The sequence below is a fragment of the Planococcus versutus genome, assembly GCF_001186155.3.
In the GTDB taxonomy this organism is placed as follows: Bacteria; Bacillota; Bacilli; order Bacillales_A; family Planococcaceae; genus Planococcus; species Planococcus versutus.
The window spans coordinates 2,754,854-3,216,226 of the sequence record NZ_CP016540.2; the positions used below are offsets into that span (position 1 = coordinate 2,754,854).

General features: G+C 38.9%; 456 protein-coding genes, 12 pseudogenes, 7 riboswitches and 1 other annotated feature (1 of these 476 running past the window's edge). Of the genes and pseudogenes, 142 read left to right on the forward strand and 326 right to left on the reverse strand.

Annotated elements, in window-relative coordinates; translation table 11 throughout:
- The 3 genes from I858_RS13850 to I858_RS13860 all read right to left on the reverse strand — a co-directional run.
- Window positions 1-84 carry the 5' portion of a zinc-dependent alcohol dehydrogenase gene (locus I858_RS13850; protein WP_049693018.1) on the reverse strand. 1,056 nt of this gene lie to the left of the window's left edge, so 84 of the gene's 1,140 nt are visible here — the first part of the coding sequence; it begins with the start codon at window positions 82-84; its stop codon lies beyond the left edge, outside the window.
- Between the two features lie 94 nt (window positions 85-178).
- Entirely contained in the window at window positions 179-2,320 is a 2,142-nt protein-coding gene (locus I858_RS13855; protein WP_049693019.1) for a beta-propeller domain-containing protein, read from the reverse strand.
- Between the two features lie 65 nt (window positions 2,321-2,385).
- Window positions 2,386-3,567, reverse strand: a complete 1,182-nt coding sequence (locus I858_RS13860; protein ID WP_049693020.1) for an alanyl-tRNA editing protein — start codon at window positions 3,565-3,567, stop codon at window positions 2,386-2,388.
- A gap of 107 nt (window positions 3,568-3,674) precedes the next feature.
- Between I858_RS13860 and I858_RS13865 the strand changes: the two genes are divergently transcribed.
- Window positions 3,675-4,586, forward strand: coding sequence for a diacylglycerol/lipid kinase family protein (locus I858_RS13865; RefSeq protein WP_049693021.1), 912 nt, complete (start codon window positions 3,675-3,677; stop codon window positions 4,584-4,586).
- Between the two features lie 40 nt (window positions 4,587-4,626).
- Here the strand turns inward: I858_RS13865 and I858_RS13870 are convergent, their stop codons facing one another.
- Window positions 4,627-5,793, reverse strand: coding sequence for a saccharopine dehydrogenase family protein (locus I858_RS13870; protein ID WP_049693022.1), 1,167 nt, complete (start codon window positions 5,791-5,793; stop codon window positions 4,627-4,629).
- Between the two features lie 18 nt (window positions 5,794-5,811).
- Window positions 5,812-7,293 carry an aldehyde dehydrogenase family protein gene (locus tag I858_RS13875; RefSeq protein ID WP_049693023.1) on the reverse strand — a complete coding sequence of 494 codons (1,482 nt, stop codon included), beginning with the start codon at window positions 7,291-7,293 and terminating at the stop codon, window positions 5,812-5,814.
- 222 nt (window positions 7,294-7,515) lie between these two features.
- On the opposite strand from I858_RS13875, the gene I858_RS13880 reads away from it, so the two are divergent.
- Window positions 7,516-8,376 carry a MerR family transcriptional regulator gene (locus tag I858_RS13880; protein WP_239457176.1) on the forward strand — a complete coding sequence of 287 codons (861 nt, stop codon included), beginning with the start codon at window positions 7,516-7,518 and terminating at the stop codon, window positions 8,374-8,376.
- A gap of 162 nt (window positions 8,377-8,538) precedes the next feature.
- On the opposite strand, the gene trhO is transcribed toward I858_RS13880, so the two are convergent.
- The 3 genes from trhO to I858_RS13895 all read right to left on the reverse strand — a co-directional run bounded on the left by trhO (window position 8,539) and on the right by I858_RS13895 (window position 12,180).
- A complete protein-coding gene (gene trhO, locus I858_RS13885) occupies window positions 8,539-9,501 on the reverse strand; it encodes an oxygen-dependent tRNA uridine(34) hydroxylase TrhO (RefSeq protein WP_049693025.1) in 963 nt (320 codons plus the stop codon).
- A gap of 477 nt (window positions 9,502-9,978) precedes the next feature.
- Complete coding sequence (locus I858_RS13890; protein WP_049693026.1) at window positions 9,979-10,929, reverse strand: 2-hydroxyacid dehydrogenase; 951 nt, start codon at window positions 10,927-10,929, stop codon at window positions 9,979-9,981.
- A gap of 162 nt (window positions 10,930-11,091) precedes the next feature.
- Window positions 11,092-12,180, reverse strand: a complete 1,089-nt coding sequence (locus I858_RS13895; RefSeq protein ID WP_049693027.1) for a metallophosphoesterase — start codon at window positions 12,178-12,180, stop codon at window positions 11,092-11,094.
- A 254-nt stretch (window positions 12,181-12,434) separates the two neighbouring features.
- Between I858_RS13895 and I858_RS13900 the strand changes: the two genes are divergently transcribed.
- The 5 genes from I858_RS13900 (at window position 12,435) to I858_RS13920 (ending at window position 15,849) form a co-directional block, all read left to right on the forward strand.
- Window positions 12,435-12,782: a lmo0954 family membrane protein gene (locus tag I858_RS13900; protein WP_049693028.1), complete on the forward strand. Its 348-nt coding sequence runs from the start codon at window positions 12,435-12,437 to the stop codon at window positions 12,780-12,782.
- A gap of 13 nt (window positions 12,783-12,795) precedes the next feature.
- Window positions 12,796-13,434: a PspA/IM30 family protein gene (locus I858_RS13905; RefSeq protein ID WP_049693029.1), complete on the forward strand. Its 639-nt coding sequence runs from the start codon at window positions 12,796-12,798 to the stop codon at window positions 13,432-13,434.
- A 63-nt stretch (window positions 13,435-13,497) separates the two neighbouring features.
- Window positions 13,498-14,196 (forward strand): cell wall-active antibiotics response protein LiaF, encoded by a 699-nt coding sequence (gene liaF, locus I858_RS13910; RefSeq protein ID WP_049693030.1) that lies wholly within the window; start codon window positions 13,498-13,500, stop codon window positions 14,194-14,196.
- Window positions 14,193-15,239: a sensor histidine kinase gene (locus I858_RS13915; RefSeq protein WP_049693031.1), complete on the forward strand. Its 1,047-nt coding sequence runs from the start codon at window positions 14,193-14,195 to the stop codon at window positions 15,237-15,239. Before liaF ends, I858_RS13915 begins: the two co-directional genes overlap by 4 nt.
- Window positions 15,214-15,849, forward strand: coding sequence for a response regulator transcription factor (locus I858_RS13920; protein WP_049693032.1), 636 nt, complete (start codon window positions 15,214-15,216; stop codon window positions 15,847-15,849). The genes I858_RS13915 and I858_RS13920 overlap by 26 nt, the downstream gene beginning before the upstream one ends.
- A 153-nt stretch (window positions 15,850-16,002) precedes the next feature.
- On the opposite strand, the gene I858_RS13925 is transcribed toward I858_RS13920, so the two are convergent.
- Window positions 16,003-17,262 (reverse strand): mechanosensitive ion channel, encoded by a 1,260-nt coding sequence (locus I858_RS13925; RefSeq protein ID WP_049693033.1) that lies wholly within the window; start codon window positions 17,260-17,262, stop codon window positions 16,003-16,005.
- 148 nt (window positions 17,263-17,410) lie between these two features.
- Here I858_RS13925 and I858_RS13930 point away from each other — a divergent pair, with 148 nt between their 5' ends.
- The gene (locus tag I858_RS13930) at window positions 17,411-17,641 is read left to right on the forward strand and encodes a helix-turn-helix domain-containing protein (RefSeq protein ID WP_049693034.1); all 231 of its coding nucleotides are present in this window, start codon (window positions 17,411-17,413) and stop codon (window positions 17,639-17,641) included.
- 93 nt (window positions 17,642-17,734) lie between these two features.
- Here I858_RS13930 and metX read toward each other — a convergent pair whose 3' ends face one another.
- On the reverse strand, window positions 17,735-18,748 hold the full coding sequence (gene metX / locus I858_RS13935) for a homoserine O-acetyltransferase MetX (RefSeq protein WP_049693035.1): 1,014 nt from the start codon (window positions 18,746-18,748) through the stop codon (window positions 17,735-17,737).
- Window positions 18,749-18,760: 12 nt separating this feature from the next.
- Window positions 18,761-20,053 (reverse strand): O-acetylhomoserine aminocarboxypropyltransferase/cysteine synthase family protein, encoded by a 1,293-nt coding sequence (locus I858_RS13940; RefSeq protein ID WP_049693036.1) that lies wholly within the window; start codon window positions 20,051-20,053, stop codon window positions 18,761-18,763.
- A gap of 99 nt (window positions 20,054-20,152) precedes the next feature.
- Window positions 20,153-20,269: riboswitch (SAM riboswitch) on the reverse strand.
- A gap of 128 nt (window positions 20,270-20,397) precedes the next feature.
- Between I858_RS13940 and I858_RS13945 the strand changes: the two genes are divergently transcribed.
- From I858_RS13945 to I858_RS13965, 5 genes are all read left to right on the forward strand, one after another.
- Window positions 20,398-21,039 carry a glycerol-3-phosphate acyltransferase gene (locus I858_RS13945; RefSeq protein WP_049693037.1) on the forward strand — a complete coding sequence of 214 codons (642 nt, stop codon included), beginning with the start codon at window positions 20,398-20,400 and terminating at the stop codon, window positions 21,037-21,039.
- 92 nt (window positions 21,040-21,131) lie between these two features.
- The gene (gene pepT / locus I858_RS13950) at window positions 21,132-22,349 is read left to right on the forward strand and encodes a peptidase T (protein ID WP_049693038.1); all 1,218 of its coding nucleotides are present in this window, start codon (window positions 21,132-21,134) and stop codon (window positions 22,347-22,349) included.
- Window positions 22,350-22,594: 245 nt separating this feature from the next.
- The gene (locus tag I858_RS13955; protein WP_049693039.1) at window positions 22,595-22,816 is read left to right on the forward strand and encodes a hypothetical protein; all 222 of its coding nucleotides are present in this window, start codon (window positions 22,595-22,597) and stop codon (window positions 22,814-22,816) included.
- Window positions 22,817-22,909: 93 nt separating this feature from the next.
- Window positions 22,910-23,803 (forward strand): EamA family transporter, encoded by an 894-nt coding sequence (locus tag I858_RS13960; protein ID WP_049693040.1) that lies wholly within the window; start codon window positions 22,910-22,912, stop codon window positions 23,801-23,803.
- An 86-nt stretch (window positions 23,804-23,889) separates the two neighbouring features.
- Window positions 23,890-24,312, forward strand: coding sequence for a pyridoxamine 5'-phosphate oxidase family protein (locus I858_RS13965; RefSeq protein WP_049693041.1), 423 nt, complete (start codon window positions 23,890-23,892; stop codon window positions 24,310-24,312).
- 34 nt (window positions 24,313-24,346) lie between these two features.
- Here I858_RS13965 and I858_RS13970 read toward each other — a convergent pair whose 3' ends face one another.
- A complete protein-coding gene (locus I858_RS13970; protein WP_049693042.1) occupies window positions 24,347-24,781 on the reverse strand; it encodes an RrF2 family transcriptional regulator in 435 nt (144 codons plus the stop codon).
- Window positions 24,782-24,871: 90 nt separating this feature from the next.
- On the opposite strand from I858_RS13970, the gene hmpA (I858_RS13975) reads away from it, so the two are divergent.
- Both hmpA (I858_RS13975) and hmpA (I858_RS13980) read left to right on the forward strand, forming a co-directional pair.
- On the forward strand, window positions 24,872-26,059 hold the full coding sequence (hmpA, locus tag I858_RS13975; protein WP_049693043.1) for an NO-inducible flavohemoprotein: 1,188 nt from the start codon (window positions 24,872-24,874) through the stop codon (window positions 26,057-26,059).
- A gap of 577 nt (window positions 26,060-26,636) precedes the next feature.
- Window positions 26,637-27,818, forward strand: coding sequence for an NO-inducible flavohemoprotein (gene hmpA / locus I858_RS13980; protein ID WP_049693044.1), 1,182 nt, complete (start codon window positions 26,637-26,639; stop codon window positions 27,816-27,818).
- Window positions 27,819-27,965: 147 nt separating this feature from the next.
- Here hmpA (I858_RS13980) and I858_RS13985 read toward each other — a convergent pair whose 3' ends face one another.
- Window positions 27,966-28,328 (reverse strand): VOC family protein, encoded by a 363-nt coding sequence (locus tag I858_RS13985; RefSeq protein ID WP_049693045.1) that lies wholly within the window; start codon window positions 28,326-28,328, stop codon window positions 27,966-27,968.
- Between the two features lie 143 nt (window positions 28,329-28,471).
- Between I858_RS13985 and I858_RS13990 the strand changes: the two genes are divergently transcribed.
- On the forward strand, window positions 28,472-29,152 hold the full coding sequence (locus I858_RS13990; protein ID WP_049693046.1) for a hypothetical protein: 681 nt from the start codon (window positions 28,472-28,474) through the stop codon (window positions 29,150-29,152).
- A gap of 31 nt (window positions 29,153-29,183) precedes the next feature.
- On the opposite strand, the gene I858_RS13995 is transcribed toward I858_RS13990, so the two are convergent.
- Window positions 29,184-30,020, reverse strand: a complete 837-nt coding sequence (locus tag I858_RS13995; RefSeq protein ID WP_049693047.1) for a VLRF1 family aeRF1-type release factor — start codon at window positions 30,018-30,020, stop codon at window positions 29,184-29,186.
- Window positions 30,021-30,182: 162 nt separating this feature from the next.
- On the opposite strand from I858_RS13995, the gene I858_RS14000 reads away from it, so the two are divergent.
- Window positions 30,183-30,494: a DUF3243 domain-containing protein gene (locus tag I858_RS14000; RefSeq protein WP_049693048.1), complete on the forward strand. Its 312-nt coding sequence runs from the start codon at window positions 30,183-30,185 to the stop codon at window positions 30,492-30,494.
- A 20-nt stretch (window positions 30,495-30,514) separates the two neighbouring features.
- Here I858_RS14000 and I858_RS14005 read toward each other — a convergent pair whose 3' ends face one another.
- From I858_RS14005 to I858_RS14110, 22 genes are all read right to left on the reverse strand, one after another.
- Window positions 30,515-31,783 (reverse strand): MDR family MFS transporter, encoded by a 1,269-nt coding sequence (locus I858_RS14005; protein WP_049693049.1) that lies wholly within the window; start codon window positions 31,781-31,783, stop codon window positions 30,515-30,517.
- 49 nt (window positions 31,784-31,832) lie between these two features.
- Window positions 31,833-33,959, reverse strand: a complete 2,127-nt coding sequence (locus I858_RS14010) for an ATP-dependent helicase (RefSeq protein ID WP_049693050.1) — start codon at window positions 33,957-33,959, stop codon at window positions 31,833-31,835.
- Between the two features lie 156 nt (window positions 33,960-34,115).
- Window positions 34,116-34,316: a YwbE family protein gene (locus tag I858_RS14015; protein ID WP_049693051.1), complete on the reverse strand. Its 201-nt coding sequence runs from the start codon at window positions 34,314-34,316 to the stop codon at window positions 34,116-34,118.
- A gap of 119 nt (window positions 34,317-34,435) precedes the next feature.
- A complete protein-coding gene (locus I858_RS14020; protein WP_049693052.1) occupies window positions 34,436-35,539 on the reverse strand; it encodes a DUF2382 domain-containing protein in 1,104 nt (367 codons plus the stop codon).
- A 110-nt stretch (window positions 35,540-35,649) separates the two neighbouring features.
- Window positions 35,650-37,698, reverse strand: a complete 2,049-nt coding sequence (locus I858_RS14025; protein ID WP_049693053.1) for a catalase — start codon at window positions 37,696-37,698, stop codon at window positions 35,650-35,652.
- Window positions 37,699-37,819: 121 nt separating this feature from the next.
- The gene (locus I858_RS14030) at window positions 37,820-38,785 is read right to left on the reverse strand and encodes a glutaminase (RefSeq protein ID WP_049693054.1); all 966 of its coding nucleotides are present in this window, start codon (window positions 38,783-38,785) and stop codon (window positions 37,820-37,822) included.
- Window positions 38,786-38,904: 119 nt separating this feature from the next.
- Complete coding sequence (locus I858_RS14035) at window positions 38,905-39,507, reverse strand: alpha/beta hydrolase (RefSeq protein WP_049693055.1); 603 nt, start codon at window positions 39,505-39,507, stop codon at window positions 38,905-38,907.
- 158 nt (window positions 39,508-39,665) lie between these two features.
- Window positions 39,666-40,544, reverse strand: coding sequence for an Hsp33 family molecular chaperone HslO (gene hslO, locus I858_RS14040; RefSeq protein WP_049693056.1), 879 nt, complete (start codon window positions 40,542-40,544; stop codon window positions 39,666-39,668).
- A 35-nt stretch (window positions 40,545-40,579) separates the two neighbouring features.
- Window positions 40,580-40,798: a DUF896 domain-containing protein gene (locus I858_RS14045; protein ID WP_049693057.1), complete on the reverse strand. Its 219-nt coding sequence runs from the start codon at window positions 40,796-40,798 to the stop codon at window positions 40,580-40,582.
- An 18-nt stretch (window positions 40,799-40,816) separates the two neighbouring features.
- Window positions 40,817-41,299 carry an RrF2 family transcriptional regulator gene (locus I858_RS14050; RefSeq protein WP_049693058.1) on the reverse strand — a complete coding sequence of 161 codons (483 nt, stop codon included), beginning with the start codon at window positions 41,297-41,299 and terminating at the stop codon, window positions 40,817-40,819.
- Window positions 41,300-41,447: 148 nt separating this feature from the next.
- Entirely contained in the window at window positions 41,448-41,981 is a 534-nt protein-coding gene (locus I858_RS14055; RefSeq protein WP_049693059.1) for a chromate transporter, read from the reverse strand.
- Window positions 41,978-42,559 (reverse strand): chromate transporter, encoded by a 582-nt coding sequence (locus I858_RS14060; RefSeq protein WP_049693176.1) that lies wholly within the window; start codon window positions 42,557-42,559, stop codon window positions 41,978-41,980. The genes I858_RS14055 and I858_RS14060 overlap by 4 nt, the downstream gene beginning before the upstream one ends.
- An 11-nt stretch (window positions 42,560-42,570) precedes the next feature.
- Window positions 42,571-44,175, reverse strand: coding sequence for a gamma-glutamyltransferase family protein (locus tag I858_RS14065; protein WP_049693060.1), 1,605 nt, complete (start codon window positions 44,173-44,175; stop codon window positions 42,571-42,573).
- A gap of 62 nt (window positions 44,176-44,237) precedes the next feature.
- The gene (locus I858_RS14070; protein WP_049693061.1) at window positions 44,238-45,236 is read right to left on the reverse strand and encodes an ABC transporter ATP-binding protein; all 999 of its coding nucleotides are present in this window, start codon (window positions 45,234-45,236) and stop codon (window positions 44,238-44,240) included.
- Window positions 45,199-46,215 (reverse strand): ABC transporter ATP-binding protein, encoded by a 1,017-nt coding sequence (locus tag I858_RS14075; RefSeq protein WP_049693062.1) that lies wholly within the window; start codon window positions 46,213-46,215, stop codon window positions 45,199-45,201. The genes I858_RS14070 and I858_RS14075 overlap by 38 nt, the downstream gene beginning before the upstream one ends.
- A 7-nt stretch (window positions 46,216-46,222) precedes the next feature.
- The gene (locus I858_RS14080) at window positions 46,223-47,776 is read right to left on the reverse strand and encodes a glutathione ABC transporter substrate-binding protein (protein ID WP_049693063.1); all 1,554 of its coding nucleotides are present in this window, start codon (window positions 47,774-47,776) and stop codon (window positions 46,223-46,225) included.
- A 20-nt stretch (window positions 47,777-47,796) separates the two neighbouring features.
- Window positions 47,797-48,684, reverse strand: a complete 888-nt coding sequence (locus tag I858_RS14085) for an ABC transporter permease (protein WP_049693064.1) — start codon at window positions 48,682-48,684, stop codon at window positions 47,797-47,799.
- Window positions 48,685-48,699: 15 nt separating this feature from the next.
- The gene (nikB, locus tag I858_RS14090) at window positions 48,700-49,641 is read right to left on the reverse strand and encodes a nickel ABC transporter permease (RefSeq protein ID WP_049693065.1); all 942 of its coding nucleotides are present in this window, start codon (window positions 49,639-49,641) and stop codon (window positions 48,700-48,702) included.
- A gap of 267 nt (window positions 49,642-49,908) precedes the next feature.
- A complete protein-coding gene (locus I858_RS14095; RefSeq protein WP_049693066.1) occupies window positions 49,909-50,358 on the reverse strand; it encodes an Lrp/AsnC family transcriptional regulator in 450 nt (149 codons plus the stop codon).
- A gap of 37 nt (window positions 50,359-50,395) precedes the next feature.
- Window positions 50,396-50,842: a GNAT family N-acetyltransferase gene (locus I858_RS14100; protein ID WP_049693067.1), complete on the reverse strand. Its 447-nt coding sequence runs from the start codon at window positions 50,840-50,842 to the stop codon at window positions 50,396-50,398.
- Between the two features lie 56 nt (window positions 50,843-50,898).
- Window positions 50,899-51,747, reverse strand: a complete 849-nt coding sequence (locus I858_RS14105; RefSeq protein ID WP_049693068.1) for a patatin-like phospholipase family protein — start codon at window positions 51,745-51,747, stop codon at window positions 50,899-50,901.
- Between the two features lie 35 nt (window positions 51,748-51,782).
- Window positions 51,783-52,460 (reverse strand): SOS response-associated peptidase, encoded by a 678-nt coding sequence (locus I858_RS14110; protein WP_049693069.1) that lies wholly within the window; start codon window positions 52,458-52,460, stop codon window positions 51,783-51,785.
- A 313-nt stretch (window positions 52,461-52,773) separates the two neighbouring features.
- Here I858_RS14110 and I858_RS14115 point away from each other — a divergent pair, with 313 nt between their 5' ends.
- Window positions 52,774-53,205: a hypothetical protein gene (locus I858_RS14115; RefSeq protein WP_049693070.1), complete on the forward strand. Its 432-nt coding sequence runs from the start codon at window positions 52,774-52,776 to the stop codon at window positions 53,203-53,205.
- A 128-nt stretch (window positions 53,206-53,333) separates the two neighbouring features.
- Window positions 53,334-54,515, forward strand: coding sequence for an MFS transporter (locus tag I858_RS14120; protein WP_049693071.1), 1,182 nt, complete (start codon window positions 53,334-53,336; stop codon window positions 54,513-54,515).
- Window positions 54,516-54,877: 362 nt separating this feature from the next.
- On the opposite strand, the gene I858_RS14125 is transcribed toward I858_RS14120, so the two are convergent.
- On the reverse strand, window positions 54,878-55,354 hold the full coding sequence (locus I858_RS14125) for a metal-dependent hydrolase (RefSeq protein WP_049693072.1): 477 nt from the start codon (window positions 55,352-55,354) through the stop codon (window positions 54,878-54,880).
- 162 nt (window positions 55,355-55,516) lie between these two features.
- Between I858_RS14125 and I858_RS14130 the strand changes: the two genes are divergently transcribed.
- From I858_RS14130 to I858_RS14145, 3 genes are all read left to right on the forward strand, one after another.
- Entirely contained in the window at window positions 55,517-56,146 is a 630-nt protein-coding gene (locus I858_RS14130) for a YfbR-like 5'-deoxynucleotidase (RefSeq protein WP_049693073.1), read from the forward strand.
- 87 nt (window positions 56,147-56,233) lie between these two features.
- A complete protein-coding gene (locus tag I858_RS14135) occupies window positions 56,234-57,541 on the forward strand; it encodes a hemolysin family protein (RefSeq protein ID WP_049693074.1) in 1,308 nt (435 codons plus the stop codon).
- A gap of 158 nt (window positions 57,542-57,699) precedes the next feature.
- Window positions 57,700-58,587: a YihY/virulence factor BrkB family protein gene (locus tag I858_RS14145; protein ID WP_049693076.1), complete on the forward strand. Its 888-nt coding sequence runs from the start codon at window positions 57,700-57,702 to the stop codon at window positions 58,585-58,587.
- A gap of 61 nt (window positions 58,588-58,648) precedes the next feature.
- On the opposite strand, the gene I858_RS14150 is transcribed toward I858_RS14145, so the two are convergent.
- From I858_RS14150 to I858_RS14205, 13 genes are all read right to left on the reverse strand, one after another.
- Window positions 58,649-59,602, reverse strand: a complete 954-nt coding sequence (locus I858_RS14150) for a dipeptidase (RefSeq protein WP_049693077.1) — start codon at window positions 59,600-59,602, stop codon at window positions 58,649-58,651.
- Window positions 59,599-60,321 (reverse strand): gamma-glutamyl-gamma-aminobutyrate hydrolase family protein, encoded by a 723-nt coding sequence (locus I858_RS14155; RefSeq protein WP_049693078.1) that lies wholly within the window; start codon window positions 60,319-60,321, stop codon window positions 59,599-59,601. The genes I858_RS14150 and I858_RS14155 overlap by 4 nt, the downstream gene beginning before the upstream one ends.
- Before the next feature lie 207 nt (window positions 60,322-60,528).
- Window positions 60,529-60,798, reverse strand: coding sequence for a hypothetical protein (locus I858_RS14160; protein WP_049693079.1), 270 nt, complete (start codon window positions 60,796-60,798; stop codon window positions 60,529-60,531).
- A 178-nt stretch (window positions 60,799-60,976) separates the two neighbouring features.
- Window positions 60,977-61,852 (reverse strand): ribokinase, encoded by an 876-nt coding sequence (gene rbsK, locus I858_RS14165; protein ID WP_049693080.1) that lies wholly within the window; start codon window positions 61,850-61,852, stop codon window positions 60,977-60,979.
- Between the two features lie 405 nt (window positions 61,853-62,257).
- Complete coding sequence (locus tag I858_RS14170) at window positions 62,258-63,502, reverse strand: dicarboxylate/amino acid:cation symporter (protein ID WP_049693081.1); 1,245 nt, start codon at window positions 63,500-63,502, stop codon at window positions 62,258-62,260.
- A 165-nt stretch (window positions 63,503-63,667) separates the two neighbouring features.
- Window positions 63,668-64,033, reverse strand: a complete 366-nt coding sequence (locus I858_RS14175) for a rhodanese-like domain-containing protein (protein ID WP_049693082.1) — start codon at window positions 64,031-64,033, stop codon at window positions 63,668-63,670.
- Window positions 64,034-64,086: 53 nt separating this feature from the next.
- Window positions 64,087-65,490 carry an MBL fold metallo-hydrolase gene (locus tag I858_RS14180; protein WP_049693083.1) on the reverse strand — a complete coding sequence of 468 codons (1,404 nt, stop codon included), beginning with the start codon at window positions 65,488-65,490 and terminating at the stop codon, window positions 64,087-64,089.
- 159 nt (window positions 65,491-65,649) lie between these two features.
- A complete protein-coding gene (locus I858_RS14185) occupies window positions 65,650-66,468 on the reverse strand; it encodes an enoyl-CoA hydratase-related protein (protein WP_049693084.1) in 819 nt (272 codons plus the stop codon).
- Complete coding sequence (locus I858_RS17630; RefSeq protein ID WP_338046065.1) at window positions 66,452-67,033, reverse strand: NAD(P)H-dependent flavin oxidoreductase; 582 nt, start codon at window positions 67,031-67,033, stop codon at window positions 66,452-66,454. Before I858_RS17630 ends, I858_RS14185 begins: the two co-directional genes overlap by 17 nt.
- The gene (locus I858_RS17635) at window positions 67,006-67,353 is read right to left on the reverse strand and encodes an NAD(P)H-dependent flavin oxidoreductase (RefSeq protein WP_338046066.1); all 348 of its coding nucleotides are present in this window, start codon (window positions 67,351-67,353) and stop codon (window positions 67,006-67,008) included. The genes I858_RS17630 and I858_RS17635 overlap by 28 nt, the downstream gene beginning before the upstream one ends.
- Window positions 67,346-68,527: an acetyl-CoA C-acetyltransferase gene (locus I858_RS14195; RefSeq protein ID WP_049693086.1), complete on the reverse strand. Its 1,182-nt coding sequence runs from the start codon at window positions 68,525-68,527 to the stop codon at window positions 67,346-67,348. Before I858_RS14195 ends, I858_RS17635 begins: the two co-directional genes overlap by 8 nt.
- 28 nt (window positions 68,528-68,555) lie before the next feature.
- Window positions 68,556-69,779 carry an acyl-CoA dehydrogenase family protein gene (locus I858_RS14200; RefSeq protein ID WP_049693087.1) on the reverse strand — a complete coding sequence of 408 codons (1,224 nt, stop codon included), beginning with the start codon at window positions 69,777-69,779 and terminating at the stop codon, window positions 68,556-68,558.
- 222 nt (window positions 69,780-70,001) lie between these two features.
- A complete protein-coding gene (locus I858_RS14205) occupies window positions 70,002-70,721 on the reverse strand; it encodes a YebC/PmpR family DNA-binding transcriptional regulator (protein WP_049693088.1) in 720 nt (239 codons plus the stop codon).
- 434 nt (window positions 70,722-71,155) lie between these two features.
- On the opposite strand from I858_RS14205, the gene I858_RS14210 reads away from it, so the two are divergent.
- Entirely contained in the window at window positions 71,156-71,944 is a 789-nt protein-coding gene (locus tag I858_RS14210) for an HAD family hydrolase (protein WP_049693089.1), read from the forward strand.
- 291 nt (window positions 71,945-72,235) lie between these two features.
- Here the strand turns inward: I858_RS14210 and serA are convergent, their stop codons facing one another.
- The 16 genes from serA to I858_RS14290 form a co-directional block, all read right to left on the reverse strand.
- Complete coding sequence (serA, locus tag I858_RS14215) at window positions 72,236-73,822, reverse strand: phosphoglycerate dehydrogenase (RefSeq protein WP_049693090.1); 1,587 nt, start codon at window positions 73,820-73,822, stop codon at window positions 72,236-72,238.
- Window positions 73,819-74,982 carry a pyridoxal-phosphate-dependent aminotransferase family protein gene (locus I858_RS14220; protein WP_049693091.1) on the reverse strand — a complete coding sequence of 388 codons (1,164 nt, stop codon included), beginning with the start codon at window positions 74,980-74,982 and terminating at the stop codon, window positions 73,819-73,821. Before I858_RS14220 ends, serA begins: the two co-directional genes overlap by 4 nt.
- A gap of 94 nt (window positions 74,983-75,076) precedes the next feature.
- Window positions 75,077-75,302, reverse strand: a binding site (T-box leader).
- Window positions 75,303-75,601: 299 nt separating this feature from the next.
- Window positions 75,602-76,777: an acyl-CoA dehydrogenase family protein gene (locus I858_RS14225; RefSeq protein ID WP_049693092.1), complete on the reverse strand. Its 1,176-nt coding sequence runs from the start codon at window positions 76,775-76,777 to the stop codon at window positions 75,602-75,604.
- A gap of 28 nt (window positions 76,778-76,805) precedes the next feature.
- Window positions 76,806-77,972 carry a CaiB/BaiF CoA transferase family protein gene (locus tag I858_RS14230; protein ID WP_049693093.1) on the reverse strand — a complete coding sequence of 389 codons (1,167 nt, stop codon included), beginning with the start codon at window positions 77,970-77,972 and terminating at the stop codon, window positions 76,806-76,808.
- 28 nt (window positions 77,973-78,000) lie between these two features.
- On the reverse strand, window positions 78,001-79,422 hold the full coding sequence (locus tag I858_RS14235) for an SLC13 family permease (RefSeq protein WP_049693177.1): 1,422 nt from the start codon (window positions 79,420-79,422) through the stop codon (window positions 78,001-78,003).
- Window positions 79,423-79,490: 68 nt separating this feature from the next.
- Complete coding sequence (locus tag I858_RS14240; RefSeq protein ID WP_239457177.1) at window positions 79,491-80,183, reverse strand: class I SAM-dependent methyltransferase; 693 nt, start codon at window positions 80,181-80,183, stop codon at window positions 79,491-79,493.
- A 237-nt stretch (window positions 80,184-80,420) separates the two neighbouring features.
- Window positions 80,421-81,275: an HpcH/HpaI aldolase/citrate lyase family protein gene (locus tag I858_RS14245; RefSeq protein WP_049693094.1), complete on the reverse strand. Its 855-nt coding sequence runs from the start codon at window positions 81,273-81,275 to the stop codon at window positions 80,421-80,423.
- 145 nt (window positions 81,276-81,420) lie between these two features.
- A complete protein-coding gene (locus I858_RS14250; RefSeq protein WP_049693095.1) occupies window positions 81,421-82,479 on the reverse strand; it encodes a tartrate dehydrogenase in 1,059 nt (352 codons plus the stop codon).
- A 47-nt stretch (window positions 82,480-82,526) separates the two neighbouring features.
- A complete protein-coding gene (locus I858_RS14255) occupies window positions 82,527-83,192 on the reverse strand; it encodes a GntR family transcriptional regulator (RefSeq protein WP_049693096.1) in 666 nt (221 codons plus the stop codon).
- A 67-nt stretch (window positions 83,193-83,259) separates the two neighbouring features.
- Entirely contained in the window at window positions 83,260-84,150 is an 891-nt protein-coding gene (locus I858_RS14260) for an NAD(P)-dependent oxidoreductase (protein WP_162273624.1), read from the reverse strand.
- A 37-nt stretch (window positions 84,151-84,187) separates the two neighbouring features.
- Window positions 84,188-84,736 carry a Fe-S-containing hydro-lyase gene (locus tag I858_RS14265; protein ID WP_049693098.1) on the reverse strand — a complete coding sequence of 183 codons (549 nt, stop codon included), beginning with the start codon at window positions 84,734-84,736 and terminating at the stop codon, window positions 84,188-84,190.
- Between the two features lie 9 nt (window positions 84,737-84,745).
- The gene (locus tag I858_RS14270; protein WP_049693099.1) at window positions 84,746-85,591 is read right to left on the reverse strand and encodes a fumarate hydratase; all 846 of its coding nucleotides are present in this window, start codon (window positions 85,589-85,591) and stop codon (window positions 84,746-84,748) included.
- Window positions 85,588-86,157, reverse strand: a complete 570-nt coding sequence (locus I858_RS14275; protein WP_083553717.1) for a PaaI family thioesterase — start codon at window positions 86,155-86,157, stop codon at window positions 85,588-85,590. The genes I858_RS14270 and I858_RS14275 overlap by 4 nt, the downstream gene beginning before the upstream one ends.
- A gap of 22 nt (window positions 86,158-86,179) precedes the next feature.
- Complete coding sequence (locus tag I858_RS14280; protein WP_049693101.1) at window positions 86,180-87,520, reverse strand: MmgE/PrpD family protein; 1,341 nt, start codon at window positions 87,518-87,520, stop codon at window positions 86,180-86,182.
- A 39-nt stretch (window positions 87,521-87,559) separates the two neighbouring features.
- A complete protein-coding gene (locus tag I858_RS14285) occupies window positions 87,560-88,354 on the reverse strand; it encodes an enoyl-CoA hydratase/isomerase family protein (protein WP_049693102.1) in 795 nt (264 codons plus the stop codon).
- 57 nt (window positions 88,355-88,411) lie between these two features.
- Window positions 88,412-89,341 (reverse strand): hydroxymethylglutaryl-CoA lyase, encoded by a 930-nt coding sequence (locus I858_RS14290; RefSeq protein WP_049693103.1) that lies wholly within the window; start codon window positions 89,339-89,341, stop codon window positions 88,412-88,414.
- 110 nt (window positions 89,342-89,451) lie between these two features.
- On the opposite strand from I858_RS14290, the gene I858_RS14295 reads away from it, so the two are divergent.
- Window positions 89,452-90,375: an AEC family transporter gene (locus tag I858_RS14295; RefSeq protein ID WP_049693104.1), complete on the forward strand. Its 924-nt coding sequence runs from the start codon at window positions 89,452-89,454 to the stop codon at window positions 90,373-90,375.
- A 21-nt stretch (window positions 90,376-90,396) separates the two neighbouring features.
- Here I858_RS14295 and pcaC read toward each other — a convergent pair whose 3' ends face one another.
- Both pcaC and I858_RS14305 read right to left on the reverse strand, forming a co-directional pair.
- A complete protein-coding gene (gene pcaC / locus I858_RS14300; protein ID WP_049693105.1) occupies window positions 90,397-90,780 on the reverse strand; it encodes a 4-carboxymuconolactone decarboxylase in 384 nt (127 codons plus the stop codon).
- Window positions 90,781-90,911: 131 nt separating this feature from the next.
- On the reverse strand, window positions 90,912-91,940 hold the full coding sequence (locus I858_RS14305; protein ID WP_049693106.1) for a DctP family TRAP transporter solute-binding subunit: 1,029 nt from the start codon (window positions 91,938-91,940) through the stop codon (window positions 90,912-90,914).
- A 412-nt stretch (window positions 91,941-92,352) separates the two neighbouring features.
- Here I858_RS14305 and I858_RS14310 point away from each other — a divergent pair, with 412 nt between their 5' ends.
- A complete protein-coding gene (locus tag I858_RS14310; protein ID WP_049693107.1) occupies window positions 92,353-92,853 on the forward strand; it encodes a TRAP transporter small permease in 501 nt (166 codons plus the stop codon).
- Window positions 92,838-94,103: a TRAP transporter large permease gene (locus tag I858_RS14315; RefSeq protein ID WP_049693108.1), complete on the forward strand. Its 1,266-nt coding sequence runs from the start codon at window positions 92,838-92,840 to the stop codon at window positions 94,101-94,103. The genes I858_RS14310 and I858_RS14315 overlap by 16 nt, the downstream gene beginning before the upstream one ends.
- 314 nt (window positions 94,104-94,417) lie before the next feature.
- Here the strand turns inward: I858_RS14315 and I858_RS14320 are convergent, their stop codons facing one another.
- The 9 genes from I858_RS14320 to I858_RS14360 all read right to left on the reverse strand — a co-directional run bounded on the left by I858_RS14320 (window position 94,418) and on the right by I858_RS14360 (window position 103,434).
- The gene (locus I858_RS14320) at window positions 94,418-94,996 is read right to left on the reverse strand and encodes a TerD family protein (RefSeq protein WP_049693109.1); all 579 of its coding nucleotides are present in this window, start codon (window positions 94,994-94,996) and stop codon (window positions 94,418-94,420) included.
- 18 nt (window positions 94,997-95,014) lie between these two features.
- Entirely contained in the window at window positions 95,015-96,097 is a 1,083-nt protein-coding gene (locus tag I858_RS14325) for a toxic anion resistance protein (protein ID WP_049693110.1), read from the reverse strand.
- Window positions 96,098-96,117: 20 nt separating this feature from the next.
- Window positions 96,118-97,731, reverse strand: coding sequence for a YceG family protein (locus tag I858_RS14330; protein ID WP_049693111.1), 1,614 nt, complete (start codon window positions 97,729-97,731; stop codon window positions 96,118-96,120).
- Window positions 97,732-97,755: 24 nt separating this feature from the next.
- Window positions 97,756-98,571 carry an HAD family hydrolase gene (locus tag I858_RS14335; protein WP_049693112.1) on the reverse strand — a complete coding sequence of 272 codons (816 nt, stop codon included), beginning with the start codon at window positions 98,569-98,571 and terminating at the stop codon, window positions 97,756-97,758.
- Complete coding sequence (locus tag I858_RS14340; protein ID WP_049693113.1) at window positions 98,568-99,677, reverse strand: cysteine protease StiP family protein; 1,110 nt, start codon at window positions 99,675-99,677, stop codon at window positions 98,568-98,570. Before I858_RS14340 ends, I858_RS14335 begins: the two co-directional genes overlap by 4 nt.
- Complete coding sequence (locus I858_RS14345) at window positions 99,674-101,044, reverse strand: phosphoribosyltransferase domain-containing protein (protein ID WP_083553718.1); 1,371 nt, start codon at window positions 101,042-101,044, stop codon at window positions 99,674-99,676. Before I858_RS14345 ends, I858_RS14340 begins: the two co-directional genes overlap by 4 nt.
- Entirely contained in the window at window positions 100,977-102,122 is a 1,146-nt protein-coding gene (locus tag I858_RS14350; protein ID WP_049693114.1) for an HpcH/HpaI aldolase/citrate lyase family protein, read from the reverse strand. The genes I858_RS14345 and I858_RS14350 overlap by 68 nt, the downstream gene beginning before the upstream one ends.
- Before the next feature lie 99 nt (window positions 102,123-102,221).
- Window positions 102,222-102,800 carry a TerD family protein gene (locus I858_RS14355; protein WP_049693115.1) on the reverse strand — a complete coding sequence of 193 codons (579 nt, stop codon included), beginning with the start codon at window positions 102,798-102,800 and terminating at the stop codon, window positions 102,222-102,224.
- Between the two features lie 13 nt (window positions 102,801-102,813).
- Complete coding sequence (locus I858_RS14360) at window positions 102,814-103,434, reverse strand: TerD family protein (protein WP_049693116.1); 621 nt, start codon at window positions 103,432-103,434, stop codon at window positions 102,814-102,816.
- 285 nt (window positions 103,435-103,719) lie between these two features.
- Between I858_RS14360 and I858_RS14365 the strand changes: the two genes are divergently transcribed.
- The 5 genes from I858_RS14365 (at window position 103,720) to I858_RS14385 (ending at window position 109,562) form a co-directional block, all read left to right on the forward strand.
- Window positions 103,720-104,664: a glycosyltransferase family 2 protein gene (locus I858_RS14365; RefSeq protein ID WP_275425626.1), complete on the forward strand. Its 945-nt coding sequence runs from the start codon at window positions 103,720-103,722 to the stop codon at window positions 104,662-104,664.
- Complete coding sequence (locus I858_RS14370) at window positions 104,654-105,049, forward strand: GtrA family protein (protein WP_049693118.1); 396 nt, start codon at window positions 104,654-104,656, stop codon at window positions 105,047-105,049. The genes I858_RS14365 and I858_RS14370 overlap by 11 nt, the downstream gene beginning before the upstream one ends.
- A gap of 19 nt (window positions 105,050-105,068) precedes the next feature.
- Window positions 105,069-107,672, forward strand: coding sequence for a YfhO family protein (locus tag I858_RS14375; protein WP_065524434.1), 2,604 nt, complete (start codon window positions 105,069-105,071; stop codon window positions 107,670-107,672).
- 242 nt (window positions 107,673-107,914) lie between these two features.
- The gene (locus I858_RS14380; RefSeq protein ID WP_049693120.1) at window positions 107,915-108,550 is read left to right on the forward strand and encodes a superoxide dismutase family protein; all 636 of its coding nucleotides are present in this window, start codon (window positions 107,915-107,917) and stop codon (window positions 108,548-108,550) included.
- A gap of 136 nt (window positions 108,551-108,686) precedes the next feature.
- A complete protein-coding gene (locus tag I858_RS14385; RefSeq protein ID WP_049693121.1) occupies window positions 108,687-109,562 on the forward strand; it encodes an SDR family oxidoreductase in 876 nt (291 codons plus the stop codon).
- Between the two features lie 54 nt (window positions 109,563-109,616).
- On the opposite strand, the gene ytvA is transcribed toward I858_RS14385, so the two are convergent.
- Window positions 109,617-110,432, reverse strand: coding sequence for a YtvA family blue-light photoreceptor (gene ytvA, locus I858_RS14390; protein WP_420812610.1), 816 nt, complete (start codon window positions 110,430-110,432; stop codon window positions 109,617-109,619).
- A 145-nt stretch (window positions 110,433-110,577) separates the two neighbouring features.
- Here ytvA and I858_RS14395 point away from each other — a divergent pair, with 145 nt between their 5' ends.
- Both I858_RS14395 and I858_RS14400 read left to right on the forward strand, forming a co-directional pair.
- Window positions 110,578-111,282 (forward strand): type 1 glutamine amidotransferase domain-containing protein, encoded by a 705-nt coding sequence (locus I858_RS14395; protein WP_049693122.1) that lies wholly within the window; start codon window positions 110,578-110,580, stop codon window positions 111,280-111,282.
- A 54-nt stretch (window positions 111,283-111,336) separates the two neighbouring features.
- Complete coding sequence (locus I858_RS14400) at window positions 111,337-111,540, forward strand: hypothetical protein (RefSeq protein ID WP_049693123.1); 204 nt, start codon at window positions 111,337-111,339, stop codon at window positions 111,538-111,540.
- A gap of 60 nt (window positions 111,541-111,600) precedes the next feature.
- On the opposite strand, the gene I858_RS14405 is transcribed toward I858_RS14400, so the two are convergent.
- From I858_RS14405 to I858_RS14430, 6 genes are all read right to left on the reverse strand, one after another.
- A complete protein-coding gene (locus I858_RS14405; RefSeq protein ID WP_049693124.1) occupies window positions 111,601-112,794 on the reverse strand; it encodes a S1C family serine protease in 1,194 nt (397 codons plus the stop codon).
- 13 nt (window positions 112,795-112,807) lie between these two features.
- Window positions 112,808-113,674, reverse strand: coding sequence for a peptidylprolyl isomerase (locus I858_RS14410; protein ID WP_049693125.1), 867 nt, complete (start codon window positions 113,672-113,674; stop codon window positions 112,808-112,810).
- 128 nt (window positions 113,675-113,802) lie between these two features.
- Window positions 113,803-115,158, reverse strand: coding sequence for a sensor histidine kinase (locus I858_RS14415; protein WP_083553755.1), 1,356 nt, complete (start codon window positions 115,156-115,158; stop codon window positions 113,803-113,805).
- A gap of 28 nt (window positions 115,159-115,186) precedes the next feature.
- Entirely contained in the window at window positions 115,187-115,867 is a 681-nt protein-coding gene (locus I858_RS14420; RefSeq protein WP_049693127.1) for a response regulator transcription factor, read from the reverse strand.
- A gap of 122 nt (window positions 115,868-115,989) precedes the next feature.
- A complete protein-coding gene (locus tag I858_RS14425) occupies window positions 115,990-117,012 on the reverse strand; it encodes a YcjF family protein (protein ID WP_083553719.1) in 1,023 nt (340 codons plus the stop codon).
- A gap of 68 nt (window positions 117,013-117,080) precedes the next feature.
- Window positions 117,081-118,898, reverse strand: a complete 1,818-nt coding sequence (locus I858_RS14430) for an LTA synthase family protein (RefSeq protein WP_049693129.1) — start codon at window positions 118,896-118,898, stop codon at window positions 117,081-117,083.
- A 165-nt stretch (window positions 118,899-119,063) separates the two neighbouring features.
- Here I858_RS14430 and I858_RS14435 point away from each other — a divergent pair, with 165 nt between their 5' ends.
- The gene (locus I858_RS14435; protein WP_049693130.1) at window positions 119,064-119,687 is read left to right on the forward strand and encodes a flavodoxin family protein; all 624 of its coding nucleotides are present in this window, start codon (window positions 119,064-119,066) and stop codon (window positions 119,685-119,687) included.
- A 49-nt stretch (window positions 119,688-119,736) separates the two neighbouring features.
- Here I858_RS14435 and I858_RS14440 read toward each other — a convergent pair whose 3' ends face one another.
- The 5 genes and pseudogenes from I858_RS14440 to I858_RS14460 form a co-directional block, all read right to left on the reverse strand.
- The gene (locus I858_RS14440; protein WP_049693131.1) at window positions 119,737-120,267 is read right to left on the reverse strand and encodes a histidine phosphatase family protein; all 531 of its coding nucleotides are present in this window, start codon (window positions 120,265-120,267) and stop codon (window positions 119,737-119,739) included.
- A gap of 151 nt (window positions 120,268-120,418) precedes the next feature.
- The gene (ribH, locus tag I858_RS14445; RefSeq protein WP_049693132.1) at window positions 120,419-120,883 is read right to left on the reverse strand and encodes a 6,7-dimethyl-8-ribityllumazine synthase; all 465 of its coding nucleotides are present in this window, start codon (window positions 120,881-120,883) and stop codon (window positions 120,419-120,421) included.
- Between the two features lie 35 nt (window positions 120,884-120,918).
- Window positions 120,919-121,527 (reverse strand): annotated as a pseudogene (ribB, locus tag I858_RS14450) (3,4-dihydroxy-2-butanone-4-phosphate synthase); the annotation flags it as partial.
- Window positions 121,528-121,544: 17 nt separating this feature from the next.
- Entirely contained in the window at window positions 121,545-122,174 is a 630-nt protein-coding gene (gene ribE / locus I858_RS14455; RefSeq protein ID WP_049693133.1) for a riboflavin synthase, read from the reverse strand.
- On the reverse strand, window positions 122,175-122,459 hold the full coding sequence (locus I858_RS14460; protein WP_049693134.1) for a hypothetical protein: 285 nt from the start codon (window positions 122,457-122,459) through the stop codon (window positions 122,175-122,177).
- A gap of 62 nt (window positions 122,460-122,521) precedes the next feature.
- Window positions 122,522-122,692: riboswitch (FMN riboswitch) on the reverse strand.
- Between the two features lie 157 nt (window positions 122,693-122,849).
- Between I858_RS14460 and I858_RS14465 the strand changes: the two genes are divergently transcribed.
- Complete coding sequence (locus tag I858_RS14465) at window positions 122,850-123,173, forward strand: CHY zinc finger protein (RefSeq protein ID WP_071645370.1); 324 nt, start codon at window positions 122,850-122,852, stop codon at window positions 123,171-123,173.
- Between the two features lie 65 nt (window positions 123,174-123,238).
- Here the strand turns inward: I858_RS14465 and I858_RS14470 are convergent, their stop codons facing one another.
- The 6 genes from I858_RS14470 to msrA all read right to left on the reverse strand — a co-directional run bounded on the left by I858_RS14470 (window position 123,239) and on the right by msrA (window position 127,644).
- Entirely contained in the window at window positions 123,239-123,727 is a 489-nt protein-coding gene (locus tag I858_RS14470) for a GNAT family N-acetyltransferase (RefSeq protein ID WP_049693136.1), read from the reverse strand.
- Between the two features lie 112 nt (window positions 123,728-123,839).
- Window positions 123,840-124,664, reverse strand: coding sequence for a metallophosphoesterase (locus I858_RS14475; protein ID WP_049693137.1), 825 nt, complete (start codon window positions 124,662-124,664; stop codon window positions 123,840-123,842).
- A 331-nt stretch (window positions 124,665-124,995) separates the two neighbouring features.
- Window positions 124,996-125,781, reverse strand: coding sequence for an ABC transporter permease (locus I858_RS14480; protein ID WP_049693138.1), 786 nt, complete (start codon window positions 125,779-125,781; stop codon window positions 124,996-124,998).
- The gene (locus tag I858_RS14485; protein WP_049693139.1) at window positions 125,778-126,659 is read right to left on the reverse strand and encodes an ABC transporter ATP-binding protein; all 882 of its coding nucleotides are present in this window, start codon (window positions 126,657-126,659) and stop codon (window positions 125,778-125,780) included. The genes I858_RS14480 and I858_RS14485 overlap by 4 nt, the downstream gene beginning before the upstream one ends.
- Window positions 126,656-126,850 carry a PLD nuclease N-terminal domain-containing protein gene (locus I858_RS14490; RefSeq protein ID WP_049693140.1) on the reverse strand — a complete coding sequence of 65 codons (195 nt, stop codon included), beginning with the start codon at window positions 126,848-126,850 and terminating at the stop codon, window positions 126,656-126,658. Before I858_RS14490 ends, I858_RS14485 begins: the two co-directional genes overlap by 4 nt.
- A 113-nt stretch (window positions 126,851-126,963) precedes the next feature.
- On the reverse strand, window positions 126,964-127,644 hold the full coding sequence (gene msrA, locus I858_RS14495) for a peptide-methionine (S)-S-oxide reductase MsrA (RefSeq protein ID WP_049693141.1): 681 nt from the start codon (window positions 127,642-127,644) through the stop codon (window positions 126,964-126,966).
- Window positions 127,645-127,803: 159 nt separating this feature from the next.
- Here msrA and I858_RS14500 point away from each other — a divergent pair, with 159 nt between their 5' ends.
- Window positions 127,804-128,388 carry a protein-L-isoaspartate(D-aspartate) O-methyltransferase gene (locus I858_RS14500; protein WP_071645371.1) on the forward strand — a complete coding sequence of 195 codons (585 nt, stop codon included), beginning with the start codon at window positions 127,804-127,806 and terminating at the stop codon, window positions 128,386-128,388.
- Between the two features lie 200 nt (window positions 128,389-128,588).
- Window positions 128,589-129,284, forward strand: coding sequence for a Na-translocating system protein MpsC family protein (locus I858_RS14505; RefSeq protein ID WP_049693142.1), 696 nt, complete (start codon window positions 128,589-128,591; stop codon window positions 129,282-129,284).
- Window positions 129,285-129,374: 90 nt separating this feature from the next.
- On the opposite strand, the gene I858_RS14510 is transcribed toward I858_RS14505, so the two are convergent.
- The 3 genes from I858_RS14510 to I858_RS14520 form a co-directional block, all read right to left on the reverse strand.
- Window positions 129,375-129,569, reverse strand: a complete 195-nt coding sequence (locus tag I858_RS14510; RefSeq protein WP_049693143.1) for a hypothetical protein — start codon at window positions 129,567-129,569, stop codon at window positions 129,375-129,377.
- Between the two features lie 274 nt (window positions 129,570-129,843).
- Window positions 129,844-131,043: a MalY/PatB family protein gene (locus tag I858_RS14515; protein ID WP_049693144.1), complete on the reverse strand. Its 1,200-nt coding sequence runs from the start codon at window positions 131,041-131,043 to the stop codon at window positions 129,844-129,846.
- 126 nt (window positions 131,044-131,169) lie between these two features.
- Complete coding sequence (locus I858_RS14520) at window positions 131,170-133,278, reverse strand: type IA DNA topoisomerase (protein ID WP_049693145.1); 2,109 nt, start codon at window positions 133,276-133,278, stop codon at window positions 131,170-131,172.
- A 136-nt stretch (window positions 133,279-133,414) separates the two neighbouring features.
- Here I858_RS14520 and I858_RS14525 point away from each other — a divergent pair.
- Window positions 133,415-134,091: pseudogene (locus tag I858_RS14525) on the forward strand (NAD(P)H-binding protein).
- 41 nt (window positions 134,092-134,132) lie between these two features.
- Here the strand turns inward: I858_RS14525 and I858_RS14530 are convergent.
- The 11 genes from I858_RS14530 to I858_RS14580 form a co-directional block, all read right to left on the reverse strand.
- The gene (locus I858_RS14530) at window positions 134,133-134,909 is read right to left on the reverse strand and encodes a sulfite exporter TauE/SafE family protein (RefSeq protein WP_049693147.1); all 777 of its coding nucleotides are present in this window, start codon (window positions 134,907-134,909) and stop codon (window positions 134,133-134,135) included.
- A gap of 58 nt (window positions 134,910-134,967) precedes the next feature.
- On the reverse strand, window positions 134,968-135,195 hold the full coding sequence (locus tag I858_RS14535) for a sulfurtransferase TusA family protein (protein WP_049693148.1): 228 nt from the start codon (window positions 135,193-135,195) through the stop codon (window positions 134,968-134,970).
- A gap of 43 nt (window positions 135,196-135,238) precedes the next feature.
- Complete coding sequence (locus I858_RS14540; RefSeq protein WP_049693149.1) at window positions 135,239-136,366, reverse strand: MBL fold metallo-hydrolase; 1,128 nt, start codon at window positions 136,364-136,366, stop codon at window positions 135,239-135,241.
- 39 nt (window positions 136,367-136,405) lie between these two features.
- The gene (locus tag I858_RS14545; RefSeq protein ID WP_049693150.1) at window positions 136,406-136,963 is read right to left on the reverse strand and encodes a sulfurtransferase TusA family protein; all 558 of its coding nucleotides are present in this window, start codon (window positions 136,961-136,963) and stop codon (window positions 136,406-136,408) included.
- A 42-nt stretch (window positions 136,964-137,005) separates the two neighbouring features.
- Window positions 137,006-137,302: a rhodanese-like domain-containing protein gene (locus I858_RS14550; protein ID WP_049693151.1), complete on the reverse strand. Its 297-nt coding sequence runs from the start codon at window positions 137,300-137,302 to the stop codon at window positions 137,006-137,008.
- Window positions 137,303-137,316: 14 nt separating this feature from the next.
- The gene (locus I858_RS14555; RefSeq protein WP_049693152.1) at window positions 137,317-137,682 is read right to left on the reverse strand and encodes a rhodanese-like domain-containing protein; all 366 of its coding nucleotides are present in this window, start codon (window positions 137,680-137,682) and stop codon (window positions 137,317-137,319) included.
- A gap of 29 nt (window positions 137,683-137,711) precedes the next feature.
- Window positions 137,712-138,194 (reverse strand): DsrE/DsrF/DrsH-like family protein, encoded by a 483-nt coding sequence (locus I858_RS14560; protein WP_049693153.1) that lies wholly within the window; start codon window positions 138,192-138,194, stop codon window positions 137,712-137,714.
- 137 nt (window positions 138,195-138,331) lie between these two features.
- The gene (locus I858_RS14565) at window positions 138,332-138,592 is read right to left on the reverse strand and encodes a metal-sensitive transcriptional regulator (RefSeq protein WP_049693154.1); all 261 of its coding nucleotides are present in this window, start codon (window positions 138,590-138,592) and stop codon (window positions 138,332-138,334) included.
- Window positions 138,593-138,734: 142 nt separating this feature from the next.
- On the reverse strand, window positions 138,735-139,118 hold the full coding sequence (locus tag I858_RS14570) for a DUF302 domain-containing protein (protein ID WP_049693155.1): 384 nt from the start codon (window positions 139,116-139,118) through the stop codon (window positions 138,735-138,737).
- A gap of 370 nt (window positions 139,119-139,488) precedes the next feature.
- The gene (locus tag I858_RS14575; protein ID WP_049693156.1) at window positions 139,489-139,938 is read right to left on the reverse strand and encodes an OsmC family protein; all 450 of its coding nucleotides are present in this window, start codon (window positions 139,936-139,938) and stop codon (window positions 139,489-139,491) included.
- A gap of 16 nt (window positions 139,939-139,954) precedes the next feature.
- The gene (locus I858_RS14580; RefSeq protein ID WP_049693157.1) at window positions 139,955-140,893 is read right to left on the reverse strand and encodes a carbohydrate kinase family protein; all 939 of its coding nucleotides are present in this window, start codon (window positions 140,891-140,893) and stop codon (window positions 139,955-139,957) included.
- Between the two features lie 156 nt (window positions 140,894-141,049).
- Between I858_RS14580 and I858_RS14585 the strand changes: the two genes are divergently transcribed.
- The gene (locus tag I858_RS14585) at window positions 141,050-141,613 is read left to right on the forward strand and encodes a GNAT family N-acetyltransferase (protein ID WP_049693158.1); all 564 of its coding nucleotides are present in this window, start codon (window positions 141,050-141,052) and stop codon (window positions 141,611-141,613) included.
- Window positions 141,614-141,680: 67 nt separating this feature from the next.
- Here I858_RS14585 and I858_RS14590 read toward each other — a convergent pair.
- From I858_RS14590 to I858_RS14605, 4 genes and pseudogenes are all read right to left on the reverse strand, one after another.
- Window positions 141,681-142,139 (reverse strand): annotated as a pseudogene (locus tag I858_RS14590) (MetQ/NlpA family ABC transporter substrate-binding protein); the annotation flags it as partial.
- 1 nt (window position 142,140) lies between these two features.
- Window positions 142,141-142,506, reverse strand: a pseudogene (locus I858_RS14595) (methionine ABC transporter permease); the annotation flags it as partial.
- Complete coding sequence (locus I858_RS14600; protein ID WP_049693159.1) at window positions 142,496-143,509, reverse strand: methionine ABC transporter ATP-binding protein; 1,014 nt, start codon at window positions 143,507-143,509, stop codon at window positions 142,496-142,498. The pseudogene I858_RS14595 and the gene I858_RS14600, both read right to left, overlap by 11 nt.
- A gap of 68 nt (window positions 143,510-143,577) precedes the next feature.
- Window positions 143,578-143,683: riboswitch (SAM riboswitch) on the reverse strand.
- Between the two features lie 51 nt (window positions 143,684-143,734).
- Window positions 143,735-144,523 (reverse strand): carbon-nitrogen family hydrolase, encoded by a 789-nt coding sequence (locus I858_RS14605; RefSeq protein WP_049693160.1) that lies wholly within the window; start codon window positions 144,521-144,523, stop codon window positions 143,735-143,737.
- A gap of 85 nt (window positions 144,524-144,608) precedes the next feature.
- On the opposite strand from I858_RS14605, the gene I858_RS14610 reads away from it, so the two are divergent.
- Window positions 144,609-145,772, forward strand: a complete 1,164-nt coding sequence (locus I858_RS14610) for a pyridoxal phosphate-dependent aminotransferase (protein ID WP_049693161.1) — start codon at window positions 144,609-144,611, stop codon at window positions 145,770-145,772.
- A 66-nt stretch (window positions 145,773-145,838) separates the two neighbouring features.
- Here I858_RS14610 and lepB read toward each other — a convergent pair whose 3' ends face one another.
- Entirely contained in the window at window positions 145,839-146,372 is a 534-nt protein-coding gene (gene lepB, locus I858_RS14615; RefSeq protein WP_049693162.1) for a signal peptidase I, read from the reverse strand.
- Between the two features lie 219 nt (window positions 146,373-146,591).
- Here lepB and I858_RS14620 point away from each other — a divergent pair, with 219 nt between their 5' ends.
- Window positions 146,592-147,611, forward strand: coding sequence for an SEC-C metal-binding domain-containing protein (locus I858_RS14620; RefSeq protein ID WP_049693163.1), 1,020 nt, complete (start codon window positions 146,592-146,594; stop codon window positions 147,609-147,611).
- 48 nt (window positions 147,612-147,659) lie between these two features.
- On the opposite strand, the gene I858_RS14625 is transcribed toward I858_RS14620, so the two are convergent.
- A complete protein-coding gene (locus I858_RS14625) occupies window positions 147,660-147,869 on the reverse strand; it encodes a hypothetical protein (RefSeq protein WP_049693164.1) in 210 nt (69 codons plus the stop codon).
- A gap of 305 nt (window positions 147,870-148,174) precedes the next feature.
- On the opposite strand from I858_RS14625, the gene I858_RS14630 reads away from it, so the two are divergent.
- Window positions 148,175-148,687: a DUF421 domain-containing protein gene (locus I858_RS14630; protein WP_049693165.1), complete on the forward strand. Its 513-nt coding sequence runs from the start codon at window positions 148,175-148,177 to the stop codon at window positions 148,685-148,687.
- A 52-nt stretch (window positions 148,688-148,739) separates the two neighbouring features.
- Here I858_RS14630 and I858_RS14635 read toward each other — a convergent pair whose 3' ends face one another.
- Window positions 148,740-149,219: an acyl-CoA thioesterase gene (locus I858_RS14635; protein ID WP_049693166.1), complete on the reverse strand. Its 480-nt coding sequence runs from the start codon at window positions 149,217-149,219 to the stop codon at window positions 148,740-148,742.
- Window positions 149,220-149,313: 94 nt separating this feature from the next.
- Between I858_RS14635 and I858_RS14640 the strand changes: the two genes are divergently transcribed.
- Window positions 149,314-150,117 carry an AAC(3) family N-acetyltransferase gene (locus tag I858_RS14640; RefSeq protein WP_049693167.1) on the forward strand — a complete coding sequence of 268 codons (804 nt, stop codon included), beginning with the start codon at window positions 149,314-149,316 and terminating at the stop codon, window positions 150,115-150,117.
- 42 nt (window positions 150,118-150,159) lie between these two features.
- On the opposite strand, the gene I858_RS14645 is transcribed toward I858_RS14640, so the two are convergent.
- From I858_RS14645 to adh, 4 genes are all read right to left on the reverse strand, one after another.
- Window positions 150,160-150,747: a Fic/DOC family protein gene (locus tag I858_RS14645; protein ID WP_049693168.1), complete on the reverse strand. Its 588-nt coding sequence runs from the start codon at window positions 150,745-150,747 to the stop codon at window positions 150,160-150,162.
- A complete protein-coding gene (locus tag I858_RS14650; protein ID WP_049693169.1) occupies window positions 150,740-150,928 on the reverse strand; it encodes a hypothetical protein in 189 nt (62 codons plus the stop codon). Before I858_RS14650 ends, I858_RS14645 begins: the two co-directional genes overlap by 8 nt.
- Before the next feature lie 143 nt (window positions 150,929-151,071).
- Entirely contained in the window at window positions 151,072-151,434 is a 363-nt protein-coding gene (locus I858_RS14655; protein WP_049693170.1) for a DUF779 domain-containing protein, read from the reverse strand.
- Between the two features lie 45 nt (window positions 151,435-151,479).
- Window positions 151,480-153,000, reverse strand: a complete 1,521-nt coding sequence (gene adh / locus I858_RS14660) for an aldehyde dehydrogenase (RefSeq protein ID WP_049693171.1) — start codon at window positions 152,998-153,000, stop codon at window positions 151,480-151,482.
- Window positions 153,001-153,205: 205 nt separating this feature from the next.
- Between adh and I858_RS14665 the strand changes: the two genes are divergently transcribed.
- Both I858_RS14665 and I858_RS14670 read left to right on the forward strand, forming a co-directional pair.
- A complete protein-coding gene (locus I858_RS14665) occupies window positions 153,206-153,913 on the forward strand; it encodes a pseudouridine synthase (RefSeq protein ID WP_049693172.1) in 708 nt (235 codons plus the stop codon).
- Window positions 153,914-153,926: 13 nt separating this feature from the next.
- Window positions 153,927-154,643: a DUF6904 family protein gene (locus tag I858_RS14670; RefSeq protein ID WP_049693173.1), complete on the forward strand. Its 717-nt coding sequence runs from the start codon at window positions 153,927-153,929 to the stop codon at window positions 154,641-154,643.
- 625 nt (window positions 154,644-155,268) lie between these two features.
- On the opposite strand, the gene I858_RS14675 is transcribed toward I858_RS14670, so the two are convergent.
- The 12 genes from I858_RS14675 to I858_RS14730 form a co-directional block, all read right to left on the reverse strand.
- Window positions 155,269-156,138: a glycine betaine ABC transporter substrate-binding protein gene (locus tag I858_RS14675; protein ID WP_049693589.1), complete on the reverse strand. Its 870-nt coding sequence runs from the start codon at window positions 156,136-156,138 to the stop codon at window positions 155,269-155,271.
- A 14-nt stretch (window positions 156,139-156,152) separates the two neighbouring features.
- The gene (locus I858_RS14680; protein WP_049693590.1) at window positions 156,153-156,989 is read right to left on the reverse strand and encodes an ABC transporter permease; all 837 of its coding nucleotides are present in this window, start codon (window positions 156,987-156,989) and stop codon (window positions 156,153-156,155) included.
- On the reverse strand, window positions 156,986-158,179 hold the full coding sequence (locus I858_RS14685) for a quaternary amine ABC transporter ATP-binding protein (protein ID WP_049693591.1): 1,194 nt from the start codon (window positions 158,177-158,179) through the stop codon (window positions 156,986-156,988). The genes I858_RS14680 and I858_RS14685 overlap by 4 nt, the downstream gene beginning before the upstream one ends.
- A 33-nt stretch (window positions 158,180-158,212) precedes the next feature.
- On the reverse strand, window positions 158,213-158,680 hold the full coding sequence (locus tag I858_RS14690) for a thioesterase family protein (RefSeq protein ID WP_049693592.1): 468 nt from the start codon (window positions 158,678-158,680) through the stop codon (window positions 158,213-158,215).
- A 22-nt stretch (window positions 158,681-158,702) separates the two neighbouring features.
- On the reverse strand, window positions 158,703-159,683 hold the full coding sequence (locus I858_RS14695; protein ID WP_049693593.1) for an L-carnitine dehydrogenase: 981 nt from the start codon (window positions 159,681-159,683) through the stop codon (window positions 158,703-158,705).
- The gene (locus I858_RS14700) at window positions 159,683-160,576 is read right to left on the reverse strand and encodes a beta-keto acid cleavage family enzyme (protein ID WP_049693594.1); all 894 of its coding nucleotides are present in this window, start codon (window positions 160,574-160,576) and stop codon (window positions 159,683-159,685) included. Before I858_RS14700 ends, I858_RS14695 begins: the two co-directional genes overlap by 1 nt.
- 248 nt (window positions 160,577-160,824) lie before the next feature.
- The gene (locus tag I858_RS14705) at window positions 160,825-161,361 is read right to left on the reverse strand and encodes a TetR/AcrR family transcriptional regulator (protein ID WP_049693595.1); all 537 of its coding nucleotides are present in this window, start codon (window positions 161,359-161,361) and stop codon (window positions 160,825-160,827) included.
- A gap of 346 nt (window positions 161,362-161,707) precedes the next feature.
- Window positions 161,708-162,085 carry a CBS domain-containing protein gene (locus tag I858_RS14710; RefSeq protein ID WP_049693596.1) on the reverse strand — a complete coding sequence of 126 codons (378 nt, stop codon included), beginning with the start codon at window positions 162,083-162,085 and terminating at the stop codon, window positions 161,708-161,710.
- A gap of 143 nt (window positions 162,086-162,228) precedes the next feature.
- Window positions 162,229-162,951, reverse strand: a complete 723-nt coding sequence (locus tag I858_RS14715) for an amino acid ABC transporter ATP-binding protein (protein WP_049693597.1) — start codon at window positions 162,949-162,951, stop codon at window positions 162,229-162,231.
- Between the two features lie 12 nt (window positions 162,952-162,963).
- Window positions 162,964-163,632, reverse strand: coding sequence for an amino acid ABC transporter permease (locus tag I858_RS14720; RefSeq protein ID WP_049693598.1), 669 nt, complete (start codon window positions 163,630-163,632; stop codon window positions 162,964-162,966).
- A 29-nt stretch (window positions 163,633-163,661) separates the two neighbouring features.
- Complete coding sequence (locus I858_RS14725; protein WP_049693599.1) at window positions 163,662-164,507, reverse strand: transporter substrate-binding domain-containing protein; 846 nt, start codon at window positions 164,505-164,507, stop codon at window positions 163,662-163,664.
- Between the two features lie 75 nt (window positions 164,508-164,582).
- The gene (locus I858_RS14730; RefSeq protein WP_049693600.1) at window positions 164,583-165,425 is read right to left on the reverse strand and encodes a MurR/RpiR family transcriptional regulator; all 843 of its coding nucleotides are present in this window, start codon (window positions 165,423-165,425) and stop codon (window positions 164,583-164,585) included.
- Between the two features lie 386 nt (window positions 165,426-165,811).
- On the opposite strand from I858_RS14730, the gene I858_RS14735 reads away from it, so the two are divergent.
- The 4 genes from I858_RS14735 to I858_RS14750 are packed head-to-tail and all read left to right on the forward strand — an operon-like array spanning window position 165,812 to window position 169,825.
- Complete coding sequence (locus I858_RS14735) at window positions 165,812-166,561, forward strand: carotenoid biosynthesis protein (RefSeq protein WP_049693601.1); 750 nt, start codon at window positions 165,812-165,814, stop codon at window positions 166,559-166,561.
- Window positions 166,558-167,232 carry a lysophospholipid acyltransferase family protein gene (locus I858_RS14740; RefSeq protein WP_049693602.1) on the forward strand — a complete coding sequence of 225 codons (675 nt, stop codon included), beginning with the start codon at window positions 166,558-166,560 and terminating at the stop codon, window positions 167,230-167,232. The genes I858_RS14735 and I858_RS14740 overlap by 4 nt, the downstream gene beginning before the upstream one ends.
- A gap of 2 nt (window positions 167,233-167,234) precedes the next feature.
- Entirely contained in the window at window positions 167,235-168,335 is a 1,101-nt protein-coding gene (locus I858_RS14745) for a glycosyltransferase family 2 protein (RefSeq protein WP_049693603.1), read from the forward strand.
- Entirely contained in the window at window positions 168,332-169,825 is a 1,494-nt protein-coding gene (locus tag I858_RS14750) for a phytoene desaturase family protein (RefSeq protein ID WP_049693604.1), read from the forward strand. Before I858_RS14745 ends, I858_RS14750 begins: the two co-directional genes overlap by 4 nt.
- 77 nt (window positions 169,826-169,902) lie before the next feature.
- On the opposite strand, the gene I858_RS14755 is transcribed toward I858_RS14750, so the two are convergent.
- The 8 genes from I858_RS14755 to I858_RS14790 form a co-directional block, all read right to left on the reverse strand.
- Complete coding sequence (locus I858_RS14755) at window positions 169,903-170,736, reverse strand: phytoene/squalene synthase family protein (protein ID WP_049693605.1); 834 nt, start codon at window positions 170,734-170,736, stop codon at window positions 169,903-169,905.
- Window positions 170,733-172,190 (reverse strand): phytoene desaturase family protein, encoded by a 1,458-nt coding sequence (locus I858_RS14760; protein WP_049693606.1) that lies wholly within the window; start codon window positions 172,188-172,190, stop codon window positions 170,733-170,735. The genes I858_RS14755 and I858_RS14760 overlap by 4 nt, the downstream gene beginning before the upstream one ends.
- Entirely contained in the window at window positions 172,187-173,713 is a 1,527-nt protein-coding gene (locus I858_RS14765; protein WP_049693607.1) for a phytoene desaturase family protein, read from the reverse strand. Before I858_RS14765 ends, I858_RS14760 begins: the two co-directional genes overlap by 4 nt.
- A gap of 286 nt (window positions 173,714-173,999) precedes the next feature.
- A complete protein-coding gene (locus I858_RS14770; RefSeq protein WP_049693608.1) occupies window positions 174,000-174,563 on the reverse strand; it encodes a 3D domain-containing protein in 564 nt (187 codons plus the stop codon).
- Between the two features lie 476 nt (window positions 174,564-175,039).
- Window positions 175,040-176,485 (reverse strand): DEAD/DEAH box helicase, encoded by a 1,446-nt coding sequence (locus tag I858_RS14775; RefSeq protein WP_049693609.1) that lies wholly within the window; start codon window positions 176,483-176,485, stop codon window positions 175,040-175,042.
- Window positions 176,486-176,719: 234 nt separating this feature from the next.
- Window positions 176,720-177,370: a hypothetical protein gene (locus I858_RS14780; protein ID WP_049693610.1), complete on the reverse strand. Its 651-nt coding sequence runs from the start codon at window positions 177,368-177,370 to the stop codon at window positions 176,720-176,722.
- A gap of 292 nt (window positions 177,371-177,662) precedes the next feature.
- Window positions 177,663-179,435, reverse strand: a complete 1,773-nt coding sequence (gene recQ, locus I858_RS14785) for a DNA helicase RecQ (RefSeq protein WP_049693611.1) — start codon at window positions 179,433-179,435, stop codon at window positions 177,663-177,665.
- 144 nt (window positions 179,436-179,579) lie between these two features.
- Window positions 179,580-179,936 (reverse strand): helix-turn-helix domain-containing protein, encoded by a 357-nt coding sequence (locus I858_RS14790; RefSeq protein WP_049693612.1) that lies wholly within the window; start codon window positions 179,934-179,936, stop codon window positions 179,580-179,582.
- A 563-nt stretch (window positions 179,937-180,499) separates the two neighbouring features.
- Between I858_RS14790 and I858_RS14795 the strand changes: the two genes are divergently transcribed.
- A complete protein-coding gene (locus tag I858_RS14795; RefSeq protein WP_049693613.1) occupies window positions 180,500-181,996 on the forward strand; it encodes a peptide MFS transporter in 1,497 nt (498 codons plus the stop codon).
- Window positions 181,997-182,124: 128 nt separating this feature from the next.
- On the opposite strand, the gene I858_RS14800 is transcribed toward I858_RS14795, so the two are convergent.
- Window positions 182,125-182,763, reverse strand: coding sequence for a pentapeptide repeat-containing protein (locus I858_RS14800; protein ID WP_049693614.1), 639 nt, complete (start codon window positions 182,761-182,763; stop codon window positions 182,125-182,127).
- A 65-nt stretch (window positions 182,764-182,828) separates the two neighbouring features.
- Entirely contained in the window at window positions 182,829-183,521 is a 693-nt protein-coding gene (locus tag I858_RS14805) for a universal stress protein (RefSeq protein ID WP_049693615.1), read from the reverse strand.
- Between the two features lie 299 nt (window positions 183,522-183,820).
- Here I858_RS14805 and I858_RS14810 point away from each other — a divergent pair, with 299 nt between their 5' ends.
- The 8 genes from I858_RS14810 (at window position 183,821) to I858_RS14845 (ending at window position 190,901) form a co-directional block, all read left to right on the forward strand.
- Complete coding sequence (locus tag I858_RS14810) at window positions 183,821-186,223, forward strand: Na+/H+ antiporter subunit A (protein ID WP_071645372.1); 2,403 nt, start codon at window positions 183,821-183,823, stop codon at window positions 186,221-186,223.
- Entirely contained in the window at window positions 186,210-186,632 is a 423-nt protein-coding gene (locus I858_RS14815; RefSeq protein WP_049693616.1) for a Na(+)/H(+) antiporter subunit B, read from the forward strand. Before I858_RS14810 ends, I858_RS14815 begins: the two co-directional genes overlap by 14 nt.
- Window positions 186,633-186,635: 3 nt before the next feature.
- On the forward strand, window positions 186,636-186,974 hold the full coding sequence (locus I858_RS14820) for a Na(+)/H(+) antiporter subunit C (protein WP_049693617.1): 339 nt from the start codon (window positions 186,636-186,638) through the stop codon (window positions 186,972-186,974).
- On the forward strand, window positions 186,967-188,451 hold the full coding sequence (locus tag I858_RS14825) for a Na+/H+ antiporter subunit D (protein ID WP_049693618.1): 1,485 nt from the start codon (window positions 186,967-186,969) through the stop codon (window positions 188,449-188,451). The genes I858_RS14820 and I858_RS14825 overlap by 8 nt, the downstream gene beginning before the upstream one ends.
- A gap of 31 nt (window positions 188,452-188,482) precedes the next feature.
- On the forward strand, window positions 188,483-188,968 hold the full coding sequence (locus tag I858_RS14830; RefSeq protein ID WP_049693619.1) for a Na+/H+ antiporter subunit E: 486 nt from the start codon (window positions 188,483-188,485) through the stop codon (window positions 188,966-188,968).
- Window positions 188,965-189,249, forward strand: coding sequence for a Na(+)/H(+) antiporter subunit F1 (locus I858_RS14835; protein WP_049693620.1), 285 nt, complete (start codon window positions 188,965-188,967; stop codon window positions 189,247-189,249). Before I858_RS14830 ends, I858_RS14835 begins: the two co-directional genes overlap by 4 nt.
- Window positions 189,227-189,580, forward strand: coding sequence for a Na+/H+ antiporter subunit G (locus tag I858_RS14840; protein ID WP_049693621.1), 354 nt, complete (start codon window positions 189,227-189,229; stop codon window positions 189,578-189,580). The genes I858_RS14835 and I858_RS14840 overlap by 23 nt, the downstream gene beginning before the upstream one ends.
- A gap of 133 nt (window positions 189,581-189,713) precedes the next feature.
- On the forward strand, window positions 189,714-190,901 hold the full coding sequence (locus I858_RS14845) for a CDP-glycerol--glycerophosphate glycerophosphotransferase (RefSeq protein WP_049693622.1): 1,188 nt from the start codon (window positions 189,714-189,716) through the stop codon (window positions 190,899-190,901).
- 53 nt (window positions 190,902-190,954) lie between these two features.
- Here the strand turns inward: I858_RS14845 and I858_RS14850 are convergent, their stop codons facing one another.
- Window positions 190,955-191,710 (reverse strand): exodeoxyribonuclease III, encoded by a 756-nt coding sequence (locus I858_RS14850; protein WP_071645373.1) that lies wholly within the window; start codon window positions 191,708-191,710, stop codon window positions 190,955-190,957.
- A 229-nt stretch (window positions 191,711-191,939) separates the two neighbouring features.
- Here I858_RS14850 and I858_RS14855 point away from each other — a divergent pair, with 229 nt between their 5' ends.
- Window positions 191,940-193,220, forward strand: coding sequence for an MFS transporter (locus I858_RS14855; RefSeq protein ID WP_239457276.1), 1,281 nt, complete (start codon window positions 191,940-191,942; stop codon window positions 193,218-193,220).
- Window positions 193,221-193,279: 59 nt separating this feature from the next.
- On the opposite strand, the gene I858_RS14860 is transcribed toward I858_RS14855, so the two are convergent.
- The 9 genes from I858_RS14860 to rlmN all read right to left on the reverse strand — a co-directional run bounded on the left by I858_RS14860 (window position 193,280) and on the right by rlmN (window position 199,794).
- Window positions 193,280-194,110: a YkuS family protein gene (locus I858_RS14860; RefSeq protein WP_049693624.1), complete on the reverse strand. Its 831-nt coding sequence runs from the start codon at window positions 194,108-194,110 to the stop codon at window positions 193,280-193,282.
- Window positions 194,111-194,193: 83 nt separating this feature from the next.
- The gene (thiW, locus tag I858_RS14865; protein WP_049693625.1) at window positions 194,194-194,688 is read right to left on the reverse strand and encodes an energy coupling factor transporter S component ThiW; all 495 of its coding nucleotides are present in this window, start codon (window positions 194,686-194,688) and stop codon (window positions 194,194-194,196) included.
- A complete protein-coding gene (gene thiE / locus I858_RS14870) occupies window positions 194,685-195,302 on the reverse strand; it encodes a thiamine phosphate synthase (RefSeq protein ID WP_049693844.1) in 618 nt (205 codons plus the stop codon). Before thiE ends, thiW begins: the two co-directional genes overlap by 4 nt.
- Before the next feature lie 19 nt (window positions 195,303-195,321).
- A complete protein-coding gene (gene thiD / locus I858_RS14875) occupies window positions 195,322-196,167 on the reverse strand; it encodes a bifunctional hydroxymethylpyrimidine kinase/phosphomethylpyrimidine kinase (protein WP_049693626.1) in 846 nt (281 codons plus the stop codon).
- Entirely contained in the window at window positions 196,164-196,949 is a 786-nt protein-coding gene (thiM, locus tag I858_RS14880; RefSeq protein ID WP_049693627.1) for a hydroxyethylthiazole kinase, read from the reverse strand. Before thiM ends, thiD begins: the two co-directional genes overlap by 4 nt.
- 1 nt (window position 196,950) lies before the next feature.
- Window positions 196,951-197,634 (reverse strand): thiaminase II, encoded by a 684-nt coding sequence (gene tenA, locus I858_RS14885; protein WP_049693628.1) that lies wholly within the window; start codon window positions 197,632-197,634, stop codon window positions 196,951-196,953.
- Between the two features lie 92 nt (window positions 197,635-197,726).
- Window positions 197,727-197,830, reverse strand: a riboswitch (TPP riboswitch).
- Window positions 197,831-197,949: 119 nt separating this feature from the next.
- Window positions 197,950-198,114, reverse strand: a complete 165-nt coding sequence (locus I858_RS17390) for a hypothetical protein (RefSeq protein ID WP_239457180.1) — start codon at window positions 198,112-198,114, stop codon at window positions 197,950-197,952.
- A gap of 152 nt (window positions 198,115-198,266) precedes the next feature.
- On the reverse strand, window positions 198,267-198,506 hold the full coding sequence (locus I858_RS17395; protein ID WP_239457181.1) for a hypothetical protein: 240 nt from the start codon (window positions 198,504-198,506) through the stop codon (window positions 198,267-198,269).
- Between the two features lie 214 nt (window positions 198,507-198,720).
- Entirely contained in the window at window positions 198,721-199,794 is a 1,074-nt protein-coding gene (gene rlmN, locus I858_RS14895; RefSeq protein ID WP_049693629.1) for a dual-specificity RNA methyltransferase RlmN, read from the reverse strand.
- Window positions 199,795-199,950: 156 nt separating this feature from the next.
- Here rlmN and I858_RS14900 point away from each other — a divergent pair, with 156 nt between their 5' ends.
- On the forward strand, window positions 199,951-200,421 hold the full coding sequence (locus tag I858_RS14900) for a VOC family protein (protein WP_049693630.1): 471 nt from the start codon (window positions 199,951-199,953) through the stop codon (window positions 200,419-200,421).
- Between the two features lie 200 nt (window positions 200,422-200,621).
- Here the strand turns inward: I858_RS14900 and I858_RS14905 are convergent, their stop codons facing one another.
- Window positions 200,622-202,136 carry a succinyl-CoA:acetate CoA-transferase ScpC gene (locus I858_RS14905; protein WP_049693845.1) on the reverse strand — a complete coding sequence of 505 codons (1,515 nt, stop codon included), beginning with the start codon at window positions 202,134-202,136 and terminating at the stop codon, window positions 200,622-200,624.
- A gap of 366 nt (window positions 202,137-202,502) precedes the next feature.
- On the opposite strand from I858_RS14905, the gene I858_RS14910 reads away from it, so the two are divergent.
- Both I858_RS14910 and I858_RS14915 read left to right on the forward strand, forming a co-directional pair.
- Window positions 202,503-203,702, forward strand: coding sequence for an MFS transporter (locus I858_RS14910; RefSeq protein ID WP_049693631.1), 1,200 nt, complete (start codon window positions 202,503-202,505; stop codon window positions 203,700-203,702).
- 140 nt (window positions 203,703-203,842) lie between these two features.
- Window positions 203,843-204,730 (forward strand): MerR family transcriptional regulator, encoded by an 888-nt coding sequence (locus tag I858_RS14915; protein ID WP_049693632.1) that lies wholly within the window; start codon window positions 203,843-203,845, stop codon window positions 204,728-204,730.
- Window positions 204,731-204,780: 50 nt separating this feature from the next.
- Here the strand turns inward: I858_RS14915 and I858_RS14920 are convergent, their stop codons facing one another.
- The gene (locus I858_RS14920; protein ID WP_049693633.1) at window positions 204,781-204,966 is read right to left on the reverse strand and encodes a hypothetical protein; all 186 of its coding nucleotides are present in this window, start codon (window positions 204,964-204,966) and stop codon (window positions 204,781-204,783) included.
- Window positions 204,967-205,507: 541 nt separating this feature from the next.
- Here I858_RS14920 and I858_RS14925 point away from each other — a divergent pair.
- The gene (locus I858_RS14925; protein WP_083553723.1) at window positions 205,508-206,437 is read left to right on the forward strand and encodes a nuclease-related domain-containing protein; all 930 of its coding nucleotides are present in this window, start codon (window positions 205,508-205,510) and stop codon (window positions 206,435-206,437) included.
- Window positions 206,438-206,757: 320 nt separating this feature from the next.
- Here the strand turns inward: I858_RS14925 and I858_RS14930 are convergent, their stop codons facing one another.
- From I858_RS14930 to I858_RS14950, 5 genes are all read right to left on the reverse strand, one after another.
- Window positions 206,758-207,969, reverse strand: coding sequence for a NupC/NupG family nucleoside CNT transporter (locus tag I858_RS14930; protein WP_049693634.1), 1,212 nt, complete (start codon window positions 207,967-207,969; stop codon window positions 206,758-206,760).
- A gap of 214 nt (window positions 207,970-208,183) precedes the next feature.
- Window positions 208,184-211,231: an efflux RND transporter permease subunit gene (locus I858_RS14935; RefSeq protein ID WP_049693635.1), complete on the reverse strand. Its 3,048-nt coding sequence runs from the start codon at window positions 211,229-211,231 to the stop codon at window positions 208,184-208,186.
- Window positions 211,232-211,388: 157 nt separating this feature from the next.
- Window positions 211,389-212,552: a TraB/GumN family protein gene (locus I858_RS14940; RefSeq protein ID WP_049693636.1), complete on the reverse strand. Its 1,164-nt coding sequence runs from the start codon at window positions 212,550-212,552 to the stop codon at window positions 211,389-211,391.
- 145 nt (window positions 212,553-212,697) lie between these two features.
- Window positions 212,698-213,543 carry a KPN_02809 family neutral zinc metallopeptidase gene (gene ypfJ / locus I858_RS14945; RefSeq protein ID WP_049693637.1) on the reverse strand — a complete coding sequence of 282 codons (846 nt, stop codon included), beginning with the start codon at window positions 213,541-213,543 and terminating at the stop codon, window positions 212,698-212,700.
- Between the two features lie 58 nt (window positions 213,544-213,601).
- Window positions 213,602-214,213 carry a class I SAM-dependent methyltransferase gene (locus I858_RS14950; RefSeq protein ID WP_049693638.1) on the reverse strand — a complete coding sequence of 204 codons (612 nt, stop codon included), beginning with the start codon at window positions 214,211-214,213 and terminating at the stop codon, window positions 213,602-213,604.
- A gap of 104 nt (window positions 214,214-214,317) precedes the next feature.
- Window positions 214,318-214,496, forward strand: a riboswitch (Lysine riboswitch).
- A 126-nt stretch (window positions 214,497-214,622) separates the two neighbouring features.
- Between I858_RS14950 and dapA the strand changes: the two genes are divergently transcribed.
- Complete coding sequence (gene dapA, locus I858_RS14955) at window positions 214,623-215,513, forward strand: 4-hydroxy-tetrahydrodipicolinate synthase (protein WP_049693639.1); 891 nt, start codon at window positions 214,623-214,625, stop codon at window positions 215,511-215,513.
- A gap of 94 nt (window positions 215,514-215,607) precedes the next feature.
- Here the strand turns inward: dapA and I858_RS14960 are convergent, their stop codons facing one another.
- From I858_RS14960 to rpmG, 4 genes and pseudogenes are all read right to left on the reverse strand, one after another.
- Window positions 215,608-216,546, reverse strand: a complete 939-nt coding sequence (locus I858_RS14960) for a GGDEF domain-containing protein (RefSeq protein ID WP_239457182.1) — start codon at window positions 216,544-216,546, stop codon at window positions 215,608-215,610.
- A gap of 13 nt (window positions 216,547-216,559) precedes the next feature.
- Window positions 216,560-217,372, reverse strand: coding sequence for an alpha/beta fold hydrolase (locus I858_RS14965; RefSeq protein WP_049693641.1), 813 nt, complete (start codon window positions 217,370-217,372; stop codon window positions 216,560-216,562).
- Between the two features lie 410 nt (window positions 217,373-217,782).
- Window positions 217,783-218,052, reverse strand: a complete 270-nt coding sequence (gene rpsN, locus I858_RS14970) for a 30S ribosomal protein S14 (RefSeq protein ID WP_049693642.1) — start codon at window positions 218,050-218,052, stop codon at window positions 217,783-217,785.
- Between the two features lie 18 nt (window positions 218,053-218,070).
- Window positions 218,071-218,219 (reverse strand): annotated as a pseudogene (gene rpmG, locus I858_RS14975) (50S ribosomal protein L33).
- A gap of 169 nt (window positions 218,220-218,388) precedes the next feature.
- Between rpmG and I858_RS14980 the strand changes: the two are divergent.
- Together I858_RS14980 and I858_RS14985 are read left to right on the forward strand one after the other, a co-directional pair.
- Window positions 218,389-219,189: a YsnF/AvaK domain-containing protein gene (locus I858_RS14980; protein WP_049693643.1), complete on the forward strand. Its 801-nt coding sequence runs from the start codon at window positions 218,389-218,391 to the stop codon at window positions 219,187-219,189.
- A 141-nt stretch (window positions 219,190-219,330) separates the two neighbouring features.
- Complete coding sequence (locus I858_RS14985) at window positions 219,331-220,125, forward strand: DUF2382 domain-containing protein (protein ID WP_049693644.1); 795 nt, start codon at window positions 219,331-219,333, stop codon at window positions 220,123-220,125.
- Between the two features lie 33 nt (window positions 220,126-220,158).
- On the opposite strand, the gene I858_RS14990 is transcribed toward I858_RS14985, so the two are convergent.
- Window positions 220,159-220,785: a Yip1 family protein gene (locus tag I858_RS14990; protein WP_049693645.1), complete on the reverse strand. Its 627-nt coding sequence runs from the start codon at window positions 220,783-220,785 to the stop codon at window positions 220,159-220,161.
- A 164-nt stretch (window positions 220,786-220,949) separates the two neighbouring features.
- On the opposite strand from I858_RS14990, the gene moaC reads away from it, so the two are divergent.
- A complete protein-coding gene (gene moaC / locus I858_RS14995) occupies window positions 220,950-221,438 on the forward strand; it encodes a cyclic pyranopterin monophosphate synthase MoaC (RefSeq protein ID WP_049693646.1) in 489 nt (162 codons plus the stop codon).
- Window positions 221,439-221,514: 76 nt separating this feature from the next.
- Here moaC and I858_RS15000 read toward each other — a convergent pair whose 3' ends face one another.
- From I858_RS15000 to modA, 5 genes are all read right to left on the reverse strand, one after another.
- Entirely contained in the window at window positions 221,515-222,027 is a 513-nt protein-coding gene (locus I858_RS15000) for a MogA/MoaB family molybdenum cofactor biosynthesis protein (protein ID WP_049693647.1), read from the reverse strand.
- Between the two features lie 18 nt (window positions 222,028-222,045).
- Complete coding sequence (locus I858_RS15005) at window positions 222,046-223,065, reverse strand: ThiF family adenylyltransferase (RefSeq protein WP_049693648.1); 1,020 nt, start codon at window positions 223,063-223,065, stop codon at window positions 222,046-222,048.
- Window positions 223,066-223,156: 91 nt separating this feature from the next.
- Window positions 223,157-223,795, reverse strand: a complete 639-nt coding sequence (locus I858_RS15010; protein ID WP_049693649.1) for an ATP-binding cassette domain-containing protein — start codon at window positions 223,793-223,795, stop codon at window positions 223,157-223,159.
- A 4-nt stretch (window positions 223,796-223,799) separates the two neighbouring features.
- On the reverse strand, window positions 223,800-224,483 hold the full coding sequence (gene modB, locus I858_RS15015) for a molybdate ABC transporter permease subunit (RefSeq protein WP_049693650.1): 684 nt from the start codon (window positions 224,481-224,483) through the stop codon (window positions 223,800-223,802).
- Complete coding sequence (gene modA, locus I858_RS15020) at window positions 224,480-225,250, reverse strand: molybdate ABC transporter substrate-binding protein (RefSeq protein ID WP_049693651.1); 771 nt, start codon at window positions 225,248-225,250, stop codon at window positions 224,480-224,482. Before modA ends, modB begins: the two co-directional genes overlap by 4 nt.
- 204 nt (window positions 225,251-225,454) lie before the next feature.
- Between modA and I858_RS15025 the strand changes: the two genes are divergently transcribed.
- Together I858_RS15025 and I858_RS15030 are read left to right on the forward strand one after the other, a co-directional pair.
- Window positions 225,455-226,393, forward strand: a complete 939-nt coding sequence (locus I858_RS15025) for a Gfo/Idh/MocA family protein (protein ID WP_049693652.1) — start codon at window positions 225,455-225,457, stop codon at window positions 226,391-226,393.
- A 381-nt stretch (window positions 226,394-226,774) separates the two neighbouring features.
- On the forward strand, window positions 226,775-227,443 hold the full coding sequence (locus I858_RS15030; RefSeq protein ID WP_049693653.1) for an HAD family hydrolase: 669 nt from the start codon (window positions 226,775-226,777) through the stop codon (window positions 227,441-227,443).
- A gap of 44 nt (window positions 227,444-227,487) precedes the next feature.
- On the opposite strand, the gene I858_RS15035 is transcribed toward I858_RS15030, so the two are convergent.
- From I858_RS15035 to I858_RS15060, 5 genes are all read right to left on the reverse strand, one after another.
- On the reverse strand, window positions 227,488-228,546 hold the full coding sequence (locus I858_RS15035; RefSeq protein ID WP_049693847.1) for an LLM class flavin-dependent oxidoreductase: 1,059 nt from the start codon (window positions 228,544-228,546) through the stop codon (window positions 227,488-227,490).
- Between the two features lie 220 nt (window positions 228,547-228,766).
- Window positions 228,767-229,039 (reverse strand): methyltransferase domain-containing protein, encoded by a 273-nt coding sequence (locus I858_RS15040; protein WP_049693654.1) that lies wholly within the window; start codon window positions 229,037-229,039, stop codon window positions 228,767-228,769.
- 303 nt (window positions 229,040-229,342) lie between these two features.
- Window positions 229,343-230,560 carry a CynX/NimT family MFS transporter gene (locus I858_RS15050; RefSeq protein WP_049693656.1) on the reverse strand — a complete coding sequence of 406 codons (1,218 nt, stop codon included), beginning with the start codon at window positions 230,558-230,560 and terminating at the stop codon, window positions 229,343-229,345.
- Between the two features lie 252 nt (window positions 230,561-230,812).
- A complete protein-coding gene (locus tag I858_RS15055) occupies window positions 230,813-231,211 on the reverse strand; it encodes an RDD family protein (RefSeq protein ID WP_239457183.1) in 399 nt (132 codons plus the stop codon).
- Entirely contained in the window at window positions 231,211-231,600 is a 390-nt protein-coding gene (locus I858_RS15060) for a DUF4181 domain-containing protein (protein WP_049693658.1), read from the reverse strand. Before I858_RS15060 ends, I858_RS15055 begins: the two co-directional genes overlap by 1 nt.
- A gap of 88 nt (window positions 231,601-231,688) precedes the next feature.
- Between I858_RS15060 and I858_RS15065 the strand changes: the two genes are divergently transcribed.
- On the forward strand, window positions 231,689-232,033 hold the full coding sequence (locus I858_RS15065) for a hypothetical protein (protein ID WP_049693659.1): 345 nt from the start codon (window positions 231,689-231,691) through the stop codon (window positions 232,031-232,033).
- 75 nt (window positions 232,034-232,108) lie between these two features.
- Window positions 232,109-232,708: a hypothetical protein gene (locus I858_RS15070; protein WP_049693660.1), complete on the forward strand. Its 600-nt coding sequence runs from the start codon at window positions 232,109-232,111 to the stop codon at window positions 232,706-232,708.
- A 47-nt stretch (window positions 232,709-232,755) separates the two neighbouring features.
- On the opposite strand, the gene I858_RS15075 is transcribed toward I858_RS15070, so the two are convergent.
- Entirely contained in the window at window positions 232,756-233,490 is a 735-nt protein-coding gene (locus tag I858_RS15075; RefSeq protein ID WP_049693661.1) for a glucose 1-dehydrogenase, read from the reverse strand.
- Between the two features lie 158 nt (window positions 233,491-233,648).
- On the opposite strand from I858_RS15075, the gene I858_RS15080 reads away from it, so the two are divergent.
- Window positions 233,649-234,233, forward strand: coding sequence for a TetR/AcrR family transcriptional regulator (locus I858_RS15080; RefSeq protein WP_049693662.1), 585 nt, complete (start codon window positions 233,649-233,651; stop codon window positions 234,231-234,233).
- Window positions 234,234-234,754: 521 nt separating this feature from the next.
- On the opposite strand, the gene I858_RS17555 is transcribed toward I858_RS15080, so the two are convergent.
- Complete coding sequence (locus tag I858_RS17555; RefSeq protein WP_275425615.1) at window positions 234,755-234,883, reverse strand: hypothetical protein; 129 nt, start codon at window positions 234,881-234,883, stop codon at window positions 234,755-234,757.
- 30 nt (window positions 234,884-234,913) lie between these two features.
- The gene (locus I858_RS17400) at window positions 234,914-235,126 is read right to left on the reverse strand and encodes a hypothetical protein (RefSeq protein ID WP_239457184.1); all 213 of its coding nucleotides are present in this window, start codon (window positions 235,124-235,126) and stop codon (window positions 234,914-234,916) included.
- 418 nt (window positions 235,127-235,544) lie between these two features.
- Here I858_RS17400 and I858_RS15090 point away from each other — a divergent pair, with 418 nt between their 5' ends.
- Together I858_RS15090 and I858_RS15095 are read left to right on the forward strand one after the other, a co-directional pair.
- Window positions 235,545-236,777, forward strand: coding sequence for an AI-2E family transporter (locus I858_RS15090; protein ID WP_049693663.1), 1,233 nt, complete (start codon window positions 235,545-235,547; stop codon window positions 236,775-236,777).
- A gap of 53 nt (window positions 236,778-236,830) precedes the next feature.
- Window positions 236,831-237,817 (forward strand): YhdH/YhfP family quinone oxidoreductase, encoded by a 987-nt coding sequence (locus tag I858_RS15095; RefSeq protein ID WP_049693664.1) that lies wholly within the window; start codon window positions 236,831-236,833, stop codon window positions 237,815-237,817.
- A gap of 428 nt (window positions 237,818-238,245) precedes the next feature.
- Here the strand turns inward: I858_RS15095 and I858_RS15100 are convergent, their stop codons facing one another.
- From I858_RS15100 to I858_RS15110, 3 genes are all read right to left on the reverse strand, one after another.
- Window positions 238,246-241,140: a DEAD/DEAH box helicase gene (locus tag I858_RS15100; protein WP_049693665.1), complete on the reverse strand. Its 2,895-nt coding sequence runs from the start codon at window positions 241,138-241,140 to the stop codon at window positions 238,246-238,248.
- Window positions 241,141-241,171: 31 nt separating this feature from the next.
- Window positions 241,172-241,576, reverse strand: coding sequence for a (deoxy)nucleoside triphosphate pyrophosphohydrolase (locus I858_RS15105; protein WP_049693666.1), 405 nt, complete (start codon window positions 241,574-241,576; stop codon window positions 241,172-241,174).
- A gap of 438 nt (window positions 241,577-242,014) precedes the next feature.
- Window positions 242,015-243,001, reverse strand: coding sequence for a 2-hydroxyacid dehydrogenase (locus I858_RS15110; RefSeq protein WP_049693667.1), 987 nt, complete (start codon window positions 242,999-243,001; stop codon window positions 242,015-242,017).
- Window positions 243,002-243,098: 97 nt separating this feature from the next.
- On the opposite strand from I858_RS15110, the gene I858_RS15115 reads away from it, so the two are divergent.
- Window positions 243,099-244,052 carry a carbon-nitrogen hydrolase family protein gene (locus tag I858_RS15115; RefSeq protein WP_049693668.1) on the forward strand — a complete coding sequence of 318 codons (954 nt, stop codon included), beginning with the start codon at window positions 243,099-243,101 and terminating at the stop codon, window positions 244,050-244,052.
- Between the two features lie 117 nt (window positions 244,053-244,169).
- Here I858_RS15115 and I858_RS15120 read toward each other — a convergent pair whose 3' ends face one another.
- The 9 genes from I858_RS15120 to I858_RS15160 all read right to left on the reverse strand — a co-directional run bounded on the left by I858_RS15120 (window position 244,170) and on the right by I858_RS15160 (window position 253,402).
- Window positions 244,170-244,706, reverse strand: coding sequence for a glutathione peroxidase (locus I858_RS15120; protein ID WP_049693669.1), 537 nt, complete (start codon window positions 244,704-244,706; stop codon window positions 244,170-244,172).
- Between the two features lie 155 nt (window positions 244,707-244,861).
- The gene (locus I858_RS15125; protein WP_049693670.1) at window positions 244,862-245,467 is read right to left on the reverse strand and encodes a flavin reductase family protein; all 606 of its coding nucleotides are present in this window, start codon (window positions 245,465-245,467) and stop codon (window positions 244,862-244,864) included.
- A gap of 373 nt (window positions 245,468-245,840) precedes the next feature.
- On the reverse strand, window positions 245,841-246,824 hold the full coding sequence (locus I858_RS15130; protein WP_049693671.1) for a ring-cleaving dioxygenase: 984 nt from the start codon (window positions 246,822-246,824) through the stop codon (window positions 245,841-245,843).
- Window positions 246,825-247,118: 294 nt separating this feature from the next.
- Window positions 247,119-247,445, reverse strand: coding sequence for an ArsR/SmtB family transcription factor (locus I858_RS15135; RefSeq protein ID WP_420812638.1), 327 nt, complete (start codon window positions 247,443-247,445; stop codon window positions 247,119-247,121).
- A 40-nt stretch (window positions 247,446-247,485) separates the two neighbouring features.
- Window positions 247,486-249,231: a SulP family inorganic anion transporter gene (locus I858_RS15140; protein ID WP_049693673.1), complete on the reverse strand. Its 1,746-nt coding sequence runs from the start codon at window positions 249,229-249,231 to the stop codon at window positions 247,486-247,488.
- Window positions 249,232-249,511: 280 nt separating this feature from the next.
- Window positions 249,512-250,075, reverse strand: a complete 564-nt coding sequence (locus I858_RS15145; protein ID WP_049693674.1) for an NADPH-dependent FMN reductase — start codon at window positions 250,073-250,075, stop codon at window positions 249,512-249,514.
- A 294-nt stretch (window positions 250,076-250,369) separates the two neighbouring features.
- Complete coding sequence (locus I858_RS15150; protein WP_049693675.1) at window positions 250,370-251,284, reverse strand: glycine betaine ABC transporter substrate-binding protein; 915 nt, start codon at window positions 251,282-251,284, stop codon at window positions 250,370-250,372.
- A 65-nt stretch (window positions 251,285-251,349) separates the two neighbouring features.
- Window positions 251,350-252,210 (reverse strand): ABC transporter permease, encoded by an 861-nt coding sequence (locus I858_RS15155; RefSeq protein WP_157886527.1) that lies wholly within the window; start codon window positions 252,208-252,210, stop codon window positions 251,350-251,352.
- The gene (locus I858_RS15160) at window positions 252,203-253,402 is read right to left on the reverse strand and encodes a quaternary amine ABC transporter ATP-binding protein (RefSeq protein WP_049693676.1); all 1,200 of its coding nucleotides are present in this window, start codon (window positions 253,400-253,402) and stop codon (window positions 252,203-252,205) included. Before I858_RS15160 ends, I858_RS15155 begins: the two co-directional genes overlap by 8 nt.
- A gap of 516 nt (window positions 253,403-253,918) precedes the next feature.
- Between I858_RS15160 and I858_RS15165 the strand changes: the two genes are divergently transcribed.
- From I858_RS15165 to I858_RS15190, 6 genes are all read left to right on the forward strand, one after another.
- A complete protein-coding gene (locus tag I858_RS15165; RefSeq protein WP_049693677.1) occupies window positions 253,919-254,593 on the forward strand; it encodes a response regulator transcription factor in 675 nt (224 codons plus the stop codon).
- Complete coding sequence (locus tag I858_RS15170; protein WP_049693678.1) at window positions 254,590-255,963, forward strand: sensor histidine kinase; 1,374 nt, start codon at window positions 254,590-254,592, stop codon at window positions 255,961-255,963. Before I858_RS15165 ends, I858_RS15170 begins: the two co-directional genes overlap by 4 nt.
- 135 nt (window positions 255,964-256,098) lie before the next feature.
- Window positions 256,099-257,133, forward strand: a complete 1,035-nt coding sequence (locus I858_RS15175; RefSeq protein WP_049693679.1) for an ABC transporter permease — start codon at window positions 256,099-256,101, stop codon at window positions 257,131-257,133.
- 1 nt (window position 257,134) lies between these two features.
- On the forward strand, window positions 257,135-257,809 hold the full coding sequence (locus tag I858_RS15180; RefSeq protein WP_049693680.1) for an ABC transporter ATP-binding protein: 675 nt from the start codon (window positions 257,135-257,137) through the stop codon (window positions 257,807-257,809).
- A 179-nt stretch (window positions 257,810-257,988) separates the two neighbouring features.
- Window positions 257,989-258,567: an S-(hydroxymethyl)glutathione synthase gene (gene gfa, locus I858_RS15185; protein ID WP_049693681.1), complete on the forward strand. Its 579-nt coding sequence runs from the start codon at window positions 257,989-257,991 to the stop codon at window positions 258,565-258,567.
- Window positions 258,568-258,760: 193 nt separating this feature from the next.
- Complete coding sequence (locus tag I858_RS15190; protein WP_049693682.1) at window positions 258,761-260,197, forward strand: DHA2 family efflux MFS transporter permease subunit; 1,437 nt, start codon at window positions 258,761-258,763, stop codon at window positions 260,195-260,197.
- A gap of 88 nt (window positions 260,198-260,285) precedes the next feature.
- Here the strand turns inward: I858_RS15190 and I858_RS15195 are convergent, their stop codons facing one another.
- Window positions 260,286-260,603, reverse strand: coding sequence for a hypothetical protein (locus I858_RS15195; RefSeq protein WP_049693683.1), 318 nt, complete (start codon window positions 260,601-260,603; stop codon window positions 260,286-260,288).
- A 200-nt stretch (window positions 260,604-260,803) separates the two neighbouring features.
- On the opposite strand from I858_RS15195, the gene I858_RS15200 reads away from it, so the two are divergent.
- The 3 genes from I858_RS15200 to I858_RS17410 all read left to right on the forward strand — a co-directional run bounded on the left by I858_RS15200 (window position 260,804) and on the right by I858_RS17410 (window position 262,566).
- Window positions 260,804-261,280 (forward strand): nucleoside deaminase, encoded by a 477-nt coding sequence (locus tag I858_RS15200; protein WP_049693684.1) that lies wholly within the window; start codon window positions 260,804-260,806, stop codon window positions 261,278-261,280.
- A 486-nt stretch (window positions 261,281-261,766) separates the two neighbouring features.
- A complete protein-coding gene (locus I858_RS17405; RefSeq protein WP_065524429.1) occupies window positions 261,767-262,069 on the forward strand; it encodes a DUF7662 domain-containing protein in 303 nt (100 codons plus the stop codon).
- Window positions 262,066-262,566: a GNAT family N-acetyltransferase gene (locus I858_RS17410; RefSeq protein ID WP_065524428.1), complete on the forward strand. Its 501-nt coding sequence runs from the start codon at window positions 262,066-262,068 to the stop codon at window positions 262,564-262,566. The genes I858_RS17405 and I858_RS17410 overlap by 4 nt, the downstream gene beginning before the upstream one ends.
- Window positions 262,567-262,652: 86 nt before the next feature.
- On the opposite strand, the gene I858_RS15215 is transcribed toward I858_RS17410, so the two are convergent.
- From I858_RS15215 to I858_RS15265, 12 genes are all read right to left on the reverse strand, one after another.
- A complete protein-coding gene (locus I858_RS15215; RefSeq protein ID WP_083553724.1) occupies window positions 262,653-263,456 on the reverse strand; it encodes an MFS transporter in 804 nt (267 codons plus the stop codon).
- A 13-nt stretch (window positions 263,457-263,469) separates the two neighbouring features.
- Complete coding sequence (locus tag I858_RS15220) at window positions 263,470-264,753, reverse strand: Nramp family divalent metal transporter (protein WP_049693686.1); 1,284 nt, start codon at window positions 264,751-264,753, stop codon at window positions 263,470-263,472.
- Between the two features lie 196 nt (window positions 264,754-264,949).
- Complete coding sequence (locus tag I858_RS15225; RefSeq protein ID WP_239457185.1) at window positions 264,950-265,297, reverse strand: DUF4064 domain-containing protein; 348 nt, start codon at window positions 265,295-265,297, stop codon at window positions 264,950-264,952.
- A gap of 110 nt (window positions 265,298-265,407) precedes the next feature.
- The gene (locus tag I858_RS15230) at window positions 265,408-266,364 is read right to left on the reverse strand and encodes an ABC transporter permease (RefSeq protein ID WP_049693688.1); all 957 of its coding nucleotides are present in this window, start codon (window positions 266,362-266,364) and stop codon (window positions 265,408-265,410) included.
- Complete coding sequence (locus I858_RS15235) at window positions 266,357-267,277, reverse strand: ABC transporter ATP-binding protein (RefSeq protein ID WP_049693689.1); 921 nt, start codon at window positions 267,275-267,277, stop codon at window positions 266,357-266,359. The genes I858_RS15230 and I858_RS15235 overlap by 8 nt, the downstream gene beginning before the upstream one ends.
- A 160-nt stretch (window positions 267,278-267,437) precedes the next feature.
- The gene (locus I858_RS15240) at window positions 267,438-268,304 is read right to left on the reverse strand and encodes an N-acetylneuraminate lyase (protein WP_049693690.1); all 867 of its coding nucleotides are present in this window, start codon (window positions 268,302-268,304) and stop codon (window positions 267,438-267,440) included.
- A 31-nt stretch (window positions 268,305-268,335) separates the two neighbouring features.
- Window positions 268,336-269,025: an N-acetylmannosamine-6-phosphate 2-epimerase gene (locus I858_RS15245; protein WP_049693691.1), complete on the reverse strand. Its 690-nt coding sequence runs from the start codon at window positions 269,023-269,025 to the stop codon at window positions 268,336-268,338.
- Window positions 269,026-269,070: 45 nt separating this feature from the next.
- Complete coding sequence (locus I858_RS15250) at window positions 269,071-269,913, reverse strand: MurR/RpiR family transcriptional regulator (protein ID WP_049693692.1); 843 nt, start codon at window positions 269,911-269,913, stop codon at window positions 269,071-269,073.
- Entirely contained in the window at window positions 269,910-270,824 is a 915-nt protein-coding gene (locus I858_RS15255) for an ROK family protein (RefSeq protein ID WP_049693693.1), read from the reverse strand. The genes I858_RS15250 and I858_RS15255 overlap by 4 nt, the downstream gene beginning before the upstream one ends.
- A gap of 19 nt (window positions 270,825-270,843) precedes the next feature.
- Window positions 270,844-272,124, reverse strand: coding sequence for a TRAP transporter large permease (locus I858_RS15260; protein ID WP_049693694.1), 1,281 nt, complete (start codon window positions 272,122-272,124; stop codon window positions 270,844-270,846).
- Window positions 272,125-272,592 (reverse strand): TRAP transporter small permease, encoded by a 468-nt coding sequence (locus I858_RS17240; RefSeq protein ID WP_049693695.1) that lies wholly within the window; start codon window positions 272,590-272,592, stop codon window positions 272,125-272,127.
- Window positions 272,593-272,611: 19 nt separating this feature from the next.
- Window positions 272,612-273,631, reverse strand: coding sequence for a sialic acid TRAP transporter substrate-binding protein SiaP (locus I858_RS15265; protein WP_049693696.1), 1,020 nt, complete (start codon window positions 273,629-273,631; stop codon window positions 272,612-272,614).
- Window positions 273,632-274,109: 478 nt separating this feature from the next.
- Here I858_RS15265 and I858_RS15270 point away from each other — a divergent pair, with 478 nt between their 5' ends.
- Window positions 274,110-275,639: an FAD-dependent monooxygenase gene (locus tag I858_RS15270; RefSeq protein ID WP_049693697.1), complete on the forward strand. Its 1,530-nt coding sequence runs from the start codon at window positions 274,110-274,112 to the stop codon at window positions 275,637-275,639.
- A gap of 128 nt (window positions 275,640-275,767) precedes the next feature.
- Here I858_RS15270 and I858_RS15275 read toward each other — a convergent pair.
- Together I858_RS15275 and I858_RS15280 are read right to left on the reverse strand one after the other, a co-directional pair.
- Window positions 275,768-276,985: pseudogene (locus I858_RS15275) on the reverse strand (M20 metallopeptidase family protein).
- Window positions 276,975-278,156, reverse strand: coding sequence for a metal-dependent hydrolase family protein (locus I858_RS15280; RefSeq protein ID WP_049693698.1), 1,182 nt, complete (start codon window positions 278,154-278,156; stop codon window positions 276,975-276,977). The pseudogene I858_RS15275 and the gene I858_RS15280 overlap by 11 nt, the downstream one beginning before the upstream one ends.
- Window positions 278,157-278,716: 560 nt before the next feature.
- On the opposite strand from I858_RS15280, the gene I858_RS15285 reads away from it, so the two are divergent.
- Complete coding sequence (locus tag I858_RS15285; RefSeq protein WP_049693699.1) at window positions 278,717-280,123, forward strand: DHA2 family efflux MFS transporter permease subunit; 1,407 nt, start codon at window positions 278,717-278,719, stop codon at window positions 280,121-280,123.
- 48 nt (window positions 280,124-280,171) lie between these two features.
- On the opposite strand, the gene I858_RS15290 is transcribed toward I858_RS15285, so the two are convergent.
- Window positions 280,172-280,582 (reverse strand): DUF4181 domain-containing protein, encoded by a 411-nt coding sequence (locus I858_RS15290; RefSeq protein WP_049693700.1) that lies wholly within the window; start codon window positions 280,580-280,582, stop codon window positions 280,172-280,174.
- A gap of 19 nt (window positions 280,583-280,601) precedes the next feature.
- Window positions 280,602-280,811 carry a DUF6366 family protein gene (locus tag I858_RS15295; RefSeq protein WP_049693701.1) on the reverse strand — a complete coding sequence of 70 codons (210 nt, stop codon included), beginning with the start codon at window positions 280,809-280,811 and terminating at the stop codon, window positions 280,602-280,604.
- A gap of 194 nt (window positions 280,812-281,005) precedes the next feature.
- Here I858_RS15295 and I858_RS15300 point away from each other — a divergent pair, with 194 nt between their 5' ends.
- Entirely contained in the window at window positions 281,006-282,190 is a 1,185-nt protein-coding gene (locus I858_RS15300; RefSeq protein WP_049693702.1) for a MalY/PatB family protein, read from the forward strand.
- Between the two features lie 28 nt (window positions 282,191-282,218).
- Window positions 282,219-282,596, forward strand: coding sequence for a hypothetical protein (locus I858_RS15305; protein ID WP_053221270.1), 378 nt, complete (start codon window positions 282,219-282,221; stop codon window positions 282,594-282,596).
- A 75-nt stretch (window positions 282,597-282,671) separates the two neighbouring features.
- Here I858_RS15305 and I858_RS15310 read toward each other — a convergent pair whose 3' ends face one another.
- From I858_RS15310 to I858_RS15365, 12 genes are all read right to left on the reverse strand, one after another.
- Window positions 282,672-283,622 (reverse strand): ribose-phosphate diphosphokinase, encoded by a 951-nt coding sequence (locus tag I858_RS15310; protein WP_049693703.1) that lies wholly within the window; start codon window positions 283,620-283,622, stop codon window positions 282,672-282,674.
- Window positions 283,623-284,253: 631 nt separating this feature from the next.
- A complete protein-coding gene (locus I858_RS15315; protein WP_239457186.1) occupies window positions 284,254-285,054 on the reverse strand; it encodes a hypothetical protein in 801 nt (266 codons plus the stop codon).
- A gap of 14 nt (window positions 285,055-285,068) precedes the next feature.
- Window positions 285,069-288,500 (reverse strand): hypothetical protein, encoded by a 3,432-nt coding sequence (locus I858_RS15320; protein WP_049693705.1) that lies wholly within the window; start codon window positions 288,498-288,500, stop codon window positions 285,069-285,071.
- On the reverse strand, window positions 288,497-289,372 hold the full coding sequence (locus I858_RS15325; RefSeq protein WP_049693706.1) for a DUF4007 family protein: 876 nt from the start codon (window positions 289,370-289,372) through the stop codon (window positions 288,497-288,499). Before I858_RS15325 ends, I858_RS15320 begins: the two co-directional genes overlap by 4 nt.
- Window positions 289,373-289,710: 338 nt before the next feature.
- Complete coding sequence (locus I858_RS15330; RefSeq protein WP_065524427.1) at window positions 289,711-291,423, reverse strand: hypothetical protein; 1,713 nt, start codon at window positions 291,421-291,423, stop codon at window positions 289,711-289,713.
- Entirely contained in the window at window positions 291,393-293,969 is a 2,577-nt protein-coding gene (locus I858_RS15335; protein ID WP_065524426.1) for a hypothetical protein, read from the reverse strand. Before I858_RS15335 ends, I858_RS15330 begins: the two co-directional genes overlap by 31 nt.
- 16 nt (window positions 293,970-293,985) lie before the next feature.
- Window positions 293,986-294,807, reverse strand: coding sequence for a DUF4007 family protein (locus tag I858_RS15340; protein ID WP_049693708.1), 822 nt, complete (start codon window positions 294,805-294,807; stop codon window positions 293,986-293,988).
- 3 nt (window positions 294,808-294,810) lie between these two features.
- On the reverse strand, window positions 294,811-300,027 hold the full coding sequence (locus I858_RS15345; protein WP_049693709.1) for an ATP-binding protein: 5,217 nt from the start codon (window positions 300,025-300,027) through the stop codon (window positions 294,811-294,813).
- Window positions 300,028-300,032: 5 nt separating this feature from the next.
- Window positions 300,033-301,565 (reverse strand): hypothetical protein, encoded by a 1,533-nt coding sequence (locus I858_RS15350; protein ID WP_049693710.1) that lies wholly within the window; start codon window positions 301,563-301,565, stop codon window positions 300,033-300,035.
- A 19-nt stretch (window positions 301,566-301,584) separates the two neighbouring features.
- Window positions 301,585-303,345 carry a hypothetical protein gene (locus tag I858_RS15355; RefSeq protein WP_049693711.1) on the reverse strand — a complete coding sequence of 587 codons (1,761 nt, stop codon included), beginning with the start codon at window positions 303,343-303,345 and terminating at the stop codon, window positions 301,585-301,587.
- Window positions 303,346-303,656: 311 nt separating this feature from the next.
- Complete coding sequence (locus I858_RS15360; RefSeq protein ID WP_053221271.1) at window positions 303,657-303,983, reverse strand: GNAT family N-acetyltransferase; 327 nt, start codon at window positions 303,981-303,983, stop codon at window positions 303,657-303,659.
- Window positions 303,984-304,195: 212 nt separating this feature from the next.
- Window positions 304,196-304,708 (reverse strand): GNAT family N-acetyltransferase, encoded by a 513-nt coding sequence (locus I858_RS15365; RefSeq protein WP_049693712.1) that lies wholly within the window; start codon window positions 304,706-304,708, stop codon window positions 304,196-304,198.
- Between the two features lie 280 nt (window positions 304,709-304,988).
- On the opposite strand from I858_RS15365, the gene I858_RS17145 reads away from it, so the two are divergent.
- Both I858_RS17145 and I858_RS15370 read left to right on the forward strand, forming a co-directional pair.
- On the forward strand, window positions 304,989-305,414 hold the full coding sequence (locus I858_RS17145) for a hypothetical protein (protein WP_162273615.1): 426 nt from the start codon (window positions 304,989-304,991) through the stop codon (window positions 305,412-305,414).
- On the forward strand, window positions 305,411-305,602 hold the full coding sequence (locus tag I858_RS15370; protein ID WP_239457187.1) for a hypothetical protein: 192 nt from the start codon (window positions 305,411-305,413) through the stop codon (window positions 305,600-305,602). Before I858_RS17145 ends, I858_RS15370 begins: the two co-directional genes overlap by 4 nt.
- Window positions 305,603-305,766: 164 nt before the next feature.
- Here the strand turns inward: I858_RS15370 and I858_RS15375 are convergent, their stop codons facing one another.
- On the reverse strand, window positions 305,767-307,041 hold the full coding sequence (locus tag I858_RS15375) for an MFS transporter (RefSeq protein WP_049693715.1): 1,275 nt from the start codon (window positions 307,039-307,041) through the stop codon (window positions 305,767-305,769).
- Window positions 307,034-307,645: a winged helix-turn-helix domain-containing protein gene (locus tag I858_RS15380; protein ID WP_049693716.1), complete on the reverse strand. Its 612-nt coding sequence runs from the start codon at window positions 307,643-307,645 to the stop codon at window positions 307,034-307,036. Before I858_RS15380 ends, I858_RS15375 begins: the two co-directional genes overlap by 8 nt.
- Before the next feature lie 471 nt (window positions 307,646-308,116).
- Between I858_RS15380 and I858_RS15385 the strand changes: the two genes are divergently transcribed.
- Window positions 308,117-308,569, forward strand: coding sequence for a DUF5412 family protein (locus I858_RS15385; RefSeq protein ID WP_049693717.1), 453 nt, complete (start codon window positions 308,117-308,119; stop codon window positions 308,567-308,569).
- Window positions 308,570-308,801: 232 nt separating this feature from the next.
- Here I858_RS15385 and I858_RS15390 read toward each other — a convergent pair whose 3' ends face one another.
- The 5 genes from I858_RS15390 to I858_RS15410 all read right to left on the reverse strand — a co-directional run bounded on the left by I858_RS15390 (window position 308,802) and on the right by I858_RS15410 (window position 315,242).
- Window positions 308,802-310,628 carry a UvrD-helicase domain-containing protein gene (locus I858_RS15390; RefSeq protein ID WP_049693718.1) on the reverse strand — a complete coding sequence of 609 codons (1,827 nt, stop codon included), beginning with the start codon at window positions 310,626-310,628 and terminating at the stop codon, window positions 308,802-308,804.
- Entirely contained in the window at window positions 310,609-312,387 is a 1,779-nt protein-coding gene (locus tag I858_RS15395; protein WP_049693719.1) for an ATP-dependent nuclease, read from the reverse strand. The genes I858_RS15390 and I858_RS15395 overlap by 20 nt, the downstream gene beginning before the upstream one ends.
- A gap of 357 nt (window positions 312,388-312,744) precedes the next feature.
- On the reverse strand, window positions 312,745-313,485 hold the full coding sequence (locus tag I858_RS15400; RefSeq protein ID WP_049693720.1) for a hypothetical protein: 741 nt from the start codon (window positions 313,483-313,485) through the stop codon (window positions 312,745-312,747).
- Window positions 313,472-314,038 (reverse strand): sigma-70 family RNA polymerase sigma factor, encoded by a 567-nt coding sequence (locus tag I858_RS15405; protein ID WP_049693721.1) that lies wholly within the window; start codon window positions 314,036-314,038, stop codon window positions 313,472-313,474. Before I858_RS15405 ends, I858_RS15400 begins: the two co-directional genes overlap by 14 nt.
- 568 nt (window positions 314,039-314,606) lie before the next feature.
- Window positions 314,607-315,242 carry a DUF4181 domain-containing protein gene (locus tag I858_RS15410; RefSeq protein WP_049693722.1) on the reverse strand — a complete coding sequence of 212 codons (636 nt, stop codon included), beginning with the start codon at window positions 315,240-315,242 and terminating at the stop codon, window positions 314,607-314,609.
- A 985-nt stretch (window positions 315,243-316,227) separates the two neighbouring features.
- Here I858_RS15410 and I858_RS15420 point away from each other — a divergent pair.
- The gene (locus I858_RS15420) at window positions 316,228-316,458 is read left to right on the forward strand and encodes a hypothetical protein (RefSeq protein WP_038703704.1); all 231 of its coding nucleotides are present in this window, start codon (window positions 316,228-316,230) and stop codon (window positions 316,456-316,458) included.
- A 136-nt stretch (window positions 316,459-316,594) separates the two neighbouring features.
- On the opposite strand, the gene I858_RS15425 is transcribed toward I858_RS15420, so the two are convergent.
- From I858_RS15425 to I858_RS17245, 10 genes are all read right to left on the reverse strand, one after another.
- Window positions 316,595-317,095, reverse strand: a complete 501-nt coding sequence (locus tag I858_RS15425) for a HEAT repeat domain-containing protein (protein ID WP_049693723.1) — start codon at window positions 317,093-317,095, stop codon at window positions 316,595-316,597.
- A gap of 81 nt (window positions 317,096-317,176) precedes the next feature.
- Complete coding sequence (locus I858_RS15430; protein WP_049693724.1) at window positions 317,177-317,554, reverse strand: hypothetical protein; 378 nt, start codon at window positions 317,552-317,554, stop codon at window positions 317,177-317,179.
- 133 nt (window positions 317,555-317,687) lie between these two features.
- Window positions 317,688-317,990, reverse strand: coding sequence for a hypothetical protein (locus tag I858_RS15435; RefSeq protein ID WP_049693725.1), 303 nt, complete (start codon window positions 317,988-317,990; stop codon window positions 317,688-317,690).
- Between the two features lie 356 nt (window positions 317,991-318,346).
- On the reverse strand, window positions 318,347-318,745 hold the full coding sequence (locus I858_RS15440) for a DUF6843 domain-containing protein (protein ID WP_049693726.1): 399 nt from the start codon (window positions 318,743-318,745) through the stop codon (window positions 318,347-318,349).
- Window positions 318,746-318,788: 43 nt separating this feature from the next.
- Entirely contained in the window at window positions 318,789-319,571 is a 783-nt protein-coding gene (locus I858_RS15445) for a hypothetical protein (protein ID WP_049693727.1), read from the reverse strand.
- Between the two features lie 263 nt (window positions 319,572-319,834).
- Complete coding sequence (locus I858_RS15450; RefSeq protein ID WP_049693728.1) at window positions 319,835-320,362, reverse strand: AAA family ATPase; 528 nt, start codon at window positions 320,360-320,362, stop codon at window positions 319,835-319,837.
- A gap of 428 nt (window positions 320,363-320,790) precedes the next feature.
- On the reverse strand, window positions 320,791-321,474 hold the full coding sequence (locus tag I858_RS15455; protein WP_071645375.1) for a hypothetical protein: 684 nt from the start codon (window positions 321,472-321,474) through the stop codon (window positions 320,791-320,793).
- Between the two features lie 85 nt (window positions 321,475-321,559).
- Window positions 321,560-321,883 carry a hypothetical protein gene (locus I858_RS15460; protein ID WP_049693730.1) on the reverse strand — a complete coding sequence of 108 codons (324 nt, stop codon included), beginning with the start codon at window positions 321,881-321,883 and terminating at the stop codon, window positions 321,560-321,562.
- 87 nt (window positions 321,884-321,970) lie between these two features.
- Window positions 321,971-322,456: a hypothetical protein gene (locus I858_RS15465; RefSeq protein WP_049693731.1), complete on the reverse strand. Its 486-nt coding sequence runs from the start codon at window positions 322,454-322,456 to the stop codon at window positions 321,971-321,973.
- Between the two features lie 137 nt (window positions 322,457-322,593).
- Window positions 322,594-322,743, reverse strand: coding sequence for a hypothetical protein (locus I858_RS17245; protein WP_204249429.1), 150 nt, complete (start codon window positions 322,741-322,743; stop codon window positions 322,594-322,596).
- Window positions 322,744-323,030: 287 nt separating this feature from the next.
- On the opposite strand from I858_RS17245, the gene I858_RS15470 reads away from it, so the two are divergent.
- From I858_RS15470 to I858_RS17075, 3 genes are all read left to right on the forward strand, one after another.
- On the forward strand, window positions 323,031-323,585 hold the full coding sequence (locus I858_RS15470; protein WP_049693732.1) for a hypothetical protein: 555 nt from the start codon (window positions 323,031-323,033) through the stop codon (window positions 323,583-323,585).
- A gap of 203 nt (window positions 323,586-323,788) precedes the next feature.
- Complete coding sequence (locus I858_RS15475) at window positions 323,789-324,694, forward strand: SMI1/KNR4 family protein (protein ID WP_049693733.1); 906 nt, start codon at window positions 323,789-323,791, stop codon at window positions 324,692-324,694.
- Between the two features lie 157 nt (window positions 324,695-324,851).
- Window positions 324,852-325,010 carry a hypothetical protein gene (locus I858_RS17075; protein WP_157886528.1) on the forward strand — a complete coding sequence of 53 codons (159 nt, stop codon included), beginning with the start codon at window positions 324,852-324,854 and terminating at the stop codon, window positions 325,008-325,010.
- A 68-nt stretch (window positions 325,011-325,078) separates the two neighbouring features.
- Here the strand turns inward: I858_RS17075 and I858_RS15480 are convergent, their stop codons facing one another.
- Together I858_RS15480 and I858_RS15485 are read right to left on the reverse strand one after the other, a co-directional pair.
- Window positions 325,079-325,516 carry an SMI1/KNR4 family protein gene (locus I858_RS15480; protein WP_049693734.1) on the reverse strand — a complete coding sequence of 146 codons (438 nt, stop codon included), beginning with the start codon at window positions 325,514-325,516 and terminating at the stop codon, window positions 325,079-325,081.
- A gap of 239 nt (window positions 325,517-325,755) precedes the next feature.
- A complete protein-coding gene (locus I858_RS15485; RefSeq protein WP_049693735.1) occupies window positions 325,756-325,980 on the reverse strand; it encodes a hypothetical protein in 225 nt (74 codons plus the stop codon).
- A gap of 1,186 nt (window positions 325,981-327,166) precedes the next feature.
- Here I858_RS15485 and I858_RS15495 point away from each other — a divergent pair.
- Window positions 327,167-327,784: a recombinase family protein gene (locus I858_RS15495; RefSeq protein WP_049693737.1), complete on the forward strand. Its 618-nt coding sequence runs from the start codon at window positions 327,167-327,169 to the stop codon at window positions 327,782-327,784.
- Window positions 327,785-327,993: 209 nt separating this feature from the next.
- Here I858_RS15495 and I858_RS15500 read toward each other — a convergent pair whose 3' ends face one another.
- On the reverse strand, window positions 327,994-328,362 hold the full coding sequence (locus I858_RS15500) for a hypothetical protein (protein WP_162273626.1): 369 nt from the start codon (window positions 328,360-328,362) through the stop codon (window positions 327,994-327,996).
- 1,075 nt (window positions 328,363-329,437) lie between these two features.
- Between I858_RS15500 and I858_RS15505 the strand changes: the two genes are divergently transcribed.
- From I858_RS15505 to I858_RS15535, 7 genes are all read left to right on the forward strand, one after another.
- The gene (locus tag I858_RS15505) at window positions 329,438-330,097 is read left to right on the forward strand and encodes a GntR family transcriptional regulator (RefSeq protein ID WP_049693739.1); all 660 of its coding nucleotides are present in this window, start codon (window positions 329,438-329,440) and stop codon (window positions 330,095-330,097) included.
- Window positions 330,098-330,101: 4 nt separating this feature from the next.
- On the forward strand, window positions 330,102-330,995 hold the full coding sequence (locus I858_RS15510) for an acetaldehyde dehydrogenase (acetylating) (RefSeq protein ID WP_049693740.1): 894 nt from the start codon (window positions 330,102-330,104) through the stop codon (window positions 330,993-330,995).
- Window positions 330,995-332,008 (forward strand): 4-hydroxy-2-oxovalerate aldolase, encoded by a 1,014-nt coding sequence (dmpG, locus tag I858_RS15515; protein WP_049693741.1) that lies wholly within the window; start codon window positions 330,995-330,997, stop codon window positions 332,006-332,008. Before I858_RS15510 ends, dmpG begins: the two co-directional genes overlap by 1 nt.
- An 11-nt stretch (window positions 332,009-332,019) precedes the next feature.
- Entirely contained in the window at window positions 332,020-333,048 is a 1,029-nt protein-coding gene (locus I858_RS15520) for a TRAP transporter substrate-binding protein (protein WP_049693742.1), read from the forward strand.
- Between the two features lie 62 nt (window positions 333,049-333,110).
- Complete coding sequence (locus tag I858_RS15525) at window positions 333,111-333,611, forward strand: TRAP transporter small permease (protein WP_049693743.1); 501 nt, start codon at window positions 333,111-333,113, stop codon at window positions 333,609-333,611.
- A complete protein-coding gene (locus I858_RS15530) occupies window positions 333,608-334,879 on the forward strand; it encodes a TRAP transporter large permease (RefSeq protein ID WP_049693744.1) in 1,272 nt (423 codons plus the stop codon). The genes I858_RS15525 and I858_RS15530 overlap by 4 nt, the downstream gene beginning before the upstream one ends.
- Window positions 334,880-334,893: 14 nt before the next feature.
- The gene (locus I858_RS15535) at window positions 334,894-335,844 is read left to right on the forward strand and encodes a C-terminal binding protein (protein WP_049693745.1); all 951 of its coding nucleotides are present in this window, start codon (window positions 334,894-334,896) and stop codon (window positions 335,842-335,844) included.
- Between the two features lie 457 nt (window positions 335,845-336,301).
- On the opposite strand, the gene I858_RS17415 is transcribed toward I858_RS15535, so the two are convergent.
- The 4 genes from I858_RS17415 to I858_RS15555 all read right to left on the reverse strand — a co-directional run bounded on the left by I858_RS17415 (window position 336,302) and on the right by I858_RS15555 (window position 340,841).
- Window positions 336,302-336,547, reverse strand: a complete 246-nt coding sequence (locus I858_RS17415; protein WP_239457188.1) for a popeye domain-containing protein — start codon at window positions 336,545-336,547, stop codon at window positions 336,302-336,304.
- Window positions 336,548-336,805: 258 nt separating this feature from the next.
- Window positions 336,806-337,831, reverse strand: a complete 1,026-nt coding sequence (locus tag I858_RS15545) for a 5-methylcytosine restriction system specificity protein McrC (RefSeq protein WP_157886529.1) — start codon at window positions 337,829-337,831, stop codon at window positions 336,806-336,808.
- Window position 337,832: 1 nt separating this feature from the next.
- Window positions 337,833-339,569 (reverse strand): AAA family ATPase, encoded by a 1,737-nt coding sequence (locus tag I858_RS15550; protein WP_204249430.1) that lies wholly within the window; start codon window positions 339,567-339,569, stop codon window positions 337,833-337,835.
- Window positions 339,570-339,785: 216 nt separating this feature from the next.
- Window positions 339,786-340,841 carry a hypothetical protein gene (locus I858_RS15555; protein ID WP_162273627.1) on the reverse strand — a complete coding sequence of 352 codons (1,056 nt, stop codon included), beginning with the start codon at window positions 340,839-340,841 and terminating at the stop codon, window positions 339,786-339,788.
- A gap of 487 nt (window positions 340,842-341,328) precedes the next feature.
- Between I858_RS15555 and I858_RS15560 the strand changes: the two genes are divergently transcribed.
- The 5 genes from I858_RS15560 to I858_RS15575 all read left to right on the forward strand — a co-directional run bounded on the left by I858_RS15560 (window position 341,329) and on the right by I858_RS15575 (window position 343,467).
- Window positions 341,329-341,562: a hypothetical protein gene (locus tag I858_RS15560; RefSeq protein WP_049693747.1), complete on the forward strand. Its 234-nt coding sequence runs from the start codon at window positions 341,329-341,331 to the stop codon at window positions 341,560-341,562.
- Entirely contained in the window at window positions 341,559-341,687 is a 129-nt protein-coding gene (locus I858_RS17420; RefSeq protein ID WP_239457189.1) for an LAGLIDADG family homing endonuclease, read from the forward strand. Before I858_RS15560 ends, I858_RS17420 begins: the two co-directional genes overlap by 4 nt.
- 67 nt (window positions 341,688-341,754) lie before the next feature.
- Complete coding sequence (locus tag I858_RS15565; protein ID WP_049693748.1) at window positions 341,755-342,684, forward strand: DNA/RNA non-specific endonuclease; 930 nt, start codon at window positions 341,755-341,757, stop codon at window positions 342,682-342,684.
- Window positions 342,685-342,731: 47 nt separating this feature from the next.
- Complete coding sequence (locus I858_RS15570) at window positions 342,732-343,133, forward strand: DUF4362 domain-containing protein (RefSeq protein WP_049693749.1); 402 nt, start codon at window positions 342,732-342,734, stop codon at window positions 343,131-343,133.
- A gap of 64 nt (window positions 343,134-343,197) precedes the next feature.
- Complete coding sequence (locus tag I858_RS15575) at window positions 343,198-343,467, forward strand: hypothetical protein (protein WP_239457190.1); 270 nt, start codon at window positions 343,198-343,200, stop codon at window positions 343,465-343,467.
- A 106-nt stretch (window positions 343,468-343,573) separates the two neighbouring features.
- On the opposite strand, the gene I858_RS17080 is transcribed toward I858_RS15575, so the two are convergent.
- On the reverse strand, window positions 343,574-343,699 hold the full coding sequence (locus I858_RS17080; protein WP_157886530.1) for a DUF5412 family protein: 126 nt from the start codon (window positions 343,697-343,699) through the stop codon (window positions 343,574-343,576).
- Between the two features lie 363 nt (window positions 343,700-344,062).
- Between I858_RS17080 and I858_RS15580 the strand changes: the two genes are divergently transcribed.
- From I858_RS15580 to I858_RS15610, 7 genes and pseudogenes are all read left to right on the forward strand, one after another.
- The gene (locus I858_RS15580) at window positions 344,063-344,401 is read left to right on the forward strand and encodes a hypothetical protein (protein WP_049693750.1); all 339 of its coding nucleotides are present in this window, start codon (window positions 344,063-344,065) and stop codon (window positions 344,399-344,401) included.
- A gap of 63 nt (window positions 344,402-344,464) precedes the next feature.
- Window positions 344,465-344,752, forward strand: coding sequence for a hypothetical protein (locus tag I858_RS15585; RefSeq protein WP_049693751.1), 288 nt, complete (start codon window positions 344,465-344,467; stop codon window positions 344,750-344,752).
- A 62-nt stretch (window positions 344,753-344,814) separates the two neighbouring features.
- Window positions 344,815-345,267: a GNAT family N-acetyltransferase gene (locus tag I858_RS15590; RefSeq protein WP_049693752.1), complete on the forward strand. Its 453-nt coding sequence runs from the start codon at window positions 344,815-344,817 to the stop codon at window positions 345,265-345,267.
- A 122-nt stretch (window positions 345,268-345,389) separates the two neighbouring features.
- Entirely contained in the window at window positions 345,390-345,851 is a 462-nt protein-coding gene (locus I858_RS15595) for a DUF4825 domain-containing protein (RefSeq protein WP_049693853.1), read from the forward strand.
- A 123-nt stretch (window positions 345,852-345,974) separates the two neighbouring features.
- Window positions 345,975-346,445, forward strand: a complete 471-nt coding sequence (locus I858_RS15600; RefSeq protein ID WP_239457191.1) for a glycosyl-4,4'-diaponeurosporenoate acyltransferase CrtO family protein — start codon at window positions 345,975-345,977, stop codon at window positions 346,443-346,445.
- 25 nt (window positions 346,446-346,470) lie between these two features.
- Window positions 346,471-346,694 (forward strand): annotated as a pseudogene (locus I858_RS15605) (hypothetical protein).
- Between the two features lie 31 nt (window positions 346,695-346,725).
- Window positions 346,726-347,235 carry a MepB family protein gene (locus tag I858_RS15610; protein ID WP_049693754.1) on the forward strand — a complete coding sequence of 170 codons (510 nt, stop codon included), beginning with the start codon at window positions 346,726-346,728 and terminating at the stop codon, window positions 347,233-347,235.
- Window positions 347,236-347,599: 364 nt separating this feature from the next.
- Here I858_RS15610 and I858_RS15615 read toward each other — a convergent pair whose 3' ends face one another.
- The 6 genes from I858_RS15615 to I858_RS15640 all read right to left on the reverse strand — a co-directional run bounded on the left by I858_RS15615 (window position 347,600) and on the right by I858_RS15640 (window position 353,540).
- A complete protein-coding gene (locus I858_RS15615) occupies window positions 347,600-348,289 on the reverse strand; it encodes a copper homeostasis protein CutC (RefSeq protein ID WP_049693755.1) in 690 nt (229 codons plus the stop codon).
- Between the two features lie 307 nt (window positions 348,290-348,596).
- The gene (locus tag I858_RS15620; protein ID WP_049693756.1) at window positions 348,597-348,800 is read right to left on the reverse strand and encodes a hypothetical protein; all 204 of its coding nucleotides are present in this window, start codon (window positions 348,798-348,800) and stop codon (window positions 348,597-348,599) included.
- A gap of 950 nt (window positions 348,801-349,750) precedes the next feature.
- Window positions 349,751-350,962: an ABC transporter permease gene (locus I858_RS15625; RefSeq protein WP_049693757.1), complete on the reverse strand. Its 1,212-nt coding sequence runs from the start codon at window positions 350,960-350,962 to the stop codon at window positions 349,751-349,753.
- Window positions 350,949-351,848, reverse strand: a complete 900-nt coding sequence (locus I858_RS15630) for an ABC transporter ATP-binding protein (RefSeq protein ID WP_049693758.1) — start codon at window positions 351,846-351,848, stop codon at window positions 350,949-350,951. The genes I858_RS15625 and I858_RS15630 overlap by 14 nt, the downstream gene beginning before the upstream one ends.
- A 406-nt stretch (window positions 351,849-352,254) precedes the next feature.
- Complete coding sequence (locus tag I858_RS15635; RefSeq protein WP_049693759.1) at window positions 352,255-353,064, reverse strand: TspO/MBR family protein; 810 nt, start codon at window positions 353,062-353,064, stop codon at window positions 352,255-352,257.
- 170 nt (window positions 353,065-353,234) lie between these two features.
- The gene (locus I858_RS15640) at window positions 353,235-353,540 is read right to left on the reverse strand and encodes a TIGR04104 family putative zinc finger protein (RefSeq protein WP_049693760.1); all 306 of its coding nucleotides are present in this window, start codon (window positions 353,538-353,540) and stop codon (window positions 353,235-353,237) included.
- A gap of 211 nt (window positions 353,541-353,751) precedes the next feature.
- Between I858_RS15640 and I858_RS15645 the strand changes: the two genes are divergently transcribed.
- Complete coding sequence (locus I858_RS15645) at window positions 353,752-354,570, forward strand: aldo/keto reductase (RefSeq protein WP_049693761.1); 819 nt, start codon at window positions 353,752-353,754, stop codon at window positions 354,568-354,570.
- Window positions 354,571-354,679: 109 nt separating this feature from the next.
- On the opposite strand, the gene I858_RS17085 is transcribed toward I858_RS15645, so the two are convergent.
- Window positions 354,680-354,856, reverse strand: coding sequence for a hypothetical protein (locus I858_RS17085; RefSeq protein WP_157886531.1), 177 nt, complete (start codon window positions 354,854-354,856; stop codon window positions 354,680-354,682).
- A 195-nt stretch (window positions 354,857-355,051) separates the two neighbouring features.
- Between I858_RS17085 and I858_RS15650 the strand changes: the two genes are divergently transcribed.
- The 3 genes from I858_RS15650 to I858_RS15660 all read left to right on the forward strand — a co-directional run bounded on the left by I858_RS15650 (window position 355,052) and on the right by I858_RS15660 (window position 358,361).
- On the forward strand, window positions 355,052-355,870 hold the full coding sequence (locus I858_RS15650; protein WP_049693762.1) for an alpha/beta fold hydrolase: 819 nt from the start codon (window positions 355,052-355,054) through the stop codon (window positions 355,868-355,870).
- Between the two features lie 123 nt (window positions 355,871-355,993).
- On the forward strand, window positions 355,994-357,334 hold the full coding sequence (locus tag I858_RS15655) for a hypothetical protein (RefSeq protein ID WP_239457192.1): 1,341 nt from the start codon (window positions 355,994-355,996) through the stop codon (window positions 357,332-357,334).
- Window positions 357,335-357,392: 58 nt separating this feature from the next.
- Complete coding sequence (locus I858_RS15660; protein ID WP_049693763.1) at window positions 357,393-358,361, forward strand: class F sortase; 969 nt, start codon at window positions 357,393-357,395, stop codon at window positions 358,359-358,361.
- Window positions 358,362-358,545: 184 nt separating this feature from the next.
- Here the strand turns inward: I858_RS15660 and I858_RS15665 are convergent, their stop codons facing one another.
- The gene (locus I858_RS15665) at window positions 358,546-359,043 is read right to left on the reverse strand and encodes a methylated-DNA--[protein]-cysteine S-methyltransferase (RefSeq protein WP_049693764.1); all 498 of its coding nucleotides are present in this window, start codon (window positions 359,041-359,043) and stop codon (window positions 358,546-358,548) included.
- A complete protein-coding gene (locus I858_RS15670; RefSeq protein ID WP_049693855.1) occupies window positions 359,040-359,936 on the reverse strand; it encodes a DNA-3-methyladenine glycosylase family protein in 897 nt (298 codons plus the stop codon). Before I858_RS15670 ends, I858_RS15665 begins: the two co-directional genes overlap by 4 nt.
- Before the next feature lie 287 nt (window positions 359,937-360,223).
- Between I858_RS15670 and I858_RS15675 the strand changes: the two genes are divergently transcribed.
- On the forward strand, window positions 360,224-360,580 hold the full coding sequence (locus I858_RS15675; RefSeq protein WP_049693765.1) for a hypothetical protein: 357 nt from the start codon (window positions 360,224-360,226) through the stop codon (window positions 360,578-360,580).
- Between the two features lie 184 nt (window positions 360,581-360,764).
- Window positions 360,765-361,727, forward strand: coding sequence for a sugar-binding transcriptional regulator (locus I858_RS15680; RefSeq protein ID WP_420812625.1), 963 nt, complete (start codon window positions 360,765-360,767; stop codon window positions 361,725-361,727).
- A 67-nt stretch (window positions 361,728-361,794) separates the two neighbouring features.
- Here the strand turns inward: I858_RS15680 and lpdA are convergent.
- The 19 genes and pseudogenes from lpdA to I858_RS15780 form a co-directional block, all read right to left on the reverse strand.
- Window positions 361,795-363,157 (reverse strand): annotated as a pseudogene (lpdA, locus tag I858_RS15685) (dihydrolipoyl dehydrogenase).
- 405 nt (window positions 363,158-363,562) lie between these two features.
- On the reverse strand, window positions 363,563-364,306 hold the full coding sequence (locus I858_RS15690; protein ID WP_049693767.1) for an SDR family NAD(P)-dependent oxidoreductase: 744 nt from the start codon (window positions 364,304-364,306) through the stop codon (window positions 363,563-363,565).
- A 200-nt stretch (window positions 364,307-364,506) separates the two neighbouring features.
- Window positions 364,507-366,252: an aminodeoxychorismate synthase component I gene (pabB, locus tag I858_RS15695; protein ID WP_049693768.1), complete on the reverse strand. Its 1,746-nt coding sequence runs from the start codon at window positions 366,250-366,252 to the stop codon at window positions 364,507-364,509.
- A complete protein-coding gene (locus I858_RS15700) occupies window positions 366,227-366,847 on the reverse strand; it encodes an anthranilate synthase component II (RefSeq protein ID WP_049693769.1) in 621 nt (206 codons plus the stop codon). The genes pabB and I858_RS15700 overlap by 26 nt, the downstream gene beginning before the upstream one ends.
- Before the next feature lie 197 nt (window positions 366,848-367,044).
- Entirely contained in the window at window positions 367,045-367,452 is a 408-nt protein-coding gene (locus I858_RS15705; RefSeq protein WP_049693770.1) for a DUF1259 domain-containing protein, read from the reverse strand.
- Between the two features lie 326 nt (window positions 367,453-367,778).
- Window positions 367,779-368,222: a flavodoxin domain-containing protein gene (locus tag I858_RS15710; RefSeq protein ID WP_049693771.1), complete on the reverse strand. Its 444-nt coding sequence runs from the start codon at window positions 368,220-368,222 to the stop codon at window positions 367,779-367,781.
- Window positions 368,203-369,248 (reverse strand): annotated as a pseudogene (locus tag I858_RS15715) (ribonucleotide-diphosphate reductase subunit beta). Before I858_RS15715 ends, I858_RS15710 begins: the two are co-directional and overlap by 20 nt.
- A gap of 12 nt (window positions 369,249-369,260) precedes the next feature.
- A pseudogene (locus I858_RS15720) lies at window positions 369,261-371,545 on the reverse strand (ribonucleoside-diphosphate reductase subunit alpha).
- A 1-nt stretch (window position 371,546) separates the two neighbouring features.
- Window positions 371,547-372,032: an acyl-CoA thioesterase gene (locus I858_RS15725; RefSeq protein ID WP_049693774.1), complete on the reverse strand. Its 486-nt coding sequence runs from the start codon at window positions 372,030-372,032 to the stop codon at window positions 371,547-371,549.
- Window positions 372,033-372,180: 148 nt separating this feature from the next.
- Window positions 372,181-372,357: riboswitch (cobalamin riboswitch) on the reverse strand.
- A 199-nt stretch (window positions 372,358-372,556) separates the two neighbouring features.
- Window positions 372,557-372,742, reverse strand: a complete 186-nt coding sequence (locus tag I858_RS15730; RefSeq protein WP_049693775.1) for a DUF3934 family protein — start codon at window positions 372,740-372,742, stop codon at window positions 372,557-372,559.
- A gap of 87 nt (window positions 372,743-372,829) precedes the next feature.
- Window positions 372,830-373,435, reverse strand: a complete 606-nt coding sequence (locus I858_RS15735) for a TetR/AcrR family transcriptional regulator (protein ID WP_049693776.1) — start codon at window positions 373,433-373,435, stop codon at window positions 372,830-372,832.
- Window positions 373,436-373,449: 14 nt separating this feature from the next.
- Window positions 373,450-374,199 carry a GTP pyrophosphokinase gene (locus I858_RS15740; RefSeq protein WP_049693777.1) on the reverse strand — a complete coding sequence of 250 codons (750 nt, stop codon included), beginning with the start codon at window positions 374,197-374,199 and terminating at the stop codon, window positions 373,450-373,452.
- Between the two features lie 236 nt (window positions 374,200-374,435).
- Window positions 374,436-374,912: a glutathione peroxidase gene (locus I858_RS15745; RefSeq protein ID WP_049693778.1), complete on the reverse strand. Its 477-nt coding sequence runs from the start codon at window positions 374,910-374,912 to the stop codon at window positions 374,436-374,438.
- 16 nt (window positions 374,913-374,928) lie between these two features.
- The gene (locus I858_RS15750) at window positions 374,929-375,366 is read right to left on the reverse strand and encodes a MarR family winged helix-turn-helix transcriptional regulator (RefSeq protein ID WP_049693779.1); all 438 of its coding nucleotides are present in this window, start codon (window positions 375,364-375,366) and stop codon (window positions 374,929-374,931) included.
- 22 nt (window positions 375,367-375,388) lie between these two features.
- A complete protein-coding gene (locus I858_RS15755; RefSeq protein ID WP_049693780.1) occupies window positions 375,389-375,808 on the reverse strand; it encodes an organic hydroperoxide resistance protein in 420 nt (139 codons plus the stop codon).
- 134 nt (window positions 375,809-375,942) lie between these two features.
- Window positions 375,943-376,500: a methyltransferase family protein gene (locus I858_RS15760; RefSeq protein WP_049693781.1), complete on the reverse strand. Its 558-nt coding sequence runs from the start codon at window positions 376,498-376,500 to the stop codon at window positions 375,943-375,945.
- A gap of 236 nt (window positions 376,501-376,736) precedes the next feature.
- Entirely contained in the window at window positions 376,737-378,389 is a 1,653-nt protein-coding gene (locus I858_RS15765) for a b(o/a)3-type cytochrome-c oxidase subunit 1 (protein WP_049693782.1), read from the reverse strand.
- Window positions 378,386-378,859: a cytochrome c oxidase subunit II gene (locus I858_RS15770; protein WP_049693783.1), complete on the reverse strand. Its 474-nt coding sequence runs from the start codon at window positions 378,857-378,859 to the stop codon at window positions 378,386-378,388. Before I858_RS15770 ends, I858_RS15765 begins: the two co-directional genes overlap by 4 nt.
- Before the next feature lie 298 nt (window positions 378,860-379,157).
- Complete coding sequence (locus I858_RS15780; protein ID WP_420812627.1) at window positions 379,158-379,859, reverse strand: Crp/Fnr family transcriptional regulator; 702 nt, start codon at window positions 379,857-379,859, stop codon at window positions 379,158-379,160.
- A 188-nt stretch (window positions 379,860-380,047) separates the two neighbouring features.
- On the opposite strand from I858_RS15780, the gene I858_RS15785 reads away from it, so the two are divergent.
- Both I858_RS15785 and I858_RS15790 read left to right on the forward strand, forming a co-directional pair.
- Entirely contained in the window at window positions 380,048-380,512 is a 465-nt protein-coding gene (locus I858_RS15785; protein ID WP_049693786.1) for a universal stress protein, read from the forward strand.
- 351 nt (window positions 380,513-380,863) lie between these two features.
- The gene (locus I858_RS15790) at window positions 380,864-382,273 is read left to right on the forward strand and encodes a murein hydrolase activator EnvC family protein (protein ID WP_049693787.1); all 1,410 of its coding nucleotides are present in this window, start codon (window positions 380,864-380,866) and stop codon (window positions 382,271-382,273) included.
- Between the two features lie 75 nt (window positions 382,274-382,348).
- Here I858_RS15790 and I858_RS15795 read toward each other — a convergent pair whose 3' ends face one another.
- From I858_RS15795 to I858_RS15875, 17 genes are all read right to left on the reverse strand, one after another.
- On the reverse strand, window positions 382,349-383,440 hold the full coding sequence (locus I858_RS15795; protein WP_049693788.1) for a low temperature requirement protein A: 1,092 nt from the start codon (window positions 383,438-383,440) through the stop codon (window positions 382,349-382,351).
- Window positions 383,441-383,646: 206 nt separating this feature from the next.
- Window positions 383,647-384,591, reverse strand: coding sequence for a ring-cleaving dioxygenase (locus I858_RS15800; protein ID WP_049693789.1), 945 nt, complete (start codon window positions 384,589-384,591; stop codon window positions 383,647-383,649).
- Window positions 384,592-384,640: 49 nt separating this feature from the next.
- Entirely contained in the window at window positions 384,641-385,246 is a 606-nt protein-coding gene (locus I858_RS15805; protein ID WP_049693856.1) for an alpha/beta hydrolase, read from the reverse strand.
- Between the two features lie 29 nt (window positions 385,247-385,275).
- Window positions 385,276-385,881 (reverse strand): flavin reductase family protein, encoded by a 606-nt coding sequence (locus tag I858_RS15810; protein ID WP_049693790.1) that lies wholly within the window; start codon window positions 385,879-385,881, stop codon window positions 385,276-385,278.
- A 44-nt stretch (window positions 385,882-385,925) separates the two neighbouring features.
- Window positions 385,926-386,867 carry a VOC family protein gene (locus I858_RS15815; protein WP_049693791.1) on the reverse strand — a complete coding sequence of 314 codons (942 nt, stop codon included), beginning with the start codon at window positions 386,865-386,867 and terminating at the stop codon, window positions 385,926-385,928.
- Window positions 386,868-387,027: 160 nt separating this feature from the next.
- The gene (locus I858_RS15820) at window positions 387,028-387,570 is read right to left on the reverse strand and encodes an NADPH-dependent FMN reductase (RefSeq protein ID WP_049693792.1); all 543 of its coding nucleotides are present in this window, start codon (window positions 387,568-387,570) and stop codon (window positions 387,028-387,030) included.
- Window positions 387,571-387,617: 47 nt separating this feature from the next.
- Window positions 387,618-388,601, reverse strand: coding sequence for a ring-cleaving dioxygenase (locus I858_RS15825; protein WP_049693793.1), 984 nt, complete (start codon window positions 388,599-388,601; stop codon window positions 387,618-387,620).
- Window positions 388,602-388,660: 59 nt separating this feature from the next.
- Window positions 388,661-389,092, reverse strand: a complete 432-nt coding sequence (locus I858_RS15830) for a MarR family winged helix-turn-helix transcriptional regulator (RefSeq protein WP_049693794.1) — start codon at window positions 389,090-389,092, stop codon at window positions 388,661-388,663.
- Between the two features lie 179 nt (window positions 389,093-389,271).
- The gene (locus I858_RS15835) at window positions 389,272-389,547 is read right to left on the reverse strand and encodes a GNAT family N-acetyltransferase (RefSeq protein WP_049693795.1); all 276 of its coding nucleotides are present in this window, start codon (window positions 389,545-389,547) and stop codon (window positions 389,272-389,274) included.
- 15 nt (window positions 389,548-389,562) lie between these two features.
- Window positions 389,563-390,462, reverse strand: a complete 900-nt coding sequence (locus I858_RS15840) for a DUF5996 family protein (RefSeq protein WP_083553727.1) — start codon at window positions 390,460-390,462, stop codon at window positions 389,563-389,565.
- A gap of 170 nt (window positions 390,463-390,632) precedes the next feature.
- Window positions 390,633-392,015, reverse strand: coding sequence for a polysaccharide deacetylase family protein (locus tag I858_RS15845; RefSeq protein ID WP_049693796.1), 1,383 nt, complete (start codon window positions 392,013-392,015; stop codon window positions 390,633-390,635).
- A 148-nt stretch (window positions 392,016-392,163) separates the two neighbouring features.
- Window positions 392,164-393,036, reverse strand: coding sequence for an anti-sigma-V factor RsiV (rsiV, locus tag I858_RS15850; RefSeq protein WP_049693797.1), 873 nt, complete (start codon window positions 393,034-393,036; stop codon window positions 392,164-392,166).
- Window positions 393,033-393,530, reverse strand: a complete 498-nt coding sequence (locus tag I858_RS15855; RefSeq protein WP_049693858.1) for an RNA polymerase sigma factor SigV — start codon at window positions 393,528-393,530, stop codon at window positions 393,033-393,035. Before I858_RS15855 ends, rsiV begins: the two co-directional genes overlap by 4 nt.
- Window positions 393,531-393,819: 289 nt before the next feature.
- Window positions 393,820-394,062: a hypothetical protein gene (locus tag I858_RS15860; RefSeq protein WP_049693798.1), complete on the reverse strand. Its 243-nt coding sequence runs from the start codon at window positions 394,060-394,062 to the stop codon at window positions 393,820-393,822.
- A gap of 283 nt (window positions 394,063-394,345) precedes the next feature.
- Window positions 394,346-395,245 carry a DMT family transporter gene (locus tag I858_RS15865; RefSeq protein WP_049693799.1) on the reverse strand — a complete coding sequence of 300 codons (900 nt, stop codon included), beginning with the start codon at window positions 395,243-395,245 and terminating at the stop codon, window positions 394,346-394,348.
- A gap of 138 nt (window positions 395,246-395,383) precedes the next feature.
- Window positions 395,384-396,220 carry a 3-methyl-2-oxobutanoate hydroxymethyltransferase gene (panB, locus tag I858_RS15870; RefSeq protein WP_049693800.1) on the reverse strand — a complete coding sequence of 279 codons (837 nt, stop codon included), beginning with the start codon at window positions 396,218-396,220 and terminating at the stop codon, window positions 395,384-395,386.
- A 241-nt stretch (window positions 396,221-396,461) separates the two neighbouring features.
- Complete coding sequence (locus I858_RS15875; protein ID WP_049693801.1) at window positions 396,462-397,166, reverse strand: Type 1 glutamine amidotransferase-like domain-containing protein; 705 nt, start codon at window positions 397,164-397,166, stop codon at window positions 396,462-396,464.
- Between the two features lie 81 nt (window positions 397,167-397,247).
- Between I858_RS15875 and I858_RS15880 the strand changes: the two genes are divergently transcribed.
- Entirely contained in the window at window positions 397,248-398,015 is a 768-nt protein-coding gene (locus I858_RS15880; protein ID WP_049693802.1) for a nucleotidyltransferase domain-containing protein, read from the forward strand.
- Between the two features lie 4 nt (window positions 398,016-398,019).
- Here I858_RS15880 and I858_RS15885 read toward each other — a convergent pair whose 3' ends face one another.
- The 9 genes and pseudogenes from I858_RS15885 to gnd form a co-directional block, all read right to left on the reverse strand.
- Window positions 398,020-398,571, reverse strand: coding sequence for a GNAT family N-acetyltransferase (locus tag I858_RS15885; RefSeq protein WP_049693803.1), 552 nt, complete (start codon window positions 398,569-398,571; stop codon window positions 398,020-398,022).
- Window positions 398,572-398,591: 20 nt separating this feature from the next.
- The gene (locus I858_RS15890) at window positions 398,592-399,131 is read right to left on the reverse strand and encodes a GNAT family N-acetyltransferase (RefSeq protein WP_049693804.1); all 540 of its coding nucleotides are present in this window, start codon (window positions 399,129-399,131) and stop codon (window positions 398,592-398,594) included.
- A gap of 91 nt (window positions 399,132-399,222) precedes the next feature.
- Window positions 399,223-399,381 (reverse strand): hypothetical protein, encoded by a 159-nt coding sequence (locus I858_RS17250; protein ID WP_204249431.1) that lies wholly within the window; start codon window positions 399,379-399,381, stop codon window positions 399,223-399,225.
- 19 nt (window positions 399,382-399,400) lie between these two features.
- Window positions 399,401-399,868 carry a DUF4181 domain-containing protein gene (locus I858_RS15895; protein WP_049693859.1) on the reverse strand — a complete coding sequence of 156 codons (468 nt, stop codon included), beginning with the start codon at window positions 399,866-399,868 and terminating at the stop codon, window positions 399,401-399,403.
- 234 nt (window positions 399,869-400,102) lie between these two features.
- Window positions 400,103-400,528, reverse strand: coding sequence for a DUF4181 domain-containing protein (locus I858_RS15900; protein WP_049693805.1), 426 nt, complete (start codon window positions 400,526-400,528; stop codon window positions 400,103-400,105).
- Window positions 400,518-402,187, reverse strand: a pseudogene (locus tag I858_RS15905) (FAD-binding dehydrogenase). The gene I858_RS15900 and the pseudogene I858_RS15905 overlap by 11 nt, the downstream one beginning before the upstream one ends.
- A 309-nt stretch (window positions 402,188-402,496) precedes the next feature.
- Complete coding sequence (gntK, locus tag I858_RS15910; RefSeq protein ID WP_049693807.1) at window positions 402,497-404,041, reverse strand: gluconokinase; 1,545 nt, start codon at window positions 404,039-404,041, stop codon at window positions 402,497-402,499.
- A gap of 66 nt (window positions 404,042-404,107) precedes the next feature.
- Window positions 404,108-405,448: a GntT/GntP/DsdX family permease gene (locus I858_RS15915; RefSeq protein ID WP_049693808.1), complete on the reverse strand. Its 1,341-nt coding sequence runs from the start codon at window positions 405,446-405,448 to the stop codon at window positions 404,108-404,110.
- Window positions 405,449-405,582: 134 nt separating this feature from the next.
- The gene (gene gnd / locus I858_RS15920; protein ID WP_049693809.1) at window positions 405,583-406,467 is read right to left on the reverse strand and encodes a phosphogluconate dehydrogenase (NAD(+)-dependent, decarboxylating); all 885 of its coding nucleotides are present in this window, start codon (window positions 406,465-406,467) and stop codon (window positions 405,583-405,585) included.
- Between the two features lie 124 nt (window positions 406,468-406,591).
- Between gnd and I858_RS15925 the strand changes: the two genes are divergently transcribed.
- Window positions 406,592-407,443 (forward strand): MurR/RpiR family transcriptional regulator, encoded by an 852-nt coding sequence (locus I858_RS15925; RefSeq protein ID WP_049693810.1) that lies wholly within the window; start codon window positions 406,592-406,594, stop codon window positions 407,441-407,443.
- A 39-nt stretch (window positions 407,444-407,482) separates the two neighbouring features.
- On the opposite strand, the gene I858_RS15930 is transcribed toward I858_RS15925, so the two are convergent.
- The gene (locus I858_RS15930; RefSeq protein WP_239457193.1) at window positions 407,483-408,406 is read right to left on the reverse strand and encodes an NADP-dependent oxidoreductase; all 924 of its coding nucleotides are present in this window, start codon (window positions 408,404-408,406) and stop codon (window positions 407,483-407,485) included.
- A 254-nt stretch (window positions 408,407-408,660) separates the two neighbouring features.
- On the opposite strand from I858_RS15930, the gene I858_RS15935 reads away from it, so the two are divergent.
- Window positions 408,661-409,887, forward strand: a complete 1,227-nt coding sequence (locus I858_RS15935) for a dicarboxylate/amino acid:cation symporter (RefSeq protein ID WP_049693812.1) — start codon at window positions 408,661-408,663, stop codon at window positions 409,885-409,887.
- A gap of 86 nt (window positions 409,888-409,973) precedes the next feature.
- Here I858_RS15935 and I858_RS15940 read toward each other — a convergent pair whose 3' ends face one another.
- Complete coding sequence (locus tag I858_RS15940) at window positions 409,974-410,543, reverse strand: class I SAM-dependent methyltransferase (protein ID WP_049693813.1); 570 nt, start codon at window positions 410,541-410,543, stop codon at window positions 409,974-409,976.
- 159 nt (window positions 410,544-410,702) lie between these two features.
- Here I858_RS15940 and I858_RS15945 point away from each other — a divergent pair, with 159 nt between their 5' ends.
- Window positions 410,703-411,296 carry a histidine phosphatase family protein gene (locus tag I858_RS15945; RefSeq protein ID WP_049693814.1) on the forward strand — a complete coding sequence of 198 codons (594 nt, stop codon included), beginning with the start codon at window positions 410,703-410,705 and terminating at the stop codon, window positions 411,294-411,296.
- Here I858_RS15945 and I858_RS15950 read toward each other — a convergent pair.
- Window positions 411,290-412,102, reverse strand: coding sequence for a PP2C family serine/threonine-protein phosphatase (locus I858_RS15950; protein WP_049693815.1), 813 nt, complete (start codon window positions 412,100-412,102; stop codon window positions 411,290-411,292). The two genes, I858_RS15945 and I858_RS15950, sit on opposite strands and share 7 nt — an antisense overlap.
- Before the next feature lie 159 nt (window positions 412,103-412,261).
- Between I858_RS15950 and I858_RS15955 the strand changes: the two genes are divergently transcribed.
- Window positions 412,262-412,606, forward strand: a complete 345-nt coding sequence (locus I858_RS15955) for a heme oxygenase (protein WP_049693816.1) — start codon at window positions 412,262-412,264, stop codon at window positions 412,604-412,606.
- 98 nt (window positions 412,607-412,704) lie between these two features.
- Window positions 412,705-413,898 carry an MFS transporter gene (locus I858_RS15960; RefSeq protein ID WP_049693817.1) on the forward strand — a complete coding sequence of 398 codons (1,194 nt, stop codon included), beginning with the start codon at window positions 412,705-412,707 and terminating at the stop codon, window positions 413,896-413,898.
- A 168-nt stretch (window positions 413,899-414,066) separates the two neighbouring features.
- On the opposite strand, the gene I858_RS15965 is transcribed toward I858_RS15960, so the two are convergent.
- Entirely contained in the window at window positions 414,067-415,116 is a 1,050-nt protein-coding gene (locus I858_RS15965; protein WP_049693818.1) for an NAD(P)/FAD-dependent oxidoreductase, read from the reverse strand.
- Between the two features lie 131 nt (window positions 415,117-415,247).
- Here I858_RS15965 and I858_RS15970 point away from each other — a divergent pair, with 131 nt between their 5' ends.
- The 4 genes from I858_RS15970 (at window position 415,248) to I858_RS15985 (ending at window position 419,063) form a co-directional block, all read left to right on the forward strand.
- The gene (locus tag I858_RS15970; RefSeq protein ID WP_049693819.1) at window positions 415,248-416,039 is read left to right on the forward strand and encodes an ABC transporter ATP-binding protein; all 792 of its coding nucleotides are present in this window, start codon (window positions 415,248-415,250) and stop codon (window positions 416,037-416,039) included.
- Window positions 416,040-416,044: 5 nt separating this feature from the next.
- Complete coding sequence (locus I858_RS15975) at window positions 416,045-416,971, forward strand: iron-hydroxamate ABC transporter substrate-binding protein (RefSeq protein ID WP_049693820.1); 927 nt, start codon at window positions 416,045-416,047, stop codon at window positions 416,969-416,971.
- 89 nt (window positions 416,972-417,060) lie between these two features.
- Window positions 417,061-418,059 (forward strand): FecCD family ABC transporter permease, encoded by a 999-nt coding sequence (locus I858_RS15980; RefSeq protein WP_157886533.1) that lies wholly within the window; start codon window positions 417,061-417,063, stop codon window positions 418,057-418,059.
- On the forward strand, window positions 418,056-419,063 hold the full coding sequence (locus I858_RS15985) for a FecCD family ABC transporter permease (protein WP_049693821.1): 1,008 nt from the start codon (window positions 418,056-418,058) through the stop codon (window positions 419,061-419,063). Before I858_RS15980 ends, I858_RS15985 begins: the two co-directional genes overlap by 4 nt.
- A gap of 215 nt (window positions 419,064-419,278) precedes the next feature.
- Here I858_RS15985 and I858_RS15995 read toward each other — a convergent pair whose 3' ends face one another.
- Window positions 419,279-420,271 (reverse strand): EAL domain-containing protein, encoded by a 993-nt coding sequence (locus I858_RS15995; RefSeq protein WP_049693822.1) that lies wholly within the window; start codon window positions 420,269-420,271, stop codon window positions 419,279-419,281.
- A gap of 224 nt (window positions 420,272-420,495) precedes the next feature.
- Here I858_RS15995 and I858_RS16000 point away from each other — a divergent pair, with 224 nt between their 5' ends.
- Both I858_RS16000 and I858_RS16005 read left to right on the forward strand, forming a co-directional pair.
- Window positions 420,496-421,032, forward strand: a complete 537-nt coding sequence (locus I858_RS16000; RefSeq protein WP_049693823.1) for a dihydrofolate reductase family protein — start codon at window positions 420,496-420,498, stop codon at window positions 421,030-421,032.
- 134 nt (window positions 421,033-421,166) lie between these two features.
- On the forward strand, window positions 421,167-424,367 hold the full coding sequence (locus tag I858_RS16005; protein WP_049693824.1) for a hypothetical protein: 3,201 nt from the start codon (window positions 421,167-421,169) through the stop codon (window positions 424,365-424,367).
- 83 nt (window positions 424,368-424,450) lie between these two features.
- On the opposite strand, the gene I858_RS16010 is transcribed toward I858_RS16005, so the two are convergent.
- A complete protein-coding gene (locus I858_RS16010; RefSeq protein ID WP_049693825.1) occupies window positions 424,451-425,320 on the reverse strand; it encodes a hypothetical protein in 870 nt (289 codons plus the stop codon).
- A gap of 46 nt (window positions 425,321-425,366) precedes the next feature.
- Window positions 425,367-425,454, reverse strand: a riboswitch (cyclic di-GMP riboswitch).
- Between the two features lie 128 nt (window positions 425,455-425,582).
- Here I858_RS16010 and mgtE point away from each other — a divergent pair.
- Window positions 425,583-426,941, forward strand: a complete 1,359-nt coding sequence (gene mgtE, locus I858_RS16015) for a magnesium transporter (RefSeq protein ID WP_049693826.1) — start codon at window positions 425,583-425,585, stop codon at window positions 426,939-426,941.
- Between the two features lie 153 nt (window positions 426,942-427,094).
- Here the strand turns inward: mgtE and I858_RS16020 are convergent, their stop codons facing one another.
- The 5 genes from I858_RS16020 to mnmH all read right to left on the reverse strand — a co-directional run bounded on the left by I858_RS16020 (window position 427,095) and on the right by mnmH (window position 434,667).
- Window positions 427,095-428,300 (reverse strand): multidrug effflux MFS transporter, encoded by a 1,206-nt coding sequence (locus tag I858_RS16020; RefSeq protein ID WP_049693827.1) that lies wholly within the window; start codon window positions 428,298-428,300, stop codon window positions 427,095-427,097.
- Window positions 428,301-428,438: 138 nt separating this feature from the next.
- On the reverse strand, window positions 428,439-429,512 hold the full coding sequence (locus I858_RS16025) for a branched-chain amino acid aminotransferase (RefSeq protein WP_049693828.1): 1,074 nt from the start codon (window positions 429,510-429,512) through the stop codon (window positions 428,439-428,441).
- Between the two features lie 146 nt (window positions 429,513-429,658).
- Window positions 429,659-430,273, reverse strand: a complete 615-nt coding sequence (locus I858_RS16030; RefSeq protein ID WP_049693829.1) for an NUDIX hydrolase — start codon at window positions 430,271-430,273, stop codon at window positions 429,659-429,661.
- 61 nt (window positions 430,274-430,334) lie between these two features.
- Entirely contained in the window at window positions 430,335-433,490 is a 3,156-nt protein-coding gene (locus tag I858_RS16035) for a DEAD/DEAH box helicase (RefSeq protein ID WP_049693830.1), read from the reverse strand.
- A gap of 130 nt (window positions 433,491-433,620) precedes the next feature.
- On the reverse strand, window positions 433,621-434,667 hold the full coding sequence (gene mnmH, locus I858_RS16040) for a tRNA 2-selenouridine(34) synthase MnmH (RefSeq protein WP_049693831.1): 1,047 nt from the start codon (window positions 434,665-434,667) through the stop codon (window positions 433,621-433,623).
- Window positions 434,668-434,912: 245 nt separating this feature from the next.
- Between mnmH and I858_RS16045 the strand changes: the two genes are divergently transcribed.
- Entirely contained in the window at window positions 434,913-435,896 is a 984-nt protein-coding gene (locus I858_RS16045) for a cation diffusion facilitator family transporter (protein WP_049693832.1), read from the forward strand.
- A 157-nt stretch (window positions 435,897-436,053) separates the two neighbouring features.
- Here the strand turns inward: I858_RS16045 and I858_RS16050 are convergent, their stop codons facing one another.
- A complete protein-coding gene (locus I858_RS16050) occupies window positions 436,054-436,929 on the reverse strand; it encodes an HAD family hydrolase (RefSeq protein WP_049693833.1) in 876 nt (291 codons plus the stop codon).
- A gap of 230 nt (window positions 436,930-437,159) precedes the next feature.
- Between I858_RS16050 and glcT the strand changes: the two genes are divergently transcribed.
- The 3 genes from glcT to I858_RS16065 all read left to right on the forward strand — a co-directional run bounded on the left by glcT (window position 437,160) and on the right by I858_RS16065 (window position 440,939).
- Complete coding sequence (gene glcT / locus I858_RS16055) at window positions 437,160-438,002, forward strand: glucose PTS transporter transcription antiterminator GlcT (RefSeq protein ID WP_049693834.1); 843 nt, start codon at window positions 437,160-437,162, stop codon at window positions 438,000-438,002.
- Between the two features lie 192 nt (window positions 438,003-438,194).
- Window positions 438,195-440,228: a glucose-specific PTS transporter subunit IIBC gene (gene ptsG, locus I858_RS16060; protein WP_049693835.1), complete on the forward strand. Its 2,034-nt coding sequence runs from the start codon at window positions 438,195-438,197 to the stop codon at window positions 440,226-440,228.
- A gap of 168 nt (window positions 440,229-440,396) precedes the next feature.
- A complete protein-coding gene (locus tag I858_RS16065; RefSeq protein ID WP_049693836.1) occupies window positions 440,397-440,939 on the forward strand; it encodes an ECF transporter S component in 543 nt (180 codons plus the stop codon).
- 68 nt (window positions 440,940-441,007) lie between these two features.
- Here I858_RS16065 and I858_RS16070 read toward each other — a convergent pair whose 3' ends face one another.
- The 8 genes from I858_RS16070 to I858_RS16100 form a co-directional block, all read right to left on the reverse strand.
- A complete protein-coding gene (locus I858_RS16070) occupies window positions 441,008-442,507 on the reverse strand; it encodes a malate:quinone oxidoreductase (RefSeq protein WP_049693837.1) in 1,500 nt (499 codons plus the stop codon).
- 249 nt (window positions 442,508-442,756) lie between these two features.
- A complete protein-coding gene (locus I858_RS16075) occupies window positions 442,757-443,905 on the reverse strand; it encodes a mannitol-1-phosphate 5-dehydrogenase (protein ID WP_049693838.1) in 1,149 nt (382 codons plus the stop codon).
- A gap of 5 nt (window positions 443,906-443,910) precedes the next feature.
- Window positions 443,911-445,992 carry a BglG family transcription antiterminator gene (locus I858_RS16080; protein WP_049693839.1) on the reverse strand — a complete coding sequence of 694 codons (2,082 nt, stop codon included), beginning with the start codon at window positions 445,990-445,992 and terminating at the stop codon, window positions 443,911-443,913.
- A gap of 95 nt (window positions 445,993-446,087) precedes the next feature.
- Window positions 446,088-447,998, reverse strand: a complete 1,911-nt coding sequence (locus I858_RS16085; RefSeq protein WP_049693840.1) for a PTS mannitol transporter subunit IICBA — start codon at window positions 447,996-447,998, stop codon at window positions 446,088-446,090.
- A gap of 198 nt (window positions 447,999-448,196) precedes the next feature.
- Window positions 448,197-449,096: an ankyrin repeat domain-containing protein gene (locus I858_RS16090; protein WP_065524423.1), complete on the reverse strand. Its 900-nt coding sequence runs from the start codon at window positions 449,094-449,096 to the stop codon at window positions 448,197-448,199.
- A gap of 5 nt (window positions 449,097-449,101) precedes the next feature.
- Complete coding sequence (locus I858_RS17255; protein ID WP_053221268.1) at window positions 449,102-449,341, reverse strand: hypothetical protein; 240 nt, start codon at window positions 449,339-449,341, stop codon at window positions 449,102-449,104.
- Between the two features lie 24 nt (window positions 449,342-449,365).
- Window positions 449,366-449,530, reverse strand: a complete 165-nt coding sequence (locus I858_RS17260) for a hypothetical protein (protein WP_204249432.1) — start codon at window positions 449,528-449,530, stop codon at window positions 449,366-449,368.
- 46 nt (window positions 449,531-449,576) lie between these two features.
- Entirely contained in the window at window positions 449,577-450,392 is an 816-nt protein-coding gene (locus tag I858_RS16100; protein WP_049693584.1) for a MerR family transcriptional regulator, read from the reverse strand.
- An 80-nt stretch (window positions 450,393-450,472) separates the two neighbouring features.
- On the opposite strand from I858_RS16100, the gene I858_RS16105 reads away from it, so the two are divergent.
- Entirely contained in the window at window positions 450,473-450,907 is a 435-nt protein-coding gene (locus tag I858_RS16105; protein ID WP_049693583.1) for a GNAT family N-acetyltransferase, read from the forward strand.
- Between the two features lie 53 nt (window positions 450,908-450,960).
- Here I858_RS16105 and katG read toward each other — a convergent pair whose 3' ends face one another.
- From katG to I858_RS16140, 7 genes are all read right to left on the reverse strand, one after another.
- On the reverse strand, window positions 450,961-453,192 hold the full coding sequence (gene katG, locus I858_RS16110) for a catalase/peroxidase HPI (protein WP_049693582.1): 2,232 nt from the start codon (window positions 453,190-453,192) through the stop codon (window positions 450,961-450,963).
- 172 nt (window positions 453,193-453,364) lie between these two features.
- The gene (locus tag I858_RS16115) at window positions 453,365-454,468 is read right to left on the reverse strand and encodes a diguanylate cyclase (RefSeq protein ID WP_083553729.1); all 1,104 of its coding nucleotides are present in this window, start codon (window positions 454,466-454,468) and stop codon (window positions 453,365-453,367) included.
- 64 nt (window positions 454,469-454,532) lie between these two features.
- Window positions 454,533-455,726 carry a DUF4317 domain-containing protein gene (locus I858_RS16120; RefSeq protein WP_049693581.1) on the reverse strand — a complete coding sequence of 398 codons (1,194 nt, stop codon included), beginning with the start codon at window positions 455,724-455,726 and terminating at the stop codon, window positions 454,533-454,535.
- Between the two features lie 144 nt (window positions 455,727-455,870).
- Window positions 455,871-456,362 (reverse strand): nucleoside deaminase, encoded by a 492-nt coding sequence (locus I858_RS16125; protein WP_049693580.1) that lies wholly within the window; start codon window positions 456,360-456,362, stop codon window positions 455,871-455,873.
- Between the two features lie 28 nt (window positions 456,363-456,390).
- Window positions 456,391-457,008 carry an NAD(P)-dependent oxidoreductase gene (locus I858_RS16130; protein WP_049693579.1) on the reverse strand — a complete coding sequence of 206 codons (618 nt, stop codon included), beginning with the start codon at window positions 457,006-457,008 and terminating at the stop codon, window positions 456,391-456,393.
- Window positions 457,009-457,305: 297 nt separating this feature from the next.
- A complete protein-coding gene (locus I858_RS16135; protein WP_049693578.1) occupies window positions 457,306-458,265 on the reverse strand; it encodes a nucleoside hydrolase in 960 nt (319 codons plus the stop codon).
- A gap of 157 nt (window positions 458,266-458,422) precedes the next feature.
- Window positions 458,423-459,019 carry an ankyrin repeat domain-containing protein gene (locus I858_RS16140; RefSeq protein ID WP_239457194.1) on the reverse strand — a complete coding sequence of 199 codons (597 nt, stop codon included), beginning with the start codon at window positions 459,017-459,019 and terminating at the stop codon, window positions 458,423-458,425.
- Between the two features lie 188 nt (window positions 459,020-459,207).
- Between I858_RS16140 and I858_RS17265 the strand changes: the two genes are divergently transcribed.
- On the forward strand, window positions 459,208-459,345 hold the full coding sequence (locus I858_RS17265) for a hypothetical protein (RefSeq protein WP_204249433.1): 138 nt from the start codon (window positions 459,208-459,210) through the stop codon (window positions 459,343-459,345).
- A gap of 101 nt (window positions 459,346-459,446) precedes the next feature.
- Here I858_RS17265 and I858_RS17700 read toward each other — a convergent pair.
- Both I858_RS17700 and I858_RS16150 read right to left on the reverse strand, forming a co-directional pair.
- Window positions 459,447-459,533: pseudogene (locus I858_RS17700) on the reverse strand (HxlR family transcriptional regulator); the annotation flags it as partial.
- A 140-nt stretch (window positions 459,534-459,673) separates the two neighbouring features.
- Window positions 459,674-461,182, reverse strand: a complete 1,509-nt coding sequence (locus I858_RS16150; protein WP_049693576.1) for a DUF1846 domain-containing protein — start codon at window positions 461,180-461,182, stop codon at window positions 459,674-459,676.
- Window positions 461,183-461,373 lie beyond the last annotated feature (191 nt).

Below are 461,373 nucleotides of genomic sequence, written 5' to 3' on the forward strand. Positions count from 1 at the left end.
GATATCATCTTTTTTCTGCAGTTCAGGATCTTTTACGTTTTTTACTTTCATATCCTTTGTTCCTTGAAACGTGACTGCTTTCATGACTATCCCTCCATCGCGTTCAGAATATTCTTCACTTTCCCTGTTTCTATAAATCAAAACATAAAAAAGAAGCGAAAGATTCTTTCGCTTCTTTTCATTCATGCAATTTTACAACATGAATGGGTTCAAAAGTTTCTAAGCTATAACTTTTGATTTCATTATTTGCCACGGTATATAACTCATCATCGATATAAACAATACGCTGGATAGCCGCATCCCATTCTCCATACTGATCTTCTGTTTCTTCTATCAAGCTTGCTGTTTGTGAAATCCCATCTGGCGTTATTGTGTAAATAAATGCTCCGTCTCCTTCAAAATCCATTTCACCACTTGTTTTCTCATCATATATACTTGCTGGAAAACCAAACAAGTTTTTTTCCGAATGGGTAAACAATGCTTTGTGATCATATTGAAGAGCAGAATATGTTCCAGCGCCTCCGATAATTTCAGTGTCTTTTTCTTGAGGATTAGCAAAATCGCTGACATCAAACAATGAAATTTTCATGCCTCCTGTAACAACTATAGGTTCTTCGTTTTTTACAGGTACTAGTTTTGTATCGTACCCAAAACCTATCAAGTGGTCTTTGTCTAGTGGATGTAAATAATTTGAGAAACCTGGAATTTTCAGTTCTCCTAATACTTTTGGAGAAGAAGGAACAGAAACATCAATGACAAAAAGAGGATCTGTTTCTTTAAAAGTCACCATATATGCTTTATCGCCAATAAAACGCGCCGAGTAAATCTGCTCACCGTGAGCTAAATTTTCCACTGAGCCTACTTGTTTCATCTGTGCATCCAATATAAACAAATGATTTTTTGAAGGAGAATTCAAGTTCCATTCGCTGCCTTCTGTGGTCACTGCTCGAAAATGCCCTTCGTATTCATCCATGGAAAACTGATTGAGCAAAGACCCTGTTATTTCTGCAGATGCTAAAAAGTTAACTTTGGTACCTGCTAACTCGAATTTAAAAACTTCTGTGTTCGCTTGCTGCGGAAGCCACACACCCACTTTCTTGCTGTCACGGGTATCAGCATCATTTAATGGAACAAAAGCAGAAGCTGTTAAGTACAAATGGTCTTCGTTCATATAAAGCTGCTCACTGCCACCTAAAAATCCTTCTGTAGAAATTGTATTGGTTTCAGGCATCGTCAAATCCATAGCTGTAATTACACTATAACTTCCTTCTAATGTTCCAGGCAAAATCGCGATACGGTCATAAGGCAAAGGCTGAAGTATACTTTCTTGTTTTGAATCGTATTGATGTGGGCGCAGTTCTGGCTGGTGTTGTTGTTCTTCTAAAGTCCAGTATTTCGGATAGACATTTGTCACAAAATACAAGACATTATTCGTTACTCGCGCGCCACTCAACTCTCCTTCTGTTCCAAATTCTCGGATTTGTTTGGGAGACTCTGGATTGCTAACATCGTATACGTAAACTGAAGTAAGTCCTATTTGACCCACGTTTTTCGGAAGCGCAGAGTAGCTACTCCCCATAACAACGAGTGTATCTCCTGTTAAGAAAAGTTGCTGTGGATATGCATATTCCGGAAAATTTAATTTTGCTGATACCGTCATCTCACTTGGATTTTGCACATTAGAAATCATGACAACTGATTCGCTAATTGAATAAATATACGATCCATCTGTTTTCACGATGTCTGCTTCATCTACACCTTCTACTTGCGTATTTGTAGTAGAATAATCATTTTCTGAACTTGCACCTTCATCTCCGCCAGCTGCAGCATCTGAAGTTGTTGCTGCGTCTTTACTACTTTCTGCAACAGTACCTCCATATTGCTCATTGATTTGATTTATCTTTAGCAAATACTTAAAGTAATCTGTTAACTGTTCTTCGCCAGATACTTTTTTTAACTGTTTATAAACAACAAATGAAATTTTTGTTTCCACCAAATTTTTAATAAATCTGTTTTTCAAAGCCTCTTTTTTTATGTGCAAGTGATATTCACCTGTTGGAATTTCTGTGATTTCCAAGGTCTTGCCGTTGTCTTGAATATGCATCTTGACCTCCACAGGTCTATTCTTTTGATCCGTAATGTAAATGTCACCTTTTTCTACAGCTTTTTGCCGGAGAGACGAAGAGAAACTAGCTTTCCATCCTTGCTCTACTAAAGCGATAGGAGAGGCAGTGATGGACACTTTGTTATTGAGTACAAAAAACGTTAATCCCATAGCGATTACGATAACGATTGCACTTATCCAATACTTGCTCTTCATGACTTCACGTCCTTTCTGATAGTCCTTTTACTAGTAGACAGTTAATTATCAGAAAAGTTACACAATTAATTCGAATTAGTTAACGCTTCATGAAATGTTGCTGAGAATGTTGCTATAGAACAAGTCATCTTGCCGCCACCTTGTGCAAGTTTACTATTTCCGCCACCTTTTCCTTCCGTTAAAGTCAAAAGTTGATTTAGCACATTTCTCATATCTCCCTCTACTTGTTCTCCTTTTGCACAAACAAAACGAATCTCGTCTTTTGAAGTACTCATCAATAACATTGTGACTGAAGGGTGATGACTTGTAACGAGACGAGCTAACTGCTGAAGTTCTTTAATGGGTCGATCTTCGAACATTTTTTCAACCACGTTGTTGATGGGCAAAATTGCTTGTGCTTCTAAACTGATTGTATGATCTTGAAGATTTTTAATTGTTTTGTTTGCTTCTGTCTTATCATTCAATAACACCTGCGCTGCTTGAGTTAACTCGGTAATTGGCGCATTTAATTGAACCACTAATTCATTGGTTGTTTCAAGTAAGAAGGTAAAGTAGTTTAATGCCCGGTTGCCACACAAAAAATAAATCCTCAAACCGCCTTTGTTTTTTTCAGTAGAGATTATTTTAAGTAGTCCAATTTCTGCTGTGCTTTTCGGGTGTGTACCACCACATGGATTCAAATCAACCTCATCGATTTTAACTAAACGAATATCACCTTCTACTGCTGGTGGCTTTCTCAGCTTTAACGTTTTAGCTGTTTCCGTATCCACATAGCTTGTTGAAATCTTTAAACCTTCAGCGATTCGAGCATTGGCTTTCTTCTCAATTTCTTGAAGCTGCAAAAGAGTAACTGTGTCTAAATCCAAATCAATCGATACCCGCTCTTTGCCTAAATGAAAACTTTGTGTTTTTAAGCCAAGCAAATCTTCTAATAAGGCACTCAATAAATGCTGACCTGCATGTTGTTGCATATGATCATATCTTCGATGCCAATCTAATTGCGCAGAAAAGCTTTCAGTCGGTAGTTTGCTATCCGTATAATGCCGAATTTCACCATCCACCGTTTGCACATCGATTACTTTCGCCGGTCCTATTTTCCCTGCATCGGCAGGTTGCCCGCCTCCTTCAGGATAAAAAAAGCTTTGATCTAAAATGACGTAATAACCCGTTCCGTCTTTTCCGCTCTGGATAACGTGCACATTAGCTGAAGAAATTTCAGCATCTTGATAGTATAATTTGGTTGTCATGTTGATCCTTCTTTCTTTAGTGAATAAAATCTCTTTTGTTCTATTGTTTATAGAGAATGATTACGTGGAATTATACATATAAATAGATTTACAGGGGGACCGATGATATGCCTAAGTTTAATCGCTCGGTATTATTGTATAACGGTAATGCAGGAGCGTCTACGGTGGACGCTGTTTTAGGACTAGCCGTACCACATCTCGCGCAAGCATCTAAATCGCTCGAAATTATTCAAACCGATTCACCTGAAGAATTTGAAGCTGCTTGTCAAAATGCTGCGACACACGCAGACATTTTGTTTATTGCTGGAGGTGATGGAACTGTCCATTTGGCGGTCCGTGCGTTATCAACCATTTCCAATCCCGCTCCAATAGCTATATTGCCGAGCGGGACGGCCAATGATTTTGCCCGCACGTTGAATATTCCACTAGAGTTGAATTTAGCTGCACTAGAACTGATTGAAGGCGAAATCAAAGAAATTGATACTGGAAAAATTAACGGAGGGTCGTTTCTGAATTTCGCAGGCATTGGATTAATTGCCGATGCTTCATCTAATATCGACCCGCTCTTAAAAGAACGTTACGGCAAAATCAGCTACTTTATGAGTGCTTTACAATCATTGAGACAAGCTACACCATTTTCAGTTCAGTTGAAAATTGATGAAATTAGCTATGTTGAAGAAGCTGTGTTGGTGCTGGTTATGAATGGGAAATCAATTGGAACACACACTTTTCCACTAGCTACAATTGACCCAGCAGATGGTTTGCTCGATTTGTTTATTATTCAAACTTCTTCTTTAGCTGCGATTCGTGAATGGTTTTCATTATCACAACCTGAAATTGCTACAGAAGAATTAGAACATGTCACTCATTATCAAGGTAAGTCTATATCTATTCGTACATCCGAACCGCTAGATGTCGATACTGATGGCGAGATTTATTTGAAAACACCACTTGAAATTGAAGTGCAACCGCATAGTTTGAAAATGCTTGTCCCTAAAAAAAAGGAATCGTTTTTTTAAAAACAACAAAGGCAACTCTAAAAAGAGTTGCCTTTGTTGTTTAGTTTTGAAGCGTTGAACGACGAACGGATTCTTTAATTTCGACACCGCGCTTTGCCATTTCCGCTATATACTCTTTTCCTGGAACAATCATTTCAGGAGGATAGGCGCCTCTTTTATCAATAATTCCTTTGCCAATCATTTGCGCTACTACAGAGATGGTATAAGCAGTTGCGCGAGCCATTGCCGTAACCCCGGTTTCTTGGTCTTTTACCGTGACCATATTGTATTCGTACGTAATCTCTTCGTCGTCTTTGACACCCGACACTATTACACGCAAAACAACAGCATCTTGTTTTTCTCCAAGCTCTGTTATCGGCTCAAGCACAGCTTTTAAAACTGAACGAAGATTTACTTCTCGATTGTCTATTGTAACCGTTTTGGTTCGATCGGTAAGACCTAAATCAACAAGCAACTTAACTTTGGCTGCATGTCCTTTGTAACGTAAAGTTTTATACTCCAATGAATTAATGTCGCTAAACGTTTCTGTTAATGTCGATGTACCGCCAGATGTATGAAAAGCTTCTAGTTCTCCAAAGTCTTCAAATTGAACATACTCAATTTCAGATAAAGATTCGACTTCTACTAGCTTTCCATCACGAAGAACGTGTGATTTATCTGTATAATGATCAAACACACCTTCTAATGAAAAAACGTGATTGTATTCTAAAGGCGGTTCTGGATGAACGGGAATACCGCCCACAAACAAGCGAATATCAGATACTTGATTTAGCTTGCTCGCGCCATAACCGGTCAGGATATTAATCATTCCTGGCGCTACACCCAAATCCGGAATGAGCGTAACACCTTTTTTTTGTGCTTTTTCATGCATCTTGAGTACGGCATCTGTTGCACCACCAATATGACCACCTAAATCAACAGAATGAACGCCACATTGGAGTGCCGTCGCTGCAACTTTTTCATTGAACGTATAAAATAACGCGTTGATGACGATGTCTCCTTTTGAGATTGCAGCAGCTAAGTTTTCGTCATTGCTAGCATCTACTTGTATCACTTCCAGCTTATCGCTCCCAAGCTTTTCCTTGAATATATTCGCTTGATCTATGTTACGATCTGCTAAGTAAACCTTTTCTACAGCATCACCAGCAATTAAATCTCTAGCTGCTTGTTTTCCCATTAACCCTGCACCTAGTACAACGATTTTCATCTTCTCATCCCCTTTCCGTTAAGCCTCGTTATCTATTTGCGCGCGCTGTAATTTTCCACTGTAATCAACATAAACGCTCTTCCATTCCGTGAACACATCTAATGCAGCAACTCCTGAATCGCGATGACCATTTCCAGTGCCTTTTGTTCCACCAAATGGCAAATGAATTTCTGCACCCGTTGTTCCAGCATTGATGTAGACGATACCCGTATCTAAATCACGCTGTGCTTTAAATGCACGGTTGACATCTGCTGTATAAATAGAGCTAGATAAGCCGTAAATCACACCATTGTTTACATCAATTGCTTCTTCAAAGCTAGACACTTCAATGATAGATACAACAGGACCAAAAATTTCTTCTTGAGCAATTCGCATATCAGGTGTTACATCAGTAAACATTGTCGGAGCGTAATAGTTCCCTTTATCGTAAATGCCCCCTGTTAAAATTTCACCACCCACAAGAAGTGTTGCACCTTCTTGTTGGCCAATGTTAGTGTACGAATGAATTTTTTCAATCGCTTTCTTATTAATAACAGGACCGACTTTTACGGTTTCGTCAGTGCCATCTCCTATAGTCAGTGTCTTTATTTTTTTCAATAATCGTTTTTGAAGTTCCTCTTTAACATCCTTATGCACAATGACTCGACTACAAGCGGTACATCTTTGACCTGCTGTTCCGAATGCACTCCAGAGAATGCCTTCTACTGCCAAATCTAAATCTGCGTCTTCCATAACAATAACGGCATTTTTACCGCCCATTTCAAGTGATACTTTTTTCAAATTCCGGCCTCCCGCTTCCGCTACTTGTCGACCGGTCTCTGTAGATCCTGTAAATGAAATTACTCGCACACCCTCATGTTCAATAAGTGCTGTTCCTACTACTGAACCTGCTCCAAAGACAATATTAGCAACACCTTCTGGCAGGCCGACTTCTTCAAATATTTTAGCCATTTCATAAGCCATCATTGGAGTTTCTGTGGCAGGTTTCCAAATAAAGGTATTGCCTCCAACGATTGCCGGAAACGATTTCCACGTAGCAATCGCTACCGGAAAGTTCCAAGGAGTGATTAGTCCTACTACGCCAATTGGTGAACGTATGCTCATCGCAAACTTATCTGCCAATTCTGACGGTGTAGTTTCGCCAAACATTCGTCTTCCTTCACCAGCCATATAATAAGCCATATCAATTCCTTCTTGAACTTCGCCACGACCTTCTTCGATAACTTTCCCCATTTCTTTCGTCAGCACTTGAGCCAATTGTTCTTTTCGTTCTTTCATCAAGCGACCAATTTCATACAAGTAATCTGCACGTTTCGGTGCTGGTACTTTCGCCCATTTTTTTTGTGCGATTAATGCTGCTTTTACAGCCACATCAACATCCTGCGCTGTAGACATTTGAACTTGCGCTAATTCTTCTCCATTTGCCGGGTTCAAAACTGACCTAAATTCAGCCTGTTCTGCTTGCTGCCAGTTGCCATTCACGAAATTAGTTAATTTCATCGTCATTACCCCTTTCACATAAGTGCTTTTGAGAACGCTTTCACTTTCATTATTTCACAGTTTTCTAGTAAATAGTAGGAGATATCTGAAATTTCTGTACTTAATTTTTTTTTAGTTTTTCCCAAAAAATTTTTTAGTCACAATCCATAAAAAAATATTTTCATAATTTCTTATTAAACTATTGACACTAACGGTGCGTTATAGTGTATTTTAAAGAGAGAGGTGATTCGATTGTACAAAGTACAAGAAATAGCAAAAATAGCAGGCGTAAGTGTTCGGACACTCCATCACTACGACAGCATTGGTTTATTAAAACCATCAAATATTGGCACGAACCGATATCGTTATTACAATAGCCAAGATTTAAAATTGCTTCAACACATTTTATTCTTGAAAGAGCTGGATTTTTCGCTGAAGAAAATTCAAGAACTAGTGGCGGATGGCTTTGACCGTGAATATGCTTTGTTACAACACATCGATTTATTAGAACAAAAAAAGCAACGCATTGAAAAACTTATTCAAAATGCTGAACAAACTCAGCGCGAGCTACAAGGGTTAGAGCACTTAACCGATATAGAGCGCTTTTCAGCTTTTGAAAGTAGCAAAGTAGAAGATCTGATGAAGAAGTACCAAAAGCTAGAAACCGGTTCTGATTCAGCTCAAGTGGAGAATTTAACAACATCATTTACGAGTCCTGAACAACTTGATGTAGCTGTAGCTGCTGCTCCAGTCGAAACAGTAACTTTTGAGGAGTCTGTTAACGCGGTGAGTGAACCTGCTGTTGAAGAAAAAGAAGACGAAGATTTAGAAGAAATCAATCGTGAAGGAAATCGCATTTATACAGCAGTAGCTAGTTTGATGCATTTATCTCCACAAACAAACGCTATTCAACAAGAAATGAAAGCTTATTATACGCTTTTAAATCGCTTTTACGAATGCTCACCAAAAATGTTTCGTGGACTTGGCGATTTGTATGCATCTGATAGCCGCTTTGCAAAAAATATTGATCAGCACGGACAAGGTTTGGCTAGCTATTTGAAAGACGCGATGTATATTTACGCTGACGGTATGCACCATGCTTGAACTTATCGGACCCTGTAGCAATTGTGGTAAAGACGTATATTGCCGGGATGGTTTTTTGGATGGCATTTATGTAGATGGAGAACTGGTGTGTTTTGATTGCCAAGAAGAAATTGAGACATAAGCGTACATAAAAAACTGCCGAATTTGCATTCGGCAGTTTTTTCATACTCTAGTTGTTTCTTTTAAGGCGTTCAAACGTGCTTGCACTTGTTCGCCTGTCAACCCGTGTTCAAAAGCATAACGATTCCGTGGATGTTCACGGCATTCGTCTGTACATGAACGCATGTATTTATGTTCATTTTCTTCAGAAGTTAAGATTTTCGCATTACATTCAGGATTTGCACAATTTACGTAACGTTCACAAGGCTCACCTGTAAAATGGTCTTTCCCTACAATAACTTGCTCTACTTGGTTTATAGGTACCGCAATACGCTCATCAAATACGTATAATTGGCCGTCCCATAGTTCCCCTTTTACTTCCGGATCTTTACCGTAACTCACAATTCCTCCGTGAAGCTGAGAAACATCTTCAAAGCCTTCTTTTTTCAACCAACCAGAGAATTTTTCACAGCGAATGCCGCCTGTGCAATACGTCAAGATTTTTTTGCCTTCAAATTGTTCTTTGTTGTCACGAATCCATTCTGGAAGATCACGAAAGTTTTCAATATCTGGGCGAACAGCGTTGCGAAAGTGACCCAGGTCATATTCGTAATCATTTCGTGCATCTAAAACGATGGTATCTTGCTCTTGCATTTGTTTATAGAATTCTGCAGGTTCGAGATATGTGCCTGTTAGTTCGTTTGGGTTGATGTCGTCTTCAAGTCCAAGGTGAACAATTTCTTTTTTCGCACGAACGTGCATTTTTTTAAACGCATGGCCATTCGCTTCATCGATTTTAAAAACGATGTCTGAAAAACGCAGGTCGCTTTTCATCATGTCCATATAGGCTTGAGTTTGTTCGATTGTTCCTGAACATGTACCATTGATGCCTTCTTCAGAAACCAGGATACGGCCTTTTAGCTCTAGCTCTTTGCACGCTGCTAAATGTTCTACCGCAAAAACTTCTGGATCTTCAATCGGTGTATATAAATAGTAAAGTAAAACATTGTGTGTATGATTTTGCATGAATCATACCTCCTATTTCTCTATTTGGTTTTATTACAAAAAAGCAATAAAAACCTCAATCATTTTACAATAAATAGCGGCAAACTTCAACTTTCACACAATAAAAATGAGTTATATGATTAATTTTTAGCGTTAAAAAAAGCAGCTATACAGCTGCTCTCAGGTCGTAAACAATAGAACTTTTATTTTAGTTAAAGAATGAGTATTCATTTCATCCTATACACTGGATCCTGCGCTCCGGACCCTTATGTGACTGATTAGCAAGCTTTTTTGATGTAAGCTAGCTAGGTTACTCTATTTGATTAGAGCCACATGCTGACAACTGTTTTGATTACGAAGACTTCTATGGGAGTAGCAAAGCGACGAAAGCTGAAGACCCAGGAGGCTGAAGCTAAGCCCACGAAAAGAAAAGTGGCCAGAACACACGGCTATTCATATTAGACTTTTTACAGCCTCAAGCAGCTATATAGTAGTTCATTAACAAACTCGATTTTTTACTGATTTGTTTTCGAAACATGCTTTAATTGCTTCTGCATTTAATGCCATCATCTCTAGACGTGTTTGGACAGTAGCACTACCAATGTGCGGTAACACCGTAACATTAGGTAAAGTGAGTAACGGATGATCTAGTGGTACCGGTTCTTGTTCGAACACATCCAACCCCGCACCCCAAATCTGTTTCTCTTTTAAGGCTTCATATAATGCCATTTCATCAACAATTCCACCTCTTGCTACGTTGATTAAACAAGCAGTTTCTTTCATCAGTGCAAGTTCTTTTGCGCCGATCATGCCTTTTGTTTCTGCTGTTAAAGGAGTTAAAATCACTACATAATCCGAAACCTTTAATAACTCTTCAAATTCTGCGTAACGCACATCTTCTAAGCTTTTGCGCGTCCGATTGTGGTAAAGGACTTCCATACCAAAGCCTTTTGCACGACGCGCTACAGCTTCACCGATTCGACCCATCCCGATAATTCCAAGTGTGGCTCCTCCAACATTCTGACCAGTCATTCCCATGGGTGTCCATGACTTCCACTCTCCTGTGCGAACAGTATTTTCTGCTTCAATAATTTTGCGCGCAGTTGCTAGTAATAATGCAAAGGTCAAGTCTGCTGTAGATTCCGTCAAAACGTCTGGTGTATTGGTAACCGTCACGCCATGCTTTCTCGCTGCATCCAAATCGATATTATTGTATCCGACCGCTAAATTGCTGACGATTTTCAAATGAGGCGCAGTTTCAAATACTTCATGATCTACTTTGTCCGACATCATGGTCCAAAGTGCATGTGCTTCTCTTGCTTCTTTTAATAAGATTGCACGTGGTGCAGGCGTCTCTTCTTCCGTCCACATACGAACTTCGTACTGTTCTTTTAACTCGATTACTGCGCTATCTGGTAGTTTTTGAGTAATAAATACAATTGGCTTCATAAACATCCTCCATCTCTTATTATTCAACAATTATAACAATTAAAAAAACTCACGGCAATTGCCAGCAGTCTTCCATTTTTTACTTGTTTTTTCTAGTGTACTATCAAATAGCCATCATCCGATACGGCTGAAGCCATCCATTCTTCCAAACCAACACACAGCTTAAGAAGAGGGCCGGAAATTCATCGTTACCGACCATAGTTCTGAACGGCTCCCAATGCGTAAAGGAGGTCCCCAAAAACCAAACCCCGAAGACACAAGAAAATGAGTCCCTCTTAGCAAACGATATCCATAATCTAATTCAAACATTCGTTTTGTTAACAAATGATTGGGCCACATCTGGCCTTTATGCGTATGGCCCGACATGTGGAAATCCACTCCTAGTCCACTTGGTGTTTTTAAATCTGCAGGTGTATGGTCCATAACAAGCCAAGGTAGTTTACTTTCTTGTGGTTTTAATGCTGCTAACGAAAGCCGGTTTTGATTTGTACGATCTTCGCGTCCAGTTACATAAAAACGGTCAGCTATCAAAACGGTTTCGTCTCTTAAAATTTTTACACCTGATTGATTCATCACTTTAACCAACAAAGGAATTTTCTTACCGTAATATTCGTGATTTCCTAAAACACCATATACGCCTAGTGATGGCTTTAATTGCGTCATCACTTCAGACATGCCATATCGTGCATACCAAACCGGATCATCATCCACTAAATCACCTGCTAAAAATACAACGTCTGGATCAAGTGCATTTGTTTGATCTACAAAACGCTGCAAATGCCGTTTACCCGATAGAAAGCCTAGGTGAAAATCAGATCCAACGACCATGTGTAGAGGTTCTGCTGATTCTCCTTCTACTGTCACTTCAAGCTTTCGCACAACCGGACTATAAGCCAAATAAGTACCTACAATAAACAGTAGCAAGATGATACCCGTCGTCACTGCGCCGATAACAAACACATCTCCATTAAAATCCATTATGAGTGCCATAATGTTGGCTAGAGGAATCAATAAAATAGCGTATTGTAAAAATGCAAACCAATAAGAACCGATCACCGTAAATCCGAGCCACTTGTGACCAATTCTTCCAATAACGTAACTATAAGCAATTACAAACCAAACAGCTGCAAATAGCCACGGATTCATACTTTCTATAAAACTTGTCAGCCAAACAAAAACTGCCCAACCCAAATACGCAATAAGCGCTGTATAAATCAATAATGTACTGCCTATCCCCACAACCATCTTCATCAAAACGCCTCTTTCTTTTCCTCAAATGACTCTATTTTGAAATGAACATTTTTTTCCATATCATAAAAATAGTATAGCATTTTAACTCTTAAGCTCCACAATTAAACTCTCTTCCACTCTATATGCATACAGCACGACTAGCACCTAGACTCTACTACGCCTCAAGTCCTAGTAAAAGATGCAGTCAGAGACCGTATTGAAAAGACCATTCTCTTAGTATGATTAACATACAAATTAAAGAGGAGGCACATAATATGAACAAATTTTGGTTGTTAACACTAGGCATTATTGCAGGAATCGTCGCATTATCCAACATCGGTGCTTTATTCGCATTAGGTATATCCGCTGTCATCATCTATGTAGGTGTGCATTATTATTTGCGCAGCTTATCCACTTGGGCAAAAGTATTTTGGGCGGCAGTCGCAATCATTGGTGCACTTTCTGCTATCTCTAACGTACCCGCATTGATCGGTCTTGCTGCATTTGCAGGACTGTGGATGATTTACCGCAAATGGAACGGACAAAACGTTTCATTTGATGCTATTAAAGAAAGTGACCCATTTACAAACTTTGAATACCAATGGAACAAGTTAACTAAATAAGGAGGAGACGACTATGACAACTTTATGGGACCGTTTAAAATTCGCAGTGGCAACGGACGTTGACGCACTGATCGCAAAGAAAGAGGACAAAAATCCATTAGCTCTGCTTAATCGTTACATCACAGAATCAGAAAACCAAACAACCGCTACAGGAAAATGGGTTGAACGCCAAGCCCAGTTAAATGGTAAACTAGAAAAAGAATTAGCCGATGCAGTTGCCATGCTTCACAAACGCCAAAATCAATCAGACTTGGCACAAGCTTCAGGCGAAGCAGACCTCGCTGATTTTGCAACAAGAGAAGTCGCCACTTATGCAGCACGCGTGGCCACTTTGCAACACAACCTTGATGAAAACATTGCGGAATTAACGACGTTAGAGCAACGTTACGAAGAAATGAAACACAAAGTAAAAGACATGAAAGTTAAACAACTTCAATTAATGGGCAAAGAAAATGCCACACGTGCTCATTACCAAATGGATAAACTATTGAGCCCTGAGCTCGTCGCAGAACGAATAGGTTCTTTTGACGACATGACTTCGTACATTACCACGCTGGGCTCAAAAGTTGAAGAACGTCATGAACGCTCTGCGATGGAACGACGTCTTGAATTTTTAGAAAAAAATAGCACAAATCAAAAAGAACTTGTTTAAACTGAGATGAGAAGAAGAAAACTTCTTCTCGTTTTTTCTGATTCAAAGAAGGAGGCAAAAACCGTGTCCTATTTTTCAACAAACAAACAGGCGTTTTTTATTTTGAGCGTTTTATTTTTGATTTTTGTAGAAGCTGCCTTCTTTGAAAATGGCAGTGTGTTTTTGATCTTTCTTGGTATCGGAACCATCTACTATGCATTAAAAAATAACGTAAAATACCGTCGTTCTTATTTTTGGACAGGTGCTTTTTTAATCGGAATTTCTATTTTATCCATGTGGAGTTTACGCTTGATGGTGTTTGCGCTCGCTGTTTATTTGTTGCTGCGTCTATGGAAAGGCGACGAATGGCTTCAAACCGCGCCTATTTATCAAGCGACAGATAAAGGCCTAATTCAAAACAAAATATTGTCTACACAAAGTACTCCAATCGAAGCTTATGAATGGAAAGACATTCATATCCAAGGATTTGTAGGGGACATTTTAGTGGATACTACACAAACGGTATTGCCTAAAAAAACATCACTCGTTTCTATTCGACAAGGCTTTGGAAAAATCCAAGTCGTCGTTCCTTATGAAGTTCCTGTACGTGTTTTTTATTCCACACTTCTTGGAGAAGCCCGCTTTTTCAACGGCGATAAAAAGCGCATCATCAATGGAACGATTCATACAGAAGATGGTTATCCCGCAGACGAGGGCAGTGCAGTTGAATTGATTGTTTCTGTAACCACTTGGATGGGAGATGTCGAGGTGATTCGCCGATGAGACAAATACTCCCACGTAGCTTATTCTTTATTTCACTGTTTGCGTTAATCGTCTTTAGTATTTTATTTGCGCTACTTGGCTTGCCCTCATTCAAAGGCTGGGCTGTTTTATGGGAAGATTTTATCGCTGGCTTACCGCTTGGTATTTGGTTACTTGTTCTTATGCTTGCTTTATCTGTCGGTATTTCATGGTGGACAGAATCGTTATCGCGCTCAAAAGTCCAAGAAATCGAAGAGATCTTCCAAGCACTTTTACGAAACGAAGACAATACAGTTGTTCAAGCTGCTAATATGAAAACTCTACCACGCAATTTATCCAGTTCTATCTTAAAACTGCAAAAGCTTCTTGAAACGCAACGTAAAAGCTTAACACGTATTGCTAACGAGCGAGCTGAAACACAAGACCAAATTATTCAAGAACGTTTGATTGTGGAACGTCAACGATTGGCCAGAGAGTTGCACGACTCTGTTTCGCAACAGCTTTTTGCAGCTTCGATGTTGTTGTCTTCTATGACTGAGAGCGAAGATGCGCAGCCTGGATTGTTGCAGACTGAAAAAATGGTTCAACAAGCTCAATTGGAAATGCGTGCGCTGCTCTTGCATTTACGTCCTGCGGCCCTTCACGACAAGAGCTTACGACAAGGATTGTTTGAATTGGTCAGTGAATTAAAAGAAAAAGTATATTTTACTATTAACCATAAACTCGAAGAAGTGCCTTTGCAAAAAGGAGCAGAAGATCACTTGTTTCGCATCGCACAAGAAACCTTATCCAATACATTGCGCCACTCAAAGGCAACCGAGGTTTACATCTTGTTTGTTGAGCGTGATCATTTCGCAATTTTGCGCATACAAGACAACGGCGTTGGATTTGAAAGTGAGCAATCCAAATCTACTTCTTACGGATTGAAGCATATTGAAGAACGCGCTATTGAAATTGGTGCTACGAGTAAAATCGTTTCTGTGCCTTCTGAAGGTACTATTGTGGAAATAAAAGTTCCGATTGAAAGGAAGAAGCCTAATGATTCGAATCTTATTAGTGGATGACCACGAAATGGTGCGCATAGGTGTCTCTGCTTACTTGCAGTCTCAGAAAGATATGGAAGTCGTGGGTGAAGCAACAAACGGTCAAGAAGCCGTCCAGATGGCATTAGAGTTACGCCCTGATTTGATTTTAATGGATATGGTCATGCCTATTATGAACGGGGCAGAAGCCACAAAAGCCATTATCGATCAATGGCCAGAAGCTAAAGTCATGATTGTCACCAGTTTTTTAGACGATGACAAAGTCTATCCTGCCCTCCAAGCAGGCGCCGTAAGCTACATTTTAAAAACGTCAAAAGCTTCTCGAATAGCCGATTCCATTCGAGAAACCATGAATGGTACGCCCGTTCTCGAACCTGAAGTGATGACGAAAATGATGAAGCAAATGCGTCATAAACGTGTTCTCCATACGGACTTAACTGAACGTGAAATGGAAATTTTGTTGTTACTAGCTGCTGGATTGACCAACCAAGAAATTGCTGATCAATTGTTCATTGCTGTAAAAACTGTGAAAACACATGTCAGTAATATTCTTGCAAAACTTGAAGTTCACGACCGTACACAAGCTGTTATTTACGCATTCCAACATAACCTAATTACGCCTCTCAACTAAAAAAACACCGCACAGCCTAGTTACTGTGCGGTGTTTCTCAATTGTGCATTTAGTTTTTGTCGTTCACTGCGCCGAATTTCACTTAAGGCTATCTTCTCACAAATTAGAAAGTCACTTTGACTATTATCTGTCAAAGTGACTTTCCGCTCTTATTTATAGTTCAGGCTTGTTGTTTTCTTTTTCCATTTTCTTTTCCAATTTTTCTAACTGACGTTTCGCAAACTCACGTCCACCCATACCAAATGAAATTGCAAACGCTACTGCAAGTCCAGCGATAATGAATAAGAATGCTAAGTTCACGATGTTGGTCGCAAAGTTTAATTGGTCAAGCGTCATGAATACTGCAATAATGATCACTACATATTTCACAATGGCTCCTAAAAAGCGATTGCTCGAAGCTTGTTTTACGTAATTTCCTAGCAAGCTTCCTCCAATAAGTCCAAGACCTAGAATGATCAATGAACTGATAAGAAGTGGCAAGTAAGCAATAACAGCTTCACCAATTCCATTTAATACATCAAGTTGCAATACGTTCATCGCTTCTACTGTAAAGAAGATGATGATGATTGCTTGGACTAATTTGCCAATGACGTTTGCAATATCAACGCTCGGTGATTTTGTTTTATCAGTGCTTAAATACGTTGAGAACCGATTGATCCCTGTTCCATTTAAAAGACTGATTAACAAATCTCCAACGAACTTCGCAATCAGGATACCTGCTAGCACTAAAATAATCGCGACAAAGATGTTTGGAATCATGTTAAGAACTTGATTAAGCATATTAACAATCGGTTCAGAAATCGATTGAATGTTTAAAGTTTCTAATGCAATCGTTAAGATTGGAATGAGTACAATAACAAAAACAACATTCGCTAATACATTTGCTAGTGTTGACTTGTCTCCTGCATCCATTCTTGTAGTTCCTGTAGTGCTACTTGTTTTACCAGTAAATTTGTTGATCCACTTGTCAACGTTGATTGCTGTCAAAAGACTGAACACCAAGTTTTTCACAAATTTCGCTACAAAGTAACCAATTACGAGGATAATGATAGCCATTAAAAGATTAGGTAAAAAGGCCAATAGTTTATCCATCATGTTCGAAATTGGCTGTGCCACATTGTTCATGTCCAAAGTTTGTAAAACACTCGGAATAAACAAAATGAAAATTAAGTAGTAAAGGATTTTTCCTATCGAATCCAACATACTGTCTGCACTTTCTTTAGTTTTCGCCATGTGTCCTCTAACCATAGCTCGGTCTGCACCTGCTTTTTTCAAACCTTTAGTGAAGATTGCTTTGACAATTGTTGCTACAATCCATGCTACAAGTAATAATAATAATGCCCCTAAAACGTTTGGAATGTAGTCGATAATCGTATTGCCGACTCCTCTAAAAGAATTTCCAATATCATTCATGCATTCGTCCTCCTTTTGTTTGTATAAGACTCACTCCTACTATTCCCCTACTTTCATGAAACTAAACGCTAATCTCTCTTTTTTATGAACTGAATATTTTGAGGTAAACTTGCTCTTCTATTATAATAAAAGAAAAGGAGGAGATCCTATGTATATGACAATTCAGGAAACTGCTGCTTTTTTATCAATGTCCGAAGAGCAAGTCAATCGTTATGTTTTAGAAGGTCGCATTCGCACAGTTCATGACGGCGAGCAATACATGATTAATACTTCTCAATTTGATACGCATTTTAAACAATTAGAACAAGCAAAGCATGCTTTAGAGGAATGGCGTGCTACTCCTATTCCAGATGATGTGGATATAAAAGACGAGGATTAACTCCAACTTACAGCAAAAACATCTGAGCCATTCAATACATGGCTCAAATGTTTTTGTATTTATACATCGCTTTTTGAGTTCAATGAATAAGTCTCACCGAATGGGTTCAGGTAGGACAAACGTTTTTAGTTTTTCACTTATAAACCTTCCCCATTTTTCAAACTCCGTCAAAAATCCATCGTGACCATATTCTGTTTTGATAATTTCCCACTCTGCAGTTCGCTGTTTTTTCAGCCATGGTATAGTGAGTTCACTTGGATAAAGCAAATCGTTCGTAAACGAGAGCGAGTATACTGGAACTTCTAAAACCGCCTCTTTAATATCATGTGTATTCATAGCTTTTAGCAATACGAGATAGCTATTAGCATCAAAACGCACTGCTAATTTTTTTCCTTGATAATTTAAATACGACTGAATATCAAACTCACTTGCATCGCCTGTGCGCCCAAATCGTTGATTGAACATACTGCCACTTCGATACGTTACCATACCAGCCATCCTAGCCAACTCGAACCCTTTCAAAACAGTAGAGTCTTTATAATTTCCGCCATTAAAATCGTGATCATTTTCAATAGCCATTATCCCAATATGATTAAAAGCGATTCCATAGTCACTGTAATATGGCGTAACAGCTAATGGGAAAATTGTACGAATAAATTCTGGATACATTTTTCCCCACTCTAACGTTTTCATCCCTCCCAGAGATCCTCCAATCACGCCAACCAAGTTTTTGATACCAAGTTTTTGTAGTGCATAGTACTCAGCTCTGACCATGTCACGTATTGTAAGCGTTGGAAAATCTGCAAGATACGCTTGTCTTGTTGCAGGGTTTACCGACGAGGGTCCTGTCGATCCATGACAGCCACCAAGCACGTTAAATGTAATCACTTGAAAAACAGTTGTATCCACTGACTTGCCTGGACCGATCATCCCTGCCCACCAGCCTGGATTTTGCTCGGTGCCAACTGCATACTGATCGCCCGTTAATGCGTGACATACCAGAATCACAGGAGCATTTTCATCTCCAAGACGTTCATATGCAAGTTCTGCGTGATCCAACACTTGAGCTGAGTCTAGAGTTAATGAGCCAATGGATACTGTTTTCATAGCGATTCCTCCTTATGCTTTTGCTAATGTTGCGACTTGAATCGCTTGTTCTAAGTCCGCGATTAAATCTTCTGGGTCTTCTAAACCAATCGACAACCGAATCAACTCTTCGGTTACACCAGATGATTTTAGTTCTTCATCGTTCAACTGTTGATGAGTTGTTGAAGCTGGATGGATGATTAACGACTTTGCATCACCCACGTTTGCAACATGTGACCACAACTGGATGCTATCAATCACTTTGCGTCCTGCTTCTCGTCCACCTTTAATACCAAAATTAACAATCGATCCGTACCCATTGTTTTTCAAGTATTTCTTCGCTAGCTGATGAGATGGATGATCTTCGAATCCTAAGTAATTCACCCATTCAATTTGTGGATGTTCTTTTAAATATTCTGCAATAACTTGAGCGTTGCTATTATGCTTGGGAATGCGTAAGTGCAACGTTTCTAAACCTTGAATTAATGCATGTGCGCTATCTGGACTTAATGACGGACCAAAATCTCTCAATAACTGAACACGTAGTTTTGTTGCAAAAGCTGCATTCGGGACATCTATTCCATAACACAAACCGTGGTAAGATCTATCTGGTTCAGTGTAATTGGGAAAACGTGGATTGTTCCAATTAAACGTGCCAGCGTCTACTGCAACTCCGCCAATTGTCGTGCCATGACCACCAATCCACTTTGTAGCTGAATGAATAACGACATCTGCGCCAAACTCAATTGGATTGCTGCCATATGGAGAAGCAAATGTATTATCAATCAATAACGGAAGTCCATGATTGTGAGCAATAGCTGCAATTTTTTCGACATCAAAGATATTCAAACTAGGATTCCCAATAATTTCGCCAAAAATTACTTTTGTTTTATTTGTAATGGCTGCTTTGAAATTCTCTGGATTTGTAGCATCAACAAATTTAGTCGTAATGCCATAACGCGGCAGTGTATTGGCAAATAAGTTATGCGTACCACCATAAAGACTGCTATCTGCCACAATTTCATCTCCTGCTTCTGCAATGTTTAAAATTGAAAAGGCAATTGCTGCCATTCCTGATGAAAGAGCAACTGCTGCAGTTCCTCCTTCAAGCAAAGCTACTCTTTGTTCGAAAACGTCAACTGTTGGATTCATAATACGTGAGTAAATGTTCCCTGCTTCTTTTAACCCAAAAAGATCTTGTGCGTGCTGTGTATCACGAAAAACATAAGAAGTTGTTTTGTATACTGGTACACCTCTAGATCCTGTTGTTGGATCTGGTTGCTGCCCGCCGTGTAGCAATAACGTTTCTGGTTTTAAGTTCATCATTTTCTATTCCCCCTCTTATTTACGTGCTGTAGTTCCGAAAAGGGACAACAAAAAGCCCCCTTCGTTTAAGAAGAGGGCCGCAAAATACGGAGTTTCCTCCTCTTATCTGTCAGAACCTGTACATCGATTCTGTAGGAATTAGCACCTTTCCAGATAAATTCATCTGTTGGTTGCCGGGCATCATAGGGCCTATCCCTCCGCCACTCTTGATAAGAGTATTTGATTTTTTTGATCTTGTTGTGAAGTATAAAAACTTTCCAGACATTTGTCAAGCTAATTAGTCGAAAAATTTTGAAACCTCAGCCATTTTCAAACGTTATCTGTATATAGAGGAGGAATCGATTATGTTTATGTGGATTTTGCTATTATTTATTGCAAGCTATGGAATCGGCTGTTGTCATGGATCTTTGGTAGCGCAGATGTTATCAGGCGTGAATGTTAAAAAACAAGGCATTAAAAATTCTGGTGCTTCTAACGCGGCTATCGTATTGGGTTGGAAATACGGATTACTTGTAGCTATTGTTGATATCTTCAAAGGATTCGTAGCTGTAGCGGGTTTGCGTTTATTGCTTTCTACAGGTAATTTTGCAGCTGACGTAACATGGGCGTTATTGTTTGTCGCAGGTGCTGGCGTTATTGTCGGGCATAACTTCCCATTTTTCATGAAGTTTCAAGGAGGCAAAGGGACAGCCTCTGTTATAGGCGTTATGTTAGCACTTGATTGGAAGCTCGGTTTGCTCGGTCTTATATTATTAATCACTGTTTCACTCGTAACAGATTACTTAGTAATTGGTGTACTCGTATTGTATAGCGTTTATTTAGTAATCGCAGTTATTCCGGCAGTAGGACCATGGCCTCTCGTGATTGCTACGGTACTTTTTGCAATGGCTCTTTGGAAACACCAGGAAAATATTATACGCATAAAAAATGGGAGTGAAAACAAAGTATCAGCAGTTTTACGTAGGAAGCCGACAACGCCTACCTAACAAAGGAATTCTCTTTATTATCTCGTTTTATGACAGAATTTTCTTGCTTCATGTTAAAATAGATACGAGACTTATTTTAGGAGGATTTATACATGTTAGAAAATTTAATTGAACGACTTGTTCGTTATGCTAAAATCGATACACAATCTGACTTTACGAGTGACACGACACCTTCGACTGAAGGACAGTGGAACTTACTCCATGAACTGGAAAAAGAAATGAAAAGCATTGGACTCAAAGAAGTTAGTATGGATGATGCAGGGTATCTTTTCGGTACGTTACCTGCTAATACTGATAAAGAAATTCCAGTTATCGGCTTTTTAGCGCATGTAGATACAGCTACTGATTTTACTGGGAAGAATGTCAATCCAAAACGCATTGACAATTATGATGGGCAAGATATTCCTTTAAACGACAACATTCACATGTTAGTAGCAGATTTTCCTGCTCTCAAAAATTATGTTGGCCATACACTCATTACGACAGACGGCACCACGCTTCTCGGTGCAGACAATAAAGCAGGTATAGCTGAGATTATGACAGCGATGGACTATTTAATTAAGCATCCAGAAATCGAACATGGGAAAATTCGCGTCGCATTTACGCCTGATGAAGAAATCGGTCGCGGTCCACACAAATTTGACGTTAAACGCTTTGGCGCTGAATATGCCTATACGATGGATGGTGGTCCTCTTGGTGAGTTGCAGTATGAAAGTTTTAATGCAGCAAGTGGTAAACTGATTGTTCAAGGCAAAAGTGTCCATCCGGGCTCTGCAAAAGACAAGATGGTCAATGCACAAACCGTGGCTATTCAATTTCAGCAAGAAATGCCTAAAAATGAAGTTCCTGAACTGACAGAAGGCTACGAAGGATTTATTCATCTGAATAATTTTGTTGGCGACGTCGAAACAGCAGAATTAAGCTATATTATCCGCGATTTCGATAAAGAGAAGTTTGAAGAGAAAAAACAACATATGCAAGCTGTGGCAGAGAAGCTTCAGCAGCAGTACGGTAAAGAAGTTATTCATTTAGAACTCGAAGATCAATATTACAATATGCGCGAAAAAATCGTACCTGTTATGAAAATTGTTGACTATGCGGAACAAGTTATGAAAACACTAGAAATCGAACCAAATATTGTTCCTGTTCGTGGCGGAACGGATGGTTCTCAATTGTCTTATATGGGACTTCCAACACCTAATATTTTTACAGGTGGCGAGAACTATCATGGAAAATACGAATTTATCTCTGCTGAAAACATGGAAAAAGCTACACAAGTAATTATCGAACTCGTAAAATCAGCTAAATAAAACTCAAAAAGATGTATTGGAAACATTCCAATATGTCTTTTTCTTTTGTAAGGCTTCAACTTTTGCACTGAGGATGCTTTTAAATAGCTACACCATCCTTAAAATAAACTTTATTGAAATCTGACTATTTCTAGCAGAATATTCGTGATGTTGTTTACGCATACCATGTTGTTGAAAAAGCAGATGTTTTAAAACTTTTGTTTAAGGAATATAAAGGATACATACAAAAGGAAGAGGTGCTCTATATGTCAGATAAAAAATCACTAGATCAAGACAAGCGTGAAGGTGCTTCAATGGACAATCCAGAACAGTATAAAACTGATAAAAAAACTCTTACTGAAATGCACGAAGAAGAGTTAACTGTTGACGCTATTCCTATGGAAGACTTAAAACAAGAGAAGCGTGAAGAAGGCGATAAGCGCGGTACTAAGAATAGTTCTTCAAGCGAAGAGAAATTCCCTGAATAATCGTGCAAATGTTTGTTATAGCAAAAACCCACAGAGACTGTTCTCTGTGGGTTTTTTATGCTATGATTCTCATTTGAACAGGAGTGAAAGAAAATGAAAAACTGGATTTATCCGCTTATGGTCGTCATAGCTGCAAGCTGTTATGGGATTCTCTCAACTATTATAAAGGTGGCCATGAAAAATGGATTTACTTCTGCGGAAGCAGTAACTAGTCAATACTTTATAGGGTTCGCATTGGCAGCTCTGTTATTTTTTGTGACACAACGAAAAATGCCTCGTCTGAAAGGTTGGAAAATTTTGGTGCTGTCGGGTAGCTTTACAGCGGCCACCGGTATGGTGTATGCACATTCTCTTAACTACCTTCCCGCTTCACTAGCCGTTGTTTTATTATTCCAATTTACTTGGATTGGCATGTTCTTAGATTGTATCGTTAATCGCCGATGGCTTAAACGAACAGAAGTTTTTTCGTTAATTTTATTATTTGCTGGTACATTGTTTGCAGCGGGTATTATTGGCACTGACCTCAGTGGCATTCCATGGCAAGGTTGGGTATGGGGCATGGCTGCTGCATTTTGTTTTTCTGCGTTTATGTTTGTCAATGGTAAGCAAATCGAAGGCATGGACACATCAGCCCGTCTGTTTTATGTGTCACTTTTTGCAGCAATCATTGTAGGACTTTTTCAAACACCTGAAATTGTTTGGAACGGTCAATTATTCACTGAAGGCTTATGGATTTACGGCTTATTGCTGGGCTTTTTTGGCATCATTATGCCAATCTATTTCTTTTCTATCGCCGTTCCGCGCGTCGGCTCTGGACTCGCTTCGATTTTAAGCGCAATGGAGTTGCCCGTTGCTGTCATTGCATCTGTTCTTATTTTGAACGAAACATTAAGTTCGCTTCAAATTGTCGGGATCTTTATTATTTTGATCGGAATGGTTTTGCCAAGTGCGTTTAATCGAACGCCCAAAACTGTAGAACATATTTAAAGACCTGCTACCTTAGCAGGTCTTTTATGTTTAATTCGGAGTGAAACAGGAATAGACAACTATATAGACAAAAGGAGTGATAGTAGATGAATCAAGAAGATGTAAAAAAAGCTGCATTAAAAGTTCTTGAGGAAAGTTACGTAGGAACATTAGCCACAGTAAAAGGGGATAAGCCCCATTCACGCTACATGACTTTCTTTAATGACGAGTTCACACTCTACACTGCCACTAGCAAAAAAACACAAAAAGTTGATGAACTAGAAGCAAACCCACATGCTCATATTCTTTTAGGCTATGAAGGAGAAGGCATTGGTGATGCATTTTTAGAAATCGAAGGCACAATGTCTTTAAATGACGATCGCAAAATTATCGACAAAGTATGGAATGATAATTTAAAAGACTGGTTTGAAGGTCCAGACGATCCAAATCTTATTATTTTAGCTATAAAACCAGAGCGGATTCGCTTAATGAATAAAAAAGGTGAAGAGCCACAAACTCTAGAACTGTAAACACAAAAACGGCTCAAAATCATGAGCCGTTTTTTTATGTTTGAAGAATTTCACGAAGCCCTTCCCTATTAAACATCAGGTCTTCAAGCGTATATTCATCGAGTACTGATAAATATGCGTTGAGTGCTTTGCCTAAAGCACCGCGCAACCCGCAAATTGACGAAATGGGACAACGATTTGTAGCCGAGTTAAAACATTCAACCAAATGGAAGTCGTCTTCCATTTTCCTTACTACCGTACCAACATTAATCTGTTGAGGGAGATCTGCAAGACGAATACCACCGCCTCTTCCCCTAACTGTTTGAATGAAACCTGCTTTTCCGAGCTCAAACGTAACTTTAGTCAAATGATTCTTGGATATATTGTAAGCATCAGAAATTTCTTGGATAGTCGTCAGTTTTTCTGGCTCTTTTGTGCCTAAATAAATCAAAACACGTAATGAGAAATCAGTATACATGGTCAATCTCATTTTATTCACCTCTTCTGACTGTTTATTATAGCGACTTTTTAGTTCTTTCGAAAGCAAATGAACCTCAAAATACGAAAAGGAGTGTTTACTATGTTATCAGAACAAACTCGTTCTATTGTTAAGTCTACTGTCCCCGTTTTAGAGGAACATGGTGTTGCAATTACCACTCGATTTTATGAAAATCTTTTTGTAGCGCATCCTGAGTTATTGAATATTTTCAATCAGGCAAACCAAGCACAAGGTCGCCAACAAGCTGCACTAGCAAATTCAGTTCACGCAGCTGCCGTTCACATTGATAACTTGGAAGAAATTCTTCCAACGGTTGTTCAGGTGGCACACAAGCATGTGAGTGTTGGCGTTTTACCTGAACATTATCCAATTGTTGGTGACTATTTACTAAAAGCCATGAAAGAAATATTGGGTGACGCTGCAACAGACGAAATTCTTGAAGCGTGGGCTGAAGCTTATGGAGTCATTGCAGATGCTTTTATTAATGTTGAGAAAGACATGTATAAAGAAACAGAAGACCAAGAAAATGGTTGGGTATTTTTTAAAGATTTTGTTGTTGCACGCAAAGTCAAAGAAAGTGACGTCATTACTTCTTTCTATTTAAAGCCTGCAGACGGATCTGATGTACCTCCTTATACACCAGGTCAATACATTTCAGTGCGACTTACGATGCCTGGAGAAGAATTTTTAGTCATTCGGCAATACAGTCTTTCTCAAGCACCAAAGCCCGATGAGTTCCGCATTTCAGTTAAAAGTGAAAATGACAACGATCCAAATGGTGTTGTTTCCAACTATCTGCACCGCAGCCTCAATGAAGGTGATCCTATCGAAGTAAGTGCACCTGCTGGAGTCTTTGTACTCGATCTATCGAAAACAACGCCTGTTGCTTTCATTAGTGGCGGTGTCGGGATTACTCCAATGATGAGTATGTTTGAAACAGTTGCACGATCTACACCCGAACGTCCAACTGCTTTCTTGCATGGTGCGCGTAATCCAAATCAACACGCTTTCGATTCAGACATTCAATCTTATGCTAAAAAAATGGAAAACGCTCGTTACAAAACAGTGTATTCTGATGAACCAAATGGGTTTATAACACGGGAAATGCTAGAAGAGTATGTGGATCCAGCTAGTGATATCTATGTTTGTGGTCCGCCACGCTTTATGGAAATTATGATTCGTGAATTGCGCGGATTAGGCATTCCAGAAGAACAGATTCATTACGAGTTTTTTGGTCCAGCAATGAATTTAACGATGGATAGTGAATAAATAGATTAGCCGCCCAGCTTATGCTGGGCTTTTTTATGTGTTTAGAAGCATGTAGGCGAAATATGACGTATTTTGATGAGTTTGGACAGTATTTCTCTTTGTTTAGACAGTATTCATCAACTAATGGACAGTATTTGAATGAATACGGACTGTATATCCATTTAGTGGAATTAACTCTTACCGGAGCTAAACGGTCGCTTCTGCTTTTCTTTTTGTCCAGACTCCAGCGACCAACTCCTCGGGTCATGAGTCAACTCAACTGCGTGGCAAAGAACGCCACACCGCTGATCCGCCTTATGCCTGTCGGAGCTAAACGGTCGCTTCTGCTTTTCTTTTTGTCCAGACTCCAGCGACCAACTCCTCGGGGCATAAGTCAACTCAACTGCGTGGCAAAGAACGCCACACCGCTGATCCACCTTATGCCTGTCGGAGCTAAACGGTCGCTTCTGCTTTTCTTTTGTTGTGACTTTTTTGTGAAGTCAATTGTGTCTAAATTTTAAAGAAGTATTTAAAATATATCTTTAAAAAGATTGGAGGAGTATAGTCAAGGTATAGAAAACAAAAGGAGAGATTGACCATGTTATCACAAGAGACAAGAACAATCATTAAATCCACAGTACCGGTATTAGAAGAGCACGGAACAGCGATCACAACTGTTTTTTACAAAAATATGTTCGAAGCACATCCTGAACTTTTAAATATTTTTAATCACGCAAACCAAAAACAAGGTCGTCAACAAGCTGCATTAGCAAACACGGTTTACGCTGCAGCAGTTCATATTGACAATTTAGAAGCTATTCTTCCAGCTATCGTGCAAATTTCCAACAAACATGTAAGTTTGGGAATCAAACCGGAACATTATCCGATTGTTGGAGAATACCTATTAAAAGGAATTAAAGAAGTTTTAGGTGATGCTGCAACTGACGAAATTATCAATGCATGGGCAGAAGCTTATGGTGTCATTGCAGATGCCTTTATCGGTGTTGAAAAAGATATGTATGCAAATATGGAAACTCAAGAAAATGGTTGGAGTTTCTTTAAAGACTTCTCAATTGCTCGTAAAGAAAAAGAGAGCGAAAACATTACTTCTTTCTATTTAAAACCAGTAGACGGAAAAAATGTTCCAGCTTATCAGCCTGGTCAATACATTTCTGTACGCATGGCAATTCCAGGAGAACAGTATTTGTTCAACCGTCAATACAGTCTTTCACAAGCTGCTTGTGAAGATGAGTTCCGTATTTCAGTTAAACGTGATGCAGACAATGATCCGAACGGACGTGTATCTGTTTATCTTCATGACGAAATGAATGTAGGCGATCGCTTTGAAGTCAGCGCTCCTGCAGGTGAATTCGTTCTAGATACTGAAAAAGATACACCCGTAGCATTTGTCAGCGGCGGTGTTGGTATTACACCAATGATGAGCATGTTCGAAACTGTGGCTACTTTAACTCCTGAGCGTCCAACAGCCTTTCTTCATGCTGCACGCAATGAATCCTTGCACGCTTTCGACAAAGATATTCAAAAACACGTTGCAGCTATGGCTAATGCAAACTACAAAACACTTTATTCTGATCAGCCACAAGGGTATATTACACAAGCAATTTTAGAAGAGTACGTCGACATTACAGGTGACGTTTATGTATGTGGTCCTGTTCCTTTCATGGAAGCCATGATTCAACAACTGAGCGCACTTGGAATGAAAGAAGAACAAATTCATTTTGAATTCTTTGGTCCAGCTGTCGCTCTTCAAACTGTATAATATTTTTAGAAGCTGTCCATTCACTGGACAGCTTTTTATATGCAGTCATTTATTGCAATAAGCAGTAGTCGTTTAAATCTATTGTGTTATCTACTGCCAGAAATTCACTTACAATAAATAAATGCCCTGCTAAAGCGCAGGGCATTGTTAATCTAAAAACTCTAGCCGATTACCGAACGGATCAAAAATAAAAAATCGCTCTACACCTGGAATGCTTTTATCTTCTTTAACTTCCACTTTATTTACTAGCAAATGTGCTTTCAGCTCTTTGTAGCCTGCTACTCGAAATGCTGGATGCGCTTTTTTAGCTGGTGAAAAAGGCTCTTCAACACCTACATGCAATTGTTGTTCGCCAAATCCAAACCATGCGCCTCCTCTTCTTTTCAATACTTCTGGTTTTTCAAGCTCTTGCATCCTCAAAATTCCTGCATAAAAAGCTATCGCTTCCCTTTCTTTTCCTGCAGGTGCTGCCACTTGTACATGATCGATCTTCAAAACAGAAAAATTCATATTCATACTCCTTTTTCTAGAGTTTATTTACTTTCTCAATAATATCATAGATGAATATTCCTCGATTTTTCGGTAACTCCATTTATTCACTTTGCAAACTCTTTCTATTTGACGTAGCATAAACAATAAAGAGGTGAATCCATATGACGTTCCCACAACAAGCTACATACTGGCTAAGTAGTCAATCCGTCTCAGTAGATCGTCTTCCTCAGCAACCGCTTAAGCAGGATATTCCGATCATGATTGAGGAACTAAAGAACTGGTGCCATACTGATAATGCGGGTGTAGCTGTTTCTTATTTTTTCCGACAATATGCACTTTACGTAACTGCTCAATTTACTTTACTCCACCAACATCATGGTTTTTTTTCTGTCGATTGGCGTGAATTGCAGTTTGACCGCGTTCATAATTACGGTTTGCCACTCTTGCAAACACATGTATCGTCTTCTACATTTCAAACTGTTGATTCAGAAAAGCGATTTCAAGCTTTTCATGACATTCTTTCTAAACAAGTTGATGACTTGTTAAACGAATTTAAAAAACACATAAAAATTTCTCCAATCACTTGTTGGGAAAATGTTCTTGGATCTCTTTTATGGTACTATGCCAGTATGGAAGCTCGGAATCCACGATTGGTAGCAGAAGATTTTGACTGGCTGCTAAATGCTGCAAATTGGAAACCTATTAAGACCTCTTATCTTGCTAAGCTACTCGGCAATACTTCGTTGCGACAAGCAGTTTCAAAGCCTTTACGAAAAACATGCTGTTTGTATAAAGAAATGTCTTCGTTTGATACGTGCACTTTTTGTCCAAAGCCAAATTAAAACACCTCAGCAACATGCTGAGGTGTTTGTTTTATACTTCAAATACTTCGTGTAGGATTTTTCCAGGGTCGTTATTCATCAAGTTTTTAAACACGCAACTTTTTGGTTTTTGTTGAAGTGTTTTCGCAAACGATTTAGCGTGATCGGCTTCTCCAACCACATGGATTTCTTCCCATTTGCGTTCTTTTTTCAATTTATCTATTTTGCTGCCCATATCTTTATAAAAACGTTCCAAATTCTCTTTTAGTCTATGATCTAGTTCATCGACTGGACTTCCACCGCCGCTTCCGCCAGTAACGGCTACGCCACCACCACCTGCTCCACCGCCAAGAGAGCCGGAACTGCGTACACCTTTTTGTTCAGTCCACACTTCTAGGCCTGCATCAAACTCATAAAAAAATTCTTCATTTATAATCCCCATCGATGTATCAATAACACGAATTCCTTTAAAGCCTGGCAAAACAATACCAGCATAAGGATAAGCTTTGTACATGTATCGCAGCTCTTCTAATTCAGGTTTGTTTTCCCAGTGAAAACTTGTTTTTACCGGCACTTGTACATAATGTACTGACCATAAATCGTTGTATGGGGATGCGAAAATGATGACTCCTTTTTGAAACTCTGTTTGGTTATCTAAAATTTCTTTTTCTACTTTTTTTCTCAAGTCTTTATAGTCTTTTATTTCTTTTTCGTTGTTCGAAGCTGTTAAGTACTCATCTAATCGCTTTAAGCCATTTTTCAGATGGATCTTCCATGCCCCATTTTGGGCATCCGGATCAGCTGGATTGGTATTCAAATATACACTTAACACGCAACGATCTGGACATTCAAAGTTTTTCAATTCCTGGATTTTGTCGTATAAGGTCATTCAATCATCCTCCTTGTTATATTCCATCCTTACTACCTGATTACCCGTATAGATTCTATTTAAACGAATCTTCTGAAGGTTTTTAAATTTGATGTTTAAATTTTTTTGTATTGTGGTAAATAGTATATGTATTGAAAAACCATAAAGGGAGCTGGAAAAAGTATGGAAAACATCAATAAAAAAGTTGAAGATAAATTAGAAAATACAGATCAACAGAAAAAAGATAAGATTTTAGCAGATTTCTCTGTATTCATGAATTACTTAAGTGATAAAGTGGAAATGGGCGAAAAATTAGGCTTGAGCGAAGAACGCATTGCGCAACTAGCTGAAAAAGTCGCATCTTACCTTGCGAAAAAAGAAGATCCTAAAAACAGCGAAGAATATTTATTGCACCGCTTATGGCAGGTTGGCGATAAAGAAGAGCAACACATGCTTGCACATATGCTAGTAAAATTAGCGAAAGATCAAAAGTAATTCTAAACAAAAAACCTTCCTCAATGGGAAGGTTTTTTTTCGTATAATCGGAACATAAGCAAGTAGACAAAACCGCTCGCAAATGCCAGTAACCCTAATACACCAAACGTCAATGGAAAACCAAACCAGGCTGTCATGGGGATAGAAATCGGTGCAATCATGCGTCCAATTGTGTAACGCAAACTAGCCGCCGCAAAGTATTGGCCGCGCATGTCTTCTGGTGCAAGCTTAGAAATAAAGCTTTGCTGCAGACCAACCACCATTAACTCCGCAAAAGTAAATATTCCCATTGCAACAACAAACATCCAGAACCATGACGTTAACGGAAACAACCACATTGCCAATCCATAAAAAGCAGCTGATGCAAAGAATACCCACTTCTCTGGAAACTTCGTCATCCATCTTGTCACAACAACTGTCAATAACGCCACAAACAACCCATTTTCAGCTAATAAAATACCGAAAGAAGTTTCCCCTGTAACGGACCATTCTTTACTAAAAAAGGAGGCAATTGTTTGTGTATCAATAGTTTCTCTCAAATAAATTGGGATTAACAAATCCAATTGCATAAAAGTTTGTGCTCCTAAAATTCCAGCGACGATAAACAGCATAAACAAGCGGTCTTTAAAAATTAGCCCATACTCTTTAAATTGCTTTGAAATCGCGCCCACCCAACCAGTTGCAGTTTGAGTTTGCCATTTATCTAGCATCACTTGTGACAACGTTTCTTTTATAAGCAATTTCAATACCAATCCGAGCAGCATGGATATAACGGTAACCACCAATAATAACTCAAAACGGTAAGAGAAAAAGAGAATTGCGCCAAAAAGAGGCCCTACTACGACTGCAATATTTAAAGTTGTATAAAAAATAGCAAAAACATCACCACGGTATTTTTCCGGTACAACATCAGCGATCATTGCTTGACTTGCTGGTTGATATAAAGACCCGCACATTCCAGCTAGTGTAAACGCGATAAATCCGAGCTCAGGAGATTGAAGCCAGGGTGAATTAGCAAAAGCAAATAACAAAAACGAAAAGCCTTGTGCAATAGAAGCGACAACAAGCATACGTTTACGTCCAAATCGGTCAGCACAATACCCTCCAACTAAGTTTGCAGCTACAGAAAAAACTTGAGAAACAACGAGCAATAAGCCAGCCGTTCCTTTACCAAACTCTTCTGCAAAGTATATTGCTAAAAACGGAAATACCATCCAATAACTTGTATTCATGAAAAATTCGCCAATTAAACGAACTTTTAAACTGCGATCCCAATCCTTAAATCTCATTTCCAATTCCCCGCGTTCTTCTATATGTCACGTCTGTTTTTCAGAGGCGCTAGTTGATAATTTCCAATAACCGATAACTTATGCAAATATCAATCATCAATTCTTTTCGTTCTTTAGCAAATTGAATTGAAATTCGTTCGTGGTCTCGTTCAACAATTTCACCTGCACCAAAAACGCGGTGACGAACAAAGACTCCTTCGCGCAATACTTCCTCGGAATGGATAGCGTTTGGATTATCAGGCACTGTTACGTTAATTGGTGTTTTTACTATATTACTTTGTGAAGTGACTAGCCTTTTTTCAGGAACGATTAACTTCCTCACTTCTTCTACAAAACGCGATTCATTGCCATGACTGATCAGCTCTAAATGCGTTTTTGCTCTGGTCATGCCCACATAAAATAATCGACGTGCTTCTTCTACTAAATCAGGTGCTTCCGCATCTTCTTCTGTTGGAATCACACCTTCTACTAAATCAATCATGTACACTCGTTCAAATTCCAACCCTTTTGAGCTATGAAAAGTTGATAAGGTCAACATATCATCTGTTTTTTCTTTTTTTGCTTGTTGCGTGACTTGTTCTAATTGTTTGAGTCGTTTAGCAAAAGCTGTCATCGATTCAAGAGGTTCTGCAATTTGCTCTAAAGTTGTGAAAATCTGTGCCAAGTACGTCATTTTCATTCCAAATTTCTCTGCACGACTAGCAAGCATTTGATCATAACCCATTTCTCCACGAATTGTTCGAATTACTTTCAAAGGTTTCATCCCATTTAAGGCAGCAAACCATTTTTTCTGCTCGTTTAAAATTTTAATTTGATAGTCTTTTAAAGTAATTGTTAAATTGATATCATCAAAGGCATTCTCGCTTGTTGGCTTCATACGACTCAGCATTTTCAACTGACTACTTGACCAATACGCATTGGTTTTGGAAGCAATTTTTGAATAGATGTCAATACGTTCTGGCTTTAAGCTAAAGCGCATAAAATTTAACATATCTTCTACAATCCAATGAGAGAAAAACCGGTTATCGGAATCTTTCATATAAAAAGGAATGCCTAAACGTTCTAGTTCACTCATTAGTAAAGTGGACGATGAGTTGTTGCGGTAGAGAATAGCAATATCTCCGTAGTCGCTTAGTTCTTTAAGTTCTTTTAAAACATATTTGAATTGTGCATCTTCTGAACTCAAACGTTTTAAAATAATAGGATCGCCTTCTGGTTGTTTCGTGAACATGCTTTTATCGTGTCGCTTTTTATTGGTTTTAATAAACTGATTCGCAGTCTGGACAATATTCTGCGAAGAACGGTAATTGCGTTCCATTTTCATAATATACGCATTGGGATAAACCGTTCTAAACTTCAATAAATATGTAGGCTCAGCTGCTCTCCACGTATAAATTGATTGATCGTCATCGGCTACAACACAAAGGTTTTGATGATGGGCTACTAACTTTTCAACGATCGCATGCTGTATGAGCGATGTGTCTTGGCTTTCGTCTGTCATGATGTAATCCCAACGCCCTTGGTATTTTGCCAATAGATTCTTATCTTTATCCAATGCTTCATAAGCCAGTGATAACATATCATCAAAATCCACTAACCTTACGTCATAGTTTTCTTTAAAGGCTTCGTATGTTTTGAGTATTTCAATGGCACCAGGAAAAGGTTCCTTCAACTTAGCCCATTGCTGTCTCGGCAACATTTTATTTTTGACATAGCTAATAAACGACATTAGTTCTTCTAATTGGTCGTCTGTGATCGGTTCATCGTTTTCAGTTCGATACATTTCACGAAGCAACTTTTTCTTATGAAGGCCATTGGTTTCATTGCCTTCAATCATAACGTAGCGTGACCCTGAAAAATAATCACGTGTAATTTGAAATGCTAAGCTATGAATAGTCGAAAAATCGATGGGTTGAAGTAAAGGAAAAAACCGCTTATAGCGCTCGAGCATATCATTAGCGGAAGCTTTACTAAACGTGATTGCTTTAATGCGCTGCGGTGATATTCCTTTTTCTTCGATCAAGTATCCAATACGCATGATCATTGTTGTTGTTTTTCCAGATCCAGGACACGCGAGCAATAGCAAAGGTCCTTCTGTCCGTTCTACTGCTTTTCGTTGTATTTTGTTTAACTGAACTCCAAGTTCCTGTTTTTTCCGTTCAAAGAATTGGCTCATGACAAGAGACTCCTTCATTTTTCAATACTCCTATATTAACACAAAAACGGAACCTTTTACGGCTCCGTTTTTGTAGATTTAGTTGAAAAATCGGTTGTGAATGACTAGCATACGTAAAAGAAAATACATGCAGTTTTTTATAAACTAAACCTACTTTTATTTTTGTGGTAAAATCTCACAAACTCGTCCGACTTGTCCATCTTCTAAACGTACTTTAATACCATGCGGATGCGTCGCCGAGTTGGTTAACAAGTCTTTAACAACACCTTGTGTTTTTTTTCCTGAACGTTGGTCTTGTTTCAAAATTACATTTACTTGGATACCTGGTCTTACATCGCTTCTTTTTTTACCATCCATATAAGTCCCTCCTTGCTTCTTTCTACTATACGCTACTATTTTCCTCTAAACAAAACAGATGTTGACAAGATATCAAAATAAAAAAGCGGGGTTACCCCCGCTTTTTTTATGATGCTTGATTACAAGCGATCGCGATCTATACGATTTTCACGGTTTAATTTGTTGTCTTTAGATTCAGTATCACCTTCAATATCTGCTTCTTCGTGACGAACTGTTTCATTGACAGTTTCTGTATCTTGTACTTTACGTTTTCCAACTACAATTTCTTCAGCTACTACGTCTTTTTTCGTTACTTCCACACGTTCTTCCGATATTGGAATGTGAATGTCTTCACCTTCTTGGTAAGCATCCCCAGTCAAAGTGGATTCGTTGTCAAACGAGTTCCCTGTTACTTCTTCATTTACGGGACGACGTTCAATATAAACTTCTTCACGTTCTACTGGTACTTCAATCGACTGTTCTTCTTCAACCACATGTTTACCAACATTTACTTCACCGGTTTGTACACGTTCTTTATCAACGCTCAAACGCTCTTCATGTAAACGCAATTTTTCTTCTTCTGTATGATCGTGATCCACATGTGTGTCTTTGGTATCAAAACGATTTGTATTTTCTTCTGTGAATTTATCTTCTGTACGATCAGATCCTAGACCAAATCCTGTGCCAGAATCTCTTCCAACACCTGCAGTGTCTGAAGTAAATGCATCATTTTTTTCGTTATAGTAAAGATCGTTTTTCTCATTCGTATCTACTGTTAATCCGTCTTTTGCTATTGCTTCGTTATCCATATGCGTTCCGCTTGTTCCTGCTCCAGTTAGCCCAGCTGCTCCCATTGTTCCTGCTGCAGAACTAGTTGAAGTGTTGTCATATGGTGCTTTTCCTTCGTAGTTTGCACCGTACTCACGGTCAACAAATAACAAGATTTTACCATTTTGAACTTCGTTGTAATAACGGTCCGCTTCGTCTTTGTCGACTCCCATTCCTGTGAATGCTTCGCGTGTTGAATCATCTCCTGATAAGAAGCCCATGAATTTGTCCATCCAGTTTCCTTCTGAAGATTTATAATCTACATCTGTACGCCCTCTAAGCATCGAAATTTGATCTTTATCCCGTGCCATTACATACATATCATCTTCACGAGAACCCTGCGCTTTTAACTCTTCAATTTTACTTAAAACTTCTGTCTCTGTTTCAAATGTACCCATAAATTTGTTGTTAGTCATTTCCTATTCCTCCAATTTTTATAATATGAATATACTTGCTTAGTCTAGAAAATACCCTGCCACACATTTTCTTAAACATATCAAAAGATAAACTAGTATTTTATATCTCTCTATTCGATTGTTCTATTCCAGTGACGATGCGCTGCAATAGCTTCTACAAATGGACCTATAAAGCTAGAAGCGTCGCGACCAACAACTACACCGGGCTGACTTTCAATACCAGCTACTTGCAACCATTTTTGCCCTTCATGCGTAGCGCCAATTGGCTTGTAATGATCGAATGCTTCTCCGATATAACGTGCTGCTTCTTTAGCGAATTTTTTACTTACGTCAGATCCGCCTACCGCATAAATGGCATCGTAAAGTACAGGATCTGTCGTTGTGAATGTGTGATCCACTTCAAGTTCTTTGCCTTCTAAACCTTTCAGTTTCCCTTGCATTTCACTAACAACTTCACAATGTACACCTTTAGTATTAAGCTCTTTTAAAATACTTATTACATCAGCATCATTAAATCCTTGGTCAATCAACACGCCCACTTTACGAGTAGCTGCTGATTTCACTGTATTTTCCATGCTTAATGCTGGTGAAGTCTTTGTCACATCAGAACCACCGCTAGTCGGAGGTGTTACCCCGATATTTTTAGCTACAGCTTGTGCCATTTCCAAATTAACATTGGCAAACATTTCTACAGCGCCTTCACGAATCCACATTTCCTGACACTTCCCAAGTTCAAAACTAAATGCTTCAATAATGTGCTGGCGTTCTGGTTTTGTCATACTGTTCCAAAACATAGTGGCTTGTGAAAAATGATCTTTGAAGCTTTCGCTACGAGCACGCACTTTGCGACCTTCTATTTTTTCTTCATAATGAGAATAGCCACCTTCAGCTTCGCTTACAGGAGCTGGCGTGTTGTTTGTAAACGAGCTTTTCTGATAGGCAACGCGCCCTTTATTAATTGATTGACGGCCCATTCCATCTCGTTGATTGTTGTGGAATGGACACACAGGACGGTTAATCGGCAACTCATGAAAATTCGGTCCATTTAAACGCAACAATTGCGTATCTGTATATGAAAATAGACGTCCTTGAAGCAATGGATCATTTGAAAAATCGATTCCTGGAACTACATGTCCTGGATGAAATGCCACTTGTTCTGTTTCAGCAAAGACATTATCAACATTTCGATTCAACGTCATTTTCCCCACTAGTTGAATTGGAATTTCTTCTTGTGGCCATAATTTAGTTGCATCTAGTAAATCGAAATCAAAGCTGTGTTCATCTTCTTCTGATACTATTTGTACGCCTAGTTCCCATTCAGGAAAATCAGCTTGTTCAATGGAATCGTATAAGTCACGACGATTAAAGTCAGCGTCTTTTCCAGCAATTTTTTGTGCTTCGTCCCAAACAAGCGAATGAGTTCCGAGTGTTGACTTCCAAGTAAATTTGACGAAATGTGATTTGCCTTCTTCATTGATAAAACGGAAAGCATGGACGCCGAATCCATCCATCATTCGGAAACTGCGCGGAATGGCACGATCTGACATTAACCACATTATGGTGTGCGCTGTTTCTTGATTGTTAATGACAAAGTCCCACAATGTGTCGTGTGCACTTGCAGCTTGCGGCATTTCATTATGTGGCTCTGGTTTTACTGCATGAACAAAATCGGGAAATTTGATGGCGTCTTGTATAAAAAAGACAGGCATGTTGTTGCCGACCAAATCATAGTTTCCTTCTTCGGTATAGAATTTAGTAGCAAAACCCCGTACATCTCTTACAGTTTCAGCAGAACCTTTTGATCCTGCAACTGTGGAAAAGCGTACAAATACGGGCGTTTTTTTTCCTTTTTCCGATAAAAATTTTGCTTTTGTTAAATGCTCTAGCGAATCATAAGTTTCAAATACACCGTGTGCAGCGTAACCTCTTGCATGGACAACTCGTTCTGGAATACGTTCATGGTCAAAATGCGTCATTTTTTCCCTAAAATGAAAATCTTCCAGCAAGGTTGGTCCTCGTTCACCGGCTTTTAATGAAAATTCATCTTCGGCCATTTTTAGTCCTTGGTTAGTCGTTAAACTTTTTCCAGAATCATCTACTCGGTACTGCTCCAACTGTTCATCTTTGCTGTTTTTATTTACTTCGGGTTGTTTTGACATTTTGCCACTCCTTCTCTTTTTTTATTCATTCTCCTAATACCCTGTCTGCTTTTAATAAACCTCCTTCTCTGTTTTATCCCAAAAAAATAACCGAAGGCTGTTTAAGCCTTCGGAAATCGTATTAAAAGATACTTAAATCCCATTCTTTCGAAATTTGTCGCAACATCATCGTTCCTGCCGCACTATTACCTTGCACATCAATAGCTGGACCATATACACCGATACCTGCTCCTGCTCGGAATTCGTACGTTTGTGAGTGTAGTTTCGGAGGTACTGCTGCCATAATTCCACCGGACACACCACTTTTAGCCGGAATTCCAACATGCGCTGCAAAATTGCCAGAAGAATTGTACATGCCACAAGTGACCATTAAGACTTTTGCAACTTGCGCAATTTCATCCGAAAAGTGCTTAACTTTAGTGATTGGGTTGTAGCCGTCATAGGCAATGATCAATCCGATCAACGCTAAATCTTTCGTGCTTACTTTAATGGCACATTGACGAATATAAATATCAAGTGCTTCTTCTACTTCGATATCTAGAAATTTTGCTTCTTTCAAATAATAAGCAAGTGCTCGGTTGCGATGCGAAGTCGCCCATTCAGAATCGTATACTTCTTTATCAAGCTCAAGTGGATGGCCTACCAACTCCTCTAAGAAATGCAGTAGAAATTCATACTTTTTCTGACTGGTCTGTCCGGGTAGCAAAGCTGAAATCGTAATAGCCCCGGCATTAATAAAAGGGTTGAATGGTTTATTAGGTCGATGAATTTCAAATGGAATAATGGAGTTAAATGCTTCTCCCGTTGGTTCAACATCAACACGTTCTAGTACAAACTCCAACCCATAATTACAGCTTAACGCGATAAACGTTAATGCCTTTGAGATACTTTGCAAAGTAAATTCTTTATCTGTATCGCCTGCGCAGTAATAGTTTCCATTATCATCTACCATACAGATGCCAAGCTGGCTTGGATCTTCTTTTCCTAATGCAGGTATGTATTGAGCAGTCGTTCCTAAAATGGCATGCCCTTTATTGTCTTCTACCCAAGCTTCTAATTGCTCTTGAATATGTGGATTATTTTGCACGCAATCCCTCCTTTTCTATCTTTTCTCTTATCATGACTGAAACCTGCTCGCTTTGTCAAAAGCTTATTTACTACCAGGCTACACCTAGCAACCCGTTTCTAAGTACGTAGAAATTTTTTCTATAGCTTGTCATACCATATTTTTGCAGCTTCAACTTCTGGCATCGTTAATTGATGACCAAACTCTTCCCAGTGTACCTCTACTTTTGCACCAGCATTTGTTAATAACTTCTCAAGTTCTGTCGTTTCTTCCGCAGAACAAATTGGATCATTCGTACCCGCTCCAATGAATACCGGAATAGTTGTTAAATCCGGTAAAGCTGTTTCTCGGTTTGGAACCATTGGATGATGGAGTATTGCTCCTTTAAAGGAATCTTCATGTGTGAACAATAAATTAGCAGCAATGTTGGCACCATTCGAATAACCAATGGCAATCACATTTTCACGGTTAAAATTATGCTCTTTTGCAGCTTGTGCAATAAATTCGTACAGTTCTTCTGTACGGATTTTCAAGTCTTCCATGTCAAAAACACCTTCAGCTAAACGTTTGAAAAAACGCGGCATGCCATTTTCTGATACATTTCCACGCACACTTAATACAGAGGCCTCAGGATCGATGTGAGAAGCAATTGCTAGCAAAGAATTTTCATCTCCTTCTGTCCCGTGAAGCATGAGGAGTGTCGGTTTAGCAGGATTGGTTCCTTGTTGGAAAATATGTTTCATTGATAAACAACCTCCAGTATAGTTTAGCTTTTTCTTTTCTAATTTTGTTTTTACTAAAGAGTAAAATATCTTGAATTCAAGATAACGTTAACACACATTTTTTATTCTTCCAATAATAAAGGTTCACAGCATTACATGCTGTGAACCTTTATGAAAAATTATACTTGTAGAGTTAACATATCTTCTAAATTTTCTTTCGAAAACAAGTAATTTTCATTACAGAAATGGCATTGTGCTTCTGCTTTACCATCCGTTTCAATCATGTCTTTAATCTCTATCATGCCGAGACCTTGAATTGCCTTTGAAATACGATCTCTTGAACATTGACATTGAAATTTTACTGGCATCTTATCTAATACGTTGACGTTTCCAACGCCCAAGACTTCAGTTAAAATGTCTTCTGGTGTCAAGCCTTTACGCACCATATGGGAAATTGTCGGAATAACTTTTAAACGAGCTTCAATGTGTTCAATGATGCTTTCTTCTGTACCCGGCAATAATTGAATAATAAATCCACCCGAAGCCAAAATCGTATTATCTGGGTTGACGATGACCCCCACACCTACAGACGACGGAATTTGTTCAGAAGTTGTAATATAATGCGTAAAATCTTCACCCAATTCACCTGATACGATTGGAACTTGTCCTACGAACGGCTGAAGCAAGCCAATATCTTTGGAAATCGACAATGTTCCTTCCGTGCCTACTGCTCTTCGAACATCTAACTTGCCTTGTTCATTTAAATCAAAGTGAGTTAACGGATTGCTTACATATCCTCTCACTTCGCCTTTAGCATTCGCATCTACCAAGATAGTGCCGATGGGGCCACCTCCATTAATGCGGATGGTTAACTTTTCTTCGCCCTTCATCATGGCACCTAACATAACGCTTGCTGTCATCGAACGACCCAATGCCGCAGACGCGGTGGGCCATGTATAGTGACGTCTCTGTGCTTCCGCAACTGTTTCTGTTGTACGTGCTGCGTAAGCACGCACTTGTCCATCGTAGGCTAAAGCTCGAACTAAATAATCGTTCATATTGTTCTTCCTTTCTGTATGCGAGCTTCCTACGGTTAGATTGTTTGTTTTTTTAGTTTTACTTTATCAGGTGTAACGTCGTCCCCTAGAGGATCTATGACTTTCATGCTCGTAACAGTCGACTCGACTTGGCCACGAATTGCGCGCAAATAATCTTCGCGCAAGACTTGACGTTCTACTTTTTCAGCATTGCTCAAGCCTTCTTGACGTGCTTTTTGAGATAATTGGTTAATGCGCGGTAAAATATCAATCATTCTTATTCCTCTTTTCTGTTACGTAACTAGTTTTTGTTCTAGCCATTCAGCTAATTCTGTCGTTTTCTTTTGAAACCTTTGCTCTTTCATTTTTTTCGAAAGAGATTCGATGGTTTCTCGTTGCATATGAGAACGCCATGCATGTTCAGCTTCTACCATTAACTCTGTCAATAAGCAGCAGCTTTCAGGTTCTTCAAGCTCCAATAAATCACCCAATACGCCACTCGGTGAATAAAGCGATTGTTGACCTTCGATGGCAACATATATATCAAACACATTAATATCTTCTGGTTTTTTGTTAAGTTTAAATCCGCCTTTAACTCCTGGTACAGATGTGATCAAGCCTGCACTGACCAGTTTTCTTAATAATTTTTGAAAATATGTTGGAGAAGTTCCTAGCTGTTGACTAATTGCTTCACCCGGAAGAACGGCTTTGTCCGGAAGCAAATTCAATAACAACACTGCATATACCGATTGTTCTACACCTGGTTTCATATGCACCTAAATCACCCTCTTTCAATTAAGGATAATAAATATCCTTAATATCTATAATACAACATCTCGAATTAAAAGTAAACAGCTTTGCTTACATGTTTTGTAAACTAGAAAAAGCTATCCGGAGTTGGATAGCTTTTTCTAGTTTATTGATTTAGACGATTCCCGACACTGCACCGTAAACAAGTGCCATTAAAATCACAAATGCAGGATGGACTTTTCTAATTTCAAGTAGCCAATAACTAACGATAATTAACACGATCGTTTGTATAGTCCCGGAACTTTCAATAGATGTCATAAAAAATTGAAGCGTCATCGCACCTAGTAATACAGCAATAACTGGACGCACTAACTTGGTGATATTCTTAACTTTTGGTGAATCTTTATACTTTAAAAGAGTAACCATTAAAATTACCATCAAGATTAGAGACGGTGCAACAGAAGCAAATAATGCAACAATCGCTCCTCCAATTCCACCTTCCGCATAGCCAATGTAGCCTGCCATTTTTGTGGCGATTGGCCCAGGCAACGCATTACCTAAAGCGAGAACCTCTCCAAATTCCTGCGTTGTCATCCACTCGTAACGGTCGACCACTTCTTTTTCAACAAGTGGAATAGAAGCAGGTCCGCCACCGTACCCTAATATACCTGGAATGAAAAATGCTAAAAAGAGATACCAGTAGATCATTTTGAGTCTCCTCCTTTTTTAAAGGAGGTTAAAGAAACAATTAAAATTCCGAATATGACGATTGCTGGATGGATGTTTAAAAATTCTAATAAGATAACAGCAAGTGTTGTAAACAAAATAGCACGTCCCATGCCTAACGACTTGCCTGATTTCTGAAAAAAGTCCCAAGTCATAATAGCGAGCATTACCCCAACAACCGGCACTACTGCAGCTGACATGCTGTTAACCCATTCAAGGTTTTTATACTTTTGTAAAATACCCAAGAGAATAATCATTAATCCAACAGTTGGAACAACTGTGGCCATCAATGCCACAAGACATCCAATCACACCATTTACGCGGTAACCGATATAACCAGCCATTTTCGTCGCAATGGGTCCGGGCATCGTATTTCCCAGTGCTAATGTGTCGCCAAATTCATCTTCAGTCATCCATTTATAGTTAACAACAGCTTCACGGTGAAAAAGTGGAATGGCAGCAGGTCCACCACCGAACCCAAGAAGACCTACACGAAAAAATGCTAAAAAAAGATCTTTATTGGTTTTCAGTTTGGAACTCTTTACTTGCTCTTTCTCCACTTTCTCGACGCCTACCAAACAGCCACCGAACCGTCTGTACGCGCTTCAGTGCCGCCTGATAATACACCTGTATCAGGATTGCGCCAAATGATTTGGCCTCTCCCAAAACTGCCGCCATCTGTTGCTACTTGAATTTGATGACCTTTTCGACTTAACGCTTGCACTAAGTAGTTTGGAAAGTCAGGTTCCACCAGAACAGTTTTCCCTTCAATCCATTGCCACCTTGGAGCATCAAGTGCTGCTTGTGGATTCATTAAATAGTCAATAGTATTCGTGACTACTTGGAAATGACCTTGTGGTTGCATATATCCACCCATAACACCAAATGGTCCAACAGCTTTGCCACCTTTCGTCAAAAACCCTGGAATAATCGTATGGAATGTCCGTTTACCTCCAACCAATACATTCGGATGCTCAGGATCTAACGAAAAGTCTGCTCCTCGATTTTGCAAACCAATCCCTGTTCCTGGGATGACAATTCCAGAGCCAAAACCCATGTAATTACTTTGAATATAAGAAATCATATTGCCTTCTTCATCTGCTGCTGACAAGTAAACAGTCCCACCTTTAGGCAATTCATAAGGCTCGGGGTCAGACGCGTTGTCTCCAATTTTTTTAGCGCGAGCTGCTGCATATTCTTCTGATAGAAGATATTCAGTACTGACAGGCATGCTTTCTGGTTCTGTAATAAATGCTTTACCATCTGTAAATGCTAGTTTCATGGCTTCAATTTGCTCATGATACGTTTCTGCAGTTTGCCATTTAGGCTGTTCCAGATTTTTAAAAATGTTTAGCGCCATTAATGCAACCATGCCTTGTCCATTTGGCGGAATTTCCCATACTTCATATCCTTTATAGTCTGTGGATACCGGATCTACCCACTCAGGCTCGAATGCTTTTAAATCTTCTTTTGTTAAAAACCCTTGATGTTCTTTCATGAAGTGATCAATTTTATCTGCAATTTCGCCTTCATAAAAAGAGCGGGCATTAGTTTGTCCAATATCGATCAATGTTTTAGCATGACCCGGAGATGACCACAATTCCCCAATTTCTGGCGCACGGCCATTTGGTGCAAATGTATCAAACCAACCTTGATACTCTTCACTAGTAAACGATTCTTTGTATTTAGCATAGGCCGCTTGCCAATACTTTCCGAGAATAGGCGTTAGTGGATAGCCTTCTTCTGCATAACGAATCGCTGGTTGCAAAGCTTCTGCAAGTGACAACTTCCCAAACTTCTTTGAAAGTTCAGCCCAAGCAGCAGGCACTCCCGGTACTGTTACAGGTACTAAGCCATGCGTTGGCATTTTTTCAAATCCAAGTGCTTTTACGGCTTCAGGAGAAATACTTTTCGGTGCAGGACCTGAACTGTTCAAGCCATGTAGTTTGTCTTTTACCCAAACTAAAGCAAACGCATCTCCACCGATTCCATTTGAAGTGGGCTCCACAACAGTTAATGCAGCAGCAGTGGCAATGGCTGCATCAATGGCATTCCCACCCTTTTGCATAACTTCAATACCCGCTTGTGCTGCTAGTGGTTGTGAAGTGGCCACCATTCCTTTTTTTGAAAAAACGGTTTGTCTTTGTGACATAAATGGGTTGTGTAAATAATCCATTAAAATTCCTCCTATCAGTATAAAAGCCGAATGCGGGAAAGCTTCCGCATTCGGCTTTTTGGTTATCCCGCAAAATGGCAAGCTGCAAAATGATCTTTTTCATGTTCGATAAAAGCAGGCTTTTCGACTTTGCAAATCTCTTGTGCAATTGGACACCGTGTATGAAAAGCACATCCGGAAGGTGGATTTGCTGGATTGGGCATATCTCCAACCAATCGAACACGTTCTTTCTTGGCATTTACTGTGGGTCTTGGAATAGCAGATAGTAACGCTTGCGTGTAGGGATGAAGCGGTTTATTGAAAATAGCTGAAACCGTGCTCATCTCTACTGTATTCCCTAAATACATAACCAGTACACGATCACAGAAATAACGTACCACACCTAGATCGTGTGAGATAAATAAATAAGAAAGGTCGTATTTTTCTTGTAATGTTTTTAGTAGTTTTAAAATTTGCGCTTGAACGGAAACATCCAGTGCTGAAACAGCTTCATCACAAATAATAAATTGTGGATTCAACGCGATTGCTCGAGCAATGCCAATTCGTTGTCGTTGGCCACCACTAAATTCGTGTGGATACCGGTCGTAATGCTCGGGTTTTAGTCCGACTTCTTTTAGTAAGTCCTCTACTGAATCTCTTCTTTCTTGCGTTGACATATCTGTATGCATTTTAAAAACTTCATCTAACGCATGTCCGACTCGTTGTCTGGGGTTTAAAGATGCATACGGATCTTGGAAAATCATCTGCATTTCTTTAACAAATTTCTTTTTTTCTCTTCGCTTTAAATCTTGAATTTCCTGATCATTAAAATAAATTTTTCCATCTGTTAACTCTTCAAGCCCTAAAATGGTTCTACCAAGAGTAGATTTGCCACAACCGGATTCTCCTACCACTCCAAGACTTTCGCCTTTATAAAGCTTTAGAGAAACAGATTCTACCGCTTTAACATTGCCAGTAACTCGTTTTAACAGACCGCCTTTAATTGGGAAATATTTTTTTACACTAGTTAACTCTAATAGAATATCAGACTTTAAGGGTGATTTTTCTTTGATTGTGGTCAACCGTTTCAGCCTCCTTGTCGATCAGCCAGCAGCTCGCATAATGCCCTTTTCCTGCATTGAATTCCGGAGGCTCGTCTATTTTGCACTTATCCATAGCGAACTTGCAACGCGGATGAAAACGACAACCTGTTATTTTTTCGTTTAAACCTGGCATATTGCCAGGAATCGGTTCTAACTCGAATTCTGGATCGTCTACATTAGGCACAGAGTTTAACAAGCCAATTGTATAAGGATGTTGAGGATTCTCGAAAATTTCACGTACAGGGCCTTCTTCGATTTTCTTGCCTGCGTACATAACCATTACACGATCTGCCACTTCTGCTACAACGCCCATATCGTGAGTAATCAACAATACGCCCATATTCAATTTATCTTTCAAGTCTTTCATCAAATCCAAAATCTGAGCTTGAATGGTCACATCTAGAGCAGTTGTAGGTTCGTCTGCTATTAACAAGCTAGGATGGCAAGCAAGTGCCATAGCGATCATAACACGTTGCCTCATCCCTCCACTTAGTTCATGTGGATATTGGTTTAAACGTTTATCCGGACTGGGAATTCCTACTTGTCTGAGCAATTCGATACTTTGTTTACTCGCTTCTTTCTTTGATAACTTATGGTGCAAAAGCAATGGTTCCCGCAATTGATAGCCGATGGTCAGTACCGGATTCAAAGCAGTCATGGGTTCTTGAAAAATCATCGACATCTTATTACCTCGAATACGGCGCATCTGCTCATCTGAATTTTTTTGAAGAGACTCTCCATTTAATAAGATTTCTCCGCTTTCAATAGACCCATTAGAAGGCAGAAGCCTCATTACGGATAAAGATGTAATACTTTTTCCGCAACCTGATTCTCCAACGATGCATAAAGTTTCTCCTTTGTTCACATGAAAGGAGACATCTCTGACCGCTTGTAATGAACCTTCCGCTGTACGAAAAGATGTTACTAAATTCTTCACTTCAAGTAATGTCTCCGCCATACTTTCCCTACTCTCTAGTTACGTTTTGTAAGAACCATTGGCCGTTCGGATCTAACTGAAGTCCTTTAATCGATTGATCTGTAGCTGCCGTCACAACACCATGGTACATGACAACGACTGCATCTTCATCTAACATCAACTGATTTGCTTCTTCTAAATATTTTTTACGTTCTTCTTGGTCCACTGTTGTGCGCGATGCTTCAACAAGTTTATCAAATTCTGGATTACTGTATTGCGCTCGGTTTGAAGCACCGACATTGTCCGAATGGAAGTTAGGGTAAAACATTTCAGAACCGTCACTTGTAACATTCGACCAACTCAAGAATGTCAAATCGTAATCACCTGATCTTGCCGTATCTAAGAATGTAGCCCACTCCATTGTTTCAATTTCTACATTGAAACCAGCTTCTGTCAGTTGAGATTGAACAATTTCAGCCATTAGGACAAAATTATCACGGTTAGCAGCAAGTAATTTGATTGGCTCGTCGCCAAATCCATTTTCTTCTACTAATTTTTTAGCTGCTTCTGGATCATATGCAGTTCCACCTTCGTCTGCTGATTTGTCATAACCAAAAACTTGTGGTCCAAGAACACTATCGCTTCTTACACCTAATCCATTTAGTTTTTCAACAAAAGCATCACGGTCAATTGCACTTGCTACTGCTTTTCGGAAATCTGGATTCTCGCTACGTTCTTGCGAATGATTGAACGTCAAGTAATAAACCGGTGTTCCTTCTTTTTTCGTTACTTCAACGTTGTCAATTGATTCAACGCGAGACAATTGTTCTGAAGGCAAGGCATCAATAAAGTTTACTTCGCCTGTTTGCAACATCGAAATCGCTGTTGAAATTTCAGGAACAACTTTGTATGTCACTTTGTCTAGTGTTGGAGCACCATCCCAATAAGCTTCGTTTTTCTCCAAAACGACTTGGTCGCCTTGATTCCAGCTCTCGAACTTAAATGGTCCAGTTCCTACAGGATTTTGCATCAAATCTTGTACTTGGTCAGCTGTTGGAGAAATGATTGCCGCATTGGAGTGTGACAAAGCTGCCAATAACGGTCCATATGGATATTTTGTTTTGATTTCTACTGTTGTTTCATCAACTGCTGTAACTGTATCAATTGGCTCTAGTAGAGATGCACGAGGCGCTGCAGTAGCCGGATCCACTAATTTGTCAAATGTGTATTTTACTGCTTCTGCATTGAATGGCGTGCCATCTTGAAACTCAATTCCTTCTTTTAATTTAATGACCCAAGTCAGTTCATCAGGGTTTTCATAGGATTCTGCTAATTTCGGTTCAAGTTCCATTGTTTCTGGATTGCGCTCAAACAAATTTTCATAAATCTGAGACATGACACTTGAAGACACTGAGTCATTTGTCATGATTGGAGATAATCCCACTGCGTCTGTAGTAGAGGCATAAATAACTTCTTGTCCTTCCGATTCAGAAGAACTTGAGGTCTTTCCACTTTCTGTACCTTCAGGAATTGTACTTTCCGAACACGCTCCTAGGATGAGCAAGCCAATCAATGCCAATAAAAACAACCATTTTTTATTCATTAAAAATCCCCCTATATGTTTTATTGTTGTAAATCCATATTTGGATCAAGCGCATCCCGAAGGCCATCGCCTAATACATTAAAAGCAAACACAGTTAACATAATTGCAATTCCCGGAACAATGGTCAAATGCGGTGATGACCACATAAAGTCCTGTCCTTGTGAAATCATTGCTCCCCATTCTGGTGTGGGTGGCTGAGCGCCGAGACCTAAATAACTGAGCGCTGCTGTCGATAAGATTGCTGTCGCCATTCGCATTGTTGCGAAAACGATAATGGGTGCAGAGGCATTCGGCAAAATGTGCCGAACCATGATGCGTAAATCAGATGCCCCCATCGATCGCATGGCCATGATGTATTCTTTTTCTTTTATTGATAACACCGACCCACGTACAATTCTGGCGCACGTTGGAATCGACCAAATACTGATTGCAATTGCCACGTTGACTAAGCTTGTGCCAAGAATTGCAATAATCAGCATCGCTAACAAAATTCCCGGAAACGAAAACAGCAAGTCAACAAAACGCATGATGACAGCATCCATTTTCCGATAATAGCCCGCTAACATTCCTAAAATAATTCCTCCTACGAGACCTAAAGTTACAGCCACACTTCCCACAACAAGTGAAATTCTTGCGCCGTATACAATTCGGCTCCAGACATCTCGTCCATAATTGTCTGTTCCCAACCAATGACCTTCGCTGAAAACTGGCATTTCGCTATTGGCTAAGTTTTGTTTAATGGGATCGTGAATCGTAATATATGGTGCAAATATCGCGATTAAAATTTGAAGAATAACAATTATTAAACCAATAACAGCTAGTTTGTTTTTGAACAAACGCTTGAGTGTTGTTATATAGTACTTTTCTCTTTTTTTCGGTTTTAGCTTGAGCGTTTCAGCTGTTGTCATAGCTCCTTCTCCTCTCTATTCATACTTGATGCGTGGATCAATGTACGTGTAAACGATGTCCACGATTAAATTGACTAGTACGAATAACGTGGCGACAAGTAAGACGGAACCTTGTACCATCGGGAAGTCCCGAGCTGCAATAGCATCAATCATCAAGCGTCCAACGCCATTAATCGCAAATACTTTCTCAGTAATAATCGTACCTCCAAGCAAAAGTCCGAAGTTCAATCCAATAACAGTAATAATTGGAATCATGGCATTTTTCAACGTATGAATCCAAATTACATTTTTTTCCTTAACCCCTTTTGCTCTGGCAGTCCGCACATAATCAGCACGAATTACTTCTAGCATCGATGAACGAGTCATCCGTGCAATCATAGCAGCAGAGCCCGTTCCTAGGGTAATTGCTGGCAAAATCAATTCTTTAATGCCGTCAATAGTATAAAAGGGATTGGACATTCCACCAACAGGTAGCCATTGAAGATTTACGGAAAATACTAAAATCAATAAAGCGCCAAGCCAAAAGTTAGGAATGGAAATTCCTGCGAGAGCAAGAGTAGTTGCCGAAACATCCAAAAGCGAATTTTGTTTTAATGCAGAAACTAGTCCAGCAACAACTCCGATAATTACTGCTACGATCATGCTGGCAATTGCTAATTTCAACGTATTAGGAAATCGAATCATGATAGCATCTGCAACCGGTTGACTAGTTTGATAAGAATATCCGAAGTCCCCTTGGACTGCATTCCCTACGTATCTCACATATTGAGTAAGAAAAGGATCATTCAAACCCAAGTTGTCTCGAATTGCAGTAATGTCTGATTCGGTTGCTGTAGGCCCTCCGATAACAGCAGCTGGATCTCCTGGTGCTATATACATCGAAGAAAACACAAGGAAAGAAATACCTAGCAACAAAAATAGTAATTGCAAAGCTCGACGTACGATTAAAGAAACCAACAATACACCCCCAGATCATTTGTTAAGCAATTATTAAAATTCGCTTTCCAAATGTTAATTATTTTGATAATTTTGATTATAAAGCACTGATTAGAAAAAAGCTACACTGTTTTTACAAAAGTATGAATTTTTTATTATTTATCTTTCACAAAGATCTTTTTTTCGCTATTTTACTAACTTTATGTATAATACATCCTATCAATAGTTAATTATTGGTTAGATTTTTTACACAAAAATAAAAGTCTGCAGCTTTTTAGCTGCAGACTTTTATAATTTCATTCCGGTTCGACTCTTGAAGCGTCGAAGTAAAATGTGGCTCTCTACTCTTGTAATCCCTTCTAACGCATACATCTCTTCGTTGATAAATTTTTCAAGGTCGATAAAATCATCGACCAACACATGCATATGAAGAGTTGATGGTCCCGTCATTTGGTAACAACTCGCAACACTTGGATTGTCCGCCAAAGCTTGCGCTACTTTTACGAGTGAAGCAGGCTCACAATCTACCTCGAAAAAGCCTGACACTTTTTTGCCCACTTTTTCACTATTGATGACGACCGTAAAACTTTCAATCACACCCGCTTCAGTGAGTTGATGCACTCGTTCTCGAATGGCCACACGTGACAAACAAAGTTCTTTGCCGATGTCGACATAGGACATGCGGCCATTTCCTGTTAATAATGCCAGTATTTTTCGATCAATTTCATCTAGTTTCATACATACACCTCAAGCTCTCATTTTAAAATTCTGTTGGTTATTTACGCAAATGCAGTTGTATGCAATAAATACCCGGAGCGACTTCAACTACTGCTCCTTCTTGAAACCCAAACCATTTATAAAGTGCCATTGCTGGTTTGTTGGCTGAGCCGGTACTAACGATAAAATCGCATGCATACTGTTTTTTCAGCAAATAATTCAATAGCTTTTTCCCAACTCCCTTTCGAAAATGAATGGGGTCGACTACCAGTCGATAAATATCAACAACATCTTCTTCTAGTTTATAAGAAATAACACCTTGCAATTGCTCTTCACTATAACCCAAAAATGTTTCCGTACTGTTTTGAATTTCTTCAATCGTTTCAGCTAACTGTGGAATTTTGTAAAACCCGATTAGCTCGGCTTCTACACGGTAAGCAGCTTGTTGTATTTGCTGAATTTTTTTTGCAATTGATCTGTTTTGATGATCTAGTTGATAAACCATATAGCTATCACCCTTACTTAAACTTTACCATGATATTCTTTATAGAGTTGATAAAATTAGTTGTGAAGAAAATCGAGCAACTCAGCAAATCTGTCTGTAGCGTCTTTATAGCCCTGATTGTATAAAATTTCAAGTTTTACTGGATCTCGCTCTAAGCCCTTAATTTTGTATAAATTAGCTGGACGAATAACTAAAGCTGACTTTTCTCTTTCTAATTGCTCAATAAACTCCATTGTTTCATTGTAACGCAAAGGTCTTTTTTCCATTTGCTTTGCAATCGCTGGATACTTACGTACAAACGCTGGCATGATTTTTGCTAAACGGCTCGCTTTTTTTCGATAGCCTTTTTCTCTTGTTAAAATAATGATTGGCTTTGTAACTCCATCAGATAGCGCTTTTCTGATGGGAAGCGGATCAGCAATACTGCCATCCATTAAATAGTGACCGTTAAATTCTACTGGTTGTGACATTACTGGCAGTGAACTCGATGCTCGTATAATAGATAAAACGTCTTCTGGTCGATTTTGTTTCTCAAAATATACAGCTTTCCCTGTTAGACAATCGGTTGTTCCTACTACAAATTCTTCTGTTGCATTGCTAAAGCGCTCATAATCAAATGGCACTAAGCTGTTTGGAATTTCATCAAAGATTAAATCCATTCCAAAAAGTTCTCGTTTAGTCCATAAGTTTTTAACTGAAATATATTCAGGATGATTGACGTAGCCGATAGTAACTTCTCGATTGCGACCGCTTTGTCTTGAAATGTAAGAAGATGCATGACAAGCTCCTGCTGAAACACCAATTATATAATCTACAACTACATTTTCTTCCAATAGCTTTTCAAGAACACCACCTGTGTAAACTCCGCGCATTCCACCACCTTCTAATATTAAACCGCTTTTCATCGTTCCCCACTCCTTTGGCTGATAAAAAACCTTCCTTAACCTATTTTCTCAATAATTTCTGGTTTGTTATTTTTAGGAGAATTAACTTCTTCAGAAACCTGATAAACTTCCATGTCAATTGCTTTATAAGGTTTTAACAACGATTTCAATAGTTCAATATCTTCTACGCGGGGATCTAGCCACGTTTGTTCGTCTTGTTTTGATAAAATAACAGGCATCCGGTCATGAATTTTTTTCATTAACTCATTTGGAACAGTTGTCAATATGGAACAACTATTGACTATCTGACCATCGGGCGCTTTCCAAGATTCCCAAAGAGCTGCAAAAGCGAAAGGTTCATCTGTTTTCAATTTGATGCGCATTGGTAGTTTCTTGCCATCTCTTTTTTGCCATTCATAAAAAGAATCAGCGATTACTAAACAACGTTTCTTTTTGAACGCATTACGAAAACTGGGCTTGTTCTCGACTGTTTCAGAACGAGCGTTAATCATTTTATATCCTATTTTACTATCTTTTGCCCACGGAGGAATAAGCCCCCAACGGAGTTTGCCAAGTCGATTGTTATTCCCATCGTTTACTACTGCCACTACTTGTTGAGAAGGTGCCACATTATAGCTTGCTACGTATTCATCTTTTCCAATGGTCGTTTCCTCAATAGCAAAGCGTTCAATCAACACCGTGTAATCGGTGAATAATGAGTATCTCCCACACACATCAATCGCTCCCCACATTAATTATTAGTCACTATAAATATAACAGAACATTCTTTCTTTTTTTAAAATGAATGGATTCATAAAATTTTATCTGCTTTACTATTTTATTTTCATAAGCGAAATACGTTATTCCGCTTGTCTTTGACTCTATTTTTTACTGTAATTTTGCTTTTTCTCTTTATTCCCTTAAATCGATCGCCCTAAGCTATTTCATTCTATAGAACTCAAAATCTACGGAAAATTCGTTAAGGTCCCTTAAATGGCGAAATAGTGTTATAATAGAAGAACAATGAGTTATATTAGGAGGAATTACATGGCTACTGCACGCGAAATGAGTCTCGTCAACAAGGATTTTCTGGTTGAAGAATTAGGGCTGAAACAACAAGGCAACTCAACAATTTTTATGAACGAAGATTGTTTTGTGCTATCTCCATCGGTTCAGCGATATGAAAAAGGATTTGACGTCAGTGAGTTCAATTTGGCAAAGTTCGATCCAGAACGCCAACAAGGCTTTTTGCTCGTACGGTACATGGATACCTTTTTAATGGCGAAACTGGAAAGCTTCACTAAGAAAATGATGCTTCCTGAACTTCAAATTAAAAAGAAAAATACAAAACCCCATTGGAAATTCACAGTTGCTGAAAATCCTGCTTATCATATTGTGAATACACAAAACAAAGAACTGCGTTACCGTCTACAAGAACCAACAAAAAAACAAGTTCTTTCCTTTTTCAAGAAATTATAAAATCTTCCCGCTGCCTATGCACGCGGGCTTTTTTACGAAAAATTTTTTTGCTCTTTAGTTTGCTCTACTAACAAGCTATTTTCCATTTCACTTTTGAAACAAAAGTCATTAGCGATTGGACGTGATGTATGTATTCGCAACGATATACTATAAAAGACCGCTCTTTTTGGAAAATCATCTTTAGTCTTCTTTTAGCTTCTTTATTTATTTTTGCTAATATGTATGCTGTTCAGCCTCTACTGCCGGTTTTTGCAGATGAATTTCAAGTTTCTGTTTCTACGGCTAGCTTGTCTTTGTCATTAACGATTTTCGGGCTGATTCTTGGCTTAATCATTCTTGGTTTTTTTTCTGACCGAAACGGCAGAAAGTTCTATATTACTTACGCTTTACTCGGTTCAGCCATTCCTTTTTTTGTTATTCCTTTAGCGGATTCGTTTGCTGTGTTGTTAATTCTTCGCTTTATTCAAGGTTTTGCGATGGCTGGTGTACCTGCAGCCGCACTGGCTTATATAATTGAAGAAATCGACCGAAAAAACATTGCTTACGCTACCGCTCTCTACATCTCTAGTAATGCGCTTGGCGGCATGATTGGACGTTTTTTAACCGGCTTTTTAACAGATACGTTTTCATGGCAATTCTCCTTTTATGTATTTGCTCTATCGGGACTCATCATATTTTTAGCGGTTCTTTTCTTATTGCCACCGTCAAAAAACTTTCAGTCGAGCCAATTGAGTTTCACAAAAGATATTGAAGGATTTTTATTTCATTTGAAGAACCCTGCACTTCTTGTTGTTTTCGGATTAGGTGCCGTGTTGCAAATTTCTTTTACCGGGGTTTGGACCTATTTACCTTTTCATCTTGAGGCTCCACCTTACTCTATGTCTTTAAAGGCTATTTCGTATTTATTCTTTGCATATGGCATTGGTGTTATTGGCAGTCCGCTAGCTGGTCGTGCTGCTGAAAAATTCGGCTTCCGTAAAATTCGCTTGATTGGTGTCTTTATTCTTTCGGCTGGGATTTTTATGACATTGAGTTCTGCACTTTGGCTTATCGTTATCGGACTTTGTTTAACGTGTCTAGGCTTTTTTACCGCACATTCTTTAACTGCTTCTTCAGTTGGACAACAAGCTACTCATCATAAAGGCAGTGCTTCTAGTTTATATTTGGTATCCTACTATCTCGGTGTCGCTATTGGCAGCTCGCTGTTAAGTCCATTATGGCTCTCAGCTGGTTGGACGGGATTGATTTTTTTTACATCGGTATTGCCACTTTTTTACGTATTTGTGCTTACGATCTACAAAAAAAAGTAGGCTCTCCCATGAGGTGAGCTTGCTTTTTTTGCTTTTATTTTAGAAACGCTACTGAAGCGAACCTTTCACTCACTGCATTTTTCATTTCAAGATTCGACGCACATATATCCAAATCGAGTGACAGGTTAATCTGCGTAACCAAGACAAAGATACGGAATACCAAAAAAAGGATCTATTTCTATTCATGTAAAGAGCTCAGAACCAGTTGTTCCGGACTTTTGTAGCATATTGGTATTTTACTTTTCTTTATTCTTTAAAACTTCTCCCATTAGATTTTGCTTGCTTCTACTATTGAATTGCCGTAATCACCTTTTTTATAAAAAGAATCATTTTCATTTCTGTTAAGTGAGAGAGTAAAATCCTTATAACGGAAGAAATAAGCCATAGCCAAAATATACCGTCAAGAGTGAAAGAAGTGCAAAAACCACATACTCAGAAGTTCCGCCTGTAGTAGCTGTTACAGGGAAACGGACAGTCCATTTAAATGGAAAAAAGAATTTGACACCTCTTTTAGTAGCCATATCTAATACGATATGACTGGCCATTCCTACCAAGACCCCTGCTGAAATAGCCTCAACTGATATAAAAGCATCCATTATAAAGGAAATTAGTACAAGAAAAAGTAAACTATGCGTAAACGTTCGATGGCCAAAAAGACCATTAATCACTTTCGATAACATTGGCAACGTCCGACCTATTTTGCTTCCGCCATGGCAAATGTCTGGAATAATGGCACCTATGATACTTGCTCCCACCAAAATAACAGGTTCATAATTTGTGACTTGTGCGAAAGCAAGACTTGCTGTGATACCGCCTATGATGTGTGTTTTGCCTGTCATGCTGTCTCTCCTTTACTGCGCTTTGATCAACTCACTTTTATTATACTCGTATTCGTGTATGCTGAAGATAAGGAAATTGGCAATCAATAGTGAACTCTATGTGTTTATGAGTTCACACTCGCAATGAAGATTTCAAAATCATACATAGAAGGAGACGTTTTTATGGGAATTCATCGCTTTTTCACTTCACTAAATGATTTGGAACGAATTATCCGTGCACCTGGAATGTTCAAATTTGAAGAACATAATGTTGCAGCACACTCGTGGAAAGTAAGCCAGTATGCTATGTTTTTCGCAACGATTGAAGAACGTGCTGGCCAAGAAGTAGATTGGAAGTCTTTGTATGAAAAAACTATAAATCATGACTTTGCAGAAGTTTTTATTGGAGACATAAAAACACCTGTCAAATATGCTTCTCCAGAGCTTAAAGAAATGATCGCAAAAGTAGAAGAAGGCATGATGGAGAAATTTATTTTGCGTGAAATTCCTTCAGAATTTCAAGCTGTTTTTTTCGAGCGCATGAAAGAAGGAAAAGACTCAACTATCGAAGGACGTTTGCTGGAAATGGCGGACAAACTAGACCAATTTTATGAAGCCTTTGCTGAGTTAAAGCGTGGCAATACTGACAAAGAATTTATCGTCATGTACCGCATTGCGTTAACCAAATTATTAAATCTTCCTTTAGATGCAAGTGTCAATTATTTTAGAAATACGATGCTTAAAGATGTCATTAATGAAGAAACAGCGATTGATGTAAAAGAGATCACACGTCAAATCATTGCTGATCATTGAGCTTTGCTCTATATTTCGCATGTGTGTTGTGGTAAATTTAACAATAACCATTAACTTCGGAGGTGAATCCCTTAAAAAGGGAATTTATTGGACCCCATACTTATATTAAATTTAGCGTTGCTCGTCTTATTAATCGCGTTAACAGCCGTTTTTGTCGGCTCAGAATTTGCCGTCGTTAAAGTCCGGATGTCGCGCATCGATCAATTAATTGATGAAGGAAATAAAAAAGCGGTGCTGGTAAAGAAAATCACGAGTGATCTTGATTACTACTTGTCTGCATGTCAGCTAGGCATTACCGTTACAGCTCTTGGTTTGGGCTGGTTAGGAAAACCTACTGTAGAGCGTCTTTTTTATCCTTTGTTTGAATTACTCGATGTTCCTTCTTCTGCTTCTACAGTCATTTCATTTGTTTTAGCTTTCTCGTTAGTGACTTTTTTACATGTGGTGATAGGAGAAATGGCACCAAAATCTTTAGCGCTTCAATTTGCTGAAGCAATGACACTGTTCTTGTCGCCTTTTTTGTATGGGTTCGGCAAAATTATGTATCCATTCATTTTCATCCTAAACGGTTCTGCTCGTATTTTGTTGCGAATTTTTGGCATAGAACCTGGCAAAGAAGATCAAGCCCATTCAGAAGAAGAGCTAAAAATTATTATGGCACAAAGTTTTCAAAGCGGTGAAATAAATCAAACAGAGTTGTCCTACATGCAAAACATTTTTGCCTTTGATGAACGCAGTGTGAAAGACGTCATGATTCCACGAACTCAAATGATTTCTTTTGCCCATGATTTATCGAATGAAGAACTTCTTTCCCAAATACGCGATCATCGCTTTACGCGCTATCCCATTGCAAAAGATGGAGATAAAGATGACTTGATCGGCTTTATTAATGCGAAAGAAATACTGACGCATTATGCTATTAATGGTCAATTTGATATGTTAGAACTTGTACATGATCTTCCCTATTTTCATGAAACGACACCTCTTAAAAGCGCCTTAGTAAGGATGCAAAAAGATCATACGCATATCGCGTTAGTAATCGATGAATACGGGGGAACTTCAGGATTAATCACAATGGAAGATATATTAGAAGAAATTGTTGGAGAAATTCGCGATGAGTTTGACGAAGATGAAGATGAAGAAATTATTAAAGAAAGCGAGACGCGCTACCTGTTAAACGGCCGTGTCTTGTTAAAAGATTTGGAAGAACGATTTGGTTTTGAATTTGATGATAGTGAAGATATTGATACAATTGCCGGATGGATTCAGCATCAGCTTATCGAAGCTGAAACGGGTGATCTTTTTGTAAAAGAAGGTTGCGAATGGTCAATTGTCGAAATGGAAAATCATCACATCTTGAAAGTGGCTTGTAATGTCTTGCCAAAATCACCTTAAAAAGAATGTCCGAGACTTGGACATTCTTTTTTTCGAGCAAAATTTTGACAAGATTTTTAACAATCTTGCTTCTCTTATAATTTTAGGATTAGTTCATTGTGAAACAGGGCATATACAACTATACAACGTAATTAATTTTATAAAATGGAGGTTGTTATATGAGTAAAGCTATGGGGTTCGTCAAAGAACTTGGTGGTGAATTTAAAAAAGATAAAGCGACAACTTTAGCAGCAGCACAAGCTTATTATTACTTACTAGCTATTGTTCCTTTGTTAATTTTGCTGTTGTCTATTTTGCCTTATCTTCAAATTGATCCAGATCGGGCGGTAAAGTTCATTGGTGACATTCTACCAGGAGAAGTAGCCAAAACATTTCAAGATACAATTGTCAGTGTTGTCACCACACCATCAGGTGGTTTGTTGACTTTTGGTATATTGGGTACACTTTGGTCTGCTTCTAACGCGTTATCTGCTTTTATTAACGTCACAAACCAAGCTTACGGAATTGAAGAAACACGTTCGTTTATTAAATTAAAAGGAACAGCTATTGTGTTAACGCTAGCTATGCTCGTCGCTGTGATTGTTGCATTAGTTTTGCCGATTTTTGGTGGAACAATTATTGATTTTGCGAAATCATTCTTCAATCTTCCTGAGCAAACAGAAATTATTTTCCAAATTTTACGATGGGTTGTTTCGATTGCTGTTATGAGCATAGTATTAGCCTTTATGTATAAATTTGCTCCAGATAAAAGTTTCCCATTCAAGCAAGTATTAATAGGAGCGATTACTGCAACGATTCTTTGGCAAGCCGTTTCGTTTGGCTTCTCAATTTACGTTTCGAACTTTGGGAGCTACTCTTCTACTTACGGAAGTCTTGGAGGTCTTATTGTATTAATGCTTTGGTTCTTCTTAACCGGTATAATTTTGGTTATCGGTGCTGAAATAAATGCCATTTTGCATCGACGCCGACTAGCAGCTTCACCTGAAGCCTTAGCAAAAGGTGAAGAATCAATCGAAAATACCGAATCCTCTATGAACAAATACTAAAAAAACCCCTTTTCACATAATTGTGAAAAGGGGTTTTTAGAACATAAATACTTATCTGGATTTAAACTCCGGGACGATGCTCCAAGAAATTCCGGTACATAAAGCCTTCGACTTCTGTTTCTGAATATTGTTTTTGCAAAGCATTGATCAAGTTTGGAAACTCCGACGCGTTAGTAAGGTCTGTCACATATGACGAAATGCCATCAAAATCTGAACCTATCCCAATGTTGCGAATTCCACCAAGCGAGCAAAAATGATCAACATGACGGATCAAATCTGAGATCGTCGCTGGTTCACTGTTGTTAGTAATAAATTGTGGACAAAACACTACATCAATCATGCCTCTATTTTTGAACATTGCTTGAATTTGCTCATCGTTTAAATTACGTGGATGATCGCAAAGTACTCGAGCGTTGGAATGACTAGCAATCGGGTATTTCGACAGCTCCATCACGTCCCAAAATCCGTTTAAAGACAAATGAGAAACATCTGTGAAAACATGGTATTCGTTATTAAGTTGAACTACTTCTTTTCCGAGTTTGGTTAAGCCTGCGCCCCTCGGATCTCCTACGCCATCCGCACAAAGGTTTGCGTTGTTCCACGTCAAACCAATTGATAAAACTCCTAAACGATACAAATGACGGAGTTTGGTTAAGTCATTGCCAAATGCATCCGCACCCTCTAGGGTGAGCACCGCCCCAATTTCATCTCCTTGCAAAGCGTCTATGTCTTTCCAGTTTTTGATATGTTTTATTAACGGGTTTTTACCTAAAATCTCACTATAAAACAAATCGACTTGTTCTAACGCATGTTGCCATTTTTCATCAGATGGAAATTCGGGATGAATAAAAATAGCGAAAAACTGTACTTTCACACCTCCAGCTTGAAGTCGTTCAAAATTAGTGTCGAGCTCTGTTGAATGTCGAAAATCTAAAAGCTCTCCACCGAATAAGGTATTTCGTTTAGCCACCTGCAATTTCAATAAGGCATCACAATGTGTATCAAAAATTTTCATTTACCCGTCTCCTTTTCTCGACACGCTTTGATAAATCCAGCGAAAATCCCCTTTGATGCTGCATCTTCTGCTATTGCCATATTTTCTGGATGCCATTGTACACCTAGCACGAAAGATTGTTGCCTACATTCTACCGCTTCTACAATCCCGTCACTTGAAATGCCGCTAATGATGAGCGGAGCTGGCACAAGCCGATTCGCTTGGTGATGGCGACTGTTTACTTTTATACGGGTTGAATTTGTCAAACGTTGCAATAGAGATCCTTCTGTTATGTCAACAAAGTGAGACGCATGAAAACGTGGCGCTTTTTGCTGATGTTGCAGTAAACTTCCTGAGGCTTGTGTCGGAATATCTTGATACATATCGCCACCAACCGCAATATTCAAAATTTGTGCACCTCGACAAACTCCTAAAATTGGTTTGTTTAAAGTCATTACTTTTTTAGCTAACGCTAATTCAAATGCATCACGAGAAGGAATGATTACACCTAAGTTCGGATGCGGTTCTTCATTAAACAAAGTCGGATCGACATCATAGCCTCCTGCTAAGAACAAACCATCAATTCGTTCGGCAATTCCAGCTATATCTTCTTCCGCTAAATGAGGTAGCATAATAGGCAAGCCACCTGCTGCTAAAATTGCTTGTGTATCGGCAAGTTCAATGCCATAATTGTCTCGCCCTAACTCTAGAGATGCGGTAATACCAATAACTGGTTTCATTTATGTATGCCTCCCAAAGTTAAAAACTGAATAAATTAAACATACAGATTTTTCGGATGAAATACTAGTATATCTAACAACTTCATAAAAAAAGAGCTGACTCCTTTTGTTTCTTATAAAAAATCAAAGAAAATCAGTAACACTTTTAAAGTGCTACTGATTTTCCTCTATGTTCTATAAGTACTTCAACTTTAAGCTATCGAAATTTTAGCCACCAGGTTGAATTTCTGTCGTATAAATTAATTCACTGTCTACAAAAATACGGCATTTCATTCTTAAGCAACAAGCACCGACGGATACTTTAACATCTTTAAATTCACCGTCTTTGTTTTTTACTTTCCCAAATAGACGAGAAGTAAAATGAAGACCTATTTGTTCATCTTGCAAAACGCCATCCACAAATAGTTTTTCATTCGTCCATGTGTTTACAACACGAATTGTGTGCTCACCATATTTCACCATCCAAACGTCTTTCATCATACTAGCCCCCTACTCAAACTTTTGTTCATAGTATAACAGAAAGTAACAAAACAACTACTGTGACAAAAAACCAAGACTCTATAAAGCTTTAAATATGTTAACAAACTATTGCTGTTACTAATTCCTTTTCGACTAAAGCTCTGACTTCTTTTCTGTTAAGCGCCGAAATCGGTAACTAAACAACTGCCATCCTTTCTAAAACAGCAGTACGTTGGGGCATACCACCCTGCGCGCCGAACTTTTCAACTGATAATGATGCAGCCGCATTTGCAAAACGCACAGCCCATTCAAATTCTTGTCCCTCTACTAAAGCTGTTGCGAATGCTCCATTAAACGTATCACCTGCTCCCGTTGTATCTACTACTTTGGCGGGAAAGCCTTTTACTGTCACATGCTTTTCGCCGTCATAAAACTGAGCACCCTTTTGTCCAAGTGTGATGACAAGTCGATTTGGGTATTTTTCTAACGCAGCTTCCCAATTTTTCCCGAACATTTCTTCTGCTTCAGTTTCATTGGGTGTTAAGTATGTACAAAAAGGCAACATCTCCACTCTAAACTCACTTGCAGGAGCTGGATTTAAAATGCTTGGCACCTTATTTTGATGACAAATTTCCAGAGTTCGTTGCACTACAGCAATCGGCATCTCTAATTGCATCACGACCAACTCACTGGTTACTAATTGGTCAGCCAATGCATCTATTTCCTCTGCTGTAACTTGGTGATTGGCTCCTGGTACGACAATGATGCGATTATCGCCTTCTGACAATAAAATATTGGCAATGCCACTCATGCCATCTGTTCGTTTAATCTGTCGAGTCGATACACTTTCGTTCTTTAGAGCTGCCAACAGTTCTGTTCCGAATGCATCTTGTCCAACTGCGCCAATTATCTGTACATCACTTCCAAGTCTTGCAGCCGCAACCGCTTGATTGGCTCCTTTACCACCTGGAACTGTCTTATATAAATTACCTAGCGTTGTTTCACCTTGCTTTGGAAAATGATCTGTTTGAACAACCAAATCCATATTAATGCTGCCAACGACTGTTATCATTTTGATGCACTCCTTATTATTCCACGAATGATTAGATTCACAGATGACTGGTAACGCTTGCTCAACATTTTTTTATAAATCAGCAAATTTGATAGCAAGGCATTTGCATCATGCGGTACACCTAGCTAGTTCGATGTAATAAGCTTCACTGACGTACGCTCTCACATTTAAGAATCTCAGAATTGCCCCTACTGAAACTCCCACTTTTTTTACACTCTTCTTTACAGAAGTCATACAAAATAACTCCATTTTTCTTTCTACATGTAATCGGTTACAGACACTGTATATGGCAGTGAAGTTCTTGTCAATGCGAATATTTTTTGTTTATTAGATAGATAACCCTCAAATTCGAAATGCACATTCTTCATATAAAAAACCCCCGCAAAATTACGAGGATTCATATTGCTAAACATTTATTTTTTCCGTGCGCAAATCTCTTTTTTTCTCTGTCTCAGCTACATATACTGCGCATGCAGCATCACCTGAAATATTAATAGCCGTTCGAGTCATATCCAATAAGCGATCAATCCCGATAACTAATCCAATACCAGCCGGCGGAAGTCCGACACTGCCTAATACCATCGCAAGCATGATCAAGCCGACACCTGGTACACCGGCAGTTCCAATACTCGCAAGTACGGCTGTCAGCACTACTGTTAGTAAATCCATCGTTGATAATTCAATACCATATGCTTGGGCGATAAACATCGTTGCAACCCCTTGCATAATCGCGGTCCCATCCATATTAATCGTCGCTCCTAGTGGTTGAACAAACGAACTGACTGATTTGGAGACACCCAGTTTTTCTTGTGCCACTTCCATTGAAATCGGCAGCGTTGCGGTACTGCTTGATGTACTAAAGCCGACACTCATCGCAGGAGCAAAATTTTTAAAAAACCAAACCGGGCTTTTTTTAGCTAAAAACTTAATCGTTCCTCCATATGTAAAAATCGCATGAATGAAAAGAGCAGCTACGATTACGAGCATGTATGAGCCCATGGCTTTCATAGCTGATAAGCCTTGAGACCCTACAGCTGTTGCGATCAAACCAAATGTACCATACGGAGCAAACTTCATCACAATACCAACTAAATACATCATGACATCATTTCCTTGTTCAATTAACCTGACAAGTCCTTCTGTTTTCTCTCCCAGTGCAGTCAGTGCCAATCCAATAAACACAGCAAAGAATATAATTTGCAACATATTGCCTTCGCCTAAAGCTGCAATCGGATTGATTGGAATCATATTTAACAAGGTATCGCCAACAGATGGTGCTTTTTCTGCTTCAAATTCTGCACTCGAGAGATCAAAATCACCCGCAAGTCCAGGTTGAATAACTGCTGCTAAAGATAAGCCGATTACTATTGCAATAGTCGTTGTTGCCAAAAAATAAGCAACTGTTTTAATTCCGATTCGTCCTAATTTAGCAGGATCACCAAGACCTGCTGTTCCAAGAATAATCGAAAATAATACTAGTGGAACAACGAGCATATTTATCAAACTTAAAAATACTTGGCCAAGTGGCACAAATAAATAGCTATTTAATGCATCAAAATACCCGGGTATAAAGAGGTTTATCAGTAATCCAGCTATCGCCCCCAAAACAAGTCCGGATAGTACTTTTACGGTTAATCCAGGTTTTTTCATTTATTTCCCTCTTTTGTTTTTAGACGTAAAAACCATTTTAACGGAAAGTATGTCATTTCCACAACTTTTAACCCATTATCAGAATCCATAATTTTTACTTTTATAACTATTATTTTAAAATACAAAAAACCTGTATAAATGAGGGTGCATTTACACAGGTTTTTCTTAACAACATGCCGTATGCATCTTGTTTTTTTCGATTAAACTATAACTCGCTACTTCGAATCCTTTTTGATAAAGCAACCGTGCAGCTAGATTTTTTTCAACTTGATTTTCAGCAATCAAGTGAATTGGTTTTTTAGGTATTTCTTCATACCCTCTACTAAAATAAGAGATCGGCAGGTTAAAGGCATCGGCAACCGACTCTTTGTCGGATACATTATAAGCCCGCACATCGAGCAATGCATAGGAGCTGCCATCAATTTCTTCAAGTCGAGCCTGTTCAACTCCATAAGCTGGAATATGTCGTTTATATGCGCTATAGGCAACCATTAAAATTGGCACCCCGATCAGCATTGCACTTGCAATCATGTCATTTCTCCTTTTACACCATAAATCAGCTTATGGCATTGTACATAGTGAAGTTAAATCGATAACTCTTTTTTCCATTTTGCGTAACCACCTGATAAGTTCACCGAATCATTAAAGCCGTTCGCTTTTAAAATACTTGTCGCAATAGCCGAACGTGCTCCTGACTGACATTGGACAATAAGTGTCTTATCTGTTGGAATTTCATCTAACCGTTTTTTCAACGTACCAATCATAATATGATTTGCTCCTTCAATATGACCTTCATCGTACTCAGTTTGGTTTCGTACATCCAGTACATTGGCTTCCCCAGCATCTATTCGTTTTTTCGCTTCTTCAGCAGATATACTTTGATACGAATCTAGTTCTTCTGTTTCTTCAATTAGCTTCGACACATCACTATAGCCAATCTCACCATCAACGCCGATTGAATGCAAAACATTCACAACTTGGTCTAAAGACTCGGGATCTACTAGCAAATAAAGTGGCTTTTGATAATCTACAATCCATCCAGCCCAGTTAGCAAATGATTTGTTGAACGGAATATTGAGAGTGCCTGGAATATATCCATTTCCAAAAGAAGCAGAAGCGCGTAAATCAACAACTTGCTCTCCATTTGCAATTGATTTTTTCAGCTCATCTACCGATTTAATCTCTTGTGGTTGTGGCAAATCTTTTACTAACTCGACACCTGTTTTATTCACTGATTTCATCACAGCAAAATAAGCAGGTGGTTCTGGCTGTCCATCTAATAATTCTTTTTGGAATGCTTCAAGTTCATCGTATTGCAAGGCCCAGTTAAACATCTTTTCATACCCTACCGTAGTAGAAGGTACGGCGCCAAGTGCTTTACCACATGCACTCCCTGCACCATGTGCTGGCCATACTTGAAGGTAATCTGGTAATTGTTTAAAGCGTTCGAGTGATTTGAACATGTCTTTCGCTCCTGCTTTAGAAGTCCCTTCAACACCTGCTGCTTTTTCAAGCAAGTCTGGACGCCCTACATCTCCAACAAAAACAAAATCTCCCGTGAACATCCCCATTGCTTTATCTGCTGAACCGCCACGGTCCGTTAATAAGAAGGAAATACTTTCAGGGGTGTGCCCTGGGGTGTGCATTACTTCAAACACTAAATTCCCGATTTTAAACTGATCACCATCTTTTACTAACTGATGATGTAACTGATCAATATTTTGATATTTCCAGTCTGCGTCACCTTCGTCAGAAAGATACAGTTTAGCACCGAAACGATTTTCAAGTTCGCGTGAACCTGAAACAAAGTCAGCGTGAATATGTGTTTCAAGTGCTCCGACAATATTCAAGTTTTCTTTTGCTGCAAGTTCTTCGTAAGCAGTAATGTTGCGCATTGGATCTACTACTACAGCTTCTCCTGTTACTTGGCATCCTACTACATAAGAAGCGTGCGCTAAATTTTCATCATAGAAATATCTTAATAACATATAATCAGTCCCTTTCGCTCATTTACTTAAGATCAATATACCACCGGGGGTATATAATGTAAAACATTTTGCTTAGATGTATTATTTGTAAACTCTTTTCTTTTGTTTACACAAAAGCCCGGACTTAAACTTGAAAACAATGGGTTTAAGTCCGGGCTTTTAGTTTTTATCCGTGAAAAAATTTGGCAAGTCACTCGCTTTCATCGAAAAATCGGCAGACCTTTTATCAATAAATGATTGAATGCCTTCATTCGCATCCGCGTTTTGTCCAGCCCAATATAAAAATTTAGATTCTATTAAATGGGATGCAATAGGGTGACTTTGCCCCATCATTTTCCATAGTAATTGACGTGTAAAACTATTTGAAGTTGCTGCCGTATTCTCTACAATATCTCGGGCAATTTCAATGGCTTTCGCAAGCGGGTCTTCCGATTCGTATTGCATCAACCCCGTCTCCACAGATTCTGCAGTCGGTATGTATCGACCCGTCAAAGTCCATTCAAGCGCTTTACCAATCCCTACAAGTTTCGGTAAAAACCATCCTGAAGCCGCTTCAGGTCCGATACCTCGACGACCAAATACAAAGCCGATTTTCGTATCTTTTTTTACAATCCGAATATCCATTGGCAATGTCATCGTCATTCCAATTCCTACAGCTGGTCCATTAATCGCTGCAATAATCGGTTTATTAACTTCGTACACTTGAAGGCTTACTTGACCGCCAAGATCTCTGTAGTCTTCTGAAGATTGTTCTGACGAAAAAGTTGAACCGCCTTCAGACAAATCCATCCCTGCACAAAAAGCTCGTCCACTACCAGTTACTATAATGACGCGTACATCGTCGTTGAAATTGACATTTTTATAAAAATGCAACAACTCATCGTTCATTTTTTCTGTATAGGCATTCATGTGATCAGGACGGTTTAAGGTCAACGTTAAAATTCCATTTTGCAGCTCTGTTTTAATTGTTTCGTACAAGCCGTTTCACTCCTTCCTCATATTCAGTAAGCAGTTGGTCGACTATTTCCTTCGTCGTCTGCCGCTTGGTGATGGTTGTGACACCTTGACCCGCTGACCAAATGTCTCGCCACGCTTTTGCATTTACTAAATGAGACAAGTCAATATCCTCTTTGGGTTTCAACGACTTCGGGTCGATTCCTTGTTTCACTAAACTCGGAATTAATAGATTAGCTGGTACTCCACTAAACGAACTGGTGTACAGAATATCTTCAACAGACGAGTCAATAACCATTTGTTTGTAGTCATCCGGTGTATTACTTTCTTCTGCTACTAAAAAACGGGTGCCCATATAAGCATAATCTGCTCCCATTAGTTTAGCTGCAGCAATGTCTGCACCTGTAGACAATGTTCCTGCTAAAATAATCGTTTTATCATAAAACTCTTTAACCGCCGCAATAAAGGCAAACGGATTAATCGTCCCACCGTGACCACCAGCTCCAGCGCAAACGAGAATCAGCCCATCCACTCCAGTCGCCGCTGCTTTTTTAGCGTGCTTTACATTAGCAACATCCGAATAGACCATCCCCCATAAGCATGAACTACTTCAATAACATCTGCCGGTGAACCAAGTGAGGTAATTACAATTGGTGGCTCGTATTGACGAATCAATTCGAAGTCCTCTTCGTAGCGCTTATTAGAACCGCGATGACAAATGAAGTTTACGGCCCATGGCTTGTCGCCAAGTGTTTCTTTAATCTCTTTTAGCCAGGCTGCACAAGTTTCTGCTGGTCGTGCATTGAGTAAAGGAAAACTTCCAATTACACCCGCAGTTGATGCTTCGATTACCATGGCTGGAGTTGACACTAAAAACATAGGCGACACAATGACAGGCAGCTTAAGCATGTTCAATCACCACCGCAATTCCTTGACCTCCTCCAATACACAAACTTGCCACACCGTATTTACCTCCACGACGTTTCAATTCATACGCAAGAGATAATAAAATACGCGCACCACTTGCGCCGACTGGATGACCTAGTGCAATTGCGCCGCCGTTGACGTTTACTTTCTCTCGATCTAATCCAAGTTCTTTTTCTACTGCCAAATATTGCGCCGCGAATGCTTCATTAACCTCAAACAAATCAATATCAGCAACAGTCAACTCTGCACGTTTTAATGCTTGTTTAATCGCTGGCACCGGTCCAATACCCATAATGGTTGGGTCTACGCCGACGACACCCCACGAGACAATACGCGCCATTGGTTTTAAATTGTGTTTGCTTACGGCCGCTTCGCTTGCTACAACGAGTGAAGCCGCTCCGTCATTTATACCTGAAGCGTTTCCAGCTGTTACCGTTCCTTCTTTTTTAAATGAAGGACGAAGTTTGGCTAGAGCTTCTTCATTTGCGTCTGGTTTTATATGTTCATCTTTGTCGACAACTAACACACCTTTACGCGTTGTCACATTCATTGCTACAATTTCTTCTGCAAATCTCCCAGATTCGACTGCTTGTGTAGCTCGTTGATTGGATTGCACAGAAAAGGCATCTTGCTCTTCACGCGAAATATTGTATTGCTCTGCCAGTTTTTCGGCAGTCATGCCCATCCCACTTCCTGTATATTGGTCCGTCAACGTCGCCGTTAACATATCTTCAAATTGCAAATTGCCCATTTTAGATTTGCTAAAGCGCTGATCAAAATTGGCATACGGAGACATTGACATGTTCTCAGTACCTCCAGCCAATACCAATTCCGCTTCACCTAGTAAGATGTGTTGTGCTGCTGTCACAACAGCTTGTGCACCTGATCCACATAACCGATTTAACGTGAGCGCTGGAACTTCTTTTGGCACACCTGCTTTTAATCCAATATGACGGGCTAAGTAAGCGCTATTCACGCTAGATTGAATAACATTTCCGTAAAAAACATGGTTGATGTCTTCTGCTTTTACATTTGAGCGTTTTAACGCCTCAACTGCTGTAGCTGCTCCAAGTTCAGTCGCATCGGTTGTCGCAAGCGATCCGCCAAAGCCGCCAAAAGCCGTTCTGGCTCCGTCTATTAAGTAAACATTATTCATAATGTCGTTTCCCCTTTGCTATCGTCATTCATTTATTCAAACTACCCTTCAATTGCTCACTCAACTCTAGCCGACCAACGTCTCGAATATGCACTTGATCGGGACCATCAACTAAACGTAATGCGCGAGCATTGGCGTAATGTGCAGCTAATGGGAAATCTTCTGTTAAGCCGGCTCCGCCGAACACTTGAATGGCACGGTCAATAACATTTTGTGCAACACGAGGAACCGCAACTTTAATCATGGCTATTTCTTTGCGAGCTGATTTTGCACCTTCTATATCTATTTTATGAGTTGCATGTAGCGTAAGAAGGCGCGCTTGTTCGATTTCAATTCGACTTTCGGCAATGATTTCTTTGATGACATCTTTCTCTGCCAAACTTGAACCGAATGCCTCTCTACTATCAGCTCTTTTACACAATAGCTCTAGCGCTCGCTCAGCAGCTCCGATTGCACGCATGCAATGATGTATCCGTCCCGGTCCCAAACGTCCTTGAGCGATTTCAAAGCCACGTCCTTCGCCAAGTAAAATGTTCGATGCTGGCACACGCACATTATTATAATGAACTTCGGCATGTCCTTGTGGTGCATCATCATAGCCAAATACAGTTAATGGGCGAATAATTTCTATACCTGGTGTATCAAAAGGCACTAAAATCATTGACTGTTGCTGATCTTTCGCAGCATTTGGATCTGTTTTCCCCATGACAATTGCAATTTTACAGCGCGGATCCATGGCTCCGGTCGTCCACCATTTTTTCGCATTGACGACGTATTCGTCACCGTCACGGACGATGCTACTTTGAATATTCGTTGCATCTGAAGAAGCCACAGCGGGCTCTGTCATCGAAAAACAAGAACGAATTTTTCCATCTAGTAACGGCTCAAGCCATTGTTTTTTTTGTTCTTCTGTCCCGTATTTAACGAATACTTCCATGTTCCCAGTGTCCGGTGCATTACAATTAAATAACTCCGGTGCAATCAAGGATCGTCCCATAATTTCACATAGATGCGAATAGTCATAATTAGATAAACCAGCTCCATATTCCGGATGGTCTAAAAATAAATTCCATAAGCCTTGCTTTTTTGCCTTTTCCTTCAATTCATTTATAATGGGCGGAATCGTCCAACGATTTTCTGCATCTTTGAGGTATTTTTCTACTGTGGCTTCATTTGGATAAACATAGTCATCCATGAATGATAATAGTTTCTCTCGTAAAGTTTCAGCCTTTGGTGATAATTCCTTAAGCATTTACCTTCCCCCAATGTCCCTATGTATTTTCAAACTACAATTAATACTTTGTTTTACTAATTAAAAACTTCACTCTACCACTTTCAATAGTCAGAATAGTCGTGCTACTTATTCAAAATTAGTATAGTTGTTCTATTTTTCAATTACAAGCTATGGAGCCTAAAACTAGAATTTTTCCCCATAAAAAAAGATGCTCTGAATTTCTCAGAGCATCTTTCTTTATTATTCTTCTAAATCTACGTTGTGATAAACCTGTTGGACATCTTCTAGATCTTCAAGAGCATCAATCATTTTCTCAAATTGCTCTTGCGCATCTTCAGGCAATGGCAGTTCATTTTGAGCAAGCATCGTTAATTCAGCTACTGTAAACTCTGTAATGCCGGCATTTTTAAAGGCTTCTTGAACTAAATGAAATTGATCAGGTTCTGCATAGACAATAACTCCGTCTTCTTCTTCCATAATGTCACGCAAGTCAATGTCCGCTTCCATCATTAACTCAAGAACTTCGTCAGCTGTTTTGCCTTCAATACCAAATACCGCTGTGTGATCGAACATATAAGCAACCGAACCACTGACGCCCATATTGCCTCCGTTTTTGCCAAAAGCAGCACGGACGTCTGAAGCCGTGCGGTTCACATTATTCGTTAACGTATCTACGATAACCATCGAGCCGTTTGGTCCAAATCCTTCATAGCGTAATTCGTCAAAGCTTTCTTCCGATCCGCCTTTAGCTTTGTCCACTGCTCGGTCGATGATTGCTCTCGGGATGCTATACGTTTTTGCTCGTTCCAACACTACTTTTAAAGCTTGGTTCGATTCTGGATCTGGTTCACCTTGTTTGGCTGCTACATATATTTCTCGTCCGAATTTCGCGTAAATTCGGCTTGTGTTGGCATCTTTAGATGCCTTTTTTTCTTTAATATTATTCCATTTGCGTCCCATTCAATTTCCTTCTCTCTATAATGTCTTACACTAGATAATAGTCACTATCTACTATTATAGTACAAATCATTTAAATGTAACGTATTTTGCAGTTAAAAAAAGCAGTTTTTATCCATTTAAAGGATAATTCCTTTCAATTTGAAGTGAGATTGTAGAGTCGCTTTAGTTTAATTAATAAGGAGCTTGTTCAGAGACATCGGGATGATTGATTTCAACTTCTTTAAATGACTCTTGCTGAAATTTTTTAGTAATGGTTCACTGTTTGGCATTTAAATTATCAATGGCAAGAAGTCAAACGCTGTTTCAGCTTCTTGCCTTTACCGCACTGAGAACTCTTTCATTTTCAGTGACAGTTCATTGAACCTCTATATTTCAAGATGTGTTTCCAGTACACTTGAGTTTAGTAAAGAGAGTATCAGGAGGAGCTTACATCGATGATTAAAGCGATTTTTTTTGATTTGGATGATACATTGTTATGGGACAAGAAAAGTGTAAAAAAAGCGTTTCAAGAAACATGCCGTTTAGCCGAAGAATTAACAGGTGAATCTTGTGCCAATTTAGAAGAAGCAGTAAGAGCTGCAGCAACCGAACTGTATTCAGGTTACGATACACATGACTTTACAAAAATGATTGGCATTAATCCTTTTGAAGGACTATGGGGAACTTTTGACGATACAGGACCAGATTTTCAAAAGATGAAAACACTTGTCCCAATTTATCGTCAAGACGCATGGGCGCTTGGCTTGGCAAAAATCGGTATTGAAAATAGCACCGATATCGGTAGTCAACTAGCTGATTACTTTCCAGAAGCGCGAAAAAGAAATCCTGTACTATATGAAGAAAGCTTAGACGTACTAGCAGATTTGAAAGAGCATTATCAGTTGCTTTTATTGACTAATGGTTCGCCAAGCTTACAGCAACTCAAACTGGAAATCACACCTGAAATCGCTCCTTATTTCGATCACATCATCGTGTCTGGTGCATTTGGCAAAGGAAAACCAGACCCTGACATTTTCTATCACGCTTTATCTAAATTCGACTTTACCACCGACGAAGTATTGATGGTCGGAGATAATTTAATGACCGATATTATCGGTGCCGGAAAAGTAGGTATCCGCTCTGTTTGGATCAACCGTGAACAAAAAGCTCCGCATGAAACCATCATTCCGACATATGAAATCCAGCATTTAGAAGAATTGCTTCAACTGCTAGAACAACTTTAATGGAAAAGAGTCTATTCCATGAGTTTCTTAATAAAAATGGTAGAGAATGTTTTTGATTTTTCTCTATCATTTTTTGCTTTCTATACAATTGAAGAATAGGCTGATTGAAATGGAGGCGGCGACTCCAGCGGAAACAGTGCGAGCCGGAGCTACTGGACTGAGCAGAGCGAGGGAAGCAGCAGAGGCCGTACCCGCGGAAAGCGTCCGCCGCAATGGAAATTAGACATCCTTTCCTGGAATACCAAAAGGGCTATCACCAAAAGTTATCTTTTGGGACAGCCCTTCTGTTTGTTATAAGTTGATAGGTGTGACTCCTTGAATTTCCTCTAAGTTCCCTAGTTGTTCTAAACTACTTGTTTCTGCAGGTTTATCAATAGACAACATCATAATCGCATCTCCGCCCACAATAGAACGCCCTACTTGCATCGTTGCAATATTGACATTTTCTTGCCCAAGCAAAGTTCCAACACGTCCGATGACACCCGGTCGATCATTGTGGCGAACATACAAAAGATGTCCCTCTGGCACAACATCCACTAAATAATCATCTACTTTAACAATACGTGCTCCTTGTCCATTTAATAAGGTCCCAGCTGCTTTTCTAATACCTTCTGCTGTTTTTATTTCCACAGTGATTAAGTTCGTAAACCCTTTCGATTCTGTAGTCTTTTGTTCGGTAACAACAATGCCTTTTTGATTTGCTAAATATAAAGCATTTACATTATTAACTTGTTTTCCAAGATGACGTTTTAACATGCCTTTTAACATATTGCGCGTTAAAGGTCTTACATCCATGTTGGCTAACTCACCAGCGTAACGAACGGTAACTTCTTCTGCAGTGGCATCTATTAAATCGGTTAGAAAAGTACCAAGTCGCTCTGACAAATCAAAATAAGGCTCGATTTTCTTCATAATTTCTTTTGGCACAGATGGAAGATTCACTGAATTGCGTACAGTTCCAGTCGTAAAGTAGCTGACTACGTCCATACTAACATCGACTGCTACGCTTTCTTGTGCTTCAAACGTGCTGGCACCTAAATGAGGTGTTGCGATAACCTCAGGTAAATCCAATAAGCGAAAATCAACCATCGGCTCTTGTTCAAAAACATCAAGTGCGGCTCCAGCAACTTTTCCTGATTTCACAGCGTCGTACAACGCGTTTTCATCGATAATTCCACCACGTGCACAATTAACAATTTGCACACCATCTTTCATGATTTCAAATGCTTGTTTGTTAATCAAATGCTTGGTTTCTTTTAGCAGTGGCGTATGAACCGTGACAAAGTCGGCTACTTTTAAGACATCTTCTACAGAACCAAAATCGACTCCTAGCTTTTCCGCTCTTTCGGCCGTTAAAAAAGGATCATAGGCAATGACGTTCATTCGCTGTCCTTTTGCGCGCGCTGCTACTTCTTGACCGATTCTTCCAAATCCCACAACTCCAAGCGTTTTGTTTTTTAATTCAACGCCTACGAAAGATTTTCGGTCCCATTGCTGATTGCGCAGTGCATGAAATGCTTGAGGAATTTTACGAGCCATTGACATAATCATTGCCATTGTATGCTCAGCCGCTGAGTTGGTATTGCCATCTGGTGCATTGACTACGATAATGCCATATTCCGTTGCTGCTTCTAAATCAATATTATCAACACCAACTCCTGCACGCCCAATAATTTTTAAATTAGACGCTTTCTCGATTAATTCGCGTGTCACTTGCGTTTGACTTCTAACGATTAAAGCGTCGAATCCATCGATCCGATCTGCTAATTGCTCCGGCGTTAAATTGGTTTCCATAACAATGTTTACACCGTTTGCCTGACGTAAAGGATAAATTCCATCTTCACTAAGTGGATCACTAATAAGAATATGAAAAGTCATTTCGTTTTCTCTCCTTCTGTCAAATAAACGTGCTGTGCAGCCGCAACGCCTTTACCTAATTCGATTTTTTTCCCTACTTTTACTAAGCCAATTTCAATTGCTGCAATTGCTTGCAGCATGTCTGCTGGAGAACAATAACCCATATGGCCAATACGGAAAATCTTTTTCGCTAAAGGTCCTTGACCCCCTGCTACTTCCAAAGCAAATTCTTCTTTCATGACTTTACGGAATTTTTCAGCATCAAAGTCAGTCGGCTTTGCAGCTGTGACGGTTGGTGATGCATCTTTGTCAAGAGTCAGCAAAGGTATATCTAATGCGCCAAATGCTGCACGAGTCATATCTTTCATCAGCCGGTGTCTTTTATATACTTGGTCCAGTCCTTCTTCTTCTAACAATTGAAGTACTTGTTGTAAACCAAACATAATTGATAAAGCTGGAGTAAAAGGTGTTGTATCTATTAATAGATTATCGCGATGCTTTTTAAGATCCAAATAGAATCTAGGCTGAGGATTGGCTTCGATTTTCTTCCATGCCCGTTCGCTGGCTGCGATAAATGATAGTCCTGCTGGAAGCATAAAAGCTTTTTGTGAACCCGTTACCACAACGTCAATTCCCCAGTTGTCCATCTCGGTTTCTGTTCCCGCTACACAAGAAACACCATCCACGACTATAAGAGCAGTTGAGACTTCTTTTACAGCCGCCGCCAACTCTTTAATGGGATTTAACACACCCGTAGATGTCTCACAAAACGTTGAAAACACAACTGTGATTTCAGGATGCTCCAAAAGAAATTTTTTAACCGCTTCTGGGTCTACAGCTAACCCCCACTCGACTTCGAAAATATGAGTTTGAATGCTATATGACTGACAAATCTTCGAAAACCGCTCTCCAAATGCGCCTGTTACAAGAACCAGTACTTCTTCACCTGGTTCAACCGTATTTACTACAGCTGCTTCAAGTCCTGCTGTTCCACTACCAGTCAAAATGATGACTTCTTGCGTCGTTCCAAAAACGCGCTTTAGTCTTGGTCGGATATCTCGAATCATGTCAGATGTACTTTGTCCACGGTGTCCAATCATTGGTTGCGCCATCGCGCGTTGCACGCTTGGTGGGATTGGCGTTGGTCCTGGGATCCGTAAAATTTGTTTGTCTGTCAGCATAATAATGTCATTCTCCTCTCGATTCTCCTGAGTTTGCAAGTAGTATCTGTTTGCCTTGAAGAAAAAAAAGACTCTTCTCCCCCTACATAAAGATGCAAGGGGCGAAGAGTCTTCTATTCGCGGTACCACCCTAATTCACTGTCGAAAACCGCCAGTCTCATTGGTTCACATGCGTAACGAGCACGAAGCGAATGGATTTACTGAGTTGTTCAATCCACCTATTCAGAAGTGCTACTAAATGCCGAAACCACTGATTCTCACCATCCATCAGTTCTCTTAGGATTTTCTAGCACAAAGCCTATCTCCATCAACATAGTTCACCTGTATTTAGAATTGACTCCATCATATACAGGCTAAAATTCATTGTCAATATATATTAAATAGTTAGTTTTCTTTGAAACCGTTCTCATTTTCCACAAACCTAGACGCCTCTAAGTACTTAAAAACAAAAAAATAATTACATAATTTGATGAAATACATTAAGAGATCAGAAAAACAGATTCCAGCACTTTACCGAGTCTATTTAATTCCGTCCGTTCTATTAAAGAGAAAAATACTTGATTTTTATTCACTAGTTTTATTTTCGGAAACTTATGACTGGGTTTTTTCTTATAGCAATTTAATAAGAACGTGGCATCTTTAATATATTCTGTCCTAGATAAGCTAGAATCATATTATTGCTAACGGGTGCCACTTGATACATACGCGTTTCTCTAAATTTCCGCTCTACGTCATACTCGTCAACAAATCCATAACCACCGAATGTATCTAGGCAGACGTTTGCTGCTTGCCAGCTGGCTTCACTGGACAAGAATTTTGCCAAATTGGCTTGCTCGCCAAATTTTTCGTTATTATCAAACCTTCTGGCTGCTTCATAACGCATTAAATCGGCAGCTTTAATTGCTGCATAAGCGCGTGCAATCGGAAATTGAATGCCTTGGTTTTCACCAATTTTTCGGTTAAAGACTTCTCGTTCATTTGCGTAACTAGTAGCTTTATCGATAAAGAAGTATCCATCTCCTATTGCTTCTGCTGCTAATAAGGTTCGTTCTGCATTCATACCATCTAATACATATCGAAATCCACTACCTTCTTCACCTATCAAACATGCTGCTGGAATTTCCATATTTTTATACCATACTTGGTTTGTAGCATAGTTGAACATAGCACGAACCGGCTCTACTTTTAGAGATTCAGGTTGTTGTTCGCGAATGATTCGAAGATCAACTAAAAACAAACTAAGTCCTTCAGTGCGCTTTTCTCCCACATCTTCGATTGGTGTCGTACGAGCAAGCAACATGACTAAATCAGATTGTAGTAAACGACTGGTCCAATTTTTATGACCATTAACGATATAACCGTTTGCTGTTTTTTCAGCAAACGTTTCAATTGCAGTTGTATTGGAGCCTGCTTTTTCTTCTGTTACAGAAAAAGCCTGGAACCTTATTGATCCATCTGCAATGCCAGGTAAATACTGTTGCTTTTGTTTTTCACTACCGTGTTTTAGTAATGCACCCATCGTATACATTTGAGCATGACAACCCGCAGCATGACCACCAGACCGATTAATTTCTTCTAAAATAATTGTAGCTTCTGTCATACCGTAGCCTTTACCACCGTATTTCTCAGGAATTAATGCTGAAAGATACCCGCTTTTTGTTAGTGCATCTACAAACTCGTAAGGATACTCACGTTCTAAATCTAATTGTCTCCAATACGAATTTGGAAATTCTGAACATAGTTCTCTGACATTTTGACGCAATTGCTCTCTTTCTGTTTGTGTTAATGTCGGCATTAGGATTTTCCCCTTTCACATACATTTTTTAACTAGTTAACTTATTTATTTGTTCTTTCGAAAAACCTAACTCGCTTAAAATCGCCTCTGTATGTTCTCCTACATCGGGAATCGGATTCATGACCGTATCCACTTCGTCCGACGTAACAGGTGGAATGAGCGCCTTTAGTTTTCCAACCGGCGAATCCACTTCTCTCCACCGATTGCGTGCTGCCAACTGCGGATGTTCGACTAGTTCGTTCATCGTGTTCAAACGTGCATTCGCAATTCGTGATTCTTCAAGCTTTTCGATTACTTGCGCAGAGTTCATCGTTTGAAAAACAGTTTCAATAATTTGTTTTAACGCATCTTTGTTAGCCACTCGCTCAGAGTTGTTGTTGAACAGTGAATTTGAAGCCAGTTCAGGATTATTCAAAACAGTGCTACAAAATTCAACCCATTCCCGCTCATTTTGAATGCCCATGAATACCATTTTCTCATCGCCTGCTTTAAACGGGCCATAAGGATAAATCGTCGAATGACTGGCGCCAGTCCGTGGTGGTTCATTGTCTCCATAAGCTGAGTAATAAAGAGGATAACCCATCCATTCTGCCAAGGCTTCAAGCATTGACACTTCAATAATCGCCCCTTTTCCTGTTTTATAGCGTGAAATAATGGCAGTTAATATACCCGTGTATGCATACATTCCAGCTGCAATATCTGCAATTGAAATTCCTGCTTTAGATGGTGTATCTTCGGTTCCTGTAACTGATACTAATCCGGCTTCACATTGTATAAGCAAATCGTATGCTTTCTTATTTGTATAAGGTCCAAAAGTACCGTAACCAGAAATAGAACAAATAATCAGTTGTGGGTAGGTTTCTTTTAGATCTTGCGCGCTAAATCCCAGTCGATCGACAGCACCAGGAGCTAGGTTATGAAGAAATACATCCGCATCTTTTAATAGTTTATGCAATACTTCCTTAGCTTCTTTTTTCTTAAGATCTAGTGCTAGTGACTCTTTCGAGCGATTGATCCATACAAAATGACTCGCCATTCCTTTTACTGTTTTATCGTAGTTTCTAGCAAAATCGCCCACTTCTGGTCTTTCTACTTTGATGACGCGCGCTCCTAAATCGGCTAATTGTCTAGTTGCAAAGGGTGCTGCAACAGCCTGTTCTAAAGAAACAACGGTTATTCCTTCCAATGGCAACATATTATTTTCCTCCTTTTAAAATAGTTTGTTATATCAATCCAATCCAATTCCACCACGTAGCTGCAACAAAAATGGTGGCACTCACTGAAATCACAGTCGCGTATAAACCAGGCTTTAAAAAATCCTTTTGTGAAATCATTCCTGTACTATGGGCAATCAAGTTTGGCATAGACTCAACAATTAAGATAAATCCAAAAAGACAAGTTAATCCTGTAGTAAACGCCATAACCAATGGATCAACTCCAGCATTTTGAGCAACGCTTATAACAATCGGTACTAGCACAACAACTGCAGTCGCAACATTTGAAATCATTTTATGAAAAACTTGAGCCAAAATAATCACAATCACTACCGAAGGAAACGGATTTTGTATAAGTTGCAGGAACCAATCAACACTTAAATACTGACTAATTGTCGTCGAAGCGCCGGAATCCACAAACGTATAGCCCATTGACAACGTAATACTAACCAGTAAAACCGTATTGTAGTTGATCCGAACTACAGGCTCCCACGAAGCAACACCAATAACAGGAAAAGTCATCAGCACTACGCCGGCAAGAGCTGGAATGCTAGGATGCAATCCATGGAGAGGCTCCGTCAACCACAAAATAACAATAGTTAACAAAATTATTAAACAGCGAATTTCTCGTGCATTAACTGGACCTAATTCCTTTAATTTTTTCGTCATTTCATCTTTGATTGCTGGAAAGTATTGCTGCTCCTCTGGCAAAGGGAAGACTTTCAGTAGCATAAACCATATAGCTGGAATTAATAGCAACCAAATCGGAAATGTATAGTAAAACCACTGAAAATATGTAATATTAATACCTGCTAACCGATTGAGCAACTCCACTGTCAAAATATTGCCGATTGCCGCTGTCATAACAGAAGTCCCACTGATGACCCCTCCAAAAGCGACGCCCAACATAATCATTTTCCTCAAGTTGCCTCCAGGTTCAGCATGAGTTGTTTCGATAATCATCGTTGAGACTGGCAAAATTAACGCAGACCGTACTGCCGTCGAAGGAATAAAAAAGGCTTGGATCTGCTGAATCATAATGATGCTGCCAAGCAGACCTGCTGAGCGGCCGCCCCATTTTTTTAAAATCGTGTAACTCATTCGTTTAATTAAAGCAGTTTCGTTAACTGCAGTCGCAAGCATCATTCCCCCGACGATTAAATAAGTGGCTGGTGAAGCAAACCCGCTAAAGATAACTGTTGTGTCTGCGACGTCGAACAACAACATCAACAACAAGATAATCAGTGCAGTCAAGCCTATAGGTATCGATTCTAATGACCATAAAATAATGCCAAGAGTAATAATACTGGTCATTACTTTAGCAGCGTAAGAAAAGTCATTTGGCAACAAAAAATAAACAGCAAGAAAACCTAAAATAGCTATTCCGATGAATAAGAGCGTTCTCGCGTTTTCTACGGAATTACTTTTCACGTTTCTTTTCCCTCCCTTTTCACAGCCACTATGTTTTTTGAGAACATACAGAATCGAATTTGGCTTTTTTAATCTGCGTAACAAATCCAACCTCCAAACTGATTAGTTTTTAAGAAATTGGCAATTCGATGAAACCCAGTATCTGTTAGCAGTTGCCGAATTTCAGCTTCAGAAATTGATGAATCCGTTAAAGTGCCTTTCATCAATTCTTCTACTTTCTGAGCAGACAAGTTGGTCATATCTAGCCAATAATTCTTCCACAATGTTACGAGCTCTTTAAACTCTGAATCATTTGGATCTCCAAACTTACTAACTAATACGAAAGGAGCTCCTGGATTTAGATGACTTCTTATTTTCGCTAGTAATGCCTTTTTTTCTTTTACTTCAGGGATAAAATGCAAAACCAAAATACAAGTCGCACCATCAAAGTGCTTTTCCTTTGGCACATCCATTACAGTGCCGTTTATCCACTCGATACGTTTTTCAATGCCTACTTGTTTTGCTTTTACTTTAGCTGCTTCAAGCATAGCTTTTGCAGGATCTACTGCTGTAAAATGCCACCCAGGATTGGGTACGCCAAAAGCTTTTAATTCATTTCCTCCACCGCAACCAACTACAAGTACTTCAGCTTGCTCTTTAAGCGAGTAGTGAAGAAAGGTTTGTGACAAGCGTAACATTGGATCATATGTCGGCAACGTCCGCCTTACTCCTTTGTCATACTCTGTCGCAATTTCTTGATTGAATTCCATTTTATCGGCCATTGTTCCCTCTCCTTTCATCTAGATTCTGTTCAATGTAACCGTACAAAATAATAGTTATTTAAAAATGATCATTGAGAACTTCAAAAAATTTTTACTAACATCTCTAATTACTAATTTTACACGCGTTGTTGCTTCGTCTTCTTACACTCTGGTTTTATGTATTTCAGCAAAGTATATATTGCTGTTTTTAGCTACCGAAAATGCTCTACACAACAGAGGTTAATCTGCTTTTCAGTACTATTTTTCACTATTTCTATTATAAGTTTTTTTAGCTTTTTTATAGATTGGATAATCAACAAATTGTCCATCAACTTTAATCGACGCAATACCTTCTTTTTCAGCTTTTTCAAATGCCTCAACAATTTTTTTTGCTATTATAATTTCTTCATCTGAAGTCGAAAACACTTGATGGACAACGTCTAGTTGTTTCGGATGAATAACCAGTTTGGCCTTAAAGCCAAGTTGATTTGCAAAAACCGTTTGATTTTTCAATCCGTTTTCATCTGTTAAATTTGGATAAACCGCATCAATTGGTGGGCCAATACCCGCTGCCTTCGAAGCAATTACCAACTGCGAGCGAGCAAACAGCAATTCCAGTCCTTCTGGAGTTAGCTCACAGTCAATATCTAGTGAAAAGTCAATAGATCCAAAAGCCAAAGCCGAAACTAAAGGATCTGCAGATGCGATTGCGTACGCAAACTGGATGCCCTTGGCACTTTCTATTAAGGGAATCAACTCAAATGCTTCATCACTGTTCTCTCTAATTTCACGAATTTTATTAGAGGCTGTTTGAATTCCTTGCTCATTTTCTGCTTTTGGAAGCATAATTCCTGCAGCTCCATTAGTAACTGCTGTTTCCAAATCTGCTTCCCAAAAAGAAGTCTCCAAAGCATTGATGCGAACAATGATTTTATGTTCTTTTTTATATACTTTCAAAGCTTCTTTCATAACTTCTCTTGCAGCTTGTTTTTCTGATAGTGCTACTGCATCTTCTAAATCTATAATAACAACATCTGCCTTAGATGTGACTGCCTTCTTTATTAACGAAAAACTAGTCGCGGGTACGAATAAATAGGAATATGGTTTACTCATCAACTTACCCTCCGATTCTTGGATATTGGATACAATATCAACTTACTACGTATGGTACTAAACAATTCAGTAATTGTAAATATATTTTCAGAAAATTTCATTCTTTATAAGTGATGGTGATTTTGTTATAGCTGTTAAGTAGTTTTTATTTATTTCGAAGCTTATGAATAATTTCATCGGTTACTTCACTTGTCGAGGAGTTACCACCGATATCTGTAGTTTTGATACCAGATTGCATAGATTCTTCAATCGCACCCAGCAAAATCCTGCCCATTTCATGCTCTCCTAAATGATCGAGCATCATTTTAGCTGTCCAAATCTGACCAACTGGATTAGCAATTCCTTTTCCAAAAATGTCTGGTGCTGAGCCATGTACAGGTTCAAACATAGATGGGTATTTACCGTTGAGATTAATATTTCCAGAAGGTGCTATTCCTATACTGCCCATTATGGCTGCTCCAATATCACTCAAAATATCTCCAAACAAATTGCTAGCTACCACAACATCCAGCGTCTGTGGCTTTGTAATGAAAAAAGCAGAAAGCGCATCAATATGTTCGCTATTGGTTTGAACGTCTCCATGATTTCCTGCAACTTCTTTAAAGACCTCATCCCAAAACGGCATGGAATGGACAATTCCATTTGATTTAGTAGCACTTGTTACATGACTACTCCGTTTTTGAGCCAATTCAAAGGCATAGTTAATCACACGGGAAACACCTTTTTTCGTAAAAACTGCATTTTGAATGACGATTTCATCTTCTCCACTGTGTACTCGTCCACCGATACTGCTATATTCGCCTTCACTGTTTTCACGGACAATCATAATATCAAAGTTCTGTGGATTTCCTAGAGGAGAGACGATTCCTTTCAACTGTTTGGCTGGACGAATATTGATAACTTGCTCGAATTCTCTTCGGATTTTCAGCAACAAACCTCCAAGCGAGATGTGGTCCGCTACTAATGATGAATCTCCAACAGCTCCTAAGAAAATGGCATCGCTTTGTGTAAGATGGCTTAAGCCATCTTTTGGCATCATTTCTCCATGCTGAACGTAATACTCTGAACTCCATGGATGATAAGTCGAACTAAATTTTAAACCTCCATGAATTTCTGCTACTACATCTAAAACACGCAATGCCTCAGGCACAACTTCTTTCCCAATCCCATCTCCTGCAATTACTGCCAATTCTATTTGCTTCATACCATTTACGCCTCCACAACTATTAAATTTCTTATAAACTAAAAATTTTACTTTTTGTTCATCATCTCAACTAAGTTTTCTTTGGTTCTTAGAATATGCTTTTCTGTAATTCTTCTTAATCGAACTTCGTCTTTTTGTTTTACATATTCCAACATTAAGCGATGCTCTTCATGTGAATCTGCTAAGTGATTTGATAAGAGACTCGGTGTGTAAGGAGGAATCCCTTTCCACAGCGTTTCGATAAATCCTTGAATGCGTCTCCATGGACAGCTTTCTCTTAAAATTCGATGAAATTCAGCATTTAGTTTCATGAAAACCTCGACATCGTTTTCATCAGCTTTTAGCTTAATCATTGCGTTATATAGATTTTCAAGTTCTCGTATTTCTTCATCCCCTAAATATGGAAGAGATTTCACAACTGCTTGTCCTTCCAAAAGAGCTCTTAATTGATAGATTTCCTCAATATCCTCAGTAGAGATTGGAGTAACTACTGCACCTCTCCTCGGTTCAATCTTAACTAAGCCTTCAACTTCTAGTTGACGCAATGCTTCCCTAAGCGGCATTCGACTAACTCCCAATTTTTGAGCCCACTCTTCTTGCATCAACCGTTCGCCCATTCTGAACTCACCTTTGAGTATCAGTTCTCTTAGTTTATTTGTTACTTTATACTGCAAAGTGGCTCTATCTTGTTCTGTTAATTTGAAATTCTCCATATAGCACCCCTCAAATATCTTTATTTTTATACGTTCTTTAAAGGTTGTCTTTGAACATCAGGACAATTTAAGATCCTTTAATTTCTATAGAAAACATTTCTTCAATGTCCTTTATAACGGCTGTATGGTCTTGGTCACCTCTGCCTTGCGACCAAGCGTGTTTCCAAAGCTGAAAAGAGGCACTAGAAATAAACATTGGTACCTTTTCTTCTTCTGCCATTGCCATGGCAATTTTTAAGTCTTTGACCATCAAATCTAAGGTGAAACCAACTTCAAATTTTCGCGTCAAGACTTGATTGGGAAATTTAAACTCACTAGAGAAACTTCTGCCCGTACTCGCATTAATCACATCAAGCATTTTCTCAGGATCTAGACCTAGTTTAACGCCAAGTGCCATCGCTTCTCCTGTAGCCGCCAAAGTAGTTGCCGAAATCATGTTATTCAATGCCTTAATCGTATGACCTGCTCCTGCTTCTCCAACATGGAAAATATGAGCACCTAAACATTCCAGCAATGGTTTTGCTCTATCAAAATCGACTGTTTCGCCTCCGACCATTATCGATAAAGTGCCGTCTTCCGCCTTTTTGACACCTCCACTTACTGGTGCATCAATCATCTTCAGACCTTTTTCTTTCAATAGAGCGTTGAGCTCTTTTGTGACAGAAGGAATCGATGTAGTCATTTCAATTAACAAACTCTCGGAATTCATGCCTTCCATTAAGCCTTCTGTACCCATCAGTGTTTCTTTCACAATAAAGACATTTGGCAAGACGGTTAGAATGTATGGAAATTTCTTTGCTAAAGCTGCAGGGCTTTTCGTTTCTTCTGCGCCCATCTCTACAAATTTTCGGACTAAGTCTTTGTTCAAATCAAAAACTCCAACTTTTACTCCTTGTTCAAGTAGTCTTTTCACCATACGGCCACCCATATTACCCAATCCGATAATTCCTGCCTTCACATTGTTGCCTCCTTTTGGGTACTTCATTGTTCGTTGATTATTGCTTGTATTTTGCGATTTCATCTTTGTAAATATCTCCACCATAAATATCATTGATGACAAAAACCGGAAAATCCTCAATGATCAACTTACGGATAGCTTCTGTTCCTAAATCTTCATAGGCAATCACTTCAGCTTTTTTAATTGAACGCGCTATTAATGCCGCCGCGCCACCCACAGCACCAAAATAAACAGCTTTGTGTTTCAACATCGAAGCAATGACTTCTTCACTTCGATAGCCTTTGCCAATCATGCCCTTCAAGCCTTTTTCAAGAAGTGCTGGTGTATACAAGTCCATTCTTCCGCTGGTTGTGGGACCTGCCGAACCAATTACTTCTCCAGGCTTGGCTGGCGTTGGACCTGTATAATACAAAACCTGGTCCTGTAGTTCGATAGGAAGTGGTATACCTTCTTTTTCTTGTTCCACCATTCGCTTATGGGCAGCATCTCGTCCTGTATATACAGTACCAGACAACAGCACACGATCTCCTGCTTTCAACGATTCAATATCTTCAATACGTAAAGGTAATTGAATTTTCTTTTGCATATCATAACCTCATTTCAGCACAATTGTTTGGTGGCGGCTGGCATGGCAATTTAAATTGACCGCTACTGGTAAAGCTGCAATATGACAGGACTCGAGTTCCACTTTGACGTCTAGTGCAGTTGTACTACCTCCCATACCCTGTGGCCCGATGCCCAGACGGTTAATCTGTTCCATTAATTCCAGTTCAAGCTCTGCTACTACTGGATCTTGGTGGCGTATACCTAAAGGACGAAACAATGATTTTTTAGCTAAAAAAGCACACCGCTCGAAATTACCGCCAATCCCGACACCGACCACTAGTGGCGGACATGCATTCGGTCCCGCTTCTTTAACAATCGATAAAATATACTCCTTAACTCCTTCCATGCCGTCAGAAGGCTTTAGCATTTTCAATGCACTCATGTTTTCTGCACCGCCGCCTTTAGCGGTCATATGCAACGTCAGTTCTTGTCCTTCAACCAAGTCAATATGGACAATGGCTGGCGTGTTGTTTCCCGTATTTGTTCGATTCATCGGATTGTAGATCATAGAATTTCTTAAATACCCTTCACTGTAGCCTTTTTCTACCCCTTCATTAATGGCATCGACTAACCTGCCACCAACAATGTGACAATCTTGACCCACTTCTGCGATAAAAACTGCCGTACCTGTGTCTTGACACATCGGTACTCGTTCAACTTTGGCAATATCGGCGTTATCAATCAATTGCGTCAGCACTTCTTTGCCTGTTTCTGAGCGTTCTGTTTGTAGTGCATTTTTAAATGCTACGTAAACATCTTCTCCGAGATTGTAGTTAGACTCTATGCACATTGTTTTTACTTTTTCCACAATTTGTTCATAAGCAATTTTTTTCATCGGTCTCCTTCCTTTCTTTTTTTTGTTCTACTGATATAAAAAGTACCCAGCGCTTTTGCCACTAATTTTCCCGAATCATCATGAATCGCGCACTCGGAAACTACTGTAGTTCTACCTTGTCTCAAAATACAAGGAGTCGCGATCAAACGAGAACCTTGTCCTTTTTCAATAAAATTTACTTTTAGTTCTAAAGTAAATACTTTTTCTTCTTTTGTTAAATTTTGTAAAATAATAAAGCCGATTGCGACATCGGCTAATGTATAAATAGAACCGCCTTGTGCCACACCATAAGTATTTTCATTCTGAAATCCTAAAGTCATTTCAGTTGTTCCGTCGTCGTGTTGTTCTATTCCTAAAAACCTTCCAAGAAAATGCATCGGTACGGCGTTATCAATTGAGTCGTCTTGCGACTTCTGCAAAAGTGATAATAAATAAGTGGCTTGTTTTAGTTCAGATGAGTTAAAAGTTTTTAATTGATCGATCAAACTTGTGACCGTCGTTGATTGTTCACTGTTATGTTCCATAGAAACGCCTTCTTTACATGGATTCTTTTCTCTTTTTTCCATTCGTCAATCGTACTAGTGCTACTTATAGTGTCTTCATAAGATCGCTAATATTTTCTATCGATTCCAAATTCATTAAACTCTCTGCTAAAGCTTGTCGCTGTTGGAGCGGCATGATTGTAGCCATTCCTATAAATTTTTCAAGCAACTCTTTTGTAGTTACTGCATTTTCAGGGTCACCTTTTGGAAAATCTGTTTGTTTATAAATTTTCTCTCCATTTTTCAACAAAACAGTGACTGTCGCTCCCCATTTTCTTGGGTAGCTCTCATCAATTGCAGGATCTACGTGAACATTCACTTTTTCCATCAACGCTCGAATATCTTTATCCCACAACTCTTCTTCGCCGAAATCTTCCAGACTCGCACGCCCCTTTAATAAAGCTAAAGCTGAGCAAAACTGGAGACTGAATTTAGCTGCATATTCTGTCTGAGGGTCTGCGTCATCCGTGATAGTAAGAGCAACTTGATAAGAATTGACTTCCACCGATTCGATCTCTTCTAGCACAGGTTGATGTTCTTTGAAAATATCAATCAGCAAATCGATCGCGTGATGTGTATGGCGACAAGAAGCATGAACTTTAAAAGAGTTTTCCAAAATTTTAAATTCTTGCCCAAGATTTTCGGTTATTCTAGAAACATCATGTTCTTCACTCATCGCATTAAAAAAACCACGATTGCCTTCCAGAATTTTCTTTGGCCCTGTAAAACTTTTTTGCGCCAGTAAAGCAGCCATTGTACCGTTCATTGAAGCTTTTGCTGTGTGGAGCTGTTTTGTCATGGCCCCATCAACAATAAACTCCCATAGTCCAGCAGCTTGTGACCCTGCATTTCCTAAAGCATCAACTGCTTGATCTTCTGTCAGGCCAAGTAGCTTTCCAGTTGCAGCGGCGGCACCGAATGTCCCACATGTAGCGGTATTATGCCAATAATAATAATGAGAAGGCGATACTGCTTCTCCGATTCTAAAACAGACTTCGTACCCTACGACTACAGCGGTGATTAGTTCTTTCCCACTTAATTGTCGCCACTCTGCAATCGCTAATGCTGCTGGAATAACAACTGTAGCTGCATGAATGATTGATCCTTTGTGAATATCATCTAGCTCCATCATGTGACTTGCTGATCCATTTACTAAAGCTGCATTTAATACACTGGATTTTCCTCCTGTAAACAGTTTTGCTTGTTCAAAGCCACCCATGTCTTTTACTAAGTTGCTAATTATTTGAACAGGTTTTTTATCTGACCCAGCTATTGCTGATCCAAAATAATCGAGAATACATAACTTTGTAAATGACACGACTTCTTCAGGCAAATCCTCGTATTGAAGATTTAAGCTATACCTTGCTAAATACCTGCTCAATTCCATTTTCTGAATCTCCTTTCCTCAATAAGTTAGCTATATCTATTATTTCCCTTGCCAATTTGGTTTTCGCTTTTCATTAAAAGCTAAAACACCTTCCAATCGATCATCGGAATTAGCACATTTATAGTATTGGTCGAGTTCGATTGAAAGAGCTGTATTCATATCTGTATGCAATCCGGTTTGAATAGATTTCTTGATCGATTGTAGAGATAGCGGTGCATTTCGCGCAATTTCTTTGGCAATTTCTATTGTTTTTGACATCAATTCTTCTTTCGTAAAAATGCCATTCAAAATGCCAACTTCTAACGCTTTTTGCGCATCAACTTGATTTCCTCTAAAAAGCATTTCTTTCGCTAGTCCAACTGGAATAGCGCGCGGCAATAATTGAGTTCCTCCCACACCCGGAATAATTCCTAATTTAACTTCAGGCAATCCGACTTTAACGTGTTCGGAAGCATAGCGAAGGTCACAGCTTAGCATCATCTCCATGCCTCCGCCTAACGCAAATCCATTAACTGCAGCAATTACTGGAAACTTAAAATTTCGCAACAATTCATAGCCCTCTTCGAAAATATCGTGTTGTTGTTTCCATTGTTCGTTAGTCATTCCTTTTCGTTCTTTTAAATCCGCTCCTACGCAAAAGCTTTTTTCTCCTTTAGCCGTTAGTACTAACGCACGCAAATCTTTTTGATGCTCCAGTAATGTCAGGCATTCGATTAATTCAATAGCCATTTTCGTATTCAATGAATTCATTGCTTCAGGTCTATTGAGCTCGATTACATAAACGTTCTCATCACTATATGTTTTGTTTAATTCTACAGTTTCCCAGTTGGGCATGATGTATCCTCCTAGTTTCTTTGCTACTTTATCAAAAATAGAGTGGACTACCCTTTTCTATTTTTTTGTAGGTATCGAATATTTCCTGTCATATGGACCTGCTTTTAAAACATAACTCGGCGTTTCATGACCGACAAGTTGTTGAAGCGTTTTAGAAGCGATTAACAATTCGTCTAATGACAGATCTGTCTCAATTCCCATACTATGAAGCATATGAACAACATCTTCTGTGCAGATATTGCCAGTTGCTCCAGGAGCAAATGGACAACCTCCAAGCCCCCCTAAGGATGCATCAAAACTTGTCACGCCAGCTTGCATTGCCGCCATCATATTAGCAAGTCCCATTCCTCTTGTGTTGTGGAAATGAAGATTGAATAATTGATGTGGAAATTTGTTTGTTAGTTCTGTTATCAAGTCATAAACTTGTTGTGGATTTGCCATACCCGTTGTATCTGCCAGTGTAATTGTTTCTAGATCTAAAGACGTCAATTGCTCAAGGATCCAGTAAATTCGTTCTTTTTTTACTTCCCCTTCGAAAGGACATCCGAAAGTCGTTGCAATCGATACACTCAAGCAAATGTCTTGTTCTTTGCAATAACTCAGAATTTCTTTAAGCTCACTCAGCGAGTCTTTTGTGCTTTTTTGAACATTTTGCTCGTTATGTGTATCACTAGCCGAGAAGACGAAATTTAAGTTTTTTACGCCTTTTTCTCGCGCATTTTTTGCTCCTTTCAAATTGGGAATTAACGCGATTAGCTTTACATCATTCGGATTTTCCGATATTAATTCAACTAGTTCTCCACTGTTTGCCATTTGTGGTACTAATTTAGGATGCACGAATGAACCAAACTCTATCGTTTGAACAGCAGCTTTTACTAATTGATCGAATATCTTCTTTTTCTCATCTAAAGTCAGTATTTTGGCTTCTAGTTGTAAACCATCTCTCAGTACAACTTCATTTATCTTTACTTTTTTAGGTAACTTCATTTAGATTCACCTCAGTTTCGAAATTGATTGGTATAACTTTCTTAATAGTGTATATTGTACAGAAACCATACAACTTTCTATCAATGGATCAAACGAAAGGAGTCCACCTTATGGAGATTTTCAATATTTTCCTTAACATCATCGTTCCTATCCTCATCTTAATTGGAATTGGGGCATTTCTACATTTCAAATTCCAACTTGATTTAAACACATTGGCAAAGATCAATATTTATTATTTAGTCCCTGGACTAATTTTTATTCGTCTTTACGAAACTGATTTGGCTTGGGATTTATTTTTTAAAGTATTAGCTTTTTTTATTTTTTTGTCTATATTTTTGTATTTTGTATCCAATATAATCAGCAGACTTTTTAGTTTTAGCAAAGGACTTCGTATCGCATTTTCACACAGCACTTTGTTTTACAACTCGGGCAATTATGGCATCTCTGTAAATGATTTAGCTTTTCGACAAGACCCCGTTGCAATGGGCGTTCAAGTACTGGTTCTTACTTTCCAAAATTTGTTGGTATACTCGTATGGCATCATTAGTTTAGATAAGTTAAATAAAACTAAAATCAAAAACACAGTTCCTTATTTTAAAATGCCGATACTTTATGCGATGTTTTTTGGCTTGCTATTAAATGCATTCAACTTAGAACTACCGCAGTTTATCTATATACCAGGCTCCTACATCGCAGATGCATTGATTGCAGTAGCATTACTTACACTAGGAGCACAAGTGGTTCAACTAAACTTCACTAAAAACATGTTTACTGTGTACCTTAGTGTCGCTGTTAGACTGATCATCAGTCCACTTACTGCTTTTATCATCATTCCATTTCTACATGTAGATGTTATTACAGCTCAAGCATTATTTATTGCTTCTGCCGTCCCAAGTTCTGTTAATAGCGCTATTATTGCACAGGAATATGAAAACGAAGCCGCATTTGCTGCTCAAGCTGTTTTTGTTTCAACTATTTTCAGTGCTTTGTCTATAACAATTGTGATTTTCTTGTCTCGAATTCTCTTTACTTGAAATGAATGGACAACTCTTAAATTACTGTTCTTTATCGATTTCATCGAATACTTCTTTTGCTGTCCTAAAACTATCAATTGCTGCTGGCACTCCACAGTAAATAGCAGTTTGAAGAAAAACTTCTTGTATATCTTCTCTCGTCAAACCGTTATTGATAGCTCCTCTAACATGCAATTTTAATTCGTGCGGTCGATTTAATGCTGTAATCATAGCGAGATTTAGCATGCTCCGGGTTTTCTTTGTTAATCCCGGACGTGCCCAAACTTCTCCCCAACAATACTCAGTCACTAATTCCTGCATGGGCATATTAAACTCCGTCGCATTTTGAATTGATTGATCCACATATTCTGCTCCCAACACACTTTTACGTATTTCCAGTCCTTTTTCAAATTTCTCTTTGTTCATATTCATTCTCCTGTCTATAAAGTATTGGTTTGGTTAATTTTTTCTTACGAAGCGCTTTGCTCAAGCAAAGTTTAAACTAAAAAAAGCTGGCAACGGAAACCGCCAACTCTTTTAGTTTTCTTAGTTTTTTATTATTTAGCAGCTTCACGTGCCGCTTCATATACATCGGCACCAATTTCATCTTCGAATTCATCGTAAATAGGCTCTAAAGTTGTACGGAACTCTTCGATTTGTTCAGGCGTCAATTCAATAATTTCGACTTGTCCTCTTTCGCGAATTAACTCCAAAGCTTTTTCATTTAAACTTTTAGCTTCTTCACGCGCTACTTCTGTTCCTTCGTCAATTCCGGCTTCTACAATTTCTTTTGTTGCGTCGTTCATACTTTCCCAAAACTTAGTATTTGTGAAAATCGCATAATCTACACGTGTGTGGTTCATAACAGTCATATATTTTTGAACTTCATCAAACTTCTTCGACTCAATGTTACTGAACGTATTTTCTTGACCTTCTACAACTCCTTGGTCAAGTGCTGTGTAAAGTTCTCCAAAAGGAATAGATTCAGAACCCGCACCTAAAGCAGCATAAATAGCTTCTAGCACTTGACCACCTTGAGTTCGGAATTTCAAGCCTTCAAAGTCGTCGGGCGAATCAATTGGTCGTTCATTATTAGTAACGTGCTTACCACCATTTGGCCACATAGATAAACCAACTACACCATCGCCTTCTAAACTACCCAAAATCTCTTGGCCTTTTTCACCATCCCAGAATTTAATTGCTTCTTCATCATTGTCAAACATAAAAGGAAGAGACGGCACATTAAATTGCGGATTATTTCCAACAAATTTGGATAAATCAGGTGCGATAAATTGAACATTATTCGAAACTAAGTTCTGGTATTCGTCTTGATCACCAAACAGTGAGCTATTAGGATAAATTTCAACTTCAATTGCACCGTCTGATTCTTTTTCTATATATTCCTTCATAGCTAGTGCGCCTTGATGTTTAGGTGTATTTTCCGCTACAACGTGAGAAAATTTAATCGTCATTTCTTGAACGTCATCACCATTACTTTCTCCACTAGTAGTTGCTTCGTCATCACCACAAGCAGCTAATACCACCGCAGACATTAATAAAGATAAGGTTAAAATGTGTTTTTTCATCTAACAAACCCCCTAATTTTTTTGAATCTCAAGATAAACTTAAATCCTCTTTGTAAGGGCTTTCAATTTAATCTGTCTCCTCTCTTTCTCTCTACCCTTCGTGTACGATGTAAACAAAAAAATTAAGTTGATGTCCTTTTGTTGAATTTTGGATACAACTTAACACAAAATTATCATAGAAAAAAATGAAAGTAAAGAAAAATTTAAATATTCCATCTTTTATAGAAATATTTTTTCAACATCCTTCAATTGGGTTTTTTAAACTAAAGAGGTTTGAAAAACAATAGCACTAAAGTAATATCAAGTTAATTTTCTTTCTATTCTAAATTTTGCTTGTTATTAGTTAAAACTTGTATTATGATTTGACTAATTGTTTCGTATCCAAAATACATATTGATTGAGGAGGATTTAAATGAAATACCTGGATCGTGTTGAAAGCGCTTTCTCTATCATTTTATTTTTATTTGGAATTGCTATTAGTCTATACTCCGTGTTTATGCGTTACGTCTTGGGAAGTTCTCAGAGTTGGGCTACCGAAATTTATACGATGCTCTTAGTGTGGGCCATTTTTATAGGCTTTTCATCAGCGTTGAAAGAAGACAAGCATATTGCGATAGACGTACTTTACGATAGGTTTGGGCCTAAAATGCAGCAATTCTCTCAAATAGTCACGTTATTGATTGGGTCTGCTTTTAGCATCTTTATCTTTTGGACTGGTCTTGATATGGTAACGACGGCATACAGTCAAGATATTAAAACTATCGATGTTGGCTTTCCGATATGGATTAATTACTTAATCATGCCGATTGCAGGCACTTTGTTATTTATCCGTTTCTGCGAAAAAGCATATCGATACTTTATTAAGAAAGAAAATGTTACGGGCGGAGGAGATGCAGAATGGAAGCAGCTATAATTGTAATTGTTTTACTTTTTGTCTTCGCTTTCTTACGAGTACCAATTGCTATAAGTTTAGCGGTTTCTAGTATTGTTGGACTTTACATGGTTGATTTCTCTTTGAATACCGTTATACAAAAAATGTTTACGGGAGTTAACAGTACAACATTAATGGCGATTCCTGGTTTCGTCTTTGCAGGATTAATCATGGCTAAAGGCGGTATATCAAAATACTTGATTGAATGCATCCGTTCTTGGGTGGGACACACGAAAGGCGGTTTGTCCGTAGTAACTGTTATCACGTGTATGATTTTTGCAGCTATTTCAGGTTCAAGTCCTGCAACTGCTGCTGCAATTGGCGCCATTATGATTCCGATGATGGTCAAAGCTGGATATGAAAAAAGTTATTCTATGGGATTGGTTGCTGCGGCTGGAACATTGGGTATTCTTATTCCTCCTTCAATTCCTTTAATTCTCTATGGGTCAGTTTCAGAACAATCTACTGGACGATTATTTTCAGCTGGAATTTTACCAGGAATTTTACTTGGTTTTGCTTTAATTGTCTATGCAGTAATTGTAGCGCACAGAAAAAATTATGGAGGCTTGCCAAAGGTTCCTTTAAAAGATCGATGGCTTCCTACACTCAGAGCTACTTGGGGACTTGTAATGCCCGTTCTTATTTTAGGAAGTATTTATACGGGTATTGTAACTCCTACTGAAGCTTCTTTTTTAGCTGCTTTATATGCAATCATTATTTCTATTGTTGTTTACAGAGAAATGACTTGGTCTCAATTTGTTGAAATTACGAAAGAATCGATTAATACAACGTCCATGATCTTCCTAATAATCGCTGCAGCTTTGGTTTTTGGGATGTTCTTAACAACTGAGCAAGTTCCACAAGACTTTGCGGCTTGGGTAAGTGATAGTGGATTTAATAAATGGACATTTTTAATTATCGTTAGTTTACTATTTTTTGTTCTTGGAATGTTCTTAGAGCCAACAGCTATTATCTTAATTACACTTCCAATTCTATTGCCTATCATTTCTGCATTGGAAATTGATGTTATCCATTTCGCAATCATTATGGTAGTCAACATGGAGTTGGGTATGATCACACCGCCAGTCGGACTTAACTTATTCGTTGTCAGTGGAATAACCGGTGAAAAAGTGGAAAAAGTTATAAAAGGTGTAATCCCTTTCTTCATGATCTTTATTATTGTTTTGATACTTATCATCATATTCCCTCAGATTTCTTTGTTCTTAACTTAATTTCTATCACCACTTGTTGGTTTCAAAAAAAGACGGCAGCAGTTCTGGCGTCTTTTTTTTATTTTTTACTTTGTTATCGTTCAAATCGATACAATGCATCAACAGCATCCAAATCAAACTGGTCATGATAATACCTAACTGCCCAATTATCACTTTTGCCGAACAAACCACGAGCGAGAATATGTGTTATCGTTTCAACAATACATACACTTAAACACTGCTATACGATCACTATTTTCTTAACTATTAAATTGAGTACTAACCAAAAAGACCGTCTATCAGTTTAATAAACTGATAGACGGTCTTTAATTCATTTAGCTTAATCCAAAATCATTTACCAATGCTGCCAGACCACCTTGATAGCCACTACCAATTGCATTAAATTTCCATTCATTACCGTGGCGGTATAATTCTCCAACCACTAAAGCTGTTTCAATCGAGAAATCTTCACCAAGATCGTAACGAATTAGTTCTTCGTTTGAATTTTCATTCAAGATGCGGATAAATGCGTTAGAAACTTGACCAAAGTTTTGTCCACGGCTTTCTGCTTCATGAATCGTTACTGTAAAGACAACTTTGTGAATGTCAGCAGGAACATTTGGTAAGTCAACAATGACTTGCTCATCATCTCCGTCTCCTTCACCAGTCAAGTTATCTCCAGTGTGAACAACAGAACCGTTTCCACCTTCCAGGTTGTTGTAGAAAACAAAATCTTCTGGACCGCGTGATTTGCCGTTTTCCCCTACCAAGAAAATAGAAGCATCTAAGTCGAAATCGCCGCCACCGCTATATTTATTAGTATCCCAACCTAAACCAACGACCACTTTCGTAAGTCCCGGATTTGTTTTTGTTAAATCGATTTTCTGTCCTTTTGAAAGATTAATTGCTGACATCGTTTATTCCTCCTCTAATTAATTAGCTTTACGCTGAGTATCTTCGTACTTCTTCTGCAACTCTTCAATTCGGAGACGTCCTTCTTCGCGCATCTTGCGGTTTTCTTGCTCAATTTCACGCGTGTCGTTCATCCCTTGCATAATAGTCTCCCATGTCTGTTCAATGGTTTCAATCTTGATGCTCGGCTGACCAGACATTCTGGCGATATCTACACTTTGACGTGAAATGTCATTCGCGTTGTTGAGCAACATTTCGTTCGTTCGACGATCTAGTTCACTCATCGACTCTGCTACTAAATTTTGACGTTTAGCTGCGATGGCATTGATCAATCCCGTCTTAAAGATCGGAATGGTCGTAACAAAAGCGGAGTTAATTTTTCCGATAAGTTTTGTGTTCCCGCGTTGAAGCATGCGAATTTGAGGCGCCGACTGATAAGACACTTGTTTGGCCATTTCCAAGTCGTATACGCGCTGCTCTAATAATTCAATGGCATTTTGTAGAGAGTTGAGTTCCATTAACGCCATTTGATCTCCAGATTCTGCTTTTGCACGAACAGCAGGCTCTTGAGCTTTTAGTTCTTCAACTTTCACATCGCCTGCTGCAATGTATTTTTCTAACTCAATAAAGTAATTGAAGTTTTGGTTGTATAGTTCTTCTAACGTCGTTGTCGATTTTTTCATTTCACCTTCGTACTTTGTGATTTCAACATACACTTTATCAATTTCTGTTCCCATGGTTTGATACTTATTAAATAATTGTTCAATCACTTTATTGCCTTTGTTGAAAATCTTACTCATAAAGCCTTTCTTTTCAACGAAATCTTTTTTATCGAATTTATCCATGATTTTACCTAGTTGCTTCAATAATTCACTAGATTCTTCCATGCTATTTGCTTGAACAGAATTCAATACTTTTCCAGTAAAAGCTGAAATTTCATTCGCTGGTTCACGACCAAATTCCAGTAAAGCGATTTGGTTTTTGGGATCGATTTTCGCAGCCAACTGAAGAACTTCCGGATCTTTCTTCAACTGGACTTTTAATTGATTTTCATCTTTCATTACCAATTCTTGTTGTTCAATTTGATCTGGCATATGGGTCATCTGTTGTCACTCCTTTTTGGCTATAGCCATTTTTTAAATAACTTTTTCACGACAGAAGGCTCACGGTATGGCTCGTTAAAGCTTCGTTCATCAAGCCAGTGTGTATCAAAAAATTCGGGATCGACCCAGCGCTCCACGTCTTGGTGTCCTTGCGGATTGACAATAATCACATCGAGTCCAAATATATGAATTAAAGCAATCGCATTAGCGTCGGCACGACTGAGTTCACCATCTTTTTCTTCGTTATAAAAAAGCATTGTTGGTACAAATTGCGGATAATCGAATAATTGAATCAGTTGAATGACCGATTCCGGAAGCAGCATAGACTGAGAAAAAGCATACAGCTGCAAGTCTTCTAAAGACTCCCCATTAACAGGCAACAAAATCGGCTTTTCAACATGTCTTGCGACTGCTGCGGCAATTGCCGTCTGAACGCCTTCAGGTAACTTATTGTACTTCCACCAATTTGCTGTTTTCATTTTTTCAGGATCTAGCTTTCCATCTTTTCCAAGCGCAGCGCGGTAATGAAATTGCTGATTGCCTTTGCGTTCTTCTATAAAAGGAAAGCTGCGAACTAACTTTGTGTCTTCGCGTTCGGTTAAATTGTGAATGTTATCCCAAAAACGCTTGCGGTCTTTTTCAATCCCCATCACTTTTGCAAAAACCACAGGAATGTTGACTTGCCCACTCGCTACTGAAAAAGAAGGTCGCACCATTGCGCGTTCTTTAGCAAGCATGAATGCTTCATCTATTGTGGTCTTTAAACGAACCGATTGCGTCAAATATGACTTGAATTGGAAGGGCTTATAAAGTCCAGAATCATCATGATGGAGTAAGCGATCTACTTCTTGTGTAGCTCGGTAAGCGACAGTTCCTACACGTTTTGGTTTTTCTTCAGGAAATGGCAACAGGGAATCGGCATTTACTTGGAAGCTATGGGTATGCAATCCTTCACTACCAATGGCTTGTTCAAACCATTTTTGTCCTTTCGGATCATATACAATAACATGAAAACCAAAAGCTGTTGCTAATTTCAAAAACCAGGTTTCGCTTTCCGTAGCATCGCCATACCACAAAAAGCCTGGCAATCCTTTTTCTAGATCTAATTTTTCAATTTCAGGTTCGATATGATTAAACATCCACTTGACTAAATCTGTGGTCACCCGGCGGAATGAGGAATGTGTCGTATCTCCACTTGATTGCGCTTGAAACGCTTTCAATATATCAATTAATACCAATCGCAATCGTCGATTTAATTCAGCATCCTTGAATTTCGGTAACAGCCCTTTGCCATCTAAAAAAGCGGTCATGCGATTTGGCGACAACCCTTTTTCCTTTTTATTCATTTCAAACAAATCTTGAAGCGTTCGCAAACGATCTTGTTCAATATGCTTGTTCATTTTATCGGAAAGACGGATTAACCGTCCTTCCGCCGCTTCCATAACATCGTAGATAGAAGCAAAATATTCATCTGCATCAAGTGTCATGCCGGTAATTTGTCCAAGCAATTGCGGATAGGTAATGCGGTTTTCTTCAATTTGTGTTTCGCTGTGATCCACAATCGGTTTTTTTAGCCATTCCCCGATTTTTTCCGGATCCCAGGTTCTAGCGGGGATTGGATTCAATTGAACCATCGGAATCTCTCCTTGCTTTGTTGCTTATTGACGCTGCAGTGAAATCTCTGCTACACGGGCCAAGATTTCCTCTCCAACTTTAATGCCGTGTTTATCGGTCTTATGAATATGTCCGGACATTGAAACTCTACTTTTTACTGCTTCGCCATGAGATGCCACTATGCCATAATCGGCACTTTCTAGTAAATCCAGATCGAGTAGCGAATCTCCAGCTGCCAGAACGTAGCTGGCACCTATACGTTCCTTAATGTACATCGCGGCAGCTGCTTTCGTAATGCTTTCTGGCATAAAATAAAGCTTCCTACCTTGCAGGGACATTCCCCATCCAAGCTCTTTAAATACGGTTGTGTAGAAATCCAGCTTGTCTTCTGGAAAACGTGCACGATCCACAATCAGGTAAACAAACCACTCTTCCGCTTCTTTGACTTTCAGTACCCAGTCCTCTGAAAAATGACGTTCAATTTCCGGTAGCAATTCTGAAATAATGGTTTTCCGACTGACACACTGCTGGCGAATCTCTTCAGACCACTCTTTGATGGGTTTGCCGTTTTCCAAAATGACAGCGCCATTAGATACAATCGCAAACCGCGGTGCTTGCTGTCCGTTAAAAATACCCGTCACTCGCTCGTATTGAGCTTGTGTCCGTGTAGTCACGGGCAAAAAGAATGCTGAAGCATGAATGTTCCAAAGCGCTGATTGACTTTTTTTCGTCATAAACGACAGTGGTTTCCCCTCGTAGCGCTCTACTTCAACTAACTCTTCTTCCGTTATTTCCATGCCCATTGAATTGCGTGAATAAATTAACGTTTGATCTAAATCACTAGCAAACAGGATTGTCATGTTTCTTTACCCGAATGGATCAAACCGATTGCGCGGTAAAACAAGTCAGGAACAACCTCTACCGGTACGTTTTTTTCTTTTGCTAACATCAAAATATGGTGAACGTCTGGGTTTTCCAAGCTGTTTACAAGAACTTTCCATGGGCTTCTGCGAAGCAAAACGCGTGTTGTCTCGCCAACTCCTGGTTTAATCAAATGATAATCCGTTTCACTATACAGTTGATGACCGATTTCTTCGACTTCTTTCATTCCTTGCCATGTTCTTTTCGCTGTTACAGGTGTCGAAACAGCATCTGCTTCTACTTTATCACGAGTAGCCTCGAAGCATTCTGTGATTTGATCAACAAAATCATTTGACAAGTCTTCTGCTAACAGTTCTCCGTAAAATTTTGCACCGTGAAAGTCGTCTTCACCGATGTATAACTTATTAAGAATGGTACGGCTCACAAGTCCTGATACAGTGGCGTTTAAACACGCACTGGGAATCAGAAAGTCTTCACGTGTTCCAAATAAGACCGCGCAAGCACCCGGGTCAGCAAGTACTGCCATATCATCATAAAGATTCATGTTTTTTTCTTTGTTAAGTTGATTTACCGCTTTAGTCAATTCTTTTTGAATAGCGCCTTTTCCAGTCCATCCATCTACAAATTGAATGCGACTCGTTGGATGTGCAGCACGAATCGAATCCATTGCTTTCTCATCAATTCCTTTGTCACGCAAAATGGAAACACTATAATGAGGCCATTCCATCTTCATCATTTGTTTAGCATAACGATGAATTAAGATACCAATTGGACTGCCCGCGCGTGCTAAGGATACAAGAACAATATCCTCGGTGCCAGCATTCATGAAAATGCGACGTGTTACGAGTCCAACTAAATAAGCCAATTGTTCTTTTGTTTTAAGTACCGTTTCGTGATAAAGCTTGGTGTATTCCTCAGAAGGTTGATATTCCATCGGCAACCGTTCTGCATAATGAGAACCTGTTTGAACCGCTTTTTCCCGTTCTTCTAATGTACTTTCAGTAAACACTTCACTTACATCTTTTAATAGAAAAGTGATATCTTCTTTGGGATAACTTGTTTTTACTAAACCGGTGGCTGTCATTCGATTTCTTCACTCCTTTTACTAGTCGTAAAGGATATCCATTCTACTGATGCCTTGCTCTGTAAATAGACAAGCAAAGGTTGCCATTCTGATTTCTCAACAACCGATTCGGTTAATAAGTAGATGCGATCGATATCCAATGCATTCAAGTTATAAATAAATTGATTGATTTCTTCGGCATCTGGCAAGTTAAATTTCACTTTTTCTTGTATCGGATAATTTAAAGTTGGAGAGGCAAAAATTGGACTGCGCGTCGTCGTCTGCACGAGCAGGTTTTCTCCTAATGCCAATGCAAAACGGAGAGGCAAGTACATATTTTCGCCGACGCCAATGACCAATGCCTTATCTTTTCTATTTGCAAAAGGCGCTGTTGCTTGTTGTGCCCATTTTGTAATTTCATCTTGTTCTTTACTAGTAATACCGAAACGACCCGTATAAGGAACATATTGCTGTCTTGTTTTTGAAGTAACCTTTAATTTAGTGGTATTCATTTCAGTAACTGGCATTTTTTCAGCTGTACTAGTTAATGAGTTTTTTTCAATTTCCTGAGGCATTTTACTGTGAACCAATTCAAACTGACCAGACATCAGCGACAAAATTTTCAAACTGATACCACGATTATTTACCGCATTTTCTATTTTTTCTTTTTGACTATCGTTTCGCCAATCAAGAATCGACAGCGAAGCATACTTTTTCCCCGGGAATTGATCATCCAATGCACAAACCAAATTCAATAACGTATTGCCCGTCGAAATTTCATCGTCTATTAAAACAATGGTCTCTGCTCTTTCAAGCATTCCGGGAGGCGCATATACTTTATGGGATGTTGCGTGGGAATGTTCTTCTTCAAAGACAAAAGATGGGGTCATGCCAACAATTTCTTCGCGTGTTGTATGAATATAAGCGGCTCCTTCAAAATGCTGAAAAACTGAATGACCAAGTCCCGTTGCAGTTTCCGCCATTCCAATGAAAACTGTTTTTTGAGGCATCGTTTTTTTAAATTCAAGCGATTGCAAACTTAGTTCACGATTTACTTTTCCAGTTTCTATCATTTGCACGAGTAAGTTCGCATCAGGATATCCTTCTAGATCTGCGCTTTCCATTAGCAAAGAAGCTAACAATGTTCCCGTACCAAGAGCTAACGATGGATCCACAGCCAAGTGTTTAGCAATCAATTTACTGACAAATAAAAATTGACGCTTCTTATTCACGCGTAAAGCCACAGAAAAAAGGGATTCTGGTGAAAGCGCAGGATAAGCGTCTGTTACCGAAATATTGATTGTTAAATTATCCCATAACTTAGTGTTGATTTGATAGTTGGTTCGCCCGGATATGATTGAGGACGTCGATTGGTTGATAGTTTTCATTTAGCACCCCATAAACTTCTGCTTGAGCAACCACTTTTTTTGCCCAGCTCAAATGCGGTTTTACTTCGTTCATTTTATTGCGTTTAAGACTTTTTAAAACACCGTTACGTTTGTTGCTTTCTTCAAGAATCAATTTAGCGTCTTCGTATGCTTCAAGTGACACGATATGACTCGTGTTGACAATTGAAATCTGTGACGGATGAATACACGTTTTTCCTTTAAAGCCATTCAGAATATCCAATTGCACTTCTTCCCAAAGCGTTCTTTCAGGCTTTGACGATAACCAAAGTCGTTCTCCACTCGAAAAATGTTCATAGACTGGACCCGAAACCGTAAAACCATCTTCTGAACGACCAAAGCGGTTCATTATCGCGATTAAGCAATCTCGAATAATGTGAACCTCATAAATTGTTCGATCCGCAGGACGTCTCAACCCGTAAAGGCTAGAAAAGTCAGTTGCTCCTACACGTACTGTTAAAACTCGTTCTGCTTGTGACTTTATAATGTCGTATAAGTCTGATAAGGTTTTTTCACGAGATTCGCTGTACAGTACTTCTTTTGTTTCAAGTAACGGCAATGCATAAAGTTTTCTGCCGGCTATGTTACTGGCACGATCGAGCGCTTCAAAAAAAGAAGGCAAAGTAGTTGGTGAACATTTCGGAAAAACGATTCCTGTTAAGACACGCAATGACGTTCCAACACTGTCGATCAACTGATCTAATTGTTCAGGCGTGCGGATTCGTAAAAACAACGCAGGCCCCTCTGCCAACTGCTCTGTACTAGCCTTTGCTAATTTTTTAAACTCGCTTATAGTATTTTCTTCTGCTTTCTTCAATTCTGTGTCAGCCACTGCATCTTCTAAGCAAACAATCAATGTTGTTAAGCCTGCAAATATGCCGCTACTATATTCACCAGTTAAAATTTTTTGTGCGAAATCAGCTCTAGACCCGGGAGTATACAGTGCTGCGCCCAAAGCTAAGCTTAAAATTTCCCGATCTGTATCACTGTTAAATTCTGTCGGGGAATATTTAAAAAAAGTTTTTAAATCAGAATCAGTTAATCCATTAAAATGCCTCATATGTGACTCCTCCCGGCACGCTGCCGTAGCAGCTTATGGTTTTTAGATATGAATGGACAAAAAGCAAGGAGACAGTCTCCTTGCTTTTCCATCGTTCACTCAGCTGTTTAAGCCAAAGTCCTTAACAAGAGACTCTAAACCGCCTTGATAACCGCTGCCAATGGCGTTAAATTTCCATTCTCCCCCGTGACGGTAAAGTTCACCGACAACAACTGCAGTTTCTATTGAAAAATCTTCTCCCAAGTCATAACGAATTAGTTCTTCGTTTGTATCTCCATTAACAATGCGTACATAAGAATTGCTTACTTGGCCAAAGTTTTGACCGCGTGCTTCTGCATCGTGAATCGTAATAGCAAAAGTTGCTTTTTCGATAGATGCTGGAATGGCAGACAAGTTAACGTTTACTTGCTCGTCGTCTCCATCACCTTCGCCTGTTTTGTTGTCGCCTGTATGTTCGACTGCACCAGCAGCACCTGTTGTATTGTTATAGAAGATAAAATCAGCTTCTGAAGCTGTTTTGCCTTCACTATTCAAAAGGAAGACCGACGAGTCTAAGTCGAAATCTTGTCCGCCATCGTATTTATTTGTATCCCAACCTAAACCAACAACCACTTTTGATAAACCAGGATTACTTTTTGTTAAATCTACTTTTTGACCTTTTGATAAGTTAATTGCCATTATTCAACACTCCTTAAGAATATTTGTTTGCAATTGATCCGATATCAGGTTCTGATGCACCTTCGCCGATAGCAGAAAACTTCCATTCAGAATCTTGACGGTAAAGTTCACCTGTAATTAACGACATTTTGCCAGCATAATTTTCTGTAAGGTTGTAGTGAACTAACTCTTCTTTCGACTGATTATCAACCAAGCGAATAAATGCGTTTTCAATCATGCCGAAATCTTGCTTCTTTTTCTGAGCGTTGTAAATATTCACAACAAAGACCAAACGATGAATTGATGGGGAAATACGCTTTAAGTCGATATTGATCATTTCATCGTCGCCGTCACCTTCGCCAGTCAAGTTATCGCCCGAGTGAACAACGCTGCCGTCTTTACTTTTTTTGTTACCAAAGTAAATTAAATTTTCTTTTGCTGTTAATTTCCCGTTTTCATCAAGTAGCAAGACAGATGCGTCACAGTCAATATCCGCTCCGCCTCCGCCTCCACCGCCTCCTAATAAGCCGCTTAAAAAGCCGCCGCTTTTTTTGGTTGCAACTGGATCCCAGCCTAAGCCAACCATAATGCTCGAAAGAGATGAACGTCCTTTTGTTAAATCGATTTTCTGACCTTTTACAAGATTAATCGCCATTCCTAACACTCTCCATTCATCAGTATGTATTCTATTTTAATGGTATCGGTCTAACAAGTAAAATTCAACGGATAACGTCTATTCAGAAACATGAAAATTCAGGAGCTATGTGTTTTGAAAACTCTTGATAACGCGCTGAATGTTCAGACAAATGATTTCTGAAAATACCTGACGTATACTTATACGTATCTAAAGCTAGGAAGTTTCATTTTCCGAGGCTTACTTCTTAAATATCACGGGTAATGTGAGCTAATGAAGGATTTTTAGTAGCAATTGGAGAGGGGAATACACATGAAGCTTATCTCAATCGTTGTTCCAGCTTACAATGAAGAAGCCAATATTGCAGCCATGTACAATAAATTGGTGAAGGAACTTGAGTCGCTTCCATATCGTTATGAGATTATGTTCATCAATGATGGTAGTAGTGATCATACGTTACAAGAAATTTTAAAATTAGCTGAAGTACATGATAACTTAAAATACATTTCACTTACACGTAATTTCGGAAAAGAATCAGCAATGCTTGCAGGACTAAAACGAATTCAAGGAGACGCCGCCATTGTAATGGATAGCGACTTGCAGCATCCACCTACACTAATCGGAGAAATGGTACAAGGCTATGAAGATGGCTTTAACCAAGTAGTGGCCAAGCGTTCTCGTACTGGTGATTCTAAAGTGCGTTCTCTTTTTTCTTCTCTGTACTACAAGCTTATCAACTCAATTACAGATGTCGATTTACAAGATGGTGAAGGAGACTTTCGATTGCTGAGTCGTAAAGCTATTGACGCGATTCTTACACTGAGTGAAAGCAATCGATTTTCGAAAGGCTTGTTTTCGTGGATTGGTCTAAGCAAAAAGACCATCAACTACGAGAACGTTCAACGCGTAGATGGTGATTCAAAATGGTCATTTAGCAATCTTGTCAATTATGGTATTGATGGCATCATTTCGTTTAATATGAAACCTTTACGCATTTGTTTTTATACAGGGTTTTTGGTCTTATTTTTATCACTCATTTATATTTTGATTACGTTCTACAGTATTATGACAGAAGGAATTGGAGCTCCCGGTTACTTCACGACCATTACTGCGATTCTTTTACTCGGTGGCATTCAATTAATCAGTCTTGGCGTTATTGGCGAATACATTGGTAGAATTTACAATGAAACAAAACAACGCCCTCACTTTCTTGTAGATGTCAGTAATGCGGATGAATACCATGAATCTTAAGTCGTTAAATACAGAATTTACTCGTTTTGTTTTTGTCGGTGTCATTAATACTTTGAGCTACTACTCGATTTACTTAGTACTACACAACTTATTCGACTTACCTTATTTATTGGCTCACATTGTTGGCTTTTTAATCAGTTTAAACATCTCTTTTTTCTTAAACTGTTACGTAACGTATCGTATTAAGCCAACGCTTAAAAAATATTTATACTTTCCATTAACACAAGTCGTGAATATGTCTATTTCAACCGTGCTTATCTTTGTTTTTGTTGAATTTTTAAACCTCAATAGCAATTTTGCACCTTTTGCGGCAGTATTATTTACAGTTCCTATAACCTTCATCGTATCTAGTAAAATTCTTAAAGATGCGCCTTCTTCAAAATAAGAAAAAAGACGGTGACACTATGCACAAGCTGCGACCTATTGTTCTTCTCTCGTTATTAACTCTATTGCTGTCAACAATCGGACACACCGTTTTTCTCTCCCAATGGTCACGTGGTCATTTTATGGTAGGCATTAATGACGGACTTTCTCAAATGATGCCTTTCAAAGATCTATTGTATAAACAATACACTCAAGGAGAGTTTTTCTATTCGTTTGATTTTGGATTAGGGGCTGGCACTTTTAGTGAACTTTCTTATTATTTCTCTACATCAATCGTGTTTTTAGTTTCTGTCATAATCATTTCCTTGTTACAAGCACTTCGTATTATTCAGACAACCGATGTCTTGTTTTGGGCTAATGCTGCTGTTTTCATTAGCATCATCCGTTTAGCAGCTATCTTATTTATCACAACTCGTTTTTTTATCTATGTAAAAATTTCAAAACCTGCAGCGTTATTAGGCGCTTCTCTTTATGGACTTTCAGGTATGTATTTTCGCCACGTAACCTATTGGGAATTTTTCGCAGATTCTTTTTTATGGTTACCAATTTTATTGTTTGGCGTGGAGAAAATTTTCCGAGAACAGAAACCAGGCTGGTTTTTAGTCGCCGTTGCAATTTCTATGATCGATAATTTCTACTTTGCTTATATTAATTTTATGTTGACCGCTTTATATATCGTGTTCCGTCTATTTATTCCACTTACTGAGAACGAACAAGTAAAAAAGAAAAGCATCATGAGTTTTTTAGTCGCTGGATTGATTGGCGCAGGAATCAGTGCAATTTCTTTTGTCCCTGCTGTCTATGCCTATTTAAACAACCATAGACCTGAATTCGAACAACAAATCCCTTGGTTTAAGGAAACCACAGATAATATATTGTTCAACGACACTATCATCATCTTGCCCGCCTTTTTTGTGTTCTTGTTGTTTTGCTGGTTTCTTTACAGTCATAAAACGTTCCGTTTGTTTGCGCTAATTGGAATTACTGCTGTCATCATGCACAATAGTCCAGTCATCGGCAGTGCTTTTAACGGATTTTCTGCTCCACAGTACCGATGGGAATATTTTATCTCGTTAGTCATGGGAGGCGCTGTCGCCGTAGCATTTGATCAATTGCACAAATTTACATTATGGCGTTTTTTACCACCTGCCATACTTACGATTTTAAGCTTTGTTTATTACGCGCGAAAAGATGAGTATTTTGAAATAGACTCTTGGTTTTCGACACTTTCAATTAGTGCTCTTGTCATTACTTTATTGCTACTATTTCTATACACATACTTCAAGAAAAATTTTGTTAAATGGTTGTTAATGATACTTCTGTTAGTATGGGCTTTGTTGTTAACTAATATCTATCAAACCGAAAAAATTATTGATGAAGGAAATATCTCACAAGTGAACAAAGACTTAATAACAGGTGTCGAGTATGATGATCCTGAAATCAACAAATTAATCGATTATATTCACGCACAAGAAAACAGTGACCTTTACCGTATTGATTGGATGGAAGGTGTACGTAACAACACGCCTATTGTTCAAGATTTCCAGGGATTAAGTGCTTATTCCAGTATTTTAAATAAAAACTTATTGTATTTTTATTTGTATGATCTTGAAATCGATATGGGCCGCGAAAGTGTCAGTCGCTATGCAACTCTTGGTAATCGCGCCAACTTGTATAGTATGTTGCAAGGCAAGTACATTATCCGTGCGCGCGGAGATACCAATATTCCATATGGTTTCAATGAAATCTATTCTTCCAAAAAATACATCGTCTATGAAAACGAGTACGTCTTGCCGTTTGCACGTTCTACTTCTACTGTGTATGAAGAGCAGCAACTAGCAGCTTCGTCTCCCTTAATGCGTGAACAAGCCATGATGACAGGTGTTGTACTAGAGCACAGTCAAAAGACGAATCCATTGCCTGAATCGAATGAAAGCATCCTTGAATTTGATGTCTCTGCAAGTGGCGCTCTCTTTAATGGGAAGATGGTACATGTTGTTGAAAGAAGAGGCGGCTTAAACTTGAACCTACAAAACCCATCAAAGTCTAGTAGTGATTTGTTTGTCTCTTTCCATTTAGTATCAACAGCCCCTGACCAAGGATTCTTGCTTGAAGTAAATGACTATCAAACAACAAGAAAATCCAACGATTCAATTTACAAAACATTTGTAGACGACTTAACGATTCGAATTCCAGCTGATGAGCTTATTGAAATACGTCTTCCAAAAGGAACATATGAACTAACTGATCTACAAGTTTTCTCTGCTTCTTACGACTCTCTGCGTGAGCAAGCAGCTCAACCTGACTCATCTAGTCACTTGTCTATTGATGGCAGTCGTGTCCACTTGGATTATGAAAATACTCAAAATGATGCTTTTTTAAAGCTAGCTATTCCTTATGAACGCGGTTGGCAAGCACAAGTGAATGGACAAAAAGTAGAAGTCTTGAGAGCTGACTTTGCTTTTATGGCCATTCCTATAGTTGCAGGCGAAAACGACGTTCTACTCACTTACCGTCCACCATTTTTCAAACTTGCTGCAGCTGTTAGTCTAGTGTCAGCCCTCTTAGGCTTTGTACTAGCTTTTCGCAAAAAGAAAAATACAAAAACAGTTGATCTCAACTAAATACTTTATCAAAAAACAGCTCTATCTCTTGACCTTGTTTTAGCTCTTCCACCTCTGACTTCTATAATAAGTCAGAGGTGGAAGAGCTTTTTTGTTATACAAAATAAAGTAAAGCATCAAGCAGAGCAAGACTTGAAGTGGAATTTCTTGTCCTACAAAAGAATCGATTTTGGAAAATCGCGTTTACTCATGCGTATGAAAGTGTAAGGAAGAGTAATACGAATATTAAGGGAGGAATTTAAATGAAGCGTTTACTATTGTTTGGTTTACTAATAACCTTTTTAGTGTTTTTAACAGCTTGTGGCAATGATTCTACAGAAGACCCACCTACAGAATCTGATGGAGCAACAGACGAAACCACTGAAGATGATTCAACTAGTGAAGATTCAACTGAAGGCGCATCGACAAATAACGATGGTGAAATTCTTTTAGTAACTGTCGAACTTATGAATAGTGACGGAGATGCAGTTGGTACTGCCGAATTGACTGAAGAAGATAATGGCGTTGCTGTAGCACTTCAAGTTGATAATTTGGAACAAGGTATACACGGTATTCATTTCCACCAAGAAGGAATGTGTGAAACGCCTGATTTCAAATCAGCTGGCGACCACTTTAACCCAGAAAGCACTATGCACGGCATGGACAATCCTGATGGCCCACATGCTGGTGACTTACCGAACCTTGAAGTAAGTGAAGATGGTACTGCTTCACAAGAATTTTTAGCTGAAAATGTGACACTTGAAATCGGGGAAGAGGATTCATTATTAAAAGAAGGCGGAACTGCTCTTGTGATTCATGCAGGAGAAGATGATCAAAAAACCGACCCTTCTGGTGACTCTGGAGACCGCATTGCTTGTGGTGTTATTGCCGCAAAATAAAAAGATGTTTAACTCAACAAATACAACAAGGCATTGCCCTCTTTGAATGGGCAATGCCTTTTCATTAAAGTTGTTTACGTGGACTATCTAAGGGAATAGTCCACGTAAACAACTTAAAACTGGAGGAGGATTTATAATGACAACAGATAAATTCGAAAAAACAGATGAACAAGTCAAACCCCAACATCAATCCACACAACCTGGTTCAGAAAAACATATGGACCCCAAACCGATTTATGACGACAAAGATTATGTAGGTTCAGGAAAACTAGAAGGCAAAGTTGCACTTATTACAGGAGGAGACAGCGGCATTGGACGAGCCGTTGCAGTAGCCTATGCTAAAGAAGGTGCGAATGTTGCGATTGCCTACCTTGATGAGCATGAAGATGCTGATCAAACCATCCAAGTCATCGCGTCTTATGGAGTTAAAGGAATAAAGTTTGCGTCAGACTTGAGTGATGTTGAAAATTGCAATCAACTCGTTATAGATGTACTCGCTGAATTTGGTCAATTAAATATTTTAGTAAATAACGCTGGAAAACAGTTTCCGCAAGACGATTTTTTAGCTATTAGTCCTGATCAATTAATGGAGACTTTCGCTACGAATATTTTCAGTATGTTTTATTTGACGCAAGCGGCTCTTCCTCATTTACAAAAAGGAGACTGCATTATTAACACATCTTCTGTAACTGCTTACCAAGGCTCTCCTGGGTTGATTGACTATTCCGCAACTAAAGGCGCGATTACAAGCTTTACTCGCTCACTTGCTGCTAATATTGCCAACCAAGGAATTCGTGTAAATTCAGTCGCACCGGGGCCTATTTGGACACCCTTGATTCCTTCGACCTTCAATGAAGAAAAAGTTCAACAGCATGGTCAAGACACTTTATTAAAACGTCGCGGAGAACCTTCTGAACTGGCTCCGGCTTATGTATATCTAGCTTCTAAAGACTCTACTTATGTAACAGGACAAGCTATCCATATTAATGGTGGCGATTATATCAGTTCATAACATGAAAAGACCCGGCGCTCGGGTCTTTTTTATATCTATTTATTTTCAGTTATGTTACTTATTGATTTCTTCAATTTTATTGTTTTCTGTTTTTGCAATAAAGTTTAATGCTCTTTCAATTGTCGAAAATGTAACTAACCCGCTGTTCCAATCTAAGTCTTTAGCAAATTGCTGTGCTGCTTTTACTGAAATGCCTGTCACGTATAAGTGACTGCCCATAATCCGCAGGGCATCGTAAATTTGTCTAAACCAAAAAAGCGGAGATTTTTCATTCCAAGACAATCCAGTAATATCAATAATCACATATTCAATGCGATGTTTTTGAACATATTCACAAATTTTCACTTTTAACGTTTCAAAACGATGAAAATCCATTGTGCCAACTAGTGCAACTGTTGCCACGTTTTCTTGTACAGATAAAATAGGCAACATCAACTTTTCAATCTCATCTTCGTTAGCGATAAGTTCTTGCTGTTGAGTGTGCTCTAACGTAACGTCTGTTTGTGTTCCAATAAAATACAGCTTACCTTCAATTCGAATCGGTTCAATAGCAAGACGGTTCCAAAATGGTGAACCATCTTTATGGTAGTTTTTTAAAGTCACAACAACTTTTTCTTCTTTAGCAATAGCTTCTCTAATTTTATCAATATCAGCTTTTACTGTATCTGGTCCTTGAAGAAAACGACAATTACGCCCAATCATTTCTTCTCTTGTATAACCACACATCTCAACAAGTGTATTATTTGTATAAATAATCGGGTTATCCGGTTGCGACGGATCTGTCACAATCGTGCCTACTTTGCTGCCATCTAGCATAGCTTCCAACAAAGTCACTTGGATGTCCTGATTTAGCTTTCTCAAGTGATGCACCTCTTTCTTTTAGCTTCTATTATACGATAATTCTAGCATACCCATGAACTCAACTCCAAAAACTCCTCTGTCCGTCACGTTTCAGGATGTTGTTACAGGGTAACTGTAACAACAAAGGAACTTTTTAAAACAGGAGGCAGATAACATGGCAAAAGTATTAGCAGTACTATCAAGTGGTTATACAAACGAAGAACATAATTACGTGACAGGTTGGTGGGCAGAAGAACTGTTTGCACCTTCTTTAGAGCTTGAGAAAAAGGGACATATGGTTGAACTTGCTTCTATTGACGGAGGCAAACCAGTTGTTGATCCAATAAGTTTGAGCAAAGAGGCTGACCCTACCGGTATTTATCAAAAACAATACGATTCAGGTATTGCAGATAAAACAACAGCGATCGTTAATGTCAAAGCTAGCGACTACGACGCGATTATGATTGTTGGTGGACATGGAGCTATGTTCGATTTGGCACATAATGAAGACTTGCATGCCGTAATCAATGTCGTTTATGAACTAGGCGGCATTGTCTCGGCAGTTTGTCACGGACCCGCACCACTCCTTTACACAAAAACTAAAGAAGGTCGTACTTTACTTGAAGGTCTGAAAGTAACTGGTTATCCAAATGATAAAGAACCAAAAGAAGTTATCGATTTACTTCCATTTAGTTTAGAAGACGAACTAAGTAAAATTGGAAACTATCACGAAGAAAAAGATCATGATGCTTATGTAGTCTGGGGAAACAAACAAATTTTGACAGGACGCGATCCACAATCTGCTGAGCTTTTTGGTCGTGAACTAGCTAAAAAATTAACCGAACGTGAGTTGCAAGCAGAAGAAAAAGGTATGGATTAAGTTTATAAATAAAAGGGTACTTAAAAACATCAGCAAGTATGAGGAGGCAATGATATGAGTGAAAATGAGAAAAAAGATTATGTAGAAGCAACTGAAACAGAAGCTAAGGATCGACCAAATGACCAGAAACAAGGAATCCAAGAGCCGCGAGTAAAAGGATACAATCCTTTGCAAATTGGATTTGTTGTCTTTGTTGTTTTGATTCTTATTCTTGTTGCTTTTGGCATTGGAACAGATTGGTTTGGTATTCTTAACTGACTTTTCTCTCTCACAAATCCACATAAAAAAGACGTCCTAAAATTAGGACGTCTTTTTACCTTATTTATTTTCACTTAATACGAGTTCGAAGTTTTGAAGCTCTCCGTTCCGATATGCTTTCACGTCTAAAGTATCGCCAACTTTTGTCTCATTGTATAAATACTGACGAAGCTCTAGAACAGAACGTACCGGTTTTCCATCTAATTCAACAATCACATCATACGCTTCCATTCCTGCTTGTGCTGCTCCTGAATCATCAGCTACTGTTTGAACAACAATTCCATCTTCCACATCTGTAGGCAAGTTGAGTTGGCTACTGCGGTATTGTGCTGGGACTTCGGCCAAGTCTAAAATGGCAATACCCATAGATGGACGGTGCACAGCACCTTCTGCTTCTAGGTCTGAAATAACTGGAATTGCAGTATTGATCGGAATCGCTAATCCAATTCCTTCTACTGCTTCTTGAGAAATTTTCATGGAATTAATACCAATCAACTGTCCTTGTGCATTGATCAATGCGCCTCCACTATTTCCAGGGCTGATAGCAGCATCGGTTTGGAGAACTTCAGACTGCCAATCTTCTGTTCCATCCTGGTTAATATCAAGCGGTACTAAACGCTCAGTTCCTGAAATAACGCCAGTCGTTACGGATCCTGAAAACTGTAGACCAAGTGGATTACCAATTGCGATCACGGGTTCTCCTGCTTGCAATACCGAAGAATCTCCGAATTCCGCAACGGTTTCAATATTTTCTCCCGCTACCTTTAAAACCGCTAAATCGGTCCAAATATCTGTTCCAAGTACTTCGGCATCAAGTTCAGTTCCATCTTCTAAAGTAACCATAACATCTTGTGCTCCTTCAACTACATGGTTATTAGTAACGATGTAGGCCATTTCGCCGTCTTTCTTATAAATAACACCTGACCCTACCCCTGCTTCTTTCGACTCTGCTTTCTGACTCGTTTGTGAAGCAAATGGATTTTGTTGTGCTACTTGTAAATTGGTAACTCCAACAACAGCACCAGAAGTTTCTTCTACAATTTCTGTTACATCTGAAGTGACGACTGTCGAACTCGTTTGTAATCCACTAACTCCCTGATTGTGTGATGTTGCTGCAACACTCTCAATTTCTCCATCTGTTACACTTGGTAAAATTACACCTACCAATAAGGCACCTGCAATCAATCCTGTAAAGCTAGAAGCAAAGTATCCTTTTTTACTCTTTTCTGATTTTGACGAATTATAATACCCCATTTTTATACACTCCCTATTCTGTCAACTTATTGACAATTTTGTATGACTCGGTTTTTTCTGCTAACCATTCAGCGTATTTTGTACTTAATGCTTCATCAAATAAAATTTTGTTAATTTCTTCTTTACTGTTTGCTAAAGTAGCTTTAGCTGCCTCTGTTTTATTAGTTACTTGAATGATATGAAAACCGAAATCTGTTTTTACAGGCTCACTGATTTCATCTGCTTTCATACTAAATGCAGCTTCTTCAAATTCCGGCGCCATTTCACCTATACCAAATTCACCCAATGCTCCACCATTTTCAGCATTACTTGTGTCTGTCGAATATTCGGCTGCTAGTTTGGCAAAGTCGCCACCCTCGTCCAATTTTGCTTTTACTTTGTCTGCTTGCTCTTGTGTTTCAACTACTATATGATTTGCTTCTACTGTTGAAGCTTGTTCGAATGTTGCTTTGTTGTCTTCGAAATAAGTACTGATTTGCTCATCTGTTATGTTGATCTCTGGTCCGACTATTTTTTCAACTTTTAAATACGTTTTTATTTCGTCTTTTAAACTTTCGACTGTCATGCCACTAGCTGCGAGAGTTTCTTTTAAAGCTTCCGTCCCACCGTAATTTTCTTCGTATACAGTCAGTTCTGCATCGACTTCTTCCTGCGTTACTTTAACGTCAGCTTGATCGGCTTCTTGGTTGACCACTTCGTTGGAAATCATCATATCCAGTGTCGCTGCTCCAGAAGACGCCACTAGTTTTTCATATAAAGCATCTTTTGTTATTTCTTTATCTCCTACTGTAGCTACTGTTTCATCGCCATTAAAAGCAGCCAATATAAAAATAGCGGTTGCCGCTAATGCACCAATCGAAATATAGATTATTTTCTTCATAGTCATTACCTCTTTTCCTATTCGTTAGTCATAGCATACCAAGCAATTATGAATAAACTATGACTAGAGTTTTAACAAAGATGCAACGTTTTCTATATAAAAAATGAGCTGGGAATGATATCCCTAGCTCATTTTTTGTGTGGCAATTGAATAGCAAATTTCGTTCCTTGACCTTTTTGACTTTCAACATGTATTTCCCCATCGTGGAGTGTGACTAATTGTTTAACAATGGATAAGCCAAGTCCAAACTGCCCACTGCCACGCGACAAGTCCGCTTTGTAAAAGCGTCGCCAGACGAGATCCATTTCTTCTACATCAATTCCAGCTCCATCGTCTACTATTGTGATTTCCATCTGGTTTTGTTTAGAATGCGTCGAGATTGTAATCGTGCCATTGTCAGTAAATTGAATGGCATTTTTGACGATATTCATCAAAATTTGAATCAAGCGATCCATATCTCCGTAAATCATATCTCCTGGGTTTGTCCGAATGATAATTTGGTCGCCTTTTTCTTTTGCTTGCAAATAAAGCTGTTCTTGAATAATCTCCAAAAGTTCATCCGCTTCGATTTCTTCTTTTGTCAACGTTACTTGATTGGATCTAATTTTTTCGTAATCTAAGTTTTCATTCACTAAACGCATAAGTCGTTTTGTTTCTTCACTTGCTAAGCGAATGCCTTTTTCTCGCTGATCTTCTTCAATCATGTTATTTCGCAGACCTTCCATAATTCCTGCAATGGTTGTTAACGGCGTTCGCATCTCATGTGAAACGTCTGCCATGAATTGACGACGCCGATTTTCAAGTCGATCAATTTCTTCATTTGATTGCTGAAGCTTGACTGCCATTTTATTAAAGTCATGTGCCAAATCACCAAATTCATCAAAATTCGATTCCGGCAAATTCACATCGTAATGGCCTTCGCTAATCATCGAAGTTGCTTTTCGCATATGTTCGATTCGGCTAACATGCAATTTTGACAATCCTAAACTTAGGAGCAGTGCTATGGCCAGCGCAATTAAAATCGTTGTAACCAAGGTTTTGTTTAACTCGGCAATCATTTCGCTTACACCACTAATCGGCGAAGCCAGTAGAACCCCACCAGCCAATTGACCATTTTCAAAATACGGCATCGCCACAAATGTCACAGACAATTCAAAACGCTCAACATCGCGATTAACAATCAACGTCTCGCCTCGTTCGATCACATTCCATTCTTCTGTTGTCAGTTCCACAGGTGGAAAAGAACCTGATACAGGATATAAAATACGACTTTCTTGATCAAAGACGATAAAACTGATATTTTGCGCTTTCAAGATGGAGACAAAGGATTGCAAATCTTTTCCTGGACGTGTGTGTTCGAGCTCTTTAATAATTTGGCTACCGTATGCTTCAAGTTCTTCTGCTTTTTCATTGTAGGCAAAGTCATCAACATAACGGACGAATAAAATACTCAAAATCAAAAAAGCAATTAACAATATACTCATATGACTGGCAATTAGCTGATAAAAATACTTAATCCGCGTGTTCTTCAAATTTATAGCCAACTCCCCATACTGTATGGAACAGCTTGTCCCCGTCATTTATTTTTTTACGCAAGCGTTTTATGTGAACATCAACCGTTCGTTCATCCCCATAAAACTGATAACCCCAAACTTGTTCTAATAATTGTTCGCGGCTGAACACTTGCTTTGGATGTTGCAGAAAAAATACTAGTAAATCAAATTCTTTAGGTGTCAGGCTATCCACTTCTTGACCATCTTTTAAAATATCACGTGTTTCTTTATTGACTGTAAAATAAACGGTTTGAATCAAATCGGACACTGGTTCTATTTTCTGTGTGCGACGTGTGACAGCTTTAATACGCGCCATTAAGGTTAATGGACTAAATGGTTTTGTCACATAGTCATCTGCCCCCATTTCAAATCCAATGACTTGATCGGATTCACTATCTTTTGCAGTCAGCATAATGATTGGGACAGAACTTCCTTCTTCTCGAATTTTTCGACACAGCGCAATGCCATCCATCCCCGGAAGCATCCAGTCTAAAATGAGCAAATCGTATTCGCCTGCTTTGTATTTCCGGTAACCTTCTAACCCATCTGCTGCAAAGTCTCCGGTAATCCCTTCTTTTGAAAAAAACAGTTCTAGCATCGAACTGACACTTGGATTGTCTTCTACTACCAATATTTTCATCCCGCACCTCCGGTTATCTTTCTCTTAAAGTTAAATGACAAATTCAAATGAAGCAAGAAAATTGAAAAAACTGCTCTAGAGGTCATTAACATGACGTTCGAGAACAGTCTTTTTGTTTCTTTTTAGCCTTGATCAAGCTTTTTTTCACGGTTTTTTAGTTTCACAAACAAGGCACCGATCATATCGTAGTCAATATCGATGTTGTTTTCATAGGCATACTTCACGCCATAGCCGAGTGCTAACGTCATAGATGATGCTACGGTTCCTCCGATAACAGATCCTGCTCCCGGAATGAATTTCAGAGCTTGGCGATAAATTGTGTGACCAATGGTTTGTGTCGCAGTGACAACAATCATATCTTTCGCTGCTTTTTTAGTTAAGGGCTTATCGTAAAGGTTTGATAATTTGATGATCAATCCGACTTGCAAGGTTGTCAATGGCAATACGTCAGAGCCTGGAATTGGTGAAGCTCCAATGATACCTGCTGAAACACCAGCTCCAATGATCCAGCGATTTGCAGCGGTAGATTTTCCTTTCATGCTTTTGGCGAAGAGTATGTCTTTACCCTTCTTTTCGAGCAAAAAAAGAATTTCCTTCTTTAACGTTTCCAAGTTTTCTTCTGTTTTTGAAGAAATCGGAATTACTTTGTATTTATTCGCCGTATGATCTTGAATAAACTTAACAATCGATGGGATGTTTTCAGCGGCATCAATTTTATTTAAGACAATCAAAATGTCTTTATTGTGCTTTTCAATTTCGTTGAATTTTTCTTTTTCGCTTTCTGAAAACACCGTGCCTGCTGCGTTTAAGAAAAATAAAATCACATCAGATTTCTGAACAAATTCCAGTGTTTTTTTAGGGTTTTCGTCATTTGGATCATTTAATCCAGGAGTGTCCATAAATTTGATATTTTCGAGGCCTTTAATGTTATAAGGGTCTACGCTAACTGTTTCTCCTGGCATCGGGTTAGTACTAGCAATGTCTTCACCGATGATTTTGTTGATGGTAGAAGATTTCCCTGCATTTACTTCTCCAATTAACGAAATTAACAAGTCTTGCTCAAGTGTATCGTTCACTTTCTTCATCTCATTTTCAAACATTTCATCCATTGCTTGTATTACTTCTTTTTCAAATTCCCTTACCATAGACTGTTTCTCTCCTTTATCCATACTTACTAATCACTTTAACAGCTTTTGTTTAAGTATAACGGTTATTACTCTGTGTATTCTTTTAATAAGGTATCGGCATAGTTCATCAATGTTTCGGTGTCATGAATATGTTTTTTTGCTTCGCCATTTTTACTACGTTTTTCCATTGTTTTCAAATCGTATAATACTTCCGGCAATTTGGCTCCGGGCGCTTTATAAAATTGCTCAGACTGAATATAAGAGCCTCCAGGTAAATAATAACGCATTCCTACTAAATTCTTTTTATACTCAAACAGATTATGTCCCATCATTGGAAAGTCGTGATCGATGCCCAGTAAAGCCAACAAAGTTGGCATCACATCCGTTTGCCCACCAAGACGCGTCATTTCTGTTTTTTCAAAAAGATTGCCGCCTGTGAACAGTAACGGAACAGCATATTGATCTTTCAACGAATAGTCGTGTCCTAAGAAATTACTTAATAACCGCTGATCTTCTTCGGTCACTAAGCTGCCATGCATACCTGAATGATCTCCTATAATCGCGATTAGCGATTCATCATAAATTCCTTGATTTTTTAGTTTTTGAATAAATGCACCAATTTCTTCATCTGCGTAGCGAATTGATTGCAAGTAGTTTCCAATATACATCTCTTCATACTCAGCAGGTAAATTTAAGTATTGCATATCTGCAGGGATTTCGAATGGTGTGTGACTTGTAAGCGTAACAATATTAGCATAAATTTGATCATAAGTGTTGAGCTGGCGAGGTAATTCACTTGCTGCAAAATCGAATAATACTTTATCAGCAGGACCAAATCCAACATTCTTCACATTTGGAATTTCTTCGATAGAAAATACCTCTTCATAGCCAAGAACCGGATATAAAACGTCCCGATTCCAAAACGTCACATCGTCTGCATGATACGTAGCAGAGCCATACCCTTTTTCTTTTAATACACGCGCTAGAGAAGAGACTCTTTTTCCTGACAGGCTATTAGTAGTTGGAATCATTCCTTGCGGATAAAGTCCTGTGTTAATAATCCATTCAGCGTCAGACGTTGTACCCGCTCCAACTTGCTGAAAAACATTCGAAAAATAAGCACTTTCACTTAAAAGTTTGTTGAGGTGGGGTGTAATTTCTTGATCATTTAACGTTCTTTTAATCACAAAATTTTGCAAAGACTCTACTTGAATTATGAACAAATGCCGCCCTTCAGCTACTCCAAAGCTTTCATGTTCACTAATTTCTACATACTTATTTCCTTTTAGTTGTTCTAATTCTCTTGCTGATAACTTACTAGATGAAGCATGAGCAGTATCCGTTGAGCGGTTATACAATTGAACCACTTGAGATTGCAGAAATCCATTTTCTTTTGCAAAATAAGAAACATCGATAATGGGTTGTTGAAGAGCGTAAACGATGGTGATTGAAGATATTGCAGCCATCGAGACCGCAACATATTTCATTGCTACTGGCTTTACAGGATTTTTCCAGTGCCCTGCGAGAGAAAATAGCAACACAGCATCTAAGAAAAATAAAAAATCCCATGGGTTGGATAACATCGTGATGGTATTGCTGACAGAACTCGTTTGCGTTAATTGCTGCAAATCGTAGTATGAAGGAATGGTTGTGTAATAACGCATATAAAGCGTGGTAATGAAAAATATAGCAGAAACAAAAAAATTAAATATCCAAACTACACGGTACATTTTCTTTTTAGTTACAAGCAACACAATCGATAACAATAAAGCCCACGTTGGGAATTCGATTAAGACAATATGCCAAAATGATTTTGCATCAAAAATAAGCACACGAAAAACACTTACTTTAATGAACAAGAAAAGAAAAATGAGTAAATAAGGCATGACATCTGTTTTTTTCATCATAAACACCTCTTTTCTACAGACGAAAAAGCATATTACATGTTGCATATATTCAGTTAAGTAGGGAATACAAAACTGTACAGGTTAAATTAGCATTTAGTTACCGATAAGCAATCTTCAATTTCTTCAAGAAACATATCCTAACTATTCAAAAGGAGCGAGACTATGCAAACATTAAAAGCACTTTTCATTAATACTTCTTTAAAAGGTTCAGAGGAACCTTCTCATACAGAAGGATTTATCAAAGATGTTCAAGTTCATTACAACCAACTAGGCGTTGAATCTGAAGTTGTACGTTTAGCCGATTATGCCGTTGCACACGGGGTACAAGCAGATATGGGCGAAGGAGACGAATGGCCACAAGTTTTTGAAAAAGTCATGGCTGCAGATATTGTGATCATCGGTACTCCTCTTTGGCTAGGAGAAAAAAGCTCTTTAGCTACACAAACAATTGAACGATTATACGCCAGCAGCAGTGAAACTAACGATAAAGGACAATCTATTTTCTATAACAAAGTCGGTGGTGTGGCAATTACCGGAAACGAAGATGGCGCTAAACATGCTGCAGCTTCGATTCTTTACGGCCTTTCTCATATCGGCTTTGTAATTCCACCAAACGTTGATGCTTATTGGGTTGGTGAAGCAGGACCAGGTCCTTCTTATATGGATTCTGGAAAAGACAATGATTTTACTAAATCAGCGATTCAACGCCTTGCTTATAACACTTATCATTTCGCAGGAATGCTGAAAAACAATCCTATTCCAGCTGAAGGCAATACACTTGAATAAGTTATCACTAACTAGCTGGTAGCAAAGGTGCTACCAGTTTTTTTATGTGTTATCTCCATAGACGAGTTGCAGACAGATGCTTTTCTGTTATCTTTACTTCAAACACGTCCGGATTGGTTAGTTTTTGCCACTCTGAAAACCCGTAGCCGTTGTCTATTCTTTTTAATAGCAAACCTAGTAAGTTTCCATGCGTGACTGCTACAGTTCTGTCTTCCATTCTATTTAGCGCTTCCATCGCTCGGTCTCCGGCTTCTTTTCCAGACTCTCCTCCGACAAACTTCAACTCATCCGCTGCGAATGAAGCCTCAAGTTTCTCCATCCAGTCAGGCAAATTCTCAGAGCTCAATACGCGTTCTGCTAATCGATCATCAATTTCGATTCGTAAATTCTGTTGGTCTGCTGCATGTTCAACCGACTGAATCGCTCGCGTAAATGGACTCGAAACAAAATGAACAATTTCCCGTTCTCGTAGAAATTCCGCTAATTCCTTTGCTTGCAACTTGCCTAGTTCCGTCAACGGTGCATCTGGTGCTTGCCCCGTCGCTTGGCAATGCCTAACCAAATAAATGGTCTTCTCCATGACCAACCCTCCATTTTGTTTGATGATCCATCCAGTAGCTAGATTTATCGTAAATTTTTACTGTGATTTTGTCGTTATATCACACGTTCCCGTTTTTTGAGATTTCAACCTTTTCAAAAAAACTCCTGAGCAACAGCTCAGGAGTTTTGACTTATAATTTTTTCATCAAGTTTGCCATTTCAATGGCTCCAGCTGCTGATTCCCAGCCTTTGTTCCCAGCTTTTGTTCCAGCGCGTTCAATCGCCTGTTCAATAGAATCTGTTGTTAAAACACCAAAAATGACTGGAATATCTGCATGGTCACTCGCTCTTGAAACACCTTTAGCGACTTCGCTGCAAACATAGTCAAAGTGAGGAGTAGCGCCTCTAATAACTGTCCCTAGCGTGATGATGGCATCATACTTCCCACTCATCGCCATCTTTTTCGCTACAAGCGGAATTTCAAAAGCTCCTGGCACCCAAGCAATCGACACATCCTCTTCACTAACACCGTGGCGTTTTAGCGCATCTTCTGCACCGCCCAATAATTTACTCGTAATAAACTCGTTAAAACGTCCAACCACTATTCCGATTCGTAATCCTTCACCATTTAAATATCCTTCAAAATGTATCGTCATTTAAGTCCATCTCCTCTAGTAGATTAATAAGTTGTCATGTTTTGCTGTTCTTGTTGGTACGTTACTAAATCTTTAATCGTCAAAATACCTAGACCGAGCCGTTCAGACACTTGTAACAAATCATCCACTCGCGCCATCGTGCCATCCGCATTCATGATTTCACATATAACTCCTGCTGGAGACGAACCGGCAAGTTTCGCTAAATCCACCGCCGCTTCAGTATGCCCTGTCCGTTCTAGGACGCCGCCATTTTTTGCGATCAATGGGAAAACATGACCAGGACGTTTAAAGTCTGTTGCTTTCGCAGTTGGCTTGACTAAGCTCGTAATTGTATGAGAACGTTCAAAAGCACTAATGCCTGTCGTTGTATCTTTATGATCCACACTGATCGTAAAAGCAGTTCCATATTCATCTGTATTATGGTCTGTCATAAGACCAATTTGTAAATTTTGAGCGATTGATTGGGCAAGTGGTACGCAGATCAAGCCTCGTCCTTCAGTCGCCATCAAATTGACGATTTCAGGGGAAGCGAATTCTGCCAATGCGACAAAATCACCTTCGTTTTCTCGGTCTTCGTCATCGATGACGATGATGGTTTTGCCTTTTTTCAATTCTTCAATGGCTTTTTCTACTGTGTAGAACATTTTCTCAGCGCCTCCTTTTAAAATCCATTTTCCGCCAGCCAGTTTCTACTGATTTTTGGTTCTGCTGTTTGAATGCGTTCCGTATACTTTGCCAGTAAATCACATTCAATATTGACCTTTTCCCCAATGCCTTTTTCGCCTAACAGCGAATCTTCTCGCGTAGTTGGAATCAGAGAAATGGTTACTGAATTGTGGTCGAGATAAAAAATGGTCAAGGAAGTTCCATCAACAGCGATAGAGCCTTTTAGCATCATATACTTCATGAGTCGAGGTTCCAGTTCAATCGTTTTAGTCATAGCATTCGCTTCTTTTTTTACTGAACGGATAACGCCAACGCCATCAATATGACCACTGACAAAATGGCCGCCAAAACGGCCGTTAGCCGGCATCGCACGTTCTAAATTCACCCGTGCTCCTGCTTTTAATCCACTCATAGTTGAAGACTTGACCGTTTCCGGAATGACATCCACTGTGAATGTCTTAGAACTGAATGTAGAAATAGTTAAACAAACGCCATTAATGGAAATGCTGTCTCCACGTTTAACGTCTTCTAAAATTAGCGCACAGGAAATGGTTAACTCCATTGCTTGTGGCTTAGAGCGAACTGAGGCAACCTGTCCGACTTCTTCAACAATACCTGTAAACATTTAGGCACACTCCTCCGTTCTGTTCAAAACATATTCAATTGAGATCGTGCGATTTATTGGGTACTTTCCACCAAGGGGCGTATGGGTGGTGAGAAAGGGATCGTTCAGAAGGGTTTGAATTTGTAGATAGCTATACATGTGCCTTACTTCTTTATCAAGACGGCCAGTTGGATGGCAATTTTTTGTACCTTGAAGAAGCTCGTTTTCCGCTGAGGAAATGAGCAGGGTGAAAGACCGTTGACTTGTATTTCCAGAGACTTCTCCCTGATAAAGGTTTTTGGTCATACAAATTCCTCCTTTCAATTTTAACTCATTGAAAAGAAGAGACACATAACGAAACCGATTTCTAGATTCTTCTCCCATCCAGACTGTAACTGTCGGTGCCGGAGTTTCACCAGCTCCACCGTTTGAACGCTTTACGCATAGTGGCCTATGCGAGTTATCGTCCAACCGGGTCACGGACTTGCAGTTTCCTGCTCACCGCCGGTAAGGAATTTCACCTTGCCCCGAAGAATTAGATTCGTAGTTTCGTCTCTTTCATAGTAGCATAGTAAGAAATCGAACTATATACATTTAGCTGATACTTCCAACGAACTCCAGTCAAGTCGAATTCTATATCCCTTAAACAACTGTCTATTTTAAAGCCTATCGCTATTTCAGAAAGGACGAGTTACTATGTCTCATCACCATGCAGTGAAAGGCGTCAGAGTAGATGCCGAAACACGTTGTGCTCATTACCATTCACCCATCGACCGAATTGCCATCAAGTTTTTTTGCTGTCAGCACTACTTTCCCTGCTTCGAATGCCACCAAGCTACAGGCTGCGGTAACCATCAAGTTTGGCCAAAAGACCAGTTCCAAGAAAAAGCAGTACTATGCGGGAGCTGCGGGCATGAACTTACTATCGATGAATATTTAGCCTGTGCATCTACTTGTCCCAACTGTTCTTTGTCTTTTAATCCAGGCTGCAGCGTGCATAAGCAGCTTTATTTCGGATAAAAGCTAGAAGCCCTAGAAAAATGACCTTTTAAAAAAACCAATAAAGCCAAGTGAGAAATTATATCTCACTTGGCTTTATTGGTGTGTAAAGACATTACAAGCTGCTCTCCTTTAGAGCGCATAATTCGTCTACCTGTATCTTCAAATCCTGCTTTTTGGTATAAGCGTTGCGCAGGAATGTTACGCGCATTGACACCTAACACCACTTGATCGAAATCTGGAAACTCCATTTTCATAAACTCTGGAAGTGCAAAAATAGACCCTGTCGCAATTCCTCGCCCTTGATATTTCGGATTTACAGAAAACCCTCTCAATAATAAGGCTTTTGGATTGTTCGAATATTTTTTTCGGTCTTCCGATTCATCCAATTCGAAAAAACCCACATCTTCTCCGCGTGCTTTAATAATAATAAAATGCTTTAACGGATCTTTAGCATCTTTTTCAATAATTTCTAAAGGCAATCGTGTAAACTCCAGCTGATGTGTGGGCAAATCGTAACCGATTGATCGTTTCGAGGAGTAGCGATGCAATGTCACTTCTCTTTTTTTAATCATGTTAAGTAGACCTCCTTGTTTGCGTTCATTGTCTTAAACTGTCAGGCATCCTCCAGATTCAAAAAGATAGTCAGAAGACTATTGAATAGAAAAAGCTGCATCCACTTCAGCTTTACTCTTTCTTCAATGTCACTACGACAATTTCAGGCAGATTAAAAATACGGACAGGAAAAGTACTATTGCCAAGTCCACGACTAACAACCATTTTCGATTGATCTTTTTCAAAGATCCCTTCCGTTACTTTCGGAAACCAGCCTTGTCCTGGAGCAACCAAACCGCCAAGTCCAGGAATTCGAATTTGGCCGCCGTGGGCATGTCCTGAAAACACTACATCCACTCCAGCTTCTGCATAAATCGGAAAATATTCAGGACGATGCGCTAACAACAAGGTAAAGTTGTCTGTCAGTTGCGCATGCTCAAGACTCTCTTGCGTAGCTTCGTCCCCGTGTATCTTAGGTTCTGTCAAAGGATCGTTGATTCCTGCAAGCTGGATTGACGATTGTCCTTTTTCCCATTCAACTTGCTCATCTTCCAAAACCACGACATCTCGTTTACGCAACGCAGCTGTTATTTCCTCAATATTATTGGAAGCCACTTCGTGGTTTCCTGTCACGTAATACACTTTACTCATCTCGACAAGCGCATCAACTAATACCAAGCTAGCCTCTAAATCATAACGATTGCTGTCGATAAGATCACCCGTCAAAAAAATGACGTCCGGATTGGCCGCTGCTACCTTTTTAATCAGTGACGATTGATCTTTTCCGAACGTGGCATTATGCAAGTCTGATACCTGAACAATAGTCGCTCCATTAAAAGCAGCTGGCAACTCTTCAGACGCTATCGTGTATTCCGTAGTTTGTACCCACTTGTTACTGATCCAAATACCACTCCATGCCAGTATCACTAACAGCATAAGTACTATCATTTTTTTCATGTACTACCCTCTATTCAATCTTCATTCGAACCATCGGAGTCGGCTCCATCTTTTCATCTACTTAATTCGGTGCTACAATTTCGATTTTCAAACGATCAGATCCTTCTAGAAACACTGCATAGGGATGAAGGTCTTCGTATAAAATTCACATACCCAATTGTCTCATTTTTTCAGTCATTTCGTCTACTTGCGCACATGAAACTGCATGAAACGTCATATATTTGAAACATTGACTTCTACATGATGTAGCATTTGTTTCCACTCCTTTAATCCATGCTACTCGTTGTACTAAAAAACGTGCAAGTTTCTCAGTAGATTTGTGAGCGGCAACTCAAACTTTGGTCTTGGCTTTATTTTTTCGTGATGCCACACTACCTAAAACGCTTAAAAGAAAAATACATAAAACAGCTATTCCGATAGCTCCTACGAGACTACCTCCATCGGAAGATGCCGTTAACCAAGCCGCTCCGTACTGCGGGATTTTCACCGGTGACATGGACCAAGTCGTACCGAATAAGCTATCCGTTAGTTGCAAGATCAGGTATGTTGCAAATGCAACCGCCGCTGCAATTCCGCCATTTGGTGAAACGGCGCTTGCTGCTAAAACAATCGTTAAAATGAGCACTACCCAAATGCTATACGTTCCCATTAGTTGAACAAGCTTGCCAAATCCAACTTCTCCAAAAAAAAGGAATGTGTAATAATAGCCCGCCAGAAAGCCAAGCCAGACACTAACCAAGGAAACAACAGAAGCGACTGCCCATTTGCTTAGAAAATAAGCTGAAAAAGAAAGTGGCCGAACATACAGCAAAGTGGCTGTCCCGCTTTTTCGTTCTCCAGCTATGCTTCCCATATAAGCTAAAATCAGTACAGCCATACCAATCGTTTGAAATTGTTCCATGACCGCTATCAATAGTTGTTCTGGCATAAGTGTTGGTAATTCTAACACTGCGCCATCTGGTAAACCGCCGGAGGACTCCAAGATTTGAGGAAGGAAATAATTGACTACAGGCTCGGTAATCCCTAAAAGAATGAAAACTGCGGGTATCCAGAAAATTTTATAATTCCGTATATTTTCCAAACACTCTTTTTGCGTTAAAATAAGAAATTGCTTCATTTCGCAGCGACCACCTTTAAAAAGATTTCTTCTAGCGAAGCCGCTTGTGATTCAACCCCTATAATGCCTTGTTGTTCAGAAGCCAGAATACGAAGAACTTGCTGCATGTTTGGATAGCTTTCATGAACAGGCAAAAAAACAAAACTTTCTTTCACTTCAGATTTCCATGACTGCCTCTTAGCAAAGTCTAACGCTTGAGTCTGATTTTGAAACTGTATACGAATGTGGGGATCAGCATGCCGATTCTTGACTTCGCTTAGAGAGCCTTGCTCAATCAAACACCCATCTTTCATAAACAACAACTGGTCAGTCATTTCTTCTGCATCATTTAAAATATGAGTAGAGTACAGAACTGTTGTATCCTGCTGTAGTGATTTCAATAAATCCATGATTTCACGTCGCCCCGTCGGATCTAGAGCTGAAATCGGCTCATCCAACAAAAGAAGTTTCGGCTGATGGACAATAGCCTGCGCAAGGCCAAGGCGTTGTTTCATTCCCCCTGAAAAAGCGCCTGTCTTTTTATTCATTGCCGTCTCAAGTCCTACAAATTCCAAGGTGCGAGTTGCTTGCAATTTCGCTTTTCTCGTTTCAATCCCGCTTATTTTTGCGGCCATTTCCACAAACTCTAACGCTGTCAACCACGGAAAAAATTGAGGATACTGAGGAAGAAAACCGATGGTCAAATTTTCAGCTAGTGTAATTGTTCCACTTGAAGGAGACAGTAAATCAGCTAACATCGACAAGGTTGTCGTTTTCCCTGCTCCATTCGGACCGATTAAAGCCGTAGCAGTGCCTTTTTCTAATGCAAAAGAAAGTTGCTTCACAACATCTTCTTGTCCGTAATGCTTTGTTAGTTTTTCCACTTCCACTATATTCAATAGTTTCTCCTCCCGATTACAAAGTAAAGAATCGGTCCTAAAATATTGACGATAACAATAAGGATTCCCCACATCCATTTCGGACCATTCGGATTGGGGTTTTTTATCAAATCGATTAAGGCAAAAATCATTAAGGCAAATTGAATTACGACAATTGGCAGTAAAGCTAACAACAATGTTGTTTGATCCACTAGGTATCTCCTACTTTTCTCTTTTCTTTCTATTATATGAGTTCGCTCTTTAATCTCCTATAGTTACGGACAAAATTCATTCTCTTACAAGCTTATCTCAGTCAAAAGCTCATCTACCATTTCAACTTTAAAAAAAGATCAGTCAACCGTTCTTTTTCAGCGACTCCGATGCTCCACTGGGCTATGTCTTCTCGCACACTGCCTTTTGTTCCAAAGCCTTTTACAAAACCGTTGAGCCGAGCAGCAAAAGTGGAATCTTTTAATAATGCGTTGTTAGGATAAAGTTCTGCCAGTTGCTCTAAAGCTTTTGGGTACCGTTTCAAATAATATTTTTGGTGGCGTTCTTCAGCTAACGTAAATTCACTAACAGGTGCAATTTCCGTTTCAATTGGCTCGCGGAGTTGCATTTCCATTTCTTTTTGAATGTTTTCAATCGTTTTGCGTTGCTGCTCTGTATGGTAATGGACTAAAGAAATATATTGTCTCCCTTTATAATTATCGCGATTTGGATAATGATTTTGCCAGAATTCTCGAAGGATAGCTTCATAGCTGATGACTCGTGGATCAAAACTGATTTGAACTGTTTCCGTGTGATCGCCCATTTTTCTATAAGTAGGCGTTGGTGTTGTTCCGCCAGTAAACCCCACACAGGTTCGGACCACTCCTGACATGCTACCAAAGCGTGCTTCTGGTCCCCAAAAGCAGCCCATCCCAAAAGTAGCAAGTTCCAATCTCTGATCATTTTGACGAATATCTTCTTCAATTGACCTAATAACCATTTGTTGAAAATCCATACGAATCGCCCTCTCTTTTTCTGTATAAATTCCAGTCTACTTTCTATACAGCTTGCTAGTTTTTTATTAAACTCAATGTAACAAGACTGTTCAGAAAATGCATGACTCAGCTATCGCTTTGTTTACTAAAAACACAATACAAGAAAGCGGGTGAACATGATGAGCGAACGAAGAAAAGAAATCATCACCTATTTCAGACAAATGGATCGCAGCTTTTTTATGGATACCAACAAAGATCTTGCTACATTTGATCATGCCTTGCCTATTGGATTTGAACAAACAATCTCACAACCATCGCTCGTTCTCGAAATGACACTGGCACTCGACCTCGAACCCAGCCAGAAAGTATTGGAGCTTGGAACTGGATCAGGTTTTCAAACCGCGCTACTTGCTAATTTTTCTAAAACTGTATACACAATCGAAAGAATTGAGGAGTTGCATCATCGTTCAAAAGACCGGTTAGCCCAATTAGGTCTTGATAACATTCATTTTAAATTAGGAGATGGCAGCGCGGGCTGGAAAGAGCGTGCTCCCTTTGATCGGATAATGGTTACCGCTGCAGCTACTGAAGTTCCGAAAGAACTAATTGAACAACTAAATCATGGAGGGAAAATGGTGATTCCAGTAGGAAGTTCTGCCAGCCAAGAACTTAGACTGATTGAAAAAGATGCTAAAGGCAAAATTCACAGCACGCTTTTAAACCACGTACTATTTGTTACACTAAAAGGGAAATATGAAATGTAATCCCCTATTAACCCAACAAGTCTATGTATTTCTACTTATTACTTTCTTTTATTCAATTCAATCGTTTTGTACGCAACAACGCAATTGCCGTATAATAAAGCACACTAGGCAGACTACTCTTTTTCCATCTATTTTTAATTAGATGTACTAAAGAGAGGTTGGCGTTTATATTGCCCAAGCCAAGAAAAGGAGACTACATCATGCCTAACGAAAAAACAATTCATACTGAAGTTGGCAGCTACATTTCTACTTTATTGCGCAATCATTTTGGAAAAGGTCCTACTTCAGTATTCGTAACTGTCAAGCCTCCTTTTATCACGATCCACCTGCGTGGATTTTTATCTCCTCCTGAAAAAATTTTACTGAAACAACAAGAACATCGCAGAGTATTAGAAACGCGTGATCTGTTGATGAATCAATTGGTTGTAGATATAAAATTAGATTTATGGGAAATTAGCAAAGTGGATATTGAAGATGTCTACGCTGATTGGAATTTAGATGATCAGACGGGAATGATTCTAGCTGTCATGACCGATAAATCTCCAGCTGACGACTTTGAGTGGGATTCAGTTATTCAAGTAGAAAGTGTTCTCGAGGAAGTGGAGGAAGCTAGTCGGAAAGCACAAAAAACTCCTGAAAAAACGGATTTGTATTGGCTCAACAACCGCACATTGTTGATCGAGCGTACCGGAATTTTTGTCGAAATTGAAAAAGAACTCATTCGTGGAGGGTTTATTGAAGAATTGAAATTAGTCAAACGTCCTTTAGAGCGCAGATTATTGTTGCAGACTCGGATTGAAGCTATTTTGAAGCAACCTATTTCAGCAGTATTTCTTGACTGGAACTTTATTACGGATAAAGGCTACACTTTGTTATTACTAGAACCTGCCAAATAATAAATTCCAGCTTATAAAACCATAGACAAACCCAGGCACTCTAGGTTTGTCTATGGTTTTTTGCCTAGCTTATTTATAAATGTAACCTCTTTAGCTACTAATGCTCTGAGCTTGCCGGCAATATTTACACATTTCGTAAAAATTTTTTATCTCTAGCTGTTGAACATACTCAACTTGGTCAGTAAATTCCCTTTTTTCTACAGGTGTCTCCACAAAACCACACCGATCTCCGGCAAACTGGCGTTGATGAATCTTCTTTTTCTTATGATCTACAAAGTAATACATAACGACCACTTCCTTTCTTGTTCAGAAACTAGAAAAGCCGAAAAGAACTGCCTCTGTTTCAAGGCATTCTTTTCGGCTTTTACTTCAGCTCTATTGTCTGAAATATTTAACCAAGATATAAAAGTAGCAACAACATGAAAAAAGCATGATTGCTAGTTAAAAGTTAATCCTAAATTAAAACGCTTTTATTTTCCAAGTACTTTTATGATACTAAATATCGCGCTAAAAATAAAGAAATCAGCACTCATCCATAACTTACTACAGGTTTACTGCACTATCTTTTTTTGGATATATCTTCAAATGCTTTTGCTATTCTTTCCAAAGCTTCCTCTATCAGTGGGCGCGGAGAAGGTGTACAAATCCGTTGATAAAACTCTCCTTCTTCACCAAACATACTGCCGTCTTCAAGTAGAACATTGGCTTTATTGTATATGCGATCATGAATTTCTTCAGCTGTTATGCCGTAACCACTAAAATCTAACCACATAATATAAGTTCCTTCAGGAATAGCCACTTTCACTTCAGGCATGCGCTCAGCCAAAAACTCTTTGATATACGTCATTGTGCCATCGACATAGTCAGTCAGCTGATCCAACCAATCTTCACCTTCATTATAAACCGCAATCAAAGCCGCAATCGCAAAAGGAGATGCTAGTTGCATACCCATTTCCGTAGCGAACTGAGTCCGAAGCTCTTCATCGGAGATAATAACATTGGTGCAATGCAACCCCGCCACGTTAAAGGTTTTGTTAATTGCTGTGCACGTAATAACGTGTTCAGTATGATCAGCTGCTTTTACCATAGGAGTAAACTGATTTCCGCGACGCAGTAGATCTCCATGGATTTCATCGGCTACGATTAAGACATTATTGTTATGACAAATCGCCGCCATCTTTTTCAGCTCTTCTTTACTGAAAACTCGACCTGTTGGATTATGTGGGTTGCATAAAATGAACATTGTCGTATGGTCATCCTTTGCTTTCGCTTCAAAATCCTCAAAGTCAATTGAATAATAACCTTCTTCATCTACGTGTAGCGCATTGTTCACGACTTTCCGGCCATTCCCTTCAATCACAGAAGTAAACGGCGGATAAACAGGACGTTGAATGATAATGCCGTCTTCTCGTTCAGTAAATGCTTTTACCGCAATATTCAGCGCATGAACTGTTCCTGGGCTGTAAACGATATGTTCTTTTTCCACTTTCCAGTCATGCCGTTTTTGTAACCACGATTGAATAGCACCGAAATACTCATCCGGAAAAACAGAATAGCCATAAATTCGGTGGTCCACTGTTTTGTGCAAAGCATCGACTAGCGGCTGTGGAACGGGTAAATCCATATCGGCGGTAAACAAAGGAATGGTATGTTCATCGTATCTTTCTGTTAATCCAAATTGCTTAATTACCTCTTCTCCGTCCCACTTTAAAGAATAAGTGCCTCTTCTATTAATGATTTCATCAAAATTATATTTCATATGAAACTTCCTTTCCTGCTAATAACTGGTTTCTTCCTTAGTACTCATTATTAGATAAAGCGCTAATTCATTGCAACCAATCGAACTTTCCGATTACGATACGAGTTGAATTAACGAAACAGGTTTTTAAAACTCCATTTTCAACTTGCCTTCTTCTAACACCAACTTAGCATTAAATTTCTTACCGTTTTTTGAAACAAAACCTTTAATAACCGGTGTCTTGCCTCTCGTGCACAAGTATTCAATTTGTTTAGCAGTTAATCGCTTTTTCAAGAACGTCGAGGGAAACGATTGCTTGCAACCAGTAGCGTATTCAGTGCAATTGTAAGAACCTCTCCGCGATACAATCATGCCAGTCTTGCATCTTGGACAAAGAGCAATTTCATCTTTGGCATCGGGTGTCGCTAACTGTTCAGGTAATCCATTTTTCAACATTTGTCCCGGTACTTCGTCCAGCAACTTTTGAATAAACTTGCCGATGGTTGCGAGGAACACTTCCGCTGAGCCTTCACCTTTACCGATTTTCTTCAGATAAGTTTCCCATTTGGCGGTCATTGATGGACTCGACAATAAATTCCCTTCAATGGCTTGACAAAGAATACGACCTTTTCCAGTAATCGAAACAATATTTTTGGTGACTGAAATGTATTCATGACGTTTGATTGTTTCAATGATCCCACTTCTCGTCGCTTCTGTCCCAAGCCCTTCAATTTCCTTTAAAATTTCAGTATCCCCTACATCTTCTACAAACTTCCCGCACGTTTTCATCATGGCAATCAGCTGTCCTTCGGTATACGGTTTTGGTGGCGTTGTCATGCTTTCTTTTATATCGACTTTGCTTTTAACTCGCTCCTGCTCACGTAGTTCTGGAAGAGACGGTTCTTCTTTCGTTTCTTTGGCGGAAGGAAATAGCTCTTTCCACCCTTTTTCAAGCTCTGTTTTTCCGGTAGTGAAAAACGCCAGTCCTTTAACATCTGTTGTCACCTTGGTTTCGGCATAGCGGTAATCTTTGTGAAACATTGCCAATGTCGTCCGCAATACTTCCTCATATAAGTTGCGCTGATCTGTTGCCAGTCCTGCTAATTTTCTAGCAGTCGGGATGGTTTTTGTTGGAATGATGGCGTAATGCTCTTGAACTTTGGAACTGTCTACAAATCGTTTTTTCGGCACTTTGGAAGCAATTGAGAATGGTGCTTCAATCAATTGCTGGTATTTTTCGACTTGTCCTGCCAAATAACTAAATTCGCCCGGTGTAATATGCTGGGTATCGGTTCTTGGATAGCTGACAAGCTTTTTTTCGTACAGTCCCTGCATAACAGACAAAACTTTAGCAGGACTGTATTTCCACTTCCGATTGGCCGCTGCTTGTAGCGTGGATAAGGAATGAAGCTGTGGCGGCGGTGTGCGTTTTTCTGTCGTCTTTACCTGCGTCACGACGCCTTCTTCTTTTGCAGTAACAGCATGTTTTGCTAATAGTTCTTCTGCTTCTTTTCGCTCCTTTGCCCTTAGTTTCACTTTTCCTTTGTAACGTCCTTTTTCCGCATCAAATAGACCTTCGATTTCATAAAAAGGCTCTGGGACAAATGCTTCTATTTCTTTTTCACGCTGATAAATCAGAAAAACAGTAGGCGTCTGAACACGTCCAATCGCAAAAACTTCGCGTATGCCTTTTTCTTGAAGCAATAAAGAGTACAAACGAGAGCCGTTCATGCCGACCAACCAATCGCTAATTTGACGCGCTTTCGCTTCTTGATACAGCAACAGGTCTTGCCGATTATCGCGCAGTTCTTGAAAACCTTTTCTAACTTCATCAGCTTCGAGTGAATTAATCCACAATCGTTGAATCTTTTTACCTTTAGCTCCCGTATGATAGTAGATACTATAAAATATATTGGATCCTTCCCGGTCAACGTCACAAGCATTGATGACCGTATCGGTTTGAAAAATCAATTTTTTTATAATGCCGAATTGCTGCGTCTTGCCTCTCGCTACTTGAAACTGGTAGGTGTCTGGCAAAATCGGCAGTGCAGCCAGTGACCATTTTCCCCATTTCGGATCATACGCCTTTGGTTCTTTTAATTCGACGAGGTGTCCGATGCCCCACGTGATATAGGCACCTTCTGGGAAAATCGTATCCGGTGTAACTTCAATAAAGCCGTCACGTTTCGTAGTTTTGAACGCTTCCGCGTAAGCCTTGGCTTGACTTGGTTTTTCAGCGACTATTACTGGTTTCATGCGTTTCTTCCTCTCCGTTCATTCTTAATCTTATTGTACTCTTTTAGCCAAAGATTCAAAGCAAAAAGACAATTTCCTATATATTGGGGTATAGTAGGTTCTAAGCGAAAACACATAGACAAAGGAGTCGTTCACGATGAATAATAAAACTGCTTTACTAGCAGGAGCCAGCGGACTGGTCGGCAATGAATTGCTCCATATCCTTTTAAACAGCTCACACTACAGCCAGGTAAGAATTTTGGTGCGCCATCCACTCGAACTAACACATGAAAAACTTGAACAGACCATTACCGATTTCGACAAACTGGATGACTATGCCGACTATTTTACTGTCGACGATGTTTATTGTTGTCTCGGTACGACAATCAAAAAAGCCGGATCACAAGAAGCCTTCAAAAAAGTCGATTATGACTATCCCTCAAAATGGCTGAATTGGCAGAGTCTCATCAAGTAAAAAATTTTTTAGTTATTACCGCATTAGGAGCCGACTCCAACTCAAAAGTTTTTTACAGTCGCACTAAAGGACAACTACAGCTGAATTTGAAGAAAACAGGCTTGACTGCCTTACATATATTCCAACCTTCTCTGTTGCTTGGAGAACGTCAAGAATTTCGTTTAGGTGAAAAAGCCGCTACTTTTCTAAGCCCTGTTATTAGCAAAGTACTAAAGGGTAAAATGAAAAAATACAAACCTGTTGAAGCAAAAGACGTAGCAGTCACTATGTATGAAGTAGCTCAAATTGAGAGGACTGGCAACTACACCTACCCATCCGATCGAATCGAAATCATAAGTGCACAAAGCACTGAAAAATAGAAATAGCGGACGCCTTTTCAACAGGCGTCCGCTTTTTTGTATTACAGAATATCTGACCAAATTTTAATGGCTGTACCTAAAATCAATAAAGCCAAAATCCATTGGAGATACTTCGTATTCATCTTTTGTCCGAGCTTAGCTCCAAGCGGTGCTGCGAGTATACTTGCCACAATCATCACAGCTGCCGGACCATATAGAATCTGATCTGTGACAATTTTACCGATCGTCGCACCAATCGACGACAAAAACGTAATGGCAAGCGATGTTGCAATGGTCATCCGTGTTGGAATTTTCAATACAATTAACATAATGGGCACTAAAATAAAAGCTCCTGCTGCCCCAACAATACCGGCAGCAATTCCCACAGCAAAAGCTAATCCTGCAGCTAGCCATTTGTTAAATGTCACTTGATCAAGCGGAATGTCATCGACGCCTTTTTTGGGCATAAACATCATTACGACAGCAATCGTTGCGAGTATAGCATAGACAATATTAATCGCTTGCTCTGATAGTAGAGTAGAGCCAAAGCCACCGATAAAACTACCGACGAGAATGGCACCACCCATATAAGCAATTAAGGTTTTATTCAAATAACCGCTTCCACGATACGCCCATACCCCAGCGATCGTCGCAAAGAATACCTGTATAGCGCTGATGCCCGATACTTCGTGAGCACTAAAAGCCGTATATCCTAACATTACTGGTATATAGAGTAACATGGGATACTTGATAATTGAGCCGCCGATTCCTACCATTCCAGAAATAAAAGAACCAACAAAGCCGATGATAAATATAATAACGATAAAATCTATGCTCATTTAAATCACCTTTCTAATAGGAAAAAGGGCATCGTAACGATACCCTTTGATCCAGCTCTTAGCCTTTCTTGATCCAGAATTTAAAGACGTCGCCTTCTACTTGAGATTCCATTAATTCGTGTCCACCTGACTTTGCCCATGCAGCTAAATCTGCTTGTGCACCTTTATCAGTAGCCAAAATTTCAAGAACTTCTCCGCTCTCCATATCTTTCATTTCTTTTCTTGTTTTTACGATTGGCATTGGGCATGCTAATCCTTTCGCGTCTAATACTTTAGTTGATTTCATCAGTATCTCTCCTTTAGGTTGTTTGTAATTTTTTTGTTTTTACTTAACGTACTGCGCAGCGATTTGGTCCAATTTCCATTTCACGCTGGATTTCTTCATCTGGTGTGATTTGACCCATATTTGTTTTGCGAATATCTTGATAGGCATTCGGTTGAGGAGGCAAGTTTTTTGTGACCATGTCACGGAATTCCTGCTCATCTGCAATATTAAGACCGTGGTTTTCTTTAAACAAGTCGCTCAACTTTTTAGCCACACTACCGTCTTCATTCAATTCATCAATAATCATGAAATGAGCTGGAAGAACGATTAGCTCATCTGCTAGTTCTTGATAACGTGAGTAAAGAGATTCTCTCAAATCCCCTACCCAGTCCTCAGCAAGACCTGCAAGATCTGGTCGCCCAATTGAATCGATAAACAAAATATCGCCAGTCATCAAATATTTTTTGTCTACAATAAACGAAGTAGAGCCGATTGTGTGACCTGGTGAGTAAAGAGCTTCAATTTCGAGTTGCGAGCTTCCAATTGCCACTTCTAGACCATTTTCTAAAGCCGCATAGTCAAACACGACTCCTTCTGCGTCTTTTGCTGGCAAGTAATACGTTGCGCCTGTTGCTTCTGCAATCGCTCGTCCCCCAGAAATATGATCAGCATGCAAATGCGTATCGAAAACATGCTTGATTGTTGCGCCTTTTTCTTGTGCGAATTCCAAGAAGGCAGTGGCCATACGAGTTGCATCAATTACAGCGGCTTCTCCTTCAGAAATAGCCATGTAAGAAAGACATCCCTTGCCTAGACGAACAAATTGATACAATTCGCCGCCGTTGCTCAAATCTCCGACTTTTACTGGTTCCAGGTGTTCACTCCAGGCTTTCATTCCACCTTCAAGATAAGCTGCAGAAACGCCTTCTTCTGACAGCATTTCCGCTACCATAACCGAAGATCCTTCTTTGGCACATACTACCAAGATATCTCTATCTGTTGGCAATTCTGAAACCACTTCTTCGACGCCGTCCAACAAATCAAAATAAGGGATATTCAAATACTGGATATTGCCACCTTCGATTTTCCAATCTGCAAAAGCATCGCCATTTCGTACATCTAAGATAAATAATGGCTGATTATTTACTACTTTTTTTGCTACTTCAATTGCTTTCATTGCTGTTACCGTCATGCGAAATTACCTCCAGGGGTATATTTTTAGTTAAAATTTTTAAACAGTTTTCCCTGTCCAGTCTCTCATGCCAGGTACTACGTTATATAGTCTATTAAAACCATTTTTAGTCATCATATCTCCTGCAATACCACTTCTTCTACCTGAATGGCAAATAATGTAGATAGCCTCTTCTTTTGTTAGTTCGTCCATTCGCGCTTCTACTTCTCCTAATGCGATATGAATTGCTCCGGGAATATGAGCTTCTTCGAATTCATCTTTTTCGCGAACATCCAAAATCGTTATCGTTTCATCGTTTTCAACTTTCCGAGTGAAATCTGCCAATGAAATTTCAGGTATTGTAATGGTTTCTTCAGGAGCTCCTGCACCATCTTTTCGGAGAAAATGACGTAACACATCACCTTCAATTTCAGTTCCGATGTACTGATGTCCAGAACTTTTTGCCCATGCTTGAAAATCAGCCGTTGAACCTTTATCTGTTGCTTGAATTTCAAGTACTTTACCTGAATTCATATTTTTCATCGTTTTTTTTGCTTTGACGATTGGCATCGGACATGCTAATCCTTTTGCATCTAATGTTAAATCTGTTTGTACCATTAATTTTCCTCCTTGAAAGTCTGCCAGTTCTTCAGCAGACGATTAGTTTGTTTCGCCGTTCCAATCCAACATTCCACCGTCCATGTTTGTAACGTTATAGCCTTGATCTTCAAGAAAACGAGTAGCTTGTCCACTACGTCCGCCAGATCGGCAAACCATGATGTATTCTGAAGATTTGTCTAGTTCATGCATACGGAATTCCAATAACCCCAACGGAATATGAATAGCGCTAGGAATTTTCCCTGCTGCAACTTCGTCTGTTTCGCGAACATCGATTAAGTGAATCGCTTGGTTACTTTCTACTATTTTTTGAACTTCTTCGGTTGTCATTGTTTTCATTATGAATTTCTCCTTTATTTGCGGTAACTGCTCATGCCGCCTTTAATATTTGTTATCGTAGTAAACCCATTTTTCTTCAATAATTGACTAGCTTTGCTGCTGCGCATTCCGCTTTGACAAATAACTAGTACTTCTTTTTCTTTTGATAGTTCAGTCATGCGCTTTGGCAACTCATTTAATGGGATGTTTTTAAAGCCTTTGATATGATTCCCTTTAAATTCTCCTGGAGTTCGCACGTCGATATACTGCTTATCTTTCTTGCCAAGCTGCATTTTCATTTCTTCTGTAGAAATCGTTTGAACTCCTTTAGTAGGTGTTGTGAATCGATAAACTAACCAAAGGACAGCTGCTCCAACTAAAAGCCATGTAATCCAGTCCATTTTTCATCTTCCCCTCATATTCAATTTGATTAGATGAATAAGTTAACGTTTCCGTCTTCTGCATCTCCGAGATAAGCTGCAACACCTGCGTATTCAATTCCATCGAGCAATTCTTCTTGTTGTAACCCCAGAAGATCCATTGTCATCGTACAGGCGATCATTTTCACGTCTTGCTCTGCTGCCATTTCAATTAGTTGTGGTAAAGATAATGCATTGTGCTTTTTCATAACTTGTTTAATCATCTTAGGTCCCATTCCACCAAACTGCATATTTGATAAACCGAGTTTATCTGCACCTCTTGGCATCATTTTACCGAACATGGCTTCTAAACGACCTTTTTTCAAAGCTGGTGGATTTTCTTTTCGTAATGCATTCAATCCCCAGAATGTGTGGAAAATTGTTACTTCGTGATCATATGCTGCAGCACCGTTAGCAATGATATAAGCTGCCATCGCCTTATCATAATCACCGCTGAATAATACGATCGTCGTTTTCTTTTGCTCTTGTGCCATTGTATTGCCTCCATTTTCAAATTACCCGTAGGGGTATATTTTTCTCCAAAAAAATAACGTTTTATAGTGATGCCGCACTCTCTTGATACCCTATAGGGTATATTAAGACAACTCTCTGTGAATGTCAAACAAAATTTTTATCTGCTTTTCACTAGTAAGTCAACAGCTTCTTTTACCATATTCTCTGTGCTTTCGCCTTTCTCTATGCTTTCACGTACGCACGTTTCAAGGTTATCGCTAACAATAACGCCGATAGCACGGTCTACTGCACTTCTTACTGCTGAAAGTTGCATAACGACATCTCTACACTCTCCGTCGTTTTCTACCATTCTAATAACGCCCCGGAGCTGACCTTCTATTCTTTTCAATCGGTTTTCAACAAGTTTGTCGTATTTCATATTATTGATGCCTCCTATTAATAAACGAAAGGATTCTTGCTTACATTCACAATATACCCCTAAGGGTATATTGTCAATAGATGAGCTTATAACAAAATTACGTTAACACTCGGGGATGAACCTTTATAAAAGCGTCTGACTTTTATGCAGACTGGTCGATGCACTTGATCAAACGTTCTTCAATATCCTCAGCAATCGATTTAATAGTTTGGTCTTCAACCATACCAATCAAAGCAGTAGGCTTCGGCATTCCAATTTTCACGCTATCACTTTCTTTATACACTACGATTTTACACGGTAAGAAATAGCCGATCATTAAGTTTTCCGATAACACACGGTTCGCTTCTTTTGGATTACAAACCTCTAGAATTCTATAAGGCGTATCGAAGTCTTCTCCTTTTTCTTGAAGTTTGGCAGTCAAATCGAAATTCCAAAGAACACCGAATTTCTCCGCCTTTAGATTTTCCTCTAAAGCTTCAACCGCTTCGTTTACTGTTTTTAATGTATCTACTGTGTAATTAAACATGTGTTAGTTCCTCCTTTTATTTTTAACTTTTAGCTCTATGAGTACCCTACCCGGTATAAATTCAACTAAACATTAGACTATCAGACTAAAAATAAAACGTGGGACTCCATCATCGCTTTTCCGTGTTATTCTTTGGGGAAGTAAACTTCGGATTTCACATAAAAATCGTCCTTTCTGTAATGATGGTATGGTAACTTTCATTTTACAGAAATGGACGTTTTTTATATCCTTTTTTAGATTCAGAATGGCTTATGGGAGTGGAGACGGCCTAGCTGGCTGAGGCCGTGCCCGCGGAAAACGTCCGTCGGAATGGAAATCAACTCTTTCTCATAAATGTAAAGAGGCTTATGAGGCATCCCTTTGCTGAATCTTAGTTTCCTTTTCTAATATCTGCTTGCAATTCAATTTCCACATTGCCTTTAATCGCACGTGTAATCATGCATGAACTTTCTGCTTTTTCTGCGAGTTTTTGTGCCAATGCTAAGTCCTTTTCAGAAGCATCTGCTGTTAAAACCACTTGTGGTTTGTGAACAATGCGCTTGTAAGTAGTTACGCCTTTTTCGACTTCTACAATTCCTTCTGATTCCATCGTTAGCGATTGTTTCTCTAATTTGCTGCGCTCCATCATGGCCGCTAACGTGATAATATAACAAGTAGCTGCTGCTCCTAACAACATTTCATCTGGGTTCGTGCCAACTCCCGGACCATCCATTTCGGATGGAATCGAAATTTGAGTTTTTAAATTCCCTGTTTCAATTTCTCCTATACCGTTGCGAAAGCCAGGCCAATCTGCTGTTAACTGAAAACTATGCAATGTCATTACTTTCTCTCCTCGACTAGTTATTTTTCTTCCATTCTGCCATGCGCGGCATGGCAGTTAACGCGCCTATTTTCGTTGCACAAAGCGCGCCCATTTGATTTCCGAAATTTGTACATTCGATCACTTCTTGTTTTGTCTCAGGCAATCCAAACAAATAGACATGACGAATGATTCCCGCCATGAAAGCATCTCCAGCTCCTGTCGTGTCTACAGCTTGTACCGGAATTTCTGGCACGTGATGAATTTGGTTTTGAAAACCTGCGTAAGTGCCGTTTTCACCATCTGTCACCAACACTAACGGAATAGCATAACGCGATAATCGCATCATTCCTTCTTCGAATGACTCGGTTTCCATTAGAAAAGCAAGTTCTTCTTTTGTCAGCTTACCAATATCTGCTGATGGTAGAAATTCACATACGGTTTGGCGGCAAAGCTCTTCATTTTCCCAGCGCAAAAGACGGATATTAACATCGTACGAACAAATAACATGATTGTTTTTTGCTAACTCGATTGCTTTTTGAGTAGTGGTTCTCGCCTTAGGGTGAAACAGTGTACCAGAACAAAAGTGAAAAATATTAGCATCTTCAAAAGATTGTGATTTAAGTTGTTCGTATGTCACTTGAAGATCTGGAGTTTCATTGACATACGATGCAAACACGCGATCAAAATCAGAAGTCAACTGTATATACACACCGCTAACTCGTTTTTTAGGAGTTATAATGGCATGACTTAAATTTACTCCTTCATTTAGCAGTTCATTTCGCACAAAAGTTGACGTTTCATCATCGCCTGTAATTGTGATAAATTCAGAAGGCACGCCTAAGCCACTGACACCAGTCGCTACATTTACTGTAGCTCCACCAAGGTGTCTATTAAAAGAAGTATTAGAGGTATTTGTAGCAATATAATCTACAAATACATCGCCATATGTGAGGACATGCTTTACTTTTTCCATGTGTGACCTCTTTCGTGTAAAAGATCTTTTTCATTGCTATACTACTAATTGGAAGGTTTTCAAACAATCATACAGAACTCTACTACGTAATTCACTTTATTTAGCTATTATTTCAGGCTACACCATTTTAAATCAAGTAAAAGGAGGAAGTTTTTTTTGGAACTTACTATTCGACAAGCTCAGTCCGCCGATGCTGAAAAAATTGCACCTCTCATTATTAATGCGATCGGTGACATTGCGAATCATATGACCGCTCAAAAAGAACCAGAAGCAGTACTTGAAAAGATAGAAGACATGATCCGTGGAGAAAATACACGTCATAGCTATCATTATACGCATGTAGCGACTTTAGATGGCGATATTGCTGGTACGTTAGTGCTTTATCATGGCAATCAAGCAGAAGCACTAGATCGTTATTTAATCGAGCAACTAAAAGAACAAGGACACGAACGAACCATTGAACCAGAAGCACGCATGGATGAATGGTATATTGACACCGTTTCTGTTGACCCTAGTTACCAAGGAAAAGGAATTGGTTCAAAGCTATTTGAGTATGCAGAAGCCATTGTATCGTCAAAAGGAGGCGGTAAGCTTTCTCTTAATGTTGATATCGATAAAGAAGGAGCTATAAGACTTTACAAACGTCTTGGCTATATCGTTTCTGAGCCATGGACAATTATCGGCGAACCATTTCATCATATGGTAAAAGTAGTTTCTTAATCTTCTTTTTATTTACTATAGAAGAAAGCTGCTCCAGAAAAATCTGGAACAGCTTTTTTTTAGTTTTTTATTTAGCCATCCATTCGGGTTTCCCAAAACCTTCAAAATCCTCATCAATCGTCTTTTCAAATGATTCCGACTCGACAATTTCTACTAAATCCTTGGCTAATTGACTATTTTCATTTTCTGCTTTGACTGCTACTACATTACGGTACTGATCGGGCATGTCTTCAAGCGCTAATGCGTCTAACAAATCCATTTCGGCTGCTAATGCGAAATTCCCAGGAACAGCAGATAAGTCAGAGCCGTCAACTGCACGTGGTAGTTGTCCAGCTTCGATAGGTTGGAATACAAGGTTTTTCTTATTTTTCACAACATCTCTTTCAGAAATTTTAAGTTCATCAACTTCGGGATCCACTTCTACTAAACCCTGATCTTCTAACATCTGCAAAGCGCGTGCAGCATTGACTGGGTCATTTGGAATTGCGATAGTTGCACCATCTTCTATGTCTTCTATTGTATCAAATGTCAATTTCACGAAGTGAGTTTTCCACAATTCGCGCAAAAAAAGGAATCGCCGCAACGGATAAAGAAACGCTGGCCGCAACTGGCCCGATTGTAGTTCCAGTAATAAGTTTTGTTAATGGAATAAGTGCTACTAATAAAATAATAAACGGAATCGAACGTAAAATGTTTACAACAAAGCCGACTACTGAATTCACTGGTCGATTTGCAAGAAACAAGCCGCGATCAGTAGTAAATAATAAAATTCCCAAAGGCAGTCCCACAACTAATGCAACAGATAGAGAAATGCCAATCATCGTTAAGGTTTGAAAAAAAGCTGTTTGTATTTCAGGCCATAACTCAATAATTCGTCCCCATTCAATTCCCATTCGACATCACCTCTACTATTGCTAATCTACTTTCCATATAGTTTATAGCATCTGTAACAGCGGATTTATTGCCTTTTAACTCCATAATGAAGATACCAAGTGGCTGCTCTTGAATATACTCGATTGCTCCGTGTAAAAAATTTCCTTTCACCTCAAAGTTCTGGAGCATATCAGAAATAACGCCTTCGCCAGCTACGCCGCCTTTAAACAGTACTTTTACTAAAGTGCCTGTAAATCCGCTCAAAATTTGAGTTGGTACATTGAACGAAACAACACTAGAAATAAATTCTTTTGTTAGTTTTTTTTGAGGAGCTGCGAAAATGTTATATACGTAACCTTCTTCAATCACAAGTCCACTTTGCATAATGGCCATGCGGTCGCAAATTTCTTTTACTACGTTCATTTCATGTGTGATTAAAACAATTGTGATATTCAATTGATGATTAATATCTTTTAATAACCGCAAAATAGACAAAGTCGTATTTGGGTCTAGTGCAGATGTTGCTTCATCGCATAACAATACAGCAGGATTATTAGCCAGTGCTCGCGCAATGCCTACACGTTGTTTTTGGCCACCACTTAGTTGCGCTGGGTAGACATTACGCTTATCTGCCAAACCAACCATTTCTAGCAATTCTTCTACACGCGTCTTAATGTCTTTGTTAGACGTCCCTGCTGCCCGTAACGCAAAAGCGATATTATCATACACCGTCTTTTGACTAATCAAATGAAAATGTTGAAAAATCATTCCAATTTTCAAACGTGCTTTTCGCAACTGCTCGCCGTTTAACTTGGTTAAGTCTTTTCCATCTACTTTGACACTTCCTGAGCTTGGCCGTTCGAGCAAGTTAATGCAACGGATTAACGAACTTTTTCCTGCTCCAGAGTAACCGACGATGCCAAAAATTTCTCCTTTCCCAATATCTAAAGAGATATTGTCAACTCCAGTGACCGTGCCATGTTTGGTTGTGTATGTTTTTGTCAATTTCTCTATCTGTATCATAGCTTCCTCCTAACAATAAAAAAATGCCTCTTTCATCAAGAAAGAGACATCGAAAATTTGAATTTCTCGACTTATCTTCCGGAATGTGCAAACATTCCGCAGGACTTGGCACCTTCCCTCAATGGGGGTTGCCGGACGTCATAGGGCCTACCCCTCGGTCTCTCTTGATAAGTTGATGCATATTAGATTGAATTTCATATTACATACATTCACTCAGGGTGTCAATCAAATTCTGAATTTTCCATATAATTTTTCGCGACGGTCCTCAAAAACCGGAATACGTTTGCGAACTTCTTCTACTTCTTCCAAATCAATTTCTACATAACCAATGCCTTCTTCTTTTTTCATGTCTAAACGAACTTCTCCCCATGGAGCTATAACTATTGTGCTGCCTCCAAATACGTTTTTGGGATCACTGCCAATGCGGTTTACACCAACGACAAAGCATTGGTTTTCAATCGCACGCGCTTGCAAAAGCGTACGCCAATGGTCAATTCTTGGTTCTGGCCATTCTGCTGATACAAAGATAAGTTTTGCACCGTTTAATGCTTGCGCACGAATCCATTCCGGAAAGCGAATGTCGTAGCAAATTACACCACCGTATACGACGTTTTCCAACTCAAATGTGCCAAGTGTGTCTCCTTCTTCTAAATGAATGTGTTCATCCATCAATCCAAACCGATGTGCTTTATCATATTCTGATACAAGCTCGCCGTTTTTATTGACAACATACATCGTATTGTAAAATCCTTTATTTTTTTCTGTTGATACAGATCCCCCAACAATGTTTACAGTGTTCTCTTTTGCAAAACTCTTCAGCATTTCCACTGTACGATTTGTGTTGTCAGCTAATGTACTGAGTTCTGTCAATGCGTAGCCAGTATTCCACATTTCAGGTAAAACAATCGTATCTGCACCATTCGCGGTTGCCTCTTTTAAATAAGCTAATACTTGCTGATAGTTCTTTTCTGGTTCTCCAAATACAATATCCATTTGAACACATGCAATCTTCATATTCTCTCCTCCAGTAGACAAGTTATCCTAAATTCTATAAGATTCGGAGTAGATGTGCAATTATTTCGAAAATAAGGAGAGTTATATGGAATTTTCTAACCGCTTACAAAATCTACCTACTCAATTCTTTGCCTCACTCGTTGCAAAAACGACCAAAGCTGTGCTTGAAGGACGCGATGTCATCAATCTTGGCCAAGGAAATCCAGATCAACCTACCCCTGATCATATTATTAAAGCATTGCAAACAGCCGTTACTGATCCGCAAACACACAAGTATTCTCCTTTTCGTGGCATATCAACTTTGCGACAAGCCGCCGCAGATTTTTACAAACGCGAGTATGACGTAGAAATCGATCCTGATTTAGAAGTAGCTATTATGTGTGGAACAAAAATCGGTCTTGTTGAATTGCCATTAGCATTATTAAATCCCGAAGATCTTTTGTTGTTACCAGATCCCGGCTATCCTGACTATTTATCAGGAGCGCCATTAGCAGGTATTGACTTTGAATTGATGAAATTACATCCACAACAAGGCTATTTACCAAACTATGACGAGTTATCGGAAGCCGTTCGCGCGCGTGCAAAATTAATGTACTTAAACTATCCTAATAACCCAACTGGCGCAGTAGCAAACAAAGAATTTTTTGATGAAACCGTAGCTTTTGCAAAAGAAAATGACCTAGCTATTGTTCATGACTTTGCTTACGGAGCAGTAGGCTTCGAAGGCAAAAAACCAGTTAGCTTCTTGCAATCTAAAGGAGCGAAAGAAGTCGGCATTGAAATGTATACTTTATCGAAAACGTACAATATGGCCGGTTGGCGGATTGGATTTGCGGTCGGACATTCCAAAATGATTGAAGCATTAAACTTAATCCAAGATCATTTGTTTGCTGGATTATTTCCTGCCGTTCAACTTGCTGCAGCGGAAGCTTTAACTGCAGATCAACAATGTGTGGATGATTTAGTAGACCTGTATGAAAAACGCAGAAATGTTCTTGTTACAGAATGTACACGTATCGGTTGGGAAATCACGGCGCCACTTGGTTCTTTCTTTGCTTGGCTGCCCATTCCAGGCGGATTCACAAGTGCTGAATTTGCTGATTTCCTGCTTGAAAAAGCTGATATTTCAGTTGCGGCTGGCAGTGGATTTGGAGACGGTGGAGAAGGCTTTGTCCGTGTTGGACTACTAGTTGACGAAAGTCGAATCGTTGAAGCAATCGATCGAATCGAAAAGCTCCATTTGTTTTAAAACGAAAAAAAGACAGCCTTTAAATGAGTGAAAGCTGTCTTTTTTTCATTATACGATTATGTTACTTTATTCGACCAGTCCGATATGATTGAATGGCGCAATTCGAATTTTCACTTCGCCTATAACCGTTTTTTCAGAAACAAATCCTAGAATTCTTGAATCTGTACTATTCGATCGATTATCACCCAACACGAAATAAGACGCAGCAGGAACTGTAAACTCTTCCATATCTTCAGTCAGTCGAAGCATTCCCATTTGCTTTGCAGTTTGATAATTTTTATCTAAATAAGGCTCAGCTTGGGCCTTGCCGTTTATATACAATTGATCATCTTGTATGGAAATGATATCTCCCGGAATGCCAATTACGCGTTTGATGAAATTGACACCATTTGGAGCAGTAAAGACAATCATATCGAAGTTTTCGATAGAATAGATTTTCGCTAACACGACTTTATCGTTTTCTTCAAATGTCGGCATCATCGATTCACCATGGACAGCTACTGGTTCAAAGAGAAAATGGCGCGATAACAAGACAATCATCACTGTCAATAAGATGACACGCATCCAAGATATCGATTCTTTCACCGGATCTTTATACACCTTGTTCCCTCCTACTCGTGCCTGTTTTCTTTTATTATAATACGCCTTCAGCTTTGTGCATACTGACACTTCTCAATCTACTACTCAGTCGCAAGTTAAAAGACTTTGAATACGTTTCAAAAGCTAGATGCATAAAGCTTATTACTACGTCTGAATCGTCAGACTTTTGAGCCTATCGCGATTATATGTTACACTCAATAAAAAATGTAGGTGATTAGAATGGTAGGAAGAAATGATCCATGCCCATGTGGCAGTGGCAAGAAATACAAAAAGTGTCACGGAAAACAAGAAACTGTGTCTATCAACGATTTGATTAATGAAGAACTTTTCAAAGTACGCCAACAGTTCTTCTCGGAAAACCCAAATCAGACTCATATTACTGAGTTCCGCGAACTTCAACAAGAATGGCAGCCGCATTTAATGAACTCAATGGCTGAAAACGATGCGCAAGCATTTGTTATTGAAAATTTCCTGTTTATGAAAAAGCCTGAACTGTGGGAAGAGTTTTTAGAAAAACAAATTGATTTGGCTCAACGTCCTTCAACAAAAGAAGTGCTTGGCGATTGGAACAATGTTAAAGTCTTCATTGGTCAATATGTTAAAGGTGATACAAAAACAGCTCAATTTACAGATGCATTGACTGGTGAAACGCTTGAAATGGCAGACCAGCCACCAACTGACATGGAAAATGGGCAAGGCTTATTAGCCATCCTATTACCTGACTCTCGTGTTGGAGAAAATGGTGTCCTTTTCCTTAACGGCTATTTAACAGTAGTAGGAGAGTTTAAGCCGTTCTTCGATCAGTTAACGGCTCAAATGGCTTCTGCTAATGCTGCGCAAGACGAAAGTTATCTTCGCGATAATTATTTAACAATTGTTGAACAAATTGTTAAGTACTCAACTGGCAGTGTAGAAGAAAGCATTTCGCTTTCTCCAGAACACGACTCCGTAATGGTTGAACTTGATAAGCATATTGAGCAAGCTAATTTTGATGAAGAAACGGTCGGCAATATTACTAGTATTTTAAACAGTTATCTTGTAAGCCAGCAACCAATTGTTCAAAAACCCGAGGCTCTTGTAGCAGGATATTGGAGATTCTTGCAAGACCACGAACTGATAAAAGGACCTATGTTGTCTGCAAAAGATTTAAGCGAAAAATTCGACGTTTCTTCGAGTACGATTTTAAAACGTTCAAAAGAATTTAGTGCTTATTTCGAAGAATTGCTAGCAAAAAAATAAGTGTTATTCAGCCTAATTGGCATCGATACAGCAAAAGAGTAGCCGCGGCTACTCTTTTTTTCTTCGGAAAGTAATGAGAATATACAGTAAAATCCCCGCTACTGCCAGAAATAAGTACAAGCGAATAAAGTAAATTTGAAGCCATAAAGCATCGGTTAAATGGAAAACAAAATTAACAAAAACTATAACAGACAGCAAGATGCCTAAGGTAAAAATCAGCAAACCTGCATAACGGATTCGTTTCAAAAAAGATTCCATTTAGATCACTCCCCGTTAAGACTAAGTGATATTTCTATTCCCTTTCTAAAAAATACCAATCGCTTCTTTTAGATTTTCTATTCAATTTGTGTTTGTTGATAACTCTGAAGGGAATCATAGAAAATACCAGGGCAGTGCCTTTATTTTGAACTTAAAGGGAAGTCTCTTTGTTCTCTCTTTCTTATACACAATAAAACGTCATCTTTGTGTGTTATGTGGATAAGATGTTTGAATTTTGTGGACATTATTGAGTAAGTAGAACATGTAAATACATTTATTAAAACCATAGACCAAGGAGGGCAAAAATGTTTGAAATTACACTCGATAGTTTTATTCGGATTGTAACAGTCGGTTTTCTTGCGTACGTTGGGTTGGTTATTTTCCTACGCATTTCTGGCAAACGAACATTAACGAAATTGAACGCTTTTGACTTTGTCGTAACCGTTGCACTTGGTTCAACATTGGCAACTGTTTTACTGAATAGCAGTGTCAGCTTATTAGAAGGAATGACCGCATTTGCCTTATTAATATTTTTGCAGTATGTAATCACTCTTCTATCTGTCCACTCTAGTCGGTTTAACGCTATCATCAAATCGGAACCGCGCTTACTATTTCTAGATGGACAATTTTTGAGAAGTGCTATGAAAAAAGAACGGATTAAAGAAATTGAAATCTTACAAGTGATACGCAATAGTGGATTTGGCTCTACAGAGAAAGTGAAAGCAGTTGTTCTAGAAACAGATGGAAGCTTGTCTGTCATAAGCAGTGAAACAGGAAACGCTTTGGAAAATGTGAACTCGAGCAGTGAAACTGTCTAGTTACCAATCGTCATAACAAAAGGTGCATGGGTTTCATCCCATGCACCTTTTGTTATTCTCTTGGCGTTTTTACACGCATTTTTCGGTGTTCACGTCTCGCAGGTGCTGTCTCGAAAAATAATTTTTCGCCGGCTGATTCAGGTCGTACAGGTGGTACAGGTGTCGGCTTGCCGTCGTCTCCCATTGCGACCATCGTCAAGAACGATTCAGTCGTTAATTTTTCTTCACCGGTTTGTAAGTTCTGTGATGTGACGCGCACATAGACTTCCATCGATGTACGGCCTGTGGATGTTACATTTGCTTCAAGTTCTAGTACATCTCCTACTTTAGCAGAAGACAAGAAATCCACAGAGTCAATTGACGCTGTTACAACAACTTGGCGACGTGCGTGCTTCATCGCTGTAATTCCTGCAATTTCATCGATATAAGCTAACACCTTGCCTCCAAAAATAGAGTTCATATGGTTTGTGTCTGGAGGAAGTACTAGTTTTGTTTGAATGGTTCTGGATTCTTTCATCGGTTTGGCTTCCATTATCATCAATCCTTTCTTTAGAGCTCTACTAAGAGATTTCCCACAAAAACAGCAGGCTTTCCTTTATACTATATTGAAATGAGGAGGATTCTTTATGTCAGAGTTATTGAATATTTTAAACACACCTGAATTCCAGTCAAAATCATCTTTAAAACAACAACTTCTATCGCTTGGTATTCGAGCTGGAGACAATTTAATGATTCACTCTTCACTTAAATCCATGGGCTGGATCGCTGGAGGCGCTCAAACGGTCGTTGAAGCCTTAATGGAAACCGTTACAGAAACAGGCACATTGGTGATGCCTGCACAGTCTACAGGCAACTCAGACCCTGTTTACTGGATGGAGCCACCTGTTCCTGAAAACTGGCATCAGCCGATTCGCGATGCTTTACCTGCTTATGACCCATACTTGAGCGAAATGCGCGGTATGGGGAAAATTGCAGAATGCTTTCATCGCCACCCACTGACTGTTCGAAGCCCTCATCCGTCACATTCATTTATGGCTTGGGGGAGTAAAGCAATACAGTGGATGAGCGAACAGCCATTAGAAGATTCTTTTGGTCGCAAGTCACCTCTTGCAAAAATGTTGCAAGCTAATGTAAAAATTCTATTGATTGGCGTCGGCTTTGATTCGTGTACCGCTCTTCATTATGCCGAGTTTGTTCAAGAATCTCGCAAGACTTCACCACAAGGTGCGGCTATGTTAATTGGCGGCAAACGTGTTTGGCAAACCTTCGATTGTGTAGAAATGGATGCTGAACGATTTCCAGAAATCGCAAAAGCGTTTCCTGGTGTTATTTCAGAAGGACAATGGGGTCAAGCTAAAACTCACCTTGTCGAAATGAAGCCTCTTGTCGACTTTGGCATCGATTGGGTCTGTCAACATGCTAAAGCATAACCATGCAAACAGCCAGTACTCTCTTTTGAGTAGCTGGCTATTTTATGAAATAATTTTAGCCAGCAGTCTTTCTAGCCGGTTGTTATCCTTATTGAACGAATCGACAAAAGCATTAATAATTTCCGCGGATTCAACTTCTTTTTCCCAATCTAACCGATAGCCTGCATTAAACACAAGCTGACGCGCAAATTCGCGAACACTGCGACCATTTCCTTCACGAAATGGATGCAGTGCATTCAATTCTGAAAGAAAGTAAGCTAAACGAACAATCAACTGACTGCTTGATAATCCCTTTAAATACGTTTCTAATTCCAGCTCGCGAAAAATTTTCACTAAATGGATTTCAATGTGCTTAGGATGCGCAAAAGATGACGAACCTTTAGAAATCATTTCTTTTCTCAATTCTCCAGCAAACGGATAAACATCTTGAAGAATATAACGATGAATAGCTAAAAATGAAGTTAATGTTAGCGGATCTGCTGGCTTTTGTAACTGAAGTTCCGAAAGACGAAGCAAAGAATAGACTTTCTCCAGCTCTTTTAACTTCTGGTCGTCTTCTACATCAAAAAAATTAATCAACACATCAGTGCCTGGATAACAATACATTGACGTATGTTGATACTTAGACATCAAACTTCCTTTTAACAGCCTGATGAAATTGTGCTTCTGTTTGTTCACCAGTCAATACGGATCGAACGAAATGTTCATCCTCACTTGTCACATCAAACCCTTCTGTAACCAAAGAATGGGAAGCTGAGAAAATTGCATGGTTTGCTTGTTCATTAGAAACTGGGTTTACTAGTTTCGCCAATGGGATAACCACCTTTCACATCGAAATTATACCATTTTACTCGTTCTTTTTCTATCGTAAACCCTTGATACGGATAGGTTTCCAAAGAATCACAACTTGTTACCTCCAACAAAAAAACCGGATGCACATACATCCGGTTCCAACTATATTTGTTGTTGTAATTCAGCACTTTCTTCTGACGTAAAGATTCGCGATCTTGTTAAAAACCGTTTTCCTTCCACGCCTTCTAATGAAAACATACCTCCGCGCCCCGGCACAACATCAATAATGAGTTGTGTATGACTCCAATAGTCAAATTGGTTTTTATGCATATAGAATTTGCTATCTTCGATTACTCCCATTAAGATGTCTTGATCTCCGATAAATAAATCACCTTCCGGATAACACATCGGTGAGCTGCCATCACAACAGCCTCCTGATTGATGGAACATAACCGGTCCGTGCTTTTTCTTCAACAATTCAATCAATTCAATAGCAGCATCTGTCGCTATTACGCGTTCGACCATTGCTATCCCCACTTTCTGGTGGTGCTTACTTATACTTTCTTGAAATCAGAAGAATCCTTGCTTGTCTTCACTGTAGCTAACTAACATATTTTTTGTTTGTTGGTAATGATTTAGCATCATCAAATGGTTTTCACGACCAAAGCCGGACATTTTATAGCCACCGAACGCTGCATGAGCTGGATATTGGTGATAACAGTTTGTCCATACGCGTCCTGCTTGAATACCTCGTCCAAAACGATATGCTGTATTCGTGTCGCGCGTCCAAATACCAGAACCTAGCCCATATAATGTATCATTAGCGATTTCAAGTGCTTCTTCTTTTGTTTTAAAAGTTGTTACAGAGACAACTGGTCCGAAGATCTCTTCTTGGAAAACACGCATTTTGTTATGACCAGCAAAGACAGTTGGCTGAATATAGAAGCCTTCAGATAGCTCGCCTTCTAAATGGTTGCGGTCGCCGCCTGCAAGAACTTCTGCGCCTTCTTGTTTACCGATATCCAAGTAAGATTGAATTTTTTCCATTTGTTCTGTAGAAGCTTGTGCTCCCATCATCGTTTCTGGGTCGAGTGGATTTCCAGTTTTGATTGCGGCTACGCGTTTTAATGCACGTTCCATAAACTCATCATAAATGTCTTCTTGAATCAGTACACGAGACGGGCATGTACAAACTTCACCTTGATTTAAAGCAAACATAACAAATCCTTCGATTGCCTTGTCAAGAAAAGCATCGTCTTTATCCATTACATCTTTAAAGAAAATGTTTGGTGATTTACCACCCAGTTCTAATGTTACCGGAATCAAGTTTTGTGATGCATATTGCATGATCATACGACCTGTCGTTGTTTCACCTGTAAATGCAATTTTGCTAATACGCGGGCTTGATGCAAGCGGCTTGCCTGTTTCAAGTCCAAAGCCGTTGACGATGTTCAAGACTCCTGGAGGTAAGATGTCCCCAATAAGTTCAGCTAGCACAAGAATACTTGCTGGCGTTTGTTCAGCTGGCTTTAATACAACGCAGTTACCTGCAGCAAGAGCCGGTGCTAGTTTCCATACAGCCATCAATATCGGGAAATTCCATGGAATAATTTGACCGACTACGCCAAGTGGCTCATGAAAATGATAAGCCACTGTATCGTCATCAATTTGGCTGAGTGATCCTTCTTGCGCACGAATAGCTCCAGCAAAATATCGGAAATGATCAATCGCAAGTGGTAAATCCGCATTTAAGGTTTCACGTACCGCTTTCCCGTTATCCCAAGTTTCAGCGACAGCTAACATTTCTAAGTTTTGTTCCATGCGATCCGCAATTTTTAATAATGCGTTTGCCCGTTCAGTAACGGATGTTTTGCCCCAAGCGTCTTTTGCCGCATGAGCCGCGTCAAGAGCCAATTCAACATCTTCAGCAGTTGAACGTGCAATTTCAGTAAATTTCTTACCAGTTACTGGCGAAACGTTTTCAAAATATTGTCCTTTAACTGGTGCTTTCCACTCGCCATTTATAAAGTTTTCATACTTTTCTTTAAATGTAACTTTTGAGCCTTCTGTATTCGGCATTGCATAGACCATTGCCATTTCTCCCCTTTACTCGTTATCCTGTTATGTACGCGCTTACATTCTTTCAATTTCTTTTACGCATCTATAACGGCTTCTCTTCTATATTGTCAAACTAATCTAAAAATTGCAACTCTAAAACATCTTTTTTTTATTCGTCTTGATACTTCATGTATAATGAAAGAAATACTAGGAAATACGAAATTGAGAGGAATTAATTATGCGAATCAATAAGTTTTTAAGCGAAACAGGTATTACTTCTCGGCGCGGAGCCGATAAGTTCATCGAAGCTGGACGTGTGAAGATTAACGGCAAATTAGCGGAGCTCGGCAGCAAAGTTGAATCAGAGGATGAAGTAAAAGTCGATGACAAAATCATCGAACAACCAAAACAGAACTACGTATACTTGGCATTAAATAAGCCCGTCGGCATTACTAGTACAACTGAACGCCATATTGAAGGAAATATCGTTGATTTTGTTAACCATGCCGAACGAATTTTCCACATTGGACGTCTTGATAAAGATTCGGAAGGGCTTATTCTTTTAACCAATGATGGCGATATTGTCAATGAAATTTTACGCGTCGAAAATGAACATGAAAAAGAATACATCATTAAAGTCGATATGCCCATTACCGAATCCTTTTTAGCTAAAATGGAAGAAGGCGTTGAAATACTTGGTACCAAGACCCTTCCAGCTAAAGCCCATAAATTATCTGCTTATACATTCAAGCTAACATTACGTCAAGGTTTAAATCGCCAAATCCGACGTATGTGTTCAGCGCTTGGTTATGAAGTTCAAGCTTTGCAAAGAGTTCGCATTATCAATATTCTCTTAGGAGATTTGCCTGTAGGTGAGTGGCGGGATTTAACCGATTCAGAGCGCAATGAACTATTTAACCAACTCGATTACATACCAAAACGTTGAGGAGGACATACTGATGTTAACCATGAAAAGCACACCAAACCATACAGGCGTCAAAATTAGTGGCGACTATTTTGATTTAGATGAGCTGAACTTAGCTCTTTACAAAGTAATCGGTCAGGAAGATCAATATTACGGTTATGAAGGATCGCGAATGCGGATCCTTGGCATTTCCTACGAACTTCGCCATGCTGCTCAAGGAGACCGCAATGTGGATTTTGTTTTTAATGGACTGCACGAACATACGATGAAGCAGCATGGATTGATCGCTCCCGATAAAAATATATACTTCTCCACAGAAGTACTATGGCCTGAATTACTATATGCAGTCACCGCTTTACAAGATTTCGTCAACATGTACCAAGAAGATAAAAAATTCACACTGTGGGATCTCCATTTACCCGTCATTTTACGCTTCCAGTCGTTAGTACTCGACTGCCTGCAAGGGCATATTCCAGTTGAAGAGTTCGAAGTCATTTTAAAAGCATTCAATCAGCTAGCATCTGTAAATGATTACGCCATCCAATACGTAGACTTATTAAATGTAAAATACATCGGCATGAACAAACAGCAGCGAGAACAAAGTCTCTCGTCTATCGCATTGAAAATAGCAATACAAGATCAGGACTATGCAACTTTCCGAAAACAGCTAATTAACGTTGCGTCTCCTCACAAAAAGCCCATACACGAAATCAACATACAAGCAGAATACCCAAAAAAAATTGAATGGTAACCAGAAAAGCGTAAGCGCCCATGTAGATTCGACGGGCATAAGACAGACCGACAAAGCGGTGCCCTTTACCGCACAGTCGGGTTGGCTTATGACCCTAGAATCTGGGCGCTGGAGCTAGACAACCAGAAAAGCGTAAGCGCCCATGTAGATTCGACGGGCATAAGACAGACCGACAAAGCGGTGCCCTTTACCGCACAGTCGGGTTGGCTTATGACCCTAGAATCTGGGCGCTGGAGCTAGACAACCAGAAAAGCGTAAGCGCCCATGTAGATTCGACGGGCATAAGACAGACCGACAAAGCGGTGCTCTTTACCGCACAGTCGGGTTGGCTTATGACCCTAGAATCTGGGCGCTGGAGCTAGACAACCAGAAAAGCGTAAGCGCCCATGTAGATTCGACGGGCATAAGACAGACCGACAAAGCGGTGCTCTTTACCGCACAGTCGGGTTGGCTTATGACCCTAGAATCTGGGCGCTGGAGCTAGACAACCAGAAAAGCGTAAGCGCCCGTGTAGATTCGACGGGCATAAGTTATCTATAAAACAAACTAAAAAAAGCTCACGCTAACGTTAGCGTGAGCTTTTCTTATATAGTTATTTGGAAATGTGTAAATCGCTTAGCAACATTTACTTCCCTAACATTTCGTCTACTTTATCTTGGTTGTTGTCGATCCATTCTTGTGCAACTTCTTCAGGATCTCCACCTTCTTCAATCTTAACGATCATTTCTTCCACATCATCAAGTGAAATGTTCCAGTTACTTAAGAATTCGTACGCTTCTGGCGCATTTTCTTTTAACTCTGTATTCGTTACTACTTCAACGGATGACGTCTCAAAGAATCCCTGTTCATTGGTTAATACTTTCAAATCGAATTTGTTGAACATTGTATGGGGTCTCCAGCCATAAAAAACAACCGGTTCTTCGTCAGCCATCATCTTTTGTGCTTGAGCGAGCATGCCGCCTTCTGAAGAATTTATTTGTTCCATATCAAATTCATAAGCTTTAAGTATTTCATCACTTTCAATCGAAGCGCCTGCACCAGATTCAATTCCGTAAAATTCATTGCCAAATTCATCTTCACGGCCTTTTAAATCTTCAAGAGAATTGACATCTTCCATATACGTTGGAACCGTCCAGCCTGTATCTGCTTCTGGATAGCTGACAGCAGTGAGATCCAAGTTGTCTTCGTACTTGTTAATGTAGTTATCGTGCATCGGCAACCAAGCATCCATAAACACATCAAGATCTCCACGAGACAATCCAGTATAAACACTTCCCGCATCTGCACTTGTTTCAACTACCTCGTAGCCCATATCTTTTAAGATTAAGCCAGCGATTTTTGTTGGTGGTACAGTACTCGTCCATGGTGTTACACCAAAAGTAATGGTTTCTTGCTCAGCACCTGATGCTTCTCCTGTCTCTTCATTATCAGAACCACAAGCTGCTAAAACGGCAACTATTAATGCAATCATTGTTACAAATAAAATCTTTTTCATCATTCATTTCCCCTTTATTTTTTATTTTTACGAGCCAACCCTTGGGTGATTCGATCCATCACGATTGCTAAAACAACAATTCCTAAACCACCTGTTAGACCCAGACCTACGTTAACGGTAGAGATTCCTTCAAGAACTACTGAACCAAGCCCTGGAGCTCCAATCATTGAGGCGATAACTGCCATTGATAAGGCGAGCATCATCGTCTGATTAATTCCTGCCATAATAGAAGGCATTGCTAAAGGCAACTGTACTTTGTAGAGGAGCTGCCATTTTGTTGAGCCGAAAGCTTTCGATGCTTCTACAACATCTTCTGGAACCTGCTGAATGCCGAGCGTCGTCATACGAACAGCTGGTGGTGTCGCAAATACGAAAGTGGCAATAACAGCCGGAACATTTCCGAGCCCAAATAACAGAATAGCTGGTATCAAATATACGAAACTTGGCAAAGTCTGCATAAAGTCCAAAATCGGTCGAACAATACTGGCCATCGTTTTATTGGTTGCAGCTACTATTCCGAGTGGAATACCGATAATTATTGATATTAATGTAGAAACAATAACGATCGCTACCGTCTGCATAGCTGCTTCCCATAAACCGACAGATCCTAGATAAAAGCTACCTATCAATGCGAATAACGCCAGTCCTTTACCAGAGAACTTCCATGCAACTAATACAAGAATCAGCACAAGCAACTCAGGAGGAGTTGCAATTAGCAAATCGGTTACACCATCGACAAAAGTTCGTAGGCTATCGCTTATGCTGTCAAAAAAGTCACCCGTCACTGGCAAGAGCCAATCATTTACAAATCGATTTGTCCATTCCTCAAGAGGTAATGTGAAATAGTTCATGATGTAGTCACCTCTCCTTTGCCTAATACTAAGCCGGAAAGGATAGAAACTCGTGACACGATTCCAAGTAATTTTCCGTTATCAATTACTGCCAGTGGGTATTTCGCTTCGACAGCCACACCAAAGAGGTCATTTAAAGGAGTTTCTGGAGAAATTTCATGAATATCTTCAATCAATACACTTTCAATTGTTGCACTTTTCTTATAAGCATCAATTGCATTGTCAATGGTTAACAATCCTTTAAAATTATTTTCTTTGTCTACTACAAAAATACTTGAAGCTCCAACTTCTTCCATTTTCCGAACAGCTGCTAACGCACCACTTTTATCAATGATATGAACATCTGGTTTTTTCATAACATGAGAAGCCATTAGCACTTTCGAACGATCAACGTCTTTAACAAAATTTGAAACATATTCATTTGCAGGATTTTCTAAAATTTCATCAGCTGTCCCTACTTGAACAATTTCACCATTCTTCATAATGGCAATACGATCTCCTAATTTCAATGCTTCATCTAAATCATGCGTAATAAACAATACCGTTTTCCCTAATCTGTTTTGCAATTTCAATAATTCATCTTGCATTTCTTTACGGATCAGTGGATCAAGTGCGCTAAATGCTTCGTCCATTAGAAGAATATCTGAATCATTGGCAAGTGCTCGTGCCAATCCAACACGTTGCTGCATGCCACCACTCAATTCTTTCGGGTAACTTTGTTCATAGCCTTGTAAACCAACGTCTTCGATAGATTGCTGTGCACGTTTATGACGCTCGTCTTTTTTGACTCCTTGAATTTCAAGACCATAAGCAATATTTTCTAAAACTGTACGATGTGGAAACAATCCGAATTGTTGAAATACCATCCCTAGCTTTTTTCGTCTTGTTTCAGTCAATTCTTTTTTTCCCATTTCAATAATATTTTCGCCATCTATTAACACTTCACCTGAAGTCGGCTCAATCAACCGATTTACTAGCCGTATTAATGTGGATTTACCACTTCCTGATAACCCCATAATGACAAAAAACTCGCCTGCTTCTACTGAAAATGAAGCTTGGTTGACGCCAACAGTCATTCCAGTTTCTGCTAAAATGTCTTCTTTCTGTTCACCATTCATGAGTCTCTTCAATCCTTGTTGTGGATGAGAGCCAAAAATCTTCGTTAGGTTATTCACTTGAATCTTTTTCATCGACATGCTCCTCATTGTTTTTACTACGACTAATTATCGAAAACCAATTTTTCTACCTGCTTGTTTTGGCAGCGGATGATTTTTTTGTTCCGCTCTTAACTTTTCTATTGTTGCAGCTACGATTTCCGGAAACGGTGCAGGTTTACCTTGTGTAGAATCCATTCCCATCCACATCTGTTCACTTGTGGCAACCAGCTCGTCAGCTGCATTGGTCATCGAAAGAAAGGTATGCAATCTTTTTGCATCACTATCCAATAATTCCACTTTAATCGCTAAGCTATCTTGTTCATGAACTTCTTTCAAATAACATAGATGTGTTTCAAGTGTAAAAATAGTGTAGCTTTGCTTTAACCGTACAGTTTCAGTCAATCCTATAAAATCGATAAAATGATCTGTTGCTTGACTGAACGCTTTTGCATAGGCTGCATCGTTCATATGACCATTGTAATCAACCCAGTCACTTGGAACGTTTTTTTCATATAGAAAAGTGGAATTCGTCACGTTTCCCACTCCTTTCAACAGTCTATTTTTCGACTAGTATGTTATCGGTTGCTGTAGTTTCTGGCCAATAGGACTTAACTAGACTCAGTAATTCAACCAAAAATTCGTTGCGTTTGTTTTCTAAATCAGCAATTGTTGTGTCGCCTGCATGACTTTCACAGCCTGTTATTACTTTTTCTTTTAGCTCATCTGTTAATTCAGGTGCTTCGAGCTTAGTCCAAGGCAATTTTAATGCTGGACCGAATTGTTCAAGCATATGACGCATTCCTTTTTCACCGCCTGCAAGATGAAAAGTTAAAAACGGTCCCATTTGAGCCCAGCGAAGACCTGCTCCATAAATAATGGCAGCATCTACTTCTTCTGTAGTAGCAACTCCATCATTTACTAAGTGCAAAGCTTCGCGCCATAATGCCTCCATTAATCGATCAGCCAAATGACCTTCGATTTCTTTTTGAATCACTAAAGGCTTCATTCCAATACTTGCATAAAAGCTTTTGGCGCGGTCTATCGTATGTGTATCAGTCTTTTGGCCTGCTACTAATTCCACCAGCGGCAGTATATAAACGGGATTGAAAGGATGAGCTACGATTAAGCGTTCAGGATGCTTTAATCCTTCTTGTAAGACACTTGGCATGATACCCGATGTACTCGAACCGATAATAGCATCTTCTTTGGCATATGCATCGATGCTTGCCAATACGGATTTTTTCAATTCTTCTCGCTCAGGTACATTTTCTTGGATTAAATCAGCTTCACAAACCGCTTGTTCAATAGTCGGCATAAATGTAAGGCGGTTTTGATCCGCTCCTTCTGCTAATCCGATTTTCACTAATGAAGGCCATGCTTGATCTAATGCTTTTTGCGTCCGCTGTTGTGCACCTTCAGCAGGATCAAATGCGATTACATCGAAACCTTGTGCTAAAAAACGAGCAATCCAGCCATTACCGATTACACCTGTTCCAATCACTGCAATTTTTTTAAACTCAGACAGTCTATTTCCCATTATTCTCCACCTCCATAAGGATTTCTTAACTTAAAGTGGATGCGTGCTTCTTCAGGTGTCATCACTTCTATATTTGTTGCATGCAATTTTGTCACAGCTTGATCAACAAGTTGCTCATTGCGTGCAAAAATTCCTTTTCCTAAGTAGAGATTGTCTTCAAGTCCCACGCGAACATTTCCGCCATGCTCTGCAGCCATTTCCAAAATCGGCATTTGCATGCGTCCAATACCAAAAGCTGACCAATGAGCGTTGTCTGGAAGACGATTTTTCATGTACAGCATCGTTTCTTCATCGGCTTCTGCTCCCCACGGAATACCAAGACAGAATTGGAACATCGGATCTCCATCAACTAGACCTTCTGCGATTAATTGCTTAGCGAACCGAAGATGTCCCGTATCGAAACACTCAAGTTCTGGCTTGACGCCGCTTTGTTGTATAAGCCTTGCTTGTTCACGCAGCCAATCAGTAGGGCTCATGTAAACCATATCGCCAAAGTTGACACTGCCGCAATCTAACGTACACATTTCTGGAAGCAAACTGCCTACTGGCTCGTGTCGTTCTTCAGGCGTTTGCATATCCGTACCTTCTGCGCCTATTGAAGGGTTTGACAGATTAGGGATAAAGTCTCCACCACCACCAGACGTAATATTAATAATTACATCTGTTTTGGATTCACGAATGCGTTCAATAATTTCTTGGTAATGATCTAGATTATGGCTAATGCCACCTGTTTTAGGATCACGTGCATGAACATGTGCAACTGTCGCACCTGCTTTTGCAGATTCAATTGCTGACTCTGCTATTTCTTTTGGAGTTATGGGGACATATTGATTTTTCCCAGTGGTATCTCCAGCTCCTGTTACTGCTGCTGTTAATAATACTTTTCGTGTCATACAATCTCTCCCGCTATTTTTAGGCATCATTTAAATACAATTCACTTTTTATCTTAAAATAAAAATTCATTATTTTTTTATATTTTAAACTGTACCATCCGGACGGTAATGTTTCAAGGCGACTTCTGTACAGATGAGCTACATTTTCGACAACTAACACTTCAATCCTAGTCATCCCATAGCCTTAGCGCATTGATCAAAAAAAAAAAAAAAATCACGTCATTTCGTTAAATGACATGATTTCCGCTTTATTCATCTATCCAGTTTTTCAATTTCAAATAAACTTCTTCTTTTCGCTCTTCGCTTAAATGGTGAATATCAAAAAGCTCAGATAACCAAATGCCATCTGTCGCTAAACGAATGATAGTCGCTTTTACCGGGTCTATACCATCGTTCTCAATTTCAGTTTGCCATTCGTTATAGAGATCTCGTATTGGGTCTAACAAATCAGAATTCACTGCTTTAGCAGCTAATAACCCTGCATGCATCTCTTTGTTAGGATACGTATTGTTAAAGGTTACGTCAGTGTACGATCGAATCCACTGTCCTCTTTCTTTTGATGATTCAGCTACCGAAGTAGCAATTTTAACACGATAGTTTTCAGCTAAGTGATCTACCATTCCTTTGACCAAAGCTTCTTTTGAAGGAAAATGGTAAAGCAACCCGCCTTTGCTAACTCCAGCTTCAATAGCCGTTGCTTCTAAGGTCAAATTAAAAATACCTCGTTCACTGACTATTTTTGATGCTGCATGAAGGATTTCAACTTTTCTGGTAGCTCTGGCCATATATATATCTCCTTTTCAAAACAAATGTAATTTTTACTATACTACCTGGACGGTTTTTTTTCAAATCCACTTTTAATGTTAGAGAACTTTTGAAAAAGGTTTATTTAAATGACAAGTGCCTAACTTAAAAGAAGTGTGATTATATAGGACGATTTTTTCTACTGGCTCCTTGTGGAGAAGAGGTGGAAAACGCCGAGTTTGTGACCGTTAAAAACTAGTAGATGATATTTACGAAAGCAATGTCGAAGAAGATATGCCAACGATTTCTGCTTCTATTATTTAAAATCAGGATAGCTGTCATATAAAAAAGCCGTTCTTTGTAGAATGGCTTTTTTATCATTTGCTGCTATTCCAGTTCAGAAATTTCGTTGATGGCCAAGTCACTTAGAGAAACGATGCCAATTATTCGTTTATTCACCACAATAGGCAGTCTATGGATCTTATGATTAGTCATTAACTCAATTGCTTTTTCTACTGTTAAATTCTCAGTTCCAGTAATGACTCTATCGGATAAGATTTCTGATATTGGGGCATCACTCGGAAGCTGTTCTGCAATACCTCGAACTACGATGTCTCGGTCTGTGACGATTCCAACTAGCTGTCCGTCTTCGCAGATTGGAATAGATCCTACATTGATTTCTCTCATTTTCGAGGCAACTTCTTGGAGCGTCGATTCGGGTTTACACATTTCAACATCAGTCGTCATAATTTCTTCGATTTTCATCTATATGCCTCCTCTAGTTAGTCGTTTTACTATACATTAACCGTTTTACCCAATAGCAAACGTCAAATAGAAAAAGAAAAAGGAATCGGTTGAATTCACCGATTCCTTTTTGAGGCAATTAGTATTTTTAACTCATTACAAGATTACTCAACTAATTGAATAAATTGTTTTGTTCTTTCATTTTGTGGGTTTTCAAAGAAAGTTTTTGGATCGGCTGACTCAATAATTGTTCCTTCGTCAATCATAATGATGCGATCTGCCACTTCTTTTGCAAACTTCATCTCATGTGTAACCACAACCATGGTCATTCCTTCTTCAGCTAGTTGTTTCATAACTTGAAGCACTTCTCCTACCAGTTCTGGATCAAGTGCTGAGGTTGGCTCATCAAACAGCATAACTTTTGGCTCCATAGCAAGCGAGCGTGCTATGGCAACACGTTGTTTTTGTCCGCCTGAAAGCTTGTTTGGATAAACATCTGCCTTATCTTCCAAACCTACTTTTTTCAGCAATTCCATGCCTAATATCCTAGCCTGCTCTTTCTTCATTTTCTTAACAGTAACAGGTGCTTCGATGATATTTTCAAGCACTGTTTTATGAGGAAATAAATTGAAATGCTGGAATACCATTCCGACTTCAGCGCGAATTTTTGTTAAATTGTCTTTTTTTGCATTTACTACATGACCATCAATCGTGATTTTCCCGTCATTAATCATTTCAAGAAAGTTAAAACACCTGAGAAGCGTACTTTTCCCAGAGCCACTAACTCCAACCAATACAACAACTTCTTGTGGGTTAACATGCAAGTCTACGCCTTTTAGTACCTCGAGATCACCAAAGGATTTATGAATGTTTTCTCCAATAATCATGTTAGTCCCTCCTTAGGCTTTATCGACATCGAGTTTATTTTCATACAAGCGCAATAAGAATGTGAAAATCATTACAAGTACTAAATAGTAAAGTGCAACGACCATAAAGGATTCGAATGGCTGATATGATTGCGCAGCTTCTCGATTTCCGAGTGAGAAGATTTCCGCGACCCCGATAATATAAACAAGTGATGAATCTTTTAATGTAATAATAAATTGGTTACCCAGTGGTGGAATCGAGCGACGGAGCGCCTGTGGAAAGACGATACGGCTCATGGTTTGCTTGCGATTCATTCCGAGCGACATACTGGCTTCTCGTTGCCCAGGATCAATTCCTTGAATTGATCCACGGAAAATTTCCGCAATGTAAGCACCATTATGAACGCCGAGTGCGATAGCCCCTGCCCAGAAATTCGACATGGTATAAATTTCTACGATCCCAAAGTATAAAAACATAATTTGTACAATCAATGGTGTCCCTCGAATGATTGTGATATAAACGTTTGCAATAGCTTGTAGAATTTTTGAACCTGAAATTTTCATCAATGCAATGATAAGACCAATAACGGTACCTAAAATAACACCAATCGCTGTCAATTGAAGTGTAACGACAGTGGCTTCTAAAAACCCAGGGTATGTTCGCATAAATACATCATAAACGGTTACCAATATCTCTGGCATAAACGCCACTCCTCCTCATCTCAGCTCATTTATTTGAGAATTTCAATTCCTTCAAGATCTACATCGAGGAGGTTTCGTCCAAACCACTTCTGAGAAATTTCGTCATATGTGCCATCTTCAATGATGGCAGCTAATGCTTCGTTAACTGCTTTAAGCAACTCTTTATCTTCTGGTCTTACTGCAACTGCTGCTTGCTCGATCCATAAAGGTTCGCCAATCATTTCGATTTCTAAACCAGCATTTTGCGCTTCAAATCCTACCACATCCGCTGTAATAACAGCATCTAAACGACCTTCTATTGTTAAATCTTGCAATGCCACAACATCACTGCTGTAGTATTGAATGTTTTCATCATCTGTATATTGTTGAGCAGCTGTATCATACGTACTTTGTCCAACTACCCCGATTGTTGCACCTTCAAGGTCAGCTTCTGAAGTAATCTCTGTATTTCCTTCACGAACAAAAATGACACCGCCCGAGTAGTAATAAGGATCAGAAAATGCGACTTGTTTAGCTCGCTCTTCTGTAATTGCCATAGATCCGATGACTGCATCAAAACGATTTGTTGTTAACCCTTGAATGATCGTTTCAAACGGCGTAGTCACTGGATTAGGCTCTAAGCCCATTTCTTTAGAAATCGCGTTTCCGATATCAATGTCAAAGCCTGTCAAATTGCCGCCTTCTTCATAGTTAAACGGCTTGTAAAGTCCACTTGAAGCAGTTGTGAATTTGCCATCTTCTAGTAGCTTTAACTCACTTCCCTCACCGTCTGTGCTTGATCCTTCTTCCGAACTGGTTGAGTCATCTCCTCCACAAGCTGCCAATAGCATTCCTGCAGAAAAAATTACACTTAAAAATGATAATTTCTTTTTCATTTTGCTCTCCCCTTTTCGTTTATAATTGACCAAACCGCCAAGGCGTTTCGGGAATTCCCAGTAAATCGAGTGCTGTTAAATAAAAAGATTCCGGTCTTTATAGACCGCTTCTACTTTTGCTAAGTTTTCATTTACTTGTGCATGTTGCTTAACATAAACAAATCGCATAATCGAAGTCAAAAGTGCATGGACAGAAGTATAGGAATCAATGTTCAAATTTGAGTTCACAGATACTGTCAACTCATAATCTGCATAAACAAGAGCTGGAGACTCTTCAGAATCAGTTAAGACAATGACCTCAGCCCCTTGTGCTTTTACACTTTTTAGCGTATCAAGAGCCGCTCTGGTATAACGCGGAAAAACAAAAGCAACGACCAAATCTCCTCTTTCTATTTTAGAAAGCTGCGTGTAATATTCTCCAGTTGAAGGATACATCGTTTCGGTATGACCTAGTACAAGATTTAACCAATTGGCGAACCAGTGAGCGATGCCATAATCAAAGAAATTGCCGGTGACATAAATCTGATCTGCTTGACTAATTTTATCGACTACTTGAAGAAGTTTTTCTTCACTTATTGTTTTTTTTAGCTTAGCGATACTCAAAATATCTGCATCCAACAAATTTTCTAAAAAAGATTGATCAGCAACAGGCTCTGAAATTTTCTGTTCTGCTTTTTCCAAACGTTCTTCTGCTAGCTTTCGCTGCAAGACTTGTTGAAATTCCGCATATCCTTTGTACCCCAGTTTTTGTGTCCACCGAATAACTGTCGATTCACTCACACGAACGCGCCTCCCCACTTCAAGAGCAGAAGAAAACGCTAAAAAAATAGGTTCTTTAAAAAATAAATCACCAATTTTTTTCTGACCTGCACTAAATTCTCGATAAGAACTCGATACACTTCGCAGTAAATCCTGCATATTTAACGCCTCCACTTGAAGAACACACCCATTTACTCTTTTTAGTATACTATTATGCAGGAAACCCTGCAATAGTTTACAGAAAATTCAATAACAATTATTTACTCAAATAACTTCTCAAATTATGCGAATTCCCGTCACTAAGGCTTTTGTAGAAAATAGTAATAAGATAAAAAAAAGAGTATTTTTTAGAAATTGCAGATAACATTATTACTTCGAGTGGATTCTTGAATGCTTTTGTGAACTTTTTAATGCACATAAAATCTTATACTTCTTTTTTAACTTAAACAGTAAATCAATCTTAATGATATGGTCTACTTGTTTTCATATTTCTGTCCGACTCCTGTATAATCTTTGTATAAGCATTTTATTAGGAGGCTGTTATTGTGTGGGAAAATCGGATATTTAAGCTTTTTATTTTCTGGTATGTATGTGGCATTATATTACTAGGCTTTGATCTATTACCGTCTTGGCTAGAATGGGCAAATGCATTCTTTTTAATTTTAGCGGGTACGCTCAGCTTTTTGTATTTTCTTAAACGCTTTGGTGCGATCAGTGGCTCTATATTAGGTATTTTCATCTTCTTCTCCACTTTTATTGTGGAGTGGGCGGGTGCAGATAGTGATTTTCTTTTTGGTTCTTATGATTACACGGAGCGTTTTGCGCCGAATATATTTGGTGTCCCCATTGCTATTGGTTTTGCGTGGGTAATGGTCATGGCTACTACACATGTAGTGGCGCGCTGGATTGTTCCAAATGGTGGTTTTCTATATGCTTTGATTGGCGGAATCGGTGCTGTGATTATTGATTTGATTATTGATCCAGTAGCCTACCAAATTAAACAGTATTGGATATGGGAAGATACTGGTCTTTATTACGATATTCCGTGGACCAATTTTTTTGGATGGTTTGTAGTAGCATTTATTCTCCATATCGCTATTGATTTAACAATGAAAAAGAAATCAATGGTCATTACTGCAGAACAACCTGAGAAACGAATGCTTCTATTGTATGTATTAATGATTGCAATGTTTATCATGCTTGGGTTGATCGGTGGATTATTCTTAGCGGCTGCCTTAACTTCCGGCCTGACTGCTTTAATCACTCTTATCGCATGGAAGAGGCGACCTGTATGATCAAAGCCAAAAAATCAGCTTTGTTTGAAACGGGTTTTAATTTGTATTTGACACCGCTCATTCGCTTTTCTTTTTCTCGCCTACTTGGTGAAGATGTAAAAGAAATACCCAAAAAGCCTGTAATGTTTATTGCTAACCATAGTTCTTGGTGGGATGGCTTAGTTTTTTTCTATTTAAATCGTACGATTTGGCGTCATGATATTCATATGATGATGCACGAAAAAGGATTGAAAAAACATTCTTATTTTCGCTTTCTTGGTGCTTTTTCTGTTAATCGTCAAAAACCAAAAGACATTGTACTTTCGTTGCAATACGCTGAGACCTTATTAAGACAAGGCAAATCTGTTGTTCTTTTTCCTCAAGGAGATGAATTTCATCTTGAAACACGACCACTTTCTTTTCTAGCAGGAGCTGCTTATTTAATGGAAAAGTGTCCCGATGTGCCGATAGTTCCACTAAGTTTTTACTATTCTTTCGGACATCAGCAAAAACCCGAACTTTGGATCCGTCAGCACGACGCCATTTCGACGGATAGAATTGCACATTTAACACGAAAAGAAAAAACTGTTTTTTTAGAAGAGCTTTCTACTAAACAACTTGACTCATTAAAAAAAGCTGTGATTAACGAAGACAGTTTAGCGTTTCAGTCACTTGGAAAAAGGAGAACTTGACAATGGCTATTTATATTGGAATCCATTTGTTTTTTTTAGGTTGGATTATCATCAATCGTCTGTTTCTTCCTTGTTTGCCTAAACAGCCCGAACTAAAAGAAGAACCTCTCGTCTCTGTCTTGGTTCCCATGAGAAACGAAGAACGAAACGTGGAAACATTAATAAAATCGTTAAAAAATGCTACTTATCGTCATACCGAATTTATCATTTTGAATGATCAATCAACAGATGGCACTCAACAAGCGCTTGAACAAGCAATTGCAAAAGATCAACGTTTCAACATCATCATGGGAACAGAACTGCCTAAAGGCTGGGTTGGAAAAGTACATGCTTGTCATCAATTACAGCAAGTTGCTTCAGGAGACTTCCTATTATTTGTGGACGCTGATGTTCGTTTCCGACCAAAAGCAATCGAGCAATCACTTTCACTGCTTCAGCAAAAACGTGCACAACTGCTAACAGGATTTCCTGCTTTTGACGTGTCACCTTTTCTCAGCAAACTACTTGTCCCTATGCTTCATTTTGTCATTCTGTTTCATTTGCCACTTTTTTTGGCTAATTACACAAAATTCAAAGCAGCTACGGCGGCTAACGGGATGTGGATGTTGTTCGAAGCAACGAGTTACCGAAAAATGGGTGGACACGCCATTGTCTACAACTCATTGGTAGAAGATGTTCATATTGCTCGAAAAGTAAAAGAACATGGCTTTAAAGTGATTTTGGCAAATATCACAAGCTCGGTAAAATGCCGAATGTACGATACCAATGCCGAAGTATGGGAAGGTTTTTTGAAAAATAGTTACGCCGGTATCGGTCGCTCACCTTTCATGGCAATCGTGCTAATCGTTTTTTACACAATCTTCTACATCCTTCCACCTTTTTTAGCTATCTACGGGGTATTCACCGGAATGTATAGTTGGTTACTCCCATATGCATTAACAATTGCTCAGCGCTGGTATATTGACATGGTTACCAATCAACGTTGGTATTTATCAGTTCTCGTTCCGTTACAAGCTTTTGCAATGCTTGCGGTACTAATTCAATCCATGCGCAAGTCTTATAAAAAACAAGCTTATTCATGGAAAGGAAGACATTATTCATGAAAAAAATTGTTATTGTGGGCGGTGGACTGGGTGGACTTGCTTCTGCTGTCACGTTAGCCCATGCAGGATTCGCTGTAGAGCTTTTCGAAAAAAATGATCACCTCGGTGGAAAACTGATGCCCGTCAAACTAGGAAATTACCATTTTGACTTTGGACCAAATACCATCACAATGCCAGACGTTTTCGCTACCGTTATTTCACAGACTGGTGAAAACCCTGAAGACTATCTGGACTTTATTCCGTTAAAAGCTCATACACGGAATCACTTTCCAGATGGCAGCATGTTCGACTTTACGAGCAACCAACAACAAATGATTTCGCAACTTCAAAAGATCGATGCACTAGCCGCAGATAATTACCCTGCTTTCATAAAAGAAATTAGTCGGTTGTATAAATTATCAGAACGGTTTTTTTTCCCTGTGACTTTCCAATCTTGGCGCGATTATTTGTCCCCTTCTCTTGGCTTTGCTGTTTTTCAAGTGCGCCCATTAGAATCTATGCATCATTTTTTCCAGCGCTATTTCACAAGTCCTTTTTTGGTTCAAGCATTTGACCGATATGCGACGTATATTGGCTCTTCTCCTTACCAAGCACCTGCTACGTTCTCGATGATTGCCTATTTGGAATTAGTCGATGGCGTTTTCTACACAAAAGGTGGCAATACTCGAATTGCTGAAGCTTTTGCAACGGTTGCAAGAAATACAGGTGCTCAATTGCACACGAACACAGCCGTTTCTAAAATCCTCATAGAAAAAGGAAAAGCCATCGGGATTGGTCTTGAAGACGGAACACGTATTGCAGCTGATCAAGTTATTTTAAACGGAGATCTGTTATCAGCTTTCCCGAACTTGGTCGAAGAAAAAGCACGTCCTTCTTTATCCAACAGGAAAATAGCTGCTTTTGAACCATCCATATCTGCTTTTGTAATTACTGTTGGCTTAACTCAAAAACTGGATATATTAAAACATCATAATGTCTTTTTCTCATCAGATTACAAGAAAGAATTTAATGATTTGTTTGACGCTTCTAAATACAGCAATGAGCCAACTGTCTATATTAGCAATTCATCTCACACAGACCCAAGCATTTCACCAGATGGTGACAACTTGTTTATTTTGGTCAATGCGCCTGCATTAACTAAAGAAGGACATCTCCAAATCGATCCCGAATCTTACAAAGAACGCATTTATGATTTCTTATTAAGCTATGGTGTTGATATTCGCAGTTACTTAGCCGTTGAGAAAGTATTCACACCTGCTTTTATTCGCGAAAAATTCGGTTCTTTTCGAGGGGCTTTGTACGGTCCATCGTCCAATCGACGAAAAGATGCTTTTTTGCGTCCACCAAACGCGAGTCGCGATATTCAAAATCTTTATTTCGTCGGAGGCAGCACCCATCCAGGTGGCGGTTCGCCCATGGTCGTTTTAAGTGGATTGAATGTCTCGAAAAAAATCATTGAACACGCTAAAAAAACACTTCCATCAAAATGATGGAAGTGTTTTTTTAGGATTCTGCCCGTCAGAACTATTCAGGGACTTTCACTTTTCTTTTGTTTAGGATTTTCGAATTATAAACAGGCGAGTATTGCTTGTTTAGATTCGTCTGGGACATAATGTTTTTCGCGAAACACATTGTATTCTTTCGATCGAATCGTGACTAAAATCTCACGATAAACAAGTGCCGCTCCTTTGACAGGCACGCGCGAAGAAATGGGGTACTCATTAATTGTTTCAAATGATTTTTTATAGTGAAACTCGGCTTTTTCTGCCAATTCTTCCCACACTGCTATAAACTGGGGACTGACGATACCGGCACGCAATTCATCTTCGTGTAATTCATATTTTTCCATAATTTCTTCAGGCAGATAAATTCTGCCCATTTCTAAGTCTTCGCCAATGTCTCGCAGAATATTGGTGATTTGCATTGCATAGCCAAGCGAAATCGCAGCTTCTTTTAGAATGCCCGTCTTGCCTGGAGCTAAAACCGGTAAAAGCATAAGGCCCACTGTACTGGCTACATAATAACTATAATTCAGCAACTCGTCCATGGTCTGATAGCGATTAATTGTCAAATCCATTTCCTGTCCTGTAATCAAACCAGAAAATGCTTCAATATCCATTTCGTAATTTTCGAAAACGTCTGCCAATGCGACCCACATCGAGTTTCCAGAGTCGTAGATGCCTGTCAAAAACTCTTGGAAGTCTCTTTTAAATTGTTCAAGTTCTTCTTTTGAATTCGAACCTTCATCTACGATATCGTCTACTGTTCGGCAGAAAGCATAAATAGCCCAAACAGCTTTTCGTTTTTCCTTCGGCAATAAAGAGAAGGCTTTATAAAAGCTTTTCGAATGCCTAGCAATGACTTTTTCACAGGAGGTATAAGCATCTTGTACGTTCATCATGCATTGCTCCTTTCATTTGCAAAATCGCCTTGGATTTGTTCTGCCAGTAGCTTAGCGCCTTGCATCACAATTGGAATGCCTCCTCCCGGATGAACTGAAGCTCCAACTGCATATAACTTTTCTGTTTTAAATGGTTTAACTTGAGGACGGAAAACACCTGATTGGAATAAAGTTGGCCCTATTCCAAAACTACCTCCTTTAAACAAACCGAAAGCTTCTGCTTCTGAAGGTGTTCGAACTTCCATCCATTCAACTGCTTTGCGGAATTCTGGAAATGCTAAATCTTCGATGCGGTCAATAATTCTATCAATCCAAGCTTGGTCATTCGCCCAATCGATATCTGTTCCTGAAGGAACTGGAACCAACACATATAAGACACCTTTGCCTTCTGGCGCTAGTGAATCATCTATTTTCGACGGATGAAATGTATAAATCGCAGGATTTTCTGTTTTTTGCTTTTTCACAAATACATCGTCCATATGATCTTCATAACTGTCACCAATGAAAAACTGATGAACATTTCCTTCATCAAATACTTTACTTAACCCAAAATACAGTAAGACACATCCTGAAGATGCTGTATATTTCTTCTTTTTTTGCTCAGGTAACACGTTTTCAATGCCAGGAAAATCACCATTATAAACAACGGCATCGAACTCTTCAAAACCTTCTGAGGTTTCGATTCCTTTAACTTTTTGATTTTTTGTGACGATTTGTTCAACAGGACAATTTGTGTGAATCGTTACGTTAGGTCGTGACTGAAGCTCTTTTTCTAGTGTCGGAATGAGACTTCCATATCCGCCTTTTAAGTAGTATACCCCGTGTTCGTGTTCACTAAAAGGAACAAGTGCATACATCGCAGGTGCACGGAAAGGATCCCCACCGATATACAAAGACTGCAGAGAATAAGCTAGTTGCAACTTTTCATCTCTAAAGTAATTCGACATCAGTTTATGAACCGATTGCTGCGGTTTTAGTTTTAGTAGTTTTTTAATATTACTAGCTGTAAAAAAATCGGCTTTATTTACGAATGAATGCTCTAAAAATGAAGATTTGCCGATTTTAAAACGCTCGCGCCCCTCTGAAATAAACCGTAAAAACCCTTCTTTTTCGGTCGGAAAAACATTTTCAATTTCCTCTAGTTGGCGATTAATGTCTGGATATTTCGTATACACAGTCCCATCTGGAAAACGAATAGAATACAGAGGGTCGCATAATAACAATTCGGTATCCTCTTCTGGAATCCCTGCTTGTTGAAGAAGATCTTGAAACATTTCGGGCAATAATACGATAGTAGGGCCCTGGTCAATTTTAAAACCATCTCGCTCTACAAAAGTTAAACGACCGCCCAGTTTTTCTTCTTTTTCAAAAATAGTAACATCAAATCCCATATTCGTTAAATACAAAGCACCCATCATGCCACCAACGCCGCCACCAATCATCGCGACTTTCATACAAATCCCTCCAATGCAGGTAGAGGCAAAATCGGAATTCCTTCTTTCCCACGCTGTTTAAGAATTCCATTCGCAGTAATGCGAGCAGATTCTAAAATTGTTGGCAACCCACTACCTGGATGTGTGCCACCACCGACCAACCAGCAATTTCCTAACTCTTCAAATTTATTATGAGGACGGAAGACCATCATTTGAGTTAGTTGGTGTCCTAAGTTAAAAGTAGCACCTTGATAAACAGAATAATCTTCTTGCCATCCCATTGGCGTTAACATTTTTTCAACTTCAATATGATCTCGTAAGTTTTTAAATTCTGATTTTTCTTCAATGGTATCTAGAACCAATTCACGGAATGCTGCTTGTTCATTTTCCCAGCCGATGTCACTAAAATTATTGGGTACGGGTGCTAGAATATAAAGCGCTGATTTTCCTTCTGGCGCTAATGTGGGATCGGTGACACTTGCATTTTGTACATATATAGAAGGATCTGCTGAAAGAATAAGCGATTTCGTCATTTCCTCGACGTTCTTCTTGTAATCTTTCGAAAAGATGATGGTGTGATGTGAGAGATCGTACTTTTTATCAAGACCTAAGTACAACATAAAAGTTGAACACGAATATTTTTTCTTCGCTAATTTCTCAGGTGTGTATTTTTTCAATATTCCCGGTTCAACTAAATTATTCATAGCATGAGCAAAGTCTCCGTTAATAATCACTTCGTCTGCTTTTTCACGTTGTCCGTTTTCAAGGTCTACCCCTTTAACTTTACGGTTTTCAATCCATAATTGTTTAACTCCTGTGCTCGTATGGATGGTACCACCTAGCTCTTCGACTACTTTTGCCATTGCTTGCGACAATTGATTTACTCCACCAATTGGATGGTAAATACCATAAGCATGTTCCATATACGAAAGAATAGAAAAAGCGCCTGGACATTCCCACGGAGACATCCCTAAATATTTTGATTGGAAAGCAAAAGCCATTTTCAATCGTTCATCTTTGAAATAACGAGATAACACGTCGTATAAAGTTTTATTAACTTCAAGCTGTGGCAAAGCTTTCAAGACTTTTGGATGAACCATTCCAAAATAGCTGTCCATCTTTGATTGCAAAATTGGCGATAATGCTTCTAGTTTTTTACCTGTTTCTTTCATGAAACGTTCGTAACCATCTCCATCGCCTTCGAATTTTTCATTAATTTGTTTTTTCATTTCTTGATTGTTTCGCGTCATAATTAAATTTTCTTCTTCAAAAATCAATTCATACATAGGGTCTAGTTCAATCGCATTCATGTAATCTTTTAAGTTGCGACCAGTTACTTCAAAAAGCTCTTCTACTAAATGCAGCATGCTTAAAAAAGTAGGGCCTGTATCAAACGTAAATTCACCAAGTCGGAGCTCCGCATTACGACCTCCTACCCATGGTTGTTTCTCATAGACATCTACTTTATAACCTTTGCTTGCCAATAACATAGCTGAAGCTAAGCCACCAGGACCTGCTCCTATCACAATCATTCTCTCTGACATACAAGATGCCTCCATTCCATATCTCCCTAAAAACTCTACATTAATTATACAAATATTATACCGTTTATTTTTAAAAAACACTATTTATTTGAATTTACCTTTTTCTACATTTTCATGTTACAGACTGGGCTATGTCAGCATCTTTTATGTTACGAGTAATCAAAAGAATGTATTCATCACTTACTGTCTCTATTAAATACCCAAAGCACTTTCTTAAAAGCTGTCTTATCAACTACGAGTTAACTCCATAAAAAAATTCGACTCATAAGAATGAGTCGAATGTTACTTATTTTAAAATTTTTATTTTAACGTTTTTACGTCCCCACTTTAATGCTTTGCTTTGTGTTGGAATAAACACATCAATTTTCTTACCTTTAATAGCTCCGCCTGTATCGCCTGCAACTGCATAGCCATAGCCTTCAACATGAACTTTCGTTCCTAATGGAATTACTTTAGGATCTACCGCAATTACTTTAAGTCCTGGATTTTTCTTTAAGTTGAGACCAGTTCTGGTAATACCTGAACAACCTTTGCAGTATGCCGTGTAAGCAGTCGAGCTAACTGTAAATTCTTTAGCTACTGATCCGCTTGTAGAACGAGAAGGTGTTTTTTTAGCTACCGTTTTTGCTTTTTTTTTGCTCAATTTAAGTTTTTGTTTTGGATAAATCGTATCTGATTTTAAACCGTTCCAAATTTTTAAATTACTTACAGATACTTTTTGTGATTTTGAAATTTTATATAACGTGTCCCCACTTTTTACCGTATATACAGTTGATGCCGCTGAACTTTCAATTGAAGTGCCTAGGAATAAAACCAATGCAAAACTTAATACCATCAATAGTTTTTTCAATCCGCTATCCCTTTAGTTTTTCTAAGTACAACTAAAATAGCATGTTCATATTACAACCATGTAACAATAAAGGACATGTTTCATTACAATATCGCTTCTTTTTATGACAATAGTATGAGGTAGACCTGATTTAAAACCTAAATAATGGGTTTAACAAAGCCTTTAATCCTATTTCATATGATATACTTCTTTTTTATTTTTCGATAAATAAAAAGAGGCTATCCCAAAAGTTAGGAAAAACTATTTTAAGGGCAGCTCCTTTTTTGCATGTATGAGAAATGGCTGATGTCCATTCCGCCGTTTTGGAATGAAAAAATGATACAAAAAATCATCCATTTATGTAAAACGGGGTTTGGGATTGTGACAGTGATCCAAGATCTCCTGAAAGTAACCAATCAAAAAACAGACAGAGAAAAAGAAAATCTTTTTCTCTGTCTGTTTTATTTCAAGGGCTTATGGGACAGCCCCTTATCGTTTTACTTGTTTGCTTTATGCACTTTTAAGGTTTTGCCTTTTATCGTCTTATCTTTCATCGCTTTCAAGACCATTGGACCTTTACCATTTAAAATATCAATATAAGTAACCGTATCTTGAATTTTAATGATACCAATATCTTCAGCTGTTACTCCCGGAATGCTCGTTAACGTTCCTACAAAATCAAATGCACGCAATTTCTTTTTCTTCCCACCATTAAAGTATAGTTTTAAAATATCTTTATTAACTTGTTCGTTTTTATTTTTCTTTAATTTGGGACGACTTTCGAGTTTTTCTGTAAAATCAAGCATTGCTGCGTCAACAGCAGCTTCAGAAGGAGCTGTTCTACGCGAAATTTCAAATCCGATGTATGCTTCAATTTCCGCTAAAAATTTATCCTCGTTCGGCGTTACAAATGAAATGGCTTTTCCTGTTTTACCAGCACGTCCTGTACGCCCTGAACGATGCACGTAGCTTTCTTTTTCCATGGGCACATCATAGTTAATGACATGCGTGATGTTATCGATGTCAATTCCACGAGCCGCAACATCAGTTGCCACTAAATAACGAAACTCTCCGCGTTTGAAATCATTCATGACTGCCGTACGATCTTCTTGCAACATGCCACCGTGCAATTTATCACATGTGTAATAATGTTTTTCCAATTGTTCCATGACAAAATCTACATTATCTTTTGTCCGACAGAAAACAATGCAACTGTCCGGGTTTTCGATAATGGTCACATCACGCAACAAAGCGAATTTTTTCTGCTCTGCCACAATAAATAATGAGTGGTCAATTTGATCTGTTAACGTATCTGTCGAAGCAATTTCAATATGTTGTGGATCAATCATGTATTTTTGCTGTAAGTTCTCTACATTTTCAGGTAATGTTGCAGAAAATAACATTGTGGTATGTTGCTTTGGTAATTTGTTGATGATTGCTTCTACTTGTTCAACAAATCCCATATTCAACATTTCGTCTGCTTCATCAAGAACTAAGTATTCAATCCGCTCTAAATTTAACGTACCACGCTCAATATGATCGAGTACGCGTCCCGGCGTGCCTACCACTACATGACATTTTTGCTTGAGTTCAGCCTGCTGATAAGCAAACGGTTGTTTTCCATAAACAGCTGCTGCTTTAATGCGTTTAAAACGGCCAATATTGGTCACATCTTCTTTTACTTGATCTGCTAGTTCACGAGTTGGCGTTAAAATCAATGCTTGTGGTTTGTTTTCTTCCCAATCAACTAACTCACAAATCGGAATGCCAAAGGCAGCTGTTTTTCCGCTGCCTGTTTGAGACTTTACTGTTAAGTCAGTCTTTGACAATGCAACAGGAATCACTTTTTCCTGCACTTCTGTTGGTTCTGTATAGCCAAGTCCTTCAAGGGCCTTGACAATTTGTTCACTAATAGTGTATTCACTAAATTTTTTATTACTCATATTAATTCTCCATCTCCGTTCAAAATTTCAGGTTCCTCTATTATTGCACGGATTAAAAGATTTTGCAGTTAAACGATTAGTAAGTTATATCTCTCTCAGTAAAAACCATATTAATGATTTATTTGTCGGAAACTTAAATAAAAAACTTCCCAATGAATAAAATAATAAGTCAAAAAAAAGCCATGGCGTTTTTATACAAACGCGCATAGCTATATTTTTGTTAATATAACAAATCTATTTCCCAAATGTTGAGCTATCCGAAGACGAATCCTCTTTTTTCGACGAATCCTTTGATAATTCCTTGTCCAATGAGTCGGTATATTCAGTACTTCCACCAAATCGCTTATTGTCAGCAGAAGAAGTACCCGTTGCACTTGAACCGCTAAAAGTAGAATCATCAGCTTTTGATGTGTCTTTCGATACATCTTTTTTTAGCGACTCGCTATATTCCGTTGCTCCACCAAATGGACCACCAGTTGGCTTATCTGTATTGGGAGAAACATTGCTAGTAGACGTTGTTTTGGATTTTTCTGAAGTTGAATGGCTGGCTGTATCTGTATTTCCACCTACATCTTGCTGAAATTTTTTATTGGCTTTGTCCAATGTGTCTTTTTCTTTGTTCATCATATCTTGCTGAGCATCAATTGCCGTTTTCACTTTTTCTACCGCTTTATTGACAGTTGGTTTTACTTTATCGACCATCCCGCCAGACTGTTCATTCAAGCGATCGAGTCCTTTTTTAATATTCGCTTTCATATCTTCCTTGCTCTTTTGTGAAGTTCCGCTTGTTTGTGTTTTTTGTTGCGTCATTGCTGCACCAATTACTGCACCAAGACCAATCAATACTAATTTACCAAACATACCACCTGAAGAATTTCTAGCCATGCGAATCTCTCCTCTACATAGTTTTATAAATCATGGTATATAAAGTATTGACTAAATTGCTTATTTTTAAACATTTCCATTTCTATAAAAACTGACAAGAGCCTGTATATATTGCCTGTCTAAAGCTTTTAGCTAAGATAACATCTTCACATAATTGACTTGCATGCAGACAGCGCAAATCCAGCAGGTAGTAAAGCAATTACTGCAATTTTTTATTGGCAATAGGTATGTGTCTCTATGTTGGACAAACAAAAAACCTCGTTTATACGGGGTCTTTTCTAAAGCTACTGATTCAGTTGTTTACAGCATCAAAAGAATGAATGGCTTGTAAAAATGCGTGGCCATATTTCTCAAGCTTGTTGGCACCAACTCCATTAACTTCTAAAAACTCTTCTTCATTTTGAGGTCTTCTAGAAACCATATCTTGCAGCGTCTTATCTGAAAAAATAACAAAAGGTGGCACACCAGCTTCGTCAGCTAGTTTTTTGCGAACCACTCGCAATTCTTCAAACAAAGGATCGTTCGAAGCAATGCGCTTCGTTATCACTGCACCTTTTCGCAGCACCTGCCGCTTGCCAAGCAAGACGTCTCTACCGCCGTCAGGCACATAAATTGTCGGAAACGATCCTTGTTCAACAGCCAATAATTCTTGAGAAATCATAAATTCGATTAAATTTGAAACTTCTTTCGCATTTTGATGTTGCAAGATGCCGTATGTCGACAGTTTATTAAATCCAAAATCTAGTACTTTTTTATTGCGTGATCCTGTTAATACTTGTGCCGTCATTACTTTTCCAAATTTTTGACCCATGCGAATCACACACGACAAAACCATTTGAACATCTTTCGTGACATCTAAGCTTTCACGGTCATCTACACAATTTCCGCAATGTCCACATGGCCCCGCCGTGCTATCTCCAAAATAATGAATGATAAACTGCTGCAAGCAATTTTCTGTATGACAATAATCGACCATTCCTTGCAATTTGAAAAGCTCTCCCGGAATTCGACTGGGATCTTGTGCTTGATCGATTAAGAACCGTTGTGTTTGAACATCCTGCGACGCATAAAGCACAATGCACTCACTCGGCAAACCATCTCGTCCTGCACGTCCTGCTTCTTGATAATAGCTCTCCATGTTTTTAGGAAGCTGGTAATGAATCACAAAGCGGATATTCGATTTGTCAATGCCCATACCAAATGCATTGGTCGCAACCATCACGGTCACTTCATCATTTAGAAAACGCTCTTGTCCACTTTTTCTTTCGTGGTCTGGCATACCAGCATGGTATTTTGCTGCTTTAATGCCTTTTTTAAGCAACATTTCATACACTGAATCTACAGTTTTGCGCGTTGCTGCGTAAATAATACCTGCTTCATTGTCATTTTTCGCTACGTATTCCTTTACAAACCGTTCACGGTCTTGACCACGCACCACTGAAAATGTTAGATTCGGTCGCTCGAAACCCGTCATGATGGTGTGTTGTTCTTCAATATTTAAAATTCGGCATATGTCTTCACGTACTTGTGGTGTGGCTGTTGCAGTTAACGCTAACACGGTTGGATTGTTTGGAAATAACTCTGTCATCCGACTAATTAATCGGTAACTCGGACGAAAATCATGTCCCCATTGCGAAATACAATGCGCTTCGTCTACCGCAATCAACGGAACGTAAACACCTTGCAATTCATTCAAAAACATTTCCGAATCCAATCGTTCTGGTGCGATATAGAGTAGTTTAATGGCGCCGCGTTGAACGTCCATTAACGTTTCTCGAACTTCGTCGAAACCAAGAGAACTATTTATATATGCAGCTGGAATACCCGCTGCTAAAAGTGCATCAACTTGGTCTTTCATCAATGAAATCAAAGGTGACACAACAATTGTGGTTCCTTCCATAACAAGCGCTGGAATTTGGTAACACATCGACTTGCCTCCGCCAGTTGGCATGACACAAATCGAATTATGGCCTTCAAACACTTGCGTGATGGCTTGTTCCTGGCCAACTCGAAATGATTCGTAACCAAAATGAGACTGCAGTAATTTTTTTGCGCTTTCTAACAAGATCAAACACTCCTAATACTCTTATCGTATGAGTTAGCTTACCATATTCCTGTGTCTTTTTCTGCGTTCACATCTTAGGAACACTAACAAAAAATGTCCATTCCTATTAAATAGGAATGGACATTTAGACTGGCTTATTGGCTATTAGGAAGTTGCTGTTCCGTAGCTACCCATACGTCGCTTAACTTGTATGAAAGATGCTGCTTCAGCAAGTTCGTGTTGATTTAACGGTTGATCGTCCAACATTAAATTATAGTCGTTTAAGAAACTTGTATTTTGCAAATCAACATTGATTGTTCGCTCATCACGATCTAACAAGCTATCTACTGAGATTTCAAAATAATCCGCAAGTCTTTCAAGATGTACTACGGAAACTTGTTTCTTCCCACTTTCATAAGCCCAAACCGTACTTTTGGCGAAGCCAATTTCCTCTGCCAGTTCTTCAGTAGATAATCTTTTGGCTTCTCTTAAGTCTTTGATTCGTTTGCTTAACTGTTTCATTTTGCATTCCTGCTCCCTAAATAATATTCTAACTATTTTAAATATACTGTACCTTGAGATTTTTCACAATCATTTTTGGTTATTATTTAAAGTAAATGTGAATAAAAAGTGAACTCCACCTATTATTTGATAATAATAGGTTTTAAGTAGGTATATTTACTTAACTAAATCAAAATAGGGTTATTTTTTGAAATAACAGGTAATTCTAATTTATAAACAAATAAAATAAGCATTTCTCATACTAAGCTTGAAAATTAAAAATAAATAAGTTCTATGAGCCCTTAGAAATTAAATATTGTATTTTTTACTAGAGCAGCCATAAGTATGTTAACTCCATTAAATACTTCTACATGCAGTTTGCAGAAAAATTTTGATTTCTAATCTATCTCGTTCTCATTTTATTTCAAACCGTCTGAATTTAATAACTATTTTAAAAAAACAATTTTTGATAAAGTGATTTAAACTCCTTCAAAATACTCTTTATAAATATATATTAAAAATAATTTTGATTTTTTTAATTAAAAAAAGTATTATGTTAGAATAAGCAAATGGAGGTTAAAGTTATGTCTGAAAAGTATACTCGGCAACAAGTAGTTGACAGTGTTCCTCAAAAAGGCTTTTTTGGTAATCCAAAAGGACTTTTTACTTTATTCTTTACAGAATTCTGGGAACGTTTTTCTTATTATGGAATGCGCGCCATTCTAGTTTTCTATATGTATTACGAAATTTCGGATGGCGGTCTTGGTCTTGACCAAACAACCGCTTTGTCCATCATGTCCATATACGGATCACTTGTTTACATGTCCGGAATTATTGGGGGCTGGTTAGCCGATAGGATATTTGGGACGTCAAAGGCCGTTTTTTATGGTGGAATTCTTATTATGCTCGGGCATATTGCCTTAGCAATACCTGGTAATTTAGCGTTATTCTTTGTTTCAATGGTTCTGATTGTTCTTGGTACCGGTTTATTAAAACCAAACGTATCGAGTGTTGTAGGCGAAATTTACGCAGACAATGATGATCGTCGCGATGCAGGATTCAGTATTTTCTATATGGGTATCAACATGGGTGGTTTCCTTGCCCCATTAATCGTTGGTACAGTTGGCATGAGAATCAGTTTTCACTTAGGATTCAGTATTGCAGCTGTCGGGATGTTTATTGGTTTAGTTATTTTCGTTTTAACGAAAAAGAAAAATCTTGGATTAGCGGGAACGATTGTACCCAATCCGCTATTGCCTTCTGAACGCAAGAAAACGATTCTTATTTTTAGTATTAGTACATTAATCATTGCCGCAGCCGTAGCTATTGGCATTCCAACAGGACTCTTAACTTTCGATAGCTTTGTCGCAATCGTCGGTATTTTTGGCATCATGATTCCAATCGCTTATTTCACTGTTATGTACCGCAGTAAGAAAACAACAGAAGTAGAGCGTTCACATTTACTAGCATACATTCCATTGTTCATTGCCTCAGTCATGTTCTGGGCTATCCAAGAACAAGGTTCAACCATTCTTGCAGCATACGCAGATAAACGAACAAACCTTGAATTTGCAGGCATTACAATTTCTCCTGCTTGGTTCCAATCGTTAAACCCATTATTCATCATCACGTTAGCTCCAGTATTTGCATGGTTATGGGTTAAGCTTGGAAACAAGCAACCGTCTATTCCGAAAAAATTCTCGCTTGGGTTATTATTTGCCGGATTGTCTTTCTTGGTTATTTTGCTACCGGTTTACTTTGGCGGACCAACAGCACTGGTCAATCCACTTTGGCTAGTACTTAGTTACTTTATCGTTGTATTAGGTGAGCTTTGTTTGTCGCCCGTTGGATTATCAGCAACTACGAAATTGGCACCTGCCGCTTTCTCAGCTCAAACAATGAGCCTGTGGTTCCTATCCAACGCAGCAGCTCAAGCTATCAATGCACAATTAGTTAAATTCTATACAGTCGAAAACGAAATGATGTACTTTGGTATCATCGGAGGAACGTCAATCGTTCTAAGTATTTTGCTATTCGTCTTCGCACCACGTATCCAAGGATTTATGAAAGGCGTCCGTTAATCTCTAGAAAAGCCTTATTCCTAGTCAGTTCTGACAGACGTAAGAAAAGCGGAAGCCGCTATCTAACCTAAAAAACGCCCGACAGTTTTTACTGTCGGGCGTTTTTCGATTCTTTCCATAAAGCATTTCTATCGCTCTACAATCATGCCCATTTGACGAGCAAACGCAATCGCTTGATCAGAAGACACTGTGCAGCCTTGAAGCTTGTCAATCGACACTTGGATGCTTTCGAATGTGTTCGAGCTTAAGTCAATGCCTTGGAGACTTGTTTGTGTAAAGTTGGTATCATTCATATCGCACATACAGAATTCACTAGCTTTGAGTTCCATCTCATAAAAGTCAGAAAACCGCATAGAAGAAGAAACAAAACTTACCGTGTTGCATAGAGAGAAACCGAATGTCGCGTAATTCAAGATGCACTCATCAAAAAGTGTATGGCGAATTCCTGCTTCAGTAAAATTAGCTCCCATTAATTTGGAGTTGCGAAATTCCGTACGATGAAAAACCGCACGGCTCAAATCGATATTCGACAAATCACAATTCAAAAAGAGTACATCCACGAATTCTGAGCGCGGCCAACTAATTTCAAGAAAGTTAACATTTTCAAATACTACACGGTCTATATGAAGAGCTTCTTCTGTACTAAAATCTATAGTTTCTTGTGTAATTTGACAATTGCTTATGTATTGGTCGTCTAATGCATCGACAAAAGAACGTGTTTCTAAATCCTTTGGAAGGATTGGTTCTAACCTTTTGTTTTTTTTCATAATACTGACTTCCTTTCATGAACATATAAAAGACCACTCCAGTATCAGAGCAGTCTTTTAGACATTTATTTATTTTTCACTAGCTCTTTATCTAAACATTTATCAATAATTTCAGGCAAGTCGATTCGATCTTCTGTCACTTCAACTTGGTATAATTTATTGTCATGCATGAATTTAAAGATCCCATTATCAAAGTCTGTGCCAATTTCTTTAAAGAAAATCCCTTCAAGCTGACAGCTTTTCGATTGCGTGAAATTGACTTTATAGCTATCGCCGTCTTTCATCAAGTAACAGCGTACGCCTTTTTCAAACTCGTCCCCTTCAACGCCTTTAACTGTGCGTGCCACCGAAACGACATGCAAGTCCACAAATGGAATTTCACGAAGCAGCATATTTAAGAAAGATCCTTTAGTGATTTCTTCCCATCTACTTTTCGCTGTTTGCCCAATAATGATTTGAGTTACATTGTGGTCATGTGCTACTTCAGCGATAACTTTTGCAGAGGGGCGTTTTTCATTATCACGAACAATAAACTCCTCAGCTCCGTATTCTTCAGCAAGCTCTTTCCATCGTTGCATATAGGAAACTTTGTCTGCATCAAATTCATCCACAGATTTCGAGTCTACTGTTAAAATATACAAAGGACAGTCCAACATGGTCGCCAATTTATTTCCCCGATGGATTAATCGTTCTCCATTTGGTCCGTAAAAAACACATACCAAAATGCTTTCATCCATGCGTCCTCTGATTTTTTTCATTTATGTTCACCCCCCTGAGAATATCATTCAGAACCTGATATTCAAAACTATGAAATTATACTTCCTCTACTAAAGAAAATCAAGAGTTTCAGTCCACAATCCACTAATTGAACTTCTTAACTTTTGTTTGATACTTGCGTGACAAATGAAAAGTCTGTTGATTTCCTGTATAATTTAATTTGATTGCTTTATGATCCTCAATCGACTAAGAGAGACGAAACTCTTCCCTTCATTATATACACGTTCACAAACTTATTCAGCCATAAGAGCTTATTTACTCTACTACAGGAGGTTTTGCTGTGTATCTTTTGATTTTAGCCATTTTAATCCCTTTTTTTGTTGCTGCGTTGATGCCGCTCATACATAAACGACTGGAACCATTTCATCTCGGTTGGTTCGTCTTACTCGTTCCACTTGTACTGTTCGCTTTGTTTGTTAGTCAAATCCCAGCTATTTCTAATGGCGACACATTGATCCAAACTATTCACTGGATTCCTTCAATAGGCATTAATTTCACTGCCTACTTGGACGGCCTCGGTTTAATTATGGCACTACTCATTACTGGCATGGGTAGTCTAGTTGTTCTTTACTCCATCTACTATTTATCACCATCTGATTCTTTTCCGCATTTTTACGCTTACCTATTGCTGTTTATGGGAGCAATGCTTGGCGTGGTCTTATCTGATAACCTCATTGTGTTGTATGTATTCTGGGAATTAACCAGTATTTCCTCTTTCCTATTGATTGCTTTTTGGTATCATCGTAAAAATTCACGGTACGGTGCTCAAAAATCGTTATTAATCACCGTTTTTGGCGGATTAGGTATGCTTGCTGGATTTTTAATGCTGCATGGCATAACAGGTACGTTTAGTATTCGTGAAATTATTGCCGTGATGGTCCAATATACTGATCATGGCTTGTTTTACCCCGCGATGTTCTTGATTTTACTCGGAGCATTTACAAAATCAGCGCAATTTCCTTTTCATATTTGGTTGCCGGATGCTATGGAAGCACCGACCCCGGTCAGTGCTTATTTGCACTCTGCAACAATGGTGAAAGCGGGTTTGTATTTAGTGGCTCGGTTTACCCCTATTTTCGGCGGCACCGCCTCTTGGTTTTGGACGGTTACGATTGTGGGGCTTATCACACTGTTCTGGGGAGCTTTTTGCGCAGTCCGACAAACCGATTTAAAAGCGCTTCTGGCGTATTCTACAATTAGCCAACTAGGCTTAATCATGAGTTTGCTCGGTCTCGGCTCAGCCGCTTTGCATTTTGGTGATGGTGAACAAGGTGCATTATACGGTTTAGCTATCTTTGCCGCTTTGTTTCATCTGGTCAATCATTCGACATTCAAAGGTGCACTTTTCATGGTCGTCGGCATTATCGATCACCAAGTGGGCACACGCGACATCCGAAGACTCGGTGGACTCATGGCCGCATTGCCCATTACCTTTACTTTTGCTGTAATTGGTAGCTTTTCAATGGCGGGTCTGCCATTTTTCAATGGGTTTTTAAGTAAAGAAATGTTCTTTGCTTCTACGGTAAATGCTGTGGGTCTGCCTCTATTTGGCGTGCCTACATGGGGCTTGCTGATTCCACTTATTGCTTGGATCGCTTCTGTCTTTACGTTTGTTTACTGTATGATTTTTGTGTTCCGAACGTTTTTTGGGACACCACAACTCAAAAAAGTCGACAGAAAACCTGTCGAGCCGACACTCGGCATGTTAATTTCTCCAGCGATTCTTTGCGTATTGATTATTGGCTTGTTTTTTGCTCCCAACTTATTGGGCGATCATTTATTAAAACCTGCATTACAAGGGATTATTCCCGACATTTCAGGCGCGGCTCCTCAAATTTCTGCTTGGCACGGTGTGAACATTGAATCGTTGATGACCTTCGGTATTATTGCTGTTGGAACTTTGTTGTTTTTATCATTACGCCGTTGGATCATCATTTACCGACTTCAACCTGCAGGATGGACATTTACCGCGTTTTACAATGCCTTTTTAAAAGGGTTAAAACAAACAGCCAATTGGACGACTACGCATTATATGACTGGTCACTTACCAGCTTATTTTTCTTATATCTTTTTGTTCTTCATAGTTGTTGCGGGAGGCACATTTGTTTATACAGACGCTTTAGCAATCGACTTTACAAACGATTCTCCGATCAGCTTATATGAAGCACTACTAACTGCTGTGATGGCTATTGCTGCCATTAGCATTTTGTTTACCAAGTCTCATCTTTCAGCCATTTTGTTAAATGGTGTATTAGGATTTTCAATCGCTATTTTCTTTGTGTTGTTCCGTGCACCTGACCTTGCCTTAACTCAATTGGTGATTGAAACAGTGACCACGGTCCTTTTCTTGCTATGCTTTCATTTTTTACCTGAATGGACAACTGAACGTTCTTCCAAACGAATCAAAGTCCGAAATGCCGTCATAGCCATTGGGGCTGGCGTGACTGTGACTTTAATCGGATTAACGGTTAATAGTGGACCATTATTCGATAGCATTTCTAGTTATTTTGAAAACTCCTATGAACTGACGGGTGGAGACAATATTGTGAACTCCATTTTAGGAGATTTTCGTGCATTTGATACGATGCTCGAATCGCTTGTGTTGTTCATTGCAGGTCTTGGCGTTTATACCTTGATCCGTTTAAAACTGGGAAAGGGGCCTGAAAAAGATGAACATCAATGACGTAATTTTAAAAACAGTCTCCAAAGCCGTTGTGTTAATCATTTTCACTTTCGGCATTTACTTATTTTTTTCTGGGCATAATCAGCCAGGTGGCGGATTTATTGGTGGATTGGTCATTGCTTCTGCATTTGTTTTAATGTTTTTATCTTATGACTCCGAAACCGTGAGCGATGCATTGCCTATTGATTTTAAAAAACTTTCTGCACTTGGCGTTTTACTCGCTATGATGAGTGGCGTGGCTCCTTTGTTTTTCGGCAAAGCATTTTTAAGTCAAAGTTTTGGCTATTTTGATTTGCCGATTTTCGGAAAAACCGAATTAGCAACTGTTACCATATTCGAAGCCGGCATCGCATTAACGGTTATAGGCGTTGTCGTGAACATAATTCTTAGTATAAGTGAGGATGAGTAGCCTGTGGAATCTATGATCATTGTTTTGGTCGGCGTCCTTACCACGGTCGCCATCTATCTAGTTTTATCCAAAAACGTGGTTCGCGTTATTTTAGGAACGGCGATTTTATCTCATGCAGTGCATTTGCTCATCTTGTCGATGGGAGATTTAAAAATAGGAACGGTTCCTCTTCTTGGTGAAGAGGCATCTACATATGTAGATGCCTTACCACAAGCTTTGATTTTGACAGCGATTGTCATTAGCTTTGCTGTGACTGCATTTATTCTCGTGCTTGCTTATCGAGCTTATCAAGAGCTAGGAACCGATGACTTAGGCGCTATGAGAGGTTCTCAAGATGAATAGCCTGTTAGTATTCCCTATGTTGTTGCCAATCATTGTCGGTGTGTTGTTGATCTTTCTTCGGACTTACGGGCGTCTCCAAGCATGGGTCAGTATCGGAGCAATGGTCATAACCACAAGCATTTCCGGTTTTCTGTTGCATCAAGTTCAAACGAACGGCATTATTCGTTTAGACTTTGGTGGCTGGGAACCACCTTTTGGTATTTTGTTTGTTGCCGATTCGTTTTCTGTGTTGCTCGTTTTAACAGCTAGTTTAATCACAGCGATTTGCTTAAGTTATGCATTAATTTCTACAAGCAAAGAACTTCAAACGATGTATTTTTATCCTACTGTCTTGTTTTTGATTGCTGGCGTTAACGGATCTTTTTTAACAGGTGATTTGTTCAATTTATTTGTCTGTTTTGAAGTGATGTTATTGTCGTCGTATGTCTTATTAACTTTAGGAAATTCCAAACGACAATTGAGAGAAGCCATCAAATACGTTTCGATTAATATTGTTTCGTCTTGGTTCTTTCTTGTCGCATTAGCTTTTCTGTATGGAACTCTCGGCACATTGAATATGGCGCATATGGCTGTGCGTGTAGCCGAAGTTGGTCAAACCCCTCTTTTAACCACAATTAGCATTGTGTTTTTAATCGTTTTCAGCTTAAAAGCGGGGTTGTTGCTGTATTTCTGGCTCCCAGGTTCTTATAGTTCTCCGCCAATCGTCACTTCAGCATTATTTGGGGCCTTGTTAACGAAAGTAGGAATTTACGCTCTTTTCCGAGTTTTTTCGCTCATTTTTTACCACCAACCGGAAGTTACTCATACCATTATTGGCGTGATGGCTGCATTAACGTTAATCGGCGGTAGTTTAGGCGCAATTGCCTTTAACGATATTCGCAGCATTGCAGCTTATAATGTGGTCATTGCGGTTGGGTTTATGCTTGTCGGCTTGGCGATTTCTACACCATCAGCCATTGAAGGCTCTATTTATTACGTCATTCACGATATGGTAGCAAAAGCTTTATTGTTTTTGGTCATCGGTACCATGGTCACATTAAGTGGAACTTCAAAAATGGCCGGAATGAGTGGGTTAATGAAAAACTACCCTCTACTTGGCTGGTCGTTCTTTATTACGATGCTTTCACTCGCGGGCATTCCACCGCTTAGTGGATTTATCGGCAAGATTCTATTATCAAGTGCAGCCATTGATAGTGGCTCATATGTATTATTAGCACTTGCCTTACTTTCAAGTTTATTCGTGCTTTACTCTTTGCTTCGGATCTTTAAAAACTGCTTTTGGGGTGAAACCATTGTCAGTAAAGAAGAGCAATTGCCTCTGCGCAGAGGCGTATTAATTCCTTGTTTAGTGTTGGTTGCGTTAACGATTGCTCTTGGGTTAGGCACTGAATACATGGCGCCTTATATTACAAACGCAGCTGAAACTCTACTAAATCCGGACATTTACGTTGATGCGGTATTGGGCAACATTCAGTAAATCCACTTTTTCTTGAAAGGAGTGACGTAGCATGCCCGCTCAGTTTTTATTAAATCTCACCATCGCCTTCTTATGGACGTTATTAATGGACGAGAACGCTTTTTATCTCTCGACCTTTTTAACAGGCTATTTAATTGGCATCGGAATTTTGTTTTTGATGCATCGCTTTTTTGGAACTAAGTTCTACTTATTGCGTGTCTACTCTACGATTAAACTATTGTTTATTTTTAATTCGGAATTATTTCAATCGAGTTTGCTTATTATGAAGCAAATATTAAGCCCAAAATTAGACATTAAGCCTGGAATTTTTACTTATGAACATAGCATGGAAGGCGATTACGAGTTGACCACGCTTGCTCTTTTGCTTACATTGACTCCAGGTTCTGTCGTGATGGAAGTTTCACCAGATGGCAGAACCTTCTACATCCACGCAATGGACGTCGAAAGTTCTCGTGACTCTGTATTAAAGTCGATTAAAGTGTTTGAAAAAGCGATTATGGAGGTGACGAGAAATTGATCGATACTATACTGACAATTGCCTTATCGTTGTTTATTTTAGCAATCATTCTCGCTTTGTACCGTATCATTTGGGGGCCTTCTATGCCCGATCGTGTAGTGGCACTGGATATGATTGGCGTAAATTTGATTTCAGGAGTTGCTGTATTTTCAGTCGTTCTCAATACACACGCTTTTCTCGAAGTCATTTTAATTGTAGGGATTTTAGCATTTATTAGCACGCTTGCGTTGGCACGGTTTGTGGAAAGGGGCGATATCGTTGAGCATAAACATGATCGGTGAATATGTGGGGGTTCTCCTTATTTTGATTGGGAGCATAATGGCGGTAATTAGCGCGATTGGCATTCTTCGTTTGCCCGATGTTTATACCCGTTCACACGCGGCTACGAAAAGTTCCACGTTAGCGGTGTTGTTGTCATTGTCCGGTACATTTATTTATTTTTGGGCATCTGAAAACTTTATCAGCGTGCGCATCTTACTCGGGATCACATTCGTTTTTTTAACTGCTCCCGTTTCAGGTCATTTAATTACACGAGCAGCTTACCGTTCAAATGTGAAACTGGCCAATGCTTCGACAGAAGACGCCTTAGCAAAATTGTTTAAAAACAAATAAAGAGTAACTTTATAAAAAGCATTGGGCGCGTATTCGTTCCTAATGCTTTTTCATCAAGGCTTTACGTTTTATCCCTTCGTAATTAGGGAATAAACGTATGAAACAATAGAACTAGTAGAAAGCAGGATGTTAAATGGCTGTAGAATTAAAAGAAAAAGGCCGCTTTGATGCCTTAAAGATTTTCAGTAAAGTGTCTGCAGCGTATGTGCTGACCTTATTAAAACCAAAGAAAAAAAGTAAAAAAATTGTATTAGTCGGGGGCAACCTCGGTGAAAAATACGAAGACAATGCAGCAGTTTATCATCAATATTTACTTGCTCATCACCCAGAACAAGTGACGGCTTATTGGATGTACGATCCAAAAACCTCCTATGCCAAAGATCAACAAATTAAAAACGCAGTACCTCTTGGTAGTTTTAAAAACTATCTTTTATTTTTTCAAGCAGACTATACATTTCATGGACATTCTCTTCTTTATGATATTGCACCTGCCGCTGATAAATTCTTATTTCTTAACCGAAAAACCATTATGACGCATATCAGTCATGGCATTGAAGGCTTTAAAAAAATTCTTATCCAAAAAGAAGACGTTCCGTTATTAAATCGAACCAATTACTTTAATTGTGCTTCTCAATACGAGTACAACTTAAAACGCGACGAATGGAAAATGCCTGAACACAAATTAATCATTACAGGTTTTCCTCGATTTGACCGATACGTTCCTCAGCAGGCGCCTTCAGAAGTTCAAAATATTTTAATGATGTTCACTTGGCGCGAGTGGCTTTTCGACTTAACGCAAGAAGAATTTATGAAAAGTCCTTATTTTAAAAACACGATAGGCTTGTTGCAGCATGAAGGGATTCAAAAACTATTAATGGATCACGACATTCACTTGAACATTGCACTACATCCTTTTATGAAAAAATTTGAACAGTTTTTCACCAACCTATCTTATGACGAAAACCGCATCACATTTCTAGATTTCAATAAACAAACCATCGCACAATCGATTGATCAAAACGACATGCTATTGACAGACATTACCAGTGTCTCGTGGGATTTTCTTTATTTAAATAAACCCATTATTTTTTATATGTTTGACCAGCAAGAGTATTTAGAAAAACGTGGATCTTATTTGAATATGGACACTGACCTGTCAGGGTATAAAGCCAATTCCATTGATCACGTTTATGATTATTTAAAGAAAATTAGTGAAGAAAAAATCACTTGGAACGAATGGTATCCAAAAGCGGCCGATTATATCGATTATTTTGACCAAGATAATTGCAAGCGGTTAACGAAACGCGTGATGAACCTTTAATCGTTCCACGTGAAACGAAAGACGGAGAAAAGCTTATAGCTTTTCTCCGTCTTTTAGCATTCTATCTGCAACTCTATCGGACAGTGATCAGAACCCCACACATCTTTATGAATTTTTGCGCATTGAAGATTTGGAGTCAGGCGTTCCGAAGTTAGAAAATAATCGATTCGCCACCCGACATTTTTTTCTCGACAATTTGATCGGTAAGACCACCACGAATAATGCCCCTCTTCCTCTGGGTGGAAATAACGGAAGGTGTCCACAAACCCATTAGCCAGAAACTGCGTCAGTTTCTCTCTTTCTTCCGGTGTGAATCCCGAATTTTTTTTATTGGCTTTTGGATTTTTCAAATCAATTTCTTCATGTGCCACATTTAAATCTCCACACAAAACGACTGGTTTATGTTTGTCTAAATCCTTTACAAAAGATAAAAAAGCATCTTCCCATGACAAACGATAAGCTAATCTCTTTAAGCCGTGCTGTGAGTTTGGTGTATAAATGGTTACAACATAGTGAGTATCAAACTCTACTGTAATGATGCGTCCTTCTGTGTCATGTTCTTCTATTCCCAAACCATATTGAATGGATAAAGGCTGTTTTTTTGTAAAAATCGCCGTACCTGAATAGCCTTTTTTACAAGCATAATTCCAGTATGTGTAGTATCCAGGTAAACCCATCTCAATTTGTCCTTCTTGCAATTTAATTTCTTGTAAGCAAAAAACATCTGCATTTGCTTCTATAAAAAAATCCATGAATCCTTTTTTCATAACAGCCCGCAGGCCATTAACATTCCATGAAATCAGCTTCAATGTTAACCCCTTCTTTCTTATCTTTCTATCAGTTTAAAAAGAGCCGAACTTAGACTCGATCAACTCTTCTAGCTGCATCAAGTTATGTAAAATTTCTGTTTTTTCGATTATTTTACATCATTTAGATGGAACTTCTTGTACAATAAAGCTATCTTATTAAGTAAAATGCCATGTTTCGTGTTTTGGCTACTCGTCAAATCATTTCCTAATTAGAGACAAAGGAGGTAAGATCATGAAAAAATTTTCAAAAGAAGAAAAAAGCTGGGCTTTATATGATTGGGGAAGCTCTGCTTACACCATCATTATTACAACCGCCGTATTCCCGATTTATTACAAGGCTTCAGCAACTGAAGCAGGTGTAAGTCTAGCTGATTCAACCGCTTATTTAGGGTATACAATCGCCATTTTCACATTCATTCTTGCGATGATTGGTCCAGTACTCGGAACAATCGCTGATTACGAAGGGATGAAGAAACGGTTCTTTCTTGGTTTCTTCTTGTTAGGAACGTTTTCGACTGCTTTACTAGCTTTCGTGCCAAGCGAAAATTGGTTATTGATGCTAATTTGTTATATATTCGCAGCTCTTGGTGCCACCGGTGCTAATTTGTTTTATGATGCCTTTATTGTAGACGTTACGACAGAAAAACGAATGAACAGCGTGTCTGCATTTGGTTACGGTTTAGGTTATATTGGTTCGACTATTCCATTTATCATTTCAATTGCTATTATTCTACTTGCTCAAAATAACGTGATCCCCATCTCCACAACTATAGCCAGCCGGGTTGCGTTTTTAATCACCGCCATTTGGTGGGTCAGTTTTTCACTCCCGATGTTTCGCCATGTAAAGCAAATCCACTATATAAAACGAGAACCTCGTCTTGTGCGTCAAAGTTTTAAGCGTCTTGGCAAAACACTTCGAGAAATTCGTCAATACCGTGCTTTGGTTTTATTTTTAATTGCTTACTTTTTTTATATCGATGGTGTCGGTACCATTATTGCATTGTCCACCGCTTACGGAACCGACTTAGGTTTAGATGCGTCTAGTCTATTGATTGTTTTATTTGTTACACAAGTAGTTGCTGCACCCTTTGCTATTCTATACGGTCGGTTAGCTAATCGATTTACAGGTAAAAAAATGCTCTATGTAGGAATTTGCGTTTATATTGTTATTTGCGTCTATGCATTTTTCCTTGAAACCATCACAGATTTTTGGATTTTAGCGATGCTTGTTGCGACCAGCCAAGGCGGAATTCAAGCGCTGAGCCGTTCGTATTTCGGCAAACTAGTTCCTAAAGAAAACTCAAATGAGTTTTTCGGATTTTATAACATCTTTGGTAAGTTTGCAGCAATTCTTGGACCTCTGCTCGTAGCTATCACATCTCAAATGACGGGTAAATCCAATATGGGCGTGTTTAGTCTTGTTATTCTATTCGTTATCGGGCTGATCGTCTTATCTCGCGTGCCTGAGCCAAAATCCCACGAATCTATCGATAAAGTATCATCTGTCTAAAGTTAGTTCAAACTCATAAAAAGTGTCTTCCAACTAAGTTGGAAGACACTTTTTTGTATTTATTTTTTGTTATGATTTTCAGCTTTTACAGTTACATTGCCTGCATCGTCTTTCTTGACAGTTGCATCTGTTAATTCGACAACTTCTGTTCCGCCTTTTTCTTTATCTGCTTCTTTGTTAGCTTTTTTAATTTCTTTTTCTACTTCTTTTTCAGCTTTTTCGTGTTCTTTTTTAGCCTTTTCTTCTTGTTTTTCTTCTTTTTCTATTGCTTTTTCTTGTTCTTTTACTTCTTTTTCTATTGCTTTTTCTTGTTTCTTCACTTCTTTTTCTTCTTGTTTTTCTGTACGTTTTTCTTTAAGTTCATCTGCTTTGCCTTTAGCAGTTTCAGTATAGTCAGTTGCTTTTTCTTTTAGCTGGTTTACTTTTTCTTTCACTTGGTCTACTGCACCGCCCGAACCTTCGGCATTATCTTCTTTCAAAGATACTGCTTTTTCTTTGACGATTTCTTGCATTTCTTTTCCGCTTTTTGGAGCGAATAGTAGACCTGCTGCTGCACCGATGACTACACCAGTTGCTGCACCAGCTAAGAAGCCTCCTGCGCCACCGCCACTCTCTTTTTGCTCAATTTCAGTTGGTTGTGGATTTTGAATTTTCCCACCGCGTATAAGACGCTCTTCTACTTCTTCTACGATTTCAAATAATGTACGACCTTTAGCTTCAACAAGCGATACGCTCATGTGGTAATCAGCTAAATCTTCCTGATCTCTCACAACGATGACGTCGTAATCAGTCGAATCTGATTTGTCCTCTAGCATATCTGCTTGGTATCCTTTATTCTCTAATGCCTCACGTACAGATGTAAATGGATGTTCTACTGCAATTTTTACCATATTCTGTCCACTCCCTTTTCAAAGTATGTCTATACTTGTACAATTCCCTTTTTTTAAAAAGTATAAACCTCTACAAAAGAGCTTTAGTTTATTCGCCATGCATTTCGAATGTCTGCTTTCGCTAGTCGTGTTGCTAATATGGCACCGAGTATCGCTCCTGTCAGGCTAGAAATCAAAAACGGCGGAATAAAAAATAAAATACCAAACTCTGTGCCCAATAAAATACGAGCATATGGTACGGCAATTAATGATGCAATTATTCCGGTACCTATCACTTCTCCAACTGCTGCTACCCAAATCTTTCCAAACTTCGCATAAAACAGTCCCGCTAGTATTGCACCAATCATTCCACCTGGAAAAGCTAATAGTGAGCCAGTACCTGTCAGGATTCGAACAATACCCGTCAAAAAAGCGATTAATACAGCTGGACCTGGCCCTAACAGCACCGCTGCGATTACATTGACTGCATGTTGTATTGGGTAAGCTCGAGCAATTCCTGCAGGAAAGTAAACAAACGCCGAACCAGCTACACCAATCGCAACAAACATCGCCATCAGCATTAATTTTTTTGTTTTCATTTTTTTATCTCTTCTTTATATGGCATTTGTAAAGCTGCGATTTGCGCGCCAATATCTGTTGCATTCGCTATCGCTGATATGACAGCGATTCCCCAAACGCCTGCTTGCCACACTTGAACAGCGTTTTCAGAGGTGATTCCTCCAATTCCAACAATCGGCAAGTCAGGAAATTCATTTTTGACTGCTCTAATCCCTTTTATCCCCGCTGGCTTTTTTGCGTCTACTTTTGAAAAAGTTTCAAAAACTGGTCCCATTCCAACATAATCTGCTCTATTTTCGATTGCTATGCGCGCTTCTTCGATCGAATGGACCGAAACGCCCAGTAGCTTGTTATTGCCAATTTTTTTTCGTACTTGCCAAGCAGCTCTATCATCTTGTCCAATGTGGACACCATCCGCATGGATCTTGCATGCCAGTTCGACTTGATCATTGATGATAAAAGGCACGGAGTAATTTCGGCATAATTTCTGGCATTGTAGAGCAAAATTTAACAATGCAGAACCTATTAATGCCGATTGCCCTTTTTCACGCAATTGGAAATGAGTGATGCCTCCTTTAAGTGCAGTTTCTAATACTTCTAGTGGACCCTTTTCTGTTGAACTTTGAGAGCCCATGATAAAATAAATTGCCGGTTTAGTAGAAAACTTCAATTTTGTTTACCCCCTGCTCTTCTAGTCCTCTTTCACGATAAGCTGCATGGTTTGTCGGCCCGTGACCTGCACCAATGTTTAGCGGATCACTGAGCGCAGCTTGGATAAATTGTTTTGCTACAAAGAGTGCTTCTTGCAGACACTTTCCTTTTGCAAGCTCAGCCGTTACTGCCGCTGCAAACGTGCAACCTGTGCCATGTGTTTGATTTGTTGAGATACGGGCTGAACGATACACGATCGATTCACCAGTCGATTGCAGCAAGTAATCTTCCGAATGATTAGGATCCGTTCCGTGACCGCCTTTAATAACGACCGCTTTCGCTCCGAGCGACAAAATCTCCTTGGCTGCATGACGACGACTCACATCGTCCAGAATCGTGATGCCCGTTAACATTTCTGCTTCTGGAATATTAGGTGTTACCACTAACGCTAGTGGCAAGAGATAAACCTTCAATGCTTCTATTGCTTCTTGCTGCAACAAATGTGCTCCACCTTTAGCTATCATGACTGGATCTACAACTAGGTTTTCCCATCCAAATTGCTTTATCGTTCTCGCTGTTTCGTTAATAATTCCAGGATTGAATAGCATGCCCGTTTTCAATGCAGCAATGTTGAAATCATTGCCTACTGCTTCTAATTGCTTTTGAACCGCTTGAATGGTCATCGGATAGATGGCGCTGACTCCTGTTGTATTTTGAGCTGTGACTGCCGTGATAACTGAAGTACCGTAGACACCGAGTTCTTGAAAAGTTTTCAAATCTGCTTGGATGCCTGCCCCTCCTCCGGAATCTGAACCTGCTATTGTCAAAGTTTCTGGGGTTTTTTTCATACAGTTTCCTCCTGTAGAGAAATTCGCTGCGTTACTTCTCGATCCGTTAGACTGGCTAACTGGTTTAGAAAAGCTACCTGGAAATCTCCAGATAGTGCTGCATTTCGACTTGCTCGTTCACCCACAATTGCGTAAAAACGGAAAACGTCTTCAACAGTTTTCATCGGATTATTAGTGGAAACAGCTAGTCCTGCAGCGACTACACTGCTCAATAAACAACCGGTTCCCGTGATAGATGTCATCATTGGATTTCCAAAAGGAATTTTACTCACCGATTTACCATCTGTAATAATATCTGTTGCTCCAGTGACTGCTACAAGTAGTCCTAATTTTTTAGCAGTAGAAACAGCGAGCTTTTTAATGTCTAGAAGTCCTTCTCCCGCGTCCACCCCTTTTGACTGCCACTGTTCTCCAGCTATCGCTGCAAGCTCTCCTGCGTTGCAGCGAAGGACATTAACGTCTACTCTTCCTAAGATTTCTCGAACAGCTTCGATTCGGAATTTGCTCACTCCAGCTCCAACGGGATCTAATACGACTGGGATTCCTAATTGATTGGCTTTTTTTCCGGCAATCAACATACTTTTCAACGATTCCGCATGCAAGGTGCCAATATTTAAAGACACTGCTTGCGATAAGGCAGCAAGTTCCGCTGCCTCTTCATGCGCTTCTCCCATAATAGGCGAAGCGCCGATCGCTAAAAGACCATTGGCTTGAAAATTCGACACGACATGATTTGTAATGCAATGTATAAGTGGTGATTTTTCTTTTATTTGTTGAAACACTTTACACACCTACTTTATCGATTGAATCTATCGACCACGATTGTCTTTTCCAAGCTTGATCCCAAAAATTTAATTCGTAATAGCTGCTTTTTTGGAAATGGTCTTTTAATTCGTTGCGGCGTTTTTCTGGCAATTCTTCTGCTAAACGGTTCATCCGTTCAACTTGCTCCGTAACGAGTTCGCTAAATTCTTCGGAACCGTAAGTTTTAATCCAACGATCATAAATTGGATGATTGGGTTTAGCATTTTTTAATCGCTCCCCAATTTCGTAATACAACCAATAACAAGGCAAAATCGTGGCCAATACATCTGCGAGGTCCCCTGCAGACGCACGATACATATGAGATACATACGCATATGCTGTTGGAGAAGGTTCGAACACTGCCCATTCTTCTTTTGTGACTTCAAGAATTTCCATAAATGATTCATGCAAAGACAACTCAGCCGTGCTAGTGTGTGCCGCATGAATGGCAAAGCGTTGCGTCGTTTCCAAGTCTTTTGCTTTAGATGCACCGAGTGCTTGGATTTTAGCGAAATGTGATAAATAATAAGCATCTTGCATGACATAAAAACGGAAGCGATCCATAGGTAACGTACCATCTTCAATTCCTTTAACGAATGGATGATCGAAACTCGCTTGCCATAGGGGGTCACATTCTTTTCTTACTTCTTTACAAAAAGTCATTTCTCCATCTCCTTTTTTTGTGTGAACTTACACAAAAATAAAAACGCCGCTTCCCAGTAAAGGAAAGCGGCGTATGCAGTCGATAAGAAAATAGCAGACGGTCGCCACTTCCCTCCGCTGGTATGATCCAGATCAGGTTCAAAGGGTCCGAGCTTATGCTCGTCTCAGCCGATATCCGGCTCCCCTAGTGGTGTTTTTATTTGTGTTTTCGACATCACTATATCATAGATTCTGATAATACAATAGTCCTTATCAATTTTCCCACTAATTTTAGACAGAATTGCATGTATCAGTAATCAGCATTTCTTAAAACTATTAATTAATAAACACGGTAATATCATTTTCATTTTTCTCCACCAACTTTTCTACTAAGCTCATATAATCTTTCCCAAATTCCTCCATCCATTCGAGACCACTAATATCTCCACTCCCCAGTTTCTCCTCAAGATACGCATTGATGTAAGCATTTTGTTCGTTCATTTTTTTAGCGTATTGTGTTTGGAACTCCTCAGGTGACATATCTAGTTTTTTAGCTTGAGCTATAGCATATGCACGTACTTGCTTACTGCCTTCATCTTTTGTGTTTTCAGGAGGAAGTTTTCAAAATCATCATGGTTTTTTTCCCCCGTCAACTAAGCAGAAATATCAAGGTCCATTTCCCTCACCTCTTGTTTAATTAACTCTACTTGGATTGCTGAATCCAAATAATCTAATGCGCTATCGTCAGGATATAAAAATCGTAAATCCCCTATTGTAATTTCATGATTATTTACAATAGCGGCTACTTCATGATCCTCGTATGTTGAAAGGCCACTACAACTAGTTAAGACAGTCGTTCCAAGGAAAATCCCTATACACAGAACCTTCTTCAATCCTTCACTTCCTTTGTTAATACACGATTATTATTAGACTTTTATTTAAAAATCGATTGGTGAATTACCCATTCTACTAAGATTCATACGTTCTTAGGCTTCGGAAAGTTTCAGCAATTTAAAATACGTATTTTTTGAAGGAGCGCAACTTAGAATCATTTATTTTTCAACATAAAAAAAACGCCCCCTGAAAGTTCAGGAGCGCTTGTGTTTATTAAACGGTTACTGCTTTTTTCTCTTTTTTGATTTGCTTGCTTCGTAATTGACCACAAGCTGCATCGATGTCGGCGCCTTGCTCATGACGTACGCCACAGTTGATGCCTTTTTTCTTCAAAGCATCATAAAAAGCAGCAATTGCTTCCGGCGTACTTTGTTGATATTGATCGTGTTCATCAACCGAATTGTACGGAATCAAGTTGACGTAAGATAAGTGGCGCTTGTCTTCGAGCAACTTCGCCAATTGAATGGCTTCTTCTACATGATCGTTGACGTCACGCAGCATAATGTATTCAAACGTGATGCGACGGTTGGATTTCTCCAAGTAATAATCGATCGCAGCCATTAACTTCTCGATTGGATACGCTTTGTTGATTTTCATAATACGCGTACGCAATTCATTAGTTGGCGCATGAATTGAAATTGCAAGGTTCACTTGCAAGCCTTCATCTGCATACTCATAGATTTTCGGCACGATTCCACTAGTCGATACGGTAATATGGCGAGCACCAATAGCTAATCCTTTTTGCGAGTTTACAATGTTTAAAAAGCCCATCAAGTTTGTATAGTTATCGAATGGTTCGCCGATTCCCATAACAACGATATGGCTGACACGCTCTTCTTTTTGTTGTGTATCAAAATGTGCTTGCACTTGCATGATTTGCTCAACAATTTCGCCCGCGTTTAAATCGCGGCTTTTCTTCAATAGTCCGCTGGCACAGAAACTGCAGCCAATATTGCAGCCCACTTGTGTAGTTACACAAACAGAGTTACCGTATTTAAAACGCATCAATACGGTTTCAATCAAGTTGCCATCTTGCATTTTGAAAAGAAACTTGATCGTGCCATCTGCAGATTCTTGCTTGACTGTTTCTTCCAAAGTACGGATGACAAAATTATCTTCAAGTAGTTGAATGCAGTCTTTCGACAAGTTGTTCATTTCGTTGAATTGGGTAACACGTTTAATATACAACCAATCCCACACTTGCGTTGCACGGTATTGTTTCTGGCCATTTGCTAAAAACCAATCTTTTAACTGGTCTATCGTTAATCCATAAATGGAATTTTTCATTTTAGAACCCTCATTTCAAATTTCACAATTGCTTATTATATTACTAAAAATAACGCTTGACAACAACTATTTTTGTTTAGACAGAAAAATCTGATTTGTGCACTTGCTTACTTTCGTGTGGCTAGGGGTACAGAAAGGGAGAAAGGAGTTGTTGTTATGAGCGCTATTACGCATGTAGGATTGGCAGTTCCAGACTTGGAAAAAGCAATTGACTGGTACAAAAAAGTGTTAGACTTCTATATTTTGGCTGGTCCATTCGACTTTGACGCGGCGAATGAAGGTTCAGATGCGATGTCATTAGATCTACAAGGTCCAGCGTTGAAAAAAATGCGCAATGTCCATTTAATGTCTTCAAGCGGTGTTGGCATCGAGCTTTTTGAATTCCAGAATCCTACATATCACGCCGAACACTATTCACCTCATGTTGGTTTCTTTCACATCTGTTTAATTGTCGATGATCTTGTCGATACGATTGAAAAAGTCGTTCAACACGGCGGCAAGCAACGCAGTAAGATTTGGAATGTCAACAAAGGCAAGCCACATTACTTAGTTTATACAGAAGATCCTTTCGGTCACATTATTGAATTGTATACACGCAGTACATCTGAAATTTATGGAAACCGGTAATTGAAAAACCCAGGCTGCCTTTCTTAGGCGCCTGGGTTTTTCATATGTTCAGGAGCTAAACGGCGGCTTCCTTCTTTAGTGTCTAGCTCCAGCAGCCAGCTCCTCGGGGTCGTAAACCAATCTGGCTATGTGGCTGAAAAACGCCACTTCGCCAGCTTGTCTTACGCCTGTCGGAGCTAAACGGCGGCTTCCGCTTTTCTTTAGACAAGTTGTTCTTTTTTTTGTAGCATGGTGCCGTTTTTGGTTAGGTTAGTGTGCCAAGAAAATGCTTTTTCCAACACATGTGGCGTTTGGCCACCACGTGACAAGGCTTCATCGTAATAAGCTCGCATTTGTTCACGGTACATTGGGTGGACGCAATTTTCAATAATAAGCGGGACTCGTTCGCGCGGGGCAAGTCCGCGTAAATCTACGTAACCTTGCTCTGTCACCACTACATCTACGTCATGTTCAGTATGATCTATATGCGTAACGAACGGGACAATACTTGAAATTGCGCCGTTTTTTGCAGTTGACTTGGTAACAAAAATAGACAATCGAGCATTCCGTGCAAAATCTCCGGAACCGCCAATGCCGTTCATCATTTTACTTCCTGACACATGCGTCGAGTTAACATTTCCATAAATATCGAATTCCAGTGCTGTATTGATGGAAATCAATCCAAGGCGGCGAATCAGTCCCGGATGATTGGTGATTTCTTGCGGCCGCAATACCAGTTTATCGCGGTATTTAGCAAAGTCGCCAAACACTTGCGCCATTTTCTCTTTAGACAATGTAATTGATGAAGCTGAAGCAAATGTTACTTTTCCTGCATCAATCAAATCGAAAACGGCATCTTGAAGAACTTCTGAGTATACTTCCATATCGTGAAACTCTGAATCGATCAAGCCGTGAAGAACCGCATTGGCTACTGAACCAATTCCTGATTGCAAAGGAGCTAGCTTATTAGTTAAACGTCCCGAAGCTACTTCCGCTCGCAGAAACGTCAAGAGATGCTCAGCGATTAGTTCAGTTTCTGAATCTGAATCCAAAATCGTTGAAGGAGAATCAGCTTGACTTGTAAATACGATGCCTCTGACCTTTTCAAAGTCGACAGGTATGCCTATTGTTCCAATACGATCATCAACGTGTTGTAACGGAATTGGCGAGCGCTGCCCTTGTTTTCCGGGTTCGTAAATATCATGTACGCCATTAAAAAGTTCTGGTTGTGCCAGATTGATTTCGATAATCACATTTTTTGCATGCTTAACGAAAACCGACGAATTCCCCACAGATGTTGTTGGAATAATCATGCCATCTTCTGTAATCTCTAGTGCTTCAATAACAGCAAAGTCAATCGGTTCAATCACTCCTGCTCGAATCCATTCAGCTGTTTGCGACAAGTGATGATCGACAAATAACATTTCTCCATCGTTTATCTTTCTACGCATAGACGGGTCTGCTTGAAATGGCAACCGCTTATGAACAATCCCCGCTTCAGCCATTAACTTATCTACATCTGAACCTAGTGAAGCTCCCGAAAAGACATTTACTTTAAACTGCTCTGTTTTTGCGCGGTCTACTAACGCATAAGGTATTGCTTTCGCATCTCCTGCACGAGTAAATCCACTTAACCCAAGGGTCATTCCGTCTTTAATCCAAGACGCTGCTTCTTCAGCAGAAACCACTCTGTCTTTTAACTGACTTGCTTTAATACGTAGAAGTTTACTGTCCATTTCCATCACCTTTCAACATCCTTCTTTTTTCTTGTACATTTATTATATCGCATCTCTACTATCCATAAGATACCTCTGACTCCCAAATAAGAGCTTTCTTTTCTATGTCTTCACATTCTTGCAATAAACCAACCAAATATCCATATAAAAAACGCTTTATTGTTGCAAATAACTTGAAAAATGCAATAACCCTTTAAAAAGTACACACTTAATTTTTTGTCTTTATTATGGTGCTGAATCTATAGATTTTTAGAAACATCCCACTTTAAGTCAACAGCATTGACAATAAAGTCCAGCTGAAATAATATAGAAAAGTTCTAGATAGTAAATCCATACGAGTAGATAGAAGAAAAGAGGCTACACGCCATGTCGGCAGACCAAAAAAAGAAAATTTTTATTCTAATGATCAATATGTTTATTGCGGTCGCAAGCTTTGGTATCGTCATTCCGATTTTGCCTTCTTATCTTGTATCCATTAACCAAGGTGGCATAGCAGCTGGCTTAATGATTGCCATATTCGCTGCTTCTCAATTTCTTTTTTCTCCCATTGCCGGTAAGTGGGCGGACCAATACGGTCGACGCAAAATGATTATATACGGATTAGCCGGTTTAACGATTTCCATGTTCGTTTTTTATGCTTCTAATTCTATTTGGGTGTTGTACTTTTCTCGCGTTATAGGAGGCATTGGTGCAGCAATGCTAATTCCAGCTATCTTTGCTTATATCGCAGATATCACGACTTTTGATCAACGCGCAAAAGGAACGAGCATGGTTTCTGCAGCGATGTCTCTTGGCATTGTCGTGGGACCTGGAATTGGAGGGTTTTTGGCAGATTTCTCTATAAAATTGCCTTTTCTGGTATCGGCTTTAGTCTCGCTAGCCGCTGTTCTTTTTTCTGTCCTTTGGTTAAAAGAACATGACGCAACAGATGCAGATCCTGCACTGGCAGCGAAACTAACAGATGAAGAATCCATGTTGACTAAGATCGGTCGTTCAACGAAAATGCCGTATTTTATTCCATTAGTTATTACACTTGTGATGAGCTTTGGTTTATTGGCTTACGAATCCGTGGTGGGTTTATACTTAGACAACCAATTCAATTCTACCACTAAAGACATTGCTGTTATGATTACCGCTACAGGTGTCGTCAGCGTAGTTGTTCAATTGTTTATGGTGGATCGGATTGTTCGTCGGTACGGTGAAGTGGCTGTTTTGATTGCTTTTCTTGGTGTAGCAGCATTTGGCTTTTTGATGTCTCTTTTTGCCGGAAGTTATGCGATGTTCTTTGTGGTTTCTTTAGTAATTTTCTTAGCTACGTCTATTTTACGCCCAGTGTTGAATACTTTGATTTCCAAAATGGCTGAAGGTGAAGTTGGATTTGCGATGGGCATGAACAATGCCTATATGAGTATTGGCAACGTAATTGGTCCTTTGCTTGCGGGTGTTCTTTACGATGTTAATATTGTTTTCCCATTTATTTTAGGATTAATCATGCTATTAATTACTTTAGGTATCACAATTGCTTGGCAACGTTCACGTGCAACAAAGCCTTCACCCATAATTTAATAAACTACAAAACGGAGTCTCATTGCAGACTCCGTTTTTCTATGATTATTTTGCTTCGGCTCTCGCTTTACGTCTCTAATCGCTAGATGTATAATATTTGTACAACATATACTATAAATCTATAGAATGAAGGTCATGCTATGTATAACATTAAAGCTGCCGCCAAAATCTTAGATATGCCGAAAGTGACAATTCGTTCTTGGGAAACTCGCTATAATGCAATCACTCCTGCTCGAACAGAATCTGGACATCGTTTGTATTCGGATCAAAATCTGGAAGATTTAAAATGGCTTAAAATACAAGTGCAAGATAATGGTATAAAAATCAGCGAAGCTGTAAAAAAATTACATGTTTCACGCAAGAAATTTATTGTTCCGACTAATCAAGATACGGAAAAAGAAACGATTGAATACAGTGAACAAATTAATCAACTTTTTCAAGCTGCTGCTGAAATGGATACCGAACGCTTTAACTATTTGCTAGATTTGCACTTTTCGCTATTTCATCATCAAATTGTTTTTTTTCAAATTATTGCACCGCTCATGGTCCGTATCGGAACTGAGTGGGAAGATGGTGTGATTAGTATTGCTCACGAACACATGATTACCAATATTGTGCAACAACGCTTTAATCAATTTTTTCGTGTTTTTCCGATCTTACCAAACTTACCGAAAGTAATGGCATTAAACCCTAGTGGGGAACATCACCAGCTAGGCTTACTTTTGTTTACGTTATTTTTACGTGAAAATGGATTTTCCGTAGCCTACATCGGACCTGATACACCACTAGAAGGTTTAGCGGAACTGGTCACCAAGCAAAACTTTCAATTAATGTGCATGTCGATTGCGGCACCCCGTTTATTACCAGTCGCCAATACGTATATGGATGCGTTAAGTGCTGCAAATCCAGGGATGCAATTTGTGTTAGGTGGCCCTGGAGTGGACTGCGAGCAAATTCAAGGCAATCGTTCGTATCTTGGCAGCGACATCAAAACTTGGCATAAATGGTTAGATGACCAAAACTTTTAATAAGATAAAAAAACTCCCTCAATCGTCGGATTGAGGGAGTTTTTCGTATTTCAAAGTAAATCGAGATCTTGGTAGTCTTTCTGGTAAGGTCCGTTGTCCGTTACTTCGGAGTGATAAAGCGCTTTTAACGCAAAGCCTTTTTCAAGCTCCATCTCTTTCATCAACACTTTCAACCTCTTTTTCAAGTCGGGATGATCGCTAACCAACTGTTCCATTTTGGATTTAGTGTATTTCATTTATATCCGCTCCTTTGAATCTTCTTGTCTTTATTGTACACTGCCATAGATAAAAACGCACTTGCTCAGGGAGTATGTCACTGCTTTTATTGAGTATCCTACGTAATGAAAAAAGGAAATCAATCAATATTAAACCGGCGATACTGATTAAATTCGCCGCAATGGCGCTATCTAGTATTAAGTTTAATGTCGAGAGACAACAGTTCTGTCGTAATCAGAGTGTATTTCTTCAAAAAACTGTCACGCATTTTTTCTTGTTAGATGAGTGTTGTAAGCGGGACCGTGCGTATCTCTAAATGAACGTGCGTAACGCTGGTCTGAGCGTGCGTATTTTTTTGTGAACGTGCGTATTTCTGGCTGGACGCACGCATTTCAGAATAACCGTGCATAAGCCGCAAAAACTAGTTGGTTTGGTCGCTTTTCGCTAGCGAAAAGCTGGTAATTCGGGTTTCAAAATAAGCTTTTGCAAGAAAGTTGCGAATGCTATAATTCAAGTAATTCATATAGAGGAGTGAATAACATAACTAAGAAAATTAGTCCATTGACACAAGCAGACGCTTTAACTCTACTACTAACGAGACTTGGTTATCACCATCCGCAACGGCAATTTCTTGAAAGAGAACTCCATTGGACCACGGCAGGAAAACGTGGAGAAAGCCGTATACAAAAGAAATTCAATGAATTCTATTTTGAAGAAGAGTTCCATATCTTATGGGACGTAAACTTGAAAATCGACAACTGGCCGGTGCAAATGGATGGTCTATTGCTGACTAAATACTGCGCAATCATCATTGAATCCAAAAACATCAGCGGCCAACTACATTTTGATGAACAGACGGATGAATTTTCTCGTGTTAATTCAACTGGAGAAAAAACGGTTATGGACAACCCGAAAGTTCAGCTAAATAAGCATATTCGCTTTCTAACGCAATTTTTTAAACTGAAAAAAATCAATTTGCCGGTAACTGGTTTGATTGTTTTTACCGCAAAAGACTGCGAATTCATTTCTAAACCGCGCGGCGTCGCTAGTTGTAAGACTTACCAAATGATCGAATACCTGTTGAAAATTCTGCTGGCTTTCCCCCAAGAAGCCGAAACGATTAAACTGGCTAAAATCAAGAAATTGATTTTGACCAATCAAACCCCTTACAAACACCCCACATTGTGCGCGCACTATTTCATTGATCCAAAGGATTTACAGACTGGCGTTTATTGTCGAATCTGCAAGACTCTTACGATGCAACGTGACAAGCGCAGTTGGATTTGCAGTAGTTGCGGAGTAGGAGATGCATATGCGCATCTTTTAGCGATTCAGGAATACTTTACATTTGTAGAGACGGCTATAACGAATCGCAAACTTCGTAAGTTTTGCGGCTTCGAATCAAGAGCAGTCGCCACCAGGCTGCTACGTCAGCTAGATTTAGAGCAGATTGGAGAATATAAAGCTTCTTCTTATTACTTACGGGAATAATAGAGTAGGGCTTCCCACTAAAATGGGAGGCTTTTTTCGTCGTTTTTTTGCGCTTTTTTTCTCCGACCGTGCGTATTTTTCTGCGAACGTGCATAAGTCTCACTTGAACGTGCGTAAATTTTTGTGAACGTGCGTAATCGCACGGGAAGCGTGCATATCTCAGTCCAAGCGTGCATATGATGCGCCCACTCCGCTCTTCAATCGCGCACACCTTCTCACGCTCGCACCCCAAACACAAATTGCCTCGCTTTTCGCTAGCGAAAAGCACGAAAACCTAAAAAGGACCTGCGTATTCTGCAAGTCCTTTGAAAAAAGTAACTTTAAACAAACATACCAGCGATTGCTGCGCTCAATAAAGAAGCGAGCACACCTGCTGCAACGGCACGAATACCGAGACGCGCAATATCCGGACGACGTTCTGGTGCAATTGCACCAAGTCCTCCAAGTAAAATAGCAAGCGAGCTGAAGTTGGCAAATCCACAAAGAGCAAAACTAATAACAATAACTGTTTTTGGTGACAAGTTAGCAATTTCAGGAGCAAAGGCTGAGTACGCAACAAATTCGTTGAGCACTAATTTTTGTCCGATAAAGCTACCCGCTTGAACAGCTTCCGCCCAAGGTACGCCAATCGCCCATGCAAGAGGCGAGAAGATAACACCCAAAATACTTTGGATTGTTACCCCTCCAAAGCCGAACCATCCACTAATACCGCCAAGCATACCATTCAACAACGCAATTAATGCAATGAATGCAAGAAGCATAGCCCCCACATTTAATGCTAACTGCAAACCATCAGCTGCACCACGTGCTGCTGCATCTACAACGTTGACTGACTCTTCATCTTTCTCCATAGAAAAGTCTTTATCTATGACTTCTTCTGTTTCAGGCATCATCATTTTAGCCATGATTAAGCCTGCTGGTGCTGCCATGAAACTCGCAGCAAGTAAGTACTCAAGCGGCACACCCAGAAGTGCGTAACCCGCTAATGTAGAACCAGCTACTGAAGCGAGTCCACCTGTCATAACTGCAAACAGTTCTGACTTTGTCATGCCTGAAATAAACGGACGAATAACAAGAGGTGCTTCTGTTTGACCTACGAAAATATTGGCAGCGGCCGAAATCGACTCTGCTTTACTGGTTCCAAGAAGTTTTGATAAAGCGCCTCCCAAAATTTTAATAACAAACTGCATAACGCCTAAATAATATAAGACAGAGATCAAAGAAGAAAAGAAAATAATAATCGTTAGCACTTGAAAAGCAAAAACAAAACCAAAATTCGTGGTGTCCGCGGCAGGACCGAATACGAAAGCAATTCCTTCACCTGCGTAATCGATTACATTTTGTACTTTATTTGAAACAAACAATAACATCTTTCTTCCAAATTCCCACTCTAGCACCATAAAGGCAAATGTGATTTGGATAGTCAATCCGCCGATAATTGTTCGTGGCTTTATAGATTTCTTGCTACTTGATAATAGAAAGGCGATTCCGAGAACAACGAATACACCAAAGATACCCCATAATAAATTCACAACTTCACCTCATCGGTTTTTTATCAGAAAATTAAACAAATACATCGCTTAACTCTACTGTCGTCAGACATCTTACCAAACCTAAAGAAATAAGTAAATATCTATCCTGTGACAATATAAAAACGTTTTCATTTTGAAAATTCTCTATTCATTTACGCGCTACCTTTTGTTTTATAAGGAAAAACACGCAGCCTAAAGGCTACGTATTTTAGAATTATTCTGCAACACTGTTTCTGCGGCGATTGATGCGGTAAAACACTAAGTAAAGTGATGGAATCATTACCAATGTGAACAAGCTTGAGAATGCAAGTCCAGCAATGATTGTAACTGCTAACGGTTCAAATAATGGATCTCCTGACAATGCGACTGGCACGAGTGCAATAATTGACGTGATAGTTGTCAAAAGGATTGGTTTGATGCGAGCATAGCCTGATTCGACAATGGCTTCTTTAATATCAAAGTCCCCTGATAGACGACGTGTTTCTACAAAGTCAATCAACACAACTGCATTTCGTACAACAATCCCTGTTAGAGAAACAATTCCCATAACGCCAAGGAAGCTTAACGGTGTTTGCGTTAAGAACAATCCAAGAATTGCACCAGAAATACCTAAGTAAACTGCGATCAACACAAGGAATGGTAAGCTAAACGATTTAAATTGGAACGCAATAACTAAGTAAACTAGCAAAATGACAACTAAGAACAATAGACCAATTTCAGCAAAGAAAGCTTCTTGATCAGAGTTTTCTCCACCTGTCGATAATTCGTAGCCATCTGTCAATGACTCACGCTCTTTGTCAATGACAGCCAACATTTTGTTTTCAAAGTCATCAATCTCACCAAATGCACGAAGCGTAATTGAACGGTCTCCTTCTTTATGCGGTACCTGTGACAATTTCGTTGTGTCTTCTGGTGTTAGCAACTCATTCATCGGCACCAATGTCGGTGGTCCTTGTTGACTAACTGCTGGAACATCGAATTGAGACAAGTCAATTGGTTGACCATCGTCAATGCCTGATTGCTTCAAGAACACTTGGTATGGCATTTGACCTTCATAAATGGTGTAAAGCGGCACACCTTGTGTCAAAAGCTGAAGTTGATTGGTCACTGAACTAAGCGCAATTTTGTTTTCTTGCAGCGCCTGTTGATTTGGCACATATTCAATCGCTGGAACCGGGTCGCCTAAATTATCCGTAACAATCGTAGCGCCTTCTGCCAACAATTGCTCTTTTAATCCATCGCGAATAGACGCCAATTCTTCAATATCTTCACCTGTAATATCCACTGTAACTGGAGCTCCTACAGGTGGCCCTTGTACAATCGTATCCAAGAAAATTTCGGCTTCTGGGAAACGTTCGCGCAACTCGGGCTGCCATTTATCGATAAAGTCCGAAGCAGTTGTTTGTTCACGGTCAATACGGAATACCACTTGACCGGTGTTGCCCCCTGTGTTGTTCATTGAAGAAGCAAACAAGTTTGGCAATCCTTCACCTGAAAAGATTGAAATTTCAGCAATGTCGTCATCTTCAGATTTGACTTCTTCTATCAAACTAGCAAGAAATTCATCCGTATTTTCAATCGTCGTACCTTCTGCAAGGCGGACGTTCATCGTTACTTCTTCACGGTCAGCTGCTGGGAAAAATTCAAAAGGCGTAAAGAGCGCAAGAGATAATAATCCTGTCGCGATTAACAAGCCTCCGACTCCAACAAGTAAAGGACGTTTTAATACACCACTCAACACTTTATTCGAATAAAACAACGCAATTTTCTCGAGTGGTTTCCCTAAGAATCCAGGAGTATCTGAAATTTTCTTTGCTCTTCGTTTCGTTTTCAAATATTGCATCATGGGGACAAGTGTAATAGACAGCACTGTTGAAGCTAATATCGTCGTAATTAAAATACTGGGCAAGGCCTTGATAAACGCGCCATTGCCACCTGATAGCAATAACAATGGAGAGAATGTCACGACAATCGCCAAACTAGAAGAAATAATCGATGGGTATACTTCACGCACGCCAGTAATCGCTCCATCGCGAGCGGAATCCCCTAGCTTGTAACGCCGCTGAATATTATCGTTAACGACAATACTGTCATCGACTAAAATACCGATGGCAATAATGAGACCAATCACTGAGATTTGGTTCAAGTCAACGCCTAACCAAGGAATCGGAATCATTCCGATGAGTACAGAAGCTAATACAGTCAACGCGACTGCAAAAGATCCGAACAGCGTTAATCCAGCTGTCGTGACGATCAAAACAGCTAAGACAGCGATGGCCAATGAAACGTATAAACTGTCGAAGATTTGATTCACATTATCCGCTTGAGATTCGTATTTCTCAGCTTGAACGCCAGTTGGAAGATCGGTTGCAAATTCTTCAATAACTTTAGAGACCTTGTCATCTACAGAAGGAACATCTTGTGCTGTTTGCAAAAAGACGGTATACGAAATGGCGTCTTCGCCTTCAAACGTCACAATATCTTCCGTTTCTTGATCTATCGTCTCGATCGTCGCAACATCTTCAAGTGGTACTGCCGCTGCTCCTACTTGCAGTTCTTTTAGTTTGTCGATGCCTTGACCTTGTTGCACAGTTAGGCTCACTTGCTCGTTGCCATTATCATGTGTTCCAAGTGACAATGGCTGATTTGCTTGTTGAAGCGATTGGAACACTTCAAACGGCTGAAGCCCATTAGCGGCCAGTTCTTCACTATCGAGTTCAATCAGAACTTGCTGTGAGTTTAAACCTTTAACCGTTGTTCCAGCAACTCCAGAAACAGCTTCTACTTCTTCAGAAAGCGTAGCTAACGCATCTTCCATACTTGCCAGTTCTTCTTTGTCTCCGTAGAACATATACGACACTAAAGGAAAAGTTAAATCTAGTTTTTCCACTGTTGTTTCTGATGCGTTGTCTGGAAATCCTGAAGCTGCATTTCCGGCCTGCTGCTGAATGCTATTGATCAATTCATCTGGATTTTCACCATCTTCTATTTCTAACGTGATGATAGAAGCAGAATTAGCAGAAACAGATTGCAGTGAAGCAATGCCGTTTACCTTTTGGATTTCATTTTCCAGTGGATTGGTTATGGACGTCTCTACTTCTTCAGGTCCTGCACCTGGCAAGATTGTTGAAACTAATACGAGGCTTGGAGGTGTTTCTGGAATTTCACGTTGAGGTAATGTGAGAAAGACATATGCTCCAACGATTGACAGAATTAAAATTAAAAATATGAATAACTTGCTTCGATCTAATATATATTTCATCAGTTAGCCTCCTCTGCATTTTTTGTATAACTATTGTATAACTATGCATTTAAAAACACTAGTAAAAAGCTCCAAAAAACCAGATGACGCGCTCATCTGCAAAAAGTATTTTCTCCACTAAAAAAAGACAGCTTTAGTAGCTGTCTCAAATTCACGGTTAAAGATTTTGGAAAAACAAACGAATTACGTCAATTCCTCCAATGATGTTACCAGCTGCAGTTCCTAGATTTGTCAAAACCACTACGAGTAGTACGCGTGTAACTTTATTGTCCCAAAATCCTTTAAGAGTAAACACATCTTTCGACAATGTTTGGAAATCCCCCACATTCGGACGACGAACATATGCTTGTGCTAGTCCAGAAAACCACCCAGCGGCTAAAAGAGGATGAAGGGCACCAATAGGGCCACCGACAAATGCGGTCAAAATCGCTAATGGATGGCCAAAAGCAATCGCCGCTCCGATTGCACCAAGACATGCAGTCCACAAAATCCAACTAATGGTTTGATCGATACCGGCCGCAGGGTTATTCATAAACGTAATCGCAATCATCACGACTAACGCTACAGGTATTGCCCAACCAATAATCTTCGGCCACTTTGACTTTGGCGGCACTTCTGATAATTTTACTAAATCGTGCTCATTATGAACTTCTTTAATAATACCTGGCACATGAGCTGCGCCAAGAACAGCGACAATTTTTTTACCAGGCGCTTCTTTTATTTTTTGTGCTAGATACTGATCGCGCTCATCAATAAGCGGTGTTTTTAGTTTTGGAAAAGCTTTCGTAAAGTCATCCATTACCGCGTTCAATGTATCTTGCGACTTCATCTTCTCCAAATCTTCTTCTGAAATGGTTTCTTTACTGAAAATACTGAAGAACACAGACGTCAATAACTGTGCTTTACCCATAAAACCGATATTGCCCCAAATACGCGAAAACGTAACTTGAATATTGCGATCTGCTAGCACCAGCTCTGCTCCTATTTCTTCAGCGGATGCTATGCCTTGAATCATTTCTTGCCCAGGTTTAATACCAAACTGGTCTGCAAGTCGATTTTGAAAAGAAGAAATAGCCAAGTTCATTAACAATAAGCTTGCTTTTTTATCTTTAATCACTTGGAAAATGTCGGTTTCTTTCCATTTGCTGTCTTGCGTTACTGATTCAAATCGTTGCGCATCTAATTCAATGCAAACAGCATCTGGCTGTTCTGCTTCAATAACTGCTTTAACCTGTTCTGCACTGGCTTTAGAAACATGTGCCGTGCCGATGAGGATCAATTCTTTTTCACCATATTCTATACGTGTGATATTGTCATCCATCCTACTGTACTTCCTTTATAGAACTTTATTTCTTTTCATGCATATGAAAAGACTGTCTATTTTATATAATGAATCACATCAGCAAAAATATCAATGCTGCACCCTTTTATTTACATGCTAAAAGTGATTTCTACTTTAGGTAACATCACAAATCAGTCGCATTAAAGGTATCGCCTTCTTTTAAATTACCGGACTTAAACCCTTTTTTAAACCATCTTTGGCGTTGTTCGGAACTACCGTGTGTAAAACTCTCAGGTACGACGTAACCACGGGACCGCTGTTGAATGGTGTCGTCTCCTACCGCACTTGCTGCAGTCAATGCTTCTTCTAAGTCACCTTCTTCTAAATAACCCATACCTTGTGCATGGTGGGCCCAAACACCAGATAAATAATCGGCTTGCAGTTCTAAGCGCACTTGCACTTTATTGTACTCTTCTTCGCTCAATTGATTGCGTAGCGGCTGTACTTTTTCCATTACACCCAGTAAATTTTGGACATGGTGTCCGACTTCGTGTGCCACGACATAGGCCATAGCGAAATCACCTGGCGCTTGAAATTGCGTTTGTAATTCTGTGTAAAAACTCAAATCGATATACAGTTTGTAATCACCTGGACAATAAAATGGACCAACTGATGCACCTGCTGTTCCACAGGCAGATTCAACACTGTTGGTATACAAAACCAGTGTCGGCTCTACATATTCCATGCCTTCTTCTGCAAACACTCTTGTCCATACTTGTTCTGTGTCTGCCAGAACAACTGAGACAAATTCAGCCAGTTCTTCTTCCTCAGGTGTCGTATTGTACGGTTGGTTTGAAGTGGTTCCTGGTGATCCACCTAATTGATCTAAAATGATGCCTGGATCGCCCCCTAAAAATGCTACCAGCAAGACAATTAAAATACCTCCGATGCCGCCACCTGCAACAATCGCGCCACCCTTGCCTCGTCGATCTTCAACGTTTCTACTCGCTTTTCTGCCTTTCCACTCCATAAAAGTCGCCTCGCTTCGAAAATATTTTAATATCATCATACCCTTTGTTACCGCTATGCTAATCCATTTTAGACAACTGATAAACTAAAAATCGTTCGCGTGGCTCTTTGTAAAAATCAGGAAGTGGAATTTCATTGATCAATTGAAAAGTCGTTCGCGTTTCCAAATAATCGCGATACTCTTGTGAAGCAAAAAACAATATTACGTTGATTGTTCGTGGCGCTTTTTCAGCAGAACGTAAAATCTGATTTAGAAATGCGATAAATACCTGGACAGAAAAAGGGTTAAAAAAATAAAAAACGTTATCTTGCTTTGCTATCGGGTATTGCTGTGCCAGTCCATTGTAAAAAGCAATACTCGTTTCAGCATCTTTATGTTTTTGGATATAACGCTTTTTATTTTCCAGAGCTTCTGCATAAAAAAGGGCATTCATTTCGATTCCTGTACTCCTTACTCCAAATAAATGATGAACGTAAAAATTCAACCTTCCTTTGCCACAACCGACGTCTACAAACTGGTCTCCTGTTGACAACGTGTACTGCTGAAACAGTATATCTAATAGTTTGTAAGGCGTTGGTTCGTAACGGTTGTGATGCAAAGAATCTGTAAATCCTTGTTGGTTTCCTACTGTGATAATGTTAAGTTTTTGTTCGTCATTCTGTTCATCCATTTTATTCACCTTCTTCTACCCCATTTTACTTTTCGTATCTTGCAATTGATAGAACAATTTGTTATAGTACAGCTAATTCAATATTTCTTGCTCTTGTTTTACAGGAGTAGGATAGAGGCGCAAAAACCATCAGTACGCAAAACGAGGAGTAGGAGATCCGTTGACGTTTGCCAAAAGGGGGATTTGCCGAAGTGACGGAAATCTCACATTTCTGTTCACTGGGTCTGCATTCAATAAGTGCAGGACTGTCATATAGGAAACTATATGGAGGGCTATCTGATGCACAGAAACGAATCATAAACATTGTTTCTATTGCAGCAACAGGCTCCCTGTTGCTGCTTTTTTGTTTATTCGTAACTGCTCCCTCACCTCTAAGCTACGAAAAAAATTAGAAAAGGGTGTGCTTTTTATGAACTTCGGCCAACTTATCACAGCAATGGTAACACCGTTCGACCATCAAGGAGAAATCGATTTCCAGGCAACTGCACAACTGATTGAACATTTAATCAGCCATGGTTCTGACGGTCTTGTTGTGGCAGGAACAACAGGGGAATCACCAACTTTATCGATAGAAGAAAAAGTATCATTGTTCCAGTTTGCTGTCACCACTGTAGCTGGACGAATTCCGGTCATCGCAGGAACCGGTTCGAACAATACGCGTTCATCGATTTCATTGACTCAACAAGCAGAACAAGCAGGTGTAGACGGCATTATGCTCGTTACACCTTACTACAATAAGCCTTCACAAGAAGGCATGTTCCAGCATTTTCAAGCCATTGCCCAGTCTACGCATTTACCCATTATGCTGTACAATATTCCAGGACGCAGCGTTGTCAATTTGCTTCCAGAAACCGTTATCCGTTTATCTCAGATCAACAATATTGTTTCCATCAAAGAAGCAAGCGGTGATCTAGATGCAGCTTCAGAAATTATTGAACACACATCTGAAGCTTTTTCTGTCTACAGTGGCGATGACAGTCTAACTTTGCCAATGCTATCTATTGGTGGTACAGGTGTTGTTTCAGTCTCTGCACATATTATCGGCAAGGAAATGCAAGACATGATTACAAACTATAAAACAGGTAACGTAAAAACAGCAGCGTCGATTCATAGACGATTGTTGCCAACAATGCACGCAATGTTCGCTGCGCCAAATCCGTCTCCGGTTAAAGCAGCACTCCATATTATAGGTGTTCCGACTGGTGGCGTCCGCTTACCAATGATTTCACTAACCGACAGAGAAACGCTGACATTACGCAAGTCTTTGCCAAACTTACAGTCTGAAGCAGTGACAAATTGAATACATTAAAAAAACGCTGAAGCCCAGGGGGATCCAGCGTTTTTTTAGTTAAGCAATATTCAGTTTGAATATCACAGCTATTGTTAACAGATTTTCATTCATTGCCAAAGACACAATTTCTTCCATTGGCTTTTGCGTTGTATAGAAAACTGTCAGCTCTGGATAGCAAACTTCCTACTTCGTCTCCAGATGCATAAACCGCGACACCGATACTTACCGTAATAGGTACATGCATCCAGTCAGCAACTTCTATGTGCTTACATAAGGAGTCAGCCATAGCTAAGCCTTCTTCAATTCCTGAGTCTGGCATCACGACGACAAATTCCTCTCCTCCGAGACGCGCTACAATGCCTATCGTTCCAACTTCCATTTCTAAATGCTGTGCTAATTCTTGCAATACTGTATCACCTATTTGGTGACCATATGTATCATTGACTTGCTTAAAGTAATCGATATCCAACATTAAAAGAGCCACTTTCCGACCATTTTGCGCCTGCAGTAACAAGTCATGAAGTCGCTCTTCTAAATAGCGACGGTTTTTCAAACCCGTTAACGAATCCGTGACGGACAATTGTTGAAGTGTCGAGTTCAGATCAATCAGTTGTTGCTGTTTGTTTTCTACTTCGCTCATTAAATGTTGCAGTTTCTCGTATGCTTCTACCGTTTCACGATTGATCTTTTCTGCATTACGCTTGGCTAACAAGAGTTCTTTTTCGTATTCACCACGAACACTCATCTGGATCAATGCACATTCGTACACTCCATTTTGCTCTACTGCATTCATCAAGACTGGCATATGTCCTGCCGCACTTTTCAAGGTCAAAAACATTTCATTTACAGTGCCGTGCATTTTAATAGCAGGAGTAAAGTACGTTTGGAAATACATCCGAGAAGCGATCGTCAGTAAATCATGAATATGTTGTGGATTTTTTACGCTTGTCAAATTCCGCAACGTGCTATTCATTTCAACGACACGCAGTTCCTCGTCCAGAACCAAATAACCACAAGGAGCTCTATCGAGTTGCTGTTCCACGATTTTCACTCCTCTATTCTGCTAAATACGCCTTAATGCGTTTTACCGTTTCCTCTGAATCACTCAAATGTGGATTGTGTCCCATTGCTTCCATTACAACCAATTGACTACCTGATATATGATCGCGGAGATATTGACCAATTTCTAATGGTACAATGGCATCAAATTTTGGCTGAAGAATCAACGTAGGGATTGTAACTTTATCTAATTGGTCACGAAGATCTGAAGTGAATGTTACTTCAGCGAATTGACGAGCAATCGTCGGGTCATTTGAACACAGCAATTGTTCAAAATCTGCAGCCAATTCAGGACGTTCTTCGTTTTGCATGACGACAGGTGCCAAATACTTCGCCCATTCTTTATAGTTTATTTCCATCATGTCTAATAATTCATCGATATCAGATTGTTCAAATCCGCCACTGTAGCCAGGTTCGTTCATATAATAAGGAGATGGTCCAATCATAATCATTTTCTCCATCACTTCTGGACGTTCAATTGAAGCGAGCATCCCAATCATAGCGCTGACAGAGTGACCGACAAATAGTACTTGCTCTAGTTCTAACGCATCGCAAACTTCTAGGAGATCTTGTTTGTACCCATCTAATGTGCTGTAGCGCTCGGTCGAATAAGCTGTTTTATCGCTTTTCCCTGAGCCAACATAGTCGAATGTAACAATTCGATAATCTGTTGCAAATTCGATAATCGTATTGTTCCATACTTGCTGATCGCAGCCAAAACCATGACCAAATACGATGGTTTTTTCACCTTGCCCGCTAACTTGAACATTATTGCGTTTTAAAATATCACTTGCTGGTTTAACTACCATTCTAATTACCATCCTTTGTGCACTTCTCATTTAAAAAATAATTATTTGCAAAAGTTAAATATACCCTAATCATAGCATTAAAAGTTTTATTTAAAAGGATGGAAACAAAATGACTTATCGTTTAAACGATTTTCTTTTGTGATAAGTCTATATAAATTTAAACAACAGCAGATTTTTATCTGCTAGATTAGAGCCTCACACTTCCAACCGGTCCGGCCACGAAGACTCCCGTGGGACAGCAAAAGCAGAAGACTCCGCAAGAACGTCAGTGACGAGGAGGCTGAAGCTGAGCCCACAGGAAATCGGAGTGGCTAGACCCGGTAGATTTATACACGACTATTCATTTTCGGGATACTTTGTCTACAGTCTGAACAGCAGGTTTTTATCTGCTGTTGTGGAGTAAGTTCGTTTTACCAACTTGCTTTTTTAACACCAGGGATCTGACCTTTGTGCGCCAGTTCCCGGAAAGTGATACGCGACATTCCAAATTTACGCATAAACCCACGGGGTCTTCCGGTCACTAAGCACCGATTCGTCAAACGAGTCGGTGAGGAATCCTTCGGCAAATTGGTCAATGCGTGAATATTTCCTTGTTCTTTAAATCTTTGTCTTTGTTCAGCAAACTGTGCAATTAGCTGAAGCTGCTTATGGTGTTTTACAATTTTGGATTTCTTAGCCATCAAATTACCTCCCAAACATTATTTTGTTTCCCCATGAACCGTGACTTCTTTAAAATGTAGACTGTGTTTTTTAACTCACTTTTCTCAGGGTTTGTCCGTTTATTTTTTGTCGTGCTGTATTTCGGTTCACTTGCTTCTGTAGATGCTGATTTAATGTTGACTCGCATTTTTTCTCCTCCTTTTGTGCCTTTTAACTTCCTCTTAAACAGTAATCATTACGCTTTAAAGTGTATTGAAAAATTAATAAGAAAGCAAGCGTTTGTTTTGAAAAACAACAGGGTACATTATTATTACCTTACTCTACAGGTGATCTATCACTATTAGGAGGAATTGACAATGACAAACAAAGAAACAAACTTGATTCAGTCATACGATGTACAAGCGGAAGTTTTACACAAGATTAGTGAATTGAAAGCACAAGGCTATAAAGAAGAAGATATGTATGTGATCGCCAAGCATAACGATCAGCTTTCTATGGTTCAAGGTCAAACAGATGTTCATTTAAATGTACAAGAAGACGATGACATGATGGGTAAATTCAAATCCTTCATTTCTGGTGAGGATTCTACACGTGATGCGTTTAAGCAAATGGGATTAGGAAACGGTGAAGCAGACGATTACTACAGACAAGTTGAAGATGGCAAGCTGGTGCTTTACGTAAATAGCGATTACAGCACATCGTACAAGCCACATGCTAGTACTCAAACGAGTGCGCGAGCGACAACTGCGGAAGAAGAACATTTGCGTTTGCATGAAGAGCGCTTAAGCGTTGACAAAGAACGTGTGCAAACAGGTGAAGTGAATGTTGGAAAGCATGTTGTTGAAGAGCAACAAACACTCGAAATCCCTGTTGAACGCGAAGAAGTTTATGTAGAACGTCGTCCTGTAAACGAAGAAGTCAACTCTGATAAAACTGGTTTGACGGACAAAAACGTGTATGACGATGGCGAAACCATTCATATCCCTCTTTCAGAAGAACGTGTAGAAGTCAGCAAAAAAGACGTCATCAGTGAAGAAATCGTTGTCAAAAAACGCACAGTTCAAGACACTGAAGTGGTAAACGAAACCGTCCGTCATGAAGAAGCGGATATTGATGAACAAGTGGAACCCAAGAAAAAAAACCACAATTCACTTTAACAAACAGAAAAGACGTATCCGGATGATTTTATCTGGATACGCTTTTTCATGTCTTGGTGCTGCAAGGTTTATCAGCAGCGCAGCTACGGGTAAAAGAGCTTATGAAGATAATTGGTACAAATGACATAGGGGGAGTTAATGATGGAGAAAAAAGAAAATAAACTCGTCGGTCTTTTTGATACACAAGCGCACGTACTGATGGCAGTCGGCGAATTAAAAGCTGCTGGATTTGAAGAAGAAGAGCTGAATTTAGTCGCAAAGCACGATGAACAAATAAATTTACTAATTGATCACACGGCTGTCCATATTGATACGCAAGACAGAGACAATTTTAAAGGTAAAGTCATCGCCTTTTTGGCTGGTGACGACATCACGAAAGATGCTTTTAACCAGATGGGATTAGATGCGACAGAAACAGACTATTATTTCCAACAAGTAGAGAATAACAAACTTCTTCTTTATACAAACAGTGAATCGGCAGCTACACATCAACTGGACTCTTCTCTACCACATACATCTCATGATGACACTGAAGAGCAAAGCCTTGCTCTTCACGAAGAACGATTAAACATTGATAAAGAGAAAGTTCAGACCGGCGAAATCCAAGTCCATAAGCAAACGGTAGAAGAAGATCGAAAAATTCAAGTACCCGTAGAACGCGAGGAAATCAACATTGACCAGCATGTCATTTCTGAAGAAACGACCGCAGAAAAAGAGGCACAGACACTCACACCCGCCCAAGCATACGAAAAGGGAGATGCTATTTATATTCCATTAACTGAAGAACGTCTCGATATCGGCAAAAAGAAAGTCGTTCGTGAAGAAATTGTCATTGGCAAACGAAAAGTAAAAGACGTTCAAGTTGTCAACCAAACCGTGCGCCGAGAAGTAGCTGATATTGAAGAAACTGGAACTGTTAATAAAGTAGAGAAATAAACAAAAAAGCAGCCGTATTGGCTGCTTTTTCGTTTATAGAACTGCAGTCACAATAGCAATAATGATCACTGCAACGATTGCAATAAAGACAATTGCAGGAATCGCGATAATGAAAAAGCCTTTCCAAGCGGAGAGTCTATGCGCTTCTCCTATTGCTTTACATTGAACAAAGAATGTCCAAATAGAAACAACTGATAATATAAGAGTCAAAATGATTGATAACGGACTTTCGTTCTCAAATGGCATTTCCCCTGCTTGTAGAAAATACGTTTCTGGAGACAGCAATATCCATAAAAGAATAAAGGGAATCAACCAAATCTGTGTAATTTGACTAGTAAGTACCGCTCTAAACATTTCCTTATAAGTTGCTTGTCCTTTAAATAAACGACCGATCAATAAGTAGATCCCTGCTCCGACAGACGTACCCACAATAGCTGCCAATGGGCCAACAAGCAGCGCCATCAATAAAACTCCTAGTAATGGAAAACCTTGTTCTGCACCTTGATTGCCAATAAGAACAGCGACAAAGCCTGACAAAACGATTAATAAAAAACTAAAATTAGACTCCTTTTCTTCTATAACATATCGGACTGTTTCACGCGGTCGTGTCCAAATTGCTGTAAATGGATTTAAATTATCTCGGTATTTCGTTTGTTCCAAAAAAACCCCACCTTTTTATGTATTGATTCTATTCAACCACATTGGAATAATAATGTAAATATCGGAAATTATATCCACTCTGCTTTTTTCACTACCACTGAACCCTCGTCTCTTCTATTCATCATGCTATACTAAAATTATTCGTTAACGAAAGGATGATTTTTTTGTCAGAACTTACTCATTTTAATGCCCAAGGACGCGCCAAAATGGTCGATGTTTCCGACAAGCAAGACAGTGTCCGCACAGCACGTGCGACAACTTCTGTCTTATTAAACAAAACCATTTACGAACAAATCAAAGAAGGCACAAATAAAAAAGGTGATGTCTTCGCGGTTGCTCAAGTCGCTGGCATTATGGCGGCTAAAAACACGTCACAGATCATTCCTATGTGCCATCCATTAGCACTTAGTGGCGTAGACATTGAATTCCAATGGACTATTGATAAAGAGAAAAATCATTTCGAAGTATTGATAACCGTTGAAGTGAAAACCAAAGGACCTACAGGTGTTGAAATGGAAGCCCTCACTGCCGCTTCTGCTACCGCTTTAACGATTTACGATATGTGCAAAGCAGCAGGCAAAGAAATGATTATTGGACCGACCATGTTGCTCCAGAAAACTGGTGGGAAGTCAGGAGATTACGCGCGCAGTTAGTTTTTCTTTTAAGAATTTGAAAACCCTTTGACATTGTCGACAACCTGACAGTGTCAAAGGGTTTTTAGGTACAGACTTATGTATGTTCTTGGTGTTTAGTCAATTCCGTATAGATGTGATAAATTTCCGGCAAAATCAATCGTTCCATTGCCAACTTTACAGCTCCACGCGATCCCGGCAAAACGAAAATAGCTTTCTCATTCACTACACCTGCAGTCGCTCGACTAAGGAGCGCTTTTGTACCAATATCTTCTGTGAAACTAACGTACCGAAAAAGTTCTCCAAACCCTGAAATTTCTTTTTCAAAAAGCGGTTGTACAGCTTCTAACGTCACATCGCGTTTCGCGATTCCCGTTCCTCCAGTTGTAATTATTGCATCAATTTCATCTCGCTCTAACCAGTCAGAAATCTGCGCTCGTATGGCGCCAATATCATCCGCAACAATTGCATAATCTACAATGACCCACTCGTTATCTTTGGCGATACGTTGAACAAGTTGACCGCCCGTATCCGTTTTTTTTGTTCGTGTGTCACTGACTGTTAAAACTACGATTTGCAGCTGGTGATTTGTTTGGAACGTTTCCGACATACAAACTCCCCTTTCTTTTCACCCGAATACTTGATGGTATAATTTACGACCTTCTGCCACATTGTGAACACTATGAATTAGCAAACGACCATTGCCGAATAACACCATGCGATGACCAAAGACTTCTAATTCAACAAAATAAGGTGTTCGTTTTACGCCTGCATGAAGTCGGATGCCAGCTTTTTCCGCATCATCCAACGTGATCGGTCGGTTTGGATCAGGCAATATCTGTACAGCATCTCTACCACACAGTACGGCATAAGCGCTAACGTTTGTTTCGTTTAGCGATGGATATACAGCGTTTTCTCCACAAGTTTGGCAGTTTGGGTCTTGAATGCGCGAAACACCGATATCTAATTGGCTGTTGTCCCATAAATTGAAATGATAAATTTTTGTGCGCATGGCTTTTTGGTTACCACTCAGCCATTTCAACGCTTCTGTACTTTGAAGCGCCGCTGCCACTTGTACTGCTGGCGAAATAATGCCAACCGTATCGCATGTTTCGTTGATTGCGGGGAGGACAGGCAAAAGACAGCGAAAACACGAGCTTTCGCCTGGAATAAACGGAAAGACAACACCTGAACTGCCAACACAAGCTCCATAAATCCATGGCACATCAAACTTTACAGACGCATCATTGATCAACAAACGGGTTTCAAAATTATCTGTCGCATCTAAAATCAAATCACTAACTGCTGCCAGCTTTTCCATTCCAGGGGCATCTAAATGTTCTAAATATGTGAATAACTGCAGATCGCTGCGAATGGCTTTGAGTCTTTGCTCTGCTGCCGCGACTTTCGGCAACATTTGATGTGCATCTTCTTCAGTGAATAGTTGCTGGCGCTGCAAATTTGATCTTTCCACGTAATCACGATCAACCAAATGAATTGTTCCAATGCCCGCGCGCGTTAACGTTTCCGCAATTGCTGACCCTAAAGCCCCACAACCTACAATCGTTACAGTTGCTAATGACAGCTTTTGTTGGCCTGCATGACCAAATGGTTTGAATAAAACTTGCCTTGAATAACGTTCATCCATATTCATTCCTCACTTTCTATCCGCTTGATGCTCAAAACGGTGTGTTTGTTCTTGCCACTTTCCCATGATTAATGACATACTACAAATGCTTTCAACGTACAGGTTCTTCGGTCATTTGCCCTTTTTCAATTCGCAAAATCTGGTTTGCAAGTTTCTCGGCATCTGCAATCCGATGTGTCACAAAAATCATCGGAATTTGCCATTGCTGATGAATTCGCATTAATTCATGTTGACAACGATCGCGGTTAGCGTCATCTAAGGCTGAAAAAGGTTCATCAAGAAGCAAAATATCCGGCTGCGCAGCCAAAGAGCGTGTCAACGCCACTCGTTGCTTTTCGCCGCCTGAAATTTGATGGGGATATTTAGCTAGCAAACTTGTAATGCCGAGGATTTTCGTCAATTCTGTAATGTGCGAAACATCCGTTTTTCTAGGCACTGCGTAAAGAATGTTTTGTTCTACAGTCAGGTGAGGAAATAATGCATAATCTTGAAACAAATAGCCAACTTTTCTCTTCTGAATTTTCAGTGGTTTTTGATGATGGTTAAAAAAATCTATTCCATTTAATGAAATCTGTCCGGTATCTGGATGAACAATACCCGCTAAGCAATTTAGCAAAGTAGTTTTGCCCGAGCCAGAAGAGCCAACTAACGCCAAAATTTCTTTGTCTAACTCAAATTTTGTCTCTAAGCGAAAATGTTCCAATTGTTTTTGAAAATCCACTTGCAGCATTTGCTCACTCCTTTCCTATACGCACTGCAGTTTTTCTGCGCCAGTAATTGACCCAAGTAATAGCAGCTACTCCAAGAGAAGAAATAATTAACACCCAAAACAAGGATTTCTCCATGTCTCCCGCTTCATATGCAAAGTAGATAGCTAGTGGTACGGTTTCTGTAACTCCCGGAATGTAGCCTGCAATCATCAGTGTTGCACCAAACTCACCAATGCCACGGGCAAAAGCCAAAATTAGACCGGCCAAAATACCCGACCACGCAAGCGGAAATGTAATCGTTCGAAATATTCGCCATTCCGATACGCCCATCGTGCGTGCTACGTTTTCCCAACGTGGATCTACTTTTTCAAAAGCAGCCAAGACACTTTGATACATTAACGGCAAAGACACAACAAAAGACGCGATTGCGGCACCAACCCATGTAAAGACGACGCGAAATCCAAACCACTGTTCCAATACAATCCCCAATGGCCCATTCACACCAAACAATACAATCAATCCAAAGCCAATGACTGTTGGCGGCAACACTAAAGGCAATAGAATTAGGGCTTCAATAAAGCTTTTGCCGAAAAATTCACGCCTGCTCATCAAACGGGCAAGTGCTAAACTAACAAAAAACACAAAGACAGTCGAAATCGTTGCGACTCTCAGTGATAACCATAGCGGAGACAAATCATACGGCATCATGGCACTGCTCCAACTGCCGGTAAAAATCCGTATTCCTCCAAAATTGTTTGTCCTTGACTACCTGTAACAAAATCCATAAATGCTTTTGCCGCATCCTGATTTTTAGAATCAGCTAGAACAGAACCAGGATAAATAATAGATTCTGTCTGTCCAGGCACTTCAAGTATGCCTGCTATTTCCCGGGAAATAGCTGCATCTGAAGAGTAAATAATGCCAAGCTCCGCGTTCCCACTTTCAACATAAGTCACAACTTGACGAGCGTCTTTAGCATAGATAAGACGACCATCGAGCAGCTTCCACAAGTTGAGAGTTTCTAATGCACTTTTTGAATAAGCACCCAAAGGCACACTGTCTGGCTCTCCTATCGCAATCGTTGCTTCTGGATTTAAAATAAGGTCTGAAAAATCGGCATTTTTTGGAAATTCTTCCACTGAAGCTAGGACTAATTGATTTTCAGCAAACGGCTTAACACTCTCTGCATTTACCAACTGCTTAGATTCAAGAAGGTCCATATCTTTCTGACTCGCTGATAAAAACAAGTCAGCTGGTGCGCCTTGTTCGATTTGACTCCGCAACTTACTCGAAGAGCCATAGTTAACGGTCATTTCAATATCCGGTTCTACTTTAAGAAATTCTTCTTCCATCTTTTTCATAACTTCTGTTAAACTCGAAGCTGCTGAAACAAATAGCTCCTCTTCTTTTACTGGTGAACTGGAACAGCTACTCAATACAAGAGTTGCCGTTATAAGACTGAGTATTTTTTTCATTTACAGGGCTCCTTGCTCATTTAAAGTTTCATCTAGTTTTTCAAGTAAGGTTTCAGCTTACTTCCATTATAACGCCAGCAGCAGAGAAGCTAAATCCTTTTGTGAACAATCTTTCGCGTAAACGGAGAGTCTGTCCTTTTTAAAGAGATTTAAGTTAGAATAAAAGAAGAGCAACGTACATTTATAAAGTTGGGAGGAATTGCTATGAAATTTGGTATTATCGGCACAAACTGGATCACTGACCGCTTTATCAAAGCGGCCAAAGAACATCCTGAATTCACGATTGGAGCAGTTTACTCGCGTACACTCCAAACAGGCAAAGCGTTTGCCTCAACATATAACATCACAAACGTCTACACCGATATGAGCGAAATGTTCAGCAGTGGCGAAATCGAAGCAGTTTATATTGCTTCACCTAATGCGCTACATGCTGAACAAAGTTTAATAGCAATAGAACACGGCATTCATGTTCTTTGTGAAAAGCCTGCCGTAACGTCAGTTGAGGAAATGGATCAACTTATTGAAGCGTCTCGTGCTCATAACATTACTTATATGGAAGCGATGAAATCAACATTGGTCCCTTCCTTTTTAAACTTGAAGAAAAACATTGATAAAATCGGTCCCATTCGCCGTTTTGTTTTTCATTACAATCAATATTCTTCGCGTTACGATAAATACAAAGACGGCATTGTCGAAAATGCCTTTAAACCCGAACTTGGCAACGGCGCGAAAATGGATTTAGGCGTTTACTGCATCGCTCCGATTATTCATTTGGTGGGGGCACCCGAGTCAGTGATGACAAACCGATTCTTATTATCGACAGGTGCTGATGGTCAAGGTAGCATGATTTTAACGTATCCGCGCATGGAAGCGGTTATTATGTACTCAAAGATTTCGGATTCGTTTATGCCGAGTGAAATCCAAGGTGAAAACGGTCTTATTGAAATCGATCGCATTAGTGATCCTAAAAAAATTACGATTAAGTACAGAAATGGACAGACAGAAGATTTATCTGTTGCCCATGATTTCGACTCGATGTATTACGAAATAGCAGAGTTTATCGACTGTGTGAAAAAAGGACAGCATGAATCAGCAATCAACACTCATGCTATTTCACGTGAAGTGACGAAGTTGTTAATGTAGGGTTTAATTCAGGAAAAAAGAAAGCGATGCAGGCGAACGCTTTCTTCTCTGTAGTCAAGCATTCCCTACCTTTTCCAAGTGAATGAGCATTGCCCAAAAGCACAATGGGGTTGCTTTCCGTTCCAGCGCTCGCTTTCCGCGGGCACGGCTTCAGCCGCTTCACTCACTGCGTTCGTTCCAGGGTCTTCAGCTCGTGCTGTTCCCGCAGGAGTCGAGCGCTTGCACTGCAAGCACTTGAAGAGATTAGCTACAGAAGAAAATCGGCAAACATCCTCGCGATCTCTTCTAGGTGTGTTGTACTTAAGATATTCAGTAATAGATATAGAGTAGCTTTAATTTTGAAGAATAGCTTATTCAATTAAACAGCAAAGGACGTGCCTTATGATAAATGGAGTTATATTTGATTTTGACGGGTTAATTTTTGATACAGAAACTCATCAATACCGGATTCTTCAAGATATGTTTGGCGAGTATGACAGTGAATTACCCCTTGCGTTGTGGCAAAACGAAGTGGGTACGGATGGTGGCTTTTCGCCGTTTCATTACATGGAGCAGCAAATTGGTAAGCCTGTAGAACATGAGTTACTAAACAAACAATATAAAGAAAGATTTCTTTCTGTTTTGTCTAAAGAAAAACCACGCGATGGTGTCGTTGAGTACTTGGAAACAGCAAAAGAAATGGATTTGAGAATTGGTTTGGCATCGAGTTCTAGTTATCGCTGGGTTTCGAGTCATTTAAAACGCCTAGATCTGTATGATTACTTTCAGTGTATCCGAACATCGGACCATGTTGAAAAAGTAAAACCCGATCCTGCTTTATATCTACAAGCAGCTGAGCATTTGGATTTAGCTCCTGAGACATGTCTTGTTTTTGAAGACTCGGCTCATGGTGCCACAGCGGCAAAACGCGCGGGTATGAGTTGTGTAGTGGTGCCGAACAAAATCACGAGCACGATGGAATTTGGTCACGTAGAGCACCGCCTGGATTCGATGGCGGATATGCCGTTGAAAGATCTTTTAGACTTTGTAGCGACTATAAAAGTAAAATAGTAAGATTCGAAAAGATGGTTCAGGCGCAATGCCTGAACCATCTCTTATTTTTTCATCGTATATTTTCGAATTGCTGGCAAAATTTCTGTCCCGATCAAATCGATATTGCGCTTTAAACGGTCGATCGGCACCCCACCAAAATCCATTTGGGCAATATAGCGTTGATGGCCAAACAGTTCATGTTGGTAAAGGATTTTTTCGATAATTTGCTGTGGACTGCCGATGTTCATGACGCTATCCATTTGAGCACCGTGCATGAAGGCAGCTTGTGGGTAACCTTGGCCGTTAGTTTTTCGCATCCCTTTGTCCACATGCGGATAAACTTCTTCCATCGCCTGTTGTGTGGTTTTCGCCACATTGAAAAACCCAGCAGTCGCAACAGGCAATTCAGAGGGATTAAAGCCACTTTTTTCCGCCGCTTCACGGTAAGCATCAATTGTATGTTTGAATGTTTCTGCAGGACCGCCGAGCGTCGCAAGCATCATAGGAACACCGGCGCTTCCTGCTTTAATCGCACTTGCTGGGTGTCCACCAACCGCGCGCCAAATGGGAAGCGAACCTGTAAGCGGACGCGGAATAACTTGTGCGCTACGTAACGGAGCACGAAACTTCCCACTCCAATCGACCGTTTCTTCTTTGTTGAGTTGTAGCAGCATCTCAAATTTCTCTTCATACAATTCTTCGTAATAACGGATGTCGTAGCCAAGCAAGTCAAACAATCCAACACGCGACGCTCGTCCGGCAATAATCTCTGCACGGCCATTTGAAATCAAATCGATGGTCGCGAAATCTTCAAACACACGCACCGGATCTGACGTGCTAATAATAGTAGAAGAGCTGGAGATTTTGATATTTTTCGTTGCTTGCGCAATCGCCGCGAGTACCACCGTATGCGCTTGAGTGGCAAAATATTCTTGATGGCTTTCACCGACACTGAAAAAGTCGAGTCCTGCCTGATCTGCTAGCTCTGCCAAGCCAATAATTTCTTGAATACGCTCTCTTGCTGAAATCCGCTGTCCTGTATGAGGATCTGGCAGATGATCCCCCAACGTATAGATTCCAAATTCCATGCCTTTTTCTGGATTGATGCGATACTGTTCCATATCCACTGTCCTTTCTATCTCTTGAATCATACTTATACTTTTTATTTTATTTGTGTAGCAGCAATCGCAAAATAGATACTTTGTTCCTCTGAAAAGATTATGCGTTCAAAATGAGCGTTAAATCCAGCGTTACCTATTAGTTACCCATAGAAAACCACACGCATTTTGCGCTGTCAGATTCATAGGAAATCTAGTCGTCTTCTCCACACATAAGATAAGCCTATTCGACTTCCGTTACTTGGTCTTTTGTGTCTAAGTCATAGCTCCATTCCAAATAGCGCAGGCCATCGGAGTTCAAATGTTTTTTGGCATTTTTCATTACCGTGAGTAAATCATTTTTATCCATAAAATAAGAAATTACGTCATGAATAAATACCAAATCAAAATCGCGCACTGCGTCGATTATCTCCATTTCGCTTTGCATATGAAGGCAATCTGGATTCAGTACCCGACTAATTTCGATCATATTCGGAGACAAGTCAGTTAAGGTCATTGAAAAAATTTTTTAAGTAAAAAGCATTGCTACCTCCATCCGAAACCAAACTCGATTGCGTCTTGGATATGGGGGTGATACTGCCATGATGCTCAAAAAAGACGGGCTTCTTCTTCGATTCCGTATGCTGGGACATTAATGGCCACCATTTATCCAACTCCTTATACAGTTTCATGTAAATCACCTTCTCGCTTTTTTATCATTATATAACTTGGCACGAAGATTGTACTCTATTTGATTTTCTCTATAAAAAACGACTTTCCACATGATTGGAAAGTCGAGTAAAAAAAGCTTATGGTGCATTTATGCTACTATTTTAGCTCGTTCTGCTATTGTGCCTTCTTTACCAGATATGATACCTGCAATCAAGATAACAATGGATATCAATATCAAGAATATCAAAGGCAATGTCCACCCGCTGCCGATATCGTACAAGACGCCTGCAAAAACAGGACCAACAGCTGCCAGCATGTAACCAAATGATTGAGCCATCCCCGACAATTCTACTGCTTCTTTTCCATCTTTCGTTCTTAATGTAAAGAATATCATTGAAAGACTAAATCCACTTCCTCCAGCAATTCCAAGACATACGGCCCATAACGGAACCAGCACCATACTCCCAAAAAGTAAGCCTGCAAATCCGGTCATAAACAACAAAGCCGTAGCAATCGCAAGACCGACTTGATTTTTTAACTTCTCAGCAATCACTGGAACTACGAACGTAGTCGGAATAATGGCCGCTTGCATTAAAAAGACCATCCATCCGGCAGAACCAGCATTGTACCCAATGGTGTTCAGCATATCTGGCATCCAGGCGATTAAGGTATAAAAAACTAAAGACTGTCCTCCCATAAAAAGAGTGACACTCCAAGCAAGCGGGGATCGCCATAACTTGGTTTTTTGTTTTGGTTGTCTCGTTGCTTTTGACACGCCTCCTTGCTGTTTGCGCAATTGCGGAAGCCACACGATTAAAGCGATGATGGCAAGTATTCCCCAAATCCCGAGCGCACCTTGCCACCCCATGTTGCCAACACTAGCAAGCGGAACACTCAAACCAGAACCTAACGCACCGAATATATTCATAAAGACTGCGTATATACCCGTCATGACACCAATTCGGTATGGAAAATTCATTTTAATAATTCCCGGGATCAACACATTTCCTATAGAAATCGCTAATCCAATAAGAAGTGTTCCGATAAACAGGAAACCAATTCCCGTTATAGACCTTATGGCAATTCCGATAATCAAAAATATCATTGACAAACCAATGGTCCATTGCATGCCGATACGGTTTGCAATTTTCGGTGCAAATGGAGAAAGGACAGCAAAAGCAATTAAAGGCAATGTCGTAACCAATCCTGCGACCGCATTGCTTATGGCAAGATCTTCACGGATAAACGACATGAGTGTTCCTACTGACGTGATCGGCACACGTAAATTTGCTCCAATTAACACAATACCAATCAACAATAACCATCCGGCTTTTTCAGTATTGTTTATTTCTGTTTGTTTCTTCATACAAATCCTCCAGAGCTTACTTCTATATTCTTTCGAACTATCTATATCGTTTTGACGTATACGTTTGCACTTGTCACCCGGCAAAAAATGATGGAATGACTAGCACCTTGGATATTGTAGCGCTAAAAAACAAGATTGTATATCGATAGAATATATTCTCAAAAATCAAACGAGTAGGATATGTCCGTATGTTATATCTTGCAATATCATTTTCAAAACAAAAAATCTATCCTTAATAAGGAGAGATGACCGTCATTCTATTTCTTTAACGACTGTGTGCGCATAAAGATCATGTGGGTATTTTTCACCTTTGTACCTATCATAGCGTGCTCGATTTTTCACATACATGAAGGCACCTATCGTATCTCGGTGCACGATGTGTTTGAGAATTTGTTCTGCGCTTAGCTCACCACCGGCTTCATCTTTTAACGCAATACCTATCGCTTTCTGTCCGACTGTTTGCCCGTTCACTCGTAGCTGCGCATACTCAAGCCCCCAGAAAACTAATGAAGGCGAAACTATCTGGTGAAAAAACGGACTTTTTATTCTCTTTTTTAATAACAGTTCTGCGCCCAATGACACAGTAGCAGCAATCATCGAATCGATCAACAACGCTTTAGCTCTCTTTTTCGTTACCCTATACATAGTCATTACCCTACCGTTGTAAGTAATAAAGCAAAAATTAGTCCAACAAATACTGTTTCAGTCCAATCATACCAATAGCGCTCTTTGTCTCTATGGAGCACCCACTCTTCAAGCCCTGTAACAACTATTTGGAGAACAAAGAGACCTGCTAAAGGACTGATCTGGACAGCTAAAGAAAGTTCTGTAAAATCTAGTTCTGCAATTAGATACATACACGTGTAAATAAAACCGATGAAAATAACTCCTTGCAAAATCATTACGTAACGATTTTTGTCTTCGTGAAAAATACTTCTTGAACCTCTTTTGATTCCACGCTTTTTCTTTAAATATACGTTCGAGAAAAGAAAATAAGAAATGACAAGAACAAATAACCCCATATACATCACAACTTCCATATGCAAGTACTACTATACCTGTTAAAATTCTACAAAAGAGACGATTTCACCTGTTACTTATTTTTCTAATCGATTGGAGGCATATAGATTGAGCACAGATACAGATTCACTTGTCACTTTTCTTATCGCCTTTGGCATTCCAATCACAATGATGGCATGGGCTTATTTTAAAATGAACGCGACTGACCGACAATCCGTGAAGTCCGATTTTGCATCGCCAAAATTTTTATTGAGTATGGGCTCGTTTGCATTCGGGGTTTTCCTCATTGAATTTAGTGACACTTTCTCTATTTCCGTATTAAAAACAGTCGGTCTTGTTCTACTGATTGTAGGTGGAATTGGTTCAAGCGCCGTTACGTGGAAAACTAGTAAAGTCAGAAGTCTACTTCTTCTCGCTTTGTTTTCCATTATGGTTTACTTCCATATTAGCTAACTGAGATCTGTTTGCGCATGTCTTGTTTAGGGAATTGTTAGCTTAATGGTATGTGTTACAAAAGGAGTGTTGACCGTGATCTTTTTTATCGTTTGGTTATTGCTAATCGGCTATGCTGTTTTTCTTGCACCCGGTGGCGGAACAGACCCAATTGTGTCGAGCATCTTCAGTGGTGACCTTGGTGCCATTGATCCACTCGTACTCGCTGTATTCAATTCGCTTGGTTTGTTTCCGTTAATGTTTGTTACTCTCTTGTTGCTCAATGACCGACAAAAATGGCCAGCGTGGCCGTTCGCGTTGCTGTCTTTTGGAGTTGGTGCTTTTTCACTTCTTCCGTATTTTGCATTTGGCAGTCGACAAGTAGATAAAAAACTGCGAACACCTACTTGGCTTGTCCGCTTTCTAGGCTCGCGCTTTTGGCTGATTGCGTTAATGCTATTTTGGGTCATCAATACACTTACCTTGTTGCAAGGATTTTCCTTAGCCGCTTACCAAGACGCATTTTTCGCATCCGGTCTTGTCTCGGTTATGACTGTTGACTGGTTTGTGCTTTGGGGCTTGTCGATCTATACCGTTTACCGCTTTTATCCAGGTGCTAAGCGCAAGTCACTCGCTTGGATTCCAATTTTGGGACCTGTACTTGTGCTGTTTCTGAATAAAAAAGCAACACAATAAAAAAGCCGTTACGCAAATTACAGCGTAACGGCCTTGTTTATGTTGTTTTACTGAGCTGTTAATCCACCATCAATGATAAACTCTGAACCTGTAGAGTAGCTTGCATCGTCAGAAGCTAAGAACAAGACCATGTTTGAAACTTCTTCAGATTGTGCAACGCGTTTCATTGGGATTGTTTTCGAGAATGCCTCTACAGCTGCTTTTGTATCTTCTTGAACAACCATTGGAGTTGCAATAACGCCTGGGTGTACAGAGTTTACACGAATACCGTAGTTTGCGCATTCAAGTGCTGCTGCTTTTGTCATGCCGCGAACTGCAAATTTTGTATCGGTGTAACCAATTGCGCCTCCTACTAAACCATTCATAGAAGAAATATTGACGATCGAACCGCCGCCTGCTTTTTGCATAGCTGGAATAACTGTTTTCATGCCAAGGAATACAGATACTTGGTTAATGTCTACAATGCGACGGTATTCTTCTTCTGTCGTTTGTAAAATTGATTTCGCCATCGTAATGCCCGCGTTATTGACCAACACGTCTACTTGACCGAATGCTTTTTCAGTTTCTGCTACTACTGTTGCCCAGTCTTCAGCATTTGTCACGTTTTGTTTAATGAATAATGCATTGTCTCCAAGTTCTTTCGCTAACGCTTCGCCTTTTTCTACGTTCAAGTCAGTGATGACCACTTTTGCACCTTCATCGATGAATTTCTTCGCATGCGATGCACCCATGCCCTGTGCCGCACCCGTAATAATTGCTACTTTGCCTTGTAATCTTGCCATTTTCTATTCCTCCTATGGTTTTACTGGAAATCGATTTGTATTTACACTACACTTGTAAGTTAACAGATAAATAATCACTTTGTCCATTAAAAAGATTCCATATTTTCGTTCGTTTGTACACTCATCCATTTTGTGGACACAAGAGGAGGAAAAGTAAGATGAATAGCACAGAAGATCGTCGCATCCTTCGAACACAAAAAAAATTGAAAACTGCCTTATTGCAGTTATTGAAAGAAAAAGAACTCTATCAATTAACCATTACAGAAGTGGCAAAATTTGCTGACTGCAACCGCGTTACGTTCTACTCACATTATAAAGATTTAAACGAATTGCTCGCAGCTATCGTGATAGACCACTTAGAGAATCTTGCAAGTGATTTCCGTAAGAGCTTTCAGAATCTAAAACGCTTTTCTTCAACCGACGTGCAGCGTCATTTGCCAATTTTCGAATACATTTATCAACATCAGTTTATCTTCCAACTAATTATTAAAGGAGAAGTACTTCCTGGTTCACAAAATCAGTTTTGTGAAACGCTCGTTCAGATATCTGCTACAGAGCTACAATTGGAAGAAACGAGCGACTTAGAAATCCCCTCACTCAATTATTTTATGACTTATGGCAGTTTGGGCTTTTTCTTTTACTGGATCCAACAAGATTTTAAAGATTCTCCCAAAACCATGGCGGGTAAACTTGCGAAACTTCATGGCAAAATGTATGACGGTTCGGTAGTGTTGGATCAATAACTATAACGAAAAAGTCCTGTATAACTGTATTTTCCGAAGCTTCTCGCTCGCTTTCCGTGGGGCGGGCATCGAGCCTCCTCGTTCGCTTGCGCTCTCTGTGGGGTCTCTCAAACCCGCTATTCCCACAGGAGTCGAGCAAACGCTTCTCCAAATACGTAGATATATATGTTGAACTAATAAACCTATAGTAGTCGATATTCCGTAAAACAGCTCGCTTGTCGGGGGTTCGCCAAGGTGTCTTCGCTATTTTGCTACATCTCTTCAGAGACACTTCCCAGCAAAGACGCGGCTTGGGACTGGCCGGAGCAATAAGACGAGTGGTTTTCTCGGCTTATTGTGGGAGGCTTGTCCATAGCGCCGAAGCGGCATATTTCTTGGATTCTTTAGTTCAATCTATATAGTACATTTTTTAGCTAGTAAAAGGACTTGCTTTTTATGAAATATAGTAGGTGATTAACTTATTCACCACTCTGAAAAAGACATACCTCTAAAGAAAATGCTTTTTTTATTTGGATAACTACTCAGTTCATTTGACTTGATGCAACTGTGATAAAGATAATAATTGCAAGTCCTCCAAGTGTAGAGTTAATAAGAGATACTTGATATTTTCGCGAACCTTTCAAGTACTTCCATTCTAAAATAATTTGCATGGCACTCCCTATGAAGAAAATCACAAATAACTAAAAGAAAAGCCCTTCTAACGAACCTTGCATATTAATTCCTAGAATAATAATCGCCACTATCATTAGCCAATTATTCCACCGCTCAAATTTCTGGACTGGAACTCCCGCTTGCTCTTCTTTATCAATTTCAAAGCGCTTTTTCAAAAATATTCTTAAAAAATGAAAACCAAAAATAATCAGTAGCCAAATAATCCATATACTCATATCCATATCTCGCACCTCCTATTAACTTACCTATTCTACGAACAAACTGGATTGAAGTTTCAGTTATTCTTTTTATCAGCTTGACTAGATGATTAGGTTGGCATGAGTTACCCACAATTTATCTATTAATAAAGCGGATCCATTGATAAATGGCTCATTTATTGAGTACAACCTTGAATATGTGGATGGTTTCACGTCTATTTGGGGATAACTTTGTCGTTTCGTCATTCTTTATCACTTATCCACATGTGGACAATTAAACAACACCGGCATCTATTCCTTGTTTTTGATCTATTAACCCATTTCTACAAAAGAAAAATTCGTTTTAGTGTGAAATACCTGCTATATGGGTATTTTGTTCTTATACAGGCAAACGGTTTTACAGGTTAATTAACTAGCTTTATTAAGAAAAGAGGTGCACGTGATGGAGCGGGATCAAAACAAAAATGCTTTAAGCCAAGCAGCTTCATGGTTTACAAAATGGGTCTTGAATAACAAAGCGGTCGCCATACTGCTTGTGGTGTTATTAATTTTATTAAACTTGCTACTCTTACCAAAAGTCAGTTTTATTTTTCAGCCATTTACCGCTTTTTTTGATGTCATGGGGTTGCCACTGATCATGGCAGGTGTTTTTTATTACTTGCTCAATCCACTTGTCGATTGGATGGAAACCAAGAAATTTCCACGATCGGCTAGTATTTTAATCGTTTTCGTAGTGATTGCGGGATTGCTCGCTTGGGGCATTGCCACATTGATTCCCATTATTCGAGAGCAAACGATGAGCTTACTCGAAAACTGGCAAGACTATTTAAACACATTTGTCTCTCAAATTGACAGCTTGTTCCAAAGTAATTTGCTGTCACAGCTGCAAACGCAGCTAACCGGCGGGACAGAAAGTTTGTCTACTTCAATTACTGATCAAGCAGATAATGTGGTTGGGTCTACTGTCACAGGTCTTGGCAGTGTATTTGGGGTATTGTCAACGACTGTACTTGCTATTATTACGACACCGTTCATTCTTTTCTATTTGCTAAAAGACGGTCATCACTTGCCTTACCACATCATGAAGCTCGTACCTTCAAAAATGCGCGAACATAGCTATTTGTTGCTCCGCGAGATGAACTTGCAAATTAGCCAGTATATACGTGGTCAATTGCTTGTTGCCTTTTTTGTTGGGCTGATGTTTTGGATTGGGTTTAGCATCATCGGCCTGAAATACGCATTAACACTTGGAATATTGGCTGGTGTGTTAAACCTCATTCCTTTTCTTGGTTCTTTTATCGCTTTTGTTCCCATTGTCATCATTGCCATCGTCGTCCATTCACCGTTTATGCTCGTTAAAGTACTAATCGTCTTTTTTATCGAACAAACATTGGAAGGACGCGTCATTCAGCCGCTTATTCTTGGCAGTAATCTACAGATTCACCCAGTCACCATCATTGCGGTCTTATTAACTGCAGGAAATCTCTTTGGTGTTTTTGGTGTCATTCTCGGGATTCCGGCTTATGCTGTTCTTAAAGTCATTTTGAGGCATTTGTTCACTTGGTACCAAACGTATACTGGACTGTATGCTGATGACTTTAACCCAGCGCCAAAGCCTATCGTTTCAGAAAAGAAAAAGAAAAAACAACTAAGCTTAAAAAGAAAATTAAAATAAGTTTATCGCAGAACTATTCTGTAGAACCATCAAATAGAAAGGGGCAATTATGTATGAATCCGTTTAAAGCGATTCGAGTCAACGAACAAGATGACCAAGTTACTTATGGTTTAGAGGAAATCACGATCGATGGATTATCAGAAGGCGAAGTCTTGATCAAAGTTGCCTATTCTTCAATTAATTACAAAGACATGTTAGCTGTTCAGAAAAACACCGGCGTTATTCGCAATTACCCAATGACACCTGGAATCGATTTGAGCGGAACAATCCTTGAGTCGACAGATTCACGTTTCACAAAAGGGCAAGAAGTCGTCGTTACAGGGTTTGAGATGGGCATGAGTCACACAGGCGGTTTCTCGGAATACGCACGTGTGCCTGCAGATTGGATCGTCCCGTTGCCTAGTAACTTGAGCTTAAAAGACGCGATGGTCTTCGGAACAGCTGGATTTACTGCAGCACTGTCTATTGGTGCGTTGGAAAAGAGCGGGATGGACGCAGCGAACCATCCCGAAATTTTGGTTACCGGCGCAACAGGCGGAGTCGGCAGTATCGCACTTCAGATTTTATCGAAAATGGGCTATAAAAACATTTCCGCTTTGGTGCGCAAAGAAAACCAAGTCGAAGTTGCAACATCACTTGGCGCTACGAACGTCGTTTTCGCAGATGACTTAGGGGAATTGAAAAAGCCATTAAACAAAACGCGTTTCGATTATGTGGTCGATACGGTCGGCGGAGACATCACGGCTGTACTGATTCCTCAACTTGCTTACGACGGCAGCATGAGCATGTGTGGCAACGCTGGCGGCTTGCAAATCACGACAACGGTCTTGCCGTTTATCTTGAGAGGGGTAAGCTTGCTCGGCATCGATTCGGTGAACGTACCGATTCACAAGCGTGGAGCTATCTGGGAGAAGATGGCCAACGAATGGAACATCACCCAAACGACTTTAACGGATGAAGTAACGCTTGAAAAATTGCCTCAGACGATTGAAGCGATTAAAAACGGCCAGCATTTAGGAAGAACGATTGTGAAGTTGTAGGATTTTTTAGGGTAAAAACATAAAAAAGAAGGGCTGCCTCAAAAGGTCATAAAAAATGACTTTTGGTGACAGCCCTTTTATTGTTCTCGAAAAGACCGGCTAATTGTCATTACGGCGGACGCTTTCCGCGGGCACGGCCTCTGCCGCTTCCTTCGCTCCACTCAGTCCAGTGGCTCCAGCTCGTGCTGTTCCCGCAGGAGTCGCCGCCTTCATTTCAATCAGCCTATTCTCAAATGTAGACAAAGTAAAATCAAGCATTGATCTTACTTATAGAGACTCACGAGACAGCAGTTTTTTATGTAAGTACATTTTTTACCCGCTACTTTCCAGTCATGCGAATCCCGTATCTAGTCACCGATTACTGTACGCATTGCCAGCAGTGGCGAATCAAAATACGTGTCTTCCATATATAAGAGCTGGTGTTACAATCAATTTTCTTCACTTGTAATGTAGTGATACAACTTACTTTCTACAGTATTCTCTAACGCTAAATGCATATGAACAACCGGTATTTCTTTTAGGTTTTTATCCGTCATTAACGCTTGCTCGATGTTTTCTTTATCTGGAAGAGCTTGACCCACATAATAAAAATCGCCGCCTTCATCATCATCTTTTTTGATAAACAAATGAACGTCAATATTGTTTTCCGCAGCATCTATAATGGTTTTTACTTCTCCAGACGCCAAGGTGCGATTACTTCTTGTTGACCATTTAAAGATTTCAGGACTGATAAAGCCTTCTGTATAGGCGACGCTCGATTCTACTGCATCGTTTTTGTGATACGTAACAAAAATCGGACAAGAACCGTGCTTTGTTTTATAGCCATAAATCGTGGAACTTTCATCACTTACCCAATTTAATAAGCGGCACGCATCTTTACGTGTGTATTTTTTATAAAGCGTTAGCGCCTGATCACATTTGTAGTTTTTGCTTAGCTCATTAGCGCCCATTACTAAGTCCATGAGCATCGCTCGGAAGCTCGTATTCTTCTTCAAGCTTTCTTGAATATCTTCATTAAAATAGATGCTGTTCTCTCTGAAAACCACAAGTGGTTTGCTGCCATATTTTTTACGTGGGCCTTGGTTGAAAAAACTCAAATCCAAGACACGCTGTACCGAAGCTAAAGTTTCGAGGTTGGACGTACAATTATGAGATTTTATAGACTGCTCATAGATGTCCATCGTGACTTGCTCTTTTTCTATTAACAGTTCAAGCAACAAGATCTCATGCAGTCTTTTGCCATTTAAAATTTCTAGTGAAAGCATTGTTAATACCTGTTCCTCATAAACAGTGACAAGCGGATTGATTTCCTTCAACTTCAGTAAAAAATGATGATAGGTTGTGTATTTCTGAACAATCACTAACGGATCAATAGAGTTGTGCTGAATAAAATCCTGAAGCTGTGGAATGTGTCCGATTCTATTTTTTAACTCTAGATAAGCTTCTCGAAGAATCTTCATATCACTTAAGTTACTTTTCTTAATCGCTGAGAACACTCGATTTTTCGCAATTTCTTCAAAATTCACTGTGGAAATCCCTCTGATGTAGCTGGTATCTTTCATTCGGCGGCGAATATTATCCTTGTTTTGTGAACGCTCACCTGACAACGCGACTGGAATGAGGTAGTTATTTTTATAGTTACCGATGAAATCAATGATGGTTACGAATTCTTTTGATCCGTGCTTGCGAAGACCACGGCCCAACTGCTGGATAAAAATAATGCTAGACTGTGTTTGTCTTAGCATTACCACTTGATTGACACTCGGAATATCGATTCCTTCATTAAAAATATCGACAGTTAAAATATAATCAATGATGCCATTCTCTAACCGGTCAACGTATAAAATTCGTTCTTCTTGCGAATTTTGGCCAGTCAATGCGACCGTCTTTAATCCTCGTCGATTCAATTCTTCTGAAAGTTTAGTGGCTTCTTCTTTTCGGCTGCAAAACATGAGCCCTCTCACTTTTTCACCTGAATGTCCGTAGTAATTGATTTTTTGCAAAAGATGAGCAACTCGTTCTTCTGTTATCAATTTCGAAAAAGCAGTTGCTTCGTCAATCACGCCTTCTTCATATTCAACATCTGTTACGCCAAAATAATGAAACGGACACAGCATGTCTTCTTCTAACGCTTCTTGTAAACGAATCTCATACGCTACGTTATAGTCGAATAGCTCGTATATATTAAAATCATCGGTTCGTTCCGGTGTTGCCGTCATACCCATGAGAAACTTCGGTTGGAAATGCTCGATGACTTTCTGATACGACTTAGCTCCCGCTTTATGCACTTCATCAATCAAAATATAGTCAAAAGCCTGCGAATCTAGTTGATTGAGCGTTGCTTCTTTTGAAATGGTTTGAATCGTCGCAAACAAATAACGCGCATCGGTTTCCCTCAAATTTCCTGAAAGAATTCCAAAATCACTTTCTACTCCACCCATTATTCGAATAAAATCAGATTTTGCTTTTTGAAGAATTTGTTCTCTGTGAACGATAAACAGCATTCTTTTCGGAGCAAAACTTCGGACGTCAAAAGCAGATAAATAAGTTTTCCCTGTCCCCGTTGCCGAAATCACCAAACCTTTATCATTTCCTGCTTCTCGCACTAACTGTATTTGTTGAAGAGCAGCTTCTTGCATTTTGTTCGGCTTGATATTGATGGCTTCTTTTAACGGATTTTCAGTATACACTTCCGGAAATTCAGCTACATTTTTTAATTCTTTGCGGTATTCAATCGGTATGTAGCATTGCTCATAGCTTGTAATCCACTGTTCTGTCAAAGGCTGTGCATTTTCCCAAACCTCTTCGAATTGCTGATAAAAGTGATGGACCAATTCTCCATTTTCATGAGAACTCAATTTCACATTCCACTCATAGTTCACTTTCAAGGCTTGTGCCGTTAAATTAGAACTGCCAACAATTAAGGTTTGATGCGTTTGATGCGAAAAGATATAGCCCTTCGAGTGGAAGCCTTTCATGCTTGATAACCGGACTTCTACATTATTGATTTTCATAAGTTCTTTAAATACTTTAGGCTGATTGAAATTTAAAAAAGTCGAAGTTAAGATCCTTCCTTTAATTCCTTTTCGGTTAAGATCCGATAAATGAGTTTTTAAGGTCGCCAAGCCACTTTCTGTCACGAATGCTACTGAAAAGAGAAACGATTGACAGCTATCTAACTCTTCTGTAATAGAATTTAATACAGTGTCATTTGTTTTCGTGTTGTTAATCAGTAAAGTCGGCTTGAAACGGTCACCACTCGGTTTTGCTTGGTTGATAAACCCTTTATATAGAGAGTCTTCTAAATTCTGAAGAAAATTCATCTTTGTCCCTCGCTTCTCTCGTCTAACTCACTTATCTTTGAGCTGGGTAGGTTTGTTTTAATTTCTCTATTGCTGGAATGTCGGCAGGTGCCCACGCTAGCTGATCCAATTCATGCACATTTACCCACTTAATCGCGATATGTTCTGTTAACTGCGGCGTTCCTTCAACTAACTGGCAGTAGAACGTAGTCAAATGAACAATACCAAAATCATACTCATACACCGTATGCTCTACTTGCTCACCAATTTCTACATGACAATGCATTTCTTCTTGAATTTCTCTCTTTAACGCTGCTTGCGGCGTTTCAGCTTCTTCTATTTTGCCTCCTGGAAACTCCCAAAGACCGGGCAAGCTCTTTTTCATTCCTCGTTGTGCACATAAAATTTTGTCTTCCTTTATAATGACTGCTCCAACTACATGTAACCGTTTCTTCATAAAACTTCTTCACCTGCTTCTTTTTATTTAACCTTTCAATTCTTCTCATTCTATCATTTCGTATTCTAGATATATTCCTCTTTTCGATTTAAATTCACTTTTCAAGTGGATTGTATTTGCAGTTATTGTTCTCATGGTCATACTGAGTGCGTTTACGCTTACAACTCAACGAGAGAAAAAACGGACTATCCTCGTCTTTTATGTATGGATAATAGTCGTTCTCATACTGGTACTCGTTACTTTAACACTACTTGGTGGAAAACCTCATCACCGCATTTCTCTTACACATCCATCGCTATGGATTTTTGGGTTTGGGGTATGTCAGAGCTAAAAAACAGATAGTGCATAATGGCAGCTAGAGAAAAAGCCAAAGAAGCTTAAAGCAATTCTTTGACTTTTTTCATGGAGTTATTCATCTAGTGATTGGACCGGTCAAGTCTACTCTTCTAACAGCTCTTGCAATTCCTTCACCACATTCTCAGGAACTCCACCTGTCACTCCTGCGACTAAGTTTTCTGCTGCTTTCATCAGCATGGCTGCACGGGTTTGTTCTGTGGCAGATCCAATATGTGGCAGAGCGACAACTTGTTCCATCTGCAAGAGGGGGTTGTCTGTTAAAACCGGCTCTTGTTCAAAAACGTCAAGTCCCGCCCCGCGAATTTCACCTGTTTCTAAAGCGCGGACCAAAGCGCTTTCGTCTACGACTGCTCCTCTCGCACAGTTGATCAATATTGCTGTGTTTTTCATTTGTGCAAATTGCTTTTCGCCCATTAAATGGTGAGTTTCAGGAGTCAGTGGCACGATCAAAACAACAAAATCGGATTTTTTCAAAAGTGCTTCCAGCTCGCTGTAGACGATGCCGTATGTTTCTTCGAGCTCGGGTTTTGGAGTTCGGCTATTGTAAAGAACGTCCATTTCAAAACCAAAACGGGCTCTTCTAGCAATTTTCTCACCAATGCGGCCCATTCCGATAATGCCCATAGTGGTGTGATGGACATCGATGCCGAACAACTCCTGGGATTTTGTTTGCGTGTTCCATTTTCCTTGCTTAACAAAATTATTCAGTTCAGGCACACGTCTCGCAGTGGCAAGCATCAAACTCATTGCCAAATCCGCTACCGTTTCATCCAGTACGAAAGGTGTATGTGTACCAAGTACACGGTGCTGTTTCATGGCTGCCAAGTCAAAAGAATCGTAGCCGACTGCGGAATTGCTGACAATTTTTAAATGAGGTGCTTGATCGAGCAGTTCATTGGTAATTGGTGCATGTTGCACGAGCACTCCTTCCACGTTTTTCACTTCTTCCATGAGCACATCTAGCGGAATCGCTCCTTCTCCTTGCCACTTTTTATAGTCGCAATGCTCGCCAATATATTCTTCTACTTGTTTTGAAATAGGTCTAGCAATATAAACTTTTGGTTTCATTTGGCGCCTCCTTTACTCATTGTGGTCTTTAACTTATTCTGTTATAAGAATATTATAACAATGGTAGAATAGAAACAGGTAAGAAAGGATGAAATAAATGACGAAATCCACTAAATTTAAAGTAGCTGTCGTCCAAGCCGGCTCTGAAATCATGGACAAAGAAAAAGGCGTTGCCAAAACAGTCTGCTTGATTCAAGAAGCTGCTACGCAACAAGCTAGCATTATCGTCTTTCCAGAAGCGTTTATTCCGGCTTACCCGCGTGGTATGTCATTTGGTGCAGTCGTTGGCAGCCGGGACTCGGAAGGCCGTAAAGATTTCCGGCAGTATTGGGACAACTCGATCACAGCACCCGGTCCTGAAACACAAGCAATTGGCAAAGCAGCGAAGCAAGCGGGAGCTTACGTCGTAATCGGTGTCATCGAAAAAGACTCGACCGGTAGTCAAGGCACCTTGTATTGCACGGTCTTGTTTTTCGGACCTGATGGCGAATTGCTGGGCAAGCACCGTAAGTTAAAACCGACCGGATCCGAGCGTCTCATTTGGGGACAAGGCGATGGCAGCACATTGCCAGTTTTCGAGACGCCTTACGGACGACTTGGCGCGTTAATTTGTTGGGAAAACTACATGCCGCTCGCGCGTGCCGCGATGTATGACAAAGGGATCCAGATTTACGTCATGCCAACCGCCGATGGACGAGATACGTGGACGTCAACGGTTCGACATGTAGCGGCAGAAGGTCGCTGTTTCGTATTGTCGTGCAATCAGTATTCAACAAAATCGATGTACCCGGAAGCTATTTCGTCACGGGCTGAATTTCAAGAGTTGCCAGAGGAAATGTCTCGCGGCGGAAGTTGCATCGCAGGACCTTTAGGCGAGTTGATTGTCGAACCAGTGTACGGGGAAGAAACCATTCTCTACGCCGAACTCGATTTAGACCAAATCGTCGAAGGTCAATTCGACTTTGACGTAGCGGGACACTACGCTAGACCCGATATTTTCCAGTTGACGGTCAATGAGAAAGCGCAGAAAAACGTGGTGTGGGGCAACTGATCATCCTTTCCTTTTCTAGTGAAAGCATCATCTAAGTAAACGGATGAGCTATCGTTTAATCCATCACAAAAAAGCACAACCAGAACGGATTACCGTTTTGGCTGTGCTTTTTACTTTTCACTGATTGTCAGCTAGCAACTGCTCAATGATGGTCTCGATTTGTGCTGGCTCTACAGTTGGCGCAAATCGGTGAACGACGTTTCCTTTACGATCGACCAGGAATTTGGTGAAATTCCACTGGATATCAGAGCTTTCTACCATATCGCGGTCTTCTCTTTGCAAAACACCTGCTTTATCAAACTTTTCATCCGCTGGAGCTTGACTACGCAAGTACTGATAAAGAGGATGTGCTGCTTCTCCGTTTACTTCTGTTTTTTGAGCAATTGGAAAACTAACATCGAAATTCGCTGTACAGAACTCCATTATTTCTTCGTCAGTTCCTGGTTCTTGTCCACCAAACTGGTCACACGGAAAGCCGATGATTTCAAACCCTTGTTCTTTATAGGTTTTATAAAGCGTTTCTAATTCTTCGTATTGAGGCGTTAATCCACATTGACTCGCGGTATTCACGACTAAGACCACTTCATCTTTTACTGTATTTAGTTGCAGTTCTTCACCGTTTGATAGTTTTGTTGTTAACGCATAGATCGACATAAATAGCCTCCTTCTTTATGGGTGTCGAAACATGATGCTTTTTTCTTCGACAGAACCTCATTTTCTCAGTATACCTCATTAACTGGAGTAACATGCTAAACTCATCTCTTCAACTTATGTTCTACTAAATTATGAACAAACAAGTCAAAACCCTTCTATTTCGGACGCTCCATCGAAAAAATCTCGCCGATCGCTGCATAATTTGTTCCTGCTAACCGGCTTACAGCATCTAGTCCCTTCGGATCGATGCGCCCTTTTTCGTAAATAGCTTCGTCAATGTGGAACTGGACAATTTTCCCGATAAACAAATCACTGCCTGGACCGTCTCCACCTAACGCAACTGATTCTACTAAGCGGCATTCCATACGGATTTTCGACTCAACAATGCCTGGAACCGATACGATTGAACTCGGCACTTGCGTCAGTCCTACCATTTCGACTTCACTTTCTGACGGGGGCAAAGAAGCAGCCGTTTCGTTGATGTTCGTTACATTGTCACGGTCTACAATATGCACGACAAACTCCCCGTTGCCATAAATATTACGAGCAGTGTCTTTCATGCCACTTGCTGGTCGTTGAATCGCAAGCGACACCATCGGCGGATTGGAAGAAACAATGTTGAAATAGCTAAACGGTGCACCATTAACGACTCCTGACGCTGATTGTGTTGTGACAAACGCGATGGGTCGTGGAATAATCGAGCCCACTAATAGTTTGTAATTATCACGTTCCTCGTTTTGTTCCGGATCAATTGATATCATGCTTATCCACTCCTTTACTCATGAGATTGATTTATATAAATGAGCTATTTTTTACATATCGCTTTGGGCATAGCCCGTGTAAGCGCCGATATTAAGCAGTTTATTGGATAGTGAACGATGAATTTTTTCTCTGTTTGAGTAGAAAATTTAAAGATATGTAACAAAATAGCGGAGACTCCCGCGGGATAGCGAAGTGTCGAAATCCACTCGGACGTATAGTCCGAGTTAGTTCGGCGCAAGCCCGCAGGAAAGCAGAGCTATTTTGTGGAATATCTAGAAATATAGAAATAATAAGTCTCACTTATCTAATCTATTTTCTCTTTTTTTACATTTTCTTGTTTGGTTCCAACTAATTCACTAACCATATTCGTGCTTACAGATACTCTTTTTCGAATGTACGTGTGCTACGGATAGTATCAATTGGACGCACCAATTGTTCAATTTCTTCACGCTTTGGTTCAAAAAATGGCGGCAAGGATAATTTTTCTCCAACAGTTTCATAAGGCTCATCGTCCATAAATCCTGGACCGTCGGTTGCCCATTCAAACAAAATGCCTTGTCCTACTCGTGCATACAATGATTCGAAGAAAAAACGATCGACATAGCCGGATGTATGGAACCCAAGACTTTGCATCCGGTCGATCCACTCTTGCAATACGTCAGTATCTGCTACACGGAAAGCCGCGTGGTGAACCGTACCAAAACCTTGACGTCCAGATGGCAACGACGTGTTATGCTCGACAATGACTTGCGCCCCGTTTCCATCTTCTCCTATTTCGAACAAATGGAAAGCATCTTCTTTTGCAATTTCGCGCATCAACATCGCACTTTCTAATACTTTTTTCAAGCTGTCAAAATCTGCGATCCGAATATGCACGGGGCCAAGCCCTGTAATTGCAAACTCCAGTGGCACAGGACCGTTTTGCCACGGTGTGCCGGATGCTACACCTCTGTTGTTTTCGTCTGAAATCAGCATATATTGTTGATCATCAAAATCGACGAACGAAATTGTTTTTTTGCCGAATACTTCTTCGATATCTTTATGTGCCACTTGGTATTTATCAAAACGTTTGATCCAGTAGTTGAGCGCGCTATCCGTTGGCACGCGGAAAACTGTTTTGTAAATTTCGTTTGTTCCGTGCACGCCTTTTTGAATGTTCGGGAAGTCAAAAAACGTCATATCTGTTCCCGCTGACCCTTTATCATCTGCAAAAAATAAATGATACGTTTGAATATCGTCTTGATTCACCGTTTTTTTGACAAGACGCATGCCCAATACATACGTAAAAAATTCATAGTTTTTTTCCGCGCTGCTAGTGATGGCTGTTACGTGGTGAATTCCTTTTAATTCGTTCATCAAATTCTCTCCTCTTTCTGAAGGTAATTAATATCTCGAATTCGAGATATATAAGTAAAAAAATTTAACTGCTCTTTCAGAAAAAATTATGATAGTTTATCAATTTACTTTGAAACAATTTACCTTTAATTCGAGATAATAATACCACGTAGTTTTTTTGACGTCGAGCTTTTGATTTACCTCGCCTTTTACAAATTAAAATCTATCATACTAATACTTTCCAACTTGTAACCCCAAAAAAGGAATGGACATCTTCCTTCCATTCCTTTTGCATATTTCACAAAGTAAAAATTGTTATTCTGCTTTGTCTGTGTCATTCAACCGATCCAGTATCGTAATCGTTTCTGACAACTGATTGTTGAAAATATTCTTAGCCACGTCTAATAATTCAATAATTAACGGATCCCGTAACGAATAGATTACGCGGTTTCCTTCTTTACTACCGGTGACAATGTTTTTTGACCTTAAGACGGTTAATTGCTGCGAGACGGCTGAACCTTCACTTTCGGCGAGTTGCTGGATTTCGTTAACGCTTTTTTTTCCGTCGGCTAAAATTTCTAGAATGCGAATTCGAAGCGGATGTGCTAAGGCTTTGAAAAATTCGGCTTTAAACTGCTGCATGGCTATATCCAAACTAGTTTTCTTCCTCTCTCTACTTGTTTTAAATTTCCTCAATCCGTTTATAATCTAGACCTGCTGACAAAGCGGTACATTCCTTAAAGGCAAAATGCTGACAGCCTAGACATTTGTTTCGATCAAGTTTTTCTAACGAAAAATCAATGGCTTCGCCTGTATGTTCAAAGAAATGCTCTTCTCCAGCATCGTCATACAAGCCCGTTTTTTTCATGACACTGAGCGGATGTGGTTTCATTCCAGAAAATATAACAGTACCGTGTTTTGAAAAGTCTGTAATGATATTTGATAAATACGCTTCACCTGTTGTATCCATGAAAGGCACTTTCCCCATTCTCAGCAACAAGATATTCGGTTTGTAATGAATGGTTCGCATAATCGATTGCTCGAAGGTTTGAGCAGAACCAAAAAACAACGGTCCTTCTACGTTAAAGATACTGATTTGTGGACAGTCGCGGCTATTGGTTACACGGTGAGTAGCCATTCGTTCATCTTTATCGTCTGGGTCTGGCAATGCTTTTGCGATGACCAGTTGCTCGCTCATTTGTTTGGCGAACAAAATAACCGCAGCGATTAACCCAACTTGGACGGCTACCGTCAGGCTAACAAAAACCGTTAATAAAAAAGTAATGAGTAACACAAGTGAATCGGCTGTCTTTGTTTTTACTAACGAGACAAACACATGCCGCTCACTCATATTCCAAGCAACAATCATTAACACAGGCGCCATGCTCGCTAGTGGAATTGCGGATGCATAAGGAGCGAAAAGAAGGAGCACCAATAACACAACCACTCCGTGAATGATTCCTGAAAAAGGAGAAACGGCTCCATTTTTTATATTGGTCGCCGTTCTCGCAATCGCACCCGTAGCTGGAATTCCGCCAAATAATGGCGTCACCATGTTCGCAATTCCTTGTCCAATTAGCTCTCTATTGCTATTGTGCTTACTGCCCGTCATGCCATCCGCAACAACGGCAGACAATAACGATTCAATTCCACCGAGCATCGCAATGACAAAAGCGGGACCAATCAACAGTTGAATCTGTTCAAACGTGATTTCAGGAAGATGAAATGCTGGCAGCTTATTTGAGATTTCACCAAATGCTGAACCAATCGTTGCAACTTCACTTGGAAAAAAGACAGTCGCAAAAATTGTCGAAACCAATAAGCCGATTAAAGGTCCTGGCACTTTTGGCAAAATTTTTGGCGTCAGCATCACAGCAATCAGACAAACTACAGCGGTTAACACACTATACACATTAATCGTATCGATGCGAAGTAAAATTTCTTTCACATTCATAAAGAACGATTCGTGCTTTTCCACACCGCTCAATCCTAAAAAATTGGCAATTTGTCCAACAAAAATGAGAATGGCAATCCCCGAAGTAAAGCCGATTGTCACTGGTCGTGGAATGTATTTTATTAGCGATCCCAGTTTGAAGATTCCCATTAAAACGAGCATAATTCCCGCTAAAAATCCTGCCAACAATAAGCTCTCGTATCCGTAAGTAAGTACAATAGCAAACAAGATTGGAATAAACGCTCCCGTTGGACCTCCAATTTGAAATTTTGACCCACCAACTATCGAAATCAAAATACCTGCAATAATGGTCGTATAAATTCCATACTCGGGATCTACACCCGAAGCAATCGCGAAAGCCATGCCTAATGGAATCGCGATCACTCCAACTACGATGCCCGATAACAAATCTTTTTTAAAGCTTTGGAATGAGTAGCCAGCATATCTTCCCGTGAAAATCGACTTCTTTTCCATACTAGGACCTTCTTTATATTTTATAGTATATCTGGTTATTTGAATATATTATAATACAAACATATACCCTATAAAAATAATTGTCAAATAGTCTATAAAGTATTTGGTTGCTAAAAGACGCGATTTCCTCTCTTGTACTAAATTAGATAAGTAGTTTGGAGTGCAAGCGTTCGACTCGACTGAAGCGGAAAGTAATTCGTTTAGTAGGAACAATAAAAAGACCGTTCCAGCGTCATCTTCATGACGGTCTAGGACGGTCTCTTATTTCAATTTAATTTGTTTATTTATCCCGAAGTGGCTCAAAAGCATTACTCCATGCATTCACTTGGTCAAGTAAAGTCATCACTGACTTTTCATGAAGATCTGCCGGCTTAAACTCGCTCATTTTCACGAAATCAGTAAATAGTGACATGGCAGGATGTGTTCTGACAGTCGCGATTTGAAGTTCTGCTAAAATGACCCGCAATGCTTCAGCTGCGCGAACACCACCCGATGAACCGTAACTGACAATTCCTGCTGCTTTGTTGTTCCACTCTGGATACAAATAATCAATGGCATTTTTCAAGGCTGACGTTACACCATGGTTGTATTCTGGGCAAATAAACACATAGCCATCCAGTTCGTTGATTTTTTTAGACCACGGAATAGCTTCAGGAGTCTTATAGTCTTGACTGTAAGCTGCTGAAATTGGTTCTGCGTACATGGGTAAATTGAATTCAGCCAAATCCACTACTTCGTAATCAGCGTCTCCACGCTTATCAGCAATGTCTTTCACCCACTGAGCAACTTGCAAGCTATTACGTCCTGGTCGTGTACTGCCTGTAATAATCCCGATCTTTGTCATGAATGAGTTCCTCCTCAAATTGTGGTGCGGTCTTAGCTCTACGAACCTTCACTCCTTGATGTCTCTTAATCATAAAGGAAATAAGATTCGATTTCAAATATAATGTCAGAATATTCTTTTTAAAAACGTGAGTTTAGGTCACTATTGTATATTTGCTTTAAAATCTTATGTATTAGTAAATGCTCCTCTGTCTTATACTGCATAAAGGATGTTTTCATTTTGTTGGTGCTGAACAAAAAAATCTCAAAAAAAAAACGCATGAAGCGTTTCTCTTTTAAGGATTAGTTCCCTCTATTATTCAGCTGATGTTAAATCTTCAATCGAATCAATGTCCATATATTCTGGAACAACAAATCCAATTTTTGCGCCTTCTAAGTTTACGCCAAGATCGACTAAATCGTCACCATACGTTTCAAGCTGACTAGCGTGAGTTCCAGGCAACCACGCTGCTACCATAGCATCTGCTTGTCCCTCAGAAACTGCCTGCCACATTACAGCGTTATCAAGCGGTGTTAACGTTACGTCAAAACCTTGGTTTTCTAAAACTTTTCCAACAACATTTGTAGAAGCTACTTCTGTGTCCCACTCAACATATGCTAATGTGATTTCTGTGCCATCTACTTCTTCTGTACCATCTGTCCATACTGCAACTCTATCGGCATTATCTTCTACCCAAGCAGCAGTTGCTTCTTCAACATCTGCACCATCTGAAACTTCAAGCATGATGCTTTCAATATCAGCAGACTCCCATTCAAATTGGTCAATAATTTTGTACGCTTCTGGTTTTTCTTCTTCCAACCCTTTACGAGCCATTGTTTTAATGGTTTCAGCATCTCCGAATACACCTTTTGGATCTTCCAAGTACTTCAAATCATACTTTTGGAACTTCCAATGCGGACTCCAGCCTGTAACGATAATAGGTTCTTCGTTATCAATCGCTTCACCTAAAGCTGTTGCCATTGCACCACTTGAAGAAGTAACAATTTCCCAGCCTTCAAGATTTTCGTACTCTTCTGTTGCTGCTTCAGATGCAGCAACTACACCTGCACCTGGTTCAATGCCTGTAATTTTGTAACCCATTTCTTCACCGTAATTTACTTCTCCATTCGTATCTTCTGAGCTTTCTTCTTCAGTTCCACATGCTGCGATAACTAGTGTAGGTGCGATAACAAACATAAGTCCTAAGTGTTTCCATTTTTTATTGAACATTATAAATCGATCTCCTTTTTCTTTGTATTTTAGTTGGTTCTATTTTATCTAGAAAGTTTGCTATGTTAGCTTTCTACTCTCTCTTTTCCTGTGACACTTTGCGTAAATCGATCGATGATGATTGCCAAAATAACAATCCCGAGACCTGCAACAAATCCTGTTCCTACATCAGAACGTTGCAAGGAAGATAGCACTTCTCTGCCAAGACCCGGTGCACCAATCATCGATGCAATAACGACCATAGACAATGACAGCATAACGGTTTGGTTAATACCTGCCATAATGGTCGCTTTTGCCATCGGAAGCTCGACTTTAAAAAGCTTTTGCATACCGGTACTTCCAAATGCCTCAGAAGCTTCCACTAATTCTTTCGATACTTGTCGTATTCCCAGGTTCGTAAAACGAACCGTGGGTGGAGTGGCAAAAATCAATGATGCAAAAATACCAGGAACCATTCCGATGCTGAAAAAAGCAACAGCTGGAATCAAGTAAACAAAAGCCGGCATAGTTTGCATAAAGTCGAGAACCGGGGTAATGGTGTTTTCTGCGATTTTGCTTTTCGACATTAAAATCCCAATTGGAACTCCTATTGCAATTGACAACAAACTAGCGACTAGAACCAATGTAAACGACAGCATCAATTCTTCCCATAAGCCTTGATTCCAGACGAGCAATAGCCCCAGAAGAGAAAATATAGCCAACCCAAATCGTTTGCCGCTGATGAAGAATGCCAGAACAGCGACGATGAAGATGACGACTAGTGGCGGGACTGCTGCGAGTAAGTCAGCAAAATCTTCTAAGCCATCTCCAAATTCATTTTTTAATGGATCAAATAAAAATGCAAATGTATCAGATATCCAATCCGTAAAATCCGAAACAAACGGAGCCAATGGAATTTCCGGTATTTTATCCATTAAATTAAGCATCGTCACGGTTCACCTCGCTTTCTCCAGCAAGTGCTGAAATCACGGCACCGCGCACAATAATGCCCAATAATTTCCCGTCTTCTACGACCGTAATTGGGACAGGAGAGTGATGACTCACTTCAAATAGTGCATTCATCAATGTATTTTTTGTGACAATTGGTGCATCTGTTCTTAAGATTGTTTCTAACGCTTTTGTTTCTGATTTCAATGCATGAGAAGCATCTTCCGCTGTTACGTATCCTTTTAAGTTCCGCTTGCTGTCTATCACGTAAATACTTGAAATGCCTTCTTCTTTCATTCTCTCCAACGCAACACGTGGGCCGTGTTTGTCGATATTGATTGTTTCCGGCCGTTTCATAATATTGAACGCCGTCAATACTTTCGAGCGATCAACATCCTGAACAAATTTTTTAACGTAATCATTTGCCGGATTTACTAATATTTCTTCTGGTGTTCCCACTTGCACGATAGAGCCATCCTTCATCAACGCAATTTTGTCTCCAATACGCAAAGCTTCATCTAAATCATGCGTGATAAAAATAATGGTCTTTTTCATACTTTCTTGTAAATCCAATAACTCATCTTGCATTTCTTTTCGAATTAATGGGTCAAGTGCCGAGAAAGCCTCGTCCATCAACATGACTTCTGGGTCGTTCGCCAATGCTCTGGCTAAGCCAACACGCTGCTGCATACCTCCGGAAAGTTGAGAAGGAACTTGGTTTATGTGTCCTCCTAAACCGACCATTTCTAGCGATTTTTTCGCTTTTTCGTTTCGCTCTACTTTACTAATCCCTTGAATTTCCAATCCATAAGCAGCATTTTGCAAAATCGTCAAATACGGAAAAAGAGCGAAGTTTTGAAATACCATACTCATTTTCGTCCGACGTACACGACGCAAATCTTTTTTATCCATTGCAGCTAGGTTTTCGCCATCTATAAATACTTTACCTTCTGTCGGATCAATCAATCGGTTCAGTAAACGAACCAATGTCGATTTTCCACTTCCTGAAAGACCCATAATGACAAAAACCTCACCTGCCTCTACTGTAAATGATGCGCGGTTTACACCTACTGCACTACCCGTCATCTTTAAAATTTCCTCTTTGGTTTTTCCTTCATCAAGCAATTTTAAAGCCTGCTTAGAATTCTTACCAAATACTTTTGATAATCCCTCTACTTTAATAATTGACATTATTTTTACCTCCTCTGCTATTCAGCTTTTCGTATAGATAGAAGAGCATTTTCAAGTTTTCCCAAATAGGCCCTTAGAAATTCTTTATCTAAATGTAAATAGTGAGTAATTACCTACTATTTAACCTGTCTAATTTAACACTTGTCCCACTATACGCATAAATTCTTATCATTACAAATGTTGCAAGGCTATTACCTGCTCTAAAACAAGACAGTTCCATTTTTTATCGCACTCAAATTAACTCGTGACTTCTTTCCTATTTTTTCTATAAATACGTTTATAGCAGTACTTGAAGAAGAGTAAAAAGAATGTTTTTTTTGATTTTTTCTCTTTGCATTATTGTAGAGATATATCGCAAAATATTTTTTTTTTAGTTGTTTCAATGAAATATCCTTGACTGACTACAAGTAAAAGAACAACTTCTGCTGTCTTCAAGATTCTTCACAACCTAGATTCTTCTCATATCAATTCGCTCACTAAATCACTGTATAATGAACATCAAGGAGGTTGATGCAAATGATTCGAATATTAGCAGTAGATGACGATATACACATGTTGAATTTTGTAGCGACTGAGCTTCGTCAAACGGGCTATGAAGTTGTTGAAGCGACTTCAGGTGAAGAGGCATTGCAGTTGCTTGAATCCGAAACAATGGACTTAGCTGTTGTTGACGTTATGATGCCTGGCATGAATGGCTTCGAATTGACACGAATTGTCCGGACCGAATACGATCTTCCGGTTATTTTGCTAACAGCTCGACATCATATAGAAGATAAAGAACGCGGATTTTTAGCAGGCTCTGACGATTATTTGGTGAAACCCTTTGAAGCAAAAGAATTGCTCTACCGCGTCAAAGCTATTTTACGAAGATATAACCATCCTGAAGACGACTTGCTCATTGTGGGGTCTTTAACCATTGATTTGAAAAGCTATGAAGTCCGATCTATTAATGGCATTTTATTTATCCCTTTAAAAGAATTTGAGTTGTTGGCTCTTTTGGCGTCTAAACCGCGGCAAGTGTTGAGTCGGGACTTGATTATTGAATCAGTATGGGGCATTGATTTTCAAGGAGATGAACAAACGGTAAGCGTCCATATTAAACGACTGCGTCAACGACTAGAACGTTTTTCACCGGATGTCCACATTGTCACAGTAAGGGGCGTAGGGTACAAACTGGAGGTAAGTGGATGAGTCTTTATGTGAAATTTATTTGGTTTACATTCGCAACCATGCTTGTCAGCAGCAGCATTGCATTTTTTGGAATGAATGCCTATTACCACAGTCATTTAAAAGAGCAAAACAACGACAAAAATCTGGCCATTGCTCTGTCTTTTGCGGATTTTTTGGATGATGCATCTTCAGATCGAGCAAAAGCCACGTTAACGATGCTGGGAGACGCCGGCTATCAACTTTATGTAACGAATGGAGAAACTACCGAAAGTTACGGTGGTGAATACCGAGATAAGTCAATTGCTCAATCGGATATTCAACAAGTTCTTGATGGTCAAGTATTTAACGGAATTCGTGATTTTCCTCGCGAAACGTTTGTGACCGGTTTTTTTGCCAACGAGTTAAAAAACACAGTGGGCGTTCCGATCAAACTGGGTGGGGAGACGTATGCGCTTTTTATGCGCCCTGACATTAAACTGCTGTTTCAAGAACTTCACTTATTATTTGGTGGTTTGGCAGTAGGCATTATATTACTAAGTTTTATCGGCATGTTGATCGTTGCGCGTTTACTGATTCAACCGATTACCAAATTGACACAAGCTACTGAAAAAATGGGGACGGAAACTTTTGATGTGCCACTCGCCATCCATCGAAAAGATGAGATTGGCCGATTGGCTGATCAGTTTTTAACGATGCGTTCACGCATCGAGCAATCCACATTAAAGCGCAAAGAATTTGTGCACAATGTGTCTCATGATATTCAATCACCGCTTCATACCATTCAAAGTTATTTGGCACTGCTTCAAAAAGACGGCATTGGCAAACGAGAAAAACAACAATACACAACAATAATTCAAGAAGAAACTACACGTTTGTCATCATTGACAAAGCAATTGCTCACTTTGGCGTCTTTTGATGCAGAAGCGGCAGAACTTGTAGAAAAAGTAGATATCGCCCAACAGCTTCAGCAAACCCTGTCGCATTTGCGTTATGCATTCGAAGAAAAAGAACTCGGCATCTCCGCACAACTTGCTGAAGGTTGTGTAACAGGCAACGGCGTGCTTCTTCAAACAGTGTGGGAAAACCTATTGACCAATGCCATCAAATACAGTGAACCTGGCAGTTCGATCGATGTTCAGTTAACAGCAACTGCTGAATACATGATTTTGCATTTACAGGATGAAGGCATTGGCATGTCACCAACTGAAGTTGAACACGCTTTTGACCGATTCTACAGAGCAGATCAAGCACGAACCCGTTCTTCAAAAGGATCGGGTCTAGGTCTTGCAATTGTAAAAGAAATTATAGAGTTACACAGTGGAACCGTCGACATTTCTAGTGCCACTGGTGAAGGATCGACTGTTCGAGTTATACTTCCGCGCATACTATAACCTCTTCTATTTAAAAAGCTGACAATTTCTTTTACAGAAAAATTGTCAGCTTTTTTAGGATTGTCACGCCTCGTTCATCTTCCGTTCATGTTGACAGACTAAAGTAGAGTTATCAAAGAAACCGGAGGCGTTAACATGAACATTGCATGGAAGGAAATTAAAAAGAACAAAGTTCGCTTTATCATTTTGGGCTCAATTGTTTTTCTCGTCAGCTTATTGACGTTTATCATATCGGGATTAGCTAACGGCTTGTCACAAGATAATGCGGCCCTCATCAAAAGCTTGCCCGATGGACAGTTTTACATGGCTGAAGATGCGGAAGGAACTAATAGTTTGTCACGCATCGACCTTAAAATTCAAGATCAAACGCTATCAGAAACAAAAGACGCTGTTGCTTTATCGATTCAAATGGGCTTTTTAAATGACGAAGACGATAAGCAGCGAAGTGTCGCATTTGTTACGTCTACTGAATCTCCATTATTTGAAAATGTAGAGAAAGGCGAAATTGTTTTAGATCGCTCATTACAAGAAGCTGGTTTGAAAGTCGGCGACACGTTAACAAACGATCAATTTAGTGGTGAATTTACCGTTAAAGAATTTGTCGATCAGCAAAAATACAGCCACGCCCCTGTTGCTTTTATCAACATGGAAAATTACAAAGAAATGTACCGAACCAATGAAATGCAATTACTTTTCGTACCTGAAAACAGTGAGTTTCCAACAATTGCTGGTTTGCAGTCTTACACAAACAAAGAGTTTCTCTCGGCTATTCCAAGTTATAGCGCCGAACAATTATCACTTAACATGATTGTCTGGTTTTTAGTTGTCATTAGTGCTTTACTGTTTGCGATTTTCTTCTATATGATGAACGTCCAAAAAATCGGATTGTATGGTATTTTGAAAGCCATTGGTGTAAAAACCAGCACCTTATTCAAAATGATGTGGACGCAAATGTTCTTTATCACCACTATTGCACTGGTCTTCTCTATTGGGTTGAGCCAATTATTCAATCAATTCGCACCAGCAGGAATGCCGTTTAGCTTGACTGCTACTGTCACAATCCAGTTGTCGATTGTGTTCTTAGTTATTGGCTTTATCGGCGCTACTTTATCTGGTATTCAAATTAAAAAAGTCGAACCACTACAAGCGATTCAACAAGGAGAGGTTTAATATGACCATTTTCACAGCTCAAGAAGTGCGAAAAACGTTCACAAATGGTGAAGTCGCAGAAGAAATTTTAAAAGGAATTGATTTATCTCTTCAAGAAGGTGAAATCACTGCTCTTGTCGGCGCTTCAGGTTCTGGTAAAAGTACATTGTTGACAATCGCCGCAGGCCTTCAACCAACTTCAAAAGGACAAATTGTGTTTAATGGCCAAAACATGACCGATATGAGTTCGGAACAAATCCGCCAACTTCGCGCAAGCGAGTTTGGCTTCGTTTTTCAAGCCGCTCACTTGGTTCCTTTCTTAACCGTAGAAGAACAATTGTTGCTCATGCTTGATGTATCCGGAACCAACCTATCAAAACAGCAGCAAAAAAAAGAAGTGAGTCGATTGCTCGAACAAATTGGCATGGAGCACCGAAAAGATGCTTATCCCGCTTCTTTATCCGGCGGTGAAAAACAACGTGTTGCTATTGCTCGTGCCATTATCCACAAACCCAAAATGTTATTTGCGGATGAGCCTACAGCAAGTTTGGATTCGAAACGTTCTAAAGAAGTCATGTCTTTGATCCGCGAGTTAACGCGGACTTTGAATATTACGACTTTAATGGTTACACATGACGAAGAAATGCTATCCTATGCAGATCATGTCATTACGTTAAAAGACGGATTAGTTGAGTAATTGCTAAAAATAGAAATAGAAAAAGCCTCTATAATTTCCTATCGCACTAAATCAGTGCTAGCATAAAGCCACATCGATCTATCAGAATATCACGACTATTCTATAAATGGATGTGCGTATTGCACCAAGTGCGATGCTGAAGATGTACGGATGGGAAAACAAAAGGAGGAAATTATACAATGATTACTAACCTGCACCCAAAACTAACTAACGGACTCAATGACTATCCAGAAGTAAACGACTTTTCCGGTGGAACCTTACAATGTCTTTGTGAATCAAACAAAGTAGAAGTGAAAATAGATGCACAAACATTGCATAACCACGCATGTGGTTGTTCGAAGTGTTGGAAACCCGAAGGTGCTACGTTTTCATTAGTAGCTGTCGTTCCTAGTGAAAAAGTGCAAGTGATCCACAACGAAGACAAACTAGCAATTGTAGATGAAACAGCTGCAATTCAAAGACATTTTTGTAAAGAATGTAACGCCCATATGTTTGGACGCATTGAAAACAAAGATCATGCATTTTATGGTTTGGATTTTGTTCACACAGAATTATCAGCCGATAAAGGATGGTCCGCTCCTCAATTCGCAGCATTTGTATCATCTATTATCGAAACAGGTACGCCGACTTCAGAAATGGGTGACATCCGCAAAACACTAAACGATCTTGGATTGCCTACTTATGATGTGCTTTCACCTGAATTAATGGATGTAATCTCTGCCAAAGCCGCTGAACTAAACGGCACATTGAAAAAATAAACCCTCTAGTACACTAAAAAGCCGAGAACCCGCATCTAGTGGGGTCTCGGCTTTTTGGTGTGCAGAAGAAACATTCTTTTATTATTTCAACCTGCAGTTAACTATGGTTGTGCCTGAATAATTCGGTCTGTATAATCGCTAAAGGACGGCTTACAGTTTTCTATCAGGACTTTTGAAAGGACTCAACTACTTAATGGGTACATTAAACAGCGAAGAAAAAAACAAACATGTAAAAACAATTCCCATTATGACTGCTTTGCTTATCAGCGGATTTATGGGCATGTTCAGTGAAACGGCTTTAAATATGGCATTAAATGATTTGATAAAAGAATTTGGAATATCTGTTTCTCTTGCCCAGTGGTTAACAACCGGGTACCTTTTAGTTCTCGGCATCTTGATTCCGGTTTCCGGACTACTGATCAAACGGTTTCCAACAAGAACGCTTTTTATCACCAGCTTAAGTTTTTCCATCGTTGGATTACTTATTGCGGCTATGTCTCCTAGTTTTTCTGTTTTATTAATTGGACGGATCGTTCAGGCGATAGGAACTGCTCTTTTACTACCTTTACTGTTTCATACTGTGTTAATTCTTTTCCCGCCGTGGAAAAGAGGAACTGCCATGGGGTTGGTAGGACTGGTGATGATGTTCGCTCCAGCTACAGGACCTGCAGCTGCAGGGATTATCATCGATTATTTCAATTGGCATATGATTTTCTGGATCATTATTCCATTTCTTGTATTTGCCTTATTGTTTGGAATTGCTTTTTTACCTAATTTATCAACAACTAGTAAACAAAGAATTGATGTTTTATCGATCGTCTTGTCGACCTTTGGTTTCGGGGGAATTGTATTCGGTTTTAGTTATGCAGGCGGAAGTGAAGGATGGTCCAGTCCGGTAGTGCTAACTTCTTTGGCAATCGGTTTACTCGCTATGGCAGTTTACGTTTTTCGGCAATTGACGATTCGAGAACCTGTATTAAACTTAGAAGTATTTAAACATCCTATGTTTTCACTTGGGATTATTGTAACTCTCTTTGCAAATATCATTATTTTTTCCGCAAATATTTTACTGCCTCTCTATATGTTAGCAGGTCTTGGGTTACCCGCATCCAAAGCTGGACTGCTATTGCTACCTGGTGGCATCGTCAATGGCATTATGTCTATGGTAAGCGGGCGCATATTCGATAAATCTGGACCAAGAGGATTGGTTATTGGCGGATTTGCTATTAGTACAATAGCTGTCGCGTTTTTCTCTACCGTCTCTTCTTCCACTAATCTTTACTTGATTGTTTTCTTTTTCATGCTGTTAATGGTGAGTATGTCTATGGTCACCACACCTTCGCAAACAAATGGGATAAACCAATTATCACCTCGTTTATACCCAGATGGAACAGCTATCGTTAACTCGATGATCCAAACGTCAGGAGCCATTGGAACAGCCATTGCAATAAGTATTTTGAATATCAGTCAAACCAACCACTTGAGTCATGTAGCAAATCCTTCTGGTGCACAAAACCAAGCAGATGCGTTGATTGCAGGTGTCCAAAATGCCTTTACATTTACCATCATTATTTCCATAATCGGTCTCTTTTGTTCGTTGTTTATTAAGCGGATCCTCGTTAACAGATGATAGCTTGTTTGCTCGCTCATTGGTTAAAAAGCTACATACAAAAAAGCCCTGTTAAATGGTATTTGACAGGGCTTTTTTCATCTAAAGTTCACATATCACTTTCTTCTTTTTTGCTATACCGTTCATAAGCAATATAACCACCCAACAAACCTATCCCTGACCCTAGACTTATTGCTAACAATAAAGAATCCGAAAAAAAGAAATTAAAAGTGATTCCTACTCCCGTACCCAACAGCATACCTAACGGAATTAAACTATCTAATACAGTTTGAGCTTCTGGTGATTTTTTCTTACCTAAAGTGCCTCGCTTTTGTTTGGTTTTCAGTTGATGAACGACAAAAATTGCAATGGCTCCAACAATTACAAGCGGCAGTAAAATCCAAACCATTTCAATCACAAACTCCATACAAAAAACCTCCTTTTTAATCTACGCAACTAACTTATTTTCTTGCGCATCTAAAATCCTAGTCAGCAAAAAATTTCTTATAGCCTAGTTTACAGCAAACATCTCTAGTACGGGAATGAAAAAGAACGTTTGAGCAGACTGGAGAAGGGAATAACTACGTTATCGATTTAAATTAGCTTGATAGTGAAAGGAAGTGCACAATGGAAATTATTGAAAGAGTTATCCAACTTGCAAATAAGAACGTAGAAGAAGGCGGCAGACCATTCTCATGCATTATCACGCGTGGAGATGAAATTATTGCTGAACGCGCCAATCAAGTAGCTCAAACAAACGACCCAACAGCGCATGCTGAAACACTTGCCATTCAAGAAGCCTGTAAAAAGTTAGGAACTGAACATTTAACAGATTGTGAAATTTATATACTAGCTAGTCCATGTCCTATGTGTTTAGGCGCTATGTATTATTGCAGTCCTAAAAAAGTAACTTACATCACAACTAGAGAAGAATACAAAACGTATTACCGTGATGACCGCAAATACTTTGAATTAGAAAACTTTTACGATGAATACCCCAAATCAATTGAAGATCGACGTTTGCCAATGGAACAAATCGATCATGCGGAAAGATTGCAGCCGTATAAGCTATGGAACGAAAAACATGGAACAAACAAAGCGTAAAAACCAAGTTTTCGCAGTATCTGTATTTACTAATTGAATAAGAAAACGAAAAAAAAGATAGACCGACACTTATGTGTTGGTCTATCTTTTTGAAATTCTGTTACACATGATGGTTCAAATGACATCTCTATTAAATTAGTACCACTAATTTAATAACCTCTAAGTCCCTAATACTCCCAAAAATAGTAGTTGAGATATGTATAAAGATATAGATTATTTTTAAAACAGTACATTAAACGTAAAAATTCGGGTATATATATCTTGTGTCCCACAAAAATAAGACGAAAATTTGATAAATAGCAAGAATTTAGTAGGTTAGCCAAATGCGCTTCTCACGCTAATTAGAAACTAGATGATCTCACAAGACCAGGTGCGAAGCTCAAATGAAATAAACCAAAGCTGCTCAACAGGACTAAAAAATATGACATGTTACTAACCGAACCAATCCGTTACTAAAAAACGAAAACATGAAAGGAACCACAGACAATGGATATGACCTTAGAAAAAAAATACATTCCTTTAGCAAATTATTTTTTAACAGCTAAAAATCCAATAATTACATTGCATTTTACAGAAATCGAAAAAATTATGGGACATAATTTACCGAATAGTGCTTATTTAAATTACAGTTGGTGGAAAAAAACCAAAGCTCCTGCTAAGCATTTTCAAGCTTGGGCAGCTGCTGGATATGCTGTGAAGCATGTTGAACCTAACCGTTACGTAGTGTTCGAAAAGCTAGATCTCTCGGGGATGAATCGAACAAGGATCGTGACGATGATATCTTATTGATACGTCCTGCTGGACACGGAGATGCTCGCTTTCTTGCAGATTTACAAAAACAGACCGAAAGCGAATCGGATTTTCTACTTTATGGAAAAGGGGAACGCTCGCTGTCTACGCAAAAAGTCAGAAAGCAAATCATCTCATGGAATCAAAGTGGGCAATCCGTCATCTATTTGGCGATTTTAAATGGAGAACATGTGGGATACTTGATTGCAGAAGGTAACGATGCCGCTCGAGCGTCACATCGCCTAGATTTGCTTCTGGCTGTTCAAAAAAAAGCACAAGGCAAAGGAATCGCAACGGCTCTTCTTCATAAAACAGAAGAATGGGCTGAAGAAAAAGCCATTACGCGTCTGGAACTTACCATCCTAGAAGCAAACACGCCAGCTCGAAAGTTTTTCGAAAAAAATGGCTATGAGTCTGAAGGCATCCGCAAAAATGCAATTATGATCGAAAACAAACCGCAAAATGAAATTTATATGGCTAAAATGTTAATTTCATAAGATCCAATGACCATTTCAGTAGTAAAAAAAACCGAGTGCGAAAATTTGCACTCGGTTTTTCTATGCCAGTTAAAAGCACTAAATTATTAATTGTATTGCCCTTTGCTTTCAAGTATCTTTTTCCCTTTAAATGCAAAAGTAATTAAGATGATATTGATAATGAGCATAGCAATAATCATGTACAAAACAATTTGATAGTTCCCCGTGATATCGTAAATGTACCCATACCCAGGCAAAGCAACAATACCAGCAGTCGCTAATCCAATTGCGATCGTTGCATAAATTTGACTGTATTCTTTCGTACCAAAAATTGCTGTAGTCAATAACGGTCCCAATGTTCCAATTGATGCCGTCACAAACCCAAACAAGCCAATTCCTACACTAAAAACTGCAGCGTTTCCAGGAATGAAGATTAGTAGTAAAACCGAGATAATACCAACTGACATTGACATGTATCCTGTGTTACGAACACCCATTTTGTCTGTCAAAAAGCCAAAGGCCAGTGAACCAACAAGCATTCCAATCATGAAGTATCCTAACACCTGACCCGCAAATTCAATTGTGTAGCCGTTGACAATCGCATAAGGAGCAATATGTTGTGCAAAACTGCCGACTGCCGTCATAAAGAATAGGAATAAGAACATCGAATAAAAGGCAAGTGACTTTTTGGCATTAGCAAAAGTAACGCCTCGCACGATATTGTCTTCTGCATTAAAATCTGAAGCACTTGCATCTTTCATACCATAGGGTAAAAGCCCTTTGTCTTCTGGGTTTTTACGAATTAAGAGTAAGATAACAAGCACAATCACGACAAACGCACCGACTCCAAGAATCATATAAGAACTGCGCCAGCCTTGATCTGCAATTAAGCTCCCCGCGAATGGCTGGATAAATGCTCTAGCTTTACAGTAAGCCTTGGAAGGTCTCGACTAACAAGAAAACATTTAACGCGATGATGACTGCTGCAATCAACCAAGCGAGCAAACTGGTGACTTTGTGATTTACTAAGCCACCCATAATTTTTTTATTGCTTGTAAAAATGATTAAAGGGATCAAAGCAAAAGGGATCCCAAAAGATAAAATGACCTGACTAAGCACCAGTGCGGTTGTCGGATTAACGCCGATGGCAATGACGACAAGAGGTGGAATAACAGTAATTGCTCTTCTCAAATAAAGTGAAATTCGCCGTTTGATATACCCTTGCATAATAATATCGCCAGAAATTGTGCCTACAGTAGAACTGGCCAAACCTGCTGCGAGCAGAGCGATTCCGAATAAGATCGCAAATAATGGTCCACTCAACTCAGCAAACTGAGTGTATGCTACCTCAAGGTCTTGAACTTGGAGACCATTCTTGAAAAAAAGAGCTGCCGCGACAATCAGCATGGATGCATTGACCGCTCCGGCGATCAACATCGCAAGCAAAATATCAATTAACTCAAAGCGATAAATTTTCTTTCGTTCCGTTTCAGTTTTACCCACAATTCTATTTTGAGTCAAAGCTGAATGCAAATATATGGCATGCGGCATTACAGTAGCACCGATAATTCCAGCAGCCAGCATGACGCTATTGACATCTTTAAACTGTGGCGTAAAAAGACCCGCAAGAATCAACGAACCGTCTGGCTTCGCAAAGAACACTTGTAATCCAAAAGCCACAACGACGATAAACACCATTCCGGCTATTCCGGCCTCGAGCGGTCGAACCCCTCTACGTTGCAATTCAAGTATCGCAAATGAACCAACAGCTGAAATTAAAGCAGCAGGCAATAACGGAATTCCAAACAATAAGTAAAGTCCTAAGGCAGCTCCTATAAACTCAGCTAAGTCTGTAGCCATGACAACTAACTCACCTTGAATCCACAGTCCAAAGGTGACTGGTTTTGAAAATTTTTCTCTTGAAATTTCAGGAAGGTTTTTGCCAGTGGCAATTCCTAATTTAGCGGACAAAGATTGAATGAGAATTGCCATTAAATTTGAAGCCAGAACTACCCACAATAACATGTACCCGTATTCAGATCCTGCGGTGATATTGGTAGCGAAATTTCCTGGATCAATGTATGCGACTCCAGCAATAAAAGCAGGTCCTAAAAACAGCAATATTTTACTTCGTCTTCTGGGAGAACTTGCTATGTCTTTATACGATTTATAATGTCCGTTTGATCGATTTGACTCTTTATCTGGCATGATTTTCTTCTCTCCTCAAAAAAGCTTTCCTGAGGGAAACCTTAACGTATTTATCCGTATACTAGTCCTAAACGAATCTCTTTGTCAATAGCAAACGTACGACTCTGTCTTTAAATGGAGTTGCACTAAAATTGACTACACACAAAAGGGCACGGGATATACACATGTATACCTCGTGCCCTTTTGTTATAGTAACTTATCTCTCGACCAGTCGCTGCGGCTTCCGGACAAGCGCCATAATACCAGCAACTAAATAAAAGATACCGGCCAAAATACCGGCTCCACCTGTGACGAATGAACCGATTACTGCAGTAACAAGGAAAATGATTCCTGCTGCCATTGGTTTGTTATTTCCTTTAAGCAAGACCATTGCGACAATTCCTAACACAATAGCAACAACCGAAGTGCCAACAAGCAGCCAGCCACCCGTGCCTAACACATCGAGAAAAGCCTCCATATCAGCGGTACTAACTTCTGGTTGGTCTTGAGCTCCTTCGTTTAATGTATCTTCCAATAGCCCTTTATTGTTTTGAAGCCATACCATTAAGCCCCTAGTCCTGCTGTCAGTCCATACACTAAAACACCTAATATTCCTACAACGATTTCTGCTGTTCTTTTCATCATAATCCTCCTCATTTTTGGTTACTTTCTCATTTACTGTCCTGCGATATCGCGTTTGGTGAACGCAGTCCATGCAGCAGCTATGAAAATTACAAAATAGACGACCAACACGACGATAGAAAACGTCAATGTCATATCTTCATTGATTGGCATGCCGCCCGCCATATACTGTTTCAAATTCGTATTTGCAAATAAAATGTATTTTGCCCAATCGTATTGAGCCAAGAACGCCACAATCGCATTGCCTGCCATCATCAAGAAAATAGCTAAACCAATGGCCATGCCACTGCTTCTGAAAATAGCGGAAATCATAAAGGCGAACGTCGCCATCATAACTAATGTAACAAGACTATAACCATACGCTTCGACAATCTCACCCAATACACCCACTTGAGCAAAACCTTCTGTCTGTTGCTGAACAAATGTCGGATTCAGTCCATTTAACCCAAATAACACAGCTCCTGTTATCCAAGACGTCACCAATAAGAAAATCAGTAACGTAAGTGCGAAAATCAAAACCGAAACGTATTTAGAAAACAAAATCTTGGTTCGGGAAATAGGACGAATGAGTAATAATTTAATAGTACCCCATTTAAATTCATTTGAAATGATTCCCGCCGCCACCACAATCGTAAACAAGCTGATCAATGACGAAAGAAAACTATTTTCTAATACATACTCCCACCCGTCATAAGGCTTGGGTTTTATATTCTCTTCCAAGTAATAATTGTTTTCTTCAATAATCGGAGGATTAGAGAATTGCAGAAATTCATCTTTCTCCATATCAGTTGCTAGTTGTTCATTTTCTTCTTGAAGTTCTGTTTGCCAGTTTTGGCCGTATTCTTTAAAATCAGATTCATCTCCCATAAATTTTGTTAAAAACCCGCCGCCTATTGCGATTGCTAGTATGAAGATAAACATGACCCACGTTGACTTTTGGGCATATAATTTTATTTGCTCGTTCCAAATCAATTTTATAAAATTACTCAATGGTATTCTCTCCAATCAAGTCAAAGAATTTATCTTCAAGCGTAGCTTGCAAGACACGAACACCGTAAATGCTAATTCCTTGTTCTACTAACTTTTTCAAAATTGCAGGAATTTCTTCACGTTTGACGGACATCGAAAGTTCTTTTTCCACTAAACTAACCGTATTGGGCATTTCGGCATCCAAGTAATTTTTCGCAAGCGTTAACGGCTCTGCTTCAATAAACACAGTTTGTAACGCTTCTTCGTTTCTTATACTTCGAACAGCTTCAATCGCGATCAATTCGCCATTTTTGATAACGCCAATCCGGTCGCACATCAATTCAATTTCTGTCAATAAGTGACTCGAAACAATAACGGCTACATCTTCTTTTTCCGCTAAGTTGCGTATGTATTTGCGAATTTCACGGATTCCCGAAGGATCGAGTCCGTTTGTTGGCTCATCTAGTATTAAAATAGAAGGTCTGTGCAACAAAGCTTGTGCAATGCCTAACCGCTGACGCATTCCTAATGAATACCTGCCAGCTTTTTCATGAATGGCGTTTTCCAAGCCCACTAGTGAAATCACTTTGTTCATGCGCTCTTCTGTCACTCCATTCACCATACGGGCATATTGCTGCAAGTTTTTCCAACCGCTTAAAAACGGATACATTTCCGGGTTTTCAACAATCGCGCCAACGTGTTGAATCGCGCCTTTAAAGTCGGTCTTGATGCTTTTGCCTTCAATCAGTACATCGCCTTCTGTAATGTCAATCAAGCCAACCATCATACGAATCGTCGTGGTCTTCCCCGCTCCGTTTGGTCCCAAAAACCCAAACACTTCACCGGCTTTTATTTCAAAATCCAAGCCTTTTATGATTGGTTTTTTGCCAATCGTCTTTTTTAAATTGATTAACTGCATTGCTGTTTTTGACATACAATCACCTCCAAAAATTTCTGCTCTCTACTTTTACGAATGGAAAGTGAAATGGTTCCTAGAATTGGAAAATAAATTAGAAAATGATTGAATCATTCCAAAAAAAACAACCGCAAAGTATCTAACTTTGCGGTTGTTTCATTATTTATCACCATGTATGTTAGAAATACGTTGCTGCAATGCGTTTAGCTGTATCTACTTTTTCTTCTGATAGTTCTTTCATCGGCTGACGGCAATAACCTGCGTCAACGCCTTTTTCTTTTAAAATTTCTTTTAGCGTTTGGTAAAGACCGTTGTTCAATAATTCCGTGATAAAATCATTGGTCTCATGTTGGATTTCACGCGCTTTTGCAATTTCACCTTTGTTGGCCAATTCGTAAATTTCGCGCGCGCGTTGTCCGTTGACGTTGAACGTACTGCCAATCGCACCGTCCACACCAAGAACTGCTGCAGATAGAAGCATTTCATCAAATCCAGCGTAAAGTAGTTTGTCTGGAAACGTTTTTCTCATTCTTTCTAGCAAGTAGAAATCACCAGCCGTGAATTTCACACCAATGATTTTTTCGTTTTCAAAAAGCTCTGCAAATTGTTCCAAACTGATATTTACTCCTGTTAAGAAAGGAATCGAGTAAATGATCATTTTGTTATCTACTGAATTAATAATCTCATTATAATAATGCTTGATTTCTTCAAAGTCGAACTTATAGTAAAACGGCGTAACTGCAGAAAGTGCACCATAGCCTAAATCAGTTGCGTACTTAGCAAGTTCAATGGATTCTTTTAAGTTGATCGATCCTACTTGTGCGATTAACTCGACTTGGTCTTTTACTTCATCTTTAACGATGCGGAAAATTTGTTTCTTTTCTTCTGTAGAAATCATAAAGTTTTCTCCTGTGCTGCCGTTTACATACAAGCCGTCTACTTTACATACATCTACATTATACCGAATAATTTCTCGTAATCCTTTTTCGTTGATTTCTCCGTCTTTATCGTAAGAAACTATTAATGCTGTAAATAAACCTTTCATCTATTAACCGCTCCCTTTATCGTATTGTGTTCTACTTGGTCAAACTTGAAACAAATCGCTTAGTGATTTCTCTCGGTCGCGTAATCGCAGACCCGACAATACACGCATGAGCTCCGGAAGCTACCGCTTTTTCTAATTCTTCTGGCTTCCAGTAACCACCTTCTGCCATTACGGGTGTATCAATTGCTTCAGCCAGCGATTTGATCAAATCGATATTCGGTAGCTTCTGATCTCTCGTGTAATCCGTATACCCTGAAAGTGTCGTTGCTACTAAGTCAAAGCCTAATCCACTTGCGTTTACGCCTTCTTCAAAGGTTGAAATGTCTGCCATCAACAGAACACTCGGAAAAGCTTGACGCACTTCTGCATAAAACTCATCCAGTCGTTGGCCGTTCGGTCGTAACTGATCTGTTGCATCAAGTGCGATAATGTCCGCGCCTGACTTTACTACTTCTTCCACTTCTTTTAACGTAGCTGTGATGAACACTTTGCTGTCGGCGTAATCACGCTTAACAATGCCAATGACTGGCAAGTCAACGAGCTTTTTGATGGCACTGATGTCTTCATAGCTGTTGGCTCTAATACCAACAGCGCCACCTTCTTGTGCTGCTACTGCGAGTCTCGACATGATGTAAGAACTGTGCAAAGGTTCATCTTCTAATGCCTGACATGAGACAATCAGCCCTCGCTCTAGTTTTGCTAGTAATGACTGTTTATCCATAACGACTACTCCCTACTATTCCATAATGTATATCTTCTAAGTTGATTAATACAATTTACTTGCTGTGTTTTCTGAGATTTTCAATTGTGTTGCTTTTGCTTCTTTTTCATTTTTCATGGCTAGACCAGTGCAAATTAAATCAATCAAAAACAGCTGAGATATTTTCGAAACTAACGAACCACTATCTAGTGGACTTTCCTTGGCTGAGGATAATAAGACTAAATCAGCAAATTTTGTCAAAGGGGATTTTGTATAGCTCGTTAACGCGATTACTGTTGCACCACTCGCTTTTGATGCACTTACAGCGTCGACAATGTCTTTTGTGCTACCGGTCAAACTAACTGCAATGACGACGGTCTTTTCCGTCATAGAAGCTGCTCGCATCATTTGAAAATGTGAATCTGTGATAATACTGGCATTTTTGCCGATTCGCATAAATCGATTTTGCATATCTAACGCTGCAATTCCGGATGAACCAATCCCAAAAATGACAACATCTTCAGATTCAGCAATTTTCATAATGGCTTGTTCAAGCAAATCTTCTTCAACTACATCAGCAGTATCCGTAATCACTTGAATCACATTGTTTTTTACTTTATCCACGTATGTATCGTCAGTAGCGTCAGTCACCGTTGATGAAATTTCTTGAGCAAATGTAAACTTGAAGTCTTGAAAGCCCTTGTAGTCTAGCTTTCTGAAAAAACGCAACAAAGTAGCTTCTGCAACGCAACAGGCTTCAGCCATTTCTGTTAGCGAATGATACAAAACTTTTTCTTTGTTTGCCAAAATGTATTCGTATATTTTAGTATCAGACTTCGTGAAATCTGCTTTCATCTGTATCATCAATAATGTCGGCTTCAGACCGCCTAACTTCGTTTGTGGTTTCATCTGATCTCTCGCCTCACTTGTTGAAGTTCGTAGTTTTTAATAGCACCTAGTAAATTCGAGCGATTGCCGTTTTTTGCTAAACGAATGACAAGCTTTTCTTTGAAAGGTTCTAGCAAATTCTTGAACAAAGCGCTCTCAATTTCTTGCTCTAACCATTTTCCTTGAGCTGAAATCCCGCCTCCAATTACAACCGAGTCGGGGTTCCAAACATAGATCAAGGATTGCAAACCAATCACTAAGTCATTTAACCATTCATGAAATAAGTTTACAGACTCTTCATCACCACGTTTGACACTTTCCATAAATGCAGGAACTTGTTGGTGTGGCTGAATTTCTTGTATTTTTTGCTCTAGCCTACTAACAGATGCGTATTGTTCAAAGCAGCCTTTTTGGCCACATGAACAAAGTCTACCGTTAGGGTAGAGATTCATATGACCAATGGCACTGGCTAAATGACTAGCTCCTTTGTGGATTTGCCCATGTAATGCGAGTGAACCACCAATTCCTGTTCCAATGGTCAAAAACAATAGCTGTTGCGAATCTGATGCAACGCCTTTCCAAAGTTCTCCAAGCGCGCCGCAATGGACATCATTTTCAACTTCGACCGGAAGCTGAAGTCTGGTTTCTAGCAGTTTTTTAACGTTCATCCCTGTATAGCCTGGAATGGTTTGCGTCGCATAAATTACTTTACCCGCTGCTGAGTCAATCGATCCTGCTGTACTAATAGCCACCCCTGTAATGGGCCACTGTTGTTGAAGTTGTTTTGTCAGGTGCTCAATCTTTTCAACCAATACTGCTCCGCCTTTAGATGCGCCTGTGGGCGTTACATCTTCAGCAAGTATGTGCCCGTGAGAATCTCCAATACCATACTTAATATTTGTTCCACCAATATCGAATACAGCGACTAACATGTGAGATTCCTACTTTCGGTTAAGGTAATAATAGATCTGGTAAGAACAAAGCAATTTGCGGGAAGAACGTAATTAATAACAAACACACAACCAGTGGAATGATAAATGGAATAACGCCTCGTGTTAACGTAGCCACTGGAATATTCCCGACTCGTGACACCACAAACAAGGCCATGCCCATCGGCGGAGTCAATATCCCGATCATTAAGTTTAAAATAACAATAATACCAAAGTGTACAGGATCTACTCCTGCTACTAGTATGACTGGCACTAAAATCGGTACGAGTAAAATCAACAAAGCCAAAGATTCAACAAACATGCCTAAGAAAATTAGCAACAAGTTCATCAACAACAATAAAATAATTGGATTATCTGTCACGTTCAAGAAGAAATCCGCTACTTTAATAGCCACTTGTTCGTGCGCGATCATTTGTCCGAAAAACTCGACACCCATGATCATCAACACAGCGACTCCTGTTAACTTCATCGACTCAACGACGTTCGTAAACAATAACTTGAAAGTTAGTTCTCTGTAGACAAAGAAACCTAAGAACATCGCGTACAATGTAGCGACAATCGCAGCTTCTGTTGGGGTGAAGAAACCAGAGAAAATTCCACCAATAATGATAATCGGTGTCAACAACGCCCAAAATGCCCGTTTAAAATGATAAAACCTTTTTTTCATTGATGCTTTTGGTGCCTTTGCATAGCCACGCTTTTTCGCCCAAATATAAGCCACAACCATTAGTGAAAACGTCATCAACAGTCCAGGCAATACACCTGCTAAAAACAAGCGAGCAATTGATTGATCGGAAATAACGCCATAAATGATGAGTGGAATACTCGGTGGAATAATTGGACCGATAATAGCAGATGCTGCTGTTAACCCGCCCGCATAATCATCATCGTACTTTTCATCTCTCATCGATTTAATTTCTAACTGTCCAAGTCCTCCCGCATCGGCTAACGCAGATCCGGACATTCCTGAAAACATCAGAGACGCCATAATATTTACATGGCCCAATCCACCGCTATAGTGACCGACCAATGATTTCGCAAACGCAAAAATTCGTTCGGTAATACCAGAAGAGTTCATCAACGTCCCCGTCAAAATAAAGAACGGAACCGCAAGTAACGCAAAGCTATCAATACTATCGATCAACTTTGCTCCTGAAAAGAACACCAAGCTCCAATCGGTCATCGCGAAGTACGCAAATGCTGCGACGATTAATGTAAAACCAACTGGCATTCCTAAAAACAGAAGCAGCAACCAAACGATAAAGATAATGCCTACTTCCATTTAAATCTCCTCCTTCATATTGCGCCATTCTTGGTAGTTTCGCTCAAGAAGACGGTAAATCATCAATAGTGAAAGAAGTGGAAGAGCACTGTACATGTACACATACGAAATTCCTAATGCCACAATATCAACGGGTACTTTACGTAAAGCCATTTCATAACCAATATACGTCATCAACAATAAAACGATTAAAATGACAAATTGGAAGACATAGTTCAACCCTTTTTGTATTGCTTTTGGCATCTTCTCAACAAAATAATCAATATAGACATGCCCGTTTTCTTTTATACCGATGGATACGGCTAAGTAACCGACATAGATGAAAATAAATTTTGCTAATGCTTCTGACCACGTTAGCGGCTGATCAAGAACAAGACGGAAGAAAATTTGCATCGTCAAAACAATTAACATGATGATAAAAAGAACGCCGCCTACAATTTCTTCAAAATTTGCTAAAAACTTTTTCATGTTTTCACCTGATTCCTAATTAATCATTCGCCTCTTGAATTTCTTTCAAGTACGCATCTGAACCTTCACCAATTTCTTTCAAGTACGAAGGGTATGCTTTAGAAACTGCTTCTTTGAATTCCTCAAGATCTGGCTCTGTTACCGTTACACCTTCTTCTTTGAACTTCTCGATCAAGCTTGCTTCTTCTTCTTCAAATAGTGACGTGTGATAAGCTGTCGCTTCTTCGATGCCATCTTCTAAAATTGTTTTCAAGTCTTCTGGTAGTTTATCCATTGTTGCTTTGCTGACAACGTAGTTTACATCGTTTACGACGTGGTTTGTCATCGCTAAGTAATCTTGAACTTCATAGAATTTTTGTGCATCAATTGTTGATAATGGGTTTTCTTGACCATCTACTGCGTTAGTTTGCAAGGCCAAGTAAACTTCTGTGAAAGCCATTGGAGTGGCAGACGCACCTGTGTATTTTGCATAGTCTAACAAGTTTTGCGCTTCTGGTACACGAAGCTTCAAGCCTTCCATGTCTGCTAGTGATTCGATTGCACGGTTAGATGTTGTTTGACGTGTACCGTTATAAGCATTTCCTGCAAGAACCCAGTTATGCTCTGTCGCTAACTCTTCTTTCAACCCTTTACCGTATTCTGTATCGTTTAACACTTTTGTGATGTGTTCATAATTATCAACAATATAGGGTAAGCCCATTAAAGAAGCACGTGGCACCCAAATACCAAAACGCCCAGTTTCAGCTAAAGCCATATCTAACGATCCTTCGCTTGCTTGTTCAAGCATTGCACGATCATCACCTAATTGAGAGTTTGGATATAATTTAATCGTTAACTGTCCGTCACTTTCTTTATCTACGTACTCTGCTAATTTTTCTGCTGCTTTGTATTCGTTTTGCTGATTTCCAGCAACCATTCCAAATTTCAATTCAACTTTTTCTGATGAATCATCGCCACCTGCTTCACTTGATGATGAACATGCACCTAATACGAATAATGCTAAAAACAATACCCCTATTGCTAACCAACGTTTTGTCATAATTTTTTCTCTCCCCTTTTCCTTTTTAATGAAAGTGCTTACAAAAACTGAAAGGTAACTTTCAATTTTTATTTATTTTTGACAACAAACTTTCATTAATTTAGTGTAAGTATACTTTTATGAGAGTTTTCTGTCAATGTTTTTTTGAAACTTGATGGTTAGTTGTCAAAATAAATTTTATTGACTGAATTGGTGTAACTTCTCTAAAGTTGCTGTTTGAAATTGTCTCAATCTTTTTCGAACCGCCTTTTTTTAACATGTGACGTTCTTTTTCACACTCTACTAACGATTTATGGTTACTTGTTGAGCACAGTTAGCTTGAACTATCGTAAAAAAGGATATAGTAACAGTACAAGCTATTATTTTTGGTGAAGATGTATGTCCTGTGTTAGCGTGAGCAAAACTCGACGAAATTTTAAGCGCAACTATTTTTATATTTTTACTTTGCTATCCTTTAATTCAATAGGAGGTCTTCACTGTGAAACCACAAATATTGATCGTAGGAGCGGGTCCGACTGGACTTGATCTCGCTTATAGCCTTGCGCGTTTTGGTGTATCTTTTCGGATTATCGAAAAAAAGTCCGGGACAGGTACGGCTTCCCGTGCACTAGCTGTACATGCACGGATATTAGAACATTATCAGCAACTCGGCTTGTCCGATAGAATCGTCAAAAAAGGACAACCGATTTTGTCACTCGATTTGAGTGATGGAAAAGAAGTAAAAGCCAATTTGAAATTTCATGATTTTGGTAAAGGGCTAAGTCCATTTCCGTTAATTCTTAGCTTGCCTCAAGATGAACACGAAGATATTTTAGTGGATGAACTAAAACAATTAGGCATTGATGTAGAGTGGGATACGGAATTATCTTCTTTTAAAGATACCGGGGAAACAGTCCATGCCGTATTAAAAAAAGAAGGACAGCCAGAAGAGTCGGCTGACTTTGCTTATCTTTGTGGATGTGACGGAGCGAGTAGTACGGTTCGAAAAGGATTGGATTTTGAATTTCCAGGTGGTACGTACGATCAATTGTTTTTCGTAGCCGATGTAGAAACCAAAAAAGCGGAAGTCGAAATGGAAAAAATGGATATGTATATGGACAATGATGGCTTTATGTTGTATATGTCTGTTCGCAATGAATTCACAAAAAGAATCCTTGGCGTCGTGCCAGAGCGATTTAACAATCAGACGGAAATCGAATACAGTGACATTAGCGAGTACATTGAAAAGAAAATTGAAGTTACGGCTTCACGCGTCAATTGGTTTTCTACTTATCGCGTTCATAACCGTGTAAGCGATCACTTTGTCAAAGGCCGCACTTTTATATTAGGTGATGCCGGACATCTTCATAGTCCTGCAGGTGGCCAAGGCATGAATACGGGCATTGGAGATGCTTTCAACTTGTCGTGGAAGCTCGCAGCGGTACTAAAAGGCAAAGCTTCTTCTACTATATTAGAAACGTACGAAACAGAACGGATTGCATTTGCCCGGACGTTAGTCGCTACAACTGACAAAGCATTCCAAACCATTATCAATCAAAAGCTTCCAGGTACGGCGTTGCGCAAATTTTTTATCCCATACGTTTTGCCTTCTTTATTCACCGTTTCGATTACTAAAAGGAATGCTTTTAAAATCTTATCTCAAATTCACATCAACTATAAAAAAAGTAGACTCAGTAAAGGCAAAGCCGGAAAGGTTTTTGCGGGGATGCGCTTGCCTTGGATCAAAACAACAGATGTCGATAATTTCCGTGCTTTACGCTCGCTGGATTGGCAAATTCATATTTACGGCCAAGCAAGTAAAGAACTGAAAGATTTTGCCGCTGCGCAGTCGCTTGAAATTTATGAATTTGCATGGCAACCCTTCATGAAAAAAACTGGATTTAAACAAGACGCCTTATACTTTGTGCGTCCGGACGGTCATGTGGCGTTAGCAAATAACACGCAAGACGTGAATGTATTAAAAAACTATTTAACCGAATTTGAGTTGGTTGCGTTTCATGCCAACTGATCGTGTCTTTAGTTAGAAGTTTGTTCTTCTCTGCACTGCTATTGGCGTTCAGCAATTACCAGAAAAAAGCCTCCACTTTAAACAACCTATACAGGTCGTTAAAGTGGGGGCTTCTTGACTGACTTATTTTATTTTGCATGATCGTATGCTACCAAGATGGCAGCAAATGATTTAGCGGTATTGAGCATGGCTGTTTCGTCAAAATCGAAACGAGCGTGATGATGCGGATAAACTTTATCATCTTCTGCTAATTGAGCGCCTGCAAAAATAAAAGAACCGGGTACTTGTTGTGTATAGTAGCAAAAATCCTCACCCGGCATCACAGCTGGCGTTTCGACTACCGCTTCGGCACCTAACACACTTTCCATTGCGCGCTTCGCTAGTTGCGTTTCCTCGGGATGATTCCACACAGCGTCATAGCCCTTTTCAAGAACGGTATCAACTCTAGCGCCAAATGCTTTGGCTACTTGAGAAGCGATTGTCGACAATCGTTCAGTAGCGAGTGAACGAACTTCCGGTTTATACGAACGAATGGTACCGGTCATGACCGCTGTTGTGGGAATCACGTTTTTGGCTTGACCGCTGTTAATAGACCCTACTGAAACGACCAGTTGCTCTAGTGGATCGGTGTTGCGGCTAACAATCGACTGAAGTGCCGTGATAATGTGAGCAGCCGTGACAATCGGATCCACCGTTTCTTGAGGAATGGCGCCATGACCTCCTTTGCCATTCACAGTAATAACAAAGGTATCGACCGCAGCTTGGATATAGCCTTCTTTGTAAAACATGGTTCCCGATGGCATCGTGCTTTGAAGATGGCAACCATAGACAGCGTCAACGCCTGCGAGGCAACCGTCTGCAATCATAGCCTATGCACCCCCTGGATATTCTTCTTCTCCAAACTGGTGGATAAAGACTACGTTATGATGCACTTGCTCTGGATTTCCAACTAACGTTTTGGCAAAAACCATGAGTGCCGCTGTATGGCCATCATGACCACAGGCATGCATAGCGCCAGGGATGGTCGATTTGTAAGGCACCTCTTTTTGATCTTGAATTGGCAAAGCATCAAAATCTGCACGGAACGCAATAGTTTTTTGTGCATTTTCCGCATTGAATGTAGCGACTACACCACGTCCACCCACACCGGTTCTGACTTTTAACCCTAACGCATTGTAGTATTCAGCTATATATTGAGGTGTTTCGACTTCTTGATGAGAAATTTCAGGATATTGATGAAGATGACGACGAATACTCACCATTTCAGGGTAAAAATTTTCTAATTGGCTGACCAGTTGCTGGAGTTTTTCATTTTCTATGGACAAGTTTTGTGTATTAATTGACATGGACCATTACGCCTCCTTGATAGACAGTTTCGACTGAACGAAAAGCAGAAAGACTGTTTTCCGGATCTTCAGACAGAATGATAAAATCAGCGACTTTCCCGGCTTCTAGTGATCCGGTTTCGTTTTGAACATTTAAGACAGCTGCCGCATCATACGTTGCGGAAGTAATGATGGCACGAACAGTCATCACACCTTCATGCATCAATTCCAGTTCTTTAGCAAAATCACCGTGTAAGTTAAATGGTGTCCCGGCGTCTGTACCCGCTGCGATTTTTACGCCCGCTTTTACTGCTTTTCGGAAACTTTCTTTATGCGCTTCGTAACAATATTTCGCCTTTTTGATAGCATGCGGTGGAATTTCCCCTGAATCTGCATTTTGGACAATGTAATACGGTGCTGCAAGCGTCGGGACAAGCACTGTTCCGTATTCAATCATCAAATGAATGGTTTCATCGTCTAGGAAAATACCATGTTCAATGGTCGTAATTCCTGCACGTACGGCATTTTGAATACCGATAGTTCCTTGTGCATGAGAAGCGGTCGTTTTTCCAGCATGAAGCGCTTCTTCAACTGCCGCTTTCATTTCGTTTTCCGATAATTGTGGAGAGCCTGGGTCAACGCCAGGTGTCATCACACCGCCAGTCGCCATCAACTTTAATACGTCAGCGCCTTGCTTTAACGTTTGACGTGCCACTTTACGGATTTCGTCTTCTCCATCTGCTTCTGAAGCAAGCGGATAGCCGTGACCACCCGTCATGACAATCGGCTGACCAGAACCATAAACTGTAGGACCAGTGACAAGGCCTGCCTCTATAGCGTCGCGGTACGCCAAGTCAATATGTCCTTTCGACCCTAAGTTACGAACACTTGTAACGCCAGACTTTATCTGTTTTTTCCCGTTAGCTTGGTGACGATAAGCAGACAATGCCTGGCTGTCTGTAGAAATTTGAGCAAATGGATCTGCTACACCGTCCATGCCAAGATGAATGTGCATATCAAAAAATCCTGGCAAAATGGTTTTTCCTTGACCGTCGATTACAGTTGTTGCTTGTTTGTGAACAGCTTCTTCTCCAACTGCAACAATTTTGTTTTTTTCAATGAGGATAGCCGACTCTGTCAGCTTATCGCCTCTACCTGTATAAATCGTGACATTCTCTATTTTCAAAGACAATCGAATTCCTCCTCTAGTTAAAGTCAATAACCACTTCTATCTGTGACTCAGTAGCCACTTTAGCACTCGTCATTTCACTTTTCCGATCCTCAACCCACTTAACTAGTTGGAATTATTAATCTATTTCACCTTCTTACTATATAGTCTATGGCACGAAAAAGTAAGCTGTTTTTATGAATAATCATAAAATAACGACAAAGTGATCTACTTTTTTTGCTTTAGTCACGAAAAATCTATTGCGATTTTCCGAAAAGTGGTAGCACGTCGCCAATCGTTGTCACAGCAGGTTATTCGTGAGTACTTTCTTTAACCTCACATGCTTTCTGTTGAAACTTAAGTGTATTTTTTTCAGCTATTATAGGAGATCTTGCATTTTGTGACTTTTTGAAAAGAAGTTATGACAAGTATGTGGAGTGTGTTCTCTTGATTACTTTGATTGTCATTGAATTTTGTAAAGAAATTTTGCTATAGTTGCACATGGACTTATTAATCCGATGGAAACTAACGGATAACCAGAAACTTCACCAGTCAAAACTAAAGTTAGAGAAAGAAGTTGAGTTATGGAATCTCACGTACACGTTCAAAGACCAAAACTGATCGCAGGCATTTTAATGCTGGGTTCTTTTATCGGGTTGTTTGGCGAAACCGCATTAAATATGGCGTTAACAAATATTATGGACGACTTAGCTATTAGCGCAGGCACAGCACAGTGGCTAACGACTGGTTATTTGTTGGTGTTGGCTACGCTAGTGCCATTATCTGCTTATTTGGTTCGCTGGTTTACCACACGCCAACTAATCGTTTCAGCATTGCTGATTTCTTCACTTGGTGCACTTCTCGCTGCACTGGCACCTAATTTTGCGGTTCTGCTTCTTGGCCGGCTGATACAAGCCATTGGCACAGGTATTTTCTTGCCGTTAATGTTCAGCGTTGTTCTCATGATTTTTCCGATTCAAAAACGTGGATCGGTTATGGGGATTGTTGGACTGGTAATCACTGCAGGTCCTGCTTTAGGGCCTACATTGAGTGGATTAATCATTCAAGTGAGCAGCTGGCATTATATTTTTGTGGTTATGATCGCGTTAAATGTTTTGCTCTTGCTAGGTTCTTTAAAAGTAGAAAATGTTTCCATTATCTCGAAACCAACTATTGATGTGGCTTCGCTATTGCTATCTACTCTCGCTTTTGGCGGAATCATCTTCTCTCTCGCGACTTTGGCAGAAACACCTTTTGCAAATCCGTTTGTTTGGGGGCCATTAGTGGTCGGCGTTGTCGCATTGTTGCTATTTGTGTTGCGTCAGTTGAAAATGACACACCCGATGATTGATTTGCGTGTGTTTAAGTACACAATGTTTTCGTTGGGTACTTTGTTGATGTTCGCGACGTTATTCGTCATTCTTTCAGTATCAATTCTAATTCCTATTTATTTAAAAAGTGTCCTCGCTTATTCATCGATTGCCGCAGGACTGTTGATGTTACCGGCCAACTTTCTAAATATCTTAATGGCACCAATTGTCGGCTCTAGTTTTGACCGAGTAGGTGCCCGCATTTATACGCGAGCTGGATTTGCTTTTATGACTCTTGCCGCTTTACTATTTATCATGATTCTTTCGGCTACAACACCTGTATGGCAAGTGATCGCTGCACTTTGTATGTTGTTCTTAGGAGTTTCAATGGCCATTATGCCCGCACAAACTCATGCTATGAATCAGTTACCTCCCGATTTGTATGCTGATGGTTCGGCTGCTATGAATACGCTGACTCAAGTTGCAGGCGCTGCAGGGACAGCGATTGCCATTACGTTGTTTACAGCCGGTCAAAAAAACTACATTGCCGAGTTTGGCGCTGTCAATCCGGCAGCATTTTTAGCATCTGGTACAAATTTCGCTTTTTATGCTGTGTTGGTAGCTGCTATTGTGGGATTGGTAGGCTCTTTGTTTGTCCGCAACACCAAACTAGCCAGTTAATTGAAAAACACATCCGGCCTTTTAAAGGAAGGATGTGTTTTTTAGCTTTTATAGTCGTAAATTGACCAAATCCAATTGAATCATTGCAATACTCGCCACAATGACCCAAATCGTAATTTCACTCATGGTCAATATCCATTGTTTTGGATTATCGGTGTATTTCCATTCAAAAAAGGCTCTCACGGAGTAATCGATGACTATAAAAGCACCCCAGACAATTAAGTAAAGAGCGATTGGATATTCTTTGAAAACGAACAAATAGATCACGAAGATCGACCCAATCATTGTCGCAATTCGAATTGTCCAATCGATTTTCTTATGCAAATTGTTTATATGGTTATACGAAAACCAATCGATTTTCTCTTTCTTAATCTTAAAGGTTTTTCTCAAAACCCATTTCACGAACCAAATCACACCAAACACTGATGCCATCAGCAAAAAGAATTTCAGCCAAAACATGCCATTGCCCCCTTTTCAATTAAAAACTAACATAGATCACGTACCCTGCAAATAACACCAATATCAATAAGGTCATGCCTTTCCAGCCCATATCCCCTGCGATATCTGTTAAATTGCCACTTCCCGCTCCATTGTCTAATCCATCACGCACGTTTCCTCCAGGATTGTTCTTTTGTTCATTTTGTTTCAAGTGATTTCTTTTTTCTTGTGGTGTTTTTTGCATGTTCATAAGGGACACTCCCTATTTTTAGTTTTTTAAAATTCCATCACCTTATTCATATTATGGCATATTTTGGATAGGTCGCCTATCGCTATTTTAAGAATTCACTGGAAAAGGCGCTTGAAAGATTGCAAGAGACGGGCTATGCTTCAATTAGCTAGTGTGTTTATTGGGCAAATCAATTGGATAAAGGAGCTACGAATATGAATTCTTTTCAACAAGTATACGATAGAAAAAATACTCGTTCGGTAAAATGGGATACCCTTGGCGCTATTTACGGATTAGAAGAAACTTCAGACATCTTGCCTATGTGGATTGCAGATATGGACTTTTCTGCTCCTCCCGCTGTCTTAAAAGCCTTACATGACCGCGTCGAGCATTCGATATTCGGTTATTCGTTTATGTGCGAAGAATGTCGTACTGCTGTCATCAATTGGCAAGCCAAACGAAACGATTGGCAAATCGACAAAGACTGGATGTTATTTCACCAAGGCATTATTCCAGCGATTGCATCGATTATTGAAACGTTTACAGAAAAACACGATAAAATTGTGGTGACGCCACCCGTCTACCCTCCTTTTTTCCAACTTGCTGAACATCAAGATCGCCAAGTTTTGTATTCGCCACTTGTTGTGCAAAACGGGCAATACACGATAGATTTCAACGATTTTGAAGAAAAGTTACAAGAAGCGGCTTTGTTTATCTTATGCAATCCGCACAATCCAGGCGGTCGCGTATGGACGGTCGATGAACTAACAGAAATTATTCGACTGTGCGCAAAATACGACGTGCTGATCATTTCTGATGAAATTCACGGTGATTTGATGATAGGCGAAAGTCGTCATACCCCACTCGCCAAAATTGCTGGCAGTGAAAGCAATCGCATTTTCACCTGTCTTGCACCGACCAAAACTTTTAACTTGGCGGGCATTCAAGTGGCCATGATTGTTGCAACTGACAAAGACAAACGCGCTAAACTCGAAAAGCACGCGCTCGCACACGGCTCTGGTATGCTGAATGCTTTTGCGCCTACTGCGTTGACCGCGGCTTACAATGACAGCGAAAAGTGGCTTGAAAGGATGCTAGTCACTATTTCAGACAATATCGATTTTGCGAGTAGCGCATTAGAAGAAAAAATTCCCGGCTTACACGTTATGAAGCCGCAATCGACTTATTTGTTGTGGATCGATTACCGCAAGTTGGACTTGACTGAAGAAGAAGTGATGAAAAAACTACTGCTAACAGGAAAAGTCGCATTAGAACCGGGAAGCAAGTATGGTCCCGCTGGACTGGGGTATTTACGATTAAATGCAGCTTGTCCACGAACCACATTGTCAGAAGGCATAGACCGTATCGTTTTAGCATTAACAAGCACGACACAAGACTGAACACCCAAGCAAAAGGAGATTTTAAAAGATGATTAAAAAAGTAATGATGGTTTCAATGGCTGCACTGTTTTTAACAGCTTGCAGTGACAAAGCCCCCGACGAAACAACACCTGTTCCAGAAGAAACAAACAGCACTCAAAGCGAGTCTGCTGATGCTGCTGCAACTGCTGATCAGGGAGAATGGGCTTCTTTGCCGGAGTACGCGACCATTATAGACCAAATTGACGACGGGGAGTATAACTTTGAAACAGTAACCGATGTTTCGGAAAAACGAATTTTGCTACTTAGCGATCAAGATGGCAAAGAACAGTACAAAACCATTTTTATCAAACCGACCGACCGACTAGAAATCATTAAAATCGGGAATGATGGCGTTGGCGAAATTTTCAATGCGACGTTAAAGTAAGCAATAACCGAAATTCAAAAAAAGCCTTTCCCGATTCCAGTTAAGGAATCGGGAAAGGCTTTTTTGCTAATCGATTTATTCAAACAAAGGCGTAACCGGTTTTTCGTTATGCACGTGTTCAATCGCTTCAGCCAATAACGGAGCCACTGACAAAATCGTCAGCTTGGGAATGCGTTTTTCATCCCCGACACGAATCGTGTTGGTCACAACCAATTCCGTCAACGCCGAATCGTTGATTTTTTGAATGGCATCTCCTGATAACACGGCATGCGTACAACAAGCATAAACGGCTTTTGCCCCGTTTTCCACGAGCACATTCGCCGCAGCTGCAACAGTTGTTGCCGTGTCGATAATATCGACAATGATGATGACGTTTTTACCTTTAATGTCGCCGACAATGTTGACCGTTTCCGGCTCATCCGGATGCATGCGGCGTTTGTCGATAAAGCCAATCGGCACGTCCAAATGATTAGCCAGTTTCCGCGCACGGCCAAGCCCTCCGTTATCCGGAGCCACCACGATGGCATTGTCTAAGTTTTTATCGTAGAAATGCTTTTCTAAAATCTTGCCACCGAGCAATTGATCGACGGGCACATTAAAGAATCCTTGAATTTGTGGCGCATGTAAATCCATCGTAATGACGTGATTGGCGCCTGCTTTTTCCAGCATATTCGCTACCAGTTTGGCTGTAATCGGTTCACGTGAACTCGCTTTGCGGTCTTGACGCGCATAGCCATAATACGGAATCACCACGTTGATCTTGTTGACCGATGCACGTTTTAACGCATCAATCATGATCAGCAACTCCATAACATGTTCACTTCCCGGCTGCGATGTCGACTGAATCAGATACACATCCGCCCCGCGCACACTTTCCTCAATGTGAATTTGCACTTCTCCATCACTAAAATGCGCAATCGAGCTCTTGCCCAAATCATGACCAAGCAACTCAGAAATTTCCTGGGCCAGTTCTGGATTTGAGTTCAATGTAAACAGCTTAAAGTTCGTTCCTAGTTGATAAGCCACTTGATAGCCCCCTTGAATTTTTTAGATGATCCACTAATTACTAAGGTATTTGTTCGCCAAATGACCTTAGCAGTTGCTTTTATGATAACCTTTTCGTAGGGTAATAGCTATTGGTTGAAGGAGATTTTCTTTAAAAAAAGACTTAATTCAAGGCAAATTATACATTTTAACTGCTCACTTAAATTAAATATTATATTGCAGAGTTAGCTGCTCCTTTCCTACTATGTATTTATTAATATTAAAGTTACTTACAGAAGAAGTCTTTCAGTGTAAAAGAGAAAAAAGGAGATAGAGTGAGGAATTCTAATAAATGGCTTGAGGAAATAGTACTTTCTTTAATTTCAATCGAGGGAAAATGATCTTTAGAAGAGATCTATTAAAGAATTCGGAAGCAAGGCAATATAGACTTTACCTCTTACACCGAATGGAAGTCACAGGTTAGAAAAATATATACCTGTACTATAGTAATTGTGACATTTTAAAGGGAACAATTGGTGACACAACTGATCTATTATACTAAATCGAGGGTGAAAGAAAAGATTATTTTAGCATTAGAAAATTCAACAATTTTAAAAAGTAAGGAGTTTACTTAGACCCAAACCCCTCACTTTTCATCCAACTATTTATATAACTATGAAAATGAACATACACAAGGAACTGTTTCATCTTGAATTTTCAAGAAGTTCTCCACGCCTTCTCGATCCATGCGTTCACGGTACTCACGCAAAGTATAGGGTCCACCATTTTTTTTAAGAATAGATACATTTTTTTCGAAGTCTTTTCGGAAATTTTCTTCCATCTCTTCTTGTAACGCGTAACGTTCTGGCCATACGTTGTACAGCTGTGCGTAATGCTGGAAGCCACCACGTACACACCGTCCTCCACAGTTTGCATGTGAGAACCCCATAGCGTACATTCTCGGAAGCTTGATGCCCCATTCTTCTTCAATAATAGATTTCACATCAATGTCTTCTCTAAAAGTTTCAATCATCGGAAACCTTGTTTCAATCGGCTCTAATGGACGATGTTCATAAAAGTCTTTCAGGTTATCCGATCGATGTGTTTCGTGAGGCCCGATACCGAAATAAAGAATCGGTTCAAGGTTATGCACATCTCTTAATTCTTCCAAAAATACGATGGTTTGCTGTACTTTCAACTCTTCTGAACACTTCGCTAATCGAGAGTTTCCCAAGAAGCGATAATCATAAAATACTTCTTCAGGAGTTCTACCATCTACTCTTTCCGTAATTTCCACTCCGATATAATCTGCAACTTCATACATGAAACGATAATTGTCTTCGTCTTCCCACAAGGTATTTGTAAAGAACAAGATACTGTTCTCTTTCCCGTGTGCTTGGACCATCTGATAGGCCACATACGCACTAGAAGCACCGCCGCTATACATCGCTACGTGCACTTTTTTTCTTTCCAAAATAGCTCCTCCTCTTATTCTATATACTCATCTAGTAGTTTAAAAACTAGATATTCTATTTCTTCTCTTGGGACACTTCTTCCAGCATTATTAATGATTCGATTTACATTTTCATAAACCGTTATGGCTTTATTGGAAAGCTCAATTTTTTTAATGGATTTCTGCGAATCGTTGTATCCTAATAGGATTGTATCTTTGGTTTCGGAAGACATTTCCATATCCCTATAATCATTCTGCATCTGTCGAACAAATAAATCAAATGTTGTGTCTGACCAATTTCCTAATTCCACTCCTGTGTAATTTAAAGCAAATTGTTCAATAAAATTATCCGCGATAGTATTAATCGACTTTAATAATCGATTTCTCTTCACTAGATCCGCGGAATAAGTCATCAATCGGTCTTTTAGCGCGTCCAAAGAAGATACTTGGAAAGTCTCATAGAGATTATTTGTTACCTCCTCTTTGAACGTTTCAAAATGACCTTCTAATTCACTTTTCATTTCTGCTAATGAAAGCGAACTTTCAAACTTAGTTTGCAGCAATTCCAGACTATTTATAGGATTAACTTCAATTCTTCGAGCCATTGTTTTGAACTCAAGTAAGTTGGCGGGCATCTTCTCTGTCGTTTGAGAATGTCGAGGCAATTGGCGGAGCCAATTCAACAAGCCACTGCTTGCTCTAATGACAATTGTCTGGTCTCTTACATATTCACTCTCGTACTCATAGAATACTTTTTCGACACCACTTACAAATTGTAAGAATTCAGATGAATAATCGTTAAAAACAAATTCATATTCAGCGGGCTCTTTAAATATCCCGTAAAGTTTCTCAGCATCAATTGCCGTCACATACATTCCATTCCGATAAAACGTCAATTGCTCCCAAACATCTCGTAGAAGCCCTGCAAATAATAGCGGAATAAGCGGTTTTCGAATGCCAAATGGCGGCGCAATAAACATTTGTTCTAAGTCCTTCACCGAAGCTTTTCTGTGATTCTTGATGTATTCCAATAGCGCTCGGCGTAACAAATTATACGGTTCATATGATACGTGATTTAAATTGCTGACATCTAATTTATTATTTTTAAATACCGTAGCGTATATTAAATAATCCGGACCTTGGCCCTCGATGCCCAAACGCTCAAATTGCGAATTCTTGATTACATTATCCAATACAGTATAAATGGCCTTTGTTTGCATACCGTTCAAATTTCTTCTATTAATTGAATCATTTCTGATTTCAGGTGTGGATGGATATAACTCATACATGATTTCACTGATTTTGTTTTCTAATTGAACAGGATGAGTCACAGCCATCTCTAGTCCTTTATAATACCAGGAAACATTTTCATTGAAGTTTTCGAAGTCTTTCAAAAACTCTCTAATCTCAAATTGAGTTTCTGCCATTAATACGCTAACTTCTTCTTCTAGACGAGTATGCTCTGAGAGGAGCTTCTTATTCGAATAAATGGATTGTAATCCAATTAGTCTATCTATAGAGACTTTGATAGATTTGAATTTTCTGTTAGTCAAGGAGAAAATAACTCGATTATCTTGAACAGGTGCAATCATGGATATGGCTTTCAAAAATGAACTTTCATCAGTTGGAATTATATAATAAATATAACCATCTGAATCATATTGTATTTTTTTCATAAAGCCTTTTTCTAATAACTGTTCTGTTGTCAAAATATTCACTTGCATAAAACGTGTAATATTAATATCGTCATTATAATCTGTTGCAAGATAAAATTTCTTTTCAAGAAGACTTTTTAATGTGTCTAAGCGGTTTTCGTTGCTGACTTTCAATATAGCTCTTTCTTCGTCCAACATCTCATCAACTAAAACCGAGCTGCCTTCATTCAATTCCCACAGCCCTAACACTCGATTAAAGCGTAGCATTTTCTGTTGGACCAACTTTTCTAAATTCAATCTCAGCTCTTCTAAATGTTGACCTGTTCCAAACATCAATAACTCTTCGTTCAATTTAACGATATTTGTTGAGTTTGATAAATCCCATAAAGTGATCATTTTCAGCAAATCTAGTTGCCCTTTGTTTTGTTTAGTTCCTCTCATTTTATTCGTGATTTTAGCGAACGTTTTCAGAGATTTAAATGATTCATCTCCCAAAAATTCATTCATCGAAATTTGAAAGAAGTAATCAAAAAGAATATGAGGATAATACATCCCTTCTTTTTGTTTTATAACGAAGTTAGTTAAACCACCCGTTTCTTCGCTTTCTAGGAAAGTAAACAGGGTTCGTTCATTTTGTCCAAAAATATTAGATAACCTTGGCAACAAAAATAATGCTAGTGGATGTAAAGGATAAGAACCTTCTACGATCAATCGTTCAGTTTCTTGATGGTTTAATTCACTAAATAAGTTATATTTTTTTAAGATCCATTTGGAATCTGCTGATTCAAGATTGAGCAACATCAAGTCTTTTTGCATGTTTTTAGTGTATTCTTGCGCAATTCTATAAAAAGTGGCTTTATCACTTTCTACAAAATATGTCTTAAATCGCTTTTCAATTCTTTGGAATTCCGCTTTAAACTCTTCATTATGCCCTAACATATATTGCGACATATTTTTGTGAGATATAAGCAAAAGTTGGATGGTGTTTTCACTCCGCCCAGCCACTTCTGCTAAATCCTGCAAGTCTTGCATCGTCTTATAAACTTGTGACATTTCCAATGATTGAAGAAATCGTCCAAATTCATCGTATGCAATGAAAATTCTAATATTTTCTTCCTTCAATTGCGCAATAATATGCGTGATTTTATCTATGAAATTCGCTTCATAATCCACTTGAAATTTTGCGCCAGCACTTAAGGTAGAATATTCTCCTATGAACCACTCGATCTCTTTTGGATTATTATTATTAAGTTCTTTTTTCCATTGAATTAATGTATAGGAACGATTTTTCAACGATTTCTTAAATAGACTGAAGGTTTTCGGAAATTCTGATTCCCACTTGTACAAGACACCGTAAATTTCTTCAATTTCTCCAGGTATATCTATTTGATACCCCGTCTTTTTCACTGCTTTGGCAATTGAGTTTATAATTGTTCTGCTAAAAGGACCTTCATTTCCAGAAAGAACTACAGGAATAAACATTGCCTTCTCTTGTTTAGCTGCATTAAGTTTTTGAAAAATTTCCTGATCTACATCTTTAAACTTATTAATTAGTTTATTAAAGTCTTGATTATTAATATTGTCGGAGAAAATATCCGCTACAATTGTCGCTGCCAAAGACTTCCCACTTCCATAAGGTCCTATCATAATATGCGAATTATTTTTACCGTCCCCTAAGAACGCCCCTATAATGCCTTTTAGAAATTCTGCATGAGAAGGGGTGGGCAAATAACGTTGAACAAATTCTTTGTTTCCGATATCAAACTTCAAATTGATACTGGTAGTAAATACTTTTTTATCTTGAGTAATCATAAATTTTTTCTACCTTTCCCCTCATGCTCATAATAAATAAATTCTTCTGGAGAAACTTCCGGAAGACGCAAGGTATCCAAATTATTCGTTCTTGTGAAAACAGCTGGAAATTCTGCATGCTCTGTCCACGTGCTAATCAAATTCACTATCGAAGATCTCTTCATATTAAATAATTTCCCTATCAATTCTTCTTTATGTACTAAATCATCAATACTGACAGAATTCAAATTTCGTCCTTGCATGTATTTAAGCAGCGCATAACCTACTAGCAACAAGTTACTTTCATCCATTTTCGCTTCTTTTTTATAAATAACCCCACTACGTTCTTCCAATAAATTCAATTTATACAACGGACTTAGTATAACTTCCTCAGGATCTGCAGCGCTTCCGCCACTAGTATAAAGTTTAATTAAGCAATCAATGTCCCGTTTCAACGAGTTTTCGGAAACAACTCGCTTTTCGTGTTTCTGAACCCAATTAGTAAGTTCAGAAAGAACATCTTCCCGAGAGAAAGAAGTTTCTGTATATACATTAAAAAACCAATACCACGTTGTACTGATGTCCCTATTAGTAGCTAAAGAATGATGTAACAACCCTGCCGTATTAAAATATTTAATAGCCCGGTCTTTTTCATTGATGAAATTGCCCAAAGACGTAATTTGATGATATTTTTGATTATTATCACGAACTTCTTCATATATTTTCGTCGCAACTATCCAATGTTTTAAGGACTGCACCATATTCTTACCCAATCCCATTTTTTCAAAAGCATCTTTTTCAAAGAAAAATGAATTATTTACTTCTACGCTCTTAATTGCTTTACTGATCCATCTATCACGTAAATAGAAACTTTGATGTTGACTGTAGCCCATCTACCTTACCTTCTTTCATTGGAGTTAGCCTCCAGTAAAAATTGTAACAGAGAAAAAAGACTATGAGTCCTTTTTCTTTGTTTTTCAATTAAAATATACGAATATTAAATTTCACTTCATTAGACAATTTTCACTTCATTAGACAATTGTTATTTCAAAAAAATCTTAATCGATTATTTCTTTTAGCACTTAAATAATTTTACCATGTTAAAACAAAAATGGTCTCAAAAAATAACTTCAATTTATTATCATTATAAATCTAATTTTTTAAATGCCTAAAGCAATATAATTTAAATACATCTAAAGATGGTACTTCCTTAAACCTCTACTGGCATTAATTACTGTGACACTTCTATAACTTCTTTCATTTTTTTAAAAGCAATCTCTTGTTGCACTTTTGATAACCCAAAGAACAATCCAATTACCGCATCTATATTTAACTCACTTAATCGTTTTTGAATTTTTAGATCTAATTCATTCACGTCTTTAGTCAATTTATTCGTTAGATATAAAGGAATTACATTTGTATGCTGTAGCCATGTTGAGCATTGCTTAACGTCCCAAGATTTTACATCATTCTCATCAACAATATACTTTGCTTCCCATTTCTCAGCTTGTTCATCTAAATGCATTACCAAACTGTTTTCATAATTCTCTAAAACAACAGAAAAATCAATTTCAGATTCAATGTTCAACCATTTTCTTTCTAAAGCTCCCATTTCCATTAAAAGAGCCTCGCGATTCTCTTTAATACCCTGAAGTATCTGGATATCATTTAAAAAGTTTTGCAAATTGTTTGCAGCTTCTTCTATTCCTTCGCGATCTTCTTCTCTTATTTCTTTATTTAAGATTTGTTTTACTTTGATAAAGAAATTTTCACACTCTTCTACTGTTGATAAGTCGTAAATAGTATCATAAATTTCTTCAACTTCAGTATTTAATCTTTTAAGGCAATCGCCTGTTTTTTGCAAAATACCTTCTATGATTTGATGCAATTCTTGTTTAGTTTTATTATCGACTTTGCTTTTGTTTACAAATTCGATATTTTTCGAGCCTTCTTCTTTAATTTGCACTAATCTTTGGTATCCAAGAGAAGTAGAAGGAGCATTCTTTCTAGCAAATTGATTAATAGTATCTTCAATTTCTCTAGTTTTAAGACTCTCATTTAAATTATCCAGTATTGCATTTTTCCGACTTTTTAGTTGTCTTGCTTCTGATAAATAATCATATCTATTCAAGGAATCAATAATTTTTTCTACCCACTTATCAAAACCGCTAGCTTGTCCAAGACTTTGGCACTTTAATTCTTTAATGTAAGTAGCAAATGTTTCTTCAATATAGTTATGACACCGCACTTCAATCTTTCTTGCCTCTTCTATTTGTTCAATGTTATACACATATTTCTCAGAATCTTCTACTTGTCCGTGAATATTCTCTACAGTGTCTAATATTTCGAACAATAATTTGAAGTCATCTGTTTTTCTAGTTGCCTCACCTATGTCGGCACGAATTTTACCAAACTTGCGAATTGTATTATTATAAAGTCGTTTTCCTTCTTTTAAAAGATACTCAAGATGTGCCATTTTATCTTCTAGATCCCCAGGTACGTCTTCTTCTTTTTTTAATTTTTCATAGTCGTCGAAAAGTTGATTTGCTATTATTACATCATTATTTTGATTTACTTTTTTAAATAACGTTAGATAACGACCAGTAGACTCTTCAGGATTAATACGCAATACAATGGTTGAAAATAAGGATTTGAAATCTACATTCTTATCTAAGAAGACTACTTTACTCCACTCTTCTAACTTTAGGCGCGAATCATCCACTCTTAAGCGAGTTTCTGATTTACGCTGCACTAAATATACTGCTACAAGTAGTGCTAATGCATAATCATTTATTCCGAATGGTGGAACTTGATATCGATCAAAAATATTTTGAATCTCCATTTTTTCTTCTTTTTCAAGGATTTCATCCCATTCATTAAAAATGTATAAAACACGGGGATTAGTAGGAGAAATTATCTGATAATCTCCATTGAAAACCCCCACGAACCAGCTTTTTTCTCAAAAAGCAGATCCTCAACGCGATTCCTAATTTCTGTAGTTTCTGAATGAATCAATTGAAATGTAGCTTCCGATAACACCAAACGCCCAATACGGGACAAATGTTTTTTCCCTTTTGATAAATTCTTTTGAGCAAATTCAGTAAAAGGGAAAGGAATAACTTTGCTATACAGCTCCATGAAAAGTTGTTCCATATACTTACTTGGCCTTACATTGATTTTTTCAATTCCACTAGCCTTTAATACTAACCTTTTTGTTGCAAGATCATTGAAAGAGTCGGCTAAAACGTTACTGACTTTCAATTTGAAATCTGTAATAAATCGATTATACTTTTCTTTTTCTGGTGCAGTGAATAAATTAGTAACTTGATATTCTTGAATGGCTTCATAGAATTTATTATCTTTATCATCTAAAATACAAAAAGCTATAGGAGCTTCATTAAATTTTTCTTTCATTAAGATAGTTTTAACATTATTTAATTTCTCTTCACTAATATCAGAAGGTAGGTAAATCCATACTAAACGCCCTTTTGGAGTGTCCGGCCCTACTGATTCTTTCCACTCTTGTTTTAGTTGAGCTAAAAATCTTAAATTCATATCTTTAACATGAACAATTTTTTGAGTAAATTGCCACTCTGTTGTTTTAATAAAATGATGCCCACCAAATGCAGTTTCTTGTTTATCAAGAGGTAAGATATCGTCCAAAGCGTTGTCAAATACTAAAGATAAATCTAATTCCAGCTTACTTTTCTTCTTGTTTACAAGTCGTTTAAAATCATTAATTCCAATTGCATCAGCAACGAAGTCGTAAACGTTTGCACTTTCATCAAAACTAATTACACCAAAGTTCCCCTCTAACTGTTCTACTGCTGTCTCTACTTCTTTTATCGAGAGGTTCGATGCATAAGCTAATGCTTTTTTAGTATCCACTGCATTTCGAGTCTTGAAACGACCGATGCGTAGTATTAAATTCGCTGCAAGTACTTCTCTTTGACGCTCATCGAACTTATCGTCATATTTAGACAAAACTTGATTATATAATATTGCATATTCGCTTTGCTTGCGCCCTTCTTGTTCGGCAGCAAGAAGCTCTTTGAAAAATTCTGTACGTATTATTCGAGTAGCCGGCACAATTACCAAGTCACCGAACTCTCTCAGCTCTCTTTCTCCTTCGAATTCAATCTGCCGCTCTAAAAAAGTCAGTGAAGAGCGTTGTTGCAGCCAGGATGAAAGATTAGAAAGCATCCAAGATGTCATTGGATGTAAAGGATAAATTCCTTCTAATACAACTTTTTTAAAGTGCTCAAAATTTCCCCATACACTTGAGCTTTCAGCTTGAGGAGCCCATGCTAAGAAATCTTCATGGTATGAACACCAGTCATTTATTTGATTGTCTATTTTATCAACCACTAACTCTTTAAAAGCACTTTGGTTTTTACGTTCAATTAAATTAGCAAAAATGGTTTCCAGATTGGAAGACAAATGGACTTTTTCACTTGCTTCGTATCTACCTATATAGCGATTGATATTAGCAGTCCTATCTACTCGAGTGAGGTACGACTTTAAATCAGACTGAATAAAGCCTACGAAGATAATTTTATCGTCACTGTCTTGAACTGCTTCATAAATCTGCTGTAATGCTGAATCTCCTGCTCGAGTTGGATAAGATGATGCAAACTCAATATATCTTCCAAATTCATCAAAAAACACAACTACTTTATTAAACTGCGCTCTTTCACCACATAAGGCATCGGCTATTTTAGTTAATACATCTCCTGCCGAGACGCCTTCGTCCCATCTAATATATGTACCGTTTATGTCAAAGTAAACCTTATTAACCACTTCAAAAACATTAGATTCTTGCAAAATATTCTCCATCAAATATTCTTTTAACATATTAAGAGGCACTTTATTTAATAATTCTTCACTATACTTCTCATATAAATTTACATAGTTCTTGAAAGTATTAGAAACAAAATTGCGAGCTATATCATAAGATTTAGTTAAATCTTTAAGAAAATCTCCATTTACACCATTGATATCTAAGGTTTTTTGAGTTGTATTTAATATCTCGTAATTTAAATTAAAGTCTTTCATACCGTTCAATATCAATACTAAATTTGGTTTTAATGTATAAGCAGAAATTTCTTTAGAAATTTTCGAATCTACACTCCGTAAATTAGAGAGCACGTTTTTCCGTCCTTCTGTATCTCCACTAAACAGACTTGCAAGTGTTACAGCTAAATGGGATTTACCCGTCCCGTAGGGAGCAATTGTCATAAAGAAATTTGATAAAGGACTTTCATCATACAATTTATTAGCCAGAATATTAGTGAAAGTTGCGGTATCTACTAAGCGGTGAGATTTAAATGCGATATCATTTTCTGCTACTCCGAAATATTCAGGTCCATGGAACACAAAACTTTTCGCTATTTCGTTTTGTTTTTCTTCGTTATAAAACCAGTCCACTTGAACTGCTCCATTAAAGTATAATTCCTTTTTAAATCTTAAAATATCCTTTAATTGATACATAGTACACCTTCTTTACTTAGATTAAAAAGTTATATAGTTTACTTAAACAATAATCTGAAGAAACTTGTTTAATAATAGTAATTGGAAACAATTGTCTATTAACGACGATTACTCCCTGATCCTGCAACAGTTCTAATACCTCCATCACAGTATGTTCATTCCATACAAATGGATTTCCAAAACCTAAAGTATCGGTAAGTTCTGTAAAAGTAATTTCAGATTGTGTGGGCAAATGTATTTCCCAATTTTTAAAAAGCAAATAAGCATAAACATACCGATAAACCGGATTTATAGAATGAGATGAAATAATAAATTCATCATTTTCTATAGATAAAAAATTTAAACTTGCAAATGACCTTTCAGCAGTATAAAAAGATCTTAGAGGGGACAAGTTGACTTTTGAGCTGTCAAACTTCCGAGTAACTGCATTAGAAAGACTGTTTTGCGAAAATGCATCTCCGCTGACAGGAATGTACTGGTTAAACAAATATGACCATAATAAAGTAGGAGCATATTTGTTAGACATTTCGTAATGACAAATAATTTTCGATAAATCTTCAGTCAAAAATGGATCTTCTTGATAAATAACATCTCCTAAAGCTGTTAATGATAGAGAATACTTGTTATCTTTTTTGTCGAAATTAATTAACCCCATGGCCTGAGAATAGTAAATATGCGGTACTACCTTACCTGACTTTTCTCCAGTTGGAATCATTGTCAGTGAAGAAAGTTCTTCTTTTGAAAGATATTCACAATTAGAAGAAGCTACTCGCAACAATTGTGCGAGCGCTTCTGTTTCAGGTGCAAATGTTTGATGGAAATTTAACTGATATTTCATTTTTTAAATCCTTTCTTTCAGTGGGGTAACATCTATTATGGCAGGTCTTCCATATTGTAATTCCCCGTTCTCTTTCAGCATAGGTCCCGAGACTATGCATTGGCCCTTGCCAATCTTAGATAATTTGTTGGCCCATTCTTTTCGTTCTGAAGCATCGGTGCTTAAAAAGCTTGCCATATCATTTATTTCCGATTCCGGTGGAGAGAAGTAAACTTTTTGTCCCGCATTTTGCAAACGACGTATTTCATCTTTCGCCATTTGCCCTTGCATGAATTGGGTTGCATACCAGCCAGACCATCCAAACTTTCGGCCTTCGGTCAAAATTTTAGCGCTTGGTGACTTTTCAGAGTGATCTAAGTTTTGGGCCTCATCTAGAATGACAGGAAATGGTTTCGACTTATCCCCATGAGATATGTTGAAGTTCCATAGATCCCATAAAATAAATTCTGTAACAATTAATTGTACTTCTCTAACAAATCCAGAAAGTTGAACAACAAAAACAATTCCATCCTTAGTACGGTGCTCTTCCCAGTTATATTCTTTTTCAATATCGAACGGATTACGATCAATTAAAGGCTCAATTTTTGAAAGAACCGTTTTCGCATTACCAGAATTATCGCTTTCCAATTCTGCTTTCAAGTATTGAAGATTCATTTTACTGCCATATTTTTTTAAGCCACTAGATGTGGCACGGTAAATAGCATTTGCTTGCTGATCTCCCATTCCAGGATAAACTGCGCTAAATACACTTCGAATGCGTTCTGCTACATCGATATCCGATTCTTCCATGAAGTCATCTTCATCAATTTCTTTCATATTCTTTTTAAAGGGGTTAACTGGAAATCCTTCTTTTTGAACATGAAATTGATTTATACGATCCCCTAAAGAATCTTTAAATTCTGGTTCTAATTTACTTTTCTTAAAACCGTCCGTATAATCAAAAATTAAGCTGGAGATATTATTATTAGCTAACTCTAATAATAAACATTGCATAAAATAGGTTTTACCTACCCCGGATTTGCCTGAAATTAAGATATGTCGATTTTCGAGTTTTGGATGTCCATATTCCCAATAAATTTTTTTCTTTGTGCGGGTATCTTCGCCTAATAAAACCCTAATAGACTCTAGACTTTGATCAGATTTCTCTACTTCTTCAACCACGATTTCAGGTAACTCGATTCCTTCTGAGTTATCTTCTAATGATTCGATATCCTTTTTCATTTCACTTTGTACTTCGGCCGCTCGTGAATAATTATTATTAATTTTGTTTGCTAAATTATCGTATGAATCTTTATAAACGTCTATTTTTGCATCTCCTTGAACAAGTTGAGGTATTTTGGATGGTATAACTACCTCCTTATATTCTTCTTCAAATAATTCATTATGCATATTTCTGATAACTTCTTTATAATTTTCTTCATCATCTGCAAAAATATCAAATTCTTTAGATATTGGAGCAATGAACTCAATTTCTAGTCTTTCTTCTGGAGGAAGTAATTGTGATTGAATGTAGAGTTGGCCATATGCTTTATGAGTAATTTTCACATTGTCAGACCCTAACATATTTTCTGTTACTGAAATCTCTTCTCGATTATGATCTAACCAATAAGTGAGAAGTGTTGCTTCCCAATTAATTTGAAATTCTCCGTCTAATATCTTTAACAAACTTTGATTGAGAGTACCCTTAATATTTTGATCTTCTGTCACATGCACCGGAGAAAAAGCTAACAACCGGTATAATTGAGCATACCAATAGCGTCGATCATTAGCCGTGGATTTGCTATTAAGGACTTCCACCAAGAAATCGATACCGTTCTTTAATTGTCGAGTTCCTTTATCTATATGAACTTGATTTTCTTTCCCCATCTTACATTCTATTAAATTCGCTTTAATAATCAGCTTTTCAGAATTCAAACTATCTTTTTCTATTTCTAAAAGTAAATAGTCAGGTCGATTAGGTACATTATTAAACCAATGACTGTAGGAATCTAAAGAAATAAAACTTCTTAATATTATATTAGGTTTAGAAGCTTCAATTTCTAAAGTTTTGACTGCTAAAATTCCAGACAAAAAGCTATGAATTTCATAATTAAGAGGATTTAAAGCTTTCAATACTTTTATACCATCTAGAGCAGTGGAAGAATCTAACATGTACTCAGCAGAATTATTACACATATCCATATCCCACGAAGTAAAAATTGATTTCAAACGATTTTTTAACCTTAAAGCAATATCTTTCTTCATAATAGAGGAAGCGGAAATAGCAACATTTAACTCACCAAATGCTCCTTCGCCTGTAGCAAAGCTAATAATTTGTTCCTTTTCGAATAATGCTTTGTCTAGCCCTACATCCATTGAAATGACCCATTGAGAATTTTTATGTAAGATCTGTAGAGTTTCTTTAATAGATGCATCAAAACCTAGCACTTTCTCAATTCTATATAATTGTTTTTCACCAAAAGGATTTTCGATCCAGAAAACTAATTGCGAATGTGCAAAAGACGCTTGGAATTGTTTTTGACTTACGGAAATATTTCTTACTGTTTCATCATTTCTTGCAGGCATTGGATGAAATACCATAGGGAATCGAGTATCTCCAGGTTTGATATCTTGCTCCCCAGTTTTTTCATATTTAATTTCTTTTGTAACCATAAGGTTTTCTATGAATAGTAAATCAAAACGTGTCTCATCAATAATGTTCTTTATACTATTTATATTGCTATTATCAAATTTATTAAAATAAGTTTGAATTATAATATTATCATCTTCAGTAAATACGCTATCTAACCACTTACTCATATAATTTTTAGCTTTATGATTAGTTTTTGACGATAAAATTTCAAGTCTTAAATTTACACCATGGGATGAACTTTTATAAGCACCGATGAACTCGTGTAAGCCTTCAACTACAGGCTGCAGCTGCTCGAAGTTAACAAAACCAATAGATAGCGAATCGATATTAGCCGGGAAAGTGCCAATGTACTGTTGGATATGAGATTGAATTAATTTCGCCTTTGCAGAATTAGAAGCTAATTCTTCTTCATTTTCTTCTTTACTTGAGGAACTTACTTCTAATAAACTGGAACTATCTAGAATTGTGGTTTTACTATTAGTACCATGTAGAGCGAAATATCCCAAAACTTGTGTAGGAATACGACTCAGATTGTTCTCACTCATAATGGTGTCTACTCCAGAAATGATAGTTGATTGTCTCTCAATTTTTTCGAATTTTGCATTCAGTCTTGAAACAGAGATACCGTCAGACATTAAACTTTCTTTAACTAATTTAGCCATACCTTTTCGTTGGTAAGCTTGCTGATCTATTATTTTTTCTAGCATTGCGGGGTGAAAAGGCGGGATTATAGCACCTTCAATCTTAGTTACAGTAGAAATTGCATCTTCTTTGGCAATAATGTTAAATAAATTAGAGACGAGGTAAAGACTATCCTTTTCTACTTGCTTCATCTGCTCGACATTTTCATAAATTTCTTTAATAACTTCGGTATATTTATTTACAAAAAGCGCTGCTGTGTTGCTATAATGAGGATTTATCGACTTATAAAAGCCTTCTTTATTTATGTAATTAAGGAAATCCATAAATGGTTCTGCTAAGCGCAGCAATTTACTAAATAATATACCTTCTACTGACTGCAAATGTTTTAAAATATCTAATACATCGTTAGCTATAATTTCATGCTCTTTCAATTGAAAGTGAAAGGATGCTGTATCAGTGCTGGATAAGAGATTACCTAAATTATCCGCGCTAAAAACAGGCAAAACTCCCTCAGCTCCTTCAAATTTCTCTTCTAGTATGGTGAGATAAGAAAACGACTGAAGCCAATACTCATAAGGACTGAAAGACCATATATATTCAACTTTCTCAAAGTCTGCTATCTGTAATTGAAATGTTACTTTAGAAATTTTCATTTGACTAGAAGCAAATCCAACAACTGGGCTATTGAAATTATTTAAGTCAAAGATTTCTTCCCCATTTAAGTATTTGATATTGACAACATTACTTAACTCATCATTTATATAATCATTGATGCCTTTTACTGCCATACAGAGCTCTTTCCATCTACTTTCTTGATCATCGCCTTCAAAACCTTCTGCTAGTAAGATTTGCTGCACATCTATAAGTAAATCTCTACCTTCAACAATATCGCCATCTTCTTTAGTTTGTTGTATATAGTCGATTATCATAATTAGAAAAGCTTGCAAAGGATTTCCCCTTATAGCTCGAACTTTAGGAGTTACTAGCTTATTTTTTTTCGTTTTAACACCTAATATTTTATTAAGTAAAAAGAAATCGAATTGCCCAAGTTCTTCTCTTAATTGATGAACGTTTATTCCTCGTGCGAAATCAAGAACTTTATCTTCAAGAGTCTCATAATTTGAAAATGTCTCTACAATTTGCTTTTCGTAATCCTCGAAATCTTCAGTTTTAGTAAATTCTTCAAATTTTTGTTTTAGTTTTTTTTCTTTACTCGGACTAAAACCATCTTTATATTCGTCTCGTCTAATAAATTTAGCTGCACTTTCTAAAAGAGGGAATGTTTTTGTACTCACCAACTTGTTAATGGCTTTTGTCTCTACTTTTTTAAGATTTGGTAGGCCAAAATAAACCAACAAGTTACTTAATACAAAACGAGTTAATTCGGATGCTTCTGTAATCCTCTCTCCTTTCGTATCTTCAACGATTTCGCTTACCTGCAATAAATTAACGGGTGTTAGTTTAAAAATAACTTCAAATAGGACATTAACCAAATCTACTTCAGCTTTATTTTCAATATCAATTATTTCATAAAACCATTGCGCATAATTTCCATTTATAGATTTTTCAATATCTTTAGGAGTAATAGAATAAAAGTCTGCTAGTCCGCCTTTATCTTGCACACTCTCAGTGCCAAGGAGAATTATGGTTTTCTTTTCTTCAGCGAATTCATTACGCCATTTCGTTAATCTTTGATTATCGCTGATAAAGTTCTTTTCTTTTAATTGCTGCAATACTAATTCGAATTTCTTCTCTCGGGAAAACTCTTTATATTTTTCTTCGGATAATTTAATCGTTATATTGTTATTGCTATCTTTTAATGAATTCGCAAGTTCCAAATAAATAGCAGGATGGCTAATGTGATCAATTCTAAAAAGTGAGGCACTATGAACTTCGGCATTTTTTTCACTTACAATTTGTATTAATTCCTTTACGTATGCTTTCATTACAATCACCCTTTAAATGGATTTTCAACTATAGATGTTGCATCAGATAAGTTTCTTAAAAAACCACAGTCTTTCAATAATTGCTGGAATGCAACTTCATTCTCATCAAAATCAACCAAATGATCCATATCTTGTTCATGAAAGTGTTGAGCCGCTTCCCTTGATCCTATAATAATTTTGAAATGTTTATAACACTTCTTCAAAAAAGTAGAAAATAATATTCTTTCGCCGGGAGCAATTAAAGTCAATACTAGCACCTTAACTAAATCTTCATTCAAACTGAAACGCATATTGGGTCCTTTATTTGGAATAACAAGGTTTATATCTTTTCCCAACCGGCGTACTAATAAATTTGTATCTTTAGCAGCTGCATCTAATGTCTTCGCCATTGTCATTTTCGAATTTTTATCTATATATTCATTTATATCAGCATAGTGTACCGCTCTATAAACATTTTCTTCTAGTTCCCTATAAGAATTTACTGCTAATTTACGAATCGGACTTTTTGAATTATTTACCAAATCCACTAACCACTCTTGAGAATCATCACCTTTTATTGTTTCAGTAGCTTGCAATGTCATTAATCGAATAATTTGCATAGCAATAAGAGTTCCAAACAGCTTTATTTTTTCGAAAGGATCTAATTCACAGCTAATAAGATTGTTAATTTCTTCAAGTGTATTATCTCCTCTTTTAGCATAGGCACTGGGTATAAATTCAGCAGTCTTCTTAATATAATGGAAATAAAGATCGCTATCGTTAGTATTGTCGACTACTTCTTCCCATTGATTTTGAATGAACGTAGAGATTTGGCTAAGTTGTTCTATGCTTGTAATCATGTTTTTAATTCCATCAGTAATTTTTTCTCTATATTCTGGGTCTTCATTTTGAAGGGCTTGGGCAACGTGCAGATAGTATACTTCTCCCCCTCTTGCCATAAACGCATGTTGGTCAAAATTAAACTTCTTGTCAGCTTTGGCCCACATACTCTCCTCACTATCTTCCTCAAAATTCGAAAGCTTTTTACGAACACTTTTACTTCCAATTGCTTCACAAAATATCATTTCTGGTGCAAGAGGTAAAAGTGATTGTGCAAACCATGACCTCTTCCTTGTAACTGCGTTAAAGCCATATAACAAATCCTGTAATATTTCTAAAGTCAATTCGTTGGATAGTTTACTATTATTCTTCTTCTCAATTAAGGATTCTAAATGTTTTCGATGGGCAGATAAGGCAGATTTATCTATAGCAAATCTTTTTTCTTGTTCGCTATGATTAAAGAAAACAAACCTTTTCAAACCTATCTTTGGAACCGGGAAATACGTTAATTTTTCCCCATTATTAGGTACATAAAAAGAAAATCCTTCGTCTGCATTATCATATTGTGCATCACTTTTCTTAGAGATAAATACAATCAAGAATTCTAATAAATATTCATATAAAGTTTGGTCTTTAAATAGTCTTTGTCCATATATTTGGATTTGAGGATTTTTTTCCGAAATTTTTAAGTTCTTCAATGGTGGATATTCTGTTTCCAATTTTCTCTCCTCCAGTATCTTATTTTACGTATAAACTTTCGTCATCAAGGTCCATATTAATTAATAAAGGACCTCGTGATGTTTTTACCAAAACTTTAATTTCTCCGTTTGTGTCACTAAATTTGTAAGCTTTATAAATTTTCGCTTTCATCTTATCAACGCCGTGAGATAATGAAGGATTTAGTTTTGTTGAAATTGAACCACGAGCAATATTATCGAAATAATCTAGCAATAACAATGAGAGTGGAAAAGATTCCTCAATTTCGGAAAATTTAAGTTCAACTTGATAAAAACTAACTTTATCATCAAATTTTGATTCGATTTTCTTTTGAACAATTGAAATCTCATTAGTTTCTACTTTACCCAATAACAGTTGGACATCTTGAGCTTCTCCATCGCTCCTTTTTAAAGGAAGATACAATATTTCTTCATCATTTAAGTCTTCATTATTCCCATTTATAATAGATTTCAGTGCCCGAATAACCATATATTCTAAATTTCGTAAGTCTCTTTTCTTAAAAGGTTCTTCTCTCATTCTTAAATAATCAGGGAAAATTGGTACAAAGACTTTTCCTAAAAGTTTATTTTGTTCTTCAACCAAATATTCACCAAATAAGACTTGCATCCGTCTCAGTGCTTTTCTCAATAAATATGGTTTCTCTTCTGAATATAAATTACTAGTGTTTCTATTATAAAAACGCATTTCATTAGTCCAAAAATTTTCAGTTAAATGACGAACTTCATTTTTAAATTTCGAAAAATCATTTCTCACAAATATATCGTAATTATGCGGAAGATCCTTTTCATCTATACGTAATGATTGAATTTCTTGTATAGCTTTTATTTTCTGGGCATCGTTTGAACTTTCAATACCAATATAACCGAAAAATAAATTTGCAAAATGATAGTTGAATAGATTATCTTCCGTTTTTTTAATATTTAACGTTCTACAATCTAAATTTCCAGTAATAGAATAAGTTAAATGTGCCAAGATTTGGCGTATGGTTAATCGTTTATCTGTTTCATACAGCCACCTGTAAAAAGCTTCAATAAAATTTGTTACCGATTCTTTATTTTTTTGTATAGTATTATAATTATTGTAAATTGGACAACTTTTTGCGACATTACAGGTCTGACAAGGTGACCATAATTCAGGTTGAAGAATATTTTCAAACAATTTAGGCACCAAATCTGTGTTATCTATCCTTGCCAAATTAATTAACACAACTTCCTGCTTTCCGATAAATTCAGCTTCCCCACCATTGTTGTCCATCATTTTTAGAAGATCCATCTCAATAGCATCTAAGTCAGCATTACTGGCTATGCCCTTTGCATATTCTTTAAATGCTTCAATTAAAGGACCTGTATTTGAAATAATAATTGCCGACCCACCCTGCGCCTTAACTTCAAATCCTTCCTCAAGATAAGCAACCTGTTCCAACAAAGATAATTCACTCATATCTTTGACATATAACAATGAACTAGAAAGTTGTTCAATATAGCGGACATCTTTAATCTTTAAATTATCCTGTGGACGGATCACACTTAATGTTCTTAGTATCTGGTGGAGTAAACCTGTTTTCCCATCGCCAGCATGACCCGTAAGGAGGATAACAGATGGCTTCTCTTTTATAGTATCTATTAAATAAGTTCCCAATTCTCTTTCTATACGAATATGGTCATAATAAGAACTTGTAATTTGCGACTCTGCTATAGCATTATCATTAGAACTACTCGCATTGTTCATTGACTGAAGATATTTTATATATGGATTAGTCACTTTAAGCACCTCTCTGTTTTATATAATTTGATAATTAAGTATATGTAATAATTCTATTTTACCATTTTTCTTTTGAAAAAATAGCAACAATTGGAATTCTGTTTTAAACTCATTCTTATTAACTAATTATTAAATTAATTATCGTGATCATTTTAGACTCTAAGTGCAGTGAAATTTACTAAAAGTTTAAAAGAAACGTTTAAATATCATTCAATATAAGAAATGTAAATGCCAATGTATTTTATGTTTTTCCCTACATAGTTAAGTTCCTCTAATTAATATGTAAATTGTCAATTCATCAAGTGAGACCGTCAAGAATTATGTATAAACAAAGCTTTTCCAATGCCTTTTCCTCGGCTATCACTATGAATGCCAACAACAACATAGGCTCGATGTGAAATTCGCTTAGGCTTCTCATTTTGAACAAACATGTAGCCTAAAATTTGCCCATTCTCCTCAACAACAAATATTCCGGATTTTTCATGCTCGTTTGTAGCATCAATAAATTTAGCAAATGATTCAGATGCAACTTTTCTTTCGCCAGGATCAAATAACATATATCCGGATTCCTCTGCATTTTTCATTACCCTTACTATTTGTTCCGCATCACTATTAGTTCCTTTACGAATTTCGACCATACTGAAACGCTCCTTAATTTTAACGATTTCTTAAAATCTCTATTTTTGAATGTAACTTAACTGCACTTTTGTTACATTCACTTAGGCAATTTACTTAATCTTATTTTAATCTCAAACTTTTAATAAGCAAGTTCGAATCTGATTGAAACGTAAGGCAGACTTTCTTAATTTTATTTATAAATTGAGTAGCAATAAAATCGATTCATTCTCTTTTACAAACGAGGGTTTTCATTTCCCCACAAATAATGTGTAAACTTCATTATTTCCCCGTTCATTTCGAATTCTTCATCGCCTACTCGAACTTGCTTAAACCCATTTCTTTCTAACACCTTTTGCGATGCATGGTTAACAGTCGTCGTTTTCCCACGTATTTGTTTCACACTTAAATCAGTTTTCAATAGTAGATTTAATGCCTGATTTCCGATTCCCTTTCCCACATATGTAGCCCCTACTCTAAATCCTATGTCTGCAATGTTATCTTTCTTATCAACCAAGTTGATTCTTCCTACAATTTCTCCAGCATCATTGGTAATCAAGTAAAAATAAGAAAGGCCATTCTTTTGTTCCTTTAGCAATTCATGATGTCTTCTTATAAATGTTTCGAAAGAATAGTAATCGTCACCGCGACTTGGAACCATTTTTTCAAAAAACCATCGATTTTCAGACTCAAACTTAAATAACGCTTCTGCATCGACTTCTTGTAATAGATTTAAAGATATCTCCATAAGTTGTCCAATCCTTTTCAAGTAGTGGATTTATTGATTTCTTTCATCATACCAATTATATCCATTATTTTTGATTATAAATAGAACTTTCTGAAATTCTACTTCGTTATATTTCTGTTATCAGATCCCCTCAGAAAAGCGTTCGTAAAAGTACACTTTTCCGAACGAATATCAAAAGTCTTATGATTTAATACTTCTAGTTTTTGTAGATGAAGTAAAAAGACTTTTAAAAGTCTTTTAAAAAGTATATAATGAAACTAACTTAAAGGAGTGGATAGAAATGGCGATGAGAATACTCGATATCCCCACAACTTCGATTTCGAATGTCAAACGGTCACCCATGGAAGCTTTTCAGAAGGCCGATCAAGAAGCTGCTGGCGTGTATGTCTTCAACCGTGAAAAGGTTGCCGGTGTGATGCTTACCCAAAAACAATACGAGTCCTTGAACAGAGAAATAGAAGAACTTTACGATCAACTGGCTGATTTGATGGCTGAAAAACGGCTGCTGAAAGAAAATGTTTCTACTTTTACAGACGTAGAAGTCCGCGGAGCCATCGCAACTGCCCCCCTGTCATTGATGAAGAAGACGGGTGGGAATAACCGTTGTATCAGCTTGAATGGACACAGTATTCAAAGGAAGATTATGAACAGCTTGATGGCAGCCAAAAGATTTTCGTCCATAAAGCGCTGGACCGAATCAAATTGAGAGGCATGGAAGCTGGCCAATCCCTTCATGGCGATTTAGCGCAATGCAACAAGCTGAAAAACAAGAAGATGGGCCTGCGGATTATTTTCAGAGAAGCCGTGGGAACCATCCAAGTGATTCAGATTGTAGCCATTGGGAAACGCGATAAAGAGAAAATTTATAAGATGGCTGAAGAGCGATTAAGCTAACTTAAATGAAGAACAGGTTTCTCCGACTAAAAAGAGTCCGGCATGTCGGCACTTCTAAAGTGCTCGCTTTGCCGGACTCTTATTTTGTTGATCCAGGTTATTCTCTAATTTGATGAAAACAACTTCCGATAATCCGGAATATGTAAACTCAATGCTTCCCACTTTCACGATTTCTTTATCCCATTGATGGTCGGTGGGCTTGATGAATCGGAGATTTTGAGGTTATAAGATTTATTAGCTTGAACCAATGCAAAGAATTGAGCAAACACAATGAATAACAGGAACAGAAACAAATAATTTATAGATAGATTGGTTAAAAGTAGACCCCCGATTCCAGGTCCAATCGCATAGGCAAAGTTTCCACCAGCGCCTATTAAAGAAAAATAAGTAGCTTTCAAATTTGTCGGAGCGCTTTTCGCCATGACTGCTTGCATTCGCGGTGCTACTATCATTTCTCCAATCGTGATAAACGCAAAAGAAATAAACCATGCGTAGGTAAAATTATTTAAGAACAACAAAATCAAAAATCCAAGAAAGTAAAGACTGTTACCAAATACGAAGGAGCGCACATTGCTAAACCGACTGAAAACGTGCGTTATAATCGGTTGTAAGACGACAATCAAGCCGGTCATCATAGCAACTAGCAATCCAAACAAGCGGACGCCATCTTCAAAAGAGCCATTTAAATATTGCGCAATGTTCGTATCGACTTGCGCTTCGATGAAAAAGATAAAGAAATAACTAAGCATCAGCCATATCAGTACACGGTCTTTCGTGAGTAAGGTGAATATTGACGTAGAGCCTGCTAGTTCTTTTTCTGCCTCTATATAGTGAGCAGAGATATCTGCTTTTTTGACACGGAACAAACCAATCATTGATCCAGCCAGCGCAACTAAAATAATCGAAAACAATACAATGGGTGTTTCATAACTTCCCATCTCAATGACGAGTACACCCAGCAGCGGCCCTATAACCCCGCCTAGATTGATAACCCAGTAGTTATAACCGAAAACCACTTCAGTATGCGCTTTAGGAGTATGCAGCGCAAGAATCGAATTACTAGTCGAATTATAAACAGTCCAACCAATTCCAGCTAAGACAGAAAACAGTGCGATAACCAGATAATTTTCGAAGACGATATACCCAATCAAACTCGCTGCTGGAATAAGCAAAGCGATAGGATATACTTTGTGTATCCCAAACCTATCCGCAATCCTACCGCCTACAACACTGAAAACCAAAGAACTGAGAGGAGAAATTCCAATCAAAACACCGACTTCTGCAGGCGTAAGGTTCAGTTTTTCGCTGAAATAAATGGCCATGAATGGCATAGACATAAAACGAAATGTATTGAAGATAATATTGGCTAAAAGCAAAGACCACACCAAAAAAGGAATTTGTCGATAGCGTTCTTTAATTTTAGACAGTTTGCTACTCATACTCTTCTCCATCTTCCGATGAATTGAAGAAAGGCTCATTCATACGGAAGCCGAAGGTCGAAATATAGAACCACTCCGCATCTTCGCTCTCTTCTACCACCCCTGTTAATTCTTCTAGCAAATTTTGGTATTTCATAACCCATTCTTTGAATTTTTCCTGCGTCATTTTCACTTCCAACTGGCTGGTAATTTTACTCCACTCTTTTGGATTTTCCGTTTCTGTTATAAAGGCAGTATCAGGGGCTTTTAAAACTCTTTCTTTTGTCCGTTCCAGCGCAGTGAGAGTCATTAGTTTTCCGCTTTCATTTTGTGGTGCTTGAAAGGGCATTAGTTCTTTCGTAGGAATGTAACTTCTTGCGGTCGATCGGTACTGTTTCTCTGTCATATTCCGTTTTTTTGACTCACTGACCAGATAAATCAATTCATTTTTTTCAAGATCCTTTAAGTGGTAATGGATTTTTGAACGCGGAATATTTAACAATTGGGAAAGCTGTTGGCCCGAGTAAGGTTTTTCGATTAGTAAATGCAGCATCTTGACCCGTAACGGATCACTTAAGCTCTTTAATTGTTCTAACTGAGTTAAAAGAAAAATATTTTGTTTCATGTCATGTCCTCCTTTTTTACTTGTCAGTTTTTATTGACATAAACATAACACCCTTTCGTTTCTTATGTCAATAAAATTTGACATGAACAAATAAATTATTGTATGTCTTATTAAAACGTTCGTAAAAGTAAAGGTTCAAGTACAAAAAAGGAGAAAAGATGCGCTACGTACAGCCTCTTCTCTCCTTAGTTATTTAAGCAACTTCCGATAATGTGTCATATGTAAACTGGTTAAAAAATAAATGCAGTTCAATGAAAATTTTTTAGATTATTTTGATGCTCGTACCTATTTATAATCTATGCCCTGTTGCCTTCTATACTATTGCTTATTGCAACTTTGCTTCAAAAGCAAGCGTCTAGTTTAATAAGAAATCTTTTAAAAGTGAGTATGAGAGATAATAAAACCAAAGTGGTAAGTCAGGTAAAGGTGAGAACGAGAAACACTATTTGAACTTAAAGGATGTGAAGGAATATGGTGAAAATCCTCAAAGTAACTTTAGTTCTGGCTTTACTATTTTGCCTATATTTAATCTACACACACTTTACATATGAGTTTTACTATACGAACGGTGAAAAAGACGGAGATGTAGTCACTTCACCAAATGAGGCATATTCTGCTCAAGTTTATTATCAAAATTATGGTGGGGCAGCAGGTGGAGTCAATGCGTTTGTAAATGTTATATTTCATTTAGAGGGTGATTTAGAAAGAACCGTTTATTTTAGTGATGCGAAGGGACGTGTCCAGTTAAATTGGCTTGGCGAGGATTTACTTTCTATTACCAATTACGATGAATATGGAGATAGAAGTATTGAATTGGTTGTAGAGAAAGAAATTTATGAGGAAGATGGCGGCGCTTGTGATACATACGAAATCAAACAAAATTATGTATGTTTCAGTAGGGATCAAGTTAAAAACGGCATTTAAAATAACTGCTGCTTTAGTTTAAGGAGCTATCGAAAATAAATAATAGAATAAAAATCTCGATTCAAACTGAACTGAGATTTTTTAATTTCTATTACAATTGTCAGCACGATATGCAGCTTCCGATAACTCATGATATGTAAACTGGTTATACATATAACAATATTTATCGATAATCTTTTATTCATTGCGAGCAAAAATATTAAGCTCGACTTTCAAAATCAGGGTACTGGATTTACAAATTATTATCTACAAATTCTTTAAGTTCTAATACAAAATTAGATGAACCGTGATTTTGACGTCTATCGAAGTAATCATAGTACCATCCTGAGCATAACAAATGAATTTCATCCTTTGCTCTAGTTAGGCCAACGTAAAATAATCTCCTTGACTCATTTGTCTTTTCTTCAGTAACATTCAGCCAAGGTATCCTTCCATGCTCCAAGCCAAACATAATGACATATTTAAACTCTAGCCCCTTAGAACTGTGTAACGTATATAAATTCAAATGACTTTTAGATCCAACTTGTCGGGATAAAGAAGAAACTTTAAAGTCCTTTAACTGTCCACTTTTTGCCGATTCATTTAATTTCTTATATTCCTCTACTATACTTGGTTCTTCAGTGAAACAATCTAACAGCTCGGAAACAATATCATTATTAAACTCATCAAGCCAATCACTTAGTTTAAGTTCAACATCTCTACTTTGAAATAAAAATTTAGATAAATTTAATTTTTTAGCATCTAGGTTTTCTTCAGAAATATTCGAGTTTGAAAAAAATGAACTGAAAGTACCCTCAATTTTATAAAGTTGGGGATTTCCTTTTACCCATCCTCCTGAGCACCACATGGCACAATTTTCTATCCACATAGTTAGTTTATTTTTATTGTAAGGAGCATTTCCATCCACTCTAATAAATTGCAAACCTTCTTTTGATACTTTCTCAGCAATTCGATCTCCGTCATTTTTATCTATGTATAATACTCCAATATCTCCGAGTGTACTAGAAGGATTCGCAGCAAGAATTTTAGGGACTATGTCTTTGCAAATATAATCACATTGCGTCTCTATACCATTCCTAATATCATAAAACTTAATACTTCCTTCCCCATTCCTGCTTGAAACGAAGTCTCTTTCCTCTAATAACGAAGCAATCGATGCTTTAACAATATTCCCTTTTGATCTATAGTTCTTTTTTAGTTGTATTTTTAATACACCTGATTGATGAGCAAGGTCATTCAATAGTATAGGTTGAGCTCCTGTGAACCCATATATTGATTGATCAGGATCTCCAACTGCTAAAAGACGAATGTCGTTTTCTATACAGAGAACTCTTATTATTCTATCTAAAGATACTCCTAAATCTTGATATTCATCAACTGCTATAACAGGAAACTTAGCTTTAAGTAACCCTTGAATCCATTGGTTTTCCTCAATCATCCAAAATCCATTTAAAACCATATCATCAAAATCAATTAATCCTTGACGCCTTAACGAATTTTCGTAATTTAAAATCCATACTGCTATATCACTGTCATTAGTCTTCCATTCAGACGATTTCCTATCTATAAATGTTCTTCTATAAACGTTAAACGCTGTTGACCAGCTTGGAGTATACCGTTCATTTTTTCCGATAGTTAAGTTGTAAGTTTGAAACATTGTTTCTCTTACTTCTTTTGAAGTAGCAACTTTAATTTCTTTTGGCAGATTCGTATGTACTAAATGTTTGTATGGTTTAATGACATGATTTAAACAAAAAGAATGTACGGTATCAATAAAAACTCTAGATGATTCATTGATTCCTAAATTGGAAAGCTTCTCTTTCAGTTCTCTTGCGCATTCCTTATTATAAGTTAAGCAAGCAACTCCTTGTGGTTCTTCAACATCTTCATTCAAAATCCTTGCTAACTTTAATGTAAGAATTTTAGACTTTCCACTACCAGGACCAGCAAGTACCACGCAATTCCCAGTAGAATCATAAACTTTTTGTTGTTCTTCATTATTTGCTAAATCTTTAGTCGCTCCTCTATAAAGCTCTTTATCAAACTCTAGCAATGACATAATCTAAAGCTCCCTTCACATATTCAGGAACAATCGAGTTATGTGTAAGATTAGTCGATAATCTCTGAGCAAATCTCCCTTTACCGATATTTTCTATGTCGGAAAGAAAACTTTTTTCATCTCCTCCAATGCTACATGCAGATCTCCACCCTTGCGCTCTACTAATTGCTTTACTATTTGTTGTCAATTCAGTTAATGTTTCTGTAATTTCCTCAGACATTGTATCAAATAGATCAATTTCTAAAGTGTGGCTATTTGTAAAAATACCAACTTCTTCTCCATAGGTAATTAAATCTTCAGTTTCTAAATCTTTATATTTATCTCCATTATTTATAAAATTCAATAATTTTATTAAGCGGTTATGAATTAGAGGTAGCTCATCTCTTGGATCATAGTCGGTAAGAATTACAAAAGGAATGTCTAATCCTCCACTTCCTAAAAGCTTGATATATGGAAGAAAGTTGGTGCCAGATACCGAACATACAGTTATTCCATGTTTATCAAGGTCAATTCCATGCAATTCTGATAGTGAAGGTAATAAAAATTCTTCTGCGTCACCTTCAACTAATACTACCCCTTTAGAAAAAAGAACTTCTCCTCTAGTGACATTAATGTAGCGCTCTAAATCTTTAACATCTTTATCCTCTAAAGATATTTTTGCAGTAGAGACTATTTTTGTGGATTTTTCTTCTCCATACGTTTCCTTTAATAAAACGATAGATTTCAATGGAGCAACACTTACAATATGGGGTGAGTGTGTTGTTAAAATAGTAGAAACGCTATGAATATGAGTCTGCTCTTGAGAGCCCTCAACTACCAACTTATCGTGATTCAACAAATATTTATAAAGTAATCTTTGTAAATGAGGATGTAGATGTGCCTCCGGTTCTTCAATAGCTAAAAAAGTATGAGCACGTTCATTTTCATCTACATATTGCTCTAAAGAGAGAAGCTTCAGCACTAAATACAGCAAATTGGAAGACCCTAAGCTGGCCTCATTAATTCCTCTATTTCCATCATCAATGAACATTTTTATTGCACGGTAAAGTTTTGAAGCATCGGCAGGAGAAAAACCTAGACTGGTTTCTATCGTATGCCTATCTCCTACAATATCTTCTAATTGATTGTTTATTCTTTTAGTTAATGACCCAATTTCGTCCAATTCTTTCAAAGAGTCTGTTGAACGAGTAATTTCTTTAGCAACGTCCTCTAGTTCTTGCTTATCTGTGGTTTCGATTGCTCTTTCTATCAAAGGCCTTAATGGAGATTTTCTCCAGTTTGATAGATCGCTCTCGGTGTCTCTTAATCCTGATAAAACTTCAAGAGGTAACCATTTCCTTTGTTCATAACTAAAAATATTCTCTGTTTTTGTTCCATAAACTTTAAAGTTATAAATTTTATTTCCGTCCTCATCTTCAGGGAAAAACTTATATGTTAAGCCTGCAGTTAATGGTGAAGATTCCACTAAAAAATCAGAAAGGACGGTTTTTAATTTATCGTCTTGTTCAAACTCAGTAAGTTCAATTTCTATTCTTATTTCTTGATCATCTAATGGTCGAGTTAGACCATCCCAAAAGTCTGAGATCTGCAATACACGACTTGTTTCAGATAAAGTTGGATCTAAAACAAGTCTTAGTGCATGTATGAAGTTAGACTTCCCAATTTTATTTTCTCCGACAATAACCATTTGTTTGCCTAACTCAACTTCTGTTTCTTTAAAATTTCTAAAATTACTTATTTTCACTTTGCTGATATACATAAATTAAGTCCCTCCTAATTTTTTCAATATTACTAAATTTCTTATATTAAGTATATCGGGCATGAAACGGTATATCTATAATAGATGTAATTTATTTCCGAAATATTCAAACTTATAAAGTCAATGAATTTTAGTATGTAGTTCTTTAGAAGATGTTACTATATTAGTGTCTAAGCGTTCATAAAAGTACACTTTCACGGACAAAAAAAGAAGCTCTGTCTTGAGCTTCTTTCTTCCGATAATCCTGAATATGTAAATTAGGATTCACCCAAAAGTTCTTTTGATTTCTACCAAATTCTTTACGCTTTTCTTTTATGAGTTATAGGAATGACACTACTAGTCGATACGAATTAATCGTTATTTATTCAATACTCCTGTATGAACGGTTTTGGGTAAAGCATTCTCAATCGTTTGAAAAATAGTAGAAAAAGCATCTTGGTTATCTTTTTTACTTGATTCATAGGTCCACGTCATTTCTTCATCTTCGATAGTTAGAAGATATCCGGTAGCGTAATAGTCATGATAAGGGATTTCTCTCGCTTCATCATATTCCAAATTTTCATCAATGAATGGATAAGCGCCTTTATTGGAATCTATAAAGAAGAAAGGAATATTGGAATCTGTAAAAATATGGGTATACCTTTTTTCCGCAGCAACAGATAAACTTTCATTCATTATAAAAACAGCATCAAAATTCCTAATCTTTTTTACTGTGAATTCTTCAAAGTTAATTTCTTGGAATGTTATCTGTTTCTCTTCTACTTCGGGTGCATCTCCTAGGGCGGCAATTACTAATTCTTTTCCTTTATACAACGTTTCATTCTGATTTTGTTGATTGATTCCGATACTGTCTTTAACTGTCTCGCTTCCTGTGAAGATATTAGAGTTATTGTCTTCTACAAAAGTATAACTTAACAAAATAAGCAGGCTGGCTGCGGCTACCAATACTGTTAAATACACAGGATTAGCTTTTACAAATCTTTTTTTCTGTTGGTTGATTTTAAACCGAAGCTGTTCGCCTTCCCTATGTGAAAACTGAATATTTTTTTCAAGAAAATTATTTACTTCTTTCTTTAGTTCATTCTCAAAGCGACTCATCGAAGGCTCCTCCTTCCAAACTTTTCAACAGCTCTGCTTTACCACGCAGTAGTCGGGATTTTACTGTATTGTGGTTTATTTGAAGTATGTCACTAATTTCTAACATCGTCATTTCGTTGAAGTAATATAAGATGAGAACCTCTTTAAACTTGTGAGGTAGCAAAGAAATCTCTGCTAAAATTTCTTTTGAATTCTGGCTGTGAAAAAACTGTTCCTCTGTTGAAGATTCTTTCTTCATCAATTTGTTCAAGGGCTTATAAATCAAGTTCTTTATACTCCAGCGTCTCTGATGGTCTTTGCATTTATTGATGGTGATTCGAGTCAGCCATGTTTTGTAGTTGGATTCGTTTCGAAATTTAGACAAGTTCTGAAAGCAACTGATATAAACTTCTTGTACAATATCCTCACACTCGGAATGGTCATTTATGTATAAAAATGCGATTCTTTTCAGGTCGTTAGCATATTCTTGAATGAGCTGATTTACTAGTAAATCAGCGTCGTCACTAAAAATCGGATCTGACTCTTTAATAAATGAAACTTTTGATTTCTCCATCTCTGTGTTCAACTCCCTCCATATATTAGACGGACCTGGCCGTTATTTTGACCCTTAAATTTTAATGTTTTATTTTTTGATTTAAATTCCATCTCATTTATCAGTGTATATGTAAGTCTACTTGAAATAATTTGTCCTTTTAGATTCCGCAAATAACTGTAAACTTCATATAAGAGTAAACTTATTTCTAAAGAATAAAAATAAGAAGCTGAATAGACAGCTTCTCTTCATCCGATAAGTTATGATATGTAAACCTCATTTATTATAAATGAGATCTTTCGAAGCTTGGAAAGCAATTCTTAATATAATAATGATTACGCAGTCAGTTTTTTCTGCTAAGCCGTTTCAATGCTCGTCAAGAAAATACATAAATGCCTTTCCACTAATAATCGGAAGGCATTTCTCTATTATTCAGTTTTGTTCCAGTCCTTTAATACCAAGGTAATAATGAAAAGGCTGTAAATAAGCAAAAATCATGAATTTTGCCGGTTCCGGACAGCATCGCTAACTAAGCGGAGAATTCGACTACCAAATGCTTCAGCTTGCCATCCGGTTTGCGCTTCCCTTGTCACTCCACCGTCACTTCCGCAGCAAGAGAATAGGAAAAGTCAACGGGCAGATCGAACGGCATCACACGCACCAAATCTCCCTCCTTCAATTCTTCATACGCCTCCACTTTTCCCTTGAAAACCGTGGCATCCGTCAAATGCACTTCCTGGACAGACGAATCGCCCCAAAAGCCAGTTGCCACCATTTCCACAGTAAAACTTGCTTCCGTTTTTTCAGTCACGACACCCTCAATGATTCCTAAAAAGAATGAACTTGACTGGATCAGCAAGGCAACCGCAACGAGCCAGACAAACATTTCGCTCAACATGAAAAGGGATTGCTTCGGGTGCTTGGAAGCTGTCCACTCAAAGTACGCCTCCACTGTATAAGTTAGTATGATAAATACAATGACATAGACGAGCATATAAACAATTGAATTCTCTTCGGCAATGACATAAAATAACGTTGCCACCCCTGCAATCAACAGAATCCCCCGCACAAACCAGTCTACTTTCAAGTGAGTTGCATTCACATAATTATTCGAAAAGAACTTCTTCTTCCGCGGCTCGACCTTCAGCCACTTCTTGAGAACGAATTTGATGATGGCGTTCACTGCGTACACGATGAATAGGAACAGTAATAGCTTAAACCACATATTGCGGCCTCCCTCCACTTACTTTTGCTGAATAATCGAAAGAACTCCTTATGTTGAAAATAGAATGGGAGAACTTCCTTGTTTTTTACTGGATAGAAACAGGAAAACACCTCCACTACCTATAATATTATTTTACCATTTGCGGAGTATTCGGAATATTATTTTTGTGATTTTTCATCATATTTAGTTCTCTCTTCAAACGGTTGTAAAAATATCAGTTCATTTTAATATCCGCTACTTAAAAAACTTGCAACAAACCTCCAGAGAATATGACCGTGCGTAAAAGTACACTTCTCCAAGCAACAAGGGAAGAAACCTTAATCGGGTTCCTTCTCTTCTGCTGACTTTACGATATGTAAAATTAGATTCTTTCAAAAACACGATTTTATAACCATACAGAATAGACTTTTGAATGTATCATTTTTTCTAGCAACCCCATTCTTATCTCTCGCTCTTCGAAGATTACCGAAATAAAGGTTTTGAATGTAAATTAATTACACTTATGTTACATTCAAAATGAGTAGAAAAATCCCTTTGAAGATTAATTTTTTAGAAGAATCGGAACTTTACTGGAAATAAATAGGTATAATAAAGTGCACTATTATTTCTTTAGCGTATGTATGAAAGGTGGAGAAACCAATTGTTCATTTATTTTCTAATAACGTTCGTTGTCATCTTTTTAGTTATTTTAATCATTAATTTTATAGTGAATAAACTTTTAAGAATAACGACCAAGACTCATTGGGTTATGTCTATCGTTGCAAGTTTCGTCTTCACCTTAATTTTCATAGCAATACTTGGCTTATAAACTAAAAATTCAAAGGTTATAAACATTGAAACTGAATGTAACTTACTTAGAGTTATGTTACATTCAAATATAATAAAAAAGAACCCGTAGGCTTCTAGTTATCTTTCACGCAGGAATATTTCCTTTTATGTTATTTTAAAGTAATAACTTGATTATATAAATAAGGGGGAAGTGAAAATGAAAAAATTTGATTGTAAAAATGGTTGGTTTATAGAGATGCACCCGGAAAGTGAAATATATCTTAATTCGAATAAGGTTGCAGTTGTTGATTACGAGAATGCTTTGATTGCAGTTATTCAGTTTGAAGACGATAAGATTGATTTTCTTCATACAAATTATAATTTAAATCCTAAATTATTAATAAACGAAAAAACAATTGTTTTCCCTGATATGCCAGAAGATGAATAATCAATTAACACATATGTGTGCTTAATTTAATTGCGGATAGTAAATTATTTTATAACGTTTTTATGAGAATCACGGTAAAGGCCAAGTGAGGGATGAATTCCCTTGCTTGGCCTTTTTGAATGTAACTTAATTGCTATTAAGTTACATTCAAATCAAACAAAAGATCTAATACGTCTGTATGTAATTCTTGTTGTCTTTCAATTTCGTTCAGTTGTTCTTTTACCTTTTGAAGAGATGTTAACAAGGTATCGGCAGGCACTTTTCCATCCATGGATTCTAGAAGTTGATACGCCATCGCTTGTACTTCAAAGTTTCCAGTTAAAAAATGATGAACAATGGTCTCTAAATGTCCAGTGCAATCGAAGGGTTCCAAAGCGTAAAACAAAGTCCCTTTATTTCCGAGTGTCTTGGGATCATTAATCAAGTCAAACAGAGGAGAGATCGCTTTTTCATTCCCGATATCCCGCAAAGCAATAGCAAGTGCATTTCTTATCCCTGAATTTTCGGTTAAGGTAATGTGTTTTATCAATACGGGGACTGCCTCGTCGTATTGATCAGAGGAAATTTCATTTATTAATCTTTCTACATCATCCACATCATTTTTCTCAAGTGCATTTTCGAGCAGATTGATGTTCATCCTTCTCTCCTCCCTCTCTTTCTAAAAGTGTCTTTAAGCAAATTTGAATGTAACTTAATTCACAATAAGTTACATTCAACTTCAACTTCTGACTATTGCGATTGATTTGCAGGTAATCTGACAATCCATCATGGGAATCACCATTTGAACCTGATAAAGATGAACACCCTCCACTTCAATTCCTGTGATTGATATGGCCTGAAAAAAGAAAGCTGACTCGATAGGGGATTGGGGAACGTATCCTCCTGCCCCTTCTAACCAAGTATTAAAGCTCGCTGAAAAACATTCTTTGAACAAAACGGTATATTCCTTTTCCTCTACTTCATTATCCCTTGAGCCCATATATTTCATCGTTACTAAGTGTTTGCTTTGATCATAGTTTAATTCCTTTAATTCTGAATCTATACAATTTGTATTCCCTAATCTCATTTCAACTTCTTGCCCACTTAGTCGCACCATTTATAACCTCCACTTCCAAACCTCAAATGCTCAATGCTTTAAAACTTCAATTTGAATGTAACTTAACTGCACTTTTGTTACATTTAATAGATTAGAAATTCCGTCATTACTGACTCGATTAGTATGGCTCAAATTATAAGCAGTTTAAGCAACGAAGTCGGTCATCTTGGATTGTCCAACCATACTCCCTAAAGTTCAAATTGGAATGGCAAAAACTACAAACATCTGGCCAGCCTGTCCTTCTCCACTCCGCTAGGACTTCTAGGTCCATTGCATGACAAAATGCCGCCCATTCAAAATTATCCATCCCCAGTAAAAAATTTAGCTCGCCATCTAATTCTCCATCATGAAACTTACCCACTACCGTATTTATAAGCTCGTAAGCTTGATCTCCCGTAATGTCTTTTGTTATGATTTCTGCCAAAATGTCTCTCAATTTTTCCTCCTTCTGTTGTATTGGATTTTCTGTTTCACTGGATTCAAACAACCGTTTTTGCAATGAATCATGTTTTACACCGTTCTTAAACTATACTCAGTAGCAAATGAGAAAGCCAGATTGGGTTGGAAGTATATCCGTTCCCAGAAGGACGCTTACCCAAACAAACGGAAGGGAGTGAAGCTAAGGTTGCGCTTCTTCCCTTCCGATAACCCAGCGAGAATTAAGCTAAATAGCAGGCTATTAACTTTAGCTTTACACCACCTCATGAACAAGAAGAGGAAAACTCCTTTTAAACTAAGGTCAATTGGAATTAAATAAAAGGACTTCTCCTTCGAAGTCCTTTTCGTTATTTCTTAAGGGCAAAAATTTTCCCTACCATCGAAAGACAATGTGTAGCTTTCTTTCGTGCCATTTGAAGTGAGTGAAGCGTTCAGGTAGTTTTCGTGCTCGATTTCTTCCAGGCGCTCTCCCTGTTCGTTCACATAGTAAGCAGCTTCCGTGGTCCCTCCAAAACTGGTAAGGGCCGTTGATGAGGAGGTCCGAAGATTGCCGCCTTTATCAAATGCGATCACCATGACATCCTTGTGCAGTTCCAAGCTTTTCCCGTTCGGCTGGTTAAAGAGAATCGTGTGGCACCCGCTTTGGCCATTCGGGACCAGGTAGATGATTTTGTTGTCCTGGCTTTCCCTTCTTACCCACCAGGTGGTTAGAACAAGCAAGATAACGGAACCTGCCAAAATCCATTTTTTCATCCCCATATCCCCTTCCTTATTCTTTCCTCGATGCGAGTGGGTTTTATTCTGGTTCTTGCACCATATCGTAAGGTGGTATGTTGATTCCTTGATTCTGGATCGTCATGCTGCCGCGGTCCACGATATAGGAAGTCAAATTGGTTCCTTTTTCCGTTCCTTTTTGCCATTTCTCAGAAAAACTCACAAGGTAAACGTCTTTTTCCAGCTGTTTGACAGCCGTAGTTCGCTCCACCAGATAGCCCGCAACCACGCCTTTCCATGTCCCTACTTCATCCGGAAAGTCATCAATTTTCGTATCATCATCTCTAGTGACAAACTCAACCGCCTCCTCTGCTGTCACTGGAGGCAAAGGTGGCGTTGTAAGTTGAAAGTACCCCCACAGCAGCACGAAGGCAGCAAGTGCAGAGATGAAAAATGCTTTGTTTCCTTTGTCCTGCCGCCACTTTCTCAGCAGCCATTTATCGATCACAGCACAAAGGGTGGCAATCAGCATGCCCGCAATGATATAGAATTTAAATGGGAAGAGCACCCCAATGGCGGAACCACTTGCCCCGACAATAAACACATACAACCAGTTGGCCCGTTCAAACCATTCCCGCTGGAATAATTCGACCGTGTAGGATACCAAATTTCCAAAAGTCAGGACAAAGAATCCGACGTAGAAAAAGTAAGTCAACGTCATTCCGTAAAAATGTTCTCCCAGATGGTAGACGATTTCTTCATCAGCATAAATATCCCAGATGCTCCAAGCCATAGCAAAAATAAATGAGGCGAGAAACGTGGCCTTCAATTTTCGAGCGATGAGTTCCCCTGTACTTTCTGTCATCCTGATCCCTCTCTTATTTCTGGCTTCTTTTCTTCATTCTAAGCCTGTTTTCGCCACGTTCTAAGTCTGCTGATTAAGCTTTATAATGCTATATACTTAAACGTTTTCCTAGTCAGAAAGTTTCGTGCATAGCTACTTTATACCTGAGAAGTGTAGTCGATAGAAGTTGAATGAGTAAGGAAAACACGTTCGCAAACCAAAAGAAGAGAAAACCTTTATATAAAGTTCTCCCTTCCGATAAGTATTGATATGTAAACTACTTTTTAACTGTAGAAATTTAAAATTTCAACGTGCAGTTCTTCAAGGGAAAGAGAAGCATCAAGCTTTAAAACCGAGCTCTTTGATAGTTCCATTTGATAAGCATGTTCTGCGTAAGTGCCTGTAATTTCTTTTTCCGTTGCAGTTAAATAAGTCTTGCACCATTCCAAAAAATCATTGGTATTTTCGCCAGTATTCATTTGCGAAAATTGGCTTTTGCGTTCAATTTCTCTCTTTTGTAATCTGTCCATTCGGACTTTTTCGTCTAAGAAGAGGAATACGAGTAAATCTCGATTTCTGAAACCATCTGGACACCATGAAAAAATAGAACCAGAAGCAACATACTCTTTATGTATTTCCATGTCTTTTTGATACATTTTCTTACGTTCTTCTACTGAAAAATTTTCTGTAAAGGAATTATCTTTCCAAAGATAATTATCAGTATCAATCCATTTAATTTTTTCTTTTTCACTGATATATTTACCTAAAGTGCTTTTGCCAGTACCAGAACCCCCGATGATCTGAATTTTCATTGTTTTAGTCCTCCAAAATGTTTTAATATATTTCTCGCAACCCTATACCAAATATTACACTAACCGTCAGAATATTTTTGCTGCGTATTTAAGTTTGCTAAAAATATTTCAAGGATAAAAAGATGAGTCCATATGTTTTTCAAGCGTTCGTAAAAGGAAAATTTCATGAACAAAAAGGAGAAAAGATATGCTACGTATAACCTCTTCTCTCCTTTTCTCTATAAGTCTCTTCCGATAAACTACGATATGTAAACCTAGATCTTTTAAGATTCAAGTTTTAAAACCTTACAGAACAGTATTCTGAATGTATCATTTTTTCAAATGGCATTAGTTCGAAATGATTCCCTTGGAAAGCCAGTAGAATCAAGTAAATGAATGTCACTTAATTTAGATTAAGTGACATTCAAAAACAAAAGATTTTATTCAGTTTAGAAGCCTTCATAAATTGTTATTTTCCATGGTAGCCACATCAAGTCTTCTTCCGCCATTCCCTGTTCAGCGAGCACCTCATTGGTGTAACGGGCAAGAGCTTCTGCCGATTGCAGTTCTGGAAACAAACCGTATTTATTGATTGAAAGGTTTGGATCGAGTGCCAGATAATCCTTGAAAAGATGATTACCCAAGAACGAGAGAAACCGGCCGCCCAGCTCATAGCCTGCAATATCGTACCCTGCGAATATCCCACCGCTGCTAGTTGGTTGTTTTTTTTTCAAGCAGTAGACGACTCCCTCTCCTTCTCCAGTTTCGTCATTGATAGGGTCCCGCCAGTCGTGAAAGTCCGGAAGATACTTCTCGTCAAGGCTGATGCCGATCAGACTCACCGACGGTTCCTGGGCTCTTGCTTCCCGATAGCCTTCCAGTGCGTCTTCCAGCGTACCAAATACCATGGATACAAAGACCTTATCCAGCACCGATTTGGATAAGACGGGTGTCGGCCTTTTAGGCTTTCGGTCTGCCCAAATATCAAAAATGTTGGGGAAAACACCGCCCACTTCCTCATCCATCGAAATCAGCTTTTCGAGGTGGAATCCGCCATCATCCACTTGGGTGAGATAAAAGGGTTGATTGGCGCTTGCTGCAGAAAGAAGAAAATAGCCACCACTGTATTCCATCCGTTGCACCTCCATTTTCGGTCTTCCGTTTTCCACACAAAGAAAATGTAGAACTGAATGTAACTTAATAGCAATTAAGTTACATTCAGATTTGTCGTTCATTAGCTATACGATCTCTTTTATTTTTAAAGAACTCCATCACAAGAATATTTATGAATGCGTTTATCGGAATGAAAAATAGTAATGTCACTATACCCATTGAATCAAATAAACCTTCTGTCTGTTTATGAAAAGTTTGAACATCCAATTTGTAAAGATGCACCGAAGCAATTGAAAGGATAAGTGCATTTACAAAAAAGACAGCTAAAATTCTTGTCCATTTATTTGCTTTTGTTTTTATCATCCAAAGAGATGCCAGAGAAGAAACAAGTAAAGAAAATAGAATAATTCCTAGAAATACTGGATGCAACTATATCCCTCCTAGATTGATTTTGTTAGAAAACGAATGTAACTTAATTCACATTAAGTTACATTCACTTTCTCTTCCTAACTGATCTTATTTAAACTCTTCAGGACTCCATATGGCGATTTCGTTACCTGGAACAGCCACAATCAACCAGTCACCATCCCCATATCCATGATTATCTCCAACTTGCCAACACTCATAGTTTTCATCATGTCCATTTACATACAATACTTTTCCGGACTCAAGCGAAATATATAAATGCGGCGAATCTTCTCCGAGCCAAATATCTTTCACTTTTTCTCTTCGGTTTCTCAACAGCAGCTGAAACGACTCTTCATCGTCGAGTTCTTCTAAGGTTTCTTTAGAAATCGTGGTTAATTGCTCATCACTAGCAATGATCGCAATTTTCCTTACTTCGATGTTCAACCATAACTGGTCTGGATCTTGCTCAGAGTAATGAGAAAAACAGACACGCACTACCCCCGGACCAATGCCAAATTGGAAACCATCAAGTTGACTTCCAATCAGCAGTTTTTTTAAAGCTCTCTCTGCGAAGTTTCTGTCTTCTCTTTTCATTTCTTCCCCTCTCTTATTCATCATTTAGCGAATCTGAATGTAACTTAACTGCACTTATGTTACATTCAGATTCAATAAAAAGCCGTGCTCTTTTTTTGAACGCGATCTTTCATTTGCGTATGCTATTTTAGTTAAGCTTATCTTCTGTATTCGAATTTTTTTATAAGATGATCAACTCTTAGCGCAATATAAATCAAGACCATTGCCGCAATAGCTTCCCAGATCCCCCCGAAAAAGAATCCGATGGCTGCACCAAAAGCGATGTAAATAGCTAACGTTTTCTCCACCCCAAACACCCCCTCTTTTTCTAAATATTAGTATAACCGAAAAAGAGAATGAGGTTATTTTATTTTTCGTAAGCACTTATAAGACAGTAATTTGAAAGTAACTTACTTAGACTTAAGTTACACTCAAAACCAAGAAAAAAATTATGAATAGATAATTTAAAATAACTTTTTCATTGGAAATGATTGGTATAATGAGTGCTGACAAAGGTGATTTCTAATATGACCAGGACAAACGAAAAAAGTGTAAGAATGGACGGGTATCCTACAAAATTCGATGGAGGTAAAAAATGAAGAAGAAGTTGTTGTTTACTCTTTTATGTATTCTAGTAATTGGTGTTGGTTATACAATATTTTATGTTAATCAGTATTCTGTTAAAGACAATCGAGCGTCTATCCTTGCTGATTTGACGACATGGGAAAGTAGAGGAAGCGAAGAAGAAATTAAAATCCTGAAAATGACACAGATCAACCATACTACATCGTACGTTGTGCTTTTTGAAACAGCAGATAAATATGTGGGGTATGCACACTTGCTTAAAGGGTGGAATGGACAATTCAAAATTGTAGAATCAGGTGCAGGAACGAATAGTGTCAAATACCGTGACCTTAAAACGAATCAAGGCGTGTATGGTATTCTGGCCGGAAAAAATCCGGATTTACAAATCGATCACATTACGGCGAAATCTGCATTTACCGATGAGGACTTCAGTTTCACTTCACCTATTTCTGAAGATGCAACGTTTTTGGTATACAAAAAACTTCCTGAAGATTTAAAAGAGACTTTTCTTACCTTTACGCTCTACGATGAAAATGGAAAGATAATTGAGCCGGCAAGTGAATAGAGTGATAGACAAAAAGAAGAAGAAAAGCCTCTGTAATCAATAAAATGAATGTAACTTAATTATCATTATGTTACATTCAGAAATTATTAAAACTCCCTTTTCTTGATTTTGGTAAAATAGGGATAATCGATTTTATAGCTCTTTCAAGAAAAACAAATACAAAATTTCGCATTCGCAACCGGATTACAAATGGAGGATAAGGCATGAAAAAAGTAATTGATATGATTGATTCGAAATCAATCAAGACAGGCGTTTCATTGGTCGATTTAAAAAAAGCCGAAAAACAACTAGGGGCACTTTTCCCAGATGAATTCAAGGACCTTTATCTAGAAACGAATGGCGCCGAATTTGGTGAATGGGTCTTATTTTCACTCCCCATGATTCAAAACCAATCCAACAGCCCTGAAAACTTACCTGCTGATATGATTTGTATTGGAGAGAATAAGAGTGGCGATAAACTTTGTTACCGCATCCGAAAAAGATGGATGCAGGAGCATGTCTACCGCTGGACAGCCAAAAGTGGAAATATAGAAAATAAAGCGTCCACGTTATATCAGTTCATCGATTGGTTTGTTCCCAAAAAGAATGCCGGAAAGTCTCAAGCAATTGGCCATTTTGCAGTAGAAAGTGGAAAGCTGGTTGTGACAGATCCATGCTACTCAATCGAGGATACAGAGATGCAAGTTCATTTAGTCAATGTAAAAAAAGGACAATGGACAGCCTCCATTTCGTATACAGACGATGAGACCGTTGAAACATTAACGGCACATTTCACAGAAAAGAAACCGAGTGGCAAATGGCATGTCTGCGATCGGCTGATTGGCGTTGATTCTGCACAGGCCGGAATATTCGATGCTGCTTTATTTGGACAAGATGAAAGTATTCCTGGTGAAGTAGAAAACGTTTATGGCATTGAGATGGATGAAGAGGGATTGAAATACTATGTTGCCTGTTCAGATAAGGTGGCATCTGATGACCAGGGAGGGATAATCCCTGGCGGCACCGTTGCAATGTCCGGATACGGCGACGGAATGTATGAAGTCAGAATAAAATACAATGTTTCCAAAGAGATAGTGGGCGTGATGATCGACTTTGGTGACGAAGAATAATCACTTGATTTGTCTTTATCTGAATGTAACTTAATTAGACTTATGTTACATTCAAACTTAATTTTCAAAATCCTTTTCGTTGAAAAAATTTCCAATTGACAATTTACTTTTATGTTAAAATAACTGAAAAAATAAAATAATTTTTGGGGGTTAAAAAATGAAATACCTCTTCTTATCTGTTTTTGTAGTTACAATTGTTTGGCCTATTTTAGGCCTGCTGTCAGGAGACATGGATTTTAGTGGAATGGGTCTATTTATTGGTGGAATATCATTGGGATTCATCTTGAGAAAAGTAACTGAACCAGAACCTGAATAAAAGAAAAAATACTCACTCAACAGGTGAGTATTTTTATTGAATCTGAATGTAACTTAATTAGTTTTAAGTTACCATATACATTCGTCAAAATCCTCTAGTTCTTCCTGAGCGATGAAAATAAAATCTTTTAAAGTAGGAGCTAGCTCTTCCGTTTCATCTGTCTCATGGAGCCATAAATAAACTGGATCTCCTACTTTCCCGTCTTCTACTTTCAAGCACAAGTAATCCCCAGTGCCATCTTCAGCAATCGCAATCAAATTCTTAGAAATTTCTCCATCCAGAACTTCCTCATTTTGTCTAACCACGTCGTCCCACGTTTTTTTCATATTTTTAGGATCTTTGATGGGAAATAGCGTCCACTCTCCAACTTCAGGACCATTGGTCAATTTAAACAATTGAACGTATTGATCTGGGAAACGAATATTTAACTTTTGTTCCGTTTCTCTTATCGCAGATTCCTCTACACCCTTTTTATTTGTCTCCAATAACTGAATAATCTCTTGCATAATTTAACCTCCATTCTTCAATCTATCTGCCAATCTGAATGTAACTTAATTGCTATTAAGTTACATTCAAAATCAATAAAAGGATTACCAGTAGTCTTTAAATTTTCAACTATGATCGAACAACTTTTAGAACCACAAGTGGTTTTAATTTAAAGAGAATGCAATAAACCACTTGTGGTTTATGCGGACACAACTATTACAAAATTACCGTGAACTCCTACGCAAATAGATTTTCCTTTTTACTTCATCATCTCGTTATAAATGTAGAAGTGGTAAAAGGCTGGGGTTAACAAAGCGCCAGCAATACAAATGAGTGCAGCTATTTTGTTTATCTTTCTTAATCGATGCTCACCGCTTTTCAAGTGCTCAAAAAAAGTAAACGTAAAATAAATACTGAAAACCAGCAATGTGGTCGACAAAATCCCTAGCCAATTTCCTGTTCCGAACAAGCCTAAATTAGACATTCAATCATCCTCCTTTCCTTTATCAGATTTCTAAATCTAAGGAATAGCATTTCTAGAAAAACCTGCATTTGAATGTAACTTAATTCACATTAAGTTACATTCAATAGCCTAATAAATAAAGCTGGAATTGAACTGAACCTATTTTGCACCGTTGTTTTTCTCGTATAAATCTCTATAGCTAATTACGAGAAGACAGAACATAAATATTAAGCAATAAAAAATTCTAGCATTAAATTCATCAGTCCCAAAAGTTTTATCAAGCAAGATACTGACAGTTAAAGCTAACATGCTAACGACACTAAAAAGAATATATAATGGCTTGTGTGATGAGAAATACTCTTTCTTCAATTCAATCACTAAATAAACGACTGCGAAGATAAGTGAAACAAACCGAGTTAGAAAAAAATATTCGTATTGAAGAAAAAACGTTGCAACTAAAAAGCCGATAAATGCCAAAATAACAATTATAGAAAAAATATCTTTTTTTATCCCAAACACCTCATATTTCATTCTCGTCTACATAATATTCTTTAATACTCTAACTGATTTTGAATGTAACTTAACTGCACTTAAGTTACATTCAATCCCTAGTCTTTCCAACAAAAAAATACGTAGATTTTGTCGGAAATTTTTCGAAATCGTCCAGATCAGTTTGCAGTTCGGTGATTTTTTGATTATGTCTCATGCTCAACTCGATGATTTGGTGAAAAGATCGTGATAAAACCGAAAATTAGTAACTATGCGTTCAAGAGTTTGAAAACCTTTAGAGTTATTGTTTTTCCTCGAGTTGCTTTATTCTTTTTTCCAGCTTTTCAACTTTGGAAGTATTAAGTACTGCTATAGCTAGGATTATCATCATTAAAGAAAATAAAAATATCGTCTCCATAACTCCTCCTTGAACTTCATTATTTTTAACTAGATATAAATTGATAAAAATGAATAATTTGTTACTTAAATTATAACAATACTTCTTAAGCATAAATACCTGAAACTTAAATCAACGTAGTACAAATAAAACCGTTCGTAAAAGTACACTTTTACGAACGCTTTGAAAAAGGCTGAAAACGACTCAAAAGAGCGTTCGTAAATGTGTTAAATGACTTTACGAACGTCCGTGGAATTGCACACACTTTTACGAACGGTTTTCAGGTATAATTAAGAGAATCAATCGTTTAAGAGGTGAATTATGGAACATCGCAAATTAGGTTATATACGTGTCAGCAGCAAAGATCAAAATGAAGGTCGTCAATTGGAAGCCATGCGGAAAATTGGCATCACTGAACGGGATATCTATCTGGACAAACAGAGTGGCAAGAATTTTGAACGCGTGAACTATCAACTACTAAAACGGGTTATTCGAAAAGGGGATATTTTATATATCCACTCGTTGGATCGATTCGGTCGAAACAAAGAAGAGATTCTCCAAGAATGGAATGACCTGACGAAAAATATCGAAGCGGATATTGTCGTGCTAGATATGCCGTTACTCGATACTACGCAATACAAAGATAGCATGGGGACATTTATTGCGGACTTGGTTTTACAGATTCTTTCGTGGATGGCTGAAGAGGAACGAGAGCGCATTCGAAAACGGCAGCGTGAAGGCATCGACCTGGCGCTGCAAAATGGTATTCAGTTTGGCAGACCAACCGTTTTTGTTTCAGAGGAATTTAAAGAGGTTTATAGAAAGTGGAAAGCTAAAGAGTTAACAGCCGTACAAGCTATGCAAGAGGCTGGGGTTAAAAAGACTAGCTTTTATAAATTAGTTAAAGCACTTGAAGAAGAAAATTTTATTACTTTATAACGAAGAAATTTTTAAAAAAGGTTATTTCCAAAGTTGTACTTACCTTGTTTCTTTTATTAACTTTCATTTCGTCTAAAGTCTTTCTTCAGTAAGGTTATTTTTTATTTTGATTTTATCTATGTATATCGAATTGACATGTTCAATAGAAAAGAAACGTAACACTAATTAATCATAAAAAAGCGAGGAGACAAAATTTATCTCCTTGCTTCTTATGGAAACATACTTCCCAGTTTTTTTTCTAGCTCTTTTGCTTCCATTCTTTCAAAATAATCTTGGTAACCATCTTCCACATATTTGTCCATTGAAAAAATATGAGTTGTTGCTTTTTTACATACGCTTTGATTCGCAATTTTACTTCCACAAAGAGGACAGCCTTTCCCCTTGTTATCAATGAAATGTCGAACTTTCAAATCATTTCCCTTCGTTTTACAACCCTGCTTAGCATTACTTTCGTAAAGAAATTGATACCCCTCAATCTCAATAATATCTCGAATTAAACATGATTTTCTATTATTCTGTATGGGTTTAAGATATTTAACATTTTCAAACCATTTAGGATTAATTGATTCAGTATTCAACATACCACTCTCCTTTTTTAAATTACATCGTTTGCTTCTTAGATTGCCTTAAAGAATTCCATATTTATATTTTTGCAAATTACAAATGCAATATTTCGATTTTCAAAGCACAAGCTTTCTTTTGTATACAGGTGTTAAATAGAAATACTCGCGCCAATTTTTAGAACCTCTTACTTTTTCTTTGAATACGTTGAATATCTTTTATTTATCACACCTTAAATTACTGAATATTTCGATTATATAATTCTTCATTATAAAAATGATAAGGACTTTATACAGCGCTCGCCAAAAAATCCTACTAAATTTAAGTTCTTATCATTTTCAAAATGCTAATATGTTTTTGAGAAGGTTAATTATTATAAAAAATATTACATGAATTTATAAAGGATTGGTACTCGCATGGCAGAGGTGGCATTATTCAAAGGCTATAAATGTATTTCGCACTTGAAAAATTAGCCATAACGCAATTCAAATTTGAGCCACTTGATTGTTTTTCTTTTTCTTAAATTAGTATGTAAGTTGATAGATTTGCGTGGGCTTGACATGGAGCCTCTGCGGGCATGACTCCTGCGTAAAAGGGCGTAGCAGCAAGCATTTCGCACCCGGACAAGGGTACCATGCCCGTTGCTCCATATAAAGCCGAGAAGTCGAATTTAATGAGAAGACTTTCCCTTTGAGGTGGCTCAGTTTTAAGTTGCTCTAGTGGCTCACTTTTCAGCTGCTGTATACATTTTTTGAATCCATACAGAAAAACACCTTCCGTTTGTTGTCACATACTACATACGACGTTGGTTTTTTTCCTTATCTCATTTTATTGAGTCACTCTAGTTTTATAGAAGTGTTTATTTAAATTGACGAATACTCAATTTTTATAGCAAGAATTTATTTTGAGCTGTATCATTTGCTACCTTTTCAACAACACTACAAATTAATGTGCTCAATTTATTAGATTAATTTTTCAAAATATTTAAAAATTTTAGTTGACATATCTATTTGGTAACGGTTACATTGGTTATTAAGTAAACAGTTTACTGTTTACACTTTTTGAAATACACATAAATTAGAGGTGTTTTATTTGCTTGATATAGAAAAAAGACCAGTTAGCGACCAAGTGTTAATTTATTTTAGAAAAAAAATAATGCGTCAAGAGTTTAAGGAGGGAGAGCATTTAAAAGAACATTTACTTTCTCAAAAGTTAAATGTTAGTCGAGGACCGATTCGAGAAGCAATTTCAAAACTAGAAGGTGAAGGTCTAGTATTTAGAAATTCAAATGGCCGAGCAATTGTTCAGAAATTTGGGGAGTCTGATATTCATCACTTGTACGAAAGTAGAATATTATTAGAAAACTACTCACTTGCTTCCATTCAACCGGAACTATTAGAGCAAAATGGACATTTACTTTATGAATACTTAAACCAGATGGAAATGTTTAACGGCACAGGCATGAATGTAGAAGCAGATATTCAATTTCATTATTGCTTAGTAAAAATGACAGGTAACAAGACTTTAATAAGACTTTGGTGGTCTCTAAATGAAATCATTAAGACATTAATAGAAGTTACTTCTGAGTTTGCGTCAAAGCGTCAGAAAGAAATTATTTTAGAACATAAAGTAATAGTAGATGCAATATTCGATAAAGATATTGAGAAAGCTCAACAATTATTAAGAGTGCACTTAGAAGGAGCATCAGATTATTACAGTAAGGCTGTTTTTAAATTTCAGGAAGGGAAGTAAAATAATGAAAAAAACAAAATGTGCAATTATTGGTTCAGGAAATATTGGTACAGATTTAATGTATAAACTGTTACGGAGCAATACACTAGAACCCACAATCATGGTCGGAATTGATCATAATTCAAAAGGGCTGGCACTGGCTGTAGAGAATGGTCTGACGCCGGTTTACGAAGGTATCGAAGGATTTAAAAAAATTCATGATGAGGCTGAAATAGTTTTTGAAGCAACTTCAGCAAGCGCGCACTTAATAAATTCTAAAATACTAAAAGAACTAGGTAAAAAAGCAATCGATTTAACACCTGCAGCAGTTGGTCCGTTCGTTATACCTGCCATTAATTTAAATGACAACAAAATTGCAGAACTAGATAATGTCAACATGGTAACTTGTGCAGGACAAGCCACAGTTCCAATAGTTAAAGCCATATCAGATATTGTAAATGTCAAATACGCTGAAGTCGTCTCTTCGGTTTCAAGCAAAAGTGCAGGCCCTGGAACACGGCAGAATATTGATGAGTTTACACAAACAACATCTCAAGCCCTTAGAGAACTAGGGGGAGCAAAAGAGTCGAAAACAATTATCGTTCTAAATCCAGCTGATCCTCCTATTCTTATGCGTAATACAATTTTTGTGGAAATTGAGAAGAGCTCTGAAGATATTTATCAAAATATAAAAAAATCAGTCGACAATATGATTACTAAATTACAGGAATATGTTCCAGGTTATCGCTATAAATCAGAGCCAGTTTTTAAAGAGAATATAATCACTGTACAAATTGAAGTTGAAGGAATGGGCGATTTTCTTCCCATATATTCTGGGAACTTAGACATCATTACTTCGGCTGCTGTCAGAACAGCAGAACTAATAGCTGAAACCTTAGTAAAAGAGGTGCAATCATAATGACCAAAAAAATTATAATTAATGATGTTACTTTGCGGGATGGAATGCATGCTATCTCACACCAATACTCCGTTGAACAGATTGCTGAGCTAACACAATTACTCGACGACTCAGGAGTAGATATTATTGAGGCTACTCACGGAGATGGACTTGGTGGAAGTTCGTTGCAATTTGGACTATCCAAAGAATCTGAGGATGATATTATTCGAACTACCGTAGAAAACGTGAAAAATGCAAAGGTTGCAGTCTTGTTATTACCAGGAGTAGGAACAATCGATCACTTAAAAAATGCACATAATCTTGGTGCTAAAGTAGTTCGCGTTGCAACACATTGCACAGAAGCAGATGTGTCAGAACAACACATAAAAGCAGGATTGAGTTTAGGCATGGACACTGTAGGTTTTCTAATGATGTCCCATCGAGCTACACCTGAAAACCTACTAGAACAAGCGAAAAAGATGGAATCTTATGGTGCTGAAACGATATATGTTGTAGATTCGGCAGGAGCCCTATCCATGGATGACGTAAGACAACGAGTTTCTTTGTTCAAAGAAAATTTATCTACAAAAATCGGTTTTCATGCCCATAATAACTTGTCCTTAGGAGTAGCGAATTCAATTGTCGCAATTCAAGAAGGTGCTGATCGAGTAGATGCCAGTTTAGCTGGAATGGGCGCTGGTGCAGGCAACGCTGCTTTGGAGCAATTAGTCGCTGTGATGAATAAAATGGAAATCTCACACAATGTAGATTTATTTAAAGTAATGGACGCAGCAGAAAACGTGATGAAACCAATGATGGTGCGTCCAGTTCAGATTGATCGTTTAAGTTTAATGCTAGGTTATACAGGAGTGTATTCTAGTTTCTTGTTATTTGCAGAAAGAGCTGGGAAAGAATATGGAGTTGACCCAAGAGAGATTTTAATGCGTATTGGGAAAATGAACGCAGTTGGTGGTCAAGAAGATTGGATTATTGGCATTGCTCAGGAGTTGGCAAAAGAAAACCAAATGACATAGGGGGAAACAAGATGAAAAAATGGAGTCTAATATTTATTTTATTTACTTTGATGTTGTTAGTAGCTGCATGTGGTGAAGATTCAGGTGGGGAATCTACTGAAGCTAAAGAAGGGAATTCTGATGAAAAGTTTGTGATTAAAGCAGGTCATGCTGCCTCAGAGGAGCATTTTGCGCAAGACACATTTGAAGAATTCAAAAAAATAGTGGAGAAAGATTCAAATGGACGTATTGAGGTAGAAATTTATCCTAACGGTCAGTTAGGAGGAGAAAGAGAAATGGTAGAGGCAGTTCAACTAGGTAACTTGACCATGGCAGCCCCATCAAGTGCCGTTTTAACCGCGTTTAGTCCAGGAATGTTTTTATGGGACTTGCCATTTCTTTTCGATAGCCCAGAAATTGCACATGAAGTATTAGATGGAGAAATCGGTCAAGAAGTACTAGATGATCTATCGGAAGTCGGCATAACAGGATTGGGTTACTGGGAGAATGGATTTCGTCATTTAATGAATGGCAAAAAACCAGTTACTACTATTGAAGATATGGATGGTTTGAAAATGCGTACATTAGAAAGCCAACAGCAGATTGAAGCATGGGATGCTACAGGAGCCAACTCAACTCCAATTGCGTTTACAGAATTATACTCTGCATTGCAACAAGGAACGGTTGATGCAGCTGAAGGACCATTGGCCTTGATTTACGCACAAAAATTTTATGAAGTACAAGATTACTTAACGCTGACAGGTCATATGTATTCACCATGGCCAGTAATTATTAATCAACAGTTTATGGAGAGTCTACCAGAAGATCTGCAAGAAGTTGTAAAAGATGCTGTTATAGAAACAAGAACAGTGAATAGACAACTTTCAGCGGATGATGAAGCGGCATCTCTTGATTTACTAAAAGAAGGCGGAATGGAAGTCGAAGAACTATCGACAGAAGAAAAAGCTAAGTTCACTGAAGCAATGAAAGTTGTTTATCCAGACATCAAGGATTTAGCAGGTGAAGATATTTATAACAGATTAATGAAAGCAGTAGAATAAGATACTCTTTAGCTGGACAGTCTACACGGCTGTCCTATTCTTGATTTAAGGGGGAATAAACTTTGACATATTTTTTAAAAATGCTAAATGGATTCGAAAAAGTATTGGTTACTATTTCTATGGCATTGATGGTGATTTTAATATTTGTTCAAGTATTCACGCGTTATATCATGGGAGATGCACTGTCTTGGACGGAAGAAGCTTCGCGATACTTATTTATTTGGTTGATTTTCTTGTCAATTGGCATTTCATTTATAGAAAAAAAGCATATTAGTATTGATATTATCTCTGATCGTCTTCCGAAAAAAGCACAAATTATTTTACAACAATCTATTTTTCTTATCTTAATCGCTTTATCAGTATTTCTTTTGATAGGAGGTTGGGATTTAGTAGAGCAAATGCAGACATTCAAACAAAAATCAGCAACTCTACAAGTACCTATGTGGATTGTCTATTTATCCTTACCTATAGGATTCCTTTTTGCTATTTTACGATTGATACAGGCATCCATTCTTTTGTATCTTCCTGAGAAATCGACAAGTAAGGAGGACTCGTTAATATGAGTACAGGAATTATATTATTTGGAACACTAATAATTTTACTATTAATATCAGTACCAGTGGGCTTTGCTCTAATTATTTCTAGTTTATTAACAATTTTGTTAGCTGATATTTCACTACCTTTTAGTTTGCTTACACAAGTATTAATTACTGCTAATGACTCGTTTCCATTAATGGCTATTCCTTTTTTTATTCTAGCAGGAGTGTTAATGGGCAGAGGTGGAGTTTCTGAAAGACTCTTAAACATTGCTAGTTCATTTGTGGGGCATTATCGTGGGGGCTTTGCCGTTGCAGCTATTTTAACAGCTATGTTCTTCTCAGCGATTTCTGGCTCAGGTCCAGCCACGGTAGCAGCTATTGGAGCTATTATGATTCCAGCAATGGTTAAAAGAGGCTACAAAAAATTATTTGCCACAGCTTTAATCGCGGCTTCGGGAACAATTGGAATAGTTATTCCACCGAGTATACCATTAGTTATTTATGGAGTTTCTTCAGGTACATCGATTGGCGATTTATTTATTGCTGGAATTATCCCGGGTACGCTAATGGGCTTGAGTTTAATGATTTGGGCAGTCCTTCATGCTCGTAAAGAAAATTATCAAACAGACCCAAGAGCGACTTGGAAAGAAAGATTACATGCGATCAATAGAGGTAAAGGGGCTATTTTGATGCCCGTAGTTATTTTAGGTGGAATTTATGGTGGTATTTTCACCCCAACAGAGGCAGCGGTTGTAGCTGTTGTTTACGGTTTAGTCTTAAGTTTCTTCTTCTATAGAGAACTAACTTGGAAAGAAACGATATCTATAATCTACGATTCAGCAATTACAACTGGATCGATTATGTTAATTGTCGCAGCTGCAGCAATCTTTGGTCGGATACTAGCACTTGAACAAATTCCTAATGCCGTTGCAGAAGGAATAATGGGCTTAACTACAAATCCGATTATTTTCCTTCTTTTGGTTAATATACTTCTTATTGTTATTGGGACATTTATGGAGACTATTGCTGCAGTTATCATCCTGACGCCTATTTTATTGCCCTTAAGTGTCGAAATGGGCATAGATCCAATTCATTTTGGAATTATAATGATTGTTAACTTAAGCTTAGGATTTATTACACCACCACTAGGACTGAATTTATTTATAGCTTCTGGAATTTCAGGACTGAAAATAGAGGCTCTTAGTAAAGCGATACTCCCTGCTTTTATTGCTCTAATTGTGACCTTGTTATTTATTACCTATGTTTCTGACTTATCGTTATTACTACTATAAAAGGACTGATTAGCATGTTCAAAGTAACCTTGGTAGATCACGAATGGGATGATACCAGTCTAGAAGAGAGTATGTTTGCTGAAGCTGGAATAGAGTTTAACGTATTACAATCTAAGAAGAAAAGTGAAATTGTGAAAGCCGCCAAAAATTCTGATGCCCTGTTAATTATGTATGCAGAGATTGATCGAGAAATTTTAGAGGCTGCGCCGAATTTAAAGTTAATTTCTAGATACGGTATTGGAATAAACATGGTTGATTTAGAAACAGCAAAACACGCGGGAATTCAAGTTGCCAATGTAAATGACTACTGTGTTGATGAAGTATCGGATCATGCTTTAGCATCTATTATGTCTGCAGCAAGACGATTATTTGTTTACGACAAAGATACTAGCGTAGGAGGATGGAGTTTTAAAAAAGCTCCTATTCCTTTAAGAGCTAATAAAGCTAGTGTTGGCTTGTTAGGTTACGGAAAAATTCCTAAACGCTTAGCACAAAAATTAAAAGTTATCGGCTATCAAGTAAAGGCGTACGATCCGTTTGTTTCTGAAGAAAAAATGTTAGAGGACGGTGTTATTAAAGCCAGTTTAGATGAAATAATGGCTAACAGTGATTTTATATCTATACATACCCCTCTTATTCAGGCTACACATCATTTAATCGGGAAACGAGAATTAAATTTGATGAAAAAAACGGCTTATATTATCAATACTTCTAGAGGACCTATTGTTGACGAGAAAATATTAGTAGATGTATTAAAAGATGGTAGAATAGCTGGTGCTTTCTTAGATGTAACAGAAGAAGAACCTTTATCGGATACACATTTGTTGAGAGAATTAGAGAATGTTGTATTAACACCGCATGCGGCTTGGTACTCAGTAGATGCATTTGAAGAAATTAGAGTGAAAGCTATTACCAATATAATAGAGAAATCACAAGGTATCGATCCCACTTACTTAGTCAAATAAATTACTGGGAATGTGTATATTATAGTGAATGCTATTATAAGATCTTTGAAACAGCGAAGAAAATTTCGTTAAAAAATTATGAAAGCAGAAAAGCAATAGTAAAATTGCCCTGTGCAGTTTTACTGTTGCTTTATATTCGAGCGTTTGAAATTCAAAGATTCAATAGACACACTTCAGCAACCTAGAATATCAGTTCAGATAAACACCTTTATCTTAATTGAATAGCTTTAGAGACGTGGGCAGAAGAACAATACGAACCATTCCGAATCTATTCAAAAAAGTGGATTTGGTCATCTTGGATGAGATGGATTACCTTCCTTTATGACAGATTGATTTTGAAATGAATTATGAGACAAAGTAAAAGAAACAAAGAAGAAGGTTTAAATTTTCTTCTCTGTCTCTTAAAAACCATCGTTTTTGATATTATAATTTATACCTGACTACTAAGCTTGCAATTCTACTTGAAAGTCACTTTTCTCTTACCTAATAAAATATAAATTAAATGTCCAACAATATTCAAAAGAGCAAAAGCAATAATCCAAGCAATGTTTAATCGTTTGTGATGATAGGCATTAATTGTTGCCCACATCGTGAATAGTGTTGCATATACAGCTAATCCTGAAAACAAAATAATTTCCATCCAAGCTGCCGATAAGTCGTGTTTCCATTTCAACGTACCACTTATTTCCCTCTCCACTTCCATAAGGGTAAAATTTCGCTAGTAGCCAATCTGGAGACCAAACAGACTTACTGTATTGATACTCAGGTTTTGCATTCTCTACGTAACCAAATACGGAATTTACACCTACACCACTGACATTATAGATTTTAACTTCTGAGATTTGATCTGTTGCATCAATTAAGGCAGCAATTTCTGTTTTCATTGAACCGGTAAGTGAACCTTGGCTTCTTAAAACTTCGTGTACAGCTGTGGCAACAAAGTTTTAACAGACTCATTTTTTTAGTCAACCAACTTAATTAGCTTCTGATATATATCCTTCCAAGCACCATTCAAATCTAAAGCCATCACTTCCATCGACATCCGTTCATTCCAGACATATCGTTCATCTACAGCCCTGCCATTAAACGGATATATTAATATCCCTCGCAAATTCAAATGTATCTCTTGGTGCATTAAATAAGTGAATAGCTGATACATATTGTGACTGTGGAATGATGACTTCCCGTAATGAACTTGGAAAATATTTTTATAAAACTTAGCATCTATAATGATTTTCTCTAACTTGTTTTTGTGTGTTAATGATACATCCGTCCTCATGCCTGGCAGGAGTGCTTTATTGCCTTCTAGCTTCCATTGCATGCCTTCCGCTTTTACGTAGTAGTCTCGCTGTTCTAATTTATAGAAATTGAACAAGAACTTCTCGAAGATGGCATTTAGTGCACGTTCATCTAGCTCTGCTGAAAACAGACTCCAATTTCCAGTTTTATGTGACAGCAGCAACATCTCATGCAATAAGAGCGCGATTTGAAGCACCCTTTTGTAATGTGCGTTATGTCGACCGAATACCAGTTTAGCAAATGAAGATTGGGTTAAAGGTGGTGCGTCGACTTCTGCCATCAATTCCATATACTTAAAGCTTCGACTTATAGTTTCCTGTTTAACGTACCGATTCGATGTAATTGATTTTAAAGTGGATTTAATCATTTGGTTGATCCATATGTTTGCTGTATATTCATCCTTCTCACAAACAACAATTGGTTTTTTCAAAATCATGTACGACATGGACTCTGCTATCATCAATCGACCGGACAGTCGATTAGTTGGTTCTGTAATCGCGACATAATCTTTTACTAGACCTCTGCGGGTTACAATTTCTACTTCTTTTAAAAATTGCTTGCAGAGAAAGTCATATGTGATCAAATCCTCATCTACATCATTCATGCTATTGACCAGTTCTGGCATATTGTCTGCATAACTAAGTAAAACAAATAAGTTGCGAATCGGAACTTTAAGTGTTTCCTCCATTTTATATCTCCTCAGTCAATTGTTTAACTATTTCAGGACGATCGAAATAGTATTCTTCCAATAAAGGCAAGATTTCAAAATTCATGATTCCATCAACCCAATATTTCTCACTGATGTCATCTGGCTTTACTGAGAAGAAGGAATGCCCGATTGCATAGCCCTGCCCTAACTGATAATCATTAATGATTTCATGATTTAATTTCTCGACAATCTGCTGGATTTTGCTGATCATTTCAATTGAAACATTCTCGCTGATCATGTGCTGTCGCCATTTTTCATTAAATGCCGGCTCTAAAGTTACAAAAGCGAAGCGCCTGCGTAAAGCCACTTCTAGTTGCGCGAGTGACCTGTCAGCCGTATTCATCGTTCCGATCAAATACAGGTTACTTGGAACGGTGAACTTCTTTTTTGAATAACCCATTGTGACAAATTCATCCCGCTTGTCCCGCTCAATTAGCATAAATAATTCACCAAAAATTTTTGACAGGTTGCCCCTATTAATCTCATCAATGATAAAGTAATAGTCTTCTTCTGGATTATTCAACGCACACTGGCAAAAGTCATAGAAAACGCCGTATTGCAAAGAAAAGCCATTTTCCTTTGGACGGAAACCCATCACAAAATCTTCATAGGAATAGTTTTGATGGAACTGTACCATTTCCACTCGGCTCTCATCTTTCGAACCTATCAACGAATAAGCCAACCTTTTTGATACAAAGGTTTTCCCTACGCCTGGTGGTCCTTGTAGGATAATGTTCTTTTTATACTTAAGCAAACTAGCAATCTTATCATAAGCTTCTTCATCGATGAATACTTCTTCAAGAAATGATTCTTTGGAATAGGTTTCGTATATTTTTTTCTTGCCGATTGTTTGGCCAAGCGCTTCTTTAAGATTTGATTTCAAGCGCAACAAGAAGTGATTGTTTTCCTCATATCCTTCTTCGAACAATGTGCACCAATAACAAATACTGCCATCATCCCGCTGAACAGCCTCCAGTCCCGTTATTTCTTGAATTCTTTTTACCAAGTTTAAAATGGGACCGTCAAAAGAAGATCTGCTCATGCCTAAAGCTTCTCCTAACTGAGTAGTTGTCGCTTGCCCTCCAAGTTCATACATTTTTGTTAGATAAACTAAGTCTTTTTCTTTAAAAATGTTTTCGTCTGCCAGCAAATCTATCCAATTATCTTTAGTGAGCTCTCTTGATACAGGAGAATGCGTAAGTTCAGTCGGTTCTTCTGATCTTTCACTCTTCAACTCATCAAGCACATCAATAATTTTGCTATGAAGATCTTCATAAGAAAAACTTTCCGCGTTACTCACATGAGCTACGCTTCTTTGTCCGTCCTGAGGATGGTGGTCACCGTTATGCAAACCATATTCAATGCCGTATGGATCAATCGCCAAAAACAATTGCGGCGCCTCCCTATGACTTGCATGCTCTGTTTGGTATACACCCAACCAGCAACGTGAAGTGCCAAATTGATTATTCCAGCTATAGCCGTTCAATACTTTATCTTCTACAAAACTCAGATCTTTCAATTCTTCGAATTGTCGGATTGCACGATGGATTTTGGTAAGTTCTATTTGGACTTTTTTCTTTTTATCAAAATAATACAGCTGGAAGAGAATTGAGAAGTCACTCCACGAGTTTAGAATCTTTGTTTCGTACTTTTTAATAACATCTTGCTTGACGAAATTCATATCCTTGATGGATGCCGCTCCGTCTTCCAAAATCATTTCAATAATTTTATATCGGATTAAATTCACTTTTTCAGTGTTTCGGTATTGATCGCTTAGCTTCTCTAAAATCTCTGGATCCATGTCTATTATTTGTTGCAACATCATTTCCTGATCGTTTTCAAATTGACCTAGTTTAGTGGAAAGTTCGAATAAGTAATCTATTGCGCTTTCTACTTTTATTTGATCGTAAGTTGTGACGCAGTAAAAGAAATCTTATACGTCGAGTACCGTAAGAGAAGGATTATCCCGTTTGAAATGTTCTAGTACGGCGTTGCATACGTAACGGTAGACTTCGTAATTTTTCCCTACAACACCTAATTTTAAGTCAATATCATAATCCACTTTAATTGCACTGAATACTTCTTGTTTGTAGATTGGGTACTTCTTATAGTCTTTGGCAGCTAATAAATAAGCGAAAAGTGGTGCACCTAGCGATATTTTATTGCTATATGCTTTACCTTCTATTCTAAAATTTTCAATTAGTTCACTAATTGGCGCTTCAGAATTATAAAGTTCATTAAGTAGGATAGCTACTCTTGCAGGTTTTGCTTCAGCAAATTTCACTAAATCAGCCGTATTACTCCAGTGAACAAAACTGCCTGCGCTTGGGTTCTCTTTTTGTAGCTTTTTTACAATATCAACTATTGTTAAATCCGTTATTTCTTGTCCTTTCAAAAATTCATTCAAACGGGAAAGGATTTCAAGTTTATAAGCTTCATCGTAAAGTTCGTTCTCTTTAAATTTTATGTATCTTCTATAAGCTATATCAATATAAGGGCTATCAAAAAGTTTCTTTCTAATTTCTGAATACTCTTTTTGAGTTGGCATCGAACGTCCTTCCTTCAACTCTTCCTCGAAGAAAACTTCCGCAGCTTGTTCAAGTGAAGTGCGCAAAGTCCAAATAAAACGGTTTTGGTTAGGCTGCCACTCTCCAAGAAAAGGAATATGCCAAGTTTGATTTTTACCGTCTTCTTGTTTAGGATAAGCAACTTCAGGTAAATAACTCATGATTCGTTTGCCCAATCGATCTATTTGTAGATTAATTGCGCCTCTGCCTTTTAATCCAATTGCATGAGCAATCGGTATCGTATGTGGACGACCGTCATATTGCATAATCGTTAAAATCATTTGTCTGTCTCTTTCTTGAAAAACCTCTTCGTTCCGAAGCATTTCCAACCACTGATCTTTTGTAATTTCGAGAGGCGTATCAAAGATCGTTTTCACAGACATTATTATCATCCTTTCAATTCTTTTTTCTTTTGGTGTCATAATTACTTACATTATAACGTTAAAAATTTGAATTACTTAATGAATCAAAATATTACCAAATAAACTATTGTTACTCCTTAACATTTTCTCCTACTACAAGGTATATTGGGGACTGGAAATTCATGAGATAGATCTACAGAATGCATTGATAAGAAAGCCAAGAGTAGCGAATTCGCTGAGATTTTTTTGGGAAATCTATTATTATCAACATCGGCTTTAAAGAGCTTGATACGATACTAACAATCGCGTCAATCTCTAACATCCACACTTCAAGCAAAAACCATGAAATTTATATTTTTTATATAATTTACCAATTGTGATATGCTATAAGCATCTTCCAATTAGAGCGAGGTGTACGTTGAAAAAGATAACTCCTGTCGTATTGGTTTTTATTCCGCTGATTCTGCTTTTTTTGTTTAGCGCTTGCGGTTAGCGTAACGAAGACGAATCATTAACTTTTGACAGTTCTGCAAGCTATGAAGGCGTATTGGTCTCAGAAGCTTCTTCTTTCGGTAAAACTAGCGACTATGAGGAAGTGTTTGTTTCTGGTGAAGAGAAAGCCGAGGAGTTGATCGATTTATTGCGTGATCAACACATGGTTGAAGTGAGTACAGACGAAGTGCAACAAAAGGCTGCTGAATTAGAAAAGCCGGGCAGCTATCGGATGTTGCTTTACAACCAACCCGTGCTAATCGTACGAATGCTTCAACTGAAGAAGTGAATCCGATTGTTTTTTATGCAGATGGAACCATTCAAGTTACACAAAATGGTCGTACTTATTTTGCTGCTGGTTCCTCTAAAGAACTGCTTCGTCAACTAAAGTCCGACTGGCAAATCTATTTTTAACTGCAGACTGGCATGAACTAACACGAAACACTACTGATCTACATAAAATTGATAGGAGCCACCCTACATGAAAAAGAATACATATCCTTTACTCATCCTTTTACTGTCCGTCTTTCTAGTTGGCTGTACAGACGTAGAAAACGCAGCCATCACAGATGTAGAAGCTCACGAAGGTGCGACACAAGAAGAAGCTCCGCTTGAACCAAAAGAAAGCACTGAAAAAGAAGAAACGATGGCGGACGCAGAAGAAACACCAACAGAAGCCGTTCCCGACTTATTCGCAGGATATGAACTACTTGAAGTCGATGGCGGAGATTTGTCTGGCCATCGCGAAGCTAACGTTGTCGTCGACATTGGTTTTGGCGACCGTGACTATTGGGCGTTTACGAACGAACACGGCCAATTGGTTCGGGTTGTGGCAGACAAAGTCGTGGTGCAGGATGATTCGACTGAACCGGTATTAGCGACTGGCCGGTATTATTCAGATGAAGCAAAGGTACCGGGCGTCGAAAGTGACGTGTTAGATGAAGGACATGTGCTAGCTGATTCGCTTGGTGGGGTCTCGAATGCTTACAATATTACGCCACAAGAAAGTACGCTCAACCGCCATGGCGATCAAGCTTATATGGAAGATGCGATTCGCAAAGCAGGCGGCGCGACTAATTTTGAAGCGATCATCATCTATCCGGATACAGACACTCAGATTCCTTCGAGCTATCAGTATACGTATACTATTATGGGCAATGAAATTGTGGATACTTTTGATAATGTGAACCCGGATGAGATAAACGCATCTCTCGGGTTAACAGAAAGTGAGTCTACAGATTTGAATAGTTCAGCTACAAACGAAGATGTTTCGATTGTTGATACCAATGGCAATGGACAAGTAACCATCAAAGAAGCAAAAGCAGCTGGTTTTAGTATGCCGATCACGCGTGATCATTGGTTATACCAGCACATGCGCGATAATGACAATGATGGCATGGTAGGCGAGTGATTTTTTTAACTTACGTACTGTTCTCTATTTAAAAGGAGGTTAAGGTATTGAGAAAAGGTTTTCTTATAATGTTAGTGGCCATTTTCTTAAGTGCGTGTAACTCAGTTAAGGATAGTGATATTGTGCTTGAACAAGAAGAAATCATAACTAATTCGGATAAATTTGAAGCGTTTATCGAAAATCTTAAAAACGGAAAAAAAGATAACATACGGATTGTTCAAAGAACTACAGAAGGCGACCCGCTTTTTAATACACTAGATTATAATGGTCAAACTATTACCTACACGTATGACGATTCTCAAGATAAATTTGGAGGTTCAAGTACAGGATTAGAAAGTGGAACTTGTGAACATCTAGAAAGTGAAAAAAGTGAAAAAGGCAAACGATACTACTTAATTGGCTGCTCTTCTGAAGTCGGAGAGTATTTCGAGTTTGAAGTTCTAGAGTAACTTTTAATGATTAGAAAAACATTGATAAAGTTTAGAGAAAGTCATAGTTAGGAGGAGAGATACGTTGTTCAAAAATCAGAGTAACGGATTGGCAATTATGTCGGCCATATTGGCAGCCGTAGGATTAGTTTTAATGTTTTCGAGTGCTTCGTTTGGAATTTCGTTAGGAAACTCTTGGTTGATGAGTCAAGAAGACGGTATTGCTGATACTAGCCAGTTCATGATGGTGACGGAAACGTATACCACTGCCTTTGTTGTTTCGGGAGGTATTCTATTTGCTACGGGTTTGCTAACGGCTATGCTTACTTATTACTGCCCTATTTCGGGGTGTTAGAAGAGCGGAAAGCTCACTTGAACATACGGAGTAAAAGAGCTAGTGACTAGTGCAGTTTAAGCGATTATTCCATTTGGTAAAACAGAGCCACTTTTGCGGCTCTGTTTTATTTTTCTTTCTGAAAATCATACTTATCTTCATGAATCGTTAACACAAGGTTGTTAGTAACTAGTGTTTCTTCATCCACCCATTCTACAGTTACTGGTCCATCTACAAAGTTATAATAAATCATTTCTGATTGCCCACACCCTTTAATAAAAATTGAATGGACCTGCGCATCAAGAATGTAGAAAAAAACTAGGCTCGCTCCCCTGTAACCACTGCCCCTACAGTTTTCTTTGGAAAATCTGTTTCTATTTTTCTGTATAGCACAGAACACCTTTCATTACTAACGAACCACTTTAGTCGAGAAATTCAGGATATATAGAGAGTGGATATAAAAAACCACCTCTTGTACGTTTCAGGAAATTCCGATCACGTATAATGAAATAAATTTCCAGCTTTATACTTTCTATACGCAAGTGGTATATTGACTAAAAGAGAAACCAAACAAAACAGACGAGCAAGTCGTTTTCGGTTAGGAGGTGTGGTAAACATGGAATTCAATTTAGGAAATGGTGTTTCTCTTCATTTACCTGCTTTTCCCATTACGATTAGCGCTATTATAATAATTGGTCTTCTCATTAGATGGAGCAAACAGCTCGAAACACGCCGTTTCACGATCTTCTTTTATTTTTTAATTAGTGCTCTTATTACTCCACTTTATTCACAAAGTACGGAAAATGGCGTTTTTGAGTTATGGTTTCCTATCGGATTTCTTTTTATTGCGGCTTATCTGTACAGCAGCAAAAGATACCATCCCGCTAAGATAAAAGCGAGTGCTTTGGGACTTTGCGTAGCGCTGTATCAACTTGTTTTTCAATACCTTGGCTAGTTTTGGCTGCTCTCTCGTTGTGTCTTCTTTACTACTGATATTAATGGAACTGGAGGTCTCGTTATGTGGTTCCTGTTAGGAGTTATCGCCATAATAGCAACTTGTGTAAACCTTGTACTGTACGCAACAGGCAAAGATTATAAACTGGCGATGGCAATGGGCTTATCTTTTACAGCATTAACTGTAGTCGCGGATTATAATATGGTATCTAGTTGGGTAAAGGCGAAAGATTGGTCTGCTTTACTTGATGTGGTTCCGATAATGGCAGATGCGTTGTGGGTGTTAACCATCCTATCGATTGGGTTAAATATAACGCCTATTCTGTTAGAACTGAAAAACAAAAATAAATAGGATTAATTCAAATTTAGGACAGAATCCATTGAAATACTCAAAATGGATGTGAGGAGACAGAAATGGAAATAAGGATGTTGAATAAAGATGAAGAATTACCAATGGCGCTATTATTGCAAGCTGATCCCTCTAGAAAACTCATCGAGGAATATATTCACAGAGGCACTTGTTTTATAGCTGAAGTGGAACATCAACTTATTGGTATCTGTGTATTACTTCCAACAAGACCTGAAACCATGGAACTTGTAAATATAGCGGTGGTTGAAGATCAGCAAGGCAAAGGGATTGGTAAAAAATTAGTACTTGACGCAATCAAAACCGCACAAAATATGGGCTACAAAACCATTGAAGTTGGAACGGGCAATTCGAGCTTGGGGCAGCTTGCTCTTTATCAGAAATGTGGCTTTAGAATAAATAGCGTAGATGTTAATTTTTTTATCAAGCATTATGCTGAAGAAATTTTCGAAAACGGAATTCAATGCCGAGATATGATTCGGCTATCTCAAGATTTATAAGGTTACAAGCTCTCAACAAGCTTGCCAACATGCTGAATACTATTTACCAAGCTCAAAAAATGGAACTCTCTCATTTTAAGAACAACCAACTAATTTATCTTGGGGGAATACGAGTGAACAACATGCTGAAATTCATGACATTTTTATTCGTTGTCACTTTAATCGTAAGTGGCTGTAATACAAAAAAAGAAGAAGATCTATTTAATTTCAAAGGTTCGCACGTAGGAGATAATAGTGCTGTGATTAACATCGTGAGTCAATTAAAGGGTGCTACGTATTCGAAGGATTTTGAACTTAAAACAACCGAAGAACCGTATGGCATTATTTTGAACTACGATTGGTCGGATTCAGAAATGAATTATAAAAAAACATCTATTTATAATGCTACTTTTTTATTTGCATTAATTGAAAACTTGGACTGGGTAACATTCAATTTTGATAATCAACCATACAAAATAACAAGAGAAAGTCTTCAAAATTGGTATGGTGAAAACCTTAATGAGTTAGAAAACGAAAGCAAAACAGAAAAGCTTATACAGAGGCATTTGGAAGACGACAGTAAAATAAATCAGTTATTCAATTAAAAGTGGAAGTGAAGGCATTTTAACAGCGTAAATTCCGTTGGAATAACTGAAAAAAGGATCGACATTTCTGGCCTGTTATCACAAGTGATGTATTCACTGAAATGTAATGAAAGGGGTGAGCACTTGTCATTTACCATCTATATGATCATTATAAATACGTCATTTTGGCTGATACTCAACTATGGTGTCGCTTATGGAAGTCGCTTATTGCCTAAGGGCATGTTTCAAAAAAATTTCTTTTTCAAAGAAAGATCATTTGAAAGCAGCCTATACAAATCACTCCGAATTAAAAAATGGAAAGATAAATTACCAGCGATGAATGCCACACTCAAAAACTTACAAGACAAACTCACCCCTGACTATCTAGATAAACTAATTATGCAAACGTATTATGCTGAATTTGGGCATTTAACCATTGCTGTATTAGGTTTTCTTTGTATAGTAGTTAACCCAAACGAGTATTTTCTGATGGCTTTTAGTTGTTCAATCGTTAATTTTTTCATTCATCTCCCCTTCTACTTAATTCAAAGGTATAACCGTCCGAGACTAATCAACGTGAGATTCAGAAAAGGTTACTCTTCAACAACAAGCTAGACAACAGAGCAAGGGAGACGGTATCGTGGGTGAAATAGATAAACGAAACAGATTAAGCGAAGAACCTTTTACCTATGAAGTAAGAAAAAACGGAACGGTTGCAATTTTCTTTAGCGGTAAACAAATTAAAGTTGTCAGAAACAAAGAAGCCGAACGCCTCATAGTAAAAAAGTGCAGTTAGTATTGGCTAAAATCACTGGTAACTTCAAACACGGCAACGAGAAACTTGGTAAAAACAAATCAGAATAAGGGAAATCAAACACATTTTAGGAGTAGAAATATGAATGACTTTTGTGCAGCATTAACCTATTTGACTAACGTACTTTATATGCCTCATAACCTCATTTTAACGGCGATTCAAGAAGAAAAACAAAATTCCATGTATGGTGCGGGTACATTTCAACTGTCCTCTAAAACAATTCGATTCCGAGTAGCGCATGTGACACCGAGAAAAACAGGACAGTTTGTCGCATTTTGGGAAAAAGACAAAAACAATAAAAACCAGCCTTATTTGTATGACGAAGCGCCCGATTTATTGGTGGTAACCGTATGTAAAAGTGACGATGACTTTGGTCAATTTATTTTTCCGAAAAAAGTTCTTCTCAAACACGCGATTCTTAAATCGAGTGGAACAAAAGGAAAAATGGCCATGCGGGTTTACCCCAGTTGGGATAGCCCCACGAGTAAACAAGCGATAAAAACACAAGAATGGCAGTTGCCTTATTTTGTTGATCTTCGTCTTCCTAAATCATTACTTAAAGAAAAAATCATAGAACTGTACGGTCTCTAACTTTTCGAGATGAGGTATTGAGGGCTAGGAGAACGGCTTTTATTGATTCTCACTTTGCATCGGTAAGCGTAGAATTGTGACATTTCATCTTTCCGACATCGTCTACTATTCCACCTTAGAGGGCAGAAAATCCAAGCTCTACAGATTAAACGTTGGACTACCGAGTGTGCGATTGCTAAATAACGTTTTGGATATCACCTTTTGAAAAGATACTCTTTTTTATTTAAAGCTTATTTTAAGATCCACACCTTTTTTCATCAGTTTTTCTTGTGTACATCGACATCTGATTTCTACATTACGGAAGAACATGTTTGAATCATGATGGTCTTCCCCGTATTCCGGCTATTCATATTACGTTTTTGTGCTAAGCCTTCCACTCCATGATTTGTTCAACTACTCTTTTATTAAACCCTTCTGTATAAGAACCATTTTTTCGGACGCCGCTGCCAAAATGATATTCACTAGACCCGACAGTTTGATGAATTTCTTCTATATTCATCGACGTTAATCCGCCTCCGCAAAGAATAGTTGGACCTTCTAGCTCTTTTGATAACTTGACTAGCTTTCTTAACGCCTGCTTGCCTGTCAAACAATCCTCATGTCCGCCAGATGTTAAAATCCGTTGTACCTGCTTTTTGTAGTCTGTTAATACTGTGTATGCGCTCAACTGGTCGTCAATTTCATCAAACGCACGGTGGAACGTGATATCGAGCTGATCAGACACCGCGATAATTTTTTCTAGTGCGTGTTCATCTATCGTATAATCCTTTTTTAAAGCGCCAAATACGATTCCTTGCCCACCTAAATTCAACACATTTTCAACATCTTCGATGATCGTTTTTAGTTCTGAATCGCTATAGAAAAAATCTCGACTGTGAGGCCGTATCATCACTTGAACCGGTATTGTGACACTGCCAAGAACTCGTTTGATGGTTTCAAAATTCGGTGTTAACCCTCCTTCATCAATTGCCGAGACAAGCTCTAACCTTCCCGCGCCCATTTTTTCTGCTTTGATTGCTTCTTGTTCGTTTTGGACAATTATTTCTATTATCATTTTTCAGTTCCTTTCAGATTGAGCTTCTCCTGCCGTAACTTGATGCCGAAACCCGATGTACCAGATCCATCATAAGTTTCTTTTTTTATGACTTTACCTTATTCGGTCTATAACATCCGATTTTGTTCTAAAATTTTTTTATTTCTATCTCTAACCCAATCATTTCACTTTTTCTATACACATCCTATTTTTTACACTTTCCCCACTCCAAAAGGACATTATTTTCTAACGTCCACTTAGTTGTATTGAAATACTTATCATTTTATACGACAAAAAAGCACCTATTATTTTTATTCCGTTTTCTGAATTAGGGATTGGGGTTCACTTTTTTTTGCAACTCATGCAAGAGAATTCGCGCGCCCGTCAGACTTAAGGTAAGCCCTGGTGCAAATTCCTTATTTCCTGTTGAAACTTCACCTGTCACTAAACAAGCACCTGCCGCTTGGTGTTCTTTCGAAACACCCATGCTTCCGCATGGGTCTGTGTTCTTCACGACTCCTGTAGTTTTCATGGCTCGACTCTCCTTTTTAATACACCCGCAGCCTGGTCAGGTTTATTTTGTTACCGGTATAAATCAGTATGTTAAATGCTTGATTTGTTTCATCATTTCAAGACACTAAAAAGAACGCACGTTCTCATTGTATCATTGATTCTCAACTTATACGCATAAAATTTAGTAAAAAAGTTCGCAAAATAAGTTTCTCTTGTCCAGTACGTGTTTTTTCCCTTTCATGTTTCTTTTTTCTTTGCTCAAAGCAATGAAACAAAAGCTAAGTAGATCTGTATTGAGGATGTAGACAGTAAAAACAAACACTTCGTTTTTCACCAAAGAGGAAAACGCATAGAAACAAAAAAGCCTATCTGTTGAATGCTAGAGAATTTGCAATTAACGTTGAGGCAATAGGAGTGAACTGGCATGAAACACGAGATTTCATATATAAAAAGAATATGTTTACACTGGGAGGACTTAACTCGAATTGAAAAAATAGTACGCTTACCACTCTTCATTTTAAATCATAAAAAATCATCCTGTTAACACTCGCAACTTGATAAAATAAAAAAGAACCTTGCTTTCGCAAGGTTTTCAGACTGTAGACAAAGTCTTATTAAACTGAATAGTGATGTATAATCTCCAACTGGGCTGGCCACTTCGCTTTCCGGTGGGCTCAGCTTCAGCCTCCTCGTCACTGACGTTCCTGCGGGGTCTTCAGCTTTCGCTGTCCCACAGGAGTCTTCGTGGACCAGCCTAGTTGGAGGGTTCCGCTTCAATCAAAGTGAGATTATTTAGTCCATTTCACAATAAAAATACATGATCAAGCCTTTTCATATGCTCCTGCATCGCTGCGCAAAGCCACTGCCTAAAGCGTCCGCTTGGTGCGGAGAATCCTAGATGCATACAAAAAATGAATAATCATTCTTTTGTCTACAAGCTAAGAACCTTGCTTTTGCAAGGTTCTTTTTTTATTTTTTAAACGACCGGATGACGTCTTTAAATTTGAGGCGGTTCCCGTAGTTTAATGAACCAAACTTGTAAATGTGAATGGACAACGCAGCAAATAATACGACTGTTAACACCATGATTGCACTGGAAATTAACAGAGATATCATCGGTACACTTGTCAGCATGTAACGAATCGGCATCGTAAATAACGAGATAAATGGAATAAACGACGTGACTTTCACGACGGTGTTATCCGGTACGTTCATTGCGAACGTTGCAGCGAGATAAGCCAAGACAAACAAGAACGTAATCGGCGTAACGGCAGAGTTTACATCTTCCACTTTTGAAACCAAACTTCCTAAAGCAGCATAGATAAACAAGTACAAGATGTACCCTAACACTGAAAACAAAATGTAGATCAGTAGCACATCTATTGTCATGGATCCTTGAACCATGTCCAGAAGGACTTCAGGGTAATTCTCTTTATTGAGCATAAATCCAATGACACCAAATACAATGAGAGATGCGACTTGTAAAATACCAGTCAGTCCCACTGCTCCTACTTTTCCAAGTATCAATGTTCGTGGGTTGCTCGATGTGATGAGCAGTTCCATCGTACGTGAGTCTTTTTCTCTTGCTACGGATGTTGCCACGTTTGCTCCGTACAAAAGAATGAGCAAATACATCGTAATCATGACAGCAAACGCAATCGCTGTTCCTGATCCAGCGTCTTTACCTAGATAGACGGTTTCTTGTTCGATGGGTTGATTTAAAATTTCGCGTACTTGTTGACTATCCAATCCTTTTTCATCAAATAATCGATTTTCATTCAGTTGTTTTAATTGTGACTCAAAAGCCATTTGTTCAGTTGAAAACGTTTTGCTGTCGTAGGAGATATAGGTATAGCGGTCGTAATCTTCAACGACAAATCCAGAAGCTACATCTTCTCTTTGAACTGCTTTTTTTAGTTCCTCTTCCGTCGAATAGGTTTCTTCACCTAACACGGGACTGAGGGATTCTTTGAGCTCCCCACTTTCGTATACTAACGTAAATTCCTCAGCCGCTTCATCGGCATCTTCTTGTGTTTCGTCACCTTCAAACCAAATCATAAAAGTGGGAATCGTCGTGATGAGCAAAACGATTACGCACATGATGGCTGTTGTCACGAGTAGGCTTTTCTTTTGGATCATTCCACGCAATTCGAAGTTAAAAACAGTTTTAAGTTTTTTCATTTTGATCACCTGTTTTCTCAATGAAGATTTCTTGAAGACTCGGTAAATACTCCATAAACATCGTCAGCTCTATTCCTTGGCTGAATACCCCTTCGACAAATGACCGTTTTGTTTCATTTGGATGGAGCGTTAAAATAATATCTTCTTTTTCCATTGTGTAATCATACGCTGTTAAAAAGTCTAGATGTTGCGGATCCGCGACTCTCAACCGAAGCTTTCCTTCGCCCATTTCTTTTCTAATGTCATTTAAATCGCCACTCAACACAATTTTACCGCCATTGATAATAGCAATGTCATCGCAAAACGACTCGATATACCCCATTTGATGGGAAGAAAAGATAATGATTCGATCTTCTCGAATGTAATTTAATAAAGAATCTTGAAACATTTTTGAGTTGACCGGGTCTAAACCCGAAAACGGTTCATCCAAAATTAAAATATCCGGTTCACAAATAAAGGCTTGTGCAATTTGAACTTTTTGCTGATTGCCTTTGGACAATGTCTCAAGCTTTTGGTCTAAATAAATCGCAATACCGAATTCTTCAGCCCACTTTTCCATCGAATGCTGAGCCTCTTTTTTGCTAGCACCCCGCAGTTCTGCGAAATAAACCAATTGGTCTTTTACTTTAAATTTCGAATACATTCCACGTTCTTCAGGCAAATACCCGATTCTATGATCGGTCGGTTTAAATTCTTTGCCATCCATCAGTATTGATCCACTATCTCCTTCAAACACGTCCATCAAAATTCGCATAGAAGTTGTTTTCCCAGTACCATTTCTTCCTAAGTATCCAAAAATTTGTCCTGAGTTAATCGTTAAGTTAATCCCTTTTAATACATGTTTGTCGTTAAATGATTTGTGTAACTCTTTTATGACCAAATCCATTTTGACACCTCCATAAAATAAATATGCTTGTTTTTAAAAGATTCGCTCTTTTACATCTTAGACTCCATCTTAACATAAAATAATTTCCATGTGACGATAGATGGACACATAGAAAAGTAAGCATTACCCAGACTTTACCGTACTTTTGTTAGATTGATTAACAATAAAAATGGCATTAAAAAACCATTAAAATAGGGATTCACTCAAACAAAAGCGCACCCGTCTTGAGCTTTAACTGACTCTAAGATTGGTGCGCTTTTTATAAAATTTTATAATTAATTATCGATTTCATCGATTTCCTATACCGTTTAAATAGATTTTCTTAAATGACATCACAGCACAGGGCAACTTACTTGGATGCTCTGTTTTGAGAAAGTTTGGATTTGTTTTTATTTAATATCTTGTGTTAGCTAGTTGGTTTTGGAAAAAGGGCTTTCCCGTTTTTAACTAATGTCCAGATGCTCACAACTAGCAAGATCACAATTCCACCTATCAGAACAGCTTGAATGGTCGTCGACATGGACGGTGTTAGGACTCCACTATTATAAGCGCTATAGATGCCGAAGAAAGCCCAGGCAATCGGAAGTGGAAATGCTGCATTTTTGTACAACGCTCCGTAGAAGAGAACAAAGCCAATAGCAACAAACAAAATAGCGATTGTCCAAATCGAATCAGAAATGCCAAAGCCCTCCCACTGTAGTTGCACTAAAAATAACGAAATGTTCACAATGGTCGCGATGAAAACCCATGAAGCGTAAAGTGTAAAACTAATTCCTGCAAGTGTACTTGGAAATTGAGAGCGATTGATTGTGATCCTTTTTACGATAAAAATCAATGAGAATAACAGTCCAAAAATCAAGATCGTTGAAATGCCTAACAATTCGTAAGAAAACGTAACGATCCATGCCATATTAAATAACGCACTTGCGATAAAGAGTGGCGATGTCAATCGAATTAATTTGCCTACGTGTTGATCTTTTCGCTTAATAAAGAAATAAACCAATGTTACCAGCAGCAAGGTATAAATAATTCCCCAAATTGAAAACGTAAACGGTGCAGGTGAAATAAGCGTCATGTATTTATCAGATAAATCTTTTTGACTCATCCCATTAAAAAACCCGGACGATCCTAAGTAATTTATTCCTAAAGTTAAAAAATAAAAAACCAAATTCAAAACGGCGTAGAGCTTTGTTTTCTTGCGTGTCTTTTCTTCCATTTAAGTTGTGCCTCCTTAAGTTGTATTGTTGTTCTTAAAAGGGATTGAGATTTTAAAGCTAAGACTGGCGAGGCATGTAACACTAGTGATCTTGTTTTCTTACTTGTTACGGTAGAGAATTCCCTTATTTTTCTTCTATTAAACTACACACCAAAGTAGCTTTACTTGTATTAAAAATTCCGCATATTGTCTGTATTCGACAGTTTTATGATAAACGGATAAAGTGCTAAAAACACAAGCATTAACGTAACGGCCAACAAAATAATGCCTAGACCGTCTAAATCTAAAACTAGCGTCAATAGAATAATAAGAAAAGCTGGAATGTAGCCGACGATTCGGGTTAGCTTAGTAGATTTTGGTACTATATATTGTGTCGCTCCACAATATGGGCAAGTTCCATTGTTTTTAAATTTTACTGTTTGCCAGACAATGGATCTCCACGTCCATTTTTGGCCACAATTTTCACAGGTTGACATGTTTTCACTCCTATTTAATTTGATTGCCTTCTTTCCAACTGCTTACTGGTCATTCTAGTTAGCCACAAAATCAGCCACCTTTTTTATTTAGCGGTTTCGTTGTTTACGATTTGGACTAGAGAAAGTTCCCGTTATCCTAAATTCTGGACCTTGTCATCTGAAAAGACGTACAATAAAAATGAAAGATAAACAAAAAGGAGGCCGTTTATCTATGGCAAGCAACAGAACTTTCACATTCCACAATGGAGTGAACATTCCCGATATCGGATTTGGCACTTGGCAAATTCCGAACGAAGAGGCTTACAAGGCTGTGACGACTGCTTTGGAAAGTTGCTATACGCATATCGATACAGCTTTAGCTTACCAAAACGAAGAAAACGTTGGCAAAGCAATTCAAGATTCTCCTATTTCTCGGGAAAAGATCTTTATCACCAGCAAGCTTCCCGCTCAAATTAAAGGCTACGATGCGACAGTTGAAGCTTTTGACGAAACTATTTCGAATCTAGGTGTTGATTACCTAGATCTCTATTTGATTCATGCACCGTGGCCGTGGGATGACATAGGTAGAGATTGCACAGAAGGCAATATCGAGTCGTGGAAAGCGATGGAAGAGCTTTATAAAGAAGGCAAAATTCGCGCAATTGGCGTTTCTAACTTCGCTGAAAAAGACATCCAAGCACTTATAGACGCTTGTGAAATCGTGCCTATGGCTAATCAAATTCCTTTTTATATCGGCCGTGACCAAAACAGCCTGTTGCAATTCTGCAAACAACATAACATTGTCGTCGAAGCTTATTCCCCGCTCGCGACTGGTCAAATCTTAGACCACTCTAAAATTAAAGAAATGGCTACGAGCTATGGCGTAACACCTGCTCAATTATGCATCCGTTATTGTCTAGAACGCGATACGTTGCCGCTGCCAAAATCTACGAATAAAGAACGTATCATCGAAAACAGCCAACTGGATTTCACTATTTCTTCAGAAGATGTCCAGAAACTTGCTACATTTGAAGATGTTCGTGCTAAATGACAAAAAGCCGCCCACTGGCGGTTTTTTTATTTGTTTATCTGGACTTTATTTTTTAAAAATTACTGATCAAAGTTGTTTAGTAAAGAAAACAAACTGAATTTCAGTCGTTTCAGTAATTGATAAATTGATAAATTCCAGTTAATTGGATATACAAGCCGATATGAACAAAATACTGTCCATTTCGGATCAAATACTGTCCAACATAGCTCAAATACTGTCCAAATCCCACATTTACAAGCCAAATGCTTTTTCGAAAAAAGACTCCCCCTCTTGAATTTTTAATCATCTCTGCAACTCGACTTTTATACGCCGGTTCGCGGAATTGCCACTGTGAATTAGTTTATTCGCTTGGAGCAACTAGTCGTTTCCTACAATAAAACTAAAAGTAACAGACATATTTTGTATAATCAGCGGTTTACTTTATCACATCAAAGGGAAACTACTCATTACTATCATTTTCAAATCAGAGGAGGAAAACTTTTTGGGACATTTTATTGAAGTGGAAGACGGCGTGAAAATTTATGCAGAAGATATTGGATCAGGGCAACCGGTTGTCTTTATCCACGGCTGGCCATTGAACAGCAAGTCGTTTGAATCGCAAGTTCAGATTCTTGCGCAACAAAATTTTCGGTTTATCGGCATCGATCTCAGAGGTTACGGAAAATCGGATAAACCGTGGACGGGTTACGATTACAATACCGCAGCTAGTGATGTTAAAGCGGTTATTGATCATCTAAAACTTGATAACTTTGTACTTGCTGGATTTTCAATGGGCGGACCTATTGCTATTCGCTACTTGACGAAGTTTGGTCAGCAAGGTGTGGACAAATTATTATTGTTATCGGCAGCGGCTCCGTTATTCACTCAGCGCGATGATTTTAACTATAACTTGAAACCTGAAGAAGTGGACGATATTATCAAACAGATTAAAGAAGACCGTCCAGCTTTTCTCGCTCAATTTGCAGACATGTTCTTTGAGCAGAAACAATCACCCGAATTCTTACAGTGGTTCCAGTTGCTCGGTCTTGAAGCTGCCGCTCACTCGACCATCAACTCTGCAATTGCTTTAAGAGATGAAGATTTGCGTGACGAGTTAGCAGATATTACGCTTCCAACAGCCATTTTTCACGGGAAAAAAGATCAAATTTGCACTTATGAATTGGGCGAAGAAATGGCAAAACAAATACCTAACTCGGTTCTTGTTCCTTTTAAAGACAGTGGGCATGGCATCAATGCCGATGAGCCGGAGCGCTTTAACACCGAATTATTGAGCTTCTTGAAAAGCTCTGGCGTAAAATAAGGATAGTTCAATGACTAGGAAAAGACGGATAAATCATCCGTCTTTTTTTTTCACAAAATGTGATCTAAAGCTACCTCCCTTCCGTTATGTCTATAACAGATTAAAAAAAAGGAGTGTTTTGATATGAAAATAGAATGGAAAAAGGTTTTAGTCCCTGTACTTGGAGCCGCACTTTTACTTCCGGGTATGGCATCAAATGCATTAGCAGCGGAAACTTCACAAACCGAAACGACAGGTGTGGAACTTCGTGCAACATTGGATTCATTGTTGTCTGAGCATTACGCGTTAGCCGTGGATTCGATGATGAAGATTTACGACGAAGATGAAGCAGCTGAAGCGGCTATTGCAGCACTTGATGCTAACGCAGCGGATATGGAGCCGGTGATTGCTTCTGTGTACGGTGAAGAAGGCGGCGCAACTTTCGTGGAAATTTTCGATAAGCACAATACGGGAACGGACGATTATGCTGAAGCAGTCAGAGATGGCGATGACGCAATGAAAGAAGAAGCCTTAGGTGAAATTCAGTCTTTTGTTGACGACATGGGTGCATTTCTTGGAACAGCAACAGAAGGCAATCTTCCAGAAGATGGTGCAACTGCAGCACTTCGCGAGCATGAAGACTTTGTCCAAAATACATTTGATCTTTATGTAGAAGGCGATTATGTTGCGGCTTATACGTCTTACTTGGATGGTTTTAAACAAATTTTTGGAGCTGGTAGTGCAATCAGTGGTGCAATTTCAACTCAGTTTCCCGATCAATTTTCTGATCCAAACACACCAGCAGGCGATTTCCGCGCAACAGTTAACCGAATTGCAGCTGAACATTTCGCTTTAGCACAATTAAGTATGACAAAAGGGTATACTGGTTCTGAGGACTTTGACTTTGCTGATTGGGCACAAGATCAAAATACAGAAGAATTCCGTGCAGCACTTGCTTCTGTTTATGGTGAAGAAGCCAGCAACCAATTTGTACAACTTTGGAACAATCAACATATTTCCGTACAAGGTGACTTGGTGACTGCTGTAGCAGCTGACGACAAGGAAGCTGCAGAAAAAGCAACCAACACATTAACAAGTACGTTTGCTACAGATCTTGGTACATTTTTAAACCAAGCGACAGAAGATCGTATGTCTTTAGATGAGACCATTGCAGGCGTGAAAGCTCACGAAATGTCAGTCATTGATACATTCCAACAATATGTATCAGGTGATTACGCAGCATCTTATGAAACGTATCGTATGGGTTATGCGATTATGTTCGATATCGGTAAAGGGTTAAGCGGCGCAGTCGTTGACCAATTCCCTGAGAAGTTTGAAAACGCAGCACCTGAAAAAATGCCTGCTACTGGATTAGGCGGTACGGCTAACCAATCCAATACAATGATTCTTTGGGTTACGATGAGTACAATGATCTTATTGGCAGCTGGAACCATTACTTACCGTCAAACGAGAAAACAACAATAATACCTTCAGAGAGAGCGACTTGCTCTCTCTGTTCCCACTTAGAAAGGAGGAATGACAGATGAAGCAACTTGTCACGATGGGCACTGCCATCATTTTATGTCTCGCTTTGTTTATCATCTTAAAGCCATTGGCCGCAAGTCCAAACTTTGAAGAACAAATTGAACAAGTTAAGAAAACTGAAAAAAAAGAAGAAGTCAAAAAGGAAGAAGTGTCTGGCAATTATGTTGACAAGATTGCTGAATTCCCCATTCTTCCAGAACAACGTGAAAAATTACAAATGCTGCAACGCGAACGTCAAGAAAGCATAAAAGGCATGGAGCCTTCTGAAATTGAAATCTCTTCGATTGGTGTGAAAGCAGCTATCGAGTCGACTGGTATTTTAGAAAATGGTGCAATGGGTGTGCCTGAAGACATTGACCAAGTTGGTTGGTTTGAACCCGGCTTTCAAGCGGGCGCAAAAGGTCATGCTGTCTTAGCAGGCCATGTTGATAGTTTAACCGGTCCAGCTGTTTTTTATGAACTCGATAAAGTGAAAATTGGTGAAACGGTCGTTTTGACTGGATCTGATGGACGCGAAATGATTTTTGAAGTCAAAAATTTAACGAGCTATGAAACGGACGATGCCCCGATTGAAAAAATATTCGGGAGCTCTGACAAACGTCTCATTAGCTTGATTACATGTACAGGTGACTTTAATCGCAAGATCGGTTCTCACGAAGAACGTTTAGTCGTGACCGCTGAGCTGGTTTCAGATTCAAACGTTTCAGACAAGCAACCTGAGCCACCAGCAAATGTATTAGCAACAGCATTCAATATTTCGTGGCATGCTGTGCGTAACGATGCAATTATCGGTTACCGTATCTATGAGGAAAATGTTGAAACAGGCGAAATGAAAAAAATCGAAACGGTTTCGCTGTTTGATCGTAAGAAAGTTGAAATTCAAACAGATAATACGAAGCGTTATTACGTTTCTTCTGTAGATGTCGACTTGAATGAATCGAAAAAGGCTGAGGCAGAAATTCAGTAACGAAGAACTCGATTATGCATGGAGTAGACATTCGAAAGAGTCTCTAACAAACAAAGTGATGTGACTCAGCATAAGCTTGTGACAAGGCGTCTGCCGCAATCGAAATCAGGTAATCTCTGCCGACAAAAAAAGACTGTCACCAAAAATCAGTTTAGATGATTTTTGGGAACAGTCTTTTTTGATTTTATTGTTCAATAGATTGGTTTTCTCTGCATGCTTTTTCGTGACGAAGCAGCCATTCTTTTCGAGGCAACGTGCCTGCGTAACCGGTTAGTTTGCCGGTTGCTCCAATAATGCGGTGACAAGGGACAACAATGTTTAGTTTGTTTTTGCTGTTGGCATTGCCGACAGCTCTGACAGCTTTTTCGCTGCCAACAGCTTTGGCGATTGCGCCGTAGGAGACGGTTTCTGCATACGGAACATCAACCAATGCCGTCCACACTTTTTGCTGAAAATCGGTTCCGGTAGACTCGCAAGCAACGGTAAAATCCATGCGTTGCCCTTTGAAATATTCTTCGAGTTGCTGCTGGCAATCTTTTAATACTTGTGGACTTTCTGGAGAGATGGGTGCGCTGACTTTACTTTTTTCGCTGAATAAAATAGAACGGATAGCTTTATCTGTTCCTGTAATTTCCACGATGCCAATAGGGGATTGAAATTCAATTTGATGTAGTTGGTTCATAATAACGACCTCCATAAATAGAATGTGGCATATGCTTCCCAGCCTCGCCAATTTGCTGAAAGCTCGGTAATTTCTGCAAGGGTTGGTTTTCGGTCCATCTTCAAGTGGGCTTTTAAGGCATTGTGCAGACCTACGTCGGCGATTGGAAAAGCTGATGAGTCATGCAAGCATTTCATCATTACATAATTAGCTGACCATGCGCCAATGCCGCGAATTTCCAACAAACAGTTTTCCGCATCAGGTGCTTGAAGCAAATGTTCTTTAGTCAATTCGCCTTTTGCCATAATCGTGGCGATCCCTGAAATGTATTCGGCTTTTCGGTCTGTTAACTGCAACGCTCTCAAATCTGCAACCGGCAAGATCGCGATTTTTTCAGGCTGTGGAAACGTCCAATACGTTTTGTCTTCGTAAACTAAGGATTCGCCGTAACGTTCAACAAATCTTTTCTTTAATGTATAAGCAAATGTTAAATTAATTTGCTGTCCCATCACAGCCCATACTAAAGCTTCAAATAAGTCGGGAACCCCAACCATGCGCAATCCATGATATTGCCGGACTACTGGGCTCAAGACCGCATCGGCTTTAGCCCGCACATAAAATTCTTTCAAATCAGTTTTCAAATCAAACCAATCTTCTATATACGCAACCACTCGCTCGACTTCATTTGCAGAAGGCATACCTAAGGGGAATTCGATGCGTAACGCTCCTAGAACAGCCGTTATTTCAAAAAGTACAAGCTTGCCGTTTAACTTCAACAATTTACTGACTTTGCTTTCTTTAATTTGGTGTAAGTTTTCTTGTGAAGATCTGCCAAGATGGATAAGACATTCCGCAAAACTTAAATCAGCTGGCACTGGAATTTCCGTATATTGCCTGCTTTGCATAGAGTTCATTATGCTTTCAACTCGCTTTTTTCGATATTCCGTTGGCAAGTGGCTGGTTAATTCGCGAAAAACGTAATAGAAACCCATCAAATGTGACATCCATTTTCAATAAGAGAGTCTAGTAATTAGTATTAGTCATCCTCTATTTTAGTATTCTCTCCATTTTACAACTTTTTATAAAACGATGCATCTTTAATCATGCTTTTGCAGCACCAAACGGTTCGAGCGAAAAAATTTTCTTTCTACTCTTCTTCTCTTATAATGGAAAAGGTATATACGAAAGAAGGAATAGCTTTATGATTCAATTTTTTTGGTATAGTTATGCGGCATTTCTTGCCACCTCGACGATTGCTTTTTTCATTCACGGCGGCTATAAAAGCCCTATATTTCTAGTAGATTTAGCGTTCACGATCATTGCGTGGATAGGCTTGTTTGGTTTTGTCACCCATTCTCAAATTTTCACTGCGATCGTCTGGCGAGTAATTTTGGCTGTTGTCATATTGTGGGATTTACTGTTTTTCTTTTTTATCAAATCCCGTTTTTCAGTAGAAGCATCAGAACCCGACACGGCCTCGATGACGATAGCTTCGGCTGCTCTCACGTTGTTATTCCTCAGCCCTCTTTATTACGCACTATTTCACTATTCATTTTGAGATTTGTTCTATTGTCTAAACACCTTTACTATGAGAAAAAATTTGAAAATTTTCTATAACTAACTTGTAGAGCTTCATTTTGAAATAGTGTACAAAAACTAGCAGAAATCGTATACTATAGGCATGAAAGCGGTTTAAGAGTGAGGATTCACAGCCGTAAATCGGACTCAGACGAGAAGGTGCAATGATGATGAATTGGGATGAACGCAGACAAATCGTAAAAGTCGCTAATCTTTACTATTTTGCAGGTCAAACTCAAGCACAAATTGCCAGCAAAATGGGTGTTTCCCGACCCGTAATTTCGAAATTGCTGAACAAAGCGAGAGAAATGGGAATTGTGGAAATTTATATTAAAGATGAAAATGCACACACTGTGAAATTGGAACAGCAATTAGAGAATATCTATCACTTAAAAGAAGTATTAGTAGTGCCAGCTGGAAATCTAAGCACTGATATGATTAAGCACGCTCTCGGAAAAGCAGCTGCTTCTTACGTATCCAGAAATATTAAAAATATTACATCTTTGGGCATTTCATGGGGCAGTACTTTGTCTAAATTTGTTCAAGAATACCCATACGAACAGCATCGTGATTTGCAAATTGTGCCATTAGTTGGCGGTATGGGCAGAAAGTTTGTAGAGATTCACTCTAATCTTTTAGCTTACCAGCTAGCACAAAAAATGAACTCTCATTGTTCTTATCTATACGCACCTGCTATGGTAGAATCTTTGGAACTAAAAGAACGACTTATTCAGTCAGAAGACATCGCAATGGTGTTGGAAGAAGGACGCAATGTAGAGATGGCGATTGTCGGATTAGGCAATCCTTTCAAAGACTCTACTATGACCGACATGCACTACTTAACTTCGGATGATTTGGCTTCACTGAAGTTGGCTAAAGCAACAGGTGACATTGGTTCACGTTTTTACAATGCAGAGGGTAATCAGATTAAGCATCCTTTAAATGACTTGGTCATTGGACTAGACTTAGAAGAATTCAAGAATATTCCAGAAGTCGTGGGGATTGTTGAAGGCGCTCATAAAGTAGAGAGTCTTAGAGCCGCTTTAAAAGGCGGTTACTTAAATGTACTTGTCATCGATGACGTTACGGCAGACTTACTTTTGCATCATGCACAAAAAAAAGATTGATCTTTCTTATATTCGCGACAAAAAACCGGCTGTTTGGATGCTTATTGCATCTGATCAGCCGGTTTTTCTAATGATGTATTCCTTTTCCAAGCCAAGAAGCAGCCGCTTCGTAAAGACTTTCTGAAACAGTCGGATGCGCATGCATCATGGTCGCCAGTTCATCCACTGTTCCCTCTAACCTCATAAAAGCAGAAGGTTCCGCAATCATTTCGGTTACATGCGGACCGACCATGGAAACACCCAAGATTTCTCCATAAGTAGTCTCAGCAATCAATTTAGTAAACCCTTCTTTTTCGTCTAATGTCAGTGCCTTCCCGTTTCCAGCATGATCTATTTTTACGACTTTAAAAGAGATGCCTTTTTGTTTAGCTTCTTCTTCTGTCATACCGACACTCGCAATTTCAGGATTGGTATAAACGCAACGCGGAACAACATGATAATCAATTGCTTCTTTTTGTCCTGCTGCATTAGATGCTACAACCAGTCCTTCAGCACTTGCTACATGTGCCAACTGCCAGTTCCCAATCAAATCCCCTGCTGCGTAAATCGTTGGTAAGTTAGTCGCCATGTATTTGTCTACTTTTACGAAAGGTCCGTTCATTGCCAACTTCAAAGAACTAAATGCTGCCGTATTTGGAGACCGGCCAACTGATAGTAGAAGCATTTCTGTCTGTAGGACTTCTTTACGTCCTTGTTGATTTTCGATATAGACTTGTTGAGTCTTGCCTTTTTGCTCTACTGCCGTTACTGTAGTTGAAGTCAAAATAGCAATGTCTTTGCTTTTTAGAGATTTTGCAAGAATTTTTACAGCTTGAGGATCTTCACTTGGAACAATCCGACTGCCCATTTCAACAATTGTGACTGACACGCCAAGCGCAGCGAAAATGCAAGCAAACTCTACACCAATGATGCCTCCACCTACAATGACTAGTGATGTTGGAATTTTAGTAATGTCAAAAATCGTATCGCTCGTCTGGAAACTTCCTTCTTTCAATCCAGGAATGGGTGGAACGATTGGTTTAGAACCCGTAGCCAATATAATGTTTTCAGCTTTGATCGTTTGTTCTTTGCCGTTTTGTTTTACTTCTATAAGTCTATCTGCTGTTATTTCTCCATAGCCATTTAAAACATCAATTTTTCCTTGCTTCATTAAATAAGCGATGCCAGTCCGAAGTTTTTGAATAACCTCGTCTTTTCGTTGCATCATTTTGGACAAAGACACTGTTACAGGTCCTGTTTCTATACCCCAGTTTTTAGCTTTTTCAATATTTTCAAGAACTTCCGCATGTCGTAATAGCGTTTTAGAAGGGATACAACCGCGGTTCAAACACGTTCCACCAAGTTCTCGTGCTTCTCACTAATACTACTTTTTTGCCTAGCTTAGCGGCTCTAATAGCAGCCACACTGCAGCAAACACAACAATGAACCATGCCCACATACTTCCCCACCACTTTACATTTGTTCAGTTGCTTGACATTTGATAATGACTTCATTATAAAAGCGCTTACAGTATAAATCAAGTGTAATTAATAGAAAATTCAAATTAATTTTTTTATTTACTATTTCAGCCACTACCAGATACAATGTGGACACTGCTAGACTGTATTTACCATCGAATTTGAAAGCTACATTTTGGGATTTGTAGCATCTTAAAATTCCATATAAAAAAACTCCCTTCTAAAGTTTTAAAATCAACTTTGAGTAGGGAGTTTTATATTTTTTATTGCAATAAAGTATCTGTTGTTTGTTTTTTATCTAGCCAACTTTTACAAGTGTTTTTTTGTCGTCAAATCGTATCCGCTGAAAAAAGCGAAGCTCTTAGCTTTTTTCATTTTTTACTGAGTCGTATATCCGCCATCAATCATTAATGTGCTGCCTGTAACAAATTCGTTTTCAACTAAAAAGACAATAGCGTGCGCAATTTCTTCTGGTTGACCGAGTCTGCCGATGGGATGCTTGTCTACTAATGCGTCATAAAAATCACCTAATGCTTCTTTGCTGACCATGCCAGATTCTACATAGCCTGGTGCTACTGCATTAACGCGAATTTTGTGTTCTGCATACTGTAAAGCCAGTGACTTGGTCATCAAATTCACAGCACCTTTTGACGCATTGTAAGCAAATGCGCCACCTTCTCCAACTGATCCTAAAACAGAAGAAGTATTAATGATTACACCTCCATCGCCATGTTCTAGCATGTTTTTAATGGCATGTTTGGAACCAAAGAAAACACCGTCTTGGTTGACCGAAATGACCTTGTGATAGTCTTCGTACGTCAATTCATGTGTAACGCCGAGTACCCCAACGCCTGCGTTATTGACCATGATATCAACTCTACCGTACTGTTTGACTGTTGTCGCAACTAATTTTTCAACAGATGCCTCACTCGCAACGTCTACTTTCACAAAAGTTACATCACCGTTATCTTGCTTAAGCTGTTGTTCTACTTGCTGTCCACCTTCTTCGTTAAAATCAGCAATGATTACTTTTGCCCCTTTTAGAAGAAACGCTTTCGCGGTTGCTAAGCCGATTCCGGATACGCCGCCTGTGACGATTGCTACTTTTCCTGCTAAATTCATTTATTCCGCCTCCTTGTAGTAAGAACTGTTTCTTACATCTAATTAAACATCAATCATCTGAATAGTACAATTTATCGGTATAGTTGATTTTTTTCTTTAGGTTGTTTCATTTCTCTGCAAACTTCTCTCATAATTAAAATACAAAAAGTCTAAGCAGAAGAGTCTTCTTGGTTACGTGTGCAACTTTCTAAAGTTTTTACTTAACTACACCACTCGACAGCCAGCCAGCCACGCACGCCATTAACGAGCCACATAGCATCATAGTCTGCGAGTTCTTTTTTTAAAATAATTTTTTCTTCAATTTTTTGTTGATCGACCAATTGTTGTCTAAATGTACCGGCTAACAAGCCACAGTCAGTAGGCGGGGTAAAAAAGCGACCGTCTTTCTCAAGTACAACATTGCCAATCGTGAATTCAGTGATTTGCTGTTTTTCATTCCATAGTAAAACCGAAAAAATTTCCTTAGGCAAACCCTCACTCACTTTGTCATATACTTCGCGATGTGTCGTTTTATGAAACAAAAACGGATTTGTACTATCTACTGCGATCTTTGCCATTGTGCATTTCACAGGTTTGGTTATCGGCAGGATGTGTTGTGAATGCACTTTAACTGCTCCTTGAGAATCCACTAACAGCCGGACTTTGTGTGTTCCTTTAGGATTTTTTTGCGCTAGCTCTACCAATGCTTTTTCTGCAATGCTCTTATTTCCCGGGAAATGAAAATATTCTGCAGAATTTTTCATACGTGCTAAATGGTAGGACAGCAATGGATATTTCCCGTCTTCTAGCTTTAAAGATTCAAGCAAACTAAACACAGGTCGTTTAGCTGTTAGCACTTCTGCTTTTGTTTGCAGTTCTTGGTATTCGCCTTCAGAAGTTGAATCCCACGTAATGCCCCCTCCAACTCCGTAACAAGCTCTTTCTTTTTCTCGGTCGATGACCACTGTCCGTATCGGTACATTAAAAATGGCTTCTTTGTCAGGCGTAATAAAACCAATAGCGCCGCAATATACTTCTCTTGGCGTTTGTTCTAAGGCGGCTATGTATTTCATGGTGCTGATTTTGGGAGCTCCTGTAATCGAGCCACATGGAAACAGTGCCTGAAACCAGTTCAAAACGGTCGTGTTTTCTTTTAATTCGGCTGTTACGGTCGAAGTTAACTGGTGAACTGTCGGATACGTTTCTGCTGTAAAAAGCCGCTTTGTTTGAACGGTTCCTTTTCGTGCTAACTGGCTCATATCGTTTCGGAGTAAATCCACAATCATCAAATTTTCAGCTTGCTCTTTTTTAGAAGCCAGCAACGCATTTACGTATTGTTGGTCTTCTTGAGTCGTCCGTCCTCTTGGCGCTGTGCCTTTCATCGGTTTTGCTGTTAACTTGCCTGCTTGCACTTTAAAAAATAGTTCAGGAGATGCAGACAATATACGAAACCTCCCTATATTCAAATAAGCACTATAATCTGCTTGTTGGTTTCGAGCCAATTGGCGATAAAATGTCAAATCGCTGCCTGTGAATTTTGCAGACAAGCGTTCTGTGTAATTAACTTGATAGGTATGACCTTCTTCGATAGCTGTTTTGATTTGTTGGATTCCTTGTTTATAGCGTTCCACTGAACTTGCCATTGTCCAAGTGGAAACACTGTATGCTTCTTGTTTCTCTTGAAGTAGTGGTGTTTTTTGTGGCTCATTGAAAATACCAAACCAAACGAGCGGCATTTCACCTGCTGTTTGAACATGCATCGCCGGATGAAAAGCTGGAGCTGCTTCGTATGACACATAACCCGCTGCGTAAAAGCCATCACTTGTTGCTTTTTCGACTTTTTCTAAAATAGTTGTGACTTCGTTCAACTTATTTGTTTCAAAAATATGAATAGGCTTGCTAAAAAAGAGTGGTTCAATTTCTTCAGCTTCGTTTTTAAACTCAAACATTAAGTGAGGGTTCGTCATGACTAGCACTTCCTTTGTTCGTTTCTTTCCACTGCTTAGCAAGTCGATAACTGTTTTTCAACATCTGAAAACCTTCTATCGTTAATACTGATTCAGGATGAAACTGGATGCCTTCAATGGGGAAATGCTTGTGACGAACAGCCATGATCGCACCATCTTCTGAACGTGCTGTCACTTCAAGACAATCAGGCATTTTTTCTTCTGACACCAGTGAATGATAACGTGTCACAGAAGTCGGATTGGTAATTCCGCTAAATAGTCCTTTGCCGTCATGTCTCAACGTCGAAACTTTTCCGTGCATTGGCTGCTTTCCTTTAGCCACGTTCCCTCCAAAATGTTCAATAATTGTTTGATGACCTAGGCACACACCAAGCAACGGAAAGCGACCGCTTAACGCTGCCAACATTTCTCCACTCGCACCTGCAACAGGTCGACCTGGCCCAGGGGATAACACGACTAAATCCGGCATAAGTTCTTGTAGTTGCATTGCGGTAAGCTCGTTTTGTTGAAAAACGAGTACAGATTTATCTAATTGTTCAAAATAATGAACGAGATTATACGTAAATGAGTCTTGGTTATCAATGATGATGATCATGTTCCACCTCTTACTTCTACTTTAATTGGATTCAGGTATTTTTATTATACGCTGTGCATGGACTTCTTTGAACATTTCTCCATCAAAAAAAAAGCCGGTTTCGACTTTACTACCCGCTTTTTTGGTAATCCCTTATTTAGACGCGAAGAATTGCGTACTCAGGCGTTTGTTATGATCAGCTTATTTATTTTCAGTCATCAAGAAACAAGGGAATTTTGTTGAATAACTTCAAAAGCAGCTAACAATCTTATAGCAAAATCTTCTGGCGCTTCTTGAGAAGACAAATACACACAAAGAATATTGGGGTTCGTATCTACTCGGTATTGATAATTAATAGGCACTGGAATTGAGTGGTGATGAAGCGCAGTTATAAAATCTTCTAGCTCTTCTGGAAGCAAGACTATTTCTGCTTGGTTGTATGCAGTACCATCTTTTTTAAGGTTGGTAAACGAAATATCATGTTCCAACATGCAGTTAAACTGTTTGCTATGAGCCGAAATACGAATGGATCTTATTTGTTTGATCAAACAAACACTTCCCTGTATTTCCACTTCTGCATTCATTAGTAAGCCTACTTTTTCAGCCATTTGCTCGAGTTGTGGCATAGTGATCTATCCTTTCTATTTTTTAATCCATATACTTAGAGATAAAAACGCCGAAAAGAATCATAAGATTCTCTTCGGCGCTGTTTACAGCACTACTGTCTGTCGCATTCAGCCAAATTGTCGATGAATTATTTATAGATATACTGTTGGTTAATGGTTTTTTTCAATCTTATGCACAAAAAAGAATAACTCACAGAAAAACCCCAACATTTCTTCCAGCTGGAACTAAAGATTTATCTGCTTTTTACTTTCTAAATTCATATACCCCACTTATCATATTTAAAAACCTTTACTCAAACTAAAAAAACCAACTGTCACTGGTTTTTCTAGTTGATAAGCTCTGCTAACTTTTCGCAGCGAGCCATGTCACTATGTTGTGGCATTTGCTCTACTTTTAACGTAGCCACTAATTGCGTCTTGACGTACAGCATGTCGCGGAAACGATCGACAGCTCCGCAAAATTCCGCAAAAAAACTGTCGCCCGTACCGAAAACAGCCGTTCGCAGTTGGTGTCGTTTGAGTTGTTCAATTGCGTCATACAAATTATGCAATTCATTTGGAATTTCTCCGCTTCCCCATGTATAAGTTCCGATCAATAAATAATCGTAGGTAGACAACTCGTTTAACGAAAAATCTTCTATTCGATAAAGTTCTACCGGAAGTTCTTTATTCAGTATGGCTGCTTGCAGCATTTCTGCCAATTGTTCTGTATTTCCTGTTAATGACGTATAAACAATCACAGTTTTTGGTTTATAGCTCGTCAAAACCATTCGACTGCGACACTTTCGTATACGTGCGTGATTTTTGTTCAAAGAAATCCGATTTTGTGTCGTTCATCATGTCATCACCAAATACATGAATCCAAGGCATCGGATTGCTGCGTTCTTCATATAAATTATCTAGTCCGAGCTGACGTAAACGTTTGTTGGCCAAATACTCGACATAGCCCTCAAACTCAACCAAATCCAAGCCCTCAATATCAGCCAAAATGTAATGTGCCCATTCTTTTTCTAGCTGTACCGCTTTGTCGATCGTTGTATAAATGTATTGAATATTTTCATCTGTATGCAATTCTGGATTTTCCGTCAGCATAATGCGGATAAATTGCGCGATAAAATAGGCATGCTGCATTTCGTCGCGTTGAATATAGCTGATCATCGTACTGGTTTTTAGCATTTTTTGCTGACGCGCTAAATGATAGAAAAACGCAAATCCGGCATAAAAATAAATGCCTTCGAGATTGATGGAATTGACGCTCAGCTTAAATAAGTTTTGCGGCGTTGGATTTTGTCGAAATTCCTCGTAAGCGTCTAATATTAACTCGTTACGTTTTTGAACAACCGGATCGCTTTTTGCTTGATCGAAGCGTGCGTTTTGTTCGCTTACGGATACCAGTGAACTCAATATATATGAATATGACTCCGTGTGTACCGCTTCTTGCTGAGAAATGACGGCAAAAATGGCTTTAAAGCTGGAATCCGTCACGTAGTCCATTGCTTGACTCATCGTCGGCGTTTGCAAGCTGTCGAGTGACGCTAGTTGCGTGTTGATCCGTAAAAAAACATCTTTTTCTACATCACTCAAGCGATCCCATTGCTTGATGTCGTCTTGCATATTAATCTCTTGTGCTTTCCAGAAATTAGCAAGCAATGCTTGATACAAATCATACATTTGCGGATAAGCAATGTCGTTCCAGTTTAACAACCCGAAGACTGGCCGTTCAACACGCCAGTCGATTTGTTTGGGTGCTCCGGATTTAATAATTTAATCTTTGTTAACGGTTCGTGTATGGTCATGATCATTCTCCTTTAGCTTTGGCATGCTTCGCATTCTTCGATTTCTGCTTGAGACGTACTGCGGACATAGTAAGTGGTTTTTAAGTTTTGCTTCCATGCTTCTAAATGTAATTCCAACAGCTCTTTTGCTTTAATCGTGTGCGGCACGTAAAAGTTAAAACTGATCGATTGATCAATATGGCGTTGACGTGCTGCATTTTGTCGAATGCTCCATTTTTGGTCCAATACGTGACGTGAACGACGGTAGAAATCATACGTGTTGTGATCCAAGTCTGGTGCTGTCACTTTAAATTTGAAATTCTTTTTCTCTTCTGCGTATTCTACTGCGTATAACGGATCGATGCCATCTGTTGAACCCCCGATTTTCGCAGTGGATGAGTTGGGTGCAACAGCCATCATCCAGCCGTTTCGAACGCCGTTGTTAGCTACTTGCTGTTGTAAGTCATTCCACCGTTCACTTGTGTAGTTGCGGCGTTCAAAATACTCGCCTGTGTGCCATTCTGATCCAGAAAACTGACTGAACGCGCCTTTTTCTTCTGCTAATTTCATAGAAGCCTGAATCGTTTGATAAGCAATTTCCTCGTAGAGCTTATCTGCAAATTCAACTGCTTTCTCACTTTCCCAGTGGATGCCTTCAAGTGCTAGTAAGTGGTGCCAACCGAACGTTCCTAAACCAATTGCGCGGTATTTTTTATTTGTTGCTTCAGCTTGTCCTACTGAAATCGTATTCAAGTCAATGACGTTATCAAGCATGCGTGTTTGAATCGGTACTAAACGCGCTAATACGCCTGCTTTGACCGCTCTTGGCAAGTTGATCGATGACAAATTACAAACCACAAAATCGCCTGGCTTGCGAATCATAACGAGATTGCCGTCTTCATCAGTATATTCTTTAACTATTGTTGTAGCTGACATATTTTGTGTTATTTCTGTACATAAATTACTACAATAAATCGATGTTAGTCCGCGACCTCTCGCGTGCTTGTTCGGGTTTTGACGATTGACTTCGTCACGGTAAAACATATACGGCGTGCCGGTTTCTAATTGCGACACCATGATGCGTGCCATGATTTCCATTGCACGATAGGTTTTGCGCGGCAATAACGAATGATCGACTGCTTCTTGGTATTTATCGCTAAAGTATTTGGTGTCTTTTTCATCGTAAAAGTCTTCGAGTCCTAATGCATTGCCATTCTTGTCTTTCCAACCCATCACTTGTTTGACTTGATGCGGACAGAACGTGTGCCACTGCCCAATGCTGCGACCGTTTTCGTCTTTTTCTTGCAAACGCTCCATAAACAAATCTGGAAGCGATACGCCTGTGAAAATATCATGCGCTTTACGGCGCTCGTCGCCATTGTTTGTTTTCAAATCCAAGAAACCGTTCATAATGTCTTTATGGAAAACATCTAAGTAAATCGCGACAGCCCCTTGACGCTGACCTAATTGATCTACACTGACCGCTGTATCGTTAAGCAAGCGAATCCAAGGTACAACGCCTGAGGAATTGCCTTTAAATTTTTTAATGTCCGAGCCTAACGCTCGCACTTTGCCGTAATAAATGCCGATGCCCCACCGTCTTTACTAAGACGTGCGATATCCCAGTTGTTTAAGTAAATACCGTCTAAAGAATCGTCTACCGTATCGATAAAGCACGAAGACAATTGCCCAAAACTTTTACCTGCATTTGATAAAGTTGGTGTGGCTACCGTCATATACAAATGACTCATTGCCCAGTACGCTTCTTTTACTAGTTCTAAACGACGTTCTTTCGGTTCGTTTTGCATTAACGTCATGGCAATAACTAAAAAGCGCTCTTGCGGAAGTTCAAACAACTGGCCTTCAAAGTCTTTTGCCAAATAACGATCAGCCAGTAAAAACAAACCGATATAATTAAACAGCAAATCCCGATTCGGCTCGATTTCTTGACCTATTTCTGTAATCTCTTCTTGTGAATACGAAGCTAAGAGCTCTTTTGAGTAAATTCCGACTTGTGTTAATGCTTTAATTAACTCATAAAAGTCACCATATTTTTTTGCAGCGGAATAATTGCGACTGCTTGCGGCTTTCTTATACAAATCACTGACATACAACTCTGCCGCTACGTAAGTCCAATCTGGCTCGTCCATTGTGATGCGATTTAATGCATAAAGTAAGGATTGCTCGCCTTTTGCTTGTTCAGCGAGTTTTGATGCTCGCGCTAGTAGCTCGCGCGTATCTAGTCCATAAACCTCAGTTGCTCGCTTGAGCGCTTTTTCTACTGCGTCCATTTCTGTTATATCTGTTTTCATATTCATATCAGCATAACTCCTTTGCGAATTCGTTCACTTTCATGCGTCGTTGTTTCCGCTCCTGTGCGCTTTTAAATAATTCTTTTTCAGCAAGAGTTTCTGGTATAACGCCAGCGACCGGTGTCGGTTTGCCGTCAATGTCAACTGCCACCATTGTTAAGATTGCTGTAGTGGTCAAATTTCTTTTGCCATTTTCAATTTGCTGACATTCGGCTTTAACATACACTTCCATCGACGTTCTACCTGTTGAAATCACAACTCCTTCTAAGATGAAGATGTCTCCCACTTTAGCTGATGATAAGAAATTCACTGTGTCAATCGAAGCTGTTACGACTGCTTTGCCACTATGTCTCATCGCTGTAATGGCCGCAATTTCATCAATATACGCCAGTACCGTTCCACCAAATATCGTTCCTAAATGATTCGTATCCGGAGGCAACACTAATTTTGTTTGAATCGTTCTTGCTACACCCGCTGCTAATGGTTCTGTCATGATTGCATTTCCTCCTTCTATGTAAAACAAAAAAACCCATTCTCTTAGAGAGGATGGATTGGAGAACGTAGAATAGCGAATAACGGCAGCAAAAAACAGCCGCTTACGCAGAATATCTTCGTTATCCTTCTCAACTCCCGGAGAAGATTATAAACTTAGAACAAAGGCAGGTTTCCTGGCTTGTGCGTCGTCCTCTGCTATCTCCTTCCCGCCCATTGGACAGTGGAATATGATAAGCTCGTCAGCACTACAGTTGCGGGAACAGCTCCGGAATTACCGGATTCCCTTTTAATCCTTTTCAGGCACCTTTGTTATCGATTTTCACTATATATAGTAATTTTTAAGATAAAAAAACTAAATGTTGTATCTATAAACTATAAACCACTTTCAATTGTTTAACAAGTGATTTTGAATTTTCATAGTTATTGATTCCAAAGACCTCGTAACAATCTCCATTTCGTTCAAAGTAACAAGAATTTTTAAACAATAAAAAAAGATGTCTTTTGGACATCCAATTTTTCTATTTATGCATCTACCCATTCAGCAGCTCGTTCTTTTTCTGTTTTAGGTTCTTCTGCTTTTTTCGTATTTTTGCTTGTATAAGGTTTGAAACTTTTGGCTTTGTTAGCTCCAGCTTTCCATCGTGTCCAGCCTTTTTTACCGGTTCCTTGACCTGTACCGCTCTTTACTTTTGCTTTTGCTTTGCTCATTTTAATCACTCCATTACTGCTACATTACTGCAACGATGAAATACAGCTTATCACATTAAGCCACAAAATTAAACAGCAATGTTCTTGTTACCCACGTGAAAGTCCCGTTCCTAGCAACTTTAATTCTAGTTCATAATTAGCGATAGACTCTTCCACCGTTAAGTTTTTAGCAAAATATTCAATCCAATTTCTTATAGTCACCGACATGATGATTTTAAGTAAATGATATAGTTCTTTGTTGTCCGAACTATTCAACTTGTTCTTATCGATTAAACTACTGATTCTTCTGAATTCCTCTTCAGATTCTTCTTCGTCAACAATCTTGATAAACTTAGTTTCAACTTGTTCGGTCATATTTAAAAGCACGTTTCTTTTAAAGTCGAGCAATTCTTCTTCTTTCACAGTGGTCTGGTAAAACTCGCTCATAGCTTGAAATAGATCTCCATTTTTTGTTTCAAGTATATCTCTAAATATCTTTTTGCGCCCTGCTGTATAGCCGTTTAGTAAGTAAAAATAAAGGTCTTCTTTTCCTTCAAAATACTGATAAAAACTACCGCGAGAAATCCCAGCAGCTTTAACAATATTGGCAATTGATGCATCTGATAAAGACGCATTTGAAAATTCTTCTTTTGCTATATCAATTAAATGCTGCTGTTTTTCAATAGATAAGTTATAAAAAGTTAGCTTTGGCAATTTTCTCTTCCTTTCTACAGATTCACGTCAGTTTGTTCGATTAACGTGAAATTTTTTGGCAAATAGAACCGTTCTTTGTCGATAAAGATTTCAGAAAAATCTTCTTCGACTTCGACTTGGTCTTTCAGCTTGTTCATGCGCAATTGAATTTTCTCCATTTTGCGATCTAGATGAGCTGCCGACTCTGCTGATTCTTTTAACTCTCTAATGATATCAGCTGGAACTTCTTTGTTGTATTTATAGTAGATTTTATGTTCGAGACTAGCCCAAAAATCCATTGCAATGGTTCTAATTTGTACTTCTACGCACACTTCTTCTACACGGTCCGACATGAAAACAGGAACTACTAGCAATAAATGCAAACTGCGATAACCATTTGACTTTGGATTTTTAATGTAATCTTTGACTTCAAGAACTTTCAAATCATCTTGATGTTGCAGCATCGCGCTCAGGCGATAAATATCGGTCTCAAACGAACATGTAATTCGAATGCCCGCAATGTCTGTAATAGTCGCTTTAATATCCGAATGAGAAAGTTCAATTCCTTTTTTTGCTGCTTTTCTCATAATGCTTTCAGGCGTTTTCACTCTTGAACTGACATTTTCTATTGGATTATAGTCATGAACAAATTGGAACTCTTGTTGCAAAATATTGATTTTTGTATTGATTTCATCTAATGCAAATTTATAACCCATCATGAATCTCATGACTTCTTTTTTAGAGTCTTTCATTTTTCGTAAGTCGTCTTCTATAGTCGTTTTCATTTTATTATCTCCCTTGTTTTTAAGTAATCCGTTAAAGTTAGTTTTGCTGTTATGTATCAAAATGCATAAGCACTTTTTTATTAGTTCAAGCCAAAACACTCAAGTGACACTGTGTCACTTTTGATAAATAAAGTTTAACATGACACGCTGTCACATGTCCACTCAAAGACGATACACATTTATTCTTGTTCATAAAAACACCCAAACCTGTTGGTAGGTTTGGGTGTTTACATTATTTACTTGGCGAGTACTTTTTGAATATCTTTTTCAAATGATCGAGGTGTATCTTTTGGCGAAAACCGTGAAATGATGTTGCCGTTTTGATCAACTAAGAATTTCGTGAAGTTCCATTTGATGCCACTTGTTAGAAATCCCTTTGTGTTACTCGTTAAATAGCTAAACAGCGGATGTGCATCTTCTCCGTTAACCTTTATCAAGTCGTGCATGGGAAAAGTGACACCATACGTCATTTGACACACTTCTTGTGCTTCTGCACCGGTAGCTTCTTCTTGTTTAAACTGATTAGATGGAAAGCCAAGAACAACCAATCCTTGATCTTTGTATTCTTCGTACAGTTTTTCGAGGTCCTCAAACTGATCACGCAATCCACATTTGGTTGCCGTGTTGACGATGAGCATAGCTTTCCCTTTGTATTCGTTTAATAGGTATTCTTCTCCGTCTGGTTTTGGTACAGCGATATCGTAAATAGTCATTTCGTTCCACTCCTCTTTAAAAGTCCATCGTGTTAAAAGTTGCATTGAGCTCTTTTAAATTTTTCATCAACGTAGTCGCGTTAACTCCCATAAAGTTGCAGCTAGTCACTATTTCGAAAACAGCCTTTTCAATTGCGGGTTGTTCATCTTTGGCTTGTTCTGTCAATGAAATCACAAATGCACGTTTATCGGTTTGAGATTGTTTTTTTATCAAGTGGCCATTGTCAATCATTCGCTTAATGATGGGATTTACGGTACCAATACCAAGACCTAGTCGTTCGCTAATGTTTTTCGTTAATACATCGTTTTCTTCCCATAACACAAGAAGCACTAAATACTGTGGAAATGTTAACTTGAATGGTTCTAATGCGTTTGCATACATTTTCGAAAAGTTACTAGAAGCTTTATAAACTTCAAAACACAATTGCTGCTCTAGTTTTGTCGGTTGTTTCATTTACATCTCACCTAAACACTTATTATAAAACAGTTATTTCTACCTCTACAGACCCTTGAATCGCTTTTGAATACGGGCATGTTTTGTGTGCTTTTTCTACATATTCTTGCTTTAGTTCTTGGTCAATTCCTGTAATATCGACAACTAATTTTACCGCTAGTTTCACGCCACCATCTGCTTGGTCTCCGATTAATGCAACAGTTGCTGTTACTTCACTTTTTTCTATCTCTACTTTACCCGCTTCGAGTACCAATTCCAACGCACTGTTAAAGCATGCACTATAACCAGCCGCGAAAAGTTGTTCTGGATTTGTTGCTGTTGTTGCGTTTCCACCAAGCGCCTTTGGTTTAGCTACATCCATATAGAAAATATTATCGGGTGAGTAAACTGCTCCGTCTCTTCCGCCTGTGTTGATCATAGTTGTTTCAAATAGTGTTTTCATTGTACGTATTCCCCGTCTATTTATATCTTACACGATCCACATTAAACTATATCGTACACGATGTAAAAAGAACTGCTCATACAAAAAAAGTCTTATTCCCAATAAGGAGAATAAGAGCTTTTGTCTCAATTTGCTTAATAAATAAATGGAATGAGTCTTGCACGTTGTTTCATCCACTGTTCATAATCCGGACCAAATTTCTCGATAAGCAACGCTTCTTCATATTTAATCCGTTGAAGCAATGCCCAAATCATACCGGTGCCCCCCACAATGGCTGCAATGATACTACTAAAGAATAGCGCCATACCAATCGTGATTAAAAACAAACCGGTATAAAGCGGATGTCTTAGTTTGCGGTATGGACCCGTACTCACGATTTCATCGCCTTCACGAACTGTAACGTAACGTGTGAATTGTGATTTTAAATGAATAATTCCCCAAAAGCGTAAAAACACACCCGTGGCAAGAAGGATGATGCCTATTACTTGTCCGAGCCATGCGATCAATTCAAATGATTTGAGCTCTTGCAACACAAATCCTAGTAAAATTGTTCCGATTAGCACACCAAAAATCATCATAAAAGTACGTTTTTCTAACGAATCGCCTTGTCCAACCCCACGATTGCGAAAAATCAAAAATTCACTGAGCCAAAATATACTAATTGCTGTAAAAATCCATTCCATCACCGTCATCGCATAAGCCCCAACTTCCTAACTCTTTCTTTCCAATATATAGAACACTTTCGCATAAGACAATAAAGACTGCTCAAAAGCATAAAAAAGACAGTTAGGAAATCATTTATCTCGATTTCCTAACTGTCTTCTATAATTACTCTTCTTCTATAGAAGATACTTCTACGATCATCGCGGTAAACGCGATAAACACAACCATCAATGATAAAACCATTGTGAACATTGTTCTTCAACTCCTACCACGTTTTGAATCCTTCTGAGCCTGGCGGTGCATGTTGAATCATATGTGTTAGCGGAATTGCATAGGCAAGTGCAATGAGTGCTAAAGCAAGACCAATCCAAATCCACCAATTCTCTAACCATTTCGGCGTATTGCTCATATCACTTTCAGCCAACGGAAAATCGACCATATCTTTCGCTTCAACAGCTTTGGGTGAAAGGAACATCGTCATGATAACGATGTAAATCAAAATCATTGCCGACATAAACAAAATGCTGCCGCCAATTGCCATTGTGACGTGATTGGTTAAAATACCATCAAACCATTCTGCTGAAGAGGGATGATTGTTATAACTAGAGTAAGCAGTTCTTCTTGGTGCTCCGAGAAGACCTAATAGATGCTGCGCTGTCGACATTAATAGCATCCCGATAGACCACGTAATAATTTGCACCAGTCCTAGAACTTTCATAGATTTAGTAAATTTCCGACCTGTTAAATAGGGGATCAGCCAAAAGGTTACGCCCATAAATGTCATCGCTACTGGCGTTCCTACAGTAATATGGAAATGTCCAACAATCCATAACGTATTATGAACCACTTCGTTTAACTGAAAACTCGCATTGATAATCCCGCCTGCTCCACCTGGAATAAAGAACAGCATGGCGATAAAAATAGACGTAAAGCGAATATCTTTCCAAGGCAATTTCGTAAACCAACCGAAAAGACCTTTGCCGCCGTTTTTACGACCTGCAATTTCAAATGTTGCAAACATCGAGAATGCCGTCATCAATGATGGAACGATGACCATAAATGTTAAAACAACCTGAAGAAATTTCCAAAAATTCGAGATACCCGGTTCTGTCAGCTGGTGGTGAAAACCAACCGGAATTGAAAACAAGATAAACAAAACGAAAGACATACGTGCCAGTGAATCACTAAAAACTTTTACACCTAACAGTTTTGGTACAATCACGTACCAAGCCATATAGGCTGGCAGCAACCAAAAGTAAACGAGAGGATGACCAAAATACCAAAACAATGAGCGACTGAGTTCGACATCAATCGTATCGGTCCATCCAAATGCCCACGGAATGTATTGAAACAGAACCGTCGCTACAACTCCAAGACATGCAATGATCCACATGATAATGGTTGTAATGGTCATAAAAGCAAACAACGGACTTAACTGCCCTTTGTGATTTTTACGCCATACACGGTAATGCCCCACCAACGCAAAACTACTAATCCATGTTCCAATAATCACTAACGCAAGTCCGACATAGAAAAAGCCACTTGCTTTTAAAGGTGCATAAAAGGTATACATGACAGAAGCTTGTCCAGAAATGATCATAGCCGTTGCCATAACAGTCCCAAGCAAGGTCACCCAAAAACCAATCCAAGAAAACAAGCGAACTTTAGGTCCAAAGCTACCTAAACTCTTACTCATTCCTGTAATAAAGAAACCAAAAATAAAAAATGTCGTATAGATAAGTGCGAGCAAGACACCGTGTGCCGTTAAGATTTGGTAATAATCCAACCAAGCAGGCAATTGAAGTGCGTCATTGCGGATAAATACTTGAAGTAGTCCACATAAAGTCCCGATTAAAAATGCAGTATAGGCGACACCGATATTCCATAAAGCAATTTTGCGATCTTGCAAAGCAATCATTCTTCATACACCTCTATTTCTGTATACATCATATGGTGACCTGTCCCACAGTATTCATTGCAAAGAATCAAATACGTACCGGGCTTTTCAAACGTATACGATTTTGTCGTAATGCGACCTGGAACGACCATCATATTGACTTTCGTGTTATCAATCGTAAAACTATGAACTACATCCGTACTGGTAACTTTAAAAACGACTTCTTTGCCTACCGGAACTTTCAATTCAGGTGCTGTGTACCCAAAAGCCATTGCCACAATGGTTGCTTGATATGTATCGTCATCTAATTGCGTGACTCCCGGATTGTCAAACGGTGCTGTTTCGTTCACTTTTTTAGGGTCAATGGTTTCCATCCCTCCAGCAGGTGTATGATTCTGAGAAAACGCGCTCACTCCCACTACACTTAAGAATATAATTAGAGATATAACCCCTAAAGTTAGCCAAATTTTTTCGTATTTATGAAGATGCATTTTAACCTACTCCTTTCGTTCTGTCTTAACGAGCTACATATAATAAATATACAGCGACCCACATGACCACAATGACGAGTCCCACTATAAGAACACTTACAAAAGTACCTTTTAGATTGACCTCTGGCTCTGACTTTTTCTGACTCATTCGCTATCACCTCTTATTCTTATCAGCTTTACTTTTAGCCTATGCTATCTCTAGGTGTCACACTGTGACATTTATCACAATCACCTCTTTTTTTTATTAATTAGGCAAATTTAAGTCAAAAAAAAGCCTGCCCAGTGGCAAGCTTTTCAATCAATCAATTTTACATAAGTAAACCGGACAGTTTTCACAATTTGTTTCGGTTTTTAAATAACCCAGATTATGCACTAGTATTTTTCCTTCATCTACACTTAAAATGTCTTTTTTCTTCAAATCGGCTAACATACGGTTAACCACTTCTCTTGTCATTCCGCAAAAGTTGGCAAGATCTTGGTTTGTTAATACCATATCAATCAAAATTCCTTTTTCTTTTTCGATGCCATAACTGTTTGACAGACGAATTAAAGTTGAATACAGAGCTCCTTTTTTGCCATGAAGTAGCAAATCCCGGAATTTTGTTTGCGTTTTTTGTTGATCAATTCCCATCCACTTCATAAATGCTATGGCTAAGCGACCATTCGACTGCATCGCTTCTTCTAAATCTTTTATAGAAATTTGAAGATACACAGCATCTTCTATCGCACGTGCATCTAACACATATTTAGAGGCATCGGAAAAAATAGTTACTTCTCCTACTAATTGACCTGGTCCACAGATCTTAAGCGTCAATTCACGACCATCGGGTGTTACTTTTTCAATCCTGATTTTGCCTGACCGAATGATTGAAATTCCTTCAGTCAGATCTCCTTCACGAAATAAAAAATCCCCTTTTTTTATTTCTTTTACTTGGTGGCAGACGGACAATAATTCGTCGATGCCTGTTAATGCGTCGGTGTTTCTCATATTAGATTTCAAAATCTCATCTACCTCCCATATCGCATTACGAATCCATCAATTTAGTTTATTTTATCACGAATTCTCTTATGAATTTTATAAACTTTCACTTGGTAGACACTGTATGGTGAAGAAGCTGCACTAGTTAAGAAGGAATTCAAGCTACAAATGGCGAATGAGTACTAGTAAGAAACAAGGAGGAATGCAAAATGACGTTAAAATATTCCACTATTCTCGTAGCAGTCGATGGTTCTAAAGAATCTGAATTAGCATTTAATAAAGGTGTATCCGCTGCTACACGAAATAATGCCTCATTGTATCTTGTCCACATTATTGACAATCGTTCATTTGGCTCAATTGACGCTTACGACCGCACAATTGCAGATCGTACAAAGAAAACATCTGAAGAGTTACTAGATGGTTTTAAAGAACAAGCTCTTGCTGCTGGTGTAGAAAAAGTAGAAGTGATCGTTGAATATGGAGTGCCAAAAATCGTTATTCCAAAAGAACTCGCACCTAAGCTAAATGTCGATGTGATCATTTGTGGCGCAACTGGATTAAATGCGGCTGAACGTTTTGTCATGGGGAGTGTTTCCGAACGAATTGTTCGCACGGCTAAATGCGATGTCCTCGTTGTTCGTCGAGACCCAACTGATGTATTAGCAGACGCTTAAGTAAAAGTCTTTCCTTTTCTAATAGGAAAGGCTTTTTTATTTTGTTGAAATCCTTCTATATTTTCTCTAGTAAAATTTTATGTTACATTTAAAACATTTGTCTTTTAACGTTTTTCACTAAACCGTCATATTCTTATCAAAATTACGCATTTACTTGCTATTTTGCTCTGTTTTGTCATTTTAGATTTCTAATTGATAACAAACTGTAACAATAAATAGGTTTATCTGATGGTACAATGATTTTGCTGGATTTTTCCTAAGGATTTCAAATTTAAGGAACAGCATCATGATAACAGAATTTTTTCAACATAACTTATAGATGAGTCACGGATATGAAAGGGGATCAACAGTTTGAATAGAACATCAAAATTTCTAACAGTCGTTTTATCTTCTGTATTGGCTTTAACTATGTTTTTGCCTTCCGCAAATGCTGATACATTAACCGACTTACAGAAACAAAAACAAGAAGTTCAACAAAAGCAAAGTGAATTAAACTCCGGCATCCAACAAAAAGCTGGTGAGATTTCTCAGAACCAAACCACACTTGAGAAAATCATCGCAAAAATTCGCGAGTTGGATAATCAAATCATCGAAACACAAACTGAAATTGATGTTGCTCAAGCCGAAATCGATCAAACAAAAGTGGAAATCGATAAATTGAGAAAATCAATTGAAGAACTTGAACGAAAAATCGCAGAACGCGAAGAACTTCTAAAAGAACGTGCACGCGCTATTCAATTAAGTGGTGGATCAGTAGACTACATAGATGTACTTTTGGGTGCAAATAGTTTTGTTGATTTTATTGATCGCTTTTCAGCAGTCAACATCTTAATCGAAGCAGATCGTGAAATTATGCGTGAGCAGGCAGCTGACAAAAAATTGCTTGCCGAGCAAAAAGCGGAAGTAGAAACAAAATTGGCCGAGCAAGAAGCTGCTAAAGCTACATTGGTTCAATTGAAAAATTCATTAGATGCTCAGAAAAACGAGCAAACTCAACTTGAAAAAGAGTTAAAAACTGAACAACAACGTCTAGCTAAAGATAAGTCAGCACTTGAATCAGAACACAACAAAACTATGAACATTAGTGCAGAACTTGAGAAAAAAATTGGCGCAGAGCAAGCGCGTCTTGCAGAAGTCGCACGTAAAGCTGAAGAAGCGCGTTTGGCTAAAGAAGCCGCTGCACGTAAAGCTGAAGCTCAGCGTCAAGCCGCTGCACAAGCTGAAGCAAATGCTGCACAAGCAGCATCAGCAAAAGCCACTGCAGCTTCTAATGCTGCATCAGCTGCATCAGTTGCATCAGTTGCATCAACACCAGCCAAAGCACCTGTACAAGCTGTAGCTTCTAATGCAGGTAGTTCAACATTCATTTTGCCTGCTTCTGGACGCTTTACTTCTGGCTTTGGTGGACGTGACATTGGAGTAGGCGCAGAGTCTCATCTTGGAATGGATATTGCCAACTCAACAGGAACACCAATTGTTGCTGCTGCAAGCGGAGTTGTTTCGCACGCAGGGAATATGGGTGGTTACGGAAATGTTGTCATCATTACTCATTCAATTAATGGTCAAACTCATTCAACCGTCTACGGACATATGAGCTCGATCAATGTATCTGTTGGACAATCCGTATCACAAGGTCAACAAGTTGGTGGCATGGGTAACACAGGTCGCTCAACCGGTACACATCTTCATTTTGAAATTCATGTAGGACCATGGAATGGCGCACGATCAAACGCAGTCAACCCAGCTCCTTACGTTCGATAATAGACAAAAAACCCGACTTCTCAAATGAGAAGTCGGGTTTTTCTTTTTCTTCAAGTTGTTAAAGTTAAAAAGTCATTACCTAGTCGTAACATAAGTATAAATTACGAAGAATACCAGCAGTTCACTCAATAAAACTATTTCTTCAACAGGAATCAACAAATTAAAGATTAAAAACACTACTAAAATAGAAATAAAGAATAGTAAATGCCATACTTGCAATCGATGTTCCGGCATACGGTATTTATGGAAAACCACTGTTGTCGATAAGAAATAAACAAAAGCCGTTCCAAACGTTAGCAGTAATAGGAAGCTTGGATCTACTTTATACAAATAACTCATCCGAATGACAGCGGCGAACAAGCTCATGGACATTAAAATAAATAAATGACCATATATGATGATTTGACCAGAAGTGCGAATTTCTTTATCAATTTTCTTTTCAAGGTTATCGAAATATTGCCACCACATGGCAATGATCAATAGAAATGCTAAGAAAATAATGGATACTTCACTCCATAAAAATCCTTCTGTTTCAAATATGGCGACAAGGCTAACAATCGATTCTCCAAATAAGATTATTGTTAATAAGCCAAATCGTTCTAATAAATGCGGCGTATTAACCGGAACTTTTTTCAAGTGTTTTCGGCTTAAGATAGGGACTAAAATGTCTACAAAAATACCTAAATACAAGAAGAAATACCGAATCCAAGAATCGAAAAATAAAGATAACAGCGAGATGGTTATACCGATTAAAAAGCCATATCCTAGTCTTTTAGCCACTTGGTACTCTTCACCATGCACTTCACGCATCGTGTACAAGTATTGGATAGATGTTACTAAACGAACACCTATATAGCCGATTAAAAATGGCATGTAATAGCTATCAAAGTCAGGTGATAAACTTGCCGTCAGTACGACCATGAAAAACATTTGTAAAATCATAAATAAGCGATGGGATAATCTATCTTCTCCGAAGCGATTGGTATACAGTGTGTGACCTACCCATGACCACCAAATCGGGATAAATATAAGGACAAACTTTAAAAGAAATTCTATAGGAATTACTCCGTCTTCTAGATGGAGCAATACATGTGTTGCTTTTGCTATAGCGGCAACAAAAATTAAATCAAAAAATAGTTCTAACCACAATACGGGTTTGTGAGTCATTCGTTTTCACTCCTTACGTGCGTGAATTTATAATAAAATCCTTTAGTTCTCTTAAAATTATATAGTTTTTACAAAGGATCCGCATTGCTCCTTTGTAATTTAGTTTTCACCTTCTTTTAATGAGCGAAACTAAAGGGCTAAACGATTTGATTTTCGTTTAGCCCCCAGCTACAACCCATATAGAATTCAATCGCTTTAGTTAATGATTACTTTGTTGTATCAACTGAACGAACTTCAAATGGGATAAGAGATTCTTTTACTTTTTCACGGTGCTGCTCGTATTGTGGAGGCAACATTAAGTTTTCTCCCATTGTTTCAAGTGATTCATCGTGTGCAAACCCTGGAGGATCTGTTGCGATTTCAAACAAGATTTCTCCGTGTTCTCTAAAGTAAATGGCATTGAAATAATTGCGGTCTTTTACTTCAGTTACACCAAATCCTTGGTTGCGAACAAATTCTTGCCATTCCACTTGATCTTGATCGTCATTTGCACGCCAAGCAATGTGGTGCACAGTTCCAACACCCATTTCTCCGCGACCAAGAGGTGTCGCTTTCAAGTCGATGATATTGCCAATTTCACTAGAAGAATGGAAACGGATTAAGTCGCCTTCTTCTCCAACTTTCTCAAGTCCCATCACTTCTTCAAGCGTTTTTGCCGTTTGCTCTGGACGTGCCGAAAGTAAAGTGGCACCTGCAAATCCTTTAATCGCGACTTCTGGAGTAACATCTCCAAATGCAAAATCATTTTGTTTTCCAGCTTGTCGTTCTACCAACTCAAGTTGTAAGCCGTGAGGATCTTCAAATATAACGTACGTTTCGTTAAAACGTTGTTCTTTTCCAAAGTTGATGTTGAGTTTTCCTAAACGTTTTTCCCAGAATGACAATGCACCAGTTGGCACAACAAACGAGATAACGCCAACTTGCCCTGCTCCAATTTTACCTTGAAATGCATTTGCCCACGGGAAAAACGTAATAATCGTTCCAGGTTCGCCGCCTTGGTTTCCAAAGTACAAGTGGTATGTTCCTGGGTCATCGAAGTTTATCGTTTTTTTAACTAATCTTAAACCGAGTACACCTGCATAAAAATCAACGTTTTCTTGCGGATGACCTACGATTGCTGTTATATGGTGAATTCCAGTAGTTTTTTTCATATTGTTTCCTCCTCTATTACGCGAACTTTTTATTTGGTTTATCTTTTTATTAAAATCTGTCGTTATACCATTGTCTTGCTGCTTCTACTTCACTTCCGGTTAATTGGTGGCCATTGTTTTCCCAATGAACTTCCACAGAAGCTTTTGCAGATTTCAGCATTTCGTGAAGTTCTTCTGCTTCTTTTACCGGTGAAATCGGATCATTCGTTCCGGCTGCAATAAAGACTTTTCTTCCTGAAAGGTCTGGCAGTTCAATATTACGTAATGGCACCATTGGGTGATGTAAAATAGCGCCTGTTATTGCATTTTTAAAGTGATATAACAAACTTGCTGCGATGTTTGCACCATTTGAATAGCCAATAGCGACGATGTTATTGCGGTCAAATTCATATTTCGTTGCCGCTTCATCTAAAAATTCATTGAGTTCATTTGTACGGAATACTAAATCCTCTTCATCAAATACGCCTTCGCTTAAGCGTCTGAAGAATCGAGGCATGCCTTGTTCTGAAACATTTCCTCGTACACTAAGGACAGATGCTTCTGAGTCAATCATCGGTGCAAGTGACAAGAGTGAATTTTCATTTCCGCCTGTTCCGTGTAATAACAGTAATACCGGTTTTTCTGGATTTGTTCCTTTTCTAAAAATATGTTCCATTTCCATTTATTATTCCTCTTTTCTTTTTATTATTTTGGTCTTTCGATTGAAAAGATTTCGCCTATATGCGCATAATTTGTACCTGCTAAACGGCTAACTGCCCCTAATCCTCTAGGATCAATGCGACCACTTTCATATATTTCTTCATCCACGTGAAATTGAATAACTTCTCCAATAAACAAATCACTACCAGGTCCATCTCCACCTAATGGGATGGCTTGTACTAAACGACATTCCATACGCACTTTCGCTTCTTTTACACCAGGTACCGAAATTTCTTTACTTGGAATGAGTGTTAAATCAGCTTTTTCTATTTCACTTTCTGACGGTGGCAAAGATGCTGCTGTTTCATTGATTTTTGCAACGTTTTCATCATCTACAATATGCACAACGAATTCGTCTGAATCATAAATATTTCGCGCCGTGTCTTTCAATTCACCCGTTGGTCGTTGTATTGCTACAGAAACCATTGGTGGATTTGAAGAGACGATGTTGAAATAACTAAATGGTGCTCCGTTAACAACACCTGATTCAGATTGTGTGGTGATAAATGCAATTGGCCGCGGAATAATCGAACCAATTAATAATTTGTAATTGTCTCGCTCGCTATTTTCTTTCGGATTGATCGAAATCATTGTGAATTACCTCTTTTCTATTTGAGTATTAAATATGGATTAAGTTATTCAATTGGTTCTAACATTTCTTCAATTTCAGCTCTTCTATCTTCTAGAAAAGGTGGTAAGTCCAGATTTTTTCCTAACAACTCGATTGTTGAATCGATTGTAAAACCAGGTCCGTCTGTTGCCATCTCAAACAATATTCCGTTTTCATCTCTGAAATACAAACTCTCAAAATAATAACGGTCGATTATTTTCGTGACTTCTAAACCATACTCTTTAATCTTTTGTTCCCATTCTCTTAGTTCCTCGCCGTCTTTCACGCGAATCGCCAAGTGATGAATACTCCCTTTTCCAGGCTTTTCTTTTGGCCCATCTTGTTCAATAATTACGATTTCTCCAAATGCTCGTCCTTTAATGGATTGATAAACAGCTTCATGATCTTGTTCTAAAGCAAGTTCGTAGCCCAATAAGTCTGTTAATACGTTCGCCAAACTTTGTTTTGACTGAACCGTCGTTTCCACTGCACCCATTCCTAATATTCGGTGTTCAGTAGGAAGCTCTGACTCTTGCCATTCTTGCCAATGGTCTGGGACGTCTTCACCATTATTGTTTAATAAAACGAGTCGCAATCCTTCGCCATCTTCAAAATAAAGCGCTTCTCGACCAGCATATTTGGTGATTTCTCCATGCTGTACTTCTAGTGATTCAAATCTTTTCTTCCAATACAGTAAACTGTCATAAGACGGAACAAGCAATCCAATGCGTGTGATCGCATTTGTTCCGCGTTTCGTTCTACCAACCATCAGAATTTCAAAGAAAGAGAGTTCGGTACCGGCACTTCCCGTCAAGTCACCATAAAATAAATGATACATACTTGGGTCTTCCTGGTTAACCGTCTTTTTCACTCGGCGAAGCCCTAATATTTCCCGGTAAAAATGATCTGTTTCATGTCCTTTTTTAGTAACCATTGAAATATGATGATGCCCTTCAATTTTATTCATCATTACCCTCCCTTTCTTTGAAAAAACGCCTGTTGGCTTTTTCTTCATAAATTCTCAGCAAAACCTTTGAGCGAATTCAAACGTTTTGCTCAATTTTTATAATGAATCACAGAATGCACATAAACAATTGTGCATTCTGTAACCTTTTATGAAACTCAGCTTAACGAATTGTTTTCAACGCTGTTGCCCAAGGAATCACTTGGTCTAACATTTGGTTCACTGAGTCTGCTTGAACCGGTGCCGCTTTTAATGTTGAGCCGTTTTCAAAGTCAGTGAATAATGATAACGCTGGGTGTACACGTACATCTGCTACCGACAGTTCGCCTAAAATGCCACGTAAATGTTCTGCTGCACGAGCGCCACCGACTGAACCATACGAAACAATTCCGGCTGCCTTGTTATTCCATTCTGCACGCAAATAATCCAACGCATTTTTCAACGATCCCGTAATGGAATGGTTGTATTCTTGTGTAATAAAGACAAAGCCATCTTGTTTTGCAATCGCTTCTGACCATGCGACAGCTCCTGATGCATCTGTACCTTCTTCTCCAAGCAATGGCAATTTGTAATCTGCAATGTCAATCACTGTATAGTTCGCGTCTCCGCGTTTGTCTGCTAATTCTTTTACCCAGTTTCCTACTTGCGGGCTTAAGCGCCCTTCACGTGTTGATCCTAAAATTATACCGATGTTTAAGTTTGTCATTGTTGTTGCCTCCTCAAATTTGGTTCCAATTAATTTACTAGATAGGTTTATAAATATTCTTTTTCAAACGTCCGTGTGCTGCGCACTGTGTCAATTGGGCGAACTAATTTTTCAATTCTCTCGCGTTCACCTTCTAAGAATGGTGGTAGAGATAATTTTTCTCCTACTGTTTCATATGACTCATCGCCCATAAATCCTGGACCATCTGTTGCCCATTCGAACAAAACTCCTGGTGCGACGCGTGCATACAACGATTCAAAGAAGAAACGATCGACATAACCAGAAGTTTGGAACCCTTGGTTTTGCATATGGTTGATCCACTCTTCTAAAACGTTTCGATCTGCTACACGGAATGCGGCGTGGTGAACCGTACCAAAGCCTTGACGACCTTGTGGCAATAATTTATTGTGCTCAACAATCACTTGCGCGCCGTTACCGCCTTCTCCGATTTCAAACAAATAGAACGAGTCTTCTTTAGCGATTTGACGCATTAACATCGCTTTTTCTAATACTTCTTTGAATGCATCAAAGTCTGCAATGCGGATATGAACAGGTCCTAACCCTGTAATCGCAAACTCAAGTGGTACCGGACCGTTTTGCCACGGTGTACCCGATGCTACGCCCTCGTTTGTTTCATCTGAAATCAGCATGTATTGCTGGTCGTCAAAATCAACGAATGAAATGGTTTTTTTACCGAATACTTCTTGAATACCTTTGTGTGCAACTTCGTATTTTTCAAAACGTTTAATCCAGTAGTCGAGTGCAGCATCTGTTGGTACGCGGAATGCGGTTTTGTAAATTTCGTTCGTGCCATGCGTTCCTTTCGGGATATTCGGGAAGTCAAAGAACGTCATATCGGTCCCAGCAGATCCTTTATCATCGGCAAAGAATAAGTGATACGTTTGAATATCATCTTGGTTAACGGTTTTCTTTACTAAACGCATCCCTAATACGTATGTGAAAAATTCATAGTTTTTCTCGGCAGAGCTTGTAATAGCAGTTACGTGGTGAATTCCTTTTAGTTCATTCATGGGTCATTCTCCTCTTTGATTGTATTTTATCTCGAATTCGAGATATATATTTAAAAAAATTAAAATTTTACTGCCTGATAACCAATTTTCTTAACACTTTCAATTAATATTGCTACTTCAGATGGTTCAATGTTTTGAAATACTTCATTGATAGCTTTTTCGTGATCCGGGAATATTTTCTTCATTAAATCTTGTCCTTCTTCTGTCAGCTCGACGAACGTTACACGTCGATCAGTAGAACATGCATTTCGAACAACATAATTTTTTGCTTCCAGTTTATCAATAACATAAGTGATACTGTTGGCAATCAATGCTTTTTTACCAATAAGTTGTATTGGCTGACTTCCCTGGTGGTACAGTAACTCCAATACCGAAAATTCGGTTGGGTTCAAACCATACTGGGCAACATCCTTTTTTATAACTTCATGAAGAGCATCTGTTGCCCGTATTAAAACAGTTAAAGCTTTTAAATTGATATTCGACAATTCCATTTGATCCACCTCATTTCTCTCGAATTAAATTATCTTTAATTAATTTATCTTTAATATGAGATAATAATATCATGGTAAATAAAATTCGTCAACAATTTTAATTAACTAATTAAAGGTAGCCAAATTTATTTGGCTACCTTTAACAAGCGTATTGTCGCTTTCGCCTGTAGCTATCCTTATTAAGTAGCTAAGACATCTTCATATTCTGGATGACTTGAAAACTCTTTTTTAGCAAACGGACACAGCGGTACAATTCGTATATCTTCTTGTCGTGCATAATCTACCGCTTTTTTCACAAGCTTTTCACCTACACCTTGTCCTCGTAAACTCTCGCTAACATATGTGTGATCAATAATCATTAGTTTAGGTCCTGTCGGTACAAAATGAACCTCAGCGTCCGGCTCTACCGGGTCATTGCCAATATAAAATTTGTTTTCCCCAGCTTTAATTTCCATTATTCATTTCCTCCTCTAATTCATTTTCAATGGTATAAAGTAATGGGAACAATCGTCCCATTCCAACTCAACTTTTAAGACATCAAAAGTTGATTGGAAAAATTCTTGAACTGTCTTGCTCGGATTTTCCGATTTCATGACACTTTCAAGATCTAAAAAATATTCGCTTAAATTCGCATCGTAATAGGCTTCTTCCGGCTTTATAGAAGTATGATTTAAATCTTTGTTGACAAATGGATAAGGCAACACAAAGAAAGAAGGTGTGTCTACATTATCATCGCCTAGCCAAAACCCATACTCAATCATATGCTCATCAAATGCCGCTTTTTCTATAACGCGATCTTCAGGAAACTCTTCCATAATTCCGTGCAAAACAAGCATTGCGACATCAAACGTTCCCCAAAAAAGTGCCGGTTTCACTTTGCGGCTGCGCATAGGAGCAATAAACTTCATTTGTTCGTGCAGCGCTAATTGAAATAGTTTTAATCCCCTTACCGCATCTTTCTGATTAAAAGTTAATGGCGTATCATCCTCGTTTAATAATTTTTTGTACGCCATTTCTTGAGGTTTCAGATTAATTGTTACATCTACTCCTCTTGAATGGATGCTATGAAAAATTTCGTCAAAATAATCTTTAATAGATTTTGACGTTTCAATTGCAATGTTTTCAGTTGCTCCATTGACATTGACAGAGATTAAACTATTTATGACATCTACTTCAAGCTGCAAAAGATCATCTTCTGCAAATAACAAACCCGTTGTAAACCCATTGGGTGTTAACGGAAGCATGACATGTGCCCATTGCGGTTCTTTGTGAGCCGTTACTAATTTAATCTTCCCTAAAATTTGAGAGATTAAATGTAATGTAAATTTTGTATCTGCCCATTCAGAATGCTTAATAATATCTACTTTCATATTGTCTCCTCCCTCATTTAATTTTCTCATTATTAAATTTACATACCCGCCAAATTCACTTTCTAACATAATCGAAGGAAAAGTCACCTTTAAAAAAAGAGAGCAGCATTTTTGCTACTCTACTTTTTTCGACAGATATTTTACTTTTCCCTCTATTAGTTAAGCAGTTATTATAAATCGGAAGCTTTTACAAATGTGTAGCCTTCACTTTGTAAATAAGCTAATACTGCATCAAGGCCGTCTGCTGTTGATTGGTGGATATCGTGCATAAGGACTGTACTGCCATTTTTCACATCACGTTTCACATTAACCAGTAATTGATAGGCATCACGATCTTTCCAATCGAGCGTATCCACGTTCCACAAAACTATAGGTAAATTTGTTTGTTGGCGAACAGCCGCATTTACTGCTCCGTATGGCGGTCTGAAGCTAGTTGGTTTTTCACCTGTAACCATTTCAATAATTATGTTCGTGTCTCTGATTTCACTTTGTACCTTTTCTGTACTTTGCTTTGTTAAATCCGGATGGTTCCACGAATGATTACCAATTTCATGACCTTCTTCTTGAACTTTTTTCGCGATTTCAGGATAGGCTTTTACCATATTTCCTAACATAAAAAACGTGGCCTGAGCATCATATTTATCTAATGTCTCGAGTATTTGCATAGTTGTTTTTGGATTGGGTCCATCGTCAAATGTTAAAGCGACTTTCTTCGTTGTCTCGCCAGGTGCTTGTGTCATTCCCTCTTCCTTCTCTTCTTTCGGTAATTGGAATGGCTCAGCCAGTAACTCATTAATAGTAGTTAATGGAACGGTTGCAACTAGAGGATTACCAATGCCTATCCCTTCTTCAGATTCACCGAAATAAAACGTGATAGCTTCATCTGTAACTGCAAATCGTTCAAATTTTGCCCAAATTGGTTCTGTCTCTACACGAATTTTCTCTTGGAAAAACTCTTTAGTCACAGTTGAATTATTATATAGATCGTGACGTACTAACGTAGATAAAACCATTAAATGTTTTGAATCATTGCTGAGGATATCCGAAATGGTGAAACTTTCACCTGTTTCAAGATTCCAATGAAATGATTCTACTCCTTGCTGTTCACTAGCATCTCCAATCACTCGATTGGTTGTTAGCACAATTGAATAATTTTTTGAAGAATGAGGGATGATTTCATAAGAAATCGTCAAATCTCCTTCGACTTTGCCATTCTGTGTTTTCGTTAAATAATCTTCTTTCGCTCTTTTTATGTATTGAAAAACAGCTTTATTATGAGTGCTATGTTCAGTTTGTGGATATTGAAGAACAAAAGGAGCCGCTGCATTAGTTGACGTTTCCGTAATAATTTTTATACTTGGAACATCAGAGTCAGCTGTATTAAACATAATTTTAGTTGGTACCGTTACTTTAGTTGCTTCAGATGTTGAGGCATTTTCTTTCTTTGTAGCCATTGTGATTAAACTAAATGTAGAAACTGTGAGTACCCCTATAAAAAAGATTAATAAAGCATTTATCCAAAAAGAACGACGTTTTTGATTTTTTCTGTTCACGACTAAAACTCCTTTAATTGTTTATAAAAAAGTTAGACGGATACTTATCAAAAATAGTTTGGATAAAGTAAGAAATATTTTAAAATTCTTATGAAATTTTATAGAAGCAGTAAACTCCTTGAGTTGTTTACTGCTTCTACAATCAGAACTAGTTGATGTATCGATCACTTACCAACAAGTCTTTCAATATGTTTGTTGGGATTTCAAAAGTTACAACTCCCATATACCCCGCTGCCACTTCGTATTCATCAAATGCAATTATCAACTTATTTGTTGGGGTGATATAAAATTTTTGATCCGGTTTAATTGTGCTAAATTCTGATGTTATACCGTCTGAAGTAAAATAAGAAATTTCTTCATCCACAGCCATTTGTCGCTTCATCTCAGCTGAAATATATGAACTAATCACGTCAATATACTGGTCGTCTTTGAAAAGACTTGGCAATGTGATTAATACACTATTTTCTTTATCAACGGTGTCATACTTCATCGTCATCGAAGCCGAACCACCAATTTCAACTTCATAACGCGCAATAGACAGCAATTGCTCTGTGTCAGTGATGACTTCATATCCTGTATCAATTCCAAGGTGACCCTCGCCAATCTCTTTCATGCCCGCAATTTCTTGTTCAAATTGTTCTAACAGCACTTTATTTTCCTCAATGTATTTTTCATTTAACGAATTTTGTAACTCACTGTTTTCTAAGCCTTCAATCGCAGGGGTCGTAAGATTTGCTTGGTAGGTTTCTTCATCTATTGCTACTTTTTGAACAGTGAAGACTTCCACAATCGCGCCAAGTCCAGGAATCGATGACATCGATTGTGCCCATGCTGGACTTACATTGATGCTCCCAACAAATATTGCCGCTGCTGCAGCTGAAGCGAGAGACCATTTTTTTACACGCTTTGGCTTTTTCTGTGCTAGTTTTGCTTGTCTTATCGAATCTTTTACAAGACCTTCTAGTTCTGATGGAATTTCAATTTCATCATAGTCTTTTTTTAATTTCTCAAGTTTTTTCATGACCAAAGGTCCCCTCCGATTTCAATACGCAATTTTTTCAATGCACTATACAGTCTGGATTTGACCGTATTAACATTTTGTTCGGTTATTTCTGCTATGGTATCGATTTTTAAATCCTCAAAAAACCGGAGAATAATTACTGTTTTGTCTTCTGGAGAAAGCTGTTCAATGGCTTCTTGTATATCCATATCATGTAATTCATTTTCTAAATGAGGCAAATGGATTTTCAACAGCTCATCATCCATCACCGTTGATCGTTTATTTTTTCGAATAAAATCAATCGATGTGTTAATAACAATTCGGTAAAACCAGGTTTTCAATAAATTGATGTCGTCTAGGCGGTCAATCGAGTTGAGCGCTTTCAAAATAGCATCTTGCACAATATCGAGTGCTGTATCTTTGTTTCTTACATAGCTATAAGCAAGTCGGTAATGCGATTCTCGATTTTCAATTATAAATTTCTCTATGAGTTTAAATTTTTCTGCTTTTGTCATGACAAAGTTTTCACCTTTTCTAATTTCCAACATGTCGCGTACACGTTCTTATTATTTGACGGATTAGACGATCAAAAAGTTTGAATCATTTTTTTTCTTACTAGAAGATATTTGTTTGTATATTGGCAACTCTTTTATACAATCCTCTATTTTACGCTCTTATTTGTAGACAGAGTAAAAAAAGCCCTTAAAGGACTTTTTCAAATTTAGATCTCATAATTTAGTTGTATTCTTTATTTTACTTTTTCTATTATCAGCAAGAAGAAAAAGTCGACAGGTATAGAATTGTTTAAAGGTCACCTGATTTTTGTTGCAATCTATTGTAATATTGCACACTTGTTAAAGCACCTTCTTCTACCATGTCAGAATCGTCTATATCAGATGGCTTTCCTAAGTTTTTCACATACGGCGTTTTTAAATCTTTCATGTCGATATCGAAGGCTTTTGCTTTTTTCTGCTTTTTACTTTTTGCAAGGTATACTGTTCCTGCAGCGAGTCCTGCAAGCCCCAATACTTTTGTCTTTTTCTTCATTCCATTCAACTTCCTTTCATTATTTTTTAACTAAAAGAAGCCGTAGTTAATTAACTACCGCCTCCATGCATCTTCATATAATAAATGTCTACATCTGTTTTTTCGTATTTTTTATAAGCCTTGTGTAAGTTCTTGTGTTTTGTCCCGTTCATTTTTTCAACCACCTTTTTCTAGTGAAGTTGCATTAAATGTAAAGTTAAAAACATGACTTACTACTAACATAATACATTCAGGAGAGGTTTACAATCGATTTTCAGCCTTCTAAAAGAAATATTCAGTCAATTCATTGCTTTTCGATGGTGCGAAAAGATTTTGTTCGTAAAGAGATTAGAATTCCAGTAATGATAATCAATCCACCTATAAGCTGTGGTGCACTGATGATCTGTTTCAATAAAATATAACTGAAGATCATGGCTATAAAAGGCTCTAAATTTAATAGGAGCGAAATATTTGATGCTCCTGCCTCTCGAATAATCCCGTTCCATAAATACGTACATAAGCCGTGCATAATAACTGCCGTAATGATTAGCAAGACACAATATTTCCATTCCACATTCAGCGCTGAAGGAAAAGATTTCCACGAAACAAACGGCAACAACCCAATCATTCCGATTAAGTTGGTATACCACGTTATCGCGCCAACACTCATTGTTTTAGACATATGTTGAACGAGTAAGATAAATATAGAAAACGATAACATCGTCCCTCCGATAAGTAACTCGCCTAGCCCAATTGATGGTACAAACCATGTACCTTGTGTAATGACGAGCCAAACACCAGATAAACCTACTAAAGCGCCTACCCAAAACATTAATTGCTTTTTCTCTTTTAAATAGTAAGCAGATAATGCGACCGTTACGATAGGCGAAAGCGCTAAAATAAGCGAAGCTGTTACAGGTTCTGTGTACTGTAAGCTAGCGTAAAAGCTCCATTGATTAAATGAAACTCCGATTAATCCTCCTGCAATCAGGAGCAGCCATCCTTTTTTATCAAACCTCGTCCCACGCACTTGCTGATGTGTTACGGTATACAAGAACATTAAAATAAATACTAAGCGAATAACTGCAATGATTCCAGGGTCAAATTGCTTTACCAAGATCGATCCAAAAACGAAGTTACTGCCCCACGCTGTTACACAAAATATACCGATTAAATACAATTTCAATTGACTATTTATGTTCATCACCCACCATCTAAAAAGGCATAGTTGCATTCAACTACCCATTTTCTATTATATAGGGAGTGTTGTAGGGTTACAATTTCGCTTTCGATGACAAAAAAACTGGCATCTTTTTCAAGATACCAGGCTCTGTCTTATTACTTATTCTTTTCCACCATATAATTGCTTTAGCTCTTCTTCTTTCATCGTAAAACGATGTTCTTCTGCAGGAAATGCGCCTGATTTCACTTCATTTACATACGCCATCAAGCCGTTTTTCATACTTTCTCCTGTTTCAGCGTAGGAGCGAACAAATTTCGGCAAATGGTGGGAGCCATATTTAAGCGTATCGTGGTATACCAACACTTGGCCGTCTGTTTCGCTGCCCGCTCCAATGCCAATAACAGGTATTGTGAGCGCCGCAGTTACTTTTTCAGCTAGTTGATAAGGAATGCATTCAAGCACAAGCATACATGCGCCTGCTGCTTCACAAGCGAGAGCATCGTCGATTAGTTTTTGTGCCGCATCTGCGGTTTTCCCTTGCACTTTATAGCCACCGAGAACACCTGCCGATTGAGGCAACAATCCGAGATGCGCGACAACTGGAATGCCGGTATGAGTTAGTAATTTGATGGCATCTAAAACACTATCTGCGCCTTCCACTTTGACTGCTTCCGCTCCAGTTTCTTGAAAAATCTGGACGGCGTTATCGAGTATGCGCTGTTCACTTCCGTGAAACGAAGCAAACGGCATATCTATAACTAAAAAGGTATCGGGTGCTCCGCGTCGAGCCGCTTTTCCGTGATGAATCATGTCGTTAATTGTGACTTTAACTGTCGAATCGTACCCAAGAACCACCATTCCTAGAGAATCTCCAACTAAAATAACATCCACTCCAGCTTCCTCAGCAAGCTTGGCTGACGGATAATCATAAGCTGTAAGCATGGCGATTTTTTCATTTTGTGTTTTCATTTTGATAAGTGAAGCTGTATTCTTCATTTTTCTCTCTCCTTTTGGGAGGGAAACCAAAAATAAAGCCCATCTCTCCAACTTTGGACAGACGGGCAGGAAGTTTATCGTAGGTTTTCTCCGTCCCTGTCGATTTAAGATCAAGGCAGAACTATGCAGTTGTTGAGTATTTTTATAGGTGCAGTTCAGCAATGATACTGCCCTTAATGTCACTATAGCAGAAGTATGTGTGTTGGAACATGGTTTGTGTTTACTCATAGAGAGCTTGAAGCTAAGGATTCAGAAGATTTCGCTCCCCCAAGTACTCAACCATCAATTCCTTTTCTCCACCTTTATACACGCGGTACGCTTTAGCTGCAGGTCTTGAGCTAACAATCTTTTTGATGTCGTGGTCAATATAATGAATTGCTGCTCCATCATCTGCTGCGATACCGGATTGCAATGCTCCTCGGTCCACAAACTGACGATAGGTCGGTCTTCTTTCAGCTTCGCCGTCGTAATGCGGACAATGACTTCCTGGTAAAAAGCCGAGCGCATCGAGTGGTTCTAATTTGTCGCCGTAAGAATCCGTAACGCCTTGTTCATACCAGCAAATCGATCCTGCACTAAGTCCCGCAAGAATGACTCCTTGCTCCCAGGCCTTTCTCAACAATCGATCCAGTTTCCACTCTTTCCAAAGCACCAATAAGTTTTTGGTATTGCCGCCGCCAACATAAATGATGTCTTGCTGTAATACAAACGCTTCTATGTTTCGTGTATGTGGTTTGAATAATGATAAATGACTTGGCTCGCAGTCTTGCTGATTGAAGAAATCATAAAATTTGTCAATATAACTATCTGCATCTCCACTCGCTGTCGGGATAAAACAGATTTTTGGCCGAGCTTTGTTTGCTTGTTTCAATATGTAGTGATCGAGTAGCGGATTATCTGGTTCCATGGAGAATCCACCGCCTCCCATCGCGATAATTTGACGCATGTAAAACACCTCTTTTTTTGAATTGGAATTTTTATCCTCTTCTGATATAATATAAAAATTCAGTTATTGGAGGAATCACCTATGCTTATTCAAGAAATTGCAGTCGAAGAAATCACAACGAGTTTAATCACTAGTCCCCATGTAAGGGCTATTTTCTTGAAAGGTTCTATGGGCAGAAATGAACACGATGAACATTCAGACATCGATCTTTATTGCTTAGTCCATCAAGAACAAGAAGAACTGTTTCTGAAACAGCGACTCTCTCACTTAGAAGCTTATCGACCGGTGTTGTTTCAAGATGATATCTTCATTATTGCGCCTCAACTAATCGCGGTTTTTGATAATTTATTACACATCGATTTGTTTACCGTGACCGTTGAATCGTTTACTACGAAGGATTTTTTCAAAGTGTTATACGATCCCGAAAACTTGCTCGATCAATTTGTGGAATCGCAAAATCTCGAGCTTAGCAAAGAAGAATATACAGATCATGTTATTGATGTTGCGTGGTTTTTATTTCAATACCGCAAAGCGGGTGGTAGAGGAAATGGCGTTTGGGCAGCGAAAATGCTATCTCATGTACTTGAGCATTTAGCCCGTGTTTTGTTATACCGATATGCCCCTCACCGCGCTCAATTAGGATTAAAAACAATCAGTCAATCGCTACCAAAGGCTGTGTTTTTAGAAGTAGAGTCTATATCTAATTTCATGACGCCTGAAAACCATGCACAAGCTGCTTTTCAAATACGGCAATTAGTTGCTAAGGAAGCTAGTTGGATCGATGAACATGTTGAAGAGCGCAAAACGATGATGCCGCTAATGACGGCGATGCTCAACGAGTCCTGCTAAGGCTTTACTCAAGGTTTTCTAGCCATTCGGTTTTTAATAAAGAAAAAATATAAGCATCATGAGACTGATTTCGCTGGTGCAAATAGCCACGGAGGCGGCCTTCTAATATAAAGCCAAGCTTTTCCAATAATTGGTTTGATGCTGTGTTTTCTGGAAAAGTCACAGCTCCTATACGGTGTAAATCCAGTTCAGAAAAAGCGTAGTTTAATACGGCTTGATTCGCTTCTTGTGTATAGTATTGATGCCAATAATCCGGATGAAGCTCGTATCCAACTTCCGCTTTTTTTGCTTTTACATTTAAATTATTTAACCCGATCGTCCCAATAAACTCATTGTTTTCTTTCAAGCGTATCGCCCACCGCATCCCACGATTTGCGATTAAAACGGCTTCAAACGACCGAATGATTTCAACGGCTTCTTCAGGATCAGTCAAACTATCCATCCCGTAATACTCGGTTACACTATCGCGCGACATAATATCAAAAAAGCGGGGTGCATCACTTTCTTCGACTTTCGTTAACGTTAATCGTTTGGTGGTCAGTGTTGAAAGTTCCATCGTTCTACCTCTTTTCGATTTCACAAATCTCGTGGATTGATGATCGCCAGTATTTGGTGGTCCTGCCATTTGCCATTGATTTCAACATTTTTCGAAGCAATGCCTTCCCGATGAAAACCGGCTTTTTCCAGCACGCGAATAGAAGCTTCATTTCCTGGCATAACGCCTGCTTCGATCCGGTGTAGCGCTAGCTTTTTAAAAGCGTATGCCACGGTTAACTCGATTGCCTCTGTCATATAGCCCCTATTGTTATAGATTTTGTCTAGTGCGTATCCCAATATCGCGCTTTGCATTGGCCCCCTAATGACTTGTACTAAGCTAATCGTTCCGACCAACAAATCGGATTCATTCTCAAAAATTCCAAAGCTATACGATAGATCATCTTCTTTTTGATCAGCGTAAATTTCAATAAGCTCTTGTTGCATCTCAAGTGTATAAAAGTCCGAATAACGCGTCACCGAATAGGTTTCAAAAAAGTCACGATTTGCTATTTCTAGTTTCAGTTTTTGCGCAGCATCTCTTGGCTGAAAAAAACGAATATGCACTTTTCTACCTTTCACTGAAGACCCTCCTCTAAAGTTTCACGTGAAACAACTTTATTCTTGTATGGTTTTTGAGAATCTTGATAGTATGTCAAAAATCATTACTCTTCTAATTCATTCGTTTACTTTCCTTCAATAACGCAATGATTTCATTGTTTTGCTCAATTTGTTTCTCAGAATTTAGACGAATTTGCCGAATCCATCTAAATGCAAATGCCATAATAAAAATAGGGATTAGGATAAAGAGTGTTCCAATGATGTCGCCCATCTTGTTACCTCCTTCCTTTTTAAAAACCTGGTGATAAAATCCACAACAGCGCCAGAACAACAGCACCTGCTAATCCCATGACTGATATTGTGTATAAGTATTCATTGGGGTTTGCTGCATATTTTCGTTCAAATCCTATTTGAACCAATATCGGTAAAATCATAAAGACTGAACATACAAGAAATAGCGGTGTACTCATGGAAAGATCTGTATTCCAAAGGATAAGTAGGATTGTTATTAATACAATACTTGATACTATGCTTACAATTCTGTCCCATTTTTTGTGTAAATCATTTACGTATTTATCTTTAACAGGTTTCTCTTTTTCATCCCCACTGATTCTTTTTAACAAGCTATTCGTTAAAAAAATAACTGCTATGCTGCCACCTACAAAAAGAATAAAACGGAATGCCATTTCACTTTCTGAAACTCCGTCTCCAACTAATATAGGAATGCTCTCTCTCATGCTCATCACATCGAAATCCACCCGCATTATACCCCCTTGATTCTGAATAAGTGCTTTATTTCTCTTATCGTATCATGTGAGATTGGAAAATTATAGATATTTTCAGATAGTTTTATATATTCTGCAAACAAACTCTTTGGAACGCGCGTATTTTTGTTTTACCGCGCGCATTCCACTCGCAATCGCTCATAAGCATTACAGAAAACAAAAACACACAAAACCAGTCTCCTAGTTCTGCGTGTGCGTCGTCTTTTGTTAGTAGATATTGAGTACAAACGTAATAAAATCTGGAAATAAACTTACGCCAAAGGTCAGTAAGATAATAACGTTCGTTAAAGCTTCTAAAATAGTAAATAAATAATCATTCGGGTTTTCTGCATGATTTTTTTCGAACCCTGCACGCAGCAAAACTTGCGCAATCCCAATGACAACAGTTAGTCCTAATACAACTAGGCTTGCTGTGGGTCCAAACTTAATCACCGCCATCGACGCGCAAAAAATAGCGATGCCCGAGCCTATATTTAATATTCTCTCCCACTTTTTATGAAGTTCGTTTATTGGCTCAGCTTTCTTTTTCTCGACACCTAAGACTCTTCTAAGGAGTAAGTTCATTAGATATATACTCGATCCACTGCCGAGTGCGAATAAGAAAACTTGCCACGCGATTCCATCAAAGAGCACTTGCCGAACCTCCTTTATCGGCTACTGCCCTTCCTGCTACTCTTCCTGAAAACAAGCAACCCCTAGAAATGTTCCTTCTAGTGAACGGTATCCATGAACGCCACCGCCACCAAAACCAGCGACTTCTCCTGCCGCATATAAGCCAGGTACAGGTTGACCTTCATCATCGAGTACCCGTGCAGATAAATCCGTTTGCAAGCCGCCTAAGGTTTTTCGGCTTAATATATTTAACCGCACTGCAATGAGCGGACCTTTTTTGCGGTCGAGTAATTTATGCGGTGTCGCTACACGAATTAACCGGTCTCCTCGGTAATTTCGAGCACCTCGCATCGCTGTGATTTGAAGATCTTTTGAAAATTCATTATCAAGTTGTCCGTCGCGTGCTTTGATTTGTTGCTTGATTCGCGAAACATCCAATAAGTTTTTTCCAGTTAACGTATTCATGCCCGCAACTAGCTCTTCGAGTGTATGAGCGACAATAAAATCTTCACCTTTATCCATAAATGCTTGCACCGGCGCGGTCGCTCCTGCACGAACGCGTGACAAAACTTGCGGAATACTTTTGCCGGTTAAATCCGGATTTTGTTCAGAACCCGACAACGCAAACTCTTTTTCAATAATTTTCTGCGTTAAAATAAACCACGAATAGCTATAGCCGGTTTTTTGAATGGCTTCCAGTGTCCCAAGCGTATCAAACCCCGGGAAATTGGGTGATGGCAAACGCTCACCTGTCGCATCAAACCACATAGAGGAAGGTCCCGGCAGAATTCGAATGCCGTGTTTGTTCCAAACCGGAGCCCAATTTTTTATTCCTTCTGTGTAATGCCACATGCGGTCACGATTAACGATTCGTCCTCCCGCTTTTTCAGTAATCGCCAGCATTCGTCCATCGACATATGCCGGAACGCCTGTCAGCATCGTTTCTGGTGCCGTGCCTAAACGGCTTGGCCAATTTTTCCGAATCAATTCGTGATTGGCACCGATTCCACCGCTTGTGACAAGGACTGCTTTTGCTTCGCAACGAAAGTTGCTAATAACCTTTCGTGAACTGGCTTCTCCCCGTCTGGCATCACTCGGTTCTAATAACGAACCTGTAACTCCGACCACGCGACCCTCTTTTGTAATTAATTCATCTACTTGGTGACGTGGTTGGTATTCAATCAAGCCGTTTTTGATATGTTCTCGAATGCGTTGCTCAAAAGGAGCTACAATTCCTGGACCCGTTCCCCAGACAATGTGAAAGCGTGGCACGGAATTGCCATGGCCTTCTGCTAAATGGCCACCACGCTCTGCCCATCCAACTACCGGAAAAAACTTAACACCCATTGAGGCTAGCCAGTTTCGTTTTTCATGCGTTGCAAAGTCAACGTAGGCTTGTGCCCACTTCTTGCCCCAATAATCTTCATCTTGTTGTCGATCAAAGCCAGCTGCCCCAAGCCAGTCTTGCCAAGCCAATGCATTTGAATCTTTGATGCCCATTCGTCGTTGCTCAGGTGAGTCAACTAAAAATAAGCCGCCAAACGACCACCACGCCTGTCCACCTAAAGAAGCTGCCGGTTCTTGGTCAAGCAATAACACTTTTTTGCCAGCGTCTGCGATTTCCGCAGCCGCCACTAACCCCGCAAGTCCCGCTCCTACCACAATCGCACTCGGTTCCATTTAGACATCCCCTTTGATGTTCAATGAGTTTTTTGTTTGTTTTATCGTATCATGTCCGTTTGGAAAATTATAGATATTTTTCATTATTTTCTGATAGTTCTATCTATTGTGCAAAGAAATTTGCTGGAATGCGCGTATTCTCCGCTGAACGTGCATATCTTCTGTTGAACGTGCGTATCTCCCGCTGAACGTGCGTATCTTCTGCTGACCGTGCATATTCCTCAAAAATCGCGTACACCCCCATCCACTCACAAGAAAATCCAACAAAAAAACATCCAAAACCAGCGAGACGGGTCTTGGATGTTGCACTTACTCTAAATGCTTTCGTTGAAAATCGGCAATGCTTTCATATTCTGCTGTTAAAAGACGTGATAAACGGATGTAAATTGGCAAGAGTTCACGATAAATACCAGCTGCTGTTTCATCTGGCTCATGTGTGTGTGTTTGACCGATCATTTCGGAAACGATACTGAAATCATCAATTTCGCCGATCGCATACATGCCGAGAACGACTGCACCGAGGCACGAACTTTCAAAGCTTTCTGGAATAACTACGGGTTTATCGAAGACATCGGCCATCAGTTGACGCCACATTCCCGAACGAGCAAAGCCGCCAGATGCTTGAATACGCGTTGGTTCGCCGGTCAATTCCTCGACCGCCAGCAACACGGTATACAAATTAAAGACAATGCCTTCTAACACAGCTCGAATCATATGTTGCTTTTTATGATGAATGCTTAATCCGAAAAACGATCCACGCGCATTAGCATCCCACAGTGGCGCTCGTTCTCCTGTTAAATAAGGATGAAACAGCAAGCCGTCCGCTCCAGGATTGACCGTCTCGGCGATTTTCGTCAGTACATCGTACGGATCGATACCGAGACGCTTTGCGGTTTCCACTTCAGATGAAGCAAACTCATCACGCAGCCAGCGTAAAACGATGCCGCCATTATTAACAGGACCACCAACTACCCAGTGATTTTCCGTTAAGGCATAACAAAATGTCCGCCCTTTTGGATCAGTTTTTGGCTCAGTCGTGACCGTACGGATGGCACCACTCGTACCGATTGTTACGGCTAGGACACCTGGTTCGATAGCATTTACGCCCAAATTGGCTAATACTCCGTCACTTGCACCAATAACAAATGGCACATTTTTGGGAATGCCCATAAATGCGGCATGTTCCGAGTCCATTCCTGTTAGTTTATACGTCGTTGGTACGGGACGAGATAAATTCCCAGGCGTAATGCCTGCTACTCTTAATGCCTCTTCGTCCCAATCCAATTGCTGCAAATTGAATAATCCTGTAGCTGAAGCAATTGAATGATCGACTACATATTCATTGAACAATCTCTGAAACACAAATTCCTTAATGCCAATAAATTTCGCTGTCTGCTCGAAGATTTCCCGCTTTTCGTCTTTTAACCATAACAATTTTGATAGCGGCGACATCGCGTGAATCGGCGTACCTGTGCGCAAGTAAATTTCATGACCATTCAGTCTTTCTTTAATATACTTTGCATGCTTTGAACTTCTCGTATCGGCCCACGTGATACTTTGTGTTAGTAAATCGCCTTTTGCATCCACTGCGATGAGGCTGTGCATTGCTGAACTAAACGATACGAGTTTGAGCTGAGTTGTATCGATCGCGCTGTTGCGAATGGTTTTTCGAACAGAACTTAACACCGCTCGGAAAATTTCCTCTGGGTCTTGTTCGGCTATTAACGGATTTGGCGTTTCAAGCGCATAAAAAACCGTATCTGCTGATATGATTTTACCGGCTTTATCAAATAACACCGCTTTGGTGGATGTGGTACCGATATCTACTCCAAGATAATATGACTGTTCAGGCATGAGAGCCCTCCTCTATAGACAAGAAGAGAAAAAGGAGAAATCCCCTTTTTCTCTTTCAAGTTTAATTTAGATAAAAAAGCTGATAATTAACACTACCACGAAACCGGTCAACCCGATAATGGTTTCCATAACTGTCCAGGATTTCAAGGTATCCTTAACGTCCATGCCGAAATATCGGTTAACCAACCAGAATCCAGAATCGTTGACGTGTGACAAGACAGTCGCGCCTGAAGCGATGGCAATGACGATCAATCCAAGAGCAGGTCCAGTCATTCCCACCATTTCAAGAAGTGGCGTGATAAGCCCTGCTGCTGTTACCATCGCAACCGTTGCAGATCCTTGCGCAACACGAACTGCTGCAGCGATCAAGAATGCTAAAACAATTGGCGGCAATGCTGAATCACCCATCATGTCACCAAGTACTTCGCCAACTCCCGAATCGATTAATACTTGTTTGAAGACTCCACCTGCACCTGTTACTAAGATGATAATCCCAGCAGGCTCAAGCGCTTTAGTAGCAATATTTTGCACTTCTTGACGTGAATAGCCACGTTTTGTCCCAAGTAGATAAAACGTTAGTAATGTGGCAATGGTCAGCGCCACAAATGGATGTCCAAGGAACGTCAAAATCTCACGAACCATATTGCCTTCTTCTAGTAATACCCCTGATAAAGTATTAAATAAGATCAACACAAGCGGAATCAAAATCAACGATGTGATCATCGCAAAGCTTGGCAAATCCTTATCGTATTCCTTTTCTTCAAGTTCCATGTAATCTGGAATTAACACATGAATTTTTTTGCCAATAAAGCGTCCAAATACCGGTCCCGCCAAAATCATCGCAGGAATACCAGCAAGCACACCGAACAAAATAACCCAACCCAGTTCTGCACCAACTAATTCAGCAACCGCAATCGGTCCTGGTGTTGGTGGGATAAAACTATGCGTAACCGCAAGACCTGCTAGTAATGGAATCCCATAATGCAAAAGCGACTTGCCTGTTTTTCTAGCCAATCCGTATACAATCGGCACTAAAATAATAAATCCAACATCAAAAAATACAGGAATCGCAACAATAAATCCAGTAACTCCTAATGCCCATTGTGCTTTGTCTTCACCAAATTTGCTAATCATCGTCGAAGCCAGACGTTCTGCTCCACCCGATACTTCTAGCATTTTACCGAACATGGCACCAAGACCCACTACAACAGCAACAAAGCCGAGTGTCCCACCCATACCGTTTTGAATAGATATAATAACTTCGTTAAGTGGCATGCCCGCTGCGATGCCTACCAATAAACTAACTAGTAATAATGCCACAAAAGCGTGTAATTTTGTACGAATAACTAAGAATAGCAATAAGAATATACCTGCAAGTGCGACCATAATCAACGTTGAACCTGACATATTTTTTCCCCCTTGGTATATAGCTTTCATCAAATGCTATTTAAGAAATATAGAAATCGCTCCAGGCGGTTGCCGTCATCCGCTCGTACTCTACCGCCTGTTGCTCTTTCTTTTTGTAAATTAAAGCTAAAACCTTATTTTTTCTCTACTGCATGTCCACCAAATTCGTTGCGTTGTGCGGCCACGACTTTACCTGCGAACGTGTCTTCTTCTAATGAACGGTAGCGCATCATTAGCGATAAAGTAATCACCGGTGCAGGAACGTTCAAATCAAGTGCTGTTTCTACTGTCCATTTGCCTTCACCTGAAGAATTCATCACCCCTTTGATGCCTTCAAGTTTCGCGTCTTTCGAAAATGCATTTTTCGTCATTTCCATTAAATATGAGCTGATGATCGAGCCATTGTTCCAAACACCTGCCACTTTTTCAAAGTCATAGCCAAAAGGACTTTTGTTGAGAATGTCAAAACCTTCCGCAATCGATTGCATCATGCCGTATTCGATTCCATTATGGATCATTTTTAAGAAATGACCGCTGCCCGCTTCGCCAGTATATAAATAGCCGTCTTCTACAGAAATATCTTTCAATAGAGGTTCAATCGTTTTAAATTTTTCCGCGTCGCCACCAATCATCGAACAAATGCCGTGACGTGCTCCGTCTGTTCCACCACTTGTTCCACAATCAAAGAAGAAAATTCCATGCTCTTTCAAGTTGGCTGCACGACGAACTGTATCTTTATAGTTAGAGTTACCCCCATCAATAATCGAATCTCCCTCTTCTAGTAACGGAGTCAATTCTTGAATAACCGATTCTGTAATTTCACCAGCTGGTACCATTAACCACAACGTGCGCGGTGCTTTTAATTCTTTTATCATTGTTTCAATAGAAGAAACTTGAGTAAAATCGACTTCTTCAACTGCCGCATGACTGTCGTAGCCGACAACTTTATGATTATGGTCGATTAAGTTTAACGCCAAGTTCAACCCCATTTTACCTAAACCAATAATTCCAATTTCCATTTTAAATCCTCCTGTTCTAAAAGAATATTTTTCTTTAATAAGAATATTGTATCAAATATTTTTCCGCTTGCAACATGTTATTCTATAATAGACGAAACTAATTAACAGAAACGAGGCGCGGATCATGAAACAACAGCAATTTGCGCTGGCTGCCATACGCGGTAGTTACCGCCATTTTAGTGAAAAAGAAAAAAAGATTGCCGACTATGTCTTAAATGACCCGAAAAACATCATTCATTTGACCATCAATCAAATCGCTGATGAGTTGGGATTAGCAGAATCAACCATTTTCCGTTTTTGCCAACGAATCGGCTTTAAAGGTTTCCAAGCGTTCAAAATTTCGCTAGCTGCGGAAGTTGTCGCTCCTTTAAAAGACATTCATGAAAAAATTGAAGAAGGCGACAGTATTAGCGCTGTCACCGAAAAAGTATTCCGCTCTAATATTAAAACGCTTGAAGAAACTCTTCAGATTGTTGATGCAGAAGCGATGGAACAAGCAACTCAAAAATTACTAGAAGCTCGGAAAATAGATTTTTATGGCAATGGCGGTTCCGCTATGGTGGCAATGGACGGTTACCATAAATTTGTCCGTTTAGGTCTTCACGTTTCCATGAATTTAGACTCTCATATGCAACTTATGGCTGCTTCTCAACTTCAATCAAATGATGTAGCGATTGTCATTTCCCATTCGGGTTCGACTACTGACGTCCTTGACGTTTTACGTGTGTTAAAAGAAAAAGGAGTGACCATTATCTCTGTCACCAATTTCGCTAAATCGCCTTTGTCTAAAGAAGCGGACATCGCTCTTTATACTGTTTCAGAAGAAACCGATTTCCGTTCTGAAGCACTGGCTTCTCGAATTGCTCAGCTGAGCTTGATCGATGCTCTTTATACCAACTTGATGATTCTCCGAGGCCATAAGGGAAAAAAAGCACTTCAAGACATGCGTCACGCAATGACTCATAAACGGCTATGATCACAAAAAGCCCGTTCCTTTAAAAGGAACGGGCTTTTTTTACTTTGGTTCTTCCATAGACACAACAAGCTTTCCTCTGGCATGTCCTGTCTCTGTTTTTTCCAATGCATCCAATGCTTGTTCAAATGAGTAGACGCGCTCTATTACTAGATGGAGCTTTTTTTCTACCATATCTTGAATTAGCATGTTTACTGCCTCTTGTATGCTGAGTTGATGCTGCATTTGCTCTACTTTAATCTTTCTTTCCGAATCTACTTGGTCACCCGAAACCGTCACAACTTTTCCGCCAGCTTTTACTATATCCATGCTATCTTTGCTTGTTCCGCGGTGAATAGCTAAAGCTGCGTCTACTCCTTCTGGCATCCATTGCTTGATTTGATCTTTCCATTCAGCACTTGAATAATCAACTGCTTTTTCAGCTCCAAGTGACAGTAAGTGTGGATGGTTTTTGCTGGATGCGGAACCTATTACTCGAATCCCTCGATTTTTAGCCAATTGTGTAACGATTGTTCCAATAGCTCCGGAAGCTCCCGCCACAAATAAGGTCTCTCCTGCTTTACAATCTAGAGTGCGCAAGCTTTCTAGAGCTGTTTTGCCAGCTACTGGAATAGCAGCACCTTGCGTAAAGCTAATTTCATTTGGCATCGCTACAAGCATTTGAGATGAAACAGCTGCATACTGTGCCCAACATCCGCCTTTTAGTTGAAAGCTACTCGACAAAATCACTCGATCGCCTAGTTCAAAATCAGAAACTTCGCTCCCCATCTCTACAATGACACCCGCTCCTTCAGATCCAATTGTATAAGGAAACGTCACATTTGGCGGAATGAAGTACCGGTCATGCATACCGACTCCGAAAGCTCGAACTTCCACTAGCACTTCATTATCGTCTATTTGCGGAATGGTTATTTCCTGTATTTCTACTTTATCATTTAATGCGTTTGTTCTAACAAAAGCTTTCATGTTTATCATCCTTTCTTATTTATCTAAAACAGTGCACTGACAAGTATTATTTTTTTGAAACTCAGATGAAAAATCCTATGGTATTTAGTTATCTCAATAAAATCTAACTATTCAATTTTTATGATCTCGATTCAAAGATTCTTTTCGTACAAACAGATGTTTTGACATTAAGCTATAGACTGTTATAAATTAATGAAATGAATCCCGATAGATTTTATAAGGATTAACAGTAATTGAAAAATAGGAGTGAAAATATGAAAGCTGTATGGAATCGATACCTTACGACATCATTGATTTTAAAAATCACAATTGCACTTATACTCGGCGTTGCCGTTGGACTAATTTTTGGAGAGCAAGCAGCTGTTTTGGCGCCTCTTGGGGACTTATTGTTGAATTTATTGACCTTATTGATCATCCCTTTAATTTTGTTTACGATGATGGTTGGGATTAACCAGTCTTCCATTGGAGATCTTGGGCGAATGGGTGGAAAAGTGTTTATTTATTACGCCTTGAGCTCCGCATTTGCCATTATTGTCGGTCTTGCGGTAGCTAGCCTGCTACAGCCTGGCATGGGGATGCAATTGCAAGGCAATGAAACCTTTGATGTTCCAGAAAACCCAGGGATAATTAGCGTCTTGTTGAACATTGTTCCATCTAATATTTTTACAGCATTTACAGAACTCAATTTGCTGGGTATTATTTTTATTGCTTTTGCTTTTGGTATCGCTTTGTCTTATATGCGCAATTCTACTGAATTGGGAAGCTTAGGCGAACATTTGTATAAAACTGTTAATGCATTAAACGAAATGACTTTGATTGTGCTGAAAGCGATTCTTCAATATGTACCGATTGGGATTTTTGCCATAATGGCAAAAACCGTAGGAAGCCAAGGTCTAGATACACTCTTCTCTCTAGGTGAGATGATTTTAGTATTATATGCTGCATTGTTTGTTCAAATTTTGCTTTATGTGCTGGTTCTAGTGATATTCAAAATAAACCCGTTAGAGTTTTTCAAACAAGCACGCACACCGATGTTGACGGCTTTTGTAACGCAAAGTAGTTCTGGTACATTGCCATTAACTTTGAATGCCGCTAAAAACTTAGGATTATCAAAAAGTTTGTATGGCTTTAGTTTGCCACTTGGCGCTACGATTAATATGGATGGCGCGGCAATACGAATTGCGGTTTCGGCTGTTTTCGCAGCAAACCTTGTTGGCGATCCGTTGAGTCTTTCTGAAATGCTCATGGTCGTCCTCATTGGTACACTGGCATCAATCGGAACTGCTGGTGTTCCAGGTGCTGGGATTGTCATGATTGCTACTGTTTTCGTTCAGCTAGGATTGCCGATAGAAGCTGTCGCATTACTGACTGCTATTGATGCATTAGTAGGAATGGGCGCTACTGGGCTTAACGTTACAGGAGACTTAGTAGGTACTACGCTAATTGATAAAAATGAAAAAAAACGGCAAACTGCATCTTAATCTGTCGCTAGATAAAATCCCCTGAACTGAGCTAGCGCTCAGTTCAGGGGATTTTTTAATGTATTTCTACAAGTTACTATTGTGTTCTACAAATTTTTACTAGACTTTCCTTTTTTAACAGCAAGCAGATGATAGTCAACACTCGCTTCGCGGTATTCTATGTAGTCATCAGTGAGAATTTTCCATTCGTGTGGCGATTTCTCAATAATTTTCTTTAAGGTCTTTTCACCTTTATCGCCTTTAATGATACAGTTCACGAAAACTCCGCCTTCTTTAAGCTGAGTTAGAATCGTCTCTACAAATTGGGTTTCTTTTTTTAAATCATTTTTGTAAAAATGCAGCATCGAATCTAGTAACACAACATCGACATCTTTTGAAATTTGATATGTGTATATATCACCAACTATTCCTTCTACAGTTAACTTTCTCTTCTTAGCTTCTCGATTCAATTGTTCGATACCAACAGCCGAATGGTCAACTCCAATTACTTTGTAACCAAGCTCGCCTAGTGACAATGTATCTCTTCCTTGCCCACAACCTAAATCGACAACAGTTCCTTTAGGTTGAAAAGTCGAGAAAAATTCCAGTAGCCCTGGATAAGGGTTTCCAAAATAGTTTTCTTCTTTATAATAGCCATCATATTCTACTTTTTTCATCTGAACCCACCTCTATTAAAATTCTTTTTTTAATTAGAAAGCAACAAGTTCTTCGCTAGGATAAATCGACTTTCAATCTTTCTCCTAAACTATTCCCCTTGTTGTTTCCGATCTCTTTCAGTTATCCTGTTAAAGAGTATAGCAAAGGAGTTGACTTGAATGACGACTATTGGATTTGTACGGCATGGCATCACAGATTGGAACATACAAGGCATCGCGCAAGGTTCTGCAGACGTTCCTCTCAATGAAACCGGCAGACAACAAGCCGCGTCACTTGCAGAACGACTCGTTTCTGAAGAAAAATGGGATGTCATCATCTCTAGTGATTTAGCACGTGCTAAAGAAACCGCTGAAATTATTGGCAACACGCTTGGTTTACCCGTTCATCATTTTGAACCACGGCTGCGTGAGCAAAGTGGTGGCAAAATCGAAGGCACAACAGAAGAAGAGCGTCTTGAAAAATGGGGAGCCGATTGGCGTACCTTAGATTTAGCGATGGAAAACTTGGAAGACGCTGCTGAAAGAGGACTGGCCTGTGTTCTAGAGATCTTAGAAAATTTCGACGATCAACGCGTATTGCTTGTCAGCCATGGCGCTTTGATTGGTCTAACGTTGCAAAAAATCATGCCTGAAACGTTCCAAAAAACGTCTATGGATAATACTTCTATCACGTTATTAACGCATACTGAAAGTCAGTGGACTTGCTCTTTATTTAACTGCACGACACATTTAGTAAAAAGCGAAAGCTATTGATTGCTAGCGTAACTTACTGGTTCTCCTACATTTACATTCCATGAAACCACTGTTGTGCTGTCACGAACGTGGTTTTTTTGAATCGTAGCGAGTAGAGCACTTACGCTATCAGTGGTAGCGATGTCCTTACATTGTTGCCAAATACTGTCGGGTTCAGAAAATACGGCGCCAGGACATTCTACCAGTCCATCTGTTGTCAGCAAGAGCTGATTTTCTCCTTGTCGTAATTCTCGGACGCCACTGCTAAAACAGGGCACAAGTTGTTCAAATGTATTCACTTGTCCAATCCATTCGTAAAATTGCCGTTGGTTGATTTGGTATTGACCAAATGCGGCTAGTTCTGGATGAAATACGTATAATAGGCAATCTCCAACCGAAAACCAATACAGGTATTTACCTTTTCTAACTGCTATCAAAAGAGCCGTTTCACCTTTTGTATCGCGGCATGCTGCTAAAAAGCTTTCTGCTTGCAACAGCTTTAACAAAGCAGTTTCAACTCCTTTAAAAAGTTCAACACTCACCTTACCTGATAGTAAAGAAGTAAGGATTTCTTTATTTTGCTCCATGTATTGGATAACTAATTCGGCACTTTTAGCTGAATGATGCGCATCTAAGACCATAACAAATTCCCACTCTTCTTCACCGTTAACCCAAATTAAACAACCATCTTCGTTTTTCGTTTGCCCTGCAGCGGCAGTGCCGCCAAATCGTCCAAGCACTATATGTTGAACTGAGAGAACATTAAATCGGTCAATAAAAGGATTTTCACTACCAACCCACATTACGGCAGCTGATTTCTTCTTCATATTCAACACCTCACTTTTTCTATTGTTATAAGTATAAATCAGCTTTTAAAATTCGAGTAGAAATTTTGAGTTATGCACCTCACATACATTCAAATGACAAATGTGATAAAGTTATAATAGTTAGCAACTCAAATCCGAACATAAAAGGAGAGATTCTTCATGTATGTCGTAACCAACCGCATCAAAATGAAATCCGGATTCGCAGAAAAAATGGCTCCTAACTTTTCACGACCTGGTGCTTTGCAAGAATTAGACGGATTTATAAAAGTCGAAGTCGCGATTACACAAGATTCGACTGAGTATGATGAACTGAATGTCAGTATGTACTGGGAGACTCTTGAAAATTATGAAGCATGGAAAACGAGTGATGTCTTTAAAGAAGCACACAAACGACCTGAAGCAAGTACGGACAGCAATGAACCGAAAAAAGAATCACCAATGCTAGGCAGTCAACTAACAATTACAAAAATCGTTGGCCTACTTGAAGCTAAAACTTCAAACTGATAAAAACTGACAGATAGCCTAGACGGGCTGTCTGTTTCTTTTGTGCTTCTCTGTTCTCAGCTTTACGAATTATTTTACTTAACAAGGAGCATTTCTATATGAATACTACTAAACCCATTTTATGGACAAGAGATTTTATCATTACCTCATTAGTGAACTTCTTTTTAATTCTCATTTTCTATCTCTTAATGGTAACCATTGCAGTATACGCAGTCGAAGAATATGGTGCTTCAACGAGCGAAGCCGGACTGGTAACAGGAATATTCATCTTAGGTGCATTGACGGGCCGAATTTTTATTGGCCGTAGTATTGATAAAATTGGCCGTAAAAAAACACTGATTATCGGTACGACCTTATTTACACTGACTACATTATTTTACTTTCTGAATTTGGGACTCTCTTTCTTAATGGTTAATCGTTTTTTGCATGGAATGACGTTAGGAATGGCGAGTACGGCCGCAGGAACCATTGTCGCGCAAATTATTCCCATGACGCGCAAAGGTGAAGGCATTGGCTATTTTAGTATGAGCTCGACATTAGCAGCTGCTTTTGGCCCGTTTATCGGCTTGATGTTGAGTCAATATAGCAGCTACGAAATGATCTTCTCTGTTTGTCTGGCTCTTGGTGTGGTCAGCCTTGTCGTCTCTTTGTTGGTTTATGTACCACCAGTCGAAGTGCCACTAACAACGAACGTTACGAAAGGGTTCAAAATCTCGGAATTTGTTGAACTGAAAGCAGTTCCTATTGCCATCGTTTGTTTAGTGGTTGCACTTTGTTATTCAAGCGTCCTATCATTTATCAATTTTTATGCGATGGAAGAAAACCTTGTACAAGCTGCTAGTTACTTCTTCTTAGTTTATGCAATTGCGATTTTGCTATCTCGTCCTTTTACAGGAAGACTGATGGATTTAAAAGGCGCTAATTTTATTATGTATCCAGCGTTCGTCATTTTTGCAGCAGGTTTGTTCTTGCTGAGCATTTCCACGAGTAGTACGGGACTACTCGTAGCGGGTGCCTTGATTGGACTGGGCTTTGGGAATATGCAATCGACAACACAGGCTGTAGCAGTAAAGCTAACACCTCCTCATCGTATGGGGCTGGCCACATCGACGTTCTTTATTTCTATGGACGCGGGACTTGGCTTTGGTCCATACTTACTAGGGTTTATCATTCCGTTGATCGGTTATAGCTCGCTATACGGCGTACTTGGTTTTGTGGTTTTAGCTACTGCGATTTTGTATTATTTCATGCACGGCAAAAAAGAACAGGCCGAAGCTTTAGCCTATAAGTAATAAGACAACAAAAAAAACGGCCATTGGGGCCGTTTTTTTTGTTGTTTTTCTAAAGCAATTACTTTAGTTTGATGGACGATGCAGTGGAGATGACCAGTAAAAGAAATAGATTGCCAATAGCCGATTACTTCTGTTCGGGCTATGTCAAACAATCTAGAAAGCTTTTTTCTAGACCAATAATTGCTTAACCAATTCTTTGTTGCGTTTTTTGAATACTTCATTGTGAGAAGAAACCATTGCGATTTCGTTAGCGTCTGGCTGAATATGGTGCTTGGCTTTATTGACTGCATTTGCCGCATCGTGGAACGTTCCAGCAATCAAATTCAATTTTCCTTCGTGCTGCAGAATGTCACCTGCTGCAAAAAGACCTTCCTCTGAAGATTCACTATTTGATGTACCCGCAATGTAATAATCATCAGCAATTTCAATATTTAATGGGCTGTTGCCGAGTAAACTAATGTCGCGTTCATAACCATGATTAATAATCATTTCATCGATTCGCAACAGCTGTATTTCTCCTGTTTCTTGATGAGTGAGTTCAACAAATTCAATGGCATCTCGATCGTCTGAAGCGATCAAACGTGTGATCGTGGTATGAAGACAACAAATGGCTGATCCGGTCATTAGCTGTGTCACTTGCGCTTCGTGTCCGGCAAGCTCTGGTTTACGATAAGTGACATATACTTGTTTAGCAATTGGCTCAAGCTCGTTGGCCCAATCGATTGCTGAATTTCCACCGCCCGAAATGAGAACGGTCTTGTCTTTGAATCGTTCAAGGGACTTGACCGTATAATTCAAGTTCGACACTTCAAAACGTTCGGCCCCTTCAATCTTCAGCTTTTGAGGGTTCAAAATACCTCCACCCACAGCTACAATAACCGTTTTTGATAAATGAATCTGGCCGGAAGAGCCAATTAGTTCAAAAAAACCATTCTCGTTTTTCGCTATAGCCTCTATTTTTTCATTCAATACGACTTCTGGTTGGAAGGTTAGCCCTTGTGCAACTAGTTGATCAATAAGCTTTGCTCCTTGAATTGGTGGCTGTCCTCCTACATCCCAAATCATCTTCTCCGGGTACACATGAATTTTACCGCCCAATTGTGGCTGAAATTCAACAAGCTTGGTTTTCATTTCTCGTAAACCACTATAAAAGGCTGAATATAAACCCGCAGGACCTCCGCCTATAATCGTTACATCAAAAAGCTCTTTTTCCACCATCTATCTTCACTCCTATCGCATTGTATTTCTATTGACAACCTTATAATTTAGTCTTATAGTGTTGATTGTACTGAAAATGAGAATCATTATCAATGAAAAAGATAATAAAATTAAATTAGGAGGTTTTTTGGATGGTGCGTTTGTTCACCGAGGAGCTAAATATTGGCTATGGAGACCGCTTGATTGTCAAAGATTTGACTGTCCAAATTCCAGACAAAAAAATTACGACGATTATTGGTTCGAATGGCTGCGGCAAATCAACGCTGCTAAAAGCGCTTACTCGTGTGATTCCGCATCAATCTGGAACAGTCGTATTAGATGGTAGTAATATCGCACAGGAAAACACAAAGTCTTTAGCTAAAAAAATGGCGATTCTTCCTCAAACACTAGACAGTGCTGCTGGATTGACTGTTGGCGAACTGGTTTCGTACGGACGATTTCCTTATCAAAAAGGATTTGGTCGACTATCTAAAAGAGATTACGAAATTATCAACTGGGCGCTAGATGTCACCGGTACGCAATTTTTCAAATACCATCCAGTTGATGCTTTATCTGGTGGCCAGCGTCAGCGCGTCTGGATTGCGATGGCTCTTGCTCAGGAAACTGAAATGATTTTTTTAGACGAGCCTACCACATACTTGGATATGGCTCATCAGCTAGAAATTCTTGAATTGCTTCAGCAACTAAACCAGCAACAAGAACGAACCATTATCATGGTGCTCCACGACCTGAACCAAGCAGCACGTTTTGCAGATCACATCATCGCCATGAAAGACGGACAAATCATTAAATCTGGCAACTGCCATGAAGTCATCACTCAACCGGTTTTAAAAGAAGTATTCCGGATTGATGCGGACATCGGTCTGGACCCCCGAACACAAAAACCGATGTGCATAACATATAACTTAATTGGAGGAGTTTAACCCCTATGAAAAAAATATTTTTACCACTATTTCTATTTACGTTATTGCTAATTCTTGGTGCCTGTAATTCTGAGTCAACTGCTGAGGAAACAAAAACACCGGATACAGATAAAAAGGCCGAAACTATTACATATGAGTCTGAAAGCGGTCCCGTTGAAGTTCCTGCGGATCCACAACGCGTTATTGTTCTTTCCACGTATAGCGGTGACGTGATGTCTCTAGACGTTCCTTTAGTAGGCGTTGATTCATGGTCAAAAAACAACCCGCGTTTTGAAGAAAAGTTAACAGATGTAGAAGAAGTGGCAGATACAGATCTCGAAAAAATTATTGAATTAGAGCCTGACTTGATCATTGGCGGTTCAACCATCAACAATATCGACAAATTAAGTGAAATTGCCCCAACTGTTACATTTACTTATGGCAAATTGGGTTATTTGGAGCAACACCTAGAAATCGGTAAAGTACTCAATAAAGAAAAAGAAGCACAAACTTGGATTACCGACTTCCAAGAACGTGCACAGCAAGCTGGCGAAGATATCCGAGCTGAAATCGGTGAAGATGCAACCGTTTCTGTTATTGAAAACTTCGACAAGCAACTGTATGTGTTCGGAGATAACTGGGGCCGCGGAACAGAAATTCTGTATCAAGAAATGAAACTAAAAATGCCTGCCAAAGTGAAAGAAATGGCATTAGCAGACGGTTATTACATGTTGTCTCAAGAAGTGTTGCCTGAATACATGGGCGACTACGTGATCTTCAGTAAAGACAGCACACAGGACAATTCGTTCCAAGAAACGGACCTTTACAAAAACACACCTGCTGCTAAAAACGGACAAATTTTCGTAGCAAACGCTAAAGAATTTTACTTTAATGATCCGATTACACTGGAATATCAATTAGAATTTTTTATTGAAAACTTTTTAGGCAAGTAATGGACTACCAGTAAGTTCCACGTATATAACAAAAAAGAGGGATTCTTTAGCAGAATCCCTCTTTTATTCTCAGGAAAAGATGATGATTTATGAATCCTAAAATACCCTTTCCCGTAAAATTCATTTTGAGCCTGTTTCTATTAGTACTGACACTTATCGTCTCGTTGATTTTTGGGGCGGCAGATATCAGTCTAAAAGAAGTGGTGCTGGCATTGTTTTCAACTCGTTTTAGTGATGGCATCGGTGTGATCCGAGAAATCCGTCTACCCCGCGAAATTGCTGCTATTTTTGTTGGGGCGGCGTTGGCCGTTTCTGGAGCGATGATGCAAGGCATGACACGGAATCCGCTAGCCGATCCAGGTCTCCTTGGCCTAACGGCTGGAGCAAATGCCGCGTTGGCTATTACTTTGGCCTTTATCCCTGCAGCCAATTATTTCGGTATCATGATTGCCTGCTTTATCGGTGCCGCTGTTGGTGCCGCTTTGGTATTCGGCATTGGCGCTGTAAAAAAAGGTGGCTTTTCACCTTTTCGAATCGTCCTTGCAGGAGCGGCTATTTCGGCTTTTCTAACCGCGATTGCTGAAGGAGTCGGTCTCTACTTTAATATCTCTAAAAATATTTCACAATGGACAGCAGGTGGATTGATTGGCACCTCCTGGGGACAATTACAAGTCGTTGTTCCGTTTATCGCTGTTTCTTTACTGATTGCTATATTCTTATCAAGACAATTGACCATTCTTAGTTTGAGCGAAGAAGCCGCAATTGGGCTGGGGCAAAAAACAGCACAAATCAAAGCCATTCTCTTTGTTATTATTACATTGCTTGCGGGAGCTGCTGTTGCACTTGCTGGCAATATGGCTTTTATCGGCTTAATGATTCCTCACGTCGTAAGAGCAATTGTGGGAACTGATTACCGCTTTATCATCCCAATGTCTGCAGTAGCTGGAGCTATTTTTATGCTGTTGGCTGATCTTATCGGCCGAACCATCAATGCACCGTTCGAAACACCCGTAGCAGCAATCATCGCGATTATTGGCTTGCCTTTCTTCTTGATCATTGTTCGTAAAGGAGGCAAAGCATTCTCATGATTCATCCGACCTTACGAAAAAAACAACGAATTTCGTATTACGTATTACTCGCGTTAATCTTATTGACTGCTATTACTAGTATTGGCTTAGGTTATTCTCCTATCTCTTATGATCGCTTAATGCCTGCTATTCTAGGAGAAGGTACTTTTAAAGAAGAATTCATCTTGTTTTCCATTCGCTTGCCGCGTATTTTAATAACCTTACTAGCTGGAATGGCATTGGCGTTATCTGGTGCGATTTTACAAAGTGTAACACGCAATGATCTCGCAGATCCTGGTATTATCGGCATCAACTCCGGAGCAGGTGTAGCCATTTCAGTATTCTTCTTATTTGTACCTGTAGAAGCTGGTGCCTTTGCTTATTTACTTCCTATCGTTGCTTTTGCAGGAGCACTTTTAACTGCTGTTTTAATTTATATATTTTCATACTCTCGCAGCACGGGGCTGCAGCCTATTCGTTTAGTGCTCGTCGGAATTGGTTTTTCGATGGCCTTATCTGGCGTGATGATTGTACTGATTTCTTCTGCTGAACCAGAAAAAGTCGATTTTATCGCCAATTGGTTAGCAGGGAGTATTTGGGGAGCAGATTGGCCGTTTATCGTTGCTATTGTGCCATGGCTATTAGTATTAATTCCATTTACATTGTACAAAGCAAACCGCATGAATGTTCTTAGTTTGAGTGATCCTGTCGCTATTGGCATTGGCGTTTCTCTTGAAAAAGAACGTCTTGTTTTACTACTTGCGGCTGTCGCCTTGGCCGCTTCTGCCGTTTCTGTTACCGGTGGAATTGCGTTTATTGGATTAATGGCACCGCATATAGCCAAAGCAATTGTCGGACCTCGCCACCAATTATTCTTGCCACTCGCGATTTTGATTGGCGGTTGGTTATTGTTACTAGCAGACACCATCGGACGAAACTTACTTGAGCCTTCTGGGATTCCAGCAGGCATTATGGCTGCGTTGATCGGTGCTCCTTATTTTATTTATTTATTGTTGAGAAAATAAACAGACAGGATCTTTCATGAGTGAAAGATCCTGTCTGTTTGTTTTATTTTGGATTGATTTTTTTATTTTGGATTTGCACAGATACTCTTACGATCAAGCTCAACATAACCCCAATACTTGTAATCATGTAAAATAGAGTGGCAATTTCACCAAAACTCGTTGCAGACTCTTGTTTCCAATTAAAGAGTAGTCATTTCTACAGCCTACGTTTTTTCTCAGACTTCAGATAAAGGCGATGCCGCTGGTTTCCCAAAATAATAACCTTGGAATAATTGATAGCCAAGCTGTTTTAACCACTCAAAATCCTGATAGGTTTCAATGCCTTCTGCTAACGGAATAGAACCGATTTCTAAAGCCTTTTCCAAAAATCTCCTCGCTATCTTTTGCTTTTCTATGTCTTTAGCGACATTAAAAACATATTGCATGTCGAGCTTCATGTACTTTGGTTTTAAGTCCGCTAAAAGTTCAATTGTGCTATATCCTTCACCGACGTCATCTAATGCATAATCGAATCCTCGATCTCTATAGTAACGGAGGATTTTCTTTAAATGATTAAGGTCGTCTACTTTTTCCGTTTCCACAACTTCAAATACTAACGACTTTGGATTGACGCCTAATCGCTCTGACAACTCAATTGTCGAACGCAAGCAAAATTCGGGTGAGTATATAGACGTCGGAATAAAGTTAATAAACGCTTTTTTCCCCTTTAATGCAGCTGCGTATTTTACAGCAGTCATGCGGCAAACACGGTCTAATGCGTATAAACGGCCGCGTGTTTTTGCTGCAGGAAACACCTCATTGGGATAAATCATCGAACCTTCTTTACTGTGAAAACGTGCAAGCATTTCATAAGCATAAACCGTTTCACTACTATCGACGATTGGTTGATAATGGCAAACGAGCTGTTCGTTTTTGATGACTTCATCAATCCACTCTGTCGCAAAAACGTCAGTCATTTTTTCTACCGGTTGCCACGCTTCTTGATTGATGCGATAAACGACATTTTCCTTTTCCAACAAATCAGTGCAAAAATCCAGAAATTCTCTAGCACCTTGTTCATCTAACTGTAGTTTGTTGTCTTTTTGCACGACTTTTATTTTTTGTCTTTCCAAATGATCTATGACAAGTTGCAACGCCGAAAGATTTTTCTGTCCTTCTAGCTTAATTTCAAAATTGATGGCTGTAACTGCACAGCTATTGCATGGCATTTGTTACCCCTCCTCTTTTACTATAGTTTACTTGATGGATTCAAATAAATGTTACTTTTTCATAATAAAATCCATTTATTTTACTTTTAATTCATTTATCTGATAATTACAATTCTCAATTTAAAGGATATTTTCAGTTGAGCACGAATTAAATCTATTAAGTTCTAAATCTTATGGGAACAAAATGATAGCCACTTTTATTTCATTCACAAAGGAGAATGATCATGGGAAAAATTATTGTAGCTATGTATGTAACACTTGATGGTGTAATGGAAGAACCGTCGTGGACAGCCCCTTATTGGGATGACGAACTAGCTAAATTTCAACTAGACTTATTGTTTGGTAGTGATGCATTGCTTCTTGGACGTGTAACATATGAAGGATTCGCTGCTGCTTGGCCCTCAGCTGAAGATGAAGAAGGGTTTGCTGATCGAATTAATCAGTTACCAAAATATATCGTATCCACAACGTTGCAACGTACTGAATGGAATGCTCGGCTCATCACCAGTAATTTTGTGCAAGAAGTCGTTAAGTTGAAAAAAACGGGACAGCGGTTATTGGTCTATGGGAGTGCCGAGTTGATCGAGACTTTGTTAAAGCATGATTTAATCGATGAACTGCATTTAATGACCTTCCCTCTTGTCTTGGGTGAAGGCAAACGACTATTTAAAGAAAATGCCGATCAAAAAATGTTCAACCTTCAAACAATCCGTTCTACTGACTCTGGTGTCTTGATCGCTAGTTACATACCAGATAAATAAGCACAAAGGATCGAATACTCCTTTTATAGGGATTCTTTTATTTGTATAAATAAGTAATTTCTTTCTATTTGTTATATCTTTTAAGCTATAATGGCATGAGAATACTATTTTGCAACTTGGAAAGAGTGACATAAGTGAAGAAAACATTATTATACTTGTCTGGAATTATTCTATTACTAGCACTTCCTATCTTATTTTGGTTTTTAAAAGGAGAGAAAATAGTTAATATAACAATCATTGATAAGACAGTTCCGACTGAAAACTATCGAGAGCACAAAGGGTTAACGTGGCTATTGAATCATCAACGTTATGTGTCAAAAGCTGGAGAAATGTATAAGACTGATACGGACTATTATGGCTTTTTTCCAAATGAAAAAGAAAAAGACTATAGCATTCGTGAACTTCCTGAAGATTTTTCTGGAACCGACCTTATTTACCTTGCAGATACATACGGAGTTTTTGAAGAAGACCTTTCTTGGAACACTAAAGAAAAAAATTCTGGCGGTTCGTCTATGATTTCAGGTGGACTTCAGATGATTGAATGGCAAAAAATTAAACAGCAAGTTCAGTCTCAAGGCACAGACTTGGTTATGGAGTTTAATACGTTTGCTTCTCCAACACCGAAAGATGTTTCTGAAGATATGAATGAATTCCTAGGATTGGAATGGAGCGGTTGGAGCGGACGTCATTTTCCAGAACTCCAAACTACTGATAGCGAAGTTCCTCAATGGATTATTACCAATTATGAGAAAAGTGATAGAAAATGGGATTTTGAAGGTGCTGGATTTGTCCTTGTTCATGACGAGACCAGTGAAATTATTGTTCTTTCTGAAAAAGCAGCTGAAGTTGGGACAGATGGATTACATCTTGAGTTTACTGAAAAAGGGACGGAACAGTTTGATTTAAAAAATAGTCCGGCTTTTGGTTATTGGTTTGATATTAATATAGCTTCTCCTGATACCGAGGTTTTGGCTGATTATAAATGGGATGTTAAAAAATCTGGTAGTGACAAGTTAGAGGCAGCGGGAATCCCACTCAACTTCCCAGCTGTCTTCCACCAATCAAAGTACGGCGCAGATATTTATTATTTTGCAGGAGATTTTGTCGATATGGACGATGTTCCGCGCTTTACTCGTTATGCAGGATTTTCGAAAATCCGTTCTTTTCTTTCTTCTGAACTAGTAGATGCCGAAAAAAGCTTTTATTGGAAGACTTATATCCCAATGATGGAAGCTATTTTAGCAACTACAGAGAAAAAAAGAACTTTGGCTGAAACAACGAAAAAAGCTGAGGTTGTAGAAGAGGGCATTTCTTATCCTTCTCGTATTAACGGAGATGCATTTGAAGTTTATGAAGATGGAAAATGGCAATCATTTACGATCAAAGGCGTTAATATGGGAATGGCCAAGCCCGGTACATTCCCAGGAGAAGCCGCAATTTCACGTGATGAATACGATCGTTGGTTTAAGGAAATCGGTGAAATGAACGTCAACGCGCTTCGTGTGTATACTCTTCATCCACCTGCTTTTTATGAAGCATTTGCTGATTATAATGCTAGCGCTGATAAACCACTATATTTATACCATGGCGTTTGGATTGATGAAGAGCCTTTAGTAGAATCTTTAGATGCATTCGATCCGGAAATTACTGAGCGTTTCCAGAAAGAAGTTAAAAAAGTTGTAGACGTTGTTCATGGTGATGCTGTTGTAAAAAAAGAACCTGGACATGCTTATGGTAAGTACAAAGCGGATATTTCTCCTTATGTTATCGGATGGATAATCGGTATTGAATGGTTCCCAATCATGGTCGATCAAATGAATATAGATTATCCAGACCTTGGTGATTATCAGGGCCAATATGTATACTCAGAAAATGCCAATCCGATGGAAAATTGGGTAGCGCAGCAAATGGACCATCTTGCATCTTACGAACTAGACACGTATCAAAGTATGCGTCCGTTAAGCTTTACAAACTGGGTGACCACTGACAACATAGATCAGCAAGCAGAACCAAGTGATCAAGAAGACTTGGCAACTGTCGATCCAAATCATATCAAAACGAAAGGTATAACAGATACAGTCGGCATGTTTGCTTCTTATCATGTCTATCCGTATTATCCTGACTTCTTGAATTTAGAAGAGCGCTATGTTGAATATGTAGATCATCGTGGTGAATTTAATAACTACGCAGGCTATTTGAAGGATTTAAAAAATTCTCACGACATGCCAATTGTCATCGCCGAGTTTGGCATTCCTGCTTCGCGTGGCATGACTCATGAAAACCCGTTTGGTTGGAATCAAGGTTTTATCTCTGAACAACAGCAAGGAGAAATCGTTAGCCATATGTACGAAGATATATTGGAAGAAGGCATGCTTGGCGGCATGGTTTTTACTTGGCAAGATGAATGGTTTAAACGAACTTGGAACACTATGGATTATGATAATCCGAACGAACGACCGTTTTGGTCTAATGCGCAAACGAACGAGCAACAATTTGGGTTGTTAAGCTTTGATCGTCATAAAGTCAAAGTCGATGGCATCGACGATTGGGAAGAAGAACAAACTCTCTACGAAAAAGAAGATGGTGCACTTCGCACATTGACGATGGATTCAGACGAGCGTTATGTTTATATTAAAGCACAATTCGAACCCACCTATAAAAACTGGTGGACTGAACAAGACTTCAATCTTTACTTTAGTCTTCGAAATAACGATGGTATTGCCGTTAATGCTTTAAAGAATACCGAATTTCTTGCAGACTATCAGTTGAAAATTGAAAACCTAGAACAAGCTCAATTACGAGTTGCAGGTGATTACGACACTTTCTACTACGATTACCATAAACGTTTAGAAATGATTCCTGCTGAAAAAAATATCGAATCGACTTTTCATCCCATTCGATTAGCGTTGAACAAAGAATTCGTGCGCCCAGACACCGGAGAAAAGCTTCCGTTTTCTTCATACGAAACAGGCATTTTCCAATTTGGGATTGCCAATCCGGAGCATCAAGACTACAATTCGTTAAATGATTATTATTACGATCCGCAAACGGGAATTATGGAGATTCGGATTCCTTGGATGCTGTTGAATGCAAAAGATCCTACTAAACGAGAATTTATGGGCAACCTTCAAAAAGATGGACTTGAATCTACAATTACAATTGAAGGACTAGATTTTGCAGCTAGTTTAACTAGCAAAAACGGAAAAATCGTCGAAGCTTTTGATACATCTCAAGTAGCCCATTATTCTTGGGATACCTGGGGATTACCTAAATCCGAAGAACGTTTGAAACAATCCTATTACATTCTTCAAAAAACGTTTGAAGAAACCGAATAAGATAGCGTTGAAAAATAAAAACCTGACAGTGAAAAGTGAAATACTTTTCACTGTCAGGTTTTTAGACTTTATTAGCCTAGTTTTTATGGTTTCATTGTTTTCCAGCTGTCTACATGATGAACTGCGATGCCGCCAAATCCTTGTATTCCCGAATAATAAGCAGCTACTGTCGCTAATTCATTTTCCATGTAAGTTTCGCCTTCTTCATAAAACGAAATATTGTCGCCTTCGTCTGTTTGATCTGTTTCAATACCGACCACTACCACTTTTCCATATTTCTCTGCATACGCTACTTCGTTTTTCACCAGTTCTGTAATCATAGCTGCTGAATCTCGGTAAGCCATCAACGTCACACTTGCTGTATTCGCAATAACCCATTCTGCGAGCACGCCTTTGCCATAGGTGTTTTTATAGAGAATTTCATCAAACCAAAAAGGCATATCCACTTCTAATAGCAAACTTAATGCCGCTGTACTCGCCTTTGCTTTGTGTAACAGCGATTGATAGGATTTTACCGTTGCTGCATGGTTTGTATTCCAACCGCTATAAAGATACGGTTCCACATCCAGATGAACTCCAGTGAATTTTTGAGACGGTGTTGCTTGTTGTTGATACGTGGTTAACCAATTCATAAGTCGGTCTTGTTTCACAAACCCTTTTGGCGCTACCCAATCACTTGCCCCATCTAGCGCATAAATGGTCATGCCTGCCGCTCCTGCTTTTTCAATAAAATCGCTATAGACATTGACTGGAATATCCTCATCGATTTGCACATAAACTTTGTTCACATTTTTACTTTGTAAAAAAGCGAGTGTTCCCGCTTCGTCACTGTTAATCATCCACGGATTCCATAACCACGTGCCTCGAGTATCCTTTTCAACCGCTTGCACACCAAAACTATTTTGTGTCAGCATAAACACCAACCACACACCTGCTATCATTATTTTTTTCACCTTCTCATATCCTCTCGCTCTAAAAGCCCTAGTTCAAGAAATGAGACTCGGCAACCTGACAACCTTGCGCTTTTCAACGGGTAGGCTCATGACTTTGCGTCCTCCCCTTTCGGTGAAGTTTGCCTTTTTAGATTTTTCTTATTATATGTTAATTTATGCATTTCTACCATCTTTTTTAAATAACCCTTTCAATATGTTGCATTTAAGGCAATAATCAACGTTAGGGTTTCCCTATATCATTTATTAAAAGGAGTGACCTATCATGTCTACAGCGGTACGTGAAGACGAAATTACATTGACGCTAATTCAGTCTTTACAAGAAGGCAATAGCATTGAATTTCAAGAAATATTGAACGAACTTCAACCCTATGATATGGGTGTTCATTATCAACATTTACCAGAAAAGCACAGAAACAAATTTTTGCTTTATTTAACGATTTTTCAACTAACTGATTTAATGCAAGAGCTTCCCAAAACGGAACAAGCTAATATTCTTCAAAAACTAGGTGTAGAAAAATCAACACAAGTTCTAGACCGTATGGATAACGATGATTTAGCTTTGTTTTTGGCTGATTTAGAACCTGAACGTATTGAAGAATTATTATCTCAAATTAACCAAGTTGACTCAGAATTTGTTCAAAAGAATATGAACTACCCCCCTGAAACTGCAGGACGTCTCATGAATAATCGATACGTATGGATTCCACGACACTATACAATACGAGATGCCATTGATAAAATCAGACATTTTGTAGAAATAGCAGAATACCTTAACTATCTTTATGTAGTAGATGAAGACAAAAAACTACTCGGTGTTATTTCTTATAAAGATTTGATTCTTGGAAATCTTGGAGATAAAGTTGAAGACATTATGTACAACCGTGTTGTCAAAGCCGATGTATTGATGGACCAAGAAGATGTCGCTCAAATAATTAGTCGATATGATTTTGTTACACTTCCCATCATTGAAGAAGACAATACACTTGCCGGTGTCGTAACGGTTGACGACGTAATTGATGTCGTCATGCAAGAAGCTAACGAAGATATCGAAAAATTATCTGCTTCTGGAAAATCGATTGATTTTGATACTCCCTCTTTAACGGCTGCATATCGACGCTTACCTTGGTTGATTATCTTATTGTTTATTGGTTTGTTTTCAGGAAGTATTATTAGTCGTTTTGAAGAAACCTTACAAGCTGTTGTAGCATTAACTTTCTTTATGCCATTAATTGCGGGGATGACTGGGAACACAGGAACGCAATCTTTGTCGGTGGTCGTGCGTGGCTTGGCTTCACAAAAGCTAAATACCAAACAAACCATTAAGCTGATTATTCGTGAATTGTGGGTAGGAATTATTATTGGCGTTATTTGTTCTGTCCTTATTTTGCTGATTGCTTATGTGTGGCAAGGTAACTTTATATTGGGTGTTGTCGTTGGTGGATCGTTACTGATGACGTTGATTATTGGTACTTTAGCTGGCACTATTATACCGCTTATTTTGTACAGATTAAATATTGATCCAGCCGTTGCTTCAGGACCGCTCATTACTACAATTAATGATATTCTATCTCTATTAATTTACTTTGGCATGGCTACTTTATTTATTTCTCAGTTGATGTAAAAAAAGATTACTTTATTTTTCTAGGTCGATAACTTAGCTATGGCGGCTGATATACGAGTTCAATATGCAAATTACTTGTTTAGCTTTTGTAAAATAGTGAGAAAAACATTTTTAAGCACTATAAAAAGCCCAGAACCAGTTCTGGGCTTCCACTTACTTAGCAGGAGATGAAATTGCGTTTTTCGCTAGTAGTAAATAAGCGAGTAACGCAATCAAACACATCGAAAAAATAACTACGCCCATCGGGACCGCTGTATTTTCTCCAGCTATTCCGACAAGTGGCGCTGTCGCAGCTCCAAGGATAAAAGGCAACAATCCGAGTAGCGCAGAAGCACTTCCTGCAACATGTCCTTGACTTTCCATTGCAAGCGTAAAAGAAGATGTTCCGACGACGCCAATAGACAGAATGAAAAAGAAAATTGGGATCGCGACTGCCCACAAAGGGCCTTGCATCAGCACTACAACTAATAAAATAGCGCCTGCTACAGTTGCTGTATAAAGAGCTGTTTCTAAAAATCTTTTTTCAGACCAAATATGCGTAAATCGACCGACTGAATAGCTACCAATAATTAACGCAATGCCGTTCACACCAAACAACAAACTGAACATTTGAGGAGAAGCACCGTAAATATTTTGATAAATAAAAGGTGTACCCGATACATATGCAAAAACGCCACCAATCAGAAACCCTTGTGCTAATGCATACCCTGTAAACTGACGATTTTTTAAAATCCCTGCAAAATTACCAATAGTTGATTTTAAATTACTCGGCACACGTTTTTCCAGCGGTAAACTTTCTTTTAGCTGGAAAGTAGCGAGGACAAGCAACAGGATGCCGAGCACTGTCAATAGCATGAAAATCCCTTTCCAATCTGCAAACAATAGCACACCACTGCCAATTGAAGGTGCAATTAACGGTACCAAGTTGCCAATCACCATCAGTAAAGCAAACAATCGTGTCAGCTCTGGACCATGACTAACATCGCGCACTATTGCCCGGGAAATAACGAGTGCTCCTGAAGCGGCGAACCCTTGAACAAAGCGAAGAAATACGAAGAGGTAGATGTTTGGAGCAACTAGACAGGCAATTGATGCCACAATATACGCAACTAAAGAAATTAACAAAGGCTTACGTCTTCCGTGCATATCACTAAATGCACCTGCAACCAATTGACCAATCGCTAGACCTAACAAACATGTTGTCAGACTCAATTGAACAAGACTGGCATTTGTTTTATAAACGTCCGCTAAAATCGGGAATGCGGGCAAATACATATCAATTGTGAATGGCACCAAAGTAGTTAAAGCACCTACCAATAAAATAAAATGAATACGTTTTAGACCTGTCGAACTTTCCACTTTCTTTACACCTTCTTTTCTTTCTTTGCTTTTGGATCTTTTATTTTACTAGTGACCATAACAAAAAACCGCAACTATTAGTTTATCACAATGGATAAGCTGATAGTTGCGGGCTGACATCAAACCATTAACTAGATTTCATTTTACTTCTACAGTCCAACCAAGTGTATCTTCAATTTTTCCTGTTTGAATGCCTGTGATGGTATCATAAATTTTTTGTGATAATTCACCAATTTCATGGTTGTTTACAATCATTTTTTTGCCTTTCCAGTTTAGTTCTCCTACCGGGGAAATAACGGCTGCTGTTCCTGTACCAAAGACCTCTTCAACATGACCCGCATCATATGCTTCGTAAAGTTCATCAATGGACATACGTTTTTCTGTTACTTTAATTCCCCACGTATCAAGCAGTTCAATGATTGACATACGCGTAATCCCTTTTAAAATACTACCGTTCAATTCCGGTGTGATGACTTCTCCGTTGATTTTGAAGAAGATGTTCATACTGCCAACTTCTTCGATGTACTTTTTCTCAACACCATCTAACCAAAGAACATCTGCATTTCCTTCTTTTTTAGCATTAGCTTGTGCTTGATAACCAGAAGAATAGTTTCCAGCTGTTTTGGCCATACCTGTTCCACCTTTTACGGCTCGCGTGAATTTATCTTCTACATGAATAACAACAGGCTGTAGACCTCCCGGGAAATAAGAACCCACTGGCGACAAAATTACCATGTATTTGTAAGTTTGAGAGGGTCCGACTGCAAGGTTTGCATCTGTCGAAATGATATAAGGACGAATATAAAGAGACGTTCCAGGTGTTTTCGGCACCCAATCCTTTTCTAATTTAATCAATGCGGTTAAATGTTCTAGTGCTAATTTTTCGTCTAGTGCGGGAATGCTTAGCCGTTCACTAGAAAGATTTAAGCGCTCAAAGTTCTTTTCAGGTCGAAATAACAAAACACGTCCGTCTTCAGTATGGTAGGCTTTCATGCCTTCAAAAACGGTTTGTCCATAATGGAAAATCATCGCTGCAGGATCTAAGCTAATCGGTCCATAAGGAACAATTTTTGGATCATACCAGCCCTTTTCAGTTTCATATTCAAGAACATACATATGATCTGTGAATGTAGTTCCAAATGGCACTTGATCTTTCACTGGTTTTTCTTTTTTGTTGGTGTTTTCAACAACTTGTAGCTGGTATGTATTCATCATCAGGACTCCTTTTTTATAAATATGATTTAAATTATCAGTTATTTGAATAATTATACACGTTATTTTCTTTTTTAAAAGCTCTTCTCTCTATAATTCATAAATCATGATAAAAGACCTGTTCTTTTCCATAAAAAAGAGATCATTCAGCGAATGACCTCAACAAAATGAGCAAGAATTTCGGCAGTTAAGCCCCAAATAACCTTGTCACCATAAATATAAAAATGTTCATCGACTTGTCGTGTACGCCAATTGTAATTCTCTCCGCCTACGATTAAATCATAAGGAAAGCTTTCTTCTGGTTGGATATCAAAATTAATGCGATAAATTTTTGGATCTTTTTCCATAAAGAACGATAACGGCACTGTAAAAATATGATCAACTTCTGGCGGATTGGGATTGAATGCCGTTTTTGAATCAATGACACCAGCAAATGGATAAACGATCATTCCAAAAGGCGAGACAATATAATCCAATGGGAAAATATCCGAAATAGCATTTCTTTCTATTCCTAGTTCTTCTATGGTTTCTCGAACTGCAGCATCTTCTTTTGTTTTGTCTTGAAAATCAATTTTTCCTCCAGGAAAACAAATTTCTCCTGGTTGGTTTCTGAGATCATATGAACGAACTTCAAAGAGGACATGGACTTCTCCATTCCTTTCGATAAGAGGCAAAAGAATTGCGTATTTTGAAAAATCTTTATTTCCCATTACTTCAGGAACTCGATTCCCCATTTTTTCAAGCATCTGTTTGGGATCCATATCAACACCTCTTCTCTTTTATCCATTTTATCAAACTTAGAGAAATAAGTCCTTTGAAGCACTACATTGTCAAAATTTCTCGTATGTCTTCTTGCGTCATTGCTTTTAATGGCTCTTCTCCTGAAAGAATAACGTCGTCAATTAAGTTTTTCTTTTTTAACTGCAACTCATTAATTTTTTCTTCAATTGTGCCTTTTGCTATTAAACGGATAACTTGAACTTCTTTTTTCTGGCCCATGCGATGTGCACGGTCGGCTGCTTGTTGCTCCACAGCTGGATTCCACCATAAATCATATAAAATCACTGTGTCAGCACCGGTTAAATTCAAACCGGTACCTCCCGCTTTTAGCGATATTAAAAACAAATTGCCTTGTCCTTCATTAAATTGCTCGCAAAGGCCGACTCGATCTGCAGGCGGTGTTTGTCCATCCAAATAAAAATAAGAAACTCCTTCTCTCGTCAATTGATTGCCGATAATTCCAAGCATTTGTGTAAACTGCGAAAATACGAGTACACGCCGTCCCGAAGAACGGCATTCCGCCAGCAACTCGATCAATTGATCAAACTTAGCAGAACCTCCATCATAGCCTTCTACAAATAATGCTGGGTGACAGCATAATTGACGTAGACGTGTCAGTCCAGCTAAAATACGAATACGGTTTTTTTGAAAACTGTCTTTATTCAAATGCTTGAAAGCATCTTGTTTTAATTCAGCTAAATAAGCTGCATAGAGTTTTTTCTGTGTTGCTTGCAGCTCGGAAAATTGAATTGACTCTACTTTCTCAGGAAGCTCGGTTAATACATCGGCTTTGATGCGACGTAAAATAAAAGGACGTACTCGTTTTTTTATGTTGTCATGTCTCATTTCACTAAATAGCCTACGGTTAGGCAACAGCTCGGGAAACACCACATTGAAAATTGACCATAGCTCGTCTAATGAGTTTTCAATAGGCGTACCCGTTAGTGCAAATCGGTAATCTGCGCGAATGCTCTTAACCGCTTTAGCAGTTTGGGTAACTGGATTTTTAAACGCTTGTGCTTCATCTAAGAAGACGGTATGGAAAGTTTGATCTCGGTACAGCACTTGGTCTGTGCGCAAAGATGGATAAGACGTGATTACCACGTCTAACGCCTTTGTATTTTTAGTTAAAGCCATTCGCTGCGCTTTACCGCCATCAATAATTCCTACTTTAACACTTGGAGCAAACTTGCTTAGTTCGTTGAACCAATTGTAAACCAGTGACGACGGAGCAACTACTAGTACAGATCGCTGCTGTTTACGAACTTCGGGGAGTACCGAGACAATAAAAGCAATACTTTGCAAGGTCTTCCCAAGCCCCATATCATCTGCTAAAATACCGCCAAAATTGTATTTTGCCAATAGCTTCATCCAACGAAATCCAGCTGCTTGGTAATCGCGTAAGACTCCATTTAGGCTTTTCGGCACAGCAAAATCTAATTGTCCTGGCTGATTTAAATTCTGTAATAAATTTGTGAAATTCGTACTTGGGTCAAGCAACTGTCCTTCATCTAACGAAGCTGCTACCTGCAGTCCATGAATTAATGGAATCCGAATTTCTTCTCTACCAAAATTAGCTGAGCTGATATCCATTTCCCGTAGAAAATCACTCAAATCAAGGAATTCTTGTGTTTCTAAGGACATTAACGTACCGTTAGGGATACGGTAATAAGGACGTCTTTCTTCTAATGCCGCTATTATTTTCTTAATTTCGGTTTCTGAAATGCCTTGCATATCGAAACGAAATTCTAGCCAGTCTGTACGCTCACTAATTTCAACTTTTACTTTTGGACCGCCGTAATTTTTTTGAACACGCAGCTTAACCGCAATGGTTGCGTAAATCTGCATCATTTCTTCAAGCACAGGAATGATGTGATACAAAAAATGATATTCTGCTTCTTCGTCTTGCATATAAAAACCGCCATCCGTTTGTGTAAACTGGCTCTCTTTCATGATGCGCAAAATGTCTCGTTCTTGTTGATGTTGTCTGCGTATGCCTGGATACTGACGAACTACATCTTCTGATTCTTCACAGGGATTAATAACCAAATGACCATAATGAAATTCAACACCCGCTAGTAAGCGGTGTTTAATACGATCGAGAAAAAGCTTGGCACGAAGAGGTGTTTCGACAAGTCGCCCGACAACTGCATCCGCAATCTTCACATTGCCTAAACGTTCTAATCCTGGTACGACAGTAGCCATGAAATAATCCAGTTCTTCTGCTGGAATTAGCAATTGGTCTAGTCCCTTTGGCAGTAAATTTCTTAGTTCTGTCAATCGCTTGGCATCTTCATTTGCCAAATAAAAAAGAACCCCGTCTGCAAATGCCAATTCGTATGCTTGAAGAATTAGTAAAGTTTCAAGTCCTTCAATATCCAATCGAAAACCTCCGAAGCGATGCTCGTTAAAATGAAAAGATAGCGGTAATTCCTTTTCAATGTTGATGCCCTTTGTCATGTTCCCTTCCCAACTAACTTTAACGTTAGGGGCATCTTGTAAAAGAGGCAATAGTCGCTCCCAATCTGACCCTGCAAGAACAATCATGTCTTCTGTTTGTTCTGTTTTAACCACACCTGCAATTTGAGTTTTTGCTAAATATGCAAAGATTTTTTCGGATTTATCACTCAAACAGTGATCTTGTGGAGAATAATATACGCCAGTTAGTTGCTCGTATGCTTTGTTCACTTGCCACGCATTTATAAATTCATTGATGTGACCAATAGGTTCTAGCTCTTTTGTTCCTATAGCCATTCGTAACCCAAGATATGCTGTTTCACTAAGCGATACGGGAAATAAACTAAATTCAACTTCAAGCGTTTGACGTTGATCGAAATAGCGTTGTTTGCCTTGGGTCTCTTCTGCTCTTCGGCCAAACAATGACAACATTTTTGTTGTTGGGTTTTCGCGTTGTTGTAGATGATCAATCGCTAACAAAACTCCGGCAATATGATGACAATAGGTCGTGACAAACCCGACAGGTGGACAACTACAAGAAGCCAGAATTTCGCCCTCTTCTGCTTGTTTCACGCTGACATAAAATTCATAACGTCCCGTAACGAGACCTTTGATAAGTTGTTCGTCACTCTTGTCGGGCGTTAGTTGGATTTTTCCAGCCAGAAAAAAAGACTTTCCTTTTTTGAAAGCTGCTTGTCCGCATAACTGTTTAATTTTTGAGTCGTTTAGTGAAAAATTCATGAGCTAGGTTCCTCTCTGCGTTAAACTACCGGAGACCTTTTGAAAAAAATCTGATTCTCTCTAACTGCGGAGCTATTCAACGATTGCGATACAAAGCCCTCTTCAACAGTGTTGAGGAGGGCTCTTTGTACTAGACTGGAGAATTCTCAAGCTCTGGTATCTGTTCTTTTATCGCTTTAATGGCCTCTTCAAGATTGCGAACGTGCAAGATCTTTTTTTGTGTATCGGGATATTGAAGACCCGTATGTTGGTAACGCGAATCGTAGTAATACTCTAGCAATAAATGCACGGCAGAGGCAAATTCGCTCGTTTCTAGACTCGTCTCAATTTGTTTAGAAACTTCCAAAGGCATGCGTGTTTTAATTCGTTGGAACGCAGCTATGCATTCTGCTTGGTATTCTACTGGGCGATAATCTTCAATAATCTCTTTAATCCGTTCTTCAATCGGCATTTCAATGATCAACTGGAGGCTATTTGCTTTTAACTCCATTACCCAAGACGGAATAACCACTTTACCGATTCGCGCACTTTCCGCTTCAAAGAGCACAAAAGGTGCTTTTCGAAGCTTTCGAAATTGCTGAACAAGTAAAGAATCAAATACTTTCTGGTTATGAGGTTCAACACCAATATGACCAAAGATAGAACCTTTATGATTGGCCAAACCTTCTAAGTCCATTACAGGATAGCCTTGCTTTTCTAATGCTTTTAAAATTCTAGTTTTTCCTGTTCCAGTTAATCCATTTAATACATAAGCCTTAAAAGGTGCTTCAGGTTGCTCAAGCTGTTCAAGCACCCACCTGCGGTATTCACGAATTCCACCTTCTAACCGGCTGACATGAACATCCATTAACGACAAAAGTGTAGCTGTTGTTCGACTACGCATGCCACCTCGCCAACAAAATACGGTTTTATGACCGTTGATTTGTTTAAACTGATGAACAAATTCCGGCAATTTAGCGGATAGGATTTCAAGTCCCCGTACTTTAGCCGCTTCTACACTTGCTTGTTTATAAAGCGTGCCTATTTCGGCTCGTTCTTCATCATCAAAAAAAGGAATGTTAATACTTCCAGGGATTGAAAAGTTCTTATATTCAGATGGCGACCTGACATCGATTAGCACCATTTCGTTTTTTTCACTTAAAGGCATTAACTCTGTCACTTCAATATTATTGAACATCTATTTTCCTCCAAACACGCGCTCGTTTTACGTATTCTTTCAGTATACACTCATGTGGAACGGTTTTCTTTTTTGAGTACTTGTTTTTTACCTGTCTGTCTTGTTGTGCAACAGCTAGTAAATTCTAGTAAACACTATTTTTCATAGCTTTTTCACTATCTCTATGTTTTAATTTTAAGACGAGAAGGGAATAATACTAGAAATTGCTGAAATTAGTCATATTTTTACGTAGAGGAGAAAACCATATGAAAGAACTTTTCGGTTTGATGAAATTCGGAACGCAATCCGCCTTATGGGCAGCTGTCATCAATACAGTTGTTGCCATCATTAAAACAGCTGCTTATTTAATTACTGGAAACGTTGCGATGTTTGCTGAAATGATGCACAGTTTCGGAGATGCCGCCAATCAATTTTTTGTTTTTATCGGTTCTGCATTAAGTAAAAAAGAACCCACAGAACGATTTCCTGGAGGATTTGGTCGTTTGGTTAATCTTGTGTTACTCGGCGCTGTACTGATTGTCGGGGTACTAGCCTATGAGACCATCGTCGAAGGAGTTCATCACATTACAAACGCCACTCAATCTGAAGATTGGTTTTGGTTAAATATTAGCGTTCTTGGGGCCTCGGCGTTACTAGAAGCCGGAGTGCTTTATAAAGCGATGAAAGAAATTACAGAACACTTGCCCAAAGAACAAACAAAAGGGCTTAAGTTACTTCCGCTCAGTTACAAGCATGTAAAAGAAGCCAAACCTGCTACAAAGTTAGTGTTTCTAGAAGATAATGTCGCCGTTGGTGGTGCATTACTCGCGATGCTTGCTATTATTATCGCAACCTATACGCCGTTTCACAGTGCTACAGGCTATGCTTCTATTATCATCGGTGTTGCTCTTATTTTTGTAGTTGGTCGTATATTCTTAGATAATGCTGCAGGTGCATTAGGAGTTGCTGATGTAAAAATGCAAGCAAGAATGGGCGCACGTATTTTGCAACACGAGCACATTACTGATATCCAGGACTTGGATGTCATTAAAGAAGGCGATAGTCTTCACGTTGAATTACGAGTCGAAGTAGACCCGAACATGACGATTAAACAAGCAGACGAAATCCGTAATTACATTGAGGAAAAAATTACTGAAAGTGTGGATAATGTCACAGATATTATCATTGAATTTGATGACGATGATGGCATTGATACATGGCGCAATATTTCGAGCGAAGATAAAAAATAGGTTTACAAATTTTATCATTTAAATAAAACAACTCAACCCAGAAAAGAAAACTCTTCTGGGTTGGGTTGTTTTTATATATCACGCATATATTTTATCACTTCAAGGATTTGGAGCTTTCGCCAAAGCGATTAGAAAAATTTTTGAGATTGATTTTTTATTATTTTCCTACTTTTGCAAAAGCTGCTAACACAGACGTTTTTAAATAATGGGACACCCCATTTTCATCGCATGTAAATTCCGTAACTTCATCTACTTGCGCTTTAATGTGATCTGATGCATTTTTCATTGCTACTGCATGACTGACATATTCAAACATTTTGATGTCATTATCACTATCTCCAATGGCTAGAGTTTCGCATCTTACTAAGTCGAACCGCTCCAGCATTTGCTCAATACCTGATGCTTTATTGATACCTGCAACCATGACTTCGGCGTTATGTGGAGAAGAAGGAGTCATCGAAAACTTCATGTCTTGTTGCAAATCCGCTAGTTCGGATTTCCACGCATCAATTTCGTCGCGAGTTCTAGCAAAAAAGTAAAATTTGGAAAAGTGATTTCCTGTAATCTCAGCTGTCCATTCAATGTCCTCTTTTATAGCTTTTTGTCGCGAAATCCATTCGTTGTTCTGAACAGAATCCGGCTTAGGCTCCCGAACTGCTGCTTCGACAAACGTTTTGTCTTGTTCTAGCACGATTCGTGAATGACCATGTGGAAAAAGTTCATAATACATTTTCTGCTGACGTGCTTTTTCAATGATGGTTTCTACCAACTCCAAAGAAAGTGCATGTTCAAAGATCACTTTCTCGCCAATATAGCCAGCCATGCCATTTGCGGTAATCATGCCATCTACTGCAAAGCCTTTTGGCAACATTTCTGCTAATTCATCTGCCGATCTACCAGTTGCAATGAAAACAAAAATGCCTTTAGTTCGTAGTTCGTCTATAACTTCTTTTGTTTCAATTGTCACTTTGTTCTGATGCGTCAAAATCGTTCCGTCCATATCCAAAAAGACGGCTTTTGGGTTAACACTCACTTTATTCCCTCCTGTTGTTACTTACACATGATACTTCCCAGTATACGACTAGCTTTTTCTAAACTCAATGAAAGCCGCATCGATCACTGTTTTAGAAGGATTAAAGCTATTACAAAAAGGCAGAAAATGTTAGAATAATAATAAGAGCAATTTTTAGATTTTTATTTATTTATGAAAATTATTTGTCTATGCTAATCGTTTAAAAAGTTCCGCGGCAGATGGAGGCTAAAATGAAACAAGTTTTTACCATTCAAAAAATATTAAATAATAATGTCGTGATTGCATATAATAATATCTACAAAGAAGTTGTATTAATCGGCAATGGACTTGGTTTTAATCGAAAAAAAGGAGATCTTGTTCCTTTTGATGAAGCTGATAAAACTTTTTTGTTAACAGATGAAAAAGAAATGGAACAGTACGTTAATTTGCTTCCTTATATTGAAGAAAAACTGATTTCTTTTATCCATGAACTGTTGCTTTTCATCGAAGAAAAAATGGAGAAAGAACTAAATGAGCATATTCACGTAGCTTTGACTGATCACATCGCTTTTGCTATTAATCGTGCTAAAAAAGACATTCAGTTTTCCAATCCTTTTCTATTTGAGATTGAATCTTTGTATCCAAAAGAATACTCGGTCGCTAAAGACGTTGTTCAAAAAGTTGAGACCCAAACTGATGTTCTTTTTCCAGAAGGCGAGATTGGTTTTATTGCTCTTCATATTCACAGCGCCGTGACGGACAAGTCCTTGCGTGACATCAACCGCTACCACTCCTTACTATCAAAATTGGTCACTATCATTCAAGATAGCCTGGATATTCGCTTGGAAAAAAACAACATCGACTATCACCGCTTAATTCAACACCTTCACCGAGCAATTGATCGCGCCGATAAAGGCACTCCTGTCGGTGAAGAAAATAAATTGGCTGCTATGTTGAAAAATGAATATCCTATATGCTATAATCTTGCTTGGAAGCTCATAAAAGTAATGCAAAATCAATTGAATAAGCCCGTAGATGAATCAGAAGTCATGTATTTGACGATTCATTTGCAACGCTTGACACATAAATTCTAACCATACGTGTTACTGATTCGATCAGGCATGAGTATGAAAAGATGAAAATTAGAACAAATAGGACAAAACTGCCCTTTTGCTCATTTTCCTCTTTTCTACTCATGTCTTTTTTTATCGCGTCAACGTGCTTCTTTTATTCAACGGAGCTATTCAATTATTTTTACTCATTCACCCTATAGAGGAGGAAATTACATGTCACTCAATTTGTTCGGTACTTTGCAAAAAGTTGGTAAAGCCTTAATGCTTCCTGTTGCACTCTTACCTGCCGCTGGTATTTTGTTGGCTTTTGGTACGAGTTTTGCACAAGAATCATTTTTGGAAGCGGTTCCTTTTATGGGAGCTAACTGGATTCAGCAATTATTATTTGTTATGGCAGAAGCTGGTGGCGTTGTTTTCGACAACTTACCTTTACTGTTTGCAGTAGGTGTTGCCATTGGCCTTGCCGGTGGTGATGGTGTTGCCGGACTCGCTGCGATCATCGGTTACTTAATCATGAATGTTACCATGAAAGCCTTTGGTGGAATTACCCTTGAAATGACTAGTGACCCGGCATACGCCAACGTACTAGGAATTCCAACGCTACAAACGGGTGTGTTTGGCGGTATTATCGTCGGTATTTTAGCAGCCTTTTTGTACAATAAGTTCTTCAATATTCAATTACCGCAGTTTTTAGGATTTTTTGCAGGGAAACGATTTGTTCCTATCATTACTGCTTTTTCAGCCGTTTTCCTCGGAATTGTGATGTTTATGGTTTGGCCATTTGCGCAAAGTGGATTAAACACACTTTCTCATTTCATGTTAGAAACTAACCGCACACTTGCGGCGTTTGTATTCGGTGTTATTGAACGTTCGTTAATTCCATTTGGTTTGCACCATATTTTCTACTCTCCTTTTTGGTTTGAGTTTGGTCAATATACTAGTGCTGCTGGTGAAATCATCCGTGGTGACCAACGTATTTTCTTTGCACAACTACAAGATGGAGTAGATTTTACAGCTGGTACATTTATGACGGGTAAATTTCCATTCATGATGTTTGGTCTTCCAGCTGCTGCACTTGCTATTTACCACACTGCACGTCCTGAGAAAAAGAAAATCGTCGGAGGCATCATGGCTTCTGGTGCGTTAACTTCATTTCTTACAGGGATTACAGAACCACTTGAATTTACGTTCTTATTTGTTGCTCCTGTGTTGTTCGGAATTCATGCTGTTTTCGCAGGTCTATCGTTTATGACGATGCATTTGCTCGATGTTAAAATTGGCATGACATTTTCTGGCGGATTGATCGACTTCTTGCTCTTTGGTGTGCTGCCTGGTAGAACCGAATGGTTCTGGGTCATCGTGGTCGGATTGGTCTTCTCGTTTATTTATTATTTCGGTTTCCGTTTCGCGATTTTGAAATTCAATTTGATGACACCAGGACGCGAAGAAGATGAAGAAGATGAAGAAGTAGGTGAAATTGGTGAATTGCCATATGAAATTCTTGCAGCTATGGGCGGAGAAGAAAACATCAAGCATTTAGACGCTTGTATTACACGCTTACGTGTCAGTGTTGAAGATAAAGGCAATGTCGATAAAAAACGATTGAAAAAGCTTGGAGCTTCAGGTGTTATGGAAATTGGCAATAACATTCAAGCAATTTTCGGACCGGTTTCGGATAGTTTACGAGGACAAATGCAAGACATTATTGATGGCAAATCGCCACGACCTGCTAAAAAGATAAACGTTTCCGCTGAAGAAACTAGTAGAACAGCTACACCTTTAGAATTTAATAATCCAATAACAGGTGAGCTTCTACCAATTTCCGAAGTGCCCGATCAAGTGTTTTCTGGAAAAATGGTAGGCGATGGATTTGCGATCAAACCAACAGAAGGAAAAGTCTATTCTCCTGTAAATGGTAAAGTTGTTACGGTTTTTCCGACTAAGCATGCCATTGGGATTGAGGCAGATAACGGCACGGAAATTCTAATTCACATTGGGATTGATACAGTGAATTTGAAAGGTCAAGGCTTTACTTCGCATATTGAACAAGGTGACTTGGTTGAACAAGGTCAGCTTTTGATGGAAATGGACTTGGCTTATATTGCTGAAAACGCAGCATCGATCATTACACCTATCGTCTTTACCAACCTTGAAGAAAGACAATCAATCAAACTTAAGAAATCTGGTGGTGTTGTAGCTAAAGATACGGACATCGTAAAAATTATTAATGGCGAATCTGTCGTTTGATGTAAGATCAATCTATAAAGCCCGAACGCATTTGGACAATCTCCAAATGCGTCCGGGCTTTTTATCTAGTGAATCTGACCTCTATGTTTTGTTCGGAATTGACGCTTTTAACTAGTCCACTTGTCTGCTATTCTTATTTGAAAAAGAAAAGAGAGGAGGCTACTCATTATGCAAAAAACTACTAGCCATTCTTCTTCGGCTAATTCACGTACACTTGATTTGATTTTAAGCTCGATGGCGATTGCACTTGTTTTTGTCGCTACGTTGTTGTTAAACATTCGTCTTCCCATTGCTGCAAATGGTGGGCTTGTCCACCTGGGTACAGCTATGCTCTTCATCATCGCCATTTTATTTGGACCTAAAAAAGGATTGATTGCTGGCGCAGTTGGCATGGGCTTGTTTGACTTGGTTTCAGGTTGGACGTTATGGGCACCTATCACAATTTTGGCACGGGGTCTGCAAGGGTATATGGTTGGCCGAATTGCTTGGTCTGGCAATAGAAATGGAGGCAGTACAACGTTTAATATTATTGCCTCTGCAGTTTCCATTCCATTCATGATCGCCATTTACTATGTTGGCGAAGCCATTATTTTTAGTAGCTGGATCATTCCTGCCGCTTCTATTCCCGGAAACATCGTTCAAAACGTAGTTGGATTAGTCATCGCAATTCCTGTAGCGGTTGCATTAAAGAAAACACCTTTTTTCAACTAATCTCTTTTTCTAGAATGACAAAAGCCCTTTCATCATTAAAGATGAAAGGGCTTTTTGAAACTTATGGTTTATATTTCGATGGTGTTTTTTTCATCTAATTTTAATGTTTTTGCCGTTGACGCATGAATTTCTTTAAGAAGTTCGGGATTCTCAGACAAAGAGACACCATAAGAAGGGATCATTTCTTTGATCTTTGGTTCCCATCCGTCTACTTGTTCTGGGAAACATCTGCGGAAAATTTCAAGCATTGCATGAACCGCTGTAGATGCACCAGGAGATGCTCCTAGCAATGCAGCAATTGAACCGTCAGCAGCGGTGACAATTTCTGTTCCAAACTGAAGCGTTCCTTTGCCTTTGTCTGTATCTTTAATCACTTGTACACGTTGTCCTGCAACTACTACATCCCAGTCTTCTAGTTTTGCAGTCGGGATGAATTCACGTAATTCTTCTACACGTTTTTCATTGGATAACAAGACTTGTTGAACCAAATACTTTGTTAAAGACATTTCTTTTGCTCCCGCAGCCAGCATTGTGAAAACGTTGTTTGGTTTTACAGAGCCGATCAAGTCCATATTCGATCCTGTTTTTAGGAACTTCGGTGAGAAGCCTGCAAATGGCCCGAATAACAATGATTTCTTGCCATCAATAAAGCGTGTATCTAAATGCGGTACGGACATTGGCGGAGCACCAACTTTTGCTTTTCCGTATACTTTTGCATGATGTTGCTCAACAATTTCAGGATCGTTGCACACTAAGAATAGTCCACTAACTGGGAATCCGCCTACATGCTTAGATTCTGGAATACCTGTTTTTTGTAACAATGGCAAACTTCCGCCACCGCCGCCGATAAAGACAAAGTCTGCATTATGGTATTCGATTTTGTTGTTTTCAAGATCCTGTACTTTTACTTCCCATGTGCTATCGTCGTTGCGTTTAATGTCTTTAACAGTATGGTTGTAATTCATTTCAACTTGCTCTTCGTCCAAGTACTCGAACAACATTTTAGTCAAAGCGCCAAAGTTAACGTCTGTCCCAGAATCGATTTTTGTGGCTGCCATTGCTTCAGTTGAAGTACGTCCTTCCATGATAAGCGGAATCCATTCTGTCAATTTCGATGGATCAGCAGAGTACTCCATTCCTTTAAACAACGGACTTTTCGATAAAGCTTCAAATCGCTTGTTCAAAAACTGTACATTGTTATCTCCTTGAACCCAGCTCATATGCGGAATCGACATGATAAAGTCTTCCGGATTTTCAATGCGTTTATTTTGGACAAGAAACGACCAAAATTGTCTTGAAAGTTGGAATTGTTCATTGATGCTGCTAGCTTTTTTGATGTCGATCGAACCGTCAGCTTGTTCAGGTGTGTAGTTTAGCTCACAAAGTGCAGCATGACCTGTTCCTGCATTGTTCCATTCGTTCGAGCTTTCAGAACCTGCTTTTTCAAGTTTTTCAAATACTTTAATGTTCCAGTTTGGAGCTAATTCTTTAAGCATTGCGCCCAAAGTTGCGCTCATCACACCAGCGCCGATTAAGATAATATTTTTGTTTTTCTGTTGGTTGTCCATTAAAACCTTCCTTATCCTGTATATTTGCAAATAGGTGCAGCTTGCTCCTGATCAAATAATACAAAAAGACAGGGTCAACCCTAAACACCTTTTCTGCTCTAATTATACAATTGTATCATAATTTTTGATTGTAGCTATCTGCTTTTGCCTGTCAATTATACCTTATTTGGAGTCTGTACAAAAGAATGAGCTCTTTCTGCTATTAAAAAGACAGCTACTTTTAAAAGTAGCTGTCTTTTCTGTTTAGTTTTATTTACGTTTATTTTGCAATGCTTTATAACGGAGAACCACTTCTTTTGTGAACTCGCTCTTTTCATCGAGTCCACTAAGTGCATTTAGTGTAGCAGCAAGACCCTTTTCACGAATCATGGCTTGCATTTCCATTGCTTCTTCATCTTCTGGATAATCAAATAATAACGTAGCCGCAACTGCATTGGCGAGGTGTTTATAAGATAGACCTGCTTTTTGTGCTTGTGTTGCTGGGCGAATCAGACGATCTTCAGGTCCCAATTTCCGAATAGGAGCTCGCCCTACTCGTGTAACCCCATCGTCTAAATACGCATTCTTAAAACGTTCAATGTTTTTGTCAATATAGGCCAAATGCTCTTTTTCATCAAGTCCGTATTCTTTTACTAAATAAGCACCCGTTTCTTTTAATGTTTCTCTTACTTCTGCCACAATATGTTCATCTGCCAATGTTTCATCGATGGTCTTTTTACCAGCAAGATAACCTAGATAAGCAATAACGGCGTGTCCCGTATTGACTGTAAATAATTTTCGTTCGATAAATGGAGCAAGGTCTGCTACCATTTTCATACCCGTTACTGGCGGAATGTTTTCCGTTGTTTCCACAACCCATTCGAAATATGGTTCCACTAAGACATCTAATGAGTTTTGATTTTGAATTGGCACGATGCGATCAACAGCTGAGTTAAAGAAATAAACTTTTCCCTCTAACGCAGTCTTTGTTGTGTCATCCAAATGCTCAAAGATGTGTTGCTTTAAGATATCGGTCGCTGCGATTTGGTTTTCGCAAGCGATGATATAAAGTTTTTCATCTGTTGCTAACATACGTTCAGTTAATCCTTGAGCAATTAGCGGTGCAATTCTTGGCAAAATATTTGGACCGATCGCTGTTGTTAAATATGTCGCTTGCTGAATGGCTTGAATTACATCTTTTTCGTGCGTCATATTATTAATTCCTGACACGTTTTGAATAGTTATTGTTTCGTCCTTGGATTGTGCTAATTTTACTTGATAGCTTTGTTGTTCGTTCAATTTATCGATTACTTGAGTTGCTACATCCACAAACGTTACGTGGTAATGCGATTCGGAAAACAAAGCTCCGATAAATCCTCTGCCAATGTTTCCTGCTCCAAAATGTACGGTTTGTTTCACTATTCTCAGTCCTTTATCAATTTATTTTGTAGATAACTCATGAAAATCTCTTCTAGTCTTTGACGAATTGCTTTTTCGTTTGATGAAGTGAAAATCATCATTGAGTGTTCACTTTCGACCAAGCTTGTACTAATCAAACTTAGTATTTCCTGCGCTCGATCTGTTAATACCAAAGGAGCTAACATAAGCAATAGATTTTTCATTTCCATATCTTTGCCATCCATACCTTTAACGACTAATGGATGGTCAAGATGAATCACTTGAAACACTAACTCTTGGATTGAATCATTGCGGCAATGAAAAAGAGCCATCGTGGTATTGGGAATTCCAAGACCACCTTTTTCTTCGCGTTGTTTAAGTTCTTGCACAACCGCGTTCGTATCTGAAAGAAGCTTATTCTTTTCAGCCATTTCCACGACCTGTCGCAAAACTTCCCAATGATCTAGAGCACTCAGTTTATGAATAAGCATAAAATTATTCAAAATTGAATCCATGCTTTGATGCACTTGTTTTATCTCCTCCAAAACAACTTGAATAGTCGATGAGTTTTTTATCTTTCCCACATCGCTCGACTTGTCGTGATTCAAGTATCGCTTTTTGCCAATAATTTTTTCAACGTTATTTTGTAAATAACTTTCGATATAACCAATGTCTTGTTCGTTTAATAAAGGACTGACCATAATATAATCCACTTCCGTTACAGGTAAACGAATGGTGGAGATAACCAAGTCATAATCTTGAAAATGAGCCGTTTGAAAATCATTAATAGATAAAACTTCTACTGAGTTGATTTCAGGAAGCTCTTTTTTAATGCGACTTGCTAGCATTTTAGAAGTTCCAATACCCGTTGGACAAATAACGACGGCCTCGATTTGGACTTTTTCTTCATTCATCAACAACGCGGATCCAAAATGCAGCACAATAAAAGCCGTTTCGTCTGCGGAAAATTCAAATTCATTAAACTCATTTTCCAGTCCTTTTTTGATCGCCATAAATAAGACAGGATACTTCCGTCTAATTTCATCAGTTAGTGGATTAAAAGACTCTAGGTTTTGAGTTAAGCGAAAAACTAAAGGTCCCATATGTGCAAGCAACCCTTGATACAGCGAAAAATCGTCTATTAAACTGACGTGCAGCTGTGACGATACGTCACGGATTAAGTTCTTGATTTTCCGCCCCAACACGACGCTGTCATAATAAGCTCCATCAGCAGCTTGCACTTTTGACCCTCTTAAAATAACGGATAAAAACCGAACATCTGCCGCAGTCAGTTGAATACCCAATTGATCCGTGAACTCTTGACAAATGTTTATCATTAAAATGTACTCACTGTCACTTTCTGTTTTGTCGCTTTCCGTCAACAAAAACCCAGCTTCTGTCCGTTGAAGTGCCAGACAACTGTAGACAACCATCCCAATATAATCGCTATCGGCTAACCTTGTTTGTTCTTGATTAACCTTTTGGTCTATTAGTTGATCGACAATTTTTAAATACCGCGGTGTAAAATAACCAAGAATCTGTTCTTTTTGGCTTTTACCTTGCTGAAGAAAATACAAACTTTCAATTACTTCTTCATAGAAATGAGCCAAGATGTAACTACCCAGTGCATATCGCTTGTTAGCTTCTGTCCCATCCACTTCAATTCCTACACCTCGTGTTCGCGATAGTTCAACAGTAAACTTCTTTAGCCAGTTGGATAAATCATCTAAGTGAGCTGTTAAAGTTGCCGGGCTGATGCCCAATTGACTAGCCAATACTTGCCGTTTAAAAAATGGTCCTTCGTGTAAGAGCTTAACGAGCAACTTCAACTTTCTTTCTTCAGATGTTTCATCTGCTGGATTGACCGTTATCAAAGCTTGTATTAATCGGTAAATTTGGTCATTCGGTCCCGCGATTAAAAGCCCTTCTTCAGCTGTCCGCTCAATAGTTAAATCAAATTCCCGTAAGGTCTTCTCTATCGACTTTAAGTCTCGTTGAATTGTTCGCGCACTGACATCTAAATACGAAGACAAAGAATGAACTGTATGTTTTCTAGAAGTTCGAACAATCAATTCAATAATAGATTTCTCTCTGAACGTGATAAACATGTTTTTCACTCATTTCGCTTTTAAATGCTTTTTTAAGACTATGAAATGTAGATAGAACAAAAAGGCAGGAACTCCCGCCTTTTTATCCTACTAATTTAATTGCCGTTAATGATGGCGATTATTTCTTGAGCTGATTTTGCTTTCACTAAGCGGTCTACATTGTTTTGATCGGCACAAATCACTGCGATGCCTGATAGAATTTCTAAATGCGTTCCATCTTTTCCAGCAATACCGAAAATCATTTTTGCACTCTCTCCGTCAAAGTCTACCCCGTTTGGAACTTGAATGACAGTAAAACCTGACTTGATAACGGATTTTTTTGCATCTTCTGTGCCATGAGGAATTGCGACATTATTGCCCATATAAGTTGTGGTAATTTCTTCACGCTTTAACATTTCATCCACATATGAGGTTTCAACGTATCCCGCCTTCACTAAAGCTTGTCCCGCAAATCGAATCGCTTCTTCTTTTGAGCGAAAACGTTGTCCGATAAAAATATTTTCTTCACGCAATAAGTGATTTTCTTCTGCGTCTTGTGCAGCTACTGGCTGATTTTCTACTACTGGCTGTTGTTCATCGGTTTTATCATTTTGAAGACGGTCAATCAGCTGATCGTACTCTGGACTCGATAAAAAGTTATCGACCGATATATGATATGCATGTGGAATTTTGTTTTCTGCACGTGGTGTCAATTTTTCTTGTGTGATCACAATCTGTGAATCGGAAGGAATGGTGCTGATGGCTGTATTAGATACCGATACATTCAGACCCGCTTCTTTTACTTTTTTACGTAACAAAGAAGCACCCATTGCACTCGACCCCATACCCGCATCACAAGCAAAGACAATTTTTCGAATATTTTCTGGGAAAGTACTGCTAGTCGTTAAAGCAGATGGCGCTATTTCCCGGGAAATAGAACTTTTCTTGCCTTTCATTTGTTCCATTTTCTTTGTTGCTTCTTCGATGTCTTCATCTGTTTGTTTACTTGATTTCAAAACAATAGCTGAAATAGCGAAAGAGACAGCCGTTGCTACAAAGACTGCAGTAAAGTTAGCTAGGTAAGCCATTCCTTCAGGTGGTGTAACCGCCGCAATAGCTAAAATACTTCCTGGTGATGCAGGTGCAACTAATCCGCCGCCCATTAATACTAGTGTAAAAACACCGCTCATTCCGCCAAATACAACAGCCAACAATAGCATTGGTTTCATTAGCACATAAGGGAAATAAATCTCATGAATCCCACCGAAGAAATGAATGATCGCTGCTCCAGGTGCCGATTGTTTCGCAATCCCTTTTCCAAAAAACATAAAGCCAAGTAAAACGCCAAGTCCTGGACCTGGATTTGCTTCAAGTAAAAACAAAATCGATTTTCCAGCTTGTTGAACTTGTTCCAAACCGATTGGCGTCAACACACCATGATTGATTGCATTGTTCAAGAACAAAATTTTCGCTGGTTCAATTAAAATACTTGTCAATGGCAACAATCCGGCTTCTAGCAACCAGTCTACCCCTGAAACAAGAACGCTTGTAAAGGCGCTTACAGCGGGTCCGATACCAAGAAATGCAAAAATTGCGAGTGCACCACCCAGAATACCTGCTGAGAAGTTGTTAACCAACATTTCAAAGCCGGTCCGGATTTTCCCATCAATCAATTGGTCAAACTTCTTGATCACATACGCTCCGAGCGGTCCCATAATCATGGCACCTAAAAACATTGGCGTATCCGGAGCTCCAATAATGACACCCATTGTCGCAATAGTTCCGACTACTGCACCCCGTTGGTCGTAAATCAATCGCCCACCTGTATAGCCAATAAGAAGAGGTAGCATAAAAGTAACCATTGGTCCTACTAATTTCCCTAGTTCTTCGTTAGGAAAAAATCCTGTAGGAATAAAGAGCGCTGTGATTAATCCCCATGCAATAAAAGCTCCAATATTCGGTAAAACCATCGAGCTCAAGAAATTCCCAAACTTTTGTACCCCGACCTTCATTTTTGAATCTTTCATGTGATCCTCCCTTTCTAAAAAAGTTAGTTATGATGTTTCTTTATAATAGCTCATACATGGAAGCGCATTCAATAAGAAGGAAAGTCAACTTTGTCGGTCTTCTTACGACAAGACTATCTTTCATTGAAATCACAAAAAGCTGTCGAAAAAACGACAGCTTTTCTTCTGTTGCTATACATGTTGTGTCACTCAACGTAACTAGGTTTCCAATAATTTCAGCGACTGATTTCGATGTTCTGTAAAAAGATCATTGTCTCCATCTAACGCAATTGCCAAGTCTATCGTTTGAATAGCATCTCTATGTTTATTACTAGCGCGCAAACTATTTGCTTTGTGAAACAAGTAGTCAGTGCGTTCAGGTGACTTGTCTAGCAGTTGCTTCATCACACCAATGGCTTGTGGATGTCTGCTGAGTTCGCGTAAATAATTTGATTTATGGTATAGCAAAAAAGAATTTTCCGGATTTTCTTCTATTGCTACGTCGAATGTTTTTAATGCATCTTCTGGCTGCTGCATTAAACGGTAGCAATTTGCTATATAGAAATAAAACTGGATGTCTTCAGTGTCCAACTCTAGCCCTTTTCTGTAAGCAATGATTGCTGATTTGTAGTTTTTTGCTTCTTGCAGTATGAATCCTTTCCAGAAATGCAGATTGCCTTTCTGGTTGTCTCTTGAAAGAGCTTCTTGTGTCATCACTAACGCTTCGTCATAGTATTCTTCTTTATAGAGGACGAATAGTTTGTCTTCTAATGTTAAATCATTTACTAGCTTGTCTTCAAAAAGATGAACAACTGCTGTTTGGTCGCTTTGTTTAGCATACTCATAGGGCGTTATTCCTTGCCTGTCTTTAATATGCTTATCTGCACCCGCCTCTATCAACAGTTGAATGACTAGTGTATATAAATAGCCTCCATCTCCTAAAATCACAGCTTCGTGCAAAGCCGTCCATCCCAATCTATTTATGTGATTTACCGAAACACCTGATGCTAAGCAGTATTGAACCGTTTTTGCATATCCATTTTCGCTGGATGGCAGTAGCGCTGTTCCACTAAAACGGTTTACGCTATTCACATCTACAATTGGCCATACCATGTCCATAGTATCTAGCTTTCAAGTGCTCGCATCGTTGCTTCAAGATTTTTCAATCCAATAACCGGATCAATGTTGCCATGCGTCGTGCGAATCAGCAATTCAATCATGTTTTCTGCTCGTTGTTGTGCAGTTGGTAATAATTTAGGCAATAGCTCTTTTTCTTCTTCTAATCGAGTGAAAATACCTTTTGTTATAGGCGTGCATGCTTTCCACGGTCCGCTGTAAAACGTTTTGTCAATATGAATATGCATTTCGCGTAAAGAAGGCAGAAGAAGTTAATGTTCAGCATCGTATTTTTCTACAAAATTATTCGGCAATTCCTTAGAAATAGACTTAATTGTGCCTTCTTCAATTTCTAAATGGACGATTTCTGTTTCAGTTCCAGTGATGCGATTGCCATCTCTTTTAAAGTTTTTTCCAACCGTACGTTGATAATCCATTTATTTGGAAATCCTTTTCCAACTATCATGTTCGGTTTTTTTCTAATTAGTGTTTTACATGAACAAGAATCTTTGTTATATAATCATCTTCACTCTTTTTTACTAATCCGTCGTAAATATATTCTTCCATTATGTAATCACCAATTTTGTACTCATTGCTGTGAATTTCTGAAAATAACCTTTCATATGTAAAATCGATCGTATCTTCTGTTCCTACATGATAGCCAATTGCATGCATTCCTGTCGTTGTTTTGAAATATGATTGACCTTTCTTCTGCTTTGGCTGTTTCATGTAAAGATAACTATAATTCGTATATTCGCCTGTTAGTACTTGTTCACGCAAAGTCATTCCACCGATTTGGAAGCCTGTGTCTAAATTTTGTTCATTTAATTCACTAATGAATTCTGTGACGACCTTTGCAAAGTCGTCATCAGTTATGTCTTTTATGTTCAAACTTAAATACAAAAAAGTCTCTGGCAAAGATTGAAAGCTAATTTGTTGAAAATCGATTTTTCTCGCATCTTCTAACAAGTTGATTTTTACATCCATCATCATTTCTAACTTATCCAGTATTCTTTTTTTCATCTGAATTTTTTCTTTTTGTTTGATCATTAACGAGTGAAATAGTTCCGGTGACTTTTGTTCCATGTAGCTTTTGATTTCTTCTAAAGACATTCCAAGTTCTTTTAATAGGTAAATGACATTGAATAATTCCAATTGTCGAAACGAATAAAAGCGGTATCCTTTGTGATTACGATAAGTCGGTCTCAGTAAGCCGACTTGATCATAATAAATAATTGTTTGCTTGTTAACTTTGCATAATTTCGAAAAATCTCCTGTTGTCAAATACTTTTCAGCCATTTAAAGTCTCCTTTCTTGACTATATAGCTACTATATACTTTAAATTTTAAGTATACAAAAAGTTGAAAGGTTTTGACACGATGGTTACCGAAATTCGAACGATTACAGATTTGAATAAAAAAGAAGTATTAAATTTAAAAGTGGCGACGCAACAACAAGGATTTATCGAATCCGTTAGTCAATGTTTGCTAGATGCAGAAAGAGATACACGTTATGTGCCTTTGGCATTATATGAAGAAGATACAGTTATTGGTTTCTCGATGCAAGGAGAATTCGATGGAGAAATTTGGCTTGATCGTTATTTAATCGATGAGCGTTTTCAAGGACAAGGACTCGGACGTTACTTCCTTCGTGCGCTTGTCGATCATTTAAACGAATGCTATCCTAATCAGCCTATATATTTAAGTGTCTTTGAGCATAATACAATAGCCATCCATCTATATCAGAAATTCGGTTTTTCTTTTACAGAAAAATTCGATGAAAACGGCGAAAAAATTATGATTTATTCACATTAATGCACAAAAAAACCCAATCAGCAGCATTTGCTGCTGATTGAGGTTTTCTTTATTTAGTTTTCTAAATCGAAACGATCGGCATTCATCACTTTGTTCCATGCTTTGATGAAATCTCGAGCGAATTTTTCGTTGCTATCATTTTGTGCATACATTTCAGCAACTGCACGCAGAATTGAATTCGAACCGAACACTAAGTCAAAACGTGTGGCTGTACCAAAAGCTTCACCAGTCACCTGATTTTTACCTTCGTATTTGTTAAACTCCACTGGCGTCCAATCAATGTTCATGTCTAATAGCTTAACGAAGAAATCATTGGTTAACGCGCCGCTAGTATTAGCAAAAGTCCCTTCTTTTATGCCTTGATAGTTTGCATCCAATACACGCATGCCACCAACCAGCACAGTCATTTCTGGCGCTGTCAAGCCAAGTAATTGCGCTTTATCAAGAAGCATTTCTTCTGGACTTGTCGTGTATTCTTTTTTCTGATAGTTTCTAAATCCATCGGAAATCGGCTCCAACACATCAAAACTTTCAGCATCCGTTTGCTCTTCAAGAGCGTCTCCGCGACCTTGCGTAAATGGAACAGCCAAATACAATCCAGCAGCTTTGACAGCTTGTTCAAGCGCTACATTTCCGCCAAGTACAATCAAGTCGGCCATGCTTACTTTATTGCCAGTCGCCGCTTTAAGGTTTTCATAGACAGCGAGCACGTCAGCCAACTCTTCTGGCTCATTGACTGTCCAGTCGCGTTGTGGGGCGAATCGAATACGTGCTCCGTTAGCACCGCCGCGTTTATCTGAATTTCGGTACGTACTAGCAGAAGCCCAAGCGGTTTTAACGAGCTGTTGCGAAGTTAACTCACTTGCCCAGATTTTCTCTTTTAGCTCATCCAACTCTTCAGTCGTTAACGTATGTGTGGCCGCTGGTACTGGATCTTGCCAAACTAATACTTCTTCTGGAACTTCTGGTCCCCAATAACGAGCTACAGGTCCCATATCACGATGAAGAAGTTTAAACCAAGCACGCGTAAACGCATCAGCAAACTCATCCATGTTCTCGTAATAACGACGGGAAATTTTCTCATATGCCGGATCCATGCGAAGTGCCATGTCAGCTGTTGTCATCATTGTTTTTACTTTAATCGAAGCATCTTCTGCGTCAGGCGCCATTTGGTGTTCTGACAAATCTTTTGCAGTCCACTGGTACGCACCAGCAGGAGATTTTGTTAACTCCCATTCGTATTCAAACAATTGTTCGTAATAGCCATTGTCCCATTGTGTCGGATTAGCCGTCCACGCGCCTTCAATACCACTTGAAATCGTGTCGCGGCCTTTACCTGAACCATATGTGCTCTTCCAACCAATTCCTTGGTTTTCCATTACAGCTGCTTCTGGATCATCTCCTACTTCAGCAGGGTCTCCCGCTCCGTGTGCTTTACCAAATGTATGGCCACCTGCGATTAACGCTACTGTTTCTTCATCGTTCATTCCCATACGCGCAAAAGTTTCGCGAATGTCAACAGCGCTGCCAAGAGGATCTGGCTTGCCATTTGGTCCCTCTGGGTTAACATAAATCAAGCCCATCTGCACCGCAGCAAGAGGATTTTCCAAATCGCGTTCACCTGAATACCGATTATCTTCTAACCACTCTTTTTCGTTACCCCAATAAACGTCTTCTTCTGGTGCCCAAACGTCTTCACGGCCTGCTCCAAATCCAAACGTTTTCAGACCCATCGATTCAATCGCTACGTTACCTGCTAAGAGTAGTAAGTCAGCCCATGAAATTTTATTGCCATGTTTTTGCTTGATTGGCCATAACAAACGACGTGCTTTGTCTAGATTTACGTTATCCGGCCAGCTGTTGAGCGGCGCAAAACGCTGGTTTCCGGTGGCACCGCCTCCGCGGCCGTCTGCAGTTCGATAAGTACCTGCGTCGTGCCACGACATACGGATAAATAAACCGCCATAGTGGCCATAGTCTGCCGGCCACCAGTCTTGGCTATCCGTCATCAAGTCATGTAAATCTTGTTTTAATGCATCATAATCTAGCTTTTCAAATTCTTTTTTATAATCAAAGTCTTCTCCTAGAGGATTCGATTTCTTATCATGCTGATGGAGAATGTTGACATTCAGCATATTCGGCCACCAGTCTTTGTTTTGCGAGTTACCTGGTTTGTTCGATGTCGTAATGGCACTGTCTTTATGACCACCTGTTACTGGACATTGTGCATCTCCTGCGGCTGTATGACGCTTTTCTTCGTTATGCTCATGTGTATTGTTTTCCATCTGTTAAACCCTCCTAAGTGCTAATCAAAATAGTACATTTCTATCTAACGTCCTTATTGCCGGGTATTGTTAAAAAAATGATAGACCTTACATTAAAATTGTACTAAAGTAGCGTTCGATTAGCGAGAAACAAGCCAGTCAATCGAACAGTACTTGTTTCTTTTTGTCGATTTTAATAACTAGCACAAACTCTGTTTCTGCCTGTTCGTTTTGCCTTGTACAAACATTCATCAGCAATGCCAACGATTTGAGAAGTGTCGGCTACTGTTTCAGGATAAGTTGCTGCTCCAATCGAGATGGTGATAGTGATCGTCTCTGTAGCAGATATCTTAAACGGATGAATTTCTACGGATTTTCTAATTCGTTCCGCTATTTTCACAGCCTGTTCTTGTTGGCAATCCGGCAAAATTACAGAAAATTCCTCTCCTCCATTTCTTGAAACGATATCAAAAGAACGACTTGCACTTTTCAACACCGCACCAAGCTCGATTAAAATCTTATCACCAACAGGATGGCCATATGTATCGTTGACATGTTTGAAATGATCAATATCAATAACTAGCAATGACAGTCTTTCGTTTTTTTCAGCAGCCTCACTAATTAACGTGTTCCAAACGGTATCAAACTGGCGAACGTTATTTAAACCTGTAAGAAAGTCTGTAGTGGATTCTTCTTCATATTTCATTAAGAGGTATTGCGTTTTAAGTATATATTCAACAAAGAAAATAGCAGTAATTCCACCAATGATGGAAATTATCCAATACAACGGTATTAATATTGTCAAGATTTCTACATCTTGAATAATTGAGCTAATGATTATGCTGAATACTACGTTTGAAAATAAAATCATCACAAAGCCTTTTTTGTATGAATTCGCATCTGTATCAAATCGTTTGAAAAATTCAGAAATAAGGATAAATCCGATGATCAAAATAAGCATTAACGTAGCTGCCGCTATAGCCGATACCGTTATGCCAAATGTAAATCGCCCCATAATAATAACTAAGGCGCTAATAATACCTTGTGGAGTTCCCAGAAAAAGGATGAGCAATACGACCGGAACAAAGCGCAAATCAACAATTGTTTCTGTACTTACTTGTATAGAGAAGTACATTAGTAAAACCCCTAAAAGTCCTCCTAATAACCCATCAATTAGTACAGAAGCTGTGTAGGGCTTTTCAGTTAACTTAATTTTTCGCCGAAATTGCAAATAAACAAAAATCAACGAAATTAATACACATAAATTTACAAATACATCACTAACCAAAGTTAACAAAAATAGTTCCCTCCATAATATCCAATCGGATACCTTTCTGACCACGACGCTTTTTTGATTTTTTCTACTCCAGCAGTTCTTCCGAAATTAGCTTGAATCCTTCAATGATGGTGTCTTCTTCAACTTCAATCAAAATACATCGTTTGCCGTTGTAATTCACTTGCTTAACGTAACGTAAGTCTTGGGGATTAATCGCAATATCCGCTACTTTTGTGCTAATTTTAATGGATTTTGACGTATAACTTGGCACAATGTGGCTAGCTTTTATTTCATAGGTTTTGTCTTCAACTACTTGCTGAAAAGCTCTTTCTACTTTTTCTGTGCTAATGTCTTTCATGCCACTCGCTTTTAATACACGTTCTACTTCTCTCACATCCATCATAGGTATTTCTTCATCTTCATCATCACTTTCTGCTTCGATCAGTAACATTTGATTGATTTCATCATACACACCTGCAAGTGTTCGTGAGTTGACTTCGTCTCCAATAACGGCTTTAACAATTTCTTCAAAGACGGCTTTGTCTTCTTCAGCTGTGATGATTTCATCACCATTCAAAACCGTTTCGATAAACTGAAAATCTGGTTTATTGGCTTTGCTGGCCGCATACAAAACGCGGTTAATGTCAGCCGTATTGTCTGTAAAACTTGGGAACAAAAATCCACCTATTGGCGAAGAAAGTTTAATAACAGGATCCACTAACACATTCGATTTAAATTCTTTCTCCACAAAATCGAACACTAACGAACTTTTTGGCAACTCCGTTTGGTTCATGCTACTCAAAATAAACGGTGTCGTGTACGTCTCATCTCGGAAATCCATTTCCGACTCATCTGACTTACGCTTAGTTGTTTTAAAATAAGTCCCGCGAATAAACGTTACGACGATGTCTTTCTCATGTTGCGCATCTTGAACCATTTTCAAGGCAATTTTTTGCATATTTTCTTTCCAATCTGTAACTTGGCCGGCTTCAAGTCCCTCGTATAACAAGTGTTGCGTATGGTCTGTTTGCCCTTCTTCTTGCGGCTGGAATTTCACTTCAAAGAGCTTAATGTCCAACTTACCTCCTAATACTTTTTTGAAGTTAGCAAGAAACAACTCTTGTTGTTCTCGGTCTAATAAAGAAAACGCACGAATTTCTTCGTGGTAAATTTCACTACTTTCTTGTTGAATGTATACATTGTAGATATCTGTAATTTTTAATAACTCCGTATCCAATTTAAATCGCTTGCGAATATCCGCTATATCTTTTTTGTTCATCTGTCATTCCCACTCCTCGGTCAATAAAATCACGGTCAAGCAAAAAAGCGTATCAAAGCAAGATTTTAGCTTTTGATACGCTTTTAGTATAACAAGAATGGCGTTGAGTCATCGAATACAATCATCTCTTTTAATAAACAAATTTTAAGATTGCTGTTTTGCTTTAAACGAACGCTGATGAAGTTCACGCATCTGCTCTGCCAACTCAAGCGCGGGACCATCGACTACTGTATCCTTAATGACCTCTTCAATAGCCAAACTTCGCACACGCGATGACGACGTCGCACCCATTGCACTCAACCATTCGGCTGTTTGCTTTGATGAACTGGCATAGACGATTCTTCCTAGACCTACCAAACCGTGAGCTGCTGCACACATCGGACAGTGTTCGCCTGATGTATAAACCGTTGCTTTGCTTCGTTCTTCAAGTGGCACGTTAGTTGCTGCCCAACGCGCAATCGCAAACTCAGGGTGCTGGGTATGGTCGCCTCCTGCTACGTGGTTATGGTCTTCAAAAAGAACAGTGCCACCCGCTGAAACGAGAATAGACCCGTACGGCTCGTCTCCTTTTTCAAGTGCTGTTTCAGCTAATTCTACGCAACGTCGTAAATAAGTTAAATCCTTTTCATTCATCATGTTTACGCCTCCTTTTGTTTGTCTCAAGTTAACTAGAAATTCCGATCGATGCGTTTTCATATTGCGCATCTGTTAATGCTTTAACAATAAAATGCGCAACATCCGCACGCGAAATGGACTTTGCTTTTTCGGGAACGCCTGTCGTAGCTTCTTTATACTGCCCGGTAAACTCACCATTTGTTAATCCCATCGGTCGAACAATGGTAAAGGTCAGCCCATGTTTTTGAATCAAATCGGTAGCCTCTCGGTGATCGATTAGCGGGTTTTTCAACATCTTCATGATTAGCTTTCCACTCACACCAGTGAGTTCACCATGAACACCTGCAGATGCCGTGTAGACGATGCGTTTCACACTTTGCTCTTCCATGCCTATGACAATATTTTTTGTCATTTCTTGAAGTTCTGTTGATGGTTTCATTCCTTGATTAGAGCCTAAACACGAAACAACTGCATCATGCCCGGCAATAGCTGCTGAAACTGCCGCTGTATTAAAAGCATCTCCTTGAACAACTGTTAAATTTTCGTGTGTCACTTCTAGTTTTGATGGTGTCCGTACAAACGCCGTGACCTCAAATCCACTTTCGACTGCTTGCTTGACAACCGATTGACCTACACCACCCGTTGCACCAAATACGATGATTTTCATTTTTTCACCTTACTTTCTTATAATTGGTATACTTTGTTTTGGTTTGAAAATCAATCTATCTTACCTATTTGACAAAAGCCGAAAACGTCCATTGCGACGGACGCTTTCCGCGAGCACGGCCTCAGCCGGTTGCCGTACCCGTAGGAGTCGCCGTCTCCATTCCCATCAGCTATTTTAAACAGACGGAGAAAAGGTAATCTTTTTCTCCGCCTACTTTGTTTTAGAGGCTTATGGGATAGCTTCTAACTCGAAGCGCATGATCCTTATAAAATGTGAAGAAAATAACGTCAACCAAACTTACTTAAGCCGTTCTGAAATAATTTTTACTGCCTTCACAAATTCTTTAACAAATTCTTCACGGTTAACGCTATGAAGAACATGCACGTTCGCTGTCTTACCTGAACGATTCGTATAGTCAACTATTGTTGCACCTGCAGCTAGGCCTTCTAACGCTACTTCTACATAGCAATCCTGGCCTTCAAATAATTCGGGTCTCAATAAATACATAACGGCACAAACATCGTGGAAATGTAACACTTGATCATAGTTTTCTTCATGAAACGGTGTTCGCTTCATAACTTCCAAATAATAAGTCACAAGATGATATGCTTTTTCTGCAAATTCTGTTCCAATCGCCAATATACTCTTGGCTTCATCAATTGTGACAAACGCTTTATGGGTAACGTCTAATCCGCTCATCACAACTGGTATACCTGAACGAAACACAATTTCTACTGCATGCGGATCCACATACGCATTAAATTCCGCGCTAGGCGACATATTGCCACCTACTGCTGCTCCGCCCATCCAAGAAATCCGCTCGATTTTTGGTTTTACTTCAGGGTGTGCCAGTAACAACGCTGCTACATTTGTTAAAGGTCCAGTTGCGACAATGGTCATTTTCTCATCACTCGCCATAATTGTTTCCAGCATGGCTGTGACAGCTGGTCGTTTACTCACTGGTAAGGTTGGTGCTGGAAATTGTACATTGCCAAAGCCACTTTCTCCGTGAATATCTTCTGCCACTTGGAGTTCACGGAAGATTGGCTGTTCCAATCCACGTGCAATTTCAACATTTGCTCCGATATAACTTAAAAAAGAACGAGCGTTGTAATTTGTTTTGTCTTGAGAGATATTTCCCGAACACGTGCTAACAAGTCGAACGTCGAACGCTTGTTCATTCGCAAATGCTAAAGTTAGCATCATCGCATCGTCGATTCCTGGGTCTGTATCGATAATAATTGGTAATTTAGTCATTACATGAACCACCTTTTTGAGATTTCGGATTATGTCTTAGCACCACCAACATTACCTTAAATATGAGTTTTAATAAAGTTCATCGAAATGCATCAAAGAACGTAATTATCCTATAAATAAAAAACGGATATACACAATCGTTATATCCGTTTCTCTCTTATTCTTCTAACAGTTTAATCATCGCGGTATAGCCTTTTTCCTTTGCATAATCGAGTGCTGTTTTACCTGAGTGGTCACGAAGCTCTTTGTTGGCATTAAATGTGAGCAATTCTTGTACAATTTGCTGATAGATTTCTGAGCCATCCGTTAAGGCGACTGCTTCAATCAATGCCGTATAGCCAAAATTATTTTGATGATCCATATCTACTTGACCGTCTTCTAACAGTAGCTTGACATTGGGTAAATGTCCTTTTTCAGCAGCCGGTATTAATGCATTGCCGCCATAGCGATTTACAATCTTTTGATTGGGTTCTGATTGCTCAATCATGTACGTTAAAATCTCCGTTTTTCCTTGTGCACCGGCATAAAGATAAGTACTATCTTGCATCTCGTCTTGTTGATTGATGTCAGCTCCTGCGTCAATTAACAGTTTTGCGATCTCGATTTGGTTGTCATGTGTCGCAATTAATAGCGGCGTTTCTTTTTTCGAATTGGTTTCGTTTAGTGGGTAAGATGGATCCTGCAAAATTTCCTGGACTTTTTTTACCTCGTTGTTTTCGACTGCTTGAATCAGTCTGCCTGCTTGTTGCTTCATATGATTTTCCCCTTCCTGACTGCATCCGGTGACTAGTAAGAATATACTTGCGACAAGGCCTATAAAACGGCTCATGCAAAAACTCCTTCCGTGATTCGGATGCGCGATCCAAAACTTGAAAACAGCAAAGCACTATTTAAGTAGTCTTTGCTTTATACTAATCTTACTTACTAAAGGGGGCAGACACAATGTCTGACATGGCAAACGATTTTAAAGAAGCCTTAATCGTCAAAGTAAAATGCCTATCTACGAGTTCGTTGTACTTGATAAAGTACATGACGATTGTTTTGGTGCCGCTGTACATCGTTTACTTAGTGCTGAATTAAGGCATATAAAAAAAGGCGCGTCCGTTTCGAGCGGAATCGTCTTTTTTTACATCGACTTTGGAACGAGAACATCGAAAGGTGTTACTTATGATAAATGCTACTCATCTATTTTTCGCAACAGGAAAGTGTTTAATGTTTTTCTTTCCCCATTCATCCATCAGTAAAACGATTGAGATAAGGCTTTCTCCTAAAGTGGTTAATGAATATTCTACTTTCGATGGGACTTCCGCAAATACTTTCCGTGGACAATCCCATCCTCAACTATATAAATGAAAAACACCTGCCTCGGACTTCTTTGTAAGAAGAAAAAGGCAGGTGTTTTCTAAATCTAATTGTAATACAGGTTCTCGGTTGGATAGACCGGATCGTTGGTGATATCGATTCCAAGCTTTTTAAAAGTCTGTTCGTTTTCTCTATTCAATATGACCGTAGAATGAGCTTGAGTGTCTTTTAAATTTGGCAATTGCTTATAAGCCAGCTCAGAAGTAGGATTGGTGACCGCACTGATTGCCAGTGCAATGAGCACTTCATTGGCGCTTAATGTTGGGACACGGCTATTCAAGTCATCCGTTTTCAACCGTTGAATCGTCTGTAAAATCATCGGCGATAACAAATTAATTTCATCGGAAATATTGGTCAATTTCTTCAATCCATTTAAAATCGCGGCTGCCGAAGCATCCATCAAAGTTGTCGTTCGACCGGTGATTATCTCACCATTCGGCAGTTCTATCGCAATTACGGCTTGTAGATTCGTGCTGTCAATCTGCTCTTGGATTGCTTTCGCATAATTACGGGCCGGCAATACAGGTGTCCGATCCTCTTTCTTTAAATCGGTCTCTTCCAGAATCACTTGCATGTGGCTTACACTGTCTTCATCGGCAAGCCCTTTTTTATAGTCATTCTCTACGACGAAACTGCGCCGAATGATTTCCTGCTTGGCAGCTTCCTGGACAACCCCATCGTCAGTGATGCCTGATTTCAGACGATTGACCCCCATATCAGTTGGTGAGCTGTAAACAGATGCTTTACCGGTAATCCTTTCGATGATCCGTTTGATGACAGGAAACGTTTCAATATCACGATTGTAATTGATCGCTACTTTTCCATATGCTTCATAGTGATAATTATCAATCATATTTACGTCTTTCAAATCGACGGTAGCCGCTTCATAAGCAATGTTTACCGGGTGCTTTAACGGCAAATTCCAAACCGGAAACGTCTCAAACTTGGCATAGCCGACTTCATTTCCAAGTTTATTCTCATGGTACATTTGGTTAAGACAGGTGGCCAGCTTTCCGCTACCTGGGCCTGGGCCCGTTACTACCACGATTGGCTTTGTCGTTTTAATATAAGGGTTTGTCGCAAATCCTTCTTCCCTAAGGACCGCGTCCACGTTTGTCGGATAACCTTCGATTTCACGGTGAATACAGACGCTAATTCCGCTTCTCTCAAGCTTAGTCATAAATACTTTGACTGTTGGTTGCCCTTGATAACGAGTGATTAAGACGCTGTTGACAGAAATGCCATATGCCCGATATTCATCAATTAAGCGCAAGACATCTTGGTCATAAGTGATGCCGTAATCTTCACGAACTTTGTTCCGTTCGATGTCTCCAGCGTAGACACAGATGATGATTTCCGCCTTGTCTTTCAGTGTATGCAATAGTTTGATTTTGGCATCTTCATCAAACCCAGGCAAGACACGCTTGGCATGTTTGTCGCCTATCAATTTTCCGCCAAATTCCAAATAAAGTTTATCGTACTGCTGCACCCGTTCTAGGATGTAGGCTGATTGTTCTTGCAAATATTTCTCCGAATCAAATCCAATTTTTTTCATTAATTTTGGTCCCGCTTTCTTTGCTTCAAACTTTCTCTTAACGCAATCGATAAAAACGCCTTAAGAGAAAATTTCAGCTAAAATTCATCTTCTATCATTATATAGCTTTTTAAAAAAAGAGAAAGGAAAATTGCCTCGGTCCGTTCGATGATTGAGTGATTTAATAAGCGCAGTAATAACTGATCATCCAT

Excerpts from the sequence above, each read along its gene's own strand:
- I858_RS13855 (WP_049693019.1), bottom strand. The coding sequence starts at position 2,320 with ATGAAGAGCAAGTATTGGATAAGTGCAATCGTTATCGTAATCGCTATG.
- I858_RS13860 (WP_049693020.1), bottom strand. The coding sequence starts at position 3,567 with ATGACAACCAAATTATACTATCAAGATGCTGAAATTTCTTCAGCTAAT.
- I858_RS13865 (WP_049693021.1), top strand. The coding sequence starts at position 3,675 with ATGCCTAAGTTTAATCGCTCGGTATTATTGTATAACGGTAATGCAGGA.
- I858_RS13870 (WP_049693022.1), bottom strand. The coding sequence starts at position 5,793 with ATGAAAATCGTTGTACTAGGTGCAGGGTTAATGGGAAAACAAGCAGCT.
- I858_RS13875 (WP_049693023.1), bottom strand. The coding sequence starts at position 7,293 with ATGAAATTAACTAATTTCGTGAATGGCAACTGGCAGCAAGCAGAACAG.
- trhO (WP_049693025.1), bottom strand. The coding sequence starts at position 9,501 with ATGCAAAATCATACACACAATGTTTTACTTTACTATTTATATACACCG.
- I858_RS13890 (WP_049693026.1), bottom strand. The coding sequence starts at position 10,929 with ATGAAGCCAATTGTATTTATTACTCAAAAACTACCAGATAGCGCAGTA.
- I858_RS13895 (WP_049693027.1), bottom strand. The coding sequence starts at position 12,180 with ATGAAGATGGTTGTGGGGATAGGCAGTACATTATTGATTTATACAGCG.
- I858_RS13900 (WP_049693028.1), top strand. The coding sequence starts at position 12,435 with ATGAACAAATTTTGGTTGTTAACACTAGGCATTATTGCAGGAATCGTC.
- I858_RS13905 (WP_049693029.1), top strand. The coding sequence starts at position 12,796 with ATGACAACTTTATGGGACCGTTTAAAATTCGCAGTGGCAACGGACGTT.
- I858_RS13915 (WP_049693031.1), top strand. The coding sequence starts at position 14,193 with ATGAGACAAATACTCCCACGTAGCTTATTCTTTATTTCACTGTTTGCG.
- I858_RS13920 (WP_049693032.1), top strand. The coding sequence starts at position 15,214 with ATGATTCGAATCTTATTAGTGGATGACCACGAAATGGTGCGCATAGGT.
- I858_RS13925 (WP_049693033.1), bottom strand. The coding sequence starts at position 17,262 with ATGAATGATATTGGAAATTCTTTTAGAGGAGTCGGCAATACGATTATC.
- I858_RS13930 (WP_049693034.1), top strand. The coding sequence starts at position 17,411 with ATGTATATGACAATTCAGGAAACTGCTGCTTTTTTATCAATGTCCGAA.
- metX (WP_049693035.1), bottom strand. The coding sequence starts at position 18,748 with ATGAAAACAGTATCCATTGGCTCATTAACTCTAGACTCAGCTCAAGTG.
- I858_RS13940 (WP_049693036.1), bottom strand. The coding sequence starts at position 20,053 with ATGATGAACTTAAAACCAGAAACGTTATTGCTACACGGCGGGCAGCAA.
- I858_RS13945 (WP_049693037.1), top strand. The coding sequence starts at position 20,398 with ATGTTTATGTGGATTTTGCTATTATTTATTGCAAGCTATGGAATCGGC.
- pepT (WP_049693038.1), top strand. The coding sequence starts at position 21,132 with ATGTTAGAAAATTTAATTGAACGACTTGTTCGTTATGCTAAAATCGAT.
- I858_RS13955 (WP_049693039.1), top strand. The coding sequence starts at position 22,595 with ATGTCAGATAAAAAATCACTAGATCAAGACAAGCGTGAAGGTGCTTCA.
- I858_RS13960 (WP_049693040.1), top strand. The coding sequence starts at position 22,910 with ATGAAAAACTGGATTTATCCGCTTATGGTCGTCATAGCTGCAAGCTGT.
- I858_RS13965 (WP_049693041.1), top strand. The coding sequence starts at position 23,890 with ATGAATCAAGAAGATGTAAAAAAAGCTGCATTAAAAGTTCTTGAGGAA.
- I858_RS13970 (WP_049693042.1), bottom strand. The coding sequence starts at position 24,781 with ATGAGATTGACCATGTATACTGATTTCTCATTACGTGTTTTGATTTAT.
- hmpA (WP_049693043.1), top strand. The coding sequence starts at position 24,872 with ATGTTATCAGAACAAACTCGTTCTATTGTTAAGTCTACTGTCCCCGTT.
- hmpA (WP_049693044.1), top strand. The coding sequence starts at position 26,637 with ATGTTATCACAAGAGACAAGAACAATCATTAAATCCACAGTACCGGTA.
- I858_RS13985 (WP_049693045.1), bottom strand. The coding sequence starts at position 28,328 with ATGAATTTTTCTGTTTTGAAGATCGATCATGTACAAGTGGCAGCACCT.
- I858_RS13990 (WP_049693046.1), top strand. The coding sequence starts at position 28,472 with ATGACGTTCCCACAACAAGCTACATACTGGCTAAGTAGTCAATCCGTC.
- I858_RS13995 (WP_049693047.1), bottom strand. The coding sequence starts at position 30,020 with ATGACCTTATACGACAAAATCCAGGAATTGAAAAACTTTGAATGTCCA.
- I858_RS14000 (WP_049693048.1), top strand. The coding sequence starts at position 30,183 with ATGGAAAACATCAATAAAAAAGTTGAAGATAAATTAGAAAATACAGAT.
- I858_RS14005 (WP_049693049.1), bottom strand. The coding sequence starts at position 31,783 with ATGAGATTTAAGGATTGGGATCGCAGTTTAAAAGTTCGTTTAATTGGC.
- I858_RS14010 (WP_049693050.1), bottom strand. The coding sequence starts at position 33,959 with ATGAGCCAATTCTTTGAACGGAAAAAACAGGAACTTGGAGTTCAGTTA.
- I858_RS14015 (WP_049693051.1), bottom strand. The coding sequence starts at position 34,316 with ATGGATGGTAAAAAAAGAAGCGATGTAAGACCAGGTATCCAAGTAAAT.
- I858_RS14020 (WP_049693052.1), bottom strand. The coding sequence starts at position 35,539 with ATGACTAACAACAAATTTATGGGTACATTTGAAACAGAGACAGAAGTT.
- I858_RS14025 (WP_049693053.1), bottom strand. The coding sequence starts at position 37,698 with ATGTCAAAACAACCCGAAGTAAATAAAAACAGCAAAGATGAACAGTTG.
- I858_RS14035 (WP_049693055.1), bottom strand. The coding sequence starts at position 39,507 with ATGAAACATATTTTCCAACAAGGAACCAATCCTGCTAAACCGACACTC.
- hslO (WP_049693056.1), bottom strand. The coding sequence starts at position 40,544 with ATGAACGATTATTTAGTTCGAGCTTTAGCCTACGATGGACAAGTGCGT.
- I858_RS14045 (WP_049693057.1), bottom strand. The coding sequence starts at position 40,798 with ATGATTGATATTTTACCGCGCATTAACCAATTATCTCAAAAAGCACGT.
- I858_RS14055 (WP_049693059.1), bottom strand. The coding sequence starts at position 41,981 with ATGATCTACTGGTATCTCTTTTTAGCATTTTTCATTCCAGGTATATTA.
- I858_RS14065 (WP_049693060.1), bottom strand. The coding sequence starts at position 44,175 with ATGGATTATTTACACAACCCATTTATGTCACAAAGACAAACCGTTTTT.
- I858_RS14075 (WP_049693062.1), bottom strand. The coding sequence starts at position 46,215 with ATGGCGGAGACATTACTTGAAGTGAAGAATTTAGTAACATCTTTTCGT.
- I858_RS14080 (WP_049693063.1), bottom strand. The coding sequence starts at position 47,776 with ATGAATAAAAAATGGTTGTTTTTATTGGCATTGATTGGCTTGCTCATC.
- I858_RS14085 (WP_049693064.1), bottom strand. The coding sequence starts at position 48,684 with ATGACAACAGCTGAAACGCTCAAGCTAAAACCGAAAAAAAGAGAAAAG.
- I858_RS14095 (WP_049693066.1), bottom strand. The coding sequence starts at position 50,358 with ATGAAACTAGATGAAATTGATCGAAAAATACTGGCATTATTAACAGGA.
- I858_RS14100 (WP_049693067.1), bottom strand. The coding sequence starts at position 50,842 with ATGGTTTATCAACTAGATCATCAAAACAGATCAATTGCAAAAAAAATT.
- I858_RS14105 (WP_049693068.1), bottom strand. The coding sequence starts at position 51,747 with ATGAAAAGCGGTTTAATATTAGAAGGTGGTGGAATGCGCGGAGTTTAC.
- I858_RS14115 (WP_049693070.1), top strand. The coding sequence starts at position 52,774 with ATGGCTACTGCACGCGAAATGAGTCTCGTCAACAAGGATTTTCTGGTT.
- I858_RS14120 (WP_049693071.1), top strand. The coding sequence starts at position 53,334 with ATGTATTCGCAACGATATACTATAAAAGACCGCTCTTTTTGGAAAATC.
- I858_RS14125 (WP_049693072.1), bottom strand. The coding sequence starts at position 55,354 with ATGACAGGCAAAACACACATCATAGGCGGTATCACAGCAAGTCTTGCT.
- I858_RS14130 (WP_049693073.1), top strand. The coding sequence starts at position 55,517 with ATGGGAATTCATCGCTTTTTCACTTCACTAAATGATTTGGAACGAATT.
- I858_RS14145 (WP_049693076.1), top strand. The coding sequence starts at position 57,700 with ATGAGTAAAGCTATGGGGTTCGTCAAAGAACTTGGTGGTGAATTTAAA.
- I858_RS14150 (WP_049693077.1), bottom strand. The coding sequence starts at position 59,602 with ATGAAAATTTTTGATACACATTGTGATGCCTTATTGAAATTGCAGGTG.
- I858_RS14155 (WP_049693078.1), bottom strand. The coding sequence starts at position 60,321 with ATGAAACCAGTTATTGGTATTACCGCATCTCTAGAGTTAGGGCGAGAC.
- I858_RS14160 (WP_049693079.1), bottom strand. The coding sequence starts at position 60,798 with ATGAAAGACGTTTGGATGGTGAAATATGGTGAGCACACAATTCGTGTT.
- rbsK (WP_049693080.1), bottom strand. The coding sequence starts at position 61,852 with ATGATAACAGTCGTTGGCAGCATTAATATGGATTTGGTTGTTCAAACA.
- I858_RS14170 (WP_049693081.1), bottom strand. The coding sequence starts at position 63,502 with ATGAAAAAACCTGGATTAACCGTAAAAGTACTATCCGGACTTGTTTTG.
- I858_RS14175 (WP_049693082.1), bottom strand. The coding sequence starts at position 64,033 with ATGATTGCAAGTGCAATGCTGATCGGGGTGCCAATTTTAATGGTTGCC.
- I858_RS14180 (WP_049693083.1), bottom strand. The coding sequence starts at position 65,490 with ATGTTATTAAGATATTTCTATGATGAAAATTTAGCGCACGCTTCTTAT.
- I858_RS17630 (WP_338046065.1), bottom strand. The coding sequence starts at position 67,033 with ATGGTCTATTCGGATGTTGCTAATGTAAAGCACGCTAAAAAAGCAGCG.
- I858_RS17635 (WP_338046066.1), bottom strand. The coding sequence starts at position 67,353 with ATGCTTAAGCTGCCTGTCATTGTGTCGCCTATGTTTTTAGTGTCAACT.
- I858_RS14195 (WP_049693086.1), bottom strand. The coding sequence starts at position 68,527 with ATGAATAATGTTTACTTAATAGACGGAGCCAGAACGGCTTTTGGCGGC.
- I858_RS14200 (WP_049693087.1), bottom strand. The coding sequence starts at position 69,779 with ATGCTTAAGGAATTATCACCAAAGGCTGAAACTTTACGAGAGAAACTA.
- I858_RS14205 (WP_049693088.1), bottom strand. The coding sequence starts at position 70,721 with ATGGGACGCAAATGGAATAATATTAAAGAAAAAAAGGCATCTAAAGAT.
- I858_RS14210 (WP_049693089.1), top strand. The coding sequence starts at position 71,156 with ATGATTAAAGCGATTTTTTTTGATTTGGATGATACATTGTTATGGGAC.
- serA (WP_049693090.1), bottom strand. The coding sequence starts at position 73,822 with ATGACTTTTCATATTCTTATTAGTGATCCACTTAGTGAAGATGGAATT.
- I858_RS14220 (WP_049693091.1), bottom strand. The coding sequence starts at position 74,982 with ATGCTGACAGACAAACAAATTTTACGGATCCCAGGACCAACGCCAATC.
- I858_RS14225 (WP_049693092.1), bottom strand. The coding sequence starts at position 76,777 with ATGCCGACATTAACACAAACAGAAAGAGAGCAATTGCGTCAAAATGTC.
- I858_RS14230 (WP_049693093.1), bottom strand. The coding sequence starts at position 77,972 with ATGTTGCCATTGGAAGGAATAACCGTTGTTTCTTTAGAACAGGCTGTT.
- I858_RS14240 (WP_239457177.1), bottom strand. The coding sequence starts at position 80,183 with ATGGCCGATAAAATGGAATTCAATCAAGAAATTGCGACAGAGTATGAC.
- I858_RS14245 (WP_049693094.1), bottom strand. The coding sequence starts at position 81,275 with ATGAGTAAACCATATTCCTATTTATTCGTACCCGCGACTAGTTTTTCG.
- I858_RS14250 (WP_049693095.1), bottom strand. The coding sequence starts at position 82,479 with ATGAAGCAAATAGAATTGGCAGTAATTGCAGGAGATGGGATTGGGAAA.
- I858_RS14255 (WP_049693096.1), bottom strand. The coding sequence starts at position 83,192 with ATGGAGAATTTCAAATTAACAGAACAAGATAGAGCCACTTTGCAGTAT.
- I858_RS14265 (WP_049693098.1), bottom strand. The coding sequence starts at position 84,736 with ATGCAAAAGAAAATTCAATTACCTTTACGTATTGAAGATATTGAATCG.
- I858_RS14270 (WP_049693099.1), bottom strand. The coding sequence starts at position 85,591 with ATGAAAAAAATTGCTTATGAACAAATTGTGGAAAAAGTAAAAACAATG.
- I858_RS14275 (WP_083553717.1), bottom strand. The coding sequence starts at position 86,157 with ATGGAAAAAAGAGAAAAGAATCCATGTAAAGAAGGCGTTTCTATGGAA.
- I858_RS14280 (WP_049693101.1), bottom strand. The coding sequence starts at position 87,520 with ATGGAATTGAGCAGGTATTTAGCAAGGTATAGCTTAAATCTTCAATAC.
- I858_RS14285 (WP_049693102.1), bottom strand. The coding sequence starts at position 88,354 with ATGCCCAACTGGGAAACTGTAGAATTAAACAAAACATATAGTGATGAG.
- I858_RS14290 (WP_049693103.1), bottom strand. The coding sequence starts at position 89,341 with ATGAAGTTACCTAAAAAAGTAAAGATAAATGAAGTTGTACTGAGAGAT.
- I858_RS14295 (WP_049693104.1), top strand. The coding sequence starts at position 89,452 with ATGGAGATTTTCAATATTTTCCTTAACATCATCGTTCCTATCCTCATC.
- pcaC (WP_049693105.1), bottom strand. The coding sequence starts at position 90,780 with ATGAACAAAGAGAAATTTGAAAAAGGACTGGAAATACGTAAAAGTGTG.
- I858_RS14305 (WP_049693106.1), bottom strand. The coding sequence starts at position 91,940 with ATGAAAAAACACATTTTAACCTTATCTTTATTAATGTCTGCGGTGGTA.
- I858_RS14310 (WP_049693107.1), top strand. The coding sequence starts at position 92,353 with ATGAAATACCTGGATCGTGTTGAAAGCGCTTTCTCTATCATTTTATTT.
- I858_RS14315 (WP_049693108.1), top strand. The coding sequence starts at position 92,838 with ATGGAAGCAGCTATAATTGTAATTGTTTTACTTTTTGTCTTCGCTTTC.
- I858_RS14320 (WP_049693109.1), bottom strand. The coding sequence starts at position 94,996 with ATGTCAGCAATTAATCTTTCAAAAGGACAGAAAATCGATTTAACAAAA.
- I858_RS14325 (WP_049693110.1), bottom strand. The coding sequence starts at position 96,097 with ATGACCCATATGCCAGATCAAATTGAACAACAAGAATTGGTAATGAAA.
- I858_RS14330 (WP_049693111.1), bottom strand. The coding sequence starts at position 97,731 with ATGGTTCAATTGAATCCAATCCCCGCTAGAACCTGGGATCCGGAAAAA.
- I858_RS14335 (WP_049693112.1), bottom strand. The coding sequence starts at position 98,571 with ATGACAATCCTGTTTGCTAGTGATTTAGATCAAACGTTAATTTATTCA.
- I858_RS14340 (WP_049693113.1), bottom strand. The coding sequence starts at position 99,677 with ATGACAGCCACCGGTTTAGTAAAAACAAGTTATCCCAAAGAAGATATC.
- I858_RS14345 (WP_083553718.1), bottom strand. The coding sequence starts at position 101,044 with ATGAAAACTATCAACCAATCGACGTCCTCAATCATATCCGGGCGAACC.
- I858_RS14350 (WP_049693114.1), bottom strand. The coding sequence starts at position 102,122 with ATGAGGCATTTTAATGGATTAACTGATTCTGATTTAAAAACTTTTTTT.
- I858_RS14355 (WP_049693115.1), bottom strand. The coding sequence starts at position 102,800 with ATGGCAATTAACTTATCAAAAGGTCAAAAAGTAGATTTAACAAAAAGT.
- I858_RS14360 (WP_049693116.1), bottom strand. The coding sequence starts at position 103,434 with ATGGCGATTAATCTTGTAAAAGGTCAGAAAATCGATTTAACAAAAGGA.
- I858_RS14370 (WP_049693118.1), top strand. The coding sequence starts at position 104,654 with ATGAATCTTAAGTCGTTAAATACAGAATTTACTCGTTTTGTTTTTGTC.
- I858_RS14375 (WP_065524434.1), top strand. The coding sequence starts at position 105,069 with ATGCACAAGCTGCGACCTATTGTTCTTCTCTCGTTATTAACTCTATTG.
- I858_RS14380 (WP_049693120.1), top strand. The coding sequence starts at position 107,915 with ATGAAGCGTTTACTATTGTTTGGTTTACTAATAACCTTTTTAGTGTTT.
- I858_RS14385 (WP_049693121.1), top strand. The coding sequence starts at position 108,687 with ATGACAACAGATAAATTCGAAAAAACAGATGAACAAGTCAAACCCCAA.
- I858_RS14395 (WP_049693122.1), top strand. The coding sequence starts at position 110,578 with ATGGCAAAAGTATTAGCAGTACTATCAAGTGGTTATACAAACGAAGAA.
- I858_RS14400 (WP_049693123.1), top strand. The coding sequence starts at position 111,337 with ATGAGTGAAAATGAGAAAAAAGATTATGTAGAAGCAACTGAAACAGAA.
- I858_RS14405 (WP_049693124.1), bottom strand. The coding sequence starts at position 112,794 with ATGGGGTATTATAATTCGTCAAAATCAGAAAAGAGTAAAAAAGGATAC.
- I858_RS14410 (WP_049693125.1), bottom strand. The coding sequence starts at position 113,674 with ATGAAGAAAATAATCTATATTTCGATTGGTGCATTAGCGGCAACCGCT.
- I858_RS14415 (WP_083553755.1), bottom strand. The coding sequence starts at position 115,158 with ATGAGTATATTGTTAATTGCTTTTTTGATTTTGAGTATTTTATTCGTC.
- I858_RS14420 (WP_049693127.1), bottom strand. The coding sequence starts at position 115,867 with ATGAAAATATTGGTAGTAGAAGACAATCCAAGTGTCAGTTCGATGCTA.
- I858_RS14425 (WP_083553719.1), bottom strand. The coding sequence starts at position 117,012 with ATGGTAAGGGAATTTGAAAAAGAAGTAATACAAGCAATGGATGAAATG.
- I858_RS14430 (WP_049693129.1), bottom strand. The coding sequence starts at position 118,898 with ATGAAAAAAACAGATGTCATGCCTTATTTACTCATTTTTCTTTTCTTG.
- I858_RS14435 (WP_049693130.1), top strand. The coding sequence starts at position 119,064 with ATGCAAACATTAAAAGCACTTTTCATTAATACTTCTTTAAAAGGTTCA.
- I858_RS14440 (WP_049693131.1), bottom strand. The coding sequence starts at position 120,267 with ATGGAGAAGACCATTTATTTGGTTAGGCATTGCCAAGCGACGGGGCAA.
- ribH (WP_049693132.1), bottom strand. The coding sequence starts at position 120,883 with ATGACGATACATTTTGAAGGATATTTAAATGGTGAAGGATTACGAATC.
- ribE (WP_049693133.1), bottom strand. The coding sequence starts at position 122,174 with ATGTTTACAGGTATTGTTGAAGAAGTCGGACAGGTTGCCTCAGTTCGC.
- I858_RS14460 (WP_049693134.1), bottom strand. The coding sequence starts at position 122,459 with ATGACCAAAAACCTTTATCAGGGAGAAGTCTCTGGAAATACAAGTCAA.
- I858_RS14465 (WP_071645370.1), top strand. The coding sequence starts at position 122,850 with ATGTCTCATCACCATGCAGTGAAAGGCGTCAGAGTAGATGCCGAAACA.
- I858_RS14470 (WP_049693136.1), bottom strand. The coding sequence starts at position 123,727 with ATGATTAAAAAAAGAGAAGTGACATTGCATCGCTACTCCTCGAAACGA.
- I858_RS14475 (WP_049693137.1), bottom strand. The coding sequence starts at position 124,664 with ATGAAAAAAATGATAGTACTTATGCTGTTAGTGATACTGGCATGGAGT.
- I858_RS14480 (WP_049693138.1), bottom strand. The coding sequence starts at position 125,781 with ATGAAGCAATTTCTTATTTTAACGCAAAAAGAGTGTTTGGAAAATATA.
- msrA (WP_049693141.1), bottom strand. The coding sequence starts at position 127,644 with ATGGATTTTCAACAAATGGTTATTAGGTCAATTGAAGAAGATATTCGT.
- I858_RS14500 (WP_071645371.1), top strand. The coding sequence starts at position 127,804 with ATGAGCGAACGAAGAAAAGAAATCATCACCTATTTCAGACAAATGGAT.
- I858_RS14505 (WP_049693142.1), top strand. The coding sequence starts at position 128,589 with ATGCCTAACGAAAAAACAATTCATACTGAAGTTGGCAGCTACATTTCT.
- I858_RS14510 (WP_049693143.1), bottom strand. The coding sequence starts at position 129,569 with ATGTATTACTTTGTAGATCATAAGAAAAAGAAGATTCATCAACGCCAG.
- I858_RS14515 (WP_049693144.1), bottom strand. The coding sequence starts at position 131,043 with ATGAAATATAATTTTGATGAAATCATTAATAGAAGAGGCACTTATTCT.
- I858_RS14520 (WP_049693145.1), bottom strand. The coding sequence starts at position 133,278 with ATGAAACCAGTAATAGTCGCTGAAAAACCAAGTCAAGCCAAGGCTTAC.
- I858_RS14530 (WP_049693147.1), bottom strand. The coding sequence starts at position 134,909 with ATGAGCATAGATTTTATCGTTATTATATTTATCATCGGCTTTGTTGGT.
- I858_RS14535 (WP_049693148.1), bottom strand. The coding sequence starts at position 135,195 with ATGAAATCAACTAAAGTATTAGACGCGAAAGGATTAGCATGCCCAATG.
- I858_RS14540 (WP_049693149.1), bottom strand. The coding sequence starts at position 136,366 with ATGACGGTAACAGCAATGAAAGCAATTGAAGTAGCAAAAAAAGTAGTA.
- I858_RS14545 (WP_049693150.1), bottom strand. The coding sequence starts at position 136,963 with ATGGTACAAACAGATTTAACATTAGATGCAAAAGGATTAGCATGTCCG.
- I858_RS14550 (WP_049693151.1), bottom strand. The coding sequence starts at position 137,302 with ATGAAAACAATGACAACCGAAGAAGTTCAAAAAATAGTAGAAAGTAAC.
- I858_RS14555 (WP_049693152.1), bottom strand. The coding sequence starts at position 137,682 with ATGGACTGGATTACATGGCTTTTAGTTGGAGCAGCTGTCCTTTGGTTA.
- I858_RS14560 (WP_049693153.1), bottom strand. The coding sequence starts at position 138,194 with ATGGCACAAGAGCAAAAGAAAACGACGATCGTATTATTCAGCGGTGAT.
- I858_RS14565 (WP_049693154.1), bottom strand. The coding sequence starts at position 138,592 with ATGAAATACGACAAACTTGTTGAAAACCGATTGAAAAGAATAGAAGGT.
- I858_RS14570 (WP_049693155.1), bottom strand. The coding sequence starts at position 139,118 with ATGTTTAATTACACAGTAGATACATTAAAAACAGTAAACGAAGCGGTT.
- I858_RS14575 (WP_049693156.1), bottom strand. The coding sequence starts at position 139,938 with ATGACATTGCATAGTTTTCAGTTAACAGCAGATTGGCCTGGCTTTCGC.
- I858_RS14580 (WP_049693157.1), bottom strand. The coding sequence starts at position 140,893 with ATGGAAAAAGTAAAGCATGTCCTCACATATGGCGATGTATTTGTAGAT.
- I858_RS14600 (WP_049693159.1), bottom strand. The coding sequence starts at position 143,509 with ATGATACAGATAGAGAAATTGACAAAAACATACACAACCAAACATGGC.
- I858_RS14605 (WP_049693160.1), bottom strand. The coding sequence starts at position 144,523 with ATGAAGATTGCATGTGTTCAAATGGATATTGTATTTGGAGAACCAGAA.
- I858_RS14610 (WP_049693161.1), top strand. The coding sequence starts at position 144,609 with ATGGAATTTTCTAACCGCTTACAAAATCTACCTACTCAATTCTTTGCC.
- I858_RS14620 (WP_049693163.1), top strand. The coding sequence starts at position 146,592 with ATGGTAGGAAGAAATGATCCATGCCCATGTGGCAGTGGCAAGAAATAC.
- I858_RS14625 (WP_049693164.1), bottom strand. The coding sequence starts at position 147,869 with ATGGAATCTTTTTTGAAACGAATCCGTTATGCAGGTTTGCTGATTTTT.
- I858_RS14630 (WP_049693165.1), top strand. The coding sequence starts at position 148,175 with ATGTTTGAAATTACACTCGATAGTTTTATTCGGATTGTAACAGTCGGT.
- I858_RS14635 (WP_049693166.1), bottom strand. The coding sequence starts at position 149,219 with ATGGAAGCCAAACCGATGAAAGAATCCAGAACCATTCAAACAAAACTA.
- I858_RS14640 (WP_049693167.1), top strand. The coding sequence starts at position 149,314 with ATGTCAGAGTTATTGAATATTTTAAACACACCTGAATTCCAGTCAAAA.
- I858_RS14645 (WP_049693168.1), bottom strand. The coding sequence starts at position 150,747 with ATGTCTAAGTATCAACATACGTCAATGTATTGTTATCCAGGCACTGAT.
- I858_RS14655 (WP_049693170.1), bottom strand. The coding sequence starts at position 151,434 with ATGGTCGAACGCGTAATAGCGACAGATGCTGCTATTGAATTGATTGAA.
- adh (WP_049693171.1), bottom strand. The coding sequence starts at position 153,000 with ATGGTCTATGCAATGCCGAATACAGAAGGCTCAAAAGTTACATTTAAA.
- I858_RS14665 (WP_049693172.1), top strand. The coding sequence starts at position 153,206 with ATGCGAATCAATAAGTTTTTAAGCGAAACAGGTATTACTTCTCGGCGC.
- I858_RS14670 (WP_049693173.1), top strand. The coding sequence starts at position 153,927 with ATGTTAACCATGAAAAGCACACCAAACCATACAGGCGTCAAAATTAGT.
- I858_RS14675 (WP_049693589.1), bottom strand. The coding sequence starts at position 156,138 with ATGAAAAAGATTTTATTTGTAACAATGATTGCATTAATAGTTGCCGTT.
- I858_RS14680 (WP_049693590.1), bottom strand. The coding sequence starts at position 156,989 with ATGAACTATTTCACATTACCTCTTGAGGAATGGACAAATCGATTTGTA.
- I858_RS14685 (WP_049693591.1), bottom strand. The coding sequence starts at position 158,179 with ATGAAAAAGATTCAAGTGAATAACCTAACGAAGATTTTTGGCTCTCAT.
- I858_RS14695 (WP_049693593.1), bottom strand. The coding sequence starts at position 159,683 with ATGGGAAATAGACTGTCTGAGTTTAAAAAAATTGCAGTGATTGGAACA.
- I858_RS14700 (WP_049693594.1), bottom strand. The coding sequence starts at position 160,576 with ATGACACGAAAAGTATTATTAACAGCAGCAGTAACAGGAGCTGGAGAT.
- I858_RS14705 (WP_049693595.1), bottom strand. The coding sequence starts at position 161,361 with ATGGCCAGAGCTACCAGAAAAGTTGAAATCCTTCATGCAGCATCAAAA.
- I858_RS14710 (WP_049693596.1), bottom strand. The coding sequence starts at position 162,085 with ATGAAAATCGAAGAAATTATGACGACTGATGTTGAAATGTGTAAACCC.
- I858_RS14715 (WP_049693597.1), bottom strand. The coding sequence starts at position 162,951 with ATGATTATTGGAGAAAACATTCATAAATCCTTTGGTGATCTCGAGGTA.
- I858_RS14720 (WP_049693598.1), bottom strand. The coding sequence starts at position 163,632 with ATGCCAGAGATATTGGTAACCGTTTATGATGTATTTATGCGAACATAC.
- I858_RS14725 (WP_049693599.1), bottom strand. The coding sequence starts at position 164,507 with ATGAAAAAGAAATTATCATTTTTAAGTGTAATTTTTTCTGCAGGAATG.
- I858_RS14730 (WP_049693600.1), bottom strand. The coding sequence starts at position 165,425 with ATGCAGGATTTACTGCGAAGTGTATCGAGTTCTTATCGAGAATTTAGT.
- I858_RS14740 (WP_049693602.1), top strand. The coding sequence starts at position 166,558 with ATGATCAAAGCCAAAAAATCAGCTTTGTTTGAAACGGGTTTTAATTTG.
- I858_RS14745 (WP_049693603.1), top strand. The coding sequence starts at position 167,235 with ATGGCTATTTATATTGGAATCCATTTGTTTTTTTTAGGTTGGATTATC.
- I858_RS14750 (WP_049693604.1), top strand. The coding sequence starts at position 168,332 with ATGAAAAAAATTGTTATTGTGGGCGGTGGACTGGGTGGACTTGCTTCT.
- I858_RS14755 (WP_049693605.1), bottom strand. The coding sequence starts at position 170,736 with ATGATGAACGTACAAGATGCTTATACCTCCTGTGAAAAAGTCATTGCT.
- I858_RS14760 (WP_049693606.1), bottom strand. The coding sequence starts at position 172,190 with ATGAAAGTCGCGATGATTGGTGGCGGCGTTGGTGGCATGATGGGTGCT.
- I858_RS14765 (WP_049693607.1), bottom strand. The coding sequence starts at position 173,713 with ATGTCAGAGAGAATGATTGTGATAGGAGCAGGTCCTGGTGGCTTAGCT.
- I858_RS14775 (WP_049693609.1), bottom strand. The coding sequence starts at position 176,485 with ATGAGTAATAAAAAATTTAGTGAATACACTATTAGTGAACAAATTGTC.
- I858_RS14780 (WP_049693610.1), bottom strand. The coding sequence starts at position 177,370 with ATGGCTAGAAATTCTTCAGGTGGTATGTTTGGTAAATTAGTATTGATT.
- I858_RS14790 (WP_049693612.1), bottom strand. The coding sequence starts at position 179,936 with ATGAAACAGTTAAGCAAACGAATCAAAGACTTAAGAGAAGCCAAAAGA.
- I858_RS14795 (WP_049693613.1), top strand. The coding sequence starts at position 180,500 with ATGTCTGAAAAGTATACTCGGCAACAAGTAGTTGACAGTGTTCCTCAA.
- I858_RS14800 (WP_049693614.1), bottom strand. The coding sequence starts at position 182,763 with ATGAAAAAAAACAAAAGGTTAGAACCAATCCTTCCAAAGGATTTAGAA.
- I858_RS14805 (WP_049693615.1), bottom strand. The coding sequence starts at position 183,521 with ATGAAAAAAATCAGAGGACGCATGGATGAAAGCATTTTGGTATGTGTT.
- I858_RS14815 (WP_049693616.1), top strand. The coding sequence starts at position 186,210 with ATGAACATCAATGACGTAATTTTAAAAACAGTCTCCAAAGCCGTTGTG.
- I858_RS14825 (WP_049693618.1), top strand. The coding sequence starts at position 186,967 with ATGAATAGCCTGTTAGTATTCCCTATGTTGTTGCCAATCATTGTCGGT.
- I858_RS14830 (WP_049693619.1), top strand. The coding sequence starts at position 188,483 with ATGCCCGCTCAGTTTTTATTAAATCTCACCATCGCCTTCTTATGGACG.
- I858_RS14845 (WP_049693622.1), top strand. The coding sequence starts at position 189,714 with ATGGCTGTAGAATTAAAAGAAAAAGGCCGCTTTGATGCCTTAAAGATT.
- I858_RS14860 (WP_049693624.1), bottom strand. The coding sequence starts at position 194,110 with ATGGTAAAAATTGCAGTAGAACATCCATTTACATCTGTACGTGAGGCA.
- thiW (WP_049693625.1), bottom strand. The coding sequence starts at position 194,688 with ATGAAAACAAAAAAATTAATGCTGATGGCGATGTTTGTTGCGATTGGT.
- thiE (WP_049693844.1), bottom strand. The coding sequence starts at position 195,302 with ATGGGCTCTCAAAGTTCAACAGAAAAGGGTCCACTAGAAGTATTAGAA.
- thiD (WP_049693626.1), bottom strand. The coding sequence starts at position 196,167 with ATGAAAAAAACCCCAGAAACTTTGACAATAGCAGGTTCAGATTCCGGA.
- tenA (WP_049693628.1), bottom strand. The coding sequence starts at position 197,634 with ATGACTTTTTGTAAAGAAGTAAGAAAAGAATGTGACCCCCTATGGCAA.
- I858_RS17390 (WP_239457180.1), bottom strand. The coding sequence starts at position 198,114 with ATGAACGAACAAAATGCTTACATCAATGCGTATCTTGAGGAGAAACTG.
- rlmN (WP_049693629.1), bottom strand. The coding sequence starts at position 199,794 with ATGAAAAATTCCATTTATGGATTAACGATAGACCAGTTAAAAGATTGG.
- I858_RS14900 (WP_049693630.1), top strand. The coding sequence starts at position 199,951 with ATGAGCGCTATTACGCATGTAGGATTGGCAGTTCCAGACTTGGAAAAA.
- I858_RS14905 (WP_049693845.1), bottom strand. The coding sequence starts at position 202,136 with ATGGACAGTAAACTTCTACGTATTAAAGCAAGTCAGTTAAAAGACAGA.
- I858_RS14910 (WP_049693631.1), top strand. The coding sequence starts at position 202,503 with ATGTCGGCAGACCAAAAAAAGAAAATTTTTATTCTAATGATCAATATG.
- I858_RS14915 (WP_049693632.1), top strand. The coding sequence starts at position 203,843 with ATGTATAACATTAAAGCTGCCGCCAAAATCTTAGATATGCCGAAAGTG.
- I858_RS14920 (WP_049693633.1), bottom strand. The coding sequence starts at position 204,966 with ATGAAATACACTAAATCCAAAATGGAACAGTTGGTTAGCGATCATCCC.
- I858_RS14935 (WP_049693635.1), bottom strand. The coding sequence starts at position 211,231 with ATGAAATATATATTAGATCGAAGCAAGTTATTCATATTTTTAATTTTA.
- I858_RS14940 (WP_049693636.1), bottom strand. The coding sequence starts at position 212,552 with ATGGATGACAATATCACACGTATAGAATATGGTGAAAAAGAATTGATC.
- ypfJ (WP_049693637.1), bottom strand. The coding sequence starts at position 213,543 with ATGGAGTGGAAAGGCAGAAAAGCGAGTAGAAACGTTGAAGATCGACGA.
- I858_RS14950 (WP_049693638.1), bottom strand. The coding sequence starts at position 214,213 with ATGGATGAACAGAATGACGAACAAAAACTTAACATTATCACAGTAGGA.
- dapA (WP_049693639.1), top strand. The coding sequence starts at position 214,623 with ATGAACTTCGGCCAACTTATCACAGCAATGGTAACACCGTTCGACCAT.
- I858_RS14965 (WP_049693641.1), bottom strand. The coding sequence starts at position 217,372 with ATGGTAGTTAAACCAGCAAGTGATATTTTAAAACGCAATAATGTTCAA.
- rpsN (WP_049693642.1), bottom strand. The coding sequence starts at position 218,052 with ATGGCTAAGAAATCCAAAATTGTAAAACACCATAAGCAGCTTCAGCTA.
- I858_RS14980 (WP_049693643.1), top strand. The coding sequence starts at position 218,389 with ATGACAAACAAAGAAACAAACTTGATTCAGTCATACGATGTACAAGCG.
- I858_RS14985 (WP_049693644.1), top strand. The coding sequence starts at position 219,331 with ATGGAGAAAAAAGAAAATAAACTCGTCGGTCTTTTTGATACACAAGCG.
- I858_RS15000 (WP_049693647.1), bottom strand. The coding sequence starts at position 222,027 with ATGTCGGAAACGTTCCAAACAAATCACCAGCTGCAAATCGTAGTTTTA.
- I858_RS15005 (WP_049693648.1), bottom strand. The coding sequence starts at position 223,065 with ATGGATGAACGTTATTCAAGGCAAGTTTTATTCAAACCATTTGGTCAT.
- I858_RS15010 (WP_049693649.1), bottom strand. The coding sequence starts at position 223,795 with ATGCTGCAAGTGGATTTTCAAAAACAATTGGAACATTTTCGCTTAGAG.
- modB (WP_049693650.1), bottom strand. The coding sequence starts at position 224,483 with ATGATGCCGTATGATTTGTCTCCGCTATGGTTATCACTGAGAGTCGCA.
- modA (WP_049693651.1), bottom strand. The coding sequence starts at position 225,250 with ATGAAAAAAATACTCAGTCTTATAACGGCAACTCTTGTATTGAGTAGC.
- I858_RS15025 (WP_049693652.1), top strand. The coding sequence starts at position 225,455 with ATGAAATTTGGTATTATCGGCACAAACTGGATCACTGACCGCTTTATC.
- I858_RS15030 (WP_049693653.1), top strand. The coding sequence starts at position 226,775 with ATGATAAATGGAGTTATATTTGATTTTGACGGGTTAATTTTTGATACA.
- I858_RS15035 (WP_049693847.1), bottom strand. The coding sequence starts at position 228,546 with ATGGAACAGTATCGCATCAATCCAGAAAAAGGCATGGAATTTGGAATC.
- I858_RS15040 (WP_049693654.1), bottom strand. The coding sequence starts at position 229,039 with ATGACCTTAACTGACTTGTCTCCGAATATGATCGAAATTAGTCGGGTA.
- I858_RS15050 (WP_049693656.1), bottom strand. The coding sequence starts at position 230,560 with ATGAAGAAACAAACAGAAATAAACAATACTGAAAAAGCCGGATGGTTA.
- I858_RS15055 (WP_239457183.1), bottom strand. The coding sequence starts at position 231,211 with ATGACTATGTATAGGGTAACGAAAAAGAGAGCTAAAGCGTTGTTGATC.
- I858_RS15060 (WP_049693658.1), bottom strand. The coding sequence starts at position 231,600 with ATGGAAGTTGTGATGTATATGGGGTTATTTGTTCTTGTCATTTCTTAT.
- I858_RS15075 (WP_049693661.1), bottom strand. The coding sequence starts at position 233,490 with ATGGCAAGATTACAAGGCAAAGTAGCAATTATTACGGGTGCGGCACAG.
- I858_RS15080 (WP_049693662.1), top strand. The coding sequence starts at position 233,649 with ATGAATAGCACAGAAGATCGTCGCATCCTTCGAACACAAAAAAAATTG.
- I858_RS17555 (WP_275425615.1), bottom strand. The coding sequence starts at position 234,883 with ATGCAAATTATTTTAGAATGGAAGTACTTGAAAGGTTCGCGAAAATAT.
- I858_RS17400 (WP_239457184.1), bottom strand. The coding sequence starts at position 235,126 with ATGGATATGAGTATATGGATTATTTGGCTACTGATTATTTTTGGTTTT.
- I858_RS15090 (WP_049693663.1), top strand. The coding sequence starts at position 235,545 with ATGGAGCGGGATCAAAACAAAAATGCTTTAAGCCAAGCAGCTTCATGG.
- I858_RS15095 (WP_049693664.1), top strand. The coding sequence starts at position 236,831 with ATGAATCCGTTTAAAGCGATTCGAGTCAACGAACAAGATGACCAAGTT.
- I858_RS15100 (WP_049693665.1), bottom strand. The coding sequence starts at position 241,140 with ATGAATTTTCTTCAGAATTTAGAAGACTCTCTATATAAAGGGTTTATC.
- I858_RS15105 (WP_049693666.1), bottom strand. The coding sequence starts at position 241,576 with ATGAAGAAACGGTTACATGTAGTTGGAGCAGTCATTATAAAGGAAGAC.
- I858_RS15110 (WP_049693667.1), bottom strand. The coding sequence starts at position 243,001 with ATGAAACCAAAAGTTTATATTGCTAGACCTATTTCAAAACAAGTAGAA.
- I858_RS15115 (WP_049693668.1), top strand. The coding sequence starts at position 243,099 with ATGACGAAATCCACTAAATTTAAAGTAGCTGTCGTCCAAGCCGGCTCT.
- I858_RS15120 (WP_049693669.1), bottom strand. The coding sequence starts at position 244,706 with ATGTCGATCTATGCGTTAACAACAAAACTATCAAACGGTGAAGAACTG.
- I858_RS15125 (WP_049693670.1), bottom strand. The coding sequence starts at position 245,467 with ATGATATCAATTGATCCGGAACAAAACGAGGAACGTGATAATTACAAA.
- I858_RS15130 (WP_049693671.1), bottom strand. The coding sequence starts at position 246,824 with ATGAACGAATTAAAAGGAATTCACCACGTAACAGCCATCACTAGCAGC.
- I858_RS15135 (WP_420812638.1), bottom strand. The coding sequence starts at position 247,445 with ATGCAGCAGTTTAAAGCCGAATTTTTCAAAGCCTTAGCACATCCGCTT.
- I858_RS15140 (WP_049693673.1), bottom strand. The coding sequence starts at position 249,231 with ATGGAAAAGAAGTCGATTTTCACGGGAAGATATGCTGGCTACTCATTC.
- I858_RS15145 (WP_049693674.1), bottom strand. The coding sequence starts at position 250,075 with ATGACAAAGATCGGGATTATTACAGGCAGTACACGACCAGGACGTAAT.
- I858_RS15150 (WP_049693675.1), bottom strand. The coding sequence starts at position 251,284 with ATGTTCAATAAAAAATGGAAACACTTAGGACTTATGTTTGTTATCGCA.
- I858_RS15155 (WP_157886527.1), bottom strand. The coding sequence starts at position 252,210 with ATGCTTAATTTAATGGATAAAATACCGGAAATTCCATTGGCTCCGTTT.
- I858_RS15160 (WP_049693676.1), bottom strand. The coding sequence starts at position 253,402 with ATGTCAATTATTAAAGTAGAGGGATTATCAAAAGTATTTGGTAAGAAT.
- I858_RS15165 (WP_049693677.1), top strand. The coding sequence starts at position 253,919 with ATGATTCGAATATTAGCAGTAGATGACGATATACACATGTTGAATTTT.
- I858_RS15170 (WP_049693678.1), top strand. The coding sequence starts at position 254,590 with ATGAGTCTTTATGTGAAATTTATTTGGTTTACATTCGCAACCATGCTT.
- I858_RS15175 (WP_049693679.1), top strand. The coding sequence starts at position 256,099 with ATGAACATTGCATGGAAGGAAATTAAAAAGAACAAAGTTCGCTTTATC.
- I858_RS15180 (WP_049693680.1), top strand. The coding sequence starts at position 257,135 with ATGACCATTTTCACAGCTCAAGAAGTGCGAAAAACGTTCACAAATGGT.
- gfa (WP_049693681.1), top strand. The coding sequence starts at position 257,989 with ATGATTACTAACCTGCACCCAAAACTAACTAACGGACTCAATGACTAT.
- I858_RS15190 (WP_049693682.1), top strand. The coding sequence starts at position 258,761 with ATGGGTACATTAAACAGCGAAGAAAAAAACAAACATGTAAAAACAATT.
- I858_RS15195 (WP_049693683.1), bottom strand. The coding sequence starts at position 260,603 with ATGGAGTTTGTGATTGAAATGGTTTGGATTTTACTGCCGCTTGTAATT.
- I858_RS15200 (WP_049693684.1), top strand. The coding sequence starts at position 260,804 with ATGGAAATTATTGAAAGAGTTATCCAACTTGCAAATAAGAACGTAGAA.
- I858_RS17405 (WP_065524429.1), top strand. The coding sequence starts at position 261,767 with ATGGATATGACCTTAGAAAAAAAATACATTCCTTTAGCAAATTATTTT.
- I858_RS15220 (WP_049693686.1), bottom strand. The coding sequence starts at position 264,753 with ATGCCAGATAAAGAGTCAAATCGATCAAACGGACATTATAAATCGTAT.
- I858_RS15225 (WP_239457185.1), bottom strand. The coding sequence starts at position 265,297 with ATGGTATGGCTTCAAAACAATAAAGGGCTATTGGAAGATACATTAAAC.
- I858_RS15235 (WP_049693689.1), bottom strand. The coding sequence starts at position 267,277 with ATGTCAAAAACAGCAATGCAGTTAATCAATTTAAAAAAGACGATTGGC.
- I858_RS15240 (WP_049693690.1), bottom strand. The coding sequence starts at position 268,304 with ATGAAAGGTTTATTTACAGCATTAATAGTTTCTTACGATAAAGACGGA.
- I858_RS15245 (WP_049693691.1), bottom strand. The coding sequence starts at position 269,025 with ATGGATAAACAGTCATTACTAGCAAAACTAGAGCGAGGGCTGATTGTC.
- I858_RS15250 (WP_049693692.1), bottom strand. The coding sequence starts at position 269,913 with ATGAAACCACAAACGAAGTTAGGCGGTCTGAAGCCGACATTATTGATG.
- I858_RS15255 (WP_049693693.1), bottom strand. The coding sequence starts at position 270,824 with ATGTTAGTCGCTGTATTCGATATTGGTGGAACAAATATTAAGTATGGT.
- I858_RS15260 (WP_049693694.1), bottom strand. The coding sequence starts at position 272,124 with ATGGAAGTAGGCATTATCTTTATCGTTTGGTTGCTGCTTCTGTTTTTA.
- I858_RS17240 (WP_049693695.1), bottom strand. The coding sequence starts at position 272,592 with ATGAAAAAGTTTTTAGCAAATTTTGAAGAAATTGTAGGCGGCGTTCTT.
- I858_RS15265 (WP_049693696.1), bottom strand. The coding sequence starts at position 273,631 with ATGACAAAACGTTGGTTAGCAATAGGGGTATTGTTTTTAGCATTATTC.
- I858_RS15285 (WP_049693699.1), top strand. The coding sequence starts at position 278,717 with ATGGAATCTCACGTACACGTTCAAAGACCAAAACTGATCGCAGGCATT.
- I858_RS15290 (WP_049693700.1), bottom strand. The coding sequence starts at position 280,582 with ATGTTTTGGCTGAAATTCTTTTTGCTGATGGCATCAGTGTTTGGTGTG.
- I858_RS15295 (WP_049693701.1), bottom strand. The coding sequence starts at position 280,811 with ATGAACATGCAAAAAACACCACAAGAAAAAAGAAATCACTTGAAACAA.
- I858_RS15300 (WP_049693702.1), top strand. The coding sequence starts at position 281,006 with ATGAATTCTTTTCAACAAGTATACGATAGAAAAAATACTCGTTCGGTA.
- I858_RS15305 (WP_053221270.1), top strand. The coding sequence starts at position 282,219 with ATGATTAAAAAAGTAATGATGGTTTCAATGGCTGCACTGTTTTTAACA.
- I858_RS15320 (WP_049693705.1), bottom strand. The coding sequence starts at position 288,500 with ATGATTACTCAAGATAAAAAAGTATTTACTACCAGTATCAATTTGAAG.
- I858_RS15325 (WP_049693706.1), bottom strand. The coding sequence starts at position 289,372 with ATGGGCTACAGTCAACATCAAAGTTTCTATTTACGTGATAGATGGATC.
- I858_RS15335 (WP_065524426.1), bottom strand. The coding sequence starts at position 293,969 with ATGTATCAATTAAAGGATATTTTAAGATTTAAAAAGGAATTATACTTT.
- I858_RS15340 (WP_049693708.1), bottom strand. The coding sequence starts at position 294,807 with ATGAAATATCAGTTAAATTTCCATCAAACATTTGCACCTGAAACAGAA.
- I858_RS15345 (WP_049693709.1), bottom strand. The coding sequence starts at position 300,027 with ATGAAAGCATACGTAAAGGAATTAATACAAATTGTAAGTGAAAAAAAT.
- I858_RS15360 (WP_053221271.1), bottom strand. The coding sequence starts at position 303,983 with ATGGTCGAAATTCGTAAAGGAACTAATAGTGATGCGGAACAAATAGTA.
- I858_RS15365 (WP_049693712.1), bottom strand. The coding sequence starts at position 304,708 with ATGGAGATATCTTTAAATCTATTACAAGAAGTCGATGCAGAAGCGTTA.
- I858_RS17145 (WP_162273615.1), top strand. The coding sequence starts at position 304,989 with ATGGCGATGAGAATACTCGATATCCCCACAACTTCGATTTCGAATGTC.
- I858_RS15375 (WP_049693715.1), bottom strand. The coding sequence starts at position 307,041 with ATGAGTAGCAAACTGTCTAAAATTAAAGAACGCTATCGACAAATTCCT.
- I858_RS15380 (WP_049693716.1), bottom strand. The coding sequence starts at position 307,645 with ATGAAACAAAATATTTTTCTTTTAACTCAGTTAGAACAATTAAAGAGC.
- I858_RS15385 (WP_049693717.1), top strand. The coding sequence starts at position 308,117 with ATGGTGAAAATCCTCAAAGTAACTTTAGTTCTGGCTTTACTATTTTGC.
- I858_RS15390 (WP_049693718.1), bottom strand. The coding sequence starts at position 310,628 with ATGTCATTGCTAGAGTTTGATAAAGAGCTTTATAGAGGAGCGACTAAA.
- I858_RS15395 (WP_049693719.1), bottom strand. The coding sequence starts at position 312,387 with ATGTATATCAGCAAAGTGAAAATAAGTAATTTTAGAAATTTTAAAGAA.
- I858_RS15400 (WP_049693720.1), bottom strand. The coding sequence starts at position 313,485 with ATGAGTCGCTTTGAGAATGAACTAAAGAAAGAAGTAAATAATTTTCTT.
- I858_RS15405 (WP_049693721.1), bottom strand. The coding sequence starts at position 314,038 with ATGGAGAAATCAAAAGTTTCATTTATTAAAGAGTCAGATCCGATTTTT.
- I858_RS15410 (WP_049693722.1), bottom strand. The coding sequence starts at position 315,242 with ATGTGGTTTAAGCTATTACTGTTCCTATTCATCGTGTACGCAGTGAAC.
- I858_RS15420 (WP_038703704.1), top strand. The coding sequence starts at position 316,228 with ATGAAAAAATTTGATTGTAAAAATGGTTGGTTTATAGAGATGCACCCG.
- I858_RS15425 (WP_049693723.1), bottom strand. The coding sequence starts at position 317,095 with ATGAACATCAATCTGCTCGAAAATGCACTTGAGAAAAATGATGTGGAT.
- I858_RS15430 (WP_049693724.1), bottom strand. The coding sequence starts at position 317,554 with ATGGTGCGACTAAGTGGGCAAGAAGTTGAAATGAGATTAGGGAATACA.
- I858_RS15440 (WP_049693726.1), bottom strand. The coding sequence starts at position 318,745 with ATGAAAAAATGGATTTTGGCAGGTTCCGTTATCTTGCTTGTTCTAACC.
- I858_RS15445 (WP_049693727.1), bottom strand. The coding sequence starts at position 319,571 with ATGACAGAAAGTACAGGGGAACTCATCGCTCGAAAATTGAAGGCCACG.
- I858_RS15450 (WP_049693728.1), bottom strand. The coding sequence starts at position 320,362 with ATGAAAATTCAGATCATCGGGGGTTCTGGTACTGGCAAAAGCACTTTA.
- I858_RS15455 (WP_071645375.1), bottom strand. The coding sequence starts at position 321,474 with ATGGAATACAGTGGTGGCTATTTTCTTCTTTCTGCAGCAAGCGCCAAT.
- I858_RS15465 (WP_049693731.1), bottom strand. The coding sequence starts at position 322,456 with ATGAAAAGAGAAGACAGAAACTTCGCAGAGAGAGCTTTAAAAAAACTG.
- I858_RS15470 (WP_049693732.1), top strand. The coding sequence starts at position 323,031 with ATGAAGAAGAAGTTGTTGTTTACTCTTTTATGTATTCTAGTAATTGGT.
- I858_RS15475 (WP_049693733.1), top strand. The coding sequence starts at position 323,789 with ATGAAAAAAGTAATTGATATGATTGATTCGAAATCAATCAAGACAGGC.
- I858_RS17075 (WP_157886528.1), top strand. The coding sequence starts at position 324,852 with ATGAAATACCTCTTCTTATCTGTTTTTGTAGTTACAATTGTTTGGCCT.
- I858_RS15480 (WP_049693734.1), bottom strand. The coding sequence starts at position 325,516 with ATGCAAGAGATTATTCAGTTATTGGAGACAAATAAAAAGGGTGTAGAG.
- I858_RS15485 (WP_049693735.1), bottom strand. The coding sequence starts at position 325,980 with ATGTCTAATTTAGGCTTGTTCGGAACAGGAAATTGGCTAGGGATTTTG.
- I858_RS15495 (WP_049693737.1), top strand. The coding sequence starts at position 327,167 with ATGGAACATCGCAAATTAGGTTATATACGTGTCAGCAGCAAAGATCAA.
- I858_RS15510 (WP_049693740.1), top strand. The coding sequence starts at position 330,102 with ATGAAAAAAACAAAATGTGCAATTATTGGTTCAGGAAATATTGGTACA.
- dmpG (WP_049693741.1), top strand. The coding sequence starts at position 330,995 with ATGACCAAAAAAATTATAATTAATGATGTTACTTTGCGGGATGGAATG.
- I858_RS15520 (WP_049693742.1), top strand. The coding sequence starts at position 332,020 with ATGAAAAAATGGAGTCTAATATTTATTTTATTTACTTTGATGTTGTTA.
- I858_RS15530 (WP_049693744.1), top strand. The coding sequence starts at position 333,608 with ATGAGTACAGGAATTATATTATTTGGAACACTAATAATTTTACTATTA.
- I858_RS15535 (WP_049693745.1), top strand. The coding sequence starts at position 334,894 with ATGTTCAAAGTAACCTTGGTAGATCACGAATGGGATGATACCAGTCTA.
- I858_RS17415 (WP_239457188.1), bottom strand. The coding sequence starts at position 336,547 with ATGGAAGTGGAGAGGGAAATAAGTGGTACGTTGAAATGGAAACACGAC.
- I858_RS15545 (WP_157886529.1), bottom strand. The coding sequence starts at position 337,831 with ATGGAGGAAACACTTAAAGTTCCGATTCGCAACTTATTTGTTTTACTT.
- I858_RS15550 (WP_204249430.1), bottom strand. The coding sequence starts at position 339,569 with ATGATTTTGGAAGACGGAGCGGCATCCATCAAGGATATGAATTTCGTC.
- I858_RS15555 (WP_162273627.1), bottom strand. The coding sequence starts at position 340,841 with ATGACACCAAAAGAAAAAAGAATTGAAAGGATGATAATAATGTCTGTG.
- I858_RS15565 (WP_049693748.1), top strand. The coding sequence starts at position 341,755 with ATGAAAAAGAATACATATCCTTTACTCATCCTTTTACTGTCCGTCTTT.
- I858_RS17080 (WP_157886530.1), bottom strand. The coding sequence starts at position 343,699 with ATGATTTATTATAACTTTGTAGATGGACCAGTAACTGTAGAATGGGTG.
- I858_RS15580 (WP_049693750.1), top strand. The coding sequence starts at position 344,063 with ATGGAATTCAATTTAGGAAATGGTGTTTCTCTTCATTTACCTGCTTTT.
- I858_RS15585 (WP_049693751.1), top strand. The coding sequence starts at position 344,465 with ATGTGGTTCCTGTTAGGAGTTATCGCCATAATAGCAACTTGTGTAAAC.
- I858_RS15590 (WP_049693752.1), top strand. The coding sequence starts at position 344,815 with ATGGAAATAAGGATGTTGAATAAAGATGAAGAATTACCAATGGCGCTA.
- I858_RS15595 (WP_049693853.1), top strand. The coding sequence starts at position 345,390 with ATGCTGAAATTCATGACATTTTTATTCGTTGTCACTTTAATCGTAAGT.
- I858_RS15610 (WP_049693754.1), top strand. The coding sequence starts at position 346,726 with ATGAATGACTTTTGTGCAGCATTAACCTATTTGACTAACGTACTTTAT.
- I858_RS15615 (WP_049693755.1), bottom strand. The coding sequence starts at position 348,289 with ATGATAATAGAAATAATTGTCCAAAACGAACAAGAAGCAATCAAAGCA.
- I858_RS15620 (WP_049693756.1), bottom strand. The coding sequence starts at position 348,800 with ATGAAAACTACAGGAGTCGTGAAGAACACAGACCCATGCGGAAGCATG.
- I858_RS15625 (WP_049693757.1), bottom strand. The coding sequence starts at position 350,962 with ATGAAAAAACTTAAAACTGTTTTTAACTTCGAATTGCGTGGAATGATC.
- I858_RS15630 (WP_049693758.1), bottom strand. The coding sequence starts at position 351,848 with ATGGATTTGGTCATAAAAGAGTTACACAAATCATTTAACGACAAACAT.
- I858_RS15635 (WP_049693759.1), bottom strand. The coding sequence starts at position 353,064 with ATGGAAGAAAAGACACGCAAGAAAACAAAGCTCTACGCCGTTTTGAAT.
- I858_RS15640 (WP_049693760.1), bottom strand. The coding sequence starts at position 353,540 with ATGTCAACCTGTGAAAATTGTGGCCAAAAATGGACGTGGAGATCCATT.
- I858_RS15645 (WP_049693761.1), top strand. The coding sequence starts at position 353,752 with ATGGCAAGCAACAGAACTTTCACATTCCACAATGGAGTGAACATTCCC.
- I858_RS17085 (WP_157886531.1), bottom strand. The coding sequence starts at position 354,856 with ATGATTAAAAATTCAAGAGGGGGAGTCTTTTTTCGAAAAAGCATTTGG.
- I858_RS15655 (WP_239457192.1), top strand. The coding sequence starts at position 355,994 with ATGAAAATAGAATGGAAAAAGGTTTTAGTCCCTGTACTTGGAGCCGCA.
- I858_RS15660 (WP_049693763.1), top strand. The coding sequence starts at position 357,393 with ATGAAGCAACTTGTCACGATGGGCACTGCCATCATTTTATGTCTCGCT.
- I858_RS15665 (WP_049693764.1), bottom strand. The coding sequence starts at position 359,043 with ATGAACCAACTACATCAAATTGAATTTCAATCCCCTATTGGCATCGTG.
- I858_RS15670 (WP_049693855.1), bottom strand. The coding sequence starts at position 359,936 with ATGAACTCTATGCAAAGCAGGCAATATACGGAAATTCCAGTGCCAGCT.
- I858_RS15675 (WP_049693765.1), top strand. The coding sequence starts at position 360,224 with ATGATTCAATTTTTTTGGTATAGTTATGCGGCATTTCTTGCCACCTCG.
- I858_RS15680 (WP_420812625.1), top strand. The coding sequence starts at position 360,765 with ATGATGATGAATTGGGATGAACGCAGACAAATCGTAAAAGTCGCTAAT.
- I858_RS15690 (WP_049693767.1), bottom strand. The coding sequence starts at position 364,306 with ATGAATTTAGCAGGAAAAGTAGCAATCGTCACAGGCGGCGTATCCGGA.
- pabB (WP_049693768.1), bottom strand. The coding sequence starts at position 366,252 with ATGACGAACCCTCACTTAATGTTTGAGTTTAAAAACGAAGCTGAAGAA.
- I858_RS15700 (WP_049693769.1), bottom strand. The coding sequence starts at position 366,847 with ATGATCATCATCATTGATAACCAAGACTCATTTACGTATAATCTCGTT.
- I858_RS15705 (WP_049693770.1), bottom strand. The coding sequence starts at position 367,452 with ATGCCACAACTCGAGCAAATGGCTGAAAAAGTAGGCTTACTAATGAAT.
- I858_RS15710 (WP_049693771.1), bottom strand. The coding sequence starts at position 368,222 with ATGGTTTTGACGAGCTATAAACCAAAAACTGTGATTGTTTATACGTCA.
- I858_RS15725 (WP_049693774.1), bottom strand. The coding sequence starts at position 372,032 with ATGACAGAACCATTAGCAGCGGGTGTAGCAAGAACGATTCAAACAAAA.
- I858_RS15730 (WP_049693775.1), bottom strand. The coding sequence starts at position 372,742 with ATGAGCAAAGCAAAAGCAAAAGTAAAGAGCGGTACAGGTCAAGGAACC.
- I858_RS15740 (WP_049693777.1), bottom strand. The coding sequence starts at position 374,199 with ATGAAAACGACTATAGAAGACGACTTACGAAAAATGAAAGACTCTAAA.
- I858_RS15745 (WP_049693778.1), bottom strand. The coding sequence starts at position 374,912 with ATGACTATTTACGATATCGCTGTACCAAAACCAGACGGAGAAGAATAC.
- I858_RS15750 (WP_049693779.1), bottom strand. The coding sequence starts at position 375,366 with ATGAAACAACCGACAAAACTAGAGCAGCAATTGTGTTTTGAAGTTTAT.
- I858_RS15755 (WP_049693780.1), bottom strand. The coding sequence starts at position 375,808 with ATGAAAACACTATTTGAAACAACTATGATCAACACAGGCGGAAGAGAC.
- I858_RS15760 (WP_049693781.1), bottom strand. The coding sequence starts at position 376,500 with ATGACGGTGATGGAATGGATTTTTACAGCAATTAGTATATTTTGGCTC.
- I858_RS15765 (WP_049693782.1), bottom strand. The coding sequence starts at position 378,389 with ATGATTGCTTTGCAAGATCGCAAAATTGCTTTATGGAATATCGGTGTC.
- I858_RS15770 (WP_049693783.1), bottom strand. The coding sequence starts at position 378,859 with ATGCATCTTCATAAATACGAAAAAATTTGGCTAACTTTAGGGGTTATA.
- I858_RS15785 (WP_049693786.1), top strand. The coding sequence starts at position 380,048 with ATGACGTTAAAATATTCCACTATTCTCGTAGCAGTCGATGGTTCTAAA.
- I858_RS15795 (WP_049693788.1), bottom strand. The coding sequence starts at position 383,440 with ATGACTCACAAACCCGTATTGTGGTTAGAACTATTTTTTGATTTAATT.
- I858_RS15800 (WP_049693789.1), bottom strand. The coding sequence starts at position 384,591 with ATGAAAAAAACTACTGGAATTCACCATATAACAGCAATCGTAGGTCAT.
- I858_RS15805 (WP_049693856.1), bottom strand. The coding sequence starts at position 385,246 with ATGGAACATATTTTTAGAAAAGGAACAAATCCAGAAAAACCGGTATTA.
- I858_RS15810 (WP_049693790.1), bottom strand. The coding sequence starts at position 385,881 with ATGATTTCGATCAATCCGAAAGAAAATAGCGAGCGAGACAATTACAAA.
- I858_RS15815 (WP_049693791.1), bottom strand. The coding sequence starts at position 386,867 with ATGAATAAAATTGAAGGGCATCATCATATTTCAATGGTTACTAAAAAA.
- I858_RS15820 (WP_049693792.1), bottom strand. The coding sequence starts at position 387,570 with ATGACAAACTTAAACATCGGTATAATTTTAGGATCAACACGTGAAGGG.
- I858_RS15825 (WP_049693793.1), bottom strand. The coding sequence starts at position 388,601 with ATGAATGAACTAAAAGGAATTCACCACGTAACTGCTATTACAAGCTCT.
- I858_RS15830 (WP_049693794.1), bottom strand. The coding sequence starts at position 389,092 with ATGGAATTGTCGAATATCAATTTAAAAGCTTTAACTGTTTTAATACGG.
- I858_RS15835 (WP_049693795.1), bottom strand. The coding sequence starts at position 389,547 with ATGGAAATTAAAGCTGGGGAAAACAAATTTTATATTGGCAATGACCCG.
- I858_RS15840 (WP_083553727.1), bottom strand. The coding sequence starts at position 390,462 with ATGAAAGTAGATATTATTAAGCATTCTGAATGGGCAGATACAAAATTT.
- rsiV (WP_049693797.1), bottom strand. The coding sequence starts at position 393,036 with ATGAAAAAACTTGAGAAATTAAAAAAAGACTATGATGAAATTGAAATT.
- I858_RS15855 (WP_049693858.1), bottom strand. The coding sequence starts at position 393,530 with ATGACAAAAGCAGAAAAATTTAAACTCATAGAGAAATTTATAATTGAA.
- I858_RS15860 (WP_049693798.1), bottom strand. The coding sequence starts at position 394,062 with ATGAAGAAAAAGACAAAAGTATTGGGGCTTGCAGGACTCGCTGCAGGA.
- I858_RS15865 (WP_049693799.1), bottom strand. The coding sequence starts at position 395,245 with ATGAACATAAATAGTCAATTGAAATTGTATTTAATCGGTATATTTTGT.
- panB (WP_049693800.1), bottom strand. The coding sequence starts at position 396,220 with ATGAAGAATACAGCTTCACTTATCAAAATGAAAACACAAAATGAAAAA.
- I858_RS15875 (WP_049693801.1), bottom strand. The coding sequence starts at position 397,166 with ATGCGTCAAATTATCGCGATGGGAGGCGGTGGATTCTCCATGGAACCA.
- I858_RS15880 (WP_049693802.1), top strand. The coding sequence starts at position 397,248 with ATGCTTATTCAAGAAATTGCAGTCGAAGAAATCACAACGAGTTTAATC.
- I858_RS15885 (WP_049693803.1), bottom strand. The coding sequence starts at position 398,571 with ATGGAACTTTCAACACTGACCACCAAACGATTAACGTTAACGAAAGTC.
- I858_RS17250 (WP_204249431.1), bottom strand. The coding sequence starts at position 399,381 with ATGGGCGACATCATTGGAACACTCTTTATCCTAATCCCTATTTTTATT.
- gntK (WP_049693807.1), bottom strand. The coding sequence starts at position 404,041 with ATGCCTGAACAGTCATATTATCTTGGAGTAGATATCGGTACCACATCC.
- I858_RS15915 (WP_049693808.1), bottom strand. The coding sequence starts at position 405,448 with ATGTCAGGTTCAACGTTGATTATGGTCGCACTTGCAGGTATATTCTTA.
- gnd (WP_049693809.1), bottom strand. The coding sequence starts at position 406,467 with ATGGAAATTGGAATTATTGGTTTAGGTAAAATGGGGTTGAACTTGGCG.
- I858_RS15925 (WP_049693810.1), top strand. The coding sequence starts at position 406,592 with ATGAAACAACAGCAATTTGCGCTGGCTGCCATACGCGGTAGTTACCGC.
- I858_RS15930 (WP_239457193.1), bottom strand. The coding sequence starts at position 408,406 with ATGAAAGCTTTTGTTAGAACAAACGCATTAAATGATAAAGTAGAAATA.
- I858_RS15935 (WP_049693812.1), top strand. The coding sequence starts at position 408,661 with ATGAAAGCTGTATGGAATCGATACCTTACGACATCATTGATTTTAAAA.
- I858_RS15940 (WP_049693813.1), bottom strand. The coding sequence starts at position 410,543 with ATGAAAAAAGTAGAATATGATGGCTATTATAAAGAAGAAAACTATTTT.
- I858_RS15945 (WP_049693814.1), top strand. The coding sequence starts at position 410,703 with ATGACGACTATTGGATTTGTACGGCATGGCATCACAGATTGGAACATA.
- I858_RS15950 (WP_049693815.1), bottom strand. The coding sequence starts at position 412,102 with ATGAAGAAGAAATCAGCTGCCGTAATGTGGGTTGGTAGTGAAAATCCT.
- I858_RS15955 (WP_049693816.1), top strand. The coding sequence starts at position 412,262 with ATGTATGTCGTAACCAACCGCATCAAAATGAAATCCGGATTCGCAGAA.
- I858_RS15960 (WP_049693817.1), top strand. The coding sequence starts at position 412,705 with ATGAATACTACTAAACCCATTTTATGGACAAGAGATTTTATCATTACC.
- I858_RS15965 (WP_049693818.1), bottom strand. The coding sequence starts at position 415,116 with ATGGTGGAAAAAGAGCTTTTTGATGTAACGATTATAGGCGGAGGTCCT.
- I858_RS15970 (WP_049693819.1), top strand. The coding sequence starts at position 415,248 with ATGGTGCGTTTGTTCACCGAGGAGCTAAATATTGGCTATGGAGACCGC.
- I858_RS15975 (WP_049693820.1), top strand. The coding sequence starts at position 416,045 with ATGAAAAAAATATTTTTACCACTATTTCTATTTACGTTATTGCTAATT.
- I858_RS15980 (WP_157886533.1), top strand. The coding sequence starts at position 417,061 with ATGAATCCTAAAATACCCTTTCCCGTAAAATTCATTTTGAGCCTGTTT.
- I858_RS15985 (WP_049693821.1), top strand. The coding sequence starts at position 418,056 with ATGATTCATCCGACCTTACGAAAAAAACAACGAATTTCGTATTACGTA.
- I858_RS15995 (WP_049693822.1), bottom strand. The coding sequence starts at position 420,271 with ATGCCATGCAATAGCTGTGCAGTTACAGCCATCAATTTTGAAATTAAG.
- I858_RS16000 (WP_049693823.1), top strand. The coding sequence starts at position 420,496 with ATGGGAAAAATTATTGTAGCTATGTATGTAACACTTGATGGTGTAATG.
- mgtE (WP_049693826.1), top strand. The coding sequence starts at position 425,583 with ATGTCTACAGCGGTACGTGAAGACGAAATTACATTGACGCTAATTCAG.
- I858_RS16025 (WP_049693828.1), bottom strand. The coding sequence starts at position 429,512 with ATGAATACATACCAGCTACAAGTTGTTGAAAACACCAACAAAAAAGAA.
- I858_RS16030 (WP_049693829.1), bottom strand. The coding sequence starts at position 430,273 with ATGGATCCCAAACAGATGCTTGAAAAAATGGGGAATCGAGTTCCTGAA.
- I858_RS16035 (WP_049693830.1), bottom strand. The coding sequence starts at position 433,490 with ATGAATTTTTCACTAAACGACTCAAAAATTAAACAGTTATGCGGACAA.
- mnmH (WP_049693831.1), bottom strand. The coding sequence starts at position 434,667 with ATGTTCAATAATATTGAAGTGACAGAGTTAATGCCTTTAAGTGAAAAA.
- I858_RS16045 (WP_049693832.1), top strand. The coding sequence starts at position 434,913 with ATGAAAGAACTTTTCGGTTTGATGAAATTCGGAACGCAATCCGCCTTA.
- glcT (WP_049693834.1), top strand. The coding sequence starts at position 437,160 with ATGAAACAAGTTTTTACCATTCAAAAAATATTAAATAATAATGTCGTG.
- ptsG (WP_049693835.1), top strand. The coding sequence starts at position 438,195 with ATGTCACTCAATTTGTTCGGTACTTTGCAAAAAGTTGGTAAAGCCTTA.
- I858_RS16065 (WP_049693836.1), top strand. The coding sequence starts at position 440,397 with ATGCAAAAAACTACTAGCCATTCTTCTTCGGCTAATTCACGTACACTT.
- I858_RS16070 (WP_049693837.1), bottom strand. The coding sequence starts at position 442,507 with ATGGACAACCAACAGAAAAACAAAAATATTATCTTAATCGGCGCTGGT.
- I858_RS16080 (WP_049693839.1), bottom strand. The coding sequence starts at position 445,992 with ATGTTTATCACGTTCAGAGAGAAATCTATTATTGAATTGATTGTTCGA.
- I858_RS16085 (WP_049693840.1), bottom strand. The coding sequence starts at position 447,998 with ATGAAAGATTCAAAAATGAAGGTCGGGGTACAAAAGTTTGGGAATTTC.
- I858_RS16090 (WP_065524423.1), bottom strand. The coding sequence starts at position 449,096 with ATGGACATGGTATGGCCAATTGTAGATGTGAATAGCGTAAACCGTTTT.
- I858_RS17255 (WP_053221268.1), bottom strand. The coding sequence starts at position 449,341 with ATGCATATTCATATTGACAAAACGTTTTACAGCGGACCGTGGAAAGCA.
- I858_RS17260 (WP_204249432.1), bottom strand. The coding sequence starts at position 449,530 with ATGGATTATCAACGTACGGTTGGAAAAAACTTTAAAAGAGATGGCAAT.
- I858_RS16100 (WP_049693584.1), bottom strand. The coding sequence starts at position 450,392 with ATGGCTGAAAAGTATTTGACAACAGGAGATTTTTCGAAATTATGCAAA.
- I858_RS16105 (WP_049693583.1), top strand. The coding sequence starts at position 450,473 with ATGGTTACCGAAATTCGAACGATTACAGATTTGAATAAAAAAGAAGTA.
- katG (WP_049693582.1), bottom strand. The coding sequence starts at position 453,192 with ATGGAAAACAATACACATGAGCATAACGAAGAAAAGCGTCATACAGCC.
- I858_RS16120 (WP_049693581.1), bottom strand. The coding sequence starts at position 455,726 with ATGAACAAAAAAGATATAGCGGATATTCGCAAGCGATTTAAATTGGAT.
- I858_RS16125 (WP_049693580.1), bottom strand. The coding sequence starts at position 456,362 with ATGATGAATGAAAAGGATTTAACTTATTTACGACGTTGCGTAGAATTA.
- I858_RS16130 (WP_049693579.1), bottom strand. The coding sequence starts at position 457,008 with ATGAAAATCATCGTATTTGGTGCAACGGGTGGTGTAGGTCAATCGGTT.
- I858_RS16135 (WP_049693578.1), bottom strand. The coding sequence starts at position 458,265 with ATGACTAAATTACCAATTATTATCGATACAGACCCAGGAATCGACGAT.
- I858_RS16140 (WP_239457194.1), bottom strand. The coding sequence starts at position 459,019 with ATGAAGCAACAAGCAGGCAGACTGATTCAAGCAGTCGAAAACAACGAG.
- I858_RS17265 (WP_204249433.1), top strand. The coding sequence starts at position 459,208 with ATGTCTGACATGGCAAACGATTTTAAAGAAGCCTTAATCGTCAAAGTA.
- I858_RS16150 (WP_049693576.1), bottom strand. The coding sequence starts at position 461,182 with ATGAAAAAAATTGGATTTGATTCGGAGAAATATTTGCAAGAACAATCA.